Annotated in this window: 414 protein-coding genes, 1 tRNA gene and 1 other RNA gene (2 of these 416 running past the window's edge); 159 read left to right on the forward strand and 257 right to left on the reverse strand. The window is 51.0% G+C overall.

From position 1 onward, the window contains the following. From DFR42_RS29960 to DFR42_RS11150, 3 genes are all read right to left on the reverse strand, one after another. Positions 1-777, reverse strand: the start of a protein-coding gene (locus tag DFR42_RS29960; protein ID WP_110255068.1) for a ThiF family adenylyltransferase. 1,251 nt of this gene lie to the left of the window's left edge; only the first 777 of its 2,028 coding nucleotides appear in the window; it begins with the start codon at positions 775-777; its stop codon lies off the left edge, out of view. Continuing rightward, positions 774-1,556 (reverse strand): N-acyl amino acid synthase FeeM domain-containing protein, encoded by a 783-nt coding sequence (locus DFR42_RS11140; protein WP_110255069.1) that lies wholly within the window; start codon positions 1,554-1,556, stop codon positions 774-776. The genes DFR42_RS29960 and DFR42_RS11140 overlap by 4 nt, the downstream gene beginning before the upstream one ends. A 223-nt stretch (positions 1,557-1,779) precedes the next feature. Then, positions 1,780-2,367, reverse strand: coding sequence for a TetR/AcrR family transcriptional regulator (locus DFR42_RS11150; protein WP_110255071.1), 588 nt, complete (start codon positions 2,365-2,367; stop codon positions 1,780-1,782). A 751-nt stretch (positions 2,368-3,118) separates the two neighbouring features. On the opposite strand from DFR42_RS11150, the gene DFR42_RS11160 reads away from it, so the two are divergent. Continuing rightward, entirely contained in the window at positions 3,119-4,504 is a 1,386-nt protein-coding gene (locus tag DFR42_RS11160) for a pyridoxal-phosphate dependent enzyme (protein WP_110255515.1), read from the forward strand. Continuing rightward, positions 4,501-5,694 (forward strand): trans-sulfuration enzyme family protein, encoded by a 1,194-nt coding sequence (locus DFR42_RS11165; protein ID WP_110255073.1) that lies wholly within the window; start codon positions 4,501-4,503, stop codon positions 5,692-5,694. The genes DFR42_RS11160 and DFR42_RS11165 overlap by 4 nt, the downstream gene beginning before the upstream one ends. Positions 5,695-5,754: 60 nt before the next feature. Here DFR42_RS11165 and DFR42_RS11170 read toward each other — a convergent pair whose 3' ends face one another. The 4 genes from DFR42_RS11170 to DFR42_RS11185 form a co-directional block, all read right to left on the reverse strand. Further along, entirely contained in the window at positions 5,755-6,699 is a 945-nt protein-coding gene (locus tag DFR42_RS11170; RefSeq protein WP_170133489.1) for a hypothetical protein, read from the reverse strand. Positions 6,700-6,766: 67 nt separating this feature from the next. After that, complete coding sequence (locus tag DFR42_RS11175) at positions 6,767-7,870, reverse strand: tryptophan 7-halogenase (protein ID WP_245936927.1); 1,104 nt, start codon at positions 7,868-7,870, stop codon at positions 6,767-6,769. 2 nt (positions 7,871-7,872) lie between these two features. Continuing rightward, the gene (locus DFR42_RS11180) at positions 7,873-10,824 is read right to left on the reverse strand and encodes a LodA/GoxA family CTQ-dependent oxidase (protein ID WP_110255076.1); all 2,952 of its coding nucleotides are present in this window, start codon (positions 10,822-10,824) and stop codon (positions 7,873-7,875) included. A gap of 236 nt (positions 10,825-11,060) precedes the next feature. Beyond that, entirely contained in the window at positions 11,061-11,813 is a 753-nt protein-coding gene (locus tag DFR42_RS11185) for an NUDIX hydrolase (RefSeq protein ID WP_110255077.1), read from the reverse strand. 156 nt (positions 11,814-11,969) lie between these two features. On the opposite strand from DFR42_RS11185, the gene DFR42_RS11190 reads away from it, so the two are divergent. The 3 genes from DFR42_RS11190 (at position 11,970) to DFR42_RS11200 (ending at position 13,834) form a co-directional block, all read left to right on the forward strand. Continuing rightward, a complete protein-coding gene (locus tag DFR42_RS11190) occupies positions 11,970-12,527 on the forward strand; it encodes a 2OG-Fe(II) oxygenase (protein ID WP_110255078.1) in 558 nt (185 codons plus the stop codon). A 76-nt stretch (positions 12,528-12,603) separates the two neighbouring features. Continuing rightward, complete coding sequence (locus DFR42_RS11195; protein WP_110255079.1) at positions 12,604-13,338, forward strand: ChaN family lipoprotein; 735 nt, start codon at positions 12,604-12,606, stop codon at positions 13,336-13,338. After that, complete coding sequence (locus DFR42_RS11200) at positions 13,268-13,834, forward strand: hypothetical protein (protein WP_110255080.1); 567 nt, start codon at positions 13,268-13,270, stop codon at positions 13,832-13,834. Before DFR42_RS11195 ends, DFR42_RS11200 begins: the two co-directional genes overlap by 71 nt. 29 nt (positions 13,835-13,863) lie before the next feature. On the opposite strand, the gene DFR42_RS11205 is transcribed toward DFR42_RS11200, so the two are convergent. From DFR42_RS11205 to DFR42_RS11215, 3 genes are all read right to left on the reverse strand, one after another. Further along, the gene (locus DFR42_RS11205) at positions 13,864-14,982 is read right to left on the reverse strand and encodes a hypothetical protein (RefSeq protein WP_146218827.1); all 1,119 of its coding nucleotides are present in this window, start codon (positions 14,980-14,982) and stop codon (positions 13,864-13,866) included. A 71-nt stretch (positions 14,983-15,053) separates the two neighbouring features. Beyond that, complete coding sequence (locus tag DFR42_RS11210) at positions 15,054-15,881, reverse strand: sugar phosphate isomerase/epimerase family protein (protein WP_245936928.1); 828 nt, start codon at positions 15,879-15,881, stop codon at positions 15,054-15,056. Positions 15,882-15,888: 7 nt separating this feature from the next. Continuing rightward, positions 15,889-16,728 carry a phytanoyl-CoA dioxygenase family protein gene (locus DFR42_RS11215; protein ID WP_110255082.1) on the reverse strand — a complete coding sequence of 280 codons (840 nt, stop codon included), beginning with the start codon at positions 16,726-16,728 and terminating at the stop codon, positions 15,889-15,891. A gap of 153 nt (positions 16,729-16,881) precedes the next feature. Between DFR42_RS11215 and DFR42_RS11220 the strand changes: the two genes are divergently transcribed. Together DFR42_RS11220 and DFR42_RS11225 are read left to right on the forward strand one after the other, a co-directional pair. Beyond that, positions 16,882-17,811: a LysR family transcriptional regulator gene (locus DFR42_RS11220; protein ID WP_245936929.1), complete on the forward strand. Its 930-nt coding sequence runs from the start codon at positions 16,882-16,884 to the stop codon at positions 17,809-17,811. 31 nt (positions 17,812-17,842) lie between these two features. Next, the gene (locus DFR42_RS11225) at positions 17,843-18,481 is read left to right on the forward strand and encodes a zinc metalloprotease (RefSeq protein ID WP_110255084.1); all 639 of its coding nucleotides are present in this window, start codon (positions 17,843-17,845) and stop codon (positions 18,479-18,481) included. Positions 18,482-18,493: 12 nt separating this feature from the next. Here DFR42_RS11225 and DFR42_RS11230 read toward each other — a convergent pair whose 3' ends face one another. Further along, positions 18,494-19,930 carry an aminotransferase-like domain-containing protein gene (locus tag DFR42_RS11230; RefSeq protein WP_110255085.1) on the reverse strand — a complete coding sequence of 479 codons (1,437 nt, stop codon included), beginning with the start codon at positions 19,928-19,930 and terminating at the stop codon, positions 18,494-18,496. Between the two features lie 88 nt (positions 19,931-20,018). On the opposite strand from DFR42_RS11230, the gene DFR42_RS11235 reads away from it, so the two are divergent. Further along, a complete protein-coding gene (locus DFR42_RS11235; protein WP_110255086.1) occupies positions 20,019-21,272 on the forward strand; it encodes a benzoate/H(+) symporter BenE family transporter in 1,254 nt (417 codons plus the stop codon). Positions 21,273-21,284: 12 nt separating this feature from the next. On the opposite strand, the gene DFR42_RS11240 is transcribed toward DFR42_RS11235, so the two are convergent. From DFR42_RS11240 to DFR42_RS11250, 3 genes are all read right to left on the reverse strand, one after another. After that, entirely contained in the window at positions 21,285-23,552 is a 2,268-nt protein-coding gene (locus DFR42_RS11240) for a CHASE2 domain-containing protein (protein WP_342766842.1), read from the reverse strand. 102 nt (positions 23,553-23,654) lie between these two features. Further along, complete coding sequence (locus DFR42_RS11245; RefSeq protein ID WP_110255087.1) at positions 23,655-25,295, reverse strand: GAF and HD-GYP domain-containing protein; 1,641 nt, start codon at positions 25,293-25,295, stop codon at positions 23,655-23,657. A 117-nt stretch (positions 25,296-25,412) separates the two neighbouring features. Further along, positions 25,413-26,177, reverse strand: coding sequence for a 3',5'-cyclic-nucleotide phosphodiesterase (locus tag DFR42_RS11250; protein WP_110255088.1), 765 nt, complete (start codon positions 26,175-26,177; stop codon positions 25,413-25,415). A gap of 332 nt (positions 26,178-26,509) precedes the next feature. Between DFR42_RS11250 and DFR42_RS11255 the strand changes: the two genes are divergently transcribed. Then, a complete protein-coding gene (locus tag DFR42_RS11255) occupies positions 26,510-28,879 on the forward strand; it encodes a GspE/PulE family protein (RefSeq protein WP_245936930.1) in 2,370 nt (789 codons plus the stop codon). A gap of 89 nt (positions 28,880-28,968) precedes the next feature. Beyond that, the gene (locus tag DFR42_RS11260) at positions 28,969-29,388 is read left to right on the forward strand and encodes a VOC family protein (protein WP_110255089.1); all 420 of its coding nucleotides are present in this window, start codon (positions 28,969-28,971) and stop codon (positions 29,386-29,388) included. 457 nt (positions 29,389-29,845) lie between these two features. Here DFR42_RS11260 and pgi read toward each other — a convergent pair whose 3' ends face one another. Next, positions 29,846-31,492 (reverse strand): glucose-6-phosphate isomerase, encoded by a 1,647-nt coding sequence (gene pgi, locus DFR42_RS11265; protein WP_110255090.1) that lies wholly within the window; start codon positions 31,490-31,492, stop codon positions 29,846-29,848. 180 nt (positions 31,493-31,672) lie between these two features. Between pgi and DFR42_RS11270 the strand changes: the two genes are divergently transcribed. Then, entirely contained in the window at positions 31,673-32,119 is a 447-nt protein-coding gene (locus DFR42_RS11270; protein WP_211324270.1) for a response regulator, read from the forward strand. A gap of 40 nt (positions 32,120-32,159) precedes the next feature. Here the strand turns inward: DFR42_RS11270 and rsmA are convergent, their stop codons facing one another. The 4 genes from rsmA to DFR42_RS11290 all read right to left on the reverse strand — a co-directional run bounded on the left by rsmA (position 32,160) and on the right by DFR42_RS11290 (position 37,848). Beyond that, positions 32,160-32,942, reverse strand: coding sequence for a 16S rRNA (adenine(1518)-N(6)/adenine(1519)-N(6))-dimethyltransferase RsmA (gene rsmA / locus DFR42_RS11275; RefSeq protein WP_110255091.1), 783 nt, complete (start codon positions 32,940-32,942; stop codon positions 32,160-32,162). A gap of 25 nt (positions 32,943-32,967) precedes the next feature. Beyond that, on the reverse strand, positions 32,968-34,008 hold the full coding sequence (gene pdxA, locus DFR42_RS11280; protein ID WP_110255092.1) for a 4-hydroxythreonine-4-phosphate dehydrogenase PdxA: 1,041 nt from the start codon (positions 34,006-34,008) through the stop codon (positions 32,968-32,970). Beyond that, positions 34,008-35,405 (reverse strand): peptidylprolyl isomerase, encoded by a 1,398-nt coding sequence (locus DFR42_RS11285; RefSeq protein ID WP_245936931.1) that lies wholly within the window; start codon positions 35,403-35,405, stop codon positions 34,008-34,010. The genes pdxA and DFR42_RS11285 overlap by 1 nt, the downstream gene beginning before the upstream one ends. A gap of 148 nt (positions 35,406-35,553) precedes the next feature. After that, on the reverse strand, positions 35,554-37,848 hold the full coding sequence (locus DFR42_RS11290; protein ID WP_211324272.1) for an LPS-assembly protein LptD: 2,295 nt from the start codon (positions 37,846-37,848) through the stop codon (positions 35,554-35,556). A gap of 297 nt (positions 37,849-38,145) precedes the next feature. Between DFR42_RS11290 and DFR42_RS11295 the strand changes: the two genes are divergently transcribed. From DFR42_RS11295 to DFR42_RS11310, 4 genes are read left to right on the forward strand one after another with little or no spacing between them, the layout of a single operon-like run. After that, positions 38,146-39,096, forward strand: a complete 951-nt coding sequence (locus tag DFR42_RS11295) for an aminoglycoside phosphotransferase family protein (RefSeq protein ID WP_245936954.1) — start codon at positions 38,146-38,148, stop codon at positions 39,094-39,096. A gap of 18 nt (positions 39,097-39,114) precedes the next feature. Beyond that, complete coding sequence (gene murU, locus DFR42_RS11300; RefSeq protein ID WP_110255096.1) at positions 39,115-39,828, forward strand: N-acetylmuramate alpha-1-phosphate uridylyltransferase MurU; 714 nt, start codon at positions 39,115-39,117, stop codon at positions 39,826-39,828. A 2-nt stretch (positions 39,829-39,830) separates the two neighbouring features. Next, positions 39,831-41,180 (forward strand): Xaa-Pro aminopeptidase, encoded by a 1,350-nt coding sequence (gene pepP / locus DFR42_RS11305; protein WP_110255097.1) that lies wholly within the window; start codon positions 39,831-39,833, stop codon positions 41,178-41,180. Between the two features lie 9 nt (positions 41,181-41,189). Continuing rightward, a complete protein-coding gene (locus tag DFR42_RS11310; RefSeq protein ID WP_110255098.1) occupies positions 41,190-42,371 on the forward strand; it encodes an FAD-dependent monooxygenase in 1,182 nt (393 codons plus the stop codon). Positions 42,372-42,409: 38 nt separating this feature from the next. Here DFR42_RS11310 and DFR42_RS11315 read toward each other — a convergent pair whose 3' ends face one another. After that, positions 42,410-43,714: an MFS transporter gene (locus DFR42_RS11315; protein WP_170133521.1), complete on the reverse strand. Its 1,305-nt coding sequence runs from the start codon at positions 43,712-43,714 to the stop codon at positions 42,410-42,412. Positions 43,715-43,917: 203 nt separating this feature from the next. On the opposite strand from DFR42_RS11315, the gene cyoA reads away from it, so the two are divergent. The 11 genes from cyoA (at position 43,918) to DFR42_RS11370 (ending at position 54,647) form a co-directional block, all read left to right on the forward strand. Next, positions 43,918-45,030 carry a ubiquinol oxidase subunit II gene (gene cyoA, locus DFR42_RS11320; protein ID WP_110255100.1) on the forward strand — a complete coding sequence of 371 codons (1,113 nt, stop codon included), beginning with the start codon at positions 43,918-43,920 and terminating at the stop codon, positions 45,028-45,030. After that, positions 45,030-47,036, forward strand: coding sequence for a cytochrome o ubiquinol oxidase subunit I (gene cyoB / locus DFR42_RS11325; RefSeq protein ID WP_110255521.1), 2,007 nt, complete (start codon positions 45,030-45,032; stop codon positions 47,034-47,036). Before cyoA ends, cyoB begins: the two co-directional genes overlap by 1 nt. Next, entirely contained in the window at positions 47,029-47,694 is a 666-nt protein-coding gene (cyoC, locus tag DFR42_RS11330) for a cytochrome o ubiquinol oxidase subunit III (RefSeq protein ID WP_245936933.1), read from the forward strand. The genes cyoB and cyoC overlap by 8 nt, the downstream gene beginning before the upstream one ends. After that, positions 47,691-48,215, forward strand: coding sequence for a cytochrome o ubiquinol oxidase subunit IV (cyoD, locus tag DFR42_RS11335; RefSeq protein WP_110255101.1), 525 nt, complete (start codon positions 47,691-47,693; stop codon positions 48,213-48,215). The genes cyoC and cyoD overlap by 4 nt, the downstream gene beginning before the upstream one ends. A gap of 17 nt (positions 48,216-48,232) precedes the next feature. Continuing rightward, on the forward strand, positions 48,233-49,090 hold the full coding sequence (locus DFR42_RS11340) for an SURF1 family protein (RefSeq protein WP_211324274.1): 858 nt from the start codon (positions 48,233-48,235) through the stop codon (positions 49,088-49,090). A gap of 133 nt (positions 49,091-49,223) precedes the next feature. Beyond that, on the forward strand, positions 49,224-50,534 hold the full coding sequence (locus DFR42_RS11345; protein ID WP_110255102.1) for an ATP-binding protein: 1,311 nt from the start codon (positions 49,224-49,226) through the stop codon (positions 50,532-50,534). 169 nt (positions 50,535-50,703) lie between these two features. Further along, complete coding sequence (locus DFR42_RS11350) at positions 50,704-51,240, forward strand: response regulator transcription factor (protein WP_110255103.1); 537 nt, start codon at positions 50,704-50,706, stop codon at positions 51,238-51,240. 111 nt (positions 51,241-51,351) lie between these two features. Continuing rightward, complete coding sequence (locus DFR42_RS11355; protein WP_110255104.1) at positions 51,352-51,564, forward strand: hypothetical protein; 213 nt, start codon at positions 51,352-51,354, stop codon at positions 51,562-51,564. Positions 51,565-51,769: 205 nt separating this feature from the next. Continuing rightward, positions 51,770-52,387, forward strand: a complete 618-nt coding sequence (locus DFR42_RS11360) for a LysE family translocator (RefSeq protein WP_110255105.1) — start codon at positions 51,770-51,772, stop codon at positions 52,385-52,387. Between the two features lie 231 nt (positions 52,388-52,618). After that, entirely contained in the window at positions 52,619-53,758 is a 1,140-nt protein-coding gene (locus tag DFR42_RS11365; protein ID WP_245936934.1) for an HD-GYP domain-containing protein, read from the forward strand. Positions 53,759-53,810: 52 nt separating this feature from the next. After that, positions 53,811-54,647, forward strand: a complete 837-nt coding sequence (locus DFR42_RS11370) for a response regulator (RefSeq protein ID WP_170133491.1) — start codon at positions 53,811-53,813, stop codon at positions 54,645-54,647. Between the two features lies 1 nt (position 54,648). Here DFR42_RS11370 and DFR42_RS11375 read toward each other — a convergent pair whose 3' ends face one another. Next, a complete protein-coding gene (locus DFR42_RS11375) occupies positions 54,649-55,104 on the reverse strand; it encodes an Lrp/AsnC family transcriptional regulator (RefSeq protein ID WP_110255107.1) in 456 nt (151 codons plus the stop codon). A gap of 382 nt (positions 55,105-55,486) precedes the next feature. Here DFR42_RS11375 and DFR42_RS11380 point away from each other — a divergent pair, with 382 nt between their 5' ends. Next, complete coding sequence (locus DFR42_RS11380; protein ID WP_110255108.1) at positions 55,487-56,566, forward strand: ornithine cyclodeaminase; 1,080 nt, start codon at positions 55,487-55,489, stop codon at positions 56,564-56,566. 34 nt (positions 56,567-56,600) lie between these two features. Then, positions 56,601-57,512 (forward strand): arginase, encoded by a 912-nt coding sequence (gene rocF, locus DFR42_RS11385; RefSeq protein ID WP_110255109.1) that lies wholly within the window; start codon positions 56,601-56,603, stop codon positions 57,510-57,512. A 344-nt stretch (positions 57,513-57,856) separates the two neighbouring features. Here rocF and DFR42_RS11390 read toward each other — a convergent pair whose 3' ends face one another. From DFR42_RS11390 to DFR42_RS11405, 4 genes are all read right to left on the reverse strand, one after another. Then, positions 57,857-59,290, reverse strand: coding sequence for an NAD(P)(+) transhydrogenase (Re/Si-specific) subunit beta (locus tag DFR42_RS11390; RefSeq protein ID WP_110255110.1), 1,434 nt, complete (start codon positions 59,288-59,290; stop codon positions 57,857-57,859). Beyond that, on the reverse strand, positions 59,290-59,613 hold the full coding sequence (locus tag DFR42_RS11395; protein WP_110255111.1) for an NAD(P) transhydrogenase subunit alpha part 2: 324 nt from the start codon (positions 59,611-59,613) through the stop codon (positions 59,290-59,292). The genes DFR42_RS11390 and DFR42_RS11395 overlap by 1 nt, the downstream gene beginning before the upstream one ends. 83 nt (positions 59,614-59,696) lie before the next feature. Continuing rightward, entirely contained in the window at positions 59,697-60,062 is a 366-nt protein-coding gene (gene panD, locus DFR42_RS11400; protein ID WP_110255112.1) for an aspartate 1-decarboxylase, read from the reverse strand. A gap of 60 nt (positions 60,063-60,122) precedes the next feature. Continuing rightward, entirely contained in the window at positions 60,123-61,238 is a 1,116-nt protein-coding gene (locus tag DFR42_RS11405) for a Re/Si-specific NAD(P)(+) transhydrogenase subunit alpha (RefSeq protein WP_110255113.1), read from the reverse strand. Between the two features lie 451 nt (positions 61,239-61,689). Between DFR42_RS11405 and DFR42_RS11410 the strand changes: the two genes are divergently transcribed. The 7 genes from DFR42_RS11410 (at position 61,690) to DFR42_RS11435 (ending at position 66,887) form a co-directional block, all read left to right on the forward strand. Continuing rightward, positions 61,690-62,181, forward strand: a complete 492-nt coding sequence (locus DFR42_RS11410; RefSeq protein WP_110255524.1) for an NUDIX hydrolase — start codon at positions 61,690-61,692, stop codon at positions 62,179-62,181. Next, positions 62,178-63,296 (forward strand): tRNA 2-thiouridine(34) synthase MnmA, encoded by a 1,119-nt coding sequence (mnmA, locus tag DFR42_RS11415; RefSeq protein WP_110255114.1) that lies wholly within the window; start codon positions 62,178-62,180, stop codon positions 63,294-63,296. Before DFR42_RS11410 ends, mnmA begins: the two co-directional genes overlap by 4 nt. Positions 63,297-63,345: 49 nt before the next feature. Further along, entirely contained in the window at positions 63,346-63,474 is a 129-nt protein-coding gene (locus DFR42_RS29880) for a hypothetical protein (protein ID WP_281275157.1), read from the forward strand. 175 nt (positions 63,475-63,649) lie between these two features. After that, a complete protein-coding gene (locus DFR42_RS11420; RefSeq protein ID WP_110255115.1) occupies positions 63,650-64,597 on the forward strand; it encodes a MurR/RpiR family transcriptional regulator in 948 nt (315 codons plus the stop codon). Between the two features lies 1 nt (position 64,598). Continuing rightward, on the forward strand, positions 64,599-65,615 hold the full coding sequence (locus tag DFR42_RS11425) for an isoaspartyl peptidase/L-asparaginase family protein (RefSeq protein ID WP_110255116.1): 1,017 nt from the start codon (positions 64,599-64,601) through the stop codon (positions 65,613-65,615). Positions 65,616-65,704: 89 nt separating this feature from the next. Further along, positions 65,705-66,493 carry a prohibitin family protein gene (locus DFR42_RS11430; protein WP_110255117.1) on the forward strand — a complete coding sequence of 263 codons (789 nt, stop codon included), beginning with the start codon at positions 65,705-65,707 and terminating at the stop codon, positions 66,491-66,493. A gap of 49 nt (positions 66,494-66,542) precedes the next feature. Then, entirely contained in the window at positions 66,543-66,887 is a 345-nt protein-coding gene (locus DFR42_RS11435; RefSeq protein WP_110255118.1) for a hypothetical protein, read from the forward strand. A gap of 576 nt (positions 66,888-67,463) precedes the next feature. On the opposite strand, the gene DFR42_RS11445 is transcribed toward DFR42_RS11435, so the two are convergent. The 4 genes from DFR42_RS11445 to DFR42_RS11460 all read right to left on the reverse strand — a co-directional run bounded on the left by DFR42_RS11445 (position 67,464) and on the right by DFR42_RS11460 (position 72,040). Then, positions 67,464-67,988: a carboxymuconolactone decarboxylase family protein gene (locus tag DFR42_RS11445; RefSeq protein ID WP_110255120.1), complete on the reverse strand. Its 525-nt coding sequence runs from the start codon at positions 67,986-67,988 to the stop codon at positions 67,464-67,466. Between the two features lie 78 nt (positions 67,989-68,066). After that, on the reverse strand, positions 68,067-68,615 hold the full coding sequence (locus tag DFR42_RS11450) for a peroxiredoxin (RefSeq protein ID WP_110255121.1): 549 nt from the start codon (positions 68,613-68,615) through the stop codon (positions 68,067-68,069). Positions 68,616-68,798: 183 nt separating this feature from the next. Further along, positions 68,799-70,706, reverse strand: coding sequence for a PAS domain-containing sensor histidine kinase (locus tag DFR42_RS11455; RefSeq protein WP_170133492.1), 1,908 nt, complete (start codon positions 70,704-70,706; stop codon positions 68,799-68,801). Between the two features lie 20 nt (positions 70,707-70,726). Then, complete coding sequence (locus tag DFR42_RS11460) at positions 70,727-72,040, reverse strand: cyclic di-GMP phosphodiesterase (RefSeq protein WP_170133493.1); 1,314 nt, start codon at positions 72,038-72,040, stop codon at positions 70,727-70,729. A 175-nt stretch (positions 72,041-72,215) separates the two neighbouring features. Between DFR42_RS11460 and asd the strand changes: the two genes are divergently transcribed. The 5 genes from asd (at position 72,216) to DFR42_RS11485 (ending at position 74,898) form a co-directional block, all read left to right on the forward strand. Beyond that, positions 72,216-73,067, forward strand: a complete 852-nt coding sequence (gene asd / locus DFR42_RS11465) for an archaetidylserine decarboxylase (RefSeq protein WP_110255124.1) — start codon at positions 72,216-72,218, stop codon at positions 73,065-73,067. Between the two features lie 313 nt (positions 73,068-73,380). Next, positions 73,381-73,584, forward strand: coding sequence for a hemin uptake protein HemP (gene hemP, locus DFR42_RS11470; RefSeq protein ID WP_425450879.1), 204 nt, complete (start codon positions 73,381-73,383; stop codon positions 73,582-73,584). Between the two features lie 27 nt (positions 73,585-73,611). Further along, positions 73,612-73,971, forward strand: coding sequence for a hypothetical protein (locus DFR42_RS11475; RefSeq protein WP_245936935.1), 360 nt, complete (start codon positions 73,612-73,614; stop codon positions 73,969-73,971). 4 nt (positions 73,972-73,975) lie between these two features. Beyond that, on the forward strand, positions 73,976-74,215 hold the full coding sequence (locus DFR42_RS11480; RefSeq protein ID WP_110255526.1) for a (2Fe-2S)-binding protein: 240 nt from the start codon (positions 73,976-73,978) through the stop codon (positions 74,213-74,215). 8 nt (positions 74,216-74,223) lie between these two features. Next, positions 74,224-74,898: an energy transducer TonB gene (locus DFR42_RS11485; protein ID WP_170133494.1), complete on the forward strand. Its 675-nt coding sequence runs from the start codon at positions 74,224-74,226 to the stop codon at positions 74,896-74,898. A 99-nt stretch (positions 74,899-74,997) separates the two neighbouring features. Here DFR42_RS11485 and DFR42_RS11490 read toward each other — a convergent pair whose 3' ends face one another. Continuing rightward, entirely contained in the window at positions 74,998-75,738 is a 741-nt protein-coding gene (locus DFR42_RS11490; protein WP_110255127.1) for a hypothetical protein, read from the reverse strand. A gap of 424 nt (positions 75,739-76,162) precedes the next feature. On the opposite strand from DFR42_RS11490, the gene bfr reads away from it, so the two are divergent. Next, a complete protein-coding gene (gene bfr / locus DFR42_RS11495) occupies positions 76,163-76,639 on the forward strand; it encodes a bacterioferritin (RefSeq protein WP_110255128.1) in 477 nt (158 codons plus the stop codon). Positions 76,640-76,750: 111 nt separating this feature from the next. On the opposite strand, the gene DFR42_RS11500 is transcribed toward bfr, so the two are convergent. Next, on the reverse strand, positions 76,751-77,359 hold the full coding sequence (locus DFR42_RS11500) for a glutathione S-transferase (RefSeq protein ID WP_110255129.1): 609 nt from the start codon (positions 77,357-77,359) through the stop codon (positions 76,751-76,753). Between the two features lie 262 nt (positions 77,360-77,621). Here DFR42_RS11500 and purB point away from each other — a divergent pair, with 262 nt between their 5' ends. Next, entirely contained in the window at positions 77,622-78,989 is a 1,368-nt protein-coding gene (purB, locus tag DFR42_RS11505) for an adenylosuccinate lyase (RefSeq protein WP_110255130.1), read from the forward strand. A gap of 234 nt (positions 78,990-79,223) precedes the next feature. Here purB and DFR42_RS11510 read toward each other — a convergent pair whose 3' ends face one another. Further along, complete coding sequence (locus DFR42_RS11510; RefSeq protein ID WP_110255131.1) at positions 79,224-80,429, reverse strand: sterol desaturase family protein; 1,206 nt, start codon at positions 80,427-80,429, stop codon at positions 79,224-79,226. 255 nt (positions 80,430-80,684) lie between these two features. Between DFR42_RS11510 and DFR42_RS11515 the strand changes: the two genes are divergently transcribed. The 4 genes from DFR42_RS11515 to DFR42_RS11530 all read left to right on the forward strand — a co-directional run bounded on the left by DFR42_RS11515 (position 80,685) and on the right by DFR42_RS11530 (position 82,991). Further along, positions 80,685-81,221: a cytochrome b gene (locus DFR42_RS11515; protein ID WP_110255132.1), complete on the forward strand. Its 537-nt coding sequence runs from the start codon at positions 80,685-80,687 to the stop codon at positions 81,219-81,221. Positions 81,222-81,281: 60 nt separating this feature from the next. Next, the gene (locus DFR42_RS11520) at positions 81,282-81,833 is read left to right on the forward strand and encodes a YceI family protein (protein WP_245936955.1); all 552 of its coding nucleotides are present in this window, start codon (positions 81,282-81,284) and stop codon (positions 81,831-81,833) included. A gap of 60 nt (positions 81,834-81,893) precedes the next feature. Beyond that, on the forward strand, positions 81,894-82,460 hold the full coding sequence (locus DFR42_RS11525; RefSeq protein WP_110255134.1) for a YceI family protein: 567 nt from the start codon (positions 81,894-81,896) through the stop codon (positions 82,458-82,460). A gap of 93 nt (positions 82,461-82,553) precedes the next feature. Further along, on the forward strand, positions 82,554-82,991 hold the full coding sequence (locus tag DFR42_RS11530) for a MarR family winged helix-turn-helix transcriptional regulator (RefSeq protein ID WP_110255527.1): 438 nt from the start codon (positions 82,554-82,556) through the stop codon (positions 82,989-82,991). Positions 82,992-83,098: 107 nt separating this feature from the next. Here DFR42_RS11530 and DFR42_RS11535 read toward each other — a convergent pair whose 3' ends face one another. The 9 genes from DFR42_RS11535 to queA all read right to left on the reverse strand — a co-directional run bounded on the left by DFR42_RS11535 (position 83,099) and on the right by queA (position 96,924). Further along, the gene (locus tag DFR42_RS11535) at positions 83,099-86,194 is read right to left on the reverse strand and encodes an efflux RND transporter permease subunit (RefSeq protein ID WP_110255135.1); all 3,096 of its coding nucleotides are present in this window, start codon (positions 86,192-86,194) and stop codon (positions 83,099-83,101) included. Further along, positions 86,191-87,504 carry an efflux RND transporter periplasmic adaptor subunit gene (locus DFR42_RS11540; protein ID WP_110255136.1) on the reverse strand — a complete coding sequence of 438 codons (1,314 nt, stop codon included), beginning with the start codon at positions 87,502-87,504 and terminating at the stop codon, positions 86,191-86,193. Before DFR42_RS11540 ends, DFR42_RS11535 begins: the two co-directional genes overlap by 4 nt. Positions 87,505-87,783: 279 nt before the next feature. Next, positions 87,784-88,806 carry a protein translocase subunit SecF gene (secF, locus tag DFR42_RS11545; RefSeq protein WP_110255137.1) on the reverse strand — a complete coding sequence of 341 codons (1,023 nt, stop codon included), beginning with the start codon at positions 88,804-88,806 and terminating at the stop codon, positions 87,784-87,786. A 33-nt stretch (positions 88,807-88,839) separates the two neighbouring features. Beyond that, complete coding sequence (gene secD, locus DFR42_RS11550; RefSeq protein ID WP_110255138.1) at positions 88,840-90,717, reverse strand: protein translocase subunit SecD; 1,878 nt, start codon at positions 90,715-90,717, stop codon at positions 88,840-88,842. Between the two features lie 78 nt (positions 90,718-90,795). Beyond that, complete coding sequence (gene yajC / locus DFR42_RS11555) at positions 90,796-91,062, reverse strand: preprotein translocase subunit YajC (protein ID WP_245936956.1); 267 nt, start codon at positions 91,060-91,062, stop codon at positions 90,796-90,798. Positions 91,063-91,403: 341 nt separating this feature from the next. Continuing rightward, positions 91,404-92,840, reverse strand: coding sequence for a YdgA family protein (locus tag DFR42_RS11560; protein WP_110255140.1), 1,437 nt, complete (start codon positions 92,838-92,840; stop codon positions 91,404-91,406). Positions 92,841-93,099: 259 nt separating this feature from the next. Beyond that, positions 93,100-94,623: a flavin monoamine oxidase family protein gene (locus tag DFR42_RS11565; RefSeq protein WP_110255141.1), complete on the reverse strand. Its 1,524-nt coding sequence runs from the start codon at positions 94,621-94,623 to the stop codon at positions 93,100-93,102. A 125-nt stretch (positions 94,624-94,748) separates the two neighbouring features. Continuing rightward, positions 94,749-95,882: a tRNA guanosine(34) transglycosylase Tgt gene (gene tgt / locus DFR42_RS11570; RefSeq protein WP_110255142.1), complete on the reverse strand. Its 1,134-nt coding sequence runs from the start codon at positions 95,880-95,882 to the stop codon at positions 94,749-94,751. Beyond that, on the reverse strand, positions 95,875-96,924 hold the full coding sequence (queA, locus tag DFR42_RS11575; RefSeq protein WP_110255143.1) for a tRNA preQ1(34) S-adenosylmethionine ribosyltransferase-isomerase QueA: 1,050 nt from the start codon (positions 96,922-96,924) through the stop codon (positions 95,875-95,877). The genes tgt and queA overlap by 8 nt, the downstream gene beginning before the upstream one ends. A gap of 195 nt (positions 96,925-97,119) precedes the next feature. Here queA and recG point away from each other — a divergent pair, with 195 nt between their 5' ends. Next, positions 97,120-99,276 carry an ATP-dependent DNA helicase RecG gene (recG, locus tag DFR42_RS11580; RefSeq protein ID WP_110255144.1) on the forward strand — a complete coding sequence of 719 codons (2,157 nt, stop codon included), beginning with the start codon at positions 97,120-97,122 and terminating at the stop codon, positions 99,274-99,276. Between the two features lie 6 nt (positions 99,277-99,282). After that, positions 99,283-99,771 (forward strand): GNAT family N-acetyltransferase, encoded by a 489-nt coding sequence (locus DFR42_RS11585; protein WP_110255145.1) that lies wholly within the window; start codon positions 99,283-99,285, stop codon positions 99,769-99,771. 32 nt (positions 99,772-99,803) lie between these two features. Here DFR42_RS11585 and DFR42_RS11590 read toward each other — a convergent pair whose 3' ends face one another. Further along, positions 99,804-100,682, reverse strand: coding sequence for a LysR family transcriptional regulator (locus DFR42_RS11590; protein WP_110255146.1), 879 nt, complete (start codon positions 100,680-100,682; stop codon positions 99,804-99,806). Between the two features lie 135 nt (positions 100,683-100,817). Here DFR42_RS11590 and DFR42_RS11595 point away from each other — a divergent pair, with 135 nt between their 5' ends. The 5 genes from DFR42_RS11595 to DFR42_RS11620 all read left to right on the forward strand — a co-directional run bounded on the left by DFR42_RS11595 (position 100,818) and on the right by DFR42_RS11620 (position 107,901). Then, on the forward strand, positions 100,818-101,636 hold the full coding sequence (locus DFR42_RS11595) for an SDR family NAD(P)-dependent oxidoreductase (protein ID WP_110255147.1): 819 nt from the start codon (positions 100,818-100,820) through the stop codon (positions 101,634-101,636). 1,035 nt (positions 101,637-102,671) lie between these two features. Continuing rightward, complete coding sequence (locus tag DFR42_RS11605) at positions 102,672-103,583, forward strand: SDR family NAD(P)-dependent oxidoreductase (protein WP_110255149.1); 912 nt, start codon at positions 102,672-102,674, stop codon at positions 103,581-103,583. Between the two features lie 352 nt (positions 103,584-103,935). Beyond that, positions 103,936-104,880: a hydrogen peroxide-inducible genes activator gene (locus DFR42_RS11610; protein ID WP_110255150.1), complete on the forward strand. Its 945-nt coding sequence runs from the start codon at positions 103,936-103,938 to the stop codon at positions 104,878-104,880. A 19-nt stretch (positions 104,881-104,899) separates the two neighbouring features. Then, the gene (rimJ, locus tag DFR42_RS11615) at positions 104,900-105,445 is read left to right on the forward strand and encodes a ribosomal protein S5-alanine N-acetyltransferase (RefSeq protein ID WP_110255151.1); all 546 of its coding nucleotides are present in this window, start codon (positions 104,900-104,902) and stop codon (positions 105,443-105,445) included. Positions 105,446-105,645: 200 nt separating this feature from the next. Then, entirely contained in the window at positions 105,646-107,901 is a 2,256-nt protein-coding gene (locus DFR42_RS11620; RefSeq protein ID WP_110255152.1) for a patatin-like phospholipase family protein, read from the forward strand. On the opposite strand, the gene DFR42_RS11625 is transcribed toward DFR42_RS11620, so the two are convergent. Next, positions 107,874-108,662: a helix-turn-helix domain-containing protein gene (locus DFR42_RS11625; RefSeq protein ID WP_110255153.1), complete on the reverse strand. Its 789-nt coding sequence runs from the start codon at positions 108,660-108,662 to the stop codon at positions 107,874-107,876. The two genes, DFR42_RS11620 and DFR42_RS11625, sit on opposite strands and share 28 nt — an antisense overlap. A gap of 252 nt (positions 108,663-108,914) precedes the next feature. On the opposite strand from DFR42_RS11625, the gene DFR42_RS11630 reads away from it, so the two are divergent. Next, positions 108,915-109,133 (forward strand): hypothetical protein, encoded by a 219-nt coding sequence (locus DFR42_RS11630; protein WP_146218830.1) that lies wholly within the window; start codon positions 108,915-108,917, stop codon positions 109,131-109,133. 23 nt (positions 109,134-109,156) lie between these two features. Here the strand turns inward: DFR42_RS11630 and DFR42_RS11635 are convergent, their stop codons facing one another. The 4 genes from DFR42_RS11635 to ugpB form a co-directional block, all read right to left on the reverse strand. Beyond that, positions 109,157-110,233 carry a sn-glycerol-3-phosphate import ATP-binding protein UgpC gene (locus tag DFR42_RS11635; RefSeq protein WP_110255155.1) on the reverse strand — a complete coding sequence of 359 codons (1,077 nt, stop codon included), beginning with the start codon at positions 110,231-110,233 and terminating at the stop codon, positions 109,157-109,159. A gap of 1 nt (position 110,234) precedes the next feature. Then, complete coding sequence (ugpE, locus tag DFR42_RS11640) at positions 110,235-111,086, reverse strand: sn-glycerol-3-phosphate ABC transporter permease UgpE (protein WP_110255156.1); 852 nt, start codon at positions 111,084-111,086, stop codon at positions 110,235-110,237. Between the two features lie 2 nt (positions 111,087-111,088). Next, entirely contained in the window at positions 111,089-111,970 is an 882-nt protein-coding gene (gene ugpA / locus DFR42_RS11645) for a sn-glycerol-3-phosphate ABC transporter permease UgpA (RefSeq protein ID WP_110255157.1), read from the reverse strand. 160 nt (positions 111,971-112,130) lie between these two features. After that, positions 112,131-113,444, reverse strand: coding sequence for a sn-glycerol-3-phosphate ABC transporter substrate-binding protein UgpB (gene ugpB / locus DFR42_RS11650; protein WP_110255158.1), 1,314 nt, complete (start codon positions 113,442-113,444; stop codon positions 112,131-112,133). Positions 113,445-113,656: 212 nt separating this feature from the next. Between ugpB and ubiA the strand changes: the two genes are divergently transcribed. The 4 genes from ubiA to DFR42_RS11670 all read left to right on the forward strand — a co-directional run bounded on the left by ubiA (position 113,657) and on the right by DFR42_RS11670 (position 115,666). After that, the gene (ubiA, locus tag DFR42_RS11655; RefSeq protein WP_211324276.1) at positions 113,657-114,523 is read left to right on the forward strand and encodes a 4-hydroxybenzoate octaprenyltransferase; all 867 of its coding nucleotides are present in this window, start codon (positions 113,657-113,659) and stop codon (positions 114,521-114,523) included. 117 nt (positions 114,524-114,640) lie between these two features. Further along, on the forward strand, positions 114,641-114,952 hold the full coding sequence (locus DFR42_RS11660) for an ElaB/YgaM/YqjD family protein (RefSeq protein ID WP_110255159.1): 312 nt from the start codon (positions 114,641-114,643) through the stop codon (positions 114,950-114,952). A 3-nt stretch (positions 114,953-114,955) separates the two neighbouring features. Beyond that, positions 114,956-115,342, forward strand: a complete 387-nt coding sequence (locus tag DFR42_RS11665) for a phage holin family protein (protein WP_110255160.1) — start codon at positions 114,956-114,958, stop codon at positions 115,340-115,342. A gap of 3 nt (positions 115,343-115,345) precedes the next feature. Continuing rightward, positions 115,346-115,666, forward strand: a complete 321-nt coding sequence (locus DFR42_RS11670) for a YqjK family protein (protein ID WP_110255161.1) — start codon at positions 115,346-115,348, stop codon at positions 115,664-115,666. Positions 115,667-115,733: 67 nt separating this feature from the next. Here the strand turns inward: DFR42_RS11670 and proC are convergent, their stop codons facing one another. Together proC and DFR42_RS11680 are read right to left on the reverse strand one after the other, a co-directional pair. Further along, a complete protein-coding gene (gene proC, locus DFR42_RS11675) occupies positions 115,734-116,567 on the reverse strand; it encodes a pyrroline-5-carboxylate reductase (protein WP_110255162.1) in 834 nt (277 codons plus the stop codon). Then, positions 116,557-117,261 carry a YggS family pyridoxal phosphate-dependent enzyme gene (locus tag DFR42_RS11680; protein ID WP_110255163.1) on the reverse strand — a complete coding sequence of 235 codons (705 nt, stop codon included), beginning with the start codon at positions 117,259-117,261 and terminating at the stop codon, positions 116,557-116,559. The genes proC and DFR42_RS11680 overlap by 11 nt, the downstream gene beginning before the upstream one ends. Before the next feature lie 277 nt (positions 117,262-117,538). Here DFR42_RS11680 and DFR42_RS11685 point away from each other — a divergent pair, with 277 nt between their 5' ends. The 4 genes from DFR42_RS11685 to DFR42_RS11700 all read left to right on the forward strand — a co-directional run bounded on the left by DFR42_RS11685 (position 117,539) and on the right by DFR42_RS11700 (position 120,633). Next, positions 117,539-118,582: a type IV pilus twitching motility protein PilT gene (locus tag DFR42_RS11685; protein WP_110255164.1), complete on the forward strand. Its 1,044-nt coding sequence runs from the start codon at positions 117,539-117,541 to the stop codon at positions 118,580-118,582. Positions 118,583-118,602: 20 nt separating this feature from the next. Then, positions 118,603-119,739: a PilT/PilU family type 4a pilus ATPase gene (locus tag DFR42_RS11690; protein ID WP_110255165.1), complete on the forward strand. Its 1,137-nt coding sequence runs from the start codon at positions 118,603-118,605 to the stop codon at positions 119,737-119,739. Next, entirely contained in the window at positions 119,736-120,218 is a 483-nt protein-coding gene (locus DFR42_RS11695) for a glutathione peroxidase (RefSeq protein ID WP_110255166.1), read from the forward strand. Before DFR42_RS11690 ends, DFR42_RS11695 begins: the two co-directional genes overlap by 4 nt. A 142-nt stretch (positions 120,219-120,360) precedes the next feature. Next, positions 120,361-120,633: a hypothetical protein gene (locus tag DFR42_RS11700; protein WP_110255167.1), complete on the forward strand. Its 273-nt coding sequence runs from the start codon at positions 120,361-120,363 to the stop codon at positions 120,631-120,633. An 83-nt stretch (positions 120,634-120,716) separates the two neighbouring features. Here the strand turns inward: DFR42_RS11700 and DFR42_RS11705 are convergent, their stop codons facing one another. The 11 genes from DFR42_RS11705 to rplM form a co-directional block, all read right to left on the reverse strand. Continuing rightward, positions 120,717-121,196: a DUF2867 domain-containing protein gene (locus DFR42_RS11705; RefSeq protein ID WP_211324278.1), complete on the reverse strand. Its 480-nt coding sequence runs from the start codon at positions 121,194-121,196 to the stop codon at positions 120,717-120,719. A 70-nt stretch (positions 121,197-121,266) separates the two neighbouring features. Further along, entirely contained in the window at positions 121,267-122,556 is a 1,290-nt protein-coding gene (glcF, locus tag DFR42_RS11710; protein ID WP_110255169.1) for a glycolate oxidase subunit GlcF, read from the reverse strand. 5 nt (positions 122,557-122,561) lie between these two features. Continuing rightward, the gene (gene glcE, locus DFR42_RS11715; RefSeq protein ID WP_110255170.1) at positions 122,562-123,626 is read right to left on the reverse strand and encodes a glycolate oxidase subunit GlcE; all 1,065 of its coding nucleotides are present in this window, start codon (positions 123,624-123,626) and stop codon (positions 122,562-122,564) included. A 31-nt stretch (positions 123,627-123,657) separates the two neighbouring features. Further along, positions 123,658-125,136 (reverse strand): FAD-linked oxidase C-terminal domain-containing protein, encoded by a 1,479-nt coding sequence (locus tag DFR42_RS11720; protein WP_110255171.1) that lies wholly within the window; start codon positions 125,134-125,136, stop codon positions 123,658-123,660. Positions 125,137-125,257: 121 nt separating this feature from the next. After that, entirely contained in the window at positions 125,258-125,752 is a 495-nt protein-coding gene (locus DFR42_RS11725; protein WP_110255172.1) for an ankyrin repeat domain-containing protein, read from the reverse strand. Between the two features lie 161 nt (positions 125,753-125,913). Then, positions 125,914-126,264, reverse strand: coding sequence for an iron-sulfur cluster insertion protein ErpA (erpA, locus tag DFR42_RS11730; protein ID WP_110255173.1), 351 nt, complete (start codon positions 126,262-126,264; stop codon positions 125,914-125,916). A 48-nt stretch (positions 126,265-126,312) separates the two neighbouring features. Next, a complete protein-coding gene (locus DFR42_RS11735; RefSeq protein ID WP_110255174.1) occupies positions 126,313-126,702 on the reverse strand; it encodes a bactofilin family protein in 390 nt (129 codons plus the stop codon). Between the two features lie 103 nt (positions 126,703-126,805). After that, on the reverse strand, positions 126,806-127,531 hold the full coding sequence (locus DFR42_RS11740; protein WP_110255175.1) for a DUF6776 family protein: 726 nt from the start codon (positions 127,529-127,531) through the stop codon (positions 126,806-126,808). A gap of 10 nt (positions 127,532-127,541) precedes the next feature. Further along, on the reverse strand, positions 127,542-128,579 hold the full coding sequence (gene argC / locus DFR42_RS11745; protein WP_110255176.1) for an N-acetyl-gamma-glutamyl-phosphate reductase: 1,038 nt from the start codon (positions 128,577-128,579) through the stop codon (positions 127,542-127,544). A gap of 147 nt (positions 128,580-128,726) precedes the next feature. Further along, entirely contained in the window at positions 128,727-129,119 is a 393-nt protein-coding gene (gene rpsI, locus DFR42_RS11750; protein WP_110255177.1) for a 30S ribosomal protein S9, read from the reverse strand. A gap of 9 nt (positions 129,120-129,128) precedes the next feature. Beyond that, a complete protein-coding gene (gene rplM / locus DFR42_RS11755) occupies positions 129,129-129,557 on the reverse strand; it encodes a 50S ribosomal protein L13 (RefSeq protein ID WP_110255178.1) in 429 nt (142 codons plus the stop codon). 431 nt (positions 129,558-129,988) lie between these two features. On the opposite strand from rplM, the gene DFR42_RS11765 reads away from it, so the two are divergent. After that, positions 129,989-130,444: an OsmC family protein gene (locus DFR42_RS11765; RefSeq protein ID WP_110255180.1), complete on the forward strand. Its 456-nt coding sequence runs from the start codon at positions 129,989-129,991 to the stop codon at positions 130,442-130,444. On the opposite strand, the gene DFR42_RS11770 is transcribed toward DFR42_RS11765, so the two are convergent. Genes DFR42_RS11770 through DFR42_RS11780 form a run of 3 tightly spaced genes read right to left on the reverse strand, consistent with a single transcriptional unit; the run spans position 130,429 to position 132,643 of the window. Then, the gene (locus DFR42_RS11770; protein WP_110255181.1) at positions 130,429-131,208 is read right to left on the reverse strand and encodes a BPSS1780 family membrane protein; all 780 of its coding nucleotides are present in this window, start codon (positions 131,206-131,208) and stop codon (positions 130,429-130,431) included. The genes DFR42_RS11765 and DFR42_RS11770 overlap by 16 nt on opposite strands. After that, positions 131,209-132,171 carry a homoserine kinase gene (locus DFR42_RS11775; protein WP_110255182.1) on the reverse strand — a complete coding sequence of 321 codons (963 nt, stop codon included), beginning with the start codon at positions 132,169-132,171 and terminating at the stop codon, positions 131,209-131,211. A 31-nt stretch (positions 132,172-132,202) separates the two neighbouring features. Beyond that, a complete protein-coding gene (locus DFR42_RS11780) occupies positions 132,203-132,643 on the reverse strand; it encodes a hypothetical protein (RefSeq protein ID WP_211324279.1) in 441 nt (146 codons plus the stop codon). 395 nt (positions 132,644-133,038) lie between these two features. Here DFR42_RS11780 and DFR42_RS11785 point away from each other — a divergent pair, with 395 nt between their 5' ends. Then, positions 133,039-133,542, forward strand: a complete 504-nt coding sequence (locus DFR42_RS11785) for a hypothetical protein (protein ID WP_110255183.1) — start codon at positions 133,039-133,041, stop codon at positions 133,540-133,542. A 179-nt stretch (positions 133,543-133,721) separates the two neighbouring features. Here the strand turns inward: DFR42_RS11785 and DFR42_RS11790 are convergent, their stop codons facing one another. The 13 genes from DFR42_RS11790 to DFR42_RS11850 form a co-directional block, all read right to left on the reverse strand. Continuing rightward, positions 133,722-134,837: a porin gene (locus DFR42_RS11790; RefSeq protein WP_146218831.1), complete on the reverse strand. Its 1,116-nt coding sequence runs from the start codon at positions 134,835-134,837 to the stop codon at positions 133,722-133,724. A gap of 353 nt (positions 134,838-135,190) precedes the next feature. Then, positions 135,191-136,426 (reverse strand): multidrug effflux MFS transporter, encoded by a 1,236-nt coding sequence (locus DFR42_RS11795; RefSeq protein WP_110255185.1) that lies wholly within the window; start codon positions 136,424-136,426, stop codon positions 135,191-135,193. Positions 136,427-136,557: 131 nt separating this feature from the next. Then, positions 136,558-138,039 carry an NAD-dependent succinate-semialdehyde dehydrogenase gene (locus DFR42_RS11800; protein ID WP_146218832.1) on the reverse strand — a complete coding sequence of 494 codons (1,482 nt, stop codon included), beginning with the start codon at positions 138,037-138,039 and terminating at the stop codon, positions 136,558-136,560. Between the two features lie 118 nt (positions 138,040-138,157). Then, complete coding sequence (locus DFR42_RS11805) at positions 138,158-139,372, reverse strand: THUMP domain-containing class I SAM-dependent RNA methyltransferase (RefSeq protein WP_245936936.1); 1,215 nt, start codon at positions 139,370-139,372, stop codon at positions 138,158-138,160. A gap of 236 nt (positions 139,373-139,608) precedes the next feature. Further along, positions 139,609-140,031 carry a CopD family protein gene (locus DFR42_RS11810; RefSeq protein ID WP_110255187.1) on the reverse strand — a complete coding sequence of 141 codons (423 nt, stop codon included), beginning with the start codon at positions 140,029-140,031 and terminating at the stop codon, positions 139,609-139,611. Positions 140,032-140,271: 240 nt separating this feature from the next. After that, positions 140,272-141,537 carry a glutamate-5-semialdehyde dehydrogenase gene (locus DFR42_RS11815; RefSeq protein ID WP_110255188.1) on the reverse strand — a complete coding sequence of 422 codons (1,266 nt, stop codon included), beginning with the start codon at positions 141,535-141,537 and terminating at the stop codon, positions 140,272-140,274. Positions 141,538-141,653: 116 nt separating this feature from the next. After that, entirely contained in the window at positions 141,654-142,673 is a 1,020-nt protein-coding gene (gene holA, locus DFR42_RS11820) for a DNA polymerase III subunit delta (protein ID WP_110255189.1), read from the reverse strand. A 1-nt stretch (position 142,674) separates the two neighbouring features. Continuing rightward, positions 142,675-143,184, reverse strand: coding sequence for an LPS-assembly lipoprotein LptE (locus DFR42_RS11825; protein ID WP_110255190.1), 510 nt, complete (start codon positions 143,182-143,184; stop codon positions 142,675-142,677). A gap of 37 nt (positions 143,185-143,221) precedes the next feature. Then, a complete protein-coding gene (leuS, locus tag DFR42_RS11830; RefSeq protein ID WP_110255191.1) occupies positions 143,222-145,849 on the reverse strand; it encodes a leucine--tRNA ligase in 2,628 nt (875 codons plus the stop codon). A gap of 142 nt (positions 145,850-145,991) precedes the next feature. Then, positions 145,992-146,435 (reverse strand): ExbD/TolR family protein, encoded by a 444-nt coding sequence (locus DFR42_RS11835; protein ID WP_110255192.1) that lies wholly within the window; start codon positions 146,433-146,435, stop codon positions 145,992-145,994. A gap of 27 nt (positions 146,436-146,462) precedes the next feature. Further along, positions 146,463-147,119, reverse strand: coding sequence for a MotA/TolQ/ExbB proton channel family protein (locus DFR42_RS11840; protein ID WP_110255193.1), 657 nt, complete (start codon positions 147,117-147,119; stop codon positions 146,463-146,465). A gap of 40 nt (positions 147,120-147,159) precedes the next feature. Continuing rightward, positions 147,160-147,966 (reverse strand): 4-hydroxy-tetrahydrodipicolinate reductase, encoded by an 807-nt coding sequence (gene dapB, locus DFR42_RS11845; protein WP_110255194.1) that lies wholly within the window; start codon positions 147,964-147,966, stop codon positions 147,160-147,162. A 12-nt stretch (positions 147,967-147,978) separates the two neighbouring features. After that, positions 147,979-148,506 (reverse strand): outer membrane protein assembly factor BamE, encoded by a 528-nt coding sequence (locus DFR42_RS11850; protein ID WP_211324281.1) that lies wholly within the window; start codon positions 148,504-148,506, stop codon positions 147,979-147,981. Between the two features lie 111 nt (positions 148,507-148,617). On the opposite strand from DFR42_RS11850, the gene fur reads away from it, so the two are divergent. After that, positions 148,618-149,049 carry a ferric iron uptake transcriptional regulator gene (gene fur / locus DFR42_RS11855; protein ID WP_110255196.1) on the forward strand — a complete coding sequence of 144 codons (432 nt, stop codon included), beginning with the start codon at positions 148,618-148,620 and terminating at the stop codon, positions 149,047-149,049. A 44-nt stretch (positions 149,050-149,093) separates the two neighbouring features. Here fur and DFR42_RS11860 read toward each other — a convergent pair whose 3' ends face one another. From DFR42_RS11860 to DFR42_RS11875, 4 genes are read right to left on the reverse strand one after another with little or no spacing between them, the layout of a single operon-like run. Then, positions 149,094-149,867 (reverse strand): hypothetical protein, encoded by a 774-nt coding sequence (locus DFR42_RS11860; RefSeq protein WP_110255197.1) that lies wholly within the window; start codon positions 149,865-149,867, stop codon positions 149,094-149,096. Positions 149,868-149,881: 14 nt separating this feature from the next. Next, entirely contained in the window at positions 149,882-150,265 is a 384-nt protein-coding gene (locus tag DFR42_RS11865) for a response regulator (protein ID WP_110255198.1), read from the reverse strand. A 58-nt stretch (positions 150,266-150,323) separates the two neighbouring features. Beyond that, entirely contained in the window at positions 150,324-151,355 is a 1,032-nt protein-coding gene (hrcA, locus tag DFR42_RS11870) for a heat-inducible transcriptional repressor HrcA (RefSeq protein ID WP_110255199.1), read from the reverse strand. 44 nt (positions 151,356-151,399) lie between these two features. Continuing rightward, positions 151,400-152,086, reverse strand: a complete 687-nt coding sequence (locus tag DFR42_RS11875; RefSeq protein ID WP_110255200.1) for an HAD family hydrolase — start codon at positions 152,084-152,086, stop codon at positions 151,400-151,402. A gap of 75 nt (positions 152,087-152,161) precedes the next feature. On the opposite strand from DFR42_RS11875, the gene DFR42_RS11880 reads away from it, so the two are divergent. The 4 genes from DFR42_RS11880 (at position 152,162) to DFR42_RS11895 (ending at position 156,776) form a co-directional block, all read left to right on the forward strand. Further along, positions 152,162-153,055 (forward strand): NAD kinase, encoded by an 894-nt coding sequence (locus DFR42_RS11880; RefSeq protein WP_110255201.1) that lies wholly within the window; start codon positions 152,162-152,164, stop codon positions 153,053-153,055. A gap of 124 nt (positions 153,056-153,179) precedes the next feature. Beyond that, a complete protein-coding gene (gene recN, locus DFR42_RS11885; RefSeq protein ID WP_110255202.1) occupies positions 153,180-154,826 on the forward strand; it encodes a DNA repair protein RecN in 1,647 nt (548 codons plus the stop codon). 11 nt (positions 154,827-154,837) lie between these two features. After that, positions 154,838-155,944, forward strand: coding sequence for a ferrochelatase (gene hemH, locus DFR42_RS11890; RefSeq protein ID WP_110255203.1), 1,107 nt, complete (start codon positions 154,838-154,840; stop codon positions 155,942-155,944). Between the two features lie 7 nt (positions 155,945-155,951). Beyond that, positions 155,952-156,776: a symmetrical bis(5'-nucleosyl)-tetraphosphatase gene (locus tag DFR42_RS11895; protein ID WP_110255204.1), complete on the forward strand. Its 825-nt coding sequence runs from the start codon at positions 155,952-155,954 to the stop codon at positions 156,774-156,776. A 33-nt stretch (positions 156,777-156,809) separates the two neighbouring features. Here the strand turns inward: DFR42_RS11895 and DFR42_RS11900 are convergent, their stop codons facing one another. Beyond that, positions 156,810-157,430: a hypothetical protein gene (locus DFR42_RS11900; protein ID WP_110255205.1), complete on the reverse strand. Its 621-nt coding sequence runs from the start codon at positions 157,428-157,430 to the stop codon at positions 156,810-156,812. An 87-nt stretch (positions 157,431-157,517) separates the two neighbouring features. Here DFR42_RS11900 and DFR42_RS11905 point away from each other — a divergent pair, with 87 nt between their 5' ends. After that, the gene (locus DFR42_RS11905; RefSeq protein ID WP_170133495.1) at positions 157,518-158,144 is read left to right on the forward strand and encodes a response regulator; all 627 of its coding nucleotides are present in this window, start codon (positions 157,518-157,520) and stop codon (positions 158,142-158,144) included. A gap of 88 nt (positions 158,145-158,232) precedes the next feature. Here the strand turns inward: DFR42_RS11905 and DFR42_RS11910 are convergent, their stop codons facing one another. From DFR42_RS11910 to DFR42_RS11935, 6 genes are all read right to left on the reverse strand, one after another. Further along, on the reverse strand, positions 158,233-158,961 hold the full coding sequence (locus DFR42_RS11910) for a lysophospholipid acyltransferase family protein (RefSeq protein ID WP_110255530.1): 729 nt from the start codon (positions 158,959-158,961) through the stop codon (positions 158,233-158,235). A 152-nt stretch (positions 158,962-159,113) separates the two neighbouring features. Then, positions 159,114-160,400 carry a dihydroorotase gene (locus DFR42_RS11915; RefSeq protein WP_110255207.1) on the reverse strand — a complete coding sequence of 429 codons (1,287 nt, stop codon included), beginning with the start codon at positions 160,398-160,400 and terminating at the stop codon, positions 159,114-159,116. A gap of 7 nt (positions 160,401-160,407) precedes the next feature. Beyond that, positions 160,408-161,379: an aspartate carbamoyltransferase catalytic subunit gene (locus DFR42_RS11920; protein WP_110255208.1), complete on the reverse strand. Its 972-nt coding sequence runs from the start codon at positions 161,377-161,379 to the stop codon at positions 160,408-160,410. Further along, on the reverse strand, positions 161,372-161,893 hold the full coding sequence (gene pyrR / locus DFR42_RS11925; RefSeq protein ID WP_110255209.1) for a bifunctional pyr operon transcriptional regulator/uracil phosphoribosyltransferase PyrR: 522 nt from the start codon (positions 161,891-161,893) through the stop codon (positions 161,372-161,374). Before pyrR ends, DFR42_RS11920 begins: the two co-directional genes overlap by 8 nt. Next, positions 161,890-162,285, reverse strand: a complete 396-nt coding sequence (gene ruvX, locus DFR42_RS11930) for a Holliday junction resolvase RuvX (RefSeq protein WP_110255210.1) — start codon at positions 162,283-162,285, stop codon at positions 161,890-161,892. The genes pyrR and ruvX overlap by 4 nt, the downstream gene beginning before the upstream one ends. Next, complete coding sequence (locus DFR42_RS11935) at positions 162,285-162,902, reverse strand: YqgE/AlgH family protein (protein WP_232063396.1); 618 nt, start codon at positions 162,900-162,902, stop codon at positions 162,285-162,287. The genes ruvX and DFR42_RS11935 overlap by 1 nt, the downstream gene beginning before the upstream one ends. A 146-nt stretch (positions 162,903-163,048) precedes the next feature. Between DFR42_RS11935 and DFR42_RS11940 the strand changes: the two genes are divergently transcribed. Further along, positions 163,049-164,548, forward strand: coding sequence for a cryptochrome/photolyase family protein (locus DFR42_RS11940; RefSeq protein ID WP_110255212.1), 1,500 nt, complete (start codon positions 163,049-163,051; stop codon positions 164,546-164,548). 567 nt (positions 164,549-165,115) lie between these two features. On the opposite strand, the gene DFR42_RS11945 is transcribed toward DFR42_RS11940, so the two are convergent. From DFR42_RS11945 to DFR42_RS11970, 6 genes are all read right to left on the reverse strand, one after another. Beyond that, positions 165,116-171,994 carry a hybrid sensor histidine kinase/response regulator gene (locus DFR42_RS11945; protein WP_110255213.1) on the reverse strand — a complete coding sequence of 2,293 codons (6,879 nt, stop codon included), beginning with the start codon at positions 171,992-171,994 and terminating at the stop codon, positions 165,116-165,118. Positions 171,995-172,255: 261 nt separating this feature from the next. Next, a complete protein-coding gene (locus DFR42_RS11950; protein ID WP_110255214.1) occupies positions 172,256-174,595 on the reverse strand; it encodes a methyl-accepting chemotaxis protein in 2,340 nt (779 codons plus the stop codon). Between the two features lie 58 nt (positions 174,596-174,653). After that, a complete protein-coding gene (locus tag DFR42_RS11955; RefSeq protein ID WP_245936937.1) occupies positions 174,654-175,238 on the reverse strand; it encodes a chemotaxis protein CheW in 585 nt (194 codons plus the stop codon). A gap of 57 nt (positions 175,239-175,295) precedes the next feature. Continuing rightward, positions 175,296-175,661 carry a response regulator transcription factor gene (locus DFR42_RS11960; protein ID WP_110255215.1) on the reverse strand — a complete coding sequence of 122 codons (366 nt, stop codon included), beginning with the start codon at positions 175,659-175,661 and terminating at the stop codon, positions 175,296-175,298. A gap of 39 nt (positions 175,662-175,700) precedes the next feature. Next, positions 175,701-176,093, reverse strand: a complete 393-nt coding sequence (locus DFR42_RS11965; protein WP_110255216.1) for a response regulator — start codon at positions 176,091-176,093, stop codon at positions 175,701-175,703. Between the two features lie 116 nt (positions 176,094-176,209). Then, positions 176,210-176,362, reverse strand: a complete 153-nt coding sequence (locus tag DFR42_RS11970; RefSeq protein ID WP_110255217.1) for a rubredoxin — start codon at positions 176,360-176,362, stop codon at positions 176,210-176,212. A 169-nt stretch (positions 176,363-176,531) separates the two neighbouring features. Between DFR42_RS11970 and thiD the strand changes: the two genes are divergently transcribed. Further along, positions 176,532-177,407 carry a bifunctional hydroxymethylpyrimidine kinase/phosphomethylpyrimidine kinase gene (gene thiD / locus DFR42_RS11975; RefSeq protein WP_110255532.1) on the forward strand — a complete coding sequence of 292 codons (876 nt, stop codon included), beginning with the start codon at positions 176,532-176,534 and terminating at the stop codon, positions 177,405-177,407. A gap of 45 nt (positions 177,408-177,452) precedes the next feature. Continuing rightward, positions 177,453-178,733, forward strand: coding sequence for a glutamate-1-semialdehyde 2,1-aminomutase (gene hemL / locus DFR42_RS11980; RefSeq protein ID WP_110255218.1), 1,281 nt, complete (start codon positions 177,453-177,455; stop codon positions 178,731-178,733). 76 nt (positions 178,734-178,809) lie between these two features. Here the strand turns inward: hemL and DFR42_RS11985 are convergent, their stop codons facing one another. Beyond that, on the reverse strand, positions 178,810-180,087 hold the full coding sequence (locus DFR42_RS11985; protein WP_110255219.1) for an amidohydrolase family protein: 1,278 nt from the start codon (positions 180,085-180,087) through the stop codon (positions 178,810-178,812). Between the two features lie 114 nt (positions 180,088-180,201). Between DFR42_RS11985 and DFR42_RS11990 the strand changes: the two genes are divergently transcribed. Then, the gene (locus DFR42_RS11990; RefSeq protein WP_245936938.1) at positions 180,202-181,206 is read left to right on the forward strand and encodes a LacI family DNA-binding transcriptional regulator; all 1,005 of its coding nucleotides are present in this window, start codon (positions 180,202-180,204) and stop codon (positions 181,204-181,206) included. Here DFR42_RS11990 and DFR42_RS11995 read toward each other — a convergent pair. Beyond that, complete coding sequence (locus tag DFR42_RS11995; RefSeq protein WP_110255221.1) at positions 181,203-181,751, reverse strand: YggT family protein; 549 nt, start codon at positions 181,749-181,751, stop codon at positions 181,203-181,205. The genes DFR42_RS11990 and DFR42_RS11995 overlap by 4 nt on opposite strands. 246 nt (positions 181,752-181,997) lie before the next feature. On the opposite strand from DFR42_RS11995, the gene DFR42_RS29195 reads away from it, so the two are divergent. After that, positions 181,998-182,849: a hypothetical protein gene (locus DFR42_RS29195; RefSeq protein ID WP_170133496.1), complete on the forward strand. Its 852-nt coding sequence runs from the start codon at positions 181,998-182,000 to the stop codon at positions 182,847-182,849. A 540-nt stretch (positions 182,850-183,389) separates the two neighbouring features. Here DFR42_RS29195 and DFR42_RS12005 read toward each other — a convergent pair. From DFR42_RS12005 to DFR42_RS12065, 13 genes are all read right to left on the reverse strand, one after another. After that, positions 183,390-184,610, reverse strand: coding sequence for a ribonucleotide-diphosphate reductase subunit beta (locus DFR42_RS12005; protein WP_110255223.1), 1,221 nt, complete (start codon positions 184,608-184,610; stop codon positions 183,390-183,392). Positions 184,611-184,731: 121 nt separating this feature from the next. Then, complete coding sequence (locus tag DFR42_RS12010; RefSeq protein ID WP_245936957.1) at positions 184,732-187,587, reverse strand: ribonucleoside-diphosphate reductase subunit alpha; 2,856 nt, start codon at positions 187,585-187,587, stop codon at positions 184,732-184,734. A gap of 663 nt (positions 187,588-188,250) precedes the next feature. Further along, positions 188,251-189,729 carry a sigma-54-dependent transcriptional regulator gene (locus DFR42_RS12015; protein ID WP_281275158.1) on the reverse strand — a complete coding sequence of 493 codons (1,479 nt, stop codon included), beginning with the start codon at positions 189,727-189,729 and terminating at the stop codon, positions 188,251-188,253. Next, positions 189,726-191,489: a sensor histidine kinase gene (locus tag DFR42_RS12020; protein ID WP_110255225.1), complete on the reverse strand. Its 1,764-nt coding sequence runs from the start codon at positions 191,487-191,489 to the stop codon at positions 189,726-189,728. The genes DFR42_RS12015 and DFR42_RS12020 overlap by 4 nt, the downstream gene beginning before the upstream one ends. Before the next feature lie 24 nt (positions 191,490-191,513). Further along, positions 191,514-191,753, reverse strand: a complete 240-nt coding sequence (locus DFR42_RS12025) for a PP0621 family protein (protein WP_146218833.1) — start codon at positions 191,751-191,753, stop codon at positions 191,514-191,516. Next, positions 191,750-192,559 (reverse strand): cytochrome C assembly family protein, encoded by an 810-nt coding sequence (locus DFR42_RS12030; RefSeq protein WP_110255227.1) that lies wholly within the window; start codon positions 192,557-192,559, stop codon positions 191,750-191,752. The genes DFR42_RS12025 and DFR42_RS12030 overlap by 4 nt, the downstream gene beginning before the upstream one ends. A gap of 68 nt (positions 192,560-192,627) precedes the next feature. After that, positions 192,628-193,977 (reverse strand): sigma-54-dependent transcriptional regulator, encoded by a 1,350-nt coding sequence (locus DFR42_RS12035; protein ID WP_110255534.1) that lies wholly within the window; start codon positions 193,975-193,977, stop codon positions 192,628-192,630. A gap of 62 nt (positions 193,978-194,039) precedes the next feature. Then, positions 194,040-195,872 carry a sensor histidine kinase gene (locus DFR42_RS12040; protein WP_110255228.1) on the reverse strand — a complete coding sequence of 611 codons (1,833 nt, stop codon included), beginning with the start codon at positions 195,870-195,872 and terminating at the stop codon, positions 194,040-194,042. 6 nt (positions 195,873-195,878) lie between these two features. Continuing rightward, a complete protein-coding gene (locus tag DFR42_RS12045) occupies positions 195,879-196,337 on the reverse strand; it encodes a cache domain-containing protein (RefSeq protein WP_110255229.1) in 459 nt (152 codons plus the stop codon). Positions 196,338-196,416: 79 nt separating this feature from the next. Then, complete coding sequence (locus tag DFR42_RS12050; protein WP_110255230.1) at positions 196,417-197,235, reverse strand: ABC transporter ATP-binding protein; 819 nt, start codon at positions 197,233-197,235, stop codon at positions 196,417-196,419. Position 197,236: 1 nt separating this feature from the next. After that, entirely contained in the window at positions 197,237-198,055 is an 819-nt protein-coding gene (locus DFR42_RS12055; RefSeq protein ID WP_110255231.1) for an ABC transporter permease, read from the reverse strand. 103 nt (positions 198,056-198,158) lie between these two features. Then, positions 198,159-199,130 carry an ABC transporter substrate-binding protein gene (locus DFR42_RS12060; RefSeq protein WP_211324283.1) on the reverse strand — a complete coding sequence of 324 codons (972 nt, stop codon included), beginning with the start codon at positions 199,128-199,130 and terminating at the stop codon, positions 198,159-198,161. Between the two features lie 201 nt (positions 199,131-199,331). After that, positions 199,332-200,480: an ABC transporter substrate-binding protein gene (locus tag DFR42_RS12065; protein ID WP_110255232.1), complete on the reverse strand. Its 1,149-nt coding sequence runs from the start codon at positions 200,478-200,480 to the stop codon at positions 199,332-199,334. 417 nt (positions 200,481-200,897) lie between these two features. Between DFR42_RS12065 and ffh the strand changes: the two genes are divergently transcribed. The 3 genes from ffh to DFR42_RS12080 all read left to right on the forward strand — a co-directional run bounded on the left by ffh (position 200,898) and on the right by DFR42_RS12080 (position 204,106). Further along, complete coding sequence (gene ffh, locus DFR42_RS12070) at positions 200,898-202,265, forward strand: signal recognition particle protein (protein ID WP_110255233.1); 1,368 nt, start codon at positions 200,898-200,900, stop codon at positions 202,263-202,265. A gap of 279 nt (positions 202,266-202,544) precedes the next feature. Next, positions 202,545-202,952 carry an SWIB/MDM2 domain-containing protein gene (locus DFR42_RS12075; RefSeq protein ID WP_110255234.1) on the forward strand — a complete coding sequence of 136 codons (408 nt, stop codon included), beginning with the start codon at positions 202,545-202,547 and terminating at the stop codon, positions 202,950-202,952. Positions 202,953-203,314: 362 nt separating this feature from the next. Beyond that, a complete protein-coding gene (locus DFR42_RS12080; RefSeq protein ID WP_110255235.1) occupies positions 203,315-204,106 on the forward strand; it encodes a PDZ domain-containing protein in 792 nt (263 codons plus the stop codon). 158 nt (positions 204,107-204,264) lie between these two features. Here the strand turns inward: DFR42_RS12080 and DFR42_RS12085 are convergent, their stop codons facing one another. The 4 genes from DFR42_RS12085 to DFR42_RS12100 all read right to left on the reverse strand — a co-directional run bounded on the left by DFR42_RS12085 (position 204,265) and on the right by DFR42_RS12100 (position 208,261). Further along, complete coding sequence (locus tag DFR42_RS12085; protein ID WP_110255236.1) at positions 204,265-204,939, reverse strand: hypothetical protein; 675 nt, start codon at positions 204,937-204,939, stop codon at positions 204,265-204,267. Positions 204,940-204,954: 15 nt separating this feature from the next. After that, entirely contained in the window at positions 204,955-205,650 is a 696-nt protein-coding gene (locus tag DFR42_RS12090; RefSeq protein ID WP_110255237.1) for a hypothetical protein, read from the reverse strand. 152 nt (positions 205,651-205,802) lie between these two features. Beyond that, positions 205,803-206,321, reverse strand: coding sequence for a lytic transglycosylase domain-containing protein (locus DFR42_RS12095; protein WP_245936958.1), 519 nt, complete (start codon positions 206,319-206,321; stop codon positions 205,803-205,805). Positions 206,322-206,524: 203 nt separating this feature from the next. Continuing rightward, positions 206,525-208,261 (reverse strand): proline--tRNA ligase, encoded by a 1,737-nt coding sequence (locus DFR42_RS12100; protein ID WP_110255238.1) that lies wholly within the window; start codon positions 208,259-208,261, stop codon positions 206,525-206,527. Positions 208,262-208,485: 224 nt separating this feature from the next. On the opposite strand from DFR42_RS12100, the gene DFR42_RS12105 reads away from it, so the two are divergent. Together DFR42_RS12105 and DFR42_RS12110 are read left to right on the forward strand one after the other, a co-directional pair. Next, the gene (locus DFR42_RS12105) at positions 208,486-209,076 is read left to right on the forward strand and encodes an RNA pyrophosphohydrolase (RefSeq protein ID WP_110255239.1); all 591 of its coding nucleotides are present in this window, start codon (positions 208,486-208,488) and stop codon (positions 209,074-209,076) included. 3 nt (positions 209,077-209,079) lie between these two features. Continuing rightward, the gene (locus DFR42_RS12110) at positions 209,080-209,589 is read left to right on the forward strand and encodes a CNP1-like family protein (RefSeq protein WP_110255240.1); all 510 of its coding nucleotides are present in this window, start codon (positions 209,080-209,082) and stop codon (positions 209,587-209,589) included. Between the two features lie 66 nt (positions 209,590-209,655). On the opposite strand, the gene proB is transcribed toward DFR42_RS12110, so the two are convergent. From proB to rplU, 4 genes are all read right to left on the reverse strand, one after another. Next, positions 209,656-210,774, reverse strand: a complete 1,119-nt coding sequence (gene proB, locus DFR42_RS12115; protein WP_110255537.1) for a glutamate 5-kinase — start codon at positions 210,772-210,774, stop codon at positions 209,656-209,658. A gap of 285 nt (positions 210,775-211,059) precedes the next feature. Next, positions 211,060-212,172, reverse strand: a complete 1,113-nt coding sequence (obgE, locus tag DFR42_RS12120; protein ID WP_110255241.1) for a GTPase ObgE — start codon at positions 212,170-212,172, stop codon at positions 211,060-211,062. Positions 212,173-212,424: 252 nt separating this feature from the next. Beyond that, positions 212,425-212,691, reverse strand: coding sequence for a 50S ribosomal protein L27 (rpmA, locus tag DFR42_RS12125; RefSeq protein WP_110255242.1), 267 nt, complete (start codon positions 212,689-212,691; stop codon positions 212,425-212,427). 48 nt (positions 212,692-212,739) lie between these two features. Continuing rightward, positions 212,740-213,051: a 50S ribosomal protein L21 gene (gene rplU, locus DFR42_RS12130; protein WP_110255243.1), complete on the reverse strand. Its 312-nt coding sequence runs from the start codon at positions 213,049-213,051 to the stop codon at positions 212,740-212,742. 262 nt (positions 213,052-213,313) lie between these two features. Here rplU and ispB point away from each other — a divergent pair, with 262 nt between their 5' ends. The 7 genes from ispB (at position 213,314) to DFR42_RS12165 (ending at position 220,187) form a co-directional block, all read left to right on the forward strand. Further along, positions 213,314-214,294, forward strand: coding sequence for an octaprenyl diphosphate synthase (ispB, locus tag DFR42_RS12135; RefSeq protein ID WP_342766843.1), 981 nt, complete (start codon positions 213,314-213,316; stop codon positions 214,292-214,294). A 335-nt stretch (positions 214,295-214,629) separates the two neighbouring features. Beyond that, positions 214,630-216,360: a type IV-A pilus assembly ATPase PilB gene (gene pilB, locus DFR42_RS12140; RefSeq protein WP_110255539.1), complete on the forward strand. Its 1,731-nt coding sequence runs from the start codon at positions 214,630-214,632 to the stop codon at positions 216,358-216,360. Between the two features lie 15 nt (positions 216,361-216,375). Next, the gene (locus DFR42_RS12145) at positions 216,376-217,620 is read left to right on the forward strand and encodes a type II secretion system F family protein (RefSeq protein WP_110255244.1); all 1,245 of its coding nucleotides are present in this window, start codon (positions 216,376-216,378) and stop codon (positions 217,618-217,620) included. Then, a complete protein-coding gene (locus DFR42_RS12150) occupies positions 217,620-218,519 on the forward strand; it encodes a prepilin peptidase (protein ID WP_110255245.1) in 900 nt (299 codons plus the stop codon). The genes DFR42_RS12145 and DFR42_RS12150 overlap by 1 nt, the downstream gene beginning before the upstream one ends. Continuing rightward, positions 218,498-219,112, forward strand: a complete 615-nt coding sequence (coaE, locus tag DFR42_RS12155) for a dephospho-CoA kinase (protein ID WP_110255246.1) — start codon at positions 218,498-218,500, stop codon at positions 219,110-219,112. The genes DFR42_RS12150 and coaE overlap by 22 nt, the downstream gene beginning before the upstream one ends. Before the next feature lie 137 nt (positions 219,113-219,249). After that, positions 219,250-220,005 carry a cell division protein ZapD gene (zapD, locus tag DFR42_RS12160; protein ID WP_110255540.1) on the forward strand — a complete coding sequence of 252 codons (756 nt, stop codon included), beginning with the start codon at positions 219,250-219,252 and terminating at the stop codon, positions 220,003-220,005. Between the two features lie 2 nt (positions 220,006-220,007). Next, complete coding sequence (locus DFR42_RS12165; protein WP_110255247.1) at positions 220,008-220,187, forward strand: DNA gyrase inhibitor YacG; 180 nt, start codon at positions 220,008-220,010, stop codon at positions 220,185-220,187. 66 nt (positions 220,188-220,253) lie between these two features. On the opposite strand, the gene DFR42_RS12170 is transcribed toward DFR42_RS12165, so the two are convergent. The 10 genes from DFR42_RS12170 to DFR42_RS12215 form a co-directional block, all read right to left on the reverse strand. Then, positions 220,254-221,810: a sigma-54-dependent transcriptional regulator gene (locus tag DFR42_RS12170; protein ID WP_110255248.1), complete on the reverse strand. Its 1,557-nt coding sequence runs from the start codon at positions 221,808-221,810 to the stop codon at positions 220,254-220,256. Between the two features lie 55 nt (positions 221,811-221,865). Continuing rightward, complete coding sequence (locus DFR42_RS12175; RefSeq protein WP_110255249.1) at positions 221,866-222,429, reverse strand: hypothetical protein; 564 nt, start codon at positions 222,427-222,429, stop codon at positions 221,866-221,868. Further along, positions 222,426-223,718, reverse strand: coding sequence for a D-amino acid dehydrogenase (locus DFR42_RS12180; RefSeq protein ID WP_110255250.1), 1,293 nt, complete (start codon positions 223,716-223,718; stop codon positions 222,426-222,428). Before DFR42_RS12180 ends, DFR42_RS12175 begins: the two co-directional genes overlap by 4 nt. A gap of 100 nt (positions 223,719-223,818) precedes the next feature. After that, positions 223,819-224,931, reverse strand: a complete 1,113-nt coding sequence (gene alr / locus DFR42_RS12185) for an alanine racemase (RefSeq protein WP_110255251.1) — start codon at positions 224,929-224,931, stop codon at positions 223,819-223,821. Positions 224,932-225,431: 500 nt separating this feature from the next. After that, positions 225,432-225,848: an NUDIX domain-containing protein gene (locus DFR42_RS12190; protein ID WP_110255252.1), complete on the reverse strand. Its 417-nt coding sequence runs from the start codon at positions 225,846-225,848 to the stop codon at positions 225,432-225,434. A gap of 1 nt (position 225,849) precedes the next feature. Beyond that, positions 225,850-226,719 carry an ATP-binding protein gene (locus DFR42_RS12195; RefSeq protein WP_110255253.1) on the reverse strand — a complete coding sequence of 290 codons (870 nt, stop codon included), beginning with the start codon at positions 226,717-226,719 and terminating at the stop codon, positions 225,850-225,852. Between the two features lie 12 nt (positions 226,720-226,731). Continuing rightward, positions 226,732-227,970 carry a bifunctional glutamate N-acetyltransferase/amino-acid acetyltransferase ArgJ gene (gene argJ / locus DFR42_RS12200; RefSeq protein WP_110255541.1) on the reverse strand — a complete coding sequence of 413 codons (1,239 nt, stop codon included), beginning with the start codon at positions 227,968-227,970 and terminating at the stop codon, positions 226,732-226,734. Positions 227,971-228,072: 102 nt separating this feature from the next. Beyond that, entirely contained in the window at positions 228,073-229,254 is a 1,182-nt protein-coding gene (locus DFR42_RS12205; RefSeq protein WP_110255254.1) for an acyl-CoA dehydrogenase family protein, read from the reverse strand. 196 nt (positions 229,255-229,450) lie between these two features. Next, positions 229,451-232,210 (reverse strand): preprotein translocase subunit SecA, encoded by a 2,760-nt coding sequence (secA, locus tag DFR42_RS12210; RefSeq protein WP_110255255.1) that lies wholly within the window; start codon positions 232,208-232,210, stop codon positions 229,451-229,453. Between the two features lie 220 nt (positions 232,211-232,430). Continuing rightward, a complete protein-coding gene (locus tag DFR42_RS12215) occupies positions 232,431-233,381 on the reverse strand; it encodes a M23 family metallopeptidase (protein WP_110255256.1) in 951 nt (316 codons plus the stop codon). Between the two features lie 82 nt (positions 233,382-233,463). Between DFR42_RS12215 and DFR42_RS12220 the strand changes: the two genes are divergently transcribed. Next, positions 233,464-233,967: a DciA family protein gene (locus DFR42_RS12220; protein WP_110255257.1), complete on the forward strand. Its 504-nt coding sequence runs from the start codon at positions 233,464-233,466 to the stop codon at positions 233,965-233,967. Between the two features lie 24 nt (positions 233,968-233,991). Here DFR42_RS12220 and lpxC read toward each other — a convergent pair whose 3' ends face one another. Next, positions 233,992-234,927, reverse strand: a complete 936-nt coding sequence (lpxC, locus tag DFR42_RS12225) for a UDP-3-O-acyl-N-acetylglucosamine deacetylase (protein ID WP_110255258.1) — start codon at positions 234,925-234,927, stop codon at positions 233,992-233,994. A gap of 71 nt (positions 234,928-234,998) precedes the next feature. Here lpxC and DFR42_RS12230 point away from each other — a divergent pair, with 71 nt between their 5' ends. Next, positions 234,999-235,490: a GNAT family N-acetyltransferase gene (locus DFR42_RS12230; RefSeq protein WP_110255259.1), complete on the forward strand. Its 492-nt coding sequence runs from the start codon at positions 234,999-235,001 to the stop codon at positions 235,488-235,490. Positions 235,491-235,566: 76 nt separating this feature from the next. Here DFR42_RS12230 and DFR42_RS12235 read toward each other — a convergent pair whose 3' ends face one another. The 18 genes from DFR42_RS12235 to rnpB form a co-directional block, all read right to left on the reverse strand. Beyond that, on the reverse strand, positions 235,567-236,073 hold the full coding sequence (locus tag DFR42_RS12235) for a peroxiredoxin (protein WP_110255260.1): 507 nt from the start codon (positions 236,071-236,073) through the stop codon (positions 235,567-235,569). Positions 236,074-236,488: 415 nt separating this feature from the next. After that, complete coding sequence (gene ftsZ, locus DFR42_RS12245) at positions 236,489-237,688, reverse strand: cell division protein FtsZ (RefSeq protein ID WP_110255542.1); 1,200 nt, start codon at positions 237,686-237,688, stop codon at positions 236,489-236,491. 124 nt (positions 237,689-237,812) lie between these two features. Continuing rightward, positions 237,813-239,045 (reverse strand): cell division protein FtsA, encoded by a 1,233-nt coding sequence (ftsA, locus tag DFR42_RS12250; RefSeq protein WP_110255262.1) that lies wholly within the window; start codon positions 239,043-239,045, stop codon positions 237,813-237,815. Continuing rightward, on the reverse strand, positions 239,042-239,833 hold the full coding sequence (locus DFR42_RS12255) for a cell division protein FtsQ/DivIB (RefSeq protein ID WP_110255263.1): 792 nt from the start codon (positions 239,831-239,833) through the stop codon (positions 239,042-239,044). Before DFR42_RS12255 ends, ftsA begins: the two co-directional genes overlap by 4 nt. 12 nt (positions 239,834-239,845) lie before the next feature. Beyond that, complete coding sequence (locus DFR42_RS12260; RefSeq protein ID WP_211324285.1) at positions 239,846-240,808, reverse strand: D-alanine--D-alanine ligase; 963 nt, start codon at positions 240,806-240,808, stop codon at positions 239,846-239,848. 27 nt (positions 240,809-240,835) lie between these two features. Then, a complete protein-coding gene (gene murC, locus DFR42_RS12265) occupies positions 240,836-242,221 on the reverse strand; it encodes a UDP-N-acetylmuramate--L-alanine ligase (protein WP_110255265.1) in 1,386 nt (461 codons plus the stop codon). Further along, positions 242,218-243,309, reverse strand: a complete 1,092-nt coding sequence (gene murG / locus DFR42_RS12270; protein WP_245936939.1) for an undecaprenyldiphospho-muramoylpentapeptide beta-N-acetylglucosaminyltransferase — start codon at positions 243,307-243,309, stop codon at positions 242,218-242,220. Before murG ends, murC begins: the two co-directional genes overlap by 4 nt. Next, positions 243,306-244,439 (reverse strand): putative lipid II flippase FtsW, encoded by a 1,134-nt coding sequence (gene ftsW, locus DFR42_RS12275; RefSeq protein WP_245936959.1) that lies wholly within the window; start codon positions 244,437-244,439, stop codon positions 243,306-243,308. Before ftsW ends, murG begins: the two co-directional genes overlap by 4 nt. Positions 244,440-244,522: 83 nt before the next feature. After that, a complete protein-coding gene (gene murD, locus DFR42_RS12280) occupies positions 244,523-246,028 on the reverse strand; it encodes a UDP-N-acetylmuramoyl-L-alanine--D-glutamate ligase (RefSeq protein ID WP_110255267.1) in 1,506 nt (501 codons plus the stop codon). 33 nt (positions 246,029-246,061) lie between these two features. Continuing rightward, positions 246,062-247,231 carry a phospho-N-acetylmuramoyl-pentapeptide-transferase gene (gene mraY, locus DFR42_RS12285; protein WP_110255268.1) on the reverse strand — a complete coding sequence of 390 codons (1,170 nt, stop codon included), beginning with the start codon at positions 247,229-247,231 and terminating at the stop codon, positions 246,062-246,064. A 1-nt stretch (position 247,232) separates the two neighbouring features. Then, a complete protein-coding gene (locus DFR42_RS12290; protein WP_110255269.1) occupies positions 247,233-248,651 on the reverse strand; it encodes a UDP-N-acetylmuramoyl-tripeptide--D-alanyl-D-alanine ligase in 1,419 nt (472 codons plus the stop codon). After that, the gene (locus tag DFR42_RS12295) at positions 248,651-250,159 is read right to left on the reverse strand and encodes a UDP-N-acetylmuramoyl-L-alanyl-D-glutamate--2,6-diaminopimelate ligase (RefSeq protein ID WP_245936940.1); all 1,509 of its coding nucleotides are present in this window, start codon (positions 250,157-250,159) and stop codon (positions 248,651-248,653) included. Before DFR42_RS12295 ends, DFR42_RS12290 begins: the two co-directional genes overlap by 1 nt. Positions 250,160-250,176: 17 nt before the next feature. After that, entirely contained in the window at positions 250,177-251,940 is a 1,764-nt protein-coding gene (locus DFR42_RS12300; protein WP_110255271.1) for a peptidoglycan D,D-transpeptidase FtsI family protein, read from the reverse strand. Continuing rightward, on the reverse strand, positions 251,937-252,212 hold the full coding sequence (gene ftsL, locus DFR42_RS12305; protein WP_110255272.1) for a cell division protein FtsL: 276 nt from the start codon (positions 252,210-252,212) through the stop codon (positions 251,937-251,939). Before ftsL ends, DFR42_RS12300 begins: the two co-directional genes overlap by 4 nt. Continuing rightward, entirely contained in the window at positions 252,209-253,168 is a 960-nt protein-coding gene (rsmH, locus tag DFR42_RS12310) for a 16S rRNA (cytosine(1402)-N(4))-methyltransferase RsmH (protein WP_110255273.1), read from the reverse strand. The genes ftsL and rsmH overlap by 4 nt, the downstream gene beginning before the upstream one ends. A 9-nt stretch (positions 253,169-253,177) precedes the next feature. Next, positions 253,178-253,606: a division/cell wall cluster transcriptional repressor MraZ gene (gene mraZ, locus DFR42_RS12315; RefSeq protein ID WP_110255274.1), complete on the reverse strand. Its 429-nt coding sequence runs from the start codon at positions 253,604-253,606 to the stop codon at positions 253,178-253,180. Between the two features lie 515 nt (positions 253,607-254,121). Next, a complete protein-coding gene (locus DFR42_RS12320) occupies positions 254,122-257,295 on the reverse strand; it encodes a bifunctional diguanylate cyclase/phosphodiesterase (RefSeq protein WP_110255275.1) in 3,174 nt (1,057 codons plus the stop codon). Between the two features lie 189 nt (positions 257,296-257,484). After that, positions 257,485-257,835: RNase P RNA component class A (gene rnpB / locus DFR42_RS12325), an RNA gene on the reverse strand. A gap of 123 nt (positions 257,836-257,958) precedes the next feature. Here rnpB and DFR42_RS12330 point away from each other — a divergent pair. Beyond that, on the forward strand, positions 257,959-259,656 hold the full coding sequence (locus DFR42_RS12330) for a thiamine pyrophosphate-binding protein (RefSeq protein WP_110255276.1): 1,698 nt from the start codon (positions 257,959-257,961) through the stop codon (positions 259,654-259,656). A 129-nt stretch (positions 259,657-259,785) separates the two neighbouring features. Next, positions 259,786-260,973 carry an MFS transporter gene (locus DFR42_RS12335; protein WP_110255277.1) on the forward strand — a complete coding sequence of 396 codons (1,188 nt, stop codon included), beginning with the start codon at positions 259,786-259,788 and terminating at the stop codon, positions 260,971-260,973. On the opposite strand, the gene DFR42_RS12340 is transcribed toward DFR42_RS12335, so the two are convergent. The 10 genes from DFR42_RS12340 to DFR42_RS12385 form a co-directional block, all read right to left on the reverse strand. After that, positions 260,970-262,100 carry an acetyltransferase domain-containing protein gene (locus tag DFR42_RS12340; RefSeq protein WP_110255278.1) on the reverse strand — a complete coding sequence of 377 codons (1,131 nt, stop codon included), beginning with the start codon at positions 262,098-262,100 and terminating at the stop codon, positions 260,970-260,972. The two genes, DFR42_RS12335 and DFR42_RS12340, sit on opposite strands and share 4 nt — an antisense overlap. Before the next feature lie 165 nt (positions 262,101-262,265). Beyond that, on the reverse strand, positions 262,266-262,433 hold the full coding sequence (locus DFR42_RS29200) for a hypothetical protein (protein WP_170133497.1): 168 nt from the start codon (positions 262,431-262,433) through the stop codon (positions 262,266-262,268). Between the two features lie 3 nt (positions 262,434-262,436). Then, positions 262,437-263,645: an RtcB family protein gene (locus DFR42_RS12345; protein WP_110255279.1), complete on the reverse strand. Its 1,209-nt coding sequence runs from the start codon at positions 263,643-263,645 to the stop codon at positions 262,437-262,439. Between the two features lie 516 nt (positions 263,646-264,161). Next, positions 264,162-264,905, reverse strand: coding sequence for a hypothetical protein (locus DFR42_RS12350; protein ID WP_146218834.1), 744 nt, complete (start codon positions 264,903-264,905; stop codon positions 264,162-264,164). Between the two features lie 143 nt (positions 264,906-265,048). After that, positions 265,049-266,074: an RNA 3'-terminal phosphate cyclase gene (rtcA, locus tag DFR42_RS12355; RefSeq protein WP_211324287.1), complete on the reverse strand. Its 1,026-nt coding sequence runs from the start codon at positions 266,072-266,074 to the stop codon at positions 265,049-265,051. Between the two features lie 179 nt (positions 266,075-266,253). Beyond that, positions 266,254-267,489, reverse strand: a complete 1,236-nt coding sequence (locus tag DFR42_RS12360) for an RtcB family protein (protein ID WP_110255281.1) — start codon at positions 267,487-267,489, stop codon at positions 266,254-266,256. 104 nt (positions 267,490-267,593) lie between these two features. After that, positions 267,594-267,685 (reverse strand) — tRNA-Ser (locus tag DFR42_RS29205). 149 nt (positions 267,686-267,834) lie between these two features. Continuing rightward, positions 267,835-268,431 carry a DUF6988 family protein gene (locus DFR42_RS12365; RefSeq protein WP_110255282.1) on the reverse strand — a complete coding sequence of 199 codons (597 nt, stop codon included), beginning with the start codon at positions 268,429-268,431 and terminating at the stop codon, positions 267,835-267,837. Positions 268,432-268,957: 526 nt separating this feature from the next. Further along, positions 268,958-269,299 (reverse strand): zinc-ribbon domain containing protein, encoded by a 342-nt coding sequence (locus DFR42_RS12370; protein WP_211324289.1) that lies wholly within the window; start codon positions 269,297-269,299, stop codon positions 268,958-268,960. 710 nt (positions 269,300-270,009) lie between these two features. After that, positions 270,010-271,584 carry a vWA domain-containing protein gene (locus DFR42_RS12385; RefSeq protein WP_110255286.1) on the reverse strand — a complete coding sequence of 525 codons (1,575 nt, stop codon included), beginning with the start codon at positions 271,582-271,584 and terminating at the stop codon, positions 270,010-270,012. Between the two features lie 523 nt (positions 271,585-272,107). Here DFR42_RS12385 and rtcR point away from each other — a divergent pair. Next, entirely contained in the window at positions 272,108-273,715 is a 1,608-nt protein-coding gene (rtcR, locus tag DFR42_RS12390) for an RNA repair transcriptional activator RtcR (protein ID WP_110255545.1), read from the forward strand. Between the two features lie 14 nt (positions 273,716-273,729). On the opposite strand, the gene DFR42_RS12395 is transcribed toward rtcR, so the two are convergent. Beyond that, complete coding sequence (locus DFR42_RS12395) at positions 273,730-274,650, reverse strand: GNAT family N-acetyltransferase (RefSeq protein ID WP_110255287.1); 921 nt, start codon at positions 274,648-274,650, stop codon at positions 273,730-273,732. Between the two features lie 289 nt (positions 274,651-274,939). Here DFR42_RS12395 and DFR42_RS12400 point away from each other — a divergent pair, with 289 nt between their 5' ends. The 3 genes from DFR42_RS12400 to DFR42_RS12410 all read left to right on the forward strand — a co-directional run bounded on the left by DFR42_RS12400 (position 274,940) and on the right by DFR42_RS12410 (position 278,711). After that, positions 274,940-275,731, forward strand: a complete 792-nt coding sequence (locus DFR42_RS12400; RefSeq protein ID WP_110255288.1) for a DNA/RNA non-specific endonuclease — start codon at positions 274,940-274,942, stop codon at positions 275,729-275,731. A 242-nt stretch (positions 275,732-275,973) separates the two neighbouring features. Beyond that, positions 275,974-277,200: a Yip1 family protein gene (locus tag DFR42_RS12405; RefSeq protein WP_110255289.1), complete on the forward strand. Its 1,227-nt coding sequence runs from the start codon at positions 275,974-275,976 to the stop codon at positions 277,198-277,200. A gap of 476 nt (positions 277,201-277,676) precedes the next feature. Beyond that, positions 277,677-278,711: an OmpA family protein gene (locus DFR42_RS12410; RefSeq protein WP_110255290.1), complete on the forward strand. Its 1,035-nt coding sequence runs from the start codon at positions 277,677-277,679 to the stop codon at positions 278,709-278,711. Between the two features lie 119 nt (positions 278,712-278,830). Here the strand turns inward: DFR42_RS12410 and DFR42_RS12415 are convergent, their stop codons facing one another. Together DFR42_RS12415 and DFR42_RS12420 are read right to left on the reverse strand one after the other, a co-directional pair. After that, positions 278,831-279,142: a BON domain-containing protein gene (locus tag DFR42_RS12415; protein ID WP_110255291.1), complete on the reverse strand. Its 312-nt coding sequence runs from the start codon at positions 279,140-279,142 to the stop codon at positions 278,831-278,833. A gap of 102 nt (positions 279,143-279,244) precedes the next feature. Continuing rightward, positions 279,245-279,787 (reverse strand): hypothetical protein, encoded by a 543-nt coding sequence (locus DFR42_RS12420; RefSeq protein WP_110255292.1) that lies wholly within the window; start codon positions 279,785-279,787, stop codon positions 279,245-279,247. Positions 279,788-280,241: 454 nt separating this feature from the next. Here DFR42_RS12420 and DFR42_RS12425 point away from each other — a divergent pair, with 454 nt between their 5' ends. The 5 genes from DFR42_RS12425 (at position 280,242) to cls (ending at position 283,884) form a co-directional block, all read left to right on the forward strand. Then, a complete protein-coding gene (locus tag DFR42_RS12425; protein WP_110255293.1) occupies positions 280,242-280,754 on the forward strand; it encodes a hypothetical protein in 513 nt (170 codons plus the stop codon). 72 nt (positions 280,755-280,826) lie between these two features. Next, a complete protein-coding gene (locus DFR42_RS12430) occupies positions 280,827-280,979 on the forward strand; it encodes a DUF3309 family protein (protein WP_110255294.1) in 153 nt (50 codons plus the stop codon). Between the two features lie 30 nt (positions 280,980-281,009). Continuing rightward, complete coding sequence (locus tag DFR42_RS12435) at positions 281,010-281,336, forward strand: hypothetical protein (protein WP_110255295.1); 327 nt, start codon at positions 281,010-281,012, stop codon at positions 281,334-281,336. Between the two features lie 55 nt (positions 281,337-281,391). Next, a complete protein-coding gene (locus DFR42_RS12440) occupies positions 281,392-282,447 on the forward strand; it encodes an NAD(P)-dependent alcohol dehydrogenase (protein WP_110255546.1) in 1,056 nt (351 codons plus the stop codon). Between the two features lie 18 nt (positions 282,448-282,465). Further along, entirely contained in the window at positions 282,466-283,884 is a 1,419-nt protein-coding gene (cls, locus tag DFR42_RS12445) for a cardiolipin synthase (protein ID WP_245936941.1), read from the forward strand. A 128-nt stretch (positions 283,885-284,012) separates the two neighbouring features. On the opposite strand, the gene DFR42_RS29210 is transcribed toward cls, so the two are convergent. The 4 genes from DFR42_RS29210 to DFR42_RS12460 all read right to left on the reverse strand — a co-directional run bounded on the left by DFR42_RS29210 (position 284,013) and on the right by DFR42_RS12460 (position 286,257). Then, positions 284,013-284,174 carry a hypothetical protein gene (locus DFR42_RS29210; protein WP_170133498.1) on the reverse strand — a complete coding sequence of 54 codons (162 nt, stop codon included), beginning with the start codon at positions 284,172-284,174 and terminating at the stop codon, positions 284,013-284,015. Positions 284,175-284,261: 87 nt separating this feature from the next. Then, positions 284,262-284,837, reverse strand: coding sequence for a BON domain-containing protein (locus DFR42_RS12450; RefSeq protein WP_110255296.1), 576 nt, complete (start codon positions 284,835-284,837; stop codon positions 284,262-284,264). A 32-nt stretch (positions 284,838-284,869) separates the two neighbouring features. Continuing rightward, positions 284,870-285,802 carry an OmpA family protein gene (locus tag DFR42_RS12455; RefSeq protein WP_110255297.1) on the reverse strand — a complete coding sequence of 311 codons (933 nt, stop codon included), beginning with the start codon at positions 285,800-285,802 and terminating at the stop codon, positions 284,870-284,872. A 68-nt stretch (positions 285,803-285,870) separates the two neighbouring features. Continuing rightward, complete coding sequence (locus tag DFR42_RS12460) at positions 285,871-286,257, reverse strand: DUF4398 domain-containing protein (protein WP_110255298.1); 387 nt, start codon at positions 286,255-286,257, stop codon at positions 285,871-285,873. Between the two features lie 342 nt (positions 286,258-286,599). On the opposite strand from DFR42_RS12460, the gene DFR42_RS12465 reads away from it, so the two are divergent. Continuing rightward, entirely contained in the window at positions 286,600-295,365 is an 8,766-nt protein-coding gene (locus tag DFR42_RS12465; RefSeq protein ID WP_342766844.1) for a glycoside hydrolase family 94 protein, read from the forward strand. Positions 295,366-295,682: 317 nt separating this feature from the next. On the opposite strand, the gene DFR42_RS29885 is transcribed toward DFR42_RS12465, so the two are convergent. Continuing rightward, entirely contained in the window at positions 295,683-296,486 is an 804-nt protein-coding gene (locus DFR42_RS29885) for a beta/gamma crystallin-related protein (RefSeq protein ID WP_110255299.1), read from the reverse strand. 300 nt (positions 296,487-296,786) lie between these two features. Here DFR42_RS29885 and DFR42_RS28985 point away from each other — a divergent pair, with 300 nt between their 5' ends. Next, a complete protein-coding gene (locus DFR42_RS28985; RefSeq protein WP_146218835.1) occupies positions 296,787-297,128 on the forward strand; it encodes a four-helix bundle copper-binding protein in 342 nt (113 codons plus the stop codon). Positions 297,129-297,268: 140 nt separating this feature from the next. Beyond that, positions 297,269-298,858, forward strand: coding sequence for an oleate hydratase (locus DFR42_RS12485; RefSeq protein WP_110255302.1), 1,590 nt, complete (start codon positions 297,269-297,271; stop codon positions 298,856-298,858). Positions 298,859-298,911: 53 nt separating this feature from the next. Here the strand turns inward: DFR42_RS12485 and DFR42_RS12490 are convergent, their stop codons facing one another. The 9 genes from DFR42_RS12490 to DFR42_RS12530 form a co-directional block, all read right to left on the reverse strand. Further along, positions 298,912-300,093: a sigma-54 interaction domain-containing protein gene (locus DFR42_RS12490; RefSeq protein WP_211324291.1), complete on the reverse strand. Its 1,182-nt coding sequence runs from the start codon at positions 300,091-300,093 to the stop codon at positions 298,912-298,914. A 314-nt stretch (positions 300,094-300,407) separates the two neighbouring features. Continuing rightward, on the reverse strand, positions 300,408-300,887 hold the full coding sequence (locus tag DFR42_RS12495; protein WP_170133499.1) for a c-type cytochrome: 480 nt from the start codon (positions 300,885-300,887) through the stop codon (positions 300,408-300,410). A gap of 44 nt (positions 300,888-300,931) precedes the next feature. Continuing rightward, on the reverse strand, positions 300,932-301,822 hold the full coding sequence (locus DFR42_RS12500; protein ID WP_110255303.1) for a dienelactone hydrolase family protein: 891 nt from the start codon (positions 301,820-301,822) through the stop codon (positions 300,932-300,934). Positions 301,823-301,863: 41 nt separating this feature from the next. Further along, positions 301,864-302,205 carry a hypothetical protein gene (locus tag DFR42_RS12505; RefSeq protein WP_146218836.1) on the reverse strand — a complete coding sequence of 114 codons (342 nt, stop codon included), beginning with the start codon at positions 302,203-302,205 and terminating at the stop codon, positions 301,864-301,866. A 65-nt stretch (positions 302,206-302,270) separates the two neighbouring features. Further along, the gene (locus DFR42_RS12510; protein WP_211324292.1) at positions 302,271-302,870 is read right to left on the reverse strand and encodes a peroxiredoxin; all 600 of its coding nucleotides are present in this window, start codon (positions 302,868-302,870) and stop codon (positions 302,271-302,273) included. A 30-nt stretch (positions 302,871-302,900) separates the two neighbouring features. Next, positions 302,901-303,293 carry a cytochrome c gene (locus DFR42_RS12515; protein ID WP_110255305.1) on the reverse strand — a complete coding sequence of 131 codons (393 nt, stop codon included), beginning with the start codon at positions 303,291-303,293 and terminating at the stop codon, positions 302,901-302,903. Between the two features lie 23 nt (positions 303,294-303,316). Continuing rightward, on the reverse strand, positions 303,317-304,768 hold the full coding sequence (locus DFR42_RS12520) for a DUF1501 domain-containing protein (RefSeq protein ID WP_110255306.1): 1,452 nt from the start codon (positions 304,766-304,768) through the stop codon (positions 303,317-303,319). 64 nt (positions 304,769-304,832) lie between these two features. Further along, positions 304,833-307,289: a DUF1549 and DUF1553 domain-containing protein gene (locus tag DFR42_RS12525; protein WP_211324293.1), complete on the reverse strand. Its 2,457-nt coding sequence runs from the start codon at positions 307,287-307,289 to the stop codon at positions 304,833-304,835. 354 nt (positions 307,290-307,643) lie between these two features. After that, positions 307,644-310,493: a TonB-dependent receptor gene (locus DFR42_RS12530; protein WP_110255553.1), complete on the reverse strand. Its 2,850-nt coding sequence runs from the start codon at positions 310,491-310,493 to the stop codon at positions 307,644-307,646. A 430-nt stretch (positions 310,494-310,923) separates the two neighbouring features. Between DFR42_RS12530 and DFR42_RS12535 the strand changes: the two genes are divergently transcribed. The 8 genes from DFR42_RS12535 (at position 310,924) to DFR42_RS12575 (ending at position 318,729) form a co-directional block, all read left to right on the forward strand. Further along, a complete protein-coding gene (locus tag DFR42_RS12535) occupies positions 310,924-311,451 on the forward strand; it encodes a rhodanese-like domain-containing protein (protein ID WP_110255307.1) in 528 nt (175 codons plus the stop codon). A 30-nt stretch (positions 311,452-311,481) separates the two neighbouring features. Continuing rightward, positions 311,482-312,234 (forward strand): cytochrome b/b6 domain-containing protein, encoded by a 753-nt coding sequence (locus DFR42_RS12540; RefSeq protein ID WP_245936943.1) that lies wholly within the window; start codon positions 311,482-311,484, stop codon positions 312,232-312,234. Positions 312,235-312,548: 314 nt separating this feature from the next. Further along, positions 312,549-313,358, forward strand: a complete 810-nt coding sequence (locus tag DFR42_RS12550; protein ID WP_110255309.1) for an energy transducer TonB — start codon at positions 312,549-312,551, stop codon at positions 313,356-313,358. A 12-nt stretch (positions 313,359-313,370) separates the two neighbouring features. Beyond that, entirely contained in the window at positions 313,371-314,102 is a 732-nt protein-coding gene (locus DFR42_RS12555; protein ID WP_110255310.1) for a MotA/TolQ/ExbB proton channel family protein, read from the forward strand. Next, a complete protein-coding gene (locus tag DFR42_RS12560; protein ID WP_110255311.1) occupies positions 314,102-314,515 on the forward strand; it encodes an ExbD/TolR family protein in 414 nt (137 codons plus the stop codon). The genes DFR42_RS12555 and DFR42_RS12560 overlap by 1 nt, the downstream gene beginning before the upstream one ends. A 69-nt stretch (positions 314,516-314,584) precedes the next feature. After that, positions 314,585-315,601 (forward strand): sulfate ABC transporter substrate-binding protein, encoded by a 1,017-nt coding sequence (locus tag DFR42_RS12565; protein ID WP_110255312.1) that lies wholly within the window; start codon positions 314,585-314,587, stop codon positions 315,599-315,601. A 30-nt stretch (positions 315,602-315,631) separates the two neighbouring features. Then, positions 315,632-317,098 carry an MBL fold metallo-hydrolase gene (locus DFR42_RS12570; RefSeq protein ID WP_110255313.1) on the forward strand — a complete coding sequence of 489 codons (1,467 nt, stop codon included), beginning with the start codon at positions 315,632-315,634 and terminating at the stop codon, positions 317,096-317,098. A 206-nt stretch (positions 317,099-317,304) separates the two neighbouring features. Continuing rightward, positions 317,305-318,729 (forward strand): sulfatase family protein, encoded by a 1,425-nt coding sequence (locus tag DFR42_RS12575; protein ID WP_245936944.1) that lies wholly within the window; start codon positions 317,305-317,307, stop codon positions 318,727-318,729. A gap of 38 nt (positions 318,730-318,767) precedes the next feature. On the opposite strand, the gene DFR42_RS12580 is transcribed toward DFR42_RS12575, so the two are convergent. The 9 genes from DFR42_RS12580 to ccmA form a co-directional block, all read right to left on the reverse strand. Then, the gene (locus DFR42_RS12580) at positions 318,768-319,481 is read right to left on the reverse strand and encodes a tetratricopeptide repeat protein (protein WP_110255314.1); all 714 of its coding nucleotides are present in this window, start codon (positions 319,479-319,481) and stop codon (positions 318,768-318,770) included. A 32-nt stretch (positions 319,482-319,513) separates the two neighbouring features. Beyond that, complete coding sequence (locus tag DFR42_RS12585; RefSeq protein WP_245936945.1) at positions 319,514-319,927, reverse strand: cytochrome c-type biogenesis protein; 414 nt, start codon at positions 319,925-319,927, stop codon at positions 319,514-319,516. Positions 319,928-319,970: 43 nt separating this feature from the next. Next, positions 319,971-320,498 carry a DsbE family thiol:disulfide interchange protein gene (locus DFR42_RS12590; protein ID WP_110255316.1) on the reverse strand — a complete coding sequence of 176 codons (528 nt, stop codon included), beginning with the start codon at positions 320,496-320,498 and terminating at the stop codon, positions 319,971-319,973. Continuing rightward, positions 320,495-322,480, reverse strand: a complete 1,986-nt coding sequence (locus tag DFR42_RS12595; RefSeq protein ID WP_110255317.1) for a heme lyase CcmF/NrfE family subunit — start codon at positions 322,478-322,480, stop codon at positions 320,495-320,497. The genes DFR42_RS12590 and DFR42_RS12595 overlap by 4 nt, the downstream gene beginning before the upstream one ends. Then, the gene (gene ccmE / locus DFR42_RS12600; protein WP_110255318.1) at positions 322,477-322,935 is read right to left on the reverse strand and encodes a cytochrome c maturation protein CcmE; all 459 of its coding nucleotides are present in this window, start codon (positions 322,933-322,935) and stop codon (positions 322,477-322,479) included. Before ccmE ends, DFR42_RS12595 begins: the two co-directional genes overlap by 4 nt. Then, positions 322,932-323,147 carry a heme exporter protein CcmD gene (gene ccmD, locus DFR42_RS12605; RefSeq protein ID WP_110255319.1) on the reverse strand — a complete coding sequence of 72 codons (216 nt, stop codon included), beginning with the start codon at positions 323,145-323,147 and terminating at the stop codon, positions 322,932-322,934. Before ccmD ends, ccmE begins: the two co-directional genes overlap by 4 nt. Further along, positions 323,144-323,923, reverse strand: a complete 780-nt coding sequence (gene ccmC, locus DFR42_RS12610; RefSeq protein WP_110255320.1) for a heme ABC transporter permease CcmC — start codon at positions 323,921-323,923, stop codon at positions 323,144-323,146. Before ccmC ends, ccmD begins: the two co-directional genes overlap by 4 nt. 231 nt (positions 323,924-324,154) lie before the next feature. Then, entirely contained in the window at positions 324,155-324,823 is a 669-nt protein-coding gene (gene ccmB, locus DFR42_RS12615) for a heme exporter protein CcmB (protein ID WP_110255321.1), read from the reverse strand. After that, on the reverse strand, positions 324,817-325,551 hold the full coding sequence (gene ccmA, locus DFR42_RS12620; RefSeq protein WP_245936946.1) for a cytochrome c biogenesis heme-transporting ATPase CcmA: 735 nt from the start codon (positions 325,549-325,551) through the stop codon (positions 324,817-324,819). The genes ccmB and ccmA overlap by 7 nt, the downstream gene beginning before the upstream one ends. A 322-nt stretch (positions 325,552-325,873) precedes the next feature. On the opposite strand from ccmA, the gene DFR42_RS12625 reads away from it, so the two are divergent. Then, positions 325,874-326,686, forward strand: coding sequence for a phosphate/phosphite/phosphonate ABC transporter substrate-binding protein (locus DFR42_RS12625; protein WP_110255322.1), 813 nt, complete (start codon positions 325,874-325,876; stop codon positions 326,684-326,686). An 85-nt stretch (positions 326,687-326,771) separates the two neighbouring features. Here the strand turns inward: DFR42_RS12625 and DFR42_RS12630 are convergent, their stop codons facing one another. Beyond that, entirely contained in the window at positions 326,772-328,295 is a 1,524-nt protein-coding gene (locus tag DFR42_RS12630) for an acyl--CoA ligase (RefSeq protein ID WP_110255323.1), read from the reverse strand. Between the two features lie 84 nt (positions 328,296-328,379). Beyond that, positions 328,380-329,378 carry a 2-dehydropantoate 2-reductase gene (locus DFR42_RS12635; protein WP_110255324.1) on the reverse strand — a complete coding sequence of 333 codons (999 nt, stop codon included), beginning with the start codon at positions 329,376-329,378 and terminating at the stop codon, positions 328,380-328,382. 459 nt (positions 329,379-329,837) lie between these two features. Here DFR42_RS12635 and oxlT point away from each other — a divergent pair, with 459 nt between their 5' ends. Next, positions 329,838-331,112, forward strand: coding sequence for an oxalate/formate MFS antiporter (oxlT, locus tag DFR42_RS12640; RefSeq protein ID WP_110255325.1), 1,275 nt, complete (start codon positions 329,838-329,840; stop codon positions 331,110-331,112). Between the two features lie 211 nt (positions 331,113-331,323). Here oxlT and DFR42_RS12645 read toward each other — a convergent pair whose 3' ends face one another. Continuing rightward, positions 331,324-335,136 (reverse strand): ATP-binding protein, encoded by a 3,813-nt coding sequence (locus DFR42_RS12645; RefSeq protein WP_110255557.1) that lies wholly within the window; start codon positions 335,134-335,136, stop codon positions 331,324-331,326. 228 nt (positions 335,137-335,364) lie between these two features. Here DFR42_RS12645 and DFR42_RS12650 point away from each other — a divergent pair, with 228 nt between their 5' ends. Both DFR42_RS12650 and DFR42_RS12655 read left to right on the forward strand, forming a co-directional pair. Then, a complete protein-coding gene (locus tag DFR42_RS12650; RefSeq protein ID WP_110255326.1) occupies positions 335,365-335,784 on the forward strand; it encodes a VOC family protein in 420 nt (139 codons plus the stop codon). Positions 335,785-335,883: 99 nt separating this feature from the next. Further along, positions 335,884-336,309: a YciI family protein gene (locus tag DFR42_RS12655; protein ID WP_110255327.1), complete on the forward strand. Its 426-nt coding sequence runs from the start codon at positions 335,884-335,886 to the stop codon at positions 336,307-336,309. A gap of 72 nt (positions 336,310-336,381) precedes the next feature. Here DFR42_RS12655 and DFR42_RS12660 read toward each other — a convergent pair whose 3' ends face one another. From DFR42_RS12660 to DFR42_RS12670, 3 genes are all read right to left on the reverse strand, one after another. Further along, complete coding sequence (locus tag DFR42_RS12660) at positions 336,382-337,686, reverse strand: diguanylate cyclase domain-containing protein (protein WP_110255328.1); 1,305 nt, start codon at positions 337,684-337,686, stop codon at positions 336,382-336,384. A gap of 120 nt (positions 337,687-337,806) precedes the next feature. Continuing rightward, entirely contained in the window at positions 337,807-338,940 is a 1,134-nt protein-coding gene (locus DFR42_RS12665) for an ATP-binding protein (RefSeq protein ID WP_110255558.1), read from the reverse strand. A gap of 385 nt (positions 338,941-339,325) precedes the next feature. Continuing rightward, a complete protein-coding gene (locus tag DFR42_RS12670; RefSeq protein ID WP_110255329.1) occupies positions 339,326-341,176 on the reverse strand; it encodes an ABC transporter ATP-binding protein/permease in 1,851 nt (616 codons plus the stop codon). 195 nt (positions 341,177-341,371) lie between these two features. Here DFR42_RS12670 and DFR42_RS12680 point away from each other — a divergent pair, with 195 nt between their 5' ends. Together DFR42_RS12680 and DFR42_RS12685 are read left to right on the forward strand one after the other, a co-directional pair. Beyond that, positions 341,372-343,615: a TonB-dependent receptor gene (locus DFR42_RS12680; protein ID WP_170133500.1), complete on the forward strand. Its 2,244-nt coding sequence runs from the start codon at positions 341,372-341,374 to the stop codon at positions 343,613-343,615. Between the two features lie 13 nt (positions 343,616-343,628). Then, positions 343,629-344,708, forward strand: a complete 1,080-nt coding sequence (locus DFR42_RS12685; protein ID WP_170133501.1) for an enolase C-terminal domain-like protein — start codon at positions 343,629-343,631, stop codon at positions 344,706-344,708. Here DFR42_RS12685 and DFR42_RS12690 read toward each other — a convergent pair. Continuing rightward, on the reverse strand, positions 344,674-345,276 hold the full coding sequence (locus DFR42_RS12690; protein ID WP_110255333.1) for a TetR/AcrR family transcriptional regulator: 603 nt from the start codon (positions 345,274-345,276) through the stop codon (positions 344,674-344,676). The two genes, DFR42_RS12685 and DFR42_RS12690, sit on opposite strands and share 35 nt — an antisense overlap. A 48-nt stretch (positions 345,277-345,324) precedes the next feature. Here DFR42_RS12690 and DFR42_RS12695 point away from each other — a divergent pair, with 48 nt between their 5' ends. The 5 genes from DFR42_RS12695 to DFR42_RS12725 all read left to right on the forward strand — a co-directional run bounded on the left by DFR42_RS12695 (position 345,325) and on the right by DFR42_RS12725 (position 351,508). Continuing rightward, positions 345,325-346,956 (forward strand): serine hydrolase domain-containing protein, encoded by a 1,632-nt coding sequence (locus DFR42_RS12695; RefSeq protein ID WP_170133502.1) that lies wholly within the window; start codon positions 345,325-345,327, stop codon positions 346,954-346,956. Next, on the forward strand, positions 346,949-348,283 hold the full coding sequence (locus DFR42_RS12700; RefSeq protein ID WP_110255335.1) for an MFS transporter: 1,335 nt from the start codon (positions 346,949-346,951) through the stop codon (positions 348,281-348,283). The genes DFR42_RS12695 and DFR42_RS12700 overlap by 8 nt, the downstream gene beginning before the upstream one ends. Further along, positions 348,280-349,740: a M81 family metallopeptidase gene (locus DFR42_RS28990; protein ID WP_170133503.1), complete on the forward strand. Its 1,461-nt coding sequence runs from the start codon at positions 348,280-348,282 to the stop codon at positions 349,738-349,740. The genes DFR42_RS12700 and DFR42_RS28990 overlap by 4 nt, the downstream gene beginning before the upstream one ends. Positions 349,741-349,895: 155 nt before the next feature. Next, positions 349,896-350,264, forward strand: coding sequence for a RidA family protein (locus DFR42_RS12720; RefSeq protein WP_110255338.1), 369 nt, complete (start codon positions 349,896-349,898; stop codon positions 350,262-350,264). After that, a complete protein-coding gene (locus DFR42_RS12725; RefSeq protein WP_110255339.1) occupies positions 350,261-351,508 on the forward strand; it encodes an NAD(P)/FAD-dependent oxidoreductase in 1,248 nt (415 codons plus the stop codon). The genes DFR42_RS12720 and DFR42_RS12725 overlap by 4 nt, the downstream gene beginning before the upstream one ends. Positions 351,509-352,547: 1,039 nt before the next feature. Here the strand turns inward: DFR42_RS12725 and DFR42_RS12735 are convergent. The 10 genes from DFR42_RS12735 to DFR42_RS12780 all read right to left on the reverse strand — a co-directional run bounded on the left by DFR42_RS12735 (position 352,548) and on the right by DFR42_RS12780 (position 363,889). Beyond that, positions 352,548-352,973, reverse strand: a complete 426-nt coding sequence (locus DFR42_RS12735; protein ID WP_110255341.1) for a hypothetical protein — start codon at positions 352,971-352,973, stop codon at positions 352,548-352,550. A gap of 183 nt (positions 352,974-353,156) precedes the next feature. Beyond that, positions 353,157-354,116, reverse strand: a complete 960-nt coding sequence (locus DFR42_RS12740) for a hypothetical protein (RefSeq protein WP_146218838.1) — start codon at positions 354,114-354,116, stop codon at positions 353,157-353,159. Between the two features lie 397 nt (positions 354,117-354,513). After that, complete coding sequence (locus DFR42_RS12745) at positions 354,514-354,837, reverse strand: hypothetical protein (protein WP_110255343.1); 324 nt, start codon at positions 354,835-354,837, stop codon at positions 354,514-354,516. A gap of 294 nt (positions 354,838-355,131) precedes the next feature. Further along, positions 355,132-355,908 (reverse strand): enoyl-CoA hydratase, encoded by a 777-nt coding sequence (locus DFR42_RS12750; RefSeq protein ID WP_110255344.1) that lies wholly within the window; start codon positions 355,906-355,908, stop codon positions 355,132-355,134. 22 nt (positions 355,909-355,930) lie between these two features. After that, the gene (locus DFR42_RS12755) at positions 355,931-356,803 is read right to left on the reverse strand and encodes an alpha/beta hydrolase family protein (RefSeq protein WP_110255345.1); all 873 of its coding nucleotides are present in this window, start codon (positions 356,801-356,803) and stop codon (positions 355,931-355,933) included. Between the two features lie 84 nt (positions 356,804-356,887). Next, positions 356,888-358,084, reverse strand: coding sequence for an acetyl-CoA C-acyltransferase (locus DFR42_RS12760; protein WP_110255346.1), 1,197 nt, complete (start codon positions 358,082-358,084; stop codon positions 356,888-356,890). A 180-nt stretch (positions 358,085-358,264) separates the two neighbouring features. Beyond that, on the reverse strand, positions 358,265-360,652 hold the full coding sequence (locus DFR42_RS12765; RefSeq protein WP_110255347.1) for a 3-hydroxyacyl-CoA dehydrogenase/enoyl-CoA hydratase family protein: 2,388 nt from the start codon (positions 360,650-360,652) through the stop codon (positions 358,265-358,267). A gap of 57 nt (positions 360,653-360,709) precedes the next feature. Then, the gene (locus DFR42_RS12770) at positions 360,710-362,500 is read right to left on the reverse strand and encodes an acyl-CoA dehydrogenase C-terminal domain-containing protein (protein WP_110255348.1); all 1,791 of its coding nucleotides are present in this window, start codon (positions 362,498-362,500) and stop codon (positions 360,710-360,712) included. A 66-nt stretch (positions 362,501-362,566) separates the two neighbouring features. Continuing rightward, positions 362,567-363,169, reverse strand: coding sequence for a TetR/AcrR family transcriptional regulator (locus DFR42_RS12775; protein ID WP_110255560.1), 603 nt, complete (start codon positions 363,167-363,169; stop codon positions 362,567-362,569). A 336-nt stretch (positions 363,170-363,505) separates the two neighbouring features. Further along, the gene (locus tag DFR42_RS12780; protein WP_110255349.1) at positions 363,506-363,889 is read right to left on the reverse strand and encodes an RNA-binding S4 domain-containing protein; all 384 of its coding nucleotides are present in this window, start codon (positions 363,887-363,889) and stop codon (positions 363,506-363,508) included. Between the two features lie 260 nt (positions 363,890-364,149). On the opposite strand from DFR42_RS12780, the gene DFR42_RS12785 reads away from it, so the two are divergent. From DFR42_RS12785 to DFR42_RS12800, 4 genes are read left to right on the forward strand one after another with little or no spacing between them, the layout of a single operon-like run. After that, positions 364,150-364,788, forward strand: coding sequence for a TetR/AcrR family transcriptional regulator (locus DFR42_RS12785; protein WP_110255350.1), 639 nt, complete (start codon positions 364,150-364,152; stop codon positions 364,786-364,788). A gap of 50 nt (positions 364,789-364,838) precedes the next feature. After that, positions 364,839-365,279: an ATP-binding protein gene (locus DFR42_RS12790; RefSeq protein ID WP_110255351.1), complete on the forward strand. Its 441-nt coding sequence runs from the start codon at positions 364,839-364,841 to the stop codon at positions 365,277-365,279. After that, positions 365,276-366,055, forward strand: coding sequence for a tRNA(His) guanylyltransferase Thg1 family protein (locus DFR42_RS12795; protein WP_110255352.1), 780 nt, complete (start codon positions 365,276-365,278; stop codon positions 366,053-366,055). Before DFR42_RS12790 ends, DFR42_RS12795 begins: the two co-directional genes overlap by 4 nt. Beyond that, positions 366,033-366,902, forward strand: coding sequence for a hypothetical protein (locus DFR42_RS12800; RefSeq protein ID WP_110255353.1), 870 nt, complete (start codon positions 366,033-366,035; stop codon positions 366,900-366,902). The genes DFR42_RS12795 and DFR42_RS12800 overlap by 23 nt, the downstream gene beginning before the upstream one ends. Before the next feature lie 69 nt (positions 366,903-366,971). On the opposite strand, the gene DFR42_RS12805 is transcribed toward DFR42_RS12800, so the two are convergent. The 10 genes from DFR42_RS12805 to DFR42_RS12850 all read right to left on the reverse strand — a co-directional run bounded on the left by DFR42_RS12805 (position 366,972) and on the right by DFR42_RS12850 (position 376,916). Beyond that, positions 366,972-368,225, reverse strand: a complete 1,254-nt coding sequence (locus DFR42_RS12805; protein WP_110255354.1) for a hypothetical protein — start codon at positions 368,223-368,225, stop codon at positions 366,972-366,974. A 90-nt stretch (positions 368,226-368,315) separates the two neighbouring features. After that, positions 368,316-369,116, reverse strand: a complete 801-nt coding sequence (locus tag DFR42_RS12810; RefSeq protein ID WP_110255355.1) for a DUF429 domain-containing protein — start codon at positions 369,114-369,116, stop codon at positions 368,316-368,318. Beyond that, on the reverse strand, positions 369,113-370,276 hold the full coding sequence (gene clsB, locus DFR42_RS12815; protein WP_110255356.1) for a cardiolipin synthase ClsB: 1,164 nt from the start codon (positions 370,274-370,276) through the stop codon (positions 369,113-369,115). Before clsB ends, DFR42_RS12810 begins: the two co-directional genes overlap by 4 nt. Next, positions 370,273-371,088, reverse strand: a complete 816-nt coding sequence (locus tag DFR42_RS12820) for an endonuclease/exonuclease/phosphatase family protein (protein ID WP_110255357.1) — start codon at positions 371,086-371,088, stop codon at positions 370,273-370,275. The genes clsB and DFR42_RS12820 overlap by 4 nt, the downstream gene beginning before the upstream one ends. A 19-nt stretch (positions 371,089-371,107) precedes the next feature. Then, complete coding sequence (nudB, locus tag DFR42_RS12825) at positions 371,108-371,557, reverse strand: dihydroneopterin triphosphate diphosphatase (protein WP_110255358.1); 450 nt, start codon at positions 371,555-371,557, stop codon at positions 371,108-371,110. 160 nt (positions 371,558-371,717) lie between these two features. Further along, positions 371,718-372,512 carry a CsgG/HfaB family protein gene (locus tag DFR42_RS12830; protein WP_110255359.1) on the reverse strand — a complete coding sequence of 265 codons (795 nt, stop codon included), beginning with the start codon at positions 372,510-372,512 and terminating at the stop codon, positions 371,718-371,720. Positions 372,513-372,562: 50 nt separating this feature from the next. Further along, a complete protein-coding gene (aspS, locus tag DFR42_RS12835) occupies positions 372,563-374,365 on the reverse strand; it encodes an aspartate--tRNA ligase (protein ID WP_110255360.1) in 1,803 nt (600 codons plus the stop codon). A gap of 61 nt (positions 374,366-374,426) precedes the next feature. Then, entirely contained in the window at positions 374,427-375,029 is a 603-nt protein-coding gene (locus DFR42_RS12840) for a DUF502 domain-containing protein (protein WP_110255361.1), read from the reverse strand. Positions 375,030-375,082: 53 nt separating this feature from the next. Then, positions 375,083-375,400, reverse strand: coding sequence for an FmdB family zinc ribbon protein (locus DFR42_RS12845; protein WP_110255362.1), 318 nt, complete (start codon positions 375,398-375,400; stop codon positions 375,083-375,085). Positions 375,401-375,491: 91 nt separating this feature from the next. Beyond that, positions 375,492-376,916: a high affinity choline transporter 1 gene (locus tag DFR42_RS12850; RefSeq protein ID WP_110255363.1), complete on the reverse strand. Its 1,425-nt coding sequence runs from the start codon at positions 376,914-376,916 to the stop codon at positions 375,492-375,494. Between the two features lie 411 nt (positions 376,917-377,327). Between DFR42_RS12850 and DFR42_RS12855 the strand changes: the two genes are divergently transcribed. Next, positions 377,328-378,008 (forward strand): Bax inhibitor-1/YccA family protein, encoded by a 681-nt coding sequence (locus DFR42_RS12855; RefSeq protein WP_110255364.1) that lies wholly within the window; start codon positions 377,328-377,330, stop codon positions 378,006-378,008. A gap of 111 nt (positions 378,009-378,119) precedes the next feature. Here DFR42_RS12855 and DFR42_RS12860 read toward each other — a convergent pair whose 3' ends face one another. Continuing rightward, positions 378,120-379,121: a M20/M25/M40 family metallo-hydrolase gene (locus DFR42_RS12860; RefSeq protein WP_170133504.1), complete on the reverse strand. Its 1,002-nt coding sequence runs from the start codon at positions 379,119-379,121 to the stop codon at positions 378,120-378,122. A gap of 218 nt (positions 379,122-379,339) precedes the next feature. On the opposite strand from DFR42_RS12860, the gene DFR42_RS12865 reads away from it, so the two are divergent. The 3 genes from DFR42_RS12865 (at position 379,340) to DFR42_RS12875 (ending at position 385,688) form a co-directional block, all read left to right on the forward strand. Beyond that, positions 379,340-380,500, forward strand: a complete 1,161-nt coding sequence (locus DFR42_RS12865; protein WP_211324294.1) for a GNAT family N-acetyltransferase — start codon at positions 379,340-379,342, stop codon at positions 380,498-380,500. A 113-nt stretch (positions 380,501-380,613) separates the two neighbouring features. Continuing rightward, positions 380,614-381,861, forward strand: a complete 1,248-nt coding sequence (locus tag DFR42_RS12870) for an exonuclease SbcCD subunit D C-terminal domain-containing protein (protein WP_110255367.1) — start codon at positions 380,614-380,616, stop codon at positions 381,859-381,861. Beyond that, positions 381,858-385,688 carry an SbcC/MukB-like Walker B domain-containing protein gene (locus DFR42_RS12875; RefSeq protein ID WP_110255368.1) on the forward strand — a complete coding sequence of 1,277 codons (3,831 nt, stop codon included), beginning with the start codon at positions 381,858-381,860 and terminating at the stop codon, positions 385,686-385,688. Before DFR42_RS12870 ends, DFR42_RS12875 begins: the two co-directional genes overlap by 4 nt. Positions 385,689-385,724: 36 nt before the next feature. Here DFR42_RS12875 and DFR42_RS12880 read toward each other — a convergent pair whose 3' ends face one another. Continuing rightward, positions 385,725-386,141, reverse strand: coding sequence for a DUF4279 domain-containing protein (locus DFR42_RS12880; protein WP_170133505.1), 417 nt, complete (start codon positions 386,139-386,141; stop codon positions 385,725-385,727). Positions 386,142-386,371: 230 nt separating this feature from the next. Here DFR42_RS12880 and DFR42_RS12885 point away from each other — a divergent pair, with 230 nt between their 5' ends. Together DFR42_RS12885 and DFR42_RS12890 are read left to right on the forward strand one after the other, a co-directional pair. Next, the gene (locus DFR42_RS12885) at positions 386,372-386,692 is read left to right on the forward strand and encodes a single-stranded DNA-binding protein (protein WP_110255370.1); all 321 of its coding nucleotides are present in this window, start codon (positions 386,372-386,374) and stop codon (positions 386,690-386,692) included. A 338-nt stretch (positions 386,693-387,030) separates the two neighbouring features. Continuing rightward, complete coding sequence (locus DFR42_RS12890; protein ID WP_211324295.1) at positions 387,031-387,825, forward strand: substrate-binding periplasmic protein; 795 nt, start codon at positions 387,031-387,033, stop codon at positions 387,823-387,825. A 36-nt stretch (positions 387,826-387,861) separates the two neighbouring features. Here the strand turns inward: DFR42_RS12890 and DFR42_RS12895 are convergent, their stop codons facing one another. Continuing rightward, positions 387,862-388,416 carry a carboxymuconolactone decarboxylase family protein gene (locus DFR42_RS12895; RefSeq protein WP_110255561.1) on the reverse strand — a complete coding sequence of 185 codons (555 nt, stop codon included), beginning with the start codon at positions 388,414-388,416 and terminating at the stop codon, positions 387,862-387,864. A gap of 145 nt (positions 388,417-388,561) precedes the next feature. Here DFR42_RS12895 and DFR42_RS12900 point away from each other — a divergent pair, with 145 nt between their 5' ends. Then, on the forward strand, positions 388,562-388,936 hold the full coding sequence (locus DFR42_RS12900) for a winged helix-turn-helix transcriptional regulator (protein WP_110255372.1): 375 nt from the start codon (positions 388,562-388,564) through the stop codon (positions 388,934-388,936). A 27-nt stretch (positions 388,937-388,963) separates the two neighbouring features. Here the strand turns inward: DFR42_RS12900 and DFR42_RS12905 are convergent, their stop codons facing one another. Continuing rightward, a complete protein-coding gene (locus DFR42_RS12905) occupies positions 388,964-390,424 on the reverse strand; it encodes a S41 family peptidase (RefSeq protein ID WP_110255373.1) in 1,461 nt (486 codons plus the stop codon). Between the two features lie 169 nt (positions 390,425-390,593). Between DFR42_RS12905 and DFR42_RS12910 the strand changes: the two genes are divergently transcribed. Together DFR42_RS12910 and DFR42_RS12915 are read left to right on the forward strand one after the other, a co-directional pair. Then, positions 390,594-391,616, forward strand: a complete 1,023-nt coding sequence (locus DFR42_RS12910; protein WP_170133506.1) for a tetratricopeptide repeat protein — start codon at positions 390,594-390,596, stop codon at positions 391,614-391,616. 147 nt (positions 391,617-391,763) lie between these two features. Next, positions 391,764-392,951, forward strand: a complete 1,188-nt coding sequence (locus DFR42_RS12915; protein ID WP_110255375.1) for a metallophosphoesterase — start codon at positions 391,764-391,766, stop codon at positions 392,949-392,951. A 153-nt stretch (positions 392,952-393,104) separates the two neighbouring features. Here DFR42_RS12915 and DFR42_RS12920 read toward each other — a convergent pair whose 3' ends face one another. The 4 genes from DFR42_RS12920 to DFR42_RS12935 form a co-directional block, all read right to left on the reverse strand. Then, positions 393,105-393,569, reverse strand: coding sequence for a DUF2314 domain-containing protein (locus tag DFR42_RS12920; RefSeq protein ID WP_110255376.1), 465 nt, complete (start codon positions 393,567-393,569; stop codon positions 393,105-393,107). A gap of 36 nt (positions 393,570-393,605) precedes the next feature. Continuing rightward, complete coding sequence (locus DFR42_RS12925) at positions 393,606-394,730, reverse strand: DegT/DnrJ/EryC1/StrS family aminotransferase (protein WP_110255377.1); 1,125 nt, start codon at positions 394,728-394,730, stop codon at positions 393,606-393,608. Between the two features lie 80 nt (positions 394,731-394,810). Then, positions 394,811-395,995, reverse strand: a complete 1,185-nt coding sequence (locus tag DFR42_RS12930) for an MFS transporter (RefSeq protein WP_245936947.1) — start codon at positions 395,993-395,995, stop codon at positions 394,811-394,813. Positions 395,996-396,034: 39 nt separating this feature from the next. Beyond that, on the reverse strand, positions 396,035-396,823 hold the full coding sequence (locus tag DFR42_RS12935) for a substrate-binding periplasmic protein (protein ID WP_110255378.1): 789 nt from the start codon (positions 396,821-396,823) through the stop codon (positions 396,035-396,037). Positions 396,824-397,010: 187 nt separating this feature from the next. Here DFR42_RS12935 and DFR42_RS12940 point away from each other — a divergent pair, with 187 nt between their 5' ends. Beyond that, positions 397,011-399,752: a TonB-dependent receptor plug domain-containing protein gene (locus DFR42_RS12940; protein WP_110255379.1), complete on the forward strand. Its 2,742-nt coding sequence runs from the start codon at positions 397,011-397,013 to the stop codon at positions 399,750-399,752. A 116-nt stretch (positions 399,753-399,868) separates the two neighbouring features. Here DFR42_RS12940 and DFR42_RS12945 read toward each other — a convergent pair whose 3' ends face one another. Further along, the gene (locus DFR42_RS12945; protein WP_110255380.1) at positions 399,869-400,312 is read right to left on the reverse strand and encodes a thioesterase family protein; all 444 of its coding nucleotides are present in this window, start codon (positions 400,310-400,312) and stop codon (positions 399,869-399,871) included. 259 nt (positions 400,313-400,571) lie between these two features. Here DFR42_RS12945 and DFR42_RS12950 point away from each other — a divergent pair, with 259 nt between their 5' ends. Further along, a complete protein-coding gene (locus tag DFR42_RS12950) occupies positions 400,572-401,015 on the forward strand; it encodes a hypothetical protein (protein ID WP_146218839.1) in 444 nt (147 codons plus the stop codon). A gap of 64 nt (positions 401,016-401,079) precedes the next feature. Here the strand turns inward: DFR42_RS12950 and DFR42_RS12955 are convergent, their stop codons facing one another. Genes DFR42_RS12955 through DFR42_RS12965 form a run of 3 tightly spaced genes read right to left on the reverse strand, consistent with a single transcriptional unit; the run spans position 401,080 to position 402,563 of the window. After that, complete coding sequence (locus DFR42_RS12955) at positions 401,080-401,451, reverse strand: nuclear transport factor 2 family protein (RefSeq protein ID WP_110255382.1); 372 nt, start codon at positions 401,449-401,451, stop codon at positions 401,080-401,082. A gap of 20 nt (positions 401,452-401,471) precedes the next feature. Continuing rightward, a complete protein-coding gene (locus DFR42_RS12960; RefSeq protein WP_110255383.1) occupies positions 401,472-402,077 on the reverse strand; it encodes a transglutaminase-like domain-containing protein in 606 nt (201 codons plus the stop codon). A 60-nt stretch (positions 402,078-402,137) separates the two neighbouring features. Then, positions 402,138-402,563 carry a GNAT family N-acetyltransferase gene (locus DFR42_RS12965; RefSeq protein WP_110255384.1) on the reverse strand — a complete coding sequence of 142 codons (426 nt, stop codon included), beginning with the start codon at positions 402,561-402,563 and terminating at the stop codon, positions 402,138-402,140. 253 nt (positions 402,564-402,816) lie between these two features. Here DFR42_RS12965 and DFR42_RS12970 point away from each other — a divergent pair, with 253 nt between their 5' ends. Further along, on the forward strand, positions 402,817-404,292 hold the full coding sequence (locus DFR42_RS12970; RefSeq protein ID WP_110255385.1) for a serine hydrolase domain-containing protein: 1,476 nt from the start codon (positions 402,817-402,819) through the stop codon (positions 404,290-404,292). 10 nt (positions 404,293-404,302) lie between these two features. Here the strand turns inward: DFR42_RS12970 and DFR42_RS12975 are convergent, their stop codons facing one another. Continuing rightward, positions 404,303-404,695 carry a VOC family protein gene (locus tag DFR42_RS12975; protein WP_110255386.1) on the reverse strand — a complete coding sequence of 131 codons (393 nt, stop codon included), beginning with the start codon at positions 404,693-404,695 and terminating at the stop codon, positions 404,303-404,305. A 26-nt stretch (positions 404,696-404,721) separates the two neighbouring features. Beyond that, positions 404,722-405,690, reverse strand: a complete 969-nt coding sequence (gene corA, locus DFR42_RS12980; protein WP_110255387.1) for a magnesium/cobalt transporter CorA — start codon at positions 405,688-405,690, stop codon at positions 404,722-404,724. Between the two features lie 225 nt (positions 405,691-405,915). On the opposite strand from corA, the gene DFR42_RS12985 reads away from it, so the two are divergent. Further along, positions 405,916-406,344 (forward strand): VOC family protein, encoded by a 429-nt coding sequence (locus tag DFR42_RS12985; protein ID WP_110255563.1) that lies wholly within the window; start codon positions 405,916-405,918, stop codon positions 406,342-406,344. 64 nt (positions 406,345-406,408) lie between these two features. Here the strand turns inward: DFR42_RS12985 and DFR42_RS12990 are convergent, their stop codons facing one another. Then, positions 406,409-408,139, reverse strand: coding sequence for a vWA domain-containing protein (locus tag DFR42_RS12990; protein WP_245936948.1), 1,731 nt, complete (start codon positions 408,137-408,139; stop codon positions 406,409-406,411). 174 nt (positions 408,140-408,313) lie between these two features. Next, complete coding sequence (locus tag DFR42_RS12995) at positions 408,314-408,787, reverse strand: hypothetical protein (protein ID WP_146218840.1); 474 nt, start codon at positions 408,785-408,787, stop codon at positions 408,314-408,316. A 217-nt stretch (positions 408,788-409,004) separates the two neighbouring features. Here DFR42_RS12995 and DFR42_RS13000 point away from each other — a divergent pair, with 217 nt between their 5' ends. Beyond that, on the forward strand, positions 409,005-409,712 hold the full coding sequence (locus tag DFR42_RS13000; RefSeq protein ID WP_170133507.1) for an aspartate/glutamate racemase family protein: 708 nt from the start codon (positions 409,005-409,007) through the stop codon (positions 409,710-409,712). A 121-nt stretch (positions 409,713-409,833) separates the two neighbouring features. On the opposite strand, the gene DFR42_RS13005 is transcribed toward DFR42_RS13000, so the two are convergent. Beyond that, on the reverse strand, positions 409,834-410,583 hold the full coding sequence (locus tag DFR42_RS13005; protein ID WP_110255390.1) for a hypothetical protein: 750 nt from the start codon (positions 410,581-410,583) through the stop codon (positions 409,834-409,836). A gap of 326 nt (positions 410,584-410,909) precedes the next feature. Between DFR42_RS13005 and DFR42_RS13010 the strand changes: the two genes are divergently transcribed. After that, positions 410,910-411,437, forward strand: a complete 528-nt coding sequence (locus DFR42_RS13010) for a GNAT family N-acetyltransferase (RefSeq protein ID WP_110255391.1) — start codon at positions 410,910-410,912, stop codon at positions 411,435-411,437. Then, complete coding sequence (locus DFR42_RS13015) at positions 411,434-412,204, forward strand: hypothetical protein (RefSeq protein ID WP_110255392.1); 771 nt, start codon at positions 411,434-411,436, stop codon at positions 412,202-412,204. The genes DFR42_RS13010 and DFR42_RS13015 overlap by 4 nt, the downstream gene beginning before the upstream one ends. 7 nt (positions 412,205-412,211) lie before the next feature. Here the strand turns inward: DFR42_RS13015 and DFR42_RS13020 are convergent, their stop codons facing one another. Continuing rightward, on the reverse strand, positions 412,212-412,544 hold the full coding sequence (locus tag DFR42_RS13020) for a carboxymuconolactone decarboxylase family protein (RefSeq protein ID WP_110255393.1): 333 nt from the start codon (positions 412,542-412,544) through the stop codon (positions 412,212-412,214). Positions 412,545-412,742: 198 nt separating this feature from the next. Here DFR42_RS13020 and DFR42_RS13025 point away from each other — a divergent pair, with 198 nt between their 5' ends. Continuing rightward, entirely contained in the window at positions 412,743-413,300 is a 558-nt protein-coding gene (locus tag DFR42_RS13025) for a hypothetical protein (protein WP_110255394.1), read from the forward strand. A gap of 130 nt (positions 413,301-413,430) precedes the next feature. Here DFR42_RS13025 and DFR42_RS13030 read toward each other — a convergent pair whose 3' ends face one another. The 8 genes from DFR42_RS13030 to mpl form a co-directional block, all read right to left on the reverse strand. Beyond that, positions 413,431-413,982: a hypothetical protein gene (locus DFR42_RS13030; RefSeq protein ID WP_110255395.1), complete on the reverse strand. Its 552-nt coding sequence runs from the start codon at positions 413,980-413,982 to the stop codon at positions 413,431-413,433. After that, a complete protein-coding gene (gene mtgA / locus DFR42_RS13035) occupies positions 413,979-414,674 on the reverse strand; it encodes a monofunctional biosynthetic peptidoglycan transglycosylase (protein WP_110255396.1) in 696 nt (231 codons plus the stop codon). Before mtgA ends, DFR42_RS13030 begins: the two co-directional genes overlap by 4 nt. Continuing rightward, a complete protein-coding gene (aroE, locus tag DFR42_RS13040) occupies positions 414,671-415,510 on the reverse strand; it encodes a shikimate dehydrogenase (RefSeq protein ID WP_110255397.1) in 840 nt (279 codons plus the stop codon). Before aroE ends, mtgA begins: the two co-directional genes overlap by 4 nt. Beyond that, positions 415,507-416,610, reverse strand: coding sequence for a TonB C-terminal domain-containing protein (locus tag DFR42_RS13045; RefSeq protein WP_342766845.1), 1,104 nt, complete (start codon positions 416,608-416,610; stop codon positions 415,507-415,509). Before DFR42_RS13045 ends, aroE begins: the two co-directional genes overlap by 4 nt. 2 nt (positions 416,611-416,612) lie before the next feature. Then, positions 416,613-418,718 (reverse strand): ribonuclease catalytic domain-containing protein, encoded by a 2,106-nt coding sequence (locus DFR42_RS13050; protein ID WP_110255398.1) that lies wholly within the window; start codon positions 418,716-418,718, stop codon positions 416,613-416,615. 431 nt (positions 418,719-419,149) lie between these two features. Further along, positions 419,150-419,764 (reverse strand): chorismate--pyruvate lyase family protein, encoded by a 615-nt coding sequence (locus tag DFR42_RS13055; protein WP_245936949.1) that lies wholly within the window; start codon positions 419,762-419,764, stop codon positions 419,150-419,152. Then, positions 419,751-420,323 carry a YqiA/YcfP family alpha/beta fold hydrolase gene (locus DFR42_RS13060; RefSeq protein WP_110255399.1) on the reverse strand — a complete coding sequence of 191 codons (573 nt, stop codon included), beginning with the start codon at positions 420,321-420,323 and terminating at the stop codon, positions 419,751-419,753. The genes DFR42_RS13055 and DFR42_RS13060 overlap by 14 nt, the downstream gene beginning before the upstream one ends. Then, positions 420,320-421,723: a UDP-N-acetylmuramate:L-alanyl-gamma-D-glutamyl-meso-diaminopimelate ligase gene (gene mpl, locus DFR42_RS13065; protein WP_110255400.1), complete on the reverse strand. Its 1,404-nt coding sequence runs from the start codon at positions 421,721-421,723 to the stop codon at positions 420,320-420,322. Before mpl ends, DFR42_RS13060 begins: the two co-directional genes overlap by 4 nt. A gap of 171 nt (positions 421,724-421,894) precedes the next feature. Between mpl and DFR42_RS13070 the strand changes: the two genes are divergently transcribed. Then, positions 421,895-422,494 carry a hypothetical protein gene (locus DFR42_RS13070; RefSeq protein WP_110255401.1) on the forward strand — a complete coding sequence of 200 codons (600 nt, stop codon included), beginning with the start codon at positions 421,895-421,897 and terminating at the stop codon, positions 422,492-422,494. Positions 422,495-422,635: 141 nt separating this feature from the next. On the opposite strand, the gene DFR42_RS13075 is transcribed toward DFR42_RS13070, so the two are convergent. From DFR42_RS13075 to DFR42_RS13110, 8 genes are all read right to left on the reverse strand, one after another. Further along, entirely contained in the window at positions 422,636-423,703 is a 1,068-nt protein-coding gene (locus tag DFR42_RS13075) for a M48 family metallopeptidase (protein ID WP_110255402.1), read from the reverse strand. A gap of 9 nt (positions 423,704-423,712) precedes the next feature. Next, positions 423,713-424,978: a YjgN family protein gene (locus DFR42_RS13080; RefSeq protein ID WP_110255403.1), complete on the reverse strand. Its 1,266-nt coding sequence runs from the start codon at positions 424,976-424,978 to the stop codon at positions 423,713-423,715. Positions 424,979-425,312: 334 nt separating this feature from the next. Beyond that, positions 425,313-427,175, reverse strand: coding sequence for a DUF3426 domain-containing protein (locus DFR42_RS13085; RefSeq protein ID WP_110255404.1), 1,863 nt, complete (start codon positions 427,173-427,175; stop codon positions 425,313-425,315). Positions 427,176-427,182: 7 nt separating this feature from the next. After that, the gene (prmA, locus tag DFR42_RS13090) at positions 427,183-428,094 is read right to left on the reverse strand and encodes a 50S ribosomal protein L11 methyltransferase (RefSeq protein WP_110255405.1); all 912 of its coding nucleotides are present in this window, start codon (positions 428,092-428,094) and stop codon (positions 427,183-427,185) included. 449 nt (positions 428,095-428,543) lie between these two features. Beyond that, the gene (accC, locus tag DFR42_RS13095) at positions 428,544-429,911 is read right to left on the reverse strand and encodes an acetyl-CoA carboxylase biotin carboxylase subunit (protein WP_110255406.1); all 1,368 of its coding nucleotides are present in this window, start codon (positions 429,909-429,911) and stop codon (positions 428,544-428,546) included. 112 nt (positions 429,912-430,023) lie between these two features. Then, positions 430,024-430,482, reverse strand: a complete 459-nt coding sequence (gene accB / locus DFR42_RS13100; RefSeq protein WP_110255407.1) for an acetyl-CoA carboxylase biotin carboxyl carrier protein — start codon at positions 430,480-430,482, stop codon at positions 430,024-430,026. A 145-nt stretch (positions 430,483-430,627) separates the two neighbouring features. Next, complete coding sequence (aroQ, locus tag DFR42_RS13105) at positions 430,628-431,065, reverse strand: type II 3-dehydroquinate dehydratase (protein WP_110255408.1); 438 nt, start codon at positions 431,063-431,065, stop codon at positions 430,628-430,630. A 78-nt stretch (positions 431,066-431,143) separates the two neighbouring features. Next, complete coding sequence (locus tag DFR42_RS13110; RefSeq protein ID WP_110255409.1) at positions 431,144-431,680, reverse strand: TlpA disulfide reductase family protein; 537 nt, start codon at positions 431,678-431,680, stop codon at positions 431,144-431,146. 213 nt (positions 431,681-431,893) lie between these two features. Between DFR42_RS13110 and DFR42_RS13115 the strand changes: the two genes are divergently transcribed. After that, positions 431,894-434,275 carry a DUF1444 domain-containing protein gene (locus DFR42_RS13115; RefSeq protein WP_110255410.1) on the forward strand — a complete coding sequence of 794 codons (2,382 nt, stop codon included), beginning with the start codon at positions 431,894-431,896 and terminating at the stop codon, positions 434,273-434,275. A gap of 75 nt (positions 434,276-434,350) precedes the next feature. On the opposite strand, the gene DFR42_RS13120 is transcribed toward DFR42_RS13115, so the two are convergent. Further along, the gene (locus DFR42_RS13120; protein WP_110255411.1) at positions 434,351-436,849 is read right to left on the reverse strand and encodes a VIT and vWA domain-containing protein; all 2,499 of its coding nucleotides are present in this window, start codon (positions 436,847-436,849) and stop codon (positions 434,351-434,353) included. 30 nt (positions 436,850-436,879) lie between these two features. Then, positions 436,880-437,308: a MerR family transcriptional regulator gene (locus DFR42_RS13125; RefSeq protein WP_110255412.1), complete on the reverse strand. Its 429-nt coding sequence runs from the start codon at positions 437,306-437,308 to the stop codon at positions 436,880-436,882. A 261-nt stretch (positions 437,309-437,569) separates the two neighbouring features. Between DFR42_RS13125 and DFR42_RS13130 the strand changes: the two genes are divergently transcribed. The 3 genes from DFR42_RS13130 (at position 437,570) to DFR42_RS13140 (ending at position 438,695) form a co-directional block, all read left to right on the forward strand. Beyond that, positions 437,570-437,959, forward strand: coding sequence for a hypothetical protein (locus DFR42_RS13130; protein ID WP_146218841.1), 390 nt, complete (start codon positions 437,570-437,572; stop codon positions 437,957-437,959). Positions 437,960-438,052: 93 nt separating this feature from the next. After that, positions 438,053-438,385, forward strand: a complete 333-nt coding sequence (locus tag DFR42_RS13135; protein WP_110255414.1) for a type II toxin-antitoxin system RelE/ParE family toxin — start codon at positions 438,053-438,055, stop codon at positions 438,383-438,385. After that, complete coding sequence (locus DFR42_RS13140) at positions 438,375-438,695, forward strand: helix-turn-helix domain-containing transcriptional regulator (RefSeq protein ID WP_110255415.1); 321 nt, start codon at positions 438,375-438,377, stop codon at positions 438,693-438,695. The genes DFR42_RS13135 and DFR42_RS13140 overlap by 11 nt, the downstream gene beginning before the upstream one ends. A gap of 93 nt (positions 438,696-438,788) precedes the next feature. Here the strand turns inward: DFR42_RS13140 and DFR42_RS13145 are convergent, their stop codons facing one another. The 4 genes from DFR42_RS13145 to DFR42_RS13160 form a co-directional block, all read right to left on the reverse strand. Further along, positions 438,789-440,345, reverse strand: coding sequence for a DHA2 family efflux MFS transporter permease subunit (locus tag DFR42_RS13145; protein ID WP_170133508.1), 1,557 nt, complete (start codon positions 440,343-440,345; stop codon positions 438,789-438,791). Continuing rightward, positions 440,345-441,598: an HlyD/EmrA/EmrK family protein gene (locus DFR42_RS13150; protein ID WP_110255416.1), complete on the reverse strand. Its 1,254-nt coding sequence runs from the start codon at positions 441,596-441,598 to the stop codon at positions 440,345-440,347. The genes DFR42_RS13145 and DFR42_RS13150 overlap by 1 nt, the downstream gene beginning before the upstream one ends. Further along, positions 441,595-443,127 (reverse strand): efflux transporter outer membrane subunit, encoded by a 1,533-nt coding sequence (locus DFR42_RS13155; protein WP_110255417.1) that lies wholly within the window; start codon positions 443,125-443,127, stop codon positions 441,595-441,597. The genes DFR42_RS13150 and DFR42_RS13155 overlap by 4 nt, the downstream gene beginning before the upstream one ends. 71 nt (positions 443,128-443,198) lie before the next feature. After that, on the reverse strand, positions 443,199-443,684 hold the full coding sequence (locus tag DFR42_RS13160; protein WP_110255418.1) for a MarR family winged helix-turn-helix transcriptional regulator: 486 nt from the start codon (positions 443,682-443,684) through the stop codon (positions 443,199-443,201). Between the two features lie 179 nt (positions 443,685-443,863). On the opposite strand from DFR42_RS13160, the gene DFR42_RS29215 reads away from it, so the two are divergent. Continuing rightward, on the forward strand, positions 443,864-444,028 hold the full coding sequence (locus DFR42_RS29215; RefSeq protein ID WP_211324296.1) for a hypothetical protein: 165 nt from the start codon (positions 443,864-443,866) through the stop codon (positions 444,026-444,028). 75 nt (positions 444,029-444,103) lie between these two features. On the opposite strand, the gene DFR42_RS13165 is transcribed toward DFR42_RS29215, so the two are convergent. Together DFR42_RS13165 and DFR42_RS13170 are read right to left on the reverse strand one after the other, a co-directional pair. Continuing rightward, the gene (locus tag DFR42_RS13165) at positions 444,104-444,706 is read right to left on the reverse strand and encodes a hypothetical protein (RefSeq protein WP_110255419.1); all 603 of its coding nucleotides are present in this window, start codon (positions 444,704-444,706) and stop codon (positions 444,104-444,106) included. A 29-nt stretch (positions 444,707-444,735) separates the two neighbouring features. Beyond that, positions 444,736-445,296, reverse strand: coding sequence for a hypothetical protein (locus DFR42_RS13170; protein ID WP_110255420.1), 561 nt, complete (start codon positions 445,294-445,296; stop codon positions 444,736-444,738). Between the two features lie 458 nt (positions 445,297-445,754). Here DFR42_RS13170 and DFR42_RS13175 point away from each other — a divergent pair, with 458 nt between their 5' ends. After that, positions 445,755-446,546 carry a DUF4019 domain-containing protein gene (locus DFR42_RS13175; protein WP_170133510.1) on the forward strand — a complete coding sequence of 264 codons (792 nt, stop codon included), beginning with the start codon at positions 445,755-445,757 and terminating at the stop codon, positions 446,544-446,546. A gap of 74 nt (positions 446,547-446,620) precedes the next feature. Next, complete coding sequence (locus DFR42_RS13180; protein WP_110255422.1) at positions 446,621-447,415, forward strand: ion transporter; 795 nt, start codon at positions 446,621-446,623, stop codon at positions 447,413-447,415. A 397-nt stretch (positions 447,416-447,812) separates the two neighbouring features. Here the strand turns inward: DFR42_RS13180 and DFR42_RS29220 are convergent, their stop codons facing one another. Further along, a complete protein-coding gene (locus DFR42_RS29220) occupies positions 447,813-447,962 on the reverse strand; it encodes a hypothetical protein (protein ID WP_170133511.1) in 150 nt (49 codons plus the stop codon). 53 nt (positions 447,963-448,015) lie between these two features. After that, the gene (locus DFR42_RS13185) at positions 448,016-449,278 is read right to left on the reverse strand and encodes an OmpA family protein (RefSeq protein WP_110255423.1); all 1,263 of its coding nucleotides are present in this window, start codon (positions 449,276-449,278) and stop codon (positions 448,016-448,018) included. A 216-nt stretch (positions 449,279-449,494) separates the two neighbouring features. Between DFR42_RS13185 and DFR42_RS13190 the strand changes: the two genes are divergently transcribed. Together DFR42_RS13190 and DFR42_RS13195 are read left to right on the forward strand one after the other, a co-directional pair. Next, positions 449,495-449,791 (forward strand): SGNH/GDSL hydrolase family protein, encoded by a 297-nt coding sequence (locus tag DFR42_RS13190; protein WP_110255424.1) that lies wholly within the window; start codon positions 449,495-449,497, stop codon positions 449,789-449,791. Between the two features lie 66 nt (positions 449,792-449,857). After that, positions 449,858-450,373, forward strand: coding sequence for a hypothetical protein (locus DFR42_RS13195; RefSeq protein WP_110255425.1), 516 nt, complete (start codon positions 449,858-449,860; stop codon positions 450,371-450,373). A 61-nt stretch (positions 450,374-450,434) separates the two neighbouring features. Here the strand turns inward: DFR42_RS13195 and DFR42_RS13200 are convergent, their stop codons facing one another. From DFR42_RS13200 to gcvA, 5 genes are all read right to left on the reverse strand, one after another. Then, a complete protein-coding gene (locus DFR42_RS13200; protein ID WP_110255426.1) occupies positions 450,435-450,725 on the reverse strand; it encodes a type II toxin-antitoxin system RelE family toxin in 291 nt (96 codons plus the stop codon). Then, positions 450,715-450,969, reverse strand: coding sequence for a type II toxin-antitoxin system Phd/YefM family antitoxin (locus DFR42_RS13205; RefSeq protein ID WP_342766846.1), 255 nt, complete (start codon positions 450,967-450,969; stop codon positions 450,715-450,717). The genes DFR42_RS13200 and DFR42_RS13205 overlap by 11 nt, the downstream gene beginning before the upstream one ends. A gap of 288 nt (positions 450,970-451,257) precedes the next feature. Continuing rightward, the gene (locus DFR42_RS13210) at positions 451,258-454,605 is read right to left on the reverse strand and encodes a TIM-barrel domain-containing protein (RefSeq protein WP_211324297.1); all 3,348 of its coding nucleotides are present in this window, start codon (positions 454,603-454,605) and stop codon (positions 451,258-451,260) included. A 180-nt stretch (positions 454,606-454,785) separates the two neighbouring features. Next, on the reverse strand, positions 454,786-455,214 hold the full coding sequence (locus tag DFR42_RS13215) for a hypothetical protein (RefSeq protein WP_110255429.1): 429 nt from the start codon (positions 455,212-455,214) through the stop codon (positions 454,786-454,788). Between the two features lie 64 nt (positions 455,215-455,278). After that, entirely contained in the window at positions 455,279-456,163 is an 885-nt protein-coding gene (gene gcvA, locus DFR42_RS13220; RefSeq protein ID WP_110255430.1) for a transcriptional regulator GcvA, read from the reverse strand. A gap of 552 nt (positions 456,164-456,715) precedes the next feature. On the opposite strand from gcvA, the gene DFR42_RS13225 reads away from it, so the two are divergent. From DFR42_RS13225 to DFR42_RS13250, 6 genes are all read left to right on the forward strand, one after another. Next, positions 456,716-457,717 (forward strand): 2-dehydro-3-deoxygalactonokinase, encoded by a 1,002-nt coding sequence (locus DFR42_RS13225; protein ID WP_110255431.1) that lies wholly within the window; start codon positions 456,716-456,718, stop codon positions 457,715-457,717. Between the two features lie 39 nt (positions 457,718-457,756). Continuing rightward, positions 457,757-458,992 carry an ABC transporter substrate-binding protein gene (locus DFR42_RS13230; RefSeq protein WP_110255432.1) on the forward strand — a complete coding sequence of 412 codons (1,236 nt, stop codon included), beginning with the start codon at positions 457,757-457,759 and terminating at the stop codon, positions 458,990-458,992. Between the two features lie 3 nt (positions 458,993-458,995). After that, positions 458,996-459,871, forward strand: a complete 876-nt coding sequence (locus DFR42_RS13235) for a carbohydrate ABC transporter permease (RefSeq protein WP_110255433.1) — start codon at positions 458,996-458,998, stop codon at positions 459,869-459,871. Then, on the forward strand, positions 459,858-460,712 hold the full coding sequence (locus tag DFR42_RS13240) for a carbohydrate ABC transporter permease (protein ID WP_110255434.1): 855 nt from the start codon (positions 459,858-459,860) through the stop codon (positions 460,710-460,712). The genes DFR42_RS13235 and DFR42_RS13240 overlap by 14 nt, the downstream gene beginning before the upstream one ends. A 170-nt stretch (positions 460,713-460,882) precedes the next feature. Then, positions 460,883-461,275 (forward strand): RidA family protein, encoded by a 393-nt coding sequence (locus tag DFR42_RS13245; RefSeq protein ID WP_110255435.1) that lies wholly within the window; start codon positions 460,883-460,885, stop codon positions 461,273-461,275. 23 nt (positions 461,276-461,298) lie between these two features. Next, positions 461,299-461,373, forward strand: partial view of a hypothetical protein gene (locus DFR42_RS13250; protein WP_245936950.1) — the beginning only. 1,137 nt of this gene lie beyond the right edge of the window; the window shows 75 of its 1,212 coding nt (coding positions 1-75); it begins with the start codon at positions 461,299-461,301; its stop codon lies off the right edge, out of view.

Consider the following 461,373-nt stretch of genomic DNA (forward strand, 5'->3'; position numbering starts at 1 on the left):
GCCATGCGGCGCAGGTCTTACCTGACCACGCTTGAGCAAAATCTTGAGTGCTTCGGTCGCGGCAACACCTGCACATAACTGACAAGCCATGACGGTGGACGGGCCCTTCTTCAAATCCAGCCGTATCCTGCCGGGATCCACCAGGTAAGCCATATGCAGGCGAGCTGGTGCAAGCCCAAGCAAAAAGCGCAAGCCTTGCTCGAATTCATCCTGCCCTTGCATCTGGAAATAGTCTTCAAAACTCATCCTGCCCGGCAGAAAAGTCAGCACTGCCGTTCCCATGCCCAGAGGTGCGGCAGTCACCGCCGGTATGCCTTTGCGGTAACAGGCAGCAAACACCTGACGTCGTATATCGAAGGCAAAAAAATCCAGGCTATCGATATAGATATCCACACCATCAAGAAAGGCATCCATATTGCCCAGGTCTACCCCATCCGGAAAAGCCTGTATCTCCAGTTCAGGATTAATATCCGCCGCCATGACCTGCATGACGCTGACCTTGGGTAAGCCCATGCTGGATTGAGTCGCCCCCGCCTGACGGTTGGTATTGGCGGTATCAAAATGATCGAAGTCGGCAATATGAAAACTGCCTATGCCAAGTCTGGCCAGGGTCAGCAGATGTGCGCCGCCAACCCCACCCATGCCTGCGATTGCCACACGTTTGTGGCGCAACTGTTCTTGCTCAAGTTCGCTCAACCAGCCCAGATTGCGGGAAAAAGCCTCTTCATAATCAAAGTTCCTGACCTGGCTTGCTGCCTCGGGGCAAACTGAATTCATGCTGCCCCCTTCTTGTTACGCTGTATTCCTATCAGGCGCCGGAGCAGGATATCCTCATCTTCTTGAGAAAAGAAATACGGGTAAAAGGAGCGCTCGGTGCTTGCCAGATGTGGCTGACCACCAAACTTATGGACCAGGCTCACACAGTAGTCCAACTCTATGCTCATCAATACCGAAGGGGCCTTGATCTGCTCATTCTCGCGTACTCCGCTCATACGACAAAAGTTCAAGGCCTGCTGATAGAAGCGCACATGCCTTGGATTGACTTCTATGCAGATGTCCGTGCAGGAATGAACGCGTGCGGCATTGATCACGGCGACGTGGAACAGGCCTCCCAATACCCGTTTGGATTTGATATCGCTGTCAACGGCCAATCTGGTGAACTCACAAATGCGACGTCCTTCCTTGCGCATGTGATCAATTTCTTTCTTGAATAGCTGATCCAGTTTCAATCCCTTGGGTGAATCAAGATTAACGCTGATGGTACCCACAGTCTCTTCTCCAATGGCAGCCTGCAGGGTCAGCATATTGGAATCTTCTTCCATCTGTGGGGCGCCGTAGCCACGCCAGGAGTAACGGTCATTGATCAGCACACTGACTGATTCCTTGTGCTGGCAGCTATCCAGCAAACGTATCTTGCATTCGTTGTTGATCGCAGATGTTGCGCTCGCTGATACCGCGATATTGCTCCCGGCTGCTGCACTCTCTTCGGCATGCGCCACTATATCCAGCGGCATGCTGATGACAGTGTTGGAACCGAGCGTGGTTGAGGTTTCCATATTTACTTCCTTTAATGAAAGTACCTTGTGAAAGTACTGAGTCAAACTCCTACGCTGCAATATCGACAGAAACAGCGGGGCCTGCCAGGACAGGCATACTGGTTTTCATCGCAAATTGGCTTACAGCAGACGTGGTCAAGCCTGGCTGAATTACGCCTGCATTTATCGAAGCAGTTTGGGTTGTGGTTGGTAGAGCCAGGCCTGGCCAGCCCTTAAGCGACTCTTAGTTGAACTGTGTCGACATCATGATCTGGCATCGTCGTTTCAGTGTGGAGAGCCAGTCGCCAGGGCCGGTATCGAGCGAACTCAAACCCTCTATGAGCGTTACGAGATAGAGAGAGAAAAGGCATTGCGCCATGACGGCAGATTCTTCTTCATTAAGCTTCATATTGTCATACTCCGTGCGCCCTGCCAGTTCTCCTATAAAAGCCTGTTGTAGTGGCCGGAAAAAAGCAGGGTTATCAAACATCGTATCCTTCAGCAGTTCCATACTGAGCGAACGCTGATTCCCGTAATAGGCGTACATGGCTTCGGCATAATGCAGTAAAGCCGCCACCACTCCCGCCCGCTCCGGCATGCTTATTGATGTTGTGTGCAGAATATTCGTAATATCGTCCAGCAAAATTTCTCTCAGCAATTGCCGTTTGTCTGGAAAATGAACAAACACACTACCTATGCTGACGCCTGCCGATTCTGCAATCATGCGAGTGGTCGTCCCCTCGTAACCATGTTCCAGAAACAGTTTTTTTGAAGTCGCCAACAAGCTTATGCGTGTCTGGTCCTTCTGTAATTGTCGAGAATTCTTATTCATCCCTACACTTTACCCTGTGGCAAGACAAAATGAAGCAATTCTGATATTCACAGCAAGGATTACTTATTATTTTCAATAATCATGCTCAATGAGCATGATCAATTTAATTAAAAAGTTGGAATACGTCAATATTTTTTGCGATGCTGCAAAGGTGGAAGGATCGATTTCAGGTTTTAATCCAGAAAAGCCGCGATGAGAAATCGCCATAAAAAGGCAATAATAATCGTATCAAGAAGATAAATTATGATCCGGAAAAATTCTCAGATGATGGATCACCTTGCTTTTCTAAAAGACCAGAAACAACTTCTTCTTACTTTAGTGCAACTTTTGCGAATTACGCTTAAATTCCCCATTCCAGGCCAGCGATGCACTTACGACAAGAATATATCCAAGTTAAAACCTGATACTAGAAATCTCATTACAAATGCTTACACAATTTGCAATCACCATGTCGCAGCAGAAAAACTATAGCTAGCTTGTTTTTTGCTTATTTTTTTGTTTATTTATTAGCCACATAAGCAAATTACTTTATTCCAGGCCTATACTTAAATCCAGTGCCCTGCCAGCTATTTGGCTTGATTTAGCGATCCAGGGTGCATGGTTTGCAAGCTCACCTATGTTTATTTTTTGCATATCCATAGATGAAAAAATTACTTCCGGCTTATCCGCCGGTATCGCTAGCATGGCTGCCTCTTTAACAAAGGATGGACAAGCCATGTATTCATCATATGCAGGCTTGGAGAAAAAAATAATGACAAAACAAACTGATCCCGCAGTACTTGCGTTGATTGGCAATACCCCTATGGTCAAAGTCACCCGCTTTGATACGGGGCTGTGTGAATTATTCCTCAAACTGGAATCACAAAACCCTGGCGGCTCCATCAAGGACCGCATAGGCAGGTCGATGATAGAAACTGCAGAACGCGAAGGTCGCCTGCAGGCAGGCGGCACCGTAATCGAAGCCACGGCTGGTAATACAGGTCTGGGTCTGGCACTGGTAGCGCGTGCCAAGGGTTACCGCGTAGTACTGGTGGTACCGGACAAGATGTCCACAGAAAAAATCCTGCACCTGAAAGCCATGGGTGCAGAAGTCCACATCACGCGCTCTGATGTGGGCAAGGGGCACCCTGAGTATTATCAGGACTATGCAGCACGCCTGGCCAAAGAGATACCTGGCTCCTATTTTGCCGACCAGTTCAATAACACGACCAACCCGCTCGCACATGAAACCACGACGGGACCAGAAATCTGGGCGCAGACTGACCACAGAATCGACGCCATCGTCGTCGGCGTAGGTTCGGGCGGCACGCTGACTGGCCTGACACGTTATTTCAACAAGGTCCAGCCCGCGCTGGAATTTGTACTGGCTGATCCCAAAGGTTCGATACTGACTGAGTATGTAGAGACAGGCAATATCAATGAAGTCAGCGGTTCCTGGGCGGTAGAAGGCATAGGTGAAGATTTCATTCCTGGCATTGCCGACCTCAGCTCTGTCAAACATGCCTATACGATTGACGATGCCGAGAGCTTTGGCACCGCACGTGAACTGCTGCGCGCAGAAGGCATACTAGCCGGTTCTTCTACCGGCACCCTGCTGGCCGCAGCTCTGCGCTATTGCCGCGCCCAGACTACACCCAAGCGTGTTGTCACCTTTGTCTGTGACACTGGCACACGCTATCTGTCCAAGGTGTATAACGATAACTGGATGACAGACCAGGGCTTGCTCAAGCGTAAAAACTATAACGATCTGCGCGATATCATCAGCCGCCGTTACGATGAAGGCGGCGTCATCAGCGTCAATGCCAGCGACACCCTGATGGTGGCGTTCAACCGCATGCGCAGTGCCGATATCTCACAACTGCCTGTCATACGTGATGGCGCGATTATCGGTATCATTGATGAATCAGACCTGCTGTTAAAAGTATCAGCCGATGCCAGCCTGTTCCGCAGTGCCGTAGAAGACACCATGACCAGCCAGATAGAAACCCTGGCACCGGATGCGAGCATCGCTGCTTTACGCGCAACACTGGACCGCGGCCTGGTTGCCATCATTGCAGCCGAACAGCCGGAAAAACAGTTTTATGGCCTGATTACCCGCTTTGACCTCCTTAACCATATGCGCAGGACACTTTCATGAGCTATCCCGAATACAAGAAGCCTACCCATCCGCAAGCCTTTGGCACGCGTGTCATCCACGCCGGGCAGTTCCCTGACCCGGTCACGGGTGCCATCATGCCGCCTATCTATGCAACCTCCACCTTCGTGCAGGACAGCCCAGGTGTCCACAAGGGCCTGGACTATGGCCGCTCGCACAATCCTACCCGCTGGGCGCTGGAACGCGCCGTAGCTGACCTCGAAGGCGGCGCGCAGGCATTTGCCTTTGCCTCTGGTCTGGCAGCGATAGCCACTGTGCTGGAAATCGTCGACAGTGGCGCTCATATCATCGCCGGTGATGATATGTATGGCGGCAGCTACCGTCTGTTTGAACGCGTGCGCAAACGCAGTGCTGGCCTGCAGTTCACTTATGTGGACATGACCAAGCCAGAAGAAGTGCTGGCCGCGATACGCCCTGACACCAAAATGCTGTGGGTAGAAACACCGACCAACCCCATGCTGAAACTGGCTGATCTGCGCGCCATTGCCAAGATTTGCCGCGAGCACAATATCATCGCCGTGGCTGACAATACCTTTGCCAGCCCCAAGGTACAACGTCCACTGGAACTGGGTTTCGATATCGTCGTCCATTCCATGACCAAATACCTGAATGGTCACTCGGATATCATCGGCGGTGTTGCCATCGTTGGTGGCGAAGCACATCAGGCTGACTGGCGTGAGCGTCTGGGCTTTTTGCAAAATTCCGTTGGTGCGATCGCCAGCCCTTTCGACAGCTTCCTCGCCTTGCGCGGTATCAAAACGCTCAATATCCGCGTTGAACGCCATAACTCAAATGGCCTGGACCTCGCACGCTGGCTGGAAAAACAGCCCAAGGTCAAGAAGGTCTATTACCCGGGTCTGGCAAGCCACCCGCAACATGAGCTGGCCAAACAGCAGATGGATGGCTTTGGCGGCATCATTTCCATAGAACTCGATACCGACCTGGCAGGCGCACGCCGCTTCCTGGAACGTTGCGAAGTATTCGCCCTGGCCGAGAGCCTGGGTGGCGTAGAAAGCCTGATAGAACATCCGGCCATCATGACGCATGCAACGATTCCTGCAGAGCAAAGAGCCAGGCTGGGTATCACAGATTCATTCATACGCCTGTCAGTAGGTATAGAAGATGTGGAAGACTTGAGGCAGGATTTGCAGTCTGCTCTCGATGCTGTTTGATCAAACTTTGATTAAGCTATAATTGACAAGCCCGGCATAGACAACCGGGCTTGCCATGTTTTACTCGCGATACCAGTCAGGTAAAAAACTTCTACTACCGCTGACTCGCTGATATTTTCCTTTGGCTTCATCATAGTGAAATACCATGGTGGAACGAGGGGCACTAGGGATGACCTCATAGCTCGTGAAGTATTCGCCATTGGCATCGGGTAAGTCGTGACGTTCTATTTCGCGATACTCAAACATCTTTGCATTTGCACTCAATACGATTTCCCCGGGCAAGTCTTTGCCTGGCTTAAGCTCCAGCTTGACCTGTATGTCCAGGCAATTACCATCCCTCCCCTCCCTATCATTCAAACGCACACGTTCAGGCTTGCCTGGTGCTTTCTTCATACGCCTGGTGCAATCGGCATGATTGAATTCTTTCATGAGCAACATGAAATCCTGGTTTTCAGGCAAGAGAGTTGTGATCTGATGCTGTCTCAGCATATACAGTCTGGCGAGTACATCAGTTTCACCTCTTTGAGATTGACTATATTCAATCAATAATCCCTGCCTGGCTGGTGCCAGTTCGATGATTTTTACTGCTTTGATTTCCTGCACAGACCGCAAGCTGTCGATGTCATCCTGCCTGGCTTCGAGCAACCATTTTTCACCATCACGCTTGAACCAATAAGCTGCCAGTACATCCCTGCTGATTTTGCCAGTGTCCTCAGGAATCGCCCTGGTCAGCAGGACCGCCCTGTCGTCTGCTAGCTTCAATACTTTGACAGGTGCCAAGTACATGCCATTTTTGTTGAACCCATCGTCCTGGATTTTCAATATAGGTCGCTTGACTATGGAATCTGCCTGCCAGCCTTTGAAAACCAGTTTCATTAGCGCATCAGGCTCCAGAGTATCGGCATATTCTGTCTTGGAACAGGCAGTCACAAACAAGAGCATGGACAATAATATGCATCGCAAGAAATAATACACTGACAGCATCCCAGGCAAAGAAAGTGACAATTCTAGCCCAGGGGTTTTATTGCATACAGACGCTTCACGTCTGCTTACAATTTTGCAACCAGGAAATTCAGGCAGGCGTTAAAGAAGTATTACGGCGTTGCCAGAATGGCTGGTCCGCCCAGCGTTGCTCCTGCTGATACCAGACTCGCAGATGATGCAGATAAGCTGCCTGTATGGAATTCAGTTCCGCCACGTAAGCAGCTTGTGCCTCAGCATCATAATGAGACGCAGCTTCTGCTGCAGCGAGACCGGTGTACAAAGCATTAAAAATGCCCTGTGAAGATAGAGGATCAAAACTCAGCGCGGCATCGCCGATGGCCAGCCAATTGGAGCCGGCAAACTGCTCCAGCACCGCAGTGTGGGCAGCACAGTATCCATGCTGCTGCCGTGGCACAAAACCATATTCATCAAGACATGCCGACAATTGCGTATTCTGGCGCAGACGCTGCAATAGCCCTTGCTGATGATTGCAGGCCGTCGCTGCTGGTAAATCTGCATCGGTGTAGAACGCCACAATGCGGCCCTGACCTGGCAGGGATGAGCTATACCACCAGCCGCCAGCTTCGGCACTGATGTGACTGGAGCCTGCGCTATTGTCAGTGTCCCTGCCTATCAGCCAGCTGCACACCAGTTTGTCCGTGGCTTTGCGGGCTATGCCCAGTTGCCGTGTCATTAGTGATTTTCTGCCGCTGGCGTCGATCAGCATCCTGGTTTCTACCTGCACCGTCTTGCCTTGCACGGCGATGACAGCATCCCAATATTCTGGATTGCTTTTCGCAGGTGTAAAAGACAGCAACTTGCTCTGTCTCAGCAAAGCTGCACCACGCTCTTGCGCGACATTCTGCAACCAGCAATCAAAACGATGACGGTCCAAATACCAGCCATGTCCATCGAGATTGCGCATGGCATCTTGCTCTATCGCCAGATCACTGCCCCAGTGGCTGATATTCAAATGCGCAGGCTGATGGCCTTGCTGCAAAAATGCTTCATACAAACCCATGTCAGCCAGCAGCTTACCTGCTGCAGCTGGTAGGGATTCGCCTATGCGCATGGCTGCTGGAGGTGCGGCTTCCAGCATGACTACTTTTTGAAACGGTGCCAAGTTCAGGGCAAAGGCAGAGCCCGCAGGCCCTGCCCCCAGCACCAAGGCATCTATCTGCAACGTTCCCACGTCTAACGATGCAAACCACGCGGGAAGCGGCGTACTTTTTCTATCGTCATGATATCGACAGATTCAGCATTCGTCACTTCTGCGGCCCCTACCCTGGCATGCTCATCATGTGCGACATGCTGAGCATTTGGTGCAGGCATGTCGGCGATAGGTATATGCTGGTCTTCGACTTCAAACTCCGCCGGGAAGTGTGCATGATCAGATGGACCGGGATGCACTTCCACCACACCGAGATGATCAAAATGATGGATCATATTATTGATCTGGTCGGTATAACTGGTGCTGCCCAGCGGGTTGATCCACGAGGCACGGTTGGCGAATGCGGCCAGCCTTTCACCCAGCGGCTTTTTCTCATCCATGACGACGGCATAGTTTTGCTTGGTCAAAACCTGATTAGGTACGCGGGCTGGCCAGAAGCTTGGCACATAAGGGTCATACGACTTGTCGTAACCGGAACGGCAGCTTGCCGTATCTGTCTGCCAGGGTACTGCCATCCAGCGGGTGATGCCGCCAGCCTGCTGGCCGTACAAGGGGCCGTTTGGTATGGTGACGCCATCGCTGGTGAGTATTTCGCCCAGACCAGGTGCGATCCAGCCATCAAGTGCATGGGCAAAACGGAACGGCGCCATATACATGGTGCTGGCACGTACCGGCCAGGTCATTTCGCAACCTGGGTGAAAGGCATCAGCCAGGCAAAAGTCCAGCGCTGCCTGAGTCAGTGTGTCACCCTGCTGCTCCAGCGGCACCTGATCTATGCGTTCAGCATGTTTGCGTTCGGGGTCGTAGTCTTCGACAAAGTTGCCTTCTGCCCATTCCATCAGCATCGCCAATTGCGTTGCCGTCAGCGAAGCATTTTGCCTTGGTGTTTGCGCTGCTGGGATAGCCATGGCATCGCCATACAACCACGGCCAGGGTTTGGGTGACCATGCATCAACTTCATAATTGCGGAACTGGTTGGCGATGGTGCGGCGCAATTCTACATAGGCGGTGTTATTGCTGGCCAGACGCGACAAAGCATCTGCACTGGTGAGGTCAATCGCGCCCTTCCAGCCAAAGCCTGCATTGAAGCCAGCATTCACCCATTGCAAGCCATTCAGGCGCTCAAACAGGGGCAGGATGTCGAAAGTAAAGCTGGGACGTTTAGGCTTGGGCAAAGTACCGGCAGTAATGGCGACATCGCGCATCAAATCCCACATGGTGCGCACTGATTTTCTTTGTGGCGCATAGTTCGGTGGGGCGACGACGACCCAGGACGGCTCTACCATCAATTCCAGACCTTCATAGACGACTGTGGCGTTGATGGGGCCGTCAGAAGTATCATCATGCCAGCCTTCATTATTGGCGAAGGTGATGGCGCGGCTATTGTCGTAAGAGGCGGATACACCATGCCCACCCAATACAATCAAACGACCTTGTTCATCGGTAAAAGCCTCGCCCAGATATACAGGCTTGCCCATGAATTTGCCATCATCAAAACGCTGCGGTTTGGATTTTTTGCCGCTTACTTTTCTCTGTTTGGGCGTGATGGACAACATGGTCCTGTCGGGCACTGCCGCATTGCGCAAGGTGGTTTGCGGTGCCGAAGCAGCTTCTGGAATATCCAGCGCCAGCTGGAAGCCATACCAGGCGGACTTGGTATTGGCGAGTTGCACCTGCCATTCTACCTTGGCATTGTCGGCATTGAGTTCCTTGACGATCTCTCCCTTGGCATTCACGCCATAGACGCGGAACCTGGCACCCTGGCGCTTGAGTTTTTTATGGGCATCGCGGTAGTAGCCTGGTGCTTCTGGTTTTGGATAAGGCACTTCCGGCCCAAGGAACCATTCCTTCTCACTGGTGCCTACACGCGCCACACCTATGGACGGGTAAATCACGGCCTTGACGATGCAGGTGTCTTTGACGACAGTCTCTGCCTTTGCTTGGCCTATCGCGTGAAAGGGACAGCCCGCAGTCGGGGAGCGCGGTTCACGCGGGTCTTGCAGGCTTTGCCCGTTGGCTTCATGTCTGGCATCTGCGCCTGCTGCATACACGACTTTGCGCGCCTCGGCGATGGAACCCACTGGTGCCTGCTCTGGCGGCACGCGCCAGATATTGAAGGCCAGGCCCTGACCATATTCAGACTGTCCACGCACACTGATATCCTGCTGCGGCAAGATCAGAGTAGCGACATGGATGAAAGGACTTTCTGATTCCGGCCATTCCACCGTTGCCTCATCCAGCGGCATGGTTTTGGGATTGGTACGCAGTTGCACCATGAAGCGGAACTGGTATTCACGCTTGGCCAGGCGATTGCACATATCAACGGCCAGATAATCGCGCTCATCATTTGGTACGTTCTCTGGCGGAGTGACCGGCTCCAGGCGGTATTTGACGTATTCTTTTTTTCCAGCCTGGAAAGGCAGAATGGCCCAGTAAGTCGTGGTCAGGGTACTACCCTCGACCTTTTCCATCTGGTCCAGTATTTTTGCTGTCTTGGGATGTTTTTTCAGATAGCCGGGATAGTCCTGTGCGACCACACCGGCATAAGTGAACTCCACCATCTCCTTGGCATTATCAACAAAAAAGACTGGGAAGTTTTGCATGATGAAGTCAGCAGTGTCGCCATCATCACCCAGCGCCTTGGGGCCTGGCACACCAAACAGTTTGATACCTATGCCCAGGGTTGAATACAGGTCAGGCGAAGTTGGCGTGGTGTCGCTGGAAAACCTGACCCAGGCATCCAGGCTCTCATGCGCAAAAACACCGACCTTGAGTTTCGCCGGTATTTTCTTTTCCATGACCAGCCTGGCGCTGGCAACCCCATGTAACTTGCGGAACACCGCACGCTCCGCCGGACGCTGGCCCAGCCTGATGCGGTTCCCTTGCGCAATGCCGACGAACATCTCGGTCAGGCGCTCTGGTGCCTGGTTGGCCTGGTCAAAACATGGCGGAATGGGGTCTTGATCTTTGCTCATACACTGTCTCCCTTTTTGTACTGTATGCGGACTTTGGCTTTGGCTAGTACATACGTTGACACGGACATTTACCGGACACACATAGCAAGGCGTGTCCGGCAAACATGAAAATCAGGAATGCAGGATGATTATTTGATAATATTAAATTTTCGTCAAGTTCGGATGGCCGCGAATGTGCATTTTTGACAAAACTTGACGATGTTGGTCTGGGGTATGAATGCATGCCCCGGGCAAAGTCATTTAGCCCCGACTTCACCCGTCATGAGGCGGTTGAAATAGACCGTACCCTGCCCTTTGCGCAAGCCATACAATTGCGCAGGGCGATTGCTGCCCAGACGCCATTTTCCCGGCAACTCTTCCAGAAAGTCACCTTCCCGGATGCGCTTGCGAAATGCGCTCTTGTCCACCAGACGCCCCAGCAAGACCTGGTATACGCGCTGCAGCTCAGACAGGGTAAATTCTTCCGGCAATAGATGCGCTGGCAAAGAGGTGTATTCCACCTTGTTGCGCAGGCGCTGGACAGCAACATCGAGTATCTGCGCATGGTCAAAGGCCAGCTTGGGCAAGCCCTCGTCCGACTCAACCGGACACCAGCGCACGGCATCGGCATTGCCACCATGGCTGAGCGTGATGCGGTCAGAAGAGATCAGGGCAAAATAAGCAAAGGTAGTAGACCAGCCACGCGGATCACGGTTGCGGCTGCCAAAACCCTGCAATTGTTCAAGATAAGGCGCTTCCACACCTGTCTTTTCCTTGAGCTTGCGCAGGGCTGCGCCATCCAGGTCTATATCATTATGGATATCAATAAAGCCGCCAGGCAAACTCCATTGCCCCTTGCAAGGATGGTCACCTCGCTTGACCAGCAAGACTTGCAGAGTCTGGTCCCTGATCGTGAAAATCACCAGGTCTACACTCGTCAAGGGAACATCATAGTCATGGATATTGTAATTGAGCAGAAATTCTTTTTCGCCTTGTTTAGCAGTCGCCATGCTTTTTCCCCTGAGTATTCAATGCTGACATTGTAAGCGATAGCAGCATTTAGTACAAATCCGTCACTAAGTTCGTAAATATTTAAAACTAACTTAGTTGATATTTACAACAAAGTATCTTATATTACAGTCAGCACGAAATAAATCGAGAACGATATGGAACTCAATAACTACGGTGCAGGCGTATTTGGCATCAAAAATTTCATCACTGAAGAAGAATGCGAACGCATGATCTTTACCAGTGAACAAATGGGCTATGAAGAAGCCATGGTGCAAACTGGCACAGGCATGTGCATGTTCAAGGAAATACGCAACAATGACCGTATCATCTTTGATGACAAGGCACTGGCAGCAGCGATCTTTGAAAGAGCAAAACTATTCCTGCCTGCAGAATTGAAAGAATGGCGCTTGCTGGGTCTGAATGAACGCTTTCGTTTCTACCGCTACGAGCCTGGCCAATACTTCAAATGGCATAAGGATGGGAACTATGCCCGCACAGAAGATGAAGTCAGCTTTTTAACTCTGCTGATTTATCTCAATGGTGACTACACTGGCGGCAGCACATCCTTTCGCTGGGAAACGATACAGCCAGAAAAAGGCATGGCGCTGGTTTTCCCGCATATGATGTTGCATCAGGGTGCCCCTGTAGAGAGTGGTGTGAAATATGTCTTGCGTACAGATGTGATGTACAAGAATATAGCTAACTCCCAGTAAGAAAAATGATGCATGGCTTTGCATCAAGTAGAGATTACGGGGCATACTCTAATTTTTGCGTAAGGGCTTGCAAGGCATGCTTAGTCAATTCAGTCTCAGGTTGTTAGTCGCACTAACTTGCTTAGTCCATATCTGCGCTCATGCTGGCAGCACCGAAGCACCAGGCGCACATACAACAAGGCTGAAGCAACTCAAGGAAGCAGAGACAGGACTACTGGAAGCCCAGTCCAGGACTTATCCTGATGATAAAGCCAAACGTGCGGTGCTCAATTCTAAATATCTGTCTTTAGGATTGATGCGTTCCATGGTTGCCGATGGCGACGGTGCAGTTGCGGCGTTCAATCGCATGCCTGTCGAAGATGTTCCAGCAACAAAGAGTGAATTTGACAGCATCAATCATGCAATAGCTGAAGACGCTATTGCTGCCATCGTCCGTGAAGCAAAGAAAACACGGGTAGTCATTTTAAACGAAGCGCATCATGTGCCCATGCATAGAGCATTTGCGATGAAGCTGGCACGGGAATTAAAGAAGGCAGGTTATACCTACCTGGCCTGTGAGGCCTTCAGTATGTATGATGACTTCCCTTTGCAAAAACAATACGTCAGCGAAAAAGCGGGTATTTTAACTAAAGAATCCACATATGCCAATTTCTTGCGCGATGCCATGCAGGGTCAATGGAAGTTTGTCAGCTATGAACCAGTCAATGGGCCGCGTGAATCAGAAATGGCAAAAAAATCTGGTGCAAAAAATATTCAGGCAAGACCCCAAGGCAAAAGTCTTTATCTATGTCGGCTATGGCCATGCCTATGAATTCCCCATAGCTGAGACAGATGATGACAAATCCAAAATGGCAGCGCAATTAAAAAGACTGACGGGCATCAATCCATTGACGATAGACCAGACGGCCATGTATGAACATGTCGATTCAAAAAGGCAAAGCAATTTGTATAAAGCTGCCCTTGCCAAAATGAAACAGGAAAAACCGTTTGTGCTCAAGTCTGACAATCAACATTATTTAAAACTGGGCATCAATAATAAACTGGTCGACATGCAAGTCATCTACCCGGCCTATTCCAGCAGCCCTGCAACTGGCAGAGCCAGCTGGCTGGCTACACTGGCGGGATTTACGCCCAGGGACATTCCAAAAGAATTACTACCTGCTACAGGACGACGCCTTATCTATGCTTATCACAAACAAGAGCCGGCAGATGGCGTGCCAGCAGATGTAGTGATCGTGGAAGCAGGCAAAGCTGCACCTAAATTAATGCTACCACCAGGCGAGTTCCGCTTTGCTTTTGAAGACTGAACAAGCAGAACTCAGTCTGGCAACCTGCATTAATGTTTTTGCCGATAATCGCGAATCGCCTGCGTGTGTTCTCTCAGATCAAACTGATACAAGCCAAACAGTCCCTTGCGCACCTTGATGGTCAGGACTTCATCAGCAGTCTTGCTGCACCAGTAATCTCTGGTCATGTGAGTGTATTCAACAACAGGAAGACTGGTATCTTCTGGCAACAAATTCTCGCAGCCTGCATCACGATGGTATCTGGCTTCCAGCAAAGGGCCACCTACAAATTGATTGATACGAATACCGGCGACATAACTGGCCGTACCAAATGTGATCCCTCCCATCACGGCCAGGACACCGACGATGCCTGATGGTATGAAGTCACGACTACGCGCCTTTAACAAGCAATAAACCAGAATTAATGTGACTGACAAGCCTGAAATGATATGCGGCAAACAATATTCAAGATTAAAAAAAGCATAACCCTCATGTTGTGACATCACATCCACGAAACAGTAGACGACCAGGCAGCTCAATACCAATAACAGGTTTTTTGTCGCAGCATTTTTTGTCAAATCAAAAGAAGATGTCTCGCTCTGACTATTGCTGGGATATTTTTCGAAGATATCAAATTCACGAAGAACCTTGATCAAATCAGGCTCGGCATCATTTGCCTGGCTACCGTGAGTCGTAGTTTGCATCTGCCAATCGTTAAGCCTGATCGTCATATGTCCCATATGACGCCCGCTAAGCCTTGAGCGCAACTGTATGAGTTGCAATCTTTTCATATATTTCACGTCTTTCAGATCAGCCCAGAGAAGTTCTTTTTCAAGAAACCTCAAGATCGTCCAGCCGCTCTCAGGCAAAAGTTTTAGCCGCACTCCAGAACTGTCAATACATAGCCTGGCAGAACGATTAAATTTGAGGATGGCAAAATTCGATGCCAGAATGAGGAAGAAAAGAAAGAAATGAAACCAAGGAAATGAGGGGGAAGATGCCAGCTTTTTGATATCTGCCAACTTCAGCAAATCCCAATACACCAGCCAAAAAACCACTGCCAGCATGCTTAAGAAAAGCGTGGAAATTAACAGATACTCTATCCAGGAATATCGGCGTTTCTTCCATGTAAAAACATAAGTTGGAACTACGTTTTGCATAATATCCATCTACTGAAATCCGCATTCAAATTAGCAAAGAATGCATGATGTCATAGATGGATACTTGCTTCAATAACAAATCATTCTTGATAGCGTGAGCGCAACAACTGCAGCATCGCCACATTCAATTCCCATGCATCCGAAACGACTTGATTTGTATACGGCAGGCTTTGTGTATAAGGTGAGGGACCAAACTCAGGTGTCAGTGTGATTTGCTGTTTGCCAGAAGCGCGTTGCTGGCTGATGATGGCGTCCCACCAGGACAGATGTTGTTGCAAGGCGGCTGCATGTTCAGGCGCACGGAAATCATTGACTTGTGGCCCCTGACTGTGACCGACGCGGGCATGGATGTGGAGCACATGAGGGAATACTTTTTCCAGTATATGCGCCTGATCTTCCAGCAAGGATTCGCAGGCACAGCACCAGTGCGAGAGATCTGCATTCAATTGCAATTGTGGGCGCTGCTCAAGATAGGGCAGCAATAGCATGGGATGGCCACTGAAGCGGCTGCGGTGGATTTCATGAACGATGGCGACTCCAGTTTCACCCGCTATCTCGTCAGCCAAATCCAGCAGCTCATTGTTTTGTGCCTGGCTGTAAAAATCCTTGCCAGTATGGGTGTTCACGAACAAGGGTTTTGCTGCGCAGGCATTGCGAAGCAAATCTGCGAGTGCTTGCTTGTGTGCGGCAAAGTCACTGTGAAAGACCGTCTCCCATTGCTGGGCAATCAGTTTAAGTCCGGCATCGTCAATCGCGGTGGTCCAGGCATCTCGTTCAGCCACATCCATGGGCAGCGACATTTCTATGCCGTCAAAACCGGCTTCCAGCACTTTGTTAATGAAAGCTTCACGGCTCAGGTGAGCACTGCCCCAGTGTGGGGCGAAAATCAATACTTCAGAATTCATCATTAGCTACTCAAACAAAACCACGGACAGGGAAACTGGCATCACGCTGTATCCAGTTTTGTGGTGAGTAATTGGTCGTTCCATCCGTCACATGCAGGGTGTAGGCATGGCGGGAAACTGCCGAGCGATTCGGTGCGCTGTAATGCGGCAACAGGCCATGGAAGCACACCAGACTGCCTGCCTTGACCTCCAGCGGAATAGCCGCGCTGTCATCTGGCCAGGGCATGCTGTCGAGTTTTTCGACGCGGACCTGATCGCCTTCACGCACGAAGCGTTCGCGCATGGGTGTGCGGTGTCCTCCCGGCTCTGCCCACATGCAGCCATTTTCCAGTGTCGCATCTTCCAGTGCAAACCAGAAGGTGGTGACGCTGACAGGATCAGTCTCAAAATACGTCGCATCCTGATGCCAGCGCACTTCACCACCTATGCCTGGCTGCTTGAAGATATACATGGACTGGTAAATCTGTGGCTGTTGCAGGCCCAGTTGCTCAGCGACCTTTGCCAAAGCAGTACCACGCGAAAACGCGCTGAAGACCGGATCAAGATCATGTATCGCATGACCTATCTTGTTGATGGACAGTGATTTGGCTTGGCGCAGATTGCCTTGTTCATCGAAGGCTTCTTCTTCAAAAAAACAACTGATGTTGTTGGCTGAATTGAGGAAGTAATGATCGACCTTCTTTTCTTGCTCCTTGGTGGTGAAGATGGATTTGGAGGATGCAGGATCAAATTCATCAACGATTTTGGCTGCACGCTCACGAAGGGCAGCGATTTCATCAGCATTTTTGAAATTGGGGACGACGACGTAGCCGTCTTGCTGAAATTGAGCGATTTGTTCTTTGCTGAGCATGCTGACTCCTGGCTGTAAATGCGGGGGAAGCAAAAGACAATCATCTATCTTGGCGTCTTTGCTTGATCTGCATCAAGTGTAGCGAATTTCATTTGTTGCACACAATACCCACAATGATTGACAGATTGTCGCCAATTTGAAGACAATAGCCAGATGGACCAGTTAAAAGCGATGGAAATCTTTGTCGAAGTAGCAAGGCAGCGCAGTTTTAGCGCCGCCGGACGCCACCTGGGTATCAGCCGCGCAGTGGTCAGCAAACACATCATGCAACTTGAAGCTGAACTGGGCGCACGGCTGCTACACAGATCGACCCGTGAAGTCAGCCTGACCGAGTTGGGACAGGCCTACCTGGAGCCTTGCAGCGCCAGCGTTGAACATGCACGGCAGGCAAGGCTGGTGGTCAGCCAGGCAGGCAATGAGCTGGCGGGCGGAATACGCATACAGGCACCGAATAGCTTTGGCAGCGATTGGCTGGCCGATGCCCTGGCCCGTTTTACCTTGCTGCACCCAATGCTGCAGCCGACCCTGCATGTCGATGATAATCTGCTGGACCCGTTCAAACATGGCTTTGACCTCAGCATACGGGTAGGTGGCATACCCGACAGCCCCGGTTTGCATGCACGCAGGCTGGCCCCCTGTCGTGGCCTGTTGTGCGCCAGCCCGGCCTATCTGGCAGAGCATGGCATGCCCGCGCACCCTACAGAATTGAACCGGCACCGCTGTCTGCACTTCAGCCATCTTACCCAGGGCAATACCTGGCATTTTGAGCGCGATGGTGAAACCCTGGCGGTGGATATCACACCCGGCTTTGCTTCCAACAATGGCAAGGTCTTGCATCAGGCAGCCCTGCGCGGGCTGGGGATAGTCTATGACACGACTTTTCTGGCATGGCGTGATTTAATTGAAGGCAATCTGGTCACAGTTTTACCAGACTGGAACTTGCCTTTGAATGACTTCACCGCACTTTATCCCGCTACCCGCAAAGTCAGCCCCAAGGTGCGGGCGCTGATTGATTTTCTGGTGGAAGAATATCAGCCTGTACCGGAATGGGATAGGGCCTTGCTCGCAACCGGGCTCTTGTAAAATAGAGTATTGATCAATACAGACAGACCATATGGATTCAGCTTACTGGAAGCTCGCACACTGGAAGAGGATACCAGTTTATGCACATTGGACTATCCTGCTTTGGTTTCCATGGGCTTTGATACAGGGAATCAAGCTGGTCTGGCTGTTCCCGAGCTTTCTGGCATTCGTCACTATCCTGCTATTCCATGAATTTGGTCATGCGATTGCGGCAAGATATACAGACACCAAGGTTTATGCCATCAAACTATTCCTAATGCATGGTGAATGCTCGCATGAGACGCCGTACTATGAATCAGAGGATATTTTAATTGCCTGGGGCGGCGTGCTTGGGCAGTTGTTGCTCCTGGTATTGGCTGTTGTAGCGCAATATCTGCTGTTCTATTTCTCAACTATGTGGATGTATCAACTATCCCCGGTGTTCGACGTACTGACTAAAACCAATCTGATCATCATCGCCTTTAATTTAATCCCGGTAAAACCTTTGGATGGTGTCATTGCGTGGCGCATCATCCCTTTCGTTTTACTGAAAATCCGAACGAAAAAAGCGGGCATCTTGTCCAGATTTGCCAAGCGCCAGCAAACATCTGGGAGCAAAACTAAAGAGCAAACTGAAGAGAAAAATGCAGACAAGATAGCCCAGGAATTATTTGATCGACTTAAAAAATAAGCCGTATTTCATCTACATTTCAGAGATCAGTGTACCCAGGGTTTTGATACCCTGCTCCATCTCGCGCCCCCATGGCCGTCCTATATGCATGCGCAGATAATTTGCGTATTTACCAGAACCGGAAAACAGGCTGCCCGGCGTAAACGCTATACCCTTTGCTACTGCCTGACGCAGCAAAGCAAGACTATCTATATGCTCAGGCAATTCCAGCCATAACCACCAGCCACCTGCAGGGCTGATGACTTGTGTACCCAAGGGAAAATGACGGCTTATGGCAGCAGTCGCCAGCGGGATATTAGCCGCCAGGCGCTCACGCAATTTGCGCAAATGGGAAGGCAAGGCACCTGACTGTATAAACTCAGCCAATACTGCCTGCTCAAACAGGGGCGTGATCAGGGAAGCGCTGAGCTTCAATGAATTGATCCTGGCTTGATAACGCCCGCCAGCTATCCAGCCTATGCGAAATGCCGGGGCCAGGCTTTTGCTGCAAGAGCCGCAGTAGATGACCCTGCCCTGCTTGTCCCAGGCCTTGATGGCTTGTGGCCTTTCCTGCTGGTGCGAAAGGTCGCCAAAGACATCGTCTTCTATCAGGGCCAAATCATATTGTTCAACCAGGCGCAGCAGGCGCTTCTTGTTTTTGTCCGGCATGGCACAACCGAGGGGATTCTGGAAATTCGGCATGGCAACGATGGCGCGCACCGTGCCCTGATGCTCAAGCGCATATTCCAGCGCTTCCAGGCTTATGCCCTGGCCTGGCACGCAAGGAATTTCTATAGCCTTGATGCCGAGGTTCTCAAGCATTTGCAACAAGCCAAAATAGACTGGCGACTCAACAATGACGGCATCACCTGGCTGGGCAACCGCACGCAGGGCGACACTCAGTGCTTCTGTGCTGCCATTGGTGATGAGCAGATCATTGGCCTGCAAATCCATGCCTGCGTTTTTCAGCCATTGTATGAGGCTGGTTTTCAGTGCTGGCAAACCCGTACCGCCGGGATACACACCTATCAGCATGGGGTCTTGCCGCAGCAAACGCTGGGCGATCTTGGCCAGGGATTCACAGGGATACCATTCTGGCGCGGCGCTGGCCAGATGCAGGCCCAGGTGCAGGGGTTGTGCCGTCAGAGAATACAATTCCGTCATTCTGTGCTGCAGCGACATCAGTTTGTCGTACTCAACTGCCGGTGCAGCCTGGCTGTTTTTTTTCTGCGTCACTGTGCTTGTTGTTTGTCTGGATTTCCAGTCAGCAACATAGATGCCAGACTTACTGCGTGCCTCGACCAGACCCTGGCTTTCAAGGTAACGGTAGCAGCGTATCGCAGTAGAAACGCTGACGTGCTGCGTCTCTGCTATCAGGCGCACCGATGGCAGGCGTTCGCCTACCTGATAACGGCTGGCCCGGATGTCTGCACCGATGGCGTCTGCTAGTTGTCTGTAACTGTGCTGCATAACAGATACCTTGAATATGAATCTGTATAGCATAAGACAGACTGACACTGTAAGTAAATGCTCAGCAAGGCAGATTTACACTAAGGCTATGAATACACCACACTCTACCCCTCTCCTTGCCCCGGCAAATGCCATCAAGCCGGGTTTTGCCGCTACGGCGGCAGATTTTTTTCCTGCGGTGCTGGCTGGCCTGATTGCAGTCCTGATCTCTTATGCTGGCCCCATGCTGTTGATATTACGGGCAGCACAAAGCGCAAAACTGACGACGGCCCAAACCAGTTCATGGATATGGGCTATATCCATAGGCTCAGGCCTGGTGGGAGTATGGATGAGCTGGCGGCACAAGATACCAGTGATCTGTGCCTGGAATACACCGGGTGCAGCCTTGCTGGTAACTGGCCTGGCGACTGTGCCTTATCACCAGGCCATAGGCGCCTACCTGGTTGCGGCGGCGGCGATATGGCTGATAGGCATTACCGGCATCTTTGAAAAGCTGATGGCAAAAATACCTAAAAGCCTGTGCGCAGCCATGCTGGCGGGCATCCTGTTCCGCTTTGGTGTTGATGTATTTGCCAATGCACGTAGTGAGGTTGCTGGCGCGCCCTGGCTGGTGACTGCCATGTTTGCGGCTTACCTGATATTCAAACGCCGCAGCGCACGCTATGCCATCGTCCTGACTTTGCTGAGTGGCGTCGTGCTCTGGAGTGCTCTAGGCTGGGGCGACAGCAATCAGGGCCAGTCTATTGCCGTGCAACTGGGTTTGACCATGCCAGTCTGGACTACGCCTGAATTTTCTTTAAGCGCCATCATCAGCCTGGGCTTGCCGCTAGCGCTGTTATGCCTGACTGGCCAGCAAGTACCCGGTGTGGCTGTCATGCGCGCTGCAGGTTACGAACAGGCCCCCACCAGCAAGCTGGTCAGCGCTACCGGTTTTGTCAGCATCTTGCTGGCGCCATTTGGCTCACACGGCGTGAACCTGGCAGCGATTACTGCAGCGATTTGCACCGGGCCAGAAGCACACCAGCAAGCAGAAAAACGCTGGGTCGCCGGTGTTGCCTGCGGTGGATTTTATTTATTGATAGGTAGTTTTGCAGGCTCCCTGACTGCCCTCTTCCTGCACCTGCCACATGCACTGGTGACCACGGTGGCTGGCCTGGCACTGCTGGGTGCAATACAAAATGGTCTGGTGAATGCCATGCAGGAAACAACAGAACGTGAAGCTGCGCTGATCACTTTCATCGTCACGGCATCGAATATCAGCTTGCTGGGTCTGGGTTCTGCCTGCTGGGGCATCGTTCTTGGCGTGATCAGCTATTACCTGCTGCGGGTAAAAGCCAAATGAACCTTGCCATTCTTATTCACTGAACTTGCTGACAAAGGTCGCCACCCCATCCCAGTCAGCAGGTAATGGATTTTGCCGGTAGTGAGCTATACGTTCAAGAAAGACCTGGGAAGCCAGGTCTTCTGCACGGACTTGCAGATATGACAGGAAAGATTTTTCGGCAACATCCCACTGCTGCGCGCGGAAATCATCAAGCGCCTGATGCCAGAGTTCCAACAAGGCAGACTGGGCATCGTCTATGCTCGCAGCAATGGCAATAGGTTCAAAGATCGAGATGGGCCGGGTCTTGCCCTTGACCCTGACCCTGTCGAGTTCCCGGTAAGCGAATTCTGCTGCAGCAGTTTTTGTCGCCTCACCAACCACGACGCCGACACCATACACCTTGGTAATACCTTCCAGGCGTGAAGACAGGTTCACCGCATCACCCATGACGGTATAGGCTAGCCGAATCTTGGAACCCATGTCACCTACACGCACTTCGCCTGTGTTCAGACCTACTCCTATCTTCAGCGCAGGCCAGCCGCGTTTGACAAAGTCTGCACTCAGGCCTTGCGCGATGGACTGCATTTTCAGCGCACTGGCAACGGCTAGCCTGGCATGCTCTTCCAGACGCACTGGTGCACCCCAGAAAGCCATAACGCAGTCACCGATGTATTTATCGAGCGTGCCGCGATTACCGCGAATTTCTTCTGACATCGCGGTCAGGTAGATGTTGATATATTCTCGCAAGTCTGCTGCACTCAGGCTTTCGGAAATAGTCGTGAAACCGCGCACATCAGAGAACATCACAGTCAGCTCGCGAATTTCACCTTCCATGGTGTAGCTATCAGGTTCTTCTGCCATAACGGCAACCAGTTCAGGCGCTACATATTCACCAAAGCGCCTGACCACGCCGCGCAACTTCCTCGACTCAACCAGATAGCCCCAGGTGATGTTGAACACGAACAGAGCAGCGATCAATAACAGCACTGTTGCCAGCGGCTGGACGAGATTGAATGACTGATACATCCAGTAATTGAAGGCAATCACCAATACCAGCATGGCCGTGGTGCACATCACGGCTGCCAGCGCTTTGAAACGCGACAAGGCAAAGCTGAGCAATAAGCCGATCAGGCATACCTGTATAACTTCAAAACCACGCGTGCTGTCAGAGCGCTGCTTGACATCGCCGTCCAGTATCGAGGCAATCACATTCGCATGCATTTCCACGCCCGGGTAATCCAGTCCAAGCGGCGCTGTACGCAAGTCTTTGAGACCAGCCGCCGTTGTACCTATCAGAATGATTTTCTCTTTGAGCTTATCGACAGCCAGGCGCTTTTTGAGCACATCCGAAGCTGATACATAGGCAAACCCGCCACCATTTGGGCCACCCTTGCTTTTATAGTGGATCAGTGCAGTTAGCAATGGTTCTACCGGAATGCGCTTGTTGGGTGTGGAATTAAGCTTGATCGCTTCTATCGAGCCATAATTATTTAAAAAACTTTGAGAATTGATGCCATCAGCTTGCAAAAACACTGGTTTGACTTTGCTGGCATTCAGGGCGATACGTGCTGTTGCCAGTGACAGTGCTTCATAGTAGCCAGCACCATGCTTTGCCAGCAAGGGAATGCCCCGTATCACCCCATCAGCATCCGGTGAAGGATTGAAAAATCCACCAGTAATCGCCGCTTTTTGCAGCTCCGGCAAATTGGCGGTGTACTTGGTGTAAATGGCAGACTCAAAACTGCGTTCGCCGAGGTCGGCATCGACAAAGGCTGGCGTAGGCAGCAAGCCTTTTGAATTGTCATTCGGGGTATTTGAAAACACATAACCCAAAACCACAGGGCGCCCCGCTAAAGTCCTGGCGAGTTTGTCGTCAAAATCGAGTTCTTTTCTGAGTGCGGGCATTTGCGCTACAAAGCCAGCATTTTCCTTTAACTCTTTTTGCGCCAGGCCTTCAAGCACCTGTATGCCCGTACTATTGTCCGGTTCTGAAAATACGATATCCAGCCCTACTGCCCTGGCATGGTAATCGTCAGTCAATCTTTCTATCAGATCAGCGACGACTCCCCTGTTCCAGGGCCACTGCCCTACCTCCTGCAAACTCTTTTCATCGATATTGACGATGACAATGTCGGGATTAAAAGTGGTCGGCTCCCACCTCATACGCAGGTCATAGATAAAGTAATCGACTTTTTCTATGAGAGTGGTCGGCAAATTGCCATTTGCCTGCAAGGCAGCCATGACGATGAGCAGCACGCAGATGCCCCAGCGTGTCAGTTTGTTGATGTGCTTCTGCAAGCTTTCCTCCACAAACTCAGTTTCAGGTATTGCTTATGCCGGAAAATTTTTCTGCTACCCGATATCTTTCAACATGAGCAACAGCAAGTCTGGACATGAGACTCAAATACGGTAACCAGGTACCAAGCTCAGATCCACGTCATCTATCTGACTCTTGTCCATGAAGCGTTCTGCATACGTCAGATAAACTTTTTTCCTGACAAAGATATCGAACAAGTCAGGATCAATATGACCATTCAGGGCAAAGCTGCCAAGTATGCGCAGGGATTCGGTCAGGGTCTTGCCGTCTTTGTAGGGCCGGTCTTTGGCAGTCAGGGCTTCAAAGATGTCAGCTATCGCCATGATCTTGGCTTGTACCGACATTTGCTCACCACGCAAGCCGCGCGGGTAACCTTTGCCGTCCATGCGCTCATGATGACCACCTGCGTACTCCGGCACGTTTTGCAAATGCTTGGGCCAGGGCAAGGCTTCCAGCATCTTGATGGTGGTGGAGATATGGTTATTGATGATGGCACGCTCTTGCGTATTCAGCGTGCCAGCGCGCACAGACAGGTTTTCGACCTCATCTGCATTCAGGAAAGGCTGAGTGTTGCCGTGTACATCAGTCCATTGCCATGTGGCGATATCGGCCACACGTTGCAGGTCATCGGGACTGGTTCTTTCTGAACCTATATTGAGCTTGCGCAAAAAATTGCGGGCGTCTTCGATTTTAGCCAGCTCGGTTTGCAGGCCCTGTTCCAGCTCCGCAATGAGTTGCTCATTATTGACACTGGCCTGATACAGGGCGCATTTACTCTTCCATACCCTGATCTCGGCATCACGCTTCAAGACTTCAAAGCGGGTATCGAGCAAGTGCACGCGGTCAAATATGGTTTCCAGCTTGGTGGATTTTTCAACCACATGAACAGGAGTGGAAATCTTGCCGCAATCATGCAAGATGCCCGCCATCCATAATTCCTTGCGGTCTTTGTCTGTCATCGAGAATTGCGCCAGCGGCCCGTCCTGCGTTTCATGCACGGCATTGGCCAGCAGCATGGTCAGTTCGGGCACATGCTGACAATGTCTGCCTGTGTGTGGCGATTTTTCATCAATGCCGATATTGATCAGGTGGACCAGCGAGACAAACAGGTTTTCAAGTTGCGAAATCAATTGCTGGTTGGTCAGGGCGATGGCTGCCTGAGAGGCCAGGGCTTCAATAAAACGCTGATCGGTTTCAGTAAATGGACGCGGTTCGCCAGTCTCAGGATCAGTGGCATTGATGAGTTGCAAAACTCCTATCAACTCACCCTCGTGGTCATGCATGGGCACAGTCAGCAGAGACTTGGTCTTGTAGTGGAATTGCTGATCAAAATTACGGGTGCCAGAAAAATTGAAGACACCTACGGTATACACGTCCTGGATATTTACTGAAAGCTTGTAGTTGGCCGCATAGGCGGCAACAGCATTGAGGTTTTTGCTGCCATAGGCATCTATCAGAGGGATATTGGGAATATCTACTGTCTGGCCCTTGACCCCACCCTGATACATGTTCAGGGTGTCATTCAGGGAGATATTGAAGCACAGGCTTTGCTTGTCTTTACTCGTACGGTATAGCGTGCCGCCATCGGCATAAGTGATACTTTTAGCCGAACGCAGTATGTTTTCCAGCAATAAAGGTGTGTCGTGATTGCTGCTCAGTTCCAGACTAAGCTCGGTCAGCTTTTCCAGGCGTTGTGCAATTTCGCTACTGCTTAGTGCAGTCATAATCACCTTCTCCAGATCGTATCTAAATATAAGCTACACCGCATTGTGTATTCACTGCGCCAGTTTGCGCCCGCAACATGAACAGTGTATGAATCAGGTAAAAACAGATATTCATTTTTAAAATGTGAACTGCTCACCAGTCTTCAGTGCTTTAAAAATCCTGTCCTTGCTTAGTCCCAGTTCTGCCATGATTTGTGCTTCCTGCCCTGGTTTCAGATGATAGATGAAAAAATCGACTTTGGCAGGTACGGCTGCGATATCTTCCATCAGTGAAGATGGACAGAAATGCTTGGAAATCTGGGCCAGCTCTGCCTCGGCATTGGGAAATGAGCAATCAACGATAACCATGTCCAGGCCAGGCTGCCCGGCCAGGTCTTGCCACAATGCCGGCGTGCTGGCCATATCGCCGGTGAATAAAAAGCCTCTGCCTTGCGAGCGCACCCAATAGCCGACAGAGCCTTGGGTATGATTCACTGCATGAGAAGTAATTTGCCTGCTGCCCAGCGTCAGGCTGCTGCCTGCTGGCATTTCCTGGTATTGCATGGATGGCTGCTCTGCATTCGGCAAGCTGCTGAAGTCTGGCCAGATGCTCCAGTTGAATATATGGGTTTTCAGGGCATGCAAGACATCAGGCGTGGCATGTACGGTCACAGCTTTGCTGCGTTTGCCAAATACGGCATCCATGAGCAGGGCCAGGCCCGCTACATGGTCAAGATGACTGTGGCTGATAAACACATGGTCTATCGCCACCAGTTGCTCTATGTTGAGCTGCGACAAGCCCGTGCCCGCATCCAGCAAGATGTCATCATCAATTAACATGCTGGTTGTGTAAGGGCCGTTACCACCTATGCCGCCTGCACAACCAAGAATTTGTAAGTTCATAAATACAAAAATAGTGCGCCCCTGAAAAACCAGAGCTTTGTTATCTTTAGATTAACACCTTCCCGGCGAAAACCTCAGGGCTAGCTTAACACTTTCTCCAGGAACAAGAGAATTCTTCGCATGCATTCATCCCTGAAGATAGGCTAATTTCAAGCTTTGCGCTATAAAGAGTTGACTATCTGGTCAGACATTCAATTTCCGTGATACATTTTTGTAAAAATTCAATCTGGGAATTACTAATTTACAGTATCTTGCAATCACTCTCCTGCTTTAGTTGACAATAAGCTGATAATTACTGTGTGAGACACGCAACGGCTCAAGGAAAAAGAATCGTGGTAACTGCTCAAGTCGCAAATGCTTCCAAAGAAAGTCTCGATCATCGCCTGCAATTTTTTAAAAACCTGCAGACACTGACAAATAAAATCCATGGCGCAGATGCACTGGATCAGATCATGCTGGATGTGTCGCCAGATATTTGCAATCTGTTCGAGTGTGACCGCCTGACCATCTATGTAGTTGCCCAGGACAAGATCACCCTGATTTCCAAAATCAAGACCGGCCTGAACTCATTCAAGGATTTGCGCTTATCGATTTCTGACCAAAGCATTGCCGGCCATGTCGCCCTGACCAAAACCATGATCAGCCTGCGCGATGTGTATGACGATGAAGAGTTGCGCTCACATTCGCCCACCTTGAAATTCCAGCGTGCCGTTGATCAGCGCACCGGTTACCGCACCAAGCAAATGCTGGTGGCCCCGATTATTGACGCGCAAAGCAAGGAATTGCTGGGTGTCGTGCAATTCATCAATCACCGCCTGGGAGATGCTTTTACAGCCATCGCCGCCGAAGGTGTGCAAGCCCTGTGTGAAACTCTGGCTGTTGCATTTTCACAAAAGAGCAAGGTATTACCGACCAATACACCGCGCACGAAATTTGATTTCCTGGTATCGGAAGCCATACTCTCCGCCCCTGAACTGGAGCTGGCTGTGCGCTCGGCACGGCGTAATCTGCTGGACCTGGAAGATGTGCTGATTGATGAATTCAAGGTACAGCGCAGTATATTGGGCCAGGCCTTGTCCAAGTATTTCAATGTGCCTTATGAAGAATTCAAGCCTGAGCGCATCATCCCGGTTGATCTGGTCAAGAGACTCAAGCGCCAGTATGTAGAACAGAACTCCTGGCTACCCATCATGGAAGACCAGAATGGCCTGACAGTATTGGCAATAGATCCTGAACATACCAATACCACGCATGTGGTCAACCACGTGTTTGCTACGTCAAAAATCAATTACCGGGTCACTACCAAGAAAGAATTTCGCCAGACCATAGACCAGTTCTTTGGTGGTGTCAGCGATGGTGGTTCTGTCGATGAATTATTATCAGGCATGGAAGATGAGGATGATGAGCATGCTGGCCAGGCAGTCGTCGAAGTATCTGCGGCAGTTGAAAATGAACTGGTCAAGCTCATCAATAAAGTCATCATCGATGCCTATCAGCAGGGTGCGTCAGACATCCATATCGAACCCCGCCCAGGCAAGGAAAAAACCCTGATACGCTTTCGCAAGGATGGCACGCTGTCACCCTATATCGAAATACCTGCCAGTTATCGGAGTGCCTTGCTGGCACGTATCAAGATCATGTGTGACCTGGATATTTCAGAGCGCCGCAAACCCCAGGATGGCAAGATCAAGTTCAAGAAATACGGCCCCTTTGACATAGAGTTGCGGGTCGCCACCATCCCGTCGTCTGGCGGCATGGAAGATGTGGTCATGCGTATCCTGGCTGCGGGTGAGCCTATTCCTATCGATAAGCTGGGTGTCTTGCCGTATAACCTGGAACGTCTGAAAAACGTGGTCAGCAAACCCTATGGCCTGTTCTTTGTCTGCGGCCCTACTGGTTCAGGCAAGACGACCACGCTGCATTCAGTCCTCAGCCATCTGAACACGCCAGAAACCAAGATCTGGACGGCCGAAGACCCGGTAGAAATCACCCAGAAAGGTTTGCGCCAGGTGCAGGTCAACCGCAAGGCGGGCATGGACTTTGCCACTGTCATGCGGGCATTCTTGCGCGCCGACCCTGACATCATCATGGTCGGTGAGATGCGCGACAAGGAAACCGTCTCGATAGGCCTGGAAGCCTCACTGACTGGCCATCTGGTGTTTGCTACCCTGCATACCAATAGCGCGCCAGAATCCATCGTCCGCTTGCTGGACATGGGTATGGACCCCTTCAATTTTGCCGATGCCCTGCTGGGCATTCTGGCGCAACGCCTGACCAAGCGCCTGTGTGGCAAATGCAAACTGGCTTACCATCCAGAAAAAGAAGAAATGATGGCTTTACTGGATGAGTATTGCCAGGAGCTGCTGAATACTGAAGTGTTTTTGAAAAACCCGCTTGAAGCCAAGAAAAAGGTGTTCACTACCTGGCAAAGCCAGTACGCCGACAAGACTGGCAAATTTACCCTGTACAAAGCCGTGGGGTGTGAGCATTGCTCGAATGGCTACAAAGGCCGGGTAGGTTTGCATGAACTGATGGTGGCCAATGACACCGTCAAGAAACTCATCCAGGACCATGCCCGTGTTTCTGAACTGCTGACAGCGGCGCTGGCAGATGGCATGCTGACCCTGAAAATGGATGGCATAGAAAAGGTCTTGTCGGGGATTACGGATATGAAGCAAGTCCGTATAGTCTGCATCAAATAGACTTCTGCAAAATCAGCTAGAATCTTTGCCTGAACCTCGCAAGCCATCCGGCGAAAGCTGGCGGCCAGCCAACATTTGAAAAGGCAAGCATGAAATATCTGCACACCATGGTGCGTGTCACCGATCTTGAAGCATCCCTGCGTTTTTATCGCGATGCACTTGGGCTGGAACTGGTACACCAGAAAGAATACCCAAAAGGCCGCTTTACCCTGGTTTATCTGGCAGCCCCTGGCGACCATGATGCCCAGGTTGAACTGACCTATAACTGGGACCCTGAAGAATATACCGGTGGCCGCAACTTTGGCCATCTGGCTTACCGCGTCGATGATATCTACCAGTCATGCCAGCGCCTGATGGATCACGGTGTCATCATCAACCGCCCTCCACGTGATGGACACATGGCCTTCGTGCGCTCACCCGATAATATCTCCATAGAATTGCTGCAGGCGGGCGAACCACTGGCCCCTGCCGAACCCTGGGCATCCATGCCGAATACGAGTGCCTGGTAAGGCAGGCACCGTTTGCTCAGGCAGATCAAAAAAAGCAGACCAGTGTCTGCTTTTTTTATTGATGATAATCAGTACGACGGGCTTCCTTGTTCATAGCACGTATCAGGATAACGACAGCAACAAAAAATGCGATACCGATGAAGGTGAAAATGCCAGTCCACATAAAGAAATCCAAACTCGTATGAATGATATTTCTTTATATCAAGCTTAAATATATTAAGTCAATATCAAGTCTGGCTTTTTGACTTTCTTTATCAATTGACAAGCAAATTCAGACCCTCCGCTTAACGCTCAAAACCTGTTTGCGATCTGTAGCGAGCTGGCGTCAGCGGGTTCAGTGCAACATAAGAGCAGTGCAAAAAGCGGAATGTACTCTAGTACATGAGCATTTTGAGCAGCACATGAGGCCCTGCATTAAATCCAATTGCATTCATGCTTTAAGATCGGAAGCAGGTTTTCAGACATGTCCATGTCGGCGGAAGTAAGCAATCAGGCCGCTGGTCGATGTGTCCAGATGGGAATCATAATCCTGGTTACCCAGGATAGCTGGCAAGAGCCGGTTTGCCAGCTGCTTGCCCAATTCCACACCCCATTGATCGAAGGAGTTGATGCCCCAGATCACGCCTTGCACAAACACCTTGTGCTCGTATAACGCCAGCAGCATGCCTAACTGGAAGGGATCAAGACTGGGCATGAGTATGGTGGTCGATGGCTGGTTACCGGCAAACACCTTGTGTGGCAAGAGCCTGGCAATATTGGCGTCACTGAGGCCTGCCTGCGACAACTCTTCACGTGCCTGCGCCTCGGTCTTGCCAAAGGCCAGTGCCGCGCTCTGGGCCAGACAGTTTGCCAGCAAGGGTGCCTGGTGACCTGGCAATGGGTAATCACTGGAAGCTGCCACCACAAAATCACAGGGGATGAGCCAGCCGCCCTGATGCAGGAGCTGGAAGAAAGCATGCTGGCCATTCACGCCTATCTCGCCCCAGACTATGGGGTTGGCACGGCAAGTCAGGGCTTCGCCATCACGGCCTACGGCCTTGCCATTCGACTCCATCTCCAGTTGTTGCAGGAAGGCTGGCAGATGGCGTATGGATTCGTTATACGGCAGGATGGCCGTTGTCTCTGCCCCAAGGAAGTTGGTGTTCCAGATAGAGATCAGGGCCAGTAATACCGGCAGGTTCTTTTCCAGCGGCGCATTGCAGAAATGCTTGTCCATGGTTTCAGCACCTGCCAGCAGGCGCTCAAAACCATTCATGCCTATCGCCAGGGCGACTGACAGGCCGACAGCTGACCACAGCGAATAACGCCCACCTACCCAGTCCCAGATTTCCAGGATATTTGCATCAGGGATACCGAATTCATGCGCCTTGCCCGGGCTGGAAGTGACTGCAATGAAATGCTTGCTGACGGCCCACTCTTCCATCGCAGCTGCCATCAGCCAGGTACGGGCAGTCTGGGCATTGATGCTGGTTTCCTGTGTTGTAAAAGTCTTGGAAGCGACGATGAACAGGGTCGTGCGCGGGTCCAGTTTTTCCAGTAGCGGGGCCAGGTGGGCACTGTCGAGGTTGGAGACATAATAGAAATCCAGGCCGGGATGCTGGTAGGCAGACAAGGCACGCGTCGCCAGCTTGGGCCCCAGGTCAGAGCCGCCTATGCCTATGTTGACAATAGTCTGTATCGCATCCCCCTTGAAGCCGCGCCACAAGCCACTACGCACCCTTTCAACGATGTCACGCATCTGTTTGCGCACTGCCCTGACCTTGGGCATGACATCTTCTGCTTCATTCGGGAAGGGCGTGAAATCGGTATGTCGCAATGCTGTATGCAGGACGGCGCGGTCTTCACTGATATTGATTTTTTCACCAGCAAACATGCGGTCCCGCCAGCCTTCCACTTTGGACAGACGCGCCAGGGACATCAGGCTATCCAGCGTTGGCTGGTCTATGCGCTGCTTGGAATAATCTACCAGCAAACCATCCAGCTCCACCGAAAAATGGGCGAACCTGTCACTATCTGCCGCAAACAACTCGCGCAGATGTTGTTGCTCCAGCCTTTGTTGATGCGCCAGCAGGGCTTGCCATTCGGGGGTATGGGTAATGTTCATAGTCTTCCTGAAAGATAAATCTCTTGCCTCAGATTATAGGTCAGGCAATTATGCATGCTGCAAGCTTATTTATTGCTAAAATAAACATTAATTAACTAATTCAAATAGTTGCAGACAAAAACCTGATCTGGAATTATCGTAAACGAAAATTAATGCAATGTGGATTTGCAGGGGAAACAGATGAACATGTTAGACAGAAGGGACATAGGCATCTTTATCGTGGACGATAACGATATCAGTCGCTCCATGCTGCGACACATCCTGAACAGCGAGGCCTTTAATGTCATCGGTGAAGCTTCCAGCGGCGTGGCTGCACTGGACTGGCTGGAAAAAACCATACCGGAAATAGTTTGCCTGGATGTGATGATGCCGGATATCAGCGGACTGGAAATACTTGAGCACATCAAGAAAGTCTCCCCTGACACCGTGGTGCTGATGGTCACTGGCAGCAACAGTAAAGAAACGGTGGTCAAGGCCATCAAGGCTGGGGCGAATGGCTTTATCGTCAAGCCCTTCAATCCCGCTACCCTGCTGCAATCCATCAATTATTCCGTGACAAAATCACACAAGCAGCTACGCACCCTTATAGACCGCAGAAAAGCCTGGAAGCAAACCGGACTCTTGTAGTTATATAAACTGAGTTGTATAGAAATCAGTTGTAAAAAACTCAGACCTGACGGCTGCTCAGCAAATTGGCCATGGCAACATAGGCTTCCAGAGCGATGGTCTCTGGCCGCAATTGAGGATCAACTCCGCAAGCAATCAAATCTGCTTCCGACAATAAACCGGCGACGCAATTGCGCACAACCTTGCGTCGTTGCGAAAATGCCTTGGTGACGACTTCTTCCAGTTTTTTGATATCGCAAGGCAGGGCACCCGGCTTGGGTATCATGCGCACGATGGCAGACTCTACGCGTGGTGGCGGATCAAATGCCTCTGGCGGCACGATGAACATCAATTCCATGTGATAGCGTACCTGCAGCATGACCGACAGACGGCCATAAGTCTTGCTGCCTGGCTCAGCAACCATGCGCTCGACCACTTCTTTTTGCAGCATAAAATGCTGGTCTTCTACCAACGGTGCTATCTCAGCCAGATGAAATAGCAAGGGGCTGGAGATGTTGTAAGGCAGGTTACCCACCACGCGCAGCTTCTGGCCTTCAGGCACAGGGATGGAGGCAAAATCAAATTGCAGGGCATCACCCTCGTGGATGACGAGTTTTTCTGGCGAGAAGTTTTTCTTGAGGCGAGCCACCAGGTCTCTGTCCAGCTCGACCACATGCAATTGCGTCAAACCATCAAGCAACTGGCGTGTCATAGCGGCCAGACCCGGGCCTATCTCGACCATGGTTTGTCCAGGGCGCGGGTTGATGACGCGCGTGATATTGCTCAAGACCAGTTCATCGGTCAGGAAATTCTGGCCAAAACGTTTACGAGGGATATGTTTCATATTTTTCTTACTTATTTTTTCTTGCTTATTTTTCTTGCTTGTTGACCATGTCAGCAGCAACACGCATCGCCACCAGCATACTGCTGACATCCGCGTAACCAGTGCCTTTGGCAGCCAGATCCAGGGCCGTGCCATGATCAACCGAAGTACGTATCAGTGGCAAACCCAAAGTGATATTCACACCCAGTCCAAAACTCGCATGCTTGAGGACCGGCAAACCCTGGTCATGGTACATGGCCAGTATGCAGTCAGCCTGCTCCAGGTATTTTTGCTGGAACAAGGTGTCCGCAGGATAAGGGCCACTGACCTGCATACCAGCTTCTTGCGCTTTTTTGATGACGGGCGTGATGACTTCAATTTCTTCCATGCCCAGATAACCGTTTTCACCTGCATGCGGGTTCAGGCCAGCTACCAGGATACGTGGGTTCTCTATGCCAAATTTGCTGCGCAAGTCGGTATGGATGATTTCCAGTGTCTTCCACAGGTCATCAAACTGTATGGCATCAGCAACTTGACGAAGTGGCAAATGCGTGGTCGCCAGCGCCACTCGCAGTGCTTGCGGCAAATGATCATTGGCTTCACTGGCCAGCATCATGACGACGCGACCGGTATAGGTTTTCTCTGCGAAATATTCAGTATGGCCGCTGAAAGCGACACCGGCATCATTGATGGTGCTTTTTTGCAGTGGCGCCGTAACAACAGCTTCACACCATTTGCGCTGGACGCTTTCGATGGCGACATCCAGGGTCTGCAAAACAGCACGACCATTGCGCGGGTCCAGCTGACCGGCAATCACAAAAGCATTCAGGGGACAATCGATGATGGTCAGGCGTTCATTGCCCGAGGCCGGCAAGCCCTGATGACGCAAGGCTTGCAGGGACACTCCCATCATGCTGATGGCAGGATCAATCTCGGCTGCCAGCATGGACAGATAGGCGGTGTCGCCTATCAGCACCGACCTGACTTCATGCCTTAACTGCCAGGCAGCCCGTATCGCAATTTCAGGCCCTATGCCAGCCGGTTCGCCTACGGTTACCGCGATGACCGGCAAACTGGGCTGTGGCATTATTTATCTTCCAGACGATAATCAACGTAGGCGCGGTCACGCACTTCGCGCAACCAGTCTTGCAAGGCTTCATCTGATTTGCGATCACGTACAGCCTGGCGCGCTGCTATACGTTGACGGTCTTTAGACAATTCATCAGTCTTGCGCTCCAGTACCTGGATCAGGTGTACACCAAATTGTGTGACAACTGGTTCACTGATCTGGTTGATTGCCAGCTTGTCCATGGCTTGCTCAAACTCAGGCAAAGTAGAACCTGGGAACAACCAGCCCAGATCGCCACCCTTGGATGCCGAGCCATCAATTGAATGCGCCTTGGCCAGGTCTTCAAACGTTGCTTCCTTGGCTTCTATTTTTTTCTTGAAATCCAGCAATTTCTGACGGGCTTCTTCTACCGTAACGATCTGGCTGACTTTCAGCAAAATATGACGCACGCGGCTTTGTTGCTCTGCAGCGGCTGCCTTGGTGTCATTGGCTGCACGCTTGCCATTGACTTTGATGATATGAAAACCATTCGGGCTGCGCACTATCTCGGAGAATTCACCTACCTTGACTTTGCTGATGGCATCGACAAACAAAGGCGGCAAGCGGTCTTGCTCACGCCAGCCTATGTCGCCACCTTTCAGGGCTTCAGAACTGTCGGAATAAGTCACGGCAGTCTTGGCAAAGTCTGCGCCACCACGCAGTTTTTGCAAAGCTTCTTCAGCACGCTGGCGACGCGCCGCGATTTGTTCGGCAGAAGCTTTTTCAGGGATACTGACCAGGATGTGGGCCAGATTCAATTCCTGCTTGGCAGATTTGTTGTTGGCTTCTGCTGCAAGGTAATTGTCGATTTCTGTTTCAGACACTTGTATCTTGCTGTCTACTTCGCGCTCACGGATGCGCTGCTTGAGAATGTCATCGCGAATTTCTTCGCGGAATTTTGCGTAGGATGTACCTTCACGCTCGATCTGGTTACGGAACTCTTGCAAGGACATTTTGTTTTGTTCAGCCAGACGCAACATGGTGCGATCCAGCATGACATCGTCTACGCGCATGCCATTTTCTTTGGCCAGTTGCATTTGTGCACGGTCAATAATCATGCGTTCCAGCAATTGCTTTTGCAAGGCAGCACGGTCAGGCAAAGGCGTGCCCTGCTTTTTCAGGCTCATTTCTACTGCCAGGATTTGCTCATTCAACTCTTGACGGGTAATGACCTCATCGTTCACGACCACGACGATGCTATTCACCGTTTGAGCCTTGCTTTGTACAACTTTAGCTGGCGCAATAGGGGTAAGTTTGACTTGTGACCAGGCTGTCGTGCTGGCGAGCAAACCTGCAGAAACTGCCAGTGCAGTGAACAAGTTAGTAAGTAAGTTAGTGCGCAAGTTACTTTGTTTCATTTGCAATAAAGGTCGCATATTGGTCCAAAATCCTGTTAAGCCATTCCCGTTATAGAGGCACAAAACGGGCAAAAGTTGCAATATACACGTTCGTTCCGGTTTCACAAACTACGGGCGAAGCAATATATATTGTTAGTAAAGCAAATTATTCATCCACAGCAACATACTAGCGTTCACTACCAGACTGATAACCAGAAATATTTTTCCTCAGTGCATCAATAGGGTTGGCACCAAACCCCAGTCTGGCCAGACCGTTCAGTTCCAGCTGTATTGAGAAGCCTGAAGTATTGCTGATGCTGGTTGTCGCAAAGCGTTGCGCCAGGAAACGCAAAGACCAGCAATCTGCCTTGTATTCAAAACCAAGCAAACCATCCACCATCTTTTTATCCATCATGGAGTAATTGCTCCTGCCCACCATATACCAGCGGTCGGCCATAGGCCATTGCGCTGAAACATCGATTTGTTCCAGGCTATTGCGCTGGTAGCGATATTCAAGATTCAAGACTTTTTTCGGTGCTGGCTGCCAGTGTATGCCATAGTTGGCACGCACAGACTGCCTGTCCGTCTGGCTAAGTTGCAAGGCCATCTCGCCACTCAGGGTAGAGGACAGTTTGCCGGTAGCAGCCAGCAACAGGTCAGAACGGCTATTGCTGACAGTATTATCCAGCGTTACTTTTTGCGTATTGAAATAGAAACGCTGACCGATAGCCAGCTTCAGGCTTTCATCGCCATTGCCTTCGATGAAGCGTGAAATAAGGGCGGCGGTAATCTGATTGGAATCCCCTATCCTGTCCTGGCCAGTAAAGCGGTTTTCACTGAAAATCTGGGCAAAGTTAAAGTCAGCTACCGCACTATCAAAATTCGGCATGCGTGACTGGTCACGATACGGTGTGTTCACGTAGAACAAACGCGGCTCCAGGGTTTGCGTCAATTCCTTGTCGAACATCGTGGTCTTGCGTTCAAACACCAGGCCACTATCAACAGAGAACGTAGGAACGACACGATGGAAATCAGTTTCCTTGCCTGGCTCCGGGTTTATCAGATGATAATTGGTCGCATGGAAAGACACTTTGGGAATAACGAAAGCCCCAGCCTGCACCAGAGGCAGGGAAATCTGGGGATTGAAGACCATGCGGTCACCACGCACCAGGGTAGGATGCCAGAAGCGTGTCAATATGCTGTCGACTGACCAGTCTATCCCGGCCACGTCATGCTGCTCTGCATGCAATTGCAATTGCGGCAAGCGATCATAAGGGCGGGCAATAGGTGCTGCCAGATCTTGCAAAACCTGGTAATTCGACGTCCTCAGACCGAGGTTCCAGAATGAACCATAGTAAGTCAGGTTAGCTTCACGTAATAACAGGCGTTGCGCAGTCTTGGTAATGGTGCGCGAAAAATCTGCAGGATAATCATCATCAGAAGCTGAGTTGATATTCCAGGACAAGACCAGTTGCGGCAATAATTGTTGCTGGTGTATCGATGCCACCGCGTAGCGATTGGTCTTCGTCACTCTGTCGTTCCACAGGCCCTCTACACTGGTTTCGCCTGAATAAGTCTCGCCTAGATAACGCCCTTCCAGACCCAGTTGCAGACCGCGCCTGGCGATCATCTTGGGGTAAACCGTCAAATCACGGTTGGGGGCAATATTGAAGTAATACGGGAGAGTCAGTTCCGGCCCGCCCTTGGAAGATGCACCCAGAATAGGCGGCAACAAACCTGAATGACGCGCACCTGACAGCGGGAAAGTCAGTGATGGTGTTGCCAGTATGGCCACACCCTTGAAATACAAGACAGACTTACCTGCAATACCGCGGTCCAGACCTGTATCCAGGTTCAGCGTGTCGGATTCCAGATACCAGTCCGGGTTCAGACCTTCACAGGTACTGTAAGTACCGCGCGTGATAATGGAGCGCTCTTCATCCTGGAAATCAATGCGGGCAGCATGGCCCTGGGCATTATTGCGCAAGAGTTTATAGACGGGATTGCTGACATAACCGGCGCTGGCATCAAGCTGCATGCGCAAGGCGTCACCGGTATAGCAATCACCATAGCGATTCATGCGTATCTTGCCACTGGCTTCGACTTCATCTTCAAGATTACGGTAAGTGGCTTCATCGGCATTGATGCGGGTGCCACCTTTGACGACCTCAACATTATGCTCAAACTTGAGATAGCGTTCTGGCCGGCCTGTGAATTTTTCAGCAGTAACGACCACAGGTGCGTTCTTGTCTTCCTGCTTTTGCTTTTCGCTCAGCTTTTCTGATTGTTTCAGGCCGGGGAGCGACTCTTTGGACGTCTTGTCACCAGATGGCAATGAGACAGGCGTCGTCAGAGGCGGTTGCATGGGTGTTGGTGCCTGAACTTCTTCCGGCTTGGCGGTAATCACGTTCTGAGCCATCGCCTGAGAAAAATAGGCAGGCACCAAAACCGACACCAGAATTGCCGGGATAGTAGGAAACAACAGCGGTGAGTGAGATAATACGGGTTTCCTGCGCATGAATTCAGTGGTCAATAAGCGTTTTGCCAACAATGCTGGACGATGTCATACAGACAATATGCCAGAAATCAGTCGCCTATTATAGGTTAAATGCTGGCAAAACCACTTGAAGTATGCAGACAAACTAACTTCCATTAAATTTTATACATGTCCTCCACAGCAATCCCAGCGAATTCTGCAACATCTGCAGCGATCTCCATCGAAAAAGAACAACGCAAGCAGGCGCTGCAAACCTGGCTTGCGGGCATCAACGGTCATGCCATGAAGCTTGATAGCATGCGTGCAGCATCTGCCGATGCCAGTTTTCGCCAATATTATAGAATTGATACTGAAGACGGCAGCAGTCTGATCGCAGTTGATGCACCACCCGCAACAGAGAATACCGCAGCCTTTATCAAGATGGCGAATCTCTTGAAAAGTATCAACCTGACTGTGCCTGAAGTACTGGCACACGACCTTGAGCAGGGTTTTATGCTGGTAACGGATATGGGTATGCATACCTATGGCCAGATCTTGAACAGCGACAATGCCCACAAACTATATCTGGATGCGATAGACAGCCTGATCCTGTTCCAGGCGCAAAGCCAGGCCGATGTCTTGCCTGAATATGACCGCCCCTTCCTGCTGCGTGAATTGAATATTTTCAAGGAATGGTATGTAGGCAAGCATCTGGGTGTCACCCTGACTGATGCGCAAACTGCCACGCTGGATAAAGTATTTGATCATTTGCTGGCCAGTGCACTGGCGCAGCCGCAAGTGTATGTGCATCGCGACTATCACTCACGCAACCTGATGTGGATGGACAAGGGTAATCCCGGCATCATCGATTTCCAGGATGCAGTATATGGCCCCATCACTTATGATCTGGTGTCGCTGTTGCGCGACGCCTATGTACAGTGGGATGAAGAAATCGTGCTCGACTGGGCCATACGCTACTGGGAAAAAGCCCGCCGTGCAGGCTTGCCAGTGGCACCGGACATCGACAGCTTCTATCGTGATTTTGAATGGATGGGCTTGCAGCGTCATCTGAAAATCCTCGGCATTTTCGCCCGTCTGTCACACCGAGATGGCAAGCACCATTACATCGCTGATATCCCGACTGTCATGGAATATGTGCGCAAGACTTCGCATCGCTACAAGGAACTGATCCCTCTGTTGCGTCTGCTGGATGAACTGCAAGACAATGCGCCGCAAGTTGGCTACACCTTCTAAGGCGGAGCAATAAAAATCATGAAAGCCATGTTACTTGCCGCCGGGCGCGGCGAACGTATGCGCCCATTGACTGATGCCTGTCCCAAACCCTTGCTGAAAGTGCGCGGCAGGCCGCTGATCGTCTGGCATATCCTCAACCTGGTCAAAGCTGGCATCACCGAAATGGTCATCAATCATGCCCACCTGGGCCATATGATAGAGGATGCTCTCGGTGATGGTTCGCGCTTTGGTGCAAAGATACAATACTCAGCCGAAGAACAGCCGCTGGAAACTGCGGGTGGCATTGCCAAGGCTTTGCACTTGCTGGGTGATGATCCCTTTATCGTGGTCTCTGGAGATATCTACATCCCCCACTTCAATTTTGCTGAATGCCTCAATACCCTGGAAGAAAATGACCCCTGGGGTAATCCGCATCCGGCAGACAAACGCGATATAGCTTGGCTATATATGGTGAAGAATCCCAGCTTCCACCCGACGGGTGACTTTGCCCTGACACTGATGGGTTTATCGAATGAAGGCACGCCCCGCCATACCTTTGGCAACATCGGCGTGTATCGCCCGGAAATGTTTGCATCGATACGACCTGGTGACCACGCCAAGCTAGGCCCCCTGCTGCGCGAATACATAGATGCAGGCCGCATAGGTGGCGAGCTGTACCGCGGTGAATGGCATAATCTGGGCACACCGGATCAACTTGAAGCGCTGAACGCGCCATTGAATTTCAAAGGATAAGCATGAGCATCAACACCACTAACTATTCTGCACGTCGCCAGCAACTGATGTCACAAATGCAGGCGCAAGGTGGTGGTGTAGCAGTCATACCAACTGCACGCGAATGGATACGCAATAGCGACAATCACTTCCCTTTTCGCCACGATAGTCATTTTTATTATTTGTCCGGCTTCACCGAGCCGGAAGCGGTGGTCGTGCTGGTCGCCACTGCCGACAAACAGCAGTCGATTTTGTTTTGCCGCGAAAAAAATCCTGAACGTGAAATCTGGGATGGTTTTCGATTTGGGCCAGAGGCAGCGGCTAAGGAATTTGCTTTCGATGCAGCCTACCCCATCGCCAGCCTGACAGACAAACTGCCAGAATTGCTCAGTGATGCTCGCGCTGTGTTTTACAACACAGCGCAAGAACCGCATATCGACAGCCAGATACAACAAAGCCTGCAAGCCGTGCGCGACAAGGGTCGTAGCGGCATCAAGGTCCCGTCCATTACGGTGGATGTACGAGAACTGATCGATGAAATGCGCCTGTTCAAGGATGCGTCAGAAATCGCCCTGATGCAGCGTGCTGCCAGCATTTCTGCCGATGCCCATGCGCGTGCCATGCGCAGCACCAAACCCGGCAAATTTGAATATGAACTGGAAGCGGAATTATTGTATGAATTCCGCCGCAATGGTGCGCAGGCACCGGCCTATGGCTCCATCGTCGCCACGGGTGCCAATGCCTGCATCCTGCATTACCAGAGCAATCAGGCACAAATCAAGGATGGTGATCTGGTATTGATTGATGCAGGTTGTGAATTCGATAGCTATGCATCTGACATTACCCGTACCTTCCCTGCCAATGGCAAGTTCAGCCCAGCGCAAAAACGTCTATATGAAATCGTACTGGCGTCACAGCAGGCAGCACTGGAATGTGCACGACCAGGTTCTGTGTATATGGATGGCCACAACGCAGCAGTACGCGTGCTGACTCAGGGCATGCTGGATACTGGCCTGCTGGATAAAAACAAGGTCGGCAGTCTTGATGATGCAATAGCCAGCGCAGCCTTCCGCCAGTTCTATATGCATGGCACAGGGCACTGGCTGGGCCTGGATGTACATGATGTTGGTGACTACAGAGCTGCCGAAAAAACCGGGGATACAAGGGCTTACCGCCAGTTGCAGCCCGGTATGGTCATCACTATAGAACCCGGCATTTATGTGCGCCCTGCCGAAGGCGTGCCGCAGGAATACTGGAACATAGGCATACGCATAGAAGACGATATCCTGATCACGCCAGATGGTCATATCAACCTCAGCCGCGACACACCAAAAACCGTAGCAGAGATAGAAGCAGAGATGGCGAAAGCTTAAGGTTCACAAATGACTCACACCATCAATGATGTTGATATTGCGATATGTGGCGCTGGCCCTGTCGGCCAGGCACTGGCTTTATTACTGCAACAGCAGGGTTATGCAGCTGAGCGCATTGCGCTGTACGACGCCAAGACTGCAGAGCAGGCAGAACAGGATGCGCGCTCCATCGCTATTTCCTATGGCAGCAGGCAAATCCTGCAGGCCGCTGGTGCATGGCCAGTCAGGGCCACCGCCATACAGGAAATTCATGTTTCACGCCGAGGGCATTTTGGCCGCAGCCTGATGCGGGCGGCTGACTATGCAGTGCCAGACCTGGGCTATGTAGCCCGCTATGGCGACATCATACGGCCATTGCAAACAGCCATCAGCAATAAGGGCATACGCATACAGCGGCCAGTAAGTGTCAGCAATATAGAAGAAGCTGCAGACCATGTGCGCCTGACACTAAGCCATGCAGACACAGGGGAAACCAGCCATGTCAGCGCCAGCATCGTCATACAGGCAGAAGGCGGTACTTTTGGTGACCAGGAACAACGTAGCCAGCGTCATGATTACCAGCAAACCGCCATCATCGCTCACGTCAATACCGATGCCCAGATAGCCGGGCGCGCCTTTGAACGCTTCACCGAACAAGGCCCGCTGGCCTTGTTGCCGCAAGAAGATGGCTATGCCCTGGTCTGGTGTGTACGGCCTGAGCAGGCAGAGCATTTGCTGGCACTGGATGAGCAGGGTTTCAAACAAGCCCTGCAAACTGCTTTTGGCTATCGCCTTGGCAACTTTATCAAGACTTCAGCACGCTTGTCCTACCCGCTGGGCCTGAATGCGCAGGCGCATGCCACGGCCCGCACAGTTGCCATTGGTAATGCCGCACAAACCCTGCACCCGGTTGCGGGGCAAGGCCTGAACCTGGGCCTGCGCGACAGCATGGTACTGGCACGTGCACTGACACGGCACTTGCATGATACTGCCAGCAGCGATCGCGCGGCCGCCTTGCAAGCCTATCTGGCAGAACGCCAGGCCGACAGGAAGCTGACCATACGCATTACCGACAGCATGGCCCGTGTATTTGCCAGCAGCCCTGATGGCTCATTCAGCCAGACCTTGCTCGGCCTGGGGCTGGGTGCACTGGATATGGTGAAGCCAGCAAAGCGTATGCTGGCAGAACAAATGATGTTTGGCTGGCGCTGAGCGCACACAACGGTGCGCTCAATTCACCAACTCACCAACTAGTTTCTGATCTCCAAAGCACGGTTCAAGCTCAGCGCAGCTATTGAACAAGCTGCGCCAGACAACAGGTAGAGACTGACATATTCCAGCCCGAAATGTGCTGACAAGCCCAGTGCCACCAGTGGGGCGAAACCGGCACCGACCAGCCATGCCAGATCAGATGTCAGGGCAGCGCCGGTATAACGGTATTTGGGAGCAAAATTGGAAGTCACCGCACCCGATGCCTGTCCGTAGGACAATCCAAGTACGCCAAAGCCCAGCAGAATAAAGATATCCTGCCCCAGCTCACCGCCATCCAGCAAGGCGGGTACGAAGCCACTCAGCACAGCAATCATCAGTGCCAGTGCGAACAACATTTTGCGGCGACCAATACGGTCAGCGATGAGGCCAGAAATAATAATGCCCACGATCATGAAGACTGCGCCAAACATTTGTATTTCCAGGAACTCGGTTAGAGAACGTTTGGAATAAATCGTGATCCACGACAAGGGAAATACCGTCACCAGATGAAACAGCGCGTAGCTGGCCAATGCGGCCAGCGCACCGATGAGCAGGTTACGCCCCTGTGAACGGGTCATTTCGATAATACTGGTTGGCTCCAGTTCGCGCTCATCGAGTAAATGCTTATATTCATTGGTAGAAACCAGGCGCAAACGGGCAAACAAGGCAACTACGTTGATCGCGAAAGCGACATAGAAGGGGTAGCGCCATCCCCATTCCAGGAAATCTTCCGTCGACAGGTTGGCGAGCATGTAGGCAAAGAGACCAGCAGCAATCATGAAGCCGACAGGTGCACCAAGCTGACCCAGCATGGCATACCAGCCGCGCTTGTTTTCTGGTGCATTCAAGGCCAGCAAGGACGGCAGACCATCCCAGGAACCGCCCAGTGCAAAGCCCTGCCCTATACGCAGCAAGGACAAAAAGATAATGGAAGTGACACCCAGATGCGAATAGGTTGGCAGGAATGCAATGCCAGCGGTAGAAGCACCCAATAACACCAGGGCGATGGTGAGCTTGGCTTCACGTCCCAGGTGTTTCTGGATTTCCATGAAGGCTACTGTTCCAAACGGCCGTGCCAGAAATGCAAATGAAAAGATGACGAAAGCATACAGTGTGCCTTCCAGCCTTTGTTCAAATGGAAAGAAAACCTGGGGGAAAACCAGCACAGAGGCCAGCGCATAAACAAAGAAGTCAAAATATTCCGAGGCCCTGCCGATGACGACGCCAATGGCGATTTCGCCTGGAGCAATAGAGGAATGGTCGGAATGATGGTCTTTCATATGACCGCTTCCAGCAGTTGTCATATGGATGGGAGGCAGTTCATTCTCATTGGTGCTGATGCTGGCCATAATGGTCCCTCAATTTGTCTCTAAAAATTATAGTCTGGCTCCTGTGCGATCTTCAGTTTTGATGCTTATTTGAAAACTAGGACAAAACGTCCAATCGCCAAGGCCTTTTTGTAGAGTTACATTAGCACAAATTTCTATAATCATTGACCTATCTCAATATGATTCCCTTATTTGCACGACGCGGATTTGCTGTTTTTTCTGCAATTTTGTTGGCGGGTTGCAACACGGTGGTAATGAATCCATCAGGCGACATTGCCTCTCAACAAAGCCATTTGATATGGGTATCCACGCTGTTGATGTTGCTGATCATTGTACCAGTGATCTTTTTGACCATTCTTTTTGCCTGGCGTTACCGGAAAAATAACACTTCAGCAAAATATGAACCAGACTGGGACCATTCTACCCAGCTTGAACTCGTGATCTGGGGTGCACCGCTGCTGATCATCATCGCCCTGGGCCTGATCACCTGGATCAGCACACATACGCTGGACCCTTATCGCAAGCTGTCACGCCTGGATGAAAACCGCCCTCTTCCTGCTGACGCGAAGGTCTTGAATGTCGAAGTTGTGGCGCTGGACTGGAAATGGCTGTTCATTTACCCGGACCTTGGTATCGCTACAGTCAATGAACTGGCTGCCCCCATTGACGTGCCTGTGCGCTTCAAGATTACGGCATCCAATGTCATGAACTCTTTCTTTATCCCTGCACTGGCTGGTCAAATTTATGCGATGCCAGGCATGCAGACTACGCTGAATGCCGTCATCAACAAGCCAGGGCAGTTCGATGGCTTTTCAGCCAACTATAGCGGCGCAGGTTTCTCTGACATGCGCTTCAAGTTCCATGGCATGAGCGCGCAGAATTTTGAACAGTGGGTGCAGGCGACCAAAGGCAAGCAACAAACGCTGGACCGTGCAACTTATCTGAAACTGGAAAAACCTAGTGAGCGTGAGCCAGTACGTCATTACGCCAGCGTCGATGCAAGTTTGTTTCACGCCATCCTGAACCGTTGCGTCAGTGCTGGTGAAGTCTGCATGGACAAAATGATGATGAGTGATGCAAAGGCAAATGCCAGAGCCTATGCTGCATCTGACGCAAAAATGGATTTCACCAGGCTGTTCACGCAAAGCCTGGAAAAAGATAACGCCGCACGCACAGCACGCTTGCTGGCCTATCTGGACGCTGACATTTGTAAAGCATCCCCAGAAGCGTCCTCCAAAGCGTTCCCGGAAGCGTTCCCTGAAGTGCTCCCTATTATCACCGGAAATAAATGATGCAAGACCAACTCGATTTGACGAAGCTCATCTTCGGCCGTCTCTCATGGGACGTGATTCCCTTTCATGAACCCATCCTGCTGGCGACCTTTATCGCTGTCGCTCTTGGTGGCATAGGCCTTCTTGGCGCACTGACGTATTTCCGCGTATGGGGCACTTTGTGGCGAGACTGGTTTACCAGTATCGATCACAAAAAGATAGGTATCATGTATGTGATTTTTGCCATTGTCATGCTGCTGCGCGGCTTTGCTGACGCCCTCATGATGCGCTTGCAACAGGCGATCGCCTTTGGTGATACAGCAGGTTTCCTGCCACCGCATCACTACGACCAGATCTTTACCGCGCATGGCGTGATCATGATTTTCTTCGTGGCCATGCCTTTGGTCACCGGTTTGATGAACTATGTCGTACCACTGCAAATCGGTGCGCGCGACGTGGCGTTTCCCTTCCTGAATAATTTCAGTTTCTGGATGACTGCCTTTGGTGGCGGCCTGGTGATGGTGTCGCTGTTCGTGGGCGAATTTGCGCGTACTGGCTGGCTGGCATATCCACCGCTGTCTGGCATTATGGCCAGCCCGGATGTGGGGGTTGATTACTATATCTGGTCATTGCAGATTGCCGGTGTAGGTACTTTGCTGTCGGGCATCAACCTGATCGCCACCATCATTAAAATGCGCGCCCCTGGCATGACGATGATGAAGATGCCAGTATTTACCTGGACTGCGCTGTGTACCAACATTTTGATCGTTGCAGCCTTCCCGGTATTGACTGCGGTATTGGGCATGCTGTCACTCGACCGTATGTTTGGCACCAATTTCTTCACCAATGATCTTGGTGGCAACTCCATGATGTATGTGAACCTGATCTGGATCTGGGGCCACCCTGAGGTGTATATCCTGGTCTTGCCTGCGTTCGGTGTTTTCTCTGAAATCGTCTCGACATTCTGTAGCAAACGCTTGTTTGGCTATACCTCCATGGTGTATGCAACCGTGGTGATCACTATTCTGTCTTACCTGGTATGGCTGCATCACTTCTTTACGATGGGGTCTGGCGCGAGTGTCAATTCCTTCTTCGGTATCACGACCATGATTATCTCGATTCCTACCGGAGCGAAGATATTCAACTGGCTGTTCACGATGTACCGTGGCCGTATCCGTTTTGAATTGCCTATGCTGTGGACCATGGGTTTCATGATCACTTTCGTTATTGGCGGCATGACAGGCGTCTTGCTGGCAGTACCACCTGCTGATTTCGTTTTGCACAACAGCCTGTTCCTGATTGCCCACTTCCATAACGTCATTATCGGTGGCGTGCTGTTCGGCATGTTCGCTGGCATCAACTACTGGTTCCCTAAAGCTTTTGGCTACAAACTCGATGACTTCTGGGGCAAATGCTGCTTCTGGTTCTGGACTATCGGTTTCTACTTTGCTTTCATGCCTTTGTATGTACTGGGCCTGATGGGTGTGACAAGACGCTTGAGCCATTTTGAAGATCCATCCCTGCAAATCTGGTTCCAGATCGCGGCTTTCGGTGCTGTCCTGATTGCCATTGGTATCGCTTCCTTCATCATCCAGTTATATGTCAGCTTCAAGCGTCGTGCATCCCTGCGTGATGTTACTGGTGACCCATGGGGTGGCCGTACGCTGGAATGGTCAACATCTTCGCCACCGGCAGCCTACAACTTCGCCTTCACACCAAAAGTGTATGACAACGATGCATGGGCTGATATGAAGAGCAAGCAATACGTCAGGCCAACAGACGGTTTCGTGCCTATCCATATGCCCAAGAATACCGGTGCTGGCTTCATCATCGCCTTGTTGAGCGCGGTGTGTGGCTTCGCCCTGATCTGGCAAATGTGGTTGCTGGCAGTCCTGGGTTTTGTGGCGATGATGGTTGCCATTATTGTCCATACCTTCAACTACAAGCGCGACTACTATATCCCTGTTGCCGATGTCATCCGTACTGAAGATGAACGTACCCGCTTATCAGGTGCCAGCTATGTCTAATACCGCAACTTTTCCAAACGAAGGCGCTAACTTGAATACCAGTGCAACTTCTCAGCCTGGCAAATTTGTCAGCAGCGATTTTTATGTCAAGGAACATCATCCGGAAAACGGCACCCTGCTGGGCTTCTGGCTTTACCTGATGAGCGATTGCCTGATCTTCGCCTGTCTGTTTGCGACCTATGCTGTACTTGGCCGTAACTATGCAGGCGGCCCTACAGGCGCAGAATTGTTCGACCTGCCACTGGTTGCCGTCAATACATCTTTACTGCTGTTGTCTTCCATCACGTATGGTTTCTCCATGCTGGAAATGCAGCGCAAGCGTGTTAAAGCCACCCTGATCTGGCTGGCCATTACCGGCTTGCTGGGTGCAGGCTTTATCAGTCTTGAACTGTATGAATTTGCTCACCTGATACATGAAGGTGCAGGCCCACAACGCAGCGGCTTTTTGACTTCCTTCTTTGCCCTGGTTGGTACGCACGGCCTGCACGTGAGTTTCGGTATTATTTGGCTGATTACCCTGATGTTCCAGATAGGCCGTCATGGCCTGACGCCAGAAAATGGCCGGAGGCTGATGTGCCTGTCCATGTTCTGGCATTTCCTTGACGTGATCTGGATCGGCGTATTTACCTTTGTTTATTTGATGGGAGTCTTGCCATGAGCGCACACCAAGAACACACAGCGCATGGTCACGATGGCCACGGTAGTCATCATGATGACCATCACGGACATACGCATGCCAACCATGGCAGCCTGAAAGAATACGCTACCGGATTCATGCTGGCCGTGATCCTGACCGCCATCCCTTTCTGGCTGGTCATGGGCAAGGTCATGAACAAGTCTAGTACCACAGGCATAGTCCTGCTGGTATTTGCAGCGATACAGATCGTGGTGCACATGGTGTATTTCCTGCACATGAATAGTAAATCCGAAGGTGGCTGGACCATGCTTGCGCTGGTGTTCACTGGCATGCTGGTATTTATCATGATGAGCGGATCGCTGTGGGTCATGTATCACCTGAATCACAATATGATGCCTGGCATGATGCATGAAACAGAAACAAAGCCGGAATCGATTAAAGGCGAGCTTATGCCCATGTCAAAACCAGAGGCACAATCAATGCCAGCAGCGGCATCCAGTCCGGTAGCTGACAACACGAAGCCTGCACCGTCCATGCAATGAACGAGCCTGAAGCAGGAATGACAGGTAAAGGAGCTGATCTGGCGTCCAAGTCAGATCAGCCCAGGTATCTCGCCCGGCACTCCAGTTTATTCAAAATAGGCTTTACCGCCTGCATGACAGCTATTTTTGCAGGCTTCATTTCCCTGGGCACCTGGCAAGTCATACGGCTTCAATGGAAGCTCGACCTCATCGCAAAAGTTGAACAGCGTGTGCACGCAGCTCCAGTAGCTGCTCCAGTTCTGTCGCAATGGCCACGAATCAATGCAAGTGCAGATGAGTACCGCCATGTGCAAATTAGCGGTGTTTTCCTGCATGAGAAAACGGTGCTGGTACAAGCCACTACCGAACTGGGTGGCGGTTTTTGGGTAATGACGCCCATGGCGATTGCAGACCAGGCTACAGTACTGGTCAACCGTGGTTTTATCCCGGAAAAAATGGCTACGTCTTACCGCACAACTAGCACAACATCAACAAAAGATCGGCCTGCCTCGCATGAAACTGTGACGACTAATATCATAGGTCTATTGCGCATGACAGAACCGGGAGGCGGATATTTGAGAAAAAATGATACGGCGGGCAATCGCTGGTATTCACGCGATGTGCAGGCGATTGCGGCTGCAACTGGCTTGAACAAGCCTGCGCCCTTTTTTATCGATGCTGATGCAAGTCAGACCAACAACAAGCTCGCTGCGCAACAAAATGAGAGCACGGCCAGCTATCCCGTCGCAGGTTTAACGGTGATCCATTTCCACAACAATCATTTGATTTATGCCCTGGTCTGGTTCTCGCTGGCAGCCATGACGGCTGCAGCCTGGGCTTATGTCCTCCGGGATAGAAAAAACAGTAAGCCCCCCGGCACAGGAAACCCGGCATAAGCCAGGCTTACTTGCAAATTTAATATAACGCCCATGATCTGGTAGCATGCACTGACCAGCAGCTTAAACAGCGCAATCGGACATGGCGAATATGACAAAAAAAATAGTTCCATACAGTATTGGGCAAGGAATAATGGCAAAAACTGCAACCAAAACACCGGCAAAACAGTCTGCCATCGCTATCGAGTACGAAAATTCGGCAGGCCACAAGAATATGCTGCAGCTTATTCAGTTGCGCTGGCTTGCCGTGTTTGGTCAGTTATCGACCATCCTGATCGTCATGTTTGGCTTTGGCATACACTTGCCACTGTTCAAAATGCTGGTTGTGCTGATCTGCCTGATAGGCTTTAACATTGCCAGCCATCTGCGCTGGCACGAGCGCGTGTATGTGACCAATGGCGAACTTGTTTTTGCCTTGCTGATCGACGTATTCAGCCTGACGGCACAGCTGTATTTTGGCGGTGGCACATCGAATCCCTTTGCTTTCCTGTATCTCTTGCAAGTGATTTTAAGTGCGGTCTTGCTGGAAGCCTGGTCTACCTGGATCATCGTCGCCATCACCAGTGTCTGCCTGGCCGGGCTATCACTGTTTTCTGAGCCTTTGCCATTGCCGCCAAATGAAACTGGTGGCCTGTCGCACCTGTATGTAGCCGGTTTCATTATTTGCTTCATCCTCAATGCTGCGCTGCTGGTGTTCTTTATCACCCGTATAGGCCGCAACCTGCATGCGCGCGATGCCCAACTGGCTGATCTGCATCAGCGTGCGGTTGAAGAAGATCACATCGTACGCATGGGCCTGCTGGCTTCTGGTGCGGCCCATGAACTGGGGACGCCGCTGGCGACGCTCTCAGTCATCCTGGGTGACTGGCGACGCATGCCGGAGTTCAAAAAAAACCCGGAGCTGCTGGAAGAAATCAGTGAAATGGAAACCCAGTTGCAACGCTGCAAAAGCATAGTCAGCGGCATTCTGTTGTCAGCTGGCGAAGCGCGTGGCGAGTCTGCGGTCAAAACAACGATCAATACTTTCTTAAATGATCTCACCAAAGAATTTACATCGACGCGGACAATAGTTTCATTTGGTTTCGATAATCAGATTCAGGAAGATATCCCCATTGTCTTTGATACTGCACTCAAGCAAATGGTCTGCAATGTGCTCGACAATGCCCTGGAAGCCTCACCTGATTGGCTGCGCATGGAGGTCAGGCGTCAGGAAGATTCATTGATCTTTACCGTAGTAGATAGCGGGCATGGTTTTGATCCCGTCATTCTGTCACGCATAGGTGAACCGTATCAATCCACCAAAGGCCGGCCCGGCAGCGGCCTGGGACTTTTCTTTGTCGTCAACGTAGCCCGCAAACTGGGTGGGCAGGTCATGGCATCCAACCGCGAAGAAGGCGGTGCCATCGTACAATTGAGTCTGCCACTTTCGGCGATCATGCTTTAGGAAGCTCTGATTAAGTTAATGCGCCGCTTAATCAGGGATGCCTTGCGCAGATTTCTCCCTGAAGAAAATCAGCAAAGACTTTACAATGTCGCAAGGGTTGCAATAGCTTGAATAGCAGCTCTGCTCCGCCTCATCGAAATACTGTTTTAACTTCAGGAATTGTTTCACTATGTCAGAGAGTCGTCTGCTACTCATTATCGAAGACGATACTGCTTTTGCCCGTACACTGGGCCGTTCGTTTGAGCGGCGCGGTTACACGGTCTTGCATGCAACCAGCAAGGAAGATGCTGAAAAATTATTATCAGACCATAAACCGGCTTACGCTGTTGTTGATCTGAAGCTCAATGGTCATTCATCCGGCCTGGCCTGCGTACAGCTTTTACATCAGCATAATCCAGACATGCTGATCGTTGTACTGACAGGGTTTGCCAGCATTGCGACTGCGGTGGAAGCGGTCAAACTGGGCGCATGCCAATACCTGTCCAAACCTTCCAACACCGATGATATCGAAGCCGCCTTTGGTCATATTGCTGGCACAGCAGAGGTAGAAATTACCAATCGCTCAACGTCCATCAAAAACCTGGAATGGGAAAGAATTCATGAAGTCCTGGCCGAAACGGATTTTAATATTTCTGAAACAGCCCGCAGACTAGGCATGCATAGGCGCACGCTGGCGCGTAAGCTGGAGAAACAAAGAATCAAGTAGTTTACTCATTTGCTATTTTTTGACCTGAAAAACAGCAAATACCAGCCGGAAGTAAATACCAAGCTCAAAAGGATTACTCTATAATCCGCCCTTCAACTGAAAGGAAACACCATGAAAATGCGCATCAAAAGACGCCATCTGAATTTTGGACGTATGTACAACCACCAACTGGCTGCCGTTCTCGAAGCTGCATTTGAAGAATTCAAAAGCAATTTCAGCGAGCAAGGCGCTTCCATCACTGATTCCATAGATTCTTTGCAAGACCTGGGTGCCAGCTACCGTCATTTCAAGAAATTTGCCCTGCGTTTCGCCAAGGCACATTAATTTTTGCAGCCCCTGTAGGAGCGGCTTCAGCCGCGAACAGCCGTTGTAATAACATCTCAACAATGTTCGCGGCTAAAGCCGCTCCTACCGCTCCTCCCCCATCCTTTCCCTGCCTGTTGCGCAAAAATCTGTATCTTTTATACGGCATTTTCCAGGAGTAGAATTTCCTTTCCCTGTTTAAACAGTCACTCTACAGAGTCACGCCATGAAACTGTATCCATTATTCCTGCTGATGGCGGCTGCCACCGTGTTCAGTCCTGGTCCTGGCGTAGTCATGACGCTGACGAATGCCTTGCGTTACGGCATGCGTGGTACTTTTGGCGGCATCCTTGGTATTGCTTTTGGTGCACTGATTGTTGCGGCAATTTCTGCGACCAGCGTGGGTGTCATCCTGGCGGCATCTGCTACTGCGTTTACCGCACTTAAACTGCTGGGTGCAGCTTACCTGATCTTCCTCGGCATCAAACTCTGGCGCGCACCGGCATTTCGTTTCACGGAAGGCAATACTCAGGAAGTGAGTTTCAAGAAACGCTTCCTGGAAGGTTTGTCGTTGCAAATGACCAACCCCAAGGCGATTTTTTTCTTCCTGTCAATTTTCCCGCAATTCATTGACCCAGCCATGAGCTATGGCTTGCAGTTTGCCGTGCTGGTCATGACTTACAGTAGCCTGATTGTCATCATCCACAGCAGCTATGCGATTTTTGCCAATCGTGCCAAGAGCTGGCTCACGTCAGAAAAAGGCGGCTCTTACATGAACAAAATTGGTGCCGCCACTTTTGTATTCTTTGGCTGCGCTCTGGCTGGTGCCAAACGCGCGGTATAAGCGCCTTCCTCACGATATTGCTGTGCAGTGCACAAGTGCGGCACAGCAACAGAAACCCCATTCTTGACATTTGATAACAAGTGCTACTAATGATTTCTGCTAGCATCAAGAACAGGCATTGCGTAGCCAGAAATGGGATGCCTCCCAGATAAGCCCTACCCTGTGGTAGCGAGGCTGCTGGCAAAAACAGTGTGCTTGATTCTCCCGCTTCACTCACCTGCAGAGGTAGGCATGTCAACCAGACGCATAGGGATGTCTGACATAGTCATAGGGCAAGCCTTGCCCTGGGATGTGTACGGCAGTGACGGCAGTCTCTTATTGCGCAAGGGCTTTATAGTCACAGGTCCGCATCAGGTATTGGCACTGGTGGAACGTGGTTTGTTTGCAGATACCGGCAAATCTGAAGCTGGTTTGCGCGATGGTAAAACCGCAGAAAAACCCAGCGAAGCCCCCTCTGTTGTTCGCACGATCAATACCGTGCGTACAGAATTGCGCAGGCTGGTCTATAACCTGGCGACAGAAGCAGATGTAGCAGCCCAATTGATTTCCCTGACCAAGAAAATGGGCGCGGCAGTCTTCATGGCACCTGACGTTGCGCTGGGTTGCATATTGCTGAACCAGGATGATAATTACGGCCCGCGACATTCTGTCGATACCGCAGTCGTATCCTTACTGATTGCCCGCACACTCAAGAAGCCTGCCGATGAAATGCTCTTGCTGGGCGCAGCAGCAATGACCATGAATGTGGCCATGCTGAGGCAGCAAGAAAAGCTGCAGGAAAAAAGCGAGACCCTGAGTGCATCAGAACAGCAATTAATTTCTGAACATCCGGAAACAGGCGTCAGGATGCTGCGCGCAGCAGGTATTGATAATGAAGACTGGCTGTCCTGGGTCTTGCATCATCATGAAAATGAAGATGGCAGCGGCTACCCGGCAAAAAAAACCAGTGCCGATATCCCGCAAAATGCCAAGATTATTTCGCTGGCCGACCGTTATTGTGCACGTGTCTGCGCCCGCAGCTATCGTAAATCCATGTTGCCGAATGCGGCATTGCGCGACATTCTGGTAGAAGGTAAATCCAAGATAGACCCCATGCTGGTGACGGTATTTATCAAGGAACTGGGCACCTATCCAATAGGAACTTTCGTCAAGCTGGAAAGCGGTGAAACTGCGGTAGTGACAGGCAAAGGCACGACGACCACAACGCCTTTTGTACACGCCCTGCTGGGCCCCCGTGGCACGCCACTGTCCATGCCACTCAGGCGCGATACACAAAAACCGCTGATGGGCATACGCGAAGTCTTGCACCGCGACCAGGTGCCAGTCAAATTCACCATGCGCCATTTGTGGGGCGAGATTGCCAGGCTATGAGCTACCTCTCTCTACCATCCCCATGAGTCATTCACCAGGACCTCACTATATTATGGACAACGATTTCCCAGAGTTGCCAGAAGTCAGCGATGACGAAAACTTTGAAGAGAGTTTTGAACATATGAATGAATCAGACTATCGCAGTCTGGTGTATTTATATTTTCCTGACGATGAAACCGCCCGGCAATTGGCAGCGACACTGGCTATGCATCATCACGAAGTAGTCTGCTTTGATGCGGCCGATGAATTGCAGTCTGCCATCGTGGTCAGAGCACCGCAAGCCCTGGTCATGGATATCGATAGCCCGGCAGGACAAATTGCCAGAAAAAAAATGGGCAACCGGGTCATCAGTAATTTTCCCATTATTTATATTTCAGCCATCGATGATTTCATGCAAAGGCTGGCGGCAGTGCGTGAAGGGGCGGAAGGTTATTTTCTCAAACCGCTGGATGCAGATGCGCTAAGCGCCAGGATAGATGAAAAAATCGCCAGGAATGAAGTCATGGCTTACCGCGTTCTGGTGGTTGATGATGATGAAATGCTGGCAAGTTATTATGAAGCCATACTCAGCAGCGCCGGCATGCATGTGAAAGCCATCAATGACCCGGTTGAGGTGCTGGATGCCTTGAAAAAATTCAAGCCTGAACTGGTTCTGACGGATTTGAATATGCCTGTCTGCAATGGCCTGGAAATGGCGCAGATCATAAGGCAAAACAATCGTTACCTTGATATTCCCATCGTCTTCCTGTCCAGCGATACACAAAAGGAAATGCTGGCCATAGAAACCGGGGCTGACGACTTTCTCAGCAAACCCATAGACCCGGAAAAACTGATATCGACCATCGCCAGCAGGGCAGAACGTTACCGTAATCTGCGCAAACAGAGATAAATCAATCTATAGGCAAACCACTGACAGGCTTGATTTCTTCCATGCATATCATGGAACGCAAAGAGGCAACACCAGGCACCTGCATCAGGGTATCCGTCAGGAATTGCGACAGGCTTTTCAAATCGCTGGCAACGACCTTGAGTATGTAATCGAAGTCGCCAGAGATGGTATGGCATTCTATGATTTCAGGGAAAGCCTTCAATTGCCGCTCTACCTCGCGCACATTGCGAAACTGTTCCCGGTCCAGCGACAAGTTGACGAATGCCATCACGCCCAGCCCCAGCGCCTCCGGTGCAACCTGGGCCACGTAGGCGCGTATCACGCCTTTTTCTTCCAGTGTCCTGACTCTGCGCAGGGTCTGTGGCGCAGACAGATGTATGCGCTCTGCAAGGTTCAAATTACTCATGCGCCCATCTTGTTGCAAATGACGCAAGATACTGCGGTCATAAACGTCCATATTTATCTCCCAGCTTAAGCCTGATTTTCAGGATATTTTGTCATTAACGTTAAATAAGAAATTAAAACACATTAATTTCCTATATATGAAACTTAATTTCTATTTACATGAAATTTACATCTCATTTAGCAATCTAATTCTTTGCCCGGCTGGCTACAATGGTTAACAGAATACATAGCACAGCAGGTGCGCAAGAGCCTGATGCGAAATGGGTCTGGTGGATTTTCAGTACATCACTTTTCCTGGAGTAATAGCCTGGAAGCAACAAAGAGTGAATGGAAGTCTCGCAACATCAGGAAAACCAGGGTGATTTCGCAATAGCCTCTGAAATGTGTTCCCGCAAGTCCTTATATATACAAATACGGTAAACACGGAGAACAACATGGTGACCTTTATCGGCACAAAAGAACTGCAAAACCACTTGAAGAAGACCAGGCTGGAAGATGCCATCGCGCGTCTGGCTGGCATGATCAAGGAGGATTATTTGCGCTGGCAGTCATTCGACAAGTCTGCACGGGTAGCTAACCATTCAGACGTAGGCGTCATAGAACTGATGCCTATCTCTGACGGTAGCCAATATTCGTTCAAATACGTCAATGGTCACCCAAAAAACACCCAGGCTGGTTTGCTGACGGTAACTGCCTTTGGCGTACTGGCCGATGTGAATACCGGTTACCCTCGCCTGCTGTCAGAACTGACACTGACAACCGCGATACGTACTGCTGCCACCTCGGCGCTGGCGGCGACTTACATGGCCAGGCCAGACAGCCGCGTCATGGCCCTGATAGGCAATGGTGCGCAAAGTGAATTCCAGGCAGTGGCTTTTCATGCCATGCTGGGCATCAAAGAGTTGCGTGTATATGACATAGACCCTGCAGCAACCGACAAATTAATTCATAATTTGCGTATGTATCCAGAATTACGCGTGATACGCGCCAGTTCCACTGCCGAGGCAGTCAAGGGCGCAGACATCGTGACCACGGTGACAGCAGACAAAACCAATGCCATCATACTGACACCGGAAATGATAGAACCCGGTATGCACATCAATGGCGTAGGAGGCGATTGCCCTGGCAAGACAGAATTGCATGCGGATATTTTGAATAATGCCCATGTGGTAGTGGAATATGAACCGCAATCACGTATAGAAGGTGAATTGCAGCAAATGCCGGCAGACTTCAAGGTGACTGAGTTATGGACTATCCTGGCAGGTAATGCCACTGGCCGCAGCCATGCCGGGCAAGTCACGGTATTTGATTCTGTAGGATTTGCGCTGGAAGATTTTTCTGCCATGCGTTACCTGGAAAAATATGTCATGCAGGCCAATTCGCCGGTACTGGACCTGATACCTGAAATGATGAACCCGAAAGACCTGTTTGGTATGGGAATGGCAGCAACAAGCAGCAATGTTGCCAGCCCTGCCCGTAGCAATACAGATTGTGCAGTACCAATAAACGCCTGAAGTCTATCCTGACAGGGCATTACACTAGAAACGAATGAAAACCATTTCCTTAATTGGAGCGCCTACCGATGTAGGCGCAAGCGTCAGAGGCGCGGGCATGGGGCCCGACGCATTACGTGTGGCAGGCCTGAACGAGGCTTTAACAGCACGCGGCCTGAAAGTCATTGACCATGGCAATTTGCATGGTCCGGCCAATCCCTGGGAACAGCCAGTGAATGGCCTGCGCCACCTGAAAGAGGCGATAGACTGGAATCAGGCCGTATATGATGCCGTCGACAAGGCCTTGCAGGATGGCCATATGCCCATGATGCTAGGTGGTGATCATTGCCTGGCGATAGGTTCCATCAGCGCGGTGGCGGCACATTGCCGACGCGTTGGCAAGAAATTGCGCGTTTTATGGTTTGATGCGCATGCCGACAGTAATCTGTCCACCATCAGCCCTACCGGCAATATCCACGGCATGCCTGTCGCCTGCCTCATGGGTCATGGTCCTAAAGAGCTGATCAACTATAGCGGCCAGACGCCTGCCATACAACCAACTGACATACGCCTGATAGGCATACGCAGCGTTGATGACGGTGAGCGCAAGTTCATTCATGAAATGGGCATGCAGGTATTCGACATGCGCTATATCGATGAATACGGCATGCGCAATGTCATGTCTTCAGTGCTGGCCAACCTCGACAGCAATACTCATTTGCACGTGAGCTTTGACCTTGACTGCCTGGACCCCGGCATCGCCCCCGGCGTAGGCACGGCAGTGCTCGGCGGCCCAAGTTACCGTGAAGCACAATTGTGTATGGAGATGGTGGCTGATACCGGCCTGATGGCTTCACTGGACGTGGTTGAACTCAATCCAGCCCTGGATGTACGCAATCAGACTGCCGTGCTGGCAGTAGACCTGATAGAAAGCCTGTTTGGCAAATCCACGCTGGTCAGGATGTAAGTTTTATAGCCATCAGCAAATACGGTTTACTGATGGCTTGCTGCACTGTCACTTTGGCGCATCTGATTAAACGCTGGCATCGAATAAAACACCCGGCTTAATCGTAGGAGCGGCTTCAGCCGCGAACGATTTGCCGTGTCGGTCATTTCTACTCTCCAGCATTCGCTGCTGAAGCCGCTCCTACAGGTAGTGCGCTATAAAAACACGCCACCCCGATTATTCATGATAATTTAATGCCTGATGCTTCACATCGTAAATGCATCAAACAAAAGCCCCGCTGCAATCTCAATCGCAGCGGGGCTTTTTTTGTACAGCTAGCTACAAATCAATACAGCGGCAGCAAATTACTCAACTGCCTTGACCATATCTTCAATGACTTTCTTGGCGTCGCCAAACACCATCATGGTTTTATCCATATAGAACAGTTCATTGTCCAGACCTGCATAGCCAGAAGCCATGGAGCGTTTGTTGACGATGACGGTCTTGGCTTTATAGGCTTCCAGGATAGGCATGCCAGCAATCGGTGACTTAGGATCTTTTGCCGCAGGATTAACCACGTCATTCGCACCCAGTACCAGCACCACGTCAGCCTGACCAAATTCGCTGTTGATGTCTTCCATCTCGAATACCTGGTCATAAGGCACTTCAGCTTCTGCCAGCAAGACGTTCATATGACCAGGCATACGCCCTGCCACAGGGTGAATTGCGTACTTCACTGTAATACCTTTGTGCGTCAGTTTTTCTGTCAGTTCTTTCAGGGCATGCTGGGCACGGGCAACCGCCAGGCCATAGCCAGGAACAATGACGACAGTCTCGGCATTACCGAGCAGGAAAGCCACGTCATCAGCAGAACCGGATTTGACGGTGCGCTGTGCCTGGTCGCCACTGGCAGCAGTTGCAGCTTCGCCACCAAAACCACCCAAGATCACATTGAAGAATGAACGGTTCATCGCCTTGCACATGATGTAAGACAGGATAGCACCGGACGAACCCACCAGCGAACCGGCAATGATCAGCATGGAGTTATTCAGCGAAAAGCCGATACCCGCAGCAGCCCAGCCAGAATAGCTATTCAGCATAGACACTACCACCGGCATATCAGCACCACCGATAGGGATGATGATAAGCACACCCAGCACAAAAGCCAGGGCAGTCATGATGATGAACGGTGTCCAGCTTTGTGTGACGCAGAAGGCTATACCGCAGCCCAGCATCGCAATTGCCAATACCAGGTTCAACTGATGCTGGCCACTGAAGCTGACCGGTGCACCCTGGAACAAACGGAATTTGTACTTGCCAGACAATTTACCGAAAGCGATGACAGAGCCAGAGAAGGTAATCGCACCGACAAAAGTACCGATAAACAATTCCAGACGGTTACCAAAAGGAATAGGCTGGTCTCTGGCGACGATATTGAATACCCAGGGTTCAGACACAACAGCTACGGCAATACACACCGCTGCCAGACCGATCAGTGAGTGCATCGCTGCGACCAGTTCCGGCATCTTGGTCATCTCTACACGTTTGGCCAGCGTTGCACCTATGCCGCCACCAACGATGACGCCAATGGCAACCAGGCCATAGCCCAGACCTGCACCGGCACTTTCGTTTTTGAGCTTGACGATGAGGGCTATGGTAGTTGCAACAGCAACCGCCATGCCTATCATGCCAAAGGCATTACCACGACGTGCAGTGGAAGGATGGGACAAGCCTTTTAACGCCTGGATGAAGCAGACCGATGCGATCAGATAAAGCATCGTCACGAGATTCATGCTCATTATTTGCCCTCCTTGTCAGCATGGGCAATGGCCTTGGGCTCTTTTTTCTTGAACATTTCCAGCATCCTCTGGGTGACCAGAAAACCGCCGAATACATTCACGGCCGCCAATGCTACGGCTGCAGTACCCATGACCTGGGCCAGTACACCTTCAGTCAGACCGGCGGCCAGCATGGCACCGACGATGATGATGGCAGAAATGGCATTGGTCACCGCCATCAAAGGCGTGTGCAGGGCTGGTGTTACTGTCCACACCACGTGGTAACCGACATAAATTGCCAGCACGAAGATGATGAGGTTGGTAAGGGTATGACTAACTTCCATGATGTCCTCTCTTTAATTGGATTGAGACATGCAAATCGAGACATGGGCAAGCAAGACTTCAGATACTGCCTGCCCCGGCTACGTTATTTATACTCTTTGATACTGGTGATCTGATTCTTGCCATTCACGAAAACAACGTTCGGTTTATACGCTTTTGCTTCTTCTTCTGTCATAGGCGCATAGGTACAGATAATCATGAGATCGCCCAGTTGTACGCGGCGGGCTGCAGCGCCATTGAGTGAAATTTCACCACTGCCACGTTTGCCCTTGATGGCATAAGTGGAGAAGCGTTCACCGTTGTTGACGTTATACAGCTCTATCTGTTCGTTTTCGATGATGTTGGCAGCGTCGAGCAGATCTTCATCTATACCGCACGATCCTTCGTAGTGCAGGTCACACTGGGTTACAGTTGCGCGATGAATTTTGGCGCGGAGCATATTTCTTTGCATGGTCTTTCTACTTTCTGGTACTTAAAAAAATCTTAAAACTTAAATCTTGAATCTATTTCTTTATTTCTTCAGGACTTCGCCAGCCGAGCACACCAGGGTGGCAGCAACGATTTCATCTTCACGATTAATCGCCAGTGCAGCATCCTTGTCGATGATGAGCTTGAGGAAGTCCAGCACATTGCGTGCATACAGTGCCGATGCATCAGCCGCCACCAGGGTTGCCAGGTTAGGCTCGCCTATGATGTGTACGCCGTATTTGGTGACTGTCTTGTTGAGTTCAGACAAAGGGCAATTGCCACCTTGCTCTACCGCCATGTCGACGATGACTGAGCCTGGCTTCATGGCTTTTACTGTTTCTTCCGAAATCAGTATCGGTGCTTTGCGACCAGGGATCAGGGCTGTCGTGATAATGATGTCTGCCTGTTTGGCACGTTCATGCACGAGAGCTGCCTGTCTTTCCATCCACGCTGCTGGCATGGGGCGGGCATAACCACCTACGCCTTTGGCGATTTCGCGTTCTTCATCGGTTTCATAAGGCACGTCGATGAATTTTGCTCCCAGGGATTCAACCTGTTCCTTGACGGGTGGGCGTACATCCGATGCTTCAATTACTGCGCCGAGGCGCTTGGCCGTGGCAATAGCTTGCAGACCAGCGACACCCACACCCATGATCAGCACGCGTGCAGCCTTGACCGTACCTGCCGCCGTCATCAGCATGGGCATGAAGCGTTGATAAGTATTGGCAGCCAGCATGACAGCCTTGTAACCAGCGATATTGGCTTGCGAAGACAAGACGTCGAGCGACTGCGCACGGGTAATGCGCGGTGCAGCTTCGAGTGCAAATGCGGACAGGCCGTGTGTGGCCATTGCCGCAATATTGTCTGCGTCAAAAGGGTTGAGCATGCCAACCAGCACCGTGCCTGATTTCATCAGGGCACGTTCCTCTGCATTGGGGGCACGTACTTTCAAGACCAGCTCAGCGCCCAGTGCATCAGCGGCTGTGCCGATTTGCGCACCGGCAGCCTGGTAGGCCTCGTCAGTAATACTGGAAGCCACGCCTGCACCAGACTGCACGATCACCTGGTGTTTGGCTGCGACATATTTTTTTATCGTTTCTGGGGTTGCCGCAACACGCGTCTCCCCCGGCCGTGACTCGGCGGGTATGCCGATTTTCATAGATTTGCTCCCTCTTTAGTGTGAATACTGGTGTAACAATTTCGTGCTGTCGCGGTCAAGGGTAAGCTCTGGCCGCGCCATTATTTTTTGCTGATACAGGTAAATCACTTTCTTACCCGAATCTTACATTTGATATTCGACAACGATATTACACGCAAAATGTTTTTTAGCACAACCGTTCACTTTTTTGTGTTTTCTACAAATTATGTGAGGGCAACTGGCTTTTTATATCTATTACCGTCTTAAGAAAACAGATTATTCCCTTTAAAAACAGTGACTTGAAACATAAGCCTACGCTTGCGCCAGTTTGGTGCAAAAAGAAAATAGCAGGAATCCTCGAAAATAAGCAGGTATAGATAAATTACGCATTAGCTAATTCGCTCTCAAATTTGCTGGTTTGCCACACAAAATTTGACGGCAAAGTAAAATGTCGGACTTACTGAGAGAAGCCATGTCTGCCATTTGGAAACCATCCGTCACTGTAGCCGCAATCATAGAGCGCGACCAACAGTTTTTCATGATTGAAGAAGAAACACCTGATGGTGTACGCATCAACCAGCCCGCCGGTCATCTGGACCCGGATGAAAGCCTGATACAGGCCGTCGTCCGCGAAACCCTGGAAGAAACTGCCCACGACTTCACACCGACCGCATTGACAGGCACTTACCTGTCACGCTTCATTTCACCCAAGACGGGTGAAGAAGTCACCTATCTGCGCTTTGCCTTTACCGGCGAGCTGGGTCAGGCACACGACCGCGCCCTGGATACTGGCATCTTGCGCACCGTATGGATGAGCTATGACGAACTCGTGGCAAGCCAGGACAGGCATCGCAGCCCTCTGGTCATGCAATGCATAGACGATTATTTGCAGGGCAGGCGCGCGCCGCTATCCCTGTTGTTTACCCATCCAAGCGCACTTGGAAACTTGGAACCGCAAAAATGAGCAAGAAAAAAGTAGTGATAGGCATGTCTGGTGGAGTTGATTCTTCCGTCTCGGCATGGCTGCTGAAAGAACAGGGTTATGAAGTCATCGGCCTGTTCATGAAAAACTGGGAAGATGACGACGATTCAGAATACTGCTCTACCCGTGAAGACTGGATAGATGCAGTCAGCGTGGCCGACGTCGTTGGCGTCGATATCGAAGCTGTCAATTTTGCCAGCGAATACAAGGACCGCGTCTTTGCCGAGTTCCTGCGTGAATACCAGGCTGGCCGCACACCGAACCCGGATGTGCTGTGCAATGCCGAAATCAAGTTCAAGGCCTTTCTTGACCACGCCATGAAGCTGGGTGCCGATTACATCGCCACTGGCCACTATGCCCGCGTGCGTGAAATGAATGGTCAGTTCCAGTTGATGAAGGCTATCGACGCCAGCAAGGACCAGAGTTATTTCCTGCACAGGCTGAACCAGAAACAACTGGCAAATACCCTGTTTCCGCTTGGCGAAATTCAGAAGACGGAAGTACGCAAGATAGCCGAGCAACTGCAACTCCCGAATGCGAAGAAAAAAGATTCGACTGGCATTTGCTTCATAGGCGAGCGCCCTTTCCGCGAATTTTTGAATCGTTACCTGTCATACAAGCCAGGCAATATCCAGACACCCGAAGGTGAAATCATAGGCCAGCACGTAGGCCTGAGTTTTTATACCCTGGGCCAGCGCAAAGGCATAGGCATAGGTGGTATCAAGTCGCACCAGAATGCTGATGGTAGCAGTGATGCCTGGTATGTCGCGAAAAAAGATGTAGAAGCCAATACCCTGTATGCCGTGCAGGGGCATGATCATCCCTGGCTATTGTCTGCTGGCCTGGAAGCCGGGCAAGTCAGCTGGGTGGCGGGCGAAGCGCCACAAGCTGGTGAGCTGTCTGCCAAGACCCGCTATCGCCAGCCTGACGTGGCTTGCCATTTCAGCGGCGACAGCGAGCGTTTTCAACTGGACTTTCCGCAGGCACAATGGGCAGTCACACCTGGCCAGTCTGCCGTCTTGTACGATGGTGATGTTTGCCTGGGTGGCGGCATTATTGATATCGCCAGTCGTAAGGCTGATCGTAAGACTGATTAAGCGTGGTCTGCAGAGATTCGCCGCATCAGAATTTCTGTCAGTTCAATCAATGCCCACAAGTCTGTGGGCATTTTCATTTTTACAAGCAGGCATGATAGGGCTGGGTTTGCCATCCGGCTATTCCCTGTCCGACCGTCTTTCTCCTGACACAATCATTAGCAAGCGTAAATCCGGGTAAATTCAAAACAAAATTTGATGTATTTTGTTTATCCTGACAAATCTCCTAAATAGACCAAATTATCCAAAATATGTACGGAGAGAGACATTCATCGATTTGACACGATTCATTTCTTTACAATTTAAATCGATGAAATTATATTTACATTTCTATTTCATCGGAAAAGCCAGTCGATATGAATCGTCCTGATACGCAATCCCTGGGTGGTACTGTCAATGCGCGCATAGGCAAGGTCTATATGAACTTGTCAAAAGCGCACAGAAAAGCAGCAGACTATGTCTTGTCTAATGTTTTTCGCTCAGCCACCATGTCTATCGATGAGCTGGCGAATGCCGTCGGCATTTCCGTTGCCACCGCCAATCGCTTTGCCCGCGCACTGGGCTTTGAAGGTTATCCGCAATTTCGTGCTGAACTGGTATATGGCTTTGAAGCCATGCTGGCACCGATAGATAATTTACGCAGTGAAATCCAGCGCCCTGCCACCAGCACTGAAATCATTTCCAGCTCGCTCAATGAAGACATGGCCAATCTGGAAGCCACACGTCGCGGGCTCTCTCCTGACTTGTGCAACCAGGCCGTGCGCCAGATCCTGAATGCGGAAAGAATTTATATAGTCGGCTATGGTGCCAGCGCCTTTCTGGCAGGCCTGATGGCACATAGCCTGGACCCGTTTTGCAATACCGTGCAATCAACACTGGGCTCAGGCGGGCCATCCAATGTTGCCCGTCAGTTGTTCAAGTACACAGAACGTGATCTGGTCATCGGCATTTCTTTTCCGCGGTATGCTGAAGATGTCGTCACCATCCTGCAACAATTGCGAGACAAGGAAGTGCCCATACTGGCACTGACAGATGCGCCCAGCTCACCGCTGGCATCGCTGGCCAACATCACCCTGTATGCGCAAACCCGTCGCAATTTTTCACCCAACTCTGAAGGCGCAGCCTTGTGTCTGATAGAAGCCATCTGCAGCGCCGTTGCCCACCAGGCCAAAGCGCCAGTGCATGCGGCATCTGAGATGACCAAGTTCATGCTGCCATGGCTGTATCAGGAACCGAATGCCACCTCCCGCAAGCATCAGGCGGCAGCTTCAAGCAAAATCATCGACATGGACAGACCCGCCTGACATGGGCGCACGTGCCGCTATAGCCATACACGGTGGTGCTGGCACCATCTTGCGCAGCAGCCTGACTGCAGAGCAGGAAGCACGGTATCTGGATGCCTTGCAATCCATCGTCAGCGCCGGCAGTGAGGTATTGGCACAAGGTGGCAGCGCACTGGATGCCGTGAGCCTGGCTGTCAGTCTGCTGGAAGACTGCCCCCTGTTCAATGCTGGCAAAGGCTCGGTCTTCACCAATGCCGGCACCATAGAAATGGATGCCGCCATCATGGATGGCAAGACCCGCCGTGCCGGTGCCGTGGCTGGTGTACAGCATGTACGCAACCCAGTACAGGCGGCCAGAACTGTCATGGAGCACAGCCCGCATGTACTGATGATGGGCAAAGGTGCAGAAGAATTCCTGCGCCAGCACGGCTTGCCATTTGAAGAACCTGCCTACTTTTACACCGAAGAGCGCCACGCGCAATTGCAACGCGCCCGGCAAGAATCTGGCGTACTGCTAGATCACGATGCAGCGAATTTACTTGGCGCTGCAGCAGAACCAACGACAGACCCAGCGCCACTTGATCCCGATAAAAAATTTGGTACGGTAGGTGCCGTTGCACTCGACTTGCAAGGCAATCTGGCGGCTGCCACTTCCACCGGCGGCATGACCAATAAATTACCTGGCCGTGTTGGCGACACGCCCATGCTGGGTGCTGGTTGTTATGCAGACAACCAGACTGCCGCACTGTCAGCCACAGGCACTGGCGAAGCTTTCATGCGCAGCCTGGCCCTGCATGATATTGCGGCACAAATGCAGTACCTGGGATACAGCCTTGAGAAAGCTGCCCATATCGTCGTCATGGATAAGCTGCCGCTGTATGAAGGCCAGGGTGGCATCATAGGCATAGACAAGCTGGGCAACATCGTCCTGCCCTTCAATACCGAAGGCATGTACCGCGCCTGGCAGCGCTCTGGTGAAGGCCCGTTTGCAGCAATTTACTCATCCACTTATTCCTCCAATTATTCCTCCCATAAATAAGCGGTAGTTTCTCCCACCGATTACCGGATGTGCTTGCTCAAATAACACTTATACTGCGAGTGTTTTCATTTCACCTGAGATTAAACATCATGAAAAACCTGCTCAAAATTGCTGTAGGCATTCTTGCCCTGCTGTTCCTGCTTGCCTTGAGTCCCTTCGCCACCATCCCGGCGGGCCATCGTGGTGTGCTGACCACCTTTGGCAAACCGTCAGATGAAGTCTATAGCGAAGGCATACACTGGGTCTGGCCTATCGCCCAGAAAATGCATAAGGTCTCGGTCGCCATACAAAAAGGTGAAGGTGACGGTGATGCCGCATCCAAGGATTTGCAAACCGTACATACCAAGATCGCCATCAACTACCACGTGAGGCCAGATGCAGTGGTATCGGTCTATCGCGACCTGGGCAATGAGCCAGGTGAGCGCATCATCATCCCCAGCGTGCAGGAAGCCGTCAAAGCTGTGACTGCCCGCTTCACTGCAGAAGAATTGATTTCACGCCGTTCACAAGTACGCGATGAAATCATCCTGGCCCTGAAAGAGCGCATGGCAAGGCATGGCCTTGTAGTTGATGAATTTTCCATCGTCAATTTCAACTTCAGCAAGACCTTCAACGAAGCCATTGAAGCCAAGACCACGGCCGATCAATTGAAAATGAAGGCTGAGCGCGACCTGCAAAGAATAGAAGTCGAAGCCAAGCAAAAAATAGCGCGTGCCCGCGCTGAAGCAGAAGCACTGTCCCTGCAAAGACAGCAAGTCACACCAGAACTGCTGCGCCTGCGTGAAACCGAGAACCAGGCCAAGGCCATCGATAAATGGGATGGCCGCCTGCCAACGACCGTGGGTGGTGTTGTGCCTTTTATCAATGTGAATAAATAATCGGCACCAAGCCAGGAACCAGTCAGTAACTAGCCAGGAATCAGCCACCATGTCCGAACAAAAGTCATCCGCCCGCTTCACCGCATTTTGCATACTGTTGCTAGTCATCTGGTATGTCATGGACAGCCCCATTGATTTAAATCTGGACTGGAGCCCGGATGACTTTGATATTTTCTCTGACAATGGCTTTACCATAGGCGGCATCGCAGTAGCACTCATCGCCATCGTCTTCGCCATGGTCATGGCGGGACTGGTGATTGCCGGAGTATCGTTCTTGCTGGTAGGGTTTGCGGTACTGATAGGCGGCTTGTTACTGATGATCTTTTCGCCGTTTTTATTACCAGTGTTATTGCTGCTTGTAGTGCTGGGGATTTTTAAGAGGAAGTCGCGGTAAGGGGTTTGTAGTAATTTGAAGAGCGGGCAAACTGGTTAGTGTTGCTGCTGAATTTGGGGTTGCTGTTGAATATGGGGTTGCTGTTGTTTTTGACTTTCCGCAGTTCCCATGTGTCGACGCCGTTTGTGCTGTACAGAAAATGGATTAAGAAGGACCGCTGTGTGAGCGAAGCGAGTTTCGGGCCTTCCCATTTTTTGTACTGCACAAACGGGAACCCCCTTTAGGGGGCGGCGATGCCTGGGTCGCCTTTCTTTGAATTCTTTCTTTGGCGACGCAAAGAAAGAATTTCGGCCGCCGGGCCGAGACCCGGCCTGGTTCTACGGAGGGCAATCGCGTTAATCAAAGTACGGCAATGCAACGAACGCCGCTAGGCTCCAGCCTTCGCTGGAGCGACGTCAATACGATTGCCGTTTGTCGACAGAAGCCCATCCTCATCCCAACCTGTCCCCACCGCGCCGCTTGCAAACGGCTTAGAGATTCGTGGCACAAAGCTGCGCTTTGTGAATTCCCACGAATCTCCTTGAAGGAGAAGGAGCCAAAAAACCGCAGCAGTCACCTGCACGCGACTTGAAAACTTTACACAGTCTCTGCAGAAATAACCTGCGCAGCAGCATTCACAACCGCCGCAATACGCCCCACATCGCGCAATTGCGTGGCTGACATGCCTTCTTTCTTCAGCAATTCATAATGCGATTTCACGCAGAAATGACATTTGCCGATGATAGAAGCCGACAGAGCGTACATCTCGAAACGGCGTTTATCAACACCGCCATTGGTGGCATAGGCATTCATGCGCAACTGGGCTGCCTGGGTTTTCAGGTCAGCGTCATCAGCCATTTCCACATACGGATACCAGACATTATTCATGCCCATCAAAGCCGCTGCTGTCAGCGCGGCATTGATTTCTTCTGGCGTGATTGCGCCACTGGATTTGATGGCTTCAATGATTACTGTGCTTTTTGCTGCAAAGGCAGCTGCCAGTGCCACGCCCACCGCGTCATTGCCTTCCAGGCTGGAGCGGGCGATGGTGCCATCAATGTTCAGACGGATATCCTTGGCGTAATCAGGGATACGACTTTTAATTAAATTCAAGAATTCCATAGTATTTACCTATCAAAAAGTGATTTTAAAACCCGCCGTAGCGGGTTTATTCTACATCTACAGCATGTGCTCTCTGAATTACAGAGTTGCGCCGCCTACTGTGCGGTTGCATGGGCACAGTTCGTCTGTTTGCAGACCATCCAGAATACGCAGGATTTCTGTAGGGTTGCGGCCAACATTGAGGTTGTTGACAGAAACGTGCTGGATGACATTGTCAGGATCAACGATGAAGGTCGCGCGCAGTGCAACACCGGCGTTAACATCACGTACACCCAGCATGTCTACCAAAGAACCTGTTGCATCACCGAACGCGTAGTGGTTCAGTTTGTCCAGGTCTTTGTGCTCACGACGCCATGCCAGTTTGCAGAATTCGTTATCGGTAGAGCCACCCAGCAAGATTGCATCGCGGTCTGCGAAGTCGTTAGTCAGTTTGGCAAATTCAACGATTTCAGTCGGGCAGACGAAAGTGAAATCTTTTGGGTAGAAGTAAATGATTTTCCATTTGCCTGGGAAAGAAGCTTCGGTGATGTCCTCGAATGCGGATACGCCGTTTTCTTCATGATGATTGAAGCCTGGCTTTGCTGCTGGAACTTTGAATGCGTCGAGTTTTTGACCTACAGTTTTCATTAAATTCTCCTGATGACGTGACAAGGTGAACAATATGTCCACAACGACAAGAAGCATATCACTATGAATTTTAAATATCCAATAGATTTTAACTACTATTCAATTAGCTAAAACCTTGTCCGGAATATACTTCAAAAGCGCTGCCGTTTATAGAAAATGCGTCGTAAAGCCGGAATATCAAGCCTATCTGTCGTGGCGACGATGAGCGCAGGCCAGCAGGGTAAACCAGAATATGCTGCCCTTGCCTTCCTCGGTTTCAAAACCAATTTCGCCACCCATTTTTTCAACAAAGGTCTTGGTGATGTTCAAGCCCAGACCAGTACCACCCTGTTGCCGGGTATTGGTGCCGTCTGCCTGGGCAAATTTTTTGAAAACCTGGTCTCTGAAGGCGATGGGTATGCCCTGACCATGGTCTTCCACTTCAATTTTGTAGATGCCTGAGATATCGCTGATCCTGATTTGCACTTCAGCGCCAGTCGGCGAAAACTTCGCGGCATTTGAGAGCAGATTGGCAAATACCTGCATGACACGTACATTGTCACCCATGGCCCAGGCATTTTCAGGGTGATCGGTGATGCGGTAACGCACGTTCAGGGCCTGGGCATAACTGGCATTGGCTTCCATTGCCTGCCTGGTCACGGCAACCAGGTCAAAGCGTTCTATATTGATGACCATTTTGCCTGAGGCCAGTTTTTCCATATCAAGGATGTCGTTCACCAGTATGCCCAGACGCTGGCAGTTCCTGTGTGCGACCTTGATGAGTTGCATGGTCTTGGCTGTCAGCTCACCGGCCACACCGCTTTCCAGCAAGCCCAACGCACCGCGTATGGAAGTCAGGGGCGTGCGCAGTTCGTGGCTGACGACAGAGATGAATTCAGACTTGATGCGGTCTGCCTTGCGCTGCTCGGTCAGGTCCAGCACAAAACCCACCCACTCTTCCAGCGAACCTTCCAGTTGCGCCAGGCCTATCATGACGGGAATGCTCACGCCATCCTCACGTATCAGCTCGCCTTCAAACGGTTTGGCCTGGCCGTAAAGACGTATTTCTGTCATGGCATTGTGATGTGCCGCATGGCTTTCTTCGCTGGTCCTGTCCAGCCAGCTCATGCCGGATTGCTCAAACTCCAGCCTTTGCACACCTGCCAGTTGCAACAGAACATCATTGGCTTCAGTCAGCCTGCCATTAAGATTGCCTTGCATGATGCCAATCAGGCTGGAATTGACGAGGCGGCGCAAGCGCGACTCACTGACCAGCAGCGCTTCGAGCATGCGTGATTTTTCCTTGCTGGCTTTTTCTGCGGCATCCCTGGCGGCCACGAGGCTGCATTCTGCCTCTTTCATCTGAGTAATATCACGCACGCTGAAAACCCGCCCTACCCTCCTGTCGCGCATAAATTCTGGTTTGGAAACACAGATAAAATAGCGTCCGTCTTTCAGCGCAATCAAATCTTCTGTTTCCAGATTTGGATCATGCTGAATCTTTTCCAGGCTGGCAAAGAAACTGTCTGCATCCTGCGAGGCATTTTTGAGATGCGCAAACATGAGCGCCTCATCCCTGGCTGCCAGCAATTCATCATTGAGCTGCCACATGCGGGTGAAACGCTGATTGATGTTAACCACATTACCGTTCAAATCTATCGACAGTATGCCTTCTGCAGTGGCATCCAGTGAACTTTGCAATTGCGCCACCAGATGCACCTGGCCTTCGACCAGCTCACGTCTATGGGTAATGTCTTCTGCATGAATCACAAAAAACTCGCTACCCTGATCAGCAAAGGTGGATACCCGCTTTTCTACCGGGAATGAAACGCCGTGACTGCTGATCCATTCGCTTTCTGCAATGGCACGGCCATCAGCCTGCGAGTCGGCGCGCAAGGCTTCCCAAAAAAATACATCCTGCAGGGAACACTCTATATTTGCCAGGGGCAAACCGATCAAGTCGCTCCTGGTATAGGCCAGCATCAGACAGGCGAGCTGATTGGCGTCAACCAATACCATCTGCTGCATATCCACGACCAGTATCGCCTCGCGGCTATGGTCCATGATATGACGCAGTAATCCATTATTTAACATGGAGATGGACTGTGACATGCCAGTGTCGGTCATTTCTGCTAGCTCTGGCCGGGTAAAGGGCCGCCCTGTGTTTTCTTCGATTGTGAGTCAAAATAATAATTGACCCGTTTACGCGGATTCAGATAATTAAAAATGGCCCTGGGCAATAAACCTGGCCGTATGCTGGCGCTGATGGATAATTCCTTGTTTTCTTCCGCCAGGTCCAGAATGATGGCATCTTCCTTGGGAATTTCAGCGTCATACACCAATACCCGTGGGCGCAAAGGCTTGCCCACGTTCACATTCATGACCAGGCCAATAGCCTCGTTCGACAGCCTGACCAAGGTGCCTGGTGGATAAACACCCAGGCTTTTGACCAGGGTCGCCATGATGGACGCGTCAAACTGTGAGCGCCTGTGCGCATACATGGTCGATAAGGCTTCATGCGGCGTCAATGATAGTTTGGGATCATTGTGATTGCATAAATTATCGTACACATTGGCGATGGTCACAATACGTGTGGGCATGCTGATGGCATCGCCTTTGAGTTTGTGAGGGTAACCTGTGCCATCCATGAATTCATGATGCTGGGCAATCACCGCCAGCACCACGGGCGACAGACCAGCCTTTGTCCCCACAGCCACGCCATATTCTGGATGCATTTCATAAAAATGCTGTTCGGGCTTGGTGAGTGGCTCAGTCTTGTTGAGTATATGTTCAGGCACCTCCACCTTGCCAAGGTCATGAAACAGGGCTGCGATGCCTATCTCCTTGATCTGCGCATCGCTGCATTTCATTTCGTGGGCCAGCATCATGGCCAGTACCGAGACATTCAGGGTATGGAAATACAGTTCCTCACTACCCGCTGTCTGTTGTATCAGGTGCATGACTGTGTCACTGCCGCTGAGGAAGACTTCGGCCATACTCTCAACCAGCTTGCCTGCTTCTATGATGGTTTCTTTGGGCTTGGAGAAAATAAGCCTGTTTATACTTTTGACCACAACGGCAGCCTGCACGAATTTTTCTTCACAGCGGGCAATTTCATCACGCTGTTTTTGCAATTTTTCAAAACGTGCCCGTTTTGCATCAATGATGCTGGAATACACCTGTTTCGCTGGCACTGAGGTGTTAGCGGCTATTGTCACTGATGCCACAATGGGCTTACTGGCTGGCTTGGCAGCTACCGGGTCAGATTTCGACGGGATATAGCGTACGTGCTTGAGCTTGAGGGCCACCAGGTCATCAATTTGCTGCTGGTTGGTGATCTTGAACGAGTTCATCGGGAAAGAATGCTCGAACCAGCTCAGGTCGAGTTTGATGAACATCCCGATCTGGATCTGATCAATCACTATTAACTGGCTATCATCAGACATGAGGGTGATGTAATAAATATATATTCTGACGATAGCATACGGCCTCTGCATTTGCAAAATCTTAGCCCGTGAGAAAGTCTTTCTGGCGACATGCAGACGCACAATGCAGAAAATCCTGTCTTTGCCCCTGTCGACGTTATAATCCCTGTCCTGTCCATTTTGAAGGTTGCCTACCGTGTCTGATCGCCTTGCAGTCCTGCCTCAATACTTACTGCCTAAACAGGCACTGACCATATTCGCTGGGAAAATAGCCAATGCCAGGGCAGGCAAGCTCACTACTCGCCTGATCAACTGGTTTGTCGGCCAGTACAATGTCAACATGCAGGAGGCGCTCAATCCTGATATCAGCAGCTACGCCAGCTTCAATGAATTTTTTACCCGCCCTCTTCGCCCGGATGCGCGCCCGCTGGCAAATAGTGATTTGCTGAGCCCTGTCGATGGTGCCATCAGCCAGTTCGGGCCTATTGCCAAAGACCAGATTTTCCAGGCCAAGGGGCATCAGTACAGTACGACAGCTCTGGTAGGTGGTGACAGCCAGCTCGCATCATTGTTCGAAGATGGCAGCTTTGCCACCCTCTACCTCAGCCCACGCGATTATCACCGCATACATATGCCTTGCGATGGCCGCCTGACACGCATGATCTATGTGCCCGGGGCATTATTCTCGGTCAATCCCACTACTGCCCGTGGCGTGCCAGGCCTGTTCGCACGCAATGAACGCGTGGTTTGCGTATTTGAATCTGCCTCAGGTCCCTTTGTACTGACACTGGTGGGTGCGACTATTGTAGGCAGCATGGCAACTACCTGGCATGGCGTAGTCAATCCGCCACGCAGTGCCGAGGTACGTGAATGGCGTTACGATAATCAGCAAATCATCCTGAAAAAGGGTGAGGAAATGGGGCGTTTCCTGCTGGGTTCCACGGTTGTCATGCTCTTCCCCAAGGGTACGGTAGACTTCAACCCTGCCTGGGCACCGGAAAAAGCCATCTGCATGGGTGAAGCCATGGCGAACCATCCAGCTAAATAATATAAGCACTTACCGCACTCTGCTGCACATCCCCACTCTAGCACTTGATCAGGAATTCCCATCGCGGGAAATCTCCTGACAAGCGCCGCCCACGGCAACACTCACTATCACTCCCTCATATAAAAGCAACAAGCTTTTCCCAAAAGCATTGCTTTCAAGTCATTTTCCCGGCGTATTTAGTTTGCCACTTTAATGAGCAAGGCAGTAGTAAACCTTGAACTGAAGAATATCCATAAAAAACACTTGCCAAACAAGTTCGAATATTCAATAATCTAAATAAGAATTGTTATCGTTTAGATTTGCGAGGTTAAATATGACTATGTATGACGCTATTCACCAGCACGCTGATCTGGCTAACGCAGGTATTTCAACTGCCACAACTCAGGCACCAAAAGAGATTCCCCGTATTAAAAGCGGCGATTTGATGCAGCAAAAGCGTGAACTGGAAATTGATCACGCTGGCCGGATTTACCGGCTGCGCATCACGCAATTGAACAAGTTGATATTGACAGCCTGATACGCTGAACATTCTTGGAGACTGGACATGCCAGGTGAAACGCTGATGAACGAAGAATTATCGGGTTTGACTGCCACATCCAAGCAGCCGGAGTTGCTGGTTTCTGCGGTCTTGCACCTGATGTCGCATTACACAGTCAACAGCACGAATAGTGCAACGCATGAAGAGGCTGAGCAGGCAAGCACCAAGCTGGCCTCAGTCATAGAAAGACATTTGAATGTACTGGCGAATTTGCCAGATTTGGCACCTGTGCTGAAAGCCACCTGCCAGCAATTATCCGGGCAGTGGGCTGGTCTGGTAGAAAAGAAATCCGCGCAAAAAACCAAACTGCGCAAACTGGGCTGGCTGTTAGCCTTCACTGGAAAAAAATCTGCATTAATGGAGTAGCTTCATGATTGTATGTGTTTGCAATAATGTGTCGGAAAAGAAAATTCATCAGGCTGTTGCCATGGGCGTCAGCACGATGGCCGAACTGCGCGAGCAACTCGATGTTGGCACTTGCTGCGGCAAATGCGCGGGTTGTGCACGCAAAGTCATGCGCGAATGCATGGCCGGGCAAGACAAGAATGCCTCCGGTTTCCAGAATTTCATACAGCAACTACACTTTCAGCCCAGCGCGGTGACTGCCTGAGGTTCATCATGTCCACACTTACATTACATCAAGCCCCCCCAGAATTCACCGCACCCAAATCCAGGTTTTTCTCATTTGCCGCCATCGTGCTGGCACATCTGGCCCTGTTTTATGCGTTGCAGCACGGTTTGCTGACTCATGCAGTGCAAATCCTGCCAAAAGAAGTACTGATGACCTTTGTAGAGCCGCCGCAGGTCAAGCCAGAACCACCACCCAAACCTGTTCCCACAAAAAAACTGACCAGCCTGCAAACACCAGTGGTGCCGCATATCAAACCTGTAGTAGAAATCCCGGCGGATACGCATCAAATTACCACCCAGGCAGCACCGCCTGAACCTCAGCAGATCCCTATGGTTGCCAAAGCAGAGCAAGTAAGCAATACGCCCGTAGTACCTGCACCACCAAAACAGATCAGTGCCGTTGAATATGTGCGCCCACCACAGGCCGACTACCCGTCCATGTCCAAGCGCATGGGTGAAGAGGGCAAGGTAACCCTGCGGGTACTCGTCAATGAAAAAGGCGTGGCAGAAAAAGTGGACATACAAAAATCCTCAGGCTCGAACCGTCTGGATGAAGCAGCCAAACTGGCAATCTTACGTGCCCTTTTTAAACCTTATCTGGAAGATGGCAAAGCCCTGACTGTCATCGCGACCGCGACTATCAGCTTCTCATTAAGCAGCTAACACCATTACCCTCCCCAAGGGAAAAGCCTGATTGCAGCAACTGCGCAATCAGGCTTTTTTTATTCTTGCGCCGTTTTACTCACTGATAGCAAGAGCGGCTCAGCTACCGCCATGAACGACATCAACAACCAGCATGGAGACACAGTTGTGCTGCACCTTTGCCATGCTTTCCCCCTGAAAGGAAATCTGCAAATGAATATTATCGCGTGAAAAATTCCAGAAAACGAGTCGATTATGTTCACCATAATAAGGTTCTGATTGAAAGCCAAGTTCGGTCAGCCTTTTTGAATAAGCATCAAAGTCGACCTGGCAGACCGGGGTCATATCGGCGGCACTGTGGGTTTGGTCATCGAAGGAAAATATCAGGCGACCACGCTTGCTGTCGTCCTTGTTCAGGATCACGCTTATATTAAAGAACCAGGTATCGGTAATTTTTGCACCGACCCCATATTTCCTGGGATTTTTATCATCCAAGTAAACCTTGAGGCCCATCGCAGCCTCCAGATTTTTAGCAGAAAAACCCTCGGCAGTTTTGATATTGCCAAGCAGATCCAGCATGCGCCTGCTGGCTTCCTCTGCCGTCATTTGCGGTATGACAGGCGCGGCGTTTGGATGAGTATTTTCCATAGACTTGTTGGTGACGACAGAAGTGGCGGGAGAGGAAGTATTCGAAGGTTTTTTTTCATGCGTCAATGAATCAAAAGCTTGCGAACTAGAAGCGGCAAGAAAAGTAAGTAGCGCCGTAGAAAAAAACTTGCGGACAATCTTGATACGACTACGCTTCACCTGTGCCGCACCGGGAACGGGTAAAGATGATGAAGCAATGACTTTGGATTGCATAAGCAGGCTCTTTCAAACTTTCAACAAGTAGAGAATACGGGCACCGGATTCAAGAGCACACAATATCTTCAGGCAGATTCCGCACCTGCAGAAAACTTGTGGGCATGATCGTCAAATTTGATGTAAATGCCAAACCACATTATGGAGCAAATACATCTCATTCCTATTTATGAAATGAGTTCTGATCACACTAAAATATTTTGCCTCTTTTTCGATCCACAGAAAACTAAATGAGAATAATTGCGTTTCAATCACACCGTCAATTTTAAGCATATTGTCTCTCTAAAGCATGGAATTCGGTGATGTTAATCATCTTCATTTTGCAACTTCCATTGAATGCTCTATGATGTGATAAAAGCCTGCATGCAAAACTGCATCAGCAATCACATCACCAACAGTATCAATAGAAACCGGAAGGAAAGCCATGAAAGGCGACGCGAAAGTCATCAAACTGCTTAACGCACAACTCACCAATGAACTGAGTGCGATTAATCAGTATTTTTTGCATGCACGCATGTACAAGCATTGGGGATTTGAAAAAATAGCCAAGAAAGAATACGAAGAATCCATCGGTGAAATGAAGCATGCGGATAAACTGATAGACCGTATTCTGATGCTGGGCGGCCTGCCTAATTTGCAAGCTCTGCACAAACTGATGATAGGTGAAGATACGGTAGAAATGCTGGGCTGCGACCTGAAGCTGGAAGTTGCCGCGCAAAAAACAGTCAAGGAAGGCGTCGCCACTTGTGAAGCTGTTGGTGATTATGTCTCTCGTGATTTATTCCAGGTCATTCTGGAAGACACTGAAGAACATATAGACTGGCTGGAAACCCAGCTGGAATTGATAGAGAAAGTCGGTATCCAGAATTATTTGCAATCGCAAATGGCTACTGAAGAGTAATCATCACAGACTGATCTTCAGCGATCAAACAAAAAGGGATGCAGCTTACGCTGCATCCCTTTCTTATTTTTGGTTTGGCTTAAGCTACTTAAAAACGCTTCACCAGGCTGCTTACTGTGGAACTGTGTCCTTGAAAGAAGCACGTTCAGACAATTTATCAAATAGTTTAACCAGATTCGGATAATCGCCGCGCCAGTCTATTTCAGGGAAGCGGAAGCTGAGCCAGCCCAAAGCACAACCCACGCTGATATCAGCCAGGGTCAGATGCGTGCCAGTGCAAAATGCGGTATCGCCCAGGCCGCTGGACATGGATTTCAAGCCTGCATGTACTTTGCTCATTTGTCTGTCTATCCACTCCTGGCTTTGCTGCTCGGCAGGACGCAAGGTTTTTTCCAGGCGCACGAGTATTGCCGCATCCATGATGCCGTCTGCCAGGGCTTCCCAGCATTTGACTTCAACCCGCTCACGGCCCTGGGCCGGGATCAGCTTGCCGACCGGCGTCAGGGTATCGATATATTCTACGATGACGCGTGAATCAAACATGGCACCGCCATCTTCCATCAGAAGACAAGGTACTTTTGCCAGGGGGTTTGATTGCTGTATCGTGGTGTCTGGTGCCCACACATTCTCTTGCAAAAAAACATAGTCAAGTTTCTTCTCCGCCATGACAACGCGGACTTTTCTGACAAAAGGACTAGTGGTGGAGCCAATAAGTTTCATAGGAATCTGGTAGTAAGTTTAGGCCGGATTATAGCATCGCCCGCCTGTAAATCTGCGCTGTCAGGGCTGGCGTGTACAGCAGCAACATCATCACGATTCTGTAGTTTGAACGCATTCAAATGGTAAAATCGCATATTCAGTGCAAAAAAACTGTCTTCACACAACAATTGTGAATTTTTGCTAAATATAAACTATTTGCAAAATCTACACTTCTGTTGTTTTTTGCGCAAGGCTTTCTGTCTTTATATCTCTATAGTCCATCATGTCCCTATCCTCACTTTCTGCTCTCTCCCCACTTGACGGTCGCTATGCCAGCAAGGTCGACGCTTTGCGCGCCACTTTGTCTGAAGCAGGCTTCATGCATCATCGCGTCAAAGTTGAAGTGTCCTGGTTGCAAGCTTTGTCACAAGCCGGTTTCGATGAAATCAAGGCGTTTTCCCCGGCGGCAAATGCTTTGCTCGACAAGCTCGTTGCCGAGTTTTCTGAAGCAGATGCACAGCGTATCAAGGAAATCGAAGCAGTCACCAACCATGACGTCAAAGCCGTTGAATACTGGCTTAAAGAACAAGTCAAGGATGTGCCTGAACTGGTTGCCGCCAGCGAATTCATCCACTTTGCCTGCACTTCTGAAGATATCAACAACACCTCACACGGCATGATGCTGAAGACAGCGCGCAATGATGTGATGCTGCCATCACTGCAAAAGCTGATAAGCAAGCTGACAGAAATCGCGCATGCAAATGCTGAAGTGCCCATGCTGTCCCGCACCCATGGCCAGACTGCCAGCCCGACTACGCTGGGCAAGGAAATGGCCAACGTCGTTGCGCGTCTGCAGCGCGCCATCAAGCGTATAGAACAGGTAGAAATTCTGGGCAAGATGAACGGCGCAGTAGGCAACTATAATGCCCACCTGTCTGCCTATCCACAGCATGACTGGGAGACCTTCTCCAAAAACGTTGTCGAACAACGTCTTGGCCTGACATACAACCCCTACACGATACAAATCGAGCCGCATGACTATATGGCTGAAATGTTTGATGCTTTCGCACGCGCCAACACTATCCTGCTGGACTTGAACCGCGACATCTGGGGTTATATTTCTGTTGGTTATTTCAAGCAAAAAACCAAGGCGGGTGAAATCGGCTCGTCCACCATGCCGCATAAAGTCAATCCTATCGACTTTGAAAATTCTGAAGGCAATCTGGGTCTGGCCAATTCGCTGTTGCGTCATCTCTCAGAAAAATTGCCAGTGTCCCGCTGGCAGCGTGACCTGACGGACTCTACCGTCTTGCGTAATATCGGCGTGGCATTTGGTTATACCCTGCTGGCCTACGACAGTTGCCTGCGCGGCTTGAACAAGCTGGAAACCAATCCAGAACGCCTGGCGGCAGATCTTGATGCAACCTGGGAAGTATTGGCAGAACCCGTACAAACCGTGATGCGTCGCTATGCAATTGAAAACGCTTATGAGCAATTGAAAGAACTGACACGTGGCAAAGGCATCACCAAAGCAGCCTTGCAAGAGTTTGTTGAAGGCCTGGCTATCCCGCGCGAAGCCAAGGATTTGCTTCTGGCAATGACACCAGCGAACTACACCGGTATTGCAGCGAAACTGGCAAAAGCGATTTAAGGCTTAAAGACCAAAAGGCTCACCACAGAGGCACAGAGGAAGGAAAGACTGCTTGCAAGCAGTCTTCGTTTCGCAGGCGTGCGGTGTACCGCACGCATTCCCTGCTGCGCCACAGAGAAAGGCAAGAGAAAACCATGCAAGTTAGCCTTGATATTTTTGGGGCTCTCTTCGATTTTCTCTGTGCTACCTCTGTATCTCGGTGCCTCTGCGGTTAATGGTCTTGATTCACACAACTTATTTCTGCGAACGGAACGGGAACATCAGCTGTTTCACAAAGCCGTCCGGCATATAGTCACCCTGCACACCATATTTCTCAGGAAAACCCTTTTGTCCCTTGATCGCTGTGCCGAACAGATGGTCGAGGAAGGCATAGTGGGCAGCATAATTTTTATCGATGGCCACATCATCAGATGAATGGTGCCAGTGATGAAAATCTGGCGTGACGATCACATACTTCACAGGTCCCCAGGGTAAATGCACATTGGCATGATTAAACACTGCCTGGAAGCCGACCACGATGATGTAAACATCCATGACAGTCTTGTCAAAGCCCAGCACATACAGCGCACCCAGCACACCAACGCGTGTGCAAATCAGTTCAAGGATATGTTGACGCGAACCAGCCAGCCAGTCCATGGTTTTGGCTGAATGATGGACTGCGTGGAAGCGCCACAGAAATGGAATCTCGTGATAGGCGCGATGCGTCCAGTACTGCACCAGATCGGCAGTCAGTATGCACAGCAATAATTGCGGGAAGAACCAGATAGACTGCACAAAGTCGCGCACGCTGTCATGCGCCATCCAGCCAAACAAACGGTGGATGGCAAAGTTGACAGTCAGCAGGGCCAGGCCGACGATGAAGTGATTGACGGCAAAATGCACCATGTCAGTCTGCCATTCGCGGCGGAAAATCAACTGCCCCTTATACAGCGGGAAGACTTTTTCTATGACGACAAAAATGATGGTTGACCCCAGCAAATCGAGGATGAACCAGTCCAGGCCTATATATGGCGTGTGATCAGGAAAATCCGCAACGGGCACATGTGATCCGCCATAGGCAACAGAGGCAATAACCAGGGCTGCGGCTACCGCATTCAAGCCGCGACGGCGATTGAACAATATATTCAATAAACTGATCACACCAGACAGTACCAACGCTGCAAACAGAATATGGCGTATGACGTCGGGTGAATAGTTTTTGCGCAATTCAGGCGTGGTCAGATACTGTGGAAAGTGGAAAGCGATCACACCCAGCAAACACAGAAATGCCAGCGTCAATGCCAGCACACCGCTGGCCAGGCCTGTACCTGGCTTCAAGGGGCCGCTTTGGTCGAGCAAACCTGTCGTTTCACTAACGGCACCGGCAACATTGCCAAGTACGGTCTTGGCCGGATCGACTAATATTTTTCCTAAGGATTTTTCTGGAATTTCTGGTTTCATTATGAATATGGTGAAATTAGCATTAAGCCAATGATAAATGAATGCCTTAATGGCAGGGGAAAAACCTTGTTAGGGCAGATTGCGCGGAGATTGCGGCCTAAAGTATAGCTGCAAGACAGGGATGCAAAAACATGATGTAGCAGCTGCTTACATAATTTCTGCTTAAAAATCTGGCGCTTCTCAGCAGACTTTCTTTTTTTTTGCTAATATTAGTTCTAATTCGAACTAATTATCTCTTTCATCAGAGGAGCCAGCATGGCAGCCACTCAAAGATATTCCAATGTCAGTATAGCCTTGCACTGGCTGATTGCTGTACTCATCATCGCTGCCTTTATTCTGGGCAATATCATGGTGGACATGCGTATCAGCCCTACCAAGCTGAAATATTTCTCCTACCATAAATGGCTGGGTGTGACGGTACTTGCTTTTGTTGCTGTGCGTCTCATCTCGCGCCTGATGAGCAAGGCACCACCTTATCCTGACAATATGGGCAAGGCGCAGACCTATCTTGCCAACGGCACTCATATCCTGCTGTATGTACTGATGTTTGCCGTACCTTTGTCCGGTTACTTTTACACACTGGCAGCAGGCTATCCGGTAGTCTATCTGGGATTGTTCGAATTACCAGTATTAATAGCTCCCAACCCGGAAATCAAGGATTCTTTGAAAGAATTGCATGAAATTTTAAACAAAGTCATGTTCGTTCTGGTCTTACTGCATATTGCTGCTGCACTCAAGCATCATTTCTATGATAAAGACGGGCTTTTGAATCGCATGCGTCCACGTATTTAATATTTTCTTAATCTCTTGGTCAAAATTTCTCAAACAGGTATAAACATGTCTACATATTCCATGAAAAAAATCGCTGCCTATGCAGCCGCCGCCCTGCTGATAGCCAGCCCGGCCATTGCCGCCATTGTCAAAGTAGACAATGCCAAAAGCGCGGTCAATATTGTCTTCAAGCAAATGAATGTGCCAGTTGAGGCCAAGTTCAAAAAATTCAGTGCCAGCATTGACTATGACGCAGCCAAACCAGAAGCATCCAAGGCAACGGTAGACATCGACGTTGCCAGCTTTGACCTGGGTGATGCCGAGTACAACAAGGAAGTCTTGAAGAAAGAATGGTTTAACGCTGCCGCCTTCCCTAAAGCCAGTTTTGTCTCCACCTCCATGAAAGCTGGCGCGGCAGGCAAACTGGATGTGACAGGCAAGCTCAGCATCAAGGGCAAGACTGTGGATGTCAGCTTCCCATTAAGCATCAAGAAAGAAGGCAATAGCCAGGTTTTTGACGGCAGCCTGCCTATCAAACGTCTCACTTTCAATATCGGTGAAGGTGAATGGAAAGATACCGGCATGGTCGCCGATGAAGTACAGATCAAGTTTCACGTAGTAACAAACCCGTAATACCGAGTACCCCCAAGCCCTTTTTAAGCAAACAAAATTTTCGCCATTCAGGAGTCATACATGAAATTAGCTAAACTTATCGCCGCTGCCCTGTTGATCAGCACTGCACCTGCATTTGCCCAGACCTACAACATCGAATCCAACCACACGTATCCAAGCTTTGAAGCTGACCATATGGGTATCTCTGTATGGCGTGGCAAATTCAATAAAACTTCAGGCAAAATCGTGCTGGACCGCGCTGCGAAAACCGGTACTGTTGACATCACTATCGATGCCAGCTCTCTGGACTTTGGCCATGAAAAAATGAATGAACATGCAAAAGGAAAAGACATGTTCAATGTGGCGCAATTCCCTACAGCGACTTACAAAGGTACATCCATCAAATTTAATGGCGACACACCAGTTGCTGTTATCGGTGAATTGACTATGCTGGGCGTGACCAAACCAGTCACACTGACCATCAATAAATTCAAATGTATCGAACATCCTATGTTCAAGAAAGAAGCTTGCGGCGCGGATGCCACAGCAGAATTCAAACGTACAGATTTCGGTCTGAACTATGGCACACCACGTTTTGCACCAGAAGTAAAACTGGCTATCCAGGTGGAAGCAATCAAGGCTGATTAATTGATGAACTAGTATTGAACCAGTATTAAATTAGTTGCAGTCCCTGGTGTGATGCGCCCTGCGTATCACACCATAATCCTCAAAAACTATCTTATGGGTGAACGCTACCTGCGCAGCATACGATTACTGTCGGAATGCATGCAATTATTTGAACAGGCTTCTGCCAGGAATGTGCGCAAGCTGGGCTTTACCCATTCGCAATTCGATATCATCGCCACCCTGGGCAATACGCCTGGCATGACCTGCAAGGAACTTGGCGAAAAAACCCTGATCACCAAGGGCACATTGACAGGCGTGCTCGACAGGCTGGAACAAAAAGGCTTGATACAGCGTGACCGCGGCAACGATGACCGGCGTCAGCTATTCGTCAAACTGACACCTGTGGGCGAAACTACTTTTGATGATATTTTTCCCAAGATCGTACAGTCTGGCAAACAGCGCTTCAAGACATATACCGAAGATGACTACCTGAGCCTGGAAAGCAGCTTGCTCAAACTCAGGCAACATTTGCAGGATGACGACTGCACTTGATTGAACATCGCATTCTCTCAAGCAGCCTGCAAACAATCCGCGAATACTGATTGCGGCTTATTTGCAGACTGTATTTGCAGACTGTATTTGCAGAATAAGAACTGTCTCTATTTCACTTCCAGCTTGTCACCAACGATAGGCCCACTACCGCTGAAACGGTCAAGCGCCAGGTAAATCACAGGCGTGATGAACAGGGTAATCGCTTGCGAGAAAATCAAGCCACCCACTACTGCCAGGCCCAGAGGCTGGCGTAATTCAGCGCCTGCACCCAGTCCCATGGCAATCGGCAAAGCCCCCACCAGAGCTGCCAGCGTCGTCATCATGATAGGGCGGAAGCGTTGTATGCAGGCTTCGCGTATGGCTTCTGGCGGCGTCATGTTGTGATGCCTTTGCGCATCGAGCGCAAAGTCTATCATCATGATGGCGTTCTTCTTGACGATACCAATCAGCAGCAAAATACCGATGGTGGCAATCAGGGTCAGGTCTTCTCCAAACATCTGCAAGGTCAGCAAGGCTCCCACGGCAGCAGAAGGCAAACCTGCCAGGATGGTGATAGGGTGGATATAGCTTTCATACAGCACACCCAGCAAGACATAGATCACCAGCAAAGCTGCAACGATGAGGATAATCTGGCCTGACTGCGAATCCTTGAACACCGCCGCATCACCGCCATAAGTAGTGATGATGGAAGCCGGTAATTTGATTTCGTCGCGGTATTTTTCTATGCGGTTAGTCGCCTCACCCAAGGCTGTGCCGGGTGCCAGATTGAAGGACACCGTCACTGCCTGTAATTGCCCCACGTGATTGATGGCTGTTGGGCCTACTGTGCGTTTAACGGTAGCAATACTGGAGAGTGGCACCAGCGTACCTGTGTTACCGCGTACATAAATACCGTTGATGGCGCTTTCATCTTTCTTGGCGCTGGGTGCCACTTCCATGATGACCTGGTAGCTATCGACATTGGTGTACATGGTCGATATCTGACGCTCACCAAAGGCGCTGTACAGCGCAGAACGTATGCTGTCCATGGTCACGCCCAGGGCATTGGCACGGTCACGGTCGATATCGACACTGGCCTGCAAGCCCTTCAGTTGTGAATCGGTGGTGACATCCTTGAAACCTGGATCCGTACGCAGTTTTTCCTGCAGCTTGATGGCCCAGTCACTGAGGGAACCTGCTTCCACACTTTGCAGGATGTATTGATATTGGCTCTTGCTGGGACGTCCACCCAGTTGCAAGTTTTGGGTAGGGCGCAGGAAGACAGAAATACCCGGCACTTCGCTGAGCTTCTTGCGCAAACCATCGACCACATCTTTCATGGGCTTGCGTTCACCGCGCGGCTTCAGGTTGACGAACATGCGGCCAGTATTTTGTGAACCGCTACCGCCGTTAAAGGAAGTCGCTGTCGCCACGTTGGGATCATCACGTATGATTTTGGCGACCCTGTCCTGCAAGATCACCATGGCAGGGAAAGAAGTTTCCTCGGCAGCCTCGGTAGAGACGTTGATCTGACCTATGTCTTCCTGGGGGAAAAAACCTTTGGGGATGACATTGAACAGATAAGCGGTGGCAGCAAAGGTCGCCAGGGCAATCAGCAGCACCAGCTTGCGATGACGCAATGCAAGGTCCAGGCCGCGAGTATAAGAACGCAGAGAGGCATTAAAGCTGCTTTCAAATACATGCAACATGGCAGCCACTGCTTTTGGCGGTTCTTTCAACTCATGTTCGCTCTTCAGAAAACGGCTGGCCAGCATGGGCACCAGCGTCAGAGAAACGAAGGCGGAAGCCAGAATCGCCAGGCTGACGATAACGGCAAATTCATGGAACAACTGACCGATAACACCAGGCATGAAGAAGATGGGAATAAACACCGCCACCAGCGAAGTGGAAATCGAGATAATCGTGAAACCCACTTCTCGCGAACCCTGCAATGCTGCCTTGAAAGGCGGTTCACCATTTTCTACGTGGCGCATGATGTTTTCCAGCATCACGATGGCATCATCAACCACCAGACCGACGGCCAGCGTCAAACCCAGTAGCGACACATTATCCAGCGTATAACCAAAGCCCCACAGCAGGGCAATGGCACCAATCAGGGACACCGGCAATGACAAGGTCGGGATGATGGTTGCCACCATACGACGCAGGAACAGGAAGATGACAATAACCACCAGGAATATCGTCAGCAGCAGCGTCAGATTCACATCATGCAAGGCATCACGAATCGAGAGAGAGCGGTCATTCACCAGGTTCATTTTGACTGAAGCTGGCAATTGCGCCTTGAAGCCCGGCAAGGCAGCCCTGATGGAATCAACTACCTTGACGGTATTGGCATCGGTCTGTCTTTGTATCGCCAGAGTAATTGAGCTTTCGCCATTAAAATTGGCGGCTGTCTTGACTTGCTCATAGCTGTCTTCAACTGTGGCAACTTCACGCAGGCGCACGACTTGTCCACCCTTGTTGCTGACCACCAGATTGGCAAATTCTGCCGCGCTCTGCATTTGCTTGTTGGCCAGCAGGGTCAATGTCTGCTTGTCACCTTCCAGTGTACCTACCGGCGTATTGGCATTCGAGGTGCGGATGGATGCAGACAATTCATCCAGCGTCAGATTGCGTGCCTGCAAGGCATCTGGCATGACGCGTATGCGTACCGCATAACGCTTGATACCAAAAATATTTACCTGCGCCACGCCTTCCAGCGTAGACAGACTGGGCGAGATCAAATGCTCGGCATAACTGGTCAGCTCGGACAAACTCAGGGATGGCGATGTCAAAGCAATGAAGAGTACCGGTGCATCTGCAGGGTTGACCTTGCGATACGATGGCGGCGATGTCATATCGACAGGCAGGGAACGTGTCGCCCGCAACAAGGCAGCCTGCACATCCACAGCGGCGGCATCGATATTGCGGTTCTGATCAAATTCCAGCGTCAGCGAAGTGGAACCCAGGGTATTGCTGGAGCTGATGATGGACAAGCCAGGTATGGTGGCAAACTGTTTTTCCAGCGGCAAGGCCACTGAGGTTGCCATGGTTTCAGGACTGGCACCAGGCAAGTTGGCATTTACGCTGATAACCGGCGTGTTATAGCTGGGCAAGGCCGCGATAGGGATATAACGATAAGCCAGAATACCTGCAACAACGATGGACAGGTTCAGCAATACCGTCATCACTGGACGGCGTATGAATAATTCAGACAAATTCATGATGCACTCGCTGCGGAAGCTGCAGAGCTCGTTGCTGGTGCCGGTGCTGCAGATGCTGCCGGCGCAGCACCGGCAGTTGCGGATGAGCTGCCAGAGGCATCTGTCTTGCCATTCCCTTTGCCAGACTTATCACCCTTGCCCTTGCCTTCCTTACCCTCTTTGCCGTCGCCATTGCGTTCCTTGACGCTGGCACCAGGACGCAGGTTTTGCTTGCCATCCAAAACAACTTTGGCACCTGCCTCTATGCCGGTAACGACGGCATCATTACCAAAACTATTGGTAACGACCACTGGTTTCATAATGGCCTTGGCTTCGGCATCGACGATATACACCGAGCTGCCGCGTGGGCCTACGATAACGGCATCCTGGGGAACTACGACCACATCTTTCAAGGTCTGTACACTGAGTTCCAGGTTGGCATAGGCACCAGGCCAGAGTTTTAATTCCTTGTTGTCAAACACCGCCTTGACCTTGATGGTGCCGGATGCAGCATCGACAGCATTATCGACAAACTGCAATTTACCCTTGAACTTGACGGTAGTGTCTGGCAAATTGGCCATGACATAACTGTCGCTGCGCTTCATGCTTTCCAGCGCGTCTGGCAAATTACGCTGTGGCAGCGGGAAGGTGATCGCAACCGGGTCCATCTGGGTGATGCTGACCAGTGGCACGGCTGTGGCATTAGGTTGCACCAGTGAACCGGGGAACACACTGATAATACCAGTGCGGCCTGCTGAAGGCGCCACAATACGGTTATAGCTGAGCGCGACACGGGCTGCATTGACTGCGGCCTTGTCTGCGGCTATCACAGCTTGTTGCGTATCAACCTGGGTCTGGCTGGTGTCAGCCGCACTTTGCGCGACGAACTTCTTGCTGACCAAATCTTTGCTGCGTGAAAGTTGGCGTTGATAATCTGCAAGAGTTGCCAGATCCTTATCAAGTTGTGCCTGGGCTTTTGCCAGGTTGACTTCATCCGGGCGGCTATCCAGTGAGAACAAGACATCACCTGCTTTAACGAACTGGCCTTCCTTGATATGGACTTTGGCGATAGTGCTGGTCACCTGGGGCCGGATATCTACCGTATTCAATGCCGAGACCACGCCATTGGCAGAAATCCTGACATCATAATCACGCTTTTGGGCAATGATGGTGGAAACACTGACGGGACGGTTTTGCGCTGCTCCTGCAGCATTACCGCCCTTTGCAGCGCCCTCACCTGCGGCTTTATCAGATGATTTGAAGTAAGTGTAAGCGCCGCCAGAAACAGCCGCCAGTGCCGCAACGATGATCAGGGTTTTGAATTTGCTCATATTATTTTTATCCAGTGCAGAAATGCGCCAACAGACATTTGCATAATGTGACCAGCACCATGTGCTGGCTAGATTGCGAGCGACTTTGTCGCTCCGTTTTGCAATCGCCTCTGAGACTCAATACAACATCAAAAAGTTCAGACTGGAATGCTAACAAAGAAAAAGCCAGCACACAGGCTGGCTTTCATTTTAGATACCTTCCGTTACATGGAAGAGACACAATTGCAAATTTTAAACAATGCTCTCAACAAAGCTGTTCAAGCATTGTTGGCTACACTTTTATACAACTGCGCCGTCTGTATCATCCTTCTCCTTGACTGGCTTGATCAAGTCTTCACGCTTGACACCCAGCCACATGGCAATCGCTGCTGCCACGAAGACTGAAGAGTAAATACCAAAGCAAATACCTATCGTCAGAGCAACTGCAAAATAATGTAAAGTCGGGCCACCGATCAACAGCATTGACAAGACCATCAACTGTGTACAGCCGTGAGTGATGATGGTACGTGAGATGGTGCTGGTAATCGCATTGTCGATGACTTCAGTGACAGACATCTTGCGCTGTTTGCGGAAGTTTTCGCGGATACGGTCAAAAATAACCACGGACTCATTCACCGAGTAACCCAGCACGGCCAATACCGCGGCCAATACCGACAGGTTGAATTCCCATCCAAAGAACGCAAAGAAACCCAGGATGATGATGACGTCATGCAAGTTAGCGACAATTGCCGCTACCGCAAACTTCCATTCAAAACGTATTGCCAGATACAGCATCACGCCCAATACCACGAACAGCAAGGCCATCAGGCCGTCGTGTGTCAGCTCGTCACCGACCTGTGCACCAACCAGTTCAACACGCTGCAATTTGACCAGCTCTTTTTTGTCTGCATCCAGGCAAACCTGCTTTTCAGCTGTGGTGCCACTGTCTGCACTGGGAGCAATTTTTGTCAAGCTGCCATTCTCAACTTTACACAAGCCTTCGAACACGGCATCAGCTGGACTGATCTTGGCATCTTTCTTGGTCTCAGGCAGACGTATGACGACGTCCTGAGCCTTGCCAAAAGGCTGCACTGGTGAGTCGGTGAAGCCCAGTTGCTCTACTGTATGGCGTATCGCATCAACATTGGCGGCCTTGTTGTACGTCACTTCCATGACTGTACCGCCGGTAAACTCGACTGAGAGATGCAGGCCTTTGTGCAGCAGGAAAAACACAGCTGCAACAAAAGTCAGAGCAGAAATGACATTGAAAATCAGCGCGTGGCGCATGAAAGGTATGTCTTTTTTAATGCGGAATAATTCCATAATGAATCCCTGTATTCTTGTTTGGCTGGACGCTTACTTCAAGGCGTTTTCTGTTGGTTTCCAGATTTGGCCAATAGAGATGGAAGAGAGTTTTTTCTTTCTTCCATACCAGAGATTGACCACACCGCGCGAGACAAACACAGAAGAAAAAATCGATGTCACGATACCCAGACAGTGAACCACGGCGAAGCCACGTATCGCACCAGAACCAAATACCAGCAAGGCCAGACCAACGATGAGGGTAGTCACATTGGAATCCAGAATTGTTGCCCAGGCATGATCAAAACCTTCTTCTATGGCTTTTTGCGGCGCCTTACCGGCACGCAGTTCTTCGCGTATACGTTCATTGATAAGTACGTTGGCATCAATCGCCATACCCAGTGCCAGCGCAATCGCGGCAATACCAGGCAGGGTCAGCGTTGCCTGCATCAGCGACAGGATCGCCACCAGTAACAACACATTGAATGACAAAGCCAGCACGCTGAAGAAGCCAAACATCAGGTAGTAAGCCATCATGAAAACAGCAATCGCAGCAAAACCGTAGATGGTGGAATTGCGACCCTGCTTGATGTTTTCTACACCCAGTTGCGGGCCTATCGTGCGCTCTTCTATGATTTCCATAGGTGCAGCCAAAGAACCAGCGCGCAACAGCAAAGCCAGATCACCAGCAGCGGAAGAGGAACCCATACCCGTGATGATAAAGCGGTTACGCAATTCATCATTGATGGTAGGTGCAATCAGGACTTCGCCCTTGCCTTTTTCAAACAGGACGATCGCCATACGCTTGCCTATACGTGGCGCTGTGGCATTACCCATTTTTTTGCCACCATCGCCATTCAGGTCAACACTGACCGCTGGTTGCTGATGCTGGTCAAAACTGGAAGTGGCATTGGTGATGTCATCACCGGTAATGACAGGCTCTTTTGTGAGTATCAGATACTCACCACGGTTGGAAATGAATTTTTCTGAACCGTAAGGAACAGCCGTATTTACATCCACTGCACCGATGACACTTTCGTCCAGCAAACGCACTTCCAGTGTAGCCAGACGGTTGATGATGCTCTTGGCACGGGCAACGTCTTGCACACCAGGCAATTGCACAACGATACGGTCTGCACCTTGTTGCTGGATGATGGGTTCAGCTACGCCCAGCTCATTGACACGCTTGGACAGGGCAGTGATATTTTGTTTGATACCTTCAGAAATTACTTCTTTCAGTGCTTTGGGTTTCAAGTTGACTTGCAAACCAAAATCAGCGCCATCACTACCAGCAGTATCGAGCACGTCAACGTCAGGCATTTGTGACAACAAAACATTCTTGGCCTTGGTACGCTCACCTGCATCACGGAATTTGACTTTGATCTGATCGCCTTCGCGACTCAGGCCTGCATGACGTACTTCTTTTTCACGCAAATTCGCACGCACGCTGGACAACAGACCCTGCATGCGTTTGTTCATGACTGCCTTGGTATCGACTTGCATGAGGAAATGCACACCACCACGCAAATCCAGCCCCAGGTACATGGGCAAGGCATGCAAACTCTGCAACCACTTGGGTGTATTCGGTAAAAGATTGAAAGCCAGGGTATAAGCAGGATCAGCCGGATCAGCATTCAGTGCTTTTTCCAGAGCAGCCTTGGCTTTGAACTGGCTATCCACATCTTCAAAACGGGCACGTACGGTGCCTTGTGTGCCATTGTATTCGTAGAAGATGTCTTTGCTTTTCAAGCCTGCCTGTTCCAGCGCTTTTTCAACGCGGCTGGTCATATCAGCTTCAATTTTGACGGTGGCTTTACCGCTACTGACTTGCACTGCAGGTGATTCGCCAAAGAAATTGGGCACGGTATAAATGGCACCGAACACCAGGGCGATCAGAATCAGTATGTACTTCCAGAGTGGATAGCGATTCATAATGGGGAAAATAATTGGAAGCTAAAAAAGCACAACGCAGCCCAGATCATTGTGGACTGCGTTGCCGTTGTTTGCTGATTAAATCGCTTTAATCGTGCCCTTGGGCAGCATCATCGTGATGGACATTTTTTGTACGACAACTTCTGTACCATTCGCGACTTCTATGGTGACATAGGCGTCGCTGACCTTGACTACTTTACCCAGAATACCACCAGCAGTAACGACTTCATCGTTTTTTGCCAGCGCATCCATCATTGCCCTTTGCTCTTTCTGACGTTTCATTTGTGGACGTATCATCAGGAAATACATCACTGCTACCATCAGGAGCAAAGGCCACATACTCATCAGATTACTCTGGAGATCGCCGCCAGCGGCTGCTTGTGCATAAGCATTGGAAATAAACACGTTCAGACTCCTGTCATTTTAATAATGGATCACCAGCTTCTTGGCATGAAACTGGATACAAATTGTTGCAATTATTGCTCAATTCTTTGTATATAGCACCAAATGCCGATTTTTCAATCAGCAAAGCTCCCTATTTTAGCATCGCCCATGCAAATTTCTGGAAATTGTCAGGATATCTGAAAAGAAAGCTGCCGCGAAAATGAAAACAGACAATCACCGCCGTTGGGCGGTTGATTGTCTGCATACTTACTGCGAGAAATTTATTATATCTATGGCAATACTTAACGACTGAATGGCTTACCATTCACAGTCAGCGCGCCTTGTTTCCATTCAAGCTTGGAACTCAGAAGCTTGCCATTTTTATTAATATAACCACGCTCTACAAAGGCCGATACCTGCTGGTTAATGGCATCTGCTGCGGCTTTCTGCATTTCCGGATCTTTTTGTGATGCGCCACCAAGTTTTGCGACCAGTGCTTCTGTCAGTGTCACATCCAGATTGCTTTGGATTTTTGAAATCATCAGCATGGGGTTATTGAAATCTGCAGCAGTCGCGCCCGCCAGTTTGGCAGAACCTGTCAACTTGGCTTCACCATCTGCAGTCATGACGCTCAGACGTTCCAGGAAAAACTCTGGATCTTTTTGCAATACTACTGGAGCGACTTCATCCCAGATTGCTTTCAAGGCAGCCATTTTTTCCGGGTCACCAGCTGCTTTTGAGTAAGCAGTAGACAATTTCGCCAGCGACTGTGCATGCAAGCGCCTGACACCGTAGTCATAGTGAAAGTCAGTAAATTCCTGCTGTTCAAATACAAATTTGCCAACACCAAATTTGGCAACGGCATCAAACAGATCATCCTTCATGGTAGCGTCTGTGGTCAGCTTCAATTGCTCAAGGGTGAAACTTTTCTTATCTTTAGAGGTGTCAGTGAAGTTGACACTGGCGATAGACGAATCAGTTTTACCCAGGTACAAGTTAGTGCCAGGATAAGCCAGGTTCATATCAGCCTTGACACTGATGGCACCAAGCTTGAATGATTTGCCATCCTGACTATCTACTGCCAGGCCAGGGGCACTCAAATAAAGATTGATATCTTTATAGTCTTTACTGAAACCGACTTCCATCGTCAAACCCTGCCAGGCGACTTTGTCGTTCTCTTTTTCCATGACAGTATTAAACGCGGGGCTGGAAATAGACACACGGCCACCACCAGCATATGTCAGGCGGGAAGTAATCTCCAGAGGCGTGGCATTGCCAAAGACTTTAGCAAGTTGAGCCTTGGTTTCTGCGTCCAGCACCAGTTCAGTCTTGATGGAAGCAGCACCAAAACCTTTGAAACCTGGCAAAGGGCCATGCTGGATATAATTAATGAAGTGTATCTGCACTGGTTTGGCTGGTTTTTCTTCCTCTATAGCCACTGCGACATCTGCTGGCGGCGTACCGTCAGCAGGTGCTTCTGCAGCCTCAGGAACAGGCATTTCAGGCTTTTTCACACCTGGGAAATTTGCCAGCGTCAGCTCCAGCGTTGTTTCTTGCACAGAAGAAAATACACCACGCTTATAGTCTTGCTTGACTACTTTCACGTAGGGAGAAGACTTGGACTGATCATTGGACTCTGTCAGTTTGGCTTCAACTTGTTTTCCGGTGAACCAGGATGCTGCCGGATAGGATGCCGCCAGAGCCACTACCACCGCGATCAGTTTCGTACTTTTATTCACAACTTTCTCCGTTTTAAACTACCCATATGCCATGTTGGCATCTGACCAATGCGGCCAGCATGGAGTGTAACAAGCTTCTTTTAGATTGTCATTATTGCATTCGACACTCAATACTTTGGTATGTGGCAGGCTTTCAAGAATTTCCGGACATAGGAAATTAAAAAAGGCAGCAAGCCTGAGCTTGCTGCCTTTGTTCTGCTTAGTTCTGCTTAGTTCTGCTTAGTTCTGATTACCTAGCTTATTTACTTAGTTGGTACGCTTAGTTGGTACGTATGGTTGCCAATGCCAGCTCAGAGGTATTCAAAGCCCCCTCAACAAAGCCCTGGTAATCGGAATATGCTTCACCAACAATGTGTATATTCTTGGCACCGCTGCCAAAGTCGAAAGCCTTGAACACATCCATGACTTTCCATGAACGCACACCTGGCTGCCAGCCATGATTGGCCGCGCCATAAGGAGCTCTGGCCCAGTCGCGTATACCGTAGGTAACGATGGAATTCTTGATAAAGTCGCGGGTATCTTCCAGTGATTTCTCTTCAAACATGTGCTGGGCCTGGTCAGTCAGTTTCAGGCCCGAACGTTTGATATCGACGAGACGCTTCACATCACGCGCAACGAACAAGGAAAAAGCGTCAACGATCTTGACGTTCTGGTCTATCTCGGCGCGGTCATGCTTGTCGGCTTCCATGACATAGTGTTTCCAGAATTCTGTCGATGGGCGGTCCATGTACAGCAAGACCATGCCGTGTCCATCCTTGTCCTGGCCTTGCGGGCGGCGGAAATAATGAATTTCACGGGTAGGCAGGCAACTCGCATATTGTTGCGGGCGCTGTGAATAATCCCACCAGGGTGAATCTGTGACGAAGAACAGTTTCAACATGGGGAAACCATTCACTGCATCAAGCTGTGAAGAGACGTGTTCAGGCAGGCAGGATGCCAGTTTCACCAGCGGCATCCTGGGCAAGGCCAGGATCAGCCTGTCGGTCTGCAACTGTATATTGCCATTTTTGGTATGTACATCCAGTTCCAGCCTGGGCTGGCCCATGGCGATTTGCTTGAAACTGGTCAGCATATGACCACCAGCCAGCGTCACATTGCTGAGGCCACGCAATTTGGCCATCAGGCTCTCTGTCAGTTTTGCCGTGCCACCATCCACGCTGGCCAGCTGCTGGCCTACGGTTTTCAGGGCGCGCAGCCACCAGATGATCCACTCTATCGCATTCAGGTTTTCCGGGATCATGTGATAGAAAGTGCCAGTATCGCGCAGCTTGGTCAATGCCAGATGGCTGAGCGCGCCTTCCGCCGACATGGCGTTCCAGAAACCCATGCTCCACAGCGGCTGACCATTGAGTTGCGCATGTTTGCGCATGCGCTGGTAATCGGCTTCAGTCTGCGCATCTATCCAGGCCTGGTCCTCTGGATCTTGTCCCAGGATAAGCATGATGCCTCGCTTGAGCAATTGCAGGGAATTGAGACCCATTTCCTCGGCAGGCAAATCATAGGTAGGTGCGTTGACTTCTTCCCCTTCTGGCCCGCTGAACTCGGTCAGCTTGACGCCCAGGTCACGGCACAATTTATCGAAGCGCGGTTGCAGGGTAGGCTCGAAACGCATGGGGCCCCATTCAGCAATAAAGCCGTCAAGGTCTTCAGTTTCTATGCGACCACCCCAGCGGTCAGATGAAGCTTCCAGCACCACGACTTTTTGCCCGGACAAGGCCAGGCGCCAGGCACAATACAGACCAGAAATGCCGCCGCCGGCAATAATGACGGGATGATAATTCATATCAGACCTCTAGTATTCATTTGTCCACTCGGACGAGAGCGCCATTTTGCCTGCAAGCGCCCTGAATATAATTCGTATTACTGATCAGTCCGTCATTATTTACCGTATTTAATCAGACAACTACTTCAAACGCCGCGCGCGCGGTCAGCGTGGAACTGCTGTACGAACTCAGGGAAGCGTTCGTCGTCCAATGCTTTACGGATGTTTTTCATCAAATCCAGGTAGTAATGCAGATTGTGGATGGTGTTCAAACGTGCGCCCAGGATTTCGCCAGTGCGGTGCAAATGGTGCAGGTAGGCGCGCGAAAAATTCTTGCAGGCATAGCATTCACAGGTCGCATCCAGCGGTTCCTTGTCTTCCTTGTAACGCGCATTCTTGATCTTGATATCACCAAAGCGGGTGAAGATCCAGCCATTGCGCGCATTGCGGGTAGGCATGACGCAATCGAACATGTCTATGCCATTGGCTACACCTGCCACCAGGTCTTCTGGTGTGCCTACGCCCATGAGGTAATGCGGTTTGTTTTCTGGCAGTTTGGGGCCGACGTGCGCGAGTACGCGCATCATGTCTTCTTTAGGCTCGCCTACAGACAGGCCGCCGATGGCGATGCCGTGGAAATTCAGCTCATTCAATCCAGCCAGGGATTCATCGCGCAGGTGTTCAAACATGCCGCCCTGTACGATGCCGAACAGGGCATTCGGGTTTTCACCCTGGTTGAATTCATCAATGGAACGCTTGGCCCAGCGCAATGACATGCGCATGGATTTGCCGGCTTCTTCTGTCGTCGCTGGCCTGCCATCGATTTCGTAAGGCGTGCATTCATCGAACTGCATGACGATATCCGAATTCAGTGCGCGCTGGATTTGCATGGAGATTTCTGGCGACAGGAACAGGCGCTCACCACTGATAGGCGAAGAAAACTTGACGCCCTCTTCCGTGATCTTGCGCATCGCACCCAGCGAAAATACCTGGAAGCCGCCTGAGTCAGTCAGGATAGGTTTATCCCAGCCCATGAAACCATGCAGGCCACCAAATTTGTTGAGTACATCCGTGCCCGGGCGCAGCCACAGGTGGAAGGTATTGCCGAGAATGATATGCGCATCGATCTCTTTCAATTCCAGCGGCGACATGGCCTTGACCGAACCATAAGTACCGACTGGCATGAAGATAGGCGTTTCGATTTCACCATGGTTGACTTTGACACGGCCACGACGTGCAGCAGTAGTTTTATCTTTTTTAATGAGTGTAAATTCAAGCATGGTCTTCCCCGGAGGAATTGGTCAGCAGCATGGCATCGCCATAGCTGAAAAAACGATATTGTTGAGCGATAGCGTGAGCATAAGCAGCGCGGACGCGATCATACCCGGCAAATGCCGATACCAGCATCATCAAAGTGGATTTTGGTAAGTGGAAATTAGTGATAAGCCTGTCCACGGTCTTGAATACATAACCGGGCGTGATGAACAGACGGGTGTCATCACTGCCTGTCTGCAAGCTGCCTGTTTGTGAAGCAGATTCGAGCGCACGCATGCTGGTGGTGCCGACAGCCACCACTTTGCCACCGGCGGCTTTGGTGGCCTGCACTGCTGCGACGGTTTCATCAGGCACGGTATACCATTCGCTGTGCATCTGGTGATCTGCCAGGTTTTCGGTACGCACAGGCTGGAAAGTACCAGCACCCACATGCAGGGTTACATAGGCGAGTTTGATGCCCTTATCCTGGCAACGCTGCAACAGCGCCTCGTCAAAATGCAGGCCAGCCGTTGGCGCGGCTACCGCACCTGGCACGCGGTTATAGACGGTCTGGTAACGCTGCTCGTCAAAGTCGTCGGCATCATGTTCTATATACGGCGGCAAAGGCAGGCGGCCATAGGTTTCCAGCAGCGTGAAGATATCTGACGGGAAATACAGGGTAAAGAATTCACCAACACGCTCACCAACGATGACATCAAAACTGTCTGCCAGGCGGATTTTGCTACCCGGCAGTGGCGACTTGGAAGCGCGCATCTGGGCCAGCACGCTGCGCTCCTTGTCATTGTTCGACAGTACACGCTCGACCAGCATCTGTATCTTGCCGCCGCTTTCCTTGACACCAAAGAAGCGTGCCTTGAGTACACGGGTATCATTAAATACCAGCAAATCACCGGCATTGAGCTGGTTGATGATGTCAGCAAAATGCCTGTCAACCAGCGTATCACCGTCGACATGCAAGAGGCGTGAAGCGGTACGGTCGGGCAAAGGTGTTTGCGCGATCAGGGCTTCAGGCAGTTCAAAATCAAAATCACTTAGGGAGTAAGACATGCAAAAATTCTACAAAAATCGGAGGTAAAACAGGAAAAACAGACATAAAGCTACTTTACACTGTATAAAATACCAGTAGAATGCACACTATCGTAGCAAACCCGGGTAAGATCACAGACAAACAGCCTGAAACCAAGGTTTTGTGAATTTCCTGAAAAAAGTAAGCTAACAGCAAAACCCACCATTTTACACCCCATGGCCGCTGAAGACCAAAGTGCAAGTGCAGAGTTAAATAATACACAAGCTGATCCAGCTATCGCTGGCATTACTGCCTTGCCTGACTCCAGCTCCAAAAAACCTGCAAAAAAGGCCAAAACCCCCGCTAACACCGCAGCCAAGGCCAGTGAAAAACTTGCTAAGTTAGGCTTGCGCAAGGACATGGATTTTGTCTTGCATTTACCTATGCGCTATGAAGATGAAACTGAAATCGTCAGCATGCGCGATGCCTCTTTCCGTGGTGGCAGCAGTGTGCAGGTTGAGGGCGTGGTCACAGAATGTGATATCCAGTACCGCCCGCGCCGTCAACTGGTCGTGACTATTGCCGACGATAGTGGCCAGGTCGTGCTGCGCTTCCTGAATTTTTATGGCAACCAGACCAAGCAAATGGCAGTTGGCGTGCGGGTACGCGCGCGTGGTGAATTACGTCATGGTTTCTTTGGTGCAGAGATGGTGCATCCTCACTACAAGATCGTCAATGAAGGCGCACCTTTGCCGACTGCGCTGACACCTGTTTATCCGTCCGGCGAAGGCGTGCCACAAGCCTTATTACGCAAGGCCATTGCCAATGCAATGACACGCGTCAACTGGCATGACACCTTGTCGCCTGCGCGCCTGGCTGCTCTGCATTTGCAGGATTTTGAAAGCAGCATACGCATACTGCACAATCCGCCGCCGGATGTCGATCAGCATAGCCTGATAGAACGCGAACACCCGGCCTGGGAACGCATGAAATTCGATGAGCTGCTGGCCCAGCAATTATCATTGAAGCGCGCACAAATTACCCGCCGCAGCAAAGGCGCAAATGCCCTGCCACTGGTGGGTGAACTCAGCAATTCCTTTTTGCTGAACCTGCCGTTTTCTCTGACCAAGGCGCAAGAAAAAGTGCTGGCCGAGATACGCGATGATTTGCGTGAAGCCTTCCCCATGCAACGCCTGTTGCAGGGTGACGTAGGCAGCGGCAAAACCATCGTTGCAGCACTGGCAGCAGCGCAGGCGATAGACAATGGTTTTCAGGCAGCGCTGATGGCACCAACAGAAATTCTGGCCGAACAGCATTTCAGGAAAATTGCTGCCTGGCTGGAACCCTTGGGTGTTAAAACCGCCTGGCTGACTGGCAGCCTGAAGAAAAAAGAAAAAGATGCCGCCAATGCACTCATCACTTCTGGTGAGGCCCAACTGGTGATAGGTACTCACGCCCTGATACAGGACAGTGTGCAATTCAAGAAACTGGGCCTGGTCATCGTCGATGAACAACACCGCTTTGGCGTCAGCCAGCGCCTGAACCTGGCCAACAAGACCGAGGCGGGCAAGGTGCCGCATCAATTGATGATGTCGGCAACGCCTATCCCGCGCACCTTGGCGATGACTTACTATGCTGACCTGGAAGTATCCATCATTGATGAACTGCCGCCAGGCCGCACACCTATCGTCACCCGGGTCATCGACCAGAACCGCCGTGACGAAGTCATTGCCCGCGTGCAAGCTGCGGGACAGGAAGGCAAACAAGTCTATTGGGTATGTCCCCTCATAGAAGAATCAGAAACCCTGCAACTGCAAACCGCAACTGACACGCACACCATGCTTGCTGAAGCCCTGCCAGAACTGAAGGTGGGTCTGGTCCATGGCCGCCTGAAACCGGCAGAAAAACAGGCGACGATGGAAGCCTTCATCCGCAATGACAGCCAGGTGCTGGTGGCTACCACGGTGATTGAAGTTGGCGTCGATGTACCGAATGCCAGCCTGATGGTGATAGAACATGCTGAACGTTTTGGCCTGTCGCAATTGCATCAGCTACGTGGCCGCGTAGGCCGTGGTGCCGCAGCCAGTGTCTGCCTGTTGCTGTACCAAGGCCCGCTGGGTGGCACGGCCAAGCAAAGGCTGGCCACCATGCGCGAGAGTAATGATGGTTTTGAAATTGCGCGCAAGGACCTGGAATTGCGCGGCCCCGGTGAATTCCTCGGCGCACGCCAGTCCGGTGAAGCCATGTTACGCTTTGCCAACCTGGAAACCGATCAATGGCTGGTGGATAAGGCACGCAATCTGGCCGATGAACTATTAAAAAATGACCCCATCACCGTTGCTGCTCATTTGGAGCGCTGGCTGGGATATAAAGAAGAATTTTTACGAGTATAAAAACCTATGTTGAATATCGTTAATGTTGATGTCAATAACCCACAGCATGCCAAAGACCTGGTCAACATGCTCAATATGTATGCGCTGGATGCCATGGGTGGTGGTGAGGCACTATCTGATTATGCGCAAGCCAATCTCATTAGCGAGCTCAAAAAACGCAATACCGTGCGCGCAATTCTCGCTTATGTGAATGATCAGGCTGCTGGTTTTGCGATTTGCATAGAAGGCTTTTCCACCTTTGCCTGCAAGTCTTTATTGAATATCCACGATTTTGCCGTACACCCTGATTTTCGTGGCCAGGGCATAGGCAATAAAATGATGCAGCATCTGACTGCTCTCTCTGAACAACAGGGTTATTGCAAGATGACGCTGGAAGTGCTGGAGGGAAATACCCGTGCGCAAAATCTGTATCGCGCAGAAGGTTTTGCCCCGTATGAACTGAACCCGGAATTTGGTGGTGCAATCATCATGCAAAAGAAAATTGGCAAAGCCTGATTTCATCACATTGCCCGATTAAGATCACAAGATCAGCCAAACTTCTCCACCATGAAATCCACAAAACTGCGCAGCTTGGGCGTGCGGTATCTGTCCTGCAGATAAACCACACTCAGCGCACGACTGGGTAATTCATAATCGGGAAATAGCTGTACCAAAAGCCCGGCCTTCACATCTGCCTGCAACAGTATTGCTGGCTGCAAGACGATGCCCAGACCATGCAAGGCAGCAACCCGCAAAGCCTGGCCATGATTGACTTGTAGCCTGCCGGTAACGGGGATGCGATAAATATCATCCTGATCCTGCAAGCGCCAGTTGGTAATAGCCGCCGGGCTGAAAGACAGGCATTCATGATTCGTCAAATCTTCAGGCTTTCCTGGCGTGCCATTACGCGCCAGATAATCAGGTGAGGCGCAGATCATCAGGCGATATGGGCGCAATGATTTAGCGATGAGTGCAGAATCAGGCAATTCACCTATGCGTATCGCCACTTCAAAACCTTCTTCCAGCATATCCATGACACGGTCAGACAAACTGACATCGACGCTGACTTCAGGGTAGCGCGCCAGATATTCTGACAATGCAGGCATCAGCGCCTCAGTACCAAAACTGACTGGCGCCGTAATGCGCAATTTACCTGCAGGAGCCAGTTGCAGGTTTTGCGCCTGCTTGTCGGTTTCATCGACCAGCCTCAAGATTTCCTTGCAGCGCGTGTAGTAATCCTCGCCAAAGGTTGTCAGGTGCTGACGCCGGGTAGTCCTTTGCAGTAATTGCATGCCCAGGCGTTTTTCCAGCATACGCAAATGATTGCCCGCCATGGTTGCAGAAATCCCGCAAGCCGTGGCAGCTCCACTCAGACTGCCTTTTTCCACGGCAAGAACATAGACCTTCATGCTATCCAATAAATCCATTCAACACTCCTGATTGCAGATGTATCAATCATAGACTCGTTTATCTCATTTTAGTTTCAAATAAGAATACAGCCTTGTTTGCAGCCTTTGCTGGCAAACAAACAGCGATTCCCGCACAATTTTTGGAGCTACACCATGACTATCACCACACTTGCATCCCGTTTTGCCAATCGTACTGTCCTCATCACAGGTGGAGGAACTGGCATGGGCAAGGCCGCCGCCCAGCGCTTTGGTCGCGAAGGAGCCAACGTCGTCATCGCTGGCCGCCGTCCGGCAGAAATAAATCTGGTTGCCGATGAAATCAAGGCAGCGGGCGGCATCGCCCTTGCCATTGCTGCCGATGTCTCAGATGCGGAACAAGTCCAGGCACTGGTACAAAAAACCGTGTCCACCTTTGGCGGCTTGCACATGGCCTGGAATAACGCTGGCATCCTGGGTGGCTTCCAGCCCTTCCAGGAAACCAGTCTGGCTGACTTCGATGCTGTTATGGCGACCAACCTGCGCGGCGTCTTCGCCTGCCTGAAACACGAAATAGCCGCCATGCAGGCAGCCGGTGTCGGTGGTGCCATCGTCAACACCTCCTCCTGGACTGCCCACGGTGCCATGCCCGGCCTGTCAGCCTATGCCGCTGGAAAAGCCGCACTTGATGCATTAACACGCACGGTCGCCGTCGAAGTCGGCCCCCTGCAAATCCGCATCAACAACGTCAGCCCCGGTATCATCGCCACCCCCATGGCCAGCGGCGTACTGGCATCCAGAACATCTGCACTGCCATTTGAAAAGCAAACCCCATTACAACGCATAGGCCAGCCGGAAGATGTGGCCGATGCCGTACTATGGCTATTGTCCGAAGATGCGCGCTTTGTGACCGGGCAAAGTTTGCTGGTCGATGGCGGCTTTACCATAGGCGGCTTGCGCCCATGGTTTAATGGGTTTGTGGCGGAGCATGTTTGAGGGCGAGCACCTTTGTTGTACATTTGAGTTTTTATAAAAACGTCTATCCTTCGTAGATACAAGCCGGGTCTCGGCCCGGCAGCCGAAATACGTTCTTTGCTTCGCCAAAGAACGTATTCAAAGAAAGGCGACCGCAGACTCGCCCTGTGGGTGCTTACGCTACGCTCCAGCATAATTTGTGCATCACAAAAAATGGGAAAGCTTCGAAACTCGCTATCCTTGCAGGGCGCACAATCGCTTGCAAGCGATTGCCGTTACGCTGGCGAGATGCATGCATCTCGAAATCCCAGCTACACCTCAGACACCGAAGCTTTCTAATCCATTTTCTGTGACACACAAATTACATCGTCCCAAGCGGGTGCAGATCAAAAACAACTACAACGTCAATGCAACCGTTATGCATATATCGTTGAGCATCGTTGATCAATCTTGGTTTTGCTGTTGATTTTGACTTTCTGCAGTTCCCATGTGTCGACGCCGTTTGTGCGGTACAGAAAATGGAAAAAGAAGGACCGCTGTCTGAGCGTAGCGAGTTTCGGGCCTTCCCATTTTTTGTACTGCACAAACGGGAACCCCCTTTAGGGGGCGACGACGCCTGGGTCGCCTTTTTGGCCCACCTTTTTTGGCGAGACAAAAAGGTGGGTAGTTGCCGGTCTACCACCGGCCGGCAATCTTAAAATATGTGTACAGGCATTTGAGAAGCAGAGACGTAAAACAATAAGGATCTGAAGTTTAATCACACCACGATATACCAAGAACGCCACTGGATTCCAGCTAACCCCACGCTGGAATGACGTATTTAGGAGTTGGGTAAAATGCAAAGGAATGGCTTCTGCAAAAACTATTTGAGAAAACCTGCATCAATTTGCTGAGAGTGCAAATCCTCATTGGCAAATCATCTCCCCCACTCCATAGTCAAAATCACAACTACCGCCCCCACCTCATGTCAAGGTAAAATCCCCCAGAACCTAAAGACGACCAACGCATAAATGCCAAACGCACTGGCTATGTGCAAACACAATATAAGGATCAGCAATGACTATAGATTTCAAAGGCCGTGTCGCCATCGTGACCGGTGCAGGTGGTGGTTTGGGACGTGAACATGCGCTGGCGCTGGCGGCGCGTGGTGCGAAAGTGGTGGTGAATGATCTGGGTGGTGCACGCGATGGCTCTGGTGGTTCATCCGCTGCTGCGCTGGCAGTCGTCGAAGAAATCCGTGCGGCTGGTGGTGAGGCGATAGCCAACGGTGCATCGGTCACCGACTTTGAAGCAGTGCAGTCTATGGTGGCAGATACCATGGCGCAATGGGGGCGGATTGATATCCTGGTCAATAATGCCGGTATCTTGCGCGACAAGAGTTTTGCCAAGATGGATATCGCTGACTTTAAACTGGTGCTGGATGTGCATCTGATGGGTGCTGTGCATTGCTGCAAGGCAGTCTGGGCCATCATGACAGAACAAAAATATGGTCGCATCGTGATGACCACTTCCTCTTCAGGTTTGTATGGCAATTTCGGCCAGTCGAATTATGGTGCGGCCAAGATGGCCCTGGTTGGGTTGATGCAAACGCTGGCGCTGGAAGGGGCCAAGTATGATATCCGCGTCAATAGCCTGGCACCAACGGCGGCAACCCGCATGACTGAGAGCCTGTTCCCGGCCGAATTCCTGGCGGCCCTGCAGCCGTCCGATGTAGTACCAGCCATGCTGGTACTGGCATCCGAGCAGGCACCTAGCCGTGCCATCCTGTGTGCGGGTGCGGGTAGCTTTGAGGCCGCGAATATTACCCTGACACAAGGTGTCTGGGTAGGTCGTGGTGAAGATGCACCTGAGCAACTGGCGGCACGTCTGGCTGAAGTCCGTCAGCGTGATGGTGAAGCGGTACCAGAAAGCGGCGCAGCGCAAGGGCATCTGGAGTTGACCAAAGCCATGAGTCAATCTAAAGGCTAATGCTGAATCTCTGCTCAAATGTAGTAAGCGCTTCTATCATTCTGTAGGAGCGACTTTAGTCGCGAACGCTTGACCGTATCGGGCATTTTGCTTGTATCAGGCATTCGCGGCTGAAGCCGCTCCTACAGAGCCTGCGCTTATCTATGCTTTCCTGATCAATAATCCAGCAAACAGCATGCAACTGATTTGAAATTTAGTTTTTGACAGAGTATGCGCCAAAACAAGGATATATCGTATATACAGTATGATTATCCAAAAATACTCCCCCTGTCATTGTTAAATTCAGGAAAAAATTTACGCTCTGTACAAAGCTCTTGCTGACGCTGCACTCAGTCTGTGCCAAACTAACGGCATGACACTCACAGAATTAAAATATATTGTTGCCGTAGCCCGGCAAAAACATTTTGGCCATGCGGCAGAAGCCTGTTTTGTCGCTCAGCCTACGCTGTCTGTCGCCATCAAAAAACTCGAAGATGAACTGGGCGTCACTATTTTTGAACGTGGCGGCACCGAGGTTTCGACTACCCCGCTGGGGGCGCAGATTGTTGCCCAGGCTGAGCGTGTGCTGGAACAGACCGCCGCCATCAAGGAAATCGCCAAACAAAACAAAGACCCGCTGGCTGGACCTTTCCGCCTCGGCGTTATTTATACGATAGGCCCCTACCTGCTGCCTACCCTGGTCAAAACCATGATACAGCAGGTGCCGCAAATGCCTCTGGTACTGCAAGAGAACTTCACCGTCAAACTGATGGAATTATTGCGCCAGGGTGAACTCGATGCTGCTATCATGGCCCTGCCCCTGCCGGACCAGGGCATGATGATACAGCCGCTGTACGACGAACCCTTTGTGGTTGCCATGCCGCGTGATCATGCCTGGGCAGAACGCAAGGAAGTCTCGGCCGAAGAATTGAAATCAGAAACCATGCTCTTGCTGGGCAATGGTCATTGTTTCCGCGATCAAGTGCTGGAAGTGTGTCCGGAAATGTCGCGTTACTCGACTGCTGGTGACGGCATTGCCCGCACTTTTGAAGGCTCTTCACTCGAAACCATACGGCACATGGTCGCGTCTGGCATAGGCATCACCGTGTTACCAATGGCCTCAGTGCCAGACCTCGATGCCAAGGATGGCATGCTGCGTTACCTGCCATTTACTGCACCGGCACCAGACCGTCGTGTCGTGATTGCCTGGCGCAAGAGTTTCACCCGTCAGGCGGCGATTGAAGCCATACGCAAGGCGGTGCTGGCTTGCGATTTGCCTGGTGTCACCATGCTGGACGAAGCGCCCAGCACTCAATAATTTTTACCTCCCCCGTACCATGAACAAAGATGTGATAGCAACTGCACGCCTGCAATTGCGGGTATTGATGCCTGAGCATGCCGCCATGCTGCAAGAATATCTGCTGACCAACCGCAGCCACCTGGCCCCCTGGGAACCGGTGCGTGACGAAGAGTTTTTCTCCCTGGAAAAATGCGAAGAAAGACTGCTTGCCAGCTCACGCCTGATAGACGCAGGCCTGGCGGTGCATTTTGCGGTGTGCATGGATGAAAAGATGATAGGCATTTGTAATTTCAGCAATATCGTCCGTGGAGTTTTTCATGCCTGCCACCTGGGTTATGCGATCGCCGAAAAGCAGCAAGGCCAGGGTTATATGCAGGAGGCCGTGAGGGCTGGAATTGGCCATATGTTCCAGCAGCAGGGCCTGCATCGCGTCATGGCCAATTATGTGCCTGAAAACCTGCGCAGCGCCGCCTTGCTGGAACGCCTGGGTTTTGAGAAGGAAGGTTATGCCAAGTCTTACCTCAAAATTAATGGTGTCTGGCGTGACCATATTTTGACTGCACTGGTGAATGTTGATAACTGAGTCTGAGAACGGAGCTTAACAACTGAGCCAGAAACTAAGTCATATAAGTAAGCTGGATAACTGGAACCAGCTTCACGAATTAGCAAACTGCTCATCATAGTGCAAGGCGATATATACTGCGGTCTTTCGCGAAACACGCTGGCAAGTGAGGTCTGTAACAACAGGCCCGCTCACCACATTTCTACAGAAAGCTTCAGTTCATGTCATTGTCCCGAGTCCTGCTGCTCATTGCCTGCATGGCAGCCAGCATCCTTACCTTTGACAGCCAGGCGCAAACCCCTGGCGATGCTCCCAATTCCAGTGCTACTGCCAATGGCCAGGTCAGCCGTCCCAAAGTGGCCCTGGTTTTGTCAGGCGGCGGTGCGCGTGGTTTTGCCCATATCGGCGTCTTGCGCGCCCTGCGCAAAATGCGCATACCTGTGGATATGGTGGTTGGCACCAGCATAGGTGCTGTCGTTGGCGGTGCTTATGCTGCCGGGCGCTCTGCCGATGAACTGGAACAAATCGTCAAGGAAACTGACTGGGACAGCGTGCTGGCTGACCGTCCTGCCCGCTACGACCTGGATTTCCGCCGCAAGGAAGAAGACTTGATGCTGCCTTCACGCATAGAGTTTGCGGTGACCAAGTCTGGCGTATTTTTACCCCCTGCAGCAGCCGGTAATGCCGCCCTGGAAAACGCCCTGACCCGCCTGATGCCTGAAGGTATGCGCGACCAGCCGGTCAATCAACTGGCCCTGCCCTTCCTGTCTGTTGCCTCTGACCTGCTGACTGGCGAGATGGTGGAGTTGAATGACACACCTTTGCTGATGACGATGCGCGCCTCACTGGCCTTGCCCGGTGTTTTTGCACCTGTACGTATCAAGCAAAAGCTGGTCGTCGATGGCGGCCTGGTCAGCAATTTGCCAGTGGAGCTGGCACGCAGCATGGGAGCGGATATCATCATCGCTGTCAATGTCGGCACACCACTGGCGAAGGAGCATGAACTCAATAGCGCCATTGACGTCACCAAACAGATGCTGCAAATCCTGACCGAACAAAACGTGCAACGATCAATCAAGGACTTGCGCAAATCCGATGTACTGATCGCACCAGAATTATCAGGCACCAGTTTTCTCGATTTTGGCTTGTATCAGCAAACCATCAAGGCCGGCGAAGCTGCCGCCAACAAAATGGCAGTGCAACTGAGTGCCTTGCGGGTACCGGATGAGCAATATGCCATGTTTGAATACCAGCGCTCTAACGCCGGGCAGGTTGCAAAAAATACTGCCGATAAATTACCACTGGCAAAAATAACAGTCGAAGGCCCGCGCTATATCAATCCCCAGGCCTTGATAGCACAGACAGGTTTGAAGCCTGGCCAGGTCCTTTCCCAGGAACAGATCAGGCAAGCCTCGGGCAAGCTGTATGGGCGTGGCGATATCGACAATATAGAAACCGTCATCAGCGATGAAGATGGCAAACGCAATGTGCTAATCAAACCATTCGAGTCAAACTCCAGCCGCAACCGCTTGCGGGTGGGTCTGGAACTGACCAGTGATTTTGCCGATGAAAACCGTTTTGGCCTGAGTGTCATGCACATCGCATCTTCCCTCAATAACTATGGCGCTGAATTACGCAGCTATGCCCGCATAGGCAGTCAGCGTCTGGCTGGGACGCAATTCTGGCAACCACTGGGCTCGGGCTCACCCTGGTATGTCGCCCCGTCCATTGAATACAATGGCAGCAGCCTGAACCTGTATGAAGAAGGGCGCAAGAAATTGCGCGTGGGTTTGCGCGGCACACAAGCCAGCCTGACCTTTGGGCGCCAGCTTGATAACTGGGGCACCATAGAAGCCGGTGCCAGCCGCAGTTTTGGTAAAGTAGATTTTCTGTTACCCGCCAATACAGAGCAGGACAGCTTGCGCTATTACAATACGACGCACTTCTTGCGTTTTCGCCTGGACACCCTCGATTCGCTGGCCAACCCCAGCCGCGGCTATCTGATTTCCTCAAGCTGGGAACATTCTCCGGCACAAGGTCCCGGTCAACGTTCGCTGGCACAATCCCAAATTGATGCCTTGTCTGCCTTCCAGCTCGGTGACTGGGCTGGTCATCTGTACGGTGAATGGAGCCGTTCTGGACGCGGCAACGCGCCAAATCCGTTGGGTGGCTTCTTGCGCCTGTCAGGCACGGCCAACAACTCGCTGGAAGGCAATGCTACCGCTTTTGGCCGCCTGGTCCTGGCTCGCAAGATAGGTTCTCTGCCAACGACCATCGGTGGTGCGATACGCACGGGGTTCTCGCTGGAACTGGGTGATACTTATGGTGATGGCAAAGCGCTGCGCCTGGGTTCCCTGAAACAGGCAGCCAGTGCCTTTGTCTCTATGGATACCCGTTTTGGGCCGCTGTTCTTTGGTGCCGGTGCCACCCGTGGCAACGGCTCTTCGCTTTATCTTTTCCTGGGGCCTATCTGGTGAGTCAGGCCTTTGACTGGCGCTGCTGCCTCCGGGCGACGCAGCGCCGTAAAGGCCGAGAATTCCCAGGAGCGGAAACCGACGAGCAAGGTAAAGCCATCACGCTCTTCCGGCCGCAGACGGCGGTCATCCTGATGCAAGCGCGCCAGCTCAGCCGCCAGTTGCTGTATTTTCTGCACCATCTCCATGGCGCTATGCGATGACACCCTGGCTGGCACAAAGAGCAGGGTTTCACCCTGCCCATCAAAGCTGCCGGTAAAGTAATCGCTGACGACCACATCCCTGAAATACTGCTGCACCGGGCCATCAGGACGCCAGTGAAACGCAGGTGAAACCTTGAGGCGGTAACGGTTCAGGGGGCGCAGTTCTATGACTTCCAGCTTGTCGAGTGCAATCAGGTGCAAGACACATTCAGCTTCTGACAAGTGATAGGTTTCTATGATTTGCTCCAGCGTCCAGTGCCCCAGGCAGCATATCGCCACCAGCAATAATTTGGGGTCAGCCATCAGCGACTGCTCTTGCATAAGGCTCAGGTTATCTGCATGCGGGGTAACATCTGCCGCCTGGCGCAGTACATCTTCCATGGCAATACCAGAAGCCTTGCAGATTTCTGCCAGGCGCGACAGGCTCATGTCTTTTTGCCCAAACATGCGCTTCATGCTGGACTCACTCATGCCTATGCGCTCGGCCAGCATTTTATAAGTCACGCCTGCGGCACGCAATTCTGAACGCAAGACTTTCAAGACCAATTCGGGTGAACTCATGGAGTGCTTTCTGGCTAAATGTGAAATTTTGCAAATAGTATCGCATATCAATACCAAACATACTGAATAACAATTCCTTCAGCAATTTTCTGGTACGTTTTTTAATTAATTGCGACACTTCGACCTGCAAAAGCTGCGTGAAGTTCAATAGCAGGACATATCAGAATTGAAATGCGCTGCTTGTGAAAATATTAAGTACCTTCAGCGCAGTAATTCAGTCCAGAGGAAACAGATATGGAAGCAGGAAGCAACATGAATGAAAACAGTGACACGATACGCAGATATGTCACTGCTGTACTTTTAACTCTGACCGTATTTGGTCTCGGTTATATGTGTGGCCAACATACAGAGAAACATGGTCCTGCATTTGACAAGGCGAATGGATTGAGCAGCCCACCCAGCCGTGCCAGTGCCCGTACTGAGCTCATGAGACAGTACAGGCCACAGCGCAAGGCGGCATTGATAGTCTGAAAGACTGCCCTGCTCCTTCTTGCCTAAATACGTTGCTTGCTGACAGGGTCAAACCAGTGCACGACATCAGCCGCAAAGCCTGCTGTAATACGTTGTCCAGCTTCTACTTCGGTACCTGCCGGTGTACGGATGACGATGGATTCACTTCCACATAAACCATGCACCAGCAAATCTGCCCCAAGCGACTCTACCAGTTGTACTTCAAATGGCAGGCCTGGCATGCCTATGAACAAATGTTCTGGGCGCACACCCAGTATCAATTCACGGTTGGCGACGCGCTCTGCTTCGCTCTGCACCAGCGGCAATGACAGCGTCGCATGACCTATCTGCATCTGCCTGCCATTTTCTGAGACTTTGCCACGCAAGAGATTCATGGGAGGTGAACCGATGAAACTGGCGACAAAGGTAGTGGCTGGGGTCGCATACACTTCTGCCGGTGTACCTATCTGCTCTGCCACGCCACCGTTCATGACTATCATGCGCTGACCCAGGGTCATGGCTTCGACCTGATCATGCGTGACATACAGGCTGGTAGTACCCAGTGCCTTGTGCAGGCGCTGGATTTCCAGGCGCATTTGCACCCGCAATTTAGCATCCAGATTCGACAGCGGTTCATCAAATAAAAATACTGCTGGTTCCCGGACGATGGCACGCCCCATGGCAACGCGCTGACGCTGGCCGCCAGAAAGTTGGCGCGGGGTTCTGTCCAGCAGTGCACCGAGCTCCAGTATCTGCGCCGCTTTTTGCACCCGGGTTTCAATATCGGCTTTGGAAAAACCACGTATCTTCAAACCATAAGCCATGTTCTGATAGACGCTCATGTGCGGGTACAGCGCATAGTTCTGGAACACCATGGCGATATCCCTGTCCTTGGGTTCCAGATTATTGACGACTCTGTCGCCAATGACGATATCGCCAGAAGTGATTTCTTCCAGCCCTGCAACCATACGCAAGAGCGTCGATTTACCGCAGCCAGAAGGGCCAACCATGACAATGAATTCACCATGATTGATATCCATGGAAACGCCATGGATGACAGCAACAGCCTTGTCGCCCTTGCCGTAAGTTTTGGTGACGTTTTTAAAATGTAGTTGTGCCATGCTATTTTTCTGAATCTACCAAACCTTTAACAAACCATTTTTGCATGATGACCACCACCAGCCCGGGTGGCAACATCGCCAGCAACAGGGTCGCCATCACCATATTCCATTCGACTGCGGCATCACCACCAGCAATCATGCGCTTGATACCCACACCTATCGGGTACATATTCTGTTCCGTCGATACCAGCAAGGGCCAGAGGTATTGGTTCCAGCCATAGATGAACATGATGACAAACAGCGCAATCACATTGGTGCGCGACAGCGGCCACAGTATGTCCTTGAAGAAGCGCAAGGGGCCTGCACCATCGATGCGCGCGGCTTCTGCCAGTTCATCGGGTACGGTTAAAAAGAATTGCCTGAACAAGAAGGTTGCTGTCGCCGAGGCAATCAGCGGCACCGTCAACCCGGCGTAGCTGTTGAGCATGGACAGGTCAGACACCACTTTATAAGTCGGGCTGATACGTACTTCGACAGGCAACATCAGGGTGACAAAAATCATCCAGAAAAACAGCGTGCGGCCAGGGAAGCGAAAATACACCAGCGCAAAGGCAGACAACATGGAAATTGAAATCTTGCCTATGGCAATCATCAGCGCAGATATCAGGCTGACCCACATCATGCGTCCGACCGGACTGCTGGCGACATTGCCTGAAGTACCTGTGCCCAGCACTGCCTGCAGATTGACCCAGAGCTGGTCACCCGGTATCAAAGACATGGGGGCCAGGGCAGATTGTTCTGCGGTCTGGGTAGCGGCGACAAATGCGACATAGATGGGAAAAGCCACCAGGCTGACACCAAGTATCAGGATAAAGTGGCTGAACATACCCAGAAAAGGCCGGCGTTCTATCATGCTTAATACTGCACTTTCTTTTCTATGTATTTGAACTGCAGCACAGTCAGTACGATGACGATGCTCATCAATATGACGGACTGCGCGGCGGCACTGCCAAGATCACCGCCCTTGAAACCATCATTGAAAACCTTGAACACCAGGATCTCGGTATCCTTGCCAGGGCCGCCCTGTGTTGTCGCCTCAACGATCGCGAAGGTATCAAAAAACGCATAGACGATATTCACGACCAGCAAGAAGAAGGTCGTCGGTGTCAGCAGAGGAAAGACGATGGTGAAGAAGCGCTTCCACGGCCCGGCACCATCGATCGCCGCCGCTTCTATCAGCGACTTGGGTATGGACTGCAAACCCGCGAGGAAGAATAAAAAGTTGTAGCTGATCTGCTTCCAGACTGCGGCCAGGACGATGAGTATCATCGCATGGCGACCATTCAAGAGATTATTCCACTCAATACCAAAGTGTCGCAAGCCATGGGCAACAATACCCAGCGTGGGGTTGAGCAAGAACATCCACAGCACGCCGACGACAACCGGCGACACTGCATATGGCCAGATCAGCATGGTCTTGTAGATCGAGCTGCCCCTGACTACCCTGTCTGCAAAAACCGCCAGCAGTAAGGACAGACTCAGCCCCAGCACAGCCACCAGACTGGAAAACATGGCCGTGGTCTTGAAGGCGGCCAGATAAGTTTCATCGGCAAACAGGGACTTGAAATTATCAAACCAGACAAATTGCGTGGACATGCCAAAGGCATCCTGCAACAAGACGGATTGATACAGGGCCTGCACTGCAGGCCAGAAAAAAAACAGCACTGTCACCAGTAACTGCGGCAAGAGCAGCAGATAAGGCAACCAGGCTGAACGAAACCGTGCACGCTTTTCCAAAAAAACCTCTATTGTTTAGGGAAGACCAAAAAGCTCACCACAGAGACACCGAGGGGGCACAGAGGGGCACAGAGAAAAACAAAAGCATTATTTGAGCTTTTGATTGTTTTGTTTTTCTCTTGCTTTTCTCGGTGTCTCTGTGTTGAGAGGTCTTAAGACTTTACTTATTCGCTTTTTCGAAACGATCCAGCAACTCATTGCCACGCAAAACAGCATTGTCCAGTGCGGCCTTGGCTGATTTTTTGCCGCTCCATACGGCTTCCAGTTCTTCATCCATGATGGTGCGTATCTGCACAAAACTGCCCAGGCGTATACCGCGGGATTTGTCTGTAGTCTTGACTATCATTTGCTGGACGGCGACACCAGGGCCTGGCGTTTTTTCATAAAAGCCAGATTTCTTGGTCATCTCATAGGCAGCATTGGTGATGGGCAGGTAGCCGGTTTCCTGATGCCATTTGGCCTGCACTTCTGGCTGGGAGAGGAATTTATAAAACTTGGCGACGCCCTTGTATTCTTCAGGCTTCTTGCCATTCATGCTCCACAGTGAAGCGCCACCAATGATGGTGTTTTGCGGTGCGCCCTTGACGTCAGAATAGTAAGGCAACGGTGCAACGGCAAATTTGAACTTGGCATTCTTGGCAACATTACCATAGGCAGAACTGGACGAAGTCAGCATGCCGCATTCACCAGAATAGAATTTTGCTTCTGGCTCATTCTTGCGACCGGCATAAGTGAAGTAACCTTGCTTGGCCCAGTTTTCCAGGTTTTCTATATGCCGTACATGGAGTGGGCTATTGAATGTCAGTCGTGCATCAAGGCCGCCAAAGCCATTGCCCTTGGAGGCAAACTCTACATTGTGCCAGGCTGAAAAACTTTCCAGGTGTACCCAGGTTTGCCAGCCTGTGGTGTAAGCGCATTTTTCGCCGCTGGCTTTGAGACGGGCAGCAGCAGCGACCACTTCTTGCCAGGTTGATGGTGCCTTGTTGGCGTCCATGCCAGCTTTGGCAAACATATCCTTGTTATAGTAAAACACGGTGGTTGAACTATTGAAAGGAAAGGACAGCATTTCACCTTTAGGTGAAGTGTAATAACCCGCCACTGCGGCGACATAGCCAGAGGCATCAAATTTTTCACCCGCGACCTTCATGACTTCAGATACTGGCTTGACCGCACCCTTGGCATACATCATGGTCGCAGTACCGACTTCAAATACTTGCAGAATATGCGGCGCATTACCGGCGCGGAAAGCTGCGATACCAGCGGCCAGGGCTTCGTCATAACTGCCTTTATAGACGGCGGTTACCTTGTATTCATTCTGGCTTTTATTGAACTGGTCTGCCAGTGCTGTCACGCGGTCGCCCAGCGCGCCCGTCATCGAATGCCACCAGCTTATTTCCGTCACTGCATGGGCAGAGCCAGCCAGGCTCATCAATACAGCAGCACTGGCCCAGGCCAGTTTGGTTTGCAGTTTCATAGTAATCCCGGAAAACTTCTAATAATTATGTAATATTGTTGCAACATCATGACGCCGAATTGACATGAGTAACATGGGTGACCCGGAAGACATGAGGTTTTCAGGCTTTCAGGCAAGCACTGAGTGTAGCAATTCATTAAGATATCACCCTGCACCACTCTATGTATAGATAGCACTTATAATTCTGCCATGCGCAACAACAAAGCTGAATCATGAATTTCTTGCTGACTCGCCTGGGCTGGTATATCAAACTGGTCAGGCTGCACAAGCCCATAGGCATACTTTTATTGCTCTGGCCCACGCTGGCGGCGCTATGGATAGCCTCGAACGGCCAGCCAGACTGGCACCTGTTATTGATTTTCAGTCTGGGCACAGCCCTGATGCGTTCTGCCGGTTGCGCCATCAATGATTATGCAGATCGTGACTTTGACCGTCATGTGAAACGCACGGCAGACCGGCCACTGACCAGTGGCAAGATATCCGGCAAGGAAGCCGTCGGCGTTGCCGTGGTACTGGCGCTGATTTCTTTTTGCCTGATCCTGCCTTTGAACAGTCTGACCAAGATGCTATCGGTGGTGGCTGTTGTAGTGGCGGGCAGCTACCCGTATTTCAAGCGTTTCTTTGCCATCCCCCAGGCCTATCTGGGCATCGCCTTTGGCTTTGGCATACCCATGGCCTTTGCAGCCGTGCAAAATACCGTGCCGCTGGCAGCATGGGTACTGCTGTTGGCGAATGTATTCTGGGCAGTTGCCTATGACACTGAGTACGCGATGGTGGACAGGGACGACGACTTGAAGATAGGTATCAAGACTTCTGCCATCACCTTTGGCAGCTATGATGTGCTGGCTGTCATGCTGTGTTATGCCATCAGCTTTGCCCTGATCTTGCTGACGGGCTGGCAATTGGGCTTGCGTACCTGGTTCTTTGCCGGTATGGGCGTTGCGACAGGCTTCGCTATCTATCATTACACCCTGATACGCGAACGTGAACGCATGGCCTGTTTTGCGGCTTTCATCAATAACAATTGGCTGGGTGCAGCAATCTTTGCTGGCATTGCCATTGACTATGCAGTAAAGTAATCCAATAGATTGTTAATTTCTCAATGCAGTATTGGTGTCTAATTTTGTGCTTGCGCAAACGACAGGCACCCATTTTGAGTAAACTGAAATTCACTTCCACACCTGAAAGGACGAATCATGAGTACAGTAGATGAACATAGAGAGCAACTGATGAACGACTTGCATCTCGTCATCCGTGATGCTGAAGAGCTGTTGAAGAATACTGAACAGCAAGGCAGTGAAGGTTTTAAATCTGCCAAAGCCCGCTTTGAAAAAACCTTGAAAAATGCCAAGGCAGAAGTTGAGCGCATAGAAGATCTAGTCGTCACCCGCACCAAAGAAGCCGCCAAAGCGACTGATGTGTATGTCAAAGAAAATCCATGGCAGTCTGCCGGCATTGCTGCTGGCGTAGGCCTGCTGGTGGGCTTGCTAATTGGCCGTAGCAGATAAGCAATGGCCATCAGCGACTCGCTGAGGCAAGTTGCCAGCACCCTGAGCAATCTTGTCCACACCCGCCTGGAACTGGCTGCAGTAGAACTGGAAGAAGAGCTCGCACATTTTTCTTCCAGCCTGCTGTGGTCGCTGGCGGCTCTGTTTTTTGCCGGCATCGCCGTCCTGCTGGCAGTACTGACTGTGGTTGCTGCATTTTGGGATACTTATCGCTATACCGTTCTGCTCAGTTTGCTGGCACTGTTTAGCTTCTTGTCTCTGGGGATATTCATGTGGCTACGTAGCAAGTTCAGCAAAAAATCCAGTTTCTTGTCACACAGCCTGGCAGAATTGAAAAAAGATGCCGCCAGCCTGCGTGGTGTCGACACCAGCAAAAAGGAACAGGTTTAAGGCATGGGAAATCATCAGCAAAAACTGGCCTTGCGACGTCAGACATTATTGCTCAAGATACAGGCAGAGCGCAGCCTGATGACGATACATTGCAATGAACTTAAGCAATCCCTGGGCATGGCCGATGTTGCTGTGGGCTTGCTTGGCAAAGCCGGGCAAATTGCCAGGCAACGTCCCTTACTGGGTGGCCTGGCAGTAGCTGCCGTGCTGGTGCTCAAACCCAGAAGAATATTTTCTTTTGCCAAGTCTGCACTGCTGGGCTGGGAAACCTGGCGCAGCGTCGCAACGATAGTGCAACGCATGCGCGCAGATACGAATAGTTGAGTTCAGCCGAACTCGGCTGCACTCTGTTCAAGCAGTTCTACACAAGCTGAAGCCAGTAACAATTCAATTATTGCTGGCTGTCCTTGCCAAATTCATCACCCAGTTCTTTTCCTCGCGCGGCGGCTGCCTTGACAGCATTGACGATGGCTAGTTTGACGCCAGCGTTTTCCATGCTGGTCAATGCCGCATAGGTCGTGCCGCCTTTGGAGGTAACGCGTTCACGCAACACACTCACGGGTTCTGTCGCTTGCAAAGCCAGTTGGGCTGCGCCGTTAAAGGTCGTCATCGCCAGTTGCAGACCCTGCTCAGGACTCAGACCCAGCTCTGTGGCAGCCTGTTGCATGGCTTCGATGAAATAAAATACATAGGCCGGGCCACTGCCTGATACTGCGGTCACTGCATCCAGCAAACTTTCATCGTCCAGCCAGGTAGTTGCACCAACAGCTTGCATGATGTGCTCAGCCATTTGTTTTTGCTCTGCACTAACCGCAGCCAGGGCAAACAGGCCTGTCATGCCCTGGCCGATGAGTGCAGGGGTATTGGGCATGGTACGCACAATTTTTTCATAGCCCCCCAGCCAGCGCGCCATATCCGTTGCACGTATGCCAGCGGCGATGGAGATCAATAATTGTTCATTGAGGTAAGGGCTCAGCCCCTGCACGACTTCACGCAATTGCTGCGGTTTGACAGCCAGAATAATCGCATCCATCTGCGCCAGCCTGGCATCGGCGGCAAGCGCCGTGCTGACACCAAAGTCGCTACTCAATTTATCGAGAGAAGACTGATTGAGATCAATGACATGGATATGTTCAGCGGTCGTCAAATTCTTAAGCAAACCACCTATCAGGGCATTTGCCATATTGCCACCGCCTATGAAGGCGATTTTCATCTTATTTTGCATAATTCCGGTTTCCAAAAATAGCTGTTCCTATCCTGACCATGGTGCTGCCTTCTGCAATTGCTGCATGCATGTCACTACTCATGCCCATGGACAGGGTATCAAGGGAGATACCTGCAGCTTGTATGTCATCGCTCAACAGTTTCAACTGGCGAAATGCCTGCCTTTGCACTTGTTCATCATCACTGGCTTCCGGCACTGCCATCAGGCCACGTAACTGCAAGCCAGGTAGCACCGCAATTTTTTGCGCCAATGCCACAGCTTCTTCAGGCAAGACACCGCTCTTGCTTGCCTCGCCGCTAATATTAACTTGCAGACAAATATTCAAAACTGGCATGCCTGCTGGTCTCTGTTCCGACAGGCGCTGGGCGATTTTTTCCCTGTCGACGGAATGTACCCAGGCGAAATGCTCGGAAATGGGACGGGTCTTATTGCTCTGTATGGGGCCGATAAAATGCCATTCGAGCTGAAGTTGCGGCTTTTTTGCCTGTACTTCCTGCATCTTCTCCAAAGCTTCTTGTAGATAATTTTCACCAAAACAGTGCTGGCCCGCCTCTGCTGCTTCTATGACAGCATCTGCCGGAAACGTCTTGGACACAGCCAGCAGACGTAGTTGTTGCGGATCGCGCCCGCTAGCAAGGGCGGCAGTACGGATATCCGCACTTACGGCTTGCAAGTTGTCAGAAATTGAGGACATAATCAGTAACCAAAAATCTATCTAATTCGTTGTGGACTTATGGTAAAACTCTCATCCACAGCTTAATATTGCTTTTATCTTGCTTTAGAACCTGTTTACGATCTGTAGCGAGCGAGCGTCAGCGGGATGAAGAGCAGCGCAAAAAACGGAATGTACTTAAGTACATGAGCATTTTGAGCAGCGCATGAGTCCCGATCACGCTCGCGCAGCAAGATCGTATAAGGTTCTTTGAGCAGTTTACCCACAATCAGCAACGACTTCATTACCGGAATTATAAATGGACATTTCAGAACTGCTGGCGTTCTCCGTCAAGAACAATGCCTCCGACTTACACTTATCTTCCGGCTTGCCGCCCATGATACGGGTACATGGTGACGTCAGACGTATTAATTTGCCACCACTGGAACATAAAGATGTTCATGAGTTGATCTATGACATCATGAATGACTCTCAGCGTAAAGCTTATGAAGACACGCTGGAGTGCGATTTCTCTTTCTCCATCCCTGGCCTGGCCCGCTTCCGTGTGAATGCCTTCAACCAGGAACGTGGTGCCGCTGCCGTTATGCGTACCATTCCATCCAAGATTTTGTCGCTGGAACAGTTGAATACGCCCAAGATTTTCGCTGAACTGGCCTTGAAGCCACGCGGTCTGGTACTGGTGACGGGGCCTACCGGTTCAGGTAAATCAACTACCCTGGCTGCCATGGTGAACCACCTCAACGAACACGAATATGGCCATATCCTGACAGTCGAAGACCCGATAGAATTTGTGCATGAATCCAAAAAATGCCTGATCAACCAGCGTGAAGTCGGCCCGCACACCATGTCTTTCAACAACGCGCTGCGCTCTGCCCTGCGTGAAGATCCTGATGCCATCCTGGTTGGTGAGTTGCGTGATCTGGAAACCATACGCCTGGCATTGACTGCTGCTGAAACCGGTCACTTGGTATTCGGCACCCTGCATACATCCTCTGCTGCAAAAACCATCGATCGTATTGTCGACGTTTTCCCGGCGGAAGAAAAAGAGATGGTGCGTTCGATGTTGTCTGAGTCACTGCAGGCAGTTATCTCGCAAACCCTGCTGAAAACCAAGGATGGTTCTGGCCGCGTGGCGGCGCATGAAATCATGCTGGGTACACCAGCGATACGTAATCTTATCCGTGAAGCCAAGATTGCCCAGATGTATTCATCGATACAAACGGGTAGTAATCTGGGCATGCAAACCCTGGATCAAAATCTGACCGACCTGGTACGCCGCAATGTCATCTCGGTGGCAACTGCACGTGGTGCGGCCAAACAGCCAGACAATTTCCCAGGCTAAGAGATCAAAAGGACAAAAACATGGAACGCGATCAGGCCACCAAATTCATGAATGATTTGCTGAGACTTATGCTCAGCAAAAACGGTTCAGACTTGTTTATTACTGCAGACTTCCCTCCCGCCTTCAAGATAGACGGACGGGTAACGCCAGTCTCAAACCAGCCGCTCTCCCCAGCCCATACTGTTGATCTTGCCCGTTCCATCATGAACGACAAGCAGTCTTCAGAATTTGAATCAACCAAGGAATGTAATTTCGCGATCAGCCCGGCTGGGCTGGGACGTTTCCGCGTCTCGGCCTTCATGCAGCAAGGCCGCGTAGGCCTGGTATTGCGGACGATTACGACTGCCATTCCCAAGCTGGAAGACCTGGGCTTGCCCGAGAATCTCAAAGAAATCGCCATGACCAAGCGCGGTCTGGTCATCATGGTGGGTGCAACCGGCTCAGGTAAATCCACCTCGCTGGCCGCCATGCTGGGTTACAGGAATGCGAATAGCTACGGTCACATCATCACGATCGAAGACCCGATAGAATATGTGCATCCGCATATGAATTGCATCATCACCCAGCGTGAAATCGGTATTGATACCGATGACTGGGGTGCGGCCTTGAAAAATTCCCTGCGTCAGGCACCGGATGTTATCCAGATCGGTGAGATCCGCGACCGCGAAACCATGGACTTTGCTGTTGCCTTTGCAGAAACCGGCCATCTTTGCCTGGCTACTTTGCATGCGAATAGCTCCAACCAGGCGCTGGACCGTATCATCAACTTCTTCCCCGAAGAACGTCGCGCCCAGTTGCTGATGGATTTGTCGCTGAACCTGAAAGCGGTTATCTCCCAGCGCCTGGTGCCACTGAAAGGCCGCAAGGGTCGTGCAGCCGCAGTAGAAATCATGCTCAATACACCGCTGGTGTCTGACCTGATCTTTAAAGGTGCGGTGCATGAGATCAAAGAGATCATGAAAAAATCGCGTGAACTGGGCATGCAAACCTTTGATCAGTCGCTGTTTGATTTGCATGAAGCTGATGAAATCACTTATGAAGATGCGTTGCGTAATGCCGACTCTGTCAATGAGCTGCGTCTGGCCATCATGCTGAAAGGCAAAGACGCCAAGGACAGGGACTTGACCGCTGGCACCAAACACCTGGGCATAGTATGAACGCGCTCGCTTTTCAGGCTAATAACCTGCAGGGTGAACCTGTCGATCTCAAGCAATATGCAGGCAAGGTATTGCTGATCGTGAACACGGCCAGCAATTGCGGTTTTACCCCGCAATACAAAGGCCTCGAAGCAATCTATCAGCAATTCAAGGACAAGGGTGTGGAAGTGCTGGGCTTTCCCTGCAACCAGTTTGGCCATCAGGAACCTGGTTCAGCTGGTGAGATCGGTGCTTTCTGCGAAAAAAATTATGGCGTGACTTTTCCCTTGTTCGACAAAATCGATGTCAATGGCGACAAGGCCCACCCCTTGTTCCAGCACCTGAAAAGCCAGGCTCCTGGCTTATTGGGCAGCCAATCCATCAAATGGAACTTCACCAAGTTCCTGGTCAAGAAAGATGGTACGGTATTCAAACGCTATGCGCCACAAACTGCGCCTAAAGACTTGCTGGATGACATAGAAAAACTGCTGGAAGCGTAAGGCAGAGCCATCGTATCGTTTTCAATGAAATCATTGATGCGATATGATGGTACTTCAAATGCATTTTTTAAAAACCCCAGGTGTCACAGCACACAAAAAAAAATCAGCCCCGTTGCTTAATTAAAGCAAATGAATTAAGTACATGTCCCTTTTCAAGCCTCTTTTTAATGTAACTATTCGACTTCTTGCTAATGGTATCGCGGGTTTTTTTATTGGAGTTTTCAGTGCAGCGGGTGCAGGAAACAGCAATAACGTTGACTACTTTTATTCTTTTTTGCTTCCTGCATGGGTAAGCATTTTTATCTTAATAGCGATATCTTCCTATCTGATTGCGATAAAAGGTCGTCAAAGCATTGCAATGTTCATTCCACTGTTGACTATCCCCTTGATGTTTGCGGTTTTATTTGGGGTTTAGCCCCTTAGTGACTTGCAGATATTGAAAAATTGCTGACTGATTGATGACAAGTGTCTTTGGATAACTTCTCAAATCATTTCGGCTTATAAGCGCCCCGCCAGTATTGCCTGACGTATCAGCAGTTTTAAGCCCCAGCGATGGAAAGGGCGTATCAGTTGCATATACGCTCGTCCAAACCAGTTGTGCGTGATGCAGACTGTTGATATGACAATAGCGGTGGTCTGCTTTTCTTCTACACGCACTATCGAAAGACGGAAATCCAGATGGCTGTTGTCGCGCCCGGCAACCAGCTCTTCTGAACTCAAATAAAAAATAGGCCATGCGCCAATTTTTTCACCCACTTTATAATCTGATCTCATGCGTGGATGCATGATTTCTGCCTTGTCTGGTACGGCAATGCCAAACAGGGACATCAGGTAATTACGGCTCAGCATGATGAGCTTCATCCATGTTGGCCTGTGCATGAAAATCGCATGAAATGCATCGCTGACTGTCAATTCGCGATGACCAGGCTCAGTCCTGTACGAATCGCGATAATAGGCTGCGTTAACTACCTCGGGCATCAGCACACTTTGTTGTGGATGCCCGCATTCGCTAAGGAGTGTGCACTGGCCGGACATGTTTTATTCAGTGTTACTCAGTTTTATTCACAACAATTGGTGCGCTGCCCGCTTCAGGCAAATCCTGACTTATCACAGAGTCCTGCAAGGCCCGGTCTATAAGTTCTATCCAGTGCTGTACCGGCAGTTCTGTGCCTGATTGTAAATGTGTCAGGCAACCTATATTCGCCGACAAGATCATCTCTGCATCTGTCGCCTCCAGATTGCGTAGCTTATTATCCCGCAACTGGTAAGAGAGCTTGGGTTGCAGGACAGAATAAGTACCGGCTGAGCCGCAACATAAATGACTGTCGGCACATAGCCTCACATCGACACCTATGGCTGTCAACAGACCTTCGACCTTGCCGCGTATTTGTTGACCATGCTGCAAGGTGCAAGGCGGGTGCCAGGCGATGCGCTTGCTCAGTTTGCCTTGCAGGCGCTGTACCAGTTGCGGCTGGAATTCTGGCAGGATTTCACTGAGGTCACGGGTAAGCATGGATATTTTTCCAGCCTTGCCTGCATAGGCTTCATCATGCGCCAGCAGATGACCATACTCTTTTACCGTAGCACCACAGCCGGAGGCGGTCATGACGATGGCTTCTGCACCGGCCTCTACATAGGGCCACCACGCATCGATATTCTGGCGCATATCATTGAGACCATCTTCATGCTCATTCAAATGATAGCGTATGGCACCGCAACAACCTGCCTTGGGAGCGATCTGCAATTGCACTCCCATAGCATCTAAAACCCTGGCCGTAGCGGCATTGATATTCGGTGACATGGCGGGTTGCACGCAACCATCGAGCAAGAGCATCTTGCGGGCATGTTCAGTTTGCGGCCATAGACCTGCATCTTGCGCTACCGGTACTTTATTTTGCAAGGCCTTGGGCAAGACTGCGCGCAGGCTTTGCCCCAGCTTCATCGCGGGATTGAATATCCATTTGCGTGGCAGCACGGCTTTAAGAGCTGCGCGGTTGATCTTTTGGAACAGCGGGCGGCCTACCTGTTTTTCGACTACCTGACGGCCTATATCCACCAGGCGGCCATATTGCACACCGGATGGGCAGGTGGTTTCACAATTGCGGCAAGTCAGGCAGCGATCCAGATGTTGCTGGGTTTTGGCTGTAGCAGGCTTGCCTTCCAGGACCTGCTTGATGAGGTAGATGCGGCCACGCGGCCCATCAAGCTCATCACCAAGTAATTGATAAGTCGGGCAAGTAGCTGTACAAAATCCGCAATGCACACACTTGCGCAAGATATCTTCAGCCTCTTTGCCTTCGCGTGTGTCTTTGATGAAATCAGCGAGATTGGTTTGCATTATCTTTACCAGCCTTTATACATGCGACCGGGGTTGAATATACCGGCAGGGTCAAAAGTATTCTTCAGGCGTTTGTGTATTTTTTCTACCGGTGCCGACAAGGGGGCGAATACACCTATGCTCTTGTCACCGCCGCGGAACAAACTTGCATGGCCACCGGCAGCCAGTGCAGTCAGGCGTATCAGCTCAGGTTTTTCTGTGCTGTAAAGCCAGCGCTGCGCCCCGCCCCATTCGATCATGGTTTTGCCAGTCAGCTTCAAGGCCAGGCTGGTGGATGGTAGCGATAAACGCCATAAGCCGTGTTCTTCTTCCTGCTGGAAAAAATCCAGGGTCTGTTCGCGTAAAGCCGTCCAGAAGTCGGTGGCATCGTACATTTCTTCACCGCCCAGCCTGGCCCTGGCAGCACGCACTGCGGCCTCTGCGCCAGACAGTCGCAACATCAATCGGCCTACATGCCAGCAACTGGCAGAGATGGGTAAGGCCTGGCCTGCCCACTGATTCAAACGCGTCAGTGCATCTGCTTCTGACAGAGCAAATACCAGGGTGGTTTCTGCAAAGGGACGAGGCAAAACCTTGACGGAAATATCCAGCAGCAAACCCAGGCAGCCCATGGAACCAGTGAGCAAGCGAGAGACATCATAGCCAGCGACATTCTTCATGACCTGACCACCAAATTCCAGTATTTGCCCTTGCCCATTCATGAGGCTGACACCGAGCACAAAATCACGCACGGCGCCGACGGCAGGCCGCCTTGGGCCAGACAAGCCTGCAGCCACGACACCGCCTATGGTGGCACCAGTACCCCAGTGTGGCGGCTCGAATGCCAGCATCTGGTTTTGTGCTGCCAGAGCGGTTTCTATTTCTGTCAGTGACGTACCGCTGCGGGCTGTCAGTACCAGCTCAGTCGGGTCATATGCCAGGATGCCGCTGTAAGCACGGGTATCCAGTACCTCTCCCTGCACTTCCTGCCCATACCAGTGCTTGCTGCCACCACCCTGTATCTGCAGGGCGGTGCCACTGGCACTTGCTGCCAATATGCGTTCACGAAAATTGTCTAGCGTTGTTTGCATGCCATCGTCCAATTAAGTCTAGCCTCTGTCTTTAAAAACGCGGCAAATCAGGGAACTTCAAACTGCCTCTTTTCACATGCATGCGGCCATATTCCGCACAGCGATGCAAGGTAGGTATGGCTTTATCCGGATTCAGCAAGGCGTCAGGATCAAAAGCCCGTTTCAAGTCGAGGAAGGCAGTAATCTCTTCACTGGAAAACTGCACACACATGGAATTGATTTTTTCTATACCCACACCATGTTCACCAGTGATGGTGCCACCGACCTTGACGCATAACTCCAGTATCTCGGCACCAAATTCCTCGGCCCGGTGAAACTCACCTTCTTTGTTTGCATCAAATAAAATCAGTGGGTGCAAATTGCCATCGCCCGCATGAAAGACGTTGGCGCAACGCAGGCCGTATTTTTCTTCCATGGCAGTGATACCGATCAGGACTTGTGCCATATGCTTGCGCGGTATCGTGCCATCCATGCAGTAGTAATCGGGGGAGATGCGACCCGCAGCGGGGAAAGCATTCTTGCGGCCAGACCAGAAACGCAGGCGCTCTGCCTCGCTATTGGAGACTGCCAGTGCGGTCGCACCTGCCTGCTCCAATACGGCGCTCATGCGGGCAATTTCTTCTTCGACTTCTTCTATGGTGCCGTCTGATTCACAGAGCAAAATGGCTTCGGCATCGGTGTCATAACCTGCCTGCACAAAGGGCTCGACCATGCGCGAAGATGTCTTGTCCATCATCTCCAGCCCGGCAGGGATGATGCCTGCGGCAATCACGCTGGCGACCGCATTGCCGCCTTTTACTACATCATCAAACGACGCCATAATCACGCGTGCTGTTTGCGGCTTGGGTATCAGTTTAACGGTCACTTCTGTGACGACACCGAGCATGCCTTCAGAACCGATGAACACGGCCAGCAAATCCAGGCCAGGTGCATCGAGTGCGCCACCGCCCAGCTCTATGACCTCACCCTCCATGGTGATGGCGCGTACCGCCATGACATTGTGGACCGTCAAGCCATATTTAAGGCAATGCACGCCACCAGAATTTTCTGCCACATTGCCGCCTATGGTGCAGGCGATTTGTGAAGATGGGTCAGGCGCGTAATACAAACCGTGGGCAGATACTGCTTCAGAGATCGCCAGGTTACGCACACCAGGTTGCACGACCGCAGTGCGAGCATAGGCATCGATCTTGATGATTTTATTGAGCTTGGCTGTTGATAGCACCAGGCCGTCTGCAATCGGCATGGCACCGCCAGACAAACCCGTACCAGCACCGCGCGGCACGATGGCCACCTGCTTTTCACGGCAGATATTGATGATGCTGATGACCTGGCTTTCATTTTCTGGCAGGGTCACCACCATGGGTAACTGGCGGTAAGCTGCCAGGCCGTCACATTCATAGGGGCGGGTATCTTCTTCATCATACAAAATGCAATGCGCAGGCAATTGCTGGCGCAGTGCGCGCACAAGGTCTTGCTGGCGTGAAGATATGGCGAGTGATGCTTCCATGCTGGCTCCTGTTGATTCAAGGAGTGTAATCAGCTTTCCATGTCTTGTGATGAATTGTTCTCAGAAATTGCCGCAAATACTTTTCATTACTTCAGGGGGAGCGACTTATGCAACAGTGCCCTTATCTGGCTCCAGCCTTCACCAGTACATCTATCATTGTCTTGTTTGACTTTGCTGCATATTTTGCCATGGACAAAGGCGTATCACCATTAGGTGCAGTGGCATTCACGTCGGCTTTTTTGCTGATTAATAATTGAACTGTCTCCAGCTTGTCCATCAGCACGGCACATAGCAGGGGTGTATATCCGTCACCGTTAGTCGATTCTATATCTGCCCCCACCTTGAGCAAGGCCAGGATGATGTCATTGTTACCCTTCAAAGCTGCCTGCGTCATGAAGGTGGGGGCAGCCCGGCTGTCTTCTTGCAAATCAAGCCTGATTTTATCCTTGATGAATTTTTCAACTGCCGCGGCATTATTTTCGTTGATGGCTTTCAGCATGGCAGTGTACTGGCTACGCTCTGCCTTGCTCAAACCACCTGCATTGGCCGGCAGTGTTATCGCGAACAGGATGGACATCAGAATAGACGTCAAGCTAGGTATGTATTTGTTTTTCATGTCTGAACGCCTTTACTAAACCAAAGGGCGGCATCTTACAGTAATTGCCATGGCAAACCATTGATCAAGACGCAATAAACTGTAACAGGCGATAAAATGACATGAACCCACAAAAAACAAAAGGACGCCTAAGCGTCCTTTTTCAGGCAAATCAACGAGGATTATGCTGAGAATGAAGAACCACAACCACAAGTGGTCGTTGCATTCGGGTTCTTGATGACGAACTGTGCGCCTTCGAGGTCATCCTTGTAATCGATTTCTGCGCCAACCAAGTATTGGTAGCTCATGGAGTCGATCAGCAAATGGACGCCATTCTTGGTCATGGTCGTATCATCTTCATTGGTGATTTCATCAAATGTGAAACCATACTGGAAACCTGAGCAACCGCCGCCTTGTACGAAGACGCGCAGTTTCAGGTCAGGATTACCCTCTTCTTCAATCAGCTGGGCTACTTTGGCAGCGGCGCTTTCAGTGAAAACAATGGGTGCGGGCATTTCGGCAACAGCGTTCATAATTACTCCTTCAGACTATTTACCATCATTATAGACCCGCACGGAAATCTATGCATTGTTCGCTGCGAGTTTCAAGACAGGTTCTTGAGCCTGGTCATGACTAAGCTTGCCAGAAACGACAGCACCGCTCAGCATTTCCAGTGTTTTGTAGTGCACATCACCAAATATTTGTGCTTTTGGCTGTAATTCAAGCAGTTCTGAAGAAAATACCGGGCCATTGATGACACCATTGACAACAATGTGGGCCGCGCGGACTTCGCCATCAATTTTTGCCTGTTCAGAGATCACCAGCATGCTGGATGCTTCCAGATCAGCGACGACATTGCCGCGGATGTGACCATCGATGCGCAAACCGCCTTTAAAGTGCAAGTCACCCTGTATGACCGTAGTCGCGCCTATCAGACTATCTATCGTATTCTTGGTTTTTCGATTAAACATTCGTGCTCCCTTTTGAGGAAATGAGCCAGAACCCGCGGCATATGAGAAATGCTATTTTTAGCAATTGCTGCAGTTTCTTTGCGTGGTTTATAAATTCACAGTTTTATAAATTGACCATTTGCTGAGCCCGGATCTGGCCATTGGATAACACTTTGGCCTGTACACCTTTAACCGTAGCTCCCTCTGGCAAGGTGATCGTACCTTCCAGCCTTTGATAATGCCGGAATGATAATTTTAACTTCCCGGCATCGCCCGACTTAGGGTCGGGAAACAGCATCGTAGCAGGTTTACCAACTTGTACCAAGTTCAAGCTGAATTGCATTTCCCCAGTGAAATCCCGGCCATTCTTGCCACCCTGCATGACCAGTGCCCTATAGCGTAGCTGGCCCGGGCTCAACATTTCCACCTTGAAATTTTGCAGGGAAATACCTTCAGCGCCAACTGCTGAGGGTGTCAGGCTTTCAAAAAATGCCAGGTCATCCTTGAGCTTGAGGTTTTCTGTCGTCAAAGCCTTGACCTGGTCGGTCAACTGCTTTTGGGTAGACTTGTCGATATTGACCGTGCTCTCTATGGTATTGGCAGCCAGCGAGAGCTTGTCACGCTCGGCGGTCAACTCCGTTATTTTCTCTTTCAGCCCTTCTACTTCATCGGCGCTGATTTTGGAGCCGAAAGCGAAACTTTTGCCCAGATCATAAGTCCACCAAGCGACGCCAGCAGCAATAGCTATGACGACGCCAGCCATGGCCACTTTGAATGTCCACGGCTTTTCATGCGTAATCGTCATTTTTGGCGCCAGGAAGCGCTTGGGAGTCAGACGTGACTTTGCCATAACCGTGCGATTAAGGCAGGACTGGCACGTGCATCAGCCCGGTGCCTTCTTCCAGGCCAAACATTAAATTCATACACTGCACGGCCTGGCCAGATGCGCCCTTGACCAGATTGTCCTGCACTACCAATATGACAACAGTATTGCCATTGTTTGGCCTGTGCAAAGCCAGACGCAACATGTTGGAAGCGCGAGTGGAACGCGTCTCAGGATGCGAACCAAATGGCAGTACATCGACAAAGACTTCATCCTTGTAGGCATTTTCAAACAGGGCTTGCAAGTCTTCGTTGCTGATTTCTGTATTCAGGCGTGCATACAGGGTGGAATGCATGCCACGTATCATCGGCACTAAGTGCGGCGTGAACAACAAGCCTACCGGGTCTTTGCTGATGCGCTGCAATTGTTCTATGGTTTCAGGAGTATGCCTGTGGCCGGATACGCCATAGGCCTTGAAGGTGTCACTGGTTTCAGAGAACAAAAGGCCCAGTTCCGCCTTGCGGCCTGCGCCGGATACGCCAGATTTGCAGTCGGCGATCAGATTGCCTGCATCAATGATGCCTGCCTTCAGCAATGGGGAAAAACCGAGCTGCATGGTCGTTGGGTAGCAACCTGGGTTGCCCACCACTCTGGCGGTCTTGATGGCGGCACGGTTCAGTTCTGGCAAGCCATACACGGCTTCATCCAAAACTTCGGTACAGGTGTGCGGTATGCCATACCATTTTTCAAATTCTGCCACATTCTTCATGCGGAAGTCAGCTGCCAGGTCGATGACCTTGACGCCTGCAGCAAGCAATTCAGGTGCCTGTGCCATGGCTACGCCATGCGGGGTGGCAAAGAAGACGACGTCGCATTCCTTGAGATTGGCTTTATCTGGCGCAGAAAAAGCGATATCCACGCGACCACGCAGGGAAGGATACATTTCAGAAACTGGCAAGCCATCTTCCTTGCGGGAAGTGATCGCCGTAATTTGCGCCTGAGGATGGGTGGCCAATATGCGCAATAATTCTACCCCGGTATATCCAGTGCCACCTACGATGCCAATTTTGATCATATGCTTTCCTTGCAAGAAATTTTGACGCTATTCTAGCAGCATAAGAGTCTATGCCGCTGTGACTGAAAAAACTCGTTACATGCTCCAAAGCAAAAAAGCCGCCCTTGCAGGCGGCTCTCTTGTAGCAATTCGTACAGCGATAAAAAATTAACGCTTGGAGAATTGTTTTGCGCGACGTGCTTTGCGCAGACCAACTTTTTTACGTTCAACTTCGCGAGCATCACGAGTAACGAAGCCAGCTTTTGACAATTCAGGTTTCAAAGCTGCATCGTAGTCGATCAGGGCACGAGTGATACCGTGACGAACAGCACCGGATTGGCCGGATTCGCCGCCGCCGTGAACGTTAACCATAATGTCGAATGTTTCGAGATTATTAGTCAGTTCCAGAGGTTGACGGATGACCATCAGGCCAGTTTCACGAGAGAAATACTCGTTAGCTGGTTTGCCGTTGACAACGATCTTGCCGCTGCCGGATTTCAGGAATACGCGAGCAACTGCGCTCTTGCGACGGCCAGTTCCGTAGTTGTAATTACCGATCATGGCTAATCCTTAGATGTCGAGTACTTGTGGTTGCTGAGCTGCGTGCGGATGTGTTGCATCTGCATAGACTTTCAGCTTCTTGATCATTGCATAGCCGAGTGGGCCTTTAGGCAACATGCCTTTAACAGCTTTCTCGAGTGCACGACCTGGAAAACGCTCTTGCATTTTCTGGAAATTTGTTTCATAGATACCGCCTGGATAACCAGTATGACGGTAGTATGTTTTGTTCAGAGCTTTAGTACCAGTCACGCGCAGTTTGCCTGCGTTAACAACAACGATAAAATCGCCTGTGTCTACGTGTGGTGTAAATTCTGGTTTATGTTTGCCGCGTAAACGGAGTGCCACTTCGCTGGCAACACGTCCGAGTACTTTATCTGTCGCGTCAATCACGAACCAGTCGCGCTGAACCTCATGGCCCTTAGCGGAAAAGGTTTTCATGTTGAATCCTAATAAAAGTTAAAAACGCCCTCAAATATTCTGTGTTTTTGGTGGTTCTGCCATTAATTTCAGCAGACTCGTCCTTATCACTTCTCCCTTGGGCGATCAGGGAGTCGGAAATTATAGTATTTTCAAAGACTTAGTGCAAGAACTGTTTAATTTTTGTGCAGACTTTGTTGGAACTATGCAGAATCAGGGGCAAAAAAAACCCGAAGACTGGCTTCGGGTTGAATCCACCAAAGGAGTAGGTGGAGGAGACAATTGCGAGGCTAGTTGACAGACTTGCTATTAACTAACCGATGAGTCAATAATAGGATAAGAAATTGTGCAGTGCAAGGTAATTTACAGTTTATTGCGTGAAATTTTACGATTCTGCGCAATAGGCTACAATTTGACGCTGGTATTTTATTTATTAACGAGAGGGTGGAAGTATGGAAGCTACAGTGCGCTGGACAGGTTCATCCGGCATGTCTTTTCTGGCAGAGACCGGTTCTGGTCATGCGGTTTTAATGGATGGCGCGCCCGATGGCGGTGGCCGCAATCTGGCACCGCGCCCCATGGAAATGGTATTACTGGGAACAGGCGGCTGTTCTGCCTATGATGTCGTGCTGATTTTACGCAAGGGCAAACAGGATATCCGTGGCTGCGATGTCAAGCTGACAGCAGAACGTGCAGACACTGAGCCCAAGGTCTTCACGAAAATCAATTTCCACTTTGTCGTGCGCGGCCGTCAACTGAAGCCCAATCTGGTTGAGCGTGCGATCAAGTTGTCACATGAAAAATACTGCTCGGCATCCATCATGCTGGCCAAGACTGCAGAGATGACACATAGCTTCGAAATTATCGAAGACCTTGACCTGCCCTCAGAACATCAGGCTGCAGGCTGATTTTCTTCGTCCGGCTTACCAAAAACATCTGTGTAAGTCGGGTAGAAGGAACAATACATGACCGTGCTCAAGACTATGGATACGGGCATCATCGCCAGCATCACGGCAAAAGCCTTGCCAATAATAACGGCAATCAGCACGCTGATTAAAGTCGGCAACAGTACGCCTATTGCTATCCAGCCAAGACCATACATAGTAAACGCTGCATAGGCGCGCTGGACTGCGAAAAAGCTATAAAAAACAGCTTTAGCAACAGGCATTTTTTGCCAGACTATCAGGGGCGAGGCATACCAGAAAGCCATCAAGGCAGGTATATACACCAGGCCTGATACCAGCATGCCAGTAAACAATCCCGTCTCAGGCAAGGTTTTGGGGTCGATTGGCTTTTGACTGGTCACAAAATCCCAGAAAGCACCTCCATCAACCTGGCTAGACGCAAGTATGGACAAGGTCGCAGCAATAATATACAGCACGCCCAATACCAGCAAACGTGGCAACGCAGGAGAGCGAAATCCAGTCAAAAGCACACCTGGATACACTCTTTGCCCCAGTTCAATCTGACGACATGCCTGCATAAAACCAATGGCAAATACTGGCAGTAGCATCAAAGGCAAAAATTGACCAAGGACAGGAATAAAGCCCATAGTCATATTCAGGAACATATAAGCAAAAAACAGGGTCAGCATCTCTGCAGGTTGCTTACGAAAGAGTGCAAAGCCCTGTTTCACCCATGTCCAGCCGGACTGTGCATTGACAGTATTCATTTAATTGATTGGCAGGGCCGGTACACGACCTGATTCACGCAAGCGCAAAATGCGCTCAAAATGGGTGGGGTCATGCGGGGTCAGCATTTCGGCATCCCTGGGCTGATAAAAGTCATACAGACGTGACAGCCAGAAACGCAGGGCCGCAGCGCGCAACATGGGTTGCCAGGCTATACCCTCTTCTTTGGTGAAGGGGCGCACGGCATGGTAAGCATTCAACAGTGCCAGCGCGCGCTCTTCATCCAGCACTCCGGTGGCAACGTCAATGCACCAGTCATTGACGGTAACTGCCACATCAAAAATCCAGGTATCACAACCGGCGAAATAAAAATCAAAGAATCCTGTCAGGCGCTCGCCATCAAACATGACATTGTTGCGAAACAGGTCTGCATGAACCGGACCATTTGGTAAGGCACGATAAATAGGGGTGCTGTCAAAGGCATCCTGAAAATGCACTTCGGCACGCAACAAATGTTGCAAGTCGTCAGACAAAAACGGCAAGACCTTGGGTGTAGTCAGATGCCACCAGTCCAGAGATCGCAAATTGGGCTGTCTGATGCTGAAGTCCTGCGCCGCCAGATGCATGCGCGCCAGCATGTTGCCGACTGCAGCGCAATGCACAGCCTGTGGCTCCATCTGCGACTTGCCTTCCAGCTTACTGACAATGGCGGCCGGCTTGCCATGCAAAGCGACCACTAACTCACCCTGGTCATTGGCGATAGGCGCTGGCACCAACACCCCATGGTCAGCCAGGTGACGCATGAGCTTCAGGTAAAACGGCAATTGCTCAAAACTGAGATTTTCAAAAATCGTCAATACAAATTCGCCTGCTTCAGTATTGATAAAAAAATTGCTATTTTCTATGCCTGAAGCGATGCCCTTGATGCCAAGAGCTTTACCCAGAGGGAATTGCTGCATCCAGGGGCCAAGATCTTCCAGACTTACTGGTGTAAAAACTGCCATGTCAATTAAAAATGAGAGCTATAGTGAATACTTACTTTGATGCTGCAGAGCTGGCTGCCGCAGATGATTTTGCTGGTGCAGGTGCCAGTACATCAGGGGGATTGCCCTCTTTCACTTCTTTCTTGCCACCAAATTCCAGTATGGTCCATTGGGCTGCACGGTTGGCGTCGCCCTGTACTGTACCTTTGGGAGCATTCCCGACTTCGGGGTCGGCTTTGACTGTGTAATTGCTTTTGCCAGACTTGACCTGGACTTCTGTCACTTTGCCACCATTGCTGCGTTTTTCCATCATCTTGTTTTTTGGCTCAGGCTTGCTGACAGAAACCCCTTTAGGATCAGAAACTTCTTCCAGTTTCTCCAGTTTTGGAGGTGGCGGCACATCAGCCTTGGAAGGAGCTTGCGCAAAAACTACTGGTGTCGCAGCGCAGGCCAGCATAAACAGCAGAGCCGCAGATTTTTTCGTGATTTTCATGTTGAAGCCCAGAAACGAGTGATAAAGCCATTGTAACAAAGCCCAGACTGTACTGTCAGGAATATCCGGCTTGTTGTGTGCATTCGCATTGATATCCCATCCCTAATTTAACAGCCAGGCACCAGGGTCTTTATATTCGCGTTACTGGAGTTTCACCGTTTTTGCTTGGTTTGTTTTTTCTCAGTATTTACATTAGCTCGAAATGGGTGGCAGAAACGGATATCGGTCATTTGTCTATCGAATAGAAATAAGAAAATCGACCAGGAGAGGGTCTCAGGCAGAGCAAATGTGATGTTATTATTTTAACCTTAATAACCACTACGCTTCAACGACAGCATTTTTTTCAAGCGAATAATTTACTAACTTTACATTCCCGGAATCTCAACAAAAATAGCATGCCAAATACACCCCGCAAAAACCGCATCTTTCTAGAAACCTATATTTTTTGGGCATTGCTATCATTATTTAATTTTGATTTTCTTTGTCCTCTCGCGCTTCCGTTTCTTATTCTTATGTATGTGCAGTTTTTGCCGTTTCTATTCCCGCCCATTATTTTTTCTTTAATATGCACCGGGTTAATCACTATTCTTGGCAGGCGCTATTTGCCCCTCAAAATTCATAGGGTGTTACCGCTCCTTGCTAACTTTGTTTTTCTTATGGCGCTCATCCCTGGCGCAAACACATACAAGAACATCCTGATTAACCAGCAACTTACTGGGCATACCCCGGATTGTGTGGACTACGGTTCTTTCTGGCGCTCAAGTTTTTATAGTGATCGTAATTTTTTTGGCAACGCCATTTATGAAGAGAAAGGGAAAGTTTATTTATGGAGTTACAGAGAACGAAAATTTTTTGAGGCTCAACCGGATCTGGCCCGGAATTTCACTTGCAGGAAGTAGAGTCTGGCAACGTCATTCAAATAGCGATATTCTCAGGCGAATGCGATATGCCACACCAGCCTGTCGAGATTGGTAAACAGGCGCTGGAATTACATTGTGCGATCATTTCAAAAAAAAAAGAGTGTCCAATACAGGACACTCTTTTTATAAACGCATGAAGGGACTAGCCCTTCATGGAATTAGAACTGGTGACGAACGCCAGCTGTCAATTCTTTTACAGAAGTACCACTAACAGCAGTAGCTGCCAGTTGTTCTCTGGAAGTTGCATCTTGTGTCAAACGAGCGAATGCTGTGTACAGATCAGTACGTTTGGACAGGGCATAGTTGAAAGCGATTGCGAATTGTTTTGCATCGCCAACTTTACCTGTACCAAATGGAGTGTCATTTTTCACTTGAGTGAAACCAGCAAATACTTTAGCGTTTGTATCAACTGGAACTGTCACTGCCAATGTGTAGGCTTTCTTTTCCAGAGTCAGGTCATCTGTCGTTTTTTGATAGATGAATACTGGCTTCGCTACGCCCAGATCGTAAGATGCTGCAACAGAAATACCTTTTTTGGCATTTGTGAACAGTTTTGCATCTTGTGCATTGTCTTTCAGGTAGTTGAAGCCAACTTCCAGAGCGTCAACTTTGTAACCCAGAGTCAGACCCAGGGAACGGCCAGCGGAGTTGTCGCCAGCTGCTTCGCCGAAACCGTATTGTGCAGCAGCAGAGAAACCACTCAGGTTACCTGGTGTGTAGTAGAAAACGGAATTGCTTACGCGGCCTGTTGTGTTGGCATTTACGCCAGCAACAGTAGCAGAGCCACCAACGAAGTACAGAGCGCGAACGCCTGTGCCGTTGTTGATCAGAGCGGAACCGAACGGATCAAAATTGTCGAAGTATTTCAGAGTTGGAGACTTGTCACGACCGAAATCAACTGCACCGAAATCGCCAGACAGACCAACTGTGGAACGACGACCGAATGTACGGCCTTGGTCGGATTCACCAGTGTCAACCAGAACGCCTTGTTCCAGAACGAAGTTTGCTTTCAAACCGCCGCCCAGATCTTCAACGCCTTTGAAGCCGATACGGGAACCTGCTTCTTGACCGCTTTGAATCCTGTTGAAACGACCAGCTGGAGTACCGTTGTCCAGACTTTGGAAGCCAACGTCTACAACACCGTAGATAGTTACTGTAGATTGTGCGAAAGCCGCGCCAGAGAAAGCACTCAGCACTGCGAGTGCGAAAATTGATTTTTTCATTATCATGTATCCAAAAATGAATGTTAAGTTTTTACCAACATCATCAAGCACGGTAAAAACAGAAGCACAGGTGTTTTACAGCCTTGAATCAGCAAGAGATCCAATGACAAGCGGCACGATACCTGTGAAAAGTGACAACTTGATGAATTCAATGTGTTTAGAAAGCTACACTTTAAATAAGTTCGCAAAATAAAGACACGATGGATATCTTATTTGCATATGCGGAACGAATAGTACACAAAATCCAGAAAACCTGCTGACACAGCTTGATTTTGCGCCATTGCTGCAAAGCATCAATTATATAAGGTTGGCAAAACGTATTTCAAGTAACTGACTTGAAATTTATTTATTTATCTTATTTCTCCAGGAAAACAAGAAAATTTAGTTGACTATTCTGCCAGAAGTTACTCTATAGTTTCCCAGGCATTTTGTTTCTGGGCAGTCAGTGCGCGCCAGTAAGCACGGCCGGTGTACCACATGACTGCGCCTATGCCGGCACAGGCAAACTGGCCCAGGGCCAGCGTCAGTACAGAATGGTCCAGTGCTGGTGCGACGACACCGGCAATCACCGCCCCCAGCAGGGTTACCGTCGCAGACTGGCAAGACGCAACTATGCCACGAATGTTCGGGAACAAATCCAGCACCAGCAAGGTTGCACCGGGCGCCACCAGAGACATGCCAAAGGTATAAAAAAACAGGGGCGTCACCGACCACAGGAGTATAGGTGGAGAAAAATAGTGGAAGATGACATTAAACAAGGATGCGCCAATCAGGAAGCAAAAACCTATGCTGACCTGCTTCCAGACCGTCATTTTGCCTGCCAGACGGTTGGCAGCCAGTGCGCCAAAGAAGATGCCCCCTACCGAGGGCACGAATTGCCAGCCAAACTGATCCGGTCCCAGATGCAAATGCTGGGTAATAAAAGCCGGTGCCGCTGAAACGTAAAGAAAAAGCCCGGCAAAATTAAAGGCTATCGTGCCCGCCTTCAAATGAAATAAAGGTGATTTGAATACATTTTTATAACTGGTCCATAAAAATTCAGCGCTAAAAGGCTGGCGCTTATCCATAGGCAGGGATTCGGGCAAATACTTGTAACTGGCCCACCACAAGACCACGGTATAGCCAAACAGCAAAAGGAATATCGCTCTCCAGCTTAAAAAGCTGACCACCCAGCCACCCAGGATAGGGGCAATCGCCGGTGCGATAGAGAAGATCATGGTCACCAGTGACAGCAAACGCTCTGCCGGCGCCCCAGCATACAGGTCACGTATAATGGCGCGGCCAACCACCATGCCCGCCCCTGCCGATACACCTTGCAGGATGCGGAAGCCCCACAAATAATGAATACTATGAACAGAAGCACAACCAAAGCTGGCCACGGCAAACACCGCCAGCGCCGCCAGGATTACATTGCGCCGCCCAAATGCATCTGACAGTGCACCATGCCATAAGGTCATGACGGCAAAGGACAGCATATAGGCCGTCAGGGTCTGCTGCACTTCCAGCGGGCTGGCATGCAGGGTAGCCTGGATATTGGGAAATGCCGGGAGGTAAGTATCGATGGAAAACGGACCAAGCATGGCCAAAGCAGCCAATAAGGTCGCCAGGCCAGCATTACTGATCTTGGATGCAGAGGACATGAGCAAATTCGGTAAGCCTGCCAGCTCAAGCAAAGACGCAACTGACAGGCATGGGACTACAAATTGGAAGGATTAAAGGCCAGGGCGCGAAGTGAGTACTTAGTTAAGCACTCAGCATCAGATGCCAGCCTTCAAATACCCCCCATACAAAGGTACTTCATTTCCAGATATTCATCCATGCCATAGACAGAGCCTTCGCGCCCCAGGCCGGATTGTTTGACGCCGCCAAACGGTGCTACTTCATTCGAGATCAGGCCGGTGTTGATGCCTACCATGCCGTATTCCAGTTTTTCAGCAACCCGCCAGACGCGGCCTATGTCACGTGAATAAAAGTATGACGCCAGGCCAAAGTCAGTGTTATTCGCGGCGGCAATGACTTCTTCTTCGGTCTTGAACTTGACGACTGCGGCCACCGGCCCAAAGGTCTCTTCATTCATGATCAACATGCCAGATGTGACATTCGACAGCACGGTTGGTTCATAAAAAAGTTTGCCAGCTTCCAGCAATTTACCACCCGCCTGCAAGCTTGCGCCTTGTTTCAGGGCATCGGCAACATGTTCTTCTACCTTGGCAACTGCTTGCGCATCGATCATCGGCCCCTGGTTGATGCCAGCACCAAAGCCATCACCTACCTTGATCTTTTTAGCACCGGCTGAGAGTTTTTCAACAAAGGCATCATAAATCGATTCATGGGCATAAAAGCGGTTGGTACAAACGCAGGTCTGGCCAGAATTGCGGAATTTCGATTGCAGCGCACCTTCAACGGCAGCATCCAGGTCAGCATCTTCAAACACGATGAAGGGGGCATGTCCCCCCAGTTCCAGTGCCAGTTTTTTTACCGTCTGCGCAGATTGACGCATGAGGATGCGGCCTACTGGCGTTGAACCGGTAAACGACAAATGCCTGACCACAGGGCTGTCGCATAAGACCTTGCCGACAGCAATGGATTGCTCAGAGTCAGCAGTGACGATATTGATGATGCCTGCCGGTATGCCAGCCCTGTGTGCCAGTTCTGCCATGGCCAGGGCAGACAAAGGCGTCTGCTCGGCAGGTTTGATGACAATGGAGCAACCAGCGGCTACCGCAGGTGCCACTTTGCGCGTGATCATGGCGATAGGGAAGTTCCATGGCGTGATGGAAGCGCAAACGCCGATAGGCTGCTTCAAGACCACCATGCGCTTGTCGCTCCAGGTTGAGGCCATGACATCGCCAGATACGCGCTTGGCTTCTTCAGCAAACCATTCTATGAAGCTGGCACCGTAGATAACTTCTCCCTTGGCTTCGGCCAGTGGCTTGCCCTGCTCTGCCGTCATGATGGCAGCCAGGTCGTCGGCATTCTCTATCATGAGGTCAAACCATTTGCGCATGAGCGTCGCACGCTCTTTGCCGGTTTTTGCGGCCCAGAGCGGGAAGGCAACTTGCGCTGCCTTGATTGCAGCTTCGGTATGGCTGGCGTCCAGATTGGGTACTGTGCCCAAGATTGCCAGCGTGGAAGGATTATTCACTTCAAAACTGGCCGTGCCTGTGAGCCACTCACCATTGATATAGGCCTGGTCACGTAATAAGGATGGGTCTTTTAAATTCAGTTGTTTTGCTGTTGCTTCTTTTGACATAAGAAGTTTCTCCATTATTTTTTTAAAACTACAGGAATACCTGCAAGCCTAAAGCAAAACGGCCAGGTCTGCTGAGACCTGGCCGTTTTTTCAGTAGCTTATTGCCACAGCATGAAAATTATTCAGCGATATCTTTGGGTTTGGCTTCTTCCCTGCGGTTAAAGCCTGCGACCATATCAAAGCGGAACAAACGGCATTCCAGCGCGCCATTGAAGAATGGTGTCTTGCGTGATTCTTTCAAACGCAACATCTTGGGCAGGCCCAGATCAGCAGTGAACAAGAACACACTCCAGCCAGCAAAGCGCTGCTTGAGTGTGGTACTGAAGGCGCTGAAGAAGTCTTTGGCCATATCATCTTCTTCCATTGTGCTGTCACCGCGCACGCCGATACGTTCACCGTAAGGCGGGTTGGTCAGCAAGATGCCTGGCTCTGTCGTTGGTGCCTTGATTTCCTGCGCTTCTATCTGCTTCAGTGGCACGTCAAAGCGTATGCCCGCCTTGTTCAGGTTATTGCGCGTCATGACGATCATGTCGCCAGAAATGTCACTGCCAAAAATCGTTGGCTCAGCAGGCAGAGGATGTGGCTTGGCGCTGGCTTTGATCTGTGCCCATGCATCTTCATCAAACTGATGCATTTTTTCGAAAGCGAATTCACGCTTCAGGCCCGGTGGTATGCCTGCCAGGACTTGTGCAGCTTCGATGAGGATGGTGCCAGAACCGCACATGGGATCAAACAAAGGTGTACCCGGCTTCCAGCCTGCGGTGCGCAGCAAGCCTGCTGCCAGGTTTTCACGCAGAGGCGCGTCGCCAGTTTCCAGACGCCAGCCGCGCTTGAACAAAGGCTCGCCAGAGATATCCAGATACACCGTGAAATTGCGCGCATCCATGAAACCGACGATGCGCATGTCAGGGTTCTTGGTATTGACTGAAGGACGCTGGGTAAACTGGTCGCGGAAACGGTCGCAGATCGCATCCTTGATTTTTAGCGTGGCAAAGTCCAGGCTTTTCAAAGGTGATTTGACTGCCGTGACATCAACACGGATGGTATGGTGATAACCAAACCAGTCTTCCCAGGGCTGAGCCAGCACCAGGTCGTAAATATCATTTTCATTGGTATAGCCAGAATGCGCCATACGCATCAGCACGCGGGATGCTATGCGTGAATGCAGGTTGATACGCCAGCCATCATGCAGGCTGCCTGAGCAGTGCACACCACCTGGCACCTGATTGTGTACAGTCATGGTTTTATCCAGGGCTGCAATTTCACCTAGCTCTTCAGCCAGGGCTATTTCCAGGCCACGTGGACATGGACAAAAATAAGAATAACGCGTCATAGGTGTACCCTTTATCCGTTAAAAAAAACGATGGTGAATATTCACCGCCAATTGCTGGCCTGAAGTTCAGTACTCCAAGTCAGCATATTTTCAAAACCCGTCAAAGCCGGACGAGTCTAATTTTGTGTAGGAGCGGCTTCAGGCGCGAAAGCTTTGCCGTATCCATCATTTCGGCTTGCACAGGCTGTTCGCGGCTGAAGCCGCTCCTACGAAATCAAACCTGTCAGAAGTGCGTCCTAAAAAGGCTTGACCACTACCAAAATCAATATCGCCAGCAATAAAATCACCGGCACTTCATTAAACCAGCGGAACCAGACATGGCTGCGCTTGTTAACACCCTTCTCAAATTTCTTCAGCAAGCTGCCGCAGGCGTGGTGATAACCTATCAGCAAGATCACCAAAGTCAGCTTGGCATGCAGCCAGCCATTACCCGGCCCCTTACCTATGCCATAGCCTTGCCATAACCACAGGCCAAATATCAAGGCAAGCACCGCCAATATCGTCATGAAACGATACAGCTTGCGCGCCATCAGCAACAGGCGTTCTGTCGTCGGCGGATGATTTTCCATCGCCAGATTAACCAGAATACGCGGCATATAAAACAGGCCAGCGAACCAGGACGTGACGAACAGGATGTGGAAAACTTTAACCCAGAGCATGGCTTACTTTCTTTATCAGACCTTCTTTAATAAATATTCAATTAGGACTTACGCAATATTGTCCCAACAAGGTTATCACCAAGGAAGCTTCCCTCGGAAGGGAGGCTCGTTTCGTCGGCAGACAATGTATTGTCTGAAACCCCGACTACACCGTAGCGACGAAGACAGTACTTTAGTACGCGGCTCCCAGGAGATGAGCTGCAACGCAGCTGGGACGGTTTTGCGTAAGTCCTAGCAATATCACTGACGTACTTCACCGTGACCGAAGACCACATACTTCATCGACGTCAGCCCTTCCAGCCCTACCGGGCCGCGTGCATGCAGCTTGTCATTTGAGATACCGATCTCTGCACCCAGACCATATTCAAAACCGTCAGCAAAACGGGTGGAAGCATTCACCATCACCGAGGCGGAATCGACTTCGCGCAAGAAACGCAGGGCGCGGCTATAGTCTTCTGTGATGATGGATTCTGTATGTTTGGATGAATAATCATTGATGTGCGTGATGGCTTCATCCAGATCAGCCACTACTTTTACTGCCAGGACTGGGGCCAGGTATTCTGTGCTCCAGTCTTCTTCTGTTGCTTTAACCAGATGCGGGTAACCAGCCAGTATTGCAGCGGCAGCATCGTCACAGCGCAATTCCACCTGCTTGCCTGCATACTGTTCAGCCAGCGCGGGCAAGACCTGGGGCGCTATGCCTTGCGCGACCAGCAAGGTTTCCATGGTGTTGCAAGTACCATAGCGGTGGCACTTGGCATTGAAAGCCACATCCACTGCTTTTTTGAGGTCAGCCTTGTCATCAATATACACATGGCAGATACCATCGAGATGCTTGATCATGGGCACAGTGGCCTCTTGCATCAGACGCGCAATCAGGCCCTTGCCGCCACGCGGGACGATGACATCGACATATTGCGGCATGGTGATCAGTTCACCAACGGCAGCGCGGTCTGTAGTCTCGACGATTTGTACTGCGTCGGCAGGCAAACCGGCACCGGCCAGGCCTTCCTTGACCAGCATCGCCAGCGCCTGATTGCAATGGATGGCTTCTGAACCGCCGCGCAATATCGTCGCATTGCCGCTCTTGATGCACAGGCCGGCGGCATCCACTGTCACATTCGGGCGTGCTTCATAAATAATGCCAATGACGCCCAGTGGCACGCGCATTTGCCCTACCTGTATGCCGGTGGGGCGGTATTTCATGTTCGAGATTTCACCAATAGGGTCAGCCAGACTGACGATCTGCTCCAGACCCTCTGCCATGGTGGCTATCGCCTTGTCGGACAAGGTCAGCCTGTCGAGCATGGCGGCTTCCATGCCTGCTGCTTTTGCTGCGGCAAGGTCAAGCTCATTGGCGGCGCGCAAGGCAGCGGCTTCGCGCCTGATGGCGGCAGCGATCAGGGACAGGGCCTTGTTCTTGGCGGCGGTGTCGGCTTTGGCCATGGCGCGCGATGCTGCGCGGGCACGGACGCCGAGGTCATTCATGTAGTGCTTGATATCCATATCGTCATTCAGAGACCTACTGGTCTCATATTCGTTGATCAGCCACCAGCAAGGTGGCGAGGGAATTCAATTTCCGGTTTGATAAACCGCTCAATCAGGTGCTGGCACAATGGCGATTAAGCCGCTTTTGCCACTCTCAAACCCAATTGCAACAAGGCATCCCAGGGGTCTCCTGCAAATGCCTTCGCCCGTAAACCTTTTACCATCTTATCGACTTGCGATGCCTCTTGCAGTGCAGCCCGTAAATTTGCCAGGCTGACGCGGCGCAAGGCAGGGTCCATGAGTTTTTCCCGCGGGCCCCAGATGCGATATTCTTTCAGCAAGGCTGACAAGGGTCTGCCCTGTGCCATGCCAGATTTCAGTTTCAGCAAGGTACGTATCTCTTCTGCCATGGCCCACAAAACCAGCGGCAGGGCTTCGCCCTCACCTTTCAAGCCATTCAACATGCGCACCAGTCTGGCGACATCACCGGCCAGCATGGCTTCATTGAGTTTGAAGACATCATAGCGCGCGACATTCAGCACGGCATCATGGATTTGTTCAAAACTCAGTTTGCCTGCCGGGTGCAGCAAGGCCAGCTTCTGGATTTCCTGATGGGCTGCCAGCAAATTACCCTCTACCCTGTCGGCAATGAAATCCAGGCTTTGCCGGTCTGCACTTTGCTGTTGCAAGGACAGGCGCATGCTGATCCAGCCTGGCAGTTGATTGCGCTCTACCAGCGGGATATCGATATACACCGCGTTTTGCTGCAAGCTGCCTACCCAGGCAGCTTTTTGCGTAGCCCAGTCCAGCTTGGGCAGGGTGATCAGTGTGAGGTTATCAGGCGACAGATTTGCCACATAATCCTGCAGGGCCTGGCCACCATCCTTGCCGGGTTTACCTGTAGGGATACGCAAGTCGATGAGTTTTTTATCACCAAACAAGGATTGCGACTGATTCGCGGCCAGTAAGGCACCCCATTTGAAACTGCGCTCTACCGTCAATATCTCGCGCTCGTAAAATCCCTGCGCCTTTGCGGCACGACGTATCTTGTCTGCGGCTTCCAGCGCCAGCAAATGCTCATCACTGGTGATCACATACAGTGGCGCCAGTGTTTTCGCCAGATGGCCATCAAGGGCATCGAAGCGTAATTGCATATCAGTCGTCCATCTTTATAACAGCCAGGCGACGCATGATTTGCTGCACCAGATCACTTTGCATATCGCGGTACAGCAAGACTTCTTCGGCTTCTTTCGCCAACACCTGAGTCTCATTAAAGCTGATATTACGCTTGAGCTGTATGTCTACCGGCTCCAGAAATTCCTTGCCCACATTATTGCGGACACGGAAGCGGAAGTTGTAGATCAAATTGTACTCACGCACACGGCCCTGGCTATTCAGGGACAGGATTTGCTTGTCTCTGGTTTCTGCCAGCACTTCCAGCATTACCTGCGCATCCTTGGCATCCGACATGATCTGTGTCTGACCATTGGCGCGAATATGACGGCGCAATTCTCCCCCCAGGGAAGAGGCTTCAGGCAAACCTATATAAATGCTCTTGAATGGCAGGGCCACCGGGCCGCGCAGGGCAAAACCACAAGCTGACAACAACATGATGGACATGATGGCTGCCAGCCATTGCAGGTGCTTTATATACTTTGCTTGCATGCGGTTTTTCCCCGTTACTGGTATATCTATTAAACAATCAGGCGACGATATTCACCAACTTGCCAGGCACGATGATGATTTTCTTGGCTGCGCCTTCCATGAACTTTTGCACGCTTTCATTGGCCAGTGCAGTCGCTTCTATAGTGGCCTTGTCGGCATCCTTGGCGACCTTGATGCTGCCGCGCAGTTTGCCGTTGACTTGTACCATGAGTTCGATTTCATCCTGTACCAATGCAGCCTCATCCACCAGCGGCCATGGTGCATCAATGATTTCACCAAGTTCTGTCGCCAGGCCCAGTTCCTGCCACAAGGCATGAGTGATGTGCGGGCATACCGGATACAGGCCACGCAGCAAGATGCTGAACGCTTCGCGCAAAGCTGCAGCACTGCCTTCGGCTTCAGACTTGAAGGACTCTATGGTATTGAGCAACTTCATCGCGCCAGAGACAACGGTGTTGTATTGCAGTCTATCGTAATCAGCATCGATCTGCTTCAGCGTCAGATGTACTTCACGGCGCAAGGCTTTGACGTCATTGGCATAGTTGGCTGGTGCAGCTGTACCGTTAGCAATCGTGCCGGACAATTTCAATGCAGAAGCCCACAAACGACGCAGGTAACGTGATGCACCTTCTACACCACTGTTACTCCATGCCGCACTTTGATCTGGAGGACCGGCAAACATGGTGAACAGGCGTGCCGTATCAGCACCGAACTGCTCGATAATGTCTTTCGGTTCAACCACATTGTTCTTGGACTTGGACATCTTTTCTATGCCGCCCATTTGCACAGGCTGGCCATCGCTTTTCAGCGATGCAGAAACTGGACGTCCCTTGTCATCATGCTGGACTTCGATTTCATTCGGATAGAACCAGATTTTCTTGCCGCTGGCATCTTCACGATAGTAAGACTCATTGAGCAGCATGCCCTGGGTGAACAGGTTCTTGAAAGGTTCGTCTATCTTGACCAGGCCCAGGTCACGCATGGCCTTGGTCCAGAAACGTGCATACAACAAATGCAACACCGCATGTTCGACGCCACCGATGTACTGGTCCATCGCCATCCAGTAATCATTGCGCTCGTCAACCATGGTAGTCGCATCTGGGCAGGTATAACGCATGAAATACCAGCTGGAATCAACGAAGGTATCCATGGTGTCAGTTTCACGGTGTGCCGGGCTGCCGCATTTAGGGCAAGGCACATTCAGGAAATCTTCACGGTGCTTCAATGGGTTACCAGAACCGTCAGGGATGCAGTCGGTAGGCAATACGACTGGCAAGTCTTCATACGGCACAGGCACGTCACCACAGCTGTCGCAGTGGATGATAGGGATAGGTGTACCCCAGTAACGCTGACGGGAGATACCCCAGTCACGCAAGCGCCAGGTGGTTTTCTTTTCGCCCAGGCCTTTGGCTACCAGGTCATTTGCCACGGCATCAACCGTGGCCTTGAAAGTCAGACCATCATATTTGCCAGAGTTAACAGTAAGGCCACGCTGCTTGTCGCCATAGGATTCTGCCCATGCATCCGTCGTGAAGCTTTCGCCTTCAATCGCCACGACCTGCTTGATAGCAATATTGTATTTTTTCGCGAACGCGAAATCGCGTTCATCATGCGCAGGCACGCCCATGACGGCGCCATCGCCATACGTCATGAGTACATAATTACCAACCCAGACTTCTACCTGCTCGCCAGTCAGAGGATGAGTAACGAACAAGCCAGTAGGCATGCCCTCTTTTTCCTTGGTGGCCATTTCGGCTTCTGTGGTGCCACCTGCTTTACAGACTTCGATGAAGGCTGCCAGTGTGGCATTATTCTTTGCAGCCAGCGTGGCGATAGGGTGCTCTGCCGCTACTGCGCAGAAAGTCACACCCATGATGGTGTCAGGACGGGTAGTGAACACATACATCTTGCCGTCTTGTACCAGTGTGCCGGTTTCATCTTTGATCTCGTGCGGGAAAGCAAAGCGCACGCCTTCGCTCTTGCCTATCCAGTTACGTTGCATGGTACGTACTTGCTCAGGCCAGCCATCCAGATCATCGATGCTGTTCAGCAACTCGTCTGCATATTGGGTGATGCCAAAGTAGTAGCCAGGGATTTCGCGTTTTTCTACCAGGGCGCCAGAGCGCCAGCCACGGCCATCGATGACCTGCTCATTCGCCAGCACGGTTTGATCGATAGGGTCCCAGTTCACGACCTGGGTTTTTTTGTAGGCGACGCCTTTTTCCAGCATCTTCAGGAACAGCCACTGGTTCCAGCGATAGTAGTCAGGATCACAAGTTGCAACTTCACGGGTCCAGTCAAATGCCAGGCCCAGGGGCTGCATTTGCGACTTCATGTCTTCGATGTTGGCGTAAGTCCATTCTGCTGGCGACTTTTTATAGGCAATCGCCGCATTTTCTGCAGGCAGGCCAAAGGCATCCCAACCCATGGGCATGAGGACGTTATAGCCCTTCATGCGCAGCTGGCGTGCCAGCATGTCGTTGATCGTGTAATTGCGCACGTGGCCCATGTGCAGCTTGCCGGAAGGATAAGGCAGCATGGAGCAAGCGTAGTACTTGCCTTTAGGGAAACGTGGATTATTTTCTACTGCCGTATAGGCATCGATCTTTTTCCAATGGGATTGCGCCGATTGTTCGACGTCAGAGGGCGTGTATTTTTCTTGCATGGCGTAAGCAGAAGTGGAAGCGAAAATGACTCAGAACCTTTGATTATAACTGGTTCAGCCACATTATTGAGGAAAGCCTTGCTGGCCAAGGCTGTCAGGACGAATTATGGGAAGCTTGCCGACTTTTAAAACAGGCAGGCCATCAAGGTTTTTTAGCTTGCTTGCTGTCAGTGACGAAAGAAATCTTTGCCAGCCCCTGGGATTGGGCCGCCGCCATGACCTTGGCGATAATTTCATAGCGGGTAGCCTTGTCGGCGCGCAACTGTATTTCGGCCTGCTTGTTCTTTTTTGCCTGTACAGCCAGTTTAGCCTCCAGCTCCGTCATGGCGAGAACCTGGTTATTCCAGTAAAGGATGCCATCGGCGTCAAATGAGATACTTACAGTATCTGCTTGTTCTGGCGCGGCTTCAGATTGCGCCTGTGGCAAGTCCAGCTTGACCGCATGGGTCATGAAAGGTGCTGCGATGATGAAGATAACCAGCAAGACCAGCATGACATCCACCATGGGTGTGACATTGATGTCCGCCATGGAAGTCAAAGGGCGGGATGAAGATTCGCGCGGCGCATGAAATTGACCGAATGTCATCTCGAATGTTATCTATTAATATTAATGTCAGGACTTGCTCATATGAGCATGCAAGTCAAAGGCAAATCCATCAAGTTCAGCGAGGGTAATGCGGTTGATGCGGTTGAAACCGTTATAAGCCAGCACCGCAGGTATCGCTACCAGCAAACCCAGGGCCGTCATGATCAAGGCTTCACCCACAGGCCCGGCCAGTTGGTCAATTTGTACGACGCCATTCGAAGAAATAGCCGTCAAAGCGCGGTAAATGCCCCATACCGTACCCAGCAAACCTACAAAAGGTGCAGTTGCACCAACTGAGGCTAGAAAGCTAAGGCCGGTTTCCAGCTTGACCGTCAAACCCTGCAATTCCTGGCGCAGACTGCGCGTCAGGATTTCGCTAAGACCTGCATTGGCAGACAAGGTGGCACTGCGCTGTGCCGTATCGCTGGCTGCGTGTGCTGCATCTGCCAATGAAATAAATACTTTGGACTGATCTGCCTGGCGCAGGGACGACAAGGCATCTGCCAGACTGGGAGCGCGCCAGAAATTGCGCAAGGCAGGAGCAGCTTTACGGATGCGCCAGAAACTCCAGGCCTTCATCAAAATCAGCGTCCAGCTAAGTACGGACATCAGCAATAATAGCCAGCCGACCAGATGCCCCATGGCATCGGCCTGTTCCCAGTAATGTGCAATTGCAGAATTCATGTATGTGCCAAGTAGATATTATGCAGATGAAACAGGCAGATTAACGCAAGCCCAGCACATCATACATATCAAACAAGCCCACAGACTTGCCTTCGAGGAAACGTGCGGCACGCAGGCTGCCATGGGCATAAGTCACACGGCTGGATGATTTATGGCTGATTTCTACGCGTTCGCCAATACCGGCAAACAAGACCGTATGGTCGCCAACAATATCGCCGCCACGGATAGTGGCAAAACCGATGGAAGACGGGTCGCGCTCGCCTGTCACGCCTTCACGGGCAAACACACCGACTTCATTAAGGTCACGACCCAGGGCATCGGCGATGACTTCACCCATTTTCAGGGCTGTACCAGAAGGAGCATCCACCTTGAAACGGTGATGGGCCTCGACGATCTCGATGTCATAACCCTCGGCGAAGCTTTTTGCTGCCATTTCCAGCAACTTCAAGGTGACATTCACACCTACGCTCATATTCGGCGCAAATACGATGGCAGTTTTTTCAGCCGCTGCTGCAATTGCTGCCTTGCCTGCCTCATCAAAACCTGTCGTGCCTATGATCATCTTGATGCCATGGGCAGCACAATATTCCAGGTGCTTGAGCGTGCCTTCAGGGCGCGTGAAATCAATGAGATAACTGGCGTTCGCCAGACCTGTCGCCAGATCAGCAGTAATACTGACACCAGCTGGCTTACCCAGACTGGCAGCAGCATCTGTACCCAAGGCAGGCGAAGCTGGCACGTCAAGCGCGCCCACCAGCACCATATCATCGGCATTGCTGATGGCTTCGACCAGCATTTTACCCATACGGCCAGAAGCGCCGGCCACGGCAATTTTCAGTGCAGTCATGATGATTTATTTCTATTTTTTCTTGGGAGCGTCGGTTTCCACTATCGATTGCACTCGGTTCAAGCCCAGGGCAGATTCGGTAATGCGTGCCAGGTATTCTTTTTCTGTTGGTAAATTACCACCTTCAAACTTGGCAACTGTACCGTTTTTAAAATACACAGAAACCCGGCTGGTAATGCGCTCACCATTTGGCTTGGTCAGACGGAAAGGGTAATCCCAGCGGTCTTCATGAAACATATCGGTCAGCAAGGCCGTACCCAGTACGAATCGCACTTGCTCACGTGTCATGCCTTCTTTTAATTGCGCAATCATTTCCTGGGAAACGAAGTTACCTTGCTGTATGGAGACGCGATAAGGTGAAACAAACGCCAATACCTTGGCAAAACCTGTAGGCTGTACCACCTGGGCACCATCTGTACCACTCGGCGTGCCTGAAGTTGCATATACTGAGGTCTTGTCAGCAGATGACAGGATACCCAGTGGAGACGTACATGCTGCAGTCAGAGACGTCAGCAAAGCCAGGCCCGCTACGCGGCTCATCTTCTTCCGTGTTACTTTTGAAAACAACAGTTGCATAGATAACCTCTTAATTGAGCAACAAGCCCTAAAACCCGATATCATAAAGCAGATAGCAATTTTTTGATCGAAAACATGACAAACAGCACCCCCAACCTCAAGGCCAGCGGTCTGAAAGCCACTCTGCCCCGTCTGAAAATCCTGGAAATCTTCCAGAACAGCAAGGTTCGTCATCTGACAGCAGAAGACGTGTATAAGATCCTGCTCAATGAAAATATGGATGTCGGCCTGGCAACAGTGTACCGCGTGCTGACCCAGTTTGAGCAAGCCGGCTTGCTACACCGCAATCATTTCGAGACTGGCAAGGCCATTTTTGAACTGAATGAAGGCTCACACCATGACCATCTGGTTTGCCTGGACTGTGGCCGGGTGGAAGAATTCTTTGATGAAGAGATAGAACAACGCCAGCAAACTGTGGCCCTGGATCGCGGCTTCAAGATTGCCGAGCATGCGCTGGCCATTTATGGCAATTGCACCAAGCCTAATTGTGAGCATAAAAACAGCTAATTCCTCAATCCCTCCGGCAAAACAACAGCGCCAGCTGGAGGGGGTTAGGGCTTGGCATGTATGTCGATAAATGTCTGTATATCTTGAGCAATGCGTCCCAGCCCAGTAAATACAACATTTCTTGGTGAAAAAGGCAGGCCTGGAAAACTGAGGTAATCCAAAAATTGCAAATCAGACATAATACTCTTGCGTTCATCGCGGGGTATTATGCCCACATGGGGCATGGCACCAAGTCCGGACTCGAAAGCGACGGTATGCAAAGTCAATGGTTCAAGCTCCTCTCGGCTTGGATTATCCTCACCTTGCCAGCATAATGCTGAAAATACCGGGTCTGTACTTTTTTCAAGCTCAAGGAAACCCACCAGCACGAGTGCAGCCTTATTGCCGTTTGGCAATGCGATCAAAAAAACAGATCCGACTTCTGCAGTCGTTCGTATTTTCCTGGGCTTTACTGGAACAAATTTAACCAGCTTCCGTTCTGGCTGTGGCGTAAGCAACTTTTCTTCGAGAGCCTGCTGGACTTTTTTGCGCGCCTTGGCTCCAGCACCCCAAGATGAGCAATCCTCTAATTGTTTCAACAACGCCAAGGCTATGCTACGCAACTCTTCATTCAGACGCCCGTATTTCCAGGTAGTCTCTGCGAGTGGAAAATACACCATGTAAGAAAACTCAGGGTCATCCAAAACAAAGGAATGTCTTTGCAGTATGTATCTATAAGCCTCGTCATCCGGCATGCCTGACTTCAAAGCTTGCACATAATCATCTCTGACATCACAACACGTATCGTCGGCATACAGGCCGGTACCCCAGGTTCCCATTATTATTTCAGCATCTACTTATTGATCTTGGCTACCACAGCTTCCACGGTACCTATGATCTTTTGCGCATTGAATGGCTTGAGGATATAGCCATGTATGCCATTCTTGACTACCTCGGTGATGGTTTCCTGATCTTTATTGGCAGTGACCATCAGCACCCTGGCATCTGGCAACAACTCCCTGATGCGCGGTAAAATTTCAGTGCCACTGATCTTGGGCATGACGATATCCAGCAAGATCAGATCGGGCTTGAGTTTTAATGCCAGTTCCAGACCAGTACCGCCATCAGTGGCTTCGCCAACGACGTTATAACCCTCGTTGCGCAGTATGACCCTGAGCACCTCGCGGGTCACATCATTGTCATCAACCAATAAAATCTTTACGTTTTTCTTGTCCATGGCAACCCTGTATTAGCGTCAATATTTGATTAGCTGTTTCTCTGGTTTACACTCTACTCTACTGGCTTAATGCATTAGATAATAATTTTGCAGTGATGTCCACGATGGGTATCACTCTTTCATAGGCCATGCGGGTTGGGCCTATGACGCCCAGGGTGCCCACGATCTTGCCGTTTACCTCATAAGGTGCTGTGACTATGCTCATTTCTTCCATGGGCACCAGTTGCGACTCCCCGCCTATGAAGATTTGCACGCCGGTCGCCTTGCTGGAGACATCCAGCAATTGCATGAGGCTGTTTTTTTGCTCGAACATATCAAACAATTTGCGCAATGATCCCATATTGGATGACAAATCCTGCACGTTCAGCAAATTGCGCTCGCCTGAAATAACTACCTCATCATTGTCCTCATCCATGGCATTGCTGCCAGCCTCGACGGCGGCTTGCATAAGCCTGGTCATGTCATTTTGCAATTGCCGCAATTCGCCATTGATACGCGAACGTGCATCAGTAAAGCTCAGACCACCAAAATTCTGGTTCAAATAATTGGCGGCCTGCACCAGTTGTGCGGGTGTGTAATCAACATCCGTCAGTAACAGACGATTATGGACCTCGCCGCCAGGCGCCACGACAACCAGCAGAATGCGCTTTTCTGACAGACGCAAGAACTCCACCTGCTGGAAAATCGACTCAGTACGCGGCGTGACGACAACTCCGGCAAATTGTGACAGGGACGACAAAATTTGCGCCGCATTGGTAATCAGTTTTTGCGGAGATTGCGCATTCATATTGGACTGCAGGCTGGAGTGCAGACGTGTATCCATTTCGCTGCCATTTATATCTTGCACCGTCAGCAATTTATCGACGAAAACGCGATAACCTCTGGGCGTGGGAATACGGCCAGCAGAAGTATGCGGGCTGGCGACAAAGCCCATTTCTTCGAGGTCAGCCATGACATTGCGTATCGTCGCAGGCGATAATTCCAGGCCGGATATTTTTGACAAGGCACGGGAACCCACAGGCTGGCCGTCAGCGATATAACGCTCGACCAGGGCTTTTAATAAAGTTTGTGCGCGGATATCTAGTTGCATGGTTTCATTTTATGCGTTCATGACTGACATGGACATAGAAAAATTCATAGCCATAGAGCCAAATCATGCAGATTGGCAAATTCGGCGTCCGGCTTGATATGCAAATGGCGTTCATCTTCAATTTTTAAACCCTGGCGGTTCATCCAGGCACCTTTCAGACCCGCCTGTTGCGCACCTTGCACATCCAGCAATAAGTCGTCCCCTACATACAAGACATCTTGCGGTGCGAGACCGAGTTCCTGACAGGCCGCCAGGAAGATCCTGGGATCAGGCTTGCCGCAACCAAAGCGAAATGCCGCGATAGACACCTTGAAATGGTGGGCCAGGCCGATTGCCTGCAAATCGGCAAAACCATTCGAGACTGTACCCAGAGTCAGTTTATCCTGCAAAACCTGCAAAGCTGGTTTGACATCGGCATACAAATCCACTTTGTTTCTGGCATCAGCAAACACAGCCATGGCCTGATCGGCTTTTTCGGCTGCAACGCCATGCTCATCAAACACCTGGCTCAGTAAAGTATGGCGCAAAGACCATAAGTCGTATTGAAAACGCGGGTCACTGGACACCAGCACATTCCTGCGTTCACGCAATTTTTCTGGATTGTAATTTTGCGCCACGACAGGCGCATGTTCATGCATCCATTGTTGCAATACTGATTCAGCGTGGCGAATTACCGGTGCAACCGGCCACAAAGTATCATCCAGATCCAGCAAAACTGCTTTAATTGCCATAAAGAGCACTCATTCCATTCATAGATGCCCTAATTATGTTCTAATCTTAGCCATCATGTCACCCTACCCTTGTTTATGACAGTACAGGCAAAAACCATTGCACTTGTTGGAAAATCTAATGCGGCTGGCATTGCCGACTCGATTAACGAACTGGCCAATTTTCTTGCTACCGCAGGACATCGTGTCGTCATCGAGGCAGAGACAGCCCAATACCTGCAACTAAGCGAATTCAGCAGCATGCCCGTGCCTGAGATAGGCAAGCTGGCTGATGTTGCCATTGTGGTCGGTGGCGACGGCACCATGTTGGGCATAGCCCGGCAACTGGCACCCTACAATATCCCGCTGATAGGTATCAATCAGGGCAGGCTGGGCTTTATCACCGATATTGCGCTTGACCGCATGATCCCTGTCATTACGGAAATGCTGGACGGCAATTATGTGTCCGAGCGCCGCAGCTTGCTACAGGCCATCGTTACCCGTGATGGCAACCAGATTTTCAGTGGTGTGGCATTCAATGACATCGTGGTATCGCGTGGCGCAGGCTCAGGCATGGTGGAATTGCGCGTCGAGGTAGATGGGCATTTCATGTACAACCAGCGCTCTGACGGTCTTATCGTTTCTACGCCTACCGGTTCTACGGCCTATGCGCTTTCTGCTGGCGGTCCCCTGCTACACCCCAGTCTGTCAGGTATTGCAATGGTGCCAATTGCCCCGCATGCCTTGTCGAACCGCCCTATCGTTTTGCCAGACAGTAGCGAAATCGTCATCACCATCGTCGCCGGACGCGATATCAGCCTGAATTTTGATATGCAAAATTTTGCCAGCCTGCAGCATCAGGACAGGATTATCGTCAACCGTTCTGCCCATACGGTGACTTTCCTGCATCCTCCGGGCTGGAATTATTACAACACCTTGCGCGAGAAACTGCACTGGAATGAATATCCTTCCGTAGAGGGTGCGCTGAATTAAGTTTAGCCTGTCCACTCTTACGAACACAGAAGTCACAGGCTGTTGCTAGAATAGCGATTTTAGCTATGCCAGCTCACTCTGGCTAGCCCTGTTTTCTTAACAAATTCCTTCATGTCTGCCCATTATGTTGCGCACGCTTGCCATACGAGATTTTGTCATTGTTGATACGCTGGAACTTGAATTTTCTTCCGGCTTCAGTGTGCTGACCGGAGAAACCGGTGCCGGCAAGTCCATCCTGATTGATGCCCTGACACTGGCCCTGGGTGGTCGTGGCGACGCCAGCATGGTGCGCGAATCCGCCAGCAAAACTGATATCAGTGCAGAATTCGCCGTGAATGACAGCCTCTCTGCCTGGTTGCAGGAACATGAATTCTTTGACCAGGATCAGCCATTGATCTTGCGCCGTACCATCGATAATGCCGGACGTTCCAAGGCCTGGATCAACGGCATCACCGCAACCGCCGGACAATTGCGCGAAATTGGTGACATGCTGGTGGATATCCACGGCCAGCATGCACATCAGTCTCTATTGAAAACCGAAGCGCAGCGCGATTTGCTGGACATGCAGGGTGGCTTGCAAGAGCAAGTTACTGAAGTAGGCTTGCGCTACCGCGCCTGGCGCAATATCAGCAAGCAACGCGAAGAATTTGAAACCAATGCCAAGAGCGTTTTGCAAGAGCGTGAGCGCCTGGAATGGCAAGTGGGTGAACTCGACAAACTGCAAATCAAACCTGGTGAATGGGAAAGCATCAGTCAGGAACATACCCGCCTGGCCCATGCAGCCAGTCTTTTGGAAGCTGGGCAGGAAGCGGCGGCCCTGATTTCGGAATCCGAGCATCCAGTCTTGTCGCAACTGACGACCATCCAGCAAAAACTCTTGAAGCTGCTTGATTATGATGCGGCGCTGAAACCTGTCACTGACGCGCTGGAATCTGCCTGCATCAATTTGCAGGAAACCACTTATGCACTCAATGTTTACCTGAGCCGTACCGAGCTTGATCCAACCCGCCTTCGCGTAGTGGAAAACCGTGTAGAAGCGATACACACCACAGCGCGACGTTTTCATGTCGCACCAGAAAAACTGCATGAAGAATTTGCCACCCTGTCAGCCCAGTTGGCGCAACTATCCAATGCCACCGACATGGATGCCCTGAAAGCACAGGAAGAAAAAGCCAGGTTGGCTTACCTGCAAACCGCAGAAAAGCTCAGCAAGGCCAGACAAAAAATTGCCAGGGACCTGGGCGCAGCAGTCACCACAGCAATGCAAGACCTGAGCATGGGTGGCGGTAGTTTCTCGGTCACCTTGAATCCGGTAGAGCCAGCAGCCTATGGCCTGGAGCAAGTAGAGTTTCTGGTCGCAGGTCATGCAGGTGTGCAGGCAAGGCCGCTGGCCAAAGTTGCATCTGGTGGTGAACTCGCACGTATCTCGCTGGCGATTTCTGTCATCACCTCTTGCGCTACTGCCACCCCTACCCTTATCTTTGATGAAGTAGATAGCGGCATAGGTGGTGGTGTGGCCGAAGTGGTTGGACGCTTGCTGAAACGACTTGGGCAAGACAGGCAAGTCTTGTGCGTGACGCATTTACCACAAGTGGCCAGCCAGGCCAACCAGCACTTCCAGGTCAGCAAGGCCAGCCAGAATGGCAAGACCGTGTCACAGATAGAAGCACTTGATAATAAACAAAGAGTGGAAGAAATCGCCCGCATGCTGGGTGGCATAGAAATTACGGCGACTACACGCAAACATGCCAGAGAACTGCTGGCTTCTTAAGAAAAAATAAAATGCGCTTCCTCAAAGAACCTGAATACTCCCACGGCAAGATCGCCAAGACTGCCGTCGTGCTGATCAACCTGGGCACACCCGATGCGCCCACTACATCAGCAGTACGCCGCTATCTCAAGCAATTTTTATGGGACAGGCGCGTGGTCGAAGTCCCGCGCCCGATCTGGTGGCTGATTTTGCATGGTGTTATTTTGCCTTTTCGTTCTGGCCAGTCGGCAAAAAAATACGCTTCCGTCTGGACCAAGGATGGCTCGCCATTGAAGATACACACGCAGAAACAGGCATCCTTGCTGAAGGGTTATCTGGGTGAGCGCGGCCATGAGGTACAGGTTGCCTATGCCATGCGCTACGGCTCACCATCCATCCCCGACGTCTTGCAAAAGCTCAAGCAGGATGGTTGTGAGCGCATATTGATCTTGCCTGCCTATCCGCAATATTCTGCGACGACTACCGCCTCCAATTTTGATGCGATAGCCCAGCATTATCAGCAAGTCAGAAACATGCCTGAACTACGCTTCGTCAAGAATTATCATGACAATGATGGCTATATACAGGCCTTGAAATTATCCATCATGAATCACTGGCAAACCCATGGCAGGCCAGAAAAACTGGTGATGAGTTTTCATGGCCTGCCTAAAGCTTTCTTGCTACGCGGCGACGCCTATCACTGCGAATGCTATAAAACAGCCCGACTGCTGGCAGACAGGCTGGGCTTGGGCAAAGATGATTATGTCGTGTCCTTCCAGTCGCGCCTGGGCCGTGCTGAGTGGCTGCAGCCTTACACTGCACCAACCGTCATCAAGCTGGCCAAAGAAGGTGTGAAGCGTCTGGATGTTGTCTGCCCTGGCTTTATCGCTGATTGCCTCGAAACCCTGGAAGAAATCTCCATGGAAGTAAGAGCTGATTTTCTCAAGGCAGGGGGCAAGGAATTCAATTACATCCCCTGTCTGAATGAATCACCGGCATGGATGCGCGCTCTTGCTGAAATCGCAGAACAGCATCTGATAGGCTGGCCTACCATGATCACGGCCAGTGTACGCGAAGAGCAAAAGCAACACGCCCTGATCAGCCGTGCAGAAGCCAAACGCCTGGGCGGCGAAGCCTGAGACGGCAATGGCAAAAACTTATTTCATCGGTGATATACAGGGCTGTGCGGAACAATTACAAAGCCTGCTCGACAAGATAGAGCAGACCGAACCAGATGCACAATATTTGTTTGCTGGCGACCTCGTCAATCGTGGCCCCCTGTCGCTGGCGAGCCTGCGTCTGATACGTGATTTGCAAATCGCTGGCAGGGCAGAATCCGTGCTTGGCAACCATGACCTGCATTTGCTGGCCGTTGCCTATGGCATACGCAAAGCAAGTCGCAGCGATACCCTCGACGATATCCTGCAAGCACCAGACCGCGACGAATTGCTGGACTGGTTGCGGCACAGACCCATGGCGATTTTGCAGCATCAGCATTTGCTGGTGCATGCTGGCATATTCCCGCAATGGTCAGCAAAGCAAACCATCAAGCTGGCGCATGAAGTAGAGACACAGCTGCGCAGTGAAGACTGGCTAGATTTATTGCGTCACATGTATGGCAACACCCCGGCACAATGGCGTGATGACTTGCAAGGCTATGACAGATCACGCTGCATCATCAATGCGCTGACACGCATGCGTTTTTGCAGCGCAGATGGTGTCATGGACTTTGACAGCAAGGATGGACTGAGCAACGCGCCAGAAGGCTTTGCACCCTGGTTTGATCTGTCACGTGCCAGTGAAAAAACCACTGTCGTATTTGGTCACTGGTCAACCCTGGGTCTGATCTTGCGCAACAATCTGATCAGCCTTGATACCGGCTGCGTCTGGGGTGGCAAGCTGACTACCGTCGCGCTTGAAGATAGAGAAATCGTGCAGATAGATTGCCCGCAACAGCAAAAACCGGGGTAACAATTTCCAGATGTTTGACTGGGAAATTTTTAATCAATCCTGTTTAGCAACAAGCCTATTGAAAGACAATCGTGTTTGCCAAAAATTGGGCAAGTCAAATAACGAATTACTTTCCCATATCAACAATTGTTCATACTGACTAAAAGGTTTAAATTTCTCATCTGCGCAATACTGAAACTCTTCTCCTGTATTTTCGGTCACAAGTAAATTGACAATAACTATTATTTTTTTATCTTTATGTGTGACCGAAAAAACGACCCTATCTTGTCCAACATAATTATCTTCTGAAAGATAACCCCAAACTTGCCTGATAACCAGTATTGGGTATAAATTGCCATGCTTCGGTTTTTCTAATATAGCGACTTCAATCAAGTCACCTTTTTTTGCTCCAAGTAATTTGATAACGTCTGAAGTTGAAGGCGAGAAAAAATTGGTGGCAGAAATACTTTCTACTTCCTTTTCATTTTGTGGCTCTCCAATCGGGTGATTATACATATCACGACAAAATGTAAATATTGTAGTTTTTTTTCTCGTCGATTTAGTCACTTCAAAAATATTACCTCTACCACCAACATTGTCGACAGAGTTATTTTGCTGCGCCAAAATCAGTGGTGCATCGTTAGCAAAAATAAGGGGTATATCTATACTAAACACAATTTTTTCCTTTATTAAAGTACTTGACTGTGGAGTCGGGTCTATAGACTACCATTCCTGGTAAGCACTTTACCAGGAATGAATACCATGCAAGTATCAGCACTTATCATAGAAGATCACCCTATCTACCGGGACGCGCTGTCAAATTTCATGCAGACGACTTTTAAAAAAGAGCAGATACTGGCGACAGCCTCAATAGAAGAAGTCAGCAATTGGACAGCCCGGATAGAACAATTGAAAATAATTTTAATTGATCTGAATTTGCCGGGATTGAAAGGGGTAGATGCCGTCAGATGCGTCCGGAAGTATTGGCCAGAAACGCCTGTGATCGTCATTTCAGCCTGCCAGGACAGGCAAGTGATCACCGCCGCCTTGCGTGCGGGTGTCAGGCTGGTTATTTCAAAAAGTGTTTCCGGCACGACCATCGCTGGTCTGATCGACAAAATTTTAAGTAATGCCCCATGCCCTGCAGAATGGATTACTTGTGATGCCAGACCTGAAGCAAGCTCACATGCGCTTATTTCTTTTACCACCAGGCAAAGCGAAATCATGAGATTTCTTGGTCAGGGATTATCCAATAAGGAAATGTGCCTGCGCATGGGACTGGCCGAAACCACGGTGAAAATGCATATATCCCTGATCTTCCGGACTCTGAAAGTAAAAAACCGAATTCAGGCTCTGGTCACTGCGCGCCAGCTTGGGATTGCTGCCTGAAAAACCAGGCGAGTCTTGCGCACTGACTTACAGACTTTGCCCAGCATGTCTAGAATGTGCCATATGCTGGATCAAAGAGTAACGCTAACTAAATCCCCAACTCTTTCACGATAGACTCACGCGCCAGCTTCGCCACGTCTCTTCTATGCGCACCTTCGGTAGGAATGGCAGGCAGGCGTACCAGTTCTGCCGTCATGCGTGGTGCCAGCAAGATGATGCGCATGCTCTCTGCGAAAGTCATGTCACCGATAAAATCAGCCGCTGCATGGAACTGCCCCTGCGCATCAAGGTAGCGCACAACAAAGGGTTGCACGGGTACATGTGCTTCTATTGCCGCTTCAAACAGGTTGGCGTGAAAAGCCAGCAGATTACCTTGTGCTGCTGTCGTACCCTCAGGGAAAAACGCAATGCGCTTGCCTGCTTCTATCTGATGTACCAGGCCTTCATAAATACGGCGCACATCGCGCTGCCTCCCACGCACCAGGAAAATCGTGCCCGCCTTTTCACATAACCAGCCCAGTAAAGGCCAGTTGCGGATATCTGACTTGGCAACAAAATGACAGGGGTGCAGGGTATTAATGACAAAAATATCCAGCCATGACACATGGTTGGAGACTATCATCGCCGACGCATTTACCGCCCCTCCGCTTTTATCCTTGAAAGTCACATCCACAGTACAGATGGCCAGCAACTTGACCGACCAGCGGCGAACCAGTTCGTCACGCCTGGCATCGGAAGAAAACGGAAAGATCACGGCGCAAGTCAGCAGACCTGCCGTGAGATGGAGAAATATCCGGAAAAAATGCCAAACGATCATGCCCAAACACCCATACCCACAAAGGCTAAGATAAAAATTTCAAATCGCAATAAAACAAACGGGAGTACGGTGACCCATACTCCCAGCAAACCATTTTATTACCCAATAATGCTTTAAATCATTTTCAAGAATTCAGTCAGGTCAGACTGGATTCAATGCAAGGTATCAAACGCAATATGCCCCGACACTATCGTCGCCCTGACCACGCCCGGCAATTCATAACCCAGGAAAGGTGTGTGTTTGCCCTGGCTGGCGAGGGCTTTGGCTTCTACCTTCCAGCGTGTGGCAGGATCAAAGATGCAGATATCGGCTGCCTGGCCAACCGCGATTTGCCCGGCTGGCAGGCCTGCCACTTTGGCGGCATGCTGGCTGATCCTGGACAGGGCCAAACTCAGGCTGACATCACCACGGCTGTCTTCTGCCCATTTCAGTGCCAGTGACAATAGCAATTCCAGGCCGGTGGCGCCAGGTGATGCCTCAGCAAAGGGCAGCAATTTTTCGTCGTCATCGACCGGGGTATGGTCTGAGCATATCGCATCGATGGTGCCGTCTTTCAGTGCCGCAGAGATGGCATCACGGTCACGCTGGCTGCGCAGAGGTGGAGTCAGGCGGGCATTGGAATCGAAGTAACCAATGTCGGCATCAGTCAGATGCACATGATGAGCACCGACGTCGCAGGTCAGCGGCAAGCCTTCTTTCTTGGCTTTGCGTATCAAATCCAGTCCAGCGGCAGAAGAGATGCGGCACAGATGTACTTTGGCACCGGTGGCGCGCATGAGTTCAAACAGGGTATGCAGGGCTATTGTCTCAGCCATGACAGGAACGCCAGACAAGCCCAGGCGCGAAGCCAATGGGCCACTATGGGCAACACCACCCTTGCCTATGTAGGCATCTTGAGGACGCAGCCAGACGGTGAAACCAAAGGTGGCTGCGTAATCCAGCGCCCTTTGCAGGGTGTTGGTATTGGCGATGGTCTCTTCAGCCTGAGAGAAACCTATGCAGCCAGCCTCTGTCAGCTCGGCCATCTCAGTCAGGGACTCGCCCTTCAGACCGACTGTCAATGCACCCAGCGGATAAACGTGGGCCTTGTTTTGCATGCGAGCTCTTTGCTTGAGCATTTCTACCAGGCCTGATTCATCCAGCACAGGGTCAGTATCTGGCGGGCACACCAGGCTGGTAACGCCGCCGCGCATGGCGGCCTGCAATTCAGATTCCAGCGTGGCCTTGTATTCAAAGCCAGGCTCACGCAGGCGGGCGCTGAGGTCCACCAGGCCAGCGGTGACGATCAGGCCTGTGGCATCAACAGTTTTATTGGCGACAAAGTCGGCTGGTGCCTGGCCCAGGGCGACGATCTTGCCGGCAGCGATAAACACGTCCTGCACTGCGTCGGTAGCACTTGCCGGATCGATCACGCGGCCATTTTTAATATGTATCTTCATATTCTCCTCATACCCCGCCGCTGTTGCCTGCAACGATGCTCATGACAGCCATGCGCACGGCGATACCGAAAGTCACTTGCGGCAGTATCACTGCCTGCGGACCATCGGCCACGGCAGAATCAATTTCCACACCACGGTTCATGGGGCCGGGGTGCATGACGATGGCGTCTGGTTTTGCCAGCGCCAGACGTTCTGGTGTCAGACCATAGCTCTTGAAATATTCTTGTGCAGAAGGTAGCAAGGCACCGCTCATGCGTTCATTTTGCAAGCGCAGCATGATGATGACGTCGACACCCTTGAGGCCTTCATTCATATTATTGAATACCCTTACACCCATTTGCTCCAGGCCTCCTGGCAGCAGAGTACGTGGGCCTATCACGCGTACTTCCGGCACACCCAGCATGGTCAATGCATGGATATCGGAACGGGCGACGCGACTGTGCAAAACGTCACCGACAATGGCGACTGTCAGGTTGGTGAAGTCTTTTTTGTAGTGGCGTATGGTGTACATGTCCAGCAAACCCTGGGTGGGGTGAGCATGGCGGCCATCACCGGCATTTACCACGTGTACATGGTGCTGTTTGGTGTCGTTCAGATGCTTGGCAATCAGGAAAGGTGCACCTGAAGTGGCATGACGCACGACAAACATGTCGGCATGCATGGCTGCCAGATTATCGATGGTGTCGAGCAGGGATTCACCCTTGCTGGTACTGGACGCGGCGATATTGAGATTGATGACATCTGCCGACAAACGCTTGGAGGCGATCTCGAACGTCGTGCGCGTGCGGGTAGAGTTTTCAAAGAACAGATTGAAGACGCTTTTGCCACGCATCAGTGGCACTTTTTTGACTTCCCTGTCGCTGACGCTGACGAAGGAAGATGCGGTATCGAGAATATGGTTGACGATGGCTTTCGGCAAGCCGTCTATCGTCAGCAAATGCTGGAGTTCGCCGTGTTTATTGAGCTGGGGATTATGCATGGTCGACAGAGATGCTGAAAGTGCCGTCATCTGCACGTTGCAGATTGACAGAGACGGCGGGTTCAAATGAGGCGGTATGGGCTACAAAATCAGCAGCCACCGGCAATTCGCGGCCACCACGGTCTACCAGGGTAGCCAGCATGATGCGGGCCGGACGGCCATAATCAAATAATTCATTGATGGCGGCGCGAGTGGTGCGGCCTGTATATAACACATCATCTACCAGGATGATTTGTGCACCATCGACATCGAAAGGAATTTGCGTAGGTTTGACTTCGGCATGCAGGCCCTTGGCGGCATAGTCGTCCCGGTAAAAGGACACATCGATGCGGCCGGCTTTACTTGGCAAGCCCAGGTCTTGCACCAGGCGCTCAGCTATCCAGGCACCGCCTGAGTAAATGCCAACGATGGCCAGTTTGTCTTGTGCCAGCGCATGTGGCCTGATTTGCTCCAGTAGCTGCTGATACAATGCTTCTGCATCAAGCTGGGCAGCATTAGTGGTTGTGGTAGTCATGGCGTTTCATCAAAATATTGTTGCAGAATGAGGGCAGCCGCATCGTCATCGATGAACTCGCCACGCGAGCTTGAGAGTACGGCAGAAGAATAGCGTTCATCAACCAGCACGGCAGGCAGATTGAAACGACCATTGAGCTGGTTGGCAAAGCGCTTGCAGCGCTGTGTCATTTCATTGTCGGCACCATCGGGGTGCATGGGCAAACCCACCACGCAGAGCACAGGCTGCCATTTTTCTATGAGCTTGGTGATGTCGGCAAATTTGCCGTCATTGGTAGGAGCGTGGATGATGCTGAGTGCTTCAGCCTGGCGTAAAAAAGTATTGCCAACGGCAACGCCTATGCGCTTTAAACCAAAATCAAAGGCGAGTACCGTACCTTCGCTTGCAGCCATCAGGCATGCCCCGCTTCGGCTGCCAGCATCAATGGGTCTATACCCAGCAATTTGATGGCGGCGGCAAAACGTTCTTCCAGCGGCAAATCGAACAGGATGCGTGCATCAGCAGCGACTGTCAGCCAGCCATTGGCCAGTATCTCCTGTTCCAGTTGACCTGCACCCCAGCCTGCATAACCGACACTGATCAGGACTTGTTCGGGCCCGTCACCGGCTGCCACGGCTTCCAGCACATCGCGTGAAGTGGTGAAGGCGATTTCATCAGTCACTTTTAATGAAGATGAATACGCGCCGACAGGTGTATGCAAGACAAAGCCACGGTCATCCTGCACCGGACCGCCAAAGATGACGGGGCGTTTGCCTATGGGATGAGAGTCAGGAATGATTTCCAGCTTCAGGTCTATGCGGTCAAACAGGCCAGCCACTGTCAGCTCTATGGGGCGATTGATGACCATGCCCATGGCGCCGCGCGGGCTGTGTTCGCATAGATAAATCACCGTGCCGCCAAAGACGGGGTCCATCATGGATGGCATTGCAATCAGGAAATGATTGGTTAAATTCAATTCCAAATTGTTATCGTCTTCGCTTTTCACCTGAAATTTATGTCTGGAAGTCATGGGGGCCGACTGTGTTGCATCGTCGTGCAGATTGGTATGTAGTGATTTTGTTTGCTTCGCCATGGTCACATTTTAGCATTTTTAGCGTGTATTTTCGATGTGTGCTAAGGTGCCACAAGCGTTTTGACCACACTATCAGACAGATCATGCAAGAAAATAAAGCCCATAAAGCCCATTACCCTCGTTCGCTGGTCTGGTTCCGCCGCGACCTGCGTAATTTTGACCACGCCGCCCTGTATCATGCACTGCGGCAAAGTGATGAAGTCTGCTGTGCTTTTATATTCGATAAAACAATATTAGACAATTTGCCAGAAAATGACAGGCGCGTTGCCTTTATTCACGAAAGTATTATTGAACTGGATCAAGAGTTACAGCAAATGGGCGGTAGCTTGCTGGTGCGTTATGACCATGCAGAAACAGCCATACCGCAACTGGTGGCCGAGCTTGGTGTGGATGCTGTGTTCACCAATCATGATTACGAACCACAGGCGGCGACCCGTGACGAATCCGTCAGGCAAGAATTATCAAAACGAAATTGTGCATTTCTGAGTTTTAAAGACCAGGTCATTTTTGAAAAGGCTGAAGTATTGTCGCTGGCGAACGCTCCCTTCTCTGTTTTCACGCCCTACAAAAATGCCTGGCTGAAAAAATTCCATGCAGAAGGAAGCGACTTTTATTCGCGCTCTTACCCTATAGAAAAATATGCGCACAAACTAAGCAGTATCTCAGCGCAAACCATACCGACGCTGGTCGAAATGGGTTTTGCGCAGGCCGCTGAACGCCGCATGCCTGTCGCTGCTGGCATGTCGGGCGCACAGGCTTTGCTGGAAGACTTTGTTGGCCGCATGAAGTTGTACGACCAGTCGCGTGATTTCCCGGCAATCAAGGGGCCATCTTATCTGTCAGTCCATTTGCGCTTTGGTACGATATCGATACGTCAACTGGTACAGGAAGCTGTGCGGCAAATGCGTATCTCTGCGAATCGCGGTGCAGAAATCTGGTTATCCGAACTGGTCTGGCGCGACTTTTATTTCATGATCCTGCATCACCACCCGCATGTGGCAAGCCGCTCCTTCAAGCCAGATTACGATGCCATACAGTGGGAAACAGGCCCGCAAGCTGACGCCCATTTCGCCGCCTGGTGCGAAGGCCGCACCGGCTACCCCCTGGTCGATGCCGCCATGCTGCAACTGAACCAGACCGGCTACATGCACAACCGCCTGCGCATGGTCACCGCCTGCTTCCTCATCAAAGACCTGGGCATAGACTGGCGTCGCGGCGAAGGCTATTTCGCAGAACACCTGAACGACTTCGACCTCTCCGCCAACAACGGCGGCTGGCAATGGGCATCGTCCTCCGGCTGCGACGCCCAGCCTTACTTCCGCATCTTCAACCCCATCACCCAGTCAGAAAAATTCGACGCCGAAGGCAAGTTCATCAAACGCTACCTGCCGCAACTGGCGAAACTGGACAAGCGCAGTATTCATGCGCCGTGGAAGGCTGCACCGTTGTTACTGGAACAGGCTGGGGTCAAGATAGGTAAAGATTATCCATTTCCGCTCGTCGAACATGATGTGGCGCGCAAGCAGACTTTGACGCGGTATGCCGTGGTGAAGAAGGTGGCTGCGCATGATGAGGATGAGTGACGCTGGAAGGTTTGATGAACCGGTGCTGATAGCAATGTGTTGATGCGGTTTTGACCTTGGTTTTGACCTTGGTTTTGACGTTGCTGTTGATTTTGAAGTTGCTTTTGACTTTTGCACTTCCCATGTGTAGACGCCATTTGTGCGGTACAGAAAATGGAAAGAGAAGAGCCGCTGTTTGAGCCGCAGGCGAGTTTCGGATCTTCCCATTTTTTGTACTGCACAAATGGTAACCCCGAAGGGGCGGCTACGCCTGGGTCGCCTTTTTGGCTTACCTTTTTGGCGAAGCAAAAAGGTAAGTAGCCGCCGGTCTACCACCGGCCTGCAATCGTAATCAACGAGTACAGGTATTCAAAATGTACACCAGTAAATCAATGTCCGACATGCTGCAAACGCCACTGGAGCGCCAGCCCGGTGGATTCCAGCTAAAAGCACGCTGGAATGACGACTTTTAGTTCACGGCAATTCTGCATGCATGGCATTCATTTGGGATCAATCAAAGGCTAATCGTTAAAACAAAAAAGCAGAGATCACTCTCTGCTTTTTTGACTACCTAAATCTACAGCTTACTTACACTATCACCGCCGCATCTTTACCCACAAACCCCATAATCGCCCCCAACAAATCATCCTCACGATAAGGCTTACCAAAGTACTCATTGACGCCGAGTTCTTTCGCATAGTTCCTATGCTTATCCGCGGTACGCGAAGTAATCATGATGATAGGAATATGGCTGGTACGTGAATCGCTGCGTACGTTGCGGGTCAGATCGAAGCCATCCATGCGTGGCATTTCGATATCGACCAGCATCACGTCTGGTGTTACTGACTGTAATTGTTCCAGCGCATCAATACCGTCTTTTGCCAAAATGACCTGGAAGCCTTCACGTGTCAGCAAACGCTGGGTTACACGACGAACCGTCAATGAGTCATCCACAACCATGACTGTATGCTGAGTACGCAGTCCCTGTACTGGCTGGGTCTTGGTTTCAGCGACTTCTGTTGAACTTTGCAGGTTGGCGACAGCGCCCATATCAGGCGTTGCCTCTGCACCCAGTTGCTGCAGGCGTGCATGTTCATGTTCCATACGTTGTGCCAGTGGCACAGGATTCAGAATCAGAACGATTTCACCGGAACCGAGTACGGTCGCGCCAGCGATACCTGTCATACGTGCCAGTTGCGGGCCGATGTTTTTAACAACCACCTCGCGGTTACCCAGAACGTCATCGACGTGAATTGCAACACGCTCGCCACCACTCTTCATGATCAGCAGCGGGCTGTATTGTTGTGTCATCGGCGTGGCGTCGTCCTGACCCAGCATGGAGGACAGGTAGTACAAAGTCACGCGCTGACCTTGCCACATGACTGCGCCATCATTGTAGGCATTGGCCAGGGCATTGGATTTCAGTTGCTGTACTTGCTCTACCAGAACGGAAGGTACGGCATAAGTACGGCCACCAGAGCTCAGCAATACTACCTGCGTCACAGCCAGTGTCAACGGCAGGCGAATCGTGAATTCAGCGCCCTTGCCTTCGCTGGTCGTTACTTCAACACGGCCACCCAGGGACGCAGCTTCGGAACGGACCACGTCCATACCGACGCCACGACCGGCAAGTTCGGTGATTTCTGTCGCTGTCGAGAAGCCAGGTTCGAAAATCATGTTGGCTGTTTCCAGCTCACCAGGATTATCTTCATTGGTGATCAGGCCGACAGAAAGGGCTTTTTCGCGGATGCGGGTCAGGTTCAGGCCCTGGCCGTCATCGCTGAAGCGGATCACAACTTCATTACCTTCCTGGCGGATTTCAATCAGCAATTCACCGGTTTCTTCTTTACCGTTGTTACGCCTTTGTGCACGGCTTTCGATACCGTGGACAATTGCGTTACGCAGCAAATGTTCGAAAGGACCGGCCATTTTTTCCAGAACGCCCCTATCCATCTCTACCGTTGCACCACGAATATCCAGATTCACGCGCTTGTCGACTTCTTTGGAAGTCTGACGGGTCACGCGATACAGACGCTCGGAAATGCTGGCGAAAGGAATCATACGTACGCGCATCAAATCCTGTTGCAGGTCACGTGTCAAACGCGCTTGTACCAGCAAGTCATTCGATGCACCGTCGATAGTACGGGTCAGGTTGGTTTGCACGGTGGCCACGTCGCTGACGCTTTCGGCCATCATGCGCGTCAATTCTTGCAGACGGGTGAAGCGGTCAAACTCAAGCGGATCAAATTCACGGTCGCCAGAATGCGCCATACGTGAGGTGATCTGGGTTTCTGCCTGGATCTCAACTTCACGCAACTGATCGCGCAGACGGTTAACGTTTTCTGTCAACTCGCTGAGAGACGAGCGCAAGGTGCTGACTTCATTTTCCAGACGTGAACGCGAGATGGAAACTTCACCGGCCTGGTTAACCAGACGGTCAAGAATATCGGCACGCACACGCACCAGTGGAACCGGCGTATTTGCAGCAACAGGTGTGTTAACTGGCGCAGCCACGGCAGTCGATGGAGTTGCACGTGTCATCAGTGGCACGACAGGCGTCAGGTTCACCAATTCATTGATGACAACTGGCGCATCTGTATTGCTGGCTGCCATTTGCTCCTGGAACTGATCCAGCTCTTGCGCTGTGGTCAGTGGTGCATCTACTTGTACAGGCGCTGCATAGGCTTCAGGATGCAGCAAGCGGTCAAACATGTGCATACTGTGATCGTGACGTGCCAGCAAGTCGTCAAGCAGGGAGGCGCGCACCGCGCTACCACCATGCATCAGACTTTCGATACGCGATTCCATGTCATGGATGTGCTGACCCAGGCCCATGGCACCGGCCATACGCGCACTACCTTTGATGGTGTGCATGATACGGGCAATGGCTTGCGGTGCGGCCATGTCGTCCGGCTTGTCCTGCCATGTACGCAGCAACTGACCAACCATAGGCAGCAAGTCATTGCCTTCTTCTATGAAGACAGGCAACAAGTCCATATCCAGATCATCGCGGATCTGCACAGTACCATCACTTGCTGGTGCCACGTATTCAGCTGCAGCTGGCTGAGTTGCCGCAACCACGACTTCTGGTTCTGGCTCAACAAACTCCAGCACTACAGGTTCTGGTTCGGATACGGGTGCAACATCGGCTACAGGCTCAGGCTCAGATACCAGCTCAACTTCTGGCTCAGGCAATGCTGCAGGTTCTGCAGCAAGTTCTGCAGCAGGGTCCGCAACAACTGCGTCCAGCGGCACGATATCATCCAATGCATCCGTCATGATGCTACTCATGCGGTCAGCAATGGTTTCAACCGGGGCTTCTGGTTCTGGTAAGGCTTCTGCGTGTATCGTCGTCAGCGTGGCGAGTTCAGGCAAGATTTCTGCACTGACGGTATCCACTGGTAAATCGGCGACCAGTTCCTCTTCGACAACAGGCAAGGCTTCCAGCACTTCTGCATGGTCCAGATTGAATTCTGGTTCAGGCGCCACTTCAGCCAGTACTGGCAAGTCTTCAAGTGGCAGTGCGGCAATTGCATCTATACCTGCATCCGCTGCCATAACAGGTTCGCTGTCTTCAATAACAGGCAAACTTGCTGGCAAATCTGCGGCCAGTGTTTCTTCTGCCAGTGCATCGATATGCAGCAGGTCTTCAGACAAGGCAACAGGATCGAGCTTTTCATTGGTGGAAGTGATGAACTCTTCATCAGCACCGGCATTGGAGCGCTCTATGACGACTTGCAACAAGTGTTCAAGCTGGCGAATTTCTTCTGGTGCAGGCGCTGCCATTTCTGACAAGGCAAATTTTTGCAACATGCGCTTGGCCGAATCCAGCGAACGGTCGAGTACATCGAATTCTGTTTCCAACAAGCCAACAGGATGACGCTCCAGTCTTTGCAAGACAAATTCCAGGCTATGCGCAAGTTCTTGCAGTGGCTTGAGACCAACTGTGGCAGAACTACCCGCCAGGGAATGGCTGGCGTGGATGGCATGGGTAGAAACATGGCGATCTGGCTCGTGTCTCCATTCCGCAAAATCCTGTACCAGGAAACGGACGATTTCATCTGTCTCTGCCATGTAGATGGAGTACAGAGGCAGGCTGATTTCTATATCACCAATGCGCTTGATATTGTCATCCACGCTAGGCGATGGAGTAGACAGATCAGGGAAGTCGATAATTTTTGCAGTGCTTGTCTCTGCGACCTCGTGTACTTTGGCAATCTCAAGCGGCAAGACGGCTTCAGGCTCTTCACTGATGGTCACAGGATTTTCAGCAGCAAGCTCAACGACGTCGGCAGTTTCTGCTGGCAATTCAGCCAGGATCAATTCTTCAGTTTGTTCAACAGGCAAGTCCAGCACCAGCTCAGGCTCCGCAACTGCCGCTACTGCGTCTGTCACTGCATCTGGCAGAGTTTCACTGATTGTTTCTGCTACTGCTGGCGCATCTTCCACTACCAGCGGTACTTCATGCACCAGCACTTCAGCTTCCTGGACAGGCATATCTTCCGCAGCCACGGCCACTTCAAGCGCACGCTCTGTGAGTTCTTCTGCCTCAAGAGGTGTATCCAGTGAGAACTCGGGCAAGCTTACCGCCGCATCTGCAATAACTTCCAGCTCAGGTGCAGGGATATCTTCGACTACAGGTGCGACTGTCGCCGCTTCTGGCTCAGCCACCAGTTCTACTGGTGTAAAGTCAAACGCTTCGAATTCAACAGCAGCATGTTCAATAAGCGGTGCAGCTTCTTCAACAGCAGGAATAGCCAGCGCTTCGATTTCAACTTCGTCCGGCAAGGCTGCTGCCTGAATTTCTTCAGTTGCAGGAGCAAGCTCTACTTCTGGCTCTGCGACTATTGTTGCGGGCGTATCTGGCAGTACTGCAATCTCAGCAGCTTCGGCAATCTCGGCAACTTCAGCAACCGCTGCGACCTCGACAACTTCAGGAATATCCTGATAATCGTGGCCAGCCTTGACACGCTCTGCAGCAGCAATAATGGCTTTACCAGTACGTGGTGAGACACCGCTTTGTTTTAATTCTTCTACCCACTCAACCATTTCGCGTGCGGTACGGTCCAGCAGGGCATACAGGTTTTCATCACCGCTACGGGAGTCGGACAGCCACAGGTTCATGACCTGCTCTATGCTCCAGGCAGCTTCGCCGAACACCATCAGGCCAACCATGCGACCACTACCTTTAAGGGTATGGAAGGAACGACGCAAGCTGGTCAGGTATTCCTGGTTATTGGTGTCTTTCCTGGAGAGTGGCAAAGTAGTCTGGACATAGGCCAGCACTTCGTCCGCTTCCATGAGGAAGATTTCCAGCAGTTCCGCATCAATGGCATCATCACCTTCAGGAATATCTTGCGCCTGAGCTGGTGCTGCAACTGGTTCGGCGGCGGCTGTAACGATATCCTGCAAGGCTTCGGAAGTACCTGACTGATCGGTTTTACCGAGCATATCTATGGCAGATTTGGCGCGATCTGAGGCTGCGGTGTCATCCAGCAAGATAGCCACTGAACGCTCAGATTCCAGAGAACTCTTCAGTTGTGCCTGCAAGCCGATATCATGCGGCGCTTCAGCCAGAGAAGCGGCCAGACGGGCAGATTCTTGCTGTTGCTGTGCCAGTTCCTGCTCGGCAGTCTTCAGGACGGCGACCTTGGTTTCCTGGCCGTGTGCTTCGTCACCAGGCAAGAGGATGTCTGCACTAGGTAACAATTCCTTGCTTGCCTGTGCTTCCAGCAAGTTGGAACGGAACAGACCGGCTTCCTGATCAAAGCTGAATTTCTTTTTCGCTGTTTCAGGCTGAGATTGCAAAGTCTCGATGAAGAAAGACAGAGCACCGATGTTTTGCGCGACATTTTCATGCGCAGCAGTCTGAGCTGACGGGTCAGCAGCATCTTCGGCAGAAAACTTGCCTATCATCTGGCGGGTATGCTCAACTGCCAGCACGGCGTCATCCTGATCCAGCATGGACAATGCGCCACCGATCTGATGCAAATTGCCATCGATAGGCTTCAGGGTTTCTTTGTCAGCAGGAGTGCGGAAATATTCATCCAGCACTTTTTCTATATGACGCAAACTCGATTGCATTTCGCCTACCAGTACACCCATGGTCTGACGTTGCTGTGCTTCGCGGGAGATCTCACCCATCCAGCTTGCCTGGGTTTGTGGTGTTTCACCGGAAACGACCGACAATAAACGCGTGGTAATTTCCTCTGCGCGCTCAGCAAAATTGCCGGGCAGACGTGTCACATGGTCAAGCGCATGCTCAACAAATAACAGGCTGGTCGCCAGTTCTATACCCAGTTTGCTACCGTCCGGCGAATGGGCGACATGACGGGCGATGCCGTTCAGTTCGCGCAACAATTTTGCCAGTGCTGGCGCATTCAGACCTGCGCCGGTATCGGCCAGGTCGGTCATTTTTTGCGAAAACTTTTCTGCCAGACCAGTTTCGCCATTGGCGATTCTGCCCCATAAATTCTTCACTGCAGATAATTGTTCTTTGGCAGCAGTCAGCGCACCGGCTGTAATCTGGCCATAATTCTTTTTGTCGTAATCAACAGGCACCTTGTCATCAAGCTGATAAGCCTTGCGCACCCGTGTGACGAATGGAGAAGGCGATTCAACCTGGGCCAGGAAAAACAGGGCATCGCGCAACAGACGCTCAGGGATGGTGCTGACACCCTCTACCAGACGACGAATTTGCAGATTGATGCGGCCAAAAATTTGTTTGACATATTGCTGGTTGTCGATGGCACCATGGCCTACCGCTTCGACAAAAGCGCGCATGACTACCCAGAAAGCCTTGGCCTGGGAATTGGTCTGACCGTTTTCTATTTCAGCGATCAGGTCATGCATGGACTGGGTAGCCAGTTTTTGCTGATCTTTGTCCTTGCTGGTCAATACTGTCAGCAAGAGTTTTTCAAAACGTTGACGCAAACCGGTATAGCTGACAGCCACAGCTTTGCTGCTGACAGCCAGTTCAGGTATTTGCTCCTTGGCTGACAAGGAAGGGAAAAACAAATCTGCTGGATGGATACGTTCTGCACCCTTGAGTTCCAGCAAAGCACGGTAATACGGGAACAGGCGTACTGGCTGATGCGGCGAGCCGGACAGCAAGTCTTCCAGATAGCGCAAGACTGCATGGAAGGCATCGACGATGACTTCCACATTGGCTTGCGTCATTTCAAGCTGGTTGCTTTGCAGACGTTCAAGTAATTCTTCTATGGTTTCTGTGACGATGGATACACCATCGATATCAACGATCTGCAAGGCACCATGAGCCTGGTGCAGATAGCTTTTTGCATGCAATAAAGTGGTGGGACGGGTTTCAGTGTCTTGGGCAAGTGCGTCAGTCAGCATTTTGCCGGCGTTCGTGATTGCTTCCCGCACTTCTCCCATCACCCAGGATAGCGGCCCGATGTCGAACTGCTCCTGTGGAAGATCTGGCGATTTTGAAAAATCGGATGTCATGCGTACTCCGCAAACTCAAGGGCAATGGACCGCAGCCCATTGCCGTGCAAATATGATAGGGTTGCAGCTAGTGGACTGTAACAGTGAAAACGTGAGTCAATGACATTTGCCCGGCGAACCAGGGCAAGGCCAGACTTCCAACTATACTCAGCGATAGCCAGGCTATCGCGAGTATGTGCAACACCTGCCTGGTCGGCGCGCACATGGCAGACACTTCGTTTTTCACTTTTAAGGTCCACTCTCACAACCGGGGCGTGAAAATCAGGCGGCAACCCGGAACCGTGACACAGAGTTCTTGAGTTCTTCCGCAAGCATGGACAATTCTTTAATGGAAACCGCAGTTTGCTGCGTACCATGCTGCGTTTGCTCGGTGATGGTCAAAATGTGCTGAATATTTTGTGCAACGCCGTTAGCTGAGGTAGCTTGTTGTTCCGTCGCCAGCGAGATACCTTGAATCAGTTCCGCGAGACGGTTGGAAACGCTACGGATTTCAGACAGCGCCGTACCGGCCGCATCTGACAGTTTTGCTCCCTCAACCACACCCTGAGTGGATTTTTCCATCGCGGCAACCGCGTCATGGGTATCCGTTTGAATCGTACGAACCAGCGCACCAATCTGCTTGGTCGCTTCAGCTGAACGTTCCGCCAGACGCTGAACCTCTTCCGCAACCACCGAGAAACCTCGACCTGCTTCACCCGCAGACGCCGCCTGAATCGCCGCATTCAGCGCCAGTACGTTGGTTTGTTCGGTAATGTCGGAAATCAGTTCAGTGATCTCACCAATCTCTTGTGAAGACTCACCCAGACGTTTAATACGTTTGGAGGTTTCCTGGATTTGTTCGCGAATCTCGTTCATACCCTTGATGGCGTTTTCCACCGCATGGGCACCTTGCTCCGCCGCAGCAACCGACTGACGCGCAACCTCGGCTGATTCATTCGCAGAACGGGAAACGTCAGTAATTTCAGCCGCCATCGTCAGAACCACCTGACCAGCATCAGAAATCTCGCGGGACTGTTGCTCAGACGCCGTCAACAAGTCACTGGAAATATTCTGCGCTTGTGTAGACGCTGAAGTAACCTGTTCTGCAGTTGCAGTAACACGACCTACCAGACCACGCAACTCTTCCACCGTGTAGTTAACCGAGTCGGCAATCGCGCCCGTGATATCTTCAGAAACCGTTGCTTGCACTGTCAAGTCACCGTCAGCAACCTCTTGCAATTCATTCATCAGTCGCAAAATCGCAGCCTGATTCTGATCATTAGCGGCTTTCGCTTCTTCTTCCTGTTTCTGCGCTTGCATCATTTGTGCCGCAGCTTCAAGACGACGATCATTCGCTTCCCTGGCGCGGTTACGGCTTTCCTGCAACTGGACGAAACCGATACCAACCGCAGCAAGCAGAGCGAAGAAGGCGGAACCCAACATCAACAGGAAGTAGATACTGGTACCATCCTGTTCTGTCGTATATGTTTTCTGCAATTTGGACAGTTTGATTTTGAGATCTTCGTTCTCATTAAACACCAGCTGTTCGGATTGTTTTGCAGCAATAAAGTTTTGCAAGTTACCCAGAATGCTGGAAACCCATACCTGATATTCAGAGAAGGTTTTTTGCAGTTCAGTGAGTTTGTCGCGCGTATCTGCATCCTTGGTGGCAGTCAGACGCAATACGTCACTACCTTTCAGGAAGCCATCAACCAGATCACGGAAAGTATTGGTATCTTTACCCAGCAAGAATGCCGTTTCAGGATTAACACCCTCGGAAGTCAGGAATTCATTCGCACTACGACCCAGACGCTGGGTCAACATGACCAGCTGACCGGCAGCATTAATTTCGCGTGCAGATCCGCCGCCCTGTACTTTCAGGGTAGAAATCTGTTCCGTCAATTCCAGCAGAATTGGGGACAGGGCATTCATTTTTTGCAGCGTCTGACCGAAACCTGTCAATTCTTTCTGACGGTTCAAAATCGTTTCAGCGGCCTTGTTCGAGTTACTCCAGGCTTTTTGCGCCTCTTTGACAGCAGGCTCAAGTGCAGAATCAGCACGTTTGACTGAACGTCCTTGATAGTTACCGCCATTCAACAGCAAATTCAAGTCAGTGTTCATTTCAGAACGGCTGTCCTTGAGCTGTTTAAACGCTTCAACGTTACCCTGAATCGCATTTGGAGCAGCTTTACCGATACGCTGCGAGTGCATCAGCGCCTCACCGGCGATCTGTGCCTGTGTAGACAGCAGTGTCGAATGTTCGGAATTCAGATACACCGAAGCACCACCCAGCAGCAGGAAGAATGCCATCGTGCCGAGCAAGAAGTTGGTTTGACGACGAACCGACATGCCACCAATGATGGGCAGGCGCATGCCTGTACCCTTCTCCAGTGCATCACCAATAAAGGTGGCATCACCGTAAGCATCAAGCTTGGGCACAGCAGATTCTGCCGCGACAGGCGTGCTGACTACTTCCTGCGCTGCAGGTGTAACCATTTTTACATTGTTTGCTTCTTCAATTTCAATCGAATCAGCATTCCCGAACGACCTTGCCGCAACTTCTGCTCCGTCAATTTCCGGATCTTCTTTATCTTTGGACAAGAACGGTAGATTAAATGCCATTACTAAGTCTCCTAAACGATTGAAAAGCTGTCAGTTTTGCTAGTATGCACATACTGACTTAAATACCTATTTGCAAAAAATCCTGGTCCTGCACCAGCGTGGCCAGACTAAGTTCAAACCAGATGTTGCCATCTTTATCCCTGTACTTCTTCTTCAACCAGGGCTTGTTTTCAAGCTGATTGTCGTCAAAGGGGATTTCTTCCATTTCTGAAACCGTACGCAAACCCAGAACCTGGGATACCAGCAAGCCACTGTTGAATGCCATGCCGGGTGCGAAAGCAACAATCCGGCATTGTGTATCTTGCTTGGTGCTATCCAAACCCTGGAAGCGCGGCAAATCGACGACACCCGTCAAATTGCCGCGAATATTGGACAAGCCTATGTACCAGTCGCGCGTCAAAGGCACTCTGGTCAGGGTGCCCGCAGTGACGATTTCTCCGGATTCACGCAAATCCAGGAGATAACGTCCCTGTCCTATCATAATGCCGAGCTGGCTAAGTTTCGTATAGCCACCACGCTGGGCAGCCTGCATGCGCTCAACCAGCTGCGCCTGAAATTCACGCAAACGGGTACGACGCACACCCTTTTCAGGTTTGACAACTTCCAGATTTGCTGCAGCAGTTTCACGCACAGTCTGATTCATGAGGCAATCCGCAGATATCTTATTATTGATACAAGAATGAAAACTTGTCTGGATGGATTAACCAAGAGCAGAAATTTTCGCCAGCAACTCTGCCGGATCTATCGGCTTGACCAGATAATCACGGGCACCCTGACGCAAACCCCAGATACGATCAGTTTCCTGATTTTTGCTGGTGCAGATAATCACTGGCACGTCCTGGGTATCCGGATCCCTGGCAATTGCGCGAGTGATCTGAAAACCATTTTGCCCTGGCATAACCACGTCCATCAAAATTAATTGTGGTTTGTCAGCCTTGATTTTTGTCAGTGCTTCCTCACCGTTTTCAGCTGTTGATACTGAAAAACCATTTTTCACCAATACATCGGTCAGGAAATAGCGTTCTGTTGGAGAATCGTCTACTACCAGAATTTTTTGAATGGCCATCTTGTTTTACCTCACATTAACTAACTTAACTATATAAACCTAGGTCGCCGAAGTGTAATTTTTTACAGTTTTCAGCAGACTATCCTTTGTAAAAGGTTTGGTCAGATACTCATCAGAGCCGACCATTGCACCACGGGCGCGGTCAAATAAACCGTCCTTAGAAGACAACATGATTACCGGTGTATCCCGGAATTTCGCGCTTTTCTTGATCAGAGCGCAAGTCTGATATCCATCCAGTCTGGGCATGAGGATATCGCAAAAAATCAGGTCTGGATGAGAATCGTTAATCTTGGCAAGCGCATCAAAGCCATCTTCTGCCAATACTATCTTGTATCCGGCCTGACCAAGAAAAATCTCGGCAGAACGGCGTATGGTGCTGCTATCGTCAATCACCATGATTTTCAAGTTCTCGTTGCCTGTCAACGTTGACATAAAATCATCTCTTCCCGGCAGTATTAAGGTTACATATCACTGTAACAAAAAATCGCACATTTGCGCTTTTTTTCCTTGAATAAACATATTAAGCAACATCAAAATCGACAAATCGATCAGATTGCCACCATTTCGAAGTCTTCTTTACGGGCACCGCACTCAGGGCAGGTCCAGTTCATGGGGACATCTTCCCATTTGGTGCCGGCCGGAATGCCATCTTCAGGTGAACCTTGCTCTTCATCATATACCCAACCGCAAATCAAGCACATCCACGCCTTGAAAACTACCTTCTCCGTTACCGTATCAGTCACGACTAAAACCCTTCAATCAAGTAAAATATTGAAACTGCTGCAAATATTCTGTTTGCATTGTGTTACCAATGGCATTTGCGCGAGTAATTTAAGTCCTCACGAAGTCAGCTATATTAATCTACCCAACGTGCAAAACCAAATTTCTCCACTAATACTTAGCTTTGGCGCATCAGATCCTGTTGCTGCCACTGGCATCCATGCCGATCTGGCATCGTTTGCTGCCATGGGCTGTTACGGCCTGCCCGTCATCACCGCCATTTTAACTGGTGATACGTCGCAAATCGATGATTTACACCCACTTGATGGCGATTTAGTTGATGAACAGGCTCGTACAGTGCTCGAAGACATGCCGGTACTGGCCTTTAAAGTCGGCCAGACAGGCAGCGTCGAAAACGTCACCGTCATCGCCGAAATCGTCTCAGACTATCCTGAGCTGCCACTGGTACTCGATCCTTTCAACGCGGCACTGGCGGAACAAGGGCCAGAAGCAGAAGATCTGGCGCTGGCAATCCGTGAACTGCTGATACCTCAGGCCAGCCTGCTGATGATCTCGGCAGTGGAGCTGTCACGTCTGGCAGAAACCTGGAAAGAAAGCAGTGACGCCGAATCTGAATCTGATGCCGAAAACAGTGCCGGAACTGGTACTGAAGCAGAAGATCTGGCTGCTGACACCATGACGCTGATCGAATCCGGCTGCGAGTATATATTAGTCACGGGCACTGCGGGTGAAACTGGTGAAGTGGTTAACACTTTATATAATGAATCCGGCATCGTCAGGCGAGATATCTGGCAAAGATTGCCAGGCTCGCACGCAGGCGCCGGCTCCACATTGTCTGCCGCAATTGCCGCCCTGCTGGCAAACGGCCTGGAAATTCCCGAAGCCGTACTCGAAGCCCAGGAGTTTACTCATGCCGCCTTAAGCCACGCGCAAAGGCTGGGAATGGGCAGACTGATCCCGGACCGTTATTTCTGGGCCAAGGAAGCCGAGCATACTCAACTCTGAGCCGTCCGTCCATTCGCACTATTACTTACTGAATAAAGCTCCATCATGACTGATAAAAACGACATCCTCTTTGCCCGCGCCCAAAAGACTACTCCTGGTGGTGTGAACTCTCCCGTACGTGCCTTCCGCTCTGTCGGCGGCACGCCACGCTTCATCACGCGCGCAGCCGGTCCTTATTTTTGGGATGCAGAAGACAAGCGTTATATCGATTACATAGGCTCATGGGGCCCGGCCATCGTTGGCCACGCCCACCCTGAAGTTATCAGCGCAGTACAGGAAGCCGCAGCCCGCGGCCTGAGCTTTGGCGCGCCGACTGAAGGTGAAATCGAGATGGCAGAAGAAATCTGCAAACTCGTGCCCAGCATAGAACAAGTACGCCTGGTATCGAGCGGCACAGAAGCCACCATGAGCGCCCTGCGTCTGGCACGCGGCGCTACCAAACGTGACAAGATCATCAAGTTTGAAGGTTGCTACCACGGTCATGCCGATTCTTTACTGGTCAAGGCTGGCAGTGGCTTGCTGACGTTTGGCAACCCGACTTCTGCCGGTGTGCCGGAAGACTTCAGCAAGCACACCCTGGTGCTTGACTATAATAATTGCGAGCAACTGGAAGAAGTGTTCAAGTCCATCGGCGACCAGATCGCCTGCGTGATTGTTGAGCCAGTCGCCGGCAATATGAACCTGATACGCGCCACGCAAGAATTCATCAACACCATGCGCAAGCTGTGTACAGCGCATGGCAGCGTCCTGATTTTTGATGAAGTAATGTGCGGCTTCCGCGTGGGTCTGCATGGTGCGCAGGCATTGTATGGCGTGCAGGCTGACCTGACTTGCCTGGGCAAGGTCATCGGTGGTGGCTTGCCGGTCGCCGCCTTTGGTGGCCGCGCTAAATTGATGGGCCACATGGCACCTTTGGGTGGCGTGTACCAGGCGGGCACCTTGTCAGGCAACCCGGTGGCCGTGGCAGCTGGCATGACGACCCTGAAAATTATCCAGCAGGCAGGCTTCTATGAAAACCTGACAGCACAAACCCGCAAGCTGGTGGATGGATTGACTGCTGCAGCCAAAGCTGCCGGCATCACATTCTGCGCAGATGCAGTAGGTGGCATGTTTGGCCTGTATTTTGCAAATGAAGTACCGGGCTCTTATGCCGCCATGATGGCCAGCGACAAGGAAAGATTCAACCGCTTCTTCCACCTCATGCTGGACCAGGGCGTCTACCTGGCGCCATCTGCTTTTGAAGCTGGCTTCGTTTCCGCCCAACATGATGATGCCATCATTGCTGATACGATTGCCGCTGCTGAAAAGGCTTTTGCACAACTCTGATCGCAGACCAGCTAAAACCATAAGGGAGCTTGCTGATGCTGGCTCTCTTCCAGCTCCCCCTTATATATTAGTAGCTTCAGTTTTTTGATCTGAAGTCCACCTGCCCCGGCCGTCCTGGCAAATTCAAATTCGCATGCGGCACCGGCGTCTGGCTGATGACTTTGCCGCGGCGCAGCACGTGAGTGCGGGTGGCGCGCAAACGTATTGCTTCCACCGGGTCGCTGGCATCGAGTATCACCAGGTCGGCATTGCAACCCACTTCCAGTCCATATCCCTCCAGCCCTAATATGCGCGCTGGTGTAGCCGTCACTGCCTGGAAGCACTGACGCATGGCATCCTGCCCAGTCATCTGCGCCACATGGAGACCCATTTGTGCGACTTCCAGCATGTCACCAGACCCCAGGCTATACCAGGGGTCCATCACGCAGTCATGCCCGAAGGCGACTTCTATGCCTGCAGCCAGCATCTCGGGCACGCGTGTCATGCCACGGCGTTTGGGGTAAGTATCGTGGCGGCCTTGCAGGGTAATATTGATGAGTGGATTGGCGATGGCAGCCACGCCAGCTTCACGTATCAGCGGCAATAATTTACTGACATAGTAATTGTCCATGGAATGCATGGAGGTCAGATGTGAACCAGCCACCCTGCCCTGCATGCCCAGTCTGTGGGTGTGATAAGCCAGAGTTTCTATATGGCGCGACAAGGGGTCGTCCGATTCATCGCAATGCATATCGACCCGCAGACCTTTGTCGGCAGCGAACTCGCACAACAGACGTACTGATTCTGCGCCATCGGCCATGGTGCGTTCAAAATGCGGTATGCCGCCGACCACATCCACACCCATGGCGATGGAACGCTTGAGATTATCCATGGCGGTGGCGCTGCGCAAGATACCATCTTGCGGAAATGCCACCAGTTGCAAATCCAGATAAGGGGCAACGCGGCGCTTCACTTCCAGCAAGGCTTCCACCGCCAGCAAACGGTCATCACAGATATCGACGTGTGAACGTATCGCCAGCAAGCCACGCCCCACCGCCCAGTCGCAATAACGCATGGCCCGCTCGACCAGCGCTTCTTGTGTCAGCATGGGTTTCAGTTCGCCCCATAAAGCTATGCCTTCGAGCAAAGTGCCTGACTGGTTTACCCGTGGCAAGCCATAGCTGAGCACGGCATCCATATGGAAGTGGGCATCAACAAACGGTGGCGTTACCAGGTTACCGCTGGCATTGATTTCCTCTGCCCCACTGACAGGCAAAGCGACATCGACAGCGCTGATGCGACCATCCTGGATAGCGATATCGATACCCTTGCGACCATCTGGCAAACTGGCATTGCGTATGACAAGATCGTTCATTGGAAATCTCTCCATATTATTAGTCCACAATGAGTACACAATAGTTATTACAGAAAATATACGCCATGAGCCTCATCCTGCGTCATAATCTTGGCACAGAAAGGCAGGACTCTTATGGCAACAATGAAGCAAGTCGCGGAGAAAGCCCGGGTTTCAACGACCACGGTTTCTCACGTCATCAATAATACCCGTGTCGTCAGTGAAGATGCACGTGAACGTGTGCTGGCTGTCATCCAGGAATTGCGCTACATCCCCAGCGCGGTTGCGCGCAGCCTCAAGAATGACCGCACCCACACCCTGGGTATGATGATACCGAATAATTCCAATCCCTATTTTGCCGAAATCATACAGGGGATAGAGGATGCTTCATTCAAGCTGGGCTATAACATTATCCTGTGCAATTCCTATGATGACCCAAAGAAGCAGGCGGCCTATATCCGCGTGCTGATGGAGAAACGCATTGATGGCCTGATCCTGGTGTCCTCCGGTTCAGATGAAGAGTTGACGCAATTGCTGGCCGACGAAGGCATACCCAAGGTATTGGTGGATAGGGAAGTATCAGGTGTGGTGGCCGATTTTATTGAAGCCGACCATGAACAGGGTGGCTATGAAGCGACCCGTTACCTGATAGGTCTTGGTCACAAGCATATTGCCTGCGTTGCTGGTCCCGACATTTTGCTACCAAGTGGTGACCGCGTCACCGGCTACCGCCGCGCCTTGCAGGAAGCAGGGTTGGAATTCAAGAGTGAATATCTGATCCATGCCGACTTCACCAGCCAGGGTGGCTTTAACGCTTTCCAGCAACTGCTGGCGCTACAGCAACGGCCTACGGCAATTTTCGCCAGTAATGATTTGATGGCGATAGGCGGCATCAGGGCAGCCAATGAGGCTGGCATCAGGATACCGGAAGCCTTGTCCGTCATTGGTTACGATGATATTGCCCTGGCCTCGTTCAGCACCCCGCCATTGACGACGATAGCACAGCCCAAACAAGCCATAGGTAATCTGACAGCCCAGATACTGGTCAACCGCATCGTTGACCCGGAAGCGCCATTAAGGCGGGAGATGCTGAAATCCAGCCTGGTAATACGCCAGTCAACCAGCAAGCCTGAGGCTTAAAATAAAGGTAAGTTTGCAAATGCCTTGATCAACACCATATTTAATATCTGCAATATGATCAAAGCGACCAAAGGTGAAAAGTCCAGCCCGCCCAATGGTGAAATCAATTTGCGCAAAGGCGACAAGACCGGCTCGTTCAAGGCACGGATAAAAGGTGCGAAGGGTGCATGTGGGTTAACCCAGCTAAACACGGCTTCCAGCACCAGCAATGCCATCAGGCCATAGAGTATCCATTGAAGTACACGGAAAATCGTCAGCCACAGAATTGCAAGCAGGGAAAACTGGCCCAGCAGCCATACCTTGACCATCATCGCCAGCATGGCGACTACTAAAACAGCAATCAGCGTTGCCCAGTCATATCCACGAAAACCCGGGACTATCCTGCGTATAGGGTGAACGAGCCAATCTGTCAGTTGAAAAATTGCTTGCGCAAGACCTGCTGGTGGACGGACTCTTTGCACTTGCATCCAGAAACGCAGCAGCAAAAATCCAGCAAACAAACCGGTCACTGTATCAATGACAAAAGTGAAAATTTCAGATAACACGATACACCCTTAAAAAAAACCCACTGCATGACGAATCAGACAGTGGGTATTGTGCCTGAATAAAACCAGGCCACCAAGCATATCAAAGATTATGCCGGGCGATTACCAGTTGGGAAAGGCCACGCTGCATTTGGACTAACAACGGTTTTTGCATCAGGTGTCGCTGGTTTTGCTGGAGCGGCCTTTTTTGCGGCTGGCTTAGCCGCGGCTTTTTTTGCTGCGGCTGGCTTAGCGGCTGCTGCTGGCTTGGCTGCTTTGGCTGCTGCTGGTTTAGCCGCTGGCTTTGCTGCTGCTGGCTTGGCTGCTTTAGCAGGCTTTGCAGCAGCTTTAGCTGCTGGTTTAGCGGCTGCCTTAGTTGCTTTAGCTGCTGGCTTGGCTGCTGCTTTAGCTTTTGCTGCTGGTTTAGCTGCTGCTTTTTTCGCTACTGGCTTAGCTGCTGCCTTTGTCGCTTTAGCTGCTGGTTTAGCGGCTGCTTTAGCTTTAGCTGCTGGCTTGGCTGCTGCTTTAGCTTTTGCCGCTGGTTTAGCTGCTGCTTTCGCTTTAGCTGCTGGCTTGGCTGCTGCCTTAGTCGCTTTAGCTGCTGGCTTGGCTGCTGGTTTAGCTGCTGCTTTAGCTTTTGCTGCTGGCTTGGCCGCTGCTTTTTTCGCTACTGGCTTAGCTGCCTTGGCTGCTGGTTTAGCTGCTGCCTTGGTTGCTTTAGCTGCTGGCTTGGCTGCTGCTTTTTTAGCTGCTGCTGGTTTAGCTGCTGCCTTGGTTGCTTTAGCTGCTGGCTTGGCCGCTGCTTTTTTAGCTGCTGCTGGTTTAGCTGCTGCCTTGGTAGCTTTAGCTGCTGGCTTAGCTGCAGCTTTTGCTGCTGGCTTGGCCGCTGCTTTTTTAGCTGCTGCTGGTTTAGCCGTTGCCTTGGTAGCTTTAGCTGCTGGTTTAGCTGCAGCTTTTGCTGCTGGCTTGGCCGCTACTTTTTTCGCTGCTGCTGGTTTAGCTGTCTTAGCTGCTGCTTTTTTTGCAGCAGGTTTCTTCGCTGCTACTGGTTCGTCCGGGGACGGTTGTGGTGCTGTTGCCATTTTGTTTCTCCTTCGATTGATGGAAAAAATCAGATAAAAATTAAATCCGCTCGATCCATTCAAGCGGATTATTCATCGGCACAAACATGATCGCTGTTTGCGCTAATGAATTCTGCACCGGCCGAACTGCTCCATCCCCTCTATTGATGGGGCACTTCAGCCATCCTGGTTTGCTTAATGTTGCTTAATGCCGGCTCCTGGCCTGGCGGCAAACCCAAAAACGCCTGCATTAATTGCAGACGCCGGTATCCTGTTGCGAAATACAAAGACCAATAGCCACAATACCCAGTGTAGCCAGGTATTGCGGCACTAACAGTTCAAAACAATGTTGTCTATGACTGTCCATTCAGTTTGGTGAGGCCTCTCGCGTTTTACATCTTGTGCAAATCATGAGCAATCCCGGGGGACACTGACAGCTTGCGGCGTTTCCTGATTTGATGATTGCTTGTGTCTGTCTTTTCTATCTGGGGTCTTGCAAACCCAAATTCAACATCACATTCAAAACTTCAATCAACCTGCTCGCACTACTTGATCAGAAATCCCTGATCCGGATTTTGGCGTTCGCTGTTTTCAGCGCTTATTCCCAGTTGAGGGCTCCGCCAGTTTGATACTCAATCACACGTGTCTCAAAAAAGTTGCGCTCTTTTTTCAGGTCTATCATTTCACTCATCCAAGGGAAAGGATTTTCTTCCTGAGGGAACAGCGTTTCAAGACCGATTTGTTGTGCGCGGCGATTTGCAATGAACCGTAAATAACCTTTGAACATTGGCGCATTCAAACCGAGCACTCCACGCGGCATTGTATCCTCTGCGTAACGATATTCCAACTCCACAGCACGCAAAAACAACGATTTAATTTCATCGCGAAATGCTGGCGTCCACAAATGCGGATTTTCCATCTTAATTGTATTGATTAAATCGATCCCGAAATTGCAGTGCATCGATTCATCGCGCAAGATGTATTGATATTGTTCAGCCGCGCCCATCATTTTATTTTGGCGGCCAAGCGCCAGAATTTGTGTGAAGCCGACATAGAAAAACAGACCTTCCATCAGGCAGGCAAACACGATGACAGACTTCAGTAAAGTCTGATCTGCCTCGGTGGTGCCAGTCTTGAATTCAGGGTTGGTCAGCACGTCGATAAAAGGAATCAGGAACTGATCTTTGTCGCGGATGGATTCAACTTCATTGTAGGCATTGAAGATTTCTGCTTCATCCAGACCCAGCGATTCAACGATGTATTGATAAGCGTGCGTATGGATAGCTTCTTCAAAAGCCTGGCGCAGCAAATACTGACGGCATTCCGGTGCCGTGATATGGCGGTAGGTGCCGAGCACAATATTATTGGCAGCCAGAGAATCAGCGGTAACAAAGAAACCGAGATTACGTTTCACCAGGCGGCGCTCATCTTCAGTCAGACCATTCGGGTCTTTCCAGAGTTCAATATCACGCTGCATATTGATCTCTTGTGGCATCCAGTGATTGGCGCAACCTGCCAGATATTTATCCCAGGCCCATTTGTATTTGAAGGGAACCAGCTGGTTCACATCCGTGGTGCCGTTGATGATGCGCTTGTCAGCAGCATTCACGCGGCGGGCGACATCACCGGTTGCAGTGGCAGCGTGAGCAGTTGCAGCTACTGGCTTGCTGACCAGGGCTGGGTTGAGGGCAACTTCTTGTGTTTGCAAACGTGCTTGCAAGTCCATGCCGCTTACTGGAGCAGCCGACGGGGCACTGACTGGACGCGGTGCTGGCGCTGCTGGACTGGCCGGTTGTACTTCATCATCCCAAGATAACATTATCAATTCCTTACTTTTTGTAACAGCTTATTTTTGGTGAGAAGAGACTTGGCCTCTTCTCACAACGCTCAGGTCATCAGGTGTGACCTGGCTTACCCAATGTCATGACACCTGGTGTCGATTATTGGCAAGCTTCGCACTCTTCAAAACCAGCATCGCCTGGACGCAACATGCAGGCCGGGCCATCCGTTTCCTGGGGAGCCGCGGCGATACCAGTTGAGGCTGCACCATAACCACCACCATTACCATCCACCGCCACCGCATTCAATGCACCAGTTTTGCTGGTGGATTTTTCAGTGTGCGTTGCACCTATGGTACGCAGGTAGTAAGTGGTTTTCAAACCACGCAACCATGCCAGTTTATAAGTCTCGTCCAGTTTCTTGCCGGATGCGCCTGCCATATAGATGTTCAGGGACTGCGCCTGATCTATCCATTTTTGACGACGCGCAGCCGCCTCGACCAGCCAGGATGGGCTGATTTCAAATGCTGTCGCATACAGAGCGCGCAGATCTTCCGGGATGCGGTCGATGCGGGCCAGGCTGCCGTCAAAGTATTTCAGGTCAGAGATCATGACTTCATCCCACATGCCACGCTCTTTCAGATCGCGCACCAGGTGTTCATTGATCTCGGTAAATTCACCGGACAGATTCGACTTCACATACAGGTTCTGGTAAGTCGGTTCGATACAGGCGGCCACACCAATAATGTTAGAAATTGTTGCAGTCGGGGCAATCGCAACGCAATTGGAATTGCGCATGCCAAATTTCTTGATGCGGTCACGCAATGGGTACCAGTCCATGGTTTCTGAAAAATCTGCTTCCAGATAACCGCCGCGTTCTTCAGCCAGCATCTTCAGGGAGTCTTGCGGCAGAATGCCACGGTCCCACAAAGAGCCAGTGTAAGAACTGTAACGGCCACGTTCTTCAGCCAGTTCAGTTGATGCCCAATAAGCGTAATAGCAGACGGCTTCCATGGAGGTATCAGCGAACTGTACGGCATCCATCGATGCATAAGGGATGCGCATCATGTGCAGGCAATCCTGGAAACCCATGATACCCATACCGACAGGACGGTGACGCAAATTGGAATCGCGTGCTTTCTTCACTGCATAGTAGTTGATGTCGATGACGTTATCCAGCATACGCATCGCTGTACGCACAGTTTTTTGTAATTTAATGTGATCCAGCTTGCCGTCTTTCATGTGGGCAGGCAGGTTGACCGAACCCAGATTACATACCGCGATCTCACTGTCGTTGGTGTTCAGGGTAATTTCTGTACACAGGTTGGAGCTATGGACTACGCCTACGTGCTGCTGTGGTGAACGGATATTGCAAGGATCTTTGAAGGTGATCCATGGGTGGCCAGTTTCAAACAGCATCGACAGCATCTTGCGCCACAAGTCCAGTGCCGGGATTTTTTTGGACAAAGTCAGTTCGCCATTGGCTGCTTTTGCTTCATAAGCGACATATGCCTGCTCGAAAGCCTTACCAAATTTATCATGCAAGTCTGGTACATCGGATGGAGAGAACAAAGTCCAGTCGCCTTTTTCCATGACGCGCTTCATGAACAGGTCAGGAATCCAGTTCGAGGTATTCATGTCATGGGTACGGCGGCGATCATCGCCTGTGTTCTTGCGCAGATCGAGGAACTCTTCGATATCCATGTGCCAGGTTTCCAGGTAGGCGCATACCGCACCTTTACGCTTACCACCCTGGTTAACAGCAACTGCCGTGTCGTTGACGACTTTCAGGAAAGGAACAACACCCTGGGATTTACCATTCGTGCCCTTGATATGCGCGCCGAGCGAGCGTACTGGCGTCCAGTCATTACCCAGACCACCGGCATATTTAGCCAGCAGTGCGTTTTCCTTGATGGCTTCGTAGATACCGTCGAGATCATCGGCAACCGTAGTCAGGTAGCAGGAAGACAGTTGTGAACGTTGTGTACCGGAATTGAACAGGGTCGGTGTCGAGCTCATGAAATCAAAACTGGACAGCAAATTGTAAAATTCTATGGCACGGGTTTCGCGATCGATTTCATTCAGGGACAAGCCCATCGCTACACGCATGTAGAAAGCCTGAGGCATTTCTATACGGGTACCACGTACGTGCAGGAAGTAACGGTCATACAGAGTTTGCAGGCCGATGTAACCAAATTGCAGATCACGGTCAGCAACCAGGGCATTCGCCAGTTTTTTCAAATCAAACTGACCCAGTTTGGCATCGAGCAAATCGGCTTCGATACCTTTCTTGATGAATTTTGGGAAGTATTCAAGATATTCTGCAGCCGCATCCTGTTGCGCCACTTCTTTACCAAACACTTCTTTACGGACTGTATGCAAGAGCAAACGTGCAGTAACCTGGCTGTAAGCAGGTTCTTTTTCCATCAGCGCGCGGGCAGCCAGGATGGCGGATTTATACAGCTCTTCTACCGGTACGCCGTCGTACAGGTTTTTCAGTGTCTCGGCCAGGATAGCATCAGGATCAGCCAGTTTGTCGAGGCCCAGGCAGGCAGCAGCAATCATCTTGCGTACTTCTGCCACGTCCAGCGGTTGAGGTTGACCGTCAACGATGACATGTAATTGCGGCGCAGCAGCTTCCACATGGCCAGGCGCATCATTGACACGACGGCGCTCTTCCATGCGCTTGGCACGGTACAAGACATAAGAACGGGCAACATCATGTTCGCCAGAACGCATCAAGGCCAGCTCAACCTGGTCTTGCACATCTTCTATATGAAAGGTGCCGCCGGCAGGCTGGCGACGCAACAAGGCTGCGACTACGCTGGCCGTCAGTTGCTCTACCAGTTCACGTACGCGGGCAGACTCAGCACCATGCCCACCATTTACCGCCAGAAATGCCTTGGTCATGGCGATGGCGATTTTGGACGGTTCGAAACCAACTACAGAACCATTACGGCGAATGATGCGGTATTCGCTATAACTATTCAGGCTATTGGTGGCGGGTGTTGCCGCCATATTCAAAACCGATCCAAGTTCTGGTTTGGACGTAGTAGATATTTCAATAGAAGAGTGCATTGATCCTCCGGATGCGGTGTTATTTTTTGCCAGCAAAGTTAAAGAAAAACGAACTTGCTGGCATTGGGGGTTAAACAGTTAGGTAATTAAGGCGCAGTACGGCTCACAGCCGGATGCGGCGAAGATCGCCAAATCCGGTTTATTTTGTTTACATCAGACACAAATTCAATTGCAAAACATGAGGGAAATTGAAGCAAGGCAAGAAAACAAACAAATTCTGAAAACCACTACATCTAGTGCGCTACTTTTTATTTGCCCTAATTCTAGTGCTGCATCCACCTATATGCAACCGCTTTTTATTTAATTAATTGAATTATTTTTTCTGTAAATATGTGTATGGGGTGTTGACTTTCGCAAAGCACAGAAATGCGTAAGTGCGGCCGCGAGTAGTCACTAACGTTAAAAGACGTGCCAGGCGCAGGGTCTTTCAATTGGCCAATTAAAAATTGCTGATGAGATCACAACAGGCCAGCGCTACCGCGTGGTAGCAGGGATAGTTTTTACCACCAAGGCGTACCAGGTCAGATCTGCCCTGGTTGCGATGCTGCAGAGTGCGCTGTTGTCCGGATAGTCGCCTGGTCAACGCAGGCACAGCTAAATGATTTACTCCTGAATCTTCAGCTTCTGTATCTGGTAACGCAGTTGACGGAAGCTGACGCCCAGCAATTCTGCTGCCTGGGTGCGGTTGTTGCGAGTTTGATGCAAAGCGCGGCGTATCATTTCACGCTCTACGTTTTCAAGATAGTCAGGAAGCGAACAAGGCAAACCCGGTGCAGCGAATATATCCTGGACCGCAAGCACATCAGGGACAGAAACCGGGGTCTGATCAGCACCCGGCGCACTGTGGTTGCTATTCGTAATGACCTCGGTGGGAACTGGCTGCACCATGGGCAAGTCAGGTATTTTCCTGGTTCCCCGCAAGGCCAGGTCGGTGACTTCAATACAGTCATCATTGGCAAATGCTACCGCACGCTCCAGTATATTTTCCAGCTCACGCACATTGCCAGGAAAATCATAGCTGATCAGGGCGTCGATGGCATCGACTGACATATTAATATCATTACCTGTCAATTTCTTCAGAATACCGCTGGATAATTCGACGATATCTTCGAGCCGCTCGCGCAAAGGTGGCAGATGTAATTCAATGACGTTCAGACGGTAATACAGATCCTGGCGAAAGCGTCCTTCTTCTACACAGATCGCCAGATTCTGGTGTGTCGCACTGATAATACGCACATCGACTGCCTCTTCCACGGTAGCGCCTACTTTGCGTACCCTTCTTTCCTGTATGGCACGCAATAACTTGACTTGCATGGGCAAAGGCAGATCTGCCACTTCATCCAGCATCAGCGTACCACCATTGGCGGCCTGAAAAAAACCGTCCCTGTCATCAGCAGCGCCGGTAAACGCACCTTTTCTATAGCCAAAAAATTCGGCTTCCATCAGGGTTTCAGGAATCGCACCACAGTTAACGGCAATGAAAGGCTTATCTGACCTGGCACTGCTGGTATGAATTTCCCTCGCAGCCAACTCTTTACCGCTACCGGACTCACCTGTAATGATGACCGGCGCCATGCTGCGGGCCAGGCGACTGATCTGCGCTCTGACCTCCTGCATGCCTTGCGACTGTCCTATCATGAAAGAGTTTGCAGGAACGGCCTGTTTTTCTGGTGTTGATTGTTGCTCTTTCTGAACTTCGTTGGTTTGCAAGGCGGATCTGACCAGTTTGCGTAACTGATCCAGTGCAACAGGCTTGGATACATAATCGAAAGCGCCAGCCTTGAGGGCAACCACGGCATTGTCGGCGCTGCCAAACGCGGTGATCACGGCAATTGGGGTGTTCTTGTAGTTGCTATTAACTTCCTGCACCAGTTCCATACCCGAACCATCCGGCAGACGCATGTCAGTCAATACCAGTGCATAACTATGCCTGGCAAGATGGCTGCGCGCCAACGCCAGGGTTTCTGCACTGTCTACATCCAGGCCCATCTTGATGAGGGTAATCTCCAGCAGTTCGCGCAGATGTGCCTCATCATCGACGACCAGGATACGGGGACAGGTCGCAACTTCATTCATACTCATGCACTAAATCCAGAGAAATTAATTACAAAACGCCCACTGGGCTCTGCCTTGCCTTGGTCGGTTTCTTCAACCCTGTACTCATAATCAAGCAAGGCATGGTTATTCAAACACAATTCTCTGGCCATGTACAAGCCAAGACCCGTTCCCATGCGCGAAGTTGTGTAAAAAGGCTCAAATAAATGTGAACGTACATCATAGGGGATGGCCGGACCATCATCTTGTATATGCAACTCCTGACGACCACTGGCATTAACATGGGCAAACAATCTGATACTGCCAGCTTGTCCACTGGCATAACGTATGGCATTCGACAACAGATTCAAGACCACTTCCCGTAAGTGACTGGGGTCAAAGTCGACCATGAAATTCTTGTCTGGCACAACCAGGATCAAATCATCGGCCAGTTCCCGGGTTTCTACAAAATCCCTTACCATTTCTGTCACCATATCCATGACATAGTAGGCGGTCACATCTGACTGAGCCTTGCGCGAGAGTTTCAGGATATCTTCGATCAGCTGATTCAGCCGTGTCACATTGTCATCAACGATTTTAAGCAAGCGGATTGCCTGCTTCCTGTCTGGCCCCAAACTGTCCAGATCTTCATTGAGCAGTGAGGCCGCATAGGAAATCGAGGACAACGGATTGCGTACCTCATGCGCTATACTGGCTGTCAGTCGCCCCATCGAGGCCAGCTTCAGTTGCTGCGCCTGATTTTCAATATCAGATACATCCTGCATGAAGACGATAGTATAAGACCCGCTACGATCTTTCTTGGCACCGGCATTGACACCCTTGATGGCAACCACACGCAGTTTCAGGTGAGTGACGAAATGCGGGCGTTCGCGCTCATTGCGCTCCCCGGTTGCGGTATCGGCTGCCAGTTCCCCCAGTTCAGGGCGAACATCTTCGAGATAGCAGCGTATGGATACGAAAGAAATTTCTTCTTCCTTACGGCGATCTGGCAGATTGGGACGCCCTTGCATGCTGCTCAACACTTCGACGATGGGGCGCAAGGAGGAGATATCGGCCAATTCAACTCCTATCATTTCCTTGGTGAGATTCCCGCCCAGCATACGTACTGCTGCTGGATTGATCTCAAACAGGCATGCATCCTGATTTAACACCAGGATGCCATCGCCCATATCTGAAATAACCAGTTGATTAATCGCCTGCTGTATGGCCAATGCATTGCCACGCTGTGCTGCCAGTCTCTCCTGGTTAATGAGATTATTTGCCAGGCGATTTACCACAGACACCACCGCAAAATAAGCAGCACCAAACAAGCCCGCCTGCGACAAGGGTGCGCCATCTTCCGCCCGTATGTAGTGATACATGCTTTCGCCCAACAAAAACAGGACGACGATGGACGTAAAAAAGAAGGACCAGATCAGGGGACTAAGTATGGCTGCACCTGCCAGCGGAAACAGATACAAAATGCCCAAACCACCTTTATTGCCACCACTGGCCAGATACATGATGGAAATAATGATGATGTCGACCAGTATCTGCGATGTCAGTTGCCGCATGAAGCGACGCGGATACAATTGCTTGAGCACCAGGAAACCGATGGCGACCGCCAAATAGATCAAGCCTATGTCACGGCCAAACAAATACTCATTGGCCCAGACATCCTTGTCAGTGCGCAGGCTAAGCAAGATCAGCAAACTGGCGGCAACGACTACCCGCGAAGCATTCAGCGTTTGTAACGAACGCCAGAATGATTGGGAAGGTTCACCAATGGCAGAGTGGTGTTCAGACATCAATATCCCGCCTGTAGTACCGCATCATGCGAGATCAGCATGTTCTTTACTGCAGTACATTTGCTCACCACGTTGCACCGCTTCCGATGCTGGCAGATAAATCTGGCAATGTGCACAACAGACCATGGTCTCCGCCGACGAGGCGCTGTGTGGATGAGTATCTGTGCTTGTGCTCGTAGCCACCGGTCTTTTTGGCGGCTGCATTTTCTTTTTCAAAGCCAGGATGATCAATACCAGCAGACCTAACCAGAACAACATTCTCATGACAGGCTCCTGTGCAACAAGACTTCGAGCACAAAGCGGCTACCCACATAAGCCAGCAACAAGGTGACGAAACCTGACAACGTGAAAGTCAGTACAGTTTTACCACGCCAGCCACGCCAGAAACGACCGGTCAGCAAAATGGCGAACAAAAGCCAGGACAACAGTGACAGCAAAGTCTTGTGATCCCACTTGAAAGCAACACCCAATACCTGCTCTGAAAATATGACGCCTGACAAGACAGTCAATGTCAATAAAACAAAACCAAGCAAAACAAAACGAAACAGGATTTTTTCCATGGTCAGCAAGGCAGGCAATCTGTCGATCAGCTTATTGAGCCAGTCTGCCTGATGCGAGCCACGCAACTGGTGCAAATGTTTATCCTGCACCGTCATGACTACCGCATGAAAAGCAGCAATGGTCAGCGTGCTGTACGCCAGCATGGCAATTACCACATGCCAGGGGAACATGGCGGTTTTACCTGCCAGAGCGATCAGGCTACCCGGGAAGAAGCTGGGCAATATTGCCATCACGGCAGCATTTGGCATTAATAACAGACGCAAACCATCCAGCGCAGCATTGCGGTTTTCCAGCCAGCACACAAACACTGACACCCATAAGGCCGCCGACAGCATAACGGCAAAACCCACTCTGAGCGCATGATCAGGGAAAATGGTCAGCCACAATGCCATGCCATGTGTCAGCCAGGCAAGGACGCTGACGGCATTGACCAGTGTCAGCAAGCGTCCGGGCAATACTACACTTAGTATATATAAGCCTGCGGCAAGAAATGATAGATAGATTTGCATGGGCCAAGTTTACACCATGTCGCATAAAATTTGGATTATGCACATTCTGCGGCGTCAACTTGCTATCGCTAGCCAGTCACGGCATTGATCGAAGACAAAGATTTTTGATATTTTTTGATTTTGTCATACAAAGTTTTTTTGGGGATGCCCAGCAGTTCGGCGGCGGCAGCAACATTATTGCCACTCTTTTCCAATGCAGACTGTATCAAACTGGCTTCATACGCATCCAGTTTCTCAGGCAGATTGACGCTGGTGATTGGCGATTTCTGCTCGCCAGCCAATGCAGGCAGGTCGGCAAATTCAGCCACGCCCAGCACCAGTTGATCGGCAAAATTGCGTAACTCGCGTACATTGCCCTGCCAGTCAGCCTGCATCCACTGTTGCATTTGCGCTGCTGACCAGAGTGGCACATCCTTTTGATAACGAAGTGCTGCCCTTTGCACGAAATACGACAGCAACAAGGGAATATCTTCACGCCGCTCATTGAGTCTGGGCAAATGCATGGTGATGACGCTGAGGCGGTAATACAGGTCTTCGCGGAACTGCCCTTGCGCACTAAGTTTCAGCAAGTCTGTTTTTGTCGCTGCAATGATGCGACAATCCAGCGCAACGGATTGATTGCCGCCCAGTCTTTCCAGACTGCGTTCCTGCAAAACCCTGAGCAATTTGATTTGCAGGTTCAGCGGCATACTTTCAATTTCATCAAGAAATACCGTGCCACCCTGCGCATATTCCAGCTTGCCTATGCGGCGTTTCTGGGCGCTGGTGAAAGCCCCTGCTTCATGACCGAAAATCTCGCTTTCGAAAACAGACTCTGGCAAAGCACCGCAATTAATAGCAACAAACTCGCCTTTGCAGCCGCTGGCCAGATGCAATTGCCGCGCCACCACTTCCTTGCCGGAACCGGTCGCACCATTGATCAATACATCCACTTGCGTAGGACCTATGCTTTGTATGAATTTCCTGACTTTTTCTATTTGCGGGCTTTGGCCTATCAAGTCCGGTGTGGTCGCATGGTTCAGCCAGGATAATTTGAGCTTACGGTTTTCCATGACCAGGCGTCGCTTTTCCTGCGCGCGCAGGCAAGCGTCGAGCAGGCGTTCAGCCGCAAAAGGTTTTTCCAGGAAATCATAAGCGCCATGACGCATGGCCTCCACTGCCATGCTGACATCGCCGTGGCCAGTGATAATGATGACAGGCAGTTCTGCGTCTATGCTTCTTACTTTTTCCAGTACGTCCAGGCCAGACTTGCCGGGCAAGCGCACATCGGTGACGATAATGCCAGCATAATCTGCCTTGATATGGGTATCAGCCAGTTCGGCACTGGCACAAGCCAGTACCTCGAAACCACCCAGCTCCAGCGTCTGGGTGGTAGCCAGGCGCACTGCCTGCTCATCCTCTATTAATATAGCCAGCATTTCTGTCATTCCTTGTCCTTACTATATATACGTCGTACGCGCTCAGACTTGTTCAGTCTTGCTCAGTCCTGATTTGACGGATCAGCCGCCAGCGGGATGCAAACGGTGAATTCAGCGCCGCCATCCGGGCGGTTATTTGCCACCAGGCTGCCATTCATGGCTTGCACGATGGACGAAGAAATCGCCAGGCCCAGACCCAGTCCATGCCCAATCTCCTTGGTGGTGAAAAAGGGTTCAAACAAATGCCCGGCCACATGCTCGGGTATGCCAGTGCCAGTGTCTGTGATACTGATTTTCGCCATTCCCTCTACATTACTAAGCTGGACTTCAACTTCCTTGACGGGACTATTTTCCACCGCATCCAGGGCATTGCGTATCAGGTTGATCAGGACTTGCTCTATCCTGACTGTGTCGCCCAGCACTTTGACGGGTTCGGCCACGCGCACATGCAAGTTAACTCCACGCCTGTCAGTTTCGCTACGCAATAAGCTGACAGCAGACTGGATGGCCATCTGCACATCGACCTCGGCAATCGCATTCGGGCTTTTCCTGGCAAAGCCTTTGAGTTGGGCAATGATGCTACCCATACGTTCGCTGGCATGGCTGATATGTTCCAGGTTAGCCAAAGCCTGCTCTGCCTTGCCGCGGTTCATGAAAGTGATGGCGTTGTCGGCAAAGGCGCGTATTGCTGTCAGTGGCTGGTTCAATTCATGGGTGATGCCGGTCGCCATCTGGCCCAGCATGGCCAGTTTGCCAGCCTGCACCATTTCATTTTGGGTAGAGCGCAACAGGGTTTCCGTATGCTTGAGTGTCAGATAACGGTTTTCAAGTTCTGCGTTTGCCTGCGTCAATTGCTGGGTGCGCTCGGCAATATGCAGCTCCAGTTCATCCGCTGCTTTCTTCAAGGCATGTTGTGCCAGCCGCCCCTCCTCCAGCCTGCGGCGACGCTGATCAAGCACGGCTGCAAAGGCCAGCGCGATTCCCAATATTAAAGCCACTACCAGGGCTGATTGCAAACCCGCCCGCGTGACTTTGCCCTGATCGGGAAATAACATTAACTGCCAGTTTAGTCGCCCTATCGGCCTTTGCAAATATTCATCAAAGCCTTTTTTTTCTGCCAAAGGCAACTCGGAGATTGCTTCTATATTTTTTCCACCATATTGCAAAGTCGTCTTCAAATCTTGCTGCACTGCTGGCGACAGGCTTTGCAAGCTATGGTATTTCCAGGAACCGCGATTACTCAGGAAGACGACGCCATGTCTGTCACTGAGTGCAATGGGTTCTTCGCTACTGCCCCAGGCTTGCTCAAATTCGTTGAGAATGATTTTGACGGCAATCACCCCTATCGGTGCCTGCGTCCCCCGTTTGCTACCAGGTGGATAGACAGGCTGGGAAATAAAATAGCCTGGGATATTCGTGGTATTGCCTATCGCATAAAAATGACCGGGCCTGAGCTGCTTCAGTGCTTCAGAAAAATAAGGTCTGAAGGCAAAATTCTGTCCCAGATAAGTTTGTGCAGTATTCCAGTTACTGGCGGCGATAGTATTGCCCTGCACGTCCATGAGATAAATCGCCGCTACCTTGGCTTGCTCAGCCAGCTCTTGCAAACTCAGGTTCAGGGCTTGTATCTGACTGGCATCGTTCTTATGCAGCAAAGCCTCTGCCGTCAGTGGCAGATAAGAAATGGCAAAAGGCAGGGTTTCATAACGCTCCAGTACTGACTCAATATCAAGAGCGATGATCTGCAATTGCCGGTCTCCAGCCTGGCGGTTATTTTCCCTGGCGATGCTGGCAGCGACAAAATAGCTGGCCAGCACCAGCGCAATGCTCACCACAGCCACGCAGATAAAAATCAGGCGTCGTTGAAGGACACTGTCAGTACGCGGCGCCGTCACAAGTACTTACTTATAGATACCGCAGTTGATAACAATGTCTTCATACTTTTCAAAGTACATGGATTTTTGCTCTATTTGTTTAGACACAGGATTAACGAATTTATAGTCTTGCCAGCCTTTACCCTTGGTCTTGGCAAGCTCCATGCGCTCACGCACAAACAGCTTGCCATCGGCATCTTTCAAATCCATCAAGTCTTTACCCTGCATCTTGGCATTGGCACCGTGAGCCAGGTTCTTGCCATTCATGTCATTGATGGTGACATACAGGTCACGATCGCGGAAAGGCCCCTGCAGATTATTCACGTCAGCAAAAGTCTTGTCTCTGCCATTCGCCTTGATACTGGCGATCACTTTTTGCACCATGGCGACTGCCTCGGTTGCCGTGCCATGAGCACTTTGCGCGTGACTGGACGCGCCCAGCAAGAAAACCAATCCCGCTACTACAATTCGTACGAATTTCAGCATGATGTCTCTCCTTATGATTTTTATGGGCGCGTCCGTGTTTCTACTTCTTACTCCTTACTTCCTGCCTCCAACTTACTGCTCAATCTACTGCCGCCATCTTCAATTCATCATTGTGATGTCTTTGCTGCTCTTCCATGACCAACTGTCCCAGCTCACGTTTCAAGGCATTGAAGCCGGTTGAGGAAGGATCACGTGAACGTGGCAATTCAACGATCAAATCCTTTTTCACCGTACCTGGCCGGTAAGTCATGACGATGATACGATCAGCCAGATAGATTGCTTCTTCTATACTATGTGTCACAAAGATGATGGTTTTCTTCAGTTCTGACCAGATGCGCAACAACTCGTCCTGCAAGTTACTGCGTGTCAGGGCATCCAGTGCACCGAAGGGCTCATCCATTAACATAATAGGCGAATCCAGCGCCAATACACGGGCAATTGCAACGCGCTGACGCATACCACCGGACAAGTCCTTGGGAAAGCGTGCCTTGAAATCACTCAGACCCAGCATGGCCAGCAGGCTGGCGACTCGCTGCTGGATTTCTGCCTTGCCCATGCCCTTGATTTCCAGACCAAAGGCAATATTCTGCTCGACTGTCATCCAGGGGAAAAGTGCATATTCCTGGAACACCATGCCACGGTCAGGGCCGGGAGCATTGACCTTTTGACCATTGGCAATAATATGGCCGGAGGTCGGCAAGGAAAAGCCAGCAATAGCATTCAGCAAAGTCGACTTGCCGCAGCCCGATGGTCCAAGCAGGCAAACGAACTGGCCTTCCGGTATCTCCAAATTGATATCGCGCAAGGCCACGACTTCTTTGTCAGCGGTCTTGAAGATCTTGTTCACGCCTACGATGTCAATATGGGTAGGGTTCGTTTCAATATGAGTAGAGTTCATTTCAATTCTCCAGTCCACGGTGCCAGCGCAGCAAATAATTATTCAGTTTATTCATGGCCAGATCAATTGCCAGACCCAGCAAGCCTATGCTCATCATGCCCGCGATAATCTTGTCAGACCAAAAATACTCGCGCGCTTCCAGTATGCGGAAGCCCAGGCCGTTATTCACGGCGATCATTTCGGAGACGATGACCACGATAAAAGCGGTCCCGATACCAATGCGTACACCAGACAAGATATAAGGTACAGCTGCTGGCAGCATCACGCGTACAAACATGGTGGTCTGGCTGGCACCCAGATTACGGGCAGCCCTGATATAGATACCATCCACATGGCGGACACCGGCGATGGTGTTCATCAATACCGGGAAGAATGCGCCTATCGCGATCAGGAAAATGGCAGGCGGATTACCCAGGCCGAACCAGAGTATCGACAAAGGGATATAGGCAATCGGCGGTATCGGACGCAAAACCTGGATCAGGGGATTCATCCAGGCATACATTCTTTGACTGGAACCCATGGCCAGACCCAGCGGCAAGGCCAGACCTGCACCGACCAGAAATCCCACCACCACGCGGTACATACTGCCCATGGTGTCGCGTATCAATTCTCCTGAAAAAGCCCAGGCCAGCCAGCTGGTTGTTGCTGCATCCCTGGCTTCATAAGGTGAGGCATACTCTATCCATTTTTTTACCACGGCCAGTGGTGTCGGCAAGACCTGGGCATTGACCAACCCCATCGTGGTCACCGTATGCCAGATTGCGATCAGAATAACGGGCACGATCAGCCCCGCGCCAATTTCACGCCATTTGAATTTCATGATTTTTCCTTCAAGAATTGAAGAGCCGGGTGAGCAGAATTTGCTCAGAAAAGCGGGCTCACCCTTTACTCAAGCTAAAGACTTACTAATGCTTACTTGATGCTTATTTTATGTTGAGGCTTTTCTTGGCTTGTTCCAGAAGATCGGTTTTTACCCAATCCTTGGCGACGGGTGGCTTGGCCATTTTGCCTACGCCATATTTTTGCATCAGATCAGTGGTGATCTGTATGTGCTCTGCCGTCACGTCATAGGTATATGGCGAGTTTTCTATGGCATTGACGAAGTCTTCATGGCTGACCTGACCCTTGAACATGTTTTCACGCACATATTTCTCGGCCAGTTCTTTATTGTCGATAAAGGTCTTGGTGGCCTCAACAAAACAGCGCATGAATTTTTCTGCGACCGGGCGACGCTCTTTGTAGAACTTCTCGGTCATGACCATGGTACGCACAGGCTCACCTATGGGAGTGTCATAAGGCTTGATGATTTCATTGCCAAAGCCCTTGTTGATGGCCTGGGAAGAATAAGGTTCGGATTGCATGATGGCATCGATGTTCTTGCCCAGCAAAGCCTGATTCAGATCAGGGAAACCAAGGTAAATGATTTGCACATCCTTGCCTGGCTGGTCAGAATATGTCAGGCCGTTTTGTGCCAGTTCAGCGGCCAGCAAGATATCCTGAATACCGCCACGGGTAACACCAACTTTTTTGCCTTTCAAATCTTTGACAGTTTTCATGCCCAGATCGGCACGGCCAACCAGGCGTGCGCCACCTTTGGCAAAACCGGCAACCAGATAAATTGGTGTGCCGCTGGCACGGGCAGAAATCACCGCTTCAGAGGACACAGCGCCAACATCAAGCTCACCGGCGATAACGGCTTGCATGGCATCAAGACCTTTGGCGAACACGCGCTCTTCTACCTTGATACCGCATTTGGGTGCGATTTCCTTGATATAGGATACCGCGCCATAGTGGGCAAATTTCAGATTACCGAGGCGCACGACTTCCTGTGCCTGGGCTACGCTGGCAAACAAGCCTGAACTAATAACACTGGCAAGCAAAATCTTTTTAAACATTGTTGTCTCCTGAATGTGATTTGATTTTTTCCTACGCGTACTGATTAGCAGGTATTGTGCCAGCATCAGAATTTAAGTAAACAACTGATTTTATTCAGGTTTCTATGCAGAATGTAGCTGGCTTGATGCGAAAACCCGGATTAACTGCGCTGCGCATTCCGTGTTTTCGCACTTACAGTCTGCGCTGACCGAACCCGGATGTCAGCGTAGAAACTTGCCGTCCTTGCCTATCATCGTCAAATCCACAAACTCACTGCCACTGTGGTCACGCTCACTATAAGTAACGGTGATACCACCCAGATCGACCTTGTGCATGGATTCCAGTGCGCGTATCAATCCATCCCGCGTCAGGCCCTTACCCGCACGCTTCAAACCTTCGACCAGCAATTTGGCAGAGACAAATCCTTCCATCGCAGCATACGAAGGTGCCACGCCATTATCCTTGGCAATGGTTTTGAATTCCTGCCCCAGGATACTCGAGACCAGGTGCGGTGCGGGCATGATTTGCGAAACCATAATACCTGTCGCCACCGGCCCCAGCGAATCGATAAAGGATTGCGACGCATTATTCGACAGCGTCATGATTTGTATGGTACTGCCTTTGGCACGCAGGCCACGGATAATGTCAGTGACCGTGGCTGCAGAACCAACGACGATAAGTGCCTTGGCCGGGGATTTGACAACATCTTCAATCACTTTTGGCACATCTGGTTTTGCCCTGTCATATTTACTGAGCAGGGAAGGCTTCAATTTGAAGCTATCCATCGCGGTGGTAAAACCAGCAAAACCGTCGCCACCAAAAGTATCATCAACATGGACGATGGCAATGTCTTTCAAGCCTATGGTAGAAAACTGTTCGACGGCTTTTTTTACTTCATCCTGGTATTTGGCCCTGACGTTAAATATATAGCGGTTGACCGGACTATGAAATACCGCGGCCCCTGTGCTGGGAGCAATCAGCGGCACTTTGCTACTGGCAAGGATAGGCAGAATGGCCTGGGTATGCGGCGTGCCACGACACTGAAACAGGGCAAAGACATGGTCTTTCTTGATCAGCGCCTCGGCATTGCTGGCGGCGATGGCAGGATCAAACTTGTCATCGACGATATGCATCTCTATCTTGCGACCATGCACGCCACCGTTTTTGTTGATGTGATTAAAATAAGCCGCAGCGCCAGCATTCATTTCCTTGACTGGCCCGGCAATTTGTCCGGTCAGGCCTACAGTTTGTCCTATCAGTATGCTATTGTCAGTGACGCCCTCTTCTGCCTGGCTATAGCCAGAAAAAGCAAGCAGGGTGCACAGGCTAAGTATGCGTGGCAAGCGCCAGGCACGATGAAGTCGACTCATGATTGTCTCCAGATTATTGAGCGTCTATTTTTAGAATCTGCGACAAAACTCAGCTGTCATGGCGATGTGTCCATGTCATCTTGATTTTGTGGCAAGCTCTGGGATAGCACTCTTATTAGCAGACTTCATACCAAGCATGAATGAAGGCTGGTAGACTCGTTTTAGCCTATTTTGTAAGCAAAATATATCCGTAATATCCCTCACGCGTCTGGAAATTCGCACAAGCATTCACAATAATTCTGAAATTCCAGAATTTCAAGTGTAAATTTAAGATGATCCTCCTGCCAGAATGTGTGAAATGCCTGAGTCTGCAAGCAGTTCAGGTAAAATGCCTGCTACTGAGCTACTACTGCTGCCTGTGACAGACAGCAGTGAGCGCCGCCCTATTGATTTTTTCTTAAGAATTCCTAAGCAAACATGCTCGATAACCTTACCCAGCGCCTCGCCAAAGTCGTCAAGACCATGCGCGGCGAAGCTCGTCTGACTGAATCAAATACCGCTGACATGTTGCGTGAAGTGCGTATGGCCTTGCTGGAGGCCGACGTTGCCTTGCCAGCCGTACGTGAACTGATCGCCCGTGTCAAAGAAAAAGCCATGGGTGAAGAAGTCATTTCTTCCCTGACTCCAGGTCAGGCTTTGGTTGGCGTGGTGCAAAAAGAACTTGCTGCCCTGATGGGTGCCGACCTGGGTGAAGAAGCATCCCAACTGAGTTTCAACTGCCAGCCACCAGCCATTATTCTGATGGCCGGTTTGCAGGGTGCGGGTAAAACCACGACCGTCGGTAAGCTGGCCAAGTATCTGAAAGAGCAAAAAAAGAAAAAAGTATTAACCGTTTCCGCCGACGTTTATCGTCCTGCCGCGATAGGTCAGTTACAGACCGTGACAGCACAGGTTGGTGCCGACTTTTTTCCATCCCTGCCAACTGACAAACCGGTAGATATCGCATTGGCTGCGCTGGATTACGCAAAAAAACATTACCACGATGTGTTGATTGTTGATACTGCTGGTCGCCTGGGTATAGATGAAGCGATGATGCAGGAGATTGCTGCTGTTCACGCCGCCATCAAACCGATAGAAACCCTGTTCGTGGTCGATGCCATGCTGGGTCAGGATGCCGTCAATACCGCCAAGGCATTTAATGATGCCCTGCCTTTGACCGGTGTGGTGTTGACCAAACTGGATGGTGACGCACGCGGTGGTGCGGCCCTGTCGGTACGTCATATCACCGGCAAACCGATCAAATTTGTCGGTGTAGCTGAAAAACTTGATGGCCTGGAATCCTTTGATGCCACTCGCATGGCCAACCGTATCCTGGGTATGGGCGACATCCTGGCGCTGGTGGAATCAGCGCAAAAAGGCATGGACGTGGCTGCGGCACAGGATCTGGCGCACAAGATCAAGGATGGCGGCAAATTCGACATGAATGACTTCAAGATGCAAATTTCGCAGATGAAGAATATGGGTGGGTTGTCGAGCCTGATGGATAAGCTGCCAGCACAGATGCAACAAGCCGCCAGCGGTGCGAATATGGATCAGGCTGAAAAACAGGTGCGCCGTATGGAAGGCATGATCAATTCCATGACGCCACAAGAGAGATCCAAGCCAGAATTGATCAAGGCTTCGCGCAAACGCCGCATAGCAGCAGGTGCTGGTGTACAGATACAGGAAGTCAACCGCATGCTGGCCCAGTTTGACCAGATGCAGTCCATGATGAAGAAATTGCGAGGTGGCGGCATGATGAAGATGCTGCGCAGCATGAAGGGAATGATGCCGGGCAAGCGTTGAGTTTTGCCAGATTCAGCTAAAATTTTCGCAGTATTTCTGTTCGCATTTCTCTCTATGAAAAAATGCCGGATAGCAGCCAAAATGGCGCTAATCCGGCATTTTTTTAGACTTAAATCCAACGACAGGCAAATTCCTGCACTTTTTCATGAAATTCCAGCAAAAAACACTTGCATCCCTGTAAAAACCGCACCACTATTAGCGATGCGTGAAGTGACGCAATGCAGGAGCTTTTCAAAACGATCAAAGCTCCGTCCACGAAATTTGTGAAGGAGGCTATTTATGGCAACAGCACCAAAAAAACCAGCAGCAAAACCGGCAGCCAAACCAGCGGCTAAACCAGCAGCAAAAGCAGCAGCTCCAAAAGCTGCAGCAGCGAAACCTGCAGCAAAAGCAGCAGCGCCTAAAAAAGCCGCAGCCGCCAAACCAGCAGCAGCACGCAAGCCAAATGCAGCGTTCATGAAACCTATGACTATCTCCCCAGTTCTGGCAGCAGTCATCGGTTCCGCAGCAATTCCTCGTACTGAAGTCACTAAAAAAGTATGGGAATACATCAAGAAACACAAACTGCAAGATGAAGCAAACAAACGCAACATCAACGCGGATGACAAGTTGAAAGCCGTTTTCGATGGCAAAAAACAAGTGTCCATGTTTGAAATGACTAAACTCATTTCCGGTCATCTGTCCTGATTTTTTCAGGAAGAGATTCCCGAAGTTGCTTTGGGAAACTTAAGGGAAGCAGTTAGTCCCATCCCAAACAAAAATGCCCGCATCGCGCGGGCATTTTTGTTTTTAAACCCAGAAATTCAAGGGCAGGCAATTAATGGCTTCGAAGCCGAGCAAGCTTAAAATAAGCTGGGCAAGCCTGTGGTCAGCATACAGATTAATTGATAAAATATTCAATCCCTGCGATGCTTCCTGCGAATAAATCAGATAGCGCCCGACCTTGAGGTTACAGTTACGTCCCTGGTGCTAGCGTAGCTGCTTGCTATATTCTTTACCTCATCCGCATGTTGCGTCAATAAATACCCAACAAAAATGGAACCCGCTTTATGCTACGTTGCATCCTCCTCCTGGCTGTTACTCTTATTCTGTCCGCTTGCGCCAGCGGTCACACGAAATTCTACAAATCATATGCAGATGCGAAGACACTGACAGATGTGCAAACACTGTCGCCGAATGACAAACCCCAAATTTTTGCGTCAGACAATCTGGCAAGAGATATCAAGATAGCCCGCTCAAAAGGCTATTTAGTTATTGGTGAGTCTTCCTTCAACGGAGAAAAAGAATCAGACCGCGGCATCATTCAACAGTCCCAGCAAAATGGCGCAGTCATGGTCATCTTCTCTTCCAAGTTTGCAGAAACAAGAACTATTACGACACCTCTTTTCTTGCCCAACAATAAAACTACTTATTCATCAGGAACGGTCAATGGCACCGGGGGCAGCGCCAATTATTCTGGTTCAAGCACCACTTATGGAACTACGGTAGTCCCCATCACGACTGAACAGCAACGGTATAACCAGGCAGCCATTTACTTCGTCAAGTCGACAAAAAAACCACGCGTGGGCTTGTTCGTCGTCGATCTGACACCTGAGATCAGAAAAAATCTGGAACGCAACACCGGGGTTATCGTTGATATTGTGTCAGAAGAGTCGCCCGCTTTTATAGCGAATATTTTGCCTGGTGACATCATTATCGAAATCAATGGAGCCACGGTAATCAATACCAAACATGCCCTTGAACTATTAAGAGCAACTACCCCGCCTGGCGGAAAGTATACTTTGAAGATCATAAGAAACGGTACTGAACGTCTCTTTGATATCAATCTGCCTGCTGGCTAAATCCTTGCGAGTACGCTTCAAAAATTGAAAACCTGCCTCAGATGTGCGTTTACATCCCAGGCAGGTTTTTTCATCGAAACAGGCGAATTTTCCTGACGCGCAATGTAACAGGAATGTTGAGTGTAGGCACAGGCATTTTTTCTGCTTTTGAATTCGCATTAAAATTTGACACAAGCGCCAGGCACAGCGGGCAGCTCATTGCCCAGAATTTCACCCGGTTTGCGATGTGCTATGCAATAGGTGCCATAGGGCGTCGTGACTTCCGACACTGGCCTGCCATCACCAAGAATCTGCACTTCATGTTTATAGCTGTCACGCATAATGGCAGATGCTGATTTGACCGCTGCACCAAATTTCCCCATCGCTGAGGGTGCTGCTTTAACACTGACCTGGTCGCGGTACTGAAAGTCTTTTCTCAGTCCATTGAAAATCTCCCGCGTGTCACGGGTAATGGCAATTTCAGTTGAGGGACTTGTCAGCTCTTTTTCGGCTGAATGAGTCGATGCTTGCTGGCTACTGACAACCACCTGGTCAGCGGCACTGATAGCTGAACTGTGTCGTGGCGCTGGCATGGTTTTGCTCTGACGGGATGGCTCAGTCAAATCCTGCGTAGCTGGTGAACGTGGTGCCAGTTTCTCTTGTCCAGGCTGTTTCAAAAAAATCAGGTTGGTATCGCTGCCATTGCTGTCACTAATTGCCTGCGTCAATTCATCCCTGTGCATCGCTTTCAAGCGCGGCCACAGCATATACAAGGCGGCGTGAAACAAGAGGACTCCAAACAATATACGCCATTCATTGCCTTGAGCAAGCGGGCGATAAGACACTGCCAGCATGAATCTGCCCTCGCCTCAATAACTGCCACAACTGACAGTCTGTATGCCAGGCGCCTTGGTGATATCCGCACCGGGTTTTGCACCTATCACACAATAAGAACCTGCCGGCGTCGTGACCTTGGTCATGGCTGTGCCATCTGACATGATGATGTTCTTATAGCTGGTGCCACGGGGACGTGCAGCGGCGGCAACGTTAATACCAAATTGCACCATGGATGATTTCTCTGGCTTGATATCGGTCAGGATGCGGTTGGGCATTTCGCGTTCTACCTGCTTGATGACTTTGCTGATGTCACGCTGGATGGCAACAGGCGACTCACCAGTTAATACAGGCGTGCTTGCTTCAGTATTCGTGACCGGGATGGGGCTTACTGTAGTGCCAGGACCTGTATCACTGGTAACCGGTATGTTGGGAGTATCCGGCACGAGCGGTGTACGGGGTTTAAGTAGCGTCGGCATCTGACTGGGTGGCGTCGCTGGTTTTGTCACAGGTACAGGCTGTTCCGGCTTGGCTTGCACCGGAGCTTCCAGCATGCGAACTGCAAAAGCCAGTGGCGCGCTGATCTCATGTTTATGCCTGACGAGGCTTGGCCAGAGCATGATCAGCAAGACATGGGCAAACAATACTGTCAGCAGCAATTGCCAGCGTGAGCGCAATAGCTTGCGCCAGTCTTTGCTGCCAAATTCTTCTTGATAAAAGAGAGCCTGCATGTCGGGTCTTGGTGTATTTCTGAATATGATCGAGCATTCTGGAATGCCCGATCATACTTGACCCGTGATTTATGCAAAGGCCTATTCTACAAGCCCAGGAGTAGCGTCAATTGCTACCTGAAGAGTGATACAGATTTTACTCAGTAAATGAATCAGCTGTTGAATTCCCAATTCTTCCAGTTGGACAGTACTGCCTTGGGATATTCAGGACGGCCACGGCTACCGTTATAACGGCCCAGAGCAAGATAAAGATCGCCCTTTTCCATATCGATATACAGACGCAAAATAGAGCAGCCATAACGCAGGTTTGTCTGCATCTGGAACAGCTTTTTCGCATCGCCGTCACCAATCACGCGCGACCAGAATGGCATGACCTGCATATAGCCACGCGCACCGACGACAGAAGTCGCATATTTGCGGAAAGCCGACTCTACCTGTATCAAACCCATGACCATGGCGACATCCAGACCAGCGCGCTTGGATTCATACCAGATGGCGTCCAGCAATTCCTTGCGGGTCTGCAAATCAGGTATGCGGCGCTTGAGGCGGGTCGCCATTTCTCCCTGCCAGGTCAGGTATTTGATACGTTCTTCTATGCTGGCAAACGTAGGTTTGGGTGGCGTGGAATCAGAAACGGCTTTAGCCAGCGCAAGACGCACAGAGTCTGCCATGGCTTCTTCTTTTTGATTACCGGCTTGCGCAGGTAAAGCAGAAAAAACCAACAGGCAGATCGTCGCATGAAGGATGGATTTTTTCCATCCTTCACATATAACTCGTGTGACTTGCATGGCTTGCAAATCAAACTTGCTGCTACCGCTCAATCTTCCTTTGCACCAGACGCAAAAGCGCAAGAAAAAATACTTCATCCTGCTGCTTATTTAGCTGCCATCTTGGCCTGGATGAAGGCCAGCATTTCGGCCACAGGCACATTGCTGGCTTCGGTATCGCGACGGCCCAGATATTCAAGCTTGCCTTCTTTGAGGCCACGGTCGCCAATGACGATGCGGTGTGGCACGCCTATCAGTTCCCAGTCGGCAAACATGGCACCAGGACGTTCGCCACGGTCATCCAGTATGACGTCGATGCCAGAAGCCAGCAAGGCGTGGTACAGGGATTCCGCCTCAGTCTTGACGGCTTCACTGCGGTCCATGCCCATAGGACAGATGACGACTTCAAACGGTGCAATCGCCGTTGGCCAGATGATGCCTTTGTCATCGAAGTTCTGTTCTATCGCTGCGCCCAGAATGCGGGTGACTCCTATGCCGTAACAACCCATTTGCAGCAATTGCGGCTTGCCATTTTCATCAAGGAAAGTGGCTTTCATATCGTCGGAATAGCGGGTGCCGAGCTGGAATACGTGACCCACTTCGATGCCGCGCTGAATTGCCAGTACGCCCTTGCCATCTGGAGATGGATCACCAGCGACTACATTGCGCAAATCAGCAACCACAGGCTCAGGCAGATCGCGACCCCAGTTGGCACCGGTGAAGTGGAAATCAGCTTCATTCGCGCCACAGACAAAGTCGGTCATGTTGGCGACGGTTCTGTCAGCCACGATATTGACTGGTTTTATTGTACCTATAGGGCCGAGGTAACCTGGCTTGGTGCCAAAATGCTCGACAATTTCAGCCTCGGTAGCAAAGCGGTAGTTGGCCATGCCTGCGATCTTGCCTGCCTTGACTTCATTGAGTTCATGATCGCCGCGCAACAGCAAGAGCCAGATTTGCGCCGCTTTGCCGCTGTCTTTTTCAGCATCAACTGCAAGCACGATGGACTTGACCGTGGTTTCCAGTGGAATATTGAGCAATTGCGCGACATCTTCACACTTGGCTTTGCCAGGCGTGGCAGTCTTGGTCAGCGCAGCGGTAGCGGCTGGGCGACTGGTTTGCGTAGGCAATGCTTCTGCCGCTTCCATATTGGCAGCGTAATCAGAAGTCGGGCAATACACCAGCGCGTCTTCACCGGTGTCGGCAATGACGTGGAATTCATGTGAGCCAGAACCACCAATCGCGCCGTTATCGGCAGCTACCGCACGGAATTCCAGGCCAAAGCGCTGGAAGATGCGTGTATAGGCGTCGTACATGATTTCATAGGACTTTTGCATGCCTTCGACATTACGGTCAAAGGAATAAGCATCTTTCATGGTGAATTCACGACCACGCATGAGGCCAAAACGTGGACGGCGTTCGTCACGGAACTTGGTCTGGATGTGATAAAAATTCACCGGCAACTGGCGGTAAGAGCGAATTTCTGTGCGTATGACGTCAGTAATCGCTTCTTCAGAAGTGGGCTGGATGATGTAATCACGGCCATGGCGATCTTTGACGCGCATGAGTTCTGGCCCCATCTTGTCCCAGCGGCCAGTTTCTTGCCAGAGTTCTGCTGGTTGCACGACGGGCATCAACATCTCGATCGCGCCAGCGCGATTCATTTCCTCACGAACAATATTCTCTACTTTGCGGATGATGCGCAAGCCCATGGGCATGTAGTTATAGATACCGGAACCGAGGCGTTTAATCATGCCTGCACGCATCATCAGTTTATGGCTGACGATCTCGGCATCGGCAGGAGCTTCTTTCAGTGTGGAAATAAAAAATCGTGTAGCACGCATGACAGTGATTCTTTTTAAATGGAGGGTTATAATCAACTCAATTTTAAAGGATTAGCTGGCTAATGCGCCCACTCTTTGCACATTTGATGAAGGAAACTGCGATTTGTTCGCCTCCCAGGGGGCTGTCCGTCGAAAAACGCGGTATTTTGCGACGAAACAAACGCTCTCTACGCTATCTATTGCAGGAGCAAGCCGTTTAGCCACAGAAAGTTTTGAGGTTGAACATGCTGGATCGTGAAGGCTTCCGCCCTAACGTTGGCATAATTTTGCTAAACGCCAACAATGAAGTCTGGTGGGGAAAGCGGGTGCGCGAGCATTCCTGGCAATTCCCCCAGGGGGGCATTAAATATGGTGAGTCACCTGAACAGGCGATGTTCCGGGAACTCGAAGAAGAAACCGGCTTACTGCCTGAGCATGTCAAAGTCATAGGGCGTACCCGTGACTGGCTGCGCTATGAAGTGCCGGATCATTTTATCAAGCGTGAAATCCGCGGGCATTATCGCGGGCAAAAACAGATCTGGTTTTTGTTGCGCATGATAGGCCGTGATTGCGATGTCAATTTGCGGGCCAGCACGCATCCTGAATTTGATGCCTGGCGCTGGCACGACTATTGGGTGCCTCTGGATGTGGTGATTGAATTCAAGCGCGGTGTGTATCAATTGGCTCTGCAGGAATTGTCACGCTATGTACACCGCAACGAGCACCCCAACTCCAGTCGCAACCGCTATTTGCGTAACCAGCAGCAGTCACAACAATCGCAGCAGTCGCAAAAAAGTCAGGATTGCAAGAAAACCGAGCCGGAAGAATCGAAATAATTTATGTTGAATAAAAAACTAGCTCATATCATCATTTCCCTGGCACTGCTGCCTGCCAGCTTTGCCCATGCGGCAGAGCCTGATCTGGAAGAAGATGACAAGGAATGGCGCGAAGTTGCCCTGCAATTGCCAGAGGCACCAAAGGCTGAAAACCTGTTAAATTTTTACAAGAGCCCTACCCAGTCTTTTGCGATTGACACTACTTCTCTCATCGTAGCGGCAGACGGCACTATCCGTTATAGCCTGGTTGCGACCAGCTCTGGCGGTGCCAAAAATATCAGCTATGAAGGTCTGCGCTGCCAGACATATCAGGTCAAGCTGTATGCCTTTGGCAGACCTGATGGCACATGGTCACGCTCGCGCCGCAACCAGTGGGATAGCATCACAAATACCGGTGCCAACAAACAGCATGCGGCCTTGTTCTCTGACTACTTCTGTGAAGGCAAAACGATAGCTGGCAAAGCCAGTGTCCTGGTGGATAAGCTGCGCGGAAAGAAAATGACGTATTATTGATTTTACGCTACGCACATGAAAACAGGCACTCAAGAGTAAATTGAGTGCCTGTTTTTTTGTCCAGATTTACAGTAAAACCAGATTGTCGCGGTGTATCAGTTCAGGCTCTTCTACAAAACCAAGTATGGCCTCAATCTCGGTTGAAGCATGGCGCTTGATACGGCGTGCATCTGCACTTGAATAATTGCTGAGACCACGGGCTACCGGTGTACCCGCTTCATCACAGCAGGTGACCACAGCACCACGACTGAATTCACCTCGCACATCAAGTACACCTATGGGTAACAGAGACTTGCCCTCACCGGTCAGTTTTTGTACTGCGCCGGCATCCAGTACAACCTGGCCAAGAGTCTGCAGATGATCCATCATCCATTGCTTGCGGGCCGCTACCGGTGCCATTTGCGAAATCAATTGCGTGCCTATGGCCTCGCCCTGAGCCAGACGCAGCAAGACGTTCTCTTCACGTCCCCAGGCAATAACAGTATGTGCACCAGAACGGGCACCACGCTTTGCCGCCAGTATCTTGGTCAGCATGCCGCCACTACCAAGGCTGGAACCTGCACCACCAGCCATGGCCTCCAATGCGAGGTCACCCGCCCTGGCTTCATGGACGAAGCTAGCATTCGGGTCTTTGCGCGGGTCAGCGGTGTACAAGCCCTTTTGGTCAGTCAGGATGATCAAAGCATCACCTTCGATCAAATTGGCGACCAGGGCACCCAGGGTGTCATTATCACCAAATTTGATTTCATCAGTGACCACCGTATCATTTTCATTGATGATGGGGACTATGCCCAGGCGTAATAAAGTAAGCAAGGTGGAACGTGCATTCAGATAGCGTTCACGGTCGGCCAGGTCAGCATGCGTCAATAAGATTTGCGCCGTGCCTAGCTGGTGCTCGCGAAAACTGCTTTCATAAATTTGTGCCAGGCCCATCTGGCCTACGGCGGCACAGGCCTGTAATTCATGAATGGCTGTCGGCCGCTTGTCAAAACCCAGGCGTTGCCGACCTTCGGCGATAGCGCCAGAACTGACCAGCACTACTTCCTTGCCCATGGCACGCAAGCCAGCAATCTGGGCAGCCCATTTGGCAATGGCTTGCTTATCCAGACCCTTACCGTCATTGGTGACCAGGGATGAACCCACTTTGATAATCAGACGTTTTGCTTGCTGAATGACAGATTGCATAAATAAGTGAAAATGTGATTTGGTGATATTGCTGCGTAAAGCGGCAAACAAATCAAAATTATACTTTATATGGATACTATCATTGCAATCTAAATTTAATTCATATTTAAAAGCCATATTCTACTTTTTATGAGATTTTTATTATTAAAAAGAAATTATTTTGATATAAAAAATAAACATTGATAGTCAATTCTTCGCAAGTACCAAGCAGTTGATGGGTTGTTGATGAACAGGAGATAGCAGACGAAAAAAAACCTGGCTTTCACCAGGTTTTTTTAATCTTCTTTAGTCTTCTATTACTTTAAAACGCGGATCATCCGGATCAATGGACAAAATGCCCTGCGCTTCTTCTTTCATCGTGGTTTCTTGCGAACGCTGTTCATGCGTACGCTTTTCTTCCAGATATTTATAGATCTCAGTCACCAGCTCTTCACAACCTTCGCGATTCAGGGCGGAGATTTCAAAGACCGGGCCTTTCCAGGCAAAACGCTTGATGAAGTCTTTAACCTTTTTCTTGCGCTCATCTTCGGTCAGCACGTCGAGCTTGTTGAGTACCAGCCAGCGTGGCTTCTCATACAGGCTTTCATCGTATTTACGCAATTCCTTGATCAAGGCCTTGGCTTCTTTGACGGGATCAACAGCTTCATCAAACGGTGCCAGATCAACAATGTGCAAGAGCAAGCCTGTACGTTGCAAATGCTTCAGGAACTGTATGCCCAGGCCAGCGCCATCAGCAGCGCCTTCAATCAGACCAGGAATGTCGGCGATAACAAAGCTTTTTTCATGACTGACACGGACCATACCCAGGTTAGGATGCAGGGTCGTGAAAGGATAATCAGCGATTTTCGGGCGCGCATTCGATACCGCAGTAATGAAAGTCGATTTACCAGCATTTGGCAAACCCAGCAAACCTACGTCAGCCAGTACCTTCAATTCCAGGCGCAATTCGCGACGTTCGCCTTCTTTACCATCAGAGCGCTGACGAGGCGCACGGTTGGTGGAAGTTTTAAAGTGGATATTACCCCAGCCACCCTCGCCGCCTTTAACCAGTTCAACTTCCTGGCCATGTTCAGTCAGATCAGCGATGACTTCATCGGTATTTCTGTCGCAAATCTGGGTGCCAACCGGCATGCGCAGACGGATATCATCAGCGCCTTTGCCATAACAGTCTGCACCACGGCCATTTTCACCATCTTTGGCTTTGTGCAATTTGGAATAGCGATAATCAACCAGGGTGTTGATATTACGGTCAGCAACTGCCCAGATACTGCCACCACGACCACCATCGCCACCGTCAGGGCCGCCAAATGGGCGGAATTTTTCACGGCAAAAGGATGCCACACCATTGCCACCATCGCCGGCGATTACTTCGATACGGGCTTCATCAATAAATTTCATTTTTACCACCTAAAAAAGCTTGTATAAATTTTTGTAACCTGATGGAACAATAAATTTATACAGGATTTCTTCAAATTAAAAGGGCCAATACCAAACTGCCCATGCAGAGTGTTGCTTACGGAGAGGTGAGCTTGCGGTAAAGGATTGCCGCAATGAACTGGAACGGAGACTGATCCAACTAAAAAGGCCCTACCGATGGCAGAGCCTTTTTATCATACTGGCTTGCGCCCTGCTTTGAATTACTTCAGAGCATTACGCTGCTGTATCTGCAACAACAATTGCGAACTGGTGACGTGCTGCACCTTTAGTTGCGAATTGTACTTTGCCGTTAACCAGAGCGAACAAAGTGTGATCTTTGCCCATACCTACGTTTTCACCAGCGTGTACGCGTGTGCCGCGTTGACGAATGATGATGCCGCCAGCATTGATAGTTTGGCCGCCGTAAACTTTAACGCCAAGGCGTTTTGATTCTGAGTCACGACCGTTGCGCGTGGTGCCGCCGCCTTTTTTGTGTGCCATTTTTAATTAGCTCCTTAAATACAGGTAGATTGATTGCTGATCTACAGATTAGCCGTTGATAGAAACGATTTGCAGTTCAGTGTAGTTTTGGCGATGGCCTTGACGTTTCTGATAGTGCTTACGACGACGCATTTTGAAAATGCGCACTTTGTCGTGACGACCGTGATCTATAACCTTAGCCAGCACCGTAGCACCTGCGACCAATGGAGCACCAAACTTAATGGTCTCACCAGCGCCCAAAGCGAGCACTTGATCAATGGTGATTTCGGAGCCAATGTCTGCAGGTATCTGTTCTACTTTAAGTTTTTCACCAGCGACAACTTTATATTGTTTGCCACCGGTTTTTATGACCGCGTACATGTGAAACCTCATCAAATAAAAATTAGGGATTTTCTCCCCGCCAGACAAAAATACACCTGGGAAGTCGGGAAAACCCCAAATTGTACATAATCCTGCCTGACGCGTCAAAGACTATTTGCATATTTTTTCAGCAAAGCCATGGTAAACGGGCAATTTGCCAGCAGGAAATAGATGAGGCGCAAGAGAACCGGTGCAATTCAAGCAAATACCAGCACTGCATCGTATAATCGCGGTCATCCCGGATTTTTAAGCAGGTTCCCCCTTGTCTGCCACAAACAACCAAAACCCCATCACAGAACTGATTTCCTCCGACATGAACGAGGTAAATCAAGTCATTCGCAACAAACTGCACTCTGAAGTTGCCCTGGTCAACCAGATAGCCGAATACATTATCAACGCCGGTGGCAAGCGTATACGCCCGGTACTGGTCTTGCTGGTGGCAAATGCCTTTCAATATCAAGGCAAACACCATCATGAACTGGCCGCCATCGTTGAATTCATCCATACCGCCACGTTGCTACATGACGATGTAGTAGATGAATCATCCATGCGCCGTGGTCGCAAGACCGCCAATGCCCTGTTTGGTAATGCTGCCTCAGTCCTGGTGGGCGACTTTTTGTATTCGCGCGCTTTTCAGATGATGGTGTCCATCAATAGCATGCAAATCATGCAAATCCTGGCGGATGCTACAAATGTGATAGCAGAAGGCGAAGTCTTGCAGTTACTCAATATGCATGACCCTGATGTCACTGAAGAACGTTATCTCCAGGTAATACGTTCAAAAACTGCCAAGCTGTTTGAGGCTGCCGCCGAAATTGGTGCCCTCATAGCTGGCGCTGACCAGGCAGAGATTGAAGCAGCTGGAGAATATGGCCGCTCGCTCGGCACGGCATTCCAATTGATAGATGATGTACTCGATTACTCTGGCAATGCCGATGACATAGGCAAGAATGTAGGCGACGACTTGCGCGAGGGCAAACCTACGCTGCCACTGATCTATTTAATGAAAAACGGAACTGCCGAAGAAAGAGAACTGGTACGCGCCTGCATAGAAAATGGTGATGAATCCAAGTTCGATGCCATACTGGCTGCGATTACACAATCTGGAGCTCTGGCCTATACTCAAAATGAGGCTGTCAAAGCAGCGGACCGGGCAGCAACTGCCATCTCAGGCTGGCAGGATAATCAGTATAAACAGGCAATGGTCAAGCTGTGTGCCTTTGCCGTTGGCAGAAATCACTAAGACTTGGATTTCTCCTGGATTTTCGCTGATCTAACAGATTGTTACAAAATCGGGCAGTCTGATATTGCTGCCCAAAATCTGTACTAACAGACGCAAAAAAAACCTGAAAAATTTGGCATGGCTATTTAGTTGAAAACAATCTATACAGAGTAAAGAAGTAATGAATCAGAGCCGAAAATGGCGAAAATGATTCATTGCCTGATGGCGTTGTAGCCACAATGCAATTTTTGTCTGATCCAGTGTGGCTGCACTATGGAACGACTTTACAAATAACAGGCTTGGTTGCATTATCATAAGGCAACTGAATGTATTGGCAAATTTACTCAAAAGATCCTATGTCCGCAGTCCTACCAAATTCAGCGCCCCAAATGGCAACGCCAGGCTTGGCAAGAGCCTTGATGCAGGCTAATTTATTGACGCAGGCTCAAGTTGAAACCGTCAGTAAAAAAGCACAAGCAGAAAAAATAGGCTTTATTGATGCCCTGACACAAAGTGGCACAGTCAGTGCACGTGATCTGGCAACATTTTGCTCTGATGCATTTGGCTACCCTCTACTGGATTTATCTGTCATCAATGAGTCCCTGATCCCGGATAAGCTGGTGGATCAAAAACTCATGCAGGCACAACGACTGCTTGCGGTGGCAAAAAAAGGCAATAAGGTTTCCCTGGCGATTTCTGATCCGACCAATAATTCTGCACTGGACCAAGTCAAATTTCAAACTGGCCTGGGGATAGACATTATCGTCGTACAACACGATGCTCTGGTTAAATTGCTGGATAAACTGGGCAAGTCCTCGGAACAAAGCCTCAATGAAATTGGCGGCGATGAGTTTGATCTGGAATTCAAGGAAGATGACCTGGGTGCTGGCGCTGCTGCCGAAGCACAGGCAACCGAGATTGATGATGCTCCGGTTGTCAAGTTCCTGCAAAAGATGCTGGTTGATGCCATCAATATGGGGGCTTCAGATTTGCATTTTGAACCCTTTGAAAAGTTCTACCGGATACGTTTCCGGGTTGACGGCGAACTCAGGGAAATAGCGCAGCCACCACTGGCGATCAAAGATAAACTGTCTTCACGTATCAAGGTTATCTCCAAACTTGATATCTCGGAAAAACGTATTCCGCAAGATGGCCGCATGAAATTGCAACTGTCGGCCAGCAAATCCATCGACTTTCGTGTGAGCACTTTGCCCACTCTGTTTGGCGAAAAGATCGTTATGCGTATTCTGGATGGCTCCCAGGCGCAAATGGGTATTGATGCCCTGGGCTATGACCCTGATCATAAGGCAATTTTGCTTGACGCCATCCAGCGTCCTTATGGCATGGTTCTGGTTACCGGGCCTACGGGTTCAGGTAAAACGGTTTCCCTGTACACCTGCCTTAATGTCATTAACAAGCCAGGTATCAATATCTCCACCGCTGAAGATCCGGCTGAGATCAACTTACCTGGTGTGAACCAGGTCAACGTCAACGATAAAGCTGGCCTGACCTTTGCTGCCGCGCTGAAATCTTTCTTGCGTCAAGATCCTGATGTAATCATGGTCGGTGAGATTCGCGACCTAGAAACTGCCGACATCGCCATCAAGGCTGCGCAAACTGGTCACATGGTGTTCTCGACCCTGCATACAAATGATGCGCCAGCTACCCTGACTCGTCTGATGAACATGGGTGTGGCACCTTTCAATATTGCCTCATCCGTTATTTTGATCACGGCACAAAGGCTGACGCGTCGCCTGTGTACCTGCAAAAAACCGGTGGAAATTCTCGATGAAGTATTGCTGGCAGCCGGCTTCAAGGATGAAGACCTGGATGGTACCTGGAAACCTTATGGTCCAGTAGGCTGTGATCGTTGCAACGGTGGCGGCTATAAGGGCCGGGTAGGTATCTACCAATTGATGCCTATATCTGAAGCTCTGGAACGCCTGATTTTGGCAAGTGCCAGTGCTCTGGACCTGGAAGAGCAGGCACAAAGAGAAGGTATCAGAAATTTACGGCAATCCGGATTACTAAAAGTCAAACAGGGGCTGACCAGCCTCGAGGAAGTCCTCGGATGTACCAACGAATAATAAGAGAATAATGATATGGCAACTAATCTGGCGAAATCCGCAAAATCCGCAAAATCAGGACAAATCAAAGAGCATCTGTATGCCTGGGAAGGCAAAGACAAATATGGCAAGGTAGTCAGGGGGGAAACACGCGCTGGGGGCGAAGCTATCGTCAATGCCACATTGCGCAGACAAGGTATTCTGGTTACTAAGTTAAAGAAGAAAAGCTATACTTCTGGCCAAAAAATTACGGACAAGGATATCACCTTGTTTACCCGTCAATTGGCAACAATGATGAAGGCTGGCGTGCCTTTGTTGCAGTCCTTTGATATTGTGTCCAAAGGCCATAGCAATCCATCTGTCTCCAAATTATTGCAGGATATTCGTGGTGACGTGGAAACCGGCACCAGCCTGAACGCTGCTTTCCGTAAGTTTCCACTATATTTCGACCCGTTATTTTGCAACTTGGTGGGCGCTGGTGAGCAAGCAGGTATTTTGGAAGACTTGCTGACTCGACTTGCCATTTACAAGGAAAAAACGCTGGCGATCAAGGCCAAGATCAAGTCGGCATTGACTTATCCTATTGCCATTTTGTCCATCGCTTTTCTTGTTACCGCAGTTATCATGATTTGGGTGGTTCCTGCTTTTAAACAGGCTTTCAGCAGTTTCGGTGCAGAATTGCCAGCACCTACCCTTTTTGTCATGTCTATATCAGACTTTTTTGTCCAGTATTGGTATCTGATTTTTGGTATCACGTTTGGCAGTATATATTTCTTCTTCCAGACATGGAGACGCTCTTTACAGATGCAGCGAACCATGGACAGACTGTTGCTGCAGGCGCCAATTTTTGGAGCAGTAATCAGAAAGGCAACGATTGCCCGCTGGACACGCACACTGGCCACCATGTTTTCAGCGGGTGTGCCACTGGTCGAGTCCCTGGATTCTGTGGGCGGCGCATCAGGCAATGCGGTCTACCTGGATGCCACGATCAAGATACAAACTGAAGTCAGCACAGGTACCAGCCTGACCGTTGCCATGCAAAACTCGAATGTATTTCCATCCATGGTTACGCAAATGGTGGCGATTGGTGAGGAATCTGGTGCGCTGGACTCCATGTTGGGTAAGGTGGCCGACTTTTATGAAGAAGAGGTCGATGAAGCCGTGGCTGCCATGTCCAGCCTGATGGAACCTATCATTATGGTGATTCTGGGTGTGGTCATTGGTGGCCTGGTGGTTGCCATGTACTTGCCTATCTTCAAAATGGGTTCGGTTGCGGGATAATGGAAGTACTACTATTTGCAACACCGCATGATTATTTGTCCACAATAGCCTTCGGGCTATTGGGATTGCTCATAGGTAGTTTTTTGAATGTAGTGATTTATCGTTTACCCAAAATCTATTTGCGTGAGGTGGATAATTTTGTCGCTGAGCAACGCAAAGAAGCATTGCCGCATCAGGATAAATTCAACCTCATGCTACCCAGATCTGCTTGTCCGCATTGCGGCCATCAGATTACAGCCATGGAAAATATACCCGTCATCAGTTACCTGGTGATTGGTGGCAAGTGCACGGGCTGCAAGGCAAAAATATCCATACGCTATCCCCTTATCGAGGCATTGACCGCCCTGCTTTCTGCGGCCATGATCTGGCATTTTGGCAGTGGTGTGGCAGGCGTGGGGGCAGTCGTGTTTGTATGGTTCCTGATCGCCATGACTTTTATAGATATTGACCATAAGTTATTGCTTGATGACCTGACCCTGAGTTTGATGTGGATAGGTTTGCTGGTGAACTTCAATGGCAATTTTGTCCCTCTCAAGGATGCAGTTTTAGGCGCTTGCGCTGGCTACCTGTCGCTATGGTCGGTTTATTGGGCTTATAAACTGTTGACAGGTAAAGAAGGCTTTGGCTACGGTGATTTCAAATTACTCGCAGCCTTAGGGGCATGGATGGGCTGGACAGTGTTACCTGTCATCATTTTGCTGTCTTGCTGTGTTGGTGCCGCAATAGGCATTACACAAATCTTGATTTCCAGAATGGGCTGGGGCAAAGAGACCGGCTGGAGCACAGAAATGTCTTTTGGCCCTTATTTGACAGGTGCCGGCTTGATTGCACTGATTTGGGGCAAGGACATCGTGAATATCTATTTAAGCAGCAATCAATGGCTGGCAATTTCTCACTAGGCCTGACAGGCGGCATAGGCAGTGGAAAAACCACTATTGCCAATATGTTCGCTGAACTGGGTGCGGCACTCATTGATACTGATCTGATTGCCCATGAGTTGACCATGCCAGGTGGACTGGCTATTCCCGCTATACGTGAGCAATTTGGTAGTGAATTTATCGCGGCAGATGGTGCCATGGACAGGGCTGCCATACGCCAGCTGGTGTTTGGCAGTCTGGAACAAAAACATAAGCTGGAAGCCATACTCCATCCTTTGATCCGTTCAGAAACCGAACGCCTGGCAGCAGAAGCCAGGGGGGACTACCGTATTTTCGTGGTCCCGCTGCTGGTCGAATCTGGCAACTGGAAACAGCGCGTGGATCGTATTCTGGTGGTTGATTGTAATGAAGAGACGCAGATCAGGCGCGTCATGTCGCGTAATCAGTTAAGCAGGGCACAGGTAGAAGCCATCATGCGCAATCAGGCCCGGCGACAGGACAGATTGAATGCGGCAGACGATGTCATCGTCAATGATGGTGATCTGAAAAATATACGCGAAGAAGTTTTACGTCTGCATCAACAGTATCTGCAGCTTGCAGATATCAGCAAGTAAGTATTTGCGTGCCAAAAGCAACAATATCCTACAAAAAAAATAATAGAAATCTGCACGCGGTGTTTGTAATTTCACACAGTATGGTTCAGAATCATGTGCAGCTTTGATTGGCACCAAATTTTGACAGGGAAACTATTTTGATTGTTTACGAATACCCTTTTAACGAGCGTATTCGCACGTTATTGCGGCTGGAAGACTTATACGAAAAATTCACGTTTTTCCTGCATCAGTCTGACCCCATGCAGCATCACGTTGCCCTTGCCACCATTTTTGAAATGTTGGAAGTCGCTGGTCGCGCCGACCTCAAATCCGATCTCTTGCAAGAACTCGAAAGACAAAGACACACACTCATCAGTTTCAAATCCAATCCCAATGTACAGGCAGAAATGCTGGATAAAGTGTTGGACGATGTTGACCGCGCCAGCAGTGCCCTGGTTGCCAGCACAGGCAAGACCGGCCAGAACGTGCGTGACAATGAATGGTTGATGAGCATACGTGGCCGCACCATCATCCCCGGCGGCGCCTGTGAATTTGACTTGCCCAGCTACCATGCCTGGCAAAAAAATTCGGCTGAAAAACGCTTTGCCGATATCAGCGCCTGGTTTGCCCCTATCGCCCCGCTGTTTGATGCCATCAATGTAGTCTTGCGCCTGCTGCGCGAATCTGGCTCGACTTCCAAAGTCATCGCCCAGGCTGGCAGTTACCAGCAGATGCTGCAAGGCAAGGTTTATCAGTTATTGCGCGTCAATGTCCTGCAGGAACTGGGGGCCATACCTGAAATCTCTGCGAATAAATATATGTTGTGGATACGTTTTATGTCACAGGATGGCGACATGAAGCCCAAAGCCTACGAAAACGATATCCCGTTTGACCTGACTCTCTGTAATTTCTGAACATGGCTACTTTTGTTGATTGTCCCACCTGCAAAACCAGGGTGGAGTGGAAAGAAGAAAACCGCTGGCGTCCTTTTTGCTCTGAACGCTGCAAACAAATCGACTTGGGTGCCTGGGCAGAAGAGAAATACACGATACCTGCAGTCAATTTACCTGAAGACCCGGAGGAACTGGCTGAATAAACTGCTTATTGAGCTGCATATTCAGCCGCTAATTAAGCCACTCATTAAGCCACTCATGCAAAAAGCCTAACGTTTTTGCGGGATACCGTATTTACGCAGCTTGGTGGCAATCATGGAATGCGAAGTTGCCAGACGTGTCGCCAGCTTGCGGCTGGACGGATATTGTGGATACAGGTTTTCCAGCAAACTGCGCTCAAAGGCATTCACCGATAATTCCCAGCTTTCAGTAGTATCGCTCTTCACCACTTCTGCCGTGATACTGCCTTCGGCCCAATCAAGGTCGGCCGCTTCCAGCACGCGCTGATCTGACATGGTAATCGCACGAAACACCACATTCTGCAATTGCCTGACATTACCTGGCCAATGATTGGATACCAGGGCTGCACAGGCCGATGAATTCAAACGGCACACCGGTTTTTGCGCCTGGGTGCAGGCGCGCTCTATGAAATGCCTGGCCAGTGGCAGGATATCGTCAGGTCGTTCACGCAGGGCTGGCATTTCCAGATGCAATACATTCAGGCGGTAAAACAGGTCTTCACGGAAACTGCCTTCCTGCACCATCTTGCGCAAGTTCCTGTGGGTGGCGCTGATGATGCGCACATTCACCTTGACCTCTTTATCGCTGCCTATGCGGCGGAACTTGCCGTCATTCAGGAAGCGCAGGAGCTTGGCTTGCAGGTATAGCGACATCTCGCCTATCTCATCGAGAAAGACCGTGCCGCCATCTGCCATTTCAAACAGGCCAGGCTTGCCGCCGCGCTGGGCACCGGTGAAAGCGCCGGACATATAGCCAAATAATTCGCTCTCGGCCAGGCTTTCTGGCAAGGCTGCGCAATTCAGTTCCAGGAAAGCCGCATTGCTGCGGCCACTGACACCGTGGCAAGCCTGGGCCAGCAATTCCTTGCCGGTACCGGTCTCGCCTGTGATCAGCAAAGGCGCATCAACCACGGCCACGCGCGCGGCCTTGGTTTTCAGGCTACGTATCTGTTCTGATTCACCGATGATGAAATGAAAGCCGCTGCCTTCTGAGTGCTGCAGGGCATGCAGGCGGCCACCTATGCGGGTGGGTGCGTGAAAGGTCAACACGGCACCTACCGAGCGGCCATGGGTAATATCGACGCCCTGGGGCTCTGATACTGGCGTCACGTCCATGAAATAAGGTTCGCCATTGAGGCTGACTTCACGGCTGGGCAGGCGGAAACCGCAATTGACCAGCTCTTCCTGTATGCCAGCATCGTCAAGCACCTGGTTCAGGCTGCGCTGGCACAGGCTGGACTCGCTCATGCGGGTTGCCGTGGCTGCAGCGACATTGGCAATCACAATATGGCCGCTGGCATCTATCGCCAAGACCGGGTCCTCCATGACGGCCATCATGGTGTCGAGATTGAGACGGCGACGTATGCCGGGCAAAACATCCAGCACCTTGATTTCACCTACCCCGCGTACAGACTGGCAGTCAGCCTGCAATGAGGGGAGCATGAATTCCAGCAGTTCAGGGCTGTCGATATAGATATTGGGTGGATCAACTTCAACCGCCACCACATTGAGCCCACGACGCGCCAATACCGCCAGTATTTCGTGGGCAATACCTACTCTGTCCTTGAACTGGATATTGATGCGCATGCGTTGCTTTGTAATGAAACGATGAAAGTCTGATCAAGTATGATTAATGTACGGATTAATACGGTTCCGGGATATAACCACGTGGGCGGGCATGCTGGCGGCGGAAGGAGCTATTCGATGCCAGGCCACGCAAGCGCCCCAGGTCAAATTGTTCCAGTTGCTGCAAGACTGCGCGATTGAGCGTCATTTTAACTTGCATCATCAACAAGTCTACACTTTGCTGGCTGGAAGTACGGGTATTGCGTCTTTCCTGAGGCACTTCCGCCTCTTCGTCTTGCGCAGCTTTTTCAATTGCCTTGGCAGCGGCACGCTCTTCGGCATTGACGAAGCTGCGATACACATCAGCCAGGGTGATGATGCCGTTGCAATCACGACAGTGCCAGGCATCTTTCTCCTTACTGTCGCGGCTGACCAGGGCATCCTTGCTCAACACTGCCAGTATAGAGCGTATCAGGCGCGGGGTCTTGCCTGTTGCCTGTGCCAGCGCGGTGATATTCGCAGTACGCGGCATTACCATCATGATTTGTGCCAGTAACTCGATGGCGGTAAAAAACCGCGCATTCAGGTTGGCATCAGAAAAGACCTGGGTTGATGACAGTAATTCTTCAATTGCATTCATGCCAACTCCTTGTGTATAAAAATTGGACTGTTGACGCTGCCGTAACGGTCCATGAATAAACCTTCAGTAGAAATAGCCGGGCGCTTGCCAGAAACCACATCAGCAATGAACTGGCCAGAACCGCAAGCCATGGTCCAACCCAGCGTGCCATGACCGGTGTTCAGGTACAGATTGCGATAAGGCGTAGGGCCAATGACAGGGGTACCATCCGGCGTCATTGGACGCAGGCCAGTCCAGAATTCGGCTTTGCTGACGTCGCCACCACCAGGGAACAAATCAGTCACTGAATGCTCCAGGGTGGCACGGCGGTCTGCACGCAGGTCGAGGTTATAGCCAGTGATTTCGGCAGTACCACCGACACGTATGCGGTCGCCCAGGCGGGTAATTGCGACTTTATAGGTCTCATCCATGACCGTCGACTCCGGCGCTTTTTGTGCGTCGGTAATAGGGACGGTAATTGAATAGCCCTTGATAGGGTAAACAGGAATCTTGATGCCCAATTCTTTCAAGAGAATCGGGGAGTAACTGCCAAGTGCCAATACGAAACAGTCTGCCTTGATCTCACCTTCCGAGGTGATGACAGAAGTGATGGTATCGCCGCTCTTGACCAGTCTTTGTATGGTGACGCCGTACTTGAACTGGGCACCCAGTTCTTGCGCGAATGTGGACAGGCTCTGGGTGAACTTGAAGCAGTCGCCGGTTTCATCGCCCGGCAAACGCAGGGCACCGACAAATTTATCCTGCACATTGACCAGTGCGGGTTCCACTTTCAGGCAACCGGCCTTGTCCAGTTTTTCATAGGGCACATCGTAACGTTTGAGGATGGCGATATCGGCCTCTGCACCATCCAGTTGTTGCTGGTTGCGGAACAGTTGCAGCGTACCCTGGGTACGTTCGTCATAGCTAATGCCGGTATCGCTGCGCAGTTGTTGCAAAACATCGCGGCTGTATTCAGCCATGCGCAACATGCGGCCTTTATTGATTTCATAGCGTTTGCTGGTGCAGTTCATCAGCATTTGCGTGACCCAGCGCCACATGGTCGGGTCAAAGCTCGGACGTATTGCCAGTGGACTATGCTGCATCATCAGCCATTTGATGGCTTTCAGGGGCACGCCAGGGCCCGCCCATGGCGCTGAATAACCTGGAGAGACTTCGCCTGCATTGGCATAACTGGTTTCCAGGCCTGCGGCTGGCTGACGTTCGATAACGGTGACTTCATGGCCTGCCTTGGCAAGGTAATACGCTGACGCTGTACCGATAACACCTGCACCCAATATAACTATTTTCATTTTATTTCTCCCGGCTCACTGCTGGATTAATTTACTTGTCTGTTGTGTTCTTTGTTTGTTCTGGCTGCTTGCTCAGGCAAGCGGCCAGACATATGAAGGCTTAATTGCTATAAGTACGCTCATAGCGGCCTCCCAGACTGGTCAGGATTTCATAGCCTATGGTGTTGGCACGTGCTGCTACCTGATCTACCGTGTTGTCTGCAGAAATCAGTTCTACCAGTGCGCCGGGTTGCAGATGTTCTGCAGCGACTGCAGTCACATCCAGAGTGATGGTGTCCATCGATACATTGCCGACCATGGGTACTGCCTGGCCAGCAATATGGGCAATGCCACGATTGCTGAGGCTGCGCATCCAGCCATCTGCATAACCTACACCAACGGTGGCTATGCGGGTGGTCTGGCTGCTGCGCCAGGTCGAGCCATAACCGACACCGGTGTCAGCCGGAATTTCACGGGTTTGTATGATGCGGCCTTGCAGGTGGGCAACGGCACGCAGGGGATTAGCCTGGCCAGCGACAGGGGCAACCCCATACAAGGCAGCGCCAGGACGGGCCATGTCGAAATGAAAGTCTTTACCCAGGAAGATGCCGGAAGAATTGGCCAGACTGGCTGGCAAGCCCTGGCAAGCCGGGATTTGTGTGCGCAAGGTATTAAAGGCTTGTAACTGCCGCTGATTGACCGGGTTAGCCTGGTCTTCTGCACTGACCAGATGGCTCATGATGTACTGCAGGTCTATGCCCTCGCTGAGGCTGGCATCAGCCTGCCATTGCTGTACCTCGACGGCAGACAAACCCATTCTGGCCATGCCGGTATCAACTTGCACAATGGCTGGCAAGCGGCGCTGTTCCTTTTGCGCCAATGCACGCCAGGCCAGCATTTGTGGCAGGCTATTCAATACCGGTGTGCAGCTATGTTCCAATAGTTCCGCCTCATGCCCAACAGGTGAGCCATGCATGACATAGATGGCAGCATCTGCAGGCAAATGCTCACGAATAATGATCGCCTCTTGCAAATGCGCGACAAAAAAATCGCGGCAATCTTCTGCATACAAGGCTTGCACTACCGGTACAGCGCCGAGGCCATAGGCATCTGCCTTTACTGCAGCACCACATTTCGCAGCACCCAGTAAGCCGCGCAGCAGACGATAGTTATAACGTATTGCCTGTAAGTCAATACGAAGTACTGCACCTGCCATTCCAGCAACTTGCTTCATATCTCACCACTCCATCGCATCAAAGAAATGCGATTAGTTATGCAATCGTCGTGCCACAAAATTTTATTGAAGAAATTCAATGACTTATAGAATTTATGTCGGAAGCCATTAAATTTCCGTATCGAATTCAATACAGTCTTTGATTTTCTGCGACATTTCAAACTAGAGTCAGCTCTCTACTGCGTACTAAAAACAGCACAGCGTATTCATTTTAATACAGTGTATTGTTTTAAATACACACGCATAATAAAATAAAGCACAGATAATCTCAGCCTGAATAGCTGCCGACAATAAGTGATACTACGGATTGTTTGTCATAAAAAGACAGTTTGATGACAGCACTCAGGAGTCGCATGACATGAAGTATAGACGTGGGGAAATAAAGTGAAAGTCAAAAAGGGTCAGAGCCGACAAGACATATCAGCTCTGACAGTCATTGACCATCATTGATCATGATGAAAGAAGGTGGGGACTAATAGCCAGAAAACTGGCAGGTAAAACTAAGCTGCTGAGCTGACCTCATCCTCGCGCAGCAAATCCAGCCATTCCAGCAGGGGTATGGTGGCTGGCAATAAAGGTGTGAGACCTACACTGCCCTGCCAGGCAAAAGCTTGCCCTTCCAGGCTTTGCGGCTCGCCCTGCCATTCACGGCTGATATAGAAATGCAGCCTGACATGAGCATGTGGATAGATGTGCTCCACGCCGCACCAGGGTTCAGCAGTTAACACCTGTATGCCCAGCTCTTCGACAAATTCGCGCTTGAGGGCGTCGAGTATGGATTCATCCGGCTCAACCTTACCACCCGGGAATTCCCAATAACCCTCATACGGCTTGCCTGCAGGGCGCTGCCCCAGCAAGACATCGCCATTGGCTTTCATCAGGATGCCAACGGCGACATCCACAGGTTTTGCGCTCATCTCAAGACTCCGCCAGCTTGCCAGCATAGTCGCGGGCAAATTGCCAGGCCACGCGGCCAGAACGCGAACCGCGTTGCAAAGCCCAGCGCAGGGCATCACCACGTGCTTCTTCTACCTGCGCAGCAGTACAACCCATGCTGCCCAGCCAGTAGGCGACGATATCGAGGTAATCATCCTGTTTGAAAGGATAGAAAGAAACCCAGAGGCCAAAGCGTTCAGACAAGGAGATTTTTTCCTCTACCGTTTCACCCGGATGCAGGTCACCATCATCGCTATATTTATAGCTGGCATTGTCTGACATTTTCTCAGGCAAGAGATGGCGACGGTTTGAAGTGGCATAGATCAGTACATTATCGGACTGGGCAGAAATACTGCCATCCAGCGCCACTTTCAAGGCCTTGTAACCCGCCTCACCTTCTTCAAAGGACAGGTCATCACAAAAGACGATGAAACGTTCAGGGCGCTCGGCGATCAGATCAACGATGTCCGGCAAGTCAGCCAGATCGGCCTTATCAACTTCGATCAGGCGCAAACCCTGGTCAGAAAACTGGTTCAGGCAAGCCTTGATCAGCGATGATTTGCCTGTGCCACGTGCACCGGTCAGCAAGACATTATTGGCTGGTTTGCCGTGGACGAATTGCCTGGTGTTTTGTTCTATCTGGGCTTTTTGAGCAGCAACATTGCGCAAGTCATCCAGCGCTATGGTCGAGGCATGACGCACGACTTGCAAATAGCCCTGGCCACCACGTTTGCGCCAACGATAGGCAAAGCCCAGGTTCCAGTCGGGTGCTGGTGTACTGGCAGGCAATATGTTTTCCAGCCTGCTCAGCAAATGCTCGGCACGCAAGAGAAATTGATCAAGCTGCGTCATTGTCTGTCCAGATCAGGAACGGTAGTCGGCATTGATGGAGACATAGTCATGCGACAAATCGCAAGTCCAGACTGTCGCTGCCGCATCACCACGTGCCAGTTTGACGCGTATGGTGATTTCGCTCTGCTTCATGATGCGCTGGCCATCTTCTTCACGGTACTCAGGATTACGACCACCATTCTTGGCGACCCAGACATCATCCAGGTAGAGGTTCAGTTTGCCTACATCCAGGTCATTCACACCAGCGTAGCCTATGGCAGCCAGGATACGGCCCAGGTTAGGATCGGAAGCAAAGAAAGCGGTTTTCACCAGAGGGGAATGGGCGATCGAGTAGGCGATCTTGCGACATTCTTCTACATCACGGCCTTCTTCCACAGCAATCGTCATGAACTTGGTCGCACCTTCGCCATCACGGATAATCATGTGGGCGAGTTTTTGCGACAGCGCAGTCACGGCTTCTGCCAGTGCTACATATTCTGGTGTCTCGACATCATTGACTTCAACTTCACCTGCGCCAGTGGCGATAAGCATGAAGGAATCATTGGTGGAAGTGTCGCCATCAATGGTGATGCAATTGAAAGACTTGTCGGCCGCCTGCTTGACCATGTGGTCCAGCACGTTTTGCGCAACCTTGGCATCTATCGCCAGGTAACCCAGCATGGTCGCCATATTTGGCTTGATCATGCCCGCACCTTTGCTGATGCCTGTCATGGTCACGGTTTTGCCGTTGATTTCCACCGTTGCCGACGCCGCCTTGGGCTGGGTATCGGTAGTCATGATGGCGGTCGCGGCATTGAACCAGTTGTCGGCTGTCAGGTTGGCTATGGCTGCTGGCAAACCGGCGACCAGCCTGTCGACTGGCAATTGTTCGAGGATCACGCCAGTAGAAAATGGCAGGATTTGCGAAGCTTCACAACCCAGCAATTCTGCCAGTGCAGCGCAAGTTGCATTTGCAGCCGCCAGGCCAGCATCACCGGTGCCAGCATTGGCATTGCCAGTATTCACCACCAGCGCGCGGATAGGGCTAGATGCCATGTGCAGGCCTTCCAGGTGGGCCTTACAGACTTGCACGGGGGCTGCGCAAAAGCGATTGGTCGTAAATACCCCGGAGACGGTTGCCGTAGGGGCCAGTTCCATGACCAGTACGTCTTTGCGATTGGGCTTGCGTATGCCAGCCTCGGCATAACCGAGGCGTATGCCGGCTACCGGTTTCAAATCTGCAGCCACAGGGATGGGGGAATTAACGGCCATGGTTTTTCCTTGCGTTGAAATCAAGCCGACATTGTAGGGCATTTTGTTGCACTGCGAAGCATGTTTGCGCTGAGGAAATTTCACGCGCAACAGCAAAGTCTCTTACAGCCCCATGATCATTTGAGCAATGATATTTTTTTGTATTTCATTTGAGCCACCATAGATGGATAGCTTGCGCATGTTCAGGTAATTGATGGCGAGTGGACTGGCCAGTTCGCTGGTATCCTGACGATCACGCAAGGGCAAGGCCTGCTCCCCTACTGCCTGCACCAGCAATTCGGTAATAGCCTGTTGTATTTCCGTACCCTTGATCTTTAATATCGATGCTTCCGGCCCGGGTGCATGGCTCTGCTCTTCTGCAGACAGGACGCGTAGATTGGTCATTTCCAGCGCCATCAAGTCTATCTCTACCTGTGCCATGCGTGTGGCGAAAGCGGCGTCTTCTATGAGCGGTTTGCCATTCTTGAATTCACGTGCTGCCACTCTTTTCAGTCTGGCCAGCTCGCGCTTGGCTATGCCTATGCCCGCGATATTGGTGCGCTCATGCCCCAGCAAGAACTTGGCATAAGTCCAACCCTTGTTTTCTTCACCCACCAGGTTAGCGGCTGGCACTTTGACGTCATCAAACCAGACTTCATTGACTTCATGTGCACCATCCATGGTGATGATGGGCCTGACCGTGACGCCGGGAGATTTCATGTCGATGAGCAGGAATGAAATACCGCGCTGGGCCTTGGCTTCGCGGTCTGTACGGACCAGGCAAAATATCCAGTCGGCATAATGTGCCAGTGTGGTCCAGGTCTTTTGGCCATTCACCACATAGTATTCGCCTTCGTTGTCACGCCTGCGATCAGCCGTAGCCTTGACGGAAGCGAGGTCTGAGCCGGAGCCAGGCTCTGAATAGCCCTGGCACCACCATTCATCGGCTGAGAGTATGCTCGGTAAAAATCGCTGTTGTTGCTCATGCGAGCCAAATTCCATGATGACGGGTGCCACCATCTTTATGCCAAAAGGCGGCAGGCGTGGCGCACCAGCAGCGGCGCATTCTTCTTCGAATATATAACGCTGCACGGCTGACCAGCCAGTGCCACCATGAACAGCAGGCCAGGAGGAAGCACCCCAGCCCTGGGCATGAAGTATCTTTTGCCACTGCTGGTAATCACTTTTTTCCAGTGCTATACCATGGTGCACTTTATGGCTGATGGCCTGAGGTAATGAAGTTTGCAGAAAATGACGGACCAGTTGACGGAAACCCAGCTCTGCATCGTTAAAGTTCAAGTCCATAAGCCCCCTCAGGTCTGGTCATCACAGCTTGCGATTCCAGAATATAGAACGAATGCTCAAATAAGCACGCCCGTTCACTTTAACTCTGAGCCTTACTTGCGTCAAGTGAGGGCATAAGGAATCACTAAACTGGTGCTGGATGATGAAAAACAAAAGGCGACCAATGGTCGCCTTTTGTTTCTTTACTACTCAATAATCAGGCAAGCTTGCCATGACATTGCTTGAACTTTTTGCCGCTACCGCAAGGGCAAGGATCATTACGGCCTACCTTCAGGGCGTAATTGATTTCTGGCTGATCCGTACCAAAATCGGCAACCGGTGCCAGCATTTCTTCAGGCGTTGCATCTGCATCAAAATCAGCGTGCTGGTAATGCACGTTTTCAATCTGTGACTGTGCCAGTCTTTCTTCTGCCGCATCAATCTCTTCACGGGATTGTATGCGCACAGTAACCACGGTCCTGACCACTTCGTTCTTGATGGCTTCCAGCATCTGGCCAAACAGTTCAAACGCTTCGCGCTTGTATTCCTGTTTAGGATTTTTCTGAGCATAACCGCGCAGATGTATACCCTGACGCAAATGATCCAGCGCAGACAGATGCTCACGCCAGTGCGTATCTATGCTTTGCAGCATGACATTGCGTTCGAAACCGGCAAAAGATTCCTTACCGACGATGGCAATCTTGGCTTCATAAACATCATTGGCCGCTTTTTGCACACGCTCCAGAATATCTTCATCGGTGATATTGGCATCGTCTTTAAGCATTTGCGTCAGCGGCAAATCCAGTGCCCATTCATTACTCAAGACAGCTTCCAAAGCCGGGATATTCCATTGCTCTTCGACGGATTCTGCAGGCACATATTCACGCACGATATCTTCAAACATGCCATGACGCAGGGAAGAAATCAGCTCAGCCATGTCTTGCGCTTCCAGCAATTCATTACGCTGCTGGTAAATCACTTTACGCTGGTCATTGGCAACGTCATCGTATTCCAGCAATTGCTTGCGAATATCAAAGTTGCGTGCCTCTACCTTGCGTTGCGCGGATTCTATGGAGCGGGAAACGATGCCTGCTTCGATAGGTTCGCCTTCAGGCATCTTCAGCCTGTCCATGATGGCGCGGACGCGGTCACCGGCAAAAATACGCAACAGGGTATCGTCGAGCGACAGATAGAAACGGGAAGAACCAGGATCACCCTGACGGCCTGAACGACCGCGCAATTGATTATCCACGCGACGGGATTCGTGACGCTCAGTACCAACGATGTGCAAGCCGCCAGCATTAACAACCGTCTCGTGCAGGGACTTCCATTCATCACGCAGCTTTTGTGATTGTGCCGCCTTGTCTGCATCAGACAGGGCCGCATTGGCTTCTATCATTTGCACTTGTTTGGCGACGTTACCACCCAGCACGATATCCGTACCACGACCCGCCATATTGGTAGCGATGGTAATGGCTTTTGGACGACCTGCCTGGGCAATGATTTCCGCTTCACGGGCATGCTGCTTGGCGTTCAATACATTGTGTGGCAAACCTGCCTTGTCCAGTATGCCGGACAAGAGTTCAGAATTCTCAATCGAGGTCGTACCCACCAGCACTGGCTGACCGCGCTCGTAGCAATCCTTGATATCAACCAGCATGGCATTGTATTTCTCTTGCGCTGATTTATAGACCTGGTCTTGCCTGTCCTTACGCTGGGAAGGACGATTCGGTGGAATGACCACGGTTTCGAGGCCGTAGATTTCCTGGAATTCATAGGCCTCTGTATCTGCCGTACCTGTCATGCCTGACAGTTTGGTGTACATGCGGAAGTAGTTCTGGAAAGTGATCGATGCCAGTGTCTGGTTTTCATTCTGGATGCGCACACCTTCTTTGGCTTCAACAGCCTGGTGCAAGCCATCCGACCAGCGACGGCCTGTCATCATACGGCCAGTGAATTCATCGACGATGACGATTTCATCGTCTTGCACTACATAGTGCTGATCTTTGAAATACAGGGCGTGAGCGCGCAAGGCAGCATACAAATGATGGATCAGGGTGATATTGGCGGCATCATATACAGATGCGCCTTCAGGCAACAAACCCATTTGCATCAGGATGCGTTCTACCTTGTCATGACCAGCTTCAGTCAGCAAAACCTGATGGGCTTTTTCATCCTTGGTGTAATCACCTGGTACTTCTATCTTGCCTTTGCCATCGGGTGTTTCTTCACCGATTTGCAGGGTCAGCAGTTTTGGTACTTCATTGATTTTGTAATACAGCTCAGTATGATTTTCAGCCTGGCCGGAAATGATCAAAGGAGTACGGGCTTCATCGATAAGAATCGAGTCAACTTCATCGACAACAGCAAAATTCAGGCTGCGCTGTACACGGTCTTTGGCTTCATAGACCATGTTATCGCGCAGATAATCGAAACCGTATTCGTTATTTGTGCCGTAAGTAATGTCAGAACCATACGCTGCCTGTTTGGCATCGTGATCAAGTTGAGACAGGTTGATACCGGTAGTCAGGCCCAGCCAGCCATACAATTGCCCCATCCATTCAGCATCGCGCTGCGCCAGGTAATCATTGACGGTCACCACGTGCACGCCCTTGCCTGACAGGGCATTCAGGTAAATTGGCAGGGTCGCCATCAGGGTTTTACCCTCGCCCGTGCCCATTTCAGCAATTTTGCCATAATGCAAAACCATGCCGCCTATCATCTGTACGTCAAAGTGACGCATCTTCAGGACGCGTTTGCTGGCCTCGCGGCAAACTGCGAAAGCTTCGGGGAGGATGGCATCAAGTGTCTCTCCGTTCGCAACACGTGCTTTGAACTCCGCAGTCTTGGCTTGCAAAGCCTCGTCTGACAAGGCTTCCAGCTTGGGTTCCAATGCGTTGATCTCACGCACCGTCTTTTGGTATTGCTTCAAAAGCCGCTGATTGCGGCTGCCGAATATCTTGGTCAGGAATGACATGCTATGAACGGAAAGTTAAATTCTTAAAAAAGTAGCTGAAAAATGGTTAATTTGACAGCAACAATAGGCTAACCTGTGATTTTACCATGTGACACTCAATTAACCAGTAATTGCGCATTTTTGCCTGCCATTTAAGCAAGACAGGCAAAGACTGATCAAAATCAGGCAAACAAATCGCAGATACAGACTCGCAATTGGTGTCTGAATCCGCAAACTCAAGTTATTTTTGATTCAATGTCGCAAGATTGGCCTGATTGGCGCCAGCAGACAAGAATTTGTGTGGGTTTTGTGGCACACCTTTGACATGTACTTCAAAATGTAAATGTGCACCAGTGGAGCGGCCTGTGGAACCGATGTCAGCAATATGCTGGCCACGCTTCACTATATCGCCCAGCTTGACGTGGATTTTGGAAGAATGCGCATAGCGGGTCATGATTTCACCGCCATGATCAATTTCCACCATATTGCCAAATTGTGGATGATATTCTGCCGCCACCACCACACCACCAGCAGCAGCAACGATAGGGGTGCCGCTAGGGCCAGAGAAATCTATACCCTCATGATAGGCACTACGGCCAGAGAACGGGTCCAGTCGCCAGCCAAAGCCAGATGCATTGTAAGCAACATTAACCGGTTGTATCGTAGGCAAAAGCTTGGACTGCACCTTGAAGCCCATGAGCTTGGTTTCCACCACATTCATGTAATCTGAGCGGTGTTCTATATCCACTGACATGGCAGCCAGTGCTGCCTGGAACTCGGCCAGGTTCAATTCCTGGGCTGGTTGGGTTGATACTTCAGGGCCACCGCGACCTGGCAGCTCCTTGAAATTGAATTCTTCCGGCTTGACGCCTGCCAGACCCTGCACCCGTTCACCAAGCGCATCGAGGCGTATCAGTTGCGCTTGCATCTCCCCCAGCTTGGCAGCCATGGCAGCGAGGTTTTCTTTCATGAACTTGTCTTTATTGCCAGCATCACTGGTCGCTGCCACTGGTACCAGATCGCGCAAGACTGGCAAGTCGGCGCTGGCCAGCTTGAGTGTCAGGGCAGCCATCAAAGCAGCACAAAAGGTGGTAACAAGCAGGAATGCAAATAAGGCAAGAATTACATGGCGGGAAGACAAAGTCACTGACTTTGCCTGGGTAAAGCGGGAGTGCATCAAAATGATTTGCATCAATATGCTCCTCTGAAAACGAGGGACGACCTATAGCTCCTTGTGAGAGCTGGCCTGTCCTGTTTGTGGTAAGGTATTGCGCATGTCAACATTCTCACGCCCTACCTATCCGATTAACATTAAACGCGGTCGCAAAGTGCCTGGAGCCAGCGAAGCCGGTGACTTTTTGCGCAGTAACGAGAGAATCTCCCAACTGCTACCCACAGTGCAGCGCAATCTGAAGCTGCAAAAAGACTGTGGACTCATACTGCCGCCGATATTTGCCTCTTGTGAGGTTATGCAAGTAACGGAGGGGCAGTTGACGCTTTCTGCGCCGAATGCCGCACTGGCGACCAAATTGAAACAGCAATGTCCGAAACTGCAAGCATTTTTGCAAGAACGGGGATGGCAGATTAACGCAATCCGGATTAAAGTACAAGTCAGGCGCGTCGTCGAGAAACCTGTTGCTGTTAAGCAAATAGCATTTTCAGGCAAGGCCTTGCAGGCTTTTGGACAGCTGGAACATGCACTGGAAGACACCCCGCAGAATGCAGATTTGCGCGCAGCATTGGCGCGTTTGATAGAACGTCACCGCTCTGGCAGCTGATTTCATCAGGCATCAGCCTGCACCTCAAGCGAGTGCCCACTCCCTGTCTACTTGCGTGGCATAAGTCGGTGGTGCCGTGCCCAGATCATCAAAGCTGACAATTTCATATGCATCTGGCTGTGCCAGCAAGGCGCGCAATAGCTGGTTATTCAGGCCATGACCAGATTTGTGGGCGGTATAACTGGCGAGGAAGGGATGGCCGATCAGGTATAAATCGCCAATCGCATCCAGTATCTTGTGACGGACAAACTCATCATCAAAGCGCAGGCCATCTGAATTCAGGATACGGTATTCATCCATGACAATCGCATTTTCCATGGAGCCGCCACGGGCCAGGCCTATGCCTCTGAGCATTTCCACATCCTGCATGAAACCGAAAGTGCGCGCCCTGGCAACATCCTGCACAAAGGTGGAACTGGCAAAATCAACGACGGCTGTTTGCACCGTGCCATCAACTGCCGGATGATTGAATTCAATAAAGAAATGCAGCTTGAAACCATTGAAAGGCTCCAGCCTGGCCCATTTCTCGGACTTGCCTGTGCCTTCGCGGATTTCTACTGGCTTTAATACGCGGATAAATTTCTTGGCCGCGTCTTGTTCCTGCATGCCAGCCTGCTGCAATAAATAGACGAAAGATGAAGCCGAACCATCCATGATGGGGATTTCTTCGGCGCTGACATCGATGTACAGATTATCAATACCCAGGCCTGCGCAGGCAGACAGCAAATGTTCCACCGTTGACACCTTGCCATGCTCATTCGACAAGGTCGAAGCCATGCGAGTATCGCCCACTGCCAAAGCCTGTGCGGGTAATACCACGGGTGGATTCAAATCTGTGCGTGTGAAAATAATGCCGGTATCGACTGGTGCCGGGCGCATGACGAGTTCAACCTTGGTACCGGAATGCAGACCGACACCAACGGTTTTCACGACTTGTTTGATGGTTCTTTGCTTTAACATCGCGCTATTATAGCGTTTCAGGCAATTTCTCATGCAGGCAGAAGGAAAATTAGCCGTTTCACATTTTAAAAATGAATACAAAAACAACAATTCAAATCCGCCGTGCTGTCATCACCGATCTGGATGCCATGTGTGATCTCAGCGATCAGATCAATGCCCAGCACCACGCCGCAGCCCCCAAGATTTTCGTACAAAAAACAAATCGCGAACTTGACCGCCAGTTCTGGCACGGCACTTTTGAAAACCCTGCTGCTTGTGCCTTACTGGCCTGCGATGGAGAGCAGGTTCTGGGTTTCATCACCATGAGCTGGAATGAAAACACGACTATCCCCTTCTTGTACCGACGTCGCATCTGCCGCATAGGCACGATCGTGGTATCTGATGCACATCAAAAGCGGGGAATAGGGAAATTATTGATGGATGGTGCCACGAACTGGGCGCGCGAGCATGACGCAGTGGAGATCAGGCTGGAGGTTTTTGACTTCAACCGCAATGCCATGGATTTTTATACTGCCCAGGGTTATGGCGTGCAGTCGCACATCATGAGCAAGTCGCTTGAATAAAAATATCGCATAGTTAAAAAAATGGCGCTCAGTTAAAAAACTGTGCGCCATTTTTTATGCCAGTCAGAAAACCTGATTAGCCCAATTGTGCTAGCAGAGTTTCTGCGTTAGACACTTCAAACTTGCCGCCTTCTTCAATATTCAGTTGCTTGACGACACCGTCAACAGCCAACAGAGAATAACGCTGCGAGCGTGTGCCCATGCCAAATTTGCTGAAATCTGCATCCAGGCCCAGCGCCTTGCTGAAATCTGCATTGCCGTCTGCCATCATGCGGACGATGCCCGTGGATTTTTGATCACGGCCCCATGCGCCCATGACGAATGCGTCATTGACGGAGATACACCAGATTTCATCAACGCCCTTGGCTTTCAAATCTGCTGCCAGTGCAACATAGCCAGGCACATGTTTGGCTGAGCAAGTTGGCGTGTACGCGCCAGGCAAGCCAAAAATCGCAATGGTTTTACCTTTGGTCAGGTCTGCGACTTTGAAAGTATTTGGTCCGAGTGAACATCCTTCTGATTCCACTTCAATAAATTCTGCCAGGCTGCCTTCAGGCAGGGTATCGCCAATCTTGATTGTCATTTTATGTACTCCCTAGATAAGTATTCGGATATTCATTGCCTTGCTGTATGCCGCCTCCGCCAAAAGCAGGAAGTTTGAGCCATATCAACACCGACAGTGAAGGACGCAAGTATGCCTGAGCTAGAATTTTCTTGCAGAAGTTAAAAGGTAAAAGCTTAAGACCATTAACCACAGAGGCACAGAGACACCGAGAAAGGCAAGAGAACCCCAAAGCTTTTTCTCTCTTGTTTTTCCTCTGTGGTGTAGCAGGGAATTCGTGCGGCATGCCGCGCGCCTGCGGAACGAAGTCTGCTTGCAAGCAGACTTTCCACCCTCCGTGTCTCTGTGGTGAGCCTTTCGGTCTATTATTTCGATCTACCAAATAAAAAACGCCAGCCTCTTCCGAAGCTGGCGTTCTGCTGAAAAACCAGATAAATCAGTCAGCCTGTTTGCGCAGGAAAGCTGGGATATCGTAAGTTTCCATGCCATTTTTTTCCAGGGCACGTACTGTTTCTGATGCAGATTCACGGCGCCATACTGCAGGTTTGCTCAGGCCATCAAAACCTGCGGAACCTGTTGCAGAACCGGTGCTGATGGTGGCAGATGTCATGACCGGGCTGGCCATCACGGTCTCATTGTGAGTACCAGTACGCAGCATAGGTGTTTGCACCAGCTGGATATTTTTCTTGCCACGGCCCAGGCCAGTTGCAACTACCGTTACACGGATATCGTCACCCATGTTGTCGTCGTAAGCAATACCCTGTGCGATCGATGCATCCGGTGCAGCAAAGGCGCGCACTGTAGACATGACTTCCTTGATCTCTTTACCTTTGAGACCGCGGCTCGCTGTGACATTCACCAGCACGCCGCGTGCACCAGACAAATCGATACCATCCAGCAGTGGAGATGCAACTGCCTGCTCAGCAGCGATGCGTGCGCGGTCAACACCAGAAGCTGTCGCCGTACCCATCATGGCCTTGCCTTGTTCGCCCATGATGGTTTTCACGTCATTGAAGTCGACGTTGATATGGCCAGGCACATTGATGATCTCGGCAATACCGGCGACGGCATTGTTCAGGACATCATCTGCATGTTGCAGCCATTCGATCATGCTGTCGTCTTCATAAATCTCTTCGAGTTTTTCGTTGAGAATGATGATGAGGGAATCGACGTGCTGAGACAAGGCTTCCAGGCCTTCGTCGGCGATGTCCATGCATTTCTGACCTTCGTAGGAAAATGGTTTGGAAACCACGGCCACGGTCAGCGCGCCCAATTCCTTGGCGACTTGCGCAACTACAGGAGCCGCACCAGTACCTGTACCACCGCCCATACCGGCAGCGATGAAGACCATGTGCGCACCGCGCAATGCGTCTTCGATGCGGGCACGGGAATCTTCCGCCAGCTTGCGGCCGACTTCCGGTTTCATGCCAGCGCCCAGACCAGTTTCGCCGATCTGTATCACATTATTTGCTTTAGACTGCAACAGTGCTTGTGCATCTGTGTTTGCTGCTATGAACTCAACGCCGGACACGCCTTTGTTGATCATGTGCTGAACCGCATTGCCGCCTGCGCCACCTACGCCGACAACCTTGATTACGGTGCCTTGTGTGGCGTTATCAACCATATCGAACTCCATCATGACTCCTCCAGGTAGGCAGTTATCAGTCGCTAGGCATCACCGGGATGTGACGACTAGCGACTAATAACTGTATATCGAACTATTATAAAATGACTACACTAAATTAGATACAAAATACAAGCTAAAAATTCCCTAAAAACCACTCTTTCATGCGTTGCCAGACCGCTTTGGCCGAACCTTCTTGCCTAGTGACCAGATGACCGCGCAAATACTGCTTCTTCGCTTCCAACAACAACCCCAAAACTGTGGCATAACGCAGGCTGCGCACGACATCTGCCAACTGCCCGCTATACGCCGGCATACCTAATCTGGTCGGCTTCAAAAAGATGTCTTCGGCCATCTCGACCATGCCCGGCATGGCAGCAGAACCACCTGTCAAAACAATGCCGGATGAGAGCACATCTTCATAACCGGATTCGCGCACCACCTGGTGCACGAGCGCAAACAATTCCTCTACACGCGGTTCTATCACTGCCGCCAAAGCCTGGCGCGACAAGGAGCGCGGGCCACGGTCACCCAGGCCAGGCACTTCCAGCGTATCGGACGGGTCAGCCAATACCTGCTTGGCGACACCAAACCGCACCTTGATTTCTTCTGCTTCTGAAGTCGGTGTGCGCAAGGCCATGGCGATATCATTAGTGATCTGGTCACCGGCAATCGGTATTACTGCGGTATGACGTATCGCACCTTCGCTGAATACCGCCACGTCAGTGGTGCCGCCGCCGATATCAATGAGTACCACGCCCAGTTCTTTTTCGTCCTTGGTCAGCACTGCTTCAGCCGACGCCATCGGTTGCAGGATCAAGTCAGATACTTCAAGGCCGCAACGGCGTACACATTTGACGATGTTCTGTACTGCAGACACGGCACCGGTAACGATATGCACCTTGACTTCGAGGCGTATGCCACTCATGCCTATAGGTTCGCGCACATCGTCCTGGCTATCGACAATAAATTCCTGCGGCAAGGTATGCAGTAATTGCTGGTCAGTTGGGATGTTGACGGCCTTGGCAGTTTCTATCACGCGCGAAACGTCAGCTGCGGTGACTTCTTTATCCTTGATCGCCACCATGCCGCTGGAATTAAAGCTGCGGATATGACTACCGGCTATGCCTGTGTACACATTGCGTATCTTGCAGTCGGCCATCAACTCGGCTTCTTCCAAGGCGCGCTGTATGGATTCGACGGTCGCCTCGATATTGACGACGACACCTTTTTTCAAGCCCTTGGATTCGTGCTGGCCCAGGCCTATGACTTCATGCCTGCCGTCAGGCATGACTTCCGCCACGACCGCCACTATTTTTGAGGTGCCGATATCGAGACCAACGATCAGATTTTTAGCGTCTTTTGTCATGTCTTTCCACTTGCTTTTGTTTGCTTTTTCGATCCGATATTACTGTGACTCGATTTGAGCGCCAGGCCATTCGGATAACGCATGTCCACACTTTCAATACTGTCTTGCAAACTGGCCAGCAGTTGCGGGTAAACTGTCATCAATTTATCTACCCTGCTCTTGAGCGTTGTTGCATCCTGCACCCTGCCCAATTGCACCTGCATGCCGTTATTCAACTTCAGACTCCAGGCATAGCGGCTGGAATAATTCACTGAATCCGGTGCCAGGTTAATTTTGGCAAACCAGTTTTTAAATTCCAGATACTGCGCCAGTACTTCTTTCTCACTACCCTCTGGACCACTCAGTGCCACCAGGTCTGTATCATCTTCAGCTTCTGCCAGGTTGGCGGTAAATACATCGCCCTTGGCAGAAATCAATTGCCCATCTTCGCCCCAGGTCCCCAGCGCCACATGCTCTTCCAAAGTGACGATGAGTTTGTTGGGCCATTCTCTTTGCACCCTGGCTTTGCGCACCCAGGGTACGGTTTCAAACGCGGCGCGCACACTGTCCAGATTTGCGGTAAAAAAATTACCCCTGATCTTGGGTAGTGCCGTGTTCCTGATCGTGAGCGGATTGACATGCTGCAAGCCCGCACTATTACTTGCATTGCTGGCTTCCACCCGTATTACCTTCAGGGTAAAAAACGGCCTCTGTATTACCCACCACACACCGGACAACACCAGAATGAACAACACCAGCCCAAACAGGGCATTCGCGGTATTGTTCATCAGCTTGCTGTCATGCCACATTTTTTATCCTGCTTATTTCTTTGCTTGCGATTTGATTTTCAAACTCGCCATTTTCAAAATTTCCACGCACAAATCTTCATAACTGATACCGACTGCCTTGGCAGCCATCGGCACCAGTGAATGCCCTGTCATGCCCGGCGAAGTATTAATTTCAATTAAAAACGGTTTGTTATCTGACTTGCGCAACAAGACATCAACCCTGGCCCAGCCTTCGCAATCCAGTGCACGGTAGGCATCAACTGCCATCTTCCGGATGGTGTCGGTCAAATCCTGGTCCAGCACTGCAGGGCAAATGTACTTGGTATCGTCAGTAAAATACTTATTCTGGTAATCGTAATTGCCATCGGGTGCGACGATCTCAGTAATCGGCAAGGCATACGCCTGCTCACCTTTGCCCAGTATCGCCACCGTCAGTTCACGACCTTCAACAAATTCTTCTGCCAGCACGACTTCATCAAACTGGGCAGCCAAAGCATAAGCTTCCTGCATATCGGAATAACCGACGACCTTGGTAATACCTATTGTAGAACCCTCATGTGGCGGCTTGATGATGAGTGGCAAACCCAGTTCATCCGGCACGCGGCGCAACTCAGTCTGGCCTGTCAATACAGCATAGGCCGGTGTACTCAGGCCATAGGTTTGCCAGATGCGCTTGGTAAAAATCTTGTCCATGGCGATTGCCGACGCCATGACACCGCTGCCGGTATAAGGAATATTCAATTGTTCCAGCACACCTTGCAAGCTGCCATCTTCACCATAACGGCCATGCAGGGCGATAAAGACGCGGTCAAATTTTTCTGCTGCCAGTTCGGCGACACTGCGTTCTGCCGTGTCAAAGCCATGGGCATCTATTCCCTTGCTCAACAAAGCTTGCAAGACACCCTTGCCGGACATCAGGGAAACTTCGCGTTCAGCCGAACGCCCGCCAAACAGCACGCCTACTTTGCCCAGAGATTTCAAATTCAATTCGCTCATGATGATCTGATCACTTGTTTTCTACATTTACACTGACTGCGCCAGTTTTGCCGGCACAGCATTGATGGAACCTGCGCCCATGACGATGACCACATCGCCGTCTTTCAATATTCGCACTATGCTATCCGGCATTTCCAGAATATCTTCTACAAATACTGGCTCTACCTTGCCCATGACGCGCAAGGCGCGGGACAGGGAGCGACCATCTGCTGCAAGTATCGGTGCTTCACCTGCTGCGTAGACTTCTGCCAGCACTACTGCATCTGCATCAGAAATCACTCGCACGAAATCTTCAAACAGATCGCGGGTACGGGTATAGCGATGCGGCTGAAAAGCCAGCACCAGCCTGCGGCCTGGATAAGCACCACGCGCTGCTGCCAAAGTCGCGGCCATTTCCACAGGATGATGGCCATAGTCATCAACCAGGGCAAAAGTACCACCGCTTGCCAGAGCGATTTCACCATAACGGGTAAAGCGACGGCCTACACCGTTGAATTCGCTCAGGGCTTTTTGCGTTGCCTCATCGCTGACGCCAACTTCACGTGCAATAGCTATCGCGGCGCAGGCATTTTGTACATTGTGCATGCCAGGCTGGTTCAGGCTGACCTGCATATTCTCATAGCCATCTTGCACTACCGTGAAATGCATCTTGCCATTGGCTGCTGTGGCATCAACTGCGCGTACATCGGCATCTGCATGAAAACCATATGTGACGATGGGCTTGGACACGAAAGGCATGATTTCACGCACATTTGCATCATCCAGGCACAAAACGGCAACACCATAGAATGGCAGGCGCTGGGTAAATTCGATGAAAGCCTGTTTCAGGCGGGCGAAGTCATGGCCATAGGTTTCCATATGGTCAGCATCGATATTGGTAATGACTTCGATGACAGGCAAGAGATTGAGGAAAGAAGCATCAGATTCATCAGCTTCTGCCACGATGAAATCGCCACTGCCCAGCTTGGCATTGGCACCGGCACTATTTAGCAAACCGCCAATAACGAACGTCGGGTCGAGACCACCTTGCGCCAATACACTGGCAACCAGGCTGGTGGTTGTAGTCTTGCCATGGGTACCGGCAATCGCGATACCGCTTTTCAGACGCATGAGTTCTGCCAGCATCATTGCGCGTGGCACGATAGGAATATGTTTGGCGCGTGCGGCGATGACTTCAGGGTTATCGCCCTTGACTGCGGTCGATGTCACGACGGCATCTGCGCCATCAATATTTTCCGCCGCATGGCCTTGCACGACATTGGCACCCAATTGCGCCAGGCGTTTTGAAGCAGCATTGCTGCCGAGGTCAGAACCGGAAATGGTGTAACCCAGGTTCAACAAGACTTCGGCGATGCCGCTCATGCCTGATCCGCCTATGCCGACAAAATGGATGTGTTTGACTTTGTGTTTCATGCTAATGCTTCCAGAATATGGGCGATGTTGGCACTGGCTTCGCGCTGCCCGAGGGCGTAGGCTGTTTCAGCCATCGCCAGGCATTGCGCTCTGTCCAGTACTTTTAATTTCTCTGCCAGCAAGGCTGGGCTTAATTCAGTTTGTGGCAAATGGATGGCGGCTTTTTGTCCTGCCATCCAGATGGCGTTTTCTTTTTGGTGTGAAGTACTCGACGCCATGAAAGGCACGAGTATGCTGGCCACACCGGCAGCAGTCAGTTCAGACACGGTAATCGCACCGGCACGGCAAATCACCAGATCAGCCTCGGCATAACGGCGCGGCATGTCGTCAATAAAATCCAGCACTTCTGCCTGCACACCAGCCTGCGCATAGCTCTGGCGCAAGGCTTCTATATGTTGTTTGCCCGACTGATGCGTAATCACAGGACGCTGTACTTCCGGCAGCAAGGCCACCGCCTGCGGTACTGCATCATTCAATACCTTGGCACCCAGGCTGCCGCCAACTACCAGTATGCGCAAAGGGCCAGTGCGGTTTGCATAACGTGTTGCTGGTGCTGGCAATTCGCATATTTCTTTGCGTATAGGATTGCCGATGACTTCTGTTTTTTTATCCGCATTCACCGTTGCCGATGGCAGGCCAAACAATAATTTGCTGGCGAAAGGACGCAAAGCCTTGTTCGACAACAGCAAGGCAGCATCGGCATTCATCAGCACAACCGGCTTGCCACGCAAGACTGCCATGATGCCACCAGGCACGGTCACATAACCGCCCATGCCCAATACCACGTCTGGCTGACGACGACCGATGATGCTAAAGCAGCTAAAGAAACTCTTGAGCAACTTGAAAGCACCGCTGACCGTATGCGACAAACCCTTGCCACGCAAGCCAGAGAAATCAATATTGTCCATGACGATATTGTGTTTGGGGACAATCTGTCCTTCCATGCCAATTTGCGTGCCCAGCCAGCTGACTTGCCAGCCGCGTTCGCGCATGATGTCGGCTATCGCCAGGCCAGGGAAAATATGTCCACCTGTGCCCGCTGCCATGATCAGCAATTTTTTTGGCATTTTTTGTATGGCCTGGCTCATGCGCGGCCTCCACGCATCAAAACGCGGTTTTCATAATCAACACGTAACAAAATCGCCAAACCCACACAATTAATCATGACACCAGAACCACCGTAACTCATCAAAGGCAGGGTCAAACCCTTGGTAGGCAACAAGCCCAGGTTAACCCCCATATTAATAAACGCCTGCACACCTATCCAGATACCTATGCCCTTGGCCAGCAAACCGGCAAAGGTTTGATCCAGTGCTATCGCTTGCCTGCCAATTTCAAAAGCGCGTTTCAGCAACCAGTAAAATAAAAGCACCACCGCCATGACACCAACGAATCCCAGCTCTTCTCCGATGACAGCCAGCAAAAAATCTGTGTGCGCTTCTGGCAAATAATGCAGTTTTTGTACGCTGGCACCCAGACCCACACCAAACAATTCACCACGGCCAAAGGCAATCAATGAGTGGGTCAACTGATATGCCTTGCCCAAAGCATGGTCTTCTTCAAATGGGCTGAGGTAGGCAAAAATACGCTCACGCCTCCAGGGCGACGCCAGAATAACCGCAGTAAAGATGCCAACCAGGGTTGCTGCAATCCCGCCAAACCAGACGCCGTTAATGCCACCCAAAAACAAAATACCCATGGCAATACAAACAATAACGCCAAAAGCACCCAGGTCGGGCTCCAGCAAAAGCAACAAACCAACGATACCAACTGCTGCCAGCATGGGTACGAAACCCTTGGTCAGTTTGTGCATGTATTCCTGTTTGCGCACGGTATAGTCAGCGGCATACAAAACCATGAACAACTTCATCAACTCTGATGGCTGCAAATTCAATACCTTGAAGGACAGCCAGCGTTTGGCACCGTTCACGCCTTTACCCAGGCCAGGTATCAATACAGCCACCAGCAACACCAGGGTCGCCACAAATAAATAAGGCGCATATTTTTGCCAGGTCGCAATCGGAATACGAAACACCAGCGCGCCAGCAATCAGGGATACGCCGACAAACATGGCCTGACGTATGAGGAAATGCGAATTCTTGTAATTGGCATACTTGGGTGAATCCGGCAAAGAAATGGAAGCGGAATACACCATGACCATGCCAAACAACATCAGTATCACCGTCACCCATACCAGAGGCTGGTCATAGTCCATCATCTTGGACCTGCTGACCAGATTGGTATCCACAGGCGGCTTGCCAAATGGAGACCATCTCTGCAATGGGAGCAGCAGCTGACGCATCAGCAAATCTCCCCTCTTGCCAGTGCAACTTCGCGCACGGCATCAACAAACACTTCAGCGCGGTGCGCATAATTGCGGAACATGTCGAGGCTGGCGCAAGCCGGTGACAGCAAAACGATGTCGCCATCAGCAGCCATTTCAGCTGCAGCCTGTACCGCCATTTCCAGTGTCGCGACATCGTGCAGCGGCACACCGGTAATGGTCAGTGCCTGCTGCAATTCTTCTTTGGCTTTGCCTATCAGAACGACGGCCTTGGTATAACGTTCTACCGGATCAGCCAGAGGAGAAAAATCCTGGCCTTTGCCTTCGCCACCGGCAATCAGAATAATTCGTTTGTGCAATGCGTCTGACTGTTGACCCAGACCCTTCAAAGCAGCGACAGTTGCACCAACATTCGTACCCTTGCTGTCGTCGATATAATCAACGCCGGCTATATTGGCAACCTGCTCTACTCTGTGCGGCTCACCTTTGTAATCACGCAAGCCATGCAGCAAGGGCGCAAATGACAAACCTATGCCACGACACAAAGCCAGGGCTGCCAGGGCATTTGCCGCATTATGCTGGCCACGGATTTGCAAGGCATCAGTAGGCATCAGGCGGCTGACGATGACCGGCATTTCTTCCACTTCTTTTTTCTTGCGGCGGCTGCTCGTCACGACAGGTGCATCTTCTGCAGGATTTGCCACTGCCAGCCAGCCCATGCCGTGCTCATTCAGCAAACCCAGATCAGCCAGATGTTTTGGTGCATCCACACCAAAGCTGACAGCATTGCCAAGCGGCTTAGCCATGGACATGACGAGTGCATCATCACGGTTCAGGACTTGCAAAGTCTGTTCGCCAAAAATCTTTGCCTTGTCAGCACAATAAGCTTGCAGGCTGCCATGCCAGTCGAGGTGATCCTGGGTGATATTCAAGACTGTTGCCACATCAGCTTGCAGGCTATGCGTGGTATGCAACTGGAAGCTGGACAACTCCAGCACCCAGACTTGCGGCAGGCTGTCCTGCTCCAGACATTCACGCAATACGTCAAGTACAGCCGGGCTGATATTGCCTGCGACCTTGACTGCCAAGCCGGCACGTTCTACCAGCAAACCAACCAGGCTGGTGACCGTGGTCTTGCCATTGGTGCCAGTGATGGCGATGACTTTGGGCTGGTATTCGCGCTCAGCTTTCAATACCTGCAGTGCCTGGGCAAACAACTCTATCTCGCCCCAGACCGGGATATTTTTTTCAGCCGCAACAGGTAAGAGTTCCTGCAACTCGCGCAGAGGTGACAAGCCAGGGCTGACTGCCACCAACTCAACATCGTCCAGCAAGGCTGGGTTAAAAGCACCGCTGACAAATTCCACCTGATCTGACAATGCCTGCAATTGCGGCAACCTGTCCAGTGCTTCACGTGTATCGGCAACACGCAGGCGTGCACCGGCGCGCAATAGCCATTGGGCCATCGCCAGTCCGGTTTCACCCAGACCAAGAACCAGTACATGTTTACCTGAAAAATCCATAAACTCTATATCTATCTTTTTAACGTAACTTATTTAACGTAACTTCAGTGAAGACAAACCTATCAGCACAAGCAACATGGTGATGATCCAGAAACGCACGACAACCTGGGTTTCTTTCCAGCCTTTTTTCTCAAAGTGATGATGCAAAGGTGCCATCAACAACAAGCGACGGCCTTCGCCATATTTTCTCTTGGTATATTTGAAGTAACTGACTTGCAGCATGACGGACACGGTCTCTGCCACAAAAATCCCGCCCATGATGAACAAGACAATTTCTTGTCTGACGATGACGGCTATCGTGCCCAGTGCACCGCCAAGTGCCAATGCGCCCACATCACCCATGAAGACCTGTGCGGGGTGGGCATTAAACCAGAGGAAGGCCAGACCGGCTCCTGCCATCGCACCACAGAAAATCAGTAATTCACCAGCACCTGGTATATGCGGTATCAACAGATATTTGGAGTAACCAACATTACCCGTCAGGTAAGCAAACAGACCCAGGGCAGAACCGACCATGATGGTAGGCATGATGGCCAGACCATCGAGACCATCCGTAAAATTCACGGCATTGCTGGTACCGACGATGACGCAATAAGTCAAAGCGATAAATCCCCAGACGCCGAGGGGATAGCTAATACTTTTAAAGAAGGGCACGATCAGATCTGCCTTGGGTGGCAAATCCATATTGAAGCCGGACTGCACCCAGGCGATAAACAATTCCAGCACTTTGGAGTTGCTTGGTGCTGAGACTGAAAACGCCAGGTAAAAAGCAGCGATCAGACCGATCAGCGATTGCCAGAAATATTTTTCCCTGGAACGCATGCCTTCAGGGTCTTTATAAACTACCTTGCGATAATCATCGACCCAACCGACTGCACCGAACCCCAGGGTGACTATCATCACGACCCAGATGAAACGATTACTCAAATCACCCCACAACAAAGTGGAAATACCGATGGAGATCAAAACCAGCACACCACCCATGGTAGGCGTGCCAGATTTGACCAAATGTGTTTCCATGCCATAGCTGCGCACAGCCTGGCCAACCTTGAGTCTGGTCAGCATGCGGATAACCGCTGGACCTGCAAAAATACCGATGGAGATGGCCGTCATCGTGGCAAAAACTGCGCGGAAGGTAATAAACCCGAATACGCGCAGCCAGCCTATATCCTGCTTTAACAATTCAGCCAACCAGAGCAACATACTAGTGATTCCCTATTATTTTTTGTTGTAATGTGTTTTTGTTTATATCGTCCGCTGCCAGAAGATGGGCGACGACTCTTTCCATTTTCATGAAACGTGAACCTTTGACCAGCACTATCGTGTCAGCCGCAGTTTGCGCGTCGAGGTTCTGGCACAGGTTTTCTACGCTGGCGAAATGCTGCGCACCTGCGCCATAGCCTTGTGCCGCATGGGCCACAAGTCCACCCAGCAAGAACAATTTTTTGATGCCACGCTGCTGGGCATACTCACCAATCTCATGATGGAATTGCGCGCCGTTTTCACCGACTTCGCCCATGTCCCCCAGCACCAGCGTGGTGTCACCACCGATTTGTGCCAGCACATCTATCGCAGCACGTACTGAATCAGGGTTGGCGTTATAGCTGTCATCAATCACCGTCGCGCCACTATGTGCTTGCTTGCGTTGCAGGCGGCCATTCACGGGTGCAAAATTTTCCAGACCAGCGACGATGGCTTCTTTACTGACGCCTGTCGCATGGCAGCAAGCTGCAGCGGCGAGTGCATTCAAGACATTGTGCTGACCTGCCGCATTCAGACGTACTGACAAGACCTGTCCATTCAGGTTGATCTGCAGGTCGCTGCCAAACACGCTGGGCAGGTAAGTCGCATACACATCAGCATCAGGCGTCAGGCCAAAAGTAAGGGTTTTACGCTGGCCGCGTTCAGACGCAAAGGATTGCCATAAGTCTGAGTAAACATCATTAGCAGGGAATACAGCCACGCCATCATCTGGCAGGCACTGTATCGCCACGCCGTTTTCACGCGCAACTGCTTCCACGCTTTGCATGAATTCCTGGTGTTCGCGCTGGGCATTATTCACCAGGGCCACAGTGGGCATGGCGGCAGATGCCAGCAAGGCGATTTCGCCAGGATGGTTCATGCCCATTTCTATGACCGCTGCCTTGTGCCCCGCATGCAATTGCATGATGGTCAGCGGTACGCCGATTTCATTGTTCAAATTGCCAGCGGTCGCCAAACGGCCATCTGCGCCAAAGGCTGCTGCCAATATCGAAGAAATCATTTCCTTGACGGTGGTCTTGCCATTGCTGCCTGTCACACCAATGACGGGCAGTTTAAATTGTTGACGCCAGAAGCGCCCCACCTGCGCAAGTGCGAGTTTGCTGTCTGCTACCTGCAAAGCGGGCAGACTGAAATCTGCTGGCAGGTGTTCGGCAATCACCGCTGCTGCACCAGCGGCCGCTACTTGCGGCAGGAAATCATGGGCATCAAAATTCTCGCCGCGCAGGGCGACAAACAGATCTCCAGCGCCAACTTTGCGGCTGTCCGTAGTCAGACCTGTTATACGGGTAATGACACCGGCATCACCTGTCAGTTGCGCCGCAGGCAGGGCAGCCTGCAATTCCTGAAGAGTAAATTCCATCAGCTACTCCTCTTCATATTACCGCTGGTTGCCACGGTAGCGAGTGAGAGTGCGGCATGCTCTTCATCAGAAAATGGCCATTTCTTGCCATTGATATCCTGATAGGTTTCATGTCCTTTACCCGCCAGCAAAACCACATCATGATGATCAGCATGCTTGATTGCATACAAAATTGCATTGGCACGGTCTTCAATAACTTGCGGCGTGCCCGTCATGCCTTTAAGAATATCTTCTATGATTTTCGATGGATTTTCACTGCGCGGATTATCACTGGTGACAACAACATGTTGCGCCAGTTCAGCAATTTTGCCCATTTGTGGACGCTTGCCAGGGTCACGATCACCGCCACAACCAAACACGCACCACAAAGCCCCGGCTCTTTCTTGCGCGACTTGCTGCAAGGCGTCCAGGGTTTTTTCCAGTGCATCTGGTGTGTGCGCATAATCAATGACGACCATGACATGGCCAGCAGTGCCCAGCAATTGCATGCGGCCAGGAACAGGTGCCAGTTTTTCTATGATACCCACTGCCTTGTTCAGTGCTATGCCCTTACTCAGCAACACGGCGAGTACCGCCAGGATATTGCTGACATTGAACTTGCCGATGAGCTGGGTCTTGACCTGGGCCGCGCCAAACGGAGATTCAAGATGGAAACTGGTGCCCGCATGGCTGGTTTTCAGATTGCTGGCGACCAGGGCATCTATGCCTGGCGCGAGTTCTTTTTCCAGGCTATAGCCCAGCAGTTTGGTATCTGGCTGACTGGCTTGCAAATGCCTGACCAGCTCCAGACCATAGGCATCATCCAGATTGATGACTGCCGTACCCAGGCCCTGCCAGTCAAACAGCTTTGTTTTTGCGGCAGCATAGGCTTGCATATCACCATGATAATCAAGATGATCACGCGTCAGATTGGTCAGCACGGCCACATCAAAATGCAAGCCATTCAAGCGGCCCTGGTGCAGACCTATGGAAGACGCTTCTATCGCGAGTGCCTGCGCGCCATCGCGCTGCAGGTCTGCCAGTTTTTGCTGCAAGCCTATGGCGTCAGGTGTGGTGTAACCAGTCTCTGCCAGTTGACCCAGCATGCCATTGCGGTACTGGCCTATGCCCAGCGTGCCGATAACGGCAGCAGGTGTGCCACTCAGTGACAAGGCCCTGGCTATCCATTGTGTGCAGGAAGTCTTGCCATTGGTACCGGTAACTGCGACATTGAACCAGCCATCATCAGGCTGGCCATACCAGGCATGGGCTACATGACCAGCCAGGTCCTGCAGGTTTTCTACCGGCAGATGCGGGATGTTAAGAGCATCATCCCACTTAAACTCATTTGCTTCATACACGACTGCAGCTGCGCCATTGGCAACTGCATGGGCGATGTGCGCGCGGCCATCAGTGATATGGGTGCGCAAGGCGAAGAAGACATCCCCTGTTTGTATGGAGCGGGAATCTGAACGCAATTGCGCATTCTGCGCATGCTGCTTCAGCCAGTCCAGTATTGCTATTGTCATTGTATTTTTCTGTGTCATTACATGCTTTCCTGTACACCTTCTTCAGGAATAATGCTGGTGACGGAAGAGTCAGGCGGCACATTCAGTGAACGCAAGACATTCGCCATAATTGCTGCAAACACCGGAGCGGCGATAGGGCCTGCAAAGTGTCCGCCAGCAGTTGGTTCATCTACCATTACCGCAACAATCACACGCGGATTAGAAACGGGAGCAAAACCAATGAAATCAAGCAGATATTTATTCACGTAACGGCCACCCTCATTCTTGTGGGCAGTACCTGTTTTGCCTGCAACGCGGTAACCAGCAATACGCGCTTGTGGCGCAGTACCACCAGGCTCGGTTACTGTTTCCATCATCAGGCGCACTTGTTTTGAAGTCTTTTCTGAAATGACACGTGAACCATGCGGCAATTCATCCGACTTTTGAAAAGTCAGCGGTATCATGTCACCATTCCTGGCGAAAATCATATAGGCACGCGCCATCTGTATCAGCGATACCGAGATACCATGGCCATAGCTCATGGTCGCTTGCTCGATAGGACGCCAGTTTTTGTAATTGCGCAAACGCCCGGCAACTGCGCCAGGGAAACCGAATTTGGGTTGCTGACCAAAACCCAGGGTAGTGAACATTTCCCACATTTCTTGCGGCTGCATCTGCATTGCCATTTTCACTGTGCCGATATTCGAGGATTTTTGTATGACTTGCGCGACAGTCAAAGATCCCTGTTTATGGGCATCATGTATCAGGGCCGGACCTATGGACATGACGCCAGGCGCAGTCTGGAAGACGGTATCAGGTGTGACGCGGCCAGTTTCCAGAGCCAGGGCTACTGTTACTGGTTTCATGGTGGAACCAGGCTCAAAGGTATCGGTCATGACACGGTTGCGCAATTGCGCACCAGTCAGCACCGACCTGTCGTTCGGGTTATAGGTAGGCAAGTTCACCAGCGCCAGCACTTCACCGGTTTGTACATCCAGCACCACCGCACCACCGGCCTTGGCCTTGTGTTTTTCCAGTGCTTCTTTCAAATGCGTAAAGGCAATGTACTGAATCTTGCTGTCTATCGACAGGGTCAAATCCTTGCCATCATGCGGTGGACGCACTGCTTGCAGGTCTTCGACGATATGGCCCAGCCTATCCTTGATGACACGGCGACTCCCGGTCTTACCCGCCAGGTTTTTTTCCGATGCCAGCTCTATACCTTCTTGTCCTACGTCTTCCACATTGGTGAAGCCGACCACATGGGCCATGACTTCACCTTCTGGATAATAGCGTTTGTATTCTTTGCGGGTTTCTATGCCAGGTATGCCCAGGGCGACAATCTTGTCTGAGATGGCAGGCTCGACCTGGCGTTTCAGATAAACAAACTGACGGTCAGAATCGAGCTTCTTGCGCAATTCTGCTTCCGTCATGTCGAGCAATTTAGCCAGTTGCTGTATTTTTTCCTTGGGGGCTTCCAGTACATCATCTGGAATGGCCCAGATGGCTTTTACAGGTACGGACGACGCCAATACCTGGCCATTGCGATCAGTGATCTTGCCACGGGTGGCTGGCAACTCCAGAGTACGCGCGTAGCGATTGGCACCTTGCTGCTTCAGGAAATCCTTGGTAAACCCTTGCAGATACAGGGCTTTGGCAACCAGCGCGATAAAAGCAGCGAACAACAGGAACAGCACGAAACGCGAGCGCCAGGCAGGAAGCTTCACATCCAGTACAGGGCTGGAAGAAAAGGCGACGCCGCGTGCAGCGGCGGTACGGGATGTACTGGCTGATCTGCTCATTTTGTCTCCACCGCTTTGAGGTACTGCGTACGATCAGGTGTGACTGCCACCATATTCAGCTCACGTGCCGCCGTTGTTTCTATGCGGGAGTGCTTGCCAAAAGTGGACTGATCGAGTTTCAGTTGCGTCCATTGCAATTCATACTGCTTGCTTAAACTTTGCTCACGCTCCAGCTCTATAAACAGGCGCCGTGCCTGGTACTGAGAATTAATCAGCGACAAGGCGCAGGCTATCAGGGCGGCGGCCAGAATAATATTGAAGCGGGTGCTCATGCATCCCCCTCAGGCAGGCGCTCTGCCACCCGCAAAATTGCTGAACGCGAACGCGGATTGGCGCTGACCTCAGCTTCGGATGGCTTGATACGGTTCAGCAAGCGCATTTTTGGTTGCGGCAAATCAAGATGGCGTATCGGCAAGCGGCGATCAGGCTGCTCTACCTTGACCTTGGAAGCAAAAAACTGCTTCACGATACGGTCTTCGAGGGAATGAAAGCTGATAACCGACATACGGCCGTACGGGGCCAGTGACTCATACGCTGCTGCCAGGCCTATTTCGAGATCTTCAAGCTCCTTATTGATGAAAATCCGTATAGCCTGAAAGGTGCGAGTTGCCGGGTCTTTACCCTTCTCGCGAGTTTTGACGGCGTGTGCGACGATTTCTGCGAGCTGTCGTGTTCCACGAATGGCGTCTGTCTTCCTGCGAGCAACAATCGCCTTTGCAATCTGAAAAGCAAACCGTTCTTCCCCATAATTTTTTATAACCTCCGTAATTTGTTGCTCTTCGGCAGTCGCCAGCCATTCGGCTGCGGAAATGCCACGCGTAGTATCCATGCGCATGTCTAGCGGACCATCTGACCTGAAGCTGAAACCCCGGCTGGCGTCATCCACTTGCGGTGATGAAATGCCCAGATCCATCAAAATGCCATCGACCTTGCCGACACCAAGTTCAGGCAGTGCTTCAGCAATCGCTGCAAAACTGTCATGTACGATATGGAAACGCGGGTCCAGAATTTCTTTTGCACTGGCGATAGCCTGAGTGTCCTTGTCAAAGGCAATCAGGCGGCCATTGCTACCCAGTTGCGACAAGAGCAGGCGACTATGCCCACCACGGCCAAAGGTGCCGTCTACATAAATCCCGCTAGTACGCTGATCTGTGATGCCGAGGGCGTCTACAGCCTCATGCAACAGCACAGTCTGGTGCGTAAAATCTGCCGCTTGCTGAATACTCATTGCCCGCGATCAGAAAGAAAAATTGTTTAATACATCAGGAGCGCCGCCAGCTATGGCTTTCGCTTCGTTTTCTGCCAGCTTGGCAGCATCCCAAATCTCAAAATGGCTGCCCATGCCCAGCAGCATGACATCGCGCTGCATGCCTACTGCACTGCGCAACTCTGGCGCGACCAGGATACGGCCGGCGCTATCCATGTCCACATCAAAGGCATTGCCAAGAAAAATACGTTTCCAGTCGCGTGCCTGTATGGGCCATGCAGCGATTTGTTCACGATGAGATTCCCAGGTAGGGCGTGGGAAAAGCAGCAGACAGCCATCAGGATGACGGGTCAGGGTAATCCGGCCTTCGCACTGCACATTGAGCGCGTCACGATGCCGGGCAGGGATGGACATCCTGCCTTTTGCATCGAGATTGAGTGAGGACGCCCCCTGAAACACGCTATCTACCTTCTTCCTGAAAATCTGTATGTCTGGCCCAGCATGGAATGTAAGCGAAATAAGGTATTCTGTTCCACAAAATTACACTTTTTCACACTATTGCCCACTTTAGAGGATGACTTGAGTGTGGTCAAGCGTATTTGCTCAGTAAATTTGGAAAATTTCTAATGAAGTCAATGACTTAGCGCGAACACTTGAGGTGGCGCGCAGACACCCTTCAACAATTTATCCTGATAAATTAGGTACTTACGCTGCACAGTGAAAGTAGCGCCTTACATATAACCATGTGTTTATCCCGGATGTTGCGTTTTGGGATGGGAAACTCAGGAGAAATGCCTGCAGGAAAGAGGAGTTGACCGCTTTTTAGCCGCTGAAGTGACAATTAATAAACTTTGCTATACCGGAGGAGATGAATCAGGGGGCAGATTATCGCTGAAATTCTGGCTTCAGGGGCAGTTTTTCAGCACAATTTGTGCGCTGCAACTCGCTCGCGACACGCTCACGATATGAAGATATCAAGAAGCCCGGTTCTGACGCTGCAATAATTGCAAAAACTCTTTATCAGCTACAGCCTTGCTGAAGTAAAAACCCTGGAATTCGTCGCACTTGCAGTCACGCAGGGTTTCCAGCTGTATAGCAGAATCCACGCCCTCGGCAATCACCTTGATACCGAGAGTATGCGCCATGGCAACAATGGCCAGGACTATGGCCGTGTCATTTGGGTCATCAGGTATGTCCTTGATGAAGGATCGGTCCACCTTGACACTATCCACCGGGAAGCGCTTCAGATAGGCCAGTGATGAATAACCTGTACCAAAATCATCGATGGACAGGGTAAAGCCAGCCTCCTTGAGGCCATCCATGAGCAAAATGGCTTGCTCGCGGTTATGCATGACCATGCTTTCAGTGATCTCAAACTCGATGGAATTGGATGGCACGCGCCAGAAATCCACCACACTTTTCACCTCTTCCAGCATATGCACATCATTGAACTGGGCACCCGACAAATTGATGGCTACCCGGCCAAAATTTTTATCAACGTTGCGGAAACTCAGGATATCGCGACAGGCGATATCCAGCACCAGCATGCCCAGGCGGGCGATCAGGCCAGCTTCTTCTGCCAGGCCAATGAATTCGACGGGTGACAATATCCCACGCTCAGGATGGTTCCAGCGCACCAGGGCTTCGGCACCAACGATGCGCTCGGTCATCACATCCAGCTTGGGCTGGTAGTGCACGACAAATTCTCGCCTTTCCAGCGCCCTGCGCAATCTGGCTTCAAAAGCCAGCCTTTCCACGGTATGGGTATTCATTTCCGAGGCGTAGAACTGGTAATTGTCCTTGCCCTTGTTTTTTGCCTTGTACATGGCAATGTCTGCGTTTTTTAGCAGGGTCTGGGCATCGCGGCCATCGGTGGGAAAGGTGGCTATGCCTATGCTGGCACTGAGCTGGCATTCCTGCCCGTCTATCTCGAAAGGCTGGGCAGCAGCATATAAGAGCTTGTCGGCCACGTCTCCAAGATCACGCGCCTCACTGAACTGGTCAATCAGCAGGATGAACTCATCCCCACCTATCCTGGCGATAATGTCGGATTCACGCAGACACTGGCGGAAGCTGCGTGCCACGGTACGCAAGACATGGTCGCCCTCGTCATGACCAAAGGTGTCGTTGATGTTCTTGAAGCGGTCCAAATCCAGGAAAAGCACGGCAAGCTGGCTGCGGTTACGCTCGGCAATGGCAAGTGAACGAGCCAGATGCTGGTTATACAAAAATCGGTTGGGCAAACCAGTCAGCTCATCATAATGAGCGAGCTGCATGATTTTCTTTTCAGAACGACGGCCCTCGATGGCAATCCCGGCAATATCCACGGTGATACGGATCAGGCCCAGGTCTTTTTCACTAAGCGGCTCGCGGCTATACGAAAACAGACTGAAACTGCCCAGCAACTGCCCATTCTTGCCTATGATGGGCCAGGCGGCACAGGAAGCAAATTCTGTCAGGGTCTCTACCCCATTGACGAATTGCATGGCAGGCGCACGCAAGAATTCATTGAGCCAGACTTGCTGCATGCCCAGCACGGCCTCGGACCAAATACCACTGCCATGTGTCACCGTCATGCCCGGGATCTGTGCCAGCAAGACTTCAGGAAAATGGCTGCCCGTGGCCTGGGCAAAACTGCGCTTGTCATCGGCCAGCAGTTGTATGCCACAACGCCAGTGTGGGCATAAATTTTCTACAAATTTGCTGACCGCCTCCAGTATTGTTGATAAATCATCATCGCCACCTATGAGTTTCAACAGGCGATTTTGTCCGGCAATCAGCAATTCGCTATATTTACGCGCATTGATATCGCGCTCTACGCAAAACAAAAGCATTTCACCATCGACTTCCACCCGGCTCAGCGAAATTTCACTATGCTGTATCTGGTCATTACGTGTAGTAACCCATTCAAAACGCTGTGGCATCCCCTTGAAAGCCTGGTCTATCAGGGTAGCCACCAGCACATCCTTGTCCTGGGTTGCGTAACCGGCAACGCTCTGAACACTGGGTGAAAAACTGCCAACCTTGCGGCCTATGACTTCTTCCTGGCTACTGACACCAAAAAAGGCCACCGCTGCCGGATTGCAGTCGACATAGATATAGTCACGGCTAATGAGGAGGATGGCATCCTGCGCGCCCTGATACAAGAGGCGATAACGGCTCTCGCTGGCCTCCAGCCGGTTTTTGGAGTCGCGCAAATGACGGATTTGCCAAAGCAGCAATAATGCCAGGATAAAAATAAAGCCTGCAGTCAAAGCTGTGACAATGATTTTTTGTGCGACCCGGGTGTTCCAGTCGGCCAGGATAACATTGGTTTCCCTGGCATATACCAGCGTCAGCGGCAAGCCACTGATGCGACGATAGCTGATCAGCCAGCCTTTGCCGTCCGTGCCTTCGTCGCGTAAGGCCCCCTCTTCCCATTTATTACGCAAAATCCGGTCAACCACAGGCTGTGCGTATTCACGCTCTTTGCTCAGTGCACCGGCCTGTGCCCCAGCCAGTTTCTTGCCAGCTTCATCATATACGGCAATATTGGCCCCACTACCCAGGGCGATACGCTCATAAAAATCATACAGATAGCGCAGTTGCATATCAGCCTGTATCAGGCCAGCGCGTTTGCCGTCTTTATCAAAAAAATTTCTTATCACTGGCAAAATCCACTGCCCGGTATTAGCCAGTTGATAAGCCTGGCCCAGTACGACCTTGTTATCGTCAGGGCGGTCAAGCAGGAATTTAATATGTTGCTGATCCTGAGTTTGGCCGAATCCACCGGACTGGCTCGATGCCAGCCATTCCCCCCTGAGATTGAACAGGGAAAGCGAATATATAAATTCAGAGTCCTGCCTTTGTGTGGCCAGAATTTGTTGTAGCTGCTTTTCTTCGCCCGGTGTCAGCCTGGTTTCGGCAAGCACTTCTTCAGCGGCTACACTCATAACTTGCAAGGAGCCGCGCACTACTTCGCTGACATGTTCTTCGAGTATGCGTACCGCCAGAAAATTATGCTCTTGCGCAGCATTGATGGTCAGCGCCTTGTCTTGGGCTATAGACCACCAGCTCTGCCCTATGATTGCGGCAGCAATCAGGCAGATGCAAAATGCGAGGGCCATCAAAGGCACATCGCGCTCTTTTTTCAGACCGCCAGTCTCCATGCGTTTGCAATGTTGTAGATACAGCGTCAGTAGAACCTATTGCACCAGTGTACCACTGGTATTTTCAGAACAAGGACTTGCTTTCAAGGAATGATGCTTGGCGGCGACAATCTTGTACAGACTGCGGCATATTATGAAGTGGAGAGCTGGCAAGATACCTGCCCGTTGGAAAATACAAGATAAACAATAAATTGAAGCAGGCCGATAGGCCGGATTTTGTTACGGCATAGACATTGCTGCCGTCTGCTATGACAATCATTCCTCTAGGCGACGGATTGCTCCGCCGCTCAAGCTTTCTACCCGCACGCTCCGCGAGCAACATCAACGCGTGCCTATTTGAAATTGCTCCGGGTGGAGGTTACCGCGTTTCACCGTAACTTAATACGCTCGTCTCTGTGGCCCTATTCCTCGTCTTATACCAAAACTTGCGCCCTGGCTTTCAACGTACGGCCGTTAGCCGTCACCCTGCTCTATGGAGTCCGGACCTTCCTCCCGTCACCTTGATTGCTCAAGGCAACCAGCGATTGTCTGGCCTGCTTCGGGCGCTATTCTACCCTATCTGCCCCCGCTCAATGATAATTCCGTGCAGAAGCCTCAAATACGATGCAAATTAAGCAGGCTTTCTGGTAGCGTACTGCTTTTACTTTTTTATCATTGTCTATCATGCTGAAATCACGTTCTGGCGGCCAGTTGATTGTGGATGCCCTGCAAGTCCACGGTGTCGATACCATCTTTGGTGTACCTGGCGAGAGTTATTTGCCAGTGCTGGACGCCCTGCATGACAGCCCCATACGCTTCATCATCAACCGCCAGGAAGGCGGCGCAGCCTTCATGGCAGATGCTTATGGCAAGATGACAGGCAAACCCGGCATTTGTTTCGTCACGCGTGGGCCGGGTGCCACCAATGCCTCTATCGGCGTGCATACCGCTTATCAGGATTCAACACCGATGATCCTGTTCATAGGTCAGGTAGGCAATGATTTTGTCGAGCGTGAAGCCTTTCAGGAGATAGATTACCGCCGCATGTTTGGCCAGATGGCAAAATGGGTAGCCCAGATAGACCGCGCTGACCGCGTGCCTGAATATATCGCCCGCGCCTTTCAGGTCGCCACCAGTGGCCGCCCCGGTCCGGTCGTGCTGGCATTGCCAGAAGACATGCTGGCCCAGGTGGCAGAAGTCGCCGATACCCGCCATTACACACCAGTGCAGGCGTCGGCCTCGCCACAGCAACTGGCGCAACTACGCAATATGCTGACCGTGTCACAACGCCCTGTGCTGTTACTGGGTGGCAGCGGCTGGGACCAGGCGGCATGTCAGCACATCAGTGAATTCGCCACCAGCAATAACCTGCCCGTGGCTTGTGCCTTCCGTTTCCAGGACTTGATGGACAATGCCCATCCCAACTACATAGGTGATGTAGGTATAGGCATCAACCCCAAGCTGGCGCAAAGACTGAAAGACGCAGACCTCATCATCGCCATAGGCCCGCGCCTGGGTGAAATGACTACCAGCGGCTATAGCGTGCTGGAAGCCCCAGTGCCTAAGCAGAAACTGGTGCACATCCACAGTGACGCACTGGAACTGGGCCGCGTCTATCAGGCTGACCTGATGATCAACAGCGGCATGAAAGAAATTGCCGAAGCCCTGGCTGAAATGGCAGGCCTGGATGCAGCCACCAAGTGGAAGCCAACAGTCAGCGAAGCACGCGCTGACTTGCTGGCATGGCAAACCGAACCGGCAATTTTTGCCAAAGAAAATGCCCCCCTGAACCTGTGGCAAGTGGTGCAGGACATCAAACGCCTGGCACCCAAAGACACCATCATCACCAATGGCGCAGGCAATTACGCCACCTGGGCACACCGCTACTTCCCTTATGGCGGCATGCGCACGCAACTGGCCCCGACCTCTGGTGCCATGGGTTATAGCGTACCTTCAGGCGTTGCCGCCAAGATCATAGACCCGCAACGCACCGTCATCACCTTCGCTGGCGATGGTGAATACCTGATGAATGGCCAGGAACTGGCAACTGCCGTGCAGTACAAGGCAGGCGTGGTCATCATCGTCTTCAATAACGGCATGTATGGCACCATACGCATGCATCAGGAAAAAGAATTCCCGGCACGCGTCTCTGGTACAGAATTGCACAATCCTGACTTTGCCGCACTGGCTCGCGCCTTTGGCGGTAGTGGAGAAGTTGTCAACACCACGGCAGAATTTGCCCCTGCACTGGAACGTGCGCTTGAGCATAGTCGCCAGCATAATCTGCCTGCATTGATAGAACTGCGTTACGACGGTAACCTGATCACGCCAGGTGCAACGCTGGAAACCCTGCGCAAAGCAGCTCAGGATGCAGGCAAATAAGGTCTGAGCCTCCTTAAACCGGCTTCGGTTTTCCCGAAGCCGGTTTGCGCTGCAACAAGCAAGATGGCATTCCCACCATCCACAAATTAAGGCACACTCCCATTATTACCTCTACGGGAAGCTGCCTACATGAGCAAACCTCCACTGCCTAAAAGTATCTGGGTACTCGGCTTTGTCAGCATGCTCATGGACATTTCTTCAGAGATGATACATAGCCTGCTGCCCATGTTCATGGTAGGCACGCTGGGCATCAGCGTATTTGCCGTTGGCCTGATCGATGGCATCGCCGAATCAACCACTCTTATCGTCAAGGTGTTTTCAGGTGCACTGAGTGACCGCATGGGTAAGCGCAAGGCCCTGGCCGTGTTTGGCTATGGTATGAGTGCCTTTACCAAACCCCTGTTTGCCATTGCCCAGGGCATGGGCATGCTGTTGACAGCCCGCATGATGGACAGGATAGGTAAAGGCATACGCGGCGCACCACGTGACGCCCTGATCACCGACATCACTCCGGCAGAAATACGTGGTGCTGCTTTCGGTTTGCGACAATCGCTCGATACCATAGGTGCCGTAGTCGGCCCCTTGCTGGCGACCGCACTGATGCTGCTATGGATGAATGACTACCGGCGCATATTCTGGCTGGCCGTCATTCCCGGTCTGGCTGCAATGGCCTTGCTTTTCGTCGGCGTAAAAGAGCCGGACAACAAAATTGCACAGAGGCCAGGCAACCCCGTCAGCATGCACAATCTACGCCGTATGGGCACCGCTTACTGGTGGGTGGTGGCACTGGGCAGCATATTTACCCTGGCCCGCTTCAGCGAAGCGTTTTTGATACTGCGCGCCCAGCAAATGCAGATACCCGTGGCTTATGTACCCCTCATCATGGTTGCCATGAACCTGGTGTATGCGGCAACAGCCTATCCTTTTGGCAAACTGTCTGACCGGGTGTCTCACCCTCAGTTGCTGGCCTGGGGTTTGCTGGTGCTGGTGGCGTCGGATGTAGTACTCGGCTATAGCCAGCAATGGTATGGGCTGGCAACTGGTATCGCCTTATGGGGCATACACATGGGTATGACCCAGGGCTTATTGTCCAGCATGGTTGCCGCCAGTGCCCCGGCTGATTTGCGTGGCACGGCTTTTGGTTTTTTCAATCTCGCCAGTGGTGTCAGCCTGCTACTGGCCAGTGTTGTCGCAGGCTTGCTGTGGCAGGAATTTGGATCAGCTTTTACTTTTTATGCTGGTGCCATTTTTGCTAGCGTCAGCTTGCTGGGACTTATACTGCATCCATCGACCAGAAAACAAAAAGTATTGTCTTAGGCCTTGCCTGATGTAGACGCTGCTTGCGGCCTGCGCGCCAGCCACAGTTTGGTTAGCCCCCACATTACAGCCAGGGCAAACAACCACGCCAGGTAACAAACCAGGAGCGAAGCCTCATACTCTGGTGTCAACTCAGGTTTGCGAAAATCCACTATCTGCCCATAACGCAACTGCATATAAATCCAGCCCAACGCATGGATGAGCGCGATATGCACCAGATAAAAGAACATCGGCGTCTTGCCAAACAACATCATCAATGGCAAAGGCTTTTTCACATACTTGTCCATCAAGGCCAGCGTACCCAGGCCTATGCTGAGCGTGATGCACAGATACAGCAATGAAGGCGGATATTTATGCACCTTCACAAAAGACATGAAGTCATACAACCAGCCCTTGCCTTGTGCCGACCAGAAATCAGGGTCGCCATAATAATTACCGCTGCGCAAAATCACAAAACTGACAAACAGGATAGCCGCTGCCGCGAAGAGGAAACGCTGTCGCCTGCCTGCCTCCCACAACATCACTGGCCCAAGCGCATAACCGGCAGCCATCAAACCTATCCATGGCATGAGCGGGTAGGCAAAAACAATACCGAGTTGGTCAGTCAGGGGATAAAAGCCGCCCTGATGCCAGGCCATGAACAAGACATGGCTACCTTTGGCATGCATGCCATCGAGCAGATTGTGCGGCAGTATCAGGGCAGCAGCAACCAGGGCAATCGCCCAGTGTGGCAACCAGATCAACAAACCCAGCGCCATCATCGCCATGCCTATGGCCCAGATCACTTGCAGAATGAACACATTAAAACCGAATTGCCAGCTGAAGCTGACCCAGGTGCATTCCAGTAAAACCAGCAAGGCTCCCCGGCTTAACAAGTAGCGTGTCATATCTTTTTTATCACGCTGCTGCGCCCGCAAGAAGGCCGACATACCCGCCAGGGTCACGAAGATGGGTGCGCATAAATGGGTAATCCAGCGCGTCCAGAACCAACCAGGCGAGCCTTGTTGCAAATCCAGCGGGTCGAATGGGGTGACTGCAAAAAAATCGCGGGTATGATCAAGTGCCATCAGCACGATGACCAGACCGCGCAAGAGGTCTATGGCTGGTAGCCGGTTTTGCCGCATCATGGTGTATCCCCCACCTGCGACCAGGCGCAGTTTTTATTTTAATGCAGCAATTCTATCCAGCACACGTGGCTTGCAGCAAAGCATTTCAAGCGAGGCAAATAAAAAAGCGCCCATTTGTTGCCAAATGAGCGCCCTGGTTAAAATAAGTTAACACGAGCTGCGCGCTTACTCTTCATCCTTCAGCCGCCCGCCTTTGAGTTGTTGCAAACGCTGCTTCTCTTGCCTGCGCTCAGTACGCTTGGGATTGACTGCACCATGGACACCGGCATTGCGTTGTTTTGCCACTACAGCCAGTGGATTGCGTGGCTTGGGCAATTTGATTGTGAGCTTCATCTCTTATCCTTTCACGCAAACGACCTGGCGCAAGGTATGCACAACTTCAACCAGATCATGCTGATGTGCCATGACTGCATCAATATCCTTATACGCTGCCGGAATCTCATCCACGACGCCCTTATCCTTGCGACATTCTATACCCTGAGTCTGGGCTGCCAGGTCATCAGCATCATACGTCTCCCTGGCCTCACCCCGGCTCATTCTGCGCCCTGCCCCATGAGAGCAGGAACAGAATGATTCAGGATTACCCTTGCCCCTGACGATATAACTACGCGCACCCATGCTGCCAGGAATAATCCCCATTTCACCCATGCGGGCAGAAATTGCTCCCTTGCGGGTAATAAAGAGATTTTCATTATTATGGGTTTCTTGCGACACATAATTGTGATGGCAATTAATAGCTTCACCATCCAGCTTGAAGCTGGTCACTTCTTTTTCCAGTACAGCCAGTGCCCTGCGCATCATTTCACTGCGGTTAGCCAGCGCATAGTCCTGCGCCCACTGCACTGCTTCTACATAGTCATCAAACAATTCCGAGCCTTCAGTAAAGTAAGACAAGTCCTTGTCTGGCAAATGTATCTGGTGCCGCCACATTTCTTTCCGTGCAGCCCAGATAAAGTGCTTTCCTATGACACTGCCCACACCACGTGAGCCGGAATGCAGCATGATCCAGACGCGTTGCTCTTCATCGATACACACTTCAATGAAATGATTGCCACCACCCAGCGTACCCAACTGGCATATCCAGGTCTGGTAAAACTTCGGCAGCATGCGCATGATGCTTTTGTGCTTGGCAACGATCTTGTCCAGCCTGTCATTCAAGGGCTTACCCACCCTGACCAGGGCAGACCCGCGCATCCGGTTCCAAGCATGCTGGCGAAAGCCAACAGGTATCTCGGCTTCCAGGGCACTGCGCAGTTTCGCCAGATTATCTGGCAGCTGGCTGGCAGTCAAAGTCGTGCGCACGGCATTCATGCCACAACCGATATCGACACCCACAGCACCCGGGATGATGGCGGCACGGGTAGGTATCACACTGCCTACCGTTGCCCCCACACCCGCATGCACATCAGGCATGGCAGCAACGTGGGGCTGAACGATGTTTAAACTGGCGATATTGAGCAACTGCTGTATCGCAGTGTGATCAACATCGTCGGTAAATATATGCACAGGCACTCTGGCCTTGTGCAAACTCTTAGCTATAGGCATACAATTTTCCTTCTTGTAATGCCGGTGTTTTTCAGCGAGTCGTTTCTGCCGCTGCAGCAAATCTTGCTGCTGGCCTGAGAAATATCTGGCTGCTTTTCTTCGTCAATAGCGCTCTGCATTTTTTTGGCGAACACCATCCCTGCCTGCACGACCCAAGGCTATGCAGGTTCTGGCGTTCCAACAAAAAATCAGCGTTTTGAAAAGTAAAAAACCCCGACGAGTTTCCTCACCGGGGTTTTCAAAAAAAAGACCGGCTCGGGTTGGCGATTTGCCTTAACCCCGAGCGTCGTGCACGGGGCTAAAAGTATTGATTGTTCTTGCTAGCCGTATTCCGTGGCATGGCCGTTCCTTTCTTGAATTTGGTGTTGATGAAAAAAATCGGAAAAAATCGAATTGCGGTAAATTTCAAAATTGCTGCATATCGAAGAGACTCGATTCTGCATCAAAAGAAAATGACGTGTCAATCATATTTTTCTTATTTTCAAATCCGACTAAAGATAAAAATAGAGTAGATACTTATGCGCTTTTTAAACGCAAGAAATGTTTAATAAAAGAACTCGTTAGTTCAAATACAAATTCCACTTCTGCAGTAACAACAGCATCGTCATGTTTGACATAAGTATTTTGATATTTCGTATAGTAGTCCACCAGTTTTTCAAACATGTTTGCAAGTTGTGGTGAGCCACCTTTCTCTTTGACAAAATTCCCTATAGCAGACATTTGATTTTCAAGTGATTTTTGATTTGAAAATAGCTGACGAATCAATATTTCCAATCCTAATCGTAAATCATCAAGCGTATTTCTTTGAAACACTCCATGGGCGTGCTTCTGAAGCGCTTCATCGAATAATTTTTTTGTTTCTGGATACTCAGACAACCAATGACGCGCTTCAATTATCAACGTGCTGTGTATTGCATCCTCATTATCCAGATCTGCGAAGTCCCTATATTCATTAAATAATTTCACTTTCAGAGCTACTAGTGCTGCAACATTTCCATCAGGGTTGAGTCTGTCGCACATTTCTCTAATGATTTGATACTGCTGTTTAGGTGAAAAACAGAGTAAATTATCGAGCAACGCGGTTCGTTTGTTTGGAGAGTCAAACGGATAACGAGCATGCGGTATATCAATAGAATAATCGACAGCATATGAAGAAGTAATCTCAACAAGTTTTGGCCCGGTAAGGCCGTTATTTGTCATTTCTGTCGCGGCATACGAAACAAATGATGTTGGAATTTTCAAGCGAGAATTTGAATTCATTTGAATGTCCTAAATAATTCGAGATAAATTATAGTATCGTGCTTCTTATAATTTAGACCGCACAAGCAAAGTTTCCCAAAAAACTACTTAAATCGTTGCATTCGAATTAACGTATCGAAAAATACCATCTTTAAGAACATGCGTCATTTCAAAGTGCAAAAAAATCGCTTACCTTCTGAATGAAATTTTGTCTGTACGGGTAAGAATCGTGCAATCACATCTGCATTGGTCTTTGCATGTTGCGACACGACACTGCACGTAAAACTACCTCCACCCGCCAGTGCAAATGGCAACATGACCTGGTCCGCCAGATGCTCGCCCAAGGCGGCGCCCGACGCGACATATTCACGTAATTCCTGCACAGTACGTTTGGCGACATTTTCTGCCTTGACGGCTTTTTCACCAAAGCCGCAAAACACTTCGGTGACCTGTTCGTGTTCCAGCGTGATCAGCAGCACATTGCCCGGCCCCTGGTCATTGCTGAGGCCGCGTACCAGCAATTGGTCAGCAGTCCAGCCCATGCCTGCGCCTACGCATTCAAGCTCACGCTTGGCGACATCGACAGGTACACCGGCGACAAAGCTCTCGGCGTAGCCTTTGGTTCTTTCGCCGCGTTCCAGCAAGTCGATTTTCTTCAACTGCTTGCATGGCTGTACCTGGGCGATGATCTCACCACCACCAGCAGGCACGAAACCATAGCGTTTCAATTCAAAGCTGACATCTGCACCCATCTGCTGCAATACCCGGCCATAAGCCTTTTGCAAGAACTGTGCAGGTGGTGCCATGTCATTGTGCGTGCCGCCAGTGATTTTGATGGTCGATGGTTTATCGGCATACAGCAAAGCTGGTATCAGTGTTTGCAACACCAGGGTACAACTACCTGCACTGCCAATAGCGAACTGGTAAGTGCCGCCATAGATCCCCGAAGGAATAAATTCCAGCGTGGTCGAACCCAGTTCTGCACCAGTCACCTGCGCACCGCTGACAGCCGCAGCAGATTGCACTGCCACCAGATGCTGACGCAACAAACCCGGCTTGGCGCGGCCAGCACGGATATTGATGATACGAAACGGCTGACCGGTAATCATGGACAGGCTCAAAGAGGTACGCAATATCTGCCCCCCACCCTCACCCAAAGCGCCATCGAGCTCTATCATTTTCTTATTCATTATTTTTATTTTCAATTCAAATCAAGTTCAAGACCATTAACCACAGAGACACAGAGCCACAGAGAAAAGCAAAAGAAGATCAACTTATTTTCTTCCTGCAGACAGTTTTCAGGAAAAGATTCTCTCTTGAATTTCTCTGTGTCTCGGTGCCTCTGTGTTGAGAGGTCTTGAATCTAAAATCAACCCTTAACGCACACTACCTGCTTCAATACATGCACCACATCCACCAGAGCAGTCTGGGCCAGCATCACAGCGTCGATGTCTTTATATGCCATAGGGATTTCATCAATCACGTTGGCATCTTTACGGCATTCCACACCTTCGGTTGCAGCGATCTGATCGGCAACGGTATATAGCTTCTTGGCTGCGGTACGGCTCATGGTACGGCCAGCACCATGGCTGCAGCTATGGAAACTTTCTTCATTTCCTTTACCACGCACGATGAAGCTTTTCGCTCCCATTGAACCAGGGATAATCCCCAACTCACCGGCACGCGCAGATACTGCGCCTTTACGGGTTACCAATACATCTTTACCGAAGTGATGTTCTTTCTGTACATAGTTATGGTGGCAGTTCACCGCTTCAATATGCGTTTCAAACGGTTTGCTGATCACGGTACGCACAGCAGCAATCAAGTTCAGCATCATCACTTCACGGTTCATACGCGCAAATTTCTGCGCCCAACCTACTGCTTCAATGTAATCCTTGTAATGCTGGGTACCTTCTGGCAAATAAGCCAGGTCCTGATCAGGCAAGTTAATGAAATGGGTACGCATATCCTGCTTGGCCAGTTCAATAAAATGGCTACCAATCGCATTACCTACACCACGTGAACCAGAATGCAACATGAACCATACGGCATTGGCTTCATCCAGGCACACTTCAACGAAGTGGTTACCACTACCCAAAGTCCCCAGGTGACGATAATTATTGGTGTTTTTCAAACGCGGAGTTTTCAAACAGATTTCATCGAAACCATCTTTCAATTCTGCCCAGGCATTATCCACAGCACTAGGTGGCGATTCCCATGAACCCTTATCACGGCCTTTAAAGCTACGGGTCTTAGGCGACATACCATGTGGTATGGCTTTTTCTATCGCGGTACGCAAAGGGCCCAGGTTATCTGGCAAATCATGGGCGAACAAGGTGGTCTTGGCGGCCATCATTCCGCAACCGATATCCACACCAACTGCAGCAGGTATCACCGCACCCAGGGTAGGTATCACGCTACCGATAGTTGACCCTTTACCCAGATGCACGTCCGGCATCACGGCAATATGTTTGTAGATGAAAGGCAATCGGGAGGTATTCGCCAATTGTTGCTTGGCTTCTTCCTCAACAGGAACACCTTTGGTCCACATTTTGATAGGACGACCATCTTTGTACTGCACTACATCATAATCTTCGTGTTTCATATTTTTCTCTTTATTATTAAATTCTTTGGTGGCGACAAGGGTTGATGAAACGTCTGTGGTTGTTCACAAGCGCTCTCCCACTGAGCTACACGGTGCCGGATGACACCATGGTGGGGATCGAACCCACGACCTCTTCGTTCGTAGCGATGTAGTTTCATCAGCATTCGCCTAAACTTTTTTACAGCAATACTGATTTACTGCTGTGCTTCTATCTTGATTCAAAATTTATCTTATTCTTAAAGGATGGCAATATAAGTTACCGTTGAATTACTTGCACGAAATTTGGGACTTTATGCAAACGCGAAGACAAGTTTTCAATGATTTTTCGGTTAATGTAATTCTCAATTACTCTTCATGGTTAACTATGAATTGTGAGATACGTTCTAGCCGCGCAATGTCTTTAGCTAACTTGGTAGATTCATATATGCTTAGCTTGGCTATCATTAATGAATATTCAAGGGCATCTTTTATTTCTTCATCCGAGAAATTCGGTCCTATATCGATATCAGTTAGCCGCCTACTTATCTGAAACATTCCTGAATGCGTATAGCTATTCATCATGGCCCAGTGTTTTTTATGAATGTCAGAAAATACCCCAACGCTAAACTCTTCAATTTTTTCTATTTCATCAACCATTTCACGCATTTTTAAATCAAATTTATCGTTTAAAAATGCCTCTATTTGATTATCTGATGCGCAATAAACCAACCAAAGCCCTCGAAGGTATGTTTCATGAATTACCCTTATTAGGGCAGACGCAGAAGAAGGCATTCCATGGTCAATCAAAGTTACAATAGCTCTAAAATGCTCGTACGCCAGATCAAAAAGTAGTGTTGCAAGACGTGGTCGATCTTGCCCTCCGAAATTAAACTCCATCTCATTACGAATATCGTCCAGTTTCTTAAGCGTGCCAATAATCACTAACAGCGATGACTTGTTCATATCCACTCCAATTTCAAAAAATATTCAGTTGCACTTAGATATGCCAACAACTGAATTACATAGCACCAAGATATTTTCCTAGCACTTGACCTCTTCACCCTTAGCGATATAGTTTCATCAGCATGCGTCTAAAATTTTCAACTGCAAAACTAATTTACTGCTTTATTTTTATTCAAGTTAAAGACTCTTTTTTATAAGGTGGCGACAATATTCGGTGAAATGTATGTGGTTACCCACAGGTGCTCTACCAACTGAGCTACACGAAACCGAGATTTCGTGACGGGCTTCGAACCCGCGACAGCCTCATTAAAAGTGATGTAATTTCACCAGCATTCGCCTAAACTCTTACTTACTGCCTCACCACACAAACTCTTTCATTTTCCATTACTTGCGGCGACAAGGGATGGTGAAACGGCACGGCCAGGAGTCTCTGCGAAGAGACAGTACCCAGGTTACACGAGACCGTTAATGCATCTCTTTCGCCGCTTAGGACCGTTGAATGTTCACCAGCATTCGCCTGAAAACTCTATTGTTTGTGTTTTTCTGCCAGGCCACTCAAATGTATGTCCCTGGCTTGCTTCTTTCTTTGTTGCTCTGTCTTGCGACAAGGTCGACATCGTACAGCGACGCTATTGATGTTTCCCTGCATAATCTCGTACCACCACTTCTGTTGCTTGGCCGTCCATATTTGCGCTGCCCCACAATCCCGGCAGTTGAAGGCGTAGTCCACGTAAAACAAGGGCAACAAGCCATAAGTGTTATTGTGTCTTAGTGCCTCGCGATCCGTTGGAATCGCACCAGTCGGTATTGGCAAGGCATAAAAATCAAAACTTTCTTTCACGGGTATACGGGCACGCCGCTTTTCCATGATTTCTGTCCGTCTTTGTTTTCCGCTTTTCATCACGTTTCTACTTTTAAAATAAAACCCCGACAAGTGTTACCAGGACTTGCTGACCCATCCTTACGGCGTGGACCAGACTGGAGTCGAACCAATGTAACCGATGTAATCCTGATGGCATTCGGGTAAAACCTGATTGAGCAGCAGCAAGACAAGATTTTGCTGTGACCTCGTCACTTTTGCAAAAAATGTAGTCACAGCTACATTCTTGTACTTCCCAAAACCTTGACCAAATTTTGAACCACCACATGACAAGTGATTGATGTGAACACCCCATGTAGTCACACGAGCATTCATATGGTATTCAAAAAAAATAAGCTCTATGATATTTATTGAATACAGCATGACAAGAATAGAGGGTGATATTACGTTTCAAATGTAATCACATCAGCATTCATGCCATATTCAAAACCTGTACTGCGACATCTGATTGCGGTATTGAGAAATACTGTACGACAAGGATTGCTTGCGATTATTTTTTCGGATGTAATCGCCAGCGCATTCGTACTGCATTTCAAACTCAAGACCACCTTCACATGGTCTTTGAAGCACTGCATGACAAGGTTTAAAGGTGATTTTACAGTTAGAGGTGTAATCACATTTGCATTCATGCTGCGTTCAAAAACTTTTACTACCTGGACTGGCGAGGCACATACTGCATTTGCCCCGCCAGCGGTTCTTTAAATATCAATTGCTTTTACTTCACCTACCCAGTGCTCTGCACTCAACTGACCTGCAGCAAAGGCTGCGATAATTTTAAATACGGCGTCAGAAAAACCACCTACATTCAAAATATCATCTCTTTCTGCTGCCTGTGTCGTGCCATAAGGCGCGATATCTATGCACACCAGCTTCGCTTGTGGATTGCGTTGTTTGAACACATTCCATTCAGCCATGGTGGCAGTAGAACGGCCACGGCTTGCCTCCATCCATGATTCATTGTCAGAGACAAAGATCACCAGGTCAGCTTGCGCTTTCTGTTTGTTCAACTGCACCAGTGGTGCACTGCAATTGGTGCCACCGCCACCTATCGCTGCCAGCTTTTGCGCATTGGTCATCACGCTGTCACGTGGGTTCAACTCACATTTCACGACCTTTTCTTCAAACGGCAAGACCAGAGTCGATGGATTCTTACGCAGCATGGCAGCCGCTACCAGGGCAGCGATGTCTATGCAACGTACTGCTGTCGTTGCAGAGCCACGGTAACCTGTGACTGCAGATGACATGGAGCCTGACACGTCAGCACATACCACGACCTTGCCAAATATCTCTGGCACATTGCTCAAGGCAATCTCCATCGCATCCTGCAAGGCATTCTTGATAGGCAACGGCACTTCTTCATTCGCTGCCTTGTAAGCCGCCATCAACTGATAAGGAAACACCTTGGCTTTGGCAATTGCCTCTGCATTACTCAGTTTAGCGGCAATCAAGTCCACCATGCCTGGCAAGGCATACACACCATGACGACCAAAGGTGTTCAAGTTCATACGCAACATCTGCCAGCCAGCCTGACGGGCGATCTGTGCCCAGTCTTCTGTCGTTAAGTCCATCGCTGTCAGCATCTGGAATGGCACGTCCGGCAAAGCCAGGCTGCGGTCTTTCTTGAAAGCCTCAAACGCTGCAACGACTGGTGGCAAAGCTTCTGCCTTGTATGGCTTGCCTATCAACCAGGCGAAGAAGGCTTCACGCCATGCTTCGACAGGTTTTGGATGCACCATTTTTACAACGTCTGCCAGTGATGGCGTAGTACCCACCGCTGCTGCCAGCAATTCTTTTTCGCTGGCAGTATTCAACCATGCCTGTACCAGTTTTTTAGGGCGGCTACCCAGAGACTTACGACCTATCGCACCTGAACGCAGTATCTGCACAAAGTTACGCAACATCTTGCCGTTATTCATTACACGCTTGAAAGTACGTGGCAACTCGACTGCATTACGCATGGTCAGTGCTGCTACCAGCAAGGCTGGCATGTCTTTCATATAGCCACGTTCACGGCAGTAAATCGCTGTTTGCGCTACAAACAATGGCGTTACCTCTTTGGTCAAATCCAGCACGGTTGCCAGTTGCGCTTCTGCACTGGCGTAGTAAGTCGCGTTCAGGCAACCAGTAGCTGCATATTGCGCCAGCTTGTGTTCAGCAGTGAACTTGTAGGCTGCAACGCCGGAAAAATTTGTTGTATTTGTTTCATCAGTTACTGGCAAAAATTTATTTGTCAGTGAGTTTTTTAAACTTTGGAACAATTGTGTATTAACCATTTCATTTCCTTTTTTGGACTTGCACAAAACCGCCCCAGCTGCGTTGCAGCTCCTAGCCGTACTATTCGTACTGTCGTCGTCGCTGACGCCTTGCTGGGACAATTTTGTGCAAGTCCTGTTTTTTCATTGGTGGACACGACGGGATTCGAACCCGCACAATGCAACAACCAGAGCATTACTTCTGGCCACTGCCATGATTGGAAACGCGCGCCAGTTGACACCCTTACGGGGAGCGGCAACCTGCATCTGCAACCTTGCTCATGACAATACTTAGACTGCATCTGGTTTTATCCAGCCCACCCAGGACTCAATCGTTTTCGGTGGTGGCACTCCCTTCATGCCTGCATGCCCTACACTCCATCTATTGCAATGGGCGTGCCAGGTCTGTGCCATAGCTCCAAATTTCTTCTTAAGTTATTGATTTAAATAGACATATAAAGAAATAAGTGAAAACTCACAAGACCAATCCACAAAGCAAATTTCCTATATAATTATCTAAATAGATAAATATTTATCCAAAATGATTAAGAAGAAAAAAGTCGTCATCGGTTTTATAGGCACGCAACTCGATAGTGGCCGTGGCAGTGGTCGCTGGGAAAAATGGCGGCCTACGGTTGCGCTGACCCAGCATGAAGATATTGTCATTGACCGCATTGATTTGCTGTACAGCGGCCAGCATGAGCCCTTGCTCGCGCAACTGGAAAAGGACATCGCTGATACTTCGCCAGAGACCAAGCTACGTTCACATCAGCTGGAAATAAAAGATCCCTGGGATTTTGAAGATGTGTATGGCTGCCTGTTTGACTTTGCCAGGTCTTACCCCTTCGATACTGACAAAGAAGAATACTGGGTGCACATCACCACAGGCACCCACGTGGCACAGATTTGCCTGTTCCTGATGACAGAGGCCAGCTACCTGCCCGGCAAGCTCTTGCAGACTTCGCCACCACGGCGGCAGACCAAGGCCAATTTTGGTGAGATGACCATCATTGATCTGGACCTGTCACGCTATGACCAGATCGCCCAGCGCTTTAGCCGCGAACAGGAAGAAGGTGTGGCCTTCCTGAAATCTGGCATTGCCACCCGCAATGCGCGCTTTAACACCATGATAGATGAGATAGAACGTGTTGCCATCAAGTCCAAGGCTGCCATCCTGCTGATGGGGCCGACTGGTGCCGGCAAGTCCTTTCTGGCGCGGCGTATATTTGAATTGAAAAAAGCCAGGCACAGGCTGGAGGGCAAGTTTGTCGAAGTCAACTGCGCCACCCTGCGTGGTGACGGTGCGGGCTCAACCTTGTTCGGCCATATCAAGGGTTCGTTCACCGGTGCCATGTCTGACCGTCCCGGTTTGCTAAGAACAGCACACAAGGGCTTGCTGTTTCTTGATGAAATTGGTGAGCTGGGCCTGGATGAACAAGCTATGCTGCTCAAGGCGGTGGAAGAAAAACGTTTCTTCCCCGTGGGTGGTGACCATGAAGTGCAAAGTGATTTCCAACTGGTTGCAGGTACCAACCGTGATCTGGGCAAGGAAGTGGCGGCAGGCCGTTTCCGTGAAGACTTGTATGCACGTATCAATCTGTGGTCGTATGAATTACCTGGTCTGAGTGGCCGGGTAGAAGATATCGCACCGAATATCGATTACCTGCTGTCGCAGTACAGTGCTGAGAATGGACAGATGGTGCGCTTCAATAAAGAAGCGAAAGACAGCTATATGGAATTTGCCACTTCCGCACAGGCGGTGTGGGCTGGTAACTTCCGCGATTTGTCAGCCTCCGTCACGCGCATGGCCACACTGGCTGACGCCGGGCGCATCAATGACCAGAATGTAGGTGAAGAAATCAAACGTCTGCAACGCCTGTGGTCACATGCGCATGAAGGCGATGGTGGAAACCATGAGCTGGATTTGCATGACTATCTGGATGCAGAACAAGTGGCGCAACTGGATTTATTCGATGCTGTGCAATTACAGGCGGTGCTGGCAGTTTGCCTGCGTTCTAAAAACATGTCGGAAGCTGGCCGTAAATTGTTTGCTGTTTCGCGCAGTGCTAAAGCCAACCCCAACGATGCAGACAGGCTTAAAAAGTATCTCAACAAGTTTGGTTTGCAATGGGATGCGCTACACAGGGACTAAAGCCTGGGATAGTTTCAATTATGCCGTTCTATGATGACATACTCGTTTTCCGTCGTGGAAAACAAACTGAAACCGCGGCGGCTGAGCATCTTCATCATATTAGAGCCTGATTTGCAGGCAGCGAACAGACGGCGATTTTTAAAATGCATGCAAAAGAAATCGGTCATGGCAGCGCCTATGCCCAGGCCGCGGTATTCATCTGCCACCACCATGGCATGCAGTTCGCGCTCTGATCCTTGCTGATTATCGACGCCATACAACATGAAAAATCCGGCCATACGGCCATTGATGATGGACACCCAGAATTCAACCGGCACTTTTTGCTGACCACCTGCCCATGTGTGCCTGACTGTCTGCCCCTCGACTATGCCTTGCCTGAAAGCTGTCACCAGTGTGCGTTGCAAGACCGCATTTGAAATGTCTTCTGACAAATCTCCGCTTTGTGCACCATTCACGGCCAGGCGCACTATGCCATCAGCATCCTCAGGTAAAGCCCTACGTATGCTGGCCCTGTTGCGTCTTTGCTGGCGAAGAAGTCTGATATTCGCACGCAAGTATTGAGCATACCTCAACAGACGCTGGTTCATTCTGGTTACGCTTGTCACCAATACTGCAATCAAACCATATAGCAAAATACTCTGGACAATATCAAATACCAGCAACATCAGACTACCCGACTGAAACACCTGACTGAAGACCTGTGCCCTCGCCAGACTGGACAATACCACCAGAAAAACCGTCATGCGCCGCGACAGCAAGGCAGCACTCATCGCTACAGGAAAAATATAAAACGGCGCATAAAAACTATACGGCCCTGTGAACTCATCCAGGCAATACAGCAGTGACTCAAGCAATAGCAAGCCAGAAAAAATCCAGCGGGCATCAAGCTTGAGCAGTTTATTTCTGGTAGTCGCAAATAATACAGAAGGCAACATCGGGCTATATCCATTTTTCAAACAGCGCGATAGTCAGTCAGGCGGGTCAAATAAGCAAGTATTTTATTGTCAAAGTAGTCTCAATTTGTTACCGGGTGTGCCTACTCAAATACAAGTATTTATCTTCCCGCAAGATACCCTGCGGGAAATCATATAGAATCCAGCCCTTTTGCATAATGCTGTACTTACATGCAGTATTTTTCCGCACTCGTTATCTGGACCCAGAGCGTTCAAGCAATTGATTTCCCCGCACTGTGACAGCCCGCACCAGGCATCAGCTTACCTATACATGTTAAAAAAACTCGCCAAACTCAGTCCTCTGCTTTTTTTTGCCCTGATCAGCCTTTCCTTTGTTGATCTTTCACGCTTTGAAATCCCTTTTCTTGAGCTTCCAGTCCCTGGCACAGGAGAATTTGCCGGCTGTCGCCAGTTTTTTACAAAAGGGCAAATACCTGCACTTAAGCAGGCCAGCGAGATGCGTCCGCGGGCACTGTGTTTTTCGGCCTTTGCCGTCATGCATTCTGGCAAAAGCCATACGCCTATCTATGTCGCTGAAAAGCTGAACCGACAGATCCTATTGAGAGCCAGGGACAATGAACGCAGCAATCAGTTCTATGCCGATGCCAGGCTGCCAAGTGCAGAACGCGCTGAGCTTGATGATTACAAAGGTTCAGGTTATGACCGTGGCCATATGGCACCAGCCGCGGATATGGTCGACAGCACCGCCATGGCGCAAAGTTTTTCACTGGCCAATATGGTGCCGCAAGCCCCCGTCAATAACCGCAAGACCTGGGCCTCGATAGAAAAAGCTACGCGCCAGTACATCTTGCGTGCGCAAGGCGATGTGTACGTCATTACGGGGCCGGTATATGGCCAGCATCCTGCAACCATAGGCAATAACAAGGTCTGGGTACCTAAATACTTGTACAAACTGATTTATGATCCCAATACTGGCCGAGCCTGGGCGCATTGGGTAGAAAATACTGACGATGCCCAGGCTGGCAAGCCTATCAGTTATCAGGAACTGGTACAAAAGACTGGCATACAGTTCCTGCCTGCCTTGAAGCAAGGTGACATATAACTGTCATGGAAAATGAATTGTTTCTCTTCACTTCATTGATGTTGTTTGACGTTACCGGCTCGCGTGAATAAATCACATGAAAATCACTGTTTTTTGCCTGACTTGCAAGAAACTGTAATAAACTTTGTCACTTATCCAAAAGTCAAGTAGCCTGTTTTTCGCATTAATTCTGTTTTATTGCAGCTTTCTAGTTTTCCCCAGCATTTATCCATGTCTTGCCTATTAACTGAAGGAAAAAGTCCATGAATCTCATTGAACGTGCGAAAAATATTACTCTGACGCCAAAAACAGAATGGCCAGTCATCGCAGGGGAAAGTACCAACACGGTAGACTTGTTTAAAAACTATGTTGCGCCACTGGCAGCCATCCCTGCCGTTGCCAGCTTCATCGGCATGAGCATCATTGGTTTCAGCGTGCCCCTGGTAGGACATATACGCCTGCCCATCATTACTGGCATCACTGCCATGGTGATGAGCTTTGTATTTGCGCTGATAGGCGTATATCTGATCTCGCTGGTGATTGATGCTCTGGCACCACAATTTGGTGCGACAAAAAATCCGGAGCAAGCTTTGAAAGTCGCGGCCTATTCATTTACACCGGGCTGGCTTGCTGGCGTATTTTCTCTTTTACCTTCGTTAAGCATGCTTGGAGTAGTGGCAGGTTTGTATGGCATCTATCTGCTTTACCTGGGTCTGCCTGTACTCATGAAAGCACCTCAGGAAAAAGCTACAGCCTATACCGCAGTGTCTGTAATTTGCTCTATTGTGATCATGATCGTTTTCAGCGTGGTGATCGGTGCTGTAGGTGGCAGTTCCATGTCTGGCTTGGCCAGTCATGTCACAACCCGCACCGCTGAAACCAGTGGTGCTTTAGGGGAACTTGAAAAAATGGGCAAGCGGATGGAAGAGGCCAACAAGAAAATGGATGAGGCCAAAAAATCCGGTGACCAGCAAGCTGAAATGAAAGCGGCTACCGAAGCCCTGGGCGCAGTCCTGGGCGGTGGTAGCCAGGCCGAAGTTGTTGACAAGGACAAACTCAAAGCCTTGCTGCCAGAAACTATCGGGGGTTTGAAACGCGCCAGCATCGAAGGTGAAAAAACTGCCATGGGTGAATTCAAAATTGCCAAGGCAGAAGCGCGCTATGCCGATGAAAATAATCATCAGGTCAGAGTCACCATCACCGATACAGGTGGCAGCAAAATGTTTGGCACCATGTTTGCCTGGGGCATGATGGAGCAAGACAAGGAAACTGATAATGGCTACGAGAAAATGGGCAAGGTCAATGGCCGTCCTACTCATGAAAGATTTCAAAAGGATGGCTCAACCGGTGAATACAGCCTTTTGGTCGGTGGCCGCTTTATCGTAGAAACTCATGGCGACAATGTCGACATGGCCACCATCAAGACAGCATCTGCATCAGTCGGTTACGACAAGCTGGAAGCGATGAAGAACGAAGGTGTAAAGCAGTAAGCAGCAATTTCAGACACAGTCATCAGCATCAGCATCAAGTGTTACAGAAGATCGCACTTGTAGTAGCAAACCGCATCACTCCAATGTAGAACCCGACAAACATCCTGTCCACACTGGTACTAGCCACATGCGCTTGCCAGTCGGATAGAACTGCTCTCATTGAGCTGCCCGCCTCACCCTCACTGGATGCTCTTCCAGCGACAAAAGTCTCCCCAAAAAAGCAAGCTTGCTGATAAAGCTGTTGGATATTTCCAGCATTCAAAACGCATAAATCCCTCACCCGCTTCCATCTTGAGCATGTCTGAGCAAGGCAAAGCTTGCCTGGTACTGTCTCAAAAACACACCATTGTGCGCTAACGCACCGATGAAAAATCACGCTCCTTTTACTCTGTGCAACAGGAGTTACATCCTTGATATTCCGGCTCCGGCTTTTGCACTACTTCTACCTTGTATATTAAAACTTAGAAAGAATACCTATGAATAAATTACGTGCCATACCCGCTGCTCTACTCTTTCTTTTTTCTGCTGGCACTGCAATGGCAGAAGACTACAATCCATCCTGGTATATAGGCGGCAGCATCCATGCTGCAGAAACCGATGAAACTTTCGGCGCGGGCAACCGTGGCTATGGTGTCGGTTTGCGCGTAGGTAAGCCCCTGTCAGAAAACTGGGATGCGCAAATCAATACCAGCTACACGCGCGCATCAGACAATGGCAGACGTTACCAGCAAAATTCCCTGGGGGTTGATGTACTGTATCTGTTTTCCCGCAGTACAGTACGCCCTTACCTGGTCATGGGTGTGGCAGCAAACCGCGACAGAAGCAATGGTGGCATCAAGTCCGGTGACAGCACAGCTCCCGCAGCCAGCGCAGGTGTAGGCGTACAATTTGCACTCAATGATCAATGGTCGGCACAGGCTGAATGGCGCAAGGTCCATGGTTATTTGCATGGCAATGACTTTGGTTTCAGCCAGGCCAGCAATTCCCAGCTGTCCTTTGGCCTCAACTATGCGTTTGACAAACCCAAGGCAACAGTCAAGGTAGCCAGCTATACACCACCACCTCCTCCAGAGCCAGTGGTCGTGCAGGCACCTCCTCCACCTGCACCAGTGCCACCGCCAGCACCGGTCTATCAAAAAATCACTTTGTCAGCGACCGAGCTGTTTGCCTTTGACAGTGCAGTGCTGAATGCCCCACAGCCAAAACTGGATGATATTGCGGCAGCGCTCAATGCCAACACGCAAATCAATCAGGTTGTCATCACTGGTTATGCGGACCGCATAGGTTCAGAAAAATACAATTTGAATTTATCTGAAAAACGCGCAAATTCAGTTAAAACCTATCTGAACAACAAAGGTGTGGATGGCCAAAGGCTGAATGCTGTCGGCAAGGGTGAAAGCAACCCAGTTGTCGTTTGCAATAATAAAAAACGTGCTGACCTGATCGCCTGCCTGGAACCTAACCGCCGTGTAGAGATAGAGCAATTTACTATCGAGCAACGCATTAAGTAAAAAATAAAAAATAAAAATCATGAACGGGAGCCGTAACGGCTCCCATTTTTTAAACTTCACTCAAATAAAAAAGGGCTGTCAATTTTCATTGACAGCCCTTTCTACATGCAGGACAGGCTTTATTTCAAGCGCATATCATTTTTGACAGAACGTACACCTTTAACATTGCGGGCAATGGTAACTGCCTTCTCAATATTGGCGCTGGAAGTCACAAAGCCGCTGAGCTGCACGGTGCCTTTGAATGTTTCGACATTGATTTCCATCGACTTCAGGCTAGGCTCATTAAAAATTTCTGCCTTGACCTTGGTCGTGATGACTGAATCATCGACATATTCACCCGTGCCTTCACGTGTGGATGTGGAAGCACAGCCAGTAATTACCAGCAGAGAAGCGGTAAATACCAGGGTCATCATGCGTTGAGTGATTTTCATTTTTTTCTTTCGGGAGAGTGAGGTACAACAACTAAATTTACATATGCACAAACTGCAAGCAACAAAGAATGTGGCGGCAGCTTGTGCCTGACACTGAAAAACTTATTTACCAAATTTCGACTTTGCTGCAGCGAAACAGTTATCTTTACCCTGGCCAGCTAAAGCATCACACTTTTCCAGCTCAAGCTTGTACTCGGCTTTGACTTTGTCATCTTTCGCATCGACTCGGGCTTCTACCACTTTTTTGTCTGCCTTGGCATCTGCCAGAGCAGCGACTTTATTGGCACTGGCTTGTTTGATGCAGACATCTTTATCGTTGCCATTCATGCTGCCGCATTTGGTCTTTTCAAGGTCATAGTCCACATTGGCAATATCTTTCCTGGCGCTGGTACGAGCCGCCAGGGTGTTTTTGTAGGTCGCCTTTGCATTTGCTTCTGTATGTACACGTGTGGCCTTTGCTTCAGCTATACAAACATCTTTTGGATTGCCGGTAATCGCGTCGCATTTACTTTTCGCCAGCTTGAAATCTGTACTTGCGGTTTCTTTCGCTGCCGTGTACGCAATAGACTTTTCATCGGCAGCCGCCCAAACGGTAGTGCTCAGTGTGGCTGTGCAAACCAGCATCATGGCTAATTTTTTATTCATATCTTTCCTCTTTCAGGTGTTGATGTTGAGCACAACTGATATCCGCCTCAACGCTTGCTACGTCGGAAAATTCCGATGCCCGAGTGTGCTGTTTGCCCAAGGGCCTATCTGTGCGGTATCGAACATTGATCAATATATATTTATCAAGCCAGGATGCTTTTCTTAACAAGACTTTTTCCAGCGTGTGCCAGCGCACAGATGTCGGACGCGGAAAAGCATACATTTGTCATACAGCATCAGAAAGACGCAACTTATGTGAACAAAGCAGATTTTGTGCTGCATTTTTCCTCAAATATTTCAGGAAATGACAGTTTCAAAATGACAAATGAAAGCGATGAGCGGTGGATGAACTGAGTGAGAAAAATTACAAACAAGAAATACCTTGGTAAATCATCAAGAATATCGATAGCCAGCCATATAAGCCATATCATGTTTTTTTAGGGAGCCAGATATCATGCGCAACAATGACACTGTGCCAGCGAGCATGTCGACCACACGTATGCAAGGCACGCTCAGCCCTTACCCACGTCCTTCTACGCGACGTGGTGATTTTAAAAAACAGGTACAGGGTAATGATGCTGTACATGGTCAACACTGGAACGTGGTATTCAGCTCCGAAATCACGACAGGCACGGCCATAGGCATGGTGGTAGGTGGCGTTCTTGGCATGGTCAATGCCACGCTCGCCGTGACGATTTCTCCCTACGTTATTCCAGGCCTGGATCTGCTGGTTGCCACTCCTCTGCAAGCCGTTTTCATAGGTGCGAGCCTCGGCACTGGCATGGGTGCCATAGTTGGCTCTTTGCTGGGCTGGGGAATTTCCAGTCAAAAACCGGCAGAAAAGCTGGACGTAGATCTCGAATCCAATGCCAGCTTCTGTCCCTTATCAGAATCAACCGACGATGCTGCGCATAGTTTAGAAACCTGGAAAAGCCAGCATGGTGACTACACCAATATCCAGGTCTGAACTCTTATAAGTCGCAAACGCCATGAATAAGCCAGACAATAAAAATTTTTCACCACACTGATAGGCAAAAAAATGAGCACTATATTACTCGTCATACTCGTTCTGGTCCTGATTGGCATTTTCCCGACCTGGCCACACAGCCGTTCCTGGGGTTACGGTCCTAGCGGCGTAACCGGCCTGGTCGTGATTATCCTTCTGATACTGTTACTTACCGGCCGCTTGTAAATATCAAGCTTATTCATTAAAGGAGTCATCATGAAAACAACAAAACAACAGCTGATAAAAGGCATGCTGTGTACCCTGCTCGGTGCTGCCATGTTAAGCCCGGCCTTTGCCGCTGATACAGATCCAACTGCTATTTCCCAGCGAGGTGATCCTGAACGCTGGTATCAGGAAGAAATGACGCCTATGGCTTATTTCAAGACCCTAAAAAAAGAAGCAGAAGCTGTCTACCAGTTGTCATCAATGGAATGCAAGCGGGCGGAACGCAGTCAACAAAGTGCTTGTCTGCGTGAGGCCAAGGCAACCATGCAGCAAGATATCGCGGAAGCCTATAGAAAATCGGGCATACGTCCGCGTTGACAGGAAAACGCATTTCTTCCCCAGAGTTGAAGTGCGCATCAATAAGAAAGAAGCCATGTCCACCATGAAAGCAGCAGTGTATCTGCGCCCAGGCAAGATCGCGATAGAAGAAAAACCCGTCCCAGTTCCAGGGCCGGGCGAAGCACTCATCAAAATTACCACGACGACTATCTGCGGCACTGATATCCACATACTGAAAGGTGAATATCCAGTTAAACCTGGCTTGACCATAGGGCATGAACCGGTAGGTGTGATCGCCGCACTAGGTGCAGGTGTCACTGGATACGAGCTTGGTCAACGTGTCGTCGTTGGTGCCATATCACCATGTGGGCAATGCTACTCCTGTCTGGACGGACAGCAATCGCAATGCGGTGGCAAACCTGCAGGCGGCTGGCGTTTTGGCAATACTATTGATGGCTGCCAGGCAGAATACCTGTTGGTGCCATATGCCATGAGTAACCTGGAAGTGATACCGGAAGGCCTTACAGATGAGCAAGTACTGATGTGCCCGGACATCATGAGCACAGGGTTTGGCGGTGCTGAAAGCGGTGATATCAAGATAGGTGATACTGTCGTCATTTTTGCTCAGGGGCCAATAGGCCTGTGCGCGACTGCCGGTGCCAAACTACGCGGAGCCAGCCTGATTATTGCAGTCGATGGAGTAAGCAGCCGCCTGGAAATGGCAAAGACATTGGGAGCGGATATCACCATAGACTATACCAAAACTGATCCCTTAACAGAAATCATGCGCCTCACCCAAGGCCGAGGGGTAGACGTTGCAATTGAGGCTTTGGGTACACAAGCAACTTTCGAGAGTTGTCTGCGCGCATTAAAACCTGGCGGCAGATTATCCAGCCTTGGCGTATATTCAGGCAAGTTAAGCCTGCCACTGGACGCCTTTGCTGCGGGTCTGGGTGATCACAAGATTATTACTACCTTATGCCCAGGTGGCAAGGATCGTATGCGACGCCTGATGAATGTCGTCAAATCAGGGAGAGTTAAGCTTGATGCCATGGTCACACATCGCTTTAAGCTCGATGATATAGAGCAAGCTTACGATTTATTTGCCAATCAGCGCGACGGCGTACTGAAAGTCGCTATTACAACCTGACTATAAAAAGGACCAGACATGGCTGTTCATCATAGACTACCGCCTCATTTGCTGATGAGTTCTGTGGGCATAGCCGTCTTGATCATGCTCAATGCCTGCAGCTCACTGCCAGAAATAAATTATCTCGAACCTGGACTAGACCAGCAGCAGAAAACTGCTTTGAACACTCCAACAGTGAACAATGCCAAAGGTGAATTAAGCACGTCCAAAGCACAGGCCTTAATGCGTCAGCGCTGGAAAAATTCCAGCATTGGCCTGGCCAATATTCAAGCCCTGGCTGCTGCTGAAGAATCAGTCACAGGTAGCCCGCTCATCGCTGGCAATCAGGTCACCCTGCTTTTCGATGGCCCGCAAACCATGGCTGCAATGATGAATGCCATCAGGAACGCAAAAGATCATATACACCTGGAAACCTATATCTTCGATCAGGATGAACTGGGTCTGGAATTTGCCAAATTGTTGATAGAAAAACAGCAAGCTGGGGTGGAAGTCAGTATCATCTACGACAGCGTAGGCACCATAGGCACGCCGCAAAGTTTCTTCGATAATATGAAAGCGGCAGGCATACAATTGCTACCGTTTAATCCTGTCAATCCAACCAAATTGCAAGGCCCGTGGTCACCAAACAGGCGCGATCACAGGAAAATTTTAATCGTCGACGGTGAGATTGCATTTACTGGCGGTGTCAATATCAGCGCCAGTTATGCCAACAGCTCATTGTTTCGCTCGAAATCAAAAAACCCGGATAAAGTAGGTTGGCGTGATACCCACTTGCAAATTACAGGCCCGGCTGTTGCGGCGTTTCAGTGGATTTTCCTCGATACCTGGCTCAATGCGGGCGATAAGCAGCCGGCAGACAAATTGTATTTCCCTAACTTGAAAAACCAGGGAAACAAGATGGTGCGCGTGCTGGCCAGTGAACCGGAAAGCAATCCTGCCATTTATAAAGCCTATCTGCTGGCGATACAGGAAGCCAAAGAAAGCATACATATCACTTCAGCTTATTTTGTGCCTGATGCACAGATATTAAAAGCCTTGATTGCTGCAGCCAAACGCGGTGTTGAGGTCAAGATCATCATGCCAGGCGTGACAGATAGCGGCCTGGTATTTCATGCCGGCCAGTCCTTTTACAAAGAGATGCTGGAAGGCGGGATCAAGGTTTTTCAGTTGAACGTAGCAGTGCTGCATGCGAAGACCGCGGTGATAGACCAGGTCTGGTCTACTGTGGGGTCCACCAATATTGATACGCGCAGTTTTTTGCACAATAAGGAAGTCAACGTCGTTGTCATCGACACTGAATTTGCTGCAGCAATGGAAAATGCTTTCAAGGAAGACTTGCGTTCGTCCACCGAGGTGACGCTGGAGAACTGGGAGCAACGTCCGAAAATCAACAAGCTCAAAGAATGGCTGGCCAGGCGGTTTGAATACTGGTTATAGGTGGTTATAAGCGGGTATAAGAAAAAATCAAACCGCCGCATTTTTCTCGCACCCTTTTCTCGCACCTTAGCTCACTGGGTAGTGCATGGAATAAAAAAATAATCCACCCTCATCGCTGGATTATTTTTTTACACTTTTTGTGGGATAACCGGACTAATAACAGGGTCACGAACTGGTGCTCGTTCATCCGGTATCGGGTCCAGATCACCATCTTTCTTTTCAATCACTTTGTCCTTGTCTTCTGGCACAGGTGTAATCGGAGTAGGCTGTTCTTGTAAACTGTTTTTCATGATGTGCAGGAATATTTATTCGATTAAAAGATAAAACTCCCTCACATCATGCGATAACGTGAGGGAGGCTGACATGCAACATGTTACTTATTTTTTTACCTTGAGGTTATTGATGACGTTTTGAACGCCTGAAACGCGTTTGGCAACTTCTGCCGCATGCGTTGCCTGCAAATCACTGTCAACAAAGCCGCTCAGTTGTACTTCACCTTTGCGGGTGACGACCGCTATATCCATGCTTTTCATCTGTACATCGTCCAGCATGGCTGTCTTGACACCGGCTGTAATGACACTGTCATCAATCTTGTTGCCAACGGTTTGTTTACCTTCTTTCAGCACCAATTTATTGTCGACTTTTTTGACACCTTCCACACCCAGTGCGACTGCAGAACTGCGGTCAATCTGCACCTGATTGTCAGCAAAGCCGGAAATCAATACCTCACCCTTACGGGTTTCTACCTTCACATCCACACTCTTGATCAAATCATCGCCCATCATCGCGGATTTGACCTTGGTGGTAATAACAGAATCATCAATCTCCGTGCCTATGGTGGTGGCAGCATTTGGTCCATTGGTGTCTACCCCTTTATTACAGGCAGCCAAGGGCAGTAGCAGGGAAACCGAGAGCAATGGAATAATGACTTTTTTACGAAGCAAGTAGTTCATGATCTTTCCTTTCTCTTTTCAGAACGAGATGATTAGCGAGGTGTGATCTTGCCATTGACATCAGACAGGATGATCTCTACACGACGGTTCAACTGGCGGTTTTGTGCATTATTATTTTCTGCTACCGGGAAGGCTTCGCCGTATCCCTTGATCTCAACGCGATCACGTGACACGCCCATCAGAACCAGAGCACTACGCACAGCAGCGGCACGACGTTCTGACAAATCCTGGTTATGCGCCTGGCTGCCGGTATTATCGGTATGCCCTTCAATCAACACGGTTCTTTGCATATTGCTTTGCAAGACAGTTGCCAGTTTTTGTACTGTGCGCATACCATCCGGATTCAATTTGGCCTGATCTACACCAAACAAGACGTCGCCCAGAGTGATGACAATGCCGCGTACGGTAGTCTTGGCTTGCAGGTCAGCCAGTTGTGCTTCGAGGGCAGCATTGCGGTTTTGCATTTCCAGCGCCTTGGCCTGCTCTTCTTGCGCTTTTCTTTGTGCTTCGCTGGCTTCACCTTGTGCTATCTGTGCGGCCAGTCTGGCTTGATCCGCTTGTGCTTTAGCCTGATCGGCCTGCATTTTTGCCTTGTCGGCTTCATTGGTGCGTTGTTCCAGACGAATCTGGTCGCGGGCTTTTGCTGCATCGGCTATGGCTGCTTCAGCCTGTTTTTGCTTTGCCAGCTCTTGCGCTACGCCGATTTTCTGTTTGGCGATATAGGCCAGGCGATCAATTTTTTCTGAACTTTCATTGTCTTTGGCCGCCTTGTTGGCATCGTTCATCGCCACGTCAGCCTGGCGCATTTCAAGGGGAGCCAGAGTCTGCACATTGGGATTATTTTGTGCGGCCTGATAATCCATACGTGTCTGATCCAGCAGGCTGGTGGTTTTTGGTGCCGTGCTGCAGGCGGAAAGCAGCATGGCTGTCATCAGTACGACCGGGGCAAAAATTTTCTTGTTCATGATATGTCCTTAAGAAGGTGGCAGCAAACTCTTCCTGAGTTTGCAAAAATTATTTATTTTTAATTGACTTATTGTTTGCTATTGGCGCGTTGCAGCTCATCACGCAAGACGCGGATATCGTCTTGCAGTGCATTAGCAGCTTTTTCTGCTTTTGCAGAATTGGCCTTGGCTTGCGCCAGCTTGGCATCCGCCTGAGCCTGTGTGGCCAGGTCACTGGCCAGTTTATAGTCCTTGTCTTGCATGGCCTTGTTTGCCAGTACCAGTTTTTGGCGGGCAGAATTCATTTCTACCGGTGCAAACTCAGTGCCGCCAGCCACTGCGGCGTTATCAACAGCTTCTTTAGAAACAGCCACTTCTGCCGTCGCCGGGGTTTTCATGCTGCTGGCGCAGCCCATCATGACTACCATGCTTGCAGTGCATACTGCCAAAAGACCAGTTTTCAAGTTCTTATTCATTTTTTTCTCCAGTAGATAAAAATCCATACCCGCGTTTGAGCCACATTTTTGTGATCTTCGCCGTCTTTATACCGCCCGCCGCAAACCCGGGTCTGTTCGCTGCCGCACACTCTCTTAAGTACGCAAAAATTAGAACAAAAAAACCGGGCTGGGATGTATGTACGCTAGCGAACTTACATAGTAAGGACGATGTTTTACTATCAAGACACCGTCACCCTTCTCTTCTTGCCTGTACTTTTTACGTGAAGTTACTCACGCAGAAAAATTGACTGGAGGTGTGACAACGGATGGCCAATTACTACGGTCACTGACAAATCCCGATAAAAGAAAGAAGTGTGCGATTTGAAATCAGCCAAAGACATACTGTCGTCCAGCATCCATCAGATAAAAAACGTCTGGAAAAATGGACAGTTACGTTTGCAAACCTTCGTCTCGCAGACTGGCGCGGAGCTGCCCCTGCGTGCGGACTTGTACAGTGCCCTGCAGATGGAGCAGCATGGTCGTATCCTGGCAAACAGCCATAAGCTAAGCAACATATTTGGACAGGATCAACTCCTGTCGCGTCTGGCTGACAACCAGGAAGTGATCATGAATGCCTGCACCTTGCTGACAGAAGCCATCAAGGAAGGCAGGCCAGTTACGCCAGCTGCGGCATGGCTGCTCGATAACTACTACCTGATAGAAGAGCAGATACGCACAGCCAAGCGCCATTTACCCAACAACTACAGCAAGGAATTGCCGCGCCTGCTGCGTGGCAATTCGGCCGGCCGCCCCCGCGTTTACGACATTGCACTGGAAACCATTTCACATGGTGATGGCAGGGTAGACCCTGAAAACCTGAGCCGCTTCATCAGCGCCTACCAGCTGGTATCGGTATTAAAGCTTGGTGAGTTGTGGGCCATCCCCATCATGCTGCGGCTGGCCTTGATAGAAAATTTGCGCCGTGTTGCTACCAATCTGACGACTACCCACAACAACCGCAATCTCGCTGCCAAATGGGCAGAAGAAATGGCAGAAACTGCCGAAAAAGACCCCAGCAATCTGATCTTGCTGGTGGCAGATATGTCGCGCTCAAAACCTCCGCTGGACAGCTCCTTCGTCGCAGAAATGATGCGTCGCCTGCAGGGCCAGGGGCCTGCCCTTGCCCTGCCCCTGAACTGGCTTTCGCAACGCCTGGCAGAAACTGGCGATACTATAGAACATCTAGTGCATCTGGATTCACAACACCAGGCTGCAGACCAGATTTCCATCAGCAATAGCATAGGTAGCCTACGCTTGCTGACATCAATGGACTGGCGCGAGTTCGTGGAAAATATGAGTGTGGTTGACCGCTGCCTGCGCGAAGACCCGGCTGCCATTTACACACACATGGACTTTGCCACACGCGACCTGTACCGCCATGCGGTAGAAAAAATCGCCAAAGGCAGTGGCTTTTCAGAAGCCGATGTCGCCCACAATGCCTTGCGTTTCGCGCGTGAAGCAGCCAATAAACATGGTCAGAGCTCACGCAATGCCCATATAGGTTATTTCCTGATCGGCAAAGGCCGCGTCGAGCTTGAACGCTCCACTGCCATGCAACATGCCCTGCCTGAATCCATCAAGCATTCAATACGCAATTCTGCCTTGAGTATTTATCTGGGCAGTATCATCATCATCAGCCTGGCGACTACCGGCTTGCTGCTGAACCAGGTCAGCTTTACCACGGTCAACCCCTACTTGCTGGCTGGATTTATTGTAGCCAGCCTGATTGCCAGCAGCCAGTTTGCGCTGTCCATGGTCAACTGGCTGGCCACCTTTGTGGCCCTGCCACGTCCATTGCCGCGCATGGACTTCTCACGCGGCATACCGCTGGAATCAAGCACCCTGGTTGTGGTGCCGACCATGTTGTTCAACGTGCAGAATATCGATGCCCTGTGCGAAGCCATGGAAGTTCGCTTCCTCGCCAACAACGATGCTAATTTGCGTTTTTGTCTCTTGACTGATTTTGCCGATGCAAATACCGAGACACTGGAAACAGATGAAAAACTGCTGGACCATATCAGCAATGTGACCGAAGAACTTAACAAGAAATATCCACGCCCTGATGGCGACCATTTCCTGGTCATGCACAGGCCACGGGTCTGGAATGCACAAGAAAAAACCTGGATGGCATATGAGCGCAAGCGCGGCAAGCTGGCTGCTCTGAATAATTATCTGTGCGGTACCGGGGCGGATGCCTTCGTGCGCATCATCGGTAATACCGCTGGCCTGGAGAACATGAAATATGTGATCACCCTGGACACCGACACAGAATTGCCGCGCGATGCCGCGCGCAAATTTGTGGCGACCATGGCACATCCCCTGAACCGCGCCTATTATGATGAAAAACTGCACAGGGTCACAGATGGCTATGGCATTTTACAGCCACGTGTCGCTGTCAGCCTGCCCGCCAGCGATGCCTCTTACTATGAATTGCTATGCGGCGGTGAAGCTGGCATAGACCCTTATACCCGTAGCGTCTCGGATGTCTATCAGGATGTTTTTGATGAGGGCTCATTCATAGGCAAAGGCATTTACGATATCGATGTATTTGAACATGCCTTGAAAAACCGCATGCCGGAGAATCGCATCCTCAGCCATGACTTGCTGGAAGGCTGCTATGCCCGTGCGGGGCTCTTGAGCGATGTGCAATTGTATGAGGAATACCCTTCAAGCTACCTGGCTGATATACGTCGCCGCCATCGCTGGATACGGGGTGACTGGCAGATCGCTTCCTGGTTATTACCGAGGGTGCCTGGCCCCAAAGATGAAGCCACTGGCAAACCTGCGAAGCTCGCCAACTCTTTATCCCTGTTGTCACGCTGGAAATTGCTTGATAACCTGCGGCGCAGCATGGTACCGCTGGCATTGGTCACTTTTCTGGTTATTGCCTGGAGCAGCCTGCCTCAAGCCTGGCTATGGTCGGCGGCGGCGATCGGCTTTTTGCTGATACCTGCTGCCAGTGCATTTTTACTGAGTCTGACTCAAAAAGCCGACGATGTTTTCTTTCGTCAGCACTTGCTTTCATTGCTGCGATCAAGTACCCAGCATTTCATCCATGCCTCATTGAGCCTGGTGTTTCTGCCCTATGAAGCCTGGATCAATCTGGATGCCATTTTGCGTACACAATGGCGGGTATTGATTTCTCACAGGCGCCTGTTGGAATGGAACCCATCCACTATCAGCAATCATCAATTCAAGAATACTGTATGGAATAATTTTCGCAGTATGTGGATAGCGCCGGTGTTTTCTGCTGCGGTATTCTTTTTCCTTGATTTCATCAATCCGTTCGCCTTACAGGCAGCGGCACCAATTTTGTTGCTCTGGTTTATTTCTCCTTTCATCGCATATCAGATGAGCCGGGAAAAACAGCAGCGTGTTTCCCAGTTAAGTGAGAAACAAACAGAATTTTTGCAGTCAAGTGCCCGCAAGACCTGGCTGTTTTTTGAAACCTATGTAGGAGCAGAAGATAACTGGCTGCCACCGGACAATGTGCAGTTCCAGCCTGTCAGTGTGATTGCGCACCGGACCTCACCTACCAACATTGGCCTGTCTTTGCTGGCCAATCTGGTGGCCTATGACTTTGGCTATTTACCGGTTGGCCAGCTATTGCAACGCACGCAGGATACTTTTGCCAGCCTGAGCAAGATGGAACGTCACCAGGATCATTTTTATAACTGGTACGATACCAAGACACTGCAGCCCTTGCAGCCTCTGTATATTTCAACGGTTGATAGCGGCAACCTGGCTGGTCATTTGCTGACCCTGCGCCCTGGCTTGGCAGGCTTGATAGATACTCCAATTTGCCAGCCGCGCCTGTTTTGCGGCTTGCATGATACTTACCTGATATTGCGCAGTACCGTCTCTGAGCATCTCGCTGGCAGACTGACAGAATTTAAAACTGACCTTGATGTCCTGTGCCTGAGCACGCCAACTTCACTGATGGTGATCTACGATTGCCTCAAACGTTTGACGCATCATGCAGATAGTTACCTGTCCAGCCAGACCATGAATGCGGACAGTCTGACTCATATATGGGCAAGCGCCCTGAGCAGGCAAACCCGTGCGCAACTGGATGAGCTGGTTTATCTGGCACCATGGTTGAGCTTGCCAGAACCGGGGAACTGGCTGCAAGCGTATCCACTGCTTGATACCATTCCAACATTGAAAGGACTGGCGCAACTGGGATACGCCCATGAACCCCCTAAAGACGACATTTTGTCGCTGGACCAGCCACAAAAAAATGGTGGCCACCCTTCCACTCTGGCAGCAATGCTAATGACGGCCAGCAGACGTGCCACAGACCGCATACTGCAAATCGGCCAACTGGTACAACAGACCAGTGAATTTGCCAGGATGGAATATGACTTCCTGTACGATGCCAACACCCACCTGCTGACCATAGGCTATAACGTCAATGAGCGCAGGCGCGATGCTGCCTGCTATGATTTGCTGGCATCAGAAGCCCGGCTGGCTACCTTTGTCGCTATCGCCCAGGGCCAGATCCCGCAAGAGAGCTGGTTTGCGCTGGGCCGCCAACTGACCATAGCAGGCGGCGAGCCTATCTTGCTGTCCTGGAGTGGCTCGATGTTTGAGTACCTGATGCCCTTGCTGGTCATGCCTAACTTCCAGAATACTTTGCTGGAACAGACTTACCGCTCGGTAGTGCAGCGCCAGATAGAATATGGCGAACAACGTAATGTACCCTGGGGTATTTCTGAATCTGGCTATAACACTTTTGATGCCCATCTGAATTATCAGTACCGCGCTTTTGGCGTGCCTGGTCTGGGCTTCAAGCGTGGCCTGGGTGATGATCTGGTGATTGCACCTTATGCATCAATGATGGCATTGATGGTAGAACCAGAGAAGGCCTGCAGCAATCTGGAACAACTGGCGGCCCTGGGGTTTGAAGGTGTCTATGGTTTCTTTGAAGCGATAGACTATACGCCTTCGCGCCTTCCACGCGGGCAAACCCATGCCTTGATACGTTCCTTCATGGTACATCATCAGGGTATGGGTTTCCTGTCACTGGCCTATCTCTTGCTCGACAAGCCTTTGCAAAAACGTTTTGAATCTGACCCTCTGCTGCAGGCAACCATGTCGCTGTTACATGAGCGTGTGCCAAAAGCGACGGCTGTTTACTCCAACACAACTGAACTGGCTGATATACGCAGTGCAAGCGCTGGTCAGGAGACGCCCTTGCGTGTACTTCATCATGTGAATACCCGCACGCCGGAAGTACAGTTGCTGTCGAATGGCCGTTATCACGTCATGATCAGCAGTGTGGGAGGTAGTTATAGTCGCTGGAATGATCTCGCCATCACCCGCTGGAATGAAGACAGTACCCGCGACAACTGGGGTACTTTCTGCTACGTGCGCGACACCAGCAATGGCAAATACTGGTCAACTGCATTCCAGCCTTGCCTGGTGACCTCCCCCACCTATGAAGTTATTTTTTCTGAAGGCAGGGCAGAATTCCGTCGCAGCGATAATCATCTCGACATGCACACCGAAATCGTGGTTTCGCCAGAAGATGATATAGAACTGCGCCGCACCCGCATCACCAACCGCTCACGCCATCGCCGCACCATAGATTTCACCAGCTATGCTGAAGTCGTGCTGGCATCCGCAGCGGCTGACGCGATGCATCCTGCATTCAGCAAACTGTTTGTACAGACTGAAATCCTGCATGACCAGCATGCCATCGTTTGCACCCGTCGTCCGCGCTCGGTTGAAGAGAAAATACCGAGCATGTTCCACCTGATCTCACTGCATGGCGCTAATGCAGACAATGTCTCTTACGAAACTGACAGGGCACAGTTCATAGGCCGTGGCAATACGCTGGAAGCACCTGCTGCCATGCGTGTAGAACGTTTGTCAGACAGCCAGGGATCGGTACTGGACCCGGTAGTCGCGATACGTTATCAAATTACGCTGGAACCAGAACAGATTGCCACTTTTGACGTCGTCACCGGCGTGGCAGAAAACCGTGACCAGTGCCTGGCCCTGATCGACAAATATCAGGATCAACATCTGGCAGACCGCGTCATAGGATTATCGTGGACACATAGCCAGATAGTCTTGCGTCAGTTGAATATCACTGAAGCCGACGCGCAGTTATACGGCCGCATGGCAAATTCTGTCATCTACATGAACCCCTTGTTGCGGGCCGATGCCAGCGTGCTGAGCCGTAACCACCGTGGTCAGTCTGGCCTGTGGGGTTATGCGATTTCTGGCGATCTGCCTATCGTCCTTTTGCAGATCAATCAGCAGGAACATATAGAACTGGTGCGGCAACTGGTACAGGCACATGCCTATTGGCGCTCCAAAGGGCTGGCGGTGGATCTGGTGATCTGGAATGAAGACCATGCGACTTACCGCCAAGCCTTGCAGGAACAGATCATGGGCATGATTTCTTCCGTCATAGGCACACATGCCATAGAAAGACCGGGTGGTATCTTTGTCCGCATGGCAGAGCAGATTTCAGTCGAAGACAAAATCCTGTTCCAGGCTGTTGCCAGGGTCATCCTGAATGACCATCGTGGCAGTCTCATGGACCAATTGAACCGGCGGGATATGCTGGAATTGCGCGTGCCCAAGTTGCTGCCGTCGCGCCAAGCGCATCAACTGTCTGGATACCAGGCGCTTGCCAGCAAGTCCACTGAGATTCAAGTGGAAAAACTGCAAAGCTTTAACGGCCTGGGTGGTTTTTCTGAAGATGGTCGTGAATATGTCATCACCACGCGAGAAGGCCAGGTCACGCCTGCGCCATGGGTCAATGTACTCGCCAACCCTCAGTTTGGTACGGTAATTTCTGAAAGTGGCCAGGCTTATACCTGGGGTGAAAATGCCCATGAATTCCGCCTGACACCCTGGAATAACGACCCGGTCTGCGACAGCAGCGGCGAGGCTTTCTATATACGTGATGAAGATACGGGTGCCTACTGGTCACCAACTGCCCTGCCCTGCCGCGGCCGTGGTGACTATGTCACTCGCCATGGTTTTGGTTATAGTGTATTCACCCATGTGGAACAAGGCATACGGACTGAGCTGACAGTCTTTGTCTGCATAGACACGGCGGTCAAATATTCCATACTGCGTGTTGTGAATCTGACTGAAGAACAAAGAAAACTCTCGGCAACCGGGTATGTTGAATGGGTATTGGGTGATTTACGGCCAAAATCCCTGATGCATATCGCTACTGAGATTGATACGGTCAGCGGTTGCCTGCTGGCGCGTAACCCTTACAATACAGAATTCCCGGGGCGCAAGGCATTTTTTGATCTGGATGGTGGTAACCGCACTGTCACTGGTGACCGCAATGAATTCATAGGCCGCAATGGCAGCCTGCAAAAACCGGCCGCCATGGAAAGACAAAGACTGTCTGGCAAAACCGGACCTGGTCTTGATCCCTGTGCAGCAATCCAGCAGGAATTTGAATTAAGCCCCGGGCAGGAAAGACGTCTGGTCTTTGTGCTGGGTGCAATCATGACCGATCACACCAATGCCACGCAATTCATACAACAGCACCGCGGCATTGCGGCGGCTGAACAGGCGCTCAATAAAGTGCATGATTACTGGCGCGACACCCTGGGTGTGGTACAGGTGAATACTCCAGACCAGGATTTGAATCTACTGGCAAATGGCTGGTTGCTGTATCAAACCATCGCCTGTCGTTTATGGGCACGTAGCGGTTATTATCAATCTGGCGGTGCGTTTGGCTTCCGCGACCAGTTACAGGACAGCATGGCACTGGTGCACACCAGGCAAACACTGGCGCGCGAACAATTGCTATTATCTGCTTCACACCAATTCATCGAGGGTGATGTGCAGCACTGGTGGCACCCGCCCATAGGCCGCGGTGTACGCACCCATTGTTCTGATGATTATCTGTGGCTGCCTCTGGCGGTGGCGCGCTATATCAATAGCAGCGGTGACCTTGGTATTCTGGATGAAGAGCTGCATTACCTGGAAGGACGTCTCGTCAACCAGGAAGAAGATTCCTATTACGACCTGCCCGGCAGATCACCGCAGACTGGCAGTCTGTACCAGCATTGCGTCAAGGCGATTGAGCATGGCTTGCGCTTTGGTAGTCACGGCCTGCCGCTGATAGGTTCTTGCGACTGGAATGACGGCATGGACAAAGTCGGCCATCTGGGCAAGGGGGAAAGCGTCTGGCTGGCTTTCTTCCTGCATCAGGTGCTGACAAAATTCTCGGCCATTGCGCTGGCCCGTCAGGACAATGAGTTTTCAAAACGTTGCCTGGAACAAGCCAGCCTGTTATCGAAAAACATTGATGACAATGCCTGGGATGGGGCATGGTACAGACGTGCCTATTTTGATGATGGCGGCGCTCTGGGTTCAGCCCAAAATGCTGAGTGCCAGATAGACTCTATCTCGCAAAGCTGGGCCATCTTGTCTGGAGCGACTGACCCGCAAAGAGCTGTCCAGGCCATGCAGTCACTGGATAAACGCCTGATGCGACGTGACAAGCAAATCATACAGTTGCTGGACCCTGCCTTTGATTGCTCGGGACAAAACCCCGGCTATATCCGCGGCTATGTACCAGGTGTGCGTGAAAATGGCGGGCAATATACCCATGCAGCAATCTGGACAGGCATGGCATTTGCAAAAATGGGGGATGCAGCACGAGCCTGGGAAGCATTTGACATGATCAACCCCATCCATCATGGCAACACACCAGAAACCATCGCCCGCTATAAAGTTGAACCCTATGTCATCTGCGCTGATGTGTATGCCGTAGCGCCCCATACAGGCCGCGGTGGCTGGAGCTGGTACACAGGTTCAGCAGGCTGGATGTACACCTTCATGATGGAATCTCTATTGGGATTAAAACGTGAAGGCAAGTATCTGAGCCTGACACCATGCGTGCCTGCAGGATGGACCAGTTATAGCCTGCGCTATCAACATCTGAGCAGTACTTACCTGATCACTGTCAAACTCAGGGATGTGGCTTATGGACAAAGCCTGTTGTTCATTGATGATATCGCCATGGGGAATTTGTTGATCCCCCTGATGGATGATCAGCGTGAACATACTGTGGAACTTAACTATGTGCAGCCAGGTTAGAAATGATATGGGAGGGATTTGAAGACAGTTAGCTTGCAGCCCCATCAGACTGCTTTATTTACAGATGTTCATGAACTGAAAACCACCACCATCCTTAGCAGGGTTGTGGCGGTTTTTTTATATCGGTGCAAGTAGTGAGGAAAACACATTCACTCTATTGATTATTGTGTTGCAGTCTTTGATAGGCCATGTCTTGTTGCAGCCCGGGATATTAGATTGAACATGGTAAGACGCTATGGAAGTTTATGAGTGCCCATAAGGAAAAGGCCAGATGCTTGCGCATCTGGCCTTCTCAATTCAAACTACTGATATCTTGCTTACTGCCTTGGTTCACCATTGCGGTTGACTGCTATGGTAGAGCCTGGTGGAGAACTCATCTGTACATGATGTTCAGTACCACGGTAGATATAGGTCACGTCCCAGTATTGCGGTGTCGTATTGGCAGTAGTCTGGCAACGGCGTACATCGCGCTCATAAGTACCACCGTTATTACGCCCTGCATTGGCGCCGATTGCACCGCCAGCAACAGCGCCGCCCGCAGTTGCCAGGTCACGTCCAGTGCCGCCACCGACCTGATGACCCAGGATACCACCGATCAGCGCACCTGCAATTGCGCCGCCTACATTGGGTTCACTACGCTCACTCTGGACTTGCTGGCGTTCTACCCAGCAGCGTTCATTAGGTGGGCCAACCACTGCGCGCACAGAAGTCACAGGCGCTTCAAACACACCTTCGTTAGGGCGACGACGATAGTCATAATTAGGCTGGCTCAACGGTGCTTCGATTTCATTGTCGTAACGACGCCTGTTACTGATAGGACGAACAGAAGAAATACGGTTATTCATACCCATGCCGGAGAGGGTATCGTAACTACCCCTGCTCAATATCATGCAACGGCCACCAAAATTGGCATCATCACAGACTTCCCAGCGACCACTGGAGACCACCACGGAAGAGGCCAGATCATTAAAGCCACTATTGCGGAAGTTATTTTGTGGCGTATTGGTACTAAAGGCGCGTCCGCGAAAGCCTTCGCCTTCATAGAATACAATTTGCGCACTTGCATGAGCGGCCAACAGCAGACTGGATACCCCAAGGATCATTTTTAATTGTTGTTTCATTTGTTTCTCCAAGTTTGAAATCTGAACAAAGCCATGGCAGCTAATATGCCCCCAGACTTAAATCAGACCTAAGCAAGAGAGCCAGCATGAACCATATATTCATACCAAGGCACCATGTAGAACAGCATCTATGTTTTCAGAAATATGGTCTGTACGCTGCCACACATAGAAAATCATGCCTCATGGCACTATTCACCCTGGTAATTTCCATACTCGTTTCATGTACGTCAGCGCACATTCATTTTAGGCAATACCACGTATAAATAAAGTCTCGCCTATATTTACATCAGGAGAATCGACATGAAACTCAAACCTCTCAACGAGAAAATGGAACAATGTCTGGCCAACTGCCTGGAATGTCACCGCATTTGCACTGCAACCGCCGCCCACGTCATGCATGGCGACAGTCATCACAGTGAAGTTTTGCATCTGGTCAGCCTGCTTGATTGCGCACAAATTTGCCTGGTCCACGCCGACTTCATGGCGCGTCGCTCGCCTCACCATAGCCATCTGGCCAGAGAATGTGCCGAGATTTGCATTTCTTGCGCCACCTTCTGCGAAGCTCATAGCGATGCCGATGGCATGATGACTGAATGTGCCAAGGCATGTCGGGCATGTGCAGACAGTTGCACTGACATGTGATGTCAGCTTCTATTTGGCAATACTAGCCATACACAATTCCAGCATTAAAAGTATCAACTTGTTTGTCATAGCGCAAACCAGGTATCTGCACGCCTGCCAAGATGGTATGACAGCAATTAAAAGTATCGAACAATCACCATATGAAAGCATCCATGACTAGCAATAAAAAAGCATATTTGATAGGCGGCGGCATAGGCTCACTGGCAGCCGCCGCATTTATGATACGCGACGGAAAAATCAAGGGCGACAATATCACCATCCTGGAGGCGACTTCATTATTGGGTGGCAGTCTGGATGGCGCAGGTAATCCTGAACAGGGTTATTCCTTGCGCGGTGGCCGCATGCTGACTACCGACAATTATGAATGTACATGGGCCTTATTCAAATCCATCCCTTCCCTGCACAACCCTGGCAGGTCGGTATTTGAAGAAACGGTAGAATTCAATGAGCATCACAAATCCAACTCCAAGGCCAGACTAGTAGACAAACGTCGGGCCAAAGTGCCGGTTTCTTCCATGGGGTTTTCCATGCAGGATCGTCTGGAGTTGCTAAAACTCAGCCAGGCAGATGAAGCAGAAATGGGGAATAGCACGATTACCGACTGGCTCTCGCCTGCTTTCTTTGAAACTGAATTCTGGTATATGTGGGCAACCACTTTCGCCTTCCAGCACTGGCATAGTGCAGTCGAATTCAAACGCTACCTGCACAGATTCATGATGGAGTTCTCGCGCATAGAAACCCTGGCAGGCGTGAAACGCACGATCTACAACCAATATGATTCTCTGGTCTTGCCTTTGCAAACCTGGCTGAAACAGAACGGCGTACATTTCGTCATCGATTGCCAGGTACAAAAAATCACGCATGCTTTGGACAATGGGCAATTCGTGGTGACTGGCCTGCAATGCTTGCGTGGCGGCGTGGAAGAAAGCATCAGCATCGCTGACGGTGATCTGGTGTTCCTGCAAAATGGTTCAATGACCGATGCATCCAGCCTTGGCTCCATGACTAGCGCGCCGGAAAAACGCAACAAGCTTGACAGTGGCGGCTGGAATTTATGGGAGCAACTGGCTACCGAGCGGCCAGGTATGGGCATGGGCAATCCGGCAGTATTCAATAGCTGCATCGCGCAGTCATACTGGGCATCGTTCACGGTCACCTTGAAAGACCCGCGTTTCTTTGACCTCATGCAGCGATTCAGCGGCAATGAGGCCGGGACTGGTGGCCTGGTCACCTTCAAGGACTCCAACTGGCTGATGTCCATCGTGCTGGCGCATCAGCCACACTTTATCAACCAGCCTGCAGGTGTCCAGGTCTTCTGGGGCTATGCCTTATTCCCCGAACGCATAGGTGATTATGTCGCCAAACCCATGAGTGAATGCAGCGGTGCAGAAATCCTGCAAGAATTGCTGGGTCATCTGCGCTTTGATGCAGAGGTCTTTGACAATGCCAATTGCATACCCTGCAGAATGCCTTATATCACCAGCATGTTTATGCCGCGCTCGGTTGGGGACCGGCCTTTACCGGTACCACCGGGTACCAAAAACTTTGCTTTCATCAGCCAGTTTGTCGAAGTGCCGGATGACGTGGTCTTCACGGTGGAATATTCAGTCCGCGCTGCCCAGATGGCTGTGTACCAGTTGCTGGGTGTCGACAAGGAAGTACCGCCTGTGACCGCCCATGACAAAACCCTGGGCACAAAACTGGAAGCCATTATCAAGTCCTTTAAATAACTATTTTGCGATACTGCTGCCAGCGCCAGCATAGCTGGCAGCATCCGGGACTTCTATTGCACGGTCAAACCAAATGGCATGCTTTCTTCTGTATGAAGTCTTGGGTCTATCTCAAAACCAATCAAACCATGATGCTTCAAATGGGTACGCAAAATATTCCTTGAGATACCAAGCAGCTTTGCCGTCTGCACCTGATTTTGTGCGCAAAATTTAAATGCCGTGTGTATCAGGGTTTGTTCAAAAAATTCAAAAATACCCGCATCGCCGGTTTCTATACTTTCTACCACCAGGGCTTGCAATCTGTCTTTCAGGCTGGTTTCCGGTATAGCCACATTTGTTGCCACACTTGCGTTACCGAGTGCGTGGTTCTGAGGGGCAGGCAGGAAATTCTGCGTCGCCGCCGCAATTGCGTCTGTTGTGCAACGTCTTCTGGCAACACCAGCCAGTTTCAAGTCTTCTGCCCTGATCAATTTATCGCGGCACACGATCAAGGAAAAATGAATGACGTTTTCCAGCTCACGTATATTGCCTGGCCATTCATACTGCAGCAAGGCAGTCTCGGCTTCTGGCGACAGGCGCACATTATCGAGTTTCATTTTCTCGCCATACAGGGCAATAAAATGATGCGCCAGCGGCAGTATGTCGCCAGTGCGTTCAAACAACGGCGGCAGGTTAATGGTCGCCACACTCAGACGGTAATATAAATCCGAGCGAAAATGCTCAGCCTCTATGGCCTTGTGCAAATCCACGTTGGTAGCAGCCACCAGCCTGACATCGAGTGGTATAGGTTTGCGTGAACCCAGCCTGACGACCTGCCGTTCCTGCAATACCCGCAGCAGTTTCACTTGCAATGCGAGTGACAGGTCACCAATTTCATCAAGAAATAAAGTGCCGCCATTGGCTGCCTCAAACCAGCCTGAACGTGACTGCGTTGCACCGGTAAATGCACCGCTTTCATGGCCAAATAATTCGGCATCGATCAGGGTTTCGCTGAAGGCACCGCAATTCACGGCAATGAACGGCCCTTTACGGCCACTATGATTATGGATATGGCGTGCGACCAGTTCCTTGCCCGTTCCGGTTTCGCCTATGATCAATGCTGTTGCCTCGCTGCGGGCTATGCGTTCGACTTGCTGCAATAGTGCAGCAGAGCGAGGATCATTAAACATCATGGCCTTGGCCCGGATGGACAAGATCATGTTTTGATTATCAGGAAAGGTCAGTAATTTGTTCACGACGCGCTTTCTGGCTAAATCTGCTGAAAGTAAAATGGATGCATTGCAGAGGTGGAGTTTCTCCCCTGATCTGCATACGACGACACCAGACTAACGTGCGAGTTCCTGAAGTAGAACGAATTTTTCCAAACTTTCTTATCCATTTTTTTTAGAATATTTCTGTTAGAAAATTAAATTCAAGACCAGTAGGGAATACAGCGGAAGGAAACCAGAGAGGAGGCATCTGTTGCGTCGCATACCAGACTGCAAAAAATGTCCCCTTCGCTTGCCACCTTCACTTGTTGCATACTGGCGACAAGCTCCTCATTCAACAATTAATTGGATACTTTAAAATCGTCATGACAAGCCTTGCAGGTGCGTGTCAATTTTCCATATTGCTCTTTGACTGCAGCAGGGTCACCTGCCAGTGCAAGCTTGGCCAGCTCATTCGCTTCCTTGCTGAAGTTCGCTGCCAGTTCACCGACACGTTTGCCATCCTTGAACAACTCAGGTTTGACTGCGGTGTCATGCCAGCCCTTGCCCTGTTCAGTACCAGCCGGGAACAAGGCCCCCAGGCCTGCATTTGACAACACCGCGATGGTATTGGCAGCCTTGATGACTTCCTCTTTATTGTATTGCCCTTCCAGCGAGGACTTGATGCGGCCTGAATTCCAGCCTATGACCTGATACGCCGATTGCCGCCATTTGATCAGCGTTTCTGGCTTGGGTGTCTGTTGCGCCAACACGGATGTTGACGCAATCAGTACCGTGGCTGCGCTTAAGCCAAGTAAAACCTTTGATGTAGTTTTCTTCATGGATATTCCCGGACTATGGTGGTTAAAAAGCCTTGATTCAATTCTTAGGCTCGCAAATTGGTTTTGAAAAACTCTACAGTGCGCTGCCATGCCAGTGTGGCAGCGGCTGCATCGTAACGTGGCGTCGTATCATTATTAAAACCATGCTGGGCACCGGCATAGACAAAGGCCTGGTATTTGACACCCGCCTTGTTCAGAGCTGCCTCATACTTGGGCCAGCCAGCATTGATGCGCTCATCAACTCCGGCATAATGAATCAGTAGCGGTGCCTTGATTTTTGCTGCATCTTCTTCTGTAGGCTGACCGCCATAGAAAGGCACCGCACCCGCCAGGTCTGGGACTCTGGTTGCGAGAAAGTTGGAAATGCCACCGCCATAACAGAAGCCAACGACACCGACCTTGCCATTACCTTCCGGCAGTTTTTTCAATATCGCTGCGGCTTCCAGGAAGTCAGCGCGGGTCTTGGTCTGGTCAAGTTTGGGGAAAAGTTCGCGGGCTTTTTCTTCATCGCCGGGATAACCACCCAGTGGCGCCAGCGCATCTGGCGCAAAGGCGATAAAACCATCGAGAGCCAGGCGACGGGCGATATCTTCTATATGCGGGTTCAGGCCACGGTTTTCATGTACGACCAGCACGGTAGGCAATTTGCCTTTTATTTCTGCTGGTGTGACCAGATAGCCACGCAAAGTGCCATACCCTTGTGGTGATGGATACTCAACATAGCGCGCCTGTATGCGTACATCAGTTTTTGGCACCTGTTGTGCCTGCGCGAAATTGGGGCTTAGCTGTTGCAGCAAGACCTCTGCCGTCACTGCACCAACAGCAAATTTACTGGCGGAATGCAAGAAGCCACGCCTGTTGATCTGACCATGAACATACTGGTCAAAGAGTTGCAATACTTCTGGCTTGAAATCATCTGCTGTCTGACGTGTCATGCTGGTTCTCCTGTTTCTTGAATTTATTTAATTTATTTAATTTATTTAAAGGGACGATAATTGTCGTGACATGCACTACAGGCCCTGGCGATACTGACAGCCGCCAGGACCCCTTTATCATAGTCCTGATTTCGTACAGATGCACTAATGATGGCAGCAGCCTCCTTACCCTCCCGGGACATCTGTACAGCTTCTTCGGGATGCTTGATCTGAATGAAATAGTTTTCCATCTTCAAATACAGATCCTCGATTTCCTCGGCACTTTGTATGGCTGCCTCATCATCTTTTTGCGCTATGCGTTTTTGCACGTCCACTATCTTTTTATCTATCTTGCGCATCCAGATATCAAAATCAAGCATGCTGGCCGCGGATGATGTACCCACTGCTAATGCCAACAAAGCCATCAAAGCCAACAGCAATGCATATTTCCTTACAACAGTGCCTGACTTCATGACCTGGCAGCTTTGCTACCAGCAAGTTTCTGCACTGTCTCCAGCGCCCTGGCCACATTCTGTTCTGGTGTCAGGCCACCTATCGCTGCATAGACCTTGCCATTCGCCGTAACGATAAAAGTGCTGCGTTCTGCACGCCCATGATCTATCTCATTACCACGCGTGTCCTTGCGCCCTGCTGGCGTCCCTGCTACGGCAAGATCGTAGCTTTTGGCAATCTTGCCGTCAGCATCAGAGGCAACCGGGAACTTGCCAGCACAATAGTCAGGGTCGGCAGAGAAATCATTGAGGCGGCTGATACTGTCCAGGGAAACGCCGACGACACTGGCACCGGCTTCCTGGAATTTTTCATGATGTACGGCAAAGCCATGCGCCTGTATATTGCAGCCGCCAGTAAAAGCCGACGGATAAAAATACACGACCACCGGTCCCTTCTTCAACGCATCTTTTAGTGAATACGCAAAACTCTTGCCCGCCAGCGAGGCCTGTACCTTGAAATCAGGCGCAGTATCGCCTTCCTTCAAAGCGGCAGCAGCGACTGAAGTCATTGCTGCCAATGCGGTCAGCAGGCTGATGTTGATGATGCTCTTTTTCATATTATCTCTATCTGCAAATAAACCCATTACTCAACTTTTCTTGTAAACCTGGTGACAGGTCTTGCAAGACTTGGCCAAAGAACTGACCGTGGCAGAGGCACTGTCAAAATCTTTTTCGCTGACTTGCCTTATCAGTTCAGTGGCGAAATTCTTGCTCTTCCTGGCGTACTCAATAGCGTCAGCGGCATCGCCTTTGTGTTTGTAATACAGCTCGACTTTACTAAACATTTCTTCTATTTCACGAGCGTCTGCCAGTGCTGCCTTGCCATCTTTTAAAGAGATATTCGAATCCACGTTTTTTGTGGATTCTTCTATTCTTTGCATCAAGTCCATATCAACTTCCGTGACCGCTACTGCCACACTTGCCACACCTACAAGCAAGCTCAGCAGCAGTACCGTGCTCTTTATCAATTTCTTTTTCATTGCTGCATCCTGTTACTTCCAGATCAGGCGATAAGTTCCTTGACGACCTCGCCAAACACGGTCGTGGCGCGTTCTGAACGCCCCTGGTGGGTATAAGTGAGGTTGCGGTAATTCAAGCCCAGCAGGTGCAATACCGTTGCCTGCAAATCATAGGTGTCGACCAGGCCGGTTTCAGCACGCAGGCCTATGGCATCGGTAGAACCATGGGTATAGCCGCCCTTGGAACCGCCACCTGCTATCCATGTGGTATAACCCCAGGGGTTATGATCGCGGCCATCTCCAGTCTGGCCATAAGGTGTGCGGCCAAATTCAGATGTCCATACCACCAGGGTGCTATCAAGCAAGCCACGGGCCTTCAAATCAGCCAGCAAGGCACCGATTGGCTTGTCGACAGACTTGGCCATGACAGCGTGGTTTTTTTCAATATTGTTGTGGGCATCCCAGCTGCCATAGGTTTTATCATTGGAGCCTGAAATCACATGGATAAAACGCACACCACGCTCAACCAGGCGACGCGCGCGCAAGAGATTGGTGCCATAGTCTTTTGTCGCGTCATCATCGAGGCCATAGGCCGCCTTGGTCTCTTTGCTCTCCTTGTTCAGATCAACTGCTTCAGGCGCAGATGACTCCATGCGGTAAGCCAGATCATAGGAACGGTTACGTGCCTCCAGTTCACTGTCAGATGGGTAGCGTGAGGCATGCTGGGTATTGAGCTTGCGTATCAGGTCCAGGGTATTTTTTTGCTCGGCAGATGACACCACAGATGGCCTGTCCAGATGAAGGATGGGTGAATCACCCTGACGGAAAGCCGTACCCTGGTAGGTCGCTGGCAAGAAACCAGAACTCCAGATCGTCTGGCCACGACCACCACCGCTATTGTCATAGCCAGTAGGCAAGACCACGAAGCTAGGCAAGTCAGGGTTGGCACTACCCAGGCCATAGGTGATCCAGGCCCCCAATGCCGGGCGGCCAGGTGTCAGGGCGCTGGTATGCAATTTCAGTGAAGAGATGACGTGAGTACTGCCTTCAGTCTTACTGCCTTTGATGAAGCAGATATCATCCGCCTGCTTGGCGATGTTTGGCACCAGGTCAGAAAACCAGGCACCGCTTTCGCCATGCTGCTTCCAGGTACGCTTGGTCGCATACAGGGCACCGACACCACCATCAGTCGCGGTCTTGAGATTTTTAGAGAACGAATCCGGCATGGGCTGGCCCGCCAGTTTGATGAGGTCAGGTTTGTAGTCAAACAAGTCCAGCGTGCTTGGCGCACCGGCCATGTGCAGCCAGATGACAGACTTGGCTTTTGCTGCATGATGGGCGACTTTCAAGGCCAGCGGATCATCAAACGTTGCTGCCTGTGCACTCGACAGCAAGCCTCCGCCCAGTAAGCCACCAGCAGTTAAGCCACTTAAACCCAGGCCCCCAAGACCCAGTCCAGCATGTGACAAAAAATCGCGGCGTGATTTATTGGTCATGATATTTCCCTTTTCATTCTGATTAATTTTCGTATCTTCGTATTGTTAAGCTGATGACCTGGCATCAGAAGCGGTAACTGAATTCATTGGAATTGGCCGCAGCATGTACCAGGCTGAGGAAGGCAGCAGCCCTGGCCTTGTTGAGCTTCTGGCTGTCGTCCTTGGCAGTTGACGTATTTCCGGCATCAGCATCATCGTCCTGGGCTGATTTCGGTTTAGCCTGTTTTTGCTTTTCCAAAAACTCCAGGAAAGCGATTTTCTCGAAGCGATCGGCAGAGCGGCCATAGGCAGTTTTATATAGCTTGTCGATGTTATTCCTGAGTTCAGGTGATTCACCAAAGCCTTCAGGTACACCAACTTTCTTGCCCTCAGCAATCTGCTTTTTGGTGATTTTTTCTTGGTTGTCCAGGAAGCCCAGCAAAGTTGCTTTCTCGGTTTTATCTGGCAGACGGGCATACAGTATCTGATACAAACGGTCTATCTGTGCTGACTCATTATTGCCTGCCTCACGCAATACCCTGCCTGCCAGTGCCTGTGACCACTGGAACACCAGGTCACTATTGATCAACGCAAGTGCCTGCGGTGCAGTTGTCGTCACATCGCGTTTGCTATGTACCAGTTGCGGGTTCGCCATATCAAAGGTTTCCAGCAGCGGGTAAGGAATATTCCTGCGGGTGAAAACATAGACACTGCGGCGATGATAATCATGCGGGTCGGTCGATGTGACCCAGGCATTACCTGCATTGAAGTTGCTCGGCACTGGTGGCAATACCGATGGGCCACCGAGCTTTTCTTCCAGCAAGCCGGAAGCCAGCAACAATGAATCACGTATCTGTTCTGCATCCAGGCGCTGCCTTGGGAAAGATGCCAGCAACTTGTTGGTCGGGTCAGCTACTTTGGTATCTTCACGTTCGGCAGATGACTGGCGATAGACATTCGACAGCAAGATCTGACGATTCAGTTTCTTGACGCTCCAGCCTTCCTTGATGAAATTGCTGGCCAGGTAATCCAGCAATTCTGGATGGCTGGGCTTGGTGCCCATCTTGCCAAAATCACTGACAGACTCAACAATGCCACGACCAAAATATTGTGCCCAGACGCGATTGACGAAGACACGAGCCGGTAGAGGATTACTCGCGCTGGTGAGCCAGTTAGCCAGCGCAGTGCGGCGGCCAGATGAAGTCGTGGTCGGTACGATATTGGGTTTTTCACTGGTCAGCAAAGACAGGAAGCCAGGCTGCACTTCTTCCAGATGTCTGTCATATATACCATTCGCCAGTACATAGGTAGGCGGTGCTTCTGCGTGACCAAGTTCTGTCATGGCCGAGATATAGCCAGGATGCTTGGGTTTGATATTGTCAAACTTCTTCAGCTCAGCTTCCAGCTTCTGGTATTTTTCGTAGCCTTCCTTGTCCTTGGTTTTTAACTGGTTGACGGCATTGCGGGTACGGCCCTGCATGGTCCACAGATTACGGTGGTAAATCCAGCGATCATAGGCAGTGCGTTCATTCTCCGGCTTGGTGATGGATTCGCGTGTAGCGGGTACGAAGCCCAGCAAACGGTCAGCCTCTGCCTTGTCGATGATGGGGCGTATCAAGACTTCCTGTTTGTCACGGATGTCCTTGGTGGCAGCTTCCCATTTTGCCTGCTTGAGTTCATATTCTTCTTTTTGCTTGCCGGTTGCGGCGAGTATGTCATCGCTGGCGCTGGCATTCACAAAGAAGGATTGCAACTGGTAATACTCTTTTTGCGAAATCTTGTCGAACTTGTGATTGTGGCAGGCAGCGCAACCTACTGTGGTGGCGAGGAAGACCGAGCCGACTGTATCCGTCAGGTCAGTCGCAATTTCGACCTGCTTGAGATTGAGGTCGCGGGCATTGACTTCGTCAGGGTAGTTACGCAAGAAGCCGGTGGCGATCAAAGCCTCCTGATTGCCAGGAAAGAGTTCATCACCAGCCAGTTGTTCCTGCACGAAACGATTGTAGGGCTTGTCTTCATTAAAGGCCTTGATGACGTAGTCGCGATAACGCCATACATTCGGGCGTGTTCCATCGGCATTGAATCCATCGCTATCAGCATAGCGGGTCAGGTCCAGCCAGCGACGGCCCCAGCGCTCACCATAGCGGGTTGAAGCCAGCAGCCTGTCTACCAGCTTTTCATAGGCCTTGGGAGATTTGTCGGTGACGAAAGCCTGCACCTCTTCAGGCGTAGGGATCACGCCCCAGGTATCCAGCGTGGCGCGGCGTATGAAGCTGGCCCTGTCAGTATCTGGCGAGGGTTTGATGTTCTTCGCCTCAAGCTGTGCCAGGATGAAATTATCAACTGGCGTATGCACCCAGTTTTTTTGTTTGACAGCTGGCAGCTCAGGATTTTTCAGAGGCTGGTAAGCCCAGCCCTGTGTGACTGCGGCCTGTGTTTTTGCGACAGCTTTATTTTCTTCTGCGGCACTCAGGCTGATGGCAGTGCCTGACAGCGCCAGGATGATGGCGAGTGCAAGTGGCTTATAGAGTGCCTTATACATGAAGCGCTCCTTGCTGATGCTGGGTCTTAATCATGAAATACTCCCTGTTAATAATTGGTGAACTAGACTTTCCACTATCAATAGCAACTATCGCGCCACCATAGCAACTGCCTGAAGACAAAACATAAGTCATTGATAAATAAAGGTTTTTAATTAAAATACTGTTACTCTGACTTTTCTCTGAGTGCTTATTTTTCAAACACTTGAAAACTGCCCTGCTGATTTAAAAACAAGCCTTATTGCGGCCTGCTTCATGCACAACAGAAAGTATCGTTTTGTAACGCAGGAATAAAAAACCCAGGCATAAGCCTGGGTTGGTTTTTTGCTTGTTTCGTCTGGTTTTATCCTGCCTGATTACAGTTTCCCGCTCAAAGTGATACCTACCCAGCGCGGTACTGCCGGGGTAAAACTATTCCAGGTCTTGAGCAAGGGTGTATTGTCATTGAAGGCATTCTTGACGACGAGGCTAAGGTCATAGGACTGATTGCGGCTGCCTATGCCTATCGCTATGTCGGTGATACTTTTTGAAGGTATCCAGCCATAATCAGACAAGGCATTGTCCGAGTTATATTTGCTGCTATACAGGGTGTTTGTACTGGCATGGAATTCCCGGTTACCCAGCACTGGTATCCGGTAATCTATACCCACATTCAAGCTGTATTTTGCTGCACCCGGCAAAGCCTGGCCAGAGACATCACGATATGGCGCAGCGCCGGTATAGCCATTTTCTGCAGGCTGGGCAGAGTTGCTAAAGCTCTTGTAACGCGCGTCATTATAGGCACCGGAGAAACGCACCAGGGTATTGGGCAAGCCGCTATAGACACCATCAATTTCCAGACCCTGCGCCCTGACCTTGGGTACATTGCCAGTGGCTGAAGTGTAATAGTTGGTGCCATCATTGTTCAGGCCAGTGGTGTAGACATCCAGCACGCGTACGGCTTGCTGGTAATCCTTGATATCCATGACGAACAGGGCGGCGTTCAAGATCAGCTTATTGTCGAGCAAGGCAGATTTCAAGCCAAACTCAAAAGCACTGGTTTTTTCTGCCTTGACCAGATTGGAGACACCATTGGTAACCTGGGATATGCCTGCCTTCTCACCATACTGCCAGGAGGCATAGCCAGTGACATTGTCATTGATTTTGTATGATGGGCTGATAACCAGCGCTGGCAAGCCACCTTTGAAGGCTTCCGCCTGTACAGGATTGAACAGCACCCCTATCTGTGACTGGCGCAAGGCCTTTGCTGCAGCTACCTGGGCTTTTTGCGCTGCTGTCAGGATGTTATAAGCAGAACCAGCGGCACCTGTGATGGTCGTGCCAAAATACTTGCTGGCTGTCAGGTCAGCCAGGGCCAGCTGGCTGTCGGTATTACCGGCATTCAGCAAGCCTGTACCATTCGATGAGAAACCACCCAGTTGCACGCCATTGATGGCAACAGGGTTCAGCTCAGGCGCATTACCATATTCCTTCAATAAAGTGCTGGCAGTATTCTTGCGGTTTTCATAGGTATAGCGTAAGCCTGTGGTCAGCGTAAAGTCATCGCTGAGATGCCAGTCGGCCTGGGCAAAGGCGGCAGCACTCTTGTTCCTGATTTTTTGCAAACCGGCCGGGCTGTTAAAGGACATGTTCAAACCATCCAGCGAGTTTTGCAGCAGATAGCGACCGGCGCCATCCTTGTCCAGTGTGCTGTACTGGCTGGCATTGGCAAACCAGGCACCGGCATCGTTCGCCCATTGACGGCGGTAGTCTGCACTATTGGTCACGTCCAGAAAGAACAGACCAGTCTGGTAATCGACTTTGCCACCGGGCTGAGAAGTCAGGCGCAGTTCCTGGCTGGACTGGCGGTAATCATTCCAGAAGCCGCCAGAGTTGCGGTAGATATCAAATGGCGTACCCTCGTCATTGACGGCATTGAAGTGATAGTCTTTGTAGGCCGTAATTGAAGTCAGGGTATGCGTACCCAGGTTCCAGTTCAATTCAGCAGATGCCCCATTACTACCTGTCACCAAGGGGCGCTGGTAATCATTGTTGACGGCATTCTGACCACCACCATTCAGGTAATCCCTGAGATAGGTGTAATTCGATTGCTGGGTAAACCAGCGACGCCCAAGACGGACGCTGGCATCTGTACTCAGGGTATTGGCGCTGCCGTTGGCATAGGTCGTCGGTGTTGCCGTATTGATGGTACGGCCATTGGTGGTTTCGCCACCGCGTGGCTGGGCATCAAAGGCAAAGCGGGCGCTGAAGTCTTTGGTCGGTGTCAGCAAAAACTGTACGCGGCCAGAAACCCGGTCTTTATTGGTGTAAGTAATATTTTTGTTATAGAGGTTGGTGATATCGCCTGCGCCTTTGCTGACACTCAAAGTACCGCGCCAGGCCAGCAAATCATCAATAATGGGGCCGCCTGCTGAAAACCTGCCTTGCACAGTATCGTTTTGTCCGAAGCTCAGGGAATAACTGGCGTCAGGTGTAAATGATGGGCGACGCGTCGTTACATTGATAACGCCCACACTGGTATTCTTGCCCAGCAGCGTGCCTTGTGGGCCACGTGTGACTTCAATTGCATCGACATCGGTAAAGTCATAACTGGATGACAGGGCATTGTAGGCATAGTTGACGCCATCAACGATGAGACCAACGCTGGGGTCCTGTGCCTCTGTCTGCCCCTGCTTGCCTATACCACGTATCGAAAGACTGCTGGTGCGCTGATTACCCTGGTTCCAGGATACATTGGAGACGCGCTGGGCGATCGCACCTATGTCGGTAGCCTGCAATCTGTCCAGCTCTTTGCCTGTGACGACAGAAACCGAGAGCGGCACATCCTGCAGGCGTTCTATGCGGTTACGGCTGCGTATGGTCACGGCACCCAGGGTATCGACTTCTTCTGGTGCGGCAGTCTTACCTGCCTGGGCGGCTGTGGGATTGGCGCTTGAACCAGCTTGCCCTGCGGCGACGGGTGTTGTTGGTGCTGCTGGTGTCGTTGGCGCATTGCTGATAGCCTGCTTCGCGATGATTTCCTTGAGACGGGTTATTTCAGCTTGCAGTTCGGCGACACTGGGGCCATCTGCCGCATGCAGGCTGCCGGATGCCAGCAAGGCGGCACCCGCCAGGACACTGGCAATAGGTGAGCGGCGAAAAGGAACCAGGCCGCGACGGAGAGAAAAGAGAGATGGCGTTCGTACAGTTTGATGATGGTGACTCATGCGTTTTTGCTCCAGTAGCATTTGAAGGAAGTGTTTCCTGCTGCTATCGCAAAGAGCGTGCCATTCATACTGATCAGGGAAGATCAAAGAGAAATGAGATAAAAAATTCCTTATCCATTTCAGGTATGTTGAATACCAGTCATTTTGAATAACATCAGACATGGTCTGCTGCGGACACAGCAAAGTTTTTGCTGCATATCAGCCATGCCATGACATATGCATATTCCAGATGCTGCTGATACATGGACAGCATCAAAACATGCGGCTGCTGCTTACTCATCAGCCGGTGTTGGCTATGCAACTCAAGATCTGGCTTCGGTATTGCGCTACAAGAGTATGTAAATCTTTCAAGGGCTTGGCACGGTAGTTGCACTCATGCCCAGGACCAAGCATCTCAAAAATCCTGTGTCTCAACCATTGAAAGCCCAATATGATCAAACGTAAAAATTTTATCGCCCTCTTCCTCACAGTCGCCGCTGCCAGCGCCATGGCTCAACAAGCAGCAACACCTGCTGCTGGCGCTAACGGTGCTGCTGCCGAGCAGGCATGGAAATACAAAACCAAACGCCTGGAGCGCAATGAAGTCGATGCCTTGCTGGCCAAGCCTGAAAAACTGGTGGTCATAGACGTACGCCGTCCGGATGAACTGACGGCCAAGGGTAGCTTTCCTGTGTACCTGAATATCCAGAACAAGGAACTGGAAAAAAGCCTGGCTTATATACCAAAAGACCGCGTCATATTGACAGTGTCGAATCATGCTGTACGTGCTGGCGCAGCTGGCGATTTGCTCGCAGCCAAAGGCTTCACCGTCGCAGGAGCAACCGGCTCTGAAGATTATGAAGCACAAGGCGGCACCATCACTAAAATAGCTGCGCCACCACCACGCAATGCAGCTGCCACGCCAACAACGACACCAGCAGTAACTACCGCCGCTACAGTAGTAAAAAAAGACTGGTAATTGATATCGCAAGAATAGAGTGTATCCAGCATGACTTCATCCATTATGTCCAACGCCAGTGAACCTGCGATCAATACAGTAGTCAGCCATCAAAAACGTATTTTATTGTGGGATCTACCCCTGCGCCTGTTTCACTGGTTGCTGACAATCGCCATCACGATTGCAACTGTCACAGGTTTTATCGGTGGCAACTGGATGGCATTACATGGCAAGGCGGGTCTGGCTATCCTGGGCCTGCTAAGCTTCCGGCTGGCCTGGGGATTTGTTGGCAGCACCTATGCGCGTTTCAACAGTTTTTTTCCATCACCATCAAAGATAAGCCTGTTCTTGCGAGGGAAGTGGTCAGCACCTGGCCATAATCCCCTGGGGGCTATTTCAGTCCTGGCATTGCTGCTGGCTGCTGCTGCGCAGGCAGGCAGTGGCCTGTTCAGCAATAATGATATTGATTTCACCGGCCCGCTGTTTAATCTCGTCCCGGAAAAAACTGCTGCTGTGCTGACCTCATTCCACAAGCTGAGTATTTATGCCTTGCTGGCATTGATTGCCCTGCACATATTCGCCATTTTCTGGTACCTGAAAATTAAAAAACAAAACCTTGTCACACCCATGCTCACAGGCTGGAAAGAAGTTGATGACGATGTCAGGCCTGTCGCCAGCAAACCTCGCTGGCTGGCGCTGATATTGTCCCTGGCTTTTGCTGCAGCCACGATTTACTTTGCCAGCGGCGCTTATTTTCCTCAAACCAAAGTACCCGAAGTAGTGCAGGAAAAACCAGCCTGGTAGGCATTCATCCTCATATTTCGATCTCACAAAAAAGCTGCCTTGAAGGCAGTTTTTTTATTTGAAAAATGCATTTGCATAGCAGGGATATTTCAGCATGTATCAACTTCATCAGGCTGTTGAAATTGCAGCAGGTGAGCAGAAACATATAGCTGAAATCCAGACATGAAAATGGCAAATACTTGCTGTTTTCCCGCAATTTGATTGGCACGCTTCCTGCAATAGTCCATACAAGTCCAGTAGCAAATTTTCCTGCGACCTTCATCAATAAATTTTGAATATCACAAGAAAATTTTCATACATAGAAAGGGAAAAACATGAGCACCATGACATTTGAAAGCAGTGACTTTTTCTTGCGCAAAGCTGCAGTAAGAAGATCGAACCGCGTAGTACCCAAAGCGAAAGCGGCGCAGGAATTGCCACCAGTAAAAGTGGCCACAGTTTTACCTGCGCAAGAAAAACATGGCAAGCTTAACTGGAGTCTGAATACCTTGATAGTGGCAGTAGCCGGTGTGCATGTCGCACTGGTATATGATCTGCATCAACCCATCAACGTCAGCCCTGTGGAAAAAGCCAGGGTCGTGCCGCTCAGCATAGAAATTGCGCCACCGCCCGTGAAGGAGTTACCACCGCCTCCTCCACCTGAAATTAAACCCAAATTGCAACCACAGATCAAGCCTGTCGCTGCGCCAACCAGAGCAGCCACACCAGACAATCTGCCCGTCGTCAATACTGCGCCGGTTGACACTGTGCCCAGTGCCAATACAGTAGCTGTTGCCGTGGCAGCACCGCCCGCACCACCGGCCCCGGCCGTAGCGACACTGGCGCCACCAGCACCACCAGAGCCAGTGACCGAGCCCAAGGGCTATGCAGGTTACTTGCAAAACCCTGCGCCCAATTATCCCCCCGCTGCACAAAGGCGCGGGCTGGAAGGCCAGGTCACGCTGAAAGTCCATGTGCTGGCCAGCGGTCATCCAGCCAATATCCAGATCGCCAAATCCAGCAGCCATCCCATCCTTGATGAAGCGGCTATCAAGGCCGTGACTTCCTGGGTTTTCCAGCCTGCCAAACGCGGGCAGACGGCTATCGATGGCTGGGTCCATGTTCCCCTTATTTTTAAACTGTAAAGAGATCACATCATGAATGATTACTACCTGAACCTTATCGTCCAAGCCTCGCTGTATGCCTTGCTGGTGTTTTCTGTCGTCACCTGGATACTGATCTTCGCCAAGGCGGTACAACACTGGCGTTTATCCAAGCAGGACAAACTGTTTGCCAAGAAATTCTGGAGTGCCACCAGCCTGGATGCAGCGACGGCCATTGCCAGTGATGCCAGCCCCAAGTCGCGTCTGGCAAAAGTAGGATTTGGTGCCCTGTACGTCAATGAAAAAAATGGCGAAGGCCACGACCTCGAACATAGCTGGGACAGACAAGAATTGCTGGAGCGTCACTTGCGCCAGCAAATCCAGAAAGAATACCAGTCGCTGGAAAGCGGTCTGGCTGTACTGGCATCGATAGGCAGCACCGCACCCTTCGTTGGTTTGTTTGGTACGGTATTCGGCATTATCCATGCCCTAAGTGCCATAGGTAAAAATGCCTCGGCCAGTATCGATGTCGTCGCTGGCCCTATAGGCGAAGCACTGGTCGCAACTGGCGTAGGTATTGCCGTTGCCGTACCAGCAGTACTGGCCTATAACTTTTATATCCGTCGCTTGAAGGTCACGGCTGCCGAGCTGGATAACTATGCCACTGACTTTGTCAACCTGGCGCAAAAGAATGCCTTCCGCGTCAGCAAGCCTGTCACTAAAACTGCCGAGGCCAGCAAAGCTGCGCCTGGTCATGATATCCCTGTCACAGGAGTGCTCGCATAATGGCATTCTCAACTGGAAATGACCGCGGTGATGTGGTCAGCGAAATCAATATCACGCCGCTGGTAGATGTCATGCTGGTCTTGCTGGTGACCTTCATCATCACTGCCCCCCTGCTCAATAACGCAGTGCGTATCAACCTGCCGAAAACAGCGGCAACATCGACGCCTAACACGACCAAATCAGTCACTGTCAGTATAGATGCAGCCAACAAGGTATTTATTGACAAGCGCGAAATCGCCCAGGAGGCGCTGGAAGCTGAACTCAAATCCCAGGTCAGTGCCAGTCCTGACCTGGCGCTCAGCCTGCAGGCCGATGAAGGTGTGCCTTACCGCTCTGTCGCCAAGGTCATGGCGACGATACAAAAATCAGGCGTCAGCAAACTCTCGGTACTTACTGCCCCTACCGGTGGTTGACACTCTCTGGCGTATTTCTCTCACTCATCTATCTCATTCATCTTTATAGCTACTATTGAAAGGACTACCATGTTGTTAAAAAAACTGGCGATCTCTGGCCTGATATTGGGTACGCTGACACAGGCGGCCATTGCGGCAGATATCAATATACTCAATGTCTCATATGATCCTACCCGTGAGTTGTATCAGGATATCAACCAGGCTTTCGCCAAACAGTGGAAAGCCAAGAGTGGTGACAACCTGAACTTCAAGCAATCGCATGGCGGTTCAGGCAAACAGGCCAGGACCGTGATCGATGGCCTGGATGCAGACGTGGTAACCCTGGCCCTGGCCTATGATACTGATGCCATTGCAGAAGCCGGTTTGCTGGATAAGGGCTGGCAAAAACGTTTGCCGCATAATGCCTCTCCTTACACTTCCACCATCGTCTTCCTGGTACGCAAGGGTAATCCAAAAGGCATCAAGGATTGGGCAGATGTAGCCAAACCCGGTGTGTCCGTCATCACGGCAAACCCTAAAACCTCGGGCGGTGCACGCTGGGCTTACCTGGCAGCCTGGGGTTATGCACTGAAACAACCAGGTGGTAATGAAGCCCTGGCTAAAGACTATGTGCAAAGAGTCTACAAGAATGTGCCTGTGCTCGATTCTGGCGCACGTGGATCAACAGTCACTTTTGCTGAACGTGGCATAGGCGATGTCTTGCTGTCCTGGGAAAACGAAGCGCATCTGGCCTTGAAGGAATTTGGCGCAGACAAGTTCGAGATCATCACTCCTTCCATCAGCGTGCTGGCAGAACCACCGGTAGCCATCGTTGACAAGGTGGTAGACAAGCATGGCACACGCAAGGTCGCCGAAGCTTACCTGAACTACCTGTACACCGATGAAGCCCAGGACATCATAGGCAAGAACTACTACCGTCCAACGACAGAGAAAGCCCTGAAAAAATATGCGAACACCTTTGCCAAGGTCAAACTGTTTGGCATAGATGACACTTTTGGCGGCTGGACCAAGACCCAGAAAACCCATTTTGCAGACGGTGGCGTATTTGACCAGATCTACCAGCCAGCAAAAGTCAGTCAAAACTAAAACCAGCAGACAAAATAATAGGGAAACATAATGAAGATTTCAAAAATCAGAGCGCAGCATGTGCTGCCATTTGCTCTGCTTCCATTTGCCCTGCTGGCTGGGCAATCACAGGCGGCCAGCCTGCAGGCAGCGGCAGATGCATTGAATGCAGCCAACACACAATCGGTCAGTGTCAGCGGGACTGGCAAGTGGTTCCAGTTTGGCCAGGCGCCTGCACCAACTCTGGCCTGGCCAGAATTTGATGTGAGCAGCTACAAGACAGCCATCGACTATGACAAGGTAGCGGCGCGGGTACAGATTACGCGCTTGCAAACTGTTGACCCTAAACGCGCCCGCCCCACGGCCGTTGAACAAAAGCCAGATCAATACATCAGTGGCGCTTTGGCCTGGAATGCAACGACTGCCGCCAATGGGACCAGCAATTACAATCCGCAAAGGGCAGCTCTGGAAGAACGCCGCGCTGAAATCTGGTCAACTCCCCATGGTTTCATCCGCGCAGCGCTGGCCAACAACGCGACATCCAAAGCCTCAAAAGGCGGTGTAGAAGTCAGCTTCAATGCAGATGGCAAGTATCGCTATGTTGGTTTCATCAACAAGAACAACCAGCTGGAACAGGTGAAAACCTGGATAGATAATCCAGTGCTGGGTGATACAGAATTGCTGACCAGGTTCACCCAGTACAAAGACTTTGGCGGGCAACAGTACCCAGCCCGCATAGTGCGCAGCCTGGGTGGCCACCCCGTGCTGGACCTGCAAGTCGCTGAACTGCAAATCAATGCACCGGTAGACATCAGCGCACCGCCAGAAGTCGTGAATGCGACCGCACCTGTCATCACCGTAACCTCGACCAAGCTGGCCGAGGGTGTATATCACCTGACGGGTGGCACACATCACAGCGTGGCGATAGAACAGGCTGATCACATCGTCATCGTGGAAGCACCCTTAAGCGAAGAAAGATCACTGGCCGTGATTGCCAGGGCCAAGGAAATCATCCCCGGCAAGCCTATCAAATACCTGATCAATACCCATGCCCACTTTGATCATTCCGGTGGCCTGCGTCCCTATGTCGATGAAGGAGCCATCATCGTCACCCATCAGGAAAACCGCGGCTACTACCAAAAAATCTGGGCAAACCAGCACAGTCTGAATCCTGACCGCCTGGCAGCGTCCAAGACCAGGGCGCGTTTTGAAACCTTCAAGGCCAAGCATGTCTTGAATGATGGCAAACGTGCGATAGAAATTTATCCTATCGCAGGCAATACCCACAATGATGCTTTTGCCCTGGTCTATCTGCCAGCCGAGAAAATCCTGGTCGAGGCGGATGCCTACAATCCACCAGCAGCCAATGCCCCGGCACTGGTGCCTGCCAATCCTTACTCCGTCAATCTGTATGACAATCTCAGGAAGTTAAAGCTGGATGTCGACCAGATCGCTGGCTTGCATGGCCAGAAAGCCGTCAAGCTGGCTGATTTGCAAAGCTACATCGGTGTCAACTGAGAGGAGTCAACTAAGCAGAGTCAACTGAGTGTTATAAATTAAGCTGAGTACTCTGTATGCGAAGCCGGAGATGCAGAAATGCATACCCGGCTTTTTTATATGCAAGCCCCAAACTGCATGTGCTTATGCAAATATATTCTTGTCTTTGAATGTCATAGTCAGCACCATCAAATTTACAATGTCAGCATTCTTCATTCGAGATACACATGAGCCATTTCAATAAAAAACGCCGGCAAATGCTGGGCAGCCTTTCTGCACTGTCACTCAGTTCCCTGATCAGCGAAACCAGCAATGCGGCTGACCATGCAGTAGCTGCAAAAAAGCCAAACATCATTTTCATCCTGGCCGATGACCTGGGTTATGCCGATCTCGGCGTCTACGGGCAAACTGATTTCCAGACACCGCAACTGGATCAACTGGCAAAACAGGGCTTGCGCTTTACCCAGGCCTATGCAAACTCTGCCGTCTGCTCCGCCACCCGCTTTGGGCTGATTACCGGACGCTATCAATATCGTTTACGTGGCGGGCTGGAAGAGCCTATTGCTGGTGCATCGGATACCATAGGTTTGCCACCTGAACACCCTACCCTGCCTTCATTATTGAAAAAACAGTCGTATAAAACAGCCTTGTTTGGCAAATGGCATCTGGGTTCCTTGCCCAAATTCAGCCCTTTGAAGAGTGGCTACGATGTGTTCTTTGGTAATTATGGCGGCGCCATAGATTATTTCACCCACAAAACTGGCGTAGGGCCAGATGCAAAAGATGGCTTGTTTGAAGGTGAAGTGCCTGTCAACAAAGTGGGTTATTACACTGACCTGATAGCTGACCGGGCTGTAGCTTATGTCAAACAGCAAAGCGCAGCCCAGCCTTTCTTCCTGTCCCTGCATTTCACGGCCCCACACTGGCCGTGGGAAACACAGGATGATGAAGCCGTATCTCGTGAGATCAAATCCCTGTTTCACCTTGACGGTGGCAGCCTGGAAACTTATGGAAAAATGGTGGTGTCCCTGGATACGGCCATAGGCCGGGTATTAAAGAGCCTCGATGAACAATGCCTGGCAGACAATACCATTGTGATCTTTACCAGTGATAATGGTGGCGAGCGTTTTTCCAAAACCTGGCCACTGAGTGGACAAAAGACAGAATTGCTGGAAGGTGGCATACGTGTACCGGCTATCGTACGCTGGCCAGCAAAGATTAAACCCGGCCAAGTCAGCAGCCAGGTTGCCATCAGCATGGACTGGTTACCCAGCTTGCTGGCCGCAGCCGGTGGCGCACCTGACCCTGCCTACCCCAGTGATGGACAAAATCTTTTGCCTGTCATACTTGGCACACAGGCGGCGCAGCCCCGTAGCCTGTACTGGCGCTACAAGGCCAACAAACAAAAAGCGGTGCGTTCTGGCGACTGGAAGTATCTGAAGATAGCTGACAATGAATTCCTGTTTGACGTTGCACGCGACCCGCGTGAACGCGCCAACCTGGCGCAAAAACACCCACAGATATTTACAAAACTAAAGCAGGATTGGGAAACCTGGAATGCGCAAATGCTGCCTATCACGAAAGATGTGAAGACACATGCGGTGGATGGCAAAGCCCAGGCTGACCGCTATCGCGCATTGCAGGATGAGTAATTTACGTCTCCCCTGATGCTCAATGAGTATCAGGGGTTTTATTTCTTTTGTGCCGCCAGTTTTTCTGCCTTGCTGATACTGGCATTAATGGACACTGCCATCTCATCATCTGCAGGCAATTGCGCCACTATCTTTTTCCAGGCCAGGACAGCTGCCTGGTAATCCTGTCTTTCATAGGCAGCACTGCCCAGTAAAGCCAGCGCCTGTATGTGGCCGGGTTTAATGCTCAGTGCCTTTTTCAGTAATTGCTCAGGCTCGCCAGACAGGTTTTGTTGCCTGCTGACAGCCAGGCTCACGGCATAATCTGTCAGCACATCGGCATCGTCGGGGCGCAGGCGCAGCAATTGTTGATAGGCATTCACAGCAAGATCGAAGCGCCGCAAGGTCTCGTAAGACCTTGCCAGGCGTCGCCAGCCTTCTGCATCATCGGGCTGTTTTTTCAGGCGTGCAGCCAGTCCTTCAACCATGGCCAGTATCTGCTTTTCCCCTATGCCTACTTTCTGCTGTCTAGCTTTCAAGTCCTTGTCGGACCGGGCCTGGGTAATGGCTGGGATATTACCCAGATATGTATACAGGAAGCCAGCCGAACATAGCAATACGATAAAGAATCCGGCAGCCTGGCGCAAGCGCCATTGTTTGGGATGGTTTGCGTCGCCATCGGCAGTACCAGGCCGGTTGGCCAACAACACCCGCAAAGGGTAGGCACTGGCCAACACCAGCAATAACAAACAAAGTATGTAGAAGTTAGTCATGATCTGAACTGGATTTGGATTCAAATTTGGACTCAAAGCAAGGGATCAGAAAAATGTCGCCTGTTTATTGCTGACTCTGCTGCTCCTGCGGAATCTTCCGTACCAGGAATAATTTTTACCCTGGTAAACAAGAAGATCAGCGCGCCAAGCAGCAACAAATACGGGCCAGTCCATAGCAAGGCAGTCTGATAATTGAATGGTGGACGGTAATGCACAAAGTCACCATAGCGAGCTACCAGGAAGTCTGTTATTTCCTTTTCATTTTGCCCTTGCTGGAATTTTTCGCGGATTTGCTGTTTCAAATTCACCGCCAGTTCAGCGTGTGAATCAGCCAGGGTCTGGTTCTGGCAGACCAGGCAGCGCAATTCTTCTGACAGCTTTTGTACGCGTTGATCGATACTGGGTTCTGCAGCCTGGCTGAATGCAGCACCAAGTGCCAGAGTCATGCTCAATGCCCATCGCACGCATTTTTTTAAATAGGGGTTCATCTCATTGCTCACGCTGTAGTTGATCAATCATGGGTTGTAATTTGCCAAATACGATTTGTTCAGTCAGCGGGCCTACATGCTTGTAGCGCACCAGGCCGCGGCTATCAATGACAAAGGTTTCTGGCACACCCACCACACCGTAGTCGGTGGCGGCACGGCCATCCACATCCTGTACGGATAGTTGATATGGGTTACCAAAGTCAATGAGCCAGCGCCTGGCATCTGCCGCCTTGTCCATATAATCCAGCCCTATGACAGGCGCGGAAAGCTGGCCAGCAAATTTGACCAGTACCGGGTGCTCGTGTCGGCAAGATTCACACCATGAAGCCCAGACATTCAGCAACCACACCTTGCCCTTGAGGCTGGAAGACTGAAAGTGTGCTGCCTGCTCCACTTGTGGCAATGAAAAAACGGGGGCTGGCTTGCCGATCAGGGCAGACGGTAAATCATTCGTCTTGATGAGCAAACCCGTCCCCAGGAAAGCCAGCAAGATCACAAAAGCAAGCAAGGGCAGTAAAAAACGCTTCATGCTGGCTCCGCTGTCTGGAAAGTTTCAGCAAGAACAGGGTTGTGCTGGCTTGCCTTCACAGTGCCGGGTTTATAACGGCGCTCCAGCGCGGCCAGCAAACCACCCAGGGCTATCGCCAGGCAGCCTGCCCATATCCAGCTCATGAAAGGCTTGATCTGCACCCTGACCATCCAGCCATGGTCTTTACTGGCTTCCCCCAAAGAGATATACACATCCCTGAGCCAGCCACGATTGATGGCTGCCTCGGTCATGGGCATATTTTGCGCGGTATAGATGCGGCGCTCTGGTTGCAGATGCAAAGTCGTCTCTGCCTCGCTGACAATAAATTCTCCCCTGGCGGCGATGTAATTCGGGCCATCGATTTTTTCCAGTGATTTGAAAACTACCTGATAGCCAGCGAGTTGCATCTGATCGCCAGGACGCAAATGATAATCTTCACTGGTTTCCAGGCTCTTGACTGCACTGACACCAATGGTAAAGATGGCGACACCAGCATGGGCGATGAGCATGCCCCAGAAACCCAGGGATGGTGCATGCAAACTACCCCAAGCGTTTGGCTCGGTGCCTGGTCGGTATACCCGCTTCCTGAGCTGCCCTGCGGTAGCCAATAATATCCACACACCGAGGCCAGCTCCCAGCCCAAACATGAAGCTGTAGCGGTAAGTCAGAAAGGCCACGACAGACAATGCCAGCAACAGGGCGATCAGCAAAAACCTGTCCAGGTTTTTCAACTTCGCCTGTTTCCAGGCCAGGTAAGGTGCCAGTGCCATCAGGAACAGCACCGGCAAAATCAAAGGTACAAAGGTGGCTTCAAAATACGGGGGGCCTACCGAAATTTTACCGAGTTGCAAGGCATCCAGAAACAAGGGATACAGTGTGCCCAGCAATACCGTAGCAGCCACCACCAGCAACAAGACATTATTCAATAACAGCGTCGTCTCTTTTGAGACAGCGGTAAATGCTGCACTTGAACGTATCTGCGGCGCGCGCCAGGCATACAGGCCCAAGGCACCGCCACTGACCAGGGCCAGGAAGATCAGGATAAACACGCCGCGTTTGGGGTCAGAAGCAAAGGCATGTACCGAGGTCAGCACGCCCGAGCGCACCAGGAAAGTACCCAGCAGTGAAAGCGAGAAAGCCAAAATCGCCAGCAGGATGGTCCAGCTCTTGAAGCCATCACGTTTTTCATTGACGATCAGGGTATGCAACAAAGCCGTACCTACCAGCCAGGGCATGAAGGAGGCGTTTTCTACTGCATCCCAAAACCACCAGCCACCCCAGCCCAGTTCATAGTAAGCCCAGAAGCTACCCATGAAGATGCCCAGGGTCAGGAAGGTCCATGCAGCCAGGGTCCAGGGGCGCAGCTGGCGCGCCCAGTCACGCTCAACTTTTCCATCTATGAGCGCTGCCAGGGCAAAAGCAAAGGCCACGGAGAAACCAACATAGCCCATATATAGCAGAGGCGGATGGATGATCATGCCAGGGTCTTGAAGCAAGGGATTCAGGTCACGCCCTTCTGCCACAGCAGGAAAGCTGCGGGTAAATGGGTTGGAAGTGAACAGGATAAAGCTCAAAAATCCAAAGCTGAGTGCCCCCATGATTGCCATTACCCTGGCCAGAAAAATTTCCGTCAGTGCACGCGCCCGCCATGCAACTGCCAAGCCCCAGCCTGCCAGTATCAAGACCCAGAGCAAGAGCGAACCTTCATGCCCACCCCAACTGCCAGCGATTTTATAAAACACTGGCAAGCGCGTATTTGAATGTGCAGCAACATAGGCAACAGAAAAATCATCGGCGACAAAGCCAGTAATCAAAATCGCGAAAGACAATAAGATCAGCAGGAATTGCGATACTGCCAGCGGTCGCGCCAGTGCTGTCCATGCTGGCTGCTTCCTGGCTATGCCAAGACTTGGGATGGTGGCTTGCAAGACTGAGAAAACCAGTGCCAGTATCAGGGCGAAATGTCCAAACTCGATAATCATGGCAGGACCGCCTCAGGGAGCGTTTTTGCTTTCGTCTTTGCTTGATCAATCGCATATTTGGCATCTGGCGGCATATAGTTTTCATCATGCTTGGCCAGCACCTGCTCGGCAATGAAGACGCCAGCCTGTGCCAGCTTGCCCTGAGCAACTACGCCTTTTCCTTCCTTGAACAAATCTGGCAAGATGCCGCGGTATTGCACTGCCAGACTATTGCGTGTGTCGGTCACCAAAAAACGCACAGTGATGCCATCTTCCAGTGTCTTCAGACTGCCGTTCTCCACCATGCCGCCAACGCGAAAGCTATGTTGCAAAGGGGCTTCACCCGCACTGATTTGCGTAGGCGTAAAAAAGAATACCAGATTCTTTTGAAAGGCATTCAGGATAAAAAACGTTGCCAGCCCCAGCAGAGACAGGCTGACTGTCACCAGCAGCAGGCGTTTTTTCCGCGCTTTCATACTGTGTCACCATTGCTGATGCTGCGAATGCCACCAATATCGCCGCCGCGAGCCAGCTGTTCTAGCTGGAGTTCACGCAAGAGAGATTTCCTGGCCTGGCTGACACTGAATAACTCCAGCGCAAGCGCCGCAAAAAATACCAGCACAGCTCCCCATACATACAGGGCATAACCGCCCATGGCGATAAAGTCTGACCAGCTTTGCCAGATCATGATGCCACTCCAGTCGTGGCCTGCACCCACGCGCTATGTCTTTCCCTGTCCAGTATCAGCAGGCGCACGCGCCACAATACGATGGCGATGGCATATGCCCATAAAGCCAGGCTCATGACCAGCATGCCGCTGAGCATGATGCTGGCCATCCTGGGTGCTGCAGTCAGGCTGACCGAAGCTCCCTGATGCAGGGTGTTCCACCATTTGACAGAGAAATAAATAATCGGGATATTCACGACGCCCACCAGTGCCAGCACGGCAGTTGCGCGGTCAGCGCGGCGGGCTTCATCGATCGCCGCCTGCAAGGCGATCAGGCCCAGGTACAGGAATAGCAAAATCAATTCTGAAGTCAGGCGCGCATCCCATACCCACCAGGCACCCCAGGTAGGCCTGCCCCAGAACGCACCTGTCCACAAGGCCAGGAAAGTAAAGATGGCCCCGGTGGGAGCAAGCGCACGCGCCAGCAAGGCAGCGACACGGGAATTGAATACCAGGCTGACCGCCGACCAGAAGCTCAGGGCCAGATAGATCAGCATGGACAGCCAGGCGGCAGGCACATGGATGAAGATGATGCGGTAAGCCTCACCTTGTTGCTGATCAGTTGGTGCGATCAGGAAACCCAGTACCAGGCCAGCTATCGTCAGCACAGCGGCAAGCGCAAACAGCCAGGGTATGCATTTTCCTGCCACGCGGTAAAAAACCGGCGGCGACGCCAGCGCAAACCAGCTACTGGTTTTGGCGGTACTTGAAAATTGATCCAGACTCAGAGTGTTCATGCGTTCGCTTGACGAGTATGTAGAATAATTGAGTGACAGGTACAGGAAGAAAATTCTGAAAAAAATGCTCGCTGTGAAGCGAGCACAAGTGAACCCTAGAGATGTAAGACGAGACAAATATACCTTGCAGGTTTAAAAAAGTATGCGAATTAATTCAGATATGAATATGTAGCTGCATGTTGCGAATACAGCAGATAAAAACGGGCGATGTTGAGAATTGAACTGTGGCGCTCAGTCGAGCATGATGCGCAAGCTGTAGCTGCTGGCAACAGGAGCCAGCACGGCCAGAGCTGCCAGCATGCCTGCCAGCACATACCAGTAAGCAGTGGTATCCAGACCAGCACTGTGCGCAAGGAAAACACCACTGCCAAAAATCAGTACAGGTATGGTCAAAGGCAAAACCAGCAAGGACAACAAGACGGCACTGCCACGCACACCCAGTGTCAATGCCGCCCCTATTGCACCTGTGAGGCTGAGTGCAGGTGTACCCAGCAAGAGGCTGAGCACCAGTATCGCTATCGCATCCAGCGGCAAATCAAATTGCAATGCCAGCAAGGGGGATATGCATACCAGTGGCAGGCCGGAGATCAAAAAATGTGCCAGTATTTTTGCGCTGACAATGACCACCAGAGGTTCAGCGGACAAGAGCATTTGTTCCAGTGTGCCATCAGCATAATCACCGGCAAACAGACGCGGAGCAGCCAGCATGGACGATAGCAGTGCCGCCACCCAGATGATGCCTGGTGCGATGGTTTGCAGCAGGGCTTTGTCAGCCCCTATGCCCAAAGGGAACAGGCTGACAATCAATACAAAGAAAACCATGGTGTTGACGATATCTGAACGGCGACGCCAGGCCAGTTGCAGATCACGCTCTGCTACAGCAAAAAACAAGCTCAGCATGAAGCTACACCCAGCCATAACTCCTGATGCGCTGGTGCCTGCAATACTATGTCCTGATGCGTGGTGTAGATCAGCATACCGCCTTGCTGTAAATGCGCATCCAGTATGACTGTCAATGCTGTAGTCGCTTTTTGATCCAGTGCGCTGAAGGCTTCATCCAGTATCAACAGGCGCGGTAAATCTGGTAAATACAATCTGCCCAATGCCAGGCGCTTGCGCTGGCCTTGTGACAACTGTCCTGCGGGTAATAATGCTATTTGCAGCAAACCCATCGCCTTCAGGGCGGCACAAGCTGTCGCATAAGTGCAATGTTGTCCCGCCAGCCTGGCATTGAAGGCGATATTTTCCCAGGCCAGCAAATCATCCTTGATGCCATTAGCATGACCAAGGAAGAGCAGATGCTGATGAAAGTCTTCCCTTATTTTTTGTACCGGCGTCCCTTGCCAGAACACTGCCCCTCTCGCCGGACTGGCCAAACCGCACAGTATGCGCAGCAGGCTGGATTTGCCACTGCCATTGCTGCCCCTGACATACAGGGCATGACCAGCATGTAATTGAATATGGATATTTGAAAACAGATAGCGACGTCCCTTGAGGCAAGCCACCTGCCTGGCCTCAAATTCTGCATGCATGCCAGCATTCACCACGGCTTGCGTTTGCTGACTATCAATCCGGTATTGCTGATGCATGCGATTTTTTTCCCTGCTGACCATTGTAATTGCTTGCATTCTAACTGCCGCTCTGGCGACGGCGAAGTTGCATTTCCTTTCATGCTTATTACAAGTCCTTCTAAGCGCCATGGTTTGAATAGCATAAAATAATGACAACAACAGCGGATATGTTTTGCTCAATTCATGAGCATCTTTGCATCAGATACTTGCTCTGCGGAATTTTTTCTTATTTTTATAAGTACTTGATTACAAAACAAATTTTGTAAACGCGGCCCCTGTTTTTTTAAAAAACATTGTCAGAAAAAGTTGCTCGTTTGCCAAATTGCATTACAATGCACGCATTTCTTAACTGCATTTAACATTTTTTATAGGTTTCCCCATGTTTTCCCTACGCGCTTTTATTTTTATTTTTCTTACACTTTTTGTCCAGGTGTGCAGTGCGCAGGAGTGGATACTTGCCGTGAATGAAGGTGTGACTTACCAGGACGGCAGCCCTGTCACCGAGCGCTACAAACCGCTAGTGGATTTGCTGGAAAAAGAACTCAAGCACCCTGTCAAAGTACAAGCAGTAGACAGGTATAGCAATTTTGAAGCGGGCCTGGATGCAGAACGCTTTGATCTGGTCTTCATCCATCCAGCGCACATAGGCTTGCGCGCAGCCAAGAGCGGCAAATATGTAGGTCTTGCCAGCGCCAAGGATTTTACTGAATACCGCGCCCGTGTATTCGTCAAAAAAGATTCTGCCATCAAAACCCTGGCTGATTTGCGCGACAAGAAGATTGGCGTGCCATCGCTGGAATCGATTACCACTGTCATGTTTGCAGCCAACCTGAACGAACTTGGTTTTCGTGATCCAGCATCACGCTTCAGTGCTACCCGCTTTCAGGATGCTGTTCCCTTCATGGTGGAAAATGGTTTTGTTGAAGCTGGTGTGACTGGTTCTGGCACTATAGCCAAGGACTGGGTAGCCAAAGGTGGCCGTGTAATCGCAGAAACCAAGCCTGTGCCTATCAAGCAATTCCTGGTTTCCCGCAAGCTGACTCCTGAGCAGCGCGACAAAGTACAAAATCTTCTGGTCAAACTCAGTGAAAACGATGCAGGAAAAAATGCGCTGAAAGGCATCAACATGAAAGGCTTCGTGGCCTGGGATAATGCTGTCATGACGGATGCGACCAAAAGGCTGGGACTGTAACTGTATCAATAAAATACTTCAAATATAAAAAGGGGCGCAGATAAAATCAGCGCCCCTTTTTATATTACTACTCTTCTGAAAATTACTATAAACCCAGCTTGGCGGCCAGGCCTATGCGCTGCAATTTTCCGGTCGCACCCTTGGGGATTTCTTCCAGAAACAAGATCTTGCGCGGTATCTTGAAATCGGCCAGGCGTATGGCGGCGAATTCGCGCAACTCTTTTTCTGTCGCCGTCACGCCTTCGCGCAATACCACGGCAGCACCGACTTCTTCCCCTAGCTTTTCATGGGGTATGCCAAAGGTGACGACTTGTTGCACCGCAGGGTGATCCATGAGAATTTCATCGACTTCACGCGGGGAAATCTTCTCGCCACCACGGCTGATGATTTCCTTGAGACGGCCAGTAATGCTGAGATAACCATCCGCGTCCATCACCCCCTGGTCACCGGTACGGAACCAGCCCTTGGTATAGGCTTCTGCATTGGCCTTGGGATTGCTTTCATAGCCAGCAGTCACATTAGGGCCACGGATAACGATTTCACCAGTCAGACCACGTTCCAGCAAATTGCCGTCGACGTCCATGATCGCAACTTCAGGGCCAGCAGCAATACCTACCGAGCCAGGTATGCGTCTGGCTGGTGGCAAGGGGTTGCTGGCCATCTGATGAGCGGCTTCCGTCATGCCATAGGCTTCGATCAGAGGGGTGTTGAATGCGGCTTCCAGTTCACTGATGACTTGTGGTGGCATGGAAGAGGATGAGGAGCGTATGAAGCGCAATGGGTTAGCAGCAATTACTTCATGATTTTGCGCAGCGCGTGCGACGATGGTCTGGTGCATGGTAGGCACTGCGGTGTACCAGGTAGGTTTGGCTTCTGACATCCAGCCAAAGAATTTCAGGGCATTAAAGCCTGGTGTGCAAAAGATGGAGCTACCCGCAGACAAAGGTGCCAGCAAGCCCGCGATGAGGCCATGAATATGGAAGAGCGGCATGATATTGAGGCCACGGTCGCCCGCAGTCAATTGCAGATTGTCGCGCACATTACAGGCCGAGGCACAGATATTGATATTCGACAGTGGCACGATCTTGGGACGTGAAGTGGTGCCGGATGTATGCAAGATCAGGCCTATATCTCCTGGCGCAGCTGGCCCAGGGATAAACGTCGTGCTGGCAGCTTGCGGATTGACCTGCGCCAGCGTGAATGCACCTGCGCCTTTTTCAGCAGGTATCAGTTCCAGTACCTGTATCCTGAGTTTTTCAGCAATCGCCAGTGCAGCTGAAGTACTGCCTTTTTCCACCACCAGGGCTTTTGCATGCAGGTCTGACAGATAAAATTCAAATTCATCAGCACGATAAGCCGGGTTGAGTGGTGCTGCCGTGGCAGCAGCGCCAATACAGACAAAGGCAGAAGCCATGTCAGGGCCATTGGGCAAGACAATGGCGACCCTGTCCTGGCGACCTATGCCAAAACTGTTCAGGCTCTTGATGGTTTCCTGCTGGTTGGCGCGCAGATCACGATAAGTCAGCGGTGTCGCACCGGGGGCTTCAAATGCGATGGCATCGTCAGCGCCTGCAGCAAGTAATTCGACGAGTGTGGAAAATCTTTGCATGATCGCTTTCTATGTTAAAAATAAATCCCTTGGAGCACAGACTCAGCTCAGGTTAAGCACAAGCCTGGCACAGCGCAGTCCTGATTACTGTATGCGCAGCTTGCCGTTTTGTTCTTGTACCGTGCGTGCCAGCAGCGCAGTCAGCGCATACACTGCTTCTATATTCGGCGTAGGCGTATCTGTGATCTTGCCCATTTCTATGACGGTGCCAACCAGGGCCTCAAGTTCTATGGGGCGACCGGCTTCTATATCCTGCAGCATGGAAGTCTTGTGCTTGCCAACGGCGGCGGCCCCGGCAATGCGCTTGTCTATCGTAACCTTGAAATTCACACCCAGTTTTTCGCCTATGGCCTGCCCTTCCCGCATCATGCGGGCAACCAGTTCACGTACAGGTGCAAATTCGCAGATATCAACCAGGGTGGCGTGAGTCAGTGCGCTGATGGGATTGAAGCTCAGGTTACCCCACAGCTTGAGCCAGATTTCTGAGCGTATATCGGAAGAGATGGGAGCCTTGAAACCAGCCTCACGCAAGGAATCAGCCAGTGCGCGTATGCGCGGCGTATCACTGCCATCAATCTCGCCCAGAGAAAAGCGATTACCTTCTATATGCTTGATAACGCCAGGCGCAATGATCTCGCAGGCAGGATAGATGATGCAGCCTATGACGCGTGCAACATCGATATTGGCTGATACCACTCCACCCGGGTCTACTGCTTCTACACGCCGGCCTTCATACTCACCGCCGTGTTTGTGGAAATACCACCAGGGTACGCCGTTTTGTGCCGTCACCACGATGGAGTCAGGCCCCAGCAAACCCGGTATGTCAGCAGCTACTGCTGCTACCTGATGGGCTTTCATGCCGAGGATGACAACGTCCTGTACCGGCAGATCGGCAATACGGTCGGTGGCGAAAATTTTTGCCACGTGCTCACTACCATCATCCATGATCAGTTTCATGCCGTTTTCGCGCACAGCCTGCAAGTTGGCACCACGTATGACGACGCTGACTTCATGTCCCATGCCTGCAAGTTTTACTGCCAGAAATCCACCAATTGCACCCGCACCCACTACCGCTATTTTCATATCGTTTTTTCCTCAAAGACGCACTATCAGTGACAAAATTTTTTTTCAACTTTTCGCCAACTGCCCGGCAAAAGATCATATCTCAGCCGCCATGAATTTAATTGGCCTGTCATTCTAAAAATCTGCTTGCCGTCATATCCCTGACACAGGCCTGACCGACAATGCTGGCGATATGAATTTCATGTGCGGATTCTATGCCTTAAGTCTGTCCGCGTTCAAAGTAGATTCAGAACTTATTTACATAAGCAAATAAGAAAAATCACGGGGGATTTATCTCAAAGTGAATAAACAAATGCTGAAGTCAAAATTGTTAAATTGCTTTAAATGAATTATTATAAGCCTAGTCAATTTGACTAGCAAATTTGACCAAACCCAAAGGCAGATGATCGCATATCTTTAGTGATTATTACCAAGCATTGTTTCCATTCACCCCTCAGATTTTATTAAAAGGACAGGCGCATGACTGCGGAAATATCCCTCGAGCAAAAACTTCCTATTGTGGAAACAGCCTCTTCGTATCGCTGGCTGCAATTATTGCTTGGTGTCGTTTGTATGGCGATGATCGCCAATCTTCAATATGGCTGGACCTTGTTTGTTGATCCTCTTGACCAGAAATACCATTGGGGCCGCAAGGCCATCCAGGTGGCATTTTTTATCTTTGTCTTTACCGAAACCTGGCTGGTGCCTGTAGAAGGATATTTGGTTGACCGTTTTGGCCCCAGGCCAGTCGTGCTGGTAGGTGGCTTGCTGATAGGCCTGGCCTGGTTCATGAATGCACATGCTGATTCACTGACCATGCTCTACATCGCTGCTGCAGTTGGTGGTATCGGTGCTGGTGCTGTGTATGGCACCTGCGTTGGCAATGCGCTCAAGTGGTTTCCGGACAGGCGCGGATTTGCGGCAGGCCTGACGGCAGCCGGATTTGGCATGGGGTCGGCGCTGACCATCATTCCAATTTCTGCGATGATCAAGAATAGCGGCTATGAAGCAGCCTTCCTGTATTTTGGTATTGGCCAGGGCCTGGTGGTATTTTTACTGTCCTTCCTGCTCAGCTCACCTAAAGATAGCAAGGCTGCACCACAGGCTCAGGTACGCCAGACCAAGGTGGATTTCACCTGGCAGCAAATGATCAAGACACCGGTCTTCTGGGTCATGTATCTGATGTTCGTGATGATGGCAGCGGGTGGCCTGGTCGCAACGGCACAACTGGCACCTATCGCCAAAGACTTCAAGATAGCTGACATTCCAGTCTCACTGGTCGGCTTTACATTGCCAGCCCTGACGTTTGCGCTGTCACTGGACCGCATATTCAATGGCATTACCCGCCCCTTCTTTGGCTGGGTGTCTGACAATATCGGTCGTGAAAATACCATGTTCATTGCTTTTGCACTGGAGGCAGTAGGCATATTGGCGCTCAGTGTCTTTGGTAAAGACCCTGTGTACTTTGTATTGCTGACGGCACTGGTATTCTTTGGCTGGGGTGAAATCTATAGCCTCTTCCCATCCACTTGCGGCGACACTTTCGGCAGCAAATTTGCAACGACCAATGCTGGCTTGCTATATACAGCCAAAGGTACGGCATCCCTGCTGGTGCCACTGTCTGTCTACGTAGTCGAAGCCTATAAAGGCTGGCATGAAGTGTTTTACATCGCAGCAGGTATGAATGCACTGGCCGCTATCATGGCCATCCTGGTACTGAAACCCATGCGCGCGCGCATGCGTAATTTGCAGTAAGGGCTGGCAGGATTAGTTAAATTCACTGAATTAACTCAGTGAGGAGTACAGCCGTAATAAATTGTGGAACATCCACTTTTTATTACGGCTTTTTATCATATGCCACAGCAACCACGGAGTACCTTTCGCTACCAGTGCGTTTGCAGCAGTTAACAGTGCTGCAGTTCCAGCCACAACACATTTGCGAACTGACAAAGGCAGCACAATCTCATCACAGCAAGGCATTGAGCCTGGCGATGTCCAGCGGCTTGACGAAATGCTCGTCAAAACCATGCTCGGCCGCACGGCGGCGGTCTTCGCTCTGGCCATAGCCAGTTACGGCAAACAGGCGCAAGCCGTCACCACCTGGCAGTTGGCGCAAGCGCTGTGCCAGTTCATAACCATCCATGCCAGGCAGGCCAATATCGAGCAGGCAGACTTGCGGTTTAAATGCCGGTGCGAGTTGCAGTGCGGCGGGTCCATTGAGAACTACCTTTACTCTATGTCCCTGTATTTCCAGCATGTCTTGCAAGACATGAGCGGCATCTTCGTTGTCATCGACTATCAGTATGTTCAGGCCCTGATGCATGGCAATATCGGCTTCCACGCCAGGAACCGATACAGCTTCAGCAGTAGTCGACTCCATTTGCGCATAAGCAGGCAAACGTAGTGTGAATGTACTGCCCAAGCCAAGGCCATCGCTATGCGCCTCGACACTCCCGCCATGCAAGGCCATCATGCTGCGCGCAATTGCCAGGCCCAGTCCCAGGCCACCTTGCGAACGGCTCAGGGCCTGGCGCTCTTGCACAAACAAATCGAAGATGGTCGGCAAGGTAGTGGCGCTGATGCCTATGCCATTATCACTGACGGTCAGTATTACTTCTTCACCCTGACGCCATGCAGAGATGCCCAGTTGCCCGCCCTGCTCTGTATATTTCGCAGCATTGCTCAGCAAGTTGGCGACTACCTGTCTCAAACGCACAGGGTCTGCCTGCACAGGCAAGCCGCTGGCTGCCACATCAACAGACAGATGATGCAGCTTGCCCTCGATCAGTGGGCTGATCGTTTCAATCGCATTGGCGACCACTTCGCCAAGCTCAATGACTTTCTTGCGCAGCTCTATCTTGCCCTGGGTTACCCGCGAAACATCGAGCAAGTCATCCACCAGCGCCACCAGATGCTGGACTTGCCGCTCTATCACCGCCCGCTCTTTCTTGGCAGTATCAACGCCACGTAAGCGCATCAGCTGCAAGGCCGTGACTATTGGTGCCAGGGGGTTGCGCAATTCGTGACCAAGCATGGCCAGGAATTCATCCTTGGCAAGGCTGGCTGCTTCAGCCGCCCGTTTTGCACTCGCCAGTTCAGTCACTTCAAACACCACCACAGCGATCCCTTCGATATTGCCATGGTCATCGCAAAGCGGCTGATAGACACAATCAAAGTAGCATTCAACTGGTCGCGCAGGATTGCCGCGCATAATGTCAACCCGCACTGAGCGCCCCAAATAAGGTATGCCAGTCTCATAAACAGCATCGAGCAGTTCAAATATCTGCTGGCCTTCTATCTCGGGCAATGCTTGCCGTATGGTCAGACCTATCAAGGTACTACGGTCAACCAGTTCCTGATAGCGTTCATTGGCCAGCTCGAATACATGCTCTGGCCCGCGCAGGATGGCGATCCCCACAGGTGCCTGGCTAAAGATGGCTTGCATACGCCGCGTTGCACTGGTTTCTATGGTGCGCACGCGCTGGCGCAACAGTAATGCGTCGATACGAGCCACCAGTTCGCGACCAGAAAATGGTTTGACCAGGTAATCATTGGCACCTGCCTGCAAACCTTCGAGCCGCGCTTCTTCACCTGCACGGGCTGAGAGCAGCAGCACGGGCAGTTCATGCGTCGCAGCATCGGCACGCAAGGCAGCCAGCAGGCCAAAGCCATCAAGTTGCGGCATCATGACGTCAGAGACGATCAAGTCCGGGCGCTGCAGTTTTATTGCCGCCAGTGCCTCCACGCCATTGCCAACAAGCTCGATATGCCAGTGCGGTTTCAACAAACGGTGCAGATAGTCGCGCATGTCGGCATTGTCGTCGACGATCAGTACGCGCCCTGACAGTCTTGATGTTGCTGGTGCCAGTGGCACTTCAGGCTCAGGCAGGGTTGGCGACAGTGGCACGCCCAGCCAGCCAGCAGCCTCGGCTACATAGGCTTTACTGGTAGCATGATTGGATGTCACTTGCGAAGGCCGCAGTTGGGCAGGATCAAGGTGAGCCGTACCCAGGCGCAAAGTGATATGGAAACGCGTGCCATGACCTGGTTCACTGTCAACCTTGATTACACCACTCTGCAAGGCCACCAGGTCATGCACCAGCGCCAGGCCTATGCCTGTTCCTTCATGTGTGCGGGAACGTGCACTCTCTATCCTGTGAAAACGTTCAAACAGGCGTGGCAACTGATCGGCAGCAATGCCTATCCCGCTGTCGGCAATCGTCACCGTGACAGTTCCCTGCGATGGTGCTTCGCGCATGCTCACTGTAATCGCACCTTCAAAAGTAAACTTGAAGGCATTTGAAAGCAAGTTGAGGATGATTTTTTCCCACATGCTGACATCGATATAGACTGGTGCGGATAATGGCGCGCAATCAACGATCAATTGCATGCCTGTACTTTCTACCGTGGAGCGAAAGCTGCTGGCCAGGTCGGAAGTCAGCGCTGCCAGGTCGGTGGGTTCAAATGCTGCCTGGGCACGGCCTGCCTGCACCCGTGAAAATTCAAGCAGGGTATTCACCAGCTTTTGCAGGCGCACTGCGTTGCGCTGCATCAGCTCCAGGCGTTGCCGTTGGGCGGGTGGCAGGCTGGTGGCATCTTCGAGTGCCTCTTCCAGTGGTGCCAGCATCAGTGTCAGTGGCGTGCGGAATTCATGACTGACATTACTGAAAAACTGGGTCTTGGCTCTATCGATTTCTGCCAGCATATCCAGCCGCAGACGTTCTTCTTCGCTGGCACGGGCATTCTGTATGGCATTGCCGCACTGGGTTGCCACCAGATCAAAAAAACTGCGGTAATCATGATCCAGTTTGCGCACCGGGCTGACACCCAGTACCACAGCGCCAACGATATTGGACGATGCCATCAGTGGCAGTACCAGCGCCTGACGTACTGGCAAATTGGCCAACCCGACCGGCAAGCTTCCTGCCGATGGCAGGTCTGTCACACCAGGCTGGCCTGTACGCAAGCTGGCAGCCAGAGCATCTTCCAGCACCTTCGGGAAACTGGCTCCGTTAGTCGTAACAGGAGATGCAGTTTCTTCAGATAGTGTGACAAAGTCCGGAACAATATCGGCGGCTACTCCGGTTGCCTGCCAGAGTTTCAATCCCGTAGCATTTGGCTGTCCCGCTTGTGCCTGGTTCAGATATAGCAATGCAAATGGTATATCGTCTGGATTACTGGCCAGCGTCGAGATCACACTGTCGGCCGCAGCATCAACAGTTTTTTCCAACAATGAACGGGTGGCTATTTCTGACAGTGTGCGCAAGCGGCGCGCATTCAGGTGTTTGGCTGTGACATCCAGGTTAGGGCAAAACAAGCCCGCAACATTACCTGATTCGTCGCGGATAGGACTATAGGAAAAAGAGAAAAAATTCTCTTCCAGAAAATCGCCACGGTTCATGAACAAGCGCACATCGTCTGCATTGGTCGCTTCACCGTAAGCAAATACACGATCGGCCAGCGGGCCACAGATGTCCCATATCTCGGACCAGATCTCAGCCGCAGGCAAACCCAGTGCCCGCGGGTGCTTGGCCAGGCTCAGCACATCAATATAGGCATCATTGTAGAGAAACACGATGTCTGCGCCCCAGCCTATCCACATGGGCTGGCGCGAACTGAGCATCAGGCTCACCGCAGTCTTCAGACTTTGCGGCCAGCCAGAAATCGGGCCCAGCGATGTTGTCGACCAGTCACGGGCAGCAATCAGGCCACCCAACTGACCTGGCGCGCTGAGAAATTTATGGTCATGAATGGTATTGGCAATGTGATCGCTAGGCATGGCGACAGGCTGAGTTGAAGGCAATTTGTACAGCATAGCATTTTTTATATAAGGCGGAACGGCATGCACAAAGAAGTATCCAGCCATTGCGCTATGTTAGCTCGCGCACAGTCTCGCAATGCCAACTCGTGCAAGCTGCTTCCACCTTATAATTAACGTCCATCAATTAGCCACCATCTCCACAACTCATTTCAGGTCATTGTCAACTCAATCAACATAGGAATTGTCATGCAAGTTGAAACCATCCTGGCCTTTGGCGGTCATAGCGAAGCAGCCATCCAGTTTTATACCACCGCGTTAGGTGCAGAAGTGATCATCATGCTGCGCTGGAAAGACAGTCCCGACCCGGCCATGCGCACGGTATCCGCCGATCCCGATAAAATCATGCATGCCTCCTTTCGCATAGGCAATACCATACTCATGACTACCGACGGCATTGAAAACCTGGACCAGCCAGATTTCAAGGGTTTCACTCTCAATCTTGAAGCCAGGGATGATGCCGATGCCCAACGCTTGTTTGCCGCCCTCAGCGACGGTGGAAAAGTGCAAATGCCTCTGGCAAAAACCTTCTGGACTTCGCTGTCCGGCATGGTGACCGATCGCTTTGGGGTACCCTGGATGGTGAATGTCGCCGCAGAAGAAAAGTAAGCATCAATGTAATGCAGTCCCATCATTCCTCACGCCATGCTTGCTGGATGAACAGGAGACCAGCATGAGCATGCAGCAACTCAAATCAGGAGATGAATAATGAAATTTCTGATCATGGTCAAAGCAACTAAAGATTCTGAAGCTGGCGTTATGCCCAGCGAAGAAATGCTGGCAGAGATGGGCAAGTTCAACGAAGAACTCGCCAATGCTGGTGTCCTTCTGAGTGGAGAAGGCTTGCATCCCTCATCCAAGGGGGTAAGGGTAGGATTTTCCGGAAGCAAACGCAGCGTAATCAAGGGCCCGTTTTCGACCACCAGCGAGCTGGTTGCAGGCTTCTGGATCTGGCAACTGCCTTCTATTGAACAAGCTATAGAATGGGTAAAACGCTGCCCCAACCCCATGCCGGGAGATTCTGAGATCGAGATCAGACAATTATTCGACAGCGAAGATTTCGGTGAAGCTTACACGCCGGAACTGCGCGAGCAAGAAGCCAGAGTGCGCAAGATTGTGGAAGACAAGAACTGAAGCAGATCAGGAAAAATTAGATTTCCTGAAGCACTTTTCCTGAAAATTTTTTAGCTGCAAGCTAAAACGAAGTTATTTGCTTTTCATATCGCTACGGAAGAATTTGAAATTATTACTCCCTTCAATCTTAGCACAGTACATGGCAGTATCTGCGCTACTGATCAGTGTTTCTGCATTCTGACCATCATTGGGATAGAGGCTTATGCCTATGCTGGCTTTTGCATATAAATCTCTTTCTTCATGCTGAAATGGGCGAAGCAGTGCTACTCTGATTTTTTCTGCGATGAGAGCAGCATCCTCTGCATATTTTCCACCTACCAGCAGAATAATAAATTCATCACCGCCATAGCGGCTGACAGTATCTGAGCCACGGACGCAATCTGACAGGCGCAGTGCAACAGATTTCAACAAGGCATCGCCGCTAGCATGGCCAAGCGAGTCATTTGTATGCTTGAAATTATCGAGGTCCAAAAACAGTAATGCCAGTCGTGTACCATTCCTTTTGGCGAGATTAATTGCCTGTGCAATACGATCGTTTAACAGCGTCCTGTTGGGCAAATTAGTGAGTGCATCATGCTGCGCCAGATGCGTCATTTTGACAGTCACTGCTTGGGCAATGCTGACATCATGAAACACAATCACTGCACCAGCGAGCTGGCCATCGTAATCATGAATGGGTGAAGCTGAATCTTCGATGTGAACTTCGCTGCCGTCTTTGCGGATCAAAAGTGTATTTGCAGGCAAATCTACTATTTCATTTTTTTTCAAAACCAGCTCTACCGTGTTAACGTCAGCTTGCCTGCTTACACCGTTGATTGTTTTAAAGATTTTCTCTATCTGCTGTCCGCATGCATCTGTCTTCGACCAACCAGTCAGTTCCTCGGCTGCGGCGTTCAGGTAATCAATTTCTCCATTGATATCTGTACATACTATCGCGTCGCCGATTGATTTCAATACGATTTCAGCACGTGCCTGCTCCTTGTAGAGCTGTTTTTCTACATTCTTGCGCAAAATGATATTGCGCAATGACTGAGGCACCAGACTACTGACGAAATAGCCTTTGGACAGATAACCCTGTGCACCAAGTTTTACCGCTTCAATAGCGGCAGCCTCTTCTTCCTCGGCACTCAGGGTCATGATTGGTATCTTGGGAAAAGCTGCAAACAAGTCATTAAATGTAGCAATTCCCTGACTATCAGAAAGTGATAAGTCTACTAAAATCAAATCGATGCCACCTGTATGCAAACGTGATAAGCCAGCATCAAGCCTGTCGAGACATTCCGTCAGGAAGGGGCCATCCCTGGAATGAAGAAGTGCCTCCTGCAATATCTTTGCATCATCAGAATTACTTGTAAGGATAAGAATGCGGTGTACCATAATGCCTACTTTTCTAACAAAGAAATTGAATAGCGTTAAAAGGCATGCGAGATAAACTTAGGTCTTTATCACCCTTGCCATACTCTGAACAAAGAACCTGCTTCCAGTCAGCGATGCACTCTATTGCAGTACTCGGCGAGGCAGGTTTATGGTGAACACGCAGCCTTCACCCAGCTTGCTTTCCACAGTCAACAAGCCATCATTTGCTTCGACACTGCGTCGGGCTATGGAGAGTCCAAGTCCCAAGCCACTTTTGTTGGTGCCGCTTTGTGTGAACGGTAGAAATATATCGCGCGCAGCGTCCGCGCTCAGACCTGGCCCGCTGTCTTTAACATTGATGCGTATACGCTCTGCTCTTGCTTCAACACTGAGTGTCACGACACCATCCGTACCACTAAATTTGAAAGCGTTCTGCAAGAGATTTCCTAAAGCTGAAAAGAGCAGGTCCTTATCGGCATCTATCATCAGCAGAGAAGGAGTTTGCTCAACGTGAAAACTGCAATTGAGCATTTCAGCTTCGAGGGAAGCCGAATATTTCACCTCGCCGATAAAATTTGCCAGGCTGAACACAGAACGGCGCAAAGCCATTCCCGGCCCTGTCCGCACTTCTGCGAGAGAACGATCAATGAGGCGCTGAAGTCCTACCAGGCTGCGGTCCAGGACACCCCCTGTAGAGCCCGTCAAGCCCACATTGCCCGACTTGATGGCCGCTAGCGCAAGCATTGCCGTATTCAAATGATTACGCAGCTCATGTGCAAAAAAAACCAAACGCTCATTTCTTTCCAGAGCTTGCTCATCTGCGATCACAAAATCACGCTGAGCACTAAACGCGGTTACCGCATCCGCGATTCCATTGTCCAGACAACGATTGAGAGTGCGAAACTCGCTGATCTCAAATTTCTGATTGAGATCAATTGACAAATCCGATACTGCCTGACAAAGATCACCATAATTATGCACAACCTCATTGATAGAGTAGCCCAGGGTCAAAAGATCAGCGCCGTGAATTGCCGCTGTTACACCCAGTTCGGCATGGTAGCCGGATTCACCCGACGGGGGACCGGACACAGCCAGCGCCTCAGCCATTCTCCCTTTATATTCTGCTTGCAAGGTGCGTATGAGTTGGTCGAGAAACAAAGGGATACCTTGTTCCAGTTGCTGTTTGTTGGGTGGCGACCTGTTTGGCCGGGCAGACACTTTTTCGCGACATCGCCGCTCCAGCTCAGCCCGGTTGGCGATCAGTAAATCGTACATCATGGCGAGCCTTTTAAGGTATCCCATGCCTGTCGGTTGAAGGTTTACACGGCTTGGCCGCTTTGGGGATTTACGCCAGGAAAGCTGGACGCATAAGTTGATAATAGGCCATGCTTCTGAGTGCGTCTGTGCGCTATCGCGCTTTCATGTCATGGTAAAAACAGGAGATCATCTTACAAGTATTGCAATTATCAAATGCAGATTGCTTATTATTTGCACATTGATTAATCAATCGCTTGCAGCACTATGTTTTCGAATAATGCTGTTTGGTGATTGGGTAAGCGTTAAATTGACAGCCGCAAAACAAATCTGATCAAAAAAAGAAAGTTGCTCGCGAGTTACACGCTTCGGTTAACTGGCAGCACCTTAAAATGACACTAGTTCATTATGCTGCTTCAGCCTGAAACGAAGGCTGTGCTTTATCATCTCTCACATCGCCAACATCGACCAATGCCGCGTCAAACTGGAAATCCCTCGCCTCATGCAACTTCCATGCTCCATCCCCGAGCAAGTGCAGAACATGGGTATGATGCTTTAACACGGCAGGCCGGTGGGCGATACTGATCAGTGTCACGCCACTCTCACGCAGGCGTGCATATAGAGCAGACTCATTGCCACTGTCAAGTGCGCTGGTTGCTTCGTCGAGAATGACAATGTCAGGCGCATGCACCAAAATGCGGGCGAATGCCATGCGTTGTTGCTCGCCGACGGAGAGTAGCTTCTCCCAGTCCTGCACCGCAGACAGCCCGCCGACACGCTCGGCCAGCTGCGGCAGATATACCTGATCCAGAATCTCCAGCAACTGTTCGTCGCTGAGTTCTGAGTCGGCGCCAGGATAGATCAGCTGGCTGCGCAGCGAACCCATCTGCAAATAAGGTTGCTGCGGCAGGAAGAAGAAATCCTCTAGCGGCGGATGATGGATGAGGCCGCTGCCGGTGTGCCACAAGCCGGCAATCGCCCGCAATAGCGAGCTTTTACCACAACCGCTGTCGCCAGTAATGAGCAGTGCCTCACCTGGCTGTAATGCAAGACTCAGTTCCTTGATCAACACACGTTGCGATTGCGGCGGATGCAGTGTGACTGATTCCAGCGCGAGCCGGGTGCCTTGGCGTAGCTGGATACGCACAGGCTCGACTTCCACTGCCGGTTCAGGTTTCGCCTTGGGCAAAACCAGGTCGGACAATGTCTGTAACCGGCCTACGCCCGCCACAAAGCGGCTGAGACTTTCAAAGTTTTCCACGATCACGCCCACTGCGCCGAGTACGGCAGCAAATGCCCCGACCGCCTGCGTCGCACGCCCTACCTCCAGCTCGCCTGATAAGACTTGCTGGGCAAGTATAGCCACCGGCAACACCAAAGTGAGCTGGCTAAACGTGCGCTGATACAGATTAAGAGAACGCTGCTTCTTGATCAGCTTGTCGTAATTCTGGATGACGCGGTGAAGCTTGCTATCTATGTGCGCGCGCTCCTGCGCTTCGCCGCGATAGAAGGCAATCGATTCAGCATTTTCGCGTACACGCATCAGGCTGTAACGGAAGTCAGCCTCGCGTCGTAGTTGCCAGAAATTCAGGTGTATCAAGGGGTTGCCGAATGCGTACAGCGCGGCACCGGTGCCGATAAGGGCATACACCACCAATATGCCAACCAGCAAATGCGATATCGACCATAGCACAGCACTGAACGCCACCAGTTGCATGGCTGACCCCAGGAAAATGAGCAGGAAGTTGATGGACCTGCCTGTAAAGGTATTAATGTCTTCGCTGATGCGCTGGTCCGGGTTGTCGAGTTCACTATTGGCACCCAGTGCATAGTATTTACGATCTTTAAGATAGCCGTCAAGAAAGCGCCCGCTGAGCCAGCGTCTCCACTGGTTGGCGAACAGATCACGCATGTAATAGTAGAAAGCGTAAGTCGGCACGGCAAAAGCCAGCACCATCAGGCAGGTTCGCACGGATGTCCAAAAACGATCGCCTTCCTTTGCTGCCAGTGCCGAAGTCATTTCTCCAGCCTGATCGTTGAGCATGACTGCGAACTTTGTTTCAAACAGCATTAACACGATCAGCAGCACCAGGAGTATCCAGGCTCTCTTCCATTCATCACCCAGCCAGTAAGGTTTGGCGACCTCAAGGAATTGTCGCCATGCAGAAAGTGAGAGGAACGCAGTACGGCGCCTCCTGGGTGGTGGTGGCACACCATCGGTTTCTTCATTGGGGCGCGTTTCGCTCAAGATAGTCATGGTCAGCTTCTGTAAATAGGTTTTTCTACAGTATGGGATCTGACACGATATCGTTCTGTGCGGAAACAGACACAATCCTGCATGGCAGGAAAAAAAACGAGCACTTTTACCACACCTTGCAAATTCTTCTTGCCTTGAGTGCGCACCATATCCATAATAAATAAAAATGAACGTTCATTCATTATGGAGACAATGATGCATAAAAATGCAACTCGTAAGAACTCTTTCCGCCGCGGCCGCCCCCTCTATCTCGCAATTCTCGCTGTACTAGGCAGCCCGCATCCCGGTGCCTTGGCGCAAGACCCGCGTCCACGTCCCGTGGTGTCTACTGAGCCCGTTGAAACCGTTGTCGTTACGGCCCAGCGTCGCCGCGAGCCCGCACGTGAAGTTCCTCTCTCAGCCGACGTCGTCCGTGGTGAATATCTGGAGCGTTCCGGTTATCAATCACTGGCTGATCTGGCGGCTTTGCTGCCAGGCGTCAATTACAATGAAACTGGTAGTGGGTCCGGGCAAAGCCAGGTGACGATGCGCGGCATTTCTACCGGGGCACAAGTTGGCGCAACGGTCAGCATGTATATAGACGATGTGCCTTTCGGTTCCAGTTCCGGTTATGCGGGTGGCGGTTCCAGCGCACTCGATCTTGGTTTGTTTGACCTGGCCGCGGCCGAAGTATTGCGTGGCCCGCAAGGTACTTTATATGGTGCCGGTGCCATGGGGGGGCTGATTAAATATGTCGCCGCCGAGCCCGATCCTGCTGAACGCCTGGCCAATATCACGACAGAATTGTCAGGCAGCAGGAATGGCAAGTTGAGCCATGTAGCGCGCGCGGTATTGAATTTGCCGCTGCAAGATGGCAAGGCAGCGCTGCGCGCCACGCTGTATCAGCGTGAGGAAGGTGGTTTGGTACGCGATAATAATCACGGCAACCGTATCGTCGATGGCGCAAAGATTGATGGTGCCCGGGTGGCCTTGCTGCTGACACCAGCAAAGAATCTGTCGCTGCGGCTGACCGCGCTGTCTCAAAAACAACAGCGCGACGGTTCATCGACGGAAGATGTCAGCCTGGCCAGCGGTGAGCCCATAGATGGCCGCGCAACGAAGCGCCTGTTCTTGAGCGAGCCTGTCAAAATAAACAATGAGCTGGTGTCGCTGGCCGTCAAGGCAGACCTGAACTGGGCAAGCCTGGATGCGATCAGCGGCTGGCAGCGTTCCCGCAATGATGGGCGGGCTGATCCTTCCGCGCTGTATCTGCCTTACCTGGCACCATTGGGGATCAATGCGGCTGGCTACGGGCTGGACTACAGCTTTTTGACTCGAAAATTCACGCAGGAATTGCGGCTGACCTCGCCGCGCAGCCGCTCGCTGGAATGGCTGGTGGGTGCTTTCTATACGAAAGAAGAGGGTTACAAGTCACAGTATTTGCAAGCCTACAACCAGCAGTTGCAAGCTGTTCCACCGCTATTGGCGGATGCGCGGTTTCCTTCCAGCTTCCGTGAGCTTGCTGCCTTTGGTACTGCCACTTATTTTATCAATGAGCATACTGACATGACGCTGGGCGTGCGCCGCAGCCGTAATAACCAGCAACTGGAGCAGCGCTTTGATGGCTTGTTCGCACCTGCCCCGCAACCGGCAGCCGATTCGACCGAAGACGTGACGACGTGGATGGCGACGGCACGCTGGCGTCCAGCCGCAGGCCAGGCCCTCTATCTTCGGGCAGCTAGCGGATATCGCCCTGGCGGTCCGCTGCCTGTTGTGCGCAATCCGATTAATGGCGAGCCACTCAACCAGTCTTCCTATGCATCGGACTCTTTGTGGAGTTATGAGGCTGGCTGGAAAGGCGATCTACTGCCGGGCAAGGTGTCGGCAGAACTGGCGCTATACCAGATCAACTGGAAAGACATGCAGGTGTTTACAGCTTATGCCGGTTTTTCTGGTATTGGCAATGCCGGGCGGGCGCGCTCGCGTGGTATTGAGGCCACCCTGCGTGCCAGACCGATAGAAGGCGTCAGGATTGCTGCGGCACTCAGCCTGATCAATGCCGAACTGCAGGACGATAACCCCAGCCTGGGTGGTAAAGCCGGTGAACGTCTGCCTGACACGGCCAGGGTGGCAGGGGCGTTGCAAGTGGAGCGCGATTTTTCTATTGATGGCAAACATGGCTATCTGGGCGCCTCTTTACGCTATACGGGCGAGCGCTGGAATAGCTTCCAGCAGTCACGCTCCATGCTGCCGTACCGCTTGCCGGCCTATACGGTGCTGGATTTGCGCGGTGGACTGGAGTTTGGCAGCAGCAATCTTGGTTTTTTCTTACGCAATGTGTTCGACCAGCGTGGCCAGACATCGGCTGACACCAGCCTGAGCACGCTGGGTGCGCCTGCCCGCGTCAACCTGGTGCCTCCACGTACGCTGGGTGTGCAAGTGTCTTATGCCTTCTATTGAGCGGAGTATCCCTATGTTGATCTCTACTTTCACAGAGCAGGTTGCCTTGCGCCAGCCTTTATCGATTGCTGGCCGCACGCTGGCTGGCCAGCAGGTGTTGCGGGTCTCGGCCCGTTATCGCGGCTGGGCTGCAGAAGCCGAAGCAGCCGGGGTGTTTTATCGCGGTGAATCCGGAGCGACCATGCAAAAGCAAATACTGGCCAGCCTGCCAGACATGCCATGCGACCTGGCTGGCATGTGGCAAAGTGTGCAGCAGATGCCGGTGGGCGGTGCCCGCAATGCGCTGGACTGGATACTCTGGCAACTTGAGGCTGGGCTGCGCGGTATGCCGGTATACCGGCTGGCACACCAGCCCGCACCACGGGCCAGAGTCACCATGGTCACCCTGGGTGCTGACACCCCTGCGGCAATGGCTGCAATGGCAATAAGCTATCCGGCTGCCCGTGCCTTGAAGCTCAAGCTCGACGGCAGTAGCGACGATGCGGTACGGGTAGCCGCGGTGCGCAAGGCGCGGCCCGATGTCAGCCTGTCGGTGGATGCCAACGAAGGCTGGACGATGGCCCATCTCGACGGCATCATGGGCAAGCTGCTCGAACATCGTGTAGAACTCATCGAGCAGCCTTTGCCTGCAAAACAGGATGCAGCACTGGATCACTACCGTTCGCCTATCCCCCTGGCAGCAGATGAATCGCTACAGACACAAGACGAACTCGAGCAGGTCGCGCAGCGCTATCAGGTCGTCAATATCAAGCTGGATAAATGCGGCGGACTGACTGCCGCACTGCCGCTGGCGTCAGCGGCAAGGCGGCTGGGCATGCGTGTCATGGTCGGCTGCATGGGAGGGCGCTCAATGGCGCTACTGCCAGCCTTCATTGTTGCGCAAGAGGCCGATCTGGTTGACCTTGATGCACCCTTGCTGATGGCCACCGATAACCAGCCCTCAGCCCGCTACCTTGATGGCTGTATTGATTTTGATGCCGGGGCTTATACCTTGGCCGCCCCGGCCGCCTCAGCAACATCAGCCACATCAGCCAAATCAGCAACACCGGCGCTGTTGACTACTTACCCGCAGGCTCAGCATGCAAGCGCGTAATCAACATGTGCGCCGCCGCGATTTTTGCCTCGATGACCAGCGGTACACCAATCAGCATCTGGGCCTGGGCAGAAATGAGGATAGACAACAGGCTCTCAGCGATGGCATTCACCTCGTCGCGCTGGCACAGACCGGCCTGGTTCCCCAGGCGCAGCACCGCATCGTACAGGGCAGCACGCGATTGTTCAAAGTTCCTGATCACCACGGCCTGCACTTCCGGGCTGCGACGGGCAATCGCGGCGACTTCCAGCGAGGTGCGCGCTGCCTGCCCCGCCGTGTCGGGAATTTCTTGCTGCCGCAGGATGGCAATGACAAAGGCCAGCAAGTCTGCGGTGCTATTGCAGGCGGCCAGCGGTGCGCTATGCACCTCCGCCGACTCTATCAGTGCAAGCAGGATCGCCTCTTTGGAGCGGAAATGGACATACAGCGAACCTACCGACAAACCGGCTTCCTTGCTGACGTCACTTACCGATGCTTCATACAGTCCCTTGCGTTCGAAAACCGCGCGTGCGGCGGTGAGGATTTGCTGGCGTACAGCGGCCATATGGCTGGGATCACGCTTAGGCATAAGTAAAAAAAATGATTGTTTATTTATTTTATAATGAAAGAGACCGACATGACCAATAATGAAACACAAAAACTTGAAGCCGTGATGTCCAGCTTTGCCACCAATGCCAGCCCTGGCGTGGTTGTCAGCGTGCAGCGCAACGGCACGACGCTGCTGCGGCGCGGCTATGGTCTGGCCAGTCTGGACTCAGGACTGGTAAACACCCCCACCACCAAAATGCGGATAGGGTCGACGACCAAACATTTCTGCTGCGCGCTGGCGCTGATGTTGCGTGATGAAGGTAAACTGTCCATAGATGATCCCGTTGCCCGCTGGTTGCCAGAGCTGCCGGAATCACAGGGTAGCCGTACCATACGGCAGTTGATGACCCATACAGGCGGCATGCGCGACTATCTGGATTTGTCGCTGTTGTCGAACGGCCTGACGGTGGTGCCAGCCGAGGCTGCCTTTGATTATCAGTGCCGCCAGCAGGAGGAAAACTTCGAGCCAAACGCGCAATTCATCTACAACAACGGCGGCTATCGCTTGTTGTCCATGGTGATAGAGCGCGTACTTGACATGCCACTGGCACAGGCCATGCATGACTATCTGTTCCAGCCGCTGTCCCTGTATGACACCAGCCTGTGGGCCACAGACCTGGACCCCTTGTCCGGCAGCGCCACGACGCATCTTGCCCATCCCGCTGGCAACTTCACGAAAAGTCAGTTCCCCTCCGTCATCCTGGGAGAGGGTGGCATCGCTTCAACGCTTGATGACATGCAGCGCTGGCTGCATCACCTGGTTTCACCGAGCCTGTGGTCGCGTGCCGTGTCCGACGAAATGTTGATGCCAACCCGCTTGTCGAATGGCTACGTCAACCCTTACGGTTATGGCTTGATACAGGAAAGCTGGCGCGGCATTCCGGTGCTGCACCATGCCGGTGGTGTGGTTGGTGGCTCTTGCCAGATGCTGGCTGCGCCGGAGCACGGCATCGGAGTCATCGTGATGACCAACCGCAGTGACCTCGGCGCGCCCGATATTGCGCAAAAACTGCTGTTCAGCTTGCTGGAAGATGAATTGACGGCCGATGCCCTGCCCGCTGATCCGCAACTGGTGGAAAGCCTGGGGGGTGATTATTACTGTGCCAGCAGCGGCCGCTACTTTGCCATAGAAAGACGCGATGACAGCCTGTTTCTGATCAACTTTGGCATGCCGCTGCCGTTGCTGCAGGCTGAGCACAACAAGCTGCGCGTCAACCTGTTGTCTATCCTTGTGCTGGAGATCGAGGCAAGTCTGGATGCCAGCGGCAGTGTCACCGGCATCAAGGTCATCGAACAGGGGACGACCCATCTTTGCGAACGCGTCGCCGCGCCGGTCAAGGCTGCCAGCATCATCACCCCGTTTTCCGGCAACTGGCGCTGTGACGAAATGGGGGCTGATGTTGTGGTGGAAAAGGTGGTAGAAAATGCGGCCAAAGACAGTGAGCAAGGCTTGCTGCGCATCGCCGGGCTGTATGGCCGCAATGTGTTTAACCTGCAGCCTTTGCGCGAAGATGTTTGTCTGTTGATCAGCCGTGATCCACACCTGCCCATGTTTGGCACGCTGCGACTGGGGAAAGGTGCAGCAGGCCAGCGCGAACTGGTGCTGGACACTTCGCGCACCCGCCAGTTGCGTCTGCAGGAGTGCCCTGTACATGGCTGACACGTCCTTGCCAACACGTTCGCTGACGGCCGCCTTTGGCGCAGGGACATTTGGTTCTACGCTGAGTTCTGGCGTTGTACCTCTCATGTTCCTGTTTTATCTGACGGAATTCGCCCATGTGCCCCCTGCACTGGCAGGCGTGCTGCTGGCCATCCCCAAAGTAAGTGACGTGCTACTCGATCCGTGGATAGGGCGGCGCACAGATAGCTGGGCACACCGGCTTGGTAGCCGTGGCGCACTTCTGGCCTTCACAACCTTGCTATTGCCAGTGTTGCTGATACTGCTGTTTATCCCGTTTGATAGTCTGGCATTGTCATTGCGGGCTTTCCTGATCGGCGTGCTGCTGGTGGCGCAATCATTGCTGCTGACGGTTTTTTCGGTGGCGCATACCGCATTGGCCGGAGACATTACCGACACCATGGCCGGTCGCAGCACACTGATGGCGGCACGTGCACTGGGACAGACATTTGCCGGCCTGCTGGTTTCCATACTTGCCCCGCAACTAGTGGCCGCCATGGGGGCTGGCAGCACCGGCTACCTGGGCATGGCGGCCATACTTGCCTGTGCGGCTCTTCTGGCACTGGGACTGTGCTGGCTGGCGGTGCGCCGCATTCCCCTGCGTACCGGCATGGAAGCCAAAGCTACCGTACCATTGCGGCTGGCTTTGCAGCATACCCTGCGCAACCGCAGGTTCTACTGCGTCGTGCTTATCCTGATCACACTGGGAGCTGGTTCTACTGCCTTGTTTGCCGCTCTGCCTTATGCCAACCAGCACCTGCTCAAAGCCGGGCCGCAAAACCTGTCGGCACTGCTAACGCCGATTTTTGTCGCGCTGCTGGCTGGTGTATCGGTCGCACCGACGCTGGCACGCCGCTTTCGTCCCAACACCGTCCTGACCGTGGCGCTGCTGCTGGCTTTCGTAGGTAGCATCTGGTTTGCCGCCGGGCCACGTGAGAATGGCGCGATGATCGCTGGTGGCTTGTTGTTTGGCTTTTCCTTTGGTGTACTGACGGTGCTGATTTCAACACTGGCCATCGAAGCGGCGACCAGTTCATCAAGCCAGGGTGAGAGTCTGGGATTGTATCTGGGCATCCTGTTTTCTGCCGAAAAACTGGGCCAGTCCCTGGGTGGTATCGCGGTGGGTTTTGGCCTTGAATGGGTGGGGTCGCTGCAAGGCACACCGGCACCTGCTGCGCTGCAAAGGCTGGCTACCTTATTTGTCGGGGTGCCTGCCGCGGCCCTGCTGGCTGCGCTATTGGCGTTGCTGGCATTGATGCTGCTGGCAGTGCGCAAGGGTACTCAATCAAACAAGGAATACCAAGCATGAACATCTTTACATCTGCCCTGTTCACAGAAACCAATACCTTTTCCGCTTTTCCCACCACGCTACAGTCCTTTGAGGAACTGGGGATCGTACGCGGCCCGGTCGCCGACGATGCGCTTGGGTCCGTCGGCCCCGTGCTGCAGCAATGGCGTCGGCTGGCAAACGAGAACGGCGACACTGTGCATGAAGGACTTTACGCCATAGCACAGCCTGCCGGTATTGTAGAAGCAGAAGCGTATCAGAAATTACGCAGCGACATCCTGGCTGCACTCGAACTTGCCATGCCTGTCGACATGGTGCTGCTGTTACTGCACGGTGCCATGGTGGCCGACGGCGTCGACGATTGTGAAGGTGACCTGATCGCAGCGGTACGTGCCCGCACCGGCCCTGATTGCATTATCGGCGTTAAGCTTGATCCCCATTGTCACATGACCCCTGCCATGACCAATGAAGCCGATATCATTATTCTGATGCGCGAATATCCGCATACTGATTATAGAGAGCGTGCAGTCGAACTTTTCGAGCTATGCCGGGCAGCAGCAACAGGTGCGACAAGCCCAGTCATGGAAGTCGTTGACTGTGCCATGGTCGGTTTTTATCCCACCACGGCACAGCCTATGCGCAGCCTGGTTGATGCCCTGGCTGATGCCGAACGCCAACCAGGCATACTGTCTGCAAGTTATGTCCACGGATTTCCCTGGGGCGATGTGCCGGATGCTGGCACCAAGGTGCTGGTGGTGGCAGATCGCGACCGCATTGCTGCTGCATACACTGCGCAGGAACTGGCACGAGCCTTGTACCAGGCTCGCCATGAACTGTTGCCACACCTGGAAAGCGCTGCGCAAGTGCTTGATCCCTCACCTGCCGGTCCGTTCCCGGTAATTCTGGCTGATGCCGGCGACAACCCGGGCGGTGGTGCGCCCTGCGACCATACCGGCCTGCTCTCCGAATTATTGCTCCGGCCAACACTGCGCTGTGCTTTTGGCATGCTATGGGACCCGGCTGCCGTTGATGCCTGTCATCAGGCAGGCGTAGGCGCTGTCATTGAGCTGGCCATAGGTGGCAAGGTCAGCCCTGCCTCTGGCACCCCACTGCAGCTTACGCTGACCGTACGCGGCCTCAGCTTGCAACATAGCCAGCAAATTGGCACCTTGACCGACCCGCTTGGACGGGCCGCCTGGGTGCGCTGCGGTGCAGTGGATATCGTGCTCATCAGTCGGCGACAACAAACCCTGTCACCCACAGCCTTCACTGGCCTGGGGGTGCCATTGCACGAAGCCAGCGTGATTGCCGTCAAATCCAGCCACCACTACTACACTGAGTTTTCGAGATTATCCACCAATTGTCATGTGATAGAGACAGGAGCAGCTTTGTCGATGGACTTCGCCCATCTGCCCTACCGCCGACGTGGCAAAACATACTTTCCGGCACTTGCCAATCCTGCCCCGGAATTGACTTGAATGCCGGCATGGCCTGCATGATCTGGTGCTAGCCTGACCCAGATTGCTTAAAATTGCAGTCAAAGGGTGTCGCTGCTCTGAATTAAGAAAAGGGCAGACACAGTAACAGATACTATTACAACAATACTGGACATTAATTAGTGTACAAGGAAGACATGAACACCAATCAACTGCCCTTCTCCAAATGCCGTCGTAGCGGCCATCTTGTCTTTTTGTCCGGTGAGCTTCCGCTGGATACAGACGGCAGTATTCCCCCTGGTATCGAAGCCCAGACACACCTGACAATGGAACGTATTGGCAGGACATTGTCCAGCGTTGATCTCGGCGTGCAGGATATTATCCAGGTCACCGCCTACCTGACTGATGCTGACGACTTCGCCGTCTTTAATGCCACTTACCAGAAGCACTTCGCCGCCCCTTATCCTGTCCGCACTACCGTGGTCGCGCCTCTGGTGCTGCCTGGAGCCCGGGTAGAAATTACCGTAGTTGCCGAAGACAAGGCGTATTTGGGCACGACACGATGACGAAACGCGAGATTCTGGTAATAGGCGCAGGTATGGTGGGCACCTGCACGGCGTTCGAACTGGCCTTGCGTGGGCATACCGTGAGTTTGCTGGACCGTCGCATGCCAGGCGAAGAAACCTCCTACGGCAACGCAGGCGTGATCCAGCGCGAAGCAGTGGAACCTTATTCCATGCCGCGCAAGCTAGGGTTTCTGTTGGCTGCGGCACTTGGCCGCGACCCCAGCGTCAGCTATCACCCAACTGCCGTGCTGGCCATGCTGCCGCGCCTGTGGCAATACTGGCGTGCCTCAGCACCTGGTCGCCATGCATTCATCAGCCGCGATTACGCGGCACTTATCGCACATGCTACCAGCGAGCATGCCCGCCTGGTGACAATGGCTGATGCGGACACGCTGGTGCAGCGCGAAGGTTTGCGCATCGCATTCCGCAGCAGCATGCCATTTTCTGCAGCACTACAGGATGCCGCCCGCCTTGAACGCCAGTATGGCATAGCTTATCGTGCACTTGACAGTACTGAACTTGCACGCGCAGAACCGGCTTTTCGCACTTCGCTTGCAGGTGCAGTACACTGGCTGGACTCATGGAGCGTGTCTGACCCTGGCAAGCTGGTGGAACGCTATGCCAACCTGTTCAGACAACAGGGCGGGCGTTTCATACAAGGCGATGGCCTGACATTGCGCCAGCATGGCGCTGGCTGGCAAGTCGACAGTAACGAAGGCAGTATTCATGCCGAGCATGCGGTAGTGGCGCTAGGCCCTTGGGCAGAAACCCTTACCCGGCGCCTTGGCTATCGCCTGCCATTGTTCGTCAAGCGTGGCTACCATCGCCACTACACAGGTGGGGGCCAGGTCATGGTCCCCACCCTGGACGCGGAACGGGGCTATGTCATGTCATCGCAAGTCCGTGGACTACGCGTTACAACAGGCGCAGAAATCGCCCGCATTGATGCACGTCCAACGCCACGCCAATTGACACTGGCAGAGCAATCAGCCCGCCAGTTGCTGGACCTTGGCGCACCTGTTGAGTCCACGCCGTGGATGGGAAGTCGCCCCTGTGTCGCCGACATGCTGCCCATCATCGGTGACGCTGGCCAGCACGCCAATCTGTGGTTCAACTTCGGGCATGGCCATCAAGGCTTTACCCTCGGCCCAGCCAGCGCGCGCCTACTGGCGGACCTGATCGACGGAGTACCTCCCTATATCAATGCGCAAGCGTACTCGGCACGGCGCTTCCTGGTGAATTAAGGACGCGTAAAGTGCCACAGACAGAGTTCGACCGCTGCCGACCAGTAGTCGCGTCGAATCCGCCGCGAACTCCAATGGCCCTAGAATGTCTTCCGTCGTGCGGAACGCGATTCTCGTGTGGCCGCTCATAACATCCCAGACGCGGACGTTTCCGCCACAGGCCGATTCCGTCGGAGCTGACGTATGTGATTCGACCATCCTCGGATTGCGCCAAATGTCGCACATAGGAGCCCGCTGCGGACAAAACGGCAAGCGGCTTCTGATCGCTCGTTCGATAGACTATGGCCCGCGATTCCTGAGTGATCACTATGCGGTCACCGCTTGCCGAGAAGCGAATGGATTGTACTGGACCGGGAAGGGTTGAAAGGCGTTTCATACTGCTAAAACCCGGGCCCGATACGAGTTCCACGGTGTGTGAGTTGCGGACGTCTAGCACGTAGTAGGCAATGGCCTCGCCGTCAGGGGAGACGGCCAGCTCCCCCAGTCGGTCGGTCGCGTCGCGAATTGGGATAGTTCGTTTGGGCCGCCGTCCGATAGCTGCGGTCAGCGTCTCGAAGCTGTCCTGAAATACACTATTCTGGCCGTCTGCTGACGTCGCTGCAGCACTTCCATCGCGGACTGCGGAGGTATGCAACAGGCGGCCATTGCTAGCGTCCCAAACCTTTGTCACGCCGTCCCAGCCGTATGTCCGGATGGGCTGCCCATGAGGTCCGATCGAAATGGCGCGGACACCACCTTCCCGATGGCCAGTGTTGACCGACCATCGCAATCGTCCTGCGGGATGCTCGAATGCTTTGAGCTGCCCGGCTCCGTCGGCGGCAACCACTAGCCTACCTGAGGATGAGATTTCGATCACGTCTATAGAATCCTCGGAGACTCGACGTGGCGATGTGCACATGGGTGCGCTAACGGTCGTTATGCAGACATACCCTTCCACGTCGCCGGTCGCAACGACGTCAGAGTGTGGCGTTGTGCCGAGTGCTCTTATTTTGAACCGATGCATTGCAACTGCGCGGATCTCGCGCATCGAGATGGCGTCTCAGAGCACAGCTTTTCCGTCTCTACCGGCCGAAATCAGGTAGCGATCAGTGTCTACAAACCGAGCGTCCTCCATCGCACTGCCACCGTGACCACTCTGCAAGAAAATCTCGGCGTGGTGGTTCGCATCAACAGCGTGCACCAGCCCCGAGAAACCACCCAAAAGCGCGCCGATCATCCATCTCCACTGAAACAACTGCGCCTTCAAGGCAACAGGACTTGCGAGGTTTTTCTTCATAATGAACTTGACGCTTTTTTTCAATGCATAGATGATTGCTTGCATCTTTACCATGAAGTCGACTTGGTGGATACCTAGGCTCGGGTTGTGCAGGAACTTTTGTACTTTGCCAAGAAACCAAGCATCGTAAGCCTCGGCCTCTTCGACCTTAGCAAACTCGGAAGCAATGGGTGATGGAGGAGTGGTCATAAGCTATAAGTCGCACGGGTCTTAGTGTGATGATTTGTATAGCGCTAGTCAACTTGCCACTCTGATGCAAAAAACGCGAGAATCGCCAATGCCAGCGCACCATGACCGCGCTAAACGATCTCGCATGCTGCCCGAGCTACTCTACAACCTGGGCGAGGGATGATGGCACTACGGCGGACAGCATCAGGTAGTTCCCTGCCAAGTGCCAACCACGTTAAGACTAGAAATCGTGATAGTACAATCAGGCTGATCGGTGGGGCAGGTATTCAGTACAAAGAAATAGCCTGTTTCAGAGCCGGTGGGCCCTGCCAATGTCGCCGTGCCTATGTTAGTGTTGACGCTGTTGGAGACGCTGACCGCAATCGTGCCATCGGAATTGGTGGAAAAGTTTGCGGTGATGGAACCTGTCCAAGGTTCAGTTGCACTGCCAGGATAGATGACGACCTGATCGCCTTGCCCAGCAAAATTGCTATTCAACCCATCGCCAGGTCCCCACCGGCTTTCAATGAAATCGACTTCCTGGGTATTCTGCCAATCCTTGCAATATATCCAGAATGCAAGCCAAATGGCGTTGCCGTCCGACATGGTGTAGTTGACCACCTCGAAGTCGAAGGTGATCTGGGTAACTCCACCGGTTCCCAGGAGGAAGTTGCATAAATTATTGGTGCAGATGGTGCGGCAGTCGTCGCCCGCGTTGATGGCGATGCTATTGGCGGTAGTCGTGGTATATTGCAACCAGTCGGGGTTGCATGTGCCACCTGGCTTTCCGTCTGGAGTATTTTGCGTACACCCGACGGTACCCTCATCGCCGCACACACTGCCAGTGAACAGTGTCGGCCAATTTGAGGGCCATTGACTTTGCACGCTGTCACACGGACAGGCGTTGTTGCCCCACGATACATTGGTCTGGATGAAGAGGCCGGCCACCACATTTTCCGCGGCAACATCGCAAACATTGTAGTAATTCGGAGCGCCCTGAATAGAAATCGCAACACCTGGCGTAACATTGACAGTGCCAATGGTTGGGATAATGGAAGACTGCGCAGCGGATACAGTACCCATTACGGTATTGTTCTGCGTAATTTGAATTACGCCAAATGAACTGTAATTTGCGACAGAAATAGAAACAAGATTGTTTGCCATAAATTGCTCCGAAGTGGTTTGCTGGAGGCTGCTGTCTATGATCATAAAGGTATTAGGGTTGACAGATTGATTCTCTTATTCAATTTCTTGGAAGCTTAGGCCGATGCATCCGGCTAGATTGGCAGAGATGATTGAACAACTGTCGTTCCCTCGATGGTATATTTCAAGGCAATAGTCTGACCAAGTTGTGCCGAAATACTGAGTAATGTTCCAATCTGCAAAGCGTTGACGTTGACGCCTGGACAGTGCGACTACTTTTTTAGCATCGATTAAAAATTGACAACTTATTATTATTTAAGTTAGCTATTATTGCAAGTGGCAAAAGGTTAATTTTTTAGTGCCGTTTGATCAGTGACAATTCGCTTCATTCCATGTATCGGAACCAAATTCTAAAAACTCACAGAATATCCAAGTCAGCGAAGACTGCCACCCAGTCATACTCCTGTTCAAATCCCAGTTCTTTCAGATCCAGATGAAGCTGTTTCAAGCTGCGTCGTTGTTTCCGATTTTTACCTGCGTCAGTTTTAAGCCAACTTGAAAGCTGTAATGCATATTTGTCGATCGCACTGGTTGTTTGTCGTTCCGCATAGGTTGGCTCTGTGGCTTCAGAGCGCAAATAGCGCCGGACAGTGTTGCGGAAGATACCCAGTCGTCTGGCGATCTTTCGTAATGGGATCTGGTCACGAATGTGCCAGCGTCGAATAATACCTGGAAATGCCACGTCAATCACTCCTGCTCCCTACTCATCAAGATAAGTAAGATTGTGTGCTAAACGTGGGTCACAATAGATGCAAATTATCCAGTAAAGTGGTGCCATTTTCAGTGCGAATCAACATAGGAGGTTCATCTGTCCAGTAGCCTCCAGCAGTGGTGATCGATCGACTTTGCATGATATCTATGATTTTTTAAATATGCCCCAACTCATAACAAAGCGCAAAAATACTTAGGCATGAAGACAAAAAAATGCCTGCATAGCATGCAGGCACTTCGAAGAACCATAAAAATATAAGTAAAATTAATTAAACTGACTAAAGTCCGGTTTGCGCTTCTGGAAGAAAGCCATGAACGCTTCCTTGGCTTCAGGTGCATTCAGCATGGCAGAGAAGTACTTGTTTTCTTCTGCCATCTTGGTGCTGATGGCGGCTGGCTGGTTGCCTTTCATCAGACGCTTGGTGGCACGTATTGATGCAGCTGGCAATGCCGCGAGTTTGGCGGCTTGTTGCTGGGCGTAAGGCAGCAGTTCTTCGAGCGGCAAGACTTTATTGACGAAGCCCATTTCAAAGGCTTCGGCAGCGCTGAAGGCTTCGCCCAGCATGAGTTTTTCTGCGGCGCGCTGGTAGCCGACGATTTGCTGGAATATCATGCTGGAAGCAAATTCAGGGCACAAGCCTAGCTGGGTAAATGGCATGGAGAGTTTGGCATTCTCGGCAAGGTAAATCATGTCGCAATGCATCAGCAGCGTGGTGCCTATGCCGACTGCAGCGCCGGAGACGGCGGCTATTACAGGCTTGCCTGATTCATTCAACGCCTGCATGAATTGATAGACAGGTGGCACGGCTTCTGGCTCGGCCAGGCTGCGGGCATTTTTCATGAAGTCTTCAAGATCATTACCGGCGGTGAAAATTTCTGGCTTGCCGGTGATGAGAATGGCGCGTACTGTCACGTCTGTTTCTGCATCACGCAGTGCATCTGCCATGGCCTGGTACATGGCCTGGGTGATGGCGTTTTTCTTTTCTGGACGATTGAAGTTAATCGTCAAAATTCCGTTTTCTTTGTGGGTCAGGATATCCATTGTGTAGTCTCTTTTTTATTGATCAAGTAGATTGTGGTGCAGTGTTCAGCCATTGTAAGGCTTGCTGCCAAAGTGTGTTGCGGAACTGTGGACGAAAGAAGCCGAAATGGCCTATGCGTCTGGCATCGACATCTTTAGGATTGATATAACGGCGCTCGACCCTGGCATTGCTGTAATAGTCATGCATGCTGTCTATGCTGCGGCGGCTCATCATTTCATCGTCGGTAAAGCTCATGCAGAGTATGGGCTTGTGGATTTTATGGTGACCGGTTTGCATGGGGCTGCCGTCTTTCTCCACAAAATATTCAGGGCTACGGCACCAGCGTGACCATTGATAAATCACACCCTTGGGCAAATCACCGACCTTGCGCATTTTTTTACCGGGGAAGTAACCCCAGATGCGGGTATACAAAGGTACAAGGAAATACCACATGAGCCAGACAAAGCGTTTCAGCTGAGGTGAATTATCACGCCAGTAGCCACTGCCGCAACCGACTGTCAGCATGCCGTCAATGAGATGATTGTCAGGTACCAGGCCAGGCAATTGTCCGCCGAGGGAGTGTCCGACGATGAGCAGGGGTACATCAGGCTGCCATTCCTTGGCAGTTTTCAGGGCAGCATTGTAGTCACGCTCTGCCCAGATCAGGATGTCGGCATCGAAGCCACGTAATGAATGACGGAATTGTGCAGGGACGGATTCTCCCATGCCGCGGTAATCAAAACTCAGGACGGCAATACCATTCTCTGCCAGAAATTCGGCAAAGGGCTCATAAAAATTCTGCTTCACGCCCATGGCCGCGGGCATGACGACGACTGATTTTATTGTGCTTGCGGGGGTGAATTTTTTTGCTGTCAGCGCCGTGCCGTCAGCAGTGATAATTTGTACCGTCTCCATCATGGCTCCTTCAGACTCGGCCGCTTAAAAAAAACCGCGCAGAAAATACAGTCTGCGCGGTTGTTTTTTGCTCAGGCAAGCAGCTTACATGCGTTCAAAAATACCGGCAGCGCCCATACCTGTACCTACGCACATGGTGACCATGCCGTATTTGAGGTTGTTGCGATGCAGGGCATGGATAGTCGTTGCAGAACGGATCGCACCAGTTGCACCCAGTGGATGGCCCAGGGCAATCGCGCCGCCCATAGGGTTGACCTTGGATGGGTCCAGACCCAGGTCTTGTACCACGGCCAGGGATTGTGCAGCAAAGGCTTCATTCAATTCAAACCAGTCGATCTGGTCTTGCGTGATGCCAGCGGCACGGCATGCTGCGGGGATGGCTTCTTTAGGACCGATACCCATGATTTCTGGTGGTACGCCGCGTACTGCAAAAGAAGCGAAACGTGCCAGTGGCGTCAGGTTGAATTCTTTCAGGATTTTTTCGCTGACCAGGATCAGGGCACCAGCACCGTCGGAAGTTTGCGAGCTGTTACCAGCAGTAACGCTGCCTTTGGCGGCGAATACAGGTTTCAATTTTGCCAGGCCTTCGATGGAAGTATCTGGACGTGCGCCTTCGTCACGGCTGACGGTACGGGTTTTCAGTTCGATTTCGCCAGTTGCCAGGTTAGGCACACGGTCAATGATATCGACAGAAGTTGTCTCAGCATCAAAGTAACCAGCGTTTTGCGCAGCGATGGCACGTTGGTGCGATTGCAGGGCAAATGCATCCTGTGCTTCACGGGATACTTTCCATTGCTGGGCCACTTTCTCTGCTGTCAGACCCATGCCGTAGGCCATGCCTACGTTTTCGTCTTTCAGGATAGCCATGTTCATCGATGGATTGCTGCCCATCATAGGCACCATGGACATGGATTCAACACCGCCAGCAATCATCACGTCAGCCTGGCCAACGCGGATGCGGTCTGCGGCCATCGCAACGGCAGTGATGCCGGATGCGCAATAACGGTTGATGGTAACGCCACCGATAGTGTTAGGCAAACCGGCCAGCAAGATACCCATACGTGCCAGGTTCAGGCCTTGAGCGCCTTCAGGGAAAGAGCAACCGATGATCGCATCTTCAGCCAGCTTGGGATCAAGATTAGGTACTTGTGCAAAAGCGGATTGCAGTACACGCACCAGCAAGTCATCAGGGCGGGTGTTACGGAACATGCCACGACCAGATTTGCCGATCGGGGTACGGGTAGCAGAGACGATGTAGGCGTCTTGGAGTTGTTTAGTCATTTTTGATTACCTCAATTCGTTAAGGTCAGCTCAGGCTTACTCTTCAAAAACCCCTCACCACAGAGGCACAGAGACACAGAGGAAAAACGGAGAAATTCAAAACAACAGGGTGTTCTCTGTGCCATCTCTGTGTCTCCGTGTCTCGGTGTCCAAGGGTTTTTGGTCTGTAAACTTTTCTATTTAGTTACGGACTGGCTTGCCAGTTTGCATCATGCCCATAATGCGCTCTTGTGTTTTTGGATGATTCAGCAATTCCATAAACGCCTTGCGCTCCATGTCCAGCAGCCATTGCTCGCTGACCAGGCTGCCATTATCGATGTCACCACCGCAAACCACTTCAGCAATCATTTTGCCCAGTTTGAAGTCATGTGCAGAGATGAAGCCACCATCACGCATATTGATCAGTTGTGCAGCGATCGTGGCGATGCCATGACGGCCAGTAACTGGTACCAGTTTGCGCATAGGGGCGCGATAACCGGCATCAAACATGGCGCGTGCTTCTACCTTGGCAACGTGCAGCAATTCGTAAGGATTGAAGACGATGACGTCATCTGTAGACAAATAGCCCATCTTCTGTGCTTCCAGCGCAGATTTGGAAACGGCGGCTGTCGCTGCATTGGTGAAGTAGTTTTTCAGGAATTGCAGCAAATCTGTGCCTTTGGCATCTGCCGCTGCACGTACTGCTGCTTCTTTCAAACCACCACCGCCAGGAACCAGGCCTACGCCCACTTCTACCAGACCAATGTAAGACTCGATGGATGCCACGCGTTTTGCTGCGTGCATCATCAATTCGCAACCACCACCCAGTGCCAGGCCAGATACGGCAGCAACTACAGGAATGTTCGCGTATTTCAAAGCCTGATGTGCATCTTGCAGGCGGGAGATTGCTGGCTCGATTGCTTTCACGCCACCGGACATGAACAAAGGCAGCATGGCTTGCAAGTCAGCACCGGCAGAGAAGGCACCGCCATCAGCCGCATCTGCACTCCAGATGACCAGACCCTTGAAGTTTTTCTCGGCTTCAGCGATGGCTTTTTCCATACCTTCGATGACGCCTGGGCCTATCACATGCATCTTGGTTTTCAGTGACAGGACCAGTACGTCGTCATTCTGATGCCAGATACGGACGGAATCATCTTCAAAGAAAGTCGTGCCAGCGTTTGCGCCGGTTGCCACGCCTGTACCCAGTACCGGCGCACGGAAAGCTTGACGATCGTACACAGCCAGATTGGAGCGTGGCACATAAGTGCTGCTCGCTGGCGACCATGAGCCTTCAGCAGTATGCACGCCTGTGCGGCCATCCAGTACCCAGGCTGGCAGCGGTGCATTGCACAGTGCCTTGCCTGCGTCGATATCTTCCTTGACCCAGCCAGCCACTTCTTGCCAGCCAGATGCTTGCCATGTTTCGAACGGGCCTACATTCCAGCCAAAGCCCCAGCGCATCGCAAAGTCTATGTCGCGTGCATTGTCGGCTATCGTTGCGCCATGCACGGCGATGTAATGGAAGGCATCACGGAAAATCGCCCACAGGAACTGTGCCTGTACATTGGTCGATTCACGCAGGGTCTTCATTTTCTTGACCGGGTCTTTTTCTTTCAGCATGCGGGCGACAACGTCGTCAGCCTTGGCGCCGCCAGTCACATATTGTGCTGTCGCGAAGTCCAGACGCTGGATATCCTTGCCAACTTTTTTGTAGAAACCGGCACCGGATTTTTGACCGAGCGCACCTGCAGCGACCAGTTTGGCCAGCACTTCAGGTGTTTTGTAGACAGCAAAGAAAGGATCATCAGACAGATTGTCTTGCATGGTCTTGATGACATGGCCCATGGTATCGAGACCAACCACGTCAGCAGTACGGAAAGTACCGGAAGAAGCACGGCCCAGTTTTTTGCCTGTCAGGTCATCGACAACATCGACAGTCAGACCAAATTTTTCTGCTTCATAAATCGTTGCCAGCATGCCGAAAATACCGACGCGGTTGGCGATGAAATTAGGTGTGTCCTTGGCACGTACTACGCCTTTACCCAGGGACGTCGTCAGGAAGCCTTCGAGCTGGTCGATAATTTCTGGACGGGTAGCGACGGTAGGGATCAATTCCACCAGGTGCATATAGCGCGGTGGGTTGAAGAAATGCACACCGCAGAAACGGGCTTTCAGTTCTGCATCAAAGCCGTCAGACAGGGCAGTGATGGACAGACCAGAAGTGTTGGATGCGAAAATCGCATTTGGTGCAATGTGCGGAGACACTTTTTTGTACAGATCATGTTTCCAGTCCATGCGTTCTGCAATGGCTTCAATGATCAGATCGCAACCGGCCAGCACGTCGAGATTGTCTTCGTAATTGGCGACTTCGATCAAAGCTGCGTCATCCTTGTTGCCCAGCGGCGCAGGATTCAACTTTTTCAGGTTTTCGATAGCGCGCAGGACGATGCCGTTTTTTGGGCCTTCCTTGGCTGGCAAATCAAACAGGACTACAGGTATCTTTGCATTGATACAGTGAGCAGCAATTTGCGCACCCATCACGCCAGCGCCCAGAACGGCGACTTTTTTAACGATGAAATTGGTCATTTTTAACCTCAGGTAGGACGCCCCAGCCCATTTACATGGGAAGGGGCGCATGTTTGATTAGAACAAATCAGCTTCGAGTGCCAGCAAATTGGCAGAACCAGAACGTGCCTGGCGGATCAGCATCGCTGTTTCCGGATACAGGCGGGCAAAGTAGAAACGCACTGTTGCCAGTTTGGAGACATAGAACTTGTCGCCAGAATCTTGTTTTTCAAGAGCGATTTTTGCCATTTGTGCAAAGAAATAACTGTAGACCAGATGACCGACTACGCGCAGGTAAGGCACAGCAGCAGCGCCGACTTCATCCGGATTCTGGAAGGCTTTCATGCCGATTTCCATAGTCAGCTTGGTGACTTTGTCGCCCAGCTCAGCCAGTGGAGTAACAAATTCTGCCAATGCTTCGTTAGTGCCATTGGCTTCAACGAAAGCTTGTACCTTGGCACCGAATTTGCGCAGTTTTGCACCATTGTCCATCAGGATTTTACGGCCCAGCAAGTCCAGGGACTGTACTGTATTTGTGCCTTCATAAATCATGTTGATGCGGGCATCGCGTACATATTGCTCCATACCCCATTCAGCGATGAAACCGTGGCCACCGTAGACTTGCAGACATTCAGAAGTCGCAGTCCATGCATTGTCAGTGATGAAGGCTTTGATGACTGGTGTCAGCAGAGCGACTTCGTCAGCGCAATCTTTACGGACTTGTTCGTCAGGGTGGTTCAGTTCTTTATCCAGTTGCAGAGCAACGTAGGAACAGAATGCGCGTGCGCCTTCTGCATAGGCTTTTGCTGTGAACAGCATGCGGCGTACGTCAGCGTGGACGATGATAGGGTCAGCTGGTTTGTCCGGTGCTTTAGGGCCAGAGAGGCTGCGCATCTGGATACGGTCTTTTGCATAGACCAGGGCATTCTGGTAAGCCACTTCTGTCAGACCCAGGCCTTGCATACCGACGCCCAGGCGTGCGGCATTCATGAACACGAACATCGCATTCAAACCCTTGTTAGGGCCACCGATGAGCCAGCCAGTTGCGCCGTCCAGGTTCATCTGGCAAGTGGAATTGCCGTGGATACCCATTTTTTCTTCGATCGCGCCACAGAAAATAGGATTGCGTTCGCCATTGCTGCCATCTGCATTTGGCAGATATTTAGGAACGATGAACAGGGAAATACCTTTCGAACCTTCTGGTGCACCTGGCAGACGTGCCAGTACCAGATGGACGATGTTTTCTGACATGTCGTGTTCACCGGCAGAGATGAAAATCTTTGCGCCTGTGATTTTGTAGCTGCCGTCAGCCTGTGGTTCTGCTTTGGAACGCAGCATGCCGAGATCAGTACCGCAATGTGGCTCGGTCAGGCACATGGTGCCAGTCCAGTCGCCAGAGATCAGTTTAGGCAGGTACAGGGATTTTTGTTCTGGTGTGCCATGCTCATGGATACATTCATAGGCACCATGGGACAAGCCTGGGTACATGGACCAGGCCTGGTTCGATGAGTTCAACATTTCATAGAAAGAATTGTTGACTACCAGTGGCAAGCCCTGGCCGCCGAATTCCGGGTCGCAAGACAATGCAGGCCAGCCAGCTTCCACATATTGTTTGTAAGCTTCTTTAAAGCCTTTTGGTGTGGTAACAGTGTGATTGGTCTTGTCGTGGTGGCAGCCTTCGCGGTCGCCGGAGTGGTTCAACGGGAACAATACATTGGCAGTAAATTTGCCGCCTTCTTCCAAAATCTGGTTGATGATGTCGCCATCAACATCAGCGTGCTTGGGCAGCTGTTTCAATTCTTCTTCTACATTCAACAGCTCATGCAACACGAACTGCATATCACGCAATGGAGCGATATATTGACCCATGATTTTCTCCTGACGGCAAAGTTAAAACGGTAAATGTGGATACTAAATTTTTGCGGCGGTAACTGATCAGGCTGTGACCTGCACCGGCGCGTAATACTCGATCATTCGTTCAAATCCTATCTCGGCACGGCCTACGCTGCCCGGCTTGCGCAAGAAACGCGCATCATGGTGCAGGGCTAATATCAGGCCATACATTTCATACACAATCTGTTCAGGTTCGACATCATCACGCAAATGGCCCAGTTGTATCGCCTGTGCTGCGGCGCGGTGCAAGGCACCCTGCCACGCGTGGACCATACCAACCAGTTCATCCCTGATAGGCCCTGCCCTGTCATCGTATTCAGCCGCACCGCTGATATAGATACAGCCAGATGCAATCTCTACCGTGACGCGCTTGACCCATAAGGCAAACATGGACTGCAAACGCGGCAAGCCACGTTCTTCTTTCATGCTTGGATAAAACACCTCTTGCTCGAAATGATGGTGGTACAGCTTCAGCACTTCGATCTGTAAATCTTCACGCGAACCGAAATGGGCAAACACGCCAGACTTGCTCATGTTCATCTTATCGGCCAGCAAACCTATGGTCAGCCCCTCGATGCCATCACGGCTGGCAGCGTCCAGAGCTACATCCAGAATGGCGGCGCGGGTCAGTTCCCCCTTGCGCATGAATTTTGATGTCATATTCATATTACATTGATTGTGTTGAAAAGATTCATGTCTGCCCGTTGTGACCATTAAGTGAAGCAAAAAGTGATGCAAACAAATGAATTTATCGAACGCTCGTACTATTATGCACAGCGCATGAAAAGTCAAACCAGATTCTGTCTTTAGAGGAGAGTATCTATTATAAGGACCTACGCAAAACTGCCCCTGCTGCGTTGCAGTGCCAGCATTTAGTAAATTCGGTACTAAAGTACTGTCTTCGTTACTGCTCCTTGCTGGGACAATTTTGCGTAAGTCCTAATTGTTTTGCCTCCTGCCATCTCGTTTTTTGTTTTCTGCTTAGTCCTGACTATGCGTCTGGTCCAGCTGTCGCCTGTCGCGCTTGGTGGGTCTGCCTGTCATGGTGGCAGTCGGTTCCCGGAAATACTTTCTGTCTTCTGCTGCCTTGGCGCGTTTTGCTGCGCTCTCTGCGGTTTCTTCATACATGGTCTGGGCGATGGTGGCCGAGCCCCGGGTTTCCAGTATGCGCAAGACCCTGACCTGCCACACCTGCTCAGCCTGCTGTACCTCGATCAGGTCACCGACTTTGACATTATGCGCAGGCTTGACGCGCTGCTCGTTTTGCAGAGCGCGGCCCAGCTCTATGGCATTGGTGGCCAGGCTGCGAGTTTTAAAGAATCTGGCTGCCCATAGCCATTTATCGATACGGGTGGTTTCACTCATGAAGTTTGTCGCTTTTTATTCAGGATAAACAAGCTTTATAAAGCAAGTATGACGTTAAAAAATACGTCCATACTATTTTGATGCAATTTATGGCAGCTGTCAGTCAAATCCTGGGCATTTTCGCCCAATGTTTGTGCATACAACAAAGCAACACCCTGAGTGACGCTATGTTGCAGTGCGCATAGACAATAAACTGAACGACCGTACAATTTGGCAAAGTTTGTATTTTTGCATACTTGCCAATTTGGTCGGATCAGCTCATGAGCTCTGTTGAAGAACTAAGTGGAAAAAAACGCGCCATTCTCATTGCCGCAGAGAAATGCTTTGCAGCGCAAAGTTATGAAGGCGTGTCGATACGCGACATTGCCCACGAGGCTGGTGTACCCATCGCCCTGATAGGCTATTACTTTGGCGCAAAGAATGAGTTGTATCACGCCATCTATGAACATCACAGCGGTTATATCGCTGAACGCCTGAACGGCTTGCGCCATGCACGCACACATAGCGCGCCTGGCACGACCCTGGAAGCCATCATCGCTGCCTTTGTACTGCCAGTATTAAAACTCAATGAAAAAGCCGAGGGCGCAAACTTTTCCCGCATGGTCATGCGCGGTGTCATTGACCAGCACGAAGCCAGCGAACGCATCACCCGCGAATTCTACGACCCCATGGCACGCGAATTCATCGCCGCCCTGCACGATGCCCTGCCCCACGCCCCCGCTGATAGCGTCTACTGGAGCTATCAGTTCGCCCTTGGTGCCCTGCTGCATCATGTCGTTGATACCCGCATAGAACGCCTGTCTGATGGTTTGTGCCCGGCCCGCCAGGCTGACCTGGCGGCACCTTATCTGCTGCGCTTTATCACTGACGGCATCAAGGCAGCCACGCGGGTGGGCTGAGGCGCTGGCCTGTGTCACAATGCAGGCCAAACAGACTCGCATGCACACAAATGGAAGCCATCATCTTCATAGGACTACAGGCCAGCGGTAAATCTTCTTTTTACAAAGAACACTTTTTCAATAGCCATCTGCGTATCAGTAATGATTTGCTGAAAACCAAAAACCGCCAGGAACGCCTGCTGGATTTCTGCTTCGACACCAGCATGCCCTTTGTCATTGACAACACGAATCCAACAAAAGAAATCCGGGCAAACTATCTGAAACAGATCAAGGCCAGGCAATGGCTGGTGACTGCGTATTACTTCAAGACTGATCTGGAAAGAGCGCTGGCATGGAATAGCCAGCGGCAAGGCAAGGACCTGGTGCCCAAGGTTGGCATACTTGATACGCACAGAAGATTGGAAGTCCCCGATTATGATGAGGGTTTTGATCGCTTGTATTATGTCGATTTGATAGATGGCAAATTAACTGCCACTGATTGGAAAAAATGAAGTTTGATGAACTGGAAAAAGTCATGCGCGGCTATGAAACTGCGCACGATGATTACGTCCCCGTCAGCAAGTATATGATTGCACGCATTGATGGCCGCGGCTTTACCCGTCTGACCAAAGAAACCTGTGCTTTTGAAGCGCCATTTGATATCAGGTTTCGTGACCTGATGGTAGAAACTTGCAAGCATCTGATGAATTGCGGCTTCAAGGTCATCTATGCCTATAACCAGAGCGATGAGATTTCTTTATTGTTTGACCTGAATATCAATGCCTTTGGCCGCAAATTAAGAAAATACAATTCCTTGCTGGCAGGAGAAGCCTCGGCCAAATTCAGCCTCATGCTGGGTCAGGTAGCCGCATTTGATTGTCGCATCTGCCAGTTACCCACTCAGAACCTGGTCGTCGATTATTTTCGCTGGCGCAATGAAGATGCCAACAGGAATGCCCTGAATGCGCATTGCTACTGGCAGCTCAGGAAAGAAGGAAAATCACAAAACGAAACCACCAGCTTCATAGAAGGCAAGTCACTGGCGGAGAAAGAAGCTTTGCTGCAAAGCAGGGATATCAATTTCAAGGCCCTGCCACTATGGCAAAAACGCGGTACCGGCCTGTACATGCTTGAAGAAGAGAAAATCGGCTTTAATCCAAAAGAAAACAGAGAAGTTGTCGGTACAAGAAAAGTCTTGAAGACTGACTATGAATTGCCGCAAGGAGACGCATATAGTGAATTCTTATGGCAATTATTAAAAAACGATGCCGACACTCAAGGACAATAGCGCCTGCCAGCAAATTCCCTTTCAGGCTTATGTGCTGGCTCCAATGTTTGCACCGTTGACCTGGTTGCTTGCGGCTGTGGCGACAAATCTTTATGGGCGGGGTTTGAGCCTGGCTGCATTTGGCATGAAGTTTTCGTTCATGCTGCTATTGCTGCTGGGTTCTTATGTCTTGTCTATACCCTTGCTGCATATCTGGGCGGGCCTGGTAGGCAAGCCACAAAAAAGCAGCTACGCTGGATTTATATTTGCAGCAATCACTGCGCTGGCATTGGGTGTGATCTATGCGCAACCCGGGTTTCAGGATGCCCGCCATACAACGCAAAACCTGGTCTACCTGGCTTTCATGCTGCTGACCAGTCTTGGCATGTTCATGAGCCTGAAAAATCTGTTCGCGCCAGCAAATCACTACCCTTACGGTCTGGCATGGTTGAGCAGACAGACTACGGTCTGGAGCATATTTTCCCTCATCAAAGCTGTGCTGGCACTGATCATCATTTGCTCAGTCACTTATGTAAACTCCCTGCCTCGGGACTTTAACTTTGCACGTTTTTTTGCCAAGATGATTAAGCAGGGAGACTTTGTCGAAGAAGTATTTGCAGCTTCAATCTTTGACATTACCCCAGGGCATTTCATGGACTGGTGTTTGTACAGCGCTATCGTGCTGGCGTTAGCAGCCATGGCATCTGCACTACAGGCGAAAATCAGAGATGAAGATTCTTTGTACCGTGCAACAGGCTGTACCGTCGGCGCACTTGCCCTGGCGGTTTTTGATCCTAAACTGGCTGTCTATGCAGGCCTTGCTTATGGTCTTGCTTCGTATGCTTTGGAATTGAAAACCAAGAAGTAAGGCCAACTAAAATAGCACCAGTTTTTAGTATTCTTTTTTACTGAGTAAATAAAATCGATATCAGGTAAATTATGCATTCTGGAATTGCCAGGAAGCAGTCATATCAACACCGACATACTTAGGATGCTCTTTAACACGCCTTCTCAGTGCAGCAGCCTTTTGCAACAAGAGTTTGGCTTTTTCATCAAATTGCGAACTGCGCAGCAGTAAGTCGTAGGCGTGCTGCTCGTAGTCATCTGCATTAAAGGAAGCCATAGTATGAAGTTTTTCATAAAGGTAATCAACAAAATCTGCGGGTAAACGACGACCTAAATCGCACTCCAGAGTGCAGACGATATCAATGAAATTATTGGCAGCACGCCCTGCTATCCAGAGCCAGCGCAGATCGCCGTTCTCAGCATTTAAATATTTTTTAGCGTAGCGACGTAGTAAATCATCCCTTGCCACTTTGGGTTCATCCTGACAAAATAATTGCTCATTTCTTGCATTCAGATCTGCTATCTTCTGAATTGGCACTGTCATTCCAAGTCTTGCATAAATTTGATTCTCAGTTTGAAAAGTATCTCGTATTTCATTCCATTTTCTTAAGGCATTTAATTCGCCGTTGAACCGACGAATGGCGATCAATCGCATTACCCCTGCTGCATGATGTTTTTGAGAGACTGTAATACTGAGGAATTCGGATAATTTAGCTTTTAAATCACCAGGGCCTGCGATATTAAATCCCGCCCATATTATTTGAGAAATCTCTAATATTCGCGTCAATTTTCTCAAGACCCGCGCTCGAAGGCGATCATCCAATTCACACGAAATAGATTTACTGTATTGAGTCCCGTGTATTTTATCGATATGCTCCAGACATACTATGGCGCATGCTTTTTTCTCTTTTGCGTTTTCAATATTATTGAGTCCTGCAGTAGAGTCACAATCGTATGCGCTCCGATACAAAGTGTGCAAATCTGGATCTTCAAACAGGAGCCCTGCCGCGCAAGCAATATCAAACTGCCCGCCCAAAAGTTCCTCACCATTAATTATTTCGTCAATACGTAAGAGAAATTTTCTATTTTTTTGTAGACCGGCAATCCATACCCCTACTCGCAGAGAACAATATGAATCCGGGCCGTTCAGGAAATCCAGTTCTTCCAATCTGAAAAGATCATCCAGATGACTATCTGAAATAACCGACAACAAATAGCGAGCGCGAGTAACGAATACATCGAAATCAATATAGTGAGCGACATACGATTTAGGACCAAATATCTCGCGCCGGTCAAATACACTTGTGTACTCACGAATCAGGTCAAAGGGATTATGTTGGAGCATAGGTAGGTTATCGGTCTATTTACTTATTTACGGCATCACATTTCGGAAAAACTATAACTACAAAAATTTCCTGTGTTCTGTACCTGAAGTTCAAGCCCCAACTATCCAGCCTTCCAGCGTATCAAATTCTGGCAAGCCATAGTTATGGTCCCGTCGCTGCCAGGCCCAGGCTGCCAGCAGCATGCATAGCACGGCGTCAAGCAGATCGGCACTGCCATCTGCTATGAGTTCTGTTTTATAGATGCCAAAGTCCATCCTGATTTTCCAAGGCGTAGCCCCAGCTTCAAGGGCAGCGACAATCAACTTGCGCGCTTGCTGGCGTTCAGGTGTTTGCTTGCTCTTGTCATCGCTTTTATACGAGGCTTTGGTGATGCTGCGTGCCACCATGCCTGGGTAAGCTTCGAGGGCGATGCGTTGCGGGTCGCTCTCATGCATACCGGGGATGCTGACACCGGCATCCAGCAAGCGCGGGGCGCCTGCGTGCAACATGTAGGCGACGGGCGGGTTCACCCATTTCATCGAAGGTGAAGAGCCAGCGGGGATGTCGGTTGCCCTGTGGGCGAATTTATTACCGCTTGCGCGGGCATCGCAGAAGGCCTTGAATTGCAGACGTAATTCAGCCCGTGTCTGTGCTTGCAGATGGCGCATCAAATCTGGCCAATTAGCTGGCCAGTGCAGATGTTCCACCAGCTCACGTGGCAGGGAAAATGGCAAATCAAAACCGGCCAGCCAGGGGCCAGGTTGCAGGAGCCAGTTGTCAAAAGCGGTGAAGTCGCTGAGTGTTTGCAGAGACTCCAGGTACAGTACATCGTCTTGCATCTGGCCGCTGGCTATCGTGATGCCTTTGCGGCGCGATGGTGCCGAAGTGAAATCCACACCGTGCACTTTCATCCGTAATGTCCGAAGGTGACGATGCGCATGAGGCCGCGGTAAATTAGATATGCCGTGCCATACCAGGCGCGCTTGTACCAGGCTTTCTTGTGTACATCTTCGGCAAAAATTTCTGTCCCATCGGCGATACCCATTTCCAGCTCATGGGCCAGGCTGGCAGCAAAAGTTTTGTCGCGAATCACGATATTGGCTTCATGATTGACGAACAGGCTGAGGCCATCAAAATTACTGGAACCTACCGTCGCCCAGTCTTCATCAATGACACCGACTTTGGCATGCAGTTGCGTCTTGCCGTATTCAACGATGCGCACGCCGGCTGCCAATAATTTGGGGTAGAAGGATTGCGACACTGCATCCTGCAAGGCGAACTGGCCCACGCCGAGCAAGAGCACCACATCAACACCACGGGTGGCAGCAGATACCAGGGCGCGACGGAATTTTCTGCCGGGCGCAAAATAAGGTGTTACCAGGATGGCGCGTGATCTTGCCATACCCAGCGCCTGCAAATAGGCGCGTTGTATGGTGGCGCGGTTACGTAAATTGTCGCGTACCACAAGCGCGGCTGCAGTGATCTGCTTGCCTGCGACCTTGGCGTCAGCGCGCAAATGCTTCATCAATGCCAGACGGGTACGCAAACCCAGTTTGCCCAGTTTGCGCCATTGTGATTCCACTTCGAGATGGACATGAGCCACCAGCGGGCCTGTGACAGTAACGGCAAAATCCCATCGCGGAAAAGGCAGGGCTATGCCAGAACCATCATCGGCAATGCAGTCATCGATGATATTCAAGCCGCCGACGATGGCAATTTGTCTGTCAACCACGCAGATTTTTCTGTGCGTACGCGCCAGGCCGCGCTTGAACCAGGGATTGAAGCAACGGCAAATCACACCCTGCTCAATAAAGCGATTGGTCAGCGCTATCGCCACGCTGCGGTCACTGCCTATCCAGTCTATGACTACCCTGACCTGCACGCCACGCGCTGCTGCCTGCACCAGTGCTGCCTGCACGGACTGTGCAGTCTCGTCATTGGCGAAAATATAGGACTCAAGATAAACCTCATGCTGCGCCTGGTTGATCGCTGAAATCAGGGCAGGAAAAAACTGTGCACCATTTTGCAAGAGTTCTACATCATTGCCCTCAATGAAATGCAGCTTTCTCATGCGTTTCCAGCCTGGTCCTGCAATTCAAGGATGGCGGTAATCGGCACATGATCGGACAAGGTAGTCCAGGGCGCACCTTTCATGACGCGTGCTTCGTTCACCTTGAATCCGCGCAGGTAGACGCGGTCCAGGCATAACCAGGGCAGGCCAGCGGGAAAGGTGCGGGCATGACCACTGGTGTTCTTGCTCAATATCTTGCGCATGCCCTTCAGCGAAAATCGTGATGCCGGTCCCTGGGCCTCAACATCAAAGGCTTCGATGACGCCCAGTTCCTGATACAGGGTCTGGCTCAGGCGCTGGCTCCAGTCATTGAAATCACCGGCTATCACCAGCGGTGCATTGGCTGGCAAATCTTGTTTGATGGTATTGATTAGTGCCTGTATCTGGCGGCGACGGCTGCCAGCAAACAAGCCCAGATGGATGACGAAACAATGTACCTGCACCTGCTCTATCTGCACGATGGCATGCAGGATGCCGCGCTGCTCATAGGCATGGTCAGATACATCATGATTGGTGAAGGAGGCTATCGGATAACGGCTCAGCAAGGCATTGCCGTGGTGGCCGTGCTCATACACAGCATTCATGCCATAGGCGGCATGATGGGATTGTCCTGCCAGGAAAGCATGCTGGCTTTCTTGCGGCCACAGTGTGTGGTTTTCTGCATGCAGATCATGTTGTCCCTGCACTTCCTGTAAAAATACCAGGTCGGCGTCGAGCAAATCTATCGCTTCCTTGATGCCATGGATGCGGGCCTTGCGGCCAAATGCACTGACGCCCTTGTGGATATTGTAGGTGGCAATGCGCAGCTTCATGGTGGCTCCCTTTAGCTTGTTAAACCTCGATCAGCTTCGGTAGTTGCAGTATGGCTTCGGCATTCGATGCGGAGAAACATTTATCCGCTGCCTCTTGCCAGGGCAACCACACATATTGCAGATGTTCACGCGGTGCCAGTCTGATTGCGACATCGGGACTGACACACAGGCCAAACACATGCTCGGTATTTTTCGTCACACCCGGCGCATAGCGGTGACGCCAGACCGGATAGATTTCATATATATTGGTCAAACCCCAATCTTGCAAGTCATATTGCAAGGCATCGATACCGGTTTCTTCTGCTACTTCACGGATAGCGGTCTCAGCCAGGGCTTCATCTTCAGTATCCTTGGAACCCGTCACTGACTGCCAGAAACCAGCCTTGTCGGCCCTCTCCAGTAATAGTACATCAAGCGCAGGCGTATAAATAACGACGAGTACGGATACCGGGATTTTATGCAGTGACATAGTGGGCAAGACAAAACTGTAGCTGGTTTTCAGATTGCTATTTTAACGCCTTTAGCTACTCTTGCTTTTTTGTATCTGAGCTATCTGGTATTTAAGCGTCCAAAAACAAAAAGAGCCTGTCAAAAACAGGCTCTTTTCTTGAAATTTCCATGAAGATTACTTACTTCTTCACCGGTACTGCGGGCGGCAATTCTTTTTCCTGCAAATGTCGCACTTGCGGAACCAGCTTGTTATGCGCATCCAGGAAGGCCGCAACGATGACCTTGGCTTCATTGGTATTGCTCCAGCCTGCGCCAAAGCCACCACCATTGGCACCAAAAGCCAGCCCACCCAGGCCCAGGTCAGTAGACTTGGCCGAACCTGTCGAGGCAGCTACCTGCTCGGTGGTTTCATTATCAGTCAGCAGCAAGGCTACCTGCGCCTCTTTGAAACTGACTTTCTCAGCGTAACCTACAAAATTTCTGAGGAAAGGAATCATGCCCATGATGGCACCGATGCCGCCACCTGCCTTGCTTTCAGAAAAAGTCAGGCTGGGTGTCATGGTGTATTGCGCTTCGTAACCCTTACCTTTGGAAACGGTAGAGTTCTTGCGTATGATGCCCTGGTCTTTCAGTTCCTGCTCGTTGATGACGGCTTTCAGGCCAGACGCGCGGTCTACCACGCGGAAGCAGCCGCTTTGCTGGGCCAGCAGGCGTATCAGTGGTACAGGTGAAGACGGCAGATTGTACTGGCTGATCTGGGTATAACCATTGGGGTTTTCCACCAGTGCCAGTGTCGCCACTGGTGCATCACACTTGATCAGGGTCTTGCTGGCACCCTTGGCACCAGCAGGACCGGCTGCCCCTGTTACTTCAGAGGCCCCTTCACCAAGCTCGGTTTTCTTTTGCCCGCAAGCGACGAGAAACAAACTGCTGCTCAACAATAAAAATAAGGCTGTCTTGTTATTCACTTGCATACTCTTTTCATTGTTGTCAGTTTCATTAATACGTCCTTGCAGATGAAGAATTAAGCGAGTTTTGGTTCTGCTGCACGCAAGCGGATATGCAGCTCACGCAATTGCTTTTCGTCGACTTCAGACGGTGCTTGTGTCAACAGACACTGGGCACGCTGAGTTTTCGGGAAAGCGATCACGTCACGGATGGATTCTGCACCTGTCATCATGGTGACGATACGATCCAGACCGAAAGCCAGGCCACCATGTGGAGGCGCGCCGTATTGCAGGGCATCCAGCAGGAAACCAAATTTCAATTGTGCTTCTGCATCATCGATCTTCAATGCACGGAACACTTTGCTTTGTACTTCAGCACGGTGGATACGGACAGAGCCGCCGCCCAGTTCCCAGCCGTTCAGGACCATGTCGTATGCCTTGGCGATACACTTGCCTGGATCTGTTTCCATCAAGTCTTCATGGCCATCTTTTGGTGCAGTGAACGGATGGTGAGTTGCTGTCCAGCGGTCGTTTTCTTCATCATGTTCAAACATAGGGAAGTCAACTACCCACAATGGTTTCCATACGTCTTCAAACAAGCCATTGGCTTTGCCGAATTCGCTATGACCAATTTTCACGCGCAATGCGCCGATGGCATCGTTCACAACTTTAGCTTTATCTGCACCGAAGAAAATCAGGTCGCCATCTTGTGCGCCTGTACGTTCCAGGATTTGTGTCAATGCTGCGTCATGGATGTTCTTGACGATAGGCGATTGCAAGCCATCACGGCCTTGTGCCTTGTCATTGACCTTGATGTAAGCCAGACCTTTGGCACCGTAGATACCAACGAATTGTGTGTATGCATCAATTTCAGAACGTGGCATGTTTGCGCCACCTTGTACGCGCAAGCCGACCACACGGCCATTGGCCATATTGGCAGCACCGGCGAATACTTTGAAGTCAACATCCTTCATCACGTCTGTCAATTCTGTGAATTGCAGTTTGACGCGCATGTCTGGCTTGTCTGAACCATACAGGCCCATGGCTTCAGCAAATTCCATGACAGGGAAAGGATTTGGCAGGTCGATATCCAGCGTGTTCTTGAATACCAGACGTATCATGCCTTCAAACATGTCACGAATCTCTTGCTCATTCATGAAAGAAGTTTCGCAATCGATCTGGGTAAATTCTGGCTGACGGTCAGCACGCAAGTCTTCATCGCGGAAGCACTTGGTGATCTGGTAGTAACGGTCAAAGTTGGCGACCATCAGCAATTGTTTGAACAATTGTGGGGATTGTGGCAGCGCAAAGAAGTTACCAGCATTAACGCGGGATGGCACCAGATAGTCACGTGCACCTTCTGGTGTGGACTTGGTCAGCATCGGTGTTTCGATATCGATGAAGCCGTTTGCATCGAGGAACTTGCGCACTTCCATCGCGACCTTGTAACGCAGGCGCAGGTTGTTTTGCATTTGCGGACGACGCAAATCCAGCACGCGGTGAGTCAGGCGTGTAGTTTCAGACAGGTTGTCATCATCCAGTTGGAACGGTGGCGTGACGGAAGGATTCAAGACTTCCACTTCATGCGCCAGCACTTCGATCTTGCCGGATTTCAAATTGCTGTTGCCAGTGCCTTCTGGACGGTTGCGTACCAGGCCAGTAATGCGCAGGCAGAATTCATTACGTACGGATTCTGCAGCCTTGAACACATCAGCACGGTCAGGATCACAAACTACCTGCACCAGACCTTCGCGGTCACGCAAGTCAATGAAGATCACGCCGCCGTGATCGCGACGACGGTGCACCCAGCCGCACAGGCTGACGGTTTGGCCGAGTAATTCCTCAGTAGTGAGGCCGCAGTATTGGGTACGCATGGACATATTTCTTACCTGTCTGTATTCAAAATTAAAAATGATTTGATGCAGTGGATAACCACATCATTTATTTGGTGGGGAGATGCTCGGGAGCCACCACGCCCATGGAAACAATATACTTGAGTGCGGCATCGACACTCATGTCCAGCTCTATGGCTTCATCCTTGGGTAACATCAGGAAAAAGCCGGAAGTCGGGTTTGGCGTAGTCGGCACATACACGCTGACAAAATCGCCTTTGAGATGATTAACCACGTCACCACCAGGTACACCGGTCAGAAAGCCTATGGTCCAGCAATCACGACGCGGATATTCAATCAGCACGGCTTTGCGGAAAGCATTGCCGGACGATGAAAACAGGGTATCGGATACCTGTTTCACGCTGGAATAGATGGAACTGACGATAGGAATGCGTTGCAGCAGGCTTTCCCAGGCTTTGATGACGTAATTGCCAATAAAGTTCTGTGCCAGCAAACCAGTCACAAAGACGATGAGCAAGGTCAGGATAGTGCCTATGCCCAACACCTTGAAACCTACCAGTTTTTCCGGACGCCATTCAACTGGCAATAATAGCAGGGACTGGTCCATGGTACTGATAATGGCATGCAGTACCCACAGCGTAATCGCCAGGGGCACCAGAATCAGCAAGCCAGTAATAAAGTATTTACGCATGGTAATGGTTAGCTTTGTGAATTAAACGGCAATAATAAGGGATAAAGAGCAAATCAGGCTGCTTTGCCAGCGTCACTGGCTGCTGCAGGTGCACTGGTTTCAGCCGCTGGCGTCGCTGCGGGTGCTGGCGTTGCCGCTGTTGCTGATGAGCCGCCTTCAGCCGCTGGTGCAGCTGCGGTGCCACCTGAGCCACCACGGAAGTCAGTCACATACCAGCCCGAACCCTTGAGCTGGAAGCCGGCAGCAGTCACTTGCTTGCGGAAAGAAGACTTGCCGCAGGTAGGACAAACACTGAGCGGCTCTTCAGACATCTTTTGCAGTACATCCTTGGCAAACCCGCATTCTTCACAGCGGTAAGCATAAATCGGCATGGCGTAGCCCTAAAAAACTGATAAAACCCTGAATTATAAAGGTTTTTGATCAGAATTTGCGCATTGCGTCATGCCGCAGTTCAGTTCAGAATCAAACTGCCAACTTCTTATGGACAAATTGCGGCAGCAAAGAACCGGCTATCATGCCTGTCACACTCATGAGTACACCCACCAGTTGTGGCGGCCACAAGCCATCGGCGGCAAACACTTCCATGCTGACCCAGGAAACAATGCCGAGGATGATGGAAGCCAGGCCACCCTGAGTAGTTGCCCTTTTCCAGTACAGACCAAATGACAGCGGTACAAAAGCAGCGACCAGGGTCACTTTATAGGCATTCTCCACCATTTTATAAATACTGGATTCAGTATTCATGGCAAAAACAGTAATAATTGCCGTAAATACCAGCACCACCGCACGCATCATGAACAGGAATTGCTTGTCACTTTGCTTGGGGAAGAATGGTTTCAGGATGTTTTCAGAGAAAGTCACGGATGGTGCCAGCAAGGTAGCACTGGCACAGCTCTTGATCGCCGACAGCAAGGCACCAAAGAACATCACTTGGGCCAGCATGGGCACCTTGGTCATGATCAGGGTAGGCAAGATCAGTTGCGAGTCTTTGTCTATCAGGCTTTCCACCATCTTGGGGTCGATCAGCGTGGCTGAATACGCCAGGAACATGGGGATGAAGGCAAAGCAGAAATACAATACGCCGCCCAATACAGATGCATTACCGGCAATTTTTTCATTCTTGGATGAAGCTACACGCTGGAACACGTCCTGTTGCGGGATAGAACCCAGCATCATGGTAATCCAGGCGGCAAAGAACCAGAGTGACTCCTTGGCAGTAGGATTAGGCCAGAATTCCAGCTTGCCCGCATTGGCTGCGTGGGAAATCACCACACCGGCACCACCCACCATGCCAGATACTTCCCAGCCTATGTACAACATGCCAACCACGATGATGATCATTTGCAGGAAGTCAGTAATCGCTACCGACCACATGCCGCCCATCAGTGTATAGATCAGCACGCTACCAGCACCGATGATCATGCCCCACTCGTTGGATATATAACCACCAGATACCACGCTGAACACCAGACCCAGGGCCTTGATTTGCGCGGCGACCCAGCCGAGATATGAGACCACGATACACAGGGTCACCAGTACTTCGGCGGTACGGCCAAATTTATTGCGGTAGTAATCACCTATGGTCAGCAGGTTCATGCGATACAAGGGGCGCGCAAAGAACAGGCCGACAAAGATCAGGCACAGGGAAGAGCCAAAGGGATCGGCAACCACACCTCTCAAACCTTCCTTGACGAAGGTAGAGGAAATGCCCAGCACGGTTTCCGAGCCAAACCAGGTGGCAAATACCGTCGCCGTTACCACATACATGGGCAAGGAACGGCCTGCTACCGCATAGTCTTTGGAGTTATTGACATAACGGGCGGCATATAAACCTATGCCAACAGAAATGACCCAATACAGGATGACAAACCAGATAAGAGTATTCATGGAAGACGTGCAATGATGTCAATAAAAAAACCCGCATTTTTTTGCTGCGGGCATTATAGACGTAAGTTACACGAAGTTTGCAGAGGCCAAAGGCAATTTCTGCCAAGTATCAGGCATATTTGTGTAAAAAACACGCTATCTGGGCCTATGTAGCAAAATGTACCAATTTTTGTTGGCTACCTCTAAAAAATAAGCATCATTTCCTTTCCCGGAAGAAATGCGGATGGAAATTATATTCTTATTATATAAGCAATAACTTGCAACACTTTGAAACATGCGTGTCCATGCCTGGATCGATTCATATAAAATCCATTCCAACTTGCATTTATTGCAGGTTTGTTTATTAAGTTTATTAATCTAAGCTGCAAGCCTGCTCCTGGCTTATGCGGCACATCTACGATAGGAACATCCATGGAACTGGCAAGCACCCAGCAAGGTTACGGTCCAGCGCGTGAGCGTTTTATCAGCAAGACCTTTAATCATCTCGGTGGCGCAATTCTGGCGTTCACTGCAATAGAAGTAATTTTTTTCAAGACCGGCATCGCTGAAGTTATGGCACAAGCCATGCGCCATCTGCCATGGTTTCTGATCCTTGGCGCATTCATGCTGATAGGCTGGCTGGCATCGCGCGCTGCGCATACGGTAGAAAGCCTGCCGTTGCAATATGCCGCTTTGGGCGCCTACATCGTGGCAGAAGCCATTATCTTCATCCCCATCCTGTACATTGCCAATCAGGTAGCGCCTGGTGCGATTGCCACCGCCGGTCTGGTGACTGTGCTGGCAACGGTTGGCCTGGTAGGTATTGCCTATGTATCCAGAAAAGATTTTTCTTTCCTGGGCAGCGTATTGAAATGGGGTGGCCTGGTAGCTCTGGTATTGATTGGCTGTGGCATGATTTTTGGCTTCCAGCTTGGCTTGTTCTTTTGCGTAGCCATGGTGGCATTTGCTGGCGCGTCCATCCTGTATGACGCTTCCAACATCATCCATCACTATCCAGAAGACCGCTATGTAGGCGCATCGCTGCAATTATTTGCTTCTGTTGCCCTGATGTTCTGGTATGTACTGCGCATCGTTATGAAACTGCGTGACTAAGCAAGTAACTCAGCGTATTAAAAACTAATCAGAGTAGTACCTGCATCTCCCAGCCTGCTAAATGAATTACATGCAGGCTGGAGTTTCCCCTCCCCCGTTTTACATGCTCCCTTACCGGCTTCCCTTGCCGCCCTCTTTTGATACTGCAGCTTGCCCGTCTTTACTCTTGACTCTGAAGTCAGTGCTCAGCATGGCCTGGTCCAGTAAATAGCTGGCCCTGGTCAGCAAATCCACAGCTCCCAGATAAAAGCGCGGATTGATTTTCTCTACCGTATCGCCAGGCTTATGGTAGTCAGGATGGTCTTCTACCCCAAAATAGATATGTGGTACACCTGCCAGGAAAAAGGGCAAGTGGTCTGACTGTTTGGTCCAGTCATCCTGCCCCTGCTCTGGCCTGTCATGACCGAATTTCAGTTTCACGCCCTGATTGCCGTCCAGGCTCAGCAGTAAATCCTTTAATGCTGGGGTATGGTATGCGCCACTGGCATACAGTTCACCTTTGTCACCACGGGCTATCATGTCAAAGTTAATGTTGATGCCTATGCGTGCCAGGTCGACCACAGGCTTGGCTGCAAACGCCCGCGAGCCGCTGAGCCCCAGCTCCTCGGCATCAAACAGGATATACATGACATCATGCTGCGGCGGCTTCTTTTGCATGGCTTCAGCAATGGCCAATACCGCAGCAACGCCCGATGCATTGTCATCAGCACCATAAAAAATGATGCCAGCACGTTCACCAAGGTGATCATAGTGGGCAGTAATGGCCATCATGGGCGCAGTAGCATGCCCGCTCATGCTGCCGGAGCTGCAAGCCAGGATATTTTTGCCTTTGCGCAAGGCACCCTGGCGGGTTTTGAATTCAAATTCATGGACGAATTCGTCCTTGCAGGGTGTCAGCCCGATTTGCTGCAGGCGGCTGATGATGTAATCACGCGCCAGGGCGTTGCCCTTGCTTTCTGTCGCACGACCTTCCATTTCTGCACTGGCAAGCTTACTGACATCGAGCATGGGCTGCGCTGTTTCCACAATTTCAGCAGCCTGCAAAGGCAAGTGCGCAAGACTAATGGCTAACACAGGGAACAGACTGCATATGGTTTTGGCAAGTTTAAGCATGAACATCCAATTGTGTAAATAAAAGATAAGCATCAGACCAGAGAAAACTACTTTAAGTTCTTCTTGCAGAAAAAGCCATGAGGCACAGCACATTAATGCTCTAATACCAGGCTGCAGACTTAAGCAAGCTTGCAATTACTGGCATTACATGGCATAAACCCCAACCTGAGATTATGCGACAAGGTTTTTAACAATTAAACCGCACTTCTTGTTTACCTGTGATTACGCACCACCAGATTTATCCATTGATGTCGAATTTGAAAAAACTTGTTGTTGATACAGATGCGGGGTTTGAAGCCCTGGCGGCTTCATGGCGTCTGCTGGAAACACAAGTGCCACAGCTCTTGCCCTTCCAGACCTATGACTGGAACCGCGCATGGTGGAAAGTATTCTCCGACTCATCCTGGTATCACAAGGATGAACTGGCGATCTGTACCCTGCATGATGGAGGGCAACTGGTTGCCGTCATGCCGCTGACAAATACCCACGTAGGCTTGCATAGCCTGTTCGTCTATCGCTATGTACGGCCTTTTGGTGCCGACCCCAACCTGACTGAAATCCGCGTACCGCTGGCCTTGCCTGCCTATGATGAAACCATCCTGCAGCAATGGGAAGATTTGTCCAGACAGGAAACCTTTGGGCTGACTGAATTCCAGGTCATCCATACCAGGCAGCATGCTGCGCATTTTCTGGCCAACAATGCGGCGGTTCATCCACTGGAAGCGAGGGATGTGCCCAACTTTATCCTGCATCTGGATGGCAACTGGCCCAGCTTTAAAAGTGGGCTCAAGCGAAATATCAAGGAATCGTTGCGGCGCTGCTATAACTCACTGGCGCGCGATAATCTGCAATTGCGGCTGCAAGTCTGGAAAGGCGCTGAGGCCATCAAGCCGCGCCTGCATGAGTTTTATACCCTGCATGCAGCCCGTGCCAGTGCCACTGATACGGTAGAACACCCCGATTATTTTGCTGATCCAAGGCATTGTGCCTTCATGGCTGCCCTGCTGGACAGCGATTTTGCCAAGCGCATGCATTTGTTCAGCCTGGAACTGGATGGCCACGTGGTCGCCATGCGCCTGGGCTTTGCCATGGGCGAGGAACTGTATCTCTACTATTCAGGCTATGACCTGCAATTTGCCCGCTACAGTGTCATGACTACCTTGCTGGCCGAGATCATACAATGGTCTTACCCGCAAAATTTCAAGCGCATTAATTTATCCGTTGGTGAAGACGTCTCCAAAACCCGCTGGGGACCTAGCGTCACGCACTATGTGGAACATCAATGCGTGAAAAACAATGCCTGGCGCAGAAACCTCGGCAACGGCATTTTGAAGATGCGCAAATTACGCAGGAACTGGTCAGGGAAAAAGACAGACTAAGTGCTGCGCTAAACACGACACATTCTCGCCCCCGCTTCAAGTTTCATCCCCATGTAAAAACGGTTACACTTGCCCTGCTTAACATCCACACAAGCATAGGCTAAGGACTTCACTTGCGCTTCATCCACACTTCAGACTGGCACCTTGGCCAAACCCTGCACAGCATAGAACGCGGGCTTGAGCACCAGCATTTTCTTGACTGGCTGATTGAGACCCTGACACAGCAGCAAGCCGATGCCTTGCTTATCGCGGGCGATATCTTCGACAATGCCAATCCATCTGCTGCCTCACAAAAACAGTTCTACCGGTTTTTGCAGCAAGCCAAGATGCGCCTGCCCAGCCTGAATATCGTCATCATCGCTGGCAACCATGACTCACCCGGCAGGCTGGAAGCACCTGGCCCTCTGCTTGATGGCATGGATATCAGTGTCATCGGCATGGTGCCGCGCCTGGCGGATGGCAGCATCAATGTGGCTGCGATGGTGCTGCCATTGCGACAGAATTCTGAAGTTGTGGCCTGGTGTCTGGCTGTTCCCTTCTTGCGACCCGGCGATGTGCCCCGCGTTGAAAATGCCAGCGATCCTTACATGGCAGGCATCGCCCAGTTGTACAAAGACGTCAGCGACCATGCTTTGAGCTTGCGCCAGCCTGGCCAGGCCATCATCGCCATGGGACATTGCCATATGATAGGCGGCGAAATATCCGAAGACTCTGAGCGCCGTATCGTTATCGGCGGTACTGAAGCCCTGTCTGCCAGCATGTTCGATAGTCACATTACTTATGCTGCGCTGGGGCATTTGCATCTGGCGCAAAGAGTCGGCAAGCAAGAGCATCTGCGTTATTGCGGCAGCCCCCTGCCCCTGTCTTTTTCTGAAGTCGATTACCAGCATCAGGTCTTGTGTGTGGATGTAGCTGCAGACAAGCTCACGCAAGTAAAACCCTTGCCTGTACCACGCGCTGTCCAGCTCCTGCGCATCCCCAAACAGGCAGCCCCCTTGCCTGCTGTACTGGATGCGCTGGACAGTATTGACCTGGCAAATATCGTAGCTAGTGACAAAGGCGCGCAATATGACCCCTATCTTGAAGTCAGGGTGAAACTGGATGCGCCAGAACCTGGCCTGCGTGCCCGCATAGAAAGCTATATCGCTGGCAAACCCTTGCGCCTGCTGAAGATAGACCCGCATTACCCTGGCAAGTCGCAGGATGATGATGCGGATAAAGAAGCCATACAGGACACGCTGGACCGCCTGCACCCTGAAGATATCTTCCGCCGCCTGTACAAGGGCAAATACCAGCAAGAAGCACCGGGCGACATGTTGCAGGCTTTTGGTGAACTCTTGCATGGTGAGGATGGTGCATGAAGATACTTGCCATACGCGGTAAAAACCTGGCTTCGCTGGCCGGTGAATTTGCTGTCGATTTCACGCAGGAACCCTTGCAATCTGCCGGTCTGTTCGCCATCAGCGGCCCCACCGGTGCGGGCAAGAGCACGCTGCTGGATGCCTTGTGCATGGCCTTGTATGAAAACACGCCACGCCTGATCAAGGCAGGCACAACAAAATTGCCGGATGGCGCTGATGCAGTCACCCAGCAAGATACCGGCAACCTGCTCAGACGCGGCACCGGTGAAGGATATGCCGAAGTGGATTTTGTCGGCACTGATGGCAATGCCTATCGTGCGCGCTGGAGTGTGCGTCGCTCGCGCAATAAAGCCACTGGCATCTTGCAGCCCACTGCCATGTCGCTGCACCAGTTACCGCAATTGCAGCCCATAGGTGGCAAGAAGACCGAAGTCAAGGAAGAAATCATCAAGCGTCTTGGCCTCAAGTTTGAGCAATTCACCCGCGCAGTTTTGCTGGCGCAAAATGAGTTTTCCAGTTTTTTGAAAGCCGATGACAATGACCGCGGCGAACTGCTGGAAACCCTGACTGGCAGTGACATTTATGGCCAGATTTCACAGCGCGCCTTTGCCCGCGCCAAACTGGAGCGTGAAGCTCTGGAGCGCTTTCATGTGCGCCTTGCAGATAACAAGCCACTGAGCGCAGAAGAACGCACGCAACTTGACAGTGAGCTCGCCATCAGCAAAAACCGGCTGGAACAACTGGATACACAACTCGCAGAATTACAGCTACACCTGCGCTGGCACGCCGACAATCACAAGCTGATGCAAGCTGAGCAGCAAGCTCAACAGCAATTACAGGTATATGCGCACGAACAGTCTGCGGCAGCACAGCGGGCAGGTTTTCTGCAACAAGTGGAAAGCATACAGGCTGCACGCCCACTGGTGGCTGACATAGAACGCCTGCAGCAGGCAATCCAGAAAGGGCAGGAAGAAATCACCACTGCCCACAACAACATACAGACAGGAACACTGGAAGCACAGGAAAAGCAGCTAGTACTGGAACTGGCACAGCAACAATTGCAGCAGGCAGAACATGCCTTGCAGGAAGCAACACCATTACTGGATGCAGCAAAGGCACTCGACAGTAGCCTTAATGTCTTGCGCAGTAACTGGCTGGCAGCACAACACGCAAAAATACAGGCAGAGCAGGCGCTGGACCATGCGCAGCTACAGCACAAAAACAAGCAAGCCGACCTGGCACAACTGCAGAGGAAACAGCAAGAGCTACAAGCATGGCTAACCCACCATGCAGGCTTGCAAAGTCTGGCCGACAACTGGTCAACCTGGGAACTATTACTGAAGCAGGCAGCCACAGCCAAAAAAGATGCCAGCTACCAGCAACAGAATATGCTGGATTTGCAAAAGCAAAAAGAAAAACAAGAACAGTTGCTGGCCGAGCGTGCCTTGCAAAAACAAGCCAGCGAACAAAACTGGAAACAGGCAGATCATTTGCGTGAAGAGGCCCACAGCAAGCTCGCGAAGTTTGACTTGCCTGGTTTGCAAATGCAAAGACTGGCGCTTGAGCAAAGAAGAGAATTCCTGGCCAGTGCCACAGTCTTACATAAACAGAGACAGGAAGAACTTCAACGTAGCCAGGCTTTACAAGCCCGACAGCAAGCCTGCCTGTCAGCCATACAAACAGTGGATAAATCCATCCACCAGCTTCAGACGCAATTACCGAGCCTGACTGCGGCAAAGGAGCAGGCGCAGAAAAGCCTGCAACTGGCCCAAACTGCCTGCAATGCCAATGTAGAAAGCCTGCGCGATGCCCTGCAGGATGAACAAGCCTGCCCGGTGTGCGGTGCCACTGAACACCCCTACAAAACTGCCAACCCACAATTGCATACCTTGCTGGTACAGTTGGAAAATGAACTCAGGCATTGCCAGCAAACCGAACAAGAAAGTCGCCAGTTACTGGCAACTGCCATGGCTGAAAGCAAGCAGTATCAACAGCAGCAACAGCAATTGCAGCAAGACTTGAATAGCTTGCAGGAACAGCAGCAAGCCACGGAAAAAGCATGGCAGGCACATGGCATTGCAGTGGAACTCACGGCTGAATTGCAGAAAAAAAATATAGCTGGCGAAGAAGTCAGCAACTACTTCACACAACAGCAAACGGATTTGCAAGTGCAACTCCAGCAATTGCAGCAGACCGAGCATGCCTACCAACTGGCAGCACAAGCCAGGGATGCCGCATTTGCCAGCAGCGAAAAAGCAGCTCGTGCCTTGCAAGAGCACAAGGATGCCCATACCTCGCTTGGCCATGCGGTCGATAAATTCACGATTGCACTGACACAAAGCACAGAAAAAGCACAGGAAGCCAGCCAGAAACTTGATGACGCACTTGCCCAGCTAGCGCCTGCATTTGCCGCACAATCAGACGATGGCAGCAGCTGGCAAGATAACTGGCATGCAGCACCTCTGGAATTTCAAAACCAGTGCGCAAGCCATGTACAGCAATGGCAAAGCCATCAACTCAGCTATAGCCAGGGTGGAGAACAACTGGCAAAGCTGCAGTCCGATGTAGAAAAACTGCAGTTACAGTCACAACAATTGGCAGAGCAATTTAACAGCGACAGCAAGCGATATCTGGCAGCAGATACAGAACTCAAACAGCAACAGGCAAAACGCCAGGAATTATTCCAGGGCCGCGCCGTTGGCGAAGCAGAGGCGCACTTCCAACGGACTGTCAGCCAGGCCAGATCATTGCAGCAAACCCGGCAACAAGCTTATGACGATCTGCGCCAGCAAATGGCCCGCCTGTATGAAGCACAGGAACAAATCAGCAAACGCATCACGCAAAACCAGCAGGAACTACAACTCGCCCATGAAAAACTGCATGCCTGGATAGCGCAGCAACAAGCTGTCATGAGCAATCTGGATGAAGCACTACTGCGTGAACTGCTGGCCCATGCCCATGACTGGATCAATGCAGAGCGCCAGGCCATGCAAGCCATTAACAATGCAGTTCAGCAGGCTGCGACTATACTGCACGAACGCAGCCAGCAAAGACAAACACATCTGCAAGAACGCCCGGCTGCACTCAGCTTTACGCTTGCAGTAGCAACGGATGAAGAGGCTGAACAGGAAGAAGTAGCTGAAGTGGCTGCAGCGACTGAAACAAGCGAGGCGGCACATCTGCAATCCCTGCTCAAAGACCTGAGCGAAAGCCGTCAGCATATCCAGCAGGAATACAGCCGTCACCAGCTTGCCCATGCCCAGGATGAAGCCCGCCACCAGCAAGCCAAAGACCTTATCGCCGACATGCAAGGACAGGAAGCGCAAACCCGCTTATGGGCGCAAATGAATGAATTGATAGGTGCTGCTGACGGCAAGAAATTCCGTAACTATGCCCAGCAAATCACACTGGATGTCTTGCTTGCCTACGCCAACCAGCACCTGCACCAGCTCTCACGCCGCTATCGCCTGCAACGCGTGGCAGATACGCTGGCACTGATGGTCATCGACCAGGACATGGGCGATGAACAACGCTCTGTGCATTCATTGTCAGGTGGGGAATCTTTCCTGGTCTCGTTGGCTCTGGCGCTGGGCCTGGCATCGCTGTCGAGCAACCGCATCAAGGTTGAATCCCTGTTCATCGACGAAGGCTTTGGCAGCCTGGACGCCGACACCCTGCGCATCGCCATGGATGCCCTTGACAGCCTGCAAGCCCAGGGCCGCAAAGTGGGCGTGATTTCGCATGTGCAGGAAATGACAGAGAGAATCGCGACCAGGGTGGTCGTGCAGCGGGTGTCCGGGGGAAGTAGTTCGGTGGGCGTGGGATAAAAATCTTCAAGAAGCTTGCTCCTGTAGAGCAACTGCTTATTCTGCATCCTCGTCCGCGGCATAATTGTAAAGATCAAAATCTACTGACAAGTCCAGCTGAGCAACACGCTTTATTAATTCAGCGGACAAGTGCAGACCAGGATTAGAGCCATGATAATAGCCTACGCAGTTAATGCCAGCCTCATACTTCTGGACCAGCGTTTTTATTGCACTCTCGCGAGTTTCAAGAATATCCAGCAACTGGCTTAAATAGTCTTGCAGGAAATTATCTCCCCTTGCAAGCGGACTATCCAATTGCCATAAGCTATGATTTCTCACTTTGCCATTTTGAGATACGTCTCCACGCTCCCGGACTTCGGTAGGTGAAATTTGCATCATGGAACTGATTTCTTCTGAAGAGCAATCATATTTCTGTACCCAGAAATACGCGTAAACATCGCTTCGTACCTTCATATGATTCCAATAAAATAAATACTGAAAATTTGTCCAACGAAACCATAAGTACATGGTCGCGGCTTTACCTTAGCGGTAGTTTTCAAATGCCCACTATTTAAATAGTATCATCAGGCAATTGACAATACCGGCCCGTCATTGCCCAACGCACGAGAGGAAACGAGCATTTCGCTTGCAATTCTATAGCGCATGTAATACCTTCCGGCACAATACAGACTAATGAAAATATCATGATAGACGCACTCATAGCCGGACGCATTTACGGCCAGGTCGAAGAACGCGCAGGGCAAAATGGTTCTGTCTATGTCACTTGCAAAGTAAGAGCATCTACCGATGATGGTGACTTCATTATCTGCAATGTCATCGCCTTCAATGACAAAGTGCGCGAGACCTTGCTGGCCCTGGGTGATGGCGACAGCCTTTCCCTGTCAGGTGCATTGACGCCCAAGGTATGGACGGACAAACAGGGCAAGTCCAGGCCAGCTCTGGATTTGATTGCGCATACAGCAATTACTGCTCACCTGAATACCCAGGACCAGACGACGGGCTGATTTGGCAGCCAGAGGCTGGCATGTTGAATCGCACCAATGTACCGTGCATTTGGATGGCCCCAGTCTGACTTTAATGTAATAACAGTCGACAGCGGCAACGTGCTGGAAGCACCTTGATCTGCAAGCAATGTCGCTGTGTAAAATTAATATAAATTCATGTAATTTATACAAAAATAAAGTAAAAAATAGTTTCCTGACCAGGAAAAAAGCCACAAGAGCATTTGCCAGCTTCAGGCACGGGCGTACTATTCAGCATACGTCCGTGCTCAGGCTTACTGCATCCAAGGGAAAATATGCCAGCTCCAGCCCGCTTATCTCTGTACCGCCAGCAGATATTCATGCGGCTTGTGCAAATGCCTGTACTGATGCTGATGCTGGCATGCCTCTTAAGCCTGTCGAGTGCCACGGTGCAGGCACAAAAGCTGAGCATCTATACCGAAGACTGGCCACCAATGAACTTCAAGACCAAAACCGGTATTGATGGCATGGCGGTCGACATGGTCAGGGCCTTGCAGATGCTGACTGGCAGCAAAGAAAACATACAACTGGTGCCCTGGGCGCGCGGCTACAAGGCCGTGCTGGAAGATGAGAGCGTCATGCTGTTCAGTCTTGGCCGCTCACCTGAGCGTGAAAAACTCATGCATATGCTGGGACCCATCGCCATTTCCAAGACTGCTGTCTACACCCGCAAAGGCGAGGCCGCACGCCTGAAGGCACTTGATAACGACATCTATAAATTGCCGGTGGGCGCTTACCGCGGCAGCATCTTTGCTGATGCGGCAAAAAAGAAAGGTTTCATCAATCTGGCCCAGGCGGACTCGCCCTTGAATTCATCCAAGATGCTGTTTGCCCATCGCTTTGATCTGTGGGTAGAAGGCAGCCTTGCTGTCAATTCCATCTTGCAGGAAAGTGGCCGCACTGCGGCTGACGTGGAAGAAGTCATGGTACTCGACAGCCTGGAATTGTATCTGGCATTTTCCCTGAAGACCCCGGCGACCACGATCACTTCATGGGAAAACGCCTTGCGACAAATGAAGAAGGATGGCAGCTTCCAGAAGATTCATCAAAAGTGGTTGCCGGGTGAAGCACCACCATTGGAGGTGGTCAGGGTTGAGGGTGGCGATAAGCATTAGCCTCCCTCCACTATGCCCAACAATCACCTGCTATTCTCATTGATAGTGCGCAAACCTTGGGGCGAAGCTTTCCAGCTCTACTCTGGCTGCATTGGTGATGAAAGAAACCGTGTGATAACTACCCGTCAGGCTGATGATTTCAAGCATCTGGGCGGCGCTATAGTATTGCGTCAATGCTATCCATAAAGCATCGCTGATGCCTGAGCTATCGTGCAGTTCATCCACTGCCTTCAGCAGTAAAATTTCTTTGGCCAATAGCGATCCAAGGTCAGGATCAGGATTAAGCGTGACAGCGATATCAGCCTTGCTCAGACTGGCCTTTTCTGCAAACAGGGCGACATGTACTCCCCATTCATATTCAGAACCGCAGCGGGCGCAAGTGCGCAGGATGATCAATTCACGCTCTCTTAATTCTATTGATCCCTTATCCAGTAAATTACCGGCGAACATACGTTGTAATACCCTTTTGTTATGTGCCTGGGTGCGAAATAATTTCAACGGTGCCATACCGGGTGGCATGATGCGCTGGAAGGCTTCAGCGACTTCAGCTTCATAAGGCGGCTCTAATGGAGCAATTCTGGTCATTGACATCTGGTTCTCCCAAAAAGAAAAAAACATGTTCACGCACGCAGACATATGCCTGCCTTGCCTTGATAAGAGTCACGCAGTGGTACAATCCAACACCGCTACGTTATTAGTAGCATACCGCTACATTTAATGTAGCGCAAGGAGAAATATGACAACACCAAAACCCCGGCAGCCCGTCAGGGGCTCGCAGAGTGGCCGTCCCATCATGGCTTTGCTGGATTTGCTGGGCAGGCGCTGGGCGCTGCGCATGATCTGGGAATTACGTGGCGATCCCCTGAGTTTCAGGGAATTGCGCGAGCGCTGCGATGACATGTCGCCGACAGTGCTGAACCAGCGCCTGCGCGAATTGCGCGACACCCGCATCATAGAAATGGCGACAAGCGGGGGCTATTGCCTTAGCCGCTCAGGGCAAAGTCTGGTGCATGCCATGTTGCCCTTGCTGGCCTGGTCAGAAGAATGGCAGCAGATGCTGGATCTGCATGCTGAAGAAAAAGAAAAAGAAAAAGAAATAGAAAAAGAATAAGCGCAATAACAAGCCTGTTTGCGAGGCCTACTTCATGCTCTGCAAAATGCCCTCCACCCAGGCCATCAATTTACTGTCATCGGCCATATTGCCAGTGTAGGGAATGCCGGGAACAAAGGGCTCCCTGGCCGCCTCGGCCACCAGGTAATAGGCTGCGGGGATGTATATATAACCGCGCTCACTGGGTAACTTGAAACGGTCAATTTCACCATAGGGTGAATAGCCCAGCGTGCTTTCGCCGAGGATGGCATTGCCTGGGATAGCCTTGATTTGTTGCAGGAAGTTCATGCATGAGCTAAAGCAGTTTCGATCTATGACGGCGGCAATGCGTGGACCAGCTGGTTTGGAGCCAAGTGCTGCCAGCAGTGTCTGCGGGTTTTGCCTGTCATCGCCACTGACGAGAGCGGTATGCTTGCCAGCCGCCAGCGCTGCCTCCAGCTTGGGGATCATTTTCTCGAATACAGTCTTGCTGGCTGCAAAATTAGGGTCGGCTGCGTAATTTTTTGCCCAGGCGATACTCTCCTTGCTGGCGACCATGAACTTGGCATAGCCACCCATGCTGCTCAGTTGATCGCTGTAACTTTCGCCAAACAAGGCAGCCAGTGCACGTGTGCCCCAGCTTGAATCACCACCGCCATTACCACGCAGGTCAAAGATAATCCATTTGTCCTGCTTTAATTTCTCCAGGCTGGCATACACTTTTTCATAGGCCTTGCCGCCGTCCTTGACACCAAAGCTGGGCATGCCTACCCAGTGCATGCTCTTGCCAAGCGGGTACACACCGACATCCCTGGCAAGCGCGACATAGTTTTTGCGTACTTCAAGAATATGCTTTTCACTGATGCTGCCACTGTCCTGCAGTGCCTGCATGGGCAGGGCAAACTCCTGCACGCGACCATCTGCCAGTTTGAATACACAACGCTGCGGCGCCAGCCCAAGGCCGCGTTCAAACATCATGTTGCGCGCAGCTTCGCTGACACTGCTGGCATATTCTGGCGCATGACTCTGATAAGGCATGACTTTGGTCTGCAAGTAAGTGCCAAGCCAGACACCATCGCAGCTTTGTACAGTCGCACCTTGGGCAGGCAGAGGATAGGGCCAGTTTTTCTCTGACCAGATCACCTTGAACTGGCCGTCGACGCGGTCTATCACCAGGCCAGTCCAGCCTGTGCGTTTCAATTGCAGATTGATACCGGTATGCGGGTCACCAAAACCGTAAATGAAACGGCTGATAGTGCGTAAATAATCTTGCTCATCGCGCGCTGCCGCAGCTTCGGCCAACGCCACTGGCAAACCATTTTTCAGTGCTTCCGCAACATGCAAATGCCCGGCCACAGCACCTATATGTTTGCTGGCCAAGGTATGCGCAGCAAACTCCACGTCTTGCCGGGTAATGACTGGCCATTCCGGTGGCGCGGCCTGGGCTGTACTGAGCATCAGGATAGATGTGGCTAAAATCCCTGCCATGCCTGGCTGTTTTTTATTCATGACCTGGTGTCCCTGTTTTTATAATGGGCTTGTGCAAAATCAGGACGTGCACCTCTGAGTATGCGACAACACACCAGTGTAGCCCAAGATGATTTACACTAGCAGCTCTGACAGCCGACGAAGAAAAATATATGTTTTTCGTTTTTGCAAGCACCTTCTTATTTCCCTCATGCTGAAATCCATACTCTGCGCCACATTATTCTCTACTCAGATACTGGCCGCTCATGCTGCTGTCACGCCAGCCGCGCCAGCCAAGCCAGATGTGGCGGCAATTGCCTTCAAGGAAGGTAATTTCGCACTGGCTTTCCAGGACTGGAGTCTGCGTGCAGAAGGCGGCGAAGCCGCGGCTCAGCACAATCTGGGCAACCTTTATCTGAGCGGCAAAGGCCCGGACAAGGACGAAGCCAAGGCCATGGAGTGGTTTCGCAAAGCTGCCGATGCCGGTTATGCGCGCGCGCAATTCAATCTGGCAGAAGGTTACCGCCTGGGTGTAGGCATAGAAAAAGATATTGCCCAGGCAATATCCTGGTATAAAAAAGCGGCAGACCAGGGCCTGGCAAGCGCCCAGGTAACGCTGGGCATCTGTCATGAACTGGGTCTGGGCATGCCCAAGGACATCGCCGCAGCCAGCAAGTTGTACAGGGCCGCAGCAGACCAGCATGATGCCGAAGCAGAATTCCGTCTGGCCCGTATTTTTGCTTTAGGCCTGGGGACTGAAGTTGATCAACGTGTTGCCAATATCTATGCAAGCCAGGCGGCTGAGCAGGGTCATGCACAGGCGCAAACTTATCTCGCTACCCAATACCTGTCTGGCAATGGTGTGCCGCGCGATGTCAACCTGGCGATACACTTGCTGGCGCAAGCAGCCCGCCAGGGCCATGCACGAGCATTTGCCTGGCTGGGCAATATCTATAGCGAAGGCAATGGCATCAGTGCTGACCTGCCACGCGCCTACCTGTATTTCAGTATCGCCGACAAGCTCGATACTGAAAAAGAAATGCAGGACATGCCCAACAAACAAAAACTGGGCCTGGCATTTCGCCTGAAAACCGAGGACATACAGCAAGCTGTCACCCTGGCTGGTGAATGGCAACCCGGCACATGGCCACCCAAGCTGGTCTTGCCCGCCCTCAGCAACAACAAAGCCAAACCTGAGGTTTACCAGGGCGAAGTCTATTATTTAAAGAATTGACAACAGTCAGCATGCATATCTGATCAGGCGCTGCCTGTCGTACAAAGCAGCGCGCCTGCCCAGCCAGGAACTTGCCCGCCTTGTCATAAGCTGCGGGTATATTCATGCAGCTGACTTTTTGCAATGACTACGTAAAGAATACATCTCATGCACGGCACAAACTCAACACTAACTCGTTTCCAGGCCAGCAATCTGATGCTGCGCACCCGCAGCAGACTGCTGGTCCTGCTACTGGCAACTGCCATGCAAGCCTGTGCACAGACGCAGGACACAGCACCGGTCTCTGGCATCAATGATGGCCCTTATGCTGTCTACCAGTCTCCTGCCAGCCCCGATACAGCCGGGCTGGACGTCAGCTGGGTCTGCGATGACAAACTACAAAAGCAAAGCTTTACCAGTTCTGGCAACATCAGCCTGCCTGCCCCTTGTGGCTACCCGCAGAAACTAAGTATACGTCCGGCAGAAACCAGCTTCCCTGCAAGTATCAAATTCAAGGCAGACAAAGTTGCTGCCATCAGCGATATCCATGGTCAGTTTGAGCTCATGCTCAAACTCTTGCAGGGCAATGGAATCATCAACCAGGACTGGCAATGGACATTTGGTACAGGTCATCTTGTCATCGCTGGCGATGTGCTGGACCGCGGCCCCAAAGTCACTGAAGCACTGTGGCTATTGTATGCGCTCGAAGCCCAGGCAAAAGCCGCGGGTGGTGCAGTACATCTGCTATTGGGCAATCACGAGGCTATTAGCATGGCTGGCGACGTGCGCTATCTCAACAAGAAATATGTCACCGTCGCCCAGCACCTGAATACCAGTTATCAGCAAATGCTGGACAACAGCAGCGTACTGGGGCGCTGGCTGCGCAGCAAACCTGTCATTGTCCAGGTCAACGACACGCTCTTCATGCACGGTGGCCTGCATCCTGACCACCAGAATCTTAATATGAGCCTGGAACAAGTGAATGAAAAATACCGCCAGACCCTGGGCCTGAGCAAGGCACAAGTGAAAGCGGATTCCGCGCTCGACTGGCTGTATGGCAGCATGGGCCCGCTGTGGTATCGCGGCTATTTCAATGCGCCGAAACTGTCAGGTGAGGATCTTAACAAGGTCTTGCAACAACTCAAGGTAGAACGCATCATTGTTGGTCACACCACCATGAATGGCGTGTATTCCCACTACCAGGGTAAAGTCATTTCCATAGACTCCGGCATCAAGGGCGGCGTCAAAGGTGAAATGCTGTTCTGGGATAAAGGCCAGCTCAGCAAGGCTGGCGCAGATGGGCAAAAAGTGGCGGTGCCGGATGCACCGGAAAAGCGCAAGGATGCGAGTGATTAAATCGTAATTCAGACCGGTGTAAACTTTTGGTATAGGGCCATTGCATTGCGCGGCATGTTTGCGTGATCAACTGATCGTACTCTTTTCACGGTATCATCCGGCGTATTACGATACGCCCTACGATATACAAATTGCAGACTTAAGCGGTTGATCTTATTTTGAGGGTTTGCATTCAAGCCCCCAGTAATCCATTTGTTCTAATTTTTCTTCTACAGGAAGTGCTTGCAGCTCCAAACAAGCACCGTAATTCCCGTAGATTTTCCGGCTAACCGGATCTTGATAACTCCAATCGAGGATATCTTTTTTCTTAACCGATATAGTCTGTCCAAGTTTCGCATTCCTAATTTGAACAGGAATTGTTGTCAAACTCCCGACATAAAAATCTCCAGCCTTACGAACGTCACCAAGCCAAAAAATCTCTTTCCTCTTACCATCCCGGACTATGACTAAGAGACGCGGATATATTCCGTAAGACTTATTGGCCAGCGCCGCATCAAAATACACCAACGTCGTCTTCACGTCATTGTCCATTGAAGGAGGAGCTGCAAAACTTGTGAGCGCCACAAAGAAAATCGAGCAAGTGGCGATCACTTTTCTGAACAAAGGTACGGCTAACATAGATTTTCCCGGTTAGTTACCCAATTCTTGTGACGATCACCCCAGCAACACCCTCTTCACCACCCCACAAATCTCATCCACATCCCCTACCGTCAACCCCACATGCAAAGGCAGCGTGACCGTCTCGCGGGCGATGCGTTCGGCGTTCGGGAACATGCCTTCGGCATAGCCAAAACCCTTGCCTACTGTCGTCAAATGGCAGGCTTCATAAGAGACGCCTGTGCCTATGCCAGCCTCATGCAGGGCTGCGCGGAAGCTGTTGCGGGTATGACCGAAATTTTCATAGGGGATGAGCACGCAAAACATATTCCAGGTTTGCCCTGGTTGGCCTTGTGGCGGCAATACGATGCCAGGGATGACTGGGAAGCTGGTGAAATAACGTTCAGCCAATACCTGACGCTGCGCCATGAAGTCGTCGAACTGAGTAAGCTGATGCAGGCCGATGACGGCGGATACATCTGACATATTGAACTTGCCGCTGGCTTCAACCACATCACGGGTCTGGTCTGGCAATTTGGCAATGCCGTGGAAGCGCAAGACATCTACCCGTTGCGCTTCTGCTTCATCATTGACGACGATGGCCCCACCTTCTATCGTAGTCATGTTTTTATTGGGATGAAAGCTGAACGTAGCGATATCACCAAAAGAACCCACGGACTTGCCCTGCCATTGTGAACCCTGCACCAGGGCGGCATCTTCAATCACCCGCAACTGATATTTTTTGGCCAGTGCATACAAGACATCCATGTCGCCCAGTGCACCAGGGAAATGGGTGGGCATGATGGCCCTGGTCTTGGGTGTAATGGCAGCTTCGACCTGGGCCAGGTCGATGGCGCGGCTCTGCAGATCACAATCGACAAACACTGGCTTGGCACCGCACTTGACGATCATGTTCATGGCCGAGAAAAAGCTTTGTGCTGAAGTGATGACTTCATCGCCCTCGCCTATATCGCACAGGGCCAGTGCGACTTCCATGGCGCCCGTGGCCGAGGTCAGCAACCTGGTGGGCCGGTTGCCAAAGGTGCGCGACAAGGCCTGTTCCAGCTCTGTCACTTTGGGGCCGGTAGCAATCCAGTTGGAGCGCAACACATCGGCTACAGCCTGTATACTGGCTTCTGATAATTGTGGCTGGGCGAACTTGTAGTAGGTGGGTGAGGTCATGGCGGAATTGAAAGCTGAAAATCGAAGGGCTATTGTAGCTGAAGATTTTTTGTACAGTTTTACTTTGAGGACGACGCCAGTCAAACCGTCTGTCCGGAAAACAGCCTGAGCCTGGCGCAAGCCGCGACCAGCAACATGGCAATACCCAGGCCTGCAAATGCCATATTCAAACTGAAAGCATGGGCAACAAAGCCTATCAGCGCCGGGCCTGCCAGCACGCCTGCATAGCCTATGGTGGTGATGGCACCGATGGCCAGGCTGGCGGGCATGGCATGTTGCTTGCCAGCGGCACTAAACAGGATGGGAACGATGTTCGATGCACCTATACCTATCAAGATGAAACCCAGGACGGCAATGACGGGAGATGCCGCCAGCACGGCCGCAAAAAAACCGGCAGCAGCGCAAATACCACCAGCCAGCATGACCAGTTTGCCACCAAAGCGTTGCACCACACGATCGCCCGTCAGGCGTCCCAGTGTCATGGCGACCGAGAATGCGGCATAGCCTATGCCACCCTGCCCGGCATCCATACCCCGGCCTGCAGTCAGCAATAGTGCGCCCCAGTCCAGCAAGGCACCTTCTGCCAGAAAGACGATGAAACACAAGACGCCGATGAAGATAACTGCGCCATGCGGCATGACGAATTGCGGGCCATCACGCTCAGATGCTTCCAGCTCGTGCAGCAAGTGGGGGCTGGCAAGGGCAAGCATGCTGGCGACCAGCAAGCTGAGGCAAATACTGGCAGCCAGCGTATTCATGCCCAGCCATAACAGCAGGGCCATGGTGCCAGCACCGAGAAAACCACCGGCACTAAACATGCCATGAAAACCAGACATCAGTGCAGCACCGTTATTTCTTTCGACGATGACTGCCTGTATGTTCATGGCGACATCCAGTGTGCCCACGGCAGCACCAAACATGAATAGCGTCAGGCCAAACAGCAGCGGGCTACTGACTATCGCCAGGCAAGGCAGGATAAGGCAAGTCAGCGCACCTGTCATCAAGATCACCAGTCGGCAGCCAAAACGCGCCGACAGCATGCCCGTCATGGGCATGGCGCATAAAGAGCCAGCACCCAGGCACAGCAAAAGCAAACCCAGTGCCGCCTCATCCAGGGCCAGCCTGTCCTTGGCAAACGGCACCAGTGGTGCCCAGGCAGAAACTACGAGGCCAGCCGCCAGAAAAGTCAGCCGGGTGGAGAGAGCTTGTCGGGGTTGAACTTGATGATGGGGATAGTTGATTGTTTTACCTGGTATCTCAGACATGGAATGCTTTGCGGTTTACTGTAATCTGTATTTTGACATTCATGGCTCTGGCCTGGCCCATTTTTTTTCTATGGTCGCATACACGCCATTGGCCTTGATCTGGCGCAAACCCTGGTCAAGGGCATTGGCATAACGTGCAGATTCAGGACGACGTTTGGAGAATGAGACATACAGATTATCTTCCACCAGAATACCCACTTGCTGGACAGCTCCCTTGAATTCTTCAGGATGGGTGCTGGTCAGATAATCTGCCACACGTGTATAAATCAGCGAATAGTCTGAACGCGCCAGTATCAGCTTGCGCAGATTGGACAAGTCATTGGGGGCAGATTCACGCACGATGCGTGTGTCTTTTTCAAATGCCGTGCCATAAGTATAACCATGGGTGATGCCAATGATGTACTTGTGCAATTCCAGCACATTGATTTTGCTGACCCTGCTTTGTGGGCTGTCAGTCCTGGCATAGATGCCGACACTGGCCTTGAAGATGGGTTCTTTATGGAAGATGAAATCAGGTTCCAGCTTGGCATCCTTGAGGCTGTCAAAGCAGCCCAGCTCCTGCCCGCTTTGTACCAGCATCAGACAGCGTGAATAAGGTGTGGCGATGAACTTGACATCAATATTCACAGCAGCATAGGCTGCCCTGATGACATCCACGGCAAAGCCGCGGTTTTGTCCATCCTTGATGGCAGAATACGGATACCAGCTATCTTCACCAACCAGAGTGATAGTCTCGGCATGGCTGACAATACAGCACAGGCTTGCCAGGCAATACAGCAAGGCCATGGTAAATCTGAGCCAGATATTTTTTATGCTTGCTGCGCGCATTCTGATTTGAAGGATGACGAGACCACTTGCAAGAGTGTGCCATACATTTCCTGTGGAAATGTAAATTTAGGTCGCAGCAGGAATTGTAATACCAGTCAAGCTATGCATGTTGATATACGGATATATTCGTGTTCATATAAATATATTCTTGATATTTTCCGGTCTTCGTTCATTCATGAGAAGACCTATGCAGCATATAAACTACCCCGGTAAGCCCGCACTTAAGCCCACACTCAAGCCCGTACTTAAGCCCCTGACAGCTTGCCTTTTGGCGATTTTTTATAGTCAGTCCTATAGCAGTAATGCCTTTGCCCAGACCACAGAACCCAAGGCGGATGCCAAGCCCGATTCCGTCGTCATCACTGGTTCCCGCATACCACGCGCCAGCCTGGAAGGCCCTGCTGCAGTCACCATCATCACCGCCGAAGAGATCACCAAGCAAGGCTACAAGAATGTCTTTGATGCGCTCAATAATGCAGTACAAAACTCTGGTTTTACCCAGGGCGAGGACTTTGGCAATACCTTTACTCCCTCAGCAAATACCATCAGCCTGCGCGGCCTTGGCCCCAATCATACCCTGATCTTGCTGGATGGCAGGCGCATGGCCGATTTCCCTATTGCGTATACGGGTACGATCAATTTTACCAACCTGGCGAACATCCCCTCGAATATCGTTGAGCGCATAGAGATACTCAATGGTGGTGCCTCTGCAATCTATGGCTCTGATGCAATTGCCGGTGTGGTCAACATCATTCTCAAAAAACAAAGCCAGGGTTATAACCTGAATGTCAAAGTGGGTGATACTGACCGTGGTGGTGGCAGTAACAAGCGTGTACAGTTTTCTGGCACAGCCAATACAGAGCAACTGCGCAGCCTGTTCAGCCTGGAATACAGTGAACGCGAACCGCTACGCGCAACCCAGCGCGACTTCATGGCGACACGCGCAACTCCAAGCGCCACGCTTTACCGCAAGGATGTCAAGAGTGGCCGCTATCTGGACCTCGGTGATACCTGTAGCCAGCAAAGTGATTTCTTTGAAGACTCACAAATCAACTACAAAACCAGCAAGGGCAATTATTGCGCCAGCCCTCGCCTGAGCCCTATGCACTGGACTGTGCAAACCAAGAACCAGAGCCTGAATTTATTCAACAGTACCAACCTGGACCTGAATGCCGACACCACCTTGTTCGCCGATATTTTGTTTGGCAAGAACAAGACAGAAAACGATACCCGTTCACCAAGCTGGGTTTCTTCTTCCACCAATCAAAGCTATTTCTGGAACAAGAATACCAATGCCTATGAAGCCTGGAGCAAAGTCTTTGCACCAGAAGAAATCAATGGCGTTAACCGCTTTAACCGCCTGTGGGATGACCAGTCAGTTGGCATCAATCTTGGGATAAAAGGTGTGATACCGGGAACGCAATGGAATTATGAAGCTGCCTATAGCGCATCAGCCTATCGCAGTGAAAACGTCGCCCCACGTACACTGGCAAATATAGATCAGTTTTTCCTGGGCCCAAAACTGGGCCTGGACAAGGCTGGCATAGCCATCTACGCACCAGACCAGCAACGTCTGACGCAAAGGCTGACACCGGCAGAATTTGACCAGATCACAAGTGCATCGCGCAGCTCTGACAGTTCACGCACGCAAACCCTGAGCCTGGCGGTGAATACTGAACTCTGGCAATTGCCTGCAGGCGCGGTTAAAACTGCCGGTATCGCCGAGATCGGTCGCCAGAGTTTTGATAACGTGGTTGATCCAAGGGTGAATCAGGGCTACTTCAATACAGTCACCAAATCCGATGACGTACATGGCTCACGCCAGCGCTATGCCCTTGGTGCAGAAGTCTATGTACCCTTGCTGAAAGAAGTCACGGCCAGCCTGGCGGGACGCTATGATGATTATCATTTTGCCGGGCGCAAGGATGGCAAGCTGACCTATAACGGCGGTCTGGAAGTTCGCCCCACGAAAGAGCTGCTGTTGCGTGGCAATTATGCGACCAGCTTCCGTGCGCCTGATATGAACTATATCTTCAAGGCACGCGGTACCGGCTATTACTCCAGCACCACCGATTATTACCGCTGCAAGGCAGAGGGCAAGGAACTCAAGGATTGTGATTATGCGGGCTACTCGCCAGGTGCCAACTACGTGCAGTTTGGCAGCCCTGACCTGAAATCAGAAAAAGGCAAGTCCTTTGGCCTGGGCGTGGTCTGGTCACCCAGCAACCAGTTTGATGTCTCTCTTGATTACTGGAATATCAAGATCAGCGACATGGTCGTCAACCTGAGTTCTGACCAGTTATTGCGTGACGAAGCTGATTGCCGCACGGGCAAGCGTGATATCAATTCCAGCCTGTGCGCTGACACCATCAACCGCATCAAGCGTTATCCAAAAGATGCGCTGAGCCGTGCTGGCGAGATACAGGAAATCTGGGTCAACCCTATCAATGCAGCATATCAGGCGACCAGCGGTATCGATATCAGCGGCAGGTATCAGTTAAAAACCAGCGGCTACGGTGACTTCATTCTCAAGGCTAACTACAGCAAAGTGCTGAGCAAGAAATCCAAGCAATTTGAAAATGACGAGCTATATGATGACCTGGCCGATCTTGGCAATAGCGACTGGCGCGACAAACTCATCACCAGCCTCAACTGGAACAAGGGTGACTGGTCAAATACCCTGACGGTGACACGTTATGGCAAGATACCAAATGGTTCTGGCAAGTATTATCTGTCACCAACTGGCGTAGCCAACTGGAGCACGGTGTATCAGGCAAACAAAAACCTCAGTGTCTCAGTCATCGTCAACAATGTCTTCAACAAGATCAAGTATGACTACAGTGGCGGCTGGCCTTATTACCCGGTTGGTTCACTCACACCATTTGGCCGTCAGGGCTGGGTAGAAGTGAATTACAAGTTTGGTGCCTGATGTTGCAAGCTGGCTCTCTCAATGAGGGAGAGCCAGCCCCCAGACTGCGCGCACCGGTTCTTTCGATTTTTATGAAAGTCTGGTGCGCAAAGCAGGCCCACAAAAATCACCCCGCATCAATCCAGAAAATTCACCCTCGCAAACTTGGCCGTGAAATCTTCTGGCATTTCCACTACACGCCCTGCACGATAATCAAAAAACACAAAACCTGATTTAGCCATGGCGATCAGGGTCTGGTCAGCCGGGCGGGTGATACGGAAAGTGATATCGCCGCCGTACTTATTAAAGTCCATGACACCCACTTCAAACAATAACTGGTCACGGGCATGGGCTTCTGCCTTGTAGGTGGTGGCCAGGTCGGTGACGATGATGCCACTGCCACCTGCTGCAGTTTCGCGTATGCCAAAGTCATACAGGAAACGTGCCCTGGCTTCAGAAATCATGGAGATCATGGAATCATTGCCCAGATGATTGGCACCATTGATATCGGTCACACGCACCGTCAACTGGGTAGAAAAATAGTATTGATCCTCAGGGAAATGCAGTTGCAGACGTGCCATGATAATGAAAGAAATTAAGAGATAGATGCGACATTTTACCGTGTTTACCGCCATCTTCTGTTTGATGAAGCACAGCTCACAAGCACATATCAATTACATTTAGAAACAAGCCCATGTCTCTGGCCATACCTTCGTATAGTGAACAAGGGCATTCGTGCATGTTAACTTTACATCACCGCAGACCAGACAAGGTTTTGACGGTATTACCGGATTATCTGGCGCTATAGCGCTGTACAAATGTATTGATAAGGAAGACAAAGTGAGTGACAAACCAAAAATGAATCTGGCAGAACGCCGTGCCGTAGCCGATTACAAAGAAAGCACTTTCAGCAAAAAACTGGAAGACTTGCATACTGCTGCCAGCTTCCCGGTAGAGGTTGAGGTGGACTGGGAAAGCATCGCTGTATCGGGCCAACAAGAATTTTATGCTCATGATGACTATTGGACCAATATTTTCTTCAACCCCACGGCAAAGGCCCTGGGTGAAGTCACTGCCGATGCCATGGGCAAGGAAGCCCTGACTGCCGAACTGAAATCCATCAAGTTCCACTATGATGAAGCAACTGCACCATCAATGGCATTTGAAAACGGCGTGAAATTTGAAGATGGCGTGCTGACCATTAATTTCAAACCTTTCAGCAACGCTGACTATGTCGATGACCGCGCCAAGGCGATCAGGACTACGCTGGAAGCTGCACTGTAATTCAGCTTAGTTTCGGCAGTCCCAGAAAAAATGCCCGCAATATGTTGCAGGCATTTTTTTCGACTCAATCGAGTATCTTCGCACCCAGCGCCACCGAAGCACTTTGTATCAGGCCGTCTTTGATCTCATAGATGGCAATCATTTCCATACGGCCCGTGCCTTCAGGAAAAGTGCGTGTCACTTCTTCATGGTCTATGACAATATGCCCTATCACTTCCCGGCGCAATAATCTGGCATGCAAATTGGGCTCAGCAAAACGTGCAGCCATGCGCGGGCGGATTTCTGTATGGCCGCTGGCCAGCAGCTTGCCCGGGAATTCAAACTGTTGCGCATCAAGGGCATAGGTCTTGAGTATGGCCTCAACATCGCGGGCATTATAGGCATCGAGCTGGGCTTGCACCACGGCTTCAGGGTCAGGATGAATATTCGTTGTCATGATCTTCAATAAAAAATAAATCAGGAATGTGCCAGGCTGGCAGGTGTAGCATCTGTACTCAAATCACCATCCGGTAAATGCGCCATGACGGCTTCGACTGTAGGCTGATTCAGCAACACTGCCAGCACGGTTGAATGTGGCTCTGCCCAGATACCCTTGAAGTCTTGCTCACCAGCGGTGTTAATGGCAAAGGCCAGTTGTTCTTGCGGCGGACAAAATTCTGCCTGCACGCCAGGCTTGTTGCCACGAGCATCTATCCTGTACCAGCCATGTTCTGGCAGATAAACTGCATTCAGGCCATGCAGGCAAAACGGTGGTTCATTGCCTATGGTCAGGCGCTGGTAACATAAGCCTGCAGGAACACCATTGGCACGTAACAGGGCCGCCAGCAAATGGCTCTTGGCATAGCAATAACCTGTGCCATGCGCCAGCACATCAGAAGCCTTGCAGGTGACCGGGTTTTGGCGGTAATCCCAGCTATGCCTGATCTGGTCACGCACAAAATGAAAACAGCGTCTTGCTATCTCTGCCTGGTCTTCAGTGCCTGCGGCCAGTTCTTGTGCCTGCGCCATCACGGCCGGATGTTGCCAGTCTATATAAGTGCTGTTTGCCAGAAATTCTTCCATGCGTCTTTTCATCCTTGTGCTGAATTGCTTAAGACTTAATTTATTTCAAACTTAACTTGTTTAAACTTTATAGGCCATCCCTACCGAAGCAGGTGCCGTGTGCTTGAAACCAAATTGTGCATACAGGTCTTGTGCCGGGCCATCAGCAATCAGGCTGACATTGGCAGATGGCGGCGCATGCTGCTGTAAGTACTGCATGATCTCACGCATGATCATCTTGCCCAGGCCCTTGCCCTGGTGCTCAGGCAGCACTGCAATATCCACCACCTGATATGCAGTGCCACCATCCCCTATGACACGTCCCATGCCGACGACCTGATTATCCAGCGTGATTTGCACGGCAAACAGGCTGGCTGGCAAGCCGCGTGCGGCTGCCTCCGCAGTCTTGGCACTTAAGCCTGCGGCCTGGCGCAAGTGGCAATAAGTTGCAACATCCGGTATGGCGGCAATGGCCTGATAGTGATGAGCAGTATGTTCAGTAGTCATTTTTTTCAGCTTGAAAACGAGTACAGGAATTTATCACAGATGTGCAAACGAGGTGCAAAACAGCAGACAGGGTAACAGCCTGTTTTAGTCATGAAAACACAGGTTTTACTCCAGGTTTTTTGGCTTTGGTCGGAATCTGGCTGCGCACTGGCAATGGTTTATCTATAGTCATCCTACTCACATCCGGTAAAAAATCGACGCCATAACTTATCCATACCGGCTTGATTTCCATCAGTCCAATTTGAAAGCGCATATGAAAAATATGAACAAACCCATCCCGCGTCCCTGTCTGCCTCGCGTTTTCTCCCCCATATTATTGCTGGCTTTTAGCTGCCTTTCCCTGCCAGCATTTGCCGCGCCACCACTGACAGACGCTGAAATCCTGGCATTGATGAAACAGCGCATCAATGTTGATAAGAAAGGGGTGGGCATGGTGGTTGGCGTCATAGACGAGCGAGGCAGCAGGGTCATCAGCCATGGCTATACCGATCTGAGCAGGAAGCGTGCTGTCGATGGCGACAGTCTGTTTGAAATTGGTTCCATCACCAAGGTGTTTACGGGATTGTTGCTGGTAGATATGGCAGAAAAATCTGAAGTCAGTCTGCAAGACCCAGTCGCAAAATACTTGCCCGCCACTGTACGCATGCCCGCAAAAGGCGACAGACAGATCACCCTGGCTGACTTGTCGGTGCATCGCTCGGGCTTGCCCAGAGTACCGCCTGATATGGTGCGCAATGGCCTGGCCAGCCCATATGCCTCCTTCACGACAGAACGGCTATATGACTTTCTCTCTGGCTATCAGTTACCGCGCGAGCCAGGAGCCAGGAGTGAGTATTCCAATCTCGGTGTGGGCTTGCTTGCTCACACGCTGAGCCTGCGTATTGGCAGCAGCTATGAAGAGCTCGTCAGACAGCGCATCACTATCCCTCTTGGCATGTATGGCACAGGCATCCGTATGGATGAAAAAATGCGGCAACACCTGGCCACGGGCCATGCCATCAAGGCTGAAATCATGCCCGCGCCGGAATGGTATCTGGGTTCGCTGGAGGGAGCCGGGGCTTTGCGTTCCTCCGTCAATGACATGCTTAAATTTCTGGCAGCCAATATGGGCAAGACTGATACGCCTTTAAAGCACATCATGGAAAAAATGCAGCTGCCCTTTGAAGCAGGCAAACCTGTTTTGCTGGCCTGGGGGAGGCACAACAAAATGCATGGCAGCATGATACTCACGCATGGCGGCAAGACTGCTGGCTACAATAGCTATATGGGTTTTGACAAACAGACGGGTGTAGGTACGGTGGTGTTGACGAATGCCGATATCAGTACTGCCGATATTGGCAACAAGATCATCAATAGCGCCTTCCCTCTGGTCCTGCATGCACCACCTTCCAGTCTGGTACAAATACTGGAACAGCAAGGCTATGCGCAATTGCTGCCTGAGTATCAAAAACTGAACGCTGCGGATGCGGCTTTCAGCCTGTCTGAAGGTGTTCTGAATAACTGGGGTTATAGCCTGCTTGAGCAAAGCCGTACAAGCGCGGCAATCGAAGTCTTCAAGCTGGCCGTGCATTTGTATCCAGACAGCGCAAATACTTATGACAGCCTGGCCGAGGCATATGAAAAATCGGGAGATACCGCACTGGCGATCAAAAATTATCAGTTGTCGCTCAAGCGCAATCCCGATAACCAGCAGGCCAGCAAGCGTTTGCTGGCATTAGGTGCTCAGTAACTCTCAATAACTAAGCTTCAACAAAATTGAGCTCTATGCCATTGCCTTCAGGGTCACTGAAAAATACCTGGTGCTGGGTGGCAAAACCGTCGGACGCTTCTACCGTGGCATGGCGATAAGGGATATTACCGGCTTTCAACGTCGCCAGCATGGCTGGCAAATCCAGGCAACTGAAGGCAACATGGTCAAAGCCGGTTTTTAATTCTGTCTGGCGTGTTTCACCGGGACGGTTTTCTGACAAATGCAAGACATCGCGACCACCGGCGTATAACCAGAAACCAAAGCTTTTCAGCGGACGCGGCCCTACTGCCAGACCTACATAGTGGATATAAAAATCCCTGAGTTTTTCCAGCGTAGCGCGGTCACCGCGTAAATTGTAATGGCCGAGGGCGATTGCAGGCATGAATATTACTTTCTACTAAGCGCTTTTTACTTCAGCCAGCCGCGGCGGCGGAAGTACCAGAACGGGGTTATAGCAGAACCCAGCATCAGGGCCAGCGCAAACGGGTAGCCGAGTTGCCAGTCCAGTTCGGGGAACCAGCCCTTGAAGTTCATGCCATAGATACTGGCGATCAGGGTCGGTGGCAAGAAGGCCACACTGGCGACCGAGAATATCTTGATGATTTTATTCTGATTAATGTTGATGAAACCGACGGTGGCATCCATCAAAAAGTTAATCTTGTCGAACAAAAATGAAGTATGGCCATCGAGTGATTCTATATCACGCAAAATCTGGCGTGCTTCTTCAAACTGGTCAGCATTCAGTAATCTGCCGCGCATCAAAAAGCTGACCGCTCGGCGGGTGTCCATCATATTGCGGCGTATGCGGCCATTCAAATCTTCTTCTACTGCAATCGAGTTCAGCGCGGCGGCAGCGTCCTGATCGCTGAAGTTTTTTTGCAGCACACTACGGCTGACATCTTCCAGGTTTTGATAAATGCCTTCGAGCGCATCGGCTGAGTATTCAGCATCGGTTGCATACAGGTCCAGCAAGACATCCTTGTAATCAGCAATCGAACCGGGGCGCGAACGGGCACGCATGCGCACCAGGCGGAACACCGGCAAATCGATGGTATGGACAGAGAACAAAATGTCGCGCGCCAGGATGAAAGCCACGGTCACCGTACGGGCCGGTTCATCATCATCGTCGATCAGAAAGTCGGTGCGCAGGTGCAGGTCACCATTGTCGGCTTCGTAATAACGCGCCGATGCCTCAATATCCTTGACCTCGTCTTCCCCCGGCAAGGTCACGCCATAGATGCTCTTTACCCATTCACGCTCTTCTTCATTGGGGTCAGTCAGGTCGACCCAGATAGGCAGGGTATTTTCAAGATCAGCGCGGTTTTCCACGTTGATCTGGCTCAGGCGGCCATTGTGCAAGACGAAGACATTAATCATAGGCAAATTCCGGAAAAGCAAAGTCTTTGGTTTGGCTGGATTGTAAACCTGTTTTACGCCTGTGGGCGGGGTGGACAGGTATTTTATTTAGGGTTTTTGTAGCAACATACATATCTATTGGCTATTACTTTTCATGAACTACCGTGAACTACTGCAGTGCATGGCCTGCAAAAAATGTCCGAAAAGCCTAAGATACAAAATTATCATCTTAAAACCGTAGACATCATGTTCAAGATACGTGAAATTGATCATCTGGTTCTCAGGGTAAGCAAGCTGGACAGCATGCTGCATTTTTATTGCGAGGTCTTGCCTTGCACAATAGAGCGCAGGCAAGACGAGATAGGCCTGGTACAGCTGCGTGCAGGCAGGTCATTGATAGACCTGGTGCCTGTCAGCGGCAAGCTGGGCCGCATGGGTGGTGCAGCGCCAGGTAAGGAAGGCCGCAACCTGGACCATCTGTGCCTGCGGGTAGAACCCTTTGATGCTGACGGCATACGCAAGCACCTTCAAGCCCATGGCGTAGCAGCCGGTGCTGTTGAACAGCGCTATGGGGCCGAGGGGGAAGGTCCATCCATCTACATCAGCGACCCGGAAGGCAATGTGGTTGAATTAAAAGGGCCGCCCAATGTTGCCACAGGCAGCCCTCTTTTATAGACTAGCCTGGCAAGCCGGGGCACGCTGCCCCAGCCAGCCTGACTGTATTGTCACTGACTGGTCACTAGCGTTTCAAAGTCGCTGACAATTCCACCAGACGCAAGAATTCTGCACGGTGGCCATAGCGGTCATTGCCGCGAGCTTCGCGGGCTATGGCCACGGCATCATTGGCGCTGAAGTTGTCTATCATGCTGCTGCCGCGCAGCCATTGTGCCCAGCCAGCAACGGCTGTAGCAAAGCGAAAATCACTATCTGCTTTATCCAGTGCTGGCAAACGAGCAGGCTGTTTGACGGCAAAGGCAATCAGCTTGCTGGTACTGCTGCCAGGATCTTTATAGCGCACCTTGATCCAGGCCAGTTCACCAGCATTGGCCACATTGCCAGCAGGTGTGACAGCTGGCTTCTCCTTGTTTTGATAACGCAGGGCATCGACCTTTCCTGCCACACCTTTGGGTATGACTTCATACAAGGCGGTAACAGTATGACCGGCACCGACATCACCAGCATCCACTTTATCGTCATTGAATTGCTCACGGGTTAGTGCGCGTAATTCATAGCCGATGAGACGGTATTCATTGACATTGGCTGGATTGAATTCCACCTGCAGTTTCAAATCCTGGGCAATCACTGCCAGTGTGGAGGTGAATTCATTGACCAGCACTTTGTGCGCTTCTTGCAGGGTATCGAGATAGTGATAGCTGCCATCGCCGATATCGGCCAGTTGCTTCATCAGGGCTTCATTATAATTGCTGTCACCTACACCCAGGGTACTGAAGCCGGTACCAGATTTTCGCTCTGCTTCCACCAGGGTCTTCAGTTGCTTGGGATCAGTCACGCCAACATTCAAATCACCATCAGTAGCCAGCAAGACGCGGTTGATACCACCCTTGATATGGGCTTCACGTGCCTGGGCATAAGCCAGGCGTATGCCAGCCTCACCCGCGGTGCTGCCAGATGCCACCAGCCTGTCTATGGCATTATTGATTTTTTCTTTTTCACTGCCCGCGGTGGCAGGCAAGACAACACTGGTGCCACTGGCATAGGTAACCAGGCTGACGCGGTCTATTGGCCGCATCTGAGCGACCAGCAATTTCAATGCAGACTTCACCAGCGGTAAACGGTCTTCAGGCGACATGGAACCAGATACATCCACCAGGAAAACCAGGTTGGCAGCAGGTAAGCTCTCCTTGGCAACATCTTTGCCCTTGATGGCGATGCGCAGCAAACCATGCTCATGCTTCCAGGGTGCGGCTGCCAGTTGTGCATGGATGCTGAAAGGTTGGGTATCACCAGCCTTGGGGCCAGCATAGTCATAGCCAAAATAATTCACCATCTCTTCAGCACGCACAGCATCACGCGGTGGCAACTGACCGCGGTTGATGAAGCGGCGCACATTCGCATAGCTGCCAGTATCTACGTCTGCACTGAAAGTGGATAAGGGCTCTTCAGCTACCCGCTTCCAGGGGTTGTCGGCAAATTCCTGGTATTTGGCGGTATTGGCTGGCTGCGATGGAGTATAGGCCGACGACTCATAAGACAGCCCCTTTATGCGCGACGAACCGTCTACAGCCAACCTTGGTGCCATTGGTGCGATTTGTGCCATTGATGGCATTGGTGGCGGTACTGCGACTACAACTGGTGCAGGTGCCATTCTTTCTGCTACGCTGGATTGCTCAGGAGCATGTGTGCAAGCCAGCAATGCAACAGATGCAAGCAGGACTGCCAGTGAAGACAGCAGCGGAGCAAATACAGGAGGGGAATACGGCTGCAAGCAGTCCGGCACAGGCGTTATCAATTGATCTTCCTTTCAGTTCATGTCTGGCATCCTCGCTTAACGGCCAGAGTGGTCGCGAGGTTGACATCAATGCAATAAAATTACGCAAAAACTGAACCAGCACTAAGCCAAAGCTGAGATTCGCTCAAAAGGAAGAAACAAGTAAGTATTAGTCGCCAATATCAGGAGCAGTTATTAATCGGCCCACATGGATTCGACAAGAGTTTCCACTTCCACTGTGCGCCCCAGTTTTTCAGCTGCAATTTTCCATTCTGGCGGGGAGGGGCTGAGTTCGATAGGCTGGCTACCGCCATTGATGCCTATTTTAAGTGCAAACAACACCAGTCCTTTATAGTCAGGCGCTTTGACTGTTGTTACTGCATTTTTTAAAATGCTTTGCGTGCGGGGAGAAATACCCGATTTAAAATCCAGCCAGACAGCCGATTTACTACCGGGCTTGATACCAACAACCACAAAACCACCTGCCACTTCCATCCTTGGCACAGGCTCTATGCTGGCAGCCAGGGCTTGTTCCAATTCTTTGATATAGCTGGCCAATGTTCCCACATCCGGCACTCTTTTTGTCAATACTGCTTCTGGCTGTAAAAGCACGACATTGAAGGTACGGAAATTAGCTTTGGCGAAAACACTTTGGCTAAGAAATGCCAATAAAGCTGTGAGCAGAATTTTTGTTATTAAGGCAGTGGATCTCATTACGGAATACATTAAGGTGACAAGAAGTCTCAGCATAGCATAAGACCATGCCGATACCAGGATCGGGCCTGCCTGGCAAACATGTGCCATAGCAGATCATGCTATTCTCCTGACCCATTCTTAAGCAGCAAGATGTAAAGAAGATATATTCGACCAACGGGAGCAATGAATAGTGCAATACCAGGTACAAAACAAGACCATAGGATTAATTGGTGGAATAGGCTGGGCTTCCAGCGCCGAATACTACCGTCTCATTAATGAACTGGTGCTTAAGCGCACAGGTATCAGCCACAGTGCGCGCGTGGTTCTGCTCAGTCTGGATCAACATGATTTCACTTCGCGCGCTGCCGAGGCTGATCCACAAGCCATTCACGACTTCCTGGTGATGCAGGCAAATAAACTTCAGGCTGCAGGTGCTGATTTTTTTACATTCTGCGCAAATGGTGCCCACCGTTTTGTGCCAGGAATTTTGCCACGCCTGCCCCTGCCCTTTATCAGCATCGTCGATGCAACAGTCAGCCGGGTGCAGGCATCGGGCATACAAAAAGTTGGCTTGCTCGGCGTCAGGCAAACCATGTCCGGCAATTTTTATCATGAAAAACTGAGTGCAGCAGGCATCACCACATTGACACCGGATGCTGCCACACAAGATAGCATTCACGACATTATTTATAGTGAGTTGATACATAATCGACTGACAGAGAAAAGCCACGCACTATTTCTCGATTACATACAGGCATTGGCAGATCAGGGCGCAGAGGGCATTATCCTGGGCTGCACGGAAATCCCTTTGCTTATCAGCCAGGAAGATATTTCCATGCCGGTCTTTAACACGACATCCATACATTGTCAGGCAGTTGTCGAGTTTGCCTTTGCCTGATGATTGCTCAAGCGGGGGCGTAGCAAAGCAAATGTTTATTTACAGTGACAGAGAATGAGTCTGTATTACTCAATCAGACCATCACTGTAAAAATATCCGTTCCACTCACTTACTCACTCACTTATTTCGCGCTTCCCTTCTGTGGCAAACTCTGGATGATCTTGCCATTGTCATCCAAGAAATTCAGCATAGGTTCTCCTTCCGGGGTGACCAGCATCATGATGCGTGCCTTGCCCTTGGCATCGGCCAGAATGACAGCAGATGACTTGCCCCGGGTTTTACCGACAAACAGGCGATTGGTTTGCTGACCACCGGCATCTTTCCATTTTTTTAGCAAGGCGTCTTTCTCTGCCCCCGCTGGCGCTTTTTCATAGGCGTCATACAAACCATCGTAGTCTTTTTGCAGGCCACGGTCATATATTTTCAAGCCTGACTCCATCGTGCCACCGCTTTCGAAATGGCCCAGCGAGAGTTGCTGATCACCGCCAAACCTGTCCATGGAAAAATGCATGCCAGCGTCAGGCTTGCCTTTGTCATCCAGCTTGCCATCAAAGATGAAACCGCCATTTTCATCGCCAGTTGAATTATAGAAAATCATGCCAGGTCTTTGTGGCCCCATGCGGCTGACTTGCTTGCCATCGACAATGGGGCCAGGCAGACGCAGATGATTGGCGATGACCATTTGATTCTTGCCCTCAGGGCTGACGATGTTGATGCGCTCCACATCTATTTCAGAAAATTTACCGCGATTTTCTGTTGATGCTGCAGCCGTCAGCAATATGACAGTCAGGCCTGTTGCACTGACGGCCAATACCTGCTTGAGCAAACGATTTTGACGACTTAATTGTGTGATGAGTTCTTGCTGGTCCATGCGGTCTCCATACCTGGGTACTTGCTATTGAGGTGTTTCTGCAAGCTGTGATTGTTGCAGCACCAATATGCTAAGACATGGGAAATAGGTAATTCCAGACCACTGCGACTAACAGTAAAATGCATGGATTGAATGGCAACTGTGTGAGACTAACGGGGGAAGGAAAATAGTGTGAACCAAAATCCATCATTTCAATTTTTTTTGCACATGTCCTGATGAAAAAATTTATAGCGCAAGGAATGCATTTCAAATATTTAAGCTGATGCAGACTCGCTCACACGCTTGAAGCACTACAATGATGGCACAATCTTTTTTGGCCTTGCATCATGCTCTTTCACTTGAGCAGCATTCCATCAGAACATCTGCAGGTGATGGCAAATGCTGCCCAGCCTGCAACGCCTGGCTATACCCAGGCCGTTAATGCGCTGCCACCAGCCTTTGTTGCGGCAAGAGCGCTGGAGCAAATGATGGCAGGTGATTCTGCCTATTGGTGCAGTACGTTTTACATCGTCGCCACAGAAGAACAGCATATCGTCGGCAGTTGCGGCTTCAAGCATGCGCCACGAAATGGCATGGTAGAAATTGGCTACGGTATTTCTCCCGAATGCAGAAGGAAAGGTGCAGCCAGCTCAGCTGTGCAAGCCTTGTTAAAACTGGCATTTGATGGCGGTGTATCACAGGTATTGGCCCAGGTGAATCCAGACAATCTGGCATCAACGCGGGTGGTGCAAAAGCTGGGGTTTATTGAGGCAGGCAGTTATGTGGATGATGAACAGGAGAACCTGGTGCGCTGGTGCTTCCGGCAACCCAACAAAGATACAGAGCTGCATGAAGCAGTGAGGCAAAAATCATGATACGCATACTGTTATTATTGATCACTGTAACAGGCAGCCTGTTGTTCGCTTCAGCATTTGTGCTGTCGTATACCAACCCGGTCATGGTAGAAAACATGGCGCGTGAAGTGGTGCGCCTGGAAGTAGAAAAGCGCGTAAAGCAAAACCTGCATACGCTGGAAGAAAGCAAAATAACAGCCTTTGCAAGCCGCCTTGCCGGGCAACAAGCCGCAGAGATAGAAAAAATCAGACAGCAGTTGGCTGCTGGCCTGCCAGCAAAAATTGCAGGTATCATGGCTGAGATGGGCAAGCTTGACTGCCCATGTCGCCAGAAGATAGAGAAAACCATAACAACAGGCTTGGAAGAACGCAGCCTTAAACTTGCGAATCTGAATAACAAACTGAATAATTTAATTCGTAGCAAATATATGGATGTGGCAGAGGCACTGACCAGGGAGTTTCGTATCTTTACTTCTGCCAACGCCCTGGTGTTCATCCTGCTGGCAGCCAGCGTCATTTTCCGCCCTCGCGCCAGCGTGCAATTATTATTACCTGCAGGAGTATTGCTTGGTGCAGCTGCTGTCACTGGTTTTTTTTATCTGTTCAGGCAAGACTGGCTGCACACCATTGTTTTTGCCGACTATCTGGGTCTGGCTTATTTTTCCTATCTGGGATTGGCAATAGCCAGCCTGGCGGATATCGCCTTTAACAAAGCCAGGGTATGTAGTGCAGCGATCAATGGCATAGCGCACGTTATAGGAGCGCCATTTCATGTATTGCCTTGTTAAGCCAGGTTCAGCTCGCCTCATCGAATAATCGTAAAGCCAGCAAACCATGGCCAACCGCTGCCCCTGCACGCAGTGCAGCGGTAATGAAAACGACTTCGGCAATTTCTTCTCGTGTCGCTCCTGCCATGAGCGCGTTCTTGCTATGCGCATCTATGCAATAGGCACACTGGGTAGTCAGGGCAACAGCAATGGAAATCAGCTCGCGGTATTTTTCGGGGATGATGCCATCTGTTCTTTCGGCTACTGTCTTCAGTGCCAGAAAAGCTTGCGCTTCTTTGGGGGCGAGACTGATAAGGTCTTTGGCTTTGGCCAGGTCTTGCGGGTTTTGGTAAGTGCTCATGCTTACTCCAGTTGGAAGGGTTAAGATCTGCCTACCATGACCAGAGTGTGCAAACAGCCAAATGGATTCATCCAAGACGAAATTTTTAATCTCTATGAATCTGGACTGAAGCTATAATTATTAATAGCTTACAACATGTATTGATAAGCTTGGAAATTCTTCAAGGACCTTTCATCTACCTCCCTGATCAGCACACCCATGATAGTCAGCCAGTTCCCGCAAATTACATCCCAGCTATCAAGTAATGAACGTCTGCTCTGGTCAGGCCAACCACGTCAGGGCATCATGCTCCAGGTAACAGATTTGTTCATGATACCTTTCAGCCTGATATGGGGCGGGTTTGCCCTGTTCTGGGAATACACGGTCATCACTTCGGATGCCCCGCTGCTCTTTTGGATATGGGGTATTCCCTTTGTGCTGATCGGTTTGCACATGATTATTGGCCGTTTTTTTCTTGAAGCAAAGCAGCGTGCCAACACTTATTACGCAATAACGGATGAACGTATTCTCATCGTGTCTGGCGTCTTCAATTCAAGTATCAAGTCACTCAAACTCAGCAGTCTGGGAGAACTCAGTCTTACGGAAAGCAAGGATGGCAAAGGAAGTATCGTATTTGGCCCTAACCCGTACGCAAATCTGTTTGGAGGATTTTCCGGTTTGCCTGGAATGACGAATTCCAAATTGACGCAGTTTCAATCAATAGCAGATGCGAAGCAAATATTTGATTTGATACATCAAACCAAGAGGATGACTTGAAGTTAAGGTAACTGCGCCATGTGTGTGGGACAGCATGCGCAGCATTGTTGACCTGGCTTGTGCGACGAAGGAGCGCGGCACAAGCTGCCAATCACCGCAAGTATGAATAATGTAAGCCAGCCCTGAAAAATTACTTCGTCGCCTTATCAATCGCCCGGTTCATGGCTTTCAGGCGCAGATCATCGTCAGCAGCACTGGAAGCTGGAACACTTTTCCCCAGCGCCTGCTCCATGACTTTTTTCTTCATTTCTTCATTTGACGTGGCAGCTGAATTGCCACTGTCTGCGGCTTTGCCTGCCTCATCCTTGGCCATGGCAGTTTTTGGTGGCTCCATGCCTTTGGAGTCATTGAGCCTGATTTTTTTTGTGGTGGGATTGGTGTCCAGGCACAGGGTGTCTGAATAAATGGTTTTACCATCGATGGTGCAACGGCGTACACCTTCAGTTGTAGTGGCTGCCTGGCGCATGCCAGGTCCCTCGCTACTGCCAGTTGGCAAGCCTGTACTGTCTTTGACATCATTACCGATGATAGCTGCTGCCTTGCCCAAACGTGCCCACAAGTCTTGCATGGGCAGATGACCAGTGCGCATGTAATACAGGAAAGTCATGCCCAGCGCGGCCACCAGCATGGAAATGACGGACACCATGACAAGGCTGATTCCAGTTTGTTTATTGAGATTCATGGCAATTCTGAATTATTCATGCGTTGCAGGATCACTTCGCTACGTCTTTGCAAATATCCTGATCCGGGGTTTTTATAGAAATAGCGTGGCTTGGGTAGCATCACCGCCAACCTGGCAGCTTGCGAAGGACCAAGATTGGCAGCGCTGGTGCGGTAATAATGTTGTGCTGCGGCTTCGGCACCAAACACGCCCACACCCCATTCTACGACATTCAGGTAAATTTCCAAGATACGTTGCTTGTCCATGCATTTTTCCAGCATATAGGTGATGATGAGTTCTTCACCCTTGCGGAAGTAACTGCGGTCTGGCGACAGAAACAGGTTTTTGGCTAGCTGCTGAGTAATGGTAGAGCCACCAGAAACAACCTTGCCCTTTTTCTGGTTTTTTTCATACGCAGCCTGCATGGCTTCCCAGTCCACCCCCTCGTGATCAACAAAACCATCATCTTCTGAGGCAATGACGGCGCGCTTGAGGTTATTCGAGATGCGGTTATAGGGTACCCATTTATGCTTGAGCTGGAAGTCAGGTTTCTTTTCTTGCAAGACATCCAGCTGCTGCCGCATGAAACTGGTGGAAGTGGGGTTGTGATCTATCCACCACCAGACATGCGCCAGATAATAGGCTTGCAAAAGCGTGAATAAAAGCAGGGGTACGAGGACCAGCCAGAACAGGATACGGCCAAATAATCTCATGCCTGGCTCGCCATTAATGCAGCACGCATCTCGGCCAGTACCTGTCCTGATGGTGGACGTACACCACGCCACAGGGCAAAGGCTTCTGCCGCCTGTTCCACCAGCATACCCAGGCCATCACGACATTGCGCGCCATGGCTGGCAGCAAGTCGCAAAAATGCAGTCGGTGCTGCGGCATACATCATGTCATAGGCCAGCGTATTTTTATTGAACACTGCCGCAGCCAGAGGTGGCACATCATCATTGATGCTGGCCGACGTGGCATTGATGATGACATCAAAAGACTGTTGCAGGTCTTCAAACCTGCAAGCCAGCAACTCACAATTGTCGCTGAGGCTTTTTGCCTGTTCCTGCAAATCCTGTGCTTTGGCGAGGGTACGATTGGCGATGGTCAGAACAGCAGGCTGTTCTTGCAGCAGCGGCAGCAAGGCACCGCGGGCTGCCCCGCCAGCGCCCAGCAACAGCAGGCGCTTGCCGCGCAGGCTGACACCGGCATTACGTACAATATCAGCCACCAGGCCTATGCCGTCAGTGTTGTCGCCATAGATACTACCGTGTTCAAACTTGAGGGTGTTAACGGCACCGGCAATTTTGGCGCGTTCACTCAATTCAGTGGAGAGCGCAAAAGCTTCCAGCTTGAAAGGCAGGGTTACATTGGCCCCCTTGCCTCCAGCCGCAATGAAGTCATGGACTGCACCGGCAAACCCATCCAGCGGTGCCAGCAGGCGCTGGTAATCCAGTTGCTGGCCTGTCAGTTCAGCAAAGCGGGCATGGATAGCTGGCGACTTGCTATGCGCAATGGGATTGCCTATGACGACATACTGATCTGACTTCAATTTGGGCCCTTGCGTAATTCTGTTTCAAGCTGTTGTTCGCGGGTGAATTTAAAGCGGGCGAACATGATGAAGACTTCATTGCTGTTCGGCCCCAGGCTGGCTTTTGGATAATGTCCAAAAGGCCCGGAACGACGGACGATACGCAGTGCAGCCGCATCCAGTGCCTTGTCGCCGGAAGAGACTTCTATGCGTGGGCCGCCTTCTTTTTCATAGATAGTGCCATCCTGGAAAATAGGAATGGAGATAAACATTTCTCCGTACAGCTTTTTGCCATCTTTTTGCGGGAAGTTCAGCGTGCCGGTATCTTCTATGCGCTTTTGTACGGCCTTGTAATAGATAGCGTGATCAAGACGTTTGGTGCTTGGCGTAATATAGGTTTTGCGCGGACGCTTGTTCTGGTCTTCTATGGTCTGCGAAATTTCTGCAGCCATGCGCGCCAGAGCCTTGGTGGTATCTACACTATCCTCACCTGTCGATGGTCTGGGTTTTTCGTCGGTATTTTTCTTTTCCTGCTTTTGCTGGCGGAAGTCATCCTTGAGTTTGGCCTGGTCTATCAATTGCTTTTGCTGCTCTTCCAGCTCGGCAATTTTACGGGTATTGGTTTGCAGCGCATCACCATCTTCACTGCGCTTCATATCAGGCAAGGGAGACTTGCTGCGACCACTGTCATGTGCACCACCGCCATCCAGGTCGGCCTGTGCCAGCGCCTCAGCGTTCACAGGGCGCTTGGCATGTTTGGAATTGACAAGAATAATTTCAAGATCAGCATCACGCGGTTTGTTTTCCACCGTTTTTGGCATGACAAAATGCACCAGCAAAGCCAGCGCGTGCAAGACCAGTGAAGCTGTGATGGCAACAGTGAAAATCAGCTTTTCATAATTGGCTCTTTCTGTTCGCACTTCAATAGATGTCAGTTTACCGGTACTATTTTTAGCGCTACTACTCATTGCCGTCACTGCAGCAGGTATCGCTGTGGTGACGGATGTAGTAGACGCAGGGGATGCAGCATCACCTGCCTTGGCGGGCTGGCCTTGCTCGCCTGGCAGTTTTTCTTGTTTAACCTGTTTCTCAGGCTTGATTTTTTTATTCTGACTTTTCATTACTAGGCTTGTGGCTGTTCTTCATCTGGAGTGCTGGCAGCATTGTTTGCAATATCGTCTGCTGTCTCCGCTTCTATTACTGTCTCTGCTGCTGTTTCTGTTACCTCTGCAGGCGTAGCCTCTTCTGCACTAAAATCTTCGGCGACTTCTGTACTGGTTTCATCGTCCATTTCTTCTTCATCAAGCTCAGTGACGGTGGACAGCAATTCCAGCAAGCGCGCTTCCACTTCAAGATCAACTTCATCCCAGCGCAAGATATCCAGACGCACCTGAGCGCCACGTGCAGTTTGTGGCATGCCCGGCAAACGGATGATGAGCGGAATATCCACCAGGCGCAAGACTTCATCTTTCAAAACAACAGCTTCGACCTGACGTTTTTCTTCCTGCCCCAGCCAGCGCAGGCACCAGTAACGTTCCATATTGTTCTGGAAATCAGCATAGGCGGCATAGGCTGCATCAAAGCCGGAAACGATGGCGAACAGGTCAGCATCCTTGGGTTTGAAGGTGGCTACCAAAGGTGCCGTAATGCCGTGTTGCACGCATGCGATGATCTGCCATTGATTGACCAGGTCGGTGTAACGGCGCAGCGGTGATGTGCTCCAGGCATATTGATCCACGCCCAGGCCCTGATGCGGTGCTGCATGGGTCAGCATGCGTACCTGCATGCGGGCTGTCCAGCCACCCGGGCCACGACCACCGGCCACGCCCTGGGCACGGTAGATACCGGGAATGCCATGGTCAGCCATGAGCTTGCCCCACGTACTGTTGGCAAAGATCATCAGTTCGGCGACGATCTTGTCCAGCGGCGCGCCACGCTTGCGGCGCACGATGGAAACAACATCATCTTCTACATAGAAATTGAAATCGACGCGGTTATTTTGCTCAGGCTTCATGCCAAAGCTTTCGCGCTTGGCCATGCGGCCCTGTTCCAGCACCAGTGCCCACTTCCACAATTGCGCGATGTCGGCCTTGTGCGGATATTCACCGGCGTCATTGGCCAGGTTATCTTCAGTCACCAGTGCATCGAGGTCATTGTGACGCAGGTTGCTGACCATGGGCACGGCTTCTACCCTGGTCTCAGTGCTGATGACAGACCAGTCCTCAGTATTCAAAGTCGCATACAAAGATACCGCCGGGCGGGTCTGGCCGGCACCCAGGGTATAGGTATTGACAAGTTCATCCGGCAGCATGGTGATCTTGTCGCCAGGCATGTACACGGTGGACATGCGGCCACGTGCCATCTGGTCTATCGCATCACCGCGCTGTATACCCAGGGCTGGTGCGGCAATATGTATGCCGACGCGCAACTGGCCATTGCCGAGGTCGACGACAGAGAAAGCATCATCAATCTCAGTGGTTGTCACATCATCGATGGAGAATGCCTCAACATCAGCCACGGGCAAATCAGTAGGCAAGGCCGGGATAGTAATCGCCGGGAAACCCACACCTTTGGGGAAATGCTCATAATGGAATTTGGCCAGGTGCAAATGCTTGGGGCTGGCAATGCCACCCGCAGCCAGCATCAGGCGTTGCGGCGACATTTGCATGGCGTCGCAGGCTTCTGCCAGGGCTTTGTATTCTATGCTGTTCTTGTCTGGCTTGAACAAGAGTTGCAGGGCCAGCGATTTCATTGTCTCTGGCAGGCGGTTTTGCTTGAGTTCTTCTACATAGCCAGCCTGTATCAGGGCTTGCTGTTTTTTCTTTTCTATACCGGCCAGGGCGGCTTTCAGGGATGCTTCAGGCGCAGCCTTGTAGCGGCCGCGGCCTTTTTTGTAGAAATAGATAGGGGCATTATGCAGGGCATAGATCAGGCCTGCCGCTTCTACCGGTTGCGGCGCATGACCAAAATATTCAGTACCCAGTTCGGCAAAACCAAACTCTTCCTGTCCGGCGACTTCCCACAGAAATTCCAGGTCTATCTCAGCTGCAGCAGCCTTGGCCTGCTCAATCAGACTGGCGGGATCGGGCGAAGCAAATTGCAGCAGCACATCCTTGGCCTTGACCTTGGTGCGCTTGCCACTGGCCATCTCGACCTGATATGCCTCACCAGCATGCGTCATGATGCTGCCTGCCTTGAAATCACCGGATTCTTCGAAAAATAAATTCATTCAATACTTCTTTATGTTTTAAGACCAAAAAGCTCAACACAGAGGCACGGAGACACAGAGAAAGACAGGAGAAAATCCTGGATTTTTGCTACCTCTTTTTTTATTCTCTGTGTCTCTTGGTTGAGATGTTTGTTGTTCTATATTTACTTTGCTTCTATCAGCAAAGTGGAAAATTATTCATATGCCTATTTCATTTCCCTCCCCTTGAAGGGGAAGGGGTTTACACATTGCAGCTTGCGTTTTGGCTGCATCAGTTTGCCACGAACGCCACTGGTGTCACCAGCCCGGTGGATTCCTGCCTTCGCAGGAAAGACGGCTTTGAGAGCGCGGCTTAATTAACACGATACGGCCTCGTTTCTCTCTACGCCCTTTTTGTATTTCTCTGTGCACCTCTGTGTCTCGGTGTCTCTGTGTTGAGAGGTCTTAAGGTCTTAAGGCTTTTCAACAATCCTCAAACCCTCAACCCCAGGCAAAAACACTTCCGTCACCTGCAAACACCCGCCCTTGCGCCAAAACAAAGACCGCCTTGCCAGCATGCTATGCACGCCTGCCAGCTCTGGCTGCCTTACCACGATACGGCGTATCAGCGGGTGACTCTGTCTTAGCCTGGAGTAATGCAACTCGCCACGGCGCACCAGCGGGTCATTGAACAAGGTGCTGCCCAAAGACTTTTCACCCAGCGCATGAAACAGTGGCCATTCATTTGCCGTGGCACTCAGCGGCACTATCGTATGACCATACACCATGGCCTCGCCATCGCATCGCAAAAACACTTCGCGCTCATGCACCTTCATGGCACGCGGTAAACCTATGGCAGCATATTCATCCTGCAGGCACACTGCCTTGTGCTGCGACAAACGCTGTACGCGAAACTGCTGGCACCTGGCCACCAGCCTGGCCGTCAGCGAATCGCGGTTCGTCAGCCAGTCTTCCATGACTGCACTGGTGTGCACGGCATTGACATGCGCATACCATTGCGCGGCCAGCGGACGCTGCATCTGTTTTTTTTCATGCAAAATCGCTGCTTCCAAATCAGGCCCTGCCATCTGCAAAGGCCATCACCTGATCCAGGTAATCAGCAAATTCTGCTATGCCATGATCACTGCCTTCAATCACAACTTGCTTGGCGCGCGGATAGTGGGCCACCATTTCGCGCCAGTCCAGTACTTCATCACCGGTAGCGGCAATCAAAAAATAACGTTCAGGCTGGCTAATCTTTTCTACGGCCAGTGCGCGCAGTTCAGCCATGTATTCTGCCTTGAATTCAAAGACGCGGTCGCTATGGTAATAAGTCGTTACACCTACATAGCTTTCCAGATCACGCGGCGGCTTGACGGCGGGGTTCAGCAAGATCGCTTTGCAGCCATATTTTTCTGCCAGCCAGGTCGCATAATAGCCACCCAGGGATGAACCTATGATGCAGATATCTTCTGCCTTGTGTCCCGCCAGCAAAGCCTCGGCCTGCTGTATTGCCAGCGCTGGCGATGGCGACAGGTCGGGGCAGGCTATTTCATCGCTGCGACCCAGCTTCGCCATATGCACCAGCATGCAGCGTGCCTTGTAGGAGTCTGGCGATGAACGAAAGCCGTGCAGGTAGAGGATCATGCTGCAATCGCCTGTTTGTCTGTTTGCGGGGCACGGCCTTGCAAAGCATCCAGCAATTTTTGGTGGACACCTCCAAAACCGCCATTACTCATGATGAGTACATGGTCACCTGCCCGGGCTTTGCTGACGATGTCCTGCACCAGTTCATCGATCTTGTGATGACAGACAACTTTGTCACCTAAGGGTGCCAGAGCTTCAGCCAGATCCCAGCCCAGCGCGGACTTGCCTTCGGTTTCACCAAAGGCAAAGACCAGGTCAGCATGCTCCAGACTTCCGGGCAAGGCTTGTTTCATGGTGCCCAGTTTCATGGTATTCGAGCGAGGTTCCAGCACAGCGAGGATGCGCGCATCGCCCACCTTGCGGCGCAAACCTGCAACCGTGGTGGCAACAGCAGTAGGATGATGGGCAAAATCGTCAATGACGGTGACACCACCGGTAACGCCACGCACTTCCATACGGCGTTTGACGCTGACAAACTGGGCCAGCGCTTCAATCGCGATTTCTGGGGTGACGCCAACATGGCGGGCAGCGGCAATCGCGGCCAGGGCATTCTGACGATTATGCTCACCATTCAAATTCCACTGCACCTTGCCTTGCAACTGGTCATTGAAATACACATCAAAATCTTCGCCGTCTTGCATGACCAGACGCCAGGCCTGATCATTACCAAAGAATTCTTTTTCGCTCCAGCAGCCACGCTTGAGCACACGTTCCAGCGAGGCATTGTTGCCATTCACAATCAAACGGCCTACGCCAGGCACGGTACGCACCAGATGGTGGAACTGGGTTTCGATTGCGGCCACATCAGGAAAGATGTCGGCATGGTCATATTCAAGATTGTTCAGCACGGCAGTCTTGGCATGGTAATGCAAGAACTTGCTGCGCTTGTCGAAGAAAGCGGTATCGTATTCGTCTGCCTCGATGACAAAGAAGTCAGAAGAATGGCTGCCCCATAAACGGGCAGAGATGCCAAAGTTCAGCGGTACGCCACCGATCAGGAAACCAGGTGCATAGCCTGCATATTCCAGAATCCAGGCCAGCATGGCCGATGTAGTGGTCTTGCCATGCGTGCCAGCGACAGCGAGTACCCACTTGTCACGCAAGATATGCTCACCCATCCATTGCGGGCCAGATACATACGGCAAGCCACGGTTGAGGATTTCTTCCATCAGGGGGTTACCACGGGTGACAACATTGCCAATAACATATAAATCCGGTTCCAGCGCTATCTGCTCGGCCCCATAGCCCGGAGTCAGGCTGATGCCCTGGGATTCGAGCTGGGTGCTCATGGGCGGATAGACATTGGCATCACAGCCCGTCACGGTATGACCTGCTTCTTTTGCCAACACGGCGAGGCCACCCATGAAAGTGCCGCAGATACCTAATATATGAATATGCATAATTGAACCAAATTCCAGAATCCCGCAATTCTACCTGAGAGAAGCCATGTTCTTGTCACCACTCGTAACAGAAGCTGAAAACCTATGAATACCTAGGCAAAAAACCTGCATTTCCCTATGTTAAGAGGTCTTGTTTTTGGATTTACCCAAGGTTTCAGTTATGATTACCCCATGATGATCCATACACCTAATGAAGCAGAGAGCCTGCGGGCTGAGATTGCTGCGCTGGCGGCGCGTATGATAGCCGAGGATGGGGCTGACTATGCCTCGGCCAAGCGCAAGGCGGCCAAGCAGTTGCTGGGCAACCATAAAGTCAAGGGTGATGTCTTGCCTGACAATGCGCAAATCGAGCAGGAAGTGCGCGAATACAATGAATTATTCTTTGGCGATACCCAGCCACAGCGTTTATTACACTTGCGACAACTCGCACTCGAAATCATGGACGAGCTGGAGCGCTACAGCCCCTACATCGTAGGCGCCGTGCTCAATGGCACGGCAGGCAATCATTCTGATATTCACCTGCATTTATTTGCCGACAATACCAAGGATGTTGCTATTTACTTATTAAACAAGGATGTGCAGTTTGAAGTCTCGGAAAGTTTCAATAACCGCAATGAAAGTATAGAAACCCTGAGTTTCATGTACAAGAACGAAGGCGTGCATCTGGTTTTGCAAGATCAGGATGCCATACGCAGCGGCCATGGCAAGAGTACAGAGCGCGCCAATGCAGCAGGCTTGCGAGCGATACTGGCAGAAGCTGACACTGAGTAAAAGCTTGCCTGGCCATCCAAATGCCAGGCGTGATCACCTGAGCAGGGCGACTATAGAAAAAGTCGGCAATGTTGTCGTTGCCTGCGGCATTTTTCGTAAATAGCGACCTGATCTTGCCATCACCCTACTCAATTTATCTCTCTACTTCTGCGCCACCGCTGCCGCTACCAGCCTGAATCGGGCGATACGCTCATCGGTAGCCGGATGACTGGACGCGTAAGCATAGACGTTACGCAACCATTTTGGCGTCGCCTCGACTCCGGAGCGTTTGCGACTATTGCTCATGCTTTCCAGCACATTGGCCAGATGCTTGGGCGAAATACCATTTTGCATAAGGGCAGTAATAGCGTAAGTGTCGGCCTCAACTTCCATATTCCGGCTATATTCCTGCCCTATCAGACCTACCGGTGCAAGTGCTACGACTGAGTTGAAATCGCCAAACATACTGCCGAGGGCAACTGTCAACAAGCCTTTATGCACCAGGCGGCGCATGGCATGGTGGTTTTGTATATGCCCGATTTCATGTGCCAATACACCTGATAATTCGTCTGCCAGCGCATTTGTCAGCTCATTGCCACTATTGCCGACGATGAGTGTCACCAACTGATCTGTAATGACGACGGTTCCACCTGGCAGGGCAAAGGCATTTGCGCCTATACCTGGCGCATTGCGCACTTCGAGATGAATAGGCACGTATGAATCCTTGGGCTGCAGGCGGCGAAATAATTGCTCGGCCTGCGCGATTGTACGGTCATCAAGCTCGCTCGGTTTCAGCATGACCTGATCGAGAAAATTGATGATTTCACTACCAAGGGCACGCTCATAACTGACAGGAATAAGCGTGGCGATCTTGTCTGCCAATACCGGTACACCCCATTTATACCCGGAGAAAAAGATACCGGCCATGACGATAATGGCCAGCAAGGCTGCCTGCCATTTGTGCTGCCAGCGCTCTATGGTGGATGGCGTATAGCCAAGATGAGCCAGCAGGCTTTGCTTGTCGGCCTGGGCATGAATTTCACAATGGCTGCCATCTGCGAAATTCAAGATGCAGGGCGCATCCTGGAAAGGTTCTTCCAGTTGCAACTGGTTTTTATCTATCTGACGCTCTATGCCCTCACCTGCCAGACTGATACCACCAGCCTGGAAATGCAGAATGACCTTGTGCAGCAAAGCCTGGCGATGATCAAAATAATGTGCTTGTATCATAAATGCTTTCTACCAGGACAAATCAAAACCAAACAAGTCTGCACTACTGTCACCACTGGCCTGGCCAAACTGCCCTGACTTTCCTGCCTGCGTAGTTTGTGCATGCTGGGTTGCCAGCAGTTGCTCAAGGCTGGCAGCTTTCACGCTGACATGCTGCAAACGGAAACGGTAGACATTCACCACGGCAAAGGGCCGGTATAAGCCCACAGTCAGCAGCGTCAGGAACAGGTTTTTCATTTGCAAAAAATAATAGGCTTTGTACGGCAGATGCGACTCTATCTCTATGCCGGGAAACCGGGTGGCATTCCAGGACTTGTTCCAGATTTTGACCTGCAATAGTGTGCTGCCGCTGAGGAAGATGGCATACGCCAGCAAAACGACCAGAAACCCCACAGGCACCAGTAGCCAGCCATAAGTTTCGATAAAAACCTTATAGTTTTCAAGCGCATGATGTTTGAATGAGGCAAAGAAAATTGCACCGCCCATACCAATCACCATGACAAAGATCAGCAGGCTCAGGCCTATGATGAAGTAAGACAGGAAAAAAGATCCGCTGGTGAGACTGCAACTACTACTCAATTGTGCAAATGCCAGCCCTTTATGTTGGTACATACGCATACGCGCATGCAACCAGGGCCAGCTTAAATAAGGGATAAATGCGAAAGCCAGAATGCCAGGTTTATGGGGCATCAGGACACCAAGCAAACCTGGCAATAACACTACCAGGCCAAGCGGCAAGTAGGTCGCATAAGCACCAGCAAGCGAGCCATGAAATTGACAGCGCAGGCCCATATAACTGGTATTGCGCAAACGAAAACGCAGAGCACTGCGCATCATCCAGGGCACACCCAGCATGAAAATGACAAACAGGCTGAGGGCCAGCGTTTTTGAAAACGTGAACAGGTAGTGATAGCAAAACAGGAGTATGACTGCGATCACCCTGCCACGGAAGATGATATTGGGATCGCCATGAAAATTGAAGCTTGCTGCATTCAACTGGGTATTGCGGTCAAAATACTTGAGCCGCCGCACTTTGGCCCAGGCAGTATAAATACCCAGGGTCGCCAGACTCAGACAGAGATTGACGATCCAGATACGAAAGTACTCCTTGCCAGTGCCTGTAAATGAGGGCTGATATTGAGTCAGTTGCTCCTGCGCAGGCGCAGCATTTGAATCTGCACTTGTTACTGCGACTTCCCGATCTGGAATAGTACTTACTGGCAAAGTGTCTGCCCCATCTGGCCACGCATCCGCCGCCCCTGTTTGTATTTGCATGCCTGAAATCTTTATGGTCTTTTATCTGAAGGTCTTTTTAACTGTTGAGCTCTGCACCAGGCAGCGACAAGGAAAATAACATAAGACCAATAAGTTTGTAAAATTTTGTTACAAACTTGAGGGCGGGCTGTTGTTTTAACAAGGACAGCATGCCATCTTCATCTGGCACACTACTAAATAGCAGCCAGGCCTGGCTGGCTTTGTGATTTTGGATTGCAGGGAAAAAAGGAAAGACTATCTTCCATTGATAATAGTCAATTCAGACGAATCAAAGCCGCAAATGATTTACTGCGGTTCTAATCAGGCAAAAGCCGGATAATTCAAGCAGTACAAGTCAGGGATAAAACACGCCAACATGAAAACCTGCCGCTTTGAGTGCAGGCAATTCAAAATACAGTTTGATGTTTTGTTCGCCACCTGCGGCGAAGCCTTTTTCCAGCTTGTCCTTTTCGGTCAGATAATCAGCGGGAGTGAAGGCGCGTTGCAACAGAGGCTTGTCTTTGATGTCGTTCAAGACCAGCTCGATATTGGGCCAGGTCTGTGGCACATCGCTCTGGTTTTGTATTTGCATGACCAGCATGAAGACATTGCGCTCTGGTGCCAGATTTTGCAATTCATTGGAATCGACGACAATCTTTTCTATCTGTGCCGGTAAAGTCACCTGGCATTTCAGATAGGTACACGCCTCCAGCAACCAGGGCTTGGTTTGCGGCAGTCTGACTGCCAGCTGGTTACGCAGGATATAGGCAGACTGGCCCAGCAATAAAGGTATCAGCAAGATGATCATCAGCGCCAGCATGATATTGGCCATGCGTTTGCGACCACGCTGTTTTTCTGCCTGAATGACAAAATTGGGTTTTTCCTGTTCTGCTTCCGGATCGCTGCTGGAATCTTCACTGATGGCAGCCTGTCTGGCCAGAGCAGCTTCGGCATCTCCCAGATACGGCTCCTTGCCTGTATCTTCTTCTACTGCATCATTGAGTGAGACTGCGTCACCAGGTTCAGCAAGATCGCCATGGTCTTTGTGACGCCAGACTTTGTTGATGCTGTTGGGCGACAGCATTTCAGTGGCAGCAAACTCATTTGGCTTGTCATTTGTGCTGGCGACTTTTTCGCTCTGCTCTTCTGGCACTTCACTCACTGACCAGTCGGCAGTTGGCGGGTCCATCAGGGCGGCACGGGTTTCCAGCTCCATGCGGGCAATATCAGTGTCATGCACTTCTTCCACTGGCAACAAGAAGCCACCGTCACCCAGATCAAAATCGAGTGCCGATGACGTACTCAGCGTGGGTTCTTGTCTGGGAACGGCATCAGCTTTGTTGACTACGGGCTTGGCTACGGCAGATGGTTCTGCCATTGCTGTTACCGGCTTCACCAATTGTGGAGCTGCAATTGTACTGGCAACGGGCACAGGTGCTGCCGGTATTGGCTGAGGTGCCTGGGCTGCTGCCTTGACATCCCTGGGCATGTCAAAAGTTTCTGCCTCAAATTCCAGTTCTGCCTTGCTGATGGCGGCCAGCACTTCAGTAGCCGGCCTGGCAGTAGCACTGAATGGCTTGCCGACTGGTGCAGGCCTCTCTGGTGGTACCAGACTGTCTGGCAAGCTCGCGTCGTCTTCCGGCAGCGCTTCTGGCGGAAAAAAGCGGCCAGCCGGGGCAACAGGAGATGGCGGGACAATACGCGTCTGCTCGAAATCAGGTTCTGGTTCTATTAAGGACGCCAGGTATTCTTCTGGTACTGCTTTGGCTTCCGCTTTATTTTCTGCTGCAACAACGCTGGCAGTTTCAGGGACGACAGGTTTTGCTGCTGGCGTTGGCACTGCTGCACTGACTTGCGGCTTGGCTGGTGTGACAGGTTTAACACTGGCCGCAGCATTCAGGGCAGCGGCGGCAGGTGATGCAGCCGTCGCGTTAGTGGCTACTGAGGTGGCCACTGAGGTGGCTGCTGAAGTTGCCGCTGCAGCAGTTACGGCATTCGTGGCATTCGTGGCAGTTGGCGCACTTGCTGGCCTGGCAGGCGCAGTGGCAGATACTGGCGCAGGTGCAGGCTTCTGCCCCTCGCCTGGCAACAGGTTTTCTACAGCATTAAAGGTTTGCTGACATGAGCCACAACGCACCAGGCCCGCATGCAGCTTCAACTGATCATTGGCTACCTTGAAGGCAGTCTGACAGTGGGGGCAGCGGGTCGCCAGTGCCATAGTCGCCTCAGTTACTCAAAGAGCCTGACAACGCGACCCAGCCTTCATGCTCAGCCCAGACGGTGAGCTTGATGAAAGGCGCATACGCTTCTGCCACTTCTTCAGCCTGCCTTGCCAGCACGCCTGAAAGTATCAGCGAACCACCAGGGGCCACACGGCCTGCCAGCATTGGTGCCATCAACTTTAATGGACTGGACAGGATATTTGCCACGACCACATCAAATTTCTGGGTGGCTGGATGGGCAGCACCAAAGCCTTCCGGCAGCGCATATTCAATCTGGCAGTTATTGCGCTCAGCATTGAAATTGGCAGACTCAATTGCTTGCGGGTCGATATCCACACCAATGACACTGGCCGCACCGAGTTTGCTGGCGACCATGGCCAGGATGCCGGAACCACAACCATAATCCAGAACGGACAAGTCTTTGGGCGCATGTGCCTCCAGCCATTCCATGCACAGCTTGGTGGTCGGATGGCTACCAGTACCAAAGGCCAGACCAGGATCAAGCTCCAGGATCAGGGCATCAGGATCAGGCGCATCATGCCAGCTAGGCACGACCCAGATATTCTTGCCTATATGGATAGGGGCAAACTGCGATTGCGTCAGGCGCACCCAGTCTTGCTCTTCCACATTGCGGGTGATATAGGCTGGCACGACAGTCAGGCCGATGGCGGTGGCAGCTTCGGCCACCAGCTCAGCATGATCGGCGTCGATATCGGCAAGCGCAACGACGCGGCTGCGGTCCCAGGCGGCTTCATCAGGCTCCATGCCTGGCTCACCAAACAGCGGGCGCTCAGCATCCGTACCTTCATCGGCATCTTCCACAGACACCGACAAGGCACCCACATCCATCAAAGCGTCCGACAAAGCCTCAGCCTGCTCACGCGCTACTTCTATGACTATTTCTATCCAGCCCATATTGCTACTTTCTTACGTTCTATATACAGCGTTATTACTTCCAGAAACTTCAAGACCCAAAGACTCACCACCGAGTAAGCACAGCGGAAATCAAGATAGGCTACTCAACATTGACGTCAACAGTACAACTCGACAACGCATCTTTGCGGCATTTCACTTATTTAATGCATTAAAACTTTTCAATAGCAAAAAGCTTACCACAGAGGCTCCATAACAAAACCAAAAGCACAGGGAAAAACTTATGTTTTCTCTGTGCTTCTTTTTCAACTTCGTAGGTTGGGCTACGGTTTACCAGCCCAACACTGTGCCTTCGATTAAGGTTTACACAGAATCGGATGCTGATTGTTGGGCTGGTGATGCGTAGCCCAACCTACATTGTAGAGAGGACTCCAAGGTTTTCCTCTGTGTCTCTGAGTCTCTGTGTTGAGAGGTCTTAAGGTCTTCAGCTCTTACTTACTTTTCTTCGACAACTCCGGCATATCCGCTAACTTGTGTTCCAAATAATGAATATTCGTACCACCTTCAATAAACCGTGCATCTATCATCAGCTCGCGGTGCAGCGGGATGTTGGTTTGTATGCCTTCGACCACCATCTCTGACAAGGCGATCTGCATGCGGCGGATAGCCTGTTCACGGGTTTCACCATAGGCGATAACCTTGCCTATCATGGAGTCATAATTCGGCGGCACGAAATAACCGGCATAAGCATGCGAATCTACACGTATGCCTGGGCCACCCGGTGTATGCCAAGATGTGATGCGACCTGGCGAAGGAGTGAACTTGAACGGGTCTTCCGCATTGATACGGCACTCAATGGCATGGCCCTTGAGCATGATATCGGTTTGCTTGAAACGCAGTTTTTCATTGAAAGCGATGCGTATCTGTTCCTGCACGATATCCACACCAGTGATCATTTCGGTCACCGGATGTTCAACTTGCACGCGGGTATTCATTTCGATGAAATAGAATTCACCGTTTTCGTACAAGAATTCAAAGGTACCTGCACCACGATAGCCTATCTTGCGGCAGGCGGCGGCACAACGGTCACCAATTTTTTCTATGGTCTTGCGCGGGATACCAGGTGCAGGTGCTTCTTCAACAACTTTCTGATGGCGGCGCTGCATGGAGCAATCGCGTTCGCCCAGCCAGATGGCATTGCCGTGCTGGTCAGCCAGGATCTGGATTTCCACGTGACGCGGGTTTTCCAGAAACTTTTCCATATACACTTCAGGATTACCAAAGGCGGCACCGGCTTCTGACTTGGTCATGGTGACCGCATTCAGCAGGGCAGCTTCAGTATGCACTACACGCATACCGCGACCACCACCACCGCCAGCGGCCTTGATGATGACAGGGTAACCAACCTTGCGGGCAGTTTGCACGATGACTTTAGGGTCGTCTGGCAATGCACCTTCAGAGCCTGGCACGCATGGCACACCAGCTTTGATCATGGCATGCTTGGCCGAAACCTTGTCACCCATCATGCGGATGGATTCAGCACGCGGGCCGATGAAGACAAAACCGGATTGTTCTACACGTTCGGCAAAATCGGCATTTTCAGACAAAAAACCGTAGCCTGGATGGATAGCCTGGGCATCAGTCACTTCAGCGGCGCTGATGATGGCTGGCATGCTCAGGTAACTTAAATTCGATGGTGCCGGGCCTATGCAAACAGATTCGTCAGCCAGCTTGACATATTTTGCTTCGCGGTCGGCTTCAGAATGCACGACCACGGTTTTGATACCCATCTCGCGGCAGGCGCGCTGTATTCGTAGCGCGATTTCACCACGATTGGCGATAAGAATTTTTTCAAACATGATTTAACTTTGCGGTGGCAATGGTTGCAATTGCGTGAGCAGAAAACCCTGTCCGGTATGATTGCCCTCAACACGGGCAAAGCGGCAGTCAGTTCGCGCACGCGCGCCTGGATCAGCCAATCACGAACAGCGGCTGGCCGTATTCTACAGGCTGACCATTTTCAACCAGAATCTGTTTGATGGTACCGCTGAAATCGCTTTCGATTTCATTCAGCAATTTCATTGCTTCAATAATGCAGAGGGTGTCGCCAGCATTGACGCTCTTGCCGATATCAGCAAAAGGAGCAGCACCAGGGGATGAGGAGCGGTAGAAAGTACCAACCATAGGGGACTTAACAATATGACCATCTGGCACGACAGGGGCTGCTGCCACTGGTGCGGCTGCGGCGACTGGTGCTGCAGCAGGCATCATTTGCTGATGCTGGGGTTGTTGCATCATGACTACCTGGTTTTGCGGCATCGCAGAAGATTTGACGATGCGAACTTTGCCTTCACCTTCAGTTACTTCAAGTTCAGCGATATCTGATTCTGCTACAAGGTCAATCAGGGTCTTGAGTTTTCTTAAATCCATGTGGAATCCCCTTGAAAAAAGTGGTTCTGAATTAATTGGGACGCGCAATACTGAGCAGGACAACAGCCCGGGAATCGCCGCCGAAGTTTGGATTATATACGAAATAAACTGAAATTATCAGCAAATTACGCGAAGATAAGAGAATTTAAATATTTTTTAATGAAAAGTCAATCGCCAGGCGGTAACCTTCAGTGCCGAGGCCGCAAATAACCCCTTTGGCAATGGCAGACAAGTATGAATGATGTCTGAACGCTTCTCTTTGATGTACATTCGATATATGTACTTCAATAAACGGAATTGCCACCCCAGCCAGGGCATCCCGCAAAGCAACGCTGGTATGTGTCAGGCCACCAGGGTTGATGATAATAGCATCGACTTGCTCATTACGGGCAGCATGGATGCGGTCTATCAATGCACCTTCATGATTACTTTGAAAAAATGACAATTCTGCGCCAGCAGCTTTTGCCTGTTCCTGCGCTGCACTTTCGATCTCAGCCAGAGTCGTAGCACCATAAGTAGCGGGCTCACGCGTACCTAACAAGTTCAGATTGGGGCCATTCAGCAGCAACAGTTTGCGCGCCATAGTCACATTCAATTTCACGAAGATGGCCGCATTTTGCCGCTAATCGAAGCAGATTGGCAAGGAAAAACGAAGCGACTTCTACTTTTCCAAAGAAAATTTGGTGATATCGGCGCGTAATTCTTCCATCTTCAGGCGACCAAGGTAAGATTTCAACACCCTGCCGTCAGGGCTGATCAAAATAGTAAATGGCAAACCACCACCAGCATTTCCTAACTGCCGCGATAATTCAGAACCTTCCATGCCGGCGGCAAACAATGGATAACTGATTTGATATTTTTTTGCAAATTCAGCAATATTGGCCGGACTGTCAATACCTGGCCCTAAAATTTGCACAGACTTGCCCTTGAACTCTTGTTGCAATGCAGATAACTCTGGCATTTCCTGCACGCAAGGCGCACACCATGTTGCCCAAAAATTAACTACCAGCAACTTGCCCTGCCATTGCGCCAGCGTCTGGCTCTTGCCCTCGCTATCCTTGAACTGCTGGGCCATCAACTGTGCCACAGCCTTGTCTGCAGGCGGCTTGGGCGTCATCTGGCGGTTACCTACATAGATACCCAAACCGGCAAACGCCACGCCCAGCACCAGCGCCAGGGCAATAAACTTCTTGTTCATAGAATATGACTCACATAAAACCGCCATCACGGCCCAAGGCGAGGATATTAGCCTAGCTGGGGGATTTATGCTGAAATGCCTGCGCGTGATGCTGGATTTCAGGTATGTCATTGGTATTTTGGTATTATTCTCCGCTTTCACCTGCTGACCAATGTGAACCAATGCAACTATGGCCAGCAAGATATGCCGCAACCACCCTCTGGATAGCTTTAAATGAATACAATTTGCCGTGACGCCATTGCCTGCATCAACTTGCCCGCTAGCGGTGAAGCCAGTGCCGTAAGTAATATTTCAGAGGATCAGCAGGTTTATCACCATGCTTCCGGTGCCGGACTGGGCCTGGACATCGTTTATGTCCATATAAAAGACGGCCAAGAAGGCGGCCACTTCACCCATGTCAAAAAGCAGGATGTGCAACAGGCAGGCTATACAGCAAAAGATCTCTATCTTTCCGGCCTGCAGAATTTATGGAAAAAATCTGTTGCTCATTTAAAGATGCACAAGCACGGCCCCTTGCGCACCATCACCACGGATGGTTATTTTGAAGCCAGCCTGCTGCTGATCAGTGAATTGTGGGACAAGCGGTTGGCCTCGCTGGCCGAGAATGGCTTCATGGTCGCCATCCCCAGCCGCAATACACTGGCATTTTGCGACAGCAAGTCTGAAGAAGGGATACAGGCTCTCAAAGATCTGATCAGGCACACTCATGAGAGTGCAGAGCATTTGCTGACTACCTCACTCTATCAGCGTCAGGAAGGTAAATGGACAGAGATCAAGACGGACATCAGTGACACCAGAGCCGAAACCCTGGAACAAGCCCATGCCCGCTTGCATGAAGGCATGCTGGCCAATGCAGAAGTATTGCGCAATATCGCCAGAGAGCATTTCCAGATAGAGATAGACTATGACATCGGCGGTGTACGCTGGGTCAATCAGTTTCTGGAAAACACCTACAAAAACGGTTCCACGCAAGACCACAAGAATATCATCCTCTTCGCTGGCGCCTTTGTTGGCCAGTGCATAGTGCGCAGCATAGGCGGCAAATGGGACTGGCATGGTGATGACTACGTGATTCGCACCGCGGATGACAAACTCTTCTCTCCCTGCAGCAAAGTAGCAAAACAACTGGCATGTGGCCAGGATGGTGAAGATTCAGTGCTGGGCCTGTATAAAGTCATCAAGGACATGTATCCACCCAGCCTCAGCAAGGCACAGCGATTATTGCAGACACTTTACAAACGACATGCCGATTATCAGTTTTATATAGCAAGTGTGCTCGACCAGCGCTTGCAATGGCTACGCGTCACTAAAATGGATGGCAATCTGGTGCATGTCCAGCGCCCGACTGAAGGAAAGGAAGAGAACGACGCGGCTACGCCAGCTACCACCTGTTTTTACCTGCACCAGATGCACAGTTATTATGTGCTGTCGCCTACTGGCACTCTCATGCTTGCCGAAGGCATCAGCGAATCACTTGCCAGTCTGCTGCCCGACGATGTCAGGAAAAACATTGCAGCAAACAAAATCATCAGGACCACATACCGCGATGCCGAGCTGCGGCAAGAGCAATCTATTGCGACTATCCGCTTGCAAAAATATCAGGGTGACAGTGACGCTGACGATGTCTATGTGATCAGTCTGAAGAATATCGCTAGCGAAAAAATCAGGATACAGCAATTCGCCCATTTTCATTTTGAAGATGATTACTGGCTGCTCAGTACGCCATTGCAAACCTATTATCCATACACTGAATTTATGGACTGGTTTGAGCTGAACTCGACATGGATAAAGCCAGGGCAGGAAGTCACAGCCCTGGGCAGGCTGGGCCCAGCACATAAGCTGTGGGCCTTCATGGGCGAAACAGAAAGTGCCGTGCCGTTTACTACCAGCCTGGTCGTGCCTGAAGTAACTGTATCTACCAATAAACGGCAATCGGATGCAAAACGCCGTAGCAGTCAGTATTACACTGCTGGCAGACCAGCGGATACAGAAATGAGCCGCATACTCGCCGAATTACAGCTCAACTTCAGTCGCAACCGCAGTGGCATGGACGCGGAAATCCTCGACAGGATTGCGGCAGGCAGACCAGACTGGATGGACAATAATGAACCCTTGCTGGAAATCATACGCCAGCAAAGGCGCCTGATGACAGAAGGCCGCATTGTCTGGGCTGCACTGGTGCAGGCGAATAACCTCTTGTTTGAAGAGGGAGAACATGATCATCCAGCCATGCTGGTATTTAGCGAAGACGCCTATTTCGAGAGCCGCCCTCATGAGTTGCGCGCGATCGCCGACAAAATCTATCAATTGAAAAGCACCGAGCCCGAAGACCCGGAAGAAAAACTGGTAGCAGCCAGCGTGACGAATGAAATGAACCGTAACATGGGCTGGAAACTGCCGGATCTGCTCACTGACAAAAATGTCAGAGCAGCCGCTTTTATGGTGTTTCGCAAGCATATTCCGAATGGCATCCTGAACGCTGCCGTGTTCCCTGTTCTTGTTCACCCGGCTACCGATGCAGTCATGATAGTCCCGGTCGCATTCTGGCCAGTGTCACTGACGACGATGTGGAGGCAGGGCAAACTGATCTATTAAAAGCCTGCTTCAATTAACGGGCAGAATCCGCTTGATGCAAACCACGGAAACGGCTTCTGCCCCCTGATTTACTTCTTAGGCTTCCATGTCCATGAGGAAGATGGCAGCACTCCAGTTCCCTGCATCCATGCCTTGCAGTGCTTTGCGTAACTGCCCCTCAAGCATAGTACTGGCTGCGGGGTCAGCCGATGCATCCCGTAATTGCTGAACTGACATGCGCTCTGCCTGGCTTTCTTGCAAGAACTTGCTTGACTCTGCAGACGGCAAGAGGGTTTCCAGCATCTCTTGCTCAGCCATGATACCCAGAAAGAGCCTGACCACTTCCCTGCTGCTCAACTTGTCCTTGCAATCTTCCCAGATTGCCAGCTCCAGCCATTCAATGACGGCCTGCCCCAATTGAATTATCTTGAGTCCTGCCAGACTGGCAGGCCACAATTTCTCGTCAAAGTATCTGAGCAATAATGTCAGGCCCAGAGGTGTCAGCCCCTGGTAGTGCATGTCCTGACGATAGATCCTGGCAGCATCGAACGCATTTGCATAGTCAAAAAATTCTTGCATGGCCTGTGCATCGAGAGTCACACGCGCTGCACTTGGCTCAGACAAATAACTGGCATCCATGGAAGACAGACTCAGTTCATCCAATGCCGCGGGTGCAGCACGCTTGGACAATTTCCCAGGCATCGACCTTGTACGGAACATATCAGGCGCAGAGATACTTGGCATCGCCAGTGCTGGTACTGGTGCGCATGGAGGGCACGCAGCCGCCGCAACAGTCACCGCGCCTCCAGCAGCCACTGCCCCCATGCCACCCCAGCCTGCAGGCAACATATGCGCCACTTCCATCAATGCAGGCATATCCAGCGGCTTGTCTGCTTCTGCCCGTTCTTCCACGATAAGGAAGCTGGTTTCTTTGGAAATCAATTGATATTGCACTGCCAGTTCCTGCACGACTGCTGCTTGCTCAGGCACTGCCTGCATGCTGGACAAATAAGTCGCCGCAGCCACACGTGACAGGCTGGTTTCTGACTGCATGGTCTGACTCAATTCCAGGTGGCCTATCTCGGTTTCTTCAGGCTGATCCGGCATGCGCGCAAACAACTTCATCGTTCCAGAAGGTTTTGATGGCAAGAGATAAAACATGTTCAGGGTTTCACCTTTGAACACACTTGCAGGCAAAGCTGTGGACCACAGCGGCGGGCTGGCAAAGCCAGTATCGATGCGGATATCCTGCCAGACTGGCGAACGCAATTTCATGAACATGCGCAAGATGGCAGGCACCACATCCTCACCCGGGGCCACATATTCACAAGAGCCGCCGCTGGCCCTGGCCAGGCGCTCCAGATGCACTTCTGCCGGACTGGAGCCTATGCCTACGATAAACACCCTTTGCCCGGCAGCGCGTGCGCTGTCTATCAAGCTATCAACGCTATCGATTTCACCGTCAGTAATCATCAGCACGTCACTGCGCCCGCTACTCTGTATGGCAAAGGTGGATTCCAGCGCCAGTGCCATTTCTGTACCACCGAGGCTGGCATCGAGTTCCTCTATCCAGCGCAAGGCCGCGGCCTTGCTGGGTTTGGCAAATTTCCACATCGCCGGTGAACGATGCTGGACTTCGCTGCCAAAGCGAGACAGGGAGATATGGTCGCCTGTATTCAATTGCTCAACAATTTCTTTCAGTGCAGTACGTGCCGCCTTGATACTGTCGCCATTCATGGAGCCAGAACAATCAACCAGCAATTTCACCGCCAGCTCACTCATGTTTTCAGCCGCAATTTGCGGGCAAAAACTGGCCAGCAAAGCGACATGTTCAGGCTGATGAAAATCAGGCCCCAGCACGCTGAATGCCTGCTGCTTGAACTGGTCTATGCACAGTAAAAAATCACGATCCAGATTGCCCTTGCGCGACAAACTGACGATCACGCTGCCATCTCTGGGCATGACGCTGATGGCATGGCTGGGCGAGGCGATACGCGCGCCCACCAGCTCCCCTGCCATTTTCAGTGTGATATCGAAGGGATACTCGACTCTCACATCATGCTTGGGTGCAGTCAGGCGCTCAAACAGATTTTGCTTCCTGCTCGTAATCGCCTCCGTCATTTCATAGCGCGGCGCAATCACGGTAGGCACACAGATGCGCAGAGCGTTCAAGCCCTCCATCTCGGAAAAACGCAGACTTTGTGCATAACTCATCGTCAGCGTACAAGCTTCACCAGGGGCCAGATTACCTATACTGAGGCTAAAACTTCGGTCGCCATTTTCTTGCAACATGAAAGCCGTATTGCCTTCAGAGATGGCTTCTTCATAATCGACTTCTGCCTTTTTCCTCGGCACGACAGCACCGGATAATTTCTTGCCATCCAGCTCGACTTCTATATCCAGCAAGACTGCATCAATAGGCAGGGGAAAGGTGTACAAGACCTCGGCATGTTCTTTGTCCGAGGGATTGATAAAGCTTTGTGTGAGCTGCATTTCCAGCAGCATGCCCTGAATGACACCCGTCGCACTTACTTTGGTCAAGGCCATTGCCTGACCCAGACTGGATTGTATTGTTGCTGTGTTTTGATCGAACATAGTTATCCTCCTCCATTGAACCAGCTGCGCTCATGCGTCCTGGCTGGTTTTCATACGCTCTGCCAATTCGATTGCCTGCCTGACGAATTCCCTGAGCTGCTTCGGGGTCCAGCCTGCTTTACCAGCATCTATCACCAGCTCTACCCCCTGCGCTACTGTCAAATGCGTGCAAACAGAAATTGACCCGATTTGCTGTTGTTTCATCTCTACCGGGGCAGGTGCGCCGTGCAGCAATTCACGTATGCGCTCCAGTGAGACCCCCGCTGAGCTCCACTTCTTGATCAGCAACAATTGTTCGAGATGCTGCGCTCCATAACGCGCCGCCCGCGTCCCGCCTTCAGGCTTGCTGACCAGACCTATCTGCATGTAGTAACGCACAGTGCGTACCGACATCTCTGCCATCAAACAGAGTTCAGGGAGCAGATAGCTGCTGTCTTTTTTATCAGAAGTAGTATTCATACAGTACTTTATAACAGTTAAACTGTCATTATTCAAGTTTACTTTTTTAGCAAATGCTTCCAGGCTAATCAGCACAGGGGTTGAATCAGTATAAAATCAGCAACCATGGAAGAAATACTCAAGCAAAACACAGAGCCCAACTTGCCGCTTGCATCCCCAAGCGCGAGCGAGCCTCGAAAAAAGGCCTTACCGCTGTCCTTATTGCTAGGCGTATTTTCTGCACTCATTTGTTATATTTTTTTGCTGCTACTACTGACTTTCATGTCAGGCACCAGCAACATCAGCAGGCAACTGGTGGTGATTGCCAATTCCCCTCAAGTTTCAGCAACTTTGAATTTGTCACCCAATTGCAATGTGTGGACTTTGCAAGCATTAAGACTTGAATGTGGTGAAGTTCAAGTGGCAGAAGAATATGTCAACAAGGGACGACTCCCTCAATTGATAGCTACACTGACAAAGCCTTGTGCAAGCATGCAGGGTCTGACAGCAGCAGACCAGGACGAAGCACGCCGCTACTTTCAGTGCGATGGAAATCCTATTTCCTACAAGGCAACGGTCAGCATCGTCAAAATCACTACCACGCACCCTGAACCAGGAACAAGCATCGACAAGAAAGAAAAAATTGGTGAAATTGTGATCAACAAGTTTTAGCCACATCAATGCAATCAAACCCAAGGCGAAGCTGCATGAATTTATGCAAATCGCTCAACTTGACATAAATTCGTTTATAAACGAAACTGGATTATGTACAATATCAAACACTATTTAAGCTCGGACAATAAAGATATTTACTTTGACTGGGTTCGCAAGCTGCACGATGTGAGGGCAAGAATTGCCATAGATCGTCGTATCAACCGAATTGAGCTTGGCAACTTTGGTGATCACAAATTTTGTCGGAATGGTGTTTGGGAGTTACGCATAGACGTTGGCGCAGGATATCGAGTTTATTATGCAATTTCGGGTAAGGAAATTGTTTTGCTCTTATGTGGCGGCGACAAAGATACGCAAGACAAGGATATAGTCAAAGCCTGCGATTATTGGCGAGATTGGCAAAGGAGAATGGGTGATGAAGGATAGAAACCATGATGAGGCAATGGCCGAACTATTTCAAAATGACCCGGCATATGCGGTGCAATTACTCAATAGCATACTTGAGGATGGTGATCAGGGCGAACTGCTTATCACCTTGAGGCAAATGACCAAAGCTTTTGGCGGTATACCAGCAGTGGCGGAAACAGCACATTTGAGTACAACCCAGCTTTATCGTACTTTATCGCCGGATGGAAACCCTGTACTAAGCAGCTTGTCTGCCATACTTAGGGCGATGGGATTAAGGCTTGCAGTAGAAACGATAGATTCCAGCCGAGCAATACCTGAATTACCCTGATATACCTTCCTAGCTGAACTGTGACAGGCATCATAAAGAAAAAGGCTTGCAGGTTTTTACCCGCAAGCCTTTTTTGCAATCTCAACACCGAGTCTAATGCGCTCCACCCGCATCCACAGGTACAGCCGATTTCTTCGGCTTGGTCAGCCACACCAGACCTATCAGACCGATGAACATATAAGCTGACAGCCAGAAGATATCCGTCGCTGCCATGGTGCTGGCCTGTACGCTGATGGCACGGTCTATGATGGCGTAAGCACCCTGCTCTGGTATGCCTTGCTGCATCAACCCCTGTACGGTTTGTACAAAGTTGGGGAAGCTGCTGCCGGTGTTTTCTGCAATCTGGGCATGATGCAGAGTGCTGCGGCTGTCCCAGATGGTAGTCATGATGGAGGCCCCCATACCACCGCACATGATACGTACGAAGTTAGACAAGCCTGATGCAGCCGGGATTTTATCCGGTGGCTGGCCTGACAAAATAATCGACGTCAACGGAATAAAGAACATCGACATGGCCGCGCCCTGTATCAGCGTGGGGATCAGCAGGGTATAAGTATCCACCTCGGTATTGAAACGCGAACGCAGGAAAAACACCACGGCAAAGCCCATGAAGGCAGCAGAAGCGACTTTTCTGGCATCCACCTTGGGCAATATCTTGCCTATGATGGGTGACAATAAAATCGCAAAGATGCCAACCGGTGCCATGACCTTGCCCGCCTCTGTCGCTGTGTAGGCCAGTTGCGTCTGCAGCCACAAGGGCATGATGACGAGGCTGCCAAAGAACAGGCCATAGCCTATGGAGATAGCAATCACACCGGCACTGAAATTGCGCCCCTTGAACAGGGACAGGTCAACCACAGGATGATCCTGACCCAGCTCCCAGACGACGAAGTAAACCAGGCCAATGATGGCAATCACCGTCAGCAAAATAATCTCGCCAGAATTGAACCAGTCCAGCTCCTTGCCCTTGTCGAGCATGATCTGCAAAGCACCTACCCAGATCACCAGCAGGAACAGACCAACCTTGTCGATAGGCAGACTCTTGATGGCAGACTCACGCTTGCGGTAGATGGACCATGTAGCCCAGGCAGTAAATAAACCTACCGGGATATTGATATAAAAAATCCAGGGCCAGGAATAATTATCCGATATCCAGCCGCCCAGCAGCGGCCCCATGATGGGTGCAACCAGGGTCGTCATCCCCCATAGTGCCAGCGCCATGGAACTCTTGGCGGGCGGGTAACTGCCCAGCAATAAAGCCTGTGACAAAGGGATCATGGGGCCAGCAACTGCACCCTGCAAAATACGTGCTGCAATCAATATCTCGATATTGGGTGCCATACCGCACAACCAGGAGGAAATGACAAACAGCAGGATGGAAGACAGGAACAGCCTGACCTGGCCAAAACGGGTCGTCAGCCAGCCCGTCAGCGGCACGGAAATCGCATTCGCCACCGCAAACGAGGTGATGACCCAGGTGCCTTGCTGCGGCGAGACACCGAGGTTGCCTGAGATTGCTGGTATCGACACATTGGCGATGGATGAATCCAGCACATTCATGAAAACCGCCAGCGACAGGGCCAGCGTGCCCATTGCCAGCTGCCCACCTTTCAGAGGCGGATGCGGTGCCTGTGGACGTGGCGCACTCATTACATGCCCTTGGTTTTGGAAGTAACTGCAGCAGCCGTGGCAGCAGCTTTGTTATCTTTACTAGCTGGCAAATTCGCAGCGATGATTTCAGCAATACGCTGGTCAGCATCTTTGCCATTTTGCTCAAACACTGCAGTCTGGTAGGCAGGAACAGTGCGTGCGGCAGCAGTCACCGGTGCGCCCTGCTGTTGCGAGATATTGACCTTCACCTGCATGGAGACACCGATGCGCAATGGATGGGCTTCCAGCTCCTTAGGGTCGAGACTGATACGCACAGGCACGCGTTGCACGACCTTGATCCAGTTGCCGCTGGCATTTTGCGCGGGCAGCAAGGCAAAGGCAGAACCGGTACCAGCCGACATGCCAAGCACTTTGCCGTGATAAGTCACATCGCTACCAAACAAGTCAGAATGCAATTCTACATCCTGGCCGGTACGCATATGGGCAAGCTGCACCTCCTTGAAGTTGGCATCTACCCACAAGGTATTCAAAGGTACGATGGACAGCAAGGGCGCACCAGGAGCGATGCGCTGGCCAACCTGCACGGCACGCTTGGCGACAAAGCCATTCATCGGCGCTGGCAAACTCGTGCGGCTCAGGGCCAGCAGAGTTTCGCGTACACGGGCAGCGGCACGCAAGACATTTGGATGCTGGGTGACCGTAGTGTTTTCTGTCAGGGTGCGGTTGGATGTCAGTTGCTCACTGGCAGCTTGCAAGGCAGCTTCTGCACTCTTGACGGCATTGCGCGCATGCTCCAGTTCTTCGGCAGAGACTGCGCCTGTGCTCAGTAACTGGGTACGGCGTGCCAGATCAGATTTGGCTCTTTCAACTTCACTGCTGCGCAGGCTGACATTCGCCTGCAGGCTGCCATTATTGGCAAACAGTACGCGCACTTCGCGCACGGTTTGCGCCAGCTGGGCTTCGGCCTGATCAACGGCCACCCTGGCATCGGTCTTGTCGAGTTCTACCAGAGGCTTGCCAGCCTGCACCACATCAGTATCATCAGCATGAATTGCCACTACCGTGCCAGCAACTTGCGAAGTCACTTGCACGACATTACCGGCAGCATAGGCATCTTCTGTATGCTCAAAATTGCGGCCTACGGTATACCACCAGAAAGCATAGACAGCAATTGAGGCCAGCACGATGAGGGTGATAATGATCAGCAATACGCGGCGCTTGCCGTTTTTTTCTGGTGCATATTCAGCCTGAGCAGGAACGTTGACAGGTTTGTTTTGATCTGGGGCGTTCATAACGCGGCCTCCGCTGTGTTTTTAACTTGAGATTGAATGATGTTTTTATTACTGCTGGCAGCAGTGGAAGTAGTCGCAGGCAAGGCCTTGCTCTCATAACCACCACCGAGTGCCTTGATGAGATTGATGCGCGCTTCTGTATGGCGCACGGCCAGTTCCAGCGAGAGTTTTTGCTGGGACAAGACAACGCTCTCCGCAGCCAGCACGGGCAGCTTGTTGGCGGTGCCGGCTTTTTGTCTTTGCTGCGCCAGTTGCAAACCCACACGGGCCGCTTGTTCGGCAGCATGCTGCTCCATCAATTGCGACTGGCTGGCTTGCAGTATCTGCACCTGGTCTGCCACTTCATGCAGGGCATCGGTCAGGCTCTGGTTATAGGTCGCCACGGCCACGTCGTAAGCAGCGACTTTGCCCTTCAATTGTGCACGCAGGCGGCCACCTTCAAATATAGGCAGGCGTATCGCCGGGCCTACACCTATGATGCTGCTGCCGCTATTGAGCAAATTACTCAGACCCAGACTGGACAAACCGGCAAAGCCAACGATATTGATGTTGGGATAAAACTGGGTCTTGGCGACATCGACATCACTCTGCCCGGCTTCTACACGCCAGCGCGCTGAGACGATATCAGGGCGGCGACCCAGCAACTCCAGTGGCAGGTTGCCCGGCAATGCCGAGTCTGCCACGGGCTGGAATTTGGGTGTGGCGATCAGCTTGCCTTCTTCTGGCCCCAGACCTTGCAAGGCAGCGATCTGGTTGCGCGTCAGGGCCATGGCTTCCTGCCATTGGGCAATCTCGTTTTTAAGGCCGGACAACTGCACCAGATTTTGCTGCACTTCTACTTTGGTATCAAGACCTGCGCTGACACGTTGTTGCGTCAGGCGGTCAAACTGTTCACGCACTGCCAGTTGCTGCCTGCTGAGTTCCAGTTGTGCATTTTGACGCGCCAGTTGCAGCCAGGCGCGGGCGATGGCATTGCTCAGCATCAGGCGCACGCTTTGTGTTTCGGCCTCGGCCACTTTTTCCTGTGACAGGGCACTGCGCATTTCTGCACTGTGCTTGCCCCAGAAATCCAGTTCATAAGAGGCATTGAAACTGATCTGGTTATTTGTATTGTAAGTACCTGCCAGCGGCGGTGGCACCAGGCCATGCTCGGTGAAACGCTGGTAAGTGCTGTCCACACCAAGATTAACTGATGGCAGTTTACTTGCACCCACAGCAGCAGTGCTTGCCTGGGCCGCTTGCAAACGTGCGGCGGCGGCTTGAAGGCTGGGATGATTTTCCAGCGCACGGTCTATCAGTGCCTGCAATTCTGCACCACCTATGCCTGTCGCCCATTGCAGGTCTGGCCAGGCTGCATTACCGCCCTGATCAGGAAAAGCCCCTGCTTGCGCGCTGAGAGTCTTAAGCTTCGCATGGCTTTCAATGCCCTGATAACTGACACAGGCCGACAGCAGGCACAGCGCAGACGCACTGAGCAGCAGGCGCAGGCTGGCTGCGGCGCTGACTGACTGGAAAAGAGATTTTTTCATATAGACGATATCAAAAAACGATGTCAAAAATTAATGACTAAAATTGGCGAATGAATTGATTGCCCAAACAACTAATTATTTCTTGCCATCCATGCTTCAAGCGTAGGCTTGTTGGCCAACAGTTTGCGCAAGAGATACTTGAGGAAATTGAGTTCTTCGGGAGCAAAACCGGTAAAACCCACATCCAGCACCTCTGAATACACGGCTGGCAATTGCGCCGCCAGGGCCTTGCCACTCGCGGTAAGAGCCAGCTTGAACAGACGCTTGTCATTCTCGTCGACAATGCGCTGCACATAGCCCTTGCTTTCCAGCTTGTCCAGCGTGCGTTTCATGGCGGCAGAGTCGATAAACAACTCACGCGCCAGATCAGCCGCCGTGTGGCAACTGCCCATGGACAGCATCATGAAGACGCTCCCCTGAGCGTGAGTGATGTCAAGGCGACGCAATGACTCATCAATCGCCCGCGACAACATGGTGCGCGAACGCGCCAGCAGATAGCCGACACTTTCTTCTACCTGATGGGCAAAAAATTCTGAATTCTGGTTTTCCTGGTTCATGGCAGCAAAGAATATTCATTGACTAGTCAACAGTTTATACCAGTTTAAAAATTTTTGCAGGGCAGCATGAAATTAGCTACGAGGGATAAATTTTCAATGCAAAAAAGCTAATTAGAAGATCGCCGCCAGATATGTTTTAAGGCAAGCGCGCGCCAGATCTTTGGCAATCACTAACGCTCATGACATTCATGCCAGAAAAAAACAAAAGGGAAACGAGGGAAATCAAGGACAGATATCCCGGCAAGAAAAATGCGGCTTATTCAGCAACAGAGATGCAGGAAAAGATACCGGGGGAGAGACTGAAGAAGATACTGAAAAAAGAGCGGAAGAAGCAGAGGAAGTGAAATTTCAAGCAAGACCTGCCTTGTTGGCAGGTCTTTCAAACTCAGGAGTACCTGATACTGTTTTACTACCTGCTATCAGCGGGCAATATAAGATTTCAGTTCTGGCGACTCGGTCAGACTGCGTTGCAACTTCAAGAGTACATCTTCAGAAGCGCGGCGTCCTGTCAGATTGAAGTCTTTCTTGAATTCATCAAATTCTGCAGCGCCGTTACCAGAAACTTTAGTTTCAAATATCAGTTGACCATTCTTGTCTGTGACTTTGCAAGTCAACTCTGTTGTGAACCTGGTTGGTGGCCAGGTCAAAGCACTTGGAGAAGAAGAGTCAGTCTTGATCGTTGGTGTAATGATCATGGAGATATTGTTCTTCGCCATGGTTTCAGTATCAGTGGCAGATTTTAAGCGTGTCACCTTGGTGAAAACATTGCTCAGTACACGGTAAAAACCTGTTTCGATATCACGATAAGGTTGATAAGTTACTTTATCACCGCCACCGCCTGGTGTCGTTACCGCCAGACTAGTTTGCTCAGGCGTGATGATGTAAGCCACACTTGCATTGATTTGCTGGCCCTGAATAGGAGGACCAAGTTTATCTGCACTTGGAGAAACAGAATATGGATGGGCGCAAGCGCTGAGAATAACAGCAGCAAATGCGATAGAAAAGAGTTTAGAAAAGCGCATAGGTAGGTGAATGTAAAGAGTGAAAAAAATTATTTGATTGCGTCAGCAAAAGCCTTGTCTTCGTAAACCAGACCAAGCAGCTTTTGCACGGCAACGTTATATTCCTGAACAGCTTTAGGAATCGCCACTGCACCGGCGAAAGAAGAAGGGAATTCCTGTTTAACAGACTTCACTTTGTCATACGTCGTAGCACCATTACGTTTGACGACAAAACGCGCCTCGACTGTCACATAACCTACGCTGAAACCAGCCGCATCGATATCGTTCTTCAGCAGCACACCTGATACTTCCAGATTGCCGGTCGGCGTATACCTGTTTGCCAAAGTCAATTCCTGCTGTATGGCTGCAGCCAAAAATGCACCATAGGAATTACCATAAGGAGAATTCATCGAAGCAGCACGAATCGTGATTGGCGAAGTATTTCCAGGACCAGGTGTAAAAGCAAACTGCCCCACACTGACCTGTGTCTCACCGCTATTTTTCAAGGTTTGTACATTTTCGATCGAAGCCGAGTACTGGGGTGCCATCATGGAGCAACCCGTGCTCAGTGCAGCAATCGCCACACAAGAGGCAAGTTTCTTTATATGCATGTTTATTCCAGGATTGATTTAATACAGATTTTGTTGATAGCCCACTATCTGGCATATCGCTTGAGGTTGCGCTCTCTTCCGACAATTTTGCCGTATTTACTCAATGTCAATGACACTAAGCAAGAAGCCAAGATAATCACTAATAGATACAAAGATAGAACTGTTAAAAACTGTGGCACGATACCTTATTGGCGTATATCTATCAACATAAGTTGGCCGCTTTTTCTGATTTTGATACGGAAATGATTTTCTTTTGCCGCACATACTGATTATTTATTTTTTTATACACTCAAAAACACAACAATTAGTTTTTCTCATCTTGCTCACATAGTTTCCCTGTAGCATCAATGCAGAGACTGAGCACGTACGTCGTGCGACAGAAACACCCGCCTCATCCATTGTTGTTAAATGCGAACATATCCCGTATCGTTGCGGCATTACTTCACATTAAAAACAACATGACGCTTTCACGCCTTGCCGCAATACTCAGCCTTTGCCTGCTCTCCAGCTCCACCCTGGCGGCAGATCTGGCTTTCAAAAAATTATCGGCCTATGAGTTTGAACTGGTGCTCACCAGTGACATCAGCCTGACCGTGGACCAGGCCCAGGTCATGATGTCGGACCCAGCTTCTACCCTGTGTGCCGGGAAGATACCGCAATATGGCAAGTATAAATTTGTCGACTCAAAAGTTTTGCCTGGGCAAAAATCTTTGTCGCCAGTTTTTCACATGGTACAAATGCTGAGCTGCGTCGCTGATTTGCCAGCACGTCCCAAGCCTGCGCCCGCTACCAAACTGGACAGTGACCAGGAATTCAAACTCAAGATAGAAGGTAAAAAACTGAGCACTGCCTATTTTTCAGCCATCGACAATGCCTACTACGAAACTGCCTACAACATGCTGGGCTCAGGCATGAAAGCCATCAGTAGTCCGGAAGACTGGCAAGCCCGCGTCACTGCCTATCAGGCCCAGATAGGCACGCTGGTGTCACGCGATCTGTGGCGTGTCACTGTGTATGACAACCCTGCCAATTCACAACAGCCTGGCACCTACATCGCTGTAGACTATGAAACAAAAAATAGCATTGCGCCAGTTACTTGCGGCTATGTCATCTGGTTCCTGCCGCCCGGCAGTAAAAACCACTTCAGCCTCATGCGCGAAGAATATGGCCACATTTCTGAAGACATCATCAAATCCACCTCTGCCAGTGACATGATTAAATTGCGTAAGCAGATGGGGTGCAAGCCATAGATCTAAACCTATGTGCGTTGGCGAATGCAAGTTTCAGGGAAAACAGTGAATGCCACTGATATAGCGGATAAAAAATGACAGATCATCATAGCTTGCGTGCACGCCTGTTCCATATCCTGCACAAGCCATCGCGCTCGAATGCACTGACGCGTCATGTCAATTACTTCCTTGCTGCCGTCATCCTCATCAACTGCATTGCCGTCGCCCTGGAAACCGTACCGGCGATTGCAGTACCAAACAAGCTCTTGTTTCACGTTATAGAAGTTGTTTCGACCAGCCTCTTCATTGTGGAATACCTGCTGCGCCTGTGGGTGAGTGTAGAACAGGGGCGCTTTAATTCACCCATAGCTGGGCGGCTCAGATATGCACTGGAACCCTTGTCCCTGCTTGATTTGCTGGTCATCCTGACTTTCTGGGCACCGTGGGATTTGCGCTTTTTGCGCATCTTCCGCCTGACCAGGCTATTGCGCGTGCTGAACCTGGAAGAGCTCGACCACTCATTCAAAGCCATCAGCAATGCCCTGGCCAGGAGAAAACACCTGCTCATCGTCGCCATCCTGCTCATGGTGATTACTGCCTATTGCTTTGCCGCCCTGCTCTACCTTATAGAGCACCAGGTACAGCCAGACAAGTTCAGCAGCATCCCCGAAACCCTGTGGTGGGCCATCGTCACCCTGACCACCATAGGCTATGGCGACATGACCCCCATCACCCCGATAGGCAAGCTGCTCTCAGGTGCCATCGTGCTGGTCGGCATAGGCATCTTCGCCCTGCCCACCGCCATCATGACTGCAGCGATACTGGATGCGGGGACAGATCGTCATCAAAAGAATTGTCCCCATTGCGGCGGTGATGTGAATCAGAGTTAATGAACATGTGCAGATACAGCTTATGAGGTATGAATAAGTTCGTCAGCTACGATCTGGTAATCACGAACAATGCACCATCCATATGAATAATTGTGTCTTCCAGAACGCTCGGCAGACCACTAGAACTCATTTCATAAATAGGGTGAGTGCGAACAAGGCGATTTGGGATGCAGTGCAAGGCGTGGCCCGCTGCTAAGGCTGGTGCCTTAGCGAGGGCGAGGTAACAAACTTCGCGCTGCAATGCGCCCAAATCGTCAGTTCCCGGAGGGTTTGCCTCATAACGCGTGCTGGACTGCGTTGGACTCGTTGTCAATAGGCAAAGCTATTGACTGCCTCATCCGCCTTGCCAGCCCACGTTATGAGGCAAACGCATTTCACCCTATTTATGAAATGAGTTCTAGTATTCCCATAGCTGGTCACCCAATTCCATGGCATGCACTATTCTCTTGAATTGTTGCTTAAGCCGCTTACCCCTGACCTTCAATAGATAGTCGTCGACATTATCAATACGCTTGGTGATATAGGGTAATAGAGAAAAATCGTCCAAAGAAAACCACCTCATCAATTAATACTCAGACTGGCTGAAGCCAGATCAATACATCAACGCCGACAACCCAACTTCGCCAGTTCCACCCGACGGTTGCGCGCCCGGCCTGAATCAGTAGCATTATCAGCCACAGGGCGGGACTTGCCATACCCTTTGGAAGTGAGACGTGCAGCATCTATACCATGCTGCACCAGCCAGTTGCGCACACTGGCGGCACGGGCGTCAGACAGCTTAAGGTTATAGTCATCTCCACCCACATTATCGGTATGCCCCTCGACCTCTGCCTTGATGCTGGCATCTGTTTTCAGCAGTGCAGCAACCTTGCCCAGCACACTATCTGACTCTGGCTTGAGCGTGGCCTTGTTGAAATCAAATAACACACCATACAGCGGCACATGGCAATCCTTGGCGAATGCACTACCCAGATCAGTCTTGCCTGCATCGGTTGTACTGATAGTAAGCGAAGCAGTAAATTCGTAAGTCAGACGCGCCCAGATATCACGTCCATCCTGCGTGTAGTGCGCCACCAGCATGCCATAGTCACGTACCGCAGCAGCGCTGGCAGGGAAAATCACCGTCCAGCCATTTTTTATCAAAGCCTCGCGATACTCGCCAATGAACTGCAGCTTGGACAAAGTGCCTGGCCCCTGATAATTGCGTATCTCCACCGCCTGCCCCACCAGTTGCGGCTCCTGGCTCTTGCCTGGTTCAGCCACATCCAGAGGCTCATTACCATGCCCCTCACCTGTGCGCTTGGAACCGGGCCAGGGCGGCAGATAAGGGATATCATCCTTGGCGCTGAATTTCTCAGGCTGCTTGCCAGGTTTGGGGATGCTGAAAGCCGCACCCGCATCGGCAGACTCAATCAACTCCACCCACACCTGCGCTTGCGGCGCATCCATCTTCACCTCAGCCCAGGCCTGCTTGCCACCCGCCTGATAACGCATGGTCCAGCGCGCCTTGTTGTCATCTGCACGCACAGTCTGCCAGCCGCTCTTGCCCAATGTCGCCTGCATGGCGTTATAAATGCGCGCCTCACTGCCATTGTAATAACCCAGCGCAGGCTCACCCGCAGCAGGCTTGTAAGTCATCCAGCGCGCAAAGCGCTTGCCCTTGAACAGCTTGCTCGTGCCAGCAGCATCCACCAAAAACTCAGCCTCAGCCACATTCTCCGCCTGCAAGGCCTGATCAGGGTTCACAATAATTTGCGGCGGCAGTTTCAAATAATCAGGAAAACCAAGATCAGCCCAGGCTGGTGATGCTTGCAGGCAGGCAATGACTAACAACAGGATGGGGAACTTGAAAAACTTTGGCATAAGATTTCCAGGTAATTGAGGGGTGATGACTGATTTATATTAACCTGATGATGGAGTCTTTATCAAGGTGCATACTTAACTCGCTGTGCGCAGACAGAACACACTACTATGCGATGTCAGCTCTGGATAAATCGTCGCAAAAGATCTGTCAGCAAAGATGTTGTAAAAAAATAGGGAACAATTTTGACAGGCCTTGAGAATATTGATAAGTTAATCATGCATGAGCTACGTTGCTATTACCACGCAAATCTGCTGGTATGGAGCAAAGCGGCATTTTCTTCCTTGATAGAAGACTCAGTATCTCGCTTGCATTTTTATACGAATAAAGATGTGGATGTATTGATCCTATTCCTGGAAGAAGTGTGCAAGGATAAGCAACATCCATTTTTAGATATGATGCATGACGAAACCTGGATAGACTGGCGCGAAGATCAATATTGGAGCTGCTTTCAAGCTCACTTGAATGGAATAATCTTCCAACTGAAAGACATGAGTCAAAGCAATGCAGGTTGAACTTGGCATCTAGTTCAAGCTATCGCCATAAACGTATGTCCTGTTACTCCTTAACCATTTTTATAAATGAAGCGCCATTACCATTACGTTGGCCCAACTGAAATCGCTGAAGCTGTCGCAAGCATCCCTGAAGGAACTGCGATCTTAAAGGTGCAAGATGTATTGAACTGGATCAAAGAAACGAAGCAGTACATCGATCGATATAACAGCATCATTGCAACATTTATCATAGATCAATCCGGTGTACTTTATCTCGCTGACAGACATAGTGAGCATGTCGCCTGTGCCAGAGGAAAACCAGTACTATCCGCAGGGGAAATAAGCCTCCTGATAGAAAGGAACGACATCATCGTCGACTCTGTGACAAATCAATCAACGGGATATTGCCCAGAACCTTCATCGTGGCTTGAAGTTGCAAATGCCTTAGGTAACGCTGGCATTGCAGCACCAGAAAATTTCAGCATCAGCTATGAATTTCGTCGTTGTAAGAACTGTCATTCAATCAATCTCGTGAAAGACAATGTGTTTCAATGCGTGTTATGTGAAACAGATTTGCCAGCATTTTGGAATTTTGCGCATTGAAATTGTCACTTATAACCATGCAAGGCCATGCGTACGATTACGCTTCGCACTTGAAAGTTAACTATTTCCTCTGCCTTGCCGCCACATAAGCCTGACTTTTATCACGCTTACCTACTGCCAGCACCAACACGGTAATGGTATTGTCGTTGACTTCATATACCAGTCTGTAGCCGCTGTCGCGTAATTTGATTTTGTAGGCATTTTTCATGTCAGCTCCGCTGAGCCGGGCAGCGGAAACATGAGGATTTTGCAGGCGTTTGACTAGATGTTTTTTAAATTGCGCCTGTATGGTGTGGTCAAGCTTTTTCCATTCTTTGAGCGCGGCCTCGTTAAATACAAGTTCATAAGTCATCCAAGGATACTTTCACGGTTTTGCCGTGCCTGCGCTTTCTTACCAGTTCTGCCAAGTCTATATCTTCCAGCTTTTCCATCATGACTTCAAAGGCATCTGCAGGAACCAGATAAGCGGTTGCACGGTTGTGGTTAAGAATGGCCACCGGCTCAAGACCTGCTTCTTCTATCACCGCCCCAGGGTTGCGGCGAAGCTCGGTAATGCTCACGGTAGCATTCGCATAGATTGCATTGGTCATAGTCATATAAGTGTATGGTTTGATTTAGGTTGGCTTCAATAACAGTGTCAGCTTCATTGGTATCTGAACAAGTATTGTCTTTGTGCGTTTTGGGCTTAACTCAAATGACACTTAATTATACACATTTTAATACACCAAATATCGTGCATTTTATCCACATGCTTATCAACTTGACAGTAATATCAATCTTTCGACCATCTTCTTTGAGTGACCAGCATAGCCGCAGGCTAGCTGGTCCACGAAAATAGCAACATCTGCGGTGAAGCACTTTGAACAATCAAGACTTAACCAAACTCACTTTCCCACCCTATCCCCCGCAAACCCTATTACCGACGCATTCGCCCAGTTCGCGCAAACCCCGGCTTTGCTATTCGCTTTAACGCCAGTGGTTTTCAACACCAGCTTGCTGATGCCGCGTATGTCCAGTTCTGGCTTGACTACTGCCGGTGCTGCGATGAGGCCGCTGTCGAACAGGAGTTTGCTGTCGCCCCAGACCTGGAATTGCAGGCCGCCGTTGTTGCGGCAGCTATCGTCTATGCCTACGTCGGCGCGGAAGGTTTGCCAGTCGCCTGCGAGTTTGTATTCGACTTCGCTATTACCTGCCACACCCAGGCCTTTGCGGAAGCGCAGGCCGTTCATTTGCATGCCAGCATCGCCCTTGACTGGCTGGATTTTGTAGGCGAGGTCTTTGGCGTAGCTTGCCTTGTTGCTGGCAAGAGCATCAGACAAAAACACTTGCGCCTTGGGTTTGTCAGGCATGGGGTGTTCAAGGATGCTGAACTCTGAAATGGTGATGGGCGTGACGACCACAGGGTTGAAGGCATTGTATGCCCTGGCAGCGCTGGTCGCACCTGTGCTGGTCAGCACCATTGGGTCTTGTGCTTCGCCATCATCGTTCTGGTCATGGGTGCTGAGTACGCGGAAGCGGAACAGGCGGCCTGCCCTGGCGGCAAATTCCACTTTTTGTTTTTCCTGCTGTTTTTTCAAACGGCCTGTGTAGACTGGTTTACCCCATTCACCATTGGTATCGGCCAGATAGATTTCAAAGTCTTTGACCTGGCCGTATTGCCAGTCCTTGTCATTGCGCGGGGCGATTTCAAAACCGCTGACCATGCGGCGTTCTCCCAGCGCCAGGCTGAATTCATGGGCACCGGTTTTTTGTGACTGGTCACGCAGGGTGCGGAACCAGGTGCCAGGCTTGCCATCGAACGCGTTTTCCAGTGGGTGACCAGGTTCTTCTGCCGGGCGGTTCAGGACGATGAGGCTGTCTGCGGCGATGGTATTGCCCAGGTCAGGCGCAGCCGGGTAATCAGCGGTCGTTGCCAGTTGCTTGCTGGCGGCAATTGCCAGGCGGAAGCTGTAGGCTTTATCGACTGGCAGCTTGATAGTCTTCACATGCACGGTGCCATATTTTTCTGTGGCGTCGTAGAACCAGCCTGCGCTGCTTTTCTGGAATTCTTCACGGGTCTTGAAGGCGGGCAAGGTCTGCTCACCAAAAGTGATGGCATCTGGCTCTACCCGGCTGTGCACTTGCAATTGCAGGACGCGTTGCGCTTCCATGCCTGCGTAGCTGCCTTTGACTGCGCCTATATCGACGCGGATATCGCCTGCCTTGTTCTCAGGCGCATCAACTGTGAAGACTTGCTGGCTGGATTTGCCAGCCTGGTACTGGCGGCTTTCACCGTCGTCTTCATACAGGCTGAAGCTGGATTTGCCATGCGGGTAGATATCCAGGGTCAGCACGTCCTTGGGCACCTGTCCATCAAACAGGGCGACCGGGTACATGGGCAGGATGGCACCGGCGCGTACCATGACGGGCAGCTTCTCCAGCGTGACTTGCTGGTCGATGACTTTGCCTTTGGCATCGGCCTGTACGACGCGGCCATCCCAGTAATCTATCCACTGGCCTTGTGGCAAATAGATGCCCTTGCGCCAGCCTCTGCTGGCAACCTGGCTGCGATACACCGGAGCTACCAGAAAGTCTCTACCAAGCATGAACTGGTATTTGTAGTTTTCGTTATTGGCATTAGGGTCTTGCGAATAATCCCACATCAGGCCGCGCACGATGGGCGCACCTGTCAGCTCCGTCTCATACGCATAGGTGTACATGTACGGTATCAGGCGCATCTTGAGTTTGAGATAATCGCGGTTGATGCTGCGGTAGGGTTCATCAAACCACCAGGGATGTTTGCGCCCGGACTTGGACCAGCCTGACATGCCCATCAGCACGGGGGTGAAAGTCTTCCATTGCAAATCACGGGTAAAGGTTTCCGGGCTGCCACCAAAGATGCCATCAACGTCACCAGTGGCATAAGCCTGGCCAGACAGGCCCGAGCCTATCAGGGTGGGGATATGCCAGCGTATATAGTCCCAGCTACCAGACTGGTCACCAGTCCAAGTCACAGCATAGCGTTGCGTACCTGCCCAGCCCATGACGGTCCAGACAAAGGGGCGTGCGTCAGAATTGTCGAGTATGCCCTTGGCTGCTGCCATATTGGCATCAAGCGAGAACTGATAGCCCTTGCCTGTCCAGGCCACGTCCAGCTTTTGCGCGCGCGTGCCTGCAGTGCCGACTTCCCATGCGATTTTATCGACGCCGTTTTCTGTCCACAGGCCGGTGCGGAAGCCATGTTTCTTCAGCCCGGCAACGACTTCAGGCAAATTGGTGTAGCCGCAGCCATAACCATCATTGGGCAAAATCCAGCCGCCGGGCATATCGTGTTCGCGGTATTTGGCGGCGACGGAATTGACCACGTCAGGTGTTTTACCTGTCGGGCCGTCGCTCCAGTTGCCAGGCACGGTGCCGGGCTTTTTGCTGTTGTCGCCATCGTTATAACAATCAGCATCACCATATTCATATGCCCAGCGCGGCAAGAGTCTGGCGCGGCCTGTCAGTTCAGTATATGAGGCCAGCACGTCCTTGATGGAATTGCCGACGAAGTAATAGGCATCGAAGCGCTTTTCCTGGTGGCTGGTGCTCAGGTATTCATTCGAGCGAAAATCATAGCTGCCATTGCTCCAGGTATTGCGCAAGACACCATAGCCTTTGCTGCTCATGTAGAAAGGTGCTGGGCTGGGTCTGTCGCCTTCTTCCCAGCCGCCGGAATAAGAGACTTCCAGCTGCTTGCCTTTGAAGGCATAAGCACCGTTTTGCTGGCCACCACCAAAAAAGACTTCATCTGCACTGCTGGACAGAGTCTGGAAGCTGGCTTTGTCACCCAGTTCCAGCGGCTGGGTTTCTTGCCAGACAGGGGTTTTATTATCAGGTTTGTACAAGGCCAGGCGTAGTGGTGCGCGGTAGATGCGCAAGGCCATGGCTGAGGTTTGTACCAACTGGTAGTCGGCTTGCGCCGTCAACTGATAAGGCACTTTGTCATAGTCCTGTTTCAGCACAATGGGCGCGGCCTTGTCACCGGCGTCGAGCAATTGCCCTTTTGTGCCCGCCCATACGCGAAACAGGTCAGGCTTGAGCAGGCTGATACGCACGATGCCGCCATCTGAAGTGACCAGTTCTATCTGGTTGCCGTCTGCCGCTATTTTTTGCATATTGCCCAGCGGTGCTGCCAGGCTGGTGCTATTAAATGCATGGAAGATCAGGCTGGCGATGACAGTCTTGCGTATGACGGCGTGCAAAGTTTGCATTTGGGTATTCATCCTATCTTTGAATTTGGGGTGCCAGGTTCAGGCACACGGCAAGCGACAATAATGTGCATGCAGCAATGTAACTGCGCATGCTCATTTGCAACAGTGAGATTTATTTTTTGCCTTCGTCAAGAAAATTTGAACGACATGTGAACCAGTTTGGAGCATCGTGCAAGCGTATCAAAAAGTATGGCGCAGGCGTGATAAATAATGATTGACGACACGGCGGCAGGCATCGCTGGCCCTGTGCCTTACCAGCGTAATCTTGCGGCCATGGCCAGACAGCAACATGGCCTGTTCCAACATGAACTTGCCTTCAACTATCAGCACCAGTTCACGCACGCGGGGCAAGACTTGCTGGATGGGATGGTGATGCTGGTCATGCAAGACTTCGGCTATCGCCAGTATCATCAACTGGCAAGGGATGTCGCCATGACGGCAATGCAGGCTGAGCTGCCTGGTCGTGATCTGTATGTTGCTTTGCCTGTCGAGGCCATCGCTGATGACATTGATCTTGCGGGCGGACAGGTGCTGGAAGCCGGTAAATAGTTCTGCCGTCCTGGCTGGACTGAGTATCAAAATATCGAGAATATCGGCAGGCGAACGCATGAAGGCTTTGCAGCGGCATTAAAATAGAAAGGCGACATTGTAGCAATGCTGCCATTTGTCTTGCTCAATGTGCTTTCGCCTCACTGATCAGCCATTGATGAAAAGCCTGGAAAGCCAGGTTCTCTTTCATGTCTGCCGCATAGATGAGGTAATAATCGAGGCGCAGCGGGGTTTCCACATTCAGTGGCCGCACCAGACGGCCTGCGGCAATATCGTATTCCACCAGCAAGGCCTGGCCAAGTGCAATACCCTGTCCATCAATGGCAGCCTGCAAGGCCATCAGGGCCAGCGTAAATAACGGCCCCTGACGGGATTCCTGGTTGGGCAAGCCCAGGGTGGCAAACCAGGCTTGCCAGCTGGGGTAATCGGGATCATTCATGGCGCTGACTTCATGCAGCAAGGTTTGCTTTGCCAGGTCGACTGGCGTCTGCAATTGCGCTGCGATAGCCGGACTACAAACCGGGAATACCTCAGTCGCAATAAAAGGCTCTATACGGAAGTCGGCAAACTGGGTACGCCGGAAATCGATGGAAATATCGCAATCACGGTAAGTGCGGTCGACTTCAGAAACGATTTCCACACGTATATGCGGATGGCGGTTCAGGAAACGATAAAGGCGCGGCACCAGCCATTTGGAACCGAACGACGGCGGCACGCCTACGCGCAACAGGGCATTGTTATCATTGAGCAAAGCATCTGTCGCCTGCTGGAAAATCTTGAAACCCTCGCGTATGCGCGGCAGGTACAACTCCCCGGCTTCTGTTAGCTTCAAGACATTATTGCTGCGTTGAAACAAATCTATACCCAGATGATCTTCCAGCAACTTGATCTGGTGGCTGACGGCAGCATTGGTCACATGCAGCTCTTCCGCCGCCCGCGTAAAATTCAGCCGCCTGGCGGCAACTTCAAAAACACGCAGCGAATTCAAGGGCGGAAGACGTTTAGACATAGGTATCCATCAAAAAACAATACGGTAACAGATGTTCATTAAATTTAATTTAATGAAAGATTGAAATATTTTGAGGCGATGAGAATTTGGTTTTCTGGCAGTATGGGTGGGAAAGCTGGAAGAATAAGAACAAAACCTCTCACCACAGAGACACGGAGGAAGGAAAGACTGCTTGCAAGCAGTCTTCGTTACGCAGGCGAGCGGCATGCCGCTCGAATTCCCTGCTACACCACAGAGAAATGTAGGAAGAAGCTTATAAAAAGCGTGTGACGGCTTGTCCGTAGGTTGGGCTAGGCCTCATCAGCCCAACACTGGGCCTTCAAAAGACGTATACCTTATTTAACCGCCTAGTGTTGGGCTAGTAAACCGTAGCCGAACCTATGCAATGACAATGTCTCGCTCAATATGAGGCCTTTATAAACTCAATCTTCACGCACCACCCTGACATTAAATTAATCTAAACGCAGTCTCAAAAATTAATCGCTGGCAAGACCAGGCATGCATGGTTAAGCTTCTGCCACTTTCCAGCTCTTTATACAGATTCTTATTGCAATGACCCACATACTGACGATAGATACCGGCACCACCAATACCAGGGTGACCCTTTGGCGCGATGGCGTCGTGATTGCGCATCAGGCGCATGAAGTGGGTGTGCGGGATACTGCAATAAGCGGTAGCCGCGAAAAACTGAAAAAAGGGGTGCGCGCTACCCTGCTGAAAACCCTGGAAGAAGCTGGGCTGACTGAGAACGATATCAGCCTGGTACTGGGTTCTGGCATGATCAGTTCCAACGTCGGCCTGTTTGAACTGCCGCATGTGCTGGCACCGGCAGGCTTGCAGCAACTGGCGCGGGGCATGGTGTCGGTGACTATTCCCGAAGTATTTTCCAAGCCCTTGTGGTTTGTACCAGGTGTTCGCAATGTGGTGGAAAACATAGGCCTGCATAATTGCGAATCCATGGACATGATGCGTGGCGAAGAAGTCGAAGTCATCGGCGTCATTGACCAGATGGGCATCACCGGCCCGGCCATGATGGTAATGCCGGGTTCGCACTCCAAGTTTGTCTGCATCGATGACAAGAACCGCATCACCGGTTGCGTGACCACGCTGGCAGGTGAGCTGATGTATGTCATCACCCACAACACCATACTGGCGCAATCACTGGAATCTTCATTTGCCACTACCATCAGCCCTGAGATGTTATTGGCAGGTGCCAAATCAGCGCAAACCATAGGCCTGGGCCGCACCTGCTTCAATGTGCGCATACTTGACCAGTTCACTATCTATGAGCGCAATGACAGGGCCAATTTCCTGCTGGGTGCCATCCTCGGTGCTGACCTGCTGACGCTGAAAAACAGCACTGCCATCAAGATGTTGCCAGGTACACCCGTCATCATTTGCGGCAAGCCCATCATGAAAGAAGCCCTGGCCCTGTTGATACAGAACGATGATTATTTCTCAGGCAAGGTGACGGTGGTCAGCGATGAAGTGCAAGCGCACCTGGCTGGGCTGGGTGCCATCAAAGTTGCCACTGCACGCGGATTAATAAAATAAAAAAAATAAGCGCCCGCCTGAAAAAATCTGGAGACATGCATGACCCGCCTTAGTAGTATTACCAGCATTCACACAAAAATTTTGCTCAGTCTGGGTGCCGCCCTGCTGGGCATGAACACCGCAAATGCAGAAACCGTGCGCATAGCCGTGGCCCACTACAGTGACCAGACCCTGCCCTATTTTGAAAAAATGGCGAAGGAGTTCAGCAAGGCCAACCCAGGCATTACCATCAAGGTAGAAGAAGTCAACTGGGACAGCCTGCAACAAAAGCTGCAAACCGATATCGTCGGTGGCACCAACCCTGACCTTTCCATCGTCGCCACGCGCTGGCTGCTTGATCTGGTCAGGGATGATGTGATCGAACCACTGGATGCACGCATGACGCCTGCCTTCAAGGACAAGTTCATCGGTGCCTTCATCAACTCTGGCAAGGTGGCCAGCAAGACCTATGGCCTGCCCATCTCAGCCTCAGCCCGTGGCCTCTACTATAACAAGGCCATGTTGGAAAAGGCTGGCTATCCCAACGGCCCCAAAACCTGGGATGAAGTCATCGCAGCTTCAAAAAAGATCAAGGCTACAGGTGCCTATGGCTTTGGCATACAGGGCAAGGAAATTGAAACCGAGATTTACTGGTTTTACTCGCTATGGACCAATGGTGGTGAAGTTGTCGACACCAATGGCAAGGCAGTGTTTGACAGTGCTGCAGGCATCAAGGCGGCCAATATCTACAAGAGCCTGATAGATCAGGGCCTGACACAGCCAGGCGTCACCAGCAACAGCCGTGAAGATGTGCAAAACCTGTTCAAGCAGGGTCGCCTGGGCATGGTGATTACTGCGCCCTTCCTCGCCAGGCAGATACAAAAAGAAAAACCTGGCCTGCAATATGGCGTGACTGCCATTCCACAGGGCAGCAATGCAGCGACCTTTGCCACGACAGATTCATTGATACTGTTTAAAAATTCCAAGGTCAAGACCGCGGCCTGGCAGTTCTCTGAGTTTTTGTTCAGCAAGGCAGCCCGTGTCGCTTTCACCAGCGGTGAAGGTTTCTTGCCAACGACAAAAGAAGAAGCGGCTGACCCGGCTTTCAATGACGCGGTAACGCAAAGCTTTATCAGCTACCTGCCAACGGCAAAGTTTGCCCCTGTGATTGCAGGCTGGGAAGACCTTTCAAAAATCGTCGCCAATGCCATGCAAGCCGTGTATCTGGGCAAGAGCAAGCCGGAAGATGCCTTGAAAACCGCTGCCCTGCAAGCCAACAAGATGCTGAAGAAATAAAACATGAGCAAGCGCCCCCTGGCACCGTGGCTGCTGATCTTGCCCAGCTTTGCGCTGGCGCTGTTCATCGTCAGCTATCCGTTTTTTAATATCGTATGGCAGTCTGTACACGAGGTATCGCGCTTTGGCCAGGTGCGTGACTTTTCTGGCTTAGCCAACTTTGCTACGATCTTTGCTGACCCGGTGTTTATGACAACGCTGTGGCGCACACTGGTGTGGACAGTCTGTGTCGTCGGTGGCACGGTACTGGTGGCAGTGCCCGCTTCGCTGATCCTGGTGCAGGATTTTTATGGTCGCGGCCTGGCACGCACGATTACCATGCTGCCCTGGTCGATCTCGCTGACCATGACAGCCATCATCTGGCGCTGGGCTTTCAATGATGAATTTGGTCTCATCAACCTGGGCTTGCAGCAAGTGGGTATCATCAATCAACCCCTGCACTGGCTGGCTGATCCGGTGCTGGCTTTCCCGGTTGAGATCATGATAGGCATACTAGTGTCTGTACCGTTCACGGTCACGATTTTTCTGGGTGGTTTGTCGTCTGTCCCCACCGACATTTATGAAGCAGCGCGTATGGAAGGCGCGAATGCCTGGCAACAGTTCCGCAAACTGACACTGCCCTTGCTGCGGCCTTTCATTAATATCGCCATTGTGCTGAATGTGATTTATGTCTTCAATTCTTTCCCCATTATCTGGGTCATGACCCAGGGCGGGCCGGACAATGGCACGCATATCCTGGTCACTTATCTGTATGAACTGGCTTTCCGCCTAGGCAGGCCGGGTGAAGCGGCGGCGGTATCGCTGGTGATGTTAGTAATGCTGCTGGCTTTTACCGGCATCTATATGCGCATGCAAGGGGGCGAGCATGCCGAGCAATAAGAACAAGCTTAAGCGCAGCCTGCTTTGCTGGCTGGCCTTGTCGCCCCTGGTCACCGTGATATTGCTGCCATTTGCTGTCATGCTGCTGACAGCCATCAAACCAGCAGATGAAGTCTTGTCTTACCCGCCACGCTGGCTACCCACGCGCATAGCATGGGAAAATTTTGTCCTGATGTGGGAAGAAACCCAGTTTGGCACGGCGCTAAAAAACAGTATCATCATCAGTACCTTGTCGACCCTGCTGGCGGTGGGCATCAGCATACCTGCGGCCTATGCGATGGCGCGTTTTCGCTTTGACGGGCAGGCAGGCTATAGACGTTTCTTGCTGGTCACACAAATGCTGTCACCTATCCTATTGGTGCTGGGCCTGTTCCGCCTGGCTGCGGCTATACCTTACGGCGATGGCAATCTCGTCGATACCCACATAGGCGTCATCGCTACTTACACCGCCTTGAATACTGCCTTTGCCGTATGGATGCTGCAATCTTATTTCGCCACAATACCGCGCGACATGGAAGAAGCCGCCTGGCTCGAAGGTTGCAGCAAACCCCGCGCCGTGCTCAAGGTGTTTCTGCCTCTGGCCATGCCTGCGCTGGTGGTCACCGGCATTTTCACCTTCATCAATGCCTGGAATGAATTTGCTGTGATCTATACCCTGATACGCTCTGCAGAAAACAAGACCGTGACCGTGCAAATCGTCGACCTGGTGGCAGGCAGATACACCGTCAACTGGCATCACGTCATGGCAGCAGCCTTGCTGGCGACATTGCCGGTCGCGGTATTGTTTTCATGGTTGCAGAAGTATTTGGTAAAAGGATTATCGTTGGGCGCGGTTAAGTGAATTTTTAGACCAAAAGGCTCACCACAGAGACACAGAGACACAGAGAAAATCATGAGAAAACCTCTAGTGATAAATGTGCTCTATGTTTCTCTTCCTTTGATTTTCTCTGTGTCCCCTCTGTGTCTCGGTGTCTCGGTGGTTAATGGTTTTGAATTAATACAGGAAATTTTATGACTAAAGAAATTACACGTTACGGCAATATTCCTCAAGGTGCTGGTGGGCAGAGGTTGCCGTTTTCGCCTGCGGTGCGGGCTGGGGATTTTGTGTTTTGTTCTGGCCAGGTGGCCATGAAAGAAAACGGCGAAGTTGAAGACGGTGGCATAGAAGCACAAACGCGGCGTACCATGGAGAATGTCAAAAAGGTGCTGGCAATGGCTGACTGCACACTGGCCGATGTCGTCAAGGTGACGGTATGGCTGGATGACACGCGCGATTTCTGGACTTTCAACCGCATCTATCTTGACTACTTTGGCGAGCACCCACCGGCACGTTCTTGCGTGCGTTCAGAAATGATGGTTGACTGCAAGATAGAGATAGAAGTCACGGCTTACAAACCTCTTTAAATTTGTTTCATAACACTATGCACATGCAAATTGATACCGCCTACCGTTCCATCTATGTATATGCCTGGGATGTATTGGATATGGGCGTAACAGCCTTT

Origin of the sequence: Undibacterium pigrum (genome assembly GCF_003201815.1) — a bacterium.
Classification (GTDB): domain Bacteria; phylum Pseudomonadota; class Gammaproteobacteria; order Burkholderiales; family Burkholderiaceae_D; genus Undibacterium; species Undibacterium pigrum.

What these genes read in the sequence shown, in the direction of transcription:
- DFR42_RS12960 (WP_110255383.1), bottom strand. Translation starts at nt 402,077, where the DNA reads ATGGAAGAATTTCTGGCAAACAGCACTTATATAGACTGGCAACATCCG.
- oxlT (WP_110255325.1), top strand. Translation starts at nt 329,838, where the DNA reads ATGACTGCGGAAATATCCCTCGAGCAAAAACTTCCTATTGTGGAAACA.
- DFR42_RS12820 (WP_110255357.1), bottom strand. Translation starts at nt 371,088, where the DNA reads ATGAAGCTGCGCATTGCCACCTACAATATCCACAAGGGCGTCAGTGCA.
- DFR42_RS12205 (WP_110255254.1), bottom strand. Translation starts at nt 229,254, where the DNA reads ATGGACTTGAACTTTAACGATGCAGAGCTGGGTTTCCGTCAACTGGTC.
- DFR42_RS11670 (WP_110255161.1), top strand. Translation starts at nt 115,346, where the DNA reads ATGGGAAATCATCAGCAAAAACTGGCCTTGCGACGTCAGACATTATTG.
- DFR42_RS13180 (WP_110255422.1), top strand. Translation starts at nt 446,621, where the DNA reads ATGACAGATCATCATAGCTTGCGTGCACGCCTGTTCCATATCCTGCAC.
- DFR42_RS13245 (WP_110255435.1), top strand. Translation starts at nt 460,883, where the DNA reads ATGACTAAAGAAATTACACGTTACGGCAATATTCCTCAAGGTGCTGGT.
- DFR42_RS11805 (WP_245936936.1), bottom strand. Translation starts at nt 139,372, where the DNA reads ATGACGCGTTATTCTTATTTTTGTCCATGTCCACGTGGCCTGGAAATA.
- DFR42_RS12335 (WP_110255277.1), top strand. Translation starts at nt 259,786, where the DNA reads ATGAGCAAACCTCCACTGCCTAAAAGTATCTGGGTACTCGGCTTTGTC.
- murG (WP_245936939.1), bottom strand. Translation starts at nt 243,309, where the DNA reads ATGAGCCAGGCCATACAAAAAATGCCAAAAAAATTGCTGATCATGGCA.
- DFR42_RS12220 (WP_110255257.1), top strand. Translation starts at nt 233,464, where the DNA reads ATGTCAACATTCTCACGCCCTACCTATCCGATTAACATTAAACGCGGT.
- DFR42_RS11850 (WP_211324281.1), bottom strand. Translation starts at nt 148,506, where the DNA reads ATGAGCCGCGTAGCGGGCCTGGCTTTGCTGACGTCTCTGACTGCAGCA.
- DFR42_RS12440 (WP_110255546.1), top strand. Translation starts at nt 281,392, where the DNA reads ATGTCCACCATGAAAGCAGCAGTGTATCTGCGCCCAGGCAAGATCGCG.
- DFR42_RS12750 (WP_110255344.1), bottom strand. Translation starts at nt 355,908, where the DNA reads ATGGATATCCTGACCCACAAAGAAAACGGAATTTTGACGATTAACTTC.
- DFR42_RS12215 (WP_110255256.1), bottom strand. Translation starts at nt 233,381, where the DNA reads ATGCAAATCATTTTGATGCACTCCCGCTTTACCCAGGCAAAGTCAGTG.
- DFR42_RS11810 (WP_110255187.1), bottom strand. Translation starts at nt 140,031, where the DNA reads ATGCTCTGGGTTAAAGTTTTCCACATCCTGTTCGTCACGTCCTGGTTC.
- DFR42_RS11690 (WP_110255165.1), top strand. Translation starts at nt 118,603, where the DNA reads ATGGAACGCGATCAGGCCACCAAATTCATGAATGATTTGCTGAGACTT.
- DFR42_RS12935 (WP_110255378.1), bottom strand. Translation starts at nt 396,823, where the DNA reads ATGCGCGCAGCAAGCATAAAAAATATCTGGCTCAGATTTACCATGGCC.
- DFR42_RS12540 (WP_245936943.1), top strand. Translation starts at nt 311,482, where the DNA reads ATGACTTCATCCATTATGTCCAACGCCAGTGAACCTGCGATCAATACA.
- ftsW (WP_245936959.1), bottom strand. Translation starts at nt 244,439, where the DNA reads ATGATGGACTATGACCAGCCTCTGGTATGGGTGACGGTGATACTGATG.
- DFR42_RS11140 (WP_110255069.1), bottom strand. Translation starts at nt 1,556, where the DNA reads ATGGAAACCTCAACCACGCTCGGTTCCAACACTGTCATCAGCATGCCG.
- DFR42_RS12555 (WP_110255310.1), top strand. Translation starts at nt 313,371, where the DNA reads ATGAATGATTACTACCTGAACCTTATCGTCCAAGCCTCGCTGTATGCC.
- DFR42_RS11270 (WP_211324270.1), top strand. Translation starts at nt 31,673, where the DNA reads ATGAACATGTTAGACAGAAGGGACATAGGCATCTTTATCGTGGACGAT.
- DFR42_RS12230 (WP_110255259.1), top strand. Translation starts at nt 234,999, where the DNA reads ATGAATACAAAAACAACAATTCAAATCCGCCGTGCTGTCATCACCGAT.
- recG (WP_110255144.1), top strand. Translation starts at nt 97,120, where the DNA reads ATGGCCGCTGAAGACCAAAGTGCAAGTGCAGAGTTAAATAATACACAA.
- DFR42_RS12800 (WP_110255353.1), top strand. Translation starts at nt 366,033, where the DNA reads ATGCCGACACTCAAGGACAATAGCGCCTGCCAGCAAATTCCCTTTCAG.
- DFR42_RS11375 (WP_110255107.1), bottom strand. Translation starts at nt 55,104, where the DNA reads ATGGACGTTTATGACCGCAGTATCTTGCGTCATTTGCAACAAGATGGG.
- cyoA (WP_110255100.1), top strand. Translation starts at nt 43,918, where the DNA reads ATGATTCCCTTATTTGCACGACGCGGATTTGCTGTTTTTTCTGCAATT.
- obgE (WP_110255241.1), bottom strand. Translation starts at nt 212,172, where the DNA reads ATGAAATTTATTGATGAAGCCCGTATCGAAGTAATCGCCGGCGATGGT.
- DFR42_RS13155 (WP_110255417.1), bottom strand. Translation starts at nt 443,127, where the DNA reads ATGAAAAAATCTCTTTTCCAGTCAGTCAGCGCCGCAGCCAGCCTGCGC.
- DFR42_RS13030 (WP_110255395.1), bottom strand. Translation starts at nt 413,982, where the DNA reads ATGAATCTCAATAAACAAACTGGAATCAGCCTTGTCATGGTGTCCGTC.
- secD (WP_110255138.1), bottom strand. Translation starts at nt 90,717, where the DNA reads ATGAATCGCTATCCACTCTGGAAGTACATACTGATTCTGATCGCCCTG.
- DFR42_RS11225 (WP_110255084.1), top strand. Translation starts at nt 17,843, where the DNA reads ATGGATTCAGCTTACTGGAAGCTCGCACACTGGAAGAGGATACCAGTT.
- DFR42_RS29215 (WP_211324296.1), top strand. Translation starts at nt 443,864, where the DNA reads ATGACATTCATGCCAGAAAAAAACAAAAGGGAAACGAGGGAAATCAAG.
- DFR42_RS11340 (WP_211324274.1), top strand. Translation starts at nt 48,233, where the DNA reads ATGACAGGTAAAGGAGCTGATCTGGCGTCCAAGTCAGATCAGCCCAGG.
- DFR42_RS13150 (WP_110255416.1), bottom strand. Translation starts at nt 441,598, where the DNA reads ATGAACGCCCCAGATCAAAACAAACCTGTCAACGTTCCTGCTCAGGCT.
- DFR42_RS12175 (WP_110255249.1), bottom strand. Translation starts at nt 222,429, where the DNA reads ATGAATGCAATTGAAGAATTACTGTCATCAACCCAGGTCTTTTCTGAT.
- accC (WP_110255406.1), bottom strand. Translation starts at nt 429,911, where the DNA reads ATGTTTGAAAAAATTCTTATCGCCAATCGTGGTGAAATCGCGCTACGA.
- DFR42_RS11965 (WP_110255216.1), bottom strand. Translation starts at nt 176,093, where the DNA reads ATGTCAACGTTGACAGGCAACGAGAACTTGAAAATCATGGTGATTGAC.
- DFR42_RS12095 (WP_245936958.1), bottom strand. Translation starts at nt 206,321, where the DNA reads ATGGCAGACTCTGTGCGTCTTGCGCTGGCTAAAGCCGTTTCTGATTCC.
- DFR42_RS12515 (WP_110255305.1), bottom strand. Translation starts at nt 303,293, where the DNA reads ATGAAAAAGAAATTGATAAAGAGCACGGTACTGCTGCTGAGCTTGCTT.
- DFR42_RS13160 (WP_110255418.1), bottom strand. Translation starts at nt 443,684, where the DNA reads ATGAACCAGGAAAACCAGAATTCAGAATTTTTTGCCCATCAGGTAGAA.
- DFR42_RS12725 (WP_110255339.1), top strand. Translation starts at nt 350,261, where the DNA reads ATGACGAAACGCGAGATTCTGGTAATAGGCGCAGGTATGGTGGGCACC.
- DFR42_RS12495 (WP_170133499.1), bottom strand. Translation starts at nt 300,887, where the DNA reads ATGAAGAAAACTACATCAAAGGTTTTACTTGGCTTAAGCGCAGCCACG.
- DFR42_RS11705 (WP_211324278.1), bottom strand. Translation starts at nt 121,196, where the DNA reads ATGCCCGAGGTAGTTAACGCAGCCTATTATCGCGATTCGTACAGGACT.
- argJ (WP_110255541.1), bottom strand. Translation starts at nt 227,970, where the DNA reads ATGGCCGTTAATTCCCCCATCCCTGTGGCTGCAGATTTGAAACCGGTA.
- aspS (WP_110255360.1), bottom strand. Translation starts at nt 374,365, where the DNA reads ATGTCCATGCGTACCCAATACTGCGGCCTCACTACTGAGGAATTACTC.
- DFR42_RS12050 (WP_110255230.1), bottom strand. Translation starts at nt 197,235, where the DNA reads ATGAACTCTACTCATATTGAAACGAACCCTACCCATATTGACATCGTA.
- DFR42_RS12370 (WP_211324289.1), bottom strand. Translation starts at nt 269,299, where the DNA reads ATGGAAAAGCGGCGTGCCCGTATACCCGTGAAAGAAAGTTTTGATTTT.
- DFR42_RS12430 (WP_110255294.1), top strand. Translation starts at nt 280,827, where the DNA reads ATGAGCACTATATTACTCGTCATACTCGTTCTGGTCCTGATTGGCATT.
- DFR42_RS13230 (WP_110255432.1), top strand. Translation starts at nt 457,757, where the DNA reads ATGACCCGCCTTAGTAGTATTACCAGCATTCACACAAAAATTTTGCTC.
- DFR42_RS11180 (WP_110255076.1), bottom strand. Translation starts at nt 10,824, where the DNA reads ATGAGCAAAGATCAAGACCCCATTCCGCCATGTTTTGACCAGGCCAAC.
- DFR42_RS11780 (WP_211324279.1), bottom strand. Translation starts at nt 132,643, where the DNA reads ATGAAAATCACGAAAAAATCTGCGGCTCTGCTGTTTATGCTGGCCTGC.
- DFR42_RS11215 (WP_110255082.1), bottom strand. Translation starts at nt 16,728, where the DNA reads ATGCTCAGCAAAGAACAAATCGCTCAATTTCAGCAAGACGGCTACGTC.
- DFR42_RS12500 (WP_110255303.1), bottom strand. Translation starts at nt 301,822, where the DNA reads ATGACACGTCAGACAGCAGATGATTTCAAGCCAGAAGTATTGCAACTC.
- DFR42_RS12290 (WP_110255269.1), bottom strand. Translation starts at nt 248,651, where the DNA reads ATGGAATTTACTCTTCAGGAATTGCAGGCTGCCCTGCCTGCGGCGCAA.
- DFR42_RS11940 (WP_110255212.1), top strand. Translation starts at nt 163,049, where the DNA reads ATGCAAGAAAATAAAGCCCATAAAGCCCATTACCCTCGTTCGCTGGTC.
- DFR42_RS11865 (WP_110255198.1), bottom strand. Translation starts at nt 150,265, where the DNA reads ATGGACAAGAAAAACGTAAAGATTTTATTGGTTGATGACAATGATGTG.
- DFR42_RS12450 (WP_110255296.1), bottom strand. Translation starts at nt 284,837, where the DNA reads ATGAACTACTTGCTTCGTAAAAAAGTCATTATTCCATTGCTCTCGGTT.
- DFR42_RS11540 (WP_110255136.1), bottom strand. Translation starts at nt 87,504, where the DNA reads ATGAGCAAATTCAAAACCCTGATCATCGTTGCGGCACTGGCGGCTGTT.
- DFR42_RS12100 (WP_110255238.1), bottom strand. Translation starts at nt 208,261, where the DNA reads ATGCGTGCTACACGATTTTTTATTTCCACACTGAAAGAAGCTCCTGCC.
- mtgA (WP_110255396.1), bottom strand. Translation starts at nt 414,674, where the DNA reads ATGAGATTATTTGGCCGTATCCTGTTCTGGCTGGTCCTCGTACCCCTG.
- DFR42_RS11345 (WP_110255102.1), top strand. Translation starts at nt 49,224, where the DNA reads ATGGCAAAAACTGCAACCAAAACACCGGCAAAACAGTCTGCCATCGCT.
- DFR42_RS12565 (WP_110255312.1), top strand. Translation starts at nt 314,585, where the DNA reads ATGTTGTTAAAAAAACTGGCGATCTCTGGCCTGATATTGGGTACGCTG.
- mraY (WP_110255268.1), bottom strand. Translation starts at nt 247,231, where the DNA reads ATGTTGCTCTGGTTGGCTGAATTGTTAAAGCAGGATATAGGCTGGCTG.
- DFR42_RS11945 (WP_110255213.1), bottom strand. Translation starts at nt 171,994, where the DNA reads ATGACATCCGATTTTTCAAAATCGCCAGATCTTCCACAGGAGCAGTTC.
- DFR42_RS12635 (WP_110255324.1), bottom strand. Translation starts at nt 329,378, where the DNA reads ATGAAAATAGCGGTAGTGGGTGCGGGTGCAATTGGTGGATTTCTGGCA.
- DFR42_RS12590 (WP_110255316.1), bottom strand. Translation starts at nt 320,498, where the DNA reads ATGAAGCGTTTTTTACTGCCCTTGCTTGCTTTTGTGATCTTGCTGGCT.
- DFR42_RS11460 (WP_170133493.1), bottom strand. Translation starts at nt 72,040, where the DNA reads ATGTCTGATGATAGCCAGTTAATAGTGATTGATCAGATCCAGATCGGG.
- DFR42_RS11635 (WP_110255155.1), bottom strand. Translation starts at nt 110,233, where the DNA reads ATGGCACAACTACATTTTAAAAACGTCACCAAAACTTACGGCAAGGGC.
- DFR42_RS12410 (WP_110255290.1), top strand. Translation starts at nt 277,677, where the DNA reads ATGAATAAATTACGTGCCATACCCGCTGCTCTACTCTTTCTTTTTTCT.
- DFR42_RS12010 (WP_245936957.1), bottom strand. Translation starts at nt 187,587, where the DNA reads ATGGCGGCAACACCCGCCACCAATAGCCTGAATAGTTATAGCGAATAC.
- DFR42_RS11700 (WP_110255167.1), top strand. Translation starts at nt 120,361, where the DNA reads ATGTCCCTTTTCAAGCCTCTTTTTAATGTAACTATTCGACTTCTTGCT.
- DFR42_RS12920 (WP_110255376.1), bottom strand. Translation starts at nt 393,569, where the DNA reads ATGTTAGCCGTACCTTTGTTCAGAAAAGTGATCGCCACTTGCTCGATT.
- DFR42_RS29885 (WP_110255299.1), bottom strand. Translation starts at nt 296,486, where the DNA reads ATGAAACAACAATTAAAAATGATCCTTGGGGTATCCAGTCTGCTGTTG.
- DFR42_RS11365 (WP_245936934.1), top strand. Translation starts at nt 52,619, where the DNA reads ATGTCAACCAGACGCATAGGGATGTCTGACATAGTCATAGGGCAAGCC.
- nudB (WP_110255358.1), bottom strand. Translation starts at nt 371,557, where the DNA reads ATGTCACTGCATAAAATCCCGGTATCCGTACTCGTCGTTATTTATACG.
- secF (WP_110255137.1), bottom strand. Translation starts at nt 88,806, where the DNA reads ATGGAATTATTCCGCATTAAAAAAGACATACCTTTCATGCGCCACGCG.
- coaE (WP_110255246.1), top strand. Translation starts at nt 218,498, where the DNA reads ATGGCTGGCAATTTCTCACTAGGCCTGACAGGCGGCATAGGCAGTGGA.
- hemP (WP_425450879.1), top strand. Translation starts at nt 73,381, where the DNA reads ATGACTATGTATGACGCTATTCACCAGCACGCTGATCTGGCTAACGCA.
- DFR42_RS11535 (WP_110255135.1), bottom strand. Translation starts at nt 86,194, where the DNA reads ATGAATTTGTCTGAATTATTCATACGCCGTCCAGTGATGACGGTATTG.
- DFR42_RS11185 (WP_110255077.1), bottom strand. Translation starts at nt 11,813, where the DNA reads ATGGCGACTGCTAAACAAGGCGAAAAAGAATTTCTGCTCAATTACAAT.
- rpmA (WP_110255242.1), bottom strand. Translation starts at nt 212,691, where the DNA reads ATGGCACACAAAAAAGGCGGCGGCACCACGCGCAACGGTCGTGACTCA.
- DFR42_RS12195 (WP_110255253.1), bottom strand. Translation starts at nt 226,719, where the DNA reads ATGACGCAGCTTGATCAATTTCTCTTGCGTGCCGAGCATTTGCTGAGC.
- DFR42_RS11160 (WP_110255515.1), top strand. Translation starts at nt 3,119, where the DNA reads ATGACAAAACAAACTGATCCCGCAGTACTTGCGTTGATTGGCAATACC.
- cyoD (WP_110255101.1), top strand. Translation starts at nt 47,691, where the DNA reads ATGAGCGCACACCAAGAACACACAGCGCATGGTCACGATGGCCACGGT.
- ruvX (WP_110255210.1), bottom strand. Translation starts at nt 162,285, where the DNA reads ATGGCTGCAAGCGAAGGTACGGTACTCGCCTTTGATTTTGGTTTAAAG.
- DFR42_RS12975 (WP_110255386.1), bottom strand. Translation starts at nt 404,695, where the DNA reads ATGCCTGCAATCGCCCTCGGCCATTACAATTTACGCGGTGACCGCGCT.
- prmA (WP_110255405.1), bottom strand. Translation starts at nt 428,094, where the DNA reads ATGGGCTGGATAGAAATAGTCATAGAAGTAGCGCGTGAGCAGGCTGAG.
- rsmH (WP_110255273.1), bottom strand. Translation starts at nt 253,168, where the DNA reads ATGAGTATTCAGCAAGCGGCAGATTTTACGCACCAGACTGTGCTGTTG.
- DFR42_RS12510 (WP_211324292.1), bottom strand. Translation starts at nt 302,870, where the DNA reads ATGAAAAAGAGCATCATCAACATCAGCCTGCTGACCGCATTGGCAGCA.
- DFR42_RS11425 (WP_110255116.1), top strand. Translation starts at nt 64,599, where the DNA reads ATGGGCGCACGTGCCGCTATAGCCATACACGGTGGTGCTGGCACCATC.
- rplM (WP_110255178.1), bottom strand. Translation starts at nt 129,557, where the DNA reads ATGAAAACCTTTTCCGCTAAGGGCCATGAGGTTCAGCGCGACTGGTTC.
- DFR42_RS12400 (WP_110255288.1), top strand. Translation starts at nt 274,940, where the DNA reads ATGTTAAAAAAACTCGCCAAACTCAGTCCTCTGCTTTTTTTTGCCCTG.
- DFR42_RS28985 (WP_146218835.1), top strand. Translation starts at nt 296,787, where the DNA reads ATGAAACTCAAACCTCTCAACGAGAAAATGGAACAATGTCTGGCCAAC.
- DFR42_RS12360 (WP_110255281.1), bottom strand. Translation starts at nt 267,489, where the DNA reads ATGAAACACGAAGATTATGATGTAGTGCAGTACAAAGATGGTCGTCCT.
- DFR42_RS13070 (WP_110255401.1), top strand. Translation starts at nt 421,895, where the DNA reads ATGATGATCCATACACCTAATGAAGCAGAGAGCCTGCGGGCTGAGATT.
- DFR42_RS12910 (WP_170133506.1), top strand. Translation starts at nt 390,594, where the DNA reads ATGCTGAAATCCATACTCTGCGCCACATTATTCTCTACTCAGATACTG.
- DFR42_RS12110 (WP_110255240.1), top strand. Translation starts at nt 209,080, where the DNA reads ATGTTGAATAAAAAACTAGCTCATATCATCATTTCCCTGGCACTGCTG.
- DFR42_RS11920 (WP_110255208.1), bottom strand. Translation starts at nt 161,379, where the DNA reads ATGCATAATCCCCAGCTCAATAAACACGGCGAACTCCAGCATTTGCTG.
- dapB (WP_110255194.1), bottom strand. Translation starts at nt 147,966, where the DNA reads ATGACTGCACTGAAAATTGCCGTGGCCGGCGCTTCTGGCCGTATGGGT.
- DFR42_RS13210 (WP_211324297.1), bottom strand. Translation starts at nt 454,605, where the DNA reads ATGCAAACTTTGCACGCCGTCATACGCAAGACTGTCATCGCCAGCCTG.
- DFR42_RS12455 (WP_110255297.1), bottom strand. Translation starts at nt 285,802, where the DNA reads ATGAACAAGAAAATTTTTGCCCCGGTCGTACTGATGACAGCCATGCTG.
- DFR42_RS13020 (WP_110255393.1), bottom strand. Translation starts at nt 412,544, where the DNA reads ATGAGCACTTACCAAAACCCGCAAGACCTGGCCAAAGCCAAAGACCTT.
- DFR42_RS12795 (WP_110255352.1), top strand. Translation starts at nt 365,276, where the DNA reads ATGAAGTTTGATGAACTGGAAAAAGTCATGCGCGGCTATGAAACTGCG.
- mnmA (WP_110255114.1), top strand. Translation starts at nt 62,178, where the DNA reads ATGAGCAAGAAAAAAGTAGTGATAGGCATGTCTGGTGGAGTTGATTCT.
- DFR42_RS12885 (WP_110255370.1), top strand. Translation starts at nt 386,372, where the DNA reads ATGATAGACGCACTCATAGCCGGACGCATTTACGGCCAGGTCGAAGAA.
- DFR42_RS11680 (WP_110255163.1), bottom strand. Translation starts at nt 117,261, where the DNA reads ATGTCCTCAATTTCTGACAACTTGCAAGCCGTAAGTGCGGATATCCGT.
- cyoB (WP_110255521.1), top strand. Translation starts at nt 45,030, where the DNA reads ATGCAAGACCAACTCGATTTGACGAAGCTCATCTTCGGCCGTCTCTCA.
- DFR42_RS12720 (WP_110255338.1), top strand. Translation starts at nt 349,896, where the DNA reads ATGAACACCAATCAACTGCCCTTCTCCAAATGCCGTCGTAGCGGCCAT.
- DFR42_RS11800 (WP_146218832.1), bottom strand. Translation starts at nt 138,039, where the DNA reads ATGTCAAAAGAAGCAACAGCAAAACAACTGAATTTAAAAGACCCATCC.
- DFR42_RS11840 (WP_110255193.1), bottom strand. Translation starts at nt 147,119, where the DNA reads ATGAATTCTGCAATTGCACATTACTGGGAACAGGCCGATGCCATGGGG.
- DFR42_RS11520 (WP_245936955.1), top strand. Translation starts at nt 81,282, where the DNA reads ATGAAAAAAATCGCTGCCTATGCAGCCGCCGCCCTGCTGATAGCCAGC.
- DFR42_RS12385 (WP_110255286.1), bottom strand. Translation starts at nt 271,584, where the DNA reads ATGGTTAATACACAATTGTTCCAAAGTTTAAAAAACTCACTGACAAAT.
- DFR42_RS11195 (WP_110255079.1), top strand. Translation starts at nt 12,604, where the DNA reads ATGCTTAGTCAATTCAGTCTCAGGTTGTTAGTCGCACTAACTTGCTTA.
- DFR42_RS11230 (WP_110255085.1), bottom strand. Translation starts at nt 19,930, where the DNA reads ATGCAGCACAGTTACAGACAACTAGCAGACGCCATCGGTGCAGACATC.
- DFR42_RS12780 (WP_110255349.1), bottom strand. Translation starts at nt 363,889, where the DNA reads ATGAGTGAAACCACCCGTATCGATAAATGGCTATGGGCAGCCAGATTC.
- DFR42_RS12150 (WP_110255245.1), top strand. Translation starts at nt 217,620, where the DNA reads ATGGAAGTACTACTATTTGCAACACCGCATGATTATTTGTCCACAATA.
- DFR42_RS11815 (WP_110255188.1), bottom strand. Translation starts at nt 141,537, where the DNA reads ATGGATATCAAGCACTACATGAATGACCTCGGCGTCCGTGCCCGCGCA.
- DFR42_RS12320 (WP_110255275.1), bottom strand. Translation starts at nt 257,295, where the DNA reads ATGGAGACTGGCGGTCTGAAAAAAGAGCGCGATGTGCCTTTGATGGCC.
- DFR42_RS11915 (WP_110255207.1), bottom strand. Translation starts at nt 160,400, where the DNA reads ATGAAGATACATATTAAAAATGGCCGCGTGATCGATCCGGCAAGTGCT.
- holA (WP_110255189.1), bottom strand. Translation starts at nt 142,673, where the DNA reads ATGCAATTACGCTTCGATGCCCTTGATGGCCATCTGGCGAAAACACTG.
- aroQ (WP_110255408.1), bottom strand. Translation starts at nt 431,065, where the DNA reads ATGGCGCGCAAACTGTTGCTGCTGAATGGCCCCAATCTGAACTTGTTA.
- DFR42_RS12875 (WP_110255368.1), top strand. Translation starts at nt 381,858, where the DNA reads ATGAAGATACTTGCCATACGCGGTAAAAACCTGGCTTCGCTGGCCGGT.
- cls (WP_245936941.1), top strand. Translation starts at nt 282,466, where the DNA reads ATGGCTGTTCATCATAGACTACCGCCTCATTTGCTGATGAGTTCTGTG.
- DFR42_RS11935 (WP_232063396.1), bottom strand. Translation starts at nt 162,902, where the DNA reads ATGACTTCCAGACATAAATTTCAGGTGAAAAGCGAAGACGATAACAAT.
- DFR42_RS11235 (WP_110255086.1), top strand. Translation starts at nt 20,019, where the DNA reads ATGAATACACCACACTCTACCCCTCTCCTTGCCCCGGCAAATGCCATC.
- DFR42_RS12770 (WP_110255348.1), bottom strand. Translation starts at nt 362,500, where the DNA reads ATGGGTCAATATATCGCTCCATTGCGTGATATGCAGTTCGTGTTGCAT.
- fur (WP_110255196.1), top strand. Translation starts at nt 148,618, where the DNA reads ATGACAAACAGCACCCCCAACCTCAAGGCCAGCGGTCTGAAAGCCACT.
- DFR42_RS12915 (WP_110255375.1), top strand. Translation starts at nt 391,764, where the DNA reads ATGCACGGCACAAACTCAACACTAACTCGTTTCCAGGCCAGCAATCTG.
- DFR42_RS11695 (WP_110255166.1), top strand. Translation starts at nt 119,736, where the DNA reads ATGAACGCGCTCGCTTTTCAGGCTAATAACCTGCAGGGTGAACCTGTC.
- DFR42_RS11370 (WP_170133491.1), top strand. Translation starts at nt 53,811, where the DNA reads ATGGACAACGATTTCCCAGAGTTGCCAGAAGTCAGCGATGACGAAAAC.
- DFR42_RS11740 (WP_110255175.1), bottom strand. Translation starts at nt 127,531, where the DNA reads ATGGCAAAGTCACGTCTGACTCCCAAGCGCTTCCTGGCGCCAAAAATG.
- DFR42_RS12045 (WP_110255229.1), bottom strand. Translation starts at nt 196,337, where the DNA reads ATGCTGAAATTCGTACGAATTGTAGTAGCGGGATTGGTTTTCTTGCTG.
- DFR42_RS11310 (WP_110255098.1), top strand. Translation starts at nt 41,190, where the DNA reads ATGACTCACACCATCAATGATGTTGATATTGCGATATGTGGCGCTGGC.
- ccmC (WP_110255320.1), bottom strand. Translation starts at nt 323,923, where the DNA reads ATGAACACTCTGAGTCTGGATCAATTTTCAAGTACCGCCAAAACCAGT.
- DFR42_RS11895 (WP_110255204.1), top strand. Translation starts at nt 155,952, where the DNA reads ATGGCAAAAACTTATTTCATCGGTGATATACAGGGCTGTGCGGAACAA.
- DFR42_RS11395 (WP_110255111.1), bottom strand. Translation starts at nt 59,613, where the DNA reads ATGGAAGTTAGTCATACCCTTACCAACCTCATCATCTTCGTGCTGGCA.
- DFR42_RS12660 (WP_110255328.1), bottom strand. Translation starts at nt 337,686, where the DNA reads ATGGTACACCGCATTCTTATCCTTACAAGTAATTCTGATGATGCAAAG.
- DFR42_RS11725 (WP_110255172.1), bottom strand. Translation starts at nt 125,752, where the DNA reads ATGAAAAACAAATACATACCTAGCTTGACGTCTATTCTGATGTCCATC.
- DFR42_RS12945 (WP_110255380.1), bottom strand. Translation starts at nt 400,312, where the DNA reads ATGGCACGTCTGCAACTGCATTTCCCTGAGGATCAATACTATTTTTCT.
- DFR42_RS13185 (WP_110255423.1), bottom strand. Translation starts at nt 449,278, where the DNA reads ATGCCAAAGTTTTTCAAGTTCCCCATCCTGTTGTTAGTCATTGCCTGC.
- DFR42_RS12810 (WP_110255355.1), bottom strand. Translation starts at nt 369,116, where the DNA reads ATGAAAGTGCACGGTGTGGATTTCACTTCGGCACCATCGCGCCGCAAA.
- DFR42_RS11835 (WP_110255192.1), bottom strand. Translation starts at nt 146,435, where the DNA reads ATGACATTCGGTCAATTTCATGCGCCGCGCGAATCTTCATCCCGCCCT.
- DFR42_RS12005 (WP_110255223.1), bottom strand. Translation starts at nt 184,610, where the DNA reads ATGTTATCTTGGGATGATGAAGTACAACCGGCCAGTCCAGCAGCGCCA.
- DFR42_RS11765 (WP_110255180.1), top strand. Translation starts at nt 129,989, where the DNA reads ATGGAAGCTACAGTGCGCTGGACAGGTTCATCCGGCATGTCTTTTCTG.
- DFR42_RS11450 (WP_110255121.1), bottom strand. Translation starts at nt 68,615, where the DNA reads ATGAAAACTGTAGGTCAAAAACTCGACGCATTCAAAGTTCCAGCAGCA.
- cyoC (WP_245936933.1), top strand. Translation starts at nt 47,029, where the DNA reads ATGTCTAATACCGCAACTTTTCCAAACGAAGGCGCTAACTTGAATACC.
- ftsA (WP_110255262.1), bottom strand. Translation starts at nt 239,045, where the DNA reads ATGACAAAAGACGCTAAAAATCTGATCGTTGGTCTCGATATCGGCACC.
- DFR42_RS13060 (WP_110255399.1), bottom strand. Translation starts at nt 420,323, where the DNA reads ATGATCCTCTACCTGCACGGCTTTCGTTCATCGCCAGACTCCTACAAG.
- DFR42_RS12090 (WP_110255237.1), bottom strand. Translation starts at nt 205,650, where the DNA reads ATGCAGGCTCTCTTTTATCAAGAAGAATTTGGCAGCAAAGACTGGCGC.
- DFR42_RS12850 (WP_110255363.1), bottom strand. Translation starts at nt 376,916, where the DNA reads ATGAATACTCTTATCTGGTTTGTCATCCTGTATTGGGTCATTTCTGTT.
- DFR42_RS12530 (WP_110255553.1), bottom strand. Translation starts at nt 310,493, where the DNA reads ATGAGTCACCATCATCAAACTGTACGAACGCCATCTCTCTTTTCTCTC.
- DFR42_RS12785 (WP_110255350.1), top strand. Translation starts at nt 364,150, where the DNA reads ATGAGCTCTGTTGAAGAACTAAGTGGAAAAAAACGCGCCATTCTCATT.
- DFR42_RS12775 (WP_110255560.1), bottom strand. Translation starts at nt 363,169, where the DNA reads ATGCGCAAGGGGGAACTGACCCGCGCCGCCATTCTGGATGTAGCTCTG.
- DFR42_RS11970 (WP_110255217.1), bottom strand. Translation starts at nt 176,362, where the DNA reads ATGTGCTTGATTTGCGGTTGGGTATATGATGAAGAGCAAGGTTCACCT.
- DFR42_RS13195 (WP_110255425.1), top strand. Translation starts at nt 449,858, where the DNA reads ATGAAGCGCCATTACCATTACGTTGGCCCAACTGAAATCGCTGAAGCT.
- DFR42_RS12535 (WP_110255307.1), top strand. Translation starts at nt 310,924, where the DNA reads ATGATCAAACGTAAAAATTTTATCGCCCTCTTCCTCACAGTCGCCGCT.
- DFR42_RS12365 (WP_110255282.1), bottom strand. Translation starts at nt 268,431, where the DNA reads ATGAACAAGTCATCGCTGTTAGTGATTATTGGCACGCTTAAGAAACTG.
- DFR42_RS11295 (WP_245936954.1), top strand. Translation starts at nt 38,146, where the DNA reads ATGAAGCTTGATAGCATGCGTGCAGCATCTGCCGATGCCAGTTTTCGC.
- DFR42_RS12405 (WP_110255289.1), top strand. Translation starts at nt 275,974, where the DNA reads ATGAATCTCATTGAACGTGCGAAAAATATTACTCTGACGCCAAAAACA.
- erpA (WP_110255173.1), bottom strand. Translation starts at nt 126,264, where the DNA reads ATGAACGCTGTTGCCGAAATGCCCGCACCCATTGTTTTCACTGAAAGC.
- DFR42_RS11610 (WP_110255150.1), top strand. Translation starts at nt 103,936, where the DNA reads ATGACACTCACAGAATTAAAATATATTGTTGCCGTAGCCCGGCAAAAA.
- accB (WP_110255407.1), bottom strand. Translation starts at nt 430,482, where the DNA reads ATGGATTTAAGAAAACTCAAGACCCTGATTGACCTTGTAGCAGAATCA.
- DFR42_RS11905 (WP_170133495.1), top strand. Translation starts at nt 157,518, where the DNA reads ATGCAAGTATCAGCACTTATCATAGAAGATCACCCTATCTACCGGGAC.
- DFR42_RS12735 (WP_110255341.1), bottom strand. Translation starts at nt 352,973, where the DNA reads ATGACCACTCCTCCATCACCCATTGCTTCCGAGTTTGCTAAGGTCGAA.
- DFR42_RS12345 (WP_110255279.1), bottom strand. Translation starts at nt 263,645, where the DNA reads ATGCCTATAGCTAAGAGTTTGCACAAGGCCAGAGTGCCTGTGCATATA.
- DFR42_RS12190 (WP_110255252.1), bottom strand. Translation starts at nt 225,848, where the DNA reads ATGAGCGCAAAACCTGTGGATGTCGCCGTTGGCATCCTGATGAAAGCC.
- recN (WP_110255202.1), top strand. Translation starts at nt 153,180, where the DNA reads ATGTTGCGCACGCTTGCCATACGAGATTTTGTCATTGTTGATACGCTG.
- DFR42_RS11630 (WP_146218830.1), top strand. Translation starts at nt 108,915, where the DNA reads ATGAATGAAAACAGTGACACGATACGCAGATATGTCACTGCTGTACTT.
- proC (WP_110255162.1), bottom strand. Translation starts at nt 116,567, where the DNA reads ATGCAAAATAAGATGAAAATCGCCTTCATAGGCGGTGGCAATATGGCA.
- DFR42_RS13120 (WP_110255411.1), bottom strand. Translation starts at nt 436,849, where the DNA reads ATGTTCGATCAAAACACAGCAACAATACAATCCAGTCTGGGTCAGGCA.
- DFR42_RS12930 (WP_245936947.1), bottom strand. Translation starts at nt 395,995, where the DNA reads ATGTCTGAGATACCAGGTAAAACAATCAACTATCCCCATCATCAAGTT.
- DFR42_RS13125 (WP_110255412.1), bottom strand. Translation starts at nt 437,308, where the DNA reads ATGAATACTACTTCTGATAAAAAAGACAGCAGCTATCTGCTCCCTGAA.
- lpxC (WP_110255258.1), bottom strand. Translation starts at nt 234,927, where the DNA reads ATGTTAAAGCAAAGAACCATCAAACAAGTCGTGAAAACCGTTGGTGTC.
- DFR42_RS12880 (WP_170133505.1), bottom strand. Translation starts at nt 386,141, where the DNA reads ATGAAGGTACGAAGCGATGTTTACGCGTATTTCTGGGTACAGAAATAT.
- corA (WP_110255387.1), bottom strand. Translation starts at nt 405,690, where the DNA reads ATGATTAATGTCTTCGTCTTGCACAATGGCCGCCTGAGCCAGATCAAC.
- DFR42_RS12550 (WP_110255309.1), top strand. Translation starts at nt 312,549, where the DNA reads ATGAGCACCATGACATTTGAAAGCAGTGACTTTTTCTTGCGCAAAGCT.
- DFR42_RS11480 (WP_110255526.1), top strand. Translation starts at nt 73,976, where the DNA reads ATGATTGTATGTGTTTGCAATAATGTGTCGGAAAAGAAAATTCATCAG.
- murU (WP_110255096.1), top strand. Translation starts at nt 39,115, where the DNA reads ATGAAAGCCATGTTACTTGCCGCCGGGCGCGGCGAACGTATGCGCCCA.
- DFR42_RS11565 (WP_110255141.1), bottom strand. Translation starts at nt 94,623, where the DNA reads ATGAATTATCATCCCGTCATTATTGCCGGCGGCGGCATTTCTGGTCTG.
- murC (WP_110255265.1), bottom strand. Translation starts at nt 242,221, where the DNA reads ATGAAACACAAAGTCAAACACATCCATTTTGTCGGCATAGGCGGATCA.
- DFR42_RS11500 (WP_110255129.1), bottom strand. Translation starts at nt 77,359, where the DNA reads ATGAAACTTATTGGCTCCACCACTAGTCCTTTTGTCAGAAAAGTCCGC.
- DFR42_RS12955 (WP_110255382.1), bottom strand. Translation starts at nt 401,451, where the DNA reads ATGACAACGAATATTCATCCTGACCCTGAAGCCGTGGTGCAAGCCCAG.
- DFR42_RS11770 (WP_110255181.1), bottom strand. Translation starts at nt 131,208, where the DNA reads ATGAATACTGTCAATGCACAGTCCGGCTGGACATGGGTGAAACAGGGC.
- DFR42_RS12425 (WP_110255293.1), top strand. Translation starts at nt 280,242, where the DNA reads ATGCGCAACAATGACACTGTGCCAGCGAGCATGTCGACCACACGTATG.
- DFR42_RS12460 (WP_110255298.1), bottom strand. Translation starts at nt 286,257, where the DNA reads ATGAATAAGAACTTGAAAACTGGTCTTTTGGCAGTATGCACTGCAAGC.
- rimJ (WP_110255151.1), top strand. Translation starts at nt 104,900, where the DNA reads ATGAACAAAGATGTGATAGCAACTGCACGCCTGCAATTGCGGGTATTG.
- DFR42_RS12695 (WP_170133502.1), top strand. Translation starts at nt 345,325, where the DNA reads ATGACCAATAATGAAACACAAAAACTTGAAGCCGTGATGTCCAGCTTT.
- DFR42_RS12350 (WP_146218834.1), bottom strand. Translation starts at nt 264,905, where the DNA reads ATGAATTCAAATTCTCGCTTGAAAATTCCAACATCATTTGTTTCGTAT.
- DFR42_RS12585 (WP_245936945.1), bottom strand. Translation starts at nt 319,927, where the DNA reads ATGACTCTGGCACTTGGTGCTGCATTCAGCCAGGCTGCAGAACCCAGT.
- DFR42_RS12395 (WP_110255287.1), bottom strand. Translation starts at nt 274,650, where the DNA reads ATGTTGCCTTCTGTATTATTTGCGACTACCAGAAATAAACTGCTCAAG.
- DFR42_RS13085 (WP_110255404.1), bottom strand. Translation starts at nt 427,175, where the DNA reads ATGGCACTGGCGACCCGCTGCCCCCACTGTCAGACTGCCTTCAAGGTA.
- DFR42_RS11585 (WP_110255145.1), top strand. Translation starts at nt 99,283, where the DNA reads ATGTTGAATATCGTTAATGTTGATGTCAATAACCCACAGCATGCCAAA.
- DFR42_RS12255 (WP_110255263.1), bottom strand. Translation starts at nt 239,833, where the DNA reads ATGTGGCATGACAGCAAGCTGATGAACAATACCGCGAATGCCCTGTTT.
- proB (WP_110255537.1), bottom strand. Translation starts at nt 210,774, where the DNA reads ATGCAATCTGTCATTCAGCAAGCAAAACGTCTGATTATCAAAGTGGGT.
- rsmA (WP_110255091.1), bottom strand. Translation starts at nt 32,942, where the DNA reads ATGAAACATATCCCTCGTAAACGTTTTGGCCAGAATTTCCTGACCGAT.
- DFR42_RS13055 (WP_245936949.1), bottom strand. Translation starts at nt 419,764, where the DNA reads ATGGCAGGGCCTGATTTGGAAGCAGCGATTTTGCATGAAAAAAAACAG.
- DFR42_RS13110 (WP_110255409.1), bottom strand. Translation starts at nt 431,680, where the DNA reads ATGAACAAGAAGTTTATTGCCCTGGCGCTGGTGCTGGGCGTGGCGTTT.
- DFR42_RS11955 (WP_245936937.1), bottom strand. Translation starts at nt 175,238, where the DNA reads ATGAATCAGACTGTGCGTGAAACTGCTGCAGCAAATCTGGAAGTTGTC.
- ugpB (WP_110255158.1), bottom strand. Translation starts at nt 113,444, where the DNA reads ATGAAACTGCAAACCAAACTGGCCTGGGCCAGTGCTGCTGTATTGATG.
- DFR42_RS12525 (WP_211324293.1), bottom strand. Translation starts at nt 307,289, where the DNA reads ATGTATAAGGCACTCTATAAGCCACTTGCACTCGCCATCATCCTGGCG.
- ugpE (WP_110255156.1), bottom strand. Translation starts at nt 111,086, where the DNA reads ATGATAGAACGCCGGCCTTTTCTGGGTATGTTCAGCCACTTTATCCTG.
- DFR42_RS11205 (WP_146218827.1), bottom strand. Translation starts at nt 14,982, where the DNA reads ATGGATATTATGCAAAACGTAGTTCCAACTTATGTTTTTACATGGAAG.
- ubiA (WP_211324276.1), top strand. Translation starts at nt 113,657, where the DNA reads ATGAATTTCTTGCTGACTCGCCTGGGCTGGTATATCAAACTGGTCAGG.
- hemH (WP_110255203.1), top strand. Translation starts at nt 154,838, where the DNA reads ATGCGCTTCCTCAAAGAACCTGAATACTCCCACGGCAAGATCGCCAAG.
- DFR42_RS11960 (WP_110255215.1), bottom strand. Translation starts at nt 175,661, where the DNA reads ATGGCCATTCAAAAAATTCTGGTAGTAGACGATTCTCCAACAGAACGC.
- DFR42_RS12630 (WP_110255323.1), bottom strand. Translation starts at nt 328,295, where the DNA reads ATGCAAAGATTTTCCACACTCGTCGAATTACTTGCTGCAGGCGCTGAC.
- DFR42_RS12065 (WP_110255232.1), bottom strand. Translation starts at nt 200,480, where the DNA reads ATGAGTCGACTTCATCGTGCCTGGCGCTTGCCACGCATACTTAGCCTG.
- DFR42_RS11620 (WP_110255152.1), top strand. Translation starts at nt 105,646, where the DNA reads ATGTCATTGTCCCGAGTCCTGCTGCTCATTGCCTGCATGGCAGCCAGC.
- DFR42_RS11660 (WP_110255159.1), top strand. Translation starts at nt 114,641, where the DNA reads ATGAGTACAGTAGATGAACATAGAGAGCAACTGATGAACGACTTGCAT.
- panD (WP_110255112.1), bottom strand. Translation starts at nt 60,062, where the DNA reads ATGCAAAGAAATATGCTCCGCGCCAAAATTCATCGCGCAACTGTAACC.
- ccmE (WP_110255318.1), bottom strand. Translation starts at nt 322,935, where the DNA reads ATGAAAGCGCGGAAAAAACGCCTGCTGCTGGTGACAGTCAGCCTGTCT.
- DFR42_RS11390 (WP_110255110.1), bottom strand. Translation starts at nt 59,290, where the DNA reads ATGAGCATGAATCTCGTGACGATGCTTTATCTGATCGCATCGGTCTGC.
- DFR42_RS11590 (WP_110255146.1), bottom strand. Translation starts at nt 100,682, where the DNA reads ATGGATTTATTGGATAGCATGAAGGTCTATGTTCTTGCCGTGGAAAAA.
- DFR42_RS11410 (WP_110255524.1), top strand. Translation starts at nt 61,690, where the DNA reads ATGTCTGCCATTTGGAAACCATCCGTCACTGTAGCCGCAATCATAGAG.
- DFR42_RS11605 (WP_110255149.1), top strand. Translation starts at nt 102,672, where the DNA reads ATGACTATAGATTTCAAAGGCCGTGTCGCCATCGTGACCGGTGCAGGT.
- DFR42_RS12055 (WP_110255231.1), bottom strand. Translation starts at nt 198,055, where the DNA reads ATGAAATTCAAATGGCGTGAAATTGGCGCGGGGCTGATCGTGCCCGTT.
- pgi (WP_110255090.1), bottom strand. Translation starts at nt 31,492, where the DNA reads ATGAACATTACCCATACCCCCGAATGGCAAGCCCTGCTGGCGCATCAA.
- DFR42_RS12415 (WP_110255291.1), bottom strand. Translation starts at nt 279,142, where the DNA reads ATGAAAATCACTCAACGCATGATGACCCTGGTATTTACCGCTTCTCTG.
- DFR42_RS13080 (WP_110255403.1), bottom strand. Translation starts at nt 424,978, where the DNA reads ATGCAAATACAAACAGGGGCGGCGGATGCGTGGCCAGATGGGGCAGAC.
- DFR42_RS12035 (WP_110255534.1), bottom strand. Translation starts at nt 193,977, where the DNA reads ATGCTGGCTATATTAATAGAGGATGAGCAGGCAGTGCGCCTGGCTACC.
- DFR42_RS12690 (WP_110255333.1), bottom strand. Translation starts at nt 345,276, where the DNA reads ATGCCTAAGCGTGATCCCAGCCATATGGCCGCTGTACGCCAGCAAATC.
- clsB (WP_110255356.1), bottom strand. Translation starts at nt 370,276, where the DNA reads ATGAGAAAGCTGCATTTCATTGAGGGCAATGATGTAGAACTCTTGCAA.
- DFR42_RS13205 (WP_342766846.1), bottom strand. Translation starts at nt 450,969, where the DNA reads ATGACTATGACCAATGCAATCTATGCGAATGCTACCGTGAGCATTACC.
- DFR42_RS11880 (WP_110255201.1), top strand. Translation starts at nt 152,162, where the DNA reads ATGACAGTACAGGCAAAAACCATTGCACTTGTTGGAAAATCTAATGCG.
- DFR42_RS12860 (WP_170133504.1), bottom strand. Translation starts at nt 379,121, where the DNA reads ATGCTTAAACTTGCCAAAACCATATGCAGTCTGTTCCCTGTGTTAGCC.
- DFR42_RS11350 (WP_110255103.1), top strand. Translation starts at nt 50,704, where the DNA reads ATGTCAGAGAGTCGTCTGCTACTCATTATCGAAGACGATACTGCTTTT.
- DFR42_RS11775 (WP_110255182.1), bottom strand. Translation starts at nt 132,171, where the DNA reads ATGGCAGTTTTTACACCAGTAAGTCTGGAAGATCTTGGCCCCTGGATG.
- DFR42_RS11285 (WP_245936931.1), bottom strand. Translation starts at nt 35,405, where the DNA reads ATGCGACCTTTATTGCAAATGAAACAAAGTAACTTGCGCACTAACTTA.
- DFR42_RS12025 (WP_146218833.1), bottom strand. Translation starts at nt 191,753, where the DNA reads ATGAGAATGTTGTTCTGGTTAGGTCTGCTGGTATTGATCATCCTGGCT.
- DFR42_RS11825 (WP_110255190.1), bottom strand. Translation starts at nt 143,184, where the DNA reads ATGCAAGCAAAGTATATAAAGCACCTGCAATGGCTGGCAGCCATCATG.
- DFR42_RS11875 (WP_110255200.1), bottom strand. Translation starts at nt 152,086, where the DNA reads ATGGCAATTAAAGCAGTTTTGCTGGATCTGGATGATACTTTGTGGCCG.
- DFR42_RS12680 (WP_170133500.1), top strand. Translation starts at nt 341,372, where the DNA reads ATGCATAAAAATGCAACTCGTAAGAACTCTTTCCGCCGCGGCCGCCCC.
- DFR42_RS13235 (WP_110255433.1), top strand. Translation starts at nt 458,996, where the DNA reads ATGAGCAAGCGCCCCCTGGCACCGTGGCTGCTGATCTTGCCCAGCTTT.
- DFR42_RS11445 (WP_110255120.1), bottom strand. Translation starts at nt 67,988, where the DNA reads ATGGAATTCTTGAATTTAATTAAAAGTCGTATCCCTGATTACGCCAAG.
- DFR42_RS12085 (WP_110255236.1), bottom strand. Translation starts at nt 204,939, where the DNA reads ATGCTGGCAGTGTCTTATCGCCCGCTTGCTCAAGGCAATGAATGGCGT.
- DFR42_RS11420 (WP_110255115.1), top strand. Translation starts at nt 63,650, where the DNA reads ATGAATCGTCCTGATACGCAATCCCTGGGTGGTACTGTCAATGCGCGC.
- DFR42_RS12180 (WP_110255250.1), bottom strand. Translation starts at nt 223,718, where the DNA reads ATGAAAATAGTTATATTGGGTGCAGGTGTTATCGGTACAGCGTCAGCG.
- DFR42_RS12840 (WP_110255361.1), bottom strand. Translation starts at nt 375,029, where the DNA reads ATGCGTAAATACTTTATTACTGGCTTGCTGATTCTGGTGCCCCTGGCG.
- DFR42_RS13045 (WP_342766845.1), bottom strand. Translation starts at nt 416,610, where the DNA reads ATGAAAAGTCAGAATAAAAAAATCAAGCCTGAGAAACAGGTTAAACAA.
- DFR42_RS11735 (WP_110255174.1), bottom strand. Translation starts at nt 126,702, where the DNA reads ATGTTTAATCGAAAAACCAAGAATACGATAGATAGTCTGATAGGCGCG.
- DFR42_RS12895 (WP_110255561.1), bottom strand. Translation starts at nt 388,416, where the DNA reads ATGTCAATGACCAGAATTGCTCCATTAGAGCCGCCTTATGAAGCTGAA.
- DFR42_RS12905 (WP_110255373.1), bottom strand. Translation starts at nt 390,424, where the DNA reads ATGAATAAAAAACAGCCAGGCATGGCAGGGATTTTAGCCACATCTATC.
- alr (WP_110255251.1), bottom strand. Translation starts at nt 224,931, where the DNA reads ATGAAGCAAGTTGCTGGAATGGCAGGTGCAGTACTTCGTATTGACTTA.
- glcF (WP_110255169.1), bottom strand. Translation starts at nt 122,556, where the DNA reads ATGCAAACCAATCTCGCTGATTTCATCAAAGACACACGCGAAGGCAAA.
- DFR42_RS12830 (WP_110255359.1), bottom strand. Translation starts at nt 372,512, where the DNA reads ATGCAAGTGAATAACAAGACAGCCTTATTTTTATTGTTGAGCAGCAGT.
- DFR42_RS13015 (WP_110255392.1), top strand. Translation starts at nt 411,434, where the DNA reads ATGATACGCATACTGTTATTATTGATCACTGTAACAGGCAGCCTGTTG.
- glcE (WP_110255170.1), bottom strand. Translation starts at nt 123,626, where the DNA reads ATGCAAACAACGCTAGACAATTTTCGTGAACGCATATTGGCAGCAAGT.
- DFR42_RS11380 (WP_110255108.1), top strand. Translation starts at nt 55,487, where the DNA reads ATGGTGACCTTTATCGGCACAAAAGAACTGCAAAACCACTTGAAGAAG.
- DFR42_RS12625 (WP_110255322.1), top strand. Translation starts at nt 325,874, where the DNA reads ATGTTTTCCCTACGCGCTTTTATTTTTATTTTTCTTACACTTTTTGTC.
- DFR42_RS12740 (WP_146218838.1), bottom strand. Translation starts at nt 354,116, where the DNA reads ATGGCAAACAATCTTGTTTCTATTTCTGTCGCAAATTACAGTTCATTT.
- rplU (WP_110255243.1), bottom strand. Translation starts at nt 213,051, where the DNA reads ATGTACGCGGTCATAAAAACCGGTGGCAAACAATATAAAGTTGTCGCT.
- DFR42_RS12940 (WP_110255379.1), top strand. Translation starts at nt 397,011, where the DNA reads ATGCAGCATATAAACTACCCCGGTAAGCCCGCACTTAAGCCCACACTC.
- DFR42_RS11355 (WP_110255104.1), top strand. Translation starts at nt 51,352, where the DNA reads ATGAAAATGCGCATCAAAAGACGCCATCTGAATTTTGGACGTATGTAC.
- DFR42_RS12650 (WP_110255326.1), top strand. Translation starts at nt 335,365, where the DNA reads ATGCAAGTTGAAACCATCCTGGCCTTTGGCGGTCATAGCGAAGCAGCC.
- DFR42_RS13010 (WP_110255391.1), top strand. Translation starts at nt 410,910, where the DNA reads ATGCTCTTTCACTTGAGCAGCATTCCATCAGAACATCTGCAGGTGATG.
- DFR42_RS13050 (WP_110255398.1), bottom strand. Translation starts at nt 418,718, where the DNA reads ATGAATTTATTTTTCGAAGAATCCGGTGATTTCAAGGCAGGCAGCATC.
- rpsI (WP_110255177.1), bottom strand. Translation starts at nt 129,119, where the DNA reads ATGATCGGTAATTACAACTACGGAACTGGCCGTCGCAAGAGCGCAGTT.
- DFR42_RS12420 (WP_110255292.1), bottom strand. Translation starts at nt 279,787, where the DNA reads ATGAATAAAAAATTAGCCATGATGCTGGTTTGCACAGCCACACTGAGC.
- DFR42_RS11685 (WP_110255164.1), top strand. Translation starts at nt 117,539, where the DNA reads ATGGACATTTCAGAACTGCTGGCGTTCTCCGTCAAGAACAATGCCTCC.
- ccmB (WP_110255321.1), bottom strand. Translation starts at nt 324,823, where the DNA reads ATGCTGAGCTTGTTTTTTGCTGTAGCAGAGCGTGATCTGCAACTGGCC.
- DFR42_RS12755 (WP_110255345.1), bottom strand. Translation starts at nt 356,803, where the DNA reads ATGGAGACGGTACAAATTATCACTGCTGACGGCACGGCGCTGACAGCA.
- ftsZ (WP_110255542.1), bottom strand. Translation starts at nt 237,688, where the DNA reads ATGGAGTTCGATATGGTTGATAACGCCACACAAGGCACCGTAATCAAG.
- argC (WP_110255176.1), bottom strand. Translation starts at nt 128,579, where the DNA reads ATGATCAAAATTGGCATCGTAGGTGGCACTGGATATACCGGGGTAGAA.
- DFR42_RS11210 (WP_245936928.1), bottom strand. Translation starts at nt 15,881, where the DNA reads ATGATGAATTCTGAAGTATTGATTTTCGCCCCACACTGGGGCAGTGCT.
- hemL (WP_110255218.1), top strand. Translation starts at nt 177,453, where the DNA reads ATGACTGATAAAAACGACATCCTCTTTGCCCGCGCCCAAAAGACTACT.
- pepP (WP_110255097.1), top strand. Translation starts at nt 39,831, where the DNA reads ATGAGCATCAACACCACTAACTATTCTGCACGTCGCCAGCAACTGATG.
- ccmD (WP_110255319.1), bottom strand. Translation starts at nt 323,147, where the DNA reads ATGATCTGGCAAAGCTGGTCAGACTTTATCGCCATGGGCGGTTATGCC.
- DFR42_RS11950 (WP_110255214.1), bottom strand. Translation starts at nt 174,595, where the DNA reads ATGGCATTTAATCTACCGTTCTTGTCCAAAGATAAAGAAGATCCGGAA.
- DFR42_RS12015 (WP_281275158.1), bottom strand. Translation starts at nt 189,729, where the DNA reads ATGAGTATGAATGAAGTTGCGACCTGTCCCCGTATCCTGGTCGTCGAT.
- DFR42_RS12645 (WP_110255557.1), bottom strand. Translation starts at nt 335,136, where the DNA reads ATGCCTAGCGATCACATTGCCAATACCATTCATGACCATAAATTTCTC.
- DFR42_RS11220 (WP_245936929.1), top strand. Translation starts at nt 16,882, where the DNA reads ATGGACCAGTTAAAAGCGATGGAAATCTTTGTCGAAGTAGCAAGGCAG.
- DFR42_RS11525 (WP_110255134.1), top strand. Translation starts at nt 81,894, where the DNA reads ATGAAATTAGCTAAACTTATCGCCGCTGCCCTGTTGATCAGCACTGCA.
- DFR42_RS11150 (WP_110255071.1), bottom strand. Translation starts at nt 2,367, where the DNA reads ATGAATAAGAATTCTCGACAATTACAGAAGGACCAGACACGCATAAGC.
- leuS (WP_110255191.1), bottom strand. Translation starts at nt 145,849, where the DNA reads ATGCAAGAAAAATACACGCCCTCTGACGTCGAACAATCGGCGCAATCC.
- DFR42_RS11190 (WP_110255078.1), top strand. Translation starts at nt 11,970, where the DNA reads ATGGAACTCAATAACTACGGTGCAGGCGTATTTGGCATCAAAAATTTC.
- DFR42_RS11250 (WP_110255088.1), bottom strand. Translation starts at nt 26,177, where the DNA reads ATGAACTTACAAATTCTTGGTTGTGCAGGCGGCATAGGTGGTAACGGC.
- DFR42_RS12925 (WP_110255377.1), bottom strand. Translation starts at nt 394,730, where the DNA reads ATGACCTCACCCACCTACTACAAGTTCGCCCAGCCACAATTATCAGAA.
- DFR42_RS11530 (WP_110255527.1), top strand. Translation starts at nt 82,554, where the DNA reads ATGGGTGAACGCTACCTGCGCAGCATACGATTACTGTCGGAATGCATG.
- secA (WP_110255255.1), bottom strand. Translation starts at nt 232,210, where the DNA reads ATGTCATTCCTGACCAAGATATTCGGCAGCCGCAATCAGCGGCTTTTG.
- DFR42_RS12145 (WP_110255244.1), top strand. Translation starts at nt 216,376, where the DNA reads ATGGCAACTAATCTGGCGAAATCCGCAAAATCCGCAAAATCAGGACAA.
- DFR42_RS11485 (WP_170133494.1), top strand. Translation starts at nt 74,224, where the DNA reads ATGTCCACACTTACATTACATCAAGCCCCCCCAGAATTCACCGCACCC.
- DFR42_RS12900 (WP_110255372.1), top strand. Translation starts at nt 388,562, where the DNA reads ATGACAACACCAAAACCCCGGCAGCCCGTCAGGGGCTCGCAGAGTGGC.
- DFR42_RS12845 (WP_110255362.1), bottom strand. Translation starts at nt 375,400, where the DNA reads ATGCCGATTTATGCTTACCGCTGTGAAGAATGCGGGTTTGCCAAGGAT.
- DFR42_RS12790 (WP_110255351.1), top strand. Translation starts at nt 364,839, where the DNA reads ATGGAAGCCATCATCTTCATAGGACTACAGGCCAGCGGTAAATCTTCT.
- hrcA (WP_110255199.1), bottom strand. Translation starts at nt 151,355, where the DNA reads ATGCAACTAGATATCCGCGCACAAACTTTATTAAAAGCCCTGGTCGAG.
- DFR42_RS13215 (WP_110255429.1), bottom strand. Translation starts at nt 455,214, where the DNA reads ATGCGTTCGCCTGCCGATATTCTCGATATTTTGATACTCAGTCCAGCC.
- DFR42_RS12655 (WP_110255327.1), top strand. Translation starts at nt 335,884, where the DNA reads ATGAAATTTCTGATCATGGTCAAAGCAACTAAAGATTCTGAAGCTGGC.
- DFR42_RS12985 (WP_110255563.1), top strand. Translation starts at nt 405,916, where the DNA reads ATGTTCAAGATACGTGAAATTGATCATCTGGTTCTCAGGGTAAGCAAG.
- DFR42_RS13240 (WP_110255434.1), top strand. Translation starts at nt 459,858, where the DNA reads ATGCCGAGCAATAAGAACAAGCTTAAGCGCAGCCTGCTTTGCTGGCTG.
- DFR42_RS12805 (WP_110255354.1), bottom strand. Translation starts at nt 368,225, where the DNA reads ATGCTCCAACATAATCCCTTTGACCTGATTCGTGAGTACACAAGTGTA.
- DFR42_RS12060 (WP_211324283.1), bottom strand. Translation starts at nt 199,130, where the DNA reads ATGTTTAAAAAGATTTTGCTTGCCAGTGTTATTAGTTCAGGCTTGTTT.
- DFR42_RS13165 (WP_110255419.1), bottom strand. Translation starts at nt 444,706, where the DNA reads ATGCGCTTTTCTAAACTCTTTTCTATCGCATTTGCTGCTGTTATTCTC.
- DFR42_RS13025 (WP_110255394.1), top strand. Translation starts at nt 412,743, where the DNA reads ATGATAGTCAGCCAGTTCCCGCAAATTACATCCCAGCTATCAAGTAAT.
- DFR42_RS11405 (WP_110255113.1), bottom strand. Translation starts at nt 61,238, where the DNA reads ATGAAAATCGGCATACCCGCCGAGTCACGGCCGGGGGAGACGCGTGTT.
- DFR42_RS12300 (WP_110255271.1), bottom strand. Translation starts at nt 251,940, where the DNA reads ATGAGCAGATCAGCCAGTACATCCCGTACCGCCGCTGCACGCGGCGTC.
- bfr (WP_110255128.1), top strand. Translation starts at nt 76,163, where the DNA reads ATGAAAGGCGACGCGAAAGTCATCAAACTGCTTAACGCACAACTCACC.
- pyrR (WP_110255209.1), bottom strand. Translation starts at nt 161,893, where the DNA reads ATGACTACCACAACCACTAATGCTGCCCAGCTTGATGCAGAAGCATTG.
- DFR42_RS29880 (WP_281275157.1), top strand. Translation starts at nt 63,346, where the DNA reads ATGCCCACAAGTCTGTGGGCATTTTCATTTTTACAAGCAGGCATGATA.
- ccmA (WP_245936946.1), bottom strand. Translation starts at nt 325,551, where the DNA reads ATGCAAGCAATTACAATGGTCAGCAGGGAAAAAAATCGCATGCATCAG.
- DFR42_RS12080 (WP_110255235.1), top strand. Translation starts at nt 203,315, where the DNA reads ATGCTACGTTGCATCCTCCTCCTGGCTGTTACTCTTATTCTGTCCGCT.
- DFR42_RS12330 (WP_110255276.1), top strand. Translation starts at nt 257,959, where the DNA reads ATGCTGAAATCACGTTCTGGCGGCCAGTTGATTGTGGATGCCCTGCAA.
- DFR42_RS11430 (WP_110255117.1), top strand. Translation starts at nt 65,705, where the DNA reads ATGAAAAACCTGCTCAAAATTGCTGTAGGCATTCTTGCCCTGCTGTTC.
- DFR42_RS12030 (WP_110255227.1), bottom strand. Translation starts at nt 192,559, where the DNA reads ATGCAAATCTATCTATCATTTCTTGCCGCAGGCTTATATATACTAAGT.
- DFR42_RS13135 (WP_110255414.1), top strand. Translation starts at nt 438,053, where the DNA reads ATGTACAATATCAAACACTATTTAAGCTCGGACAATAAAGATATTTAC.
- DFR42_RS12685 (WP_170133501.1), top strand. Translation starts at nt 343,629, where the DNA reads ATGTTGATCTCTACTTTCACAGAGCAGGTTGCCTTGCGCCAGCCTTTA.
- DFR42_RS11360 (WP_110255105.1), top strand. Translation starts at nt 51,770, where the DNA reads ATGAAACTGTATCCATTATTCCTGCTGATGGCGGCTGCCACCGTGTTC.
- DFR42_RS12520 (WP_110255306.1), bottom strand. Translation starts at nt 304,768, where the DNA reads ATGACCAATAAATCACGCCGCGATTTTTTGTCACATGCTGGACTGGGT.
- DFR42_RS11245 (WP_110255087.1), bottom strand. Translation starts at nt 25,295, where the DNA reads ATGACTGCACTAAGCAGTAGCGAAATTGCACAACGCCTGGAAAAGCTG.
- DFR42_RS11665 (WP_110255160.1), top strand. Translation starts at nt 114,956, where the DNA reads ATGGCCATCAGCGACTCGCTGAGGCAAGTTGCCAGCACCCTGAGCAAT.
- DFR42_RS12295 (WP_245936940.1), bottom strand. Translation starts at nt 250,159, where the DNA reads ATGACAATAGCAATACTGGACTGGCTGAAGCAGCATGCGCAGAATGCG.
- DFR42_RS12435 (WP_110255295.1), top strand. Translation starts at nt 281,010, where the DNA reads ATGAAAACAACAAAACAACAGCTGATAAAAGGCATGCTGTGTACCCTG.
- DFR42_RS13005 (WP_110255390.1), bottom strand. Translation starts at nt 410,583, where the DNA reads ATGGACCAGCAAGAACTCATCACACAATTAAGTCGTCAAAATCGTTTG.
- DFR42_RS13145 (WP_170133508.1), bottom strand. Translation starts at nt 440,345, where the DNA reads ATGAGTGCGCCACGTCCACAGGCACCGCATCCGCCTCTGAAAGGTGGG.
- DFR42_RS29200 (WP_170133497.1), bottom strand. Translation starts at nt 262,433, where the DNA reads ATGAAGCTCACAATCAAATTGCCCAAGCCACGCAATCCACTGGCTGTA.
- ffh (WP_110255233.1), top strand. Translation starts at nt 200,898, where the DNA reads ATGCTCGATAACCTTACCCAGCGCCTCGCCAAAGTCGTCAAGACCATG.
- rtcA (WP_211324287.1), bottom strand. Translation starts at nt 266,074, where the DNA reads ATGAATAAGAAAATGATAGAGCTCGATGGCGCTTTGGGTGAGGGTGGG.
- DFR42_RS11260 (WP_110255089.1), top strand. Translation starts at nt 28,969, where the DNA reads ATGAAATATCTGCACACCATGGTGCGTGTCACCGATCTTGAAGCATCC.
- DFR42_RS12580 (WP_110255314.1), bottom strand. Translation starts at nt 319,481, where the DNA reads ATGACTAACTTCTACATACTTTGTTTGTTATTGCTGGTGTTGGCCAGT.
- DFR42_RS12970 (WP_110255385.1), top strand. Translation starts at nt 402,817, where the DNA reads ATGAAAAATATGAACAAACCCATCCCGCGTCCCTGTCTGCCTCGCGTT.
- DFR42_RS11795 (WP_110255185.1), bottom strand. Translation starts at nt 136,426, where the DNA reads ATGTCCTCTGCATCCAAGATCAGTAATGCTGGCCTGGCGACCTTATTG.
- queA (WP_110255143.1), bottom strand. Translation starts at nt 96,924, where the DNA reads ATGTCTTACTCCCTAAGTGATTTTGATTTTGAACTGCCTGAAGCCCTG.
- yajC (WP_245936956.1), bottom strand. Translation starts at nt 91,062, where the DNA reads ATGAGTATGTGGCCTTTGCTCCTGATGGTAGCAGTGATGTATTTCCTG.
- DFR42_RS13170 (WP_110255420.1), bottom strand. Translation starts at nt 445,296, where the DNA reads ATGCATATAAAGAAACTTGCCTCTTGTGTGGCGATTGCTGCACTGAGC.
- rocF (WP_110255109.1), top strand. Translation starts at nt 56,601, where the DNA reads ATGAAAACCATTTCCTTAATTGGAGCGCCTACCGATGTAGGCGCAAGC.
- DFR42_RS12595 (WP_110255317.1), bottom strand. Translation starts at nt 322,480, where the DNA reads ATGATTATCGAGTTTGGACATTTCGCCCTGATACTGGCACTGGTTTTC.
- murD (WP_110255267.1), bottom strand. Translation starts at nt 246,028, where the DNA reads ATGGATTTTTCAGGTAAACATGTACTGGTTCTTGGTCTGGGTGAAACC.
- DFR42_RS12170 (WP_110255248.1), bottom strand. Translation starts at nt 221,810, where the DNA reads ATGCGCATCAATATCCAGTTCAAGGACAGAGTAGGTATTGCCCACGAA.
- DFR42_RS13200 (WP_110255426.1), bottom strand. Translation starts at nt 450,725, where the DNA reads ATGACTTATGAACTTGTATTTAACGAGGCCGCGCTCAAAGAATGGAAA.
- DFR42_RS11785 (WP_110255183.1), top strand. Translation starts at nt 133,039, where the DNA reads ATGCCAAATACACCCCGCAAAAACCGCATCTTTCTAGAAACCTATATT.
- purB (WP_110255130.1), top strand. Translation starts at nt 77,622, where the DNA reads ATGTCCCTATCCTCACTTTCTGCTCTCTCCCCACTTGACGGTCGCTAT.
- DFR42_RS11315 (WP_170133521.1), bottom strand. Translation starts at nt 43,714, where the DNA reads ATGACAACTGCTGGAAGCGGTCATATGAAAGACCATCATTCCGACCAT.
- DFR42_RS12765 (WP_110255347.1), bottom strand. Translation starts at nt 360,652, where the DNA reads ATGACCAATTTCATCGTTAAAAAAGTCGCCGTTCTGGGCGCTGGCGTG.
- DFR42_RS12670 (WP_110255329.1), bottom strand. Translation starts at nt 341,176, where the DNA reads ATGACTATCTTGAGCGAAACGCGCCCCAATGAAGAAACCGATGGTGTG.
- DFR42_RS11510 (WP_110255131.1), bottom strand. Translation starts at nt 80,429, where the DNA reads ATGAAACCAGAAATTCCAGAAAAATCCTTAGGAAAAATATTAGTCGAT.
- mpl (WP_110255400.1), bottom strand. Translation starts at nt 421,723, where the DNA reads ATGCATATTCATATATTAGGTATCTGCGGCACTTTCATGGGTGGCCTC.
- DFR42_RS12890 (WP_211324295.1), top strand. Translation starts at nt 387,031, where the DNA reads ATGCGGCTTGTGCAAATGCCTGTACTGATGCTGATGCTGGCATGCCTC.
- DFR42_RS12760 (WP_110255346.1), bottom strand. Translation starts at nt 358,084, where the DNA reads ATGACTAAACAACTCCAAGACGCCTACATCGTCTCTGCTACCCGTACC.
- pdxA (WP_110255092.1), bottom strand. Translation starts at nt 34,008, where the DNA reads ATGCCACAGCCCAGTTTGCCGGTCATCGCGGTAACCGTAGGCGAACCG.
- DFR42_RS12700 (WP_110255335.1), top strand. Translation starts at nt 346,949, where the DNA reads ATGGCTGACACGTCCTTGCCAACACGTTCGCTGACGGCCGCCTTTGGC.
- pilB (WP_110255539.1), top strand. Translation starts at nt 214,630, where the DNA reads ATGTCCGCAGTCCTACCAAATTCAGCGCCCCAAATGGCAACGCCAGGC.
- DFR42_RS13115 (WP_110255410.1), top strand. Translation starts at nt 431,894, where the DNA reads ATGAATACAATTTGCCGTGACGCCATTGCCTGCATCAACTTGCCCGCT.
- DFR42_RS11475 (WP_245936935.1), top strand. Translation starts at nt 73,612, where the DNA reads ATGCCAGGTGAAACGCTGATGAACGAAGAATTATCGGGTTTGACTGCC.
- DFR42_RS13130 (WP_146218841.1), top strand. Translation starts at nt 437,570, where the DNA reads ATGTCAGGCACCAGCAACATCAGCAGGCAACTGGTGGTGATTGCCAAT.
- ftsL (WP_110255272.1), bottom strand. Translation starts at nt 252,212, where the DNA reads ATGAGCACCCGCTTCAATATTATTCTGGCCGCCGCCCTGATAGCCTGC.
- DFR42_RS13140 (WP_110255415.1), top strand. Translation starts at nt 438,375, where the DNA reads ATGAAGGATAGAAACCATGATGAGGCAATGGCCGAACTATTTCAAAAT.
- DFR42_RS11595 (WP_110255147.1), top strand. Translation starts at nt 100,818, where the DNA reads ATGACTATCACCACACTTGCATCCCGTTTTGCCAATCGTACTGTCCTC.
- DFR42_RS28990 (WP_170133503.1), top strand. Translation starts at nt 348,280, where the DNA reads ATGAACATCTTTACATCTGCCCTGTTCACAGAAACCAATACCTTTTCC.
- DFR42_RS11515 (WP_110255132.1), top strand. Translation starts at nt 80,685, where the DNA reads ATGGCAGCCACTCAAAGATATTCCAATGTCAGTATAGCCTTGCACTGG.
- DFR42_RS12855 (WP_110255364.1), top strand. Translation starts at nt 377,328, where the DNA reads ATGGAACTGGCAAGCACCCAGCAAGGTTACGGTCCAGCGCGTGAGCGT.
- gcvA (WP_110255430.1), bottom strand. Translation starts at nt 456,163, where the DNA reads ATGTCTAAACGTCTTCCGCCCTTGAATTCGCTGCGTGTTTTTGAAGTT.
- DFR42_RS11490 (WP_110255127.1), bottom strand. Translation starts at nt 75,738, where the DNA reads ATGCAATCCAAAGTCATTGCTTCATCATCTTTACCCGTTCCCGGTGCG.
- DFR42_RS13075 (WP_110255402.1), bottom strand. Translation starts at nt 423,703, where the DNA reads ATGATACAAGCACATTATTTTGATCATCGCCAGGCTTTGCTGCACAAG.
- DFR42_RS11435 (WP_110255118.1), top strand. Translation starts at nt 66,543, where the DNA reads ATGTCCGAACAAAAGTCATCCGCCCGCTTCACCGCATTTTGCATACTG.
- DFR42_RS11720 (WP_110255171.1), bottom strand. Translation starts at nt 125,136, where the DNA reads ATGGAAGCATCACTCGCCATATCTTCACGCCAGCAAGACCTTGTGCGC.
- DFR42_RS12260 (WP_211324285.1), bottom strand. Translation starts at nt 240,808, where the DNA reads ATGAGCGAATTGAATTTGAAATCTCTGGGCAAAGTAGGCGTGCTGTTT.
- DFR42_RS11860 (WP_110255197.1), bottom strand. Translation starts at nt 149,867, where the DNA reads ATGGGAACCTGGGGTACCGGCCTGTATGCCGACGATACGTGTTGTGAT.
- DFR42_RS12165 (WP_110255247.1), top strand. Translation starts at nt 220,008, where the DNA reads ATGGCTACTTTTGTTGATTGTCCCACCTGCAAAACCAGGGTGGAGTGG.
- DFR42_RS11455 (WP_170133492.1), bottom strand. Translation starts at nt 70,706, where the DNA reads ATGTCACAGTCCATCTCCATGTTAAATAATGGATTACTGCGTCATATC.
- DFR42_RS29210 (WP_170133498.1), bottom strand. Translation starts at nt 284,174, where the DNA reads ATGAAAAACAGTTTACAAGAACAGCCTACTCCGATTACACCTGTGCCA.
- DFR42_RS11625 (WP_110255153.1), bottom strand. Translation starts at nt 108,662, where the DNA reads ATGAGTTCACCCGAATTGGTCTTGAAAGTCTTGCGTTCAGAATTGCGT.
- DFR42_RS13190 (WP_110255424.1), top strand. Translation starts at nt 449,495, where the DNA reads ATGCATGAGCTACGTTGCTATTACCACGCAAATCTGCTGGTATGGAGC.
- DFR42_RS11910 (WP_110255530.1), bottom strand. Translation starts at nt 158,961, where the DNA reads ATGATCGTTTGGCATTTTTTCCGGATATTTCTCCATCTCACGGCAGGT.
- DFR42_RS12665 (WP_110255558.1), bottom strand. Translation starts at nt 338,940, where the DNA reads ATGTACGATTTACTGATCGCCAACCGGGCTGAGCTGGAGCGGCGATGT.
- DFR42_RS11990 (WP_245936938.1), top strand. Translation starts at nt 180,202, where the DNA reads ATGGCAACAATGAAGCAAGTCGCGGAGAAAGCCCGGGTTTCAACGACC.
- DFR42_RS11985 (WP_110255219.1), bottom strand. Translation starts at nt 180,087, where the DNA reads ATGAACGATCTTGTCATACGCAATGCCAGTTTGCCAGATGGTCGCAAG.
- DFR42_RS12575 (WP_245936944.1), top strand. Translation starts at nt 317,305, where the DNA reads ATGAGCCATTTCAATAAAAAACGCCGGCAAATGCTGGGCAGCCTTTCT.
- DFR42_RS12020 (WP_110255225.1), bottom strand. Translation starts at nt 191,489, where the DNA reads ATGTCTGAACACCACTCTGCCATTGGTGAACCTTCCCAATCATTCTGG.
- DFR42_RS11165 (WP_110255073.1), top strand. Translation starts at nt 4,501, where the DNA reads ATGAGCTATCCCGAATACAAGAAGCCTACCCATCCGCAAGCCTTTGGC.
- DFR42_RS12235 (WP_110255260.1), bottom strand. Translation starts at nt 236,073, where the DNA reads ATGACAATCAAGATTGGCGATACCCTGCCTGAAGGCAGCCTGGCAGAA.
- tgt (WP_110255142.1), bottom strand. Translation starts at nt 95,882, where the DNA reads ATGCTTGAATTTACACTCATTAAAAAAGATAAAACTACTGCTGCACGT.
- DFR42_RS12560 (WP_110255311.1), top strand. Translation starts at nt 314,102, where the DNA reads ATGGCATTCTCAACTGGAAATGACCGCGGTGATGTGGTCAGCGAAATC.
- DFR42_RS12105 (WP_110255239.1), top strand. Translation starts at nt 208,486, where the DNA reads ATGCTGGATCGTGAAGGCTTCCGCCCTAACGTTGGCATAATTTTGCTA.
- DFR42_RS12340 (WP_110255278.1), bottom strand. Translation starts at nt 262,100, where the DNA reads ATGATGCGGCAAAACCGGCTACCAGCCATAGACCTCTTGCGCGGTCTG.
- DFR42_RS13225 (WP_110255431.1), top strand. Translation starts at nt 456,716, where the DNA reads ATGACCCACATACTGACGATAGATACCGGCACCACCAATACCAGGGTG.
- DFR42_RS13175 (WP_170133510.1), top strand. Translation starts at nt 445,755, where the DNA reads ATGACGCTTTCACGCCTTGCCGCAATACTCAGCCTTTGCCTGCTCTCC.
- DFR42_RS12965 (WP_110255384.1), bottom strand. Translation starts at nt 402,563, where the DNA reads ATGACTACTGAACATACTGCTCATCACTATCAGGCCATTGCCGCCATA.
- DFR42_RS12570 (WP_110255313.1), top strand. Translation starts at nt 315,632, where the DNA reads ATGAAGATTTCAAAAATCAGAGCGCAGCATGTGCTGCCATTTGCTCTG.
- DFR42_RS12485 (WP_110255302.1), top strand. Translation starts at nt 297,269, where the DNA reads ATGAAAGCATCCATGACTAGCAATAAAAAAGCATATTTGATAGGCGGC.
- DFR42_RS12075 (WP_110255234.1), top strand. Translation starts at nt 202,545, where the DNA reads ATGGCAACAGCACCAAAAAAACCAGCAGCAAAACCGGCAGCCAAACCA.